We start from the raw sequence: 461,373 nt of genomic DNA, 5'->3' as shown, positions 1-461,373 counted from the left end.
CACACCAGCCTGTGCATTCGTTGCTCCTTGGGCTGCAGTGGTGATCGGTTTCATCGCCGGAATCCTCTGCTCACTTGCAGTGAGCCTGAAGTACAAGTTCGGCTTCGATGATTCACTCGATGTCGTAGGCGTACACCTTGTTGGTGGCATCTGGGGTTCACTAGCAATCGGTCTATTCGGAGCTAGCGCTGTCAATAGTATCGGACTAGATGGAATCTTCTATGGTGGTGGAACTGCGCTGCTAAGCAAGCAAGCACTAGGTGTTGGTCTAGTACTTGCGTACTCATTCATTGCAACTCTGATTATCGGATATGCAATCGAAAAAACTATCGGCTTCCGTGTCACACGTGAAGTTGAAATCGAAGGCATCGACCTCAAGGAACATGCTGAATCTGCTTATGAACTAGCTAGCTCATCACGTGGAGGTGCATCACTATGAAGTTGATTACCGCAATTCTCAAACCGTTCAAGTTAGATGAAGTAAAAGATGCTCTGCAAGCAGCAGGCATTAACGGCATGACTGTCTCTGAAGCCAGTGGCTTCGGACGCCAGCGTGGTCATACCGAGGTCTATCGTGGTGCTGAATACACCGTTGACCTCGTTCCAAAAGTCCGTCTCGAAGTTCTTGTAGATGACAAGGATGCGGCATCAACCGTGGATGTCATCGTCAAAGCTGCATCAACAGGATCTATCGGTGATGGAAAGGTTTGGACAACTCCAGTAGAACAGGTCGTGCGCGTTCGAACAGGAGAGCGTGGACCTGAGGCTATCTAGGGAGGTCCAAACCAAGTAACTGGAAACTAAGATTGGACCATGGGAACACGAGAACGAAGAAATAGATCTAACGAGGGAGATCTTCTTCTCTCATCGCTGTTCCAAGAAAGTGGCGCCAATGTTGAAGAGGTAGCTATCGCCGCGGTCGGAGGTTTCGGCCGCGGCGAACTATCTCCAGGTTCGGATTTAGATATTGTCATTCTTCATAACGGATCCCTACCTGAAGTTCAGTTGGGAGAGTTAGTAAATAAGATTCTGTATCCAATTTGGGATAAAAAGATAAAGGTTGACTACTCCGTCCGCACCCGCGCGGAGGTTCGAGCTGCGGCCAGTGATGATCTCAAGGTAATTCTTGGTCTATTAGATATCAGGCTTGTCTGTGGAAGTGCTGATCTAGTTGCCAGCGTACAAATTGATGCGTTAGATGAATGGCGTAAGAATTCAAAGGGCAGACTCGTTGAACTAGAGCGTTCTCTGACCGAACGTCATCAACGTTTTGGTGAATTGGCATATCTACTAGAGCCTGACCTTAAAGAGGCTCGCGGTGGATTACGTGATATCACTGCGCTGCGCGCAATCCATAAAAGTGGAACGATTTTAATTCCGATAGAGAAGATAAGTGTTGCTGAATCAATTCTCGCAAACGTGAGAGAGGCCCTTCATACCGTCAGTGGGCGCGATAAGGACAAGTTGTTTTTTCAAGAGCAAGATAAAGTGGCAGCGCTATTGGGATATGCAGATGCTGATGCTCTCATGAGTGAAGTTGCCCAGGCTGCTCGTTCCGTTGACTACCTTCTAGATTCAACCTGGTATCGATATGCACATAAAGGCAAAGATGGTGCTGGACGATTCCTACGTCGCGTTCGCACCACAACCATTTCCCGTGATATCAGCGTTTCAAATAAAGAAGTAGTTATTGATCCCAGCGCAGATTTTGCAGGTGATCCAGTGATTGGATTACGTGCTGCAGCATCGGCTGCTCAATTAGGACTTCCATTGTCAATGGATTCACTTGAGCGTTTATCAGAATCACTTGGAAATGGTCTGGGTCACCTTCCCAACCCTTGGCCACGCGATGCTCGTGAGAACCTGATTTCACTTATCGGTGCAGGTGCTGCCATGGTGCAAGTCTTTGAAGCCCTTGATCAGGAAGAAGTTCTCTTTGCTTGGATTCCAGAGTGGAAAGCTGTTCGTTCACTACCGCAGCGAAATGTATTGCACCGCCATACCGTTGATAGACATATGGTTGAGACAGCTGTTCATGCGGCAACTCTGACTCGAAAAGTTCACAGACCAGACCTGCTTCTCTTTAGCGCGCTCTTTCACGACATTGGAAAGGGAACGGAAGAAGACCATTCCGAAAGAGGGGAAAGACTCATTGAGCCACTTGCCCTGCGCATTGGTTTTTCCATCGATGACATTGCAACGATAAAGCTATTGGTCAAGCATCACCTACTGCTTTCAGCAACAGCTACGCGTCGAGATTTAGATGACCCTGCAACTATCACCTCAGTTGCAGAAGTAATTCCAGATTTACAATCCCTAGAACTCTTACATGCTCTCAGCATTGCCGATGGTGAGGCAACCGGGCGGGCTGCGTGGAGTGATTGGAAAGCATCTCTTGTCGCAGAGCTCGTAAATCGGGTTGAGAAAGCAATTACGGATAACACAGTGGCTCAACAGCCCGAACTCACAGTTGCTCAGCGAGAGCGCGCCGAATCGGGTGTCCTCTCTGTCAGCATCGAAGATCGCGGTGATGTCTATGCCATCGAGATAGTTGTGCCAGATAGCACAGGGCTGCTCTCCGTTGTTGCCGGCGTTCTCAACGTCATGCGCCTTGATGTCAGATCCGCTCGAACTAAATCTGTTGCACAAGCAGCCGTTATGGAATGGATTGTTATCCCGGACCCTCATGCGCCTGCATTAACGCAAGAGAAGTTGCATCAAGAGCTAGCCAGGGCTCTGGAGAATAAGAGTTCGCTTGCATCACGAATCCAAGAACGTATCGACACATATGCCCAGCTGCCTACTATTCCCGTTCCCGCACCTGTTGTTGAGACCTTTATGGATGCGGCAACTGATGCAACCATTATTGAGGTAAGAAGCCACGACCAACCAGCGCTGCTATTTCGTATCGGTGATGCAATTACCCGAAGCAATATTGATATTCGCTCTGCCATTGTCACAACACTGGGTGCCGAAGCCATTGACACCCTTTATGTGAGTGAAATTGGGGGAGGCCCACTGAGCGCCGAACGTGCCAACGATGTGGCGATTCGAATTCGAGCAGCCCTGAAGTAGAGTTCCCCCCACTATGTTTGATTCGCTCTCATCGAAATTTGCCGGTGCATTTGGTGCACTTCGTGCAAGAGGCAAAATATCTGAAAAAGATATCGAACTCACCACCCTAGAGATTCGCCAGGCTCTTCTTGAAGCTGATGTGGCACTAGAAGTTGTGGAGAGTTTCACAGCACAGGTACAGAGCAAATCACTGGAGTTACTATCGACTCTGCAGGCGGGAACAAATCAAGCACAGGCAATCTTTGATGTCGTAAACCAAGAACTCACGCAAATTCTTGGTGGGGGAGCACGTCGGATCCGCTTTGCCAAGAAACCTCCGACAGTCATCATGTTGGCTGGTTTACAAGGTGCCGGTAAAACGACTCTGGCTGCAAAGCTAGCAAAGTTTTATAAGGATCAAGGTGAGACCCCAATTCTAGTGGCATCAGATTTACAACGCCCGAATGCGGTAAATCAATTGCAGGTAGTTGGTCAATCTGTTGGAGTTCCAGTATTTGCACCTGAACCTGGAAATGGTGTGGGCAATCCGGTAATCGTTGCACGAGATGCCATTGCATTTGCCACATCAAAACTTCACAGCATGGTCATTGTTGATACCGCTGGACGTCTAGGTGTGGATCAAGAGCTAATGAATGAAGCAATCGCGATTCGTGATGCGGTCACACCGGATGAAATTCTCTTTGTTGTCGATGCCATGATTGGCCAAGATGCCGTGCGCACAGCACAAGCTTTTCAAGATGGCGTTGGCTTTGATGGAGTTGTGCTCACCAAGCTCGATGGTGATGCACGTGGTGGAGCAGCACTGTCCATCGCCGCACTTACTGGTCGTCCGATTATGTTTGCATCCACCGGTGAAAAGATCAGTGATTTCGATATCTTCTATCCAGAACGTATGGCTTCTCGCATCCTGGGTATGGGAGATGTTGCCACGCTGGCAGAACAAGCGAAGAAAGCTTTCGATGGTGACTCTGCCAAGAAGTTGGAGGATAAATTCTTATCGGGAGAAGATTTCACCCTCGATGATTTCCTAGAACAACTAGAGGCAATGTCGAAGATGGGCTCGATGGGCAAGCTACTTGGAATGCTCCCAGGTTCAGGAGCTATGAAGAAACAGATTGAGAATTTCGATGAATCTGAGATCACGCGCACAAAATCAATAGTGCAATCGATGACTCCCAAGGAACGTCGAGATTTGAAAGTTCTTAATGGTTCTCGTCGCGCGCGAATTGCGTTAGGTGCTGGACGAAAAGTCTCTGATGTCAATGCATTGGTAGATAAGTTCACGGCTGCGCAGAAGATGATGAAGCAGATGAGAAACGGTGGATCAATGCCTGGGATGCCTGCTGGAATGCCAGGTCTTCCTCCAGCGCCGTCTAAGACTGTGCCACCGGCTAAGAAGAAGTCGAAATCCGGAAATCCCGCTAAGCGTGCGCTGGAAAATGGGACGATTTCTTAATTTTGAGCGTACCTGGCAAGATTAGCCACCTGTTACAGGGCCCTCTACCCCGGTAACAATCCAATCCACAGTTGGACCACTTAGTTACGCACCCCGCTGTAGCAATTTGGTTCGGCACACTTTTTAGGAGCACAAGTTCTTTGTCTACAAAAATTCGCTTAATGCGCATGGGAAAAATTCGCACACCTTATTTCCGCATCGTAGTTACAGATTCACGTAAGGCACGTAACGGTCTTTCAATTGAAGAAATTGGTCGCTACGTTCCAGGTCAAGAGCCATCACTGATCGAAGTTAATTCAGAGCGTGCTCTGTATTGGCTTGGTGTTGGCGCACAACCATCAGAGGCAGTAGAGGCGCTTCTGAAGGTGACCGGAGATTGGCAGAAGCACAAGGGTCTTCCAGGAACAGAAGGAACGCTTCGTGTTGCAGCTCCAAAGCCACACAAGAGCGTTGCCTATGAAGCAGCTGTGAAGGCTGCCGCTGCAGAACCTGCAGAAGGTGCAACAACTTTGAAGAAGAAGGCACAGGACAAGTTAGCTGCAAAGGCAAACCCTGTTGTGGCCGAGCCAGTGGTAGAAGTTGTTGCAGAAGCTCCAGCTGAAGCTGTAGTGGAAACTCCGGTTGAAGTTGTAGCCGAAGAGACTCCTGCGCCAGAAGCGGTTGTAGAAGATGCGGCTGTAGCAGAAACTCCTGCTGAATAAATATGATTGACGAAGCACTCGAACATCTCGTAAAGGGAATCGTTGATAACCCTGACGATGTCAATGTGAAGGAAAAGACTCATCGTCGAGGAACAACTCTCGAAGTACGTGTTAATCCTGAAGATATCGGCAAGGTGATTGGCCGTAATGGTCGTACAGCTAAGGCGCTACGCACAGTCGTAAGCGCGCTAGCAGGACGCACTGTTCGTGTTGATCTCATCGATACCGACGAGGTTCGCTAACTTTTACACCCATGAAATTAAACGTGGGCCGCATTGGTAAAGCTCACGGGATTTTAGGTGAAGCGACAATCGAAGTTCGCACTGACGAAGCTGAAGATCGCTTTGCTATTGGTGCAGTCTTAGAGACAGATAGCCATGGTGAATTAACTGTGGTTTCTGCCCGCGTTCACAATGGAATTCTTCTCCTTGGCTTCCAAGGAATTGAGGACCGCAATTCGATTGAAGCGCTGCGCAATGAACTTCTCTATGCCGAAGTTGATATCGCAGCGCCAGGAATTGATGAAGATGACTATCACGTCTTACAACTTGTTGGCTGCACCGCCTATCTCGTTGACGGAGATGAATTCGGAGTTGTCACCGATGTTTTGAACTTGCCGGGTCAAGATGTCTTAGCAATAAAGAGCGCTGACGGCGAAGTACTGATTCCATTTGTCCGTCAATTGGTTCCGGTTGTCGATATTAATGCTAAGCGAATGACGGTAATCCCACCTGATATCGATGGAAGTATGCAATGAAAATAGATGTCATTTCCATATTTCCTGAGTATCTATCACCGCTGAAACTATCCCTACTCGGCAAAGCTCAAAGCTCAGGTCTACTTGAGATTGAAGTTCATGATCTGCGCGCTCTGAGTACCGATAATCACAACACTGTTGATGACACCCCCTACGGTGGAGGCGCCGGCATGGTGATGTTGCCGGAAGTGTGGGGAAAGACCCTTGATCCATTGATGAGTGAGAATACAGATCTCATCATCCTCACTCCAGCAGGTCGTCGCTTTACTCAAAAAATAGCTCAGGAATTCTCAACTGCAGCGCACTTAGTCTTCGCATGTGGCCGCTATGAAGGAATAGATGATCGGGTTCGTCAGTATTATTCAACGCAAGAATTTAAGAATCGCAATATTCGCGTTCATGAAATCTCCATTGGTGACTATGTTCTAGGTGGTGGAGAAGTTGCGTCGATGGTCATGATTGAGGCCGTTACACGACTCATACCAGGAGTGCTCGGTAACCCAGAGTCTTTGTCGGAAGAATCACATAAATTTGAGGGCTACCTCGAATATCCAAACTTTACCAAGCCACAAGAATGGCGAGGTATCTCGGTACCAGAGATATTACTCAGCGGAAATCACGCAGAAATTGCAAAGTGGCGAAGCCAACAGGCAGAAAAACGTGCAAAAGATAATCTTTAACTCGAAAGTAATGGCACTTCTGCCTTACTCTTAGCCCATGAGTGAAGAGTCAGCAAAGATCCAGTCTCGCTTAATTCGCGACCTAGAGCCTATTGTTGCAGTTGAACTCGAGCGACATATTTCAGTTCAGAAGAATTGGTACCCACATGAGTATGTCCCATGGTCTGAAGGACGCGATTATGCGGGTCCACTTAATGGAGATGCCTGGGAAGCGAAAGATTCTCGCTTGACTCCTGTCGCGCAAGATTCACTCGTACTCAATTTACTGACAGAAGATAATTTGCCGAGTTATCACACCGAGATATCAATCTCGATGGGCCGTGATGGCGCATGGGGTAATTGGATCGAACGTTGGACGGCAGAAGAAGCACGCCATGCGATTGTTATTCGTGACTACCTGATGGCTACTCGTGGCGTTGACCCTTATGAACTCGAAGATCTTCGGATGGCTCATATGTCACTCGGATATCAGACTCCATATGAGAACGATATGTTGCACACGATTGCCTACGTCTCCTTCCAAGAGTTAGCAACACGTATTTCACACCGCAATACTGGAAAAATTTCAGAGGATTCGATTGCCGAAGGAATGATGCAGCGAATAGCGCTGGATGAGAATCTTCATATGCTTTTCTATCGCAATACTCTTTCTGCAGCACTTGATATGGAACCTAACGCTGCAATGCGCGCCATTACAGATGTAGTAACAAACTTTGATATGCCAGGGGCAAACATGCCGGGCTTTGGACGAAAAGCTGTGCAGATTGCGCTGGCTGGAATCTATGATCTGCAGCAACACCTCGATGATGTGATTGCTCCCGTTCTGCGGGCTTGGAATGTATTTGAAAGAACCGATCTTTCCGGTGATGGAATTAAGGCTCGTGATGAACTTCAGGCCTTCATGGATGAGACATATAAAGCGGCTTCCGTATTTAACGATAAGCGCGAAGTTCACTTCGAGCGTCAAATCGCGCGCGGTATTGCACCGATTCGCATCACTAACTGACTCTGAAATAAGATAGGCGCCATGTCGCGCACATATTTGGTTGAGACCTACGGGTGTCAGATGAATGTGCACGACTCAGAACGCATCGCTGGTCTGCTAGATGAAGCAGGACATATTCCTGTTATTCCCGGTGAACAAGCTGACATTGTGGTCTTTAATACCTGTGCGGTTCGCGAGAATGCTGATAATAAGCTCTATGGAAATCTAAGCTTCCTAGCGCCGATTAAGAAGAAGAATCCTGCGATGCAGATTGCCGTTGGCGGATGTTTGGCGCAGAAGGATCAATCGATTATCCTTAAAAAAGCGCCATATGTGGATGTAGTTTTTGGGACACACAATGTGGGCTCCTTGCCGCTTCTACTTGAGCGTGCTCGTATCGAAGAAGAGTCTCAGATTGAAATATTGGAATCACTTGAGCATTTTCCTTCTACGCTACCTGCTCGCAGATTCTCGGCCTTCACTTCGTGGGTCTCAATCTCCGTTGGATGCAATAACACCTGCACCTTCTGTATCGTTCCGGCGCTTCGCGGAATAGAGAAAGATCGTGCAGCGGCAGATGTGCTCAAAGAGATGCAGATGCTGGTGGACCAAGGTGTTATCGAAATTACTCTGCTCGGACAGAATGTGAACGCCTATGGTGTTGAATTTGGTGATCGCGGCGCCTTTGCCAAACTCTTACGTGATGCTGGCAAGATCCAGGGGCTAGAACGAGTTCGTTTTATGTCCCCTCATCCTCGTGATTTCACCGATGATGTCATTGAGGCGATGGCCCAGACTAAGAATGTTATGCCGCACCTACATATGCCGTTGCAATCAGGCTCAGATTCCATTTTGCAATCTATGCGCCGGTCATATCGCACCGATAAGTATCTCGGAATTCTTGAACGGGTACGAGCATCTATTCCACAAGCGATGATTACAACTGACATCATTGTTGGCTTTCCAGGTGAAAGTGAAACAGATTTTCAGGGGACCTTGGACATCACAACACAGGCGCGATTTGCCGCGGCCTATACATATAAGTATTCAATTCGTCCTGGTACACCTGCAGGAGTTATGCCAAACCAAGTGCCGCAGGAGATTGTGGGAGAGAGATATACCCGCTTGCATGAGCACCAACAGAAAATCTCGCTCTCAGTCAATGAAGAATCTATTGGCTCAACGCATCGTGTGATGGTCTCTGAAGTTGAGGGTCGACGAGATGAGTCTCGCTCTCGCATGACCGGAAAATCGGAAGATTTCAGGCTTGTGCACTTCGATGCCGATACTGATGCCCGCCCCGGTGATTTTGTTGATGTTCACATTACCGAAGCATCGGCGCACTATCTGATCGGAAGCGCAGTGTCAGTAATGCGCACACGTGGGGGAGATGCCCATGCGGCAAAGTCCGCGCCAGCTTCAACATCGCTAGGAATTCCAAAGGTTCGTACTTCGTGAAAGTAATTGTCATTTGTGGTGCCACTGCAACGGGTAAGAGTGAAATGGCGCTAGATGTTGCAGAGCAGATAGGCGCCGAAATTATCAATGCCGACTCGATGCAGCTATATACGGGTATGGATATTGGTACGGCAAAGCTAAGTGTTGCGCAGCGCCGTGGTATTCCTCATCATCTACTCGATGTTCTGAGCGTGAAGCAGGATTCCACTGTTGCTTGGTATCAACAGTTGGCGCGCGAACAAATAAGTGAGATTCATTCACGCAATCAACATGTGGTGATAGTTGGAGGGACCGGGCTCTATATCAAGGCCGTTCTAGATGACCTCAACTTTCCAGATACCAGCCCGGAAGTGCGAGCACGACTGGAGTCTGAGGCAGAAGAGTTTGGATCAGATTCACTTTTCACGCGTTTGCAAGAGTTAGATCCGGCAGCAGCGTTGGCTATTGATCGAGCAAATACTCGTCGGATTATTCGTGCCCTTGAAGTGATTGAAATTACTGGAAAGCCATTTACCGCAAATCTTCCAAGAGAAGATAGCTCGAGATTTCCAGATGCGCTGCAATTTGGCCTAGTCATGGAGCGCGAGCATCTTGGAGAGCGGATTGATCTTCGGGTTGAGAAAATGTGGGAGCAAGGTTTCCTTGTAGAAGTTGATGCACTCATTGCAGAAGGAATTCTTCAAGGGTCAACTGCTCAACGAGCCTTGGGATATTCAGCCCTGATTGCAATGCGCGCCGGACAGATGACGGAAGCGGAAGCTAAGGAAGAGACAAAGCGCTCCACTCGCCAATATGCACGCCGGCAAGAGACCTGGTTCTCACGCGATACCCGGATTCAGTGGATAGCACCTCATCAACCTCGCCTGGAAACCATAATGCAGAAGATAAACTCATAGCGTCATGTCGAATTCAATGATTGCCACATATGGACACGGAACTGAGAATGATTTTGTCATTCTCTTTGACCCAGATAATCAACGCGAGATCTCATCTCACCAAATAGCTGCAATCTGCAATCGTAAGACTGGCATCGGTGCCGATGGATTTATTCGCATTCTAAAAAATGGCAAGCAGTGGTTTATGGATTACCACAACGCCGATGGCTCACTTGCGGAGATGTGCGGTAATGGAATTCGGGTGATGGCCAAGTACCTAGTCACACATGAGCATCAGCCTGAAGGAATCTTTGCCATTGATACCCGGGCTGGAATCAAGCACCTTCGCGTTCCACGTGATGGCGATATCTCGGTCAATATGGGTCATGTGACAGATGAGATGGAAGAAATCTCGGTCACACACAATGGGCATACCTGGAGTGGCTACAACATCAATGTAGGAAATCCACATGCAGTGGTCTTCGTCGATGATCTCGAGCAAGTGGGCTCACTAGAAGTAGCACCGCTGGTTGCACCGGCATCGTCTTATCCTGAAGGCGTCAATGTTGAATTTGTTCAGTTACTTCCAGATAAAGAAGCACGTATGCGCGTGCATGAACGCGGTAGCGGTGAGACACGATCTTGTGGAACTGGTACCTGCGCAGTCGCGTTAGCAGCATCCATGAAGACGGGCGTCTCGCTGCCATCGCGATGGACAATTTTCCCACCAGGAGGTCGCCTCATTGTCGATATTGATAACCATTCAAATGCGACCTTGATTGGACCGGCAGAGCTCATCAGCGAACATGACATCTCTTCCTACCTCAATTCATGACTACCTCCGAGGACGGCTACGACAAACTTTTCGAAGATCTACTGCGAGAGAGCGCACGAGCCGCCGCCGACTTTGATTCTGATGAGACCGAGTATGAAGAAAATGAACAGCAGGAACTTTCCGATCGAAATGCACTTCGACGGGTCAAAAGCTTCTCCACAGAACTCCAAGATATTTCTGATGCCGAATACCGTCAATTACAACTTGAACGGGTAGTACTCGTTGGTGTGTGGACCGAAGGCACTGCTGAGATGGCAGATAATTCCTTAGCTGAGTTGAAGGCACTTGCAGAGACTGCTGGTTCGGAAGTGATGGAAGGACTCATTCAACGCCGAGATAAACCTGATCCATCTACCTATATCGGTTCCGGAAAGTTAATTGAGCTACGACAAATTGTTATCGCAACAGGGGCCGATACCGTTGTATGCGACGGCGAACTTTCACCTTCGCAGCTTCGCACCTTAGAAGAGAAACTTAAGGTGAAGGTTGTTGATCGGGTTGCGCTAATCCTTGATATTTTTGCCCAACATGCAAAGAGTAAAGAAGGCAAGGCGCAAGTTGAGTTAGCCCAGATTGCCTATCTTCTTCCGCGACTTCGTGGATGGGGAGATTCCCTCTCTCGTCAGGTCGGCGGACGCGCAGCAGGTGGCGCCGGTATTGGCGGTAGAGGTCCCGGTGAAACCAAGATTGAGACCGATCGCAGACGTATCCGCGACAAGATGGCCAAGCTTCGACGTGAAATCGCTGAGATGAAAACTTCTCGCGACACAAAGCGACAAGAGCGCAAGCGAAATAACATCCCATCGGTTGCTATCGCTGGTTATACAAATGCTGGAAAATCTTCACTTCTTAATGCGCTCACCGGTGCGGGAGTGTTGGTAGAAAACGCGCTCTTTGCAACCCTTGATCCCACGGTTCGTAAGTGCGAAACAGCCGAAGGGCGCATCTACACACTCTCAGACACCGTCGGTTTTGTTCGCCATTTGCCGCATCAGCTCATCGATGCCTTTAAATCAACTCTGGAAGAGGTGTCAGGCTCAGATCTGATTGTGCATGTAGTAGATGGATCTCACACAGACCCCTTTGAACAGATTCGCGCGGTACGCGAAGTCATTACTGAAATTGGTGGGGCACACATCCCAGAAATTATCGCTATTAACAAGGTCGATATTGCAGATCCTGCTGTTGTCCTTGAAATATTGCGAAAAGAACCCAATAGCTATGCCTTCTCCGTCCGTTCCGGATTTGGAATGGAGGGACTTATTCGTGCAATCGAAAAATCTCTTCCTCATCCAAGTGTCGAGATAACAGCGGTAATTCCATATAGCCGAGGCGATCTAGTTTCTGCCGTCCATGAACAGGGCGAAATTCTGAGTGAAGAACATCTACCTGAGGGAACTTCGATTCATGCCTACGTTGATGCCGGGCTAGCGATGGCCATTGCCAAAGCGGAAGAAATCGCCGCCTCTACCCAGGAATAAAACCGACACGCCGGGGGTTGTATCGGCTAGATAGCGGGTAATGCGCGACTATTCGCGCAGGTAGCGGACCAATCGTTCGCACAAAGATGATGGAAGCGAGGTGAGATCAGTGGCAACAGATTACGACACACCCAGAAAAACCGACGAGGAGCTTCACGAGGAATCGTTAGAAGAACTCAAAGCAAAGCGAGTAGATGCACAATCCGGACAGATTGATGTTGATGAAGCAGAAGCTGCAGAGACTCTTGAACTTCCTGGAGCAGACCTCTCAGGTGAAAAACTTGCCGTGCGAGTGGTGCCAGTACAGACAGATGAATTCACATGCTCTAAATGTTTCCTCATTCACCACATCACTCAATTAGCAAAGGGTGAAGGCGCGAAAGCTATTTGTAAAGAGTGCTCTTAAGCTCTTTCCCTTTTTTGCAACTAACAAGCCAATAAGGTGTGGGATCACGCGGATCGTTGAGCGTAATCTTCACACCTGTTGACATCCAAAACTTAATTGCCAAGAAGGCGGCAGGATCAGCATCGCGTGTGCGCAGCAGTCTCATAGCGTTCTTATCTAGAATTTCAACGCCTGCTAGATATTTGACTCCTATATGAGCTTTCCCGATTACCAACTCATCCTGGGTAACTCTGACTTCACTCTTTGCCGTCACGGCAATGGCAAGAAGTGCAATGGTCAGAGCGATGAAGGTGACCAGCGCGCTTAAATTGCCCAGCGCGGCCCAGACTGCGATGACTAAAGATAGAAACATGAAGTAGATGAAGGCTAAGAGCCAAAGTGGGGGACGTATCACTTCTTTAAAGAGCATGAGCCCTAGGCTATCTCTTACTTAATCAAGTAACCTTGCGCCATGAGTCGCGTTGCATCCACTACGCCGCCTGAGGGCTCGGTGATTCCAGAGCGTCATCCGCTCTCACCTTCAACAGGTGCCCAGATACCTTCACACTTTGCACATTGCTTCGGCTGCGGTGAACTTCACCCCACCGGACTACATCTTGTTGCTCATGTCGGTAAAGGTGCAGATATCACTGCCGAATTCACTGTCTCGGAAAATCATCAAGGGGCTCCTGGTCTGGCACATGGTGGACTCTTATCACTTGCCTTCGATGAAGCTCTAGGAAAATTGATGTGGCTTCTTCGCGCCCCGGCCGTTACTGCTCGCCTGGAAACAGATTTTCTAAAGCCTGTGCCGATTGGAACCGTTCTGCATATTTCTGCTCGGATCACGGGCCAAGTAAATAGAAAAGTGTATTCAGAGGCGGTTGGGCGACTAGGGGGAATTGATGGCGAAATTGCAGTGCGTGCAGCCGCACTCTTTGTCATCGTGCCGATGAAGCATTTCTTAGAGAGTGCTCCGGCAGAATATTTGGCAGCACTTCGCAAAAACCCACAACTTTTCGCCTTTGTAGATCCTGAGTTTGATATCAATCCATGAGTAATTTTCAGGTCTTAATTAAGAGACTAGATCCTGATCTGCCTCTTCCAAATTACTCTAAAGGTGGAGATGCGGGTGCCGATATCGTCTCCCGGATTGACATCACCTTGCAGCCGGGGGAGCGAGCATTGGTGCCTACTGGAATTTCCATCGCACTTCCTGATGGTTATGTTGCACTGGTCCACCCACGCTCTGGCTTAGCAATTAAACATGGAGTCACGATGGTCAATGCCCCAGGCACCGTCGATGCTGGATTTCGCGGAGAACTGCAATGCATCTTGATTAATCATGATCCTCAAGAAAGTGTTAGTTTTAAACGAGGCGATCGCATTGCGCAATTGGTCTTTCAAAAAGTAGAACGTGCTGAATTCATTGAAGTTGATGTGTTGCCAGGCTCAGGTCGCGGCGAAGGTGGATTTGGATCAACTGGATCATGATGAGTAGCGATAATCAAATGAACTCGGCTGAAGATAGAGATAAGGTCATTTCCGCCTTTGGTGGCAAGAAGGGGCTGATTGATTCAGGTATTCCGGCAGTAATATTCTTGGTTATTTTCAATGTCACCAAAGATTTGCAGAGCGCACTCATAGCTTCAATTTCCATCTCGGCGCTTCTGACGGTTATTCGTTTAGCCAGGCGAGATACTCTTCAGCACGCTTTGAGTGGATTTATTGGCGTTCTTATCTGTGCCTGGTTTGCAAATAGAACTGGCAATGCAAGTGATCTCTATGTTCCTAAGTTGTTGACCAATCTTGGATATGGAAGCGTGTATCTGATTGCAAACCTCGTTGGTTGGCCAGTTCTTGGCCTGATGCTCGGGCCAATTTTGGGCGAAAACCTCTCATGGCGTAATCATCCAGAACGTAAGCGGGCTTATGTGCAGGCAAGCTGGCTCTGGGTAGCGATGTTCTTCACGCGAATTGCAGTGCAGTATCCAATTTATAGAAGCGGTAATGTCAATTTGCTAGGAACTGTCAATCTAGCGATGGGATATCCGTTCTTTTTCGCTACCGCATATGGTTCTTGGCTCATTATTCGCCGCGTTCCCACAGTTAAGCCTTAAGAACGAGCGATAAAACAATCTCTGATTTTATCTTCAGCTTGGGCTGAAGCAACAAAGAGCAATTCATCGCCAGCGATAAAGAGATCACTTGGCGTAGGCGAGATTACTCGTCCATCTCGCACGATGGCAGCGAGTGATGCATCTTCCGGAAGCTCTACTTCTTCAATTGTTTTTCCAATACAGATAGAAGAATCTGGCAGCGTGATTTCAACTAGGTTTGCCTGACCCTTTCTAAATGAGAACAGACGAACAACATCGCCAACGCTCACGGCCTCTTCAACAAGTGCGGAAATGATTCGCGGGGTAGATACCGCAACATCAACGCCCCAAGATTGATCAAAGAGCCATTCATTCTTTGGGTGATTGATTCGAGCGACAACTCGGGGAACTCCGTATTCAGTCTTGCCAAGAAGTGATGCGACAAGATTGACCTTGTCATCGCCGGTAGCGGCAACTAGTACCTGACAGTTATTTAATTGAGCATTATCAAGTGATGCAATCTCACAAGCATCTGCCATCAGCCACTCAGCATCAGGCACGGAATCAATCTTTAACGCTTTCGGATCGCGGTCTATCAGAAGAACCTGGTGGCCATTATCGAGAAGTTCGCGAGCAATTGCTCGTCCCACATTTCCGGCACCTGCAATAGCAATTCTCATTTCTTAGGCACCTGGGCCTTTCGATAACACTGCTTCAGCAATTGCCAATTGTGCATCGAGAATAGTCATGTGGACTAAGTCTCCATCTTGTAAAACGGTGTGCTCATCGGGGATGAGTGCTTCACCTAAACGGGTCAGGAAAGCCACGCGTGACTCTGTTGCTGTTTCAAGTTCAGAGATCGGACGACCGTACCAATTTAGATGTGGGTGCACCTCGAGTAATTGAACGGTGCCTGTGGCATCGCGCCATTCTGAACGAGCACCACCTGGCAAAATTCGACGAAGGATTTGATCACTTGCCCAAATAACTGTGGCAACTGTTGGAATACCTAAGCGCTGATAAATTTCAGCACGCCCTGGGTCATAAATACGAGCAACAACATTAGTGACGCCATAATTCTCGCGAGCAACGCGCGCAGCCAAAATATTTGAATTATCACCATTACTGACTGCAGCGAATGCATCAGCGCCATCAATTCCCGCTTCCAGCAAAGTGTCGCGATCAAAGCCAACGCCAACAACTGTGCGCCCCTTGAAATCTGCACCGAGACGACGGAAGGCGTCTTTTGATTGATCAATGATGGCTACTGAGTGTCCAGCTGCTTCCAGAGCGGTCGCCAAAGATGAACCGACTCGTCCGCAACCCATGATGACTACGTGCACAGGACTAACTTACTACTCTTGCGCATATTTATCTCGACTACGCTGAGCCCCATGTCATCACCCAAGAAAGCGTCCATCGAGGTCGGGGCACGATTAAGGGTCGAGATTGAAAAAGTCGCCCATGGCGGCCACTTCATTGCACGCCATGAGGGCGCCGTGATCTTTGTTCGACATGCAATTCCGGGTGAATCCGTTGAGATTGAAGTAACGAGCGTGGGTGCAAGCTTTAACCGAGCAGACGTAGTTGAAGTAATTACACCTTCGGCTGACCGCGTAACAGCACCGTGTAGATATGCACACAGGCTTGGCTGCGGTGGCTGCGATTTCCAACATATAACACCAGCACGCCAGCGAGATCTCAAGAGTGAAGTAATCTCAGAACAGTTTTCTAGAATTGCAAAGATGGAAATTGACGTTGAGGTAGAAGAGGTAAGTGCACCCCTGGGATGGCGAACTCGATGTTCGGCGCACTCAACCAAGAGCGGCGCCCTAGGTTTCTTTCAAGCACGTAGCCATAAAGTAACCCCAGTCGATGACTGCCGGATTCTCGTTCCGGAGATGAAATTTGCAGAGCTTGCCCAACGTGGAGTCAAAGGTGATCAACGGCTAGAGATCTCCATTTCCAACACTGGCGAACGCACAATCGCCACCGCAAACTCTCGGGATGAGTCACCGATGCGACTCTCTGATGGACCCGAGATTGCCCACTATCAGGTGGGAGATAAAGTCTTTAATGTAAGTCAGAAATCTTTTTGGCAAAGTCATAAAGATGCCCCCCGTGTACTCAGTGATGTGGTTGTCGAACTAGGTCAATTCCAAACCGGCGATCACGTGCTAGATCTCTATGGAGGAGTCGGTTTATTTGCAGCAGCCATTTTGCCAATCATTGGAGAAGCAGGCGCTGTTGATATCGTCGAGGGAAGTAAAGCTGCCACTGCCGATGCCAGTAGTAATTTCGCAGACAACAGCAATGTCACCGTGATTACCGCCGATGTAGCAAAAGCCATCACTCGATTTACGCAAGCTAATGTCATTGTTCTAGATCCACCGCGGGAGGGTGCTGGAAAAGAAGTACTGCAGAATTGTGCGCGGATTGCACCGCGTGTGATCATCTATGTGGCGTGCGACCCAGCGGCGCTGGCCCGGGACACCGGATATCTGCGTGAATTCGGATACACGCTAGAAAAAATACGCGCCTTCGACCTATTTCCCATGACACATCACATCGAATGTGTTGCCAGATTTGTTGCCGATAAGGTATCTTGATATCAAGATAAATTCACTGAAGGAAGTTGCGTGATGAGTAAGAATTCATTGGGAACCAAGAAAAATCTCACTGTCGGCGGTAAAGATTTTGAAATCTTTGATATCTCAGCGGTTGAAGGCGCCGCGAGTTTACCTTTCTCGCTCAAGATACTTTTAGAAAATTTACTACGCACTGAAGATGGTGCAAATATCACCATTGATCACATCAAGGCGCTGGCACAGTGGGACCCATCAGTCGAGCCAGATACTGAAATTCAATTCACCCCAGCACGCGTTGTGATGCAGGACTTCACAGGCGTTCCTTGTGTAGTCGACCTGGCCACTATGCGCGAGGCGATTGTCGATCTTGGGGGAGACCCAAGCAAGGTAAACCCATTAGCTCCAGCTGAATTGGTAATCGATCACTCTGTAATTGCAGATGTCTTCGGAACAAAAGATTCTTTTGAGAAGAACACAGATATTGAATATGAACGCAATCGTGAGCGCTACCGATTCTTGCGTTGGGGCCAGGGCGCCTTTGATGAATTTAAGGTAGTTCCGCCAGGAACGGGCATCGTTCACCAAGTAAATATTGAGTACCTAGCTCGCGTTGTCATGACCCGGACTATCAATGGCGTGCTCCGTGCATATCCAGACACCGTTGTAGGTACCGATTCACACACCACGATGGTCAATGGGCTTGGAGTTCTCGGTTGGGGCGTTGGCGGCATCGAAGCAGAAGCAGCGCTACTTGGTCAGCCAGTTTCAATGTTGATTCCACGCGTTGTCGGTTTCAAACTCTCTGGCCAGCTTCCTGTGGGCACAACTGCTACAGATATGGCGTTAACCATTACTGAGATGCTTCGCAAGCATGGAGTAGTTGGAAAATTTGTTGAGTTCTACGGTCCTGGCGTGGTCTCTGTCCCAATGGCCAACCGCACCACAATTGGAAATATGTCGCCCGAGTACGGATCAACGTGTGCGATTTTCCCTATCGATGAAGAGACCCTTCGCTACTTGCGACTTACTGGACGAAGTGATGAGCAAGTAGCTCTCGTGGAACAGTATGCAAAAGCACAGGGCATGTGGCATGACCCATCTATTTCACCGCGCTTTTCGGAAAATATTGAACTCGATCTTTCAAGTGTTGTTTCATCAATTGCTGGGCCAAAGCGCCCGCAAGATCGCATCTCACTTACCGACTCAAAGAGTGCATTTTCTAAGATTCTTCCAACCTATTTCACTGACAAGACTGGAAAAGAAGCGTATCCAGTGCATGTGGGTGCTAACGACACAACAATCAAAAATGGAGATGTGGTTATTGCATCGATTACATCGTGCACAAATACATCTAATCCTTCGGTCATGATTGGCGCGGCTCTTCTTGCCAAGAAAGCGGTAGAGAAGGGGCTGACATCTAAGCCATGGGTGAAAACCACTTTGGCTCCTGGTTCAAAGGTCGTTACTGATTACTACGATCGCTCTGGACTTACCAAATACATGGAAGCACTTGGATTCAACCTTGTTGGCTACGGATGCGTGACCTGTATTGGAAACTCCGGACCGCTGCCTATTGAAATAAGCAAGGCGGTCAATGAGAACGATCTTGCAGTCTCTGCGGTGCTTTCCGGAAATAGAAACTTTGAAGGGCGCATTAGCCCAGATGTGAAGATGAATTACCTAGCTTCACCACCACTGGTAGTTGCCTACGCACTAGCTGGAACCATGAACCATGATTTTGAGAAAGATTCCTTGGGTATGGATAAAGAGGGGAAGCCAGTTCTTCTTAAAGACATCTGGCCAACTGAAGCAGAGATTCAATCAGTCATTGACTCTTCAATTTCCTCTGAGATGTTTACCAAGGATTATGCATCTGTCTTTGAAGGCGATCATCGTTGGAAGTCACTTGATACTCCAACTGGAAAGACATTTGATTGGGATCCGAAATCAACTTACGTCCGCAAGCCGCCATATTTCGATGGCATGCCAGCGCAGCCAAAACCGGTAACAGATATAGCAGGAGCACGAGTCCTAGCAATTCTGGGCGACTCTGTGACAACTGATCACATTTCACCTGCTGGAAATATCAAGGCTGATTCACCTGCCGGTAAATATCTGGAAGAGAACGGCGTGGAGCGTAAAGATTTCAACTCTTACGGCTCCAGACGTGGAAATCACGAAGTAATGATTCGTGGAACCTTTGCCAATATCCGTCTAAAGAACACACTTCTAGATGGAGTCGAAGGTGGATTTACTCGCAACTTCTTAGCAGATGGCGCGCAATCAACTATTTATGATGCATCTGTTGCCTATCAAGCAGCTGGAGTTCCACTCGTAATTCTTGCTGGCAAAGAGTATGGATCAGGTTCTTCTCGTGACTGGGCGGCAAAGGGAACAGCGCTACTTGGTGTACGAGCAGTGATTGCGGAAAGCTTCGAAAGAATTCACCGCTCTAACTTAATTGGCATGGGAGTTCTTCCGCTTCAATTTATTGATGGACAGAGCGCGCTATCACTTGGTATCAAAGGCGATGAAGTCTTTGCCATCACAGGAGTGGTAGCACTTAACAACGGCCAGGTTCCAAAGGAAGTCACCGTCACAGCGGGGGATATCACCTTCACAACAAAGGTGAGAATCGATACACCGGGCGAGGCAGATTATTATCGCCACGGCGGCATCATGCAGTATGTGCTGCGCCAACTGCGTGGCTAATCTAGACTGGGCCGATGCTTGAAACGATAAAGAGCCCAGCCGATCTTCAAGGGCTCTCCTATGAGCAGCTGACTGAACTCAGCGCTGAGATTCGTCAATTTCTTATTACCAAAGTTTCAAAGACTGGTGGCCACCTTGGACCCAATCTTGGCGTTGTGGAACTCACGATTGCAATCCACCGGATATTTGATTCTCCAAAAGATGTAGTTCTCTTTGATACCGGTCATCAATCATACGTTCACAAAATTCTTACCGGGCGCGCTGATCGATTCGATGGCCTGCGCCAACGTGGCGGAATAGCCGGTTATCCCAACCGCGCTGAGAGTGAACACGATGTGATTGAAAATTCACATGCCTCTACCGCACTCTCGTGGGGCGATGGAATTTCTCGTGGATTTGCCATCACCAATCAAATCGATCGCAGCGTGGTAGTAGTTGTAGGTGACGGTGCACTTACTGGCGGAATGTCATGGGAAGCCCTTAATAACATTGCAGCGTCAAATGATCGAAATCTTGTCGTTATTGTCAATGACAATGAGCGTTCTTACTCACCAACTATCGGCGGACTAGCCACATATCTGGCAACTCTTCGGGTGACTCGTGGCTATGAGAAGTTCCTCGATTGGGGCAAAGAGGTACTAACAAAGACCCCGGTTGTTGGAAATCCAATTTATGAAACTCTTCACGGAATGAAGAAGGGGATCAAAGACATCATTGCGCCACAAGGAATGTTTGAAGATCTTGGTCTTAAATATGTTGGCCCTATTGATGGACATGATTTAGTTGCGATGGAGCGGGCGCTGACCCAGGCAAAAGAGTTTGGTCAACCAGTATTAGTTCATGTGATTACTGAAAAAGGTAAGGGTCATCAACCTGCCATTGAAGATCAGGCTGAGAAGTTCCACGCCGTGGGCGTTGTTGATCCCGAGACCGGAACTCCTTTGGGCAAGTCAACAACCAGCTGGACCAATATTTTTTCTGAGGAGATGCTCGCAGTCGGTGACGAGCGCGAGGATATTGTTGCCCTCACAGCGGCAATGCTCGGGCCTACTGGCCTAGATAAGTTCCAAGAGAAGTTTCCGATGCGCACTATCGATGTGGGAATAGCTGAACAACATGCTGTCACCAGCGCAGCCGGACTGGCATTTACCGGTCTTCACCCTGTCATTGCTGTGTATTCAACATTTCTCAATCGCGCCTTTGATCAACTCTTACTCGATGTTGCACTCCACAAGGCCGGTGTCACTTTTGTACTCGATCGTTCTGGAGTTACCGGCGATGATGGACCTTCTCATCACGGAATCTGGGATCTAGCACTCACCGGAATCATTCCAACAATGCGGGTAGCCGCACCGCGCGATGCCTCACGACTACGTGAAACTTTGCGCGAAGCACTCGAAGTCAGTGATGCACCTACTGCAATTCGTTTTCCCAAAGGTGCAGTCACCAAAGACATTCCGGCCTTTGAGCGACGCGATGGTGTGGATGTGCTCTACCGAGGAGAAAGCGCCGACGTACTTCTTGTCAGTATCGGTGCCATGGCCGCAATTGCGGTGGAAGCCGCCTCACAGGCATACCGTGAAGGTGTGGGTGTGACAGTTATTGATCCGCGCTGGGTGAAACCAATTCCAGAGTCACTTATTACTATGGCACGTCGCTATAAGAGCGTTGTTGTTCTAGAAGATGGCATCAAGCGCGCCGGAATCGCAAGTTCAATCTCGGAAGCATTTCGTGAGGCGGGCCTGAACGTTGCAATTCATAGCATTGGCATTCCGCTTGAGTTTATTGAGCACTCAAAGCGATCAGAGATACTTGATGACCTTGGAATTAACGCCCAGAAGATTTCACGCGACATCGTCGCATGGAACTCTACTGTGGAAGAGATGCAATTCCCGGAGCATGAAAACGTTGACCGCACACAGAATCGCTAATTCCTTCGCGATCTAAGTACGGCAAAATTCCACCTAAGTGCATCGGCCAACCGGCTCCCATCAACATGCAGAGATCAATCTCTGCCGGGCTTGAAACCACACCTTCATCAAGCATCATCCGCGCTTCTTCCGCTAACGCTTTGAGTGCACGCAGTCGAACTTGTTCAGCTGTTGATGGCGCATCACCTTTGTGAACCAGGGCAAGAGCTGCCGGGTTGGCGCTAAATGTGCCATCGTCGTTTTTGAGATAGAAAGTCTTTACGCCTTCTTTGACCATTGCCTGCATTGTGGGGGAGATGCGATATCGCGGTCCTAGATTTGCATGCAGTGTTTCGGCAACGTGTACAGCAACTCCCGGACCAACAAGACCTAACAATTCAAAGGGCGACATAGGAAAGCCGATGCTGCGCATCGCATTATCAGCTACCTGTGGATCAGTTCCCTCATCAACTGCGTCGGTGATTTCTCCCATGAAGCGTGTGAGTAGACGGTTAACGACAAAGCCCGGAGCATCTTTGCAAATAATCATCGTCTTTTTCAATTCTTTGCCAATACTGACGGCAGTTGCAGTAGTTGCATCATCAGTATGGGTTGTGCGAGCGATTTCAAGAAGAGGCATTACCGCAACTGGATTAAAGAAGTGGAAACCAACTACTCGTTCTGGATGTTCTAACCCTTCGCTCATGGCTTGAACTGATAGAGATGAGGTATTTGTGGCCAGCACGCATTCTGGTCCAACAATCTTCTCCAATTTTTTGAAGAGCTCTTGCTTCAGTGTTAGCTCTTCAAAAATTGCTTCGATGACAAAGTCACAACCAGCAAAGACGTTTTGATCTGCAGAACCGCTAATCAGCAAGGCAAGACGCGCGACAGATTCTGCGCTCATGCGCTTCTTCTCGACCAACTTAGTTAATTCAGCCTTTACCCACGCCACACCTTTATCAGCGCGCGCTTGGTCAATATCGGTCATGACAACGGGACATTTAAGGTTACGAAGAAGCAGCAACGCTAGTTGGGAGGCCATCAGACCAGCACCGACAACTCCTACTCGAGCAACCTTTCGTGCTAGCGCTGGTTTTGGTGCTCCTTCCACCTTCTTGCGCTTCTTTTGAATGACATTAAAGGCATAGAGAGAGGCACGTAATGGATCTGACATCGTCAGATCTGCCAGCGCTTGATCTTCGGCATCAAAACCAGCACCACGGGAATTGGTTTTGGCAGCTTTGATGAGCTCTAGCGCCTTTGTAGGAGATGCCATTTCTGCGCCACCATATTTCTTCAACGCAGTTGCGCGACCAGCAGAAAGTGCAGCATCCCAAGCCGGGTCTGCTGAATAATCTTTTCGCTCAATTTTTTGCGCTCCATTTAATATGCGAGCTGCAAAGGAGACTGATTTTTCTAAGAAATCTGCCGGTTCATAGACGGCATCAACAACACCGAGTGCCAGTGCATCCTTTGCTTTCATCATGGTGTTGTTATTAAGTGAATTACCAATAATCACCTGCACCGCACGCTCTGGACCAATGAGCTTAGGAAGAATGGTGGCACCGCCCCAACCTGGAACGAGTCCGAGGAATACTTCTGGTAACGCGGTGAAAGCGGTGCTGGCAAGTGTGCGGTAATTACAGTGCAGTGCTATCTCGAGCCCGCCACCAAGGGCTAGTCCATTAACGAATGCGAATGTTGGAATTCCAATCTCATCTAAACGCCGAAAAACATCATGGCCCAGCTTGCCAATGGCCACTGCTTGCTCGCGGGTATTAAGAAATGCCAGGCCTGAAAGGTCAGCGCCAGCAGCGAAGATAAATGGCTTTCCAATAATTGCAATCGCAGCAGGTGTACGAGCGGCGGCATCAGCGATCGCAGCATCTAAGGCCATCAGTGATTGTGGTCCGAGGGTGTTGGGGCGAGTGTGATCGAGTCCGTTATCAAGTGTGATTAAGGCAAGTGAACCCTTAAAGCCAAATGGTGTGAGATCCACATCGCGCACTAGCGATTGGGTAATGACTTCTTCCGGTGCACCTTCCGGAAGGGTAATTGCGGTAGCCATTACTTAGTCCCTCCTGTGTAATGTGGATTTTCCCAAATAACAGTTCCACCCATTCCTAAACCAATACACATCGTAGTAATTCCATAACGAACATCTGTTTTCTCTTCAAATGTGCGAGCTAAATTAAGCATCAGGCGCACACCTGATGAGGCAAGTGGATGGCCAACAGCGATGGCGCCCCCGTAAGGATTCACACGCGGATCATCATCTGCAATTCCAAAGTGATCTAGAAATGCCAGTACTTGCACGGCAAATGCTTCATTGACTTCAAAGGCTCCAATATCTTCAATCTTAAGTCCAGCTTTATTAAGTGCTTTGATCGTTGCTGGAACCGGTCCATATCCCATTACTTCTGGCTCAACGCCGGCAAAGGCGAAAGTGACAAGCCGGGCCTTAATGGAAAGTCCAAGTTCTTTTGCTTTAGCTTCACTTGCGAGCAACGCAGCAGTAGCACCATCGTTGAGACCAGATGAGTTTCCGGCAGTGACGCGACCTGCTGGGCGGAACGGAGTTTTCAGTCCAGCTAGACCTTCAATAGTTGTTGTGGGGCGAGGTGATTCATCAACAGTTGCAATACCCCAACCTGTCTCAGGATGACGGGCCGCCGTTGGTATGAGATCCCGCTGAATCTTTCCATCTGCATATGCCTTGGCAGTTTTCATCTGAGAATTAAAGGCATAGGTATCTGCCCGCTCTTTTGTTAAATGTGGGAAGCGATCATGCAAGCGTTCTGCCGTTGCTCCCATGGCAAGTGCATCTTGTTCCACCAGCTTCTCAGCTAGGTAACGCGGATTAGGATCCATGAGTTCACCCATTGGATGATTTCCCATATGTTCAACACCGCCAGCGATTGCAATATCTATTGCGCCCATCGCAATAGCGCCGGCAACTGTTGTGGTTGCAGTCAGTGCACCGGCGCACCAGCGGTCGATGGAGTAGCCAGGAACAGTTTTCGGAAGGCCAGCAAGGAGGGAGGCGCTGCGACCAATATTCATTCCTTGATCACCAGTCTGGGTTGCCGCCGCGATGGCAACATCGTCAATGAGTTCGGGGGAGAGTTGGGGATTGCGCTCGAGTAGCCCGCGCATCGCTCGCACCATTAAGTCATCTGCGCGAGTTCCTGAATACATGCTGCCCGCTTTTCCAAATGGAGTGCGCACTGCATCAACGAGGACAACGCTATGGAGCTGGGATGTCATAGAACTTCCTTTATCTGGTGAGTATGAAGCTAGGTTACTCGCCAGTAGAAAAAAGCGCTACGCGTTGGCGGGAGTATTTACCTTCTTGGCAGGGGCGAGGTAGAACCTCAGCGTCAAGCCAATGTAGGTGAGCCATCCGGCTAGTTGTAGCCATGATGTTGTGGTGTCAAAGCCGATAGTTCCGGCCAAGAGCCCGGCAACGAGTGACTCCTTTGGCATCCATGAAGTGACATCCCAGACGAATGCATCGGGGGCCGGCAGAATTCCAAACTCTTGGAACTCATGAATTCCGTAGGAAAGAACTCCAGCTGCAACAACTACGAGAGCCACACCAGAGTAAGTGAAGAACTTTCCGAGATTGAGTTTGATAGAACTCTTATAGATCCCTATTCCAAGTCCTACAGCGAGCGCCAGCCCGAGCACTAAGCCAAGAGTTGCAGTCGATACTGCTCCTGCGGTTTTAAAGTTAGTGTATAAAAACAGTGATGTTTCCAGACCTTCTCTAGCAACAGCGAAGAACGCTGCAAGTGCGAGTGCGAGAGAACCCGCACCAATCGCTGATTCCGCCTTGTTCTGCAGTTCATTACGAAGTCCACGAGCAGCACGCTTCATCCAGAAGATCATCCAGGTTACAAAACCAACAGCTATGAAAGAGGTTGTTCCCGCAAAAAGCTCTTCCCCGCGTGATGAAAGTTCAGTTGAGGTATAGGACAGGAACGCGCCAAAGGCGAGACTGGCCACGATCGCAACTGCCACACCACTCCAGAGTGCGCGCAGATGGCGCTGGCGCCCAGTCTTGACTAGGTAGGCAACCAAAATACCGACGATGAGTGAAGCTTCTAGCCCTTCGCGAAGGGCGATGATGAATGTACTGAGCATGGAATGAGAATAATTGACTCCCCATATTTACGCAACTCTTATGTTGCGTAATTCATCACTCTTCAGCCGACTCCGAAGTGGCTTCAGCCTCGGGCAGCTCCAGGGCGACGGTCTCCAAAAGGGCTGCCTCAAGGACGGGAGCAGCTATCTCGGCCTGCCAGCGACGGGCACCGAGCGCTTGCAAGGCCTCCAGCACAGAGCTGTCTAGGGGAGGCGACCAACAGATGCGGCGCACGAGTTCCGGGCTAATCAGATTCTCAAGCGGGATCGAAAGCTCCTCGGCCTTAGCAGCAAGGTTAAAGCGAGCATGTGAAAGCGGGATGAATTTTTCAGGAAAACGTTCGCGCCAGAGTTTAATCGGCGGCAAGGTATCGCTTTTAGAACGTGCTTCTGGCCACTGATCTTCTGGCAACTCCATTGCTGTGGTGATTGAGGTAATCCATATGGCTGCATTCTCTAACCAGCGCGCTCGCAATCCGAGCGGGCGCAAGATCTTCTCCAGATGTTTGCGATTAGTAATAGGTGACTTCTCGGCATTCTGCGCCAATTCAGTAATCGCGGCATCTGATAACAATCGACTTGGTGAGACATCTGCGCCCCGCGCAATCTCATCCCGCGCCTGCCATAACTCACGCACTATCGCCATCTGCAGTCGCTTCTTAATTTTGTGCATTCCAGAAGTGCGACGCCATGGATCGATACGAGGGGCCGGCGCAGGAGCAGAAATGATTGCAGCAAAATCTTCCTCGGCCCATTCCCATTTCTTTGCATCAACTAAGAGTGCATGGACTTTATCCCTCAGCTCTATCAGAAGTTCCACATCAAGTGCTGCGTAGTTAAGCCATTCTTCCGGCAATGGGCGCTTAGACCAATCAGCTGCCGAATGTTCTTTGGCTAGTGATACTCCCATCAGTGATTCTAAAAGTGGCCCTAGACCAACGCGAGCAAGGCCAGCAATACGTCCGCCAAGTTCGGTATCAAAGAGAATTTGTGGATTTATGCCTAATTCACGCAGGCAAGGTAGATCTTGCGTGCTTGCATGCAAAATAACTTCTTCATCTGCAATCAAATTATTGAGTTCGGCAAAACAACGATGATCAGGACCAAATGGAATAGGGTCGATCAGATGTAATCCGCCCCCTGTGCGTTTTATCTGAATCAAATATGCGCGCGCACTGTATTTAAAACCAGAGGCACGTTCGGCATCAAATGCATATGGTCCGACCCCTTGCGCAAGTGCGGCTAGCGCCGCATCAAAGGCTTGCTCGGTTTCGATGATTGCTGGAACTCCTTCTGCGGGATGCAGTAAGGCGATAGCGGCCGGCGTCTGTTCTTCTTCAGGCACGACGTCTTGCGGAACCAATTGTGGCAACACCTTCTGGAAGCGGTGGCAATCCGGCGACTTCCGTCATGAGATTGCACCAGGCCTGCACGTGGGGAAAGATTTCTTCAATCTGAGAAAGAAGTGGAGTCCACGAAGCTCTGATCTCAATTTCGGAATCGCTATTGCGAGGAGATAACTTTCCAAAGGAGGCGCTGGAAACTCGAGTGACGGTTCCACTCGGTGCGTTGAATTGCGCGCCCGTTGCACCTAAGCAATCAAGTAACCAGTTCCAGCCAACTTCAGGAAGTAGTGGGTCTTCTTGCATTTCGCTATCAACGTCGGCTCGCATAAAAGTAACGCAGCGAAAGTCACCTTCCCAGGTTTCTTGTCCACCTGGTTCGTGTAAGACCACAAAGCGGCCTGATGCAATTTCATTCTCGGCATCACCTGTAAGGCCATTTGAAATATCTGCTGTGAATGCAAATGAGTATGTGGCCAATTTCTGTGGCGCCGGAACTTCCTCCAGAATAATCTCTGCTCGAGGAGTGAAGGTACGAAGAAGTTCAATCATTTCATTAAAGGCAATTGGCGACTTCACTGCTCAATTCTAAAGTTTGTCCTGCGGTTTACCGGGGAGGCTAAGCCGATAGCCCGGTAGAGTCTGCCCTCATGGCCAGCATCCTCGCTCTCTTCTCGAGCGTTTTATGGGGAAGTGCCGATTATCACGCTGGCAGATTAAGTAAGAAATTTCCAACGATCGCAGTTCTAGCCGTTACTCAGGCAATTGGCTTTATTACTGGTGTCGTACTCGTTCTTGTCAGTCGCAGTTGGGATGCAGAGCCATTCGGAAGCGGGGGATATTTACTACCTGGAATGTGTGCCGGCATTTTTGGTTATCTCGGACTCATTTGTTTGTATGCCGGACTTTCAACTGGCCGCATGGGAGTTGTTTCACCCATTAGCTCCCTGAGCGCACTGATTCCTCTTGGCTACGCGCTCTTCGTTAAAGGTGATCAGCTATCTACGATTGTCAGTATTGGAGTATTCATTGCCATGCTCGGTGGATTCCTGGCAAGTGGTCCGGAAGTTTCGCAAGGTCTTCCTTTAAAGCCAGTCCTCTTAGCCTTAAGCGCAGCGGTCTTCTTCGGTAGCGCACTGGTCTGTATGGCAATTGGTTCCGAGAGCAGTGCGCTGATGACCATGACAACGATGCGCACTACGACCCTGCTTGTTGGGATCACACTCTTTCTTCGTTATCGCCACGTTGGTGGATTAGGTAAGCCTGAACTACCAGTGCTCATCTTTATTGGAGTTGCAGACTTTGCGGCGAATTTGCTGTTGGGGGTTGCGACAACCAAGGGGTTAGTCTCTATTGCAATGGTGCTTGGTGCGCTCTATCCGATAGCGACCTCGTTACTGGCCTTCTTATTTCTTCATGAGAGATTACACAAGGTTCAGTATTTCGGAATAATCTTTGCAGTCCTAGGAGTTTGTATTATCTCCGTCTTTTAATTACCTCGATGCTGAGATGAATCTCGTCCCATCGATTACTTTCTCTTTCCGTGTTGTGAAGACTTCCAATAGCGCATCAATATCGACTCTCATTTCTCCACCGGTGACGCTGGTAATACTCAGTTCTAGTTGGTCAATTTGACCGGCGGCAATGAGTTCACTGATCATTGTTGCCCCGGCTTCAACATGAATACGAGGCCCAAAAGTCTCTATTGCTTTCACTAGCCCGGCTACCGGTGAAAGGTTCCATAGGTGGGCCAGTGGATTACTCGCTAATGGATTATCTAGTTGATGTGAAATCACCACTACCGGAACTGGTGTGCGAAGGTATGGCTCAGTACGCGCAGTGTTGCCACCGATGAAGATGCAATCAGCTAATCTGCGATGTTCAAGAAATTGCGCGCGATCGGCGCCACTGGTGACCCCCTGCGAAGTGCCGCCTTTTGTGGTCGAGCCATCTGCGCCTACTACCAGCGTTGCGATCACAGCCATGAGCGGAGAATATTCTTTTTCTCACACGATTATCATGGATATTCCACGCTTAAAATTGAAAATCAGCGATGAGGGGCATTAGCCTTTGAAACATGAAGAAACCGATGAGCGCTGCCACATGGGGCACCTCGTTAGCCATTCTTCTCTCCATAATTCAAGCCCCCACATCGCAGGCGGCCCCAACTCTGGCGCAAGTGCAGGCACAGGTCATTCGTTATGAAGAGGAAGCAACCTCTGCGGCAGAAGGTGCGCAAGAAGCGAAGGTGAAATTGAATTCACTCACTCGAAGCCTTGCCGGCATTCAGGCGCAAGCCGAGATTCAGGCAAAGACAGTGGATGCAATTTCAAAGACGTTAGGTGCGATTGCTATCGATCAGTACAAATCTGGAACGATCAGTCAGAGCCTTGAACTGCTCTTCTCATCTGATCCTTCGCTCTATCTCTCATCTGCAGGCTCGCTAGAAGCAATCACGCGACAAAAGGGAATTCAGCTTCGCAAGTTTCAATCAGCAGAACAGAAACTCAATGCCACCTCGCTCACAGTCAGTGATCGGCTGGCCCAGGTAAAGGCGTTGCAGAAAAAGTTGGCCGAGAAGAGCGCGCTAGCAACAGCCAAATTAGCTCAGGCAGAATCAATATTGGCAAAACTAAAGAAGGAAGATCGCGAGCGACTAGCGAGGTTAGCGCAAGAGCGTGAAGATGCCGATCAGGCCTCATCCCTGCAAGCGGCAAGGAGTGCGGCCGGGGTATCAGGCCGTGCTGGGCTTGCAATTAAATTCGCTTTTAAACAAATTGGCGACAAGTACGTATTCGGTGCCGACGGGATGATCTACTGGGATTGCTCAGGTTTAACGATGCGCGCATACCAAACGGCCGGAGTCTCACTTCCACATTCTTCAGCGGCGCAATCTCGTATGGGTAAATCAATTCCTTTTAGTCAGAAGAAGCCTGGAGATTTAATGTTCTTCGGCAGGCCAGTCTCACACGTTGGAATTTATCTTGGCGGTGGCAAGATGGTGCATGCTCCTCGTTCTGGGTCACGTGTGAAAGTTGCAACGACCGATATGGGACGTAAGCGGCTGGTCGCAATACGCCGGTTCTAATGCTTGAAAATAGATTAGAACATCCACAAATACTCTGTATCACAAATGACTTTGGACCTCGCGCTGGAGGAATTGAAACTTTTATTATTGGATTGATTCAGCGCTTGCCCAAGAATTCCGTCATCCTCTACACCGCTTCCCAAGCGGGTTATGCCCCCTTTGATGCGATGTTGCTACGTGATTATGGCGTTGAGGTAATTCGAGATCCTTCTAAGGTATTACTTCCATCGTTTCGGGTGGGAAGGAAGGTAAGAAAGTTAGTTCGTGAGCGCGATATCAAAACTGTTTTCTTTGGTGCAGCTGCTCCCTTGGCACTACTTGCCCCGGGACTTCGTAGCGTTGGAGTGAAGAAAATTGTTGCACTCACCCACGGACATGAAGTTTGGTGGTCCAGACTCTGGCCATTTTCCTGGGCGATTGCCCGCATTGGGCGCGCAGTGGATTCACTAACTTATCTAGGAGATTTCACGCGGGGAGAAATCGCCGAGGCGTTAGCTCCTGGCGATGTTGCAAAGCTAGTTCGTATTGCACCGGGAATCGACACGGATCATTTCACACCGCGCAGTGATGTGCGAGAACTTCGGGAAAGTTTAGGGCTTGGTAATAAGAGGGTAATTGTCAGCGTGGGGCGCCTGGTGCACCGAAAGGGACAAGATGTCTTGATTGCGGCGATGCCAGAGATCATCACAGCTATTCCTGATTCCCATCTGCTCTTGATTGGCGAGGGTCCATATAAGAGCGAACTTGAGAAACGGATTAAAAAACTAGGTTTAGAAAACCGAGTCACTTTTGTCGGTCGAGTTCAGTACTCGGAGCTACCGCGATATATCTGTGTTGGAGATGTCTTTGCCATGCCATCTCGTTCCCGCCTTGCTGGACTTGAAGTTGAAGGACTAGGAATTGTTTACCTTGAAGCGAGTGCTTGTGGTTTGCCGGTCATTGGTGGAATTTCCGGGGGAGCACCAGATGCAATTTTGCAAGGTGAGACGGGCTTTGCTGTCGATGGAACATCAGCGCATGAGGTTGCTCTGGCTGTTGTGAAAGTACTTGCAGATAGAGAGTTAGCGCAGAGATTAGGAATGCGCGGACGGCAATGGATTATTGAAAAGTGGCAATGGCAGATCTGGTCAGAGCGCTTTAATCAGCTACTTAAGTAAGTCCGCTGACACGTGCTTTTTCAATGGCCTGCAGCCGACTGTGCACATTCAATTTGCGATAGATATTAGAAAGATGGGTCTTGAGGGTCGCCTCTGTAATGAAGAGCGAAGAGGCTAGCTCTGCAACAGGGGCGGCCTTGTGAAGTTGTGTGAGAATTTGTAGTTCTCGTTGCGATAAATCGAATCTATCTCGCTTTCGCTCCACAGTTTTTACGGTCTCACGAGAGGAAAAGGTAAGCGGTGCAACTAGTGAGTGATCTATTGCGGCCAGGATTTCAAGAAGCGGCGCAGATTTATTCAGATATGACGAGGCACCCGCCTTCATGGCAGCGATAAGAAAGTCATCGTGTTCATTGAGGGTCAGAACAATGATGGCAATCGTCTGTGAGATCGAACGGGCCCAAGAAACTATCTCTAAACCACTTCCATCGGGAAGATTGATATCAACAACGATGACATCGGGATTAACTTTCGCCATCTGGGCAAATGCCTCTGACTTTGATGCCGCTTGAAATATGGTGAAATCTTCTCGTCTTTCTAACGCCGCACAGATTCCGGCTCGAACGATGCCGTGGTCATCAATGACTAGAACCCGGATTGAGGTGCTCATACTGAGATTGAGATATGAGTGCCGTCTCTATCTTCAATGATGCAACTTCCGTTAAGAGCCTGAATTCGTTCTGTGATTCCTTGCAGCCCCCAACGGTTCTCTTTCATCACTGCGCCACCATTTCCGTTGTCACTTATCTCTAGATAGGTGTGATTGTTGACCCAGTAGAGCTTGATGAGAATGAGGGTAGCCCCAGAGTGGGCAACGATGTTTCGAAGGATCTCTGCTGCCACTGCCAATAGTTCACTTTGCGCAGTGGCATCTACCGCTACCTCCTCAATCTCAAATGAGATTTCCATCCCAGCGCAAGTTTCTTTGGCACACCTCTGCAGAAGCAGGTGAAATGGATCTTCGGAGTCTTTTCGCAGTGCAAGAATTTCATTGCGAACTTTAATGATCAGAGAATCGATATGTAACCGTGAGGCTCGAACCTGATTTCGTGAGAGTTCACTCAACTTCGAATCAGCCATGATGAGATCGAGTTGATAACCAAGGCCAACTAAATCTTGCGCAATACCATCGTGTAACTCCCGAGCAATACGTAGTCGCTCGGGAGTATTGGTAGCCACAAATTACTTTGTAAAGAGCGCTGAAATTTCCGCAGCAAATTGCTGCGCAATGATGTGACGCTTAAGCGAGAGCTTTGCGGTGAGCTGTCCACCTGCGATTGTGAAATCAACGGGCAGAATTGTAAACTTACGAATTGATTCCGCCTTCGAAACTGCCTTGTTAGCTTCATCTACTGCTGTTTGAATGACCGCAATTAAATCGGGGTCATTTCGCAGCGACTCGATTGTTGCGCCAGTCTTTGCATTCGTTGCAATCCAGCCTTTGAGCATATCTTGGTCGATAGTTATCAGAGATGCGATAAATGGTTGGTTATCACCAACGACCATGCATTGACTGATAAGAGGATGAGCACGAAGACGATCTTCTAGAACAGCCGGTGCCACATTCTTTCCACCTGCGGTAACGATGATTTCTTTCTTGCGACCGGTGATATAGAGATAGCCATCTTCATCGAGGCGACCAAGGTCGCCAGATCTAAACCAGGCACCGTCGAAGACTTCTTCATTTGCCGCATCGTTCTGCCAGTATCCGCGCATCACGATTGGTCCGCTGATGAGAACTTCGCCATCATCTGCAATCTTGATGGAAGTTCCAGGAATTGGTTTACCTACTGAGCCAACGCGAAGAGAATTGGTGAGATTTAAGGTAGCTCCGGCGGTAGTTTCGGTGAGTCCATAGCCCTCGAGAACTGTGACGCCTGCCCCACGATAGAAGTGTCCGAGTCGTTCACCAAGGGGTGCGCCACCAGAGATAGCTGCTTCAACTGCGCCACCCATACCGGCGCGAATCTTTGAATACACAAGCTTGTCAAAGAGAGCGTGCTTGAGAGTCAGAAGTGGATTAAACCCACCTTTATCTTTGCTCTCGCTATATGCGATAGCTACATGAGCAGCTGCTCTAAATATCTTTCCCTTACCGGCAGCCTCTGCGCGCGCCTCGGCGCCGTTGTAAATCTTTTCAAAGATACGTGGCACAGCAAGTACGAAGGTTGGCTTAAAGGATGCTAAATCTTGCGGTAGTCGACCTACTGGATCACTGCAATGCGCTAGGTGAAGTCCGGCATGGATCGAGCCAATTTGAACCATTCGACCAAAGACGTGTGCGACCGGTAAGAAGAGCAGGGTAGAGCCACCTGGTTTCTTAAAGAGATCACTTGCCGCCTCAACAACATTTCCACACTCTGCCAGAAAGTTTGAGTGAGTAATTTGCACACCTTTTGGACGTCCGGTTGTTCCGGATGTGTAGATCAAAGTCGCAAGTGTGGTTGGCGCCAAAGAACTGCGACGACGTTGGATTTCTTCATCGGTGATCTGCGCCCCTGAATTACGGAGCCCTGGAAGAACATCATCTGTCATGACCCAGACGTGTTTTGTGTTAGAAGGGAGAACTGGCGTGACAAATTCTTTTAACAATGGAGTTTCAACAATGATTCCAACTGCCCCGGAATCTTCTAGAATCCATTGCACTTGTTCGGCAGAGGATGTTTCATAAATAGGAACTACCGAGCCACCGGCATACCAAATTGCGAAATCTAGGACGGTCCACTCATAACGCGTGCGCGCCATGATTGCTACCCGATCACCAACGGCGATTCCGGCAGCGACCAAACCTTTTGCAGTGGCGCGGATTTCTACTTCCAATTCCTTCGCAGTCATTGGTTGCCATCCATCGCCAAGCGGACGCGAGATCGTGATTCGCTCCGGTTCGGTTCTGGCGCGGTCGGCGATGAGATCGGTGAGATTTCCGGTGGTTGCAGCGGGAATAATGGCGGGTGTGGAGACTAGATTCATGGCTCTAACGCTATATGGGCAAGGCTGGAAATGGGAAGATGCTTTTCAAATAATTGATAGCCTTCGACCATGTCTGAGAAAAGTTCTTCCACGATAGTCATCGATGCCCCACTCACCGACGTACAGGCAGCCCTCTTTGATATCGCCACCTATCCCGAATGGCTCACCTCCATTAAGAAGGCCGATGTCTTAGAAAGTGATGACCAGGGACGGGCGCTCAAAGCCAAGCTCTCCATCGATGCGGGCATGATGAAAGATCGTGTCACTCTGGATTATGACTGGAGTGCGGCGCCTGCCAGTCTCTCGTTCACCATGGATGAAGCCGATCTACTCACGCAAATGGATGGTACTTATTTCATTAAAGCGTTAGATGAAGATTCAACGCAGGTAACGTATGAACTCACTGTTGCGGTCTCGCTTCCTGTGCCAGCAATGATGATTACCAAAGCACAGCAGCAGACAATTGACGCAGCACTGAAAGAGTTAGCCGCGCGAGTTTCCTAGATGGGCTACACGGTAGGAATCGACATCGGCGGAACGAAAGTTCTTGGTGGAGTTGTCGATGAGACTGGTGCAATCATTAGTCGAGCACGTAGAGATACACCTGCCCAAGGTGGAGTAGCACTCACGCAGGCGATTGCAGATGTTGCGCTAGAACTCATGAAAGATTCCGAGATTGAATCTGTTGGAGTCTCTGTTGCCGCCTTTATCTCCGCAGATCGCAAGACAATTCTGGCCACGCCAAACATTAAAGATTGGAATGGCGTCAATCTTGATTACGAACTCACCTCGCGTATTGGGCTACCAGTGGTCATTGAAAACGATGCCAACTCTGCCGCTTGGGGAGAATTTAAATTTGGTGCGGGTCGAGGTAAAGAAAATATCTTGATGCTCACCGTTGGTACAGGAATCGGTGGTGGAATCGTAGTAAATAGCAATCTCCTTCGGGGATCATTTGGAATTGCGGCAGAGATTGGTCATTTGCGGATTGTGCCAAACGGCCTGCTCTGTGGCTGCGGCGCTTATGGATGCTTTGAGCAATATGGTTCAGGAACCGCACTGCTTCGACATGCACGCGAGGCGATACAGGCACACCCTGATCGGGCCAACAATATTCTTAATCGTGGCGATGGTTCGATTGCAGGAGTCAAAGGCAGTGCAATTACCGAAGCTGCGCGCGAGGGCGATGAACTCGCGCTCTCAATTTTTGAAACAACTGGAGATTACTTAGGAGCAGGGATCGCATCCCTTGCTGTCATTCTTGATCCAGAAGCAGTAGTTATTGGCGGGGGAGTAATTGATGCAGGAGGTATCCTGCTCAATCCGATTCGCACCGGGATGGAGAAGTACATGCCTTTTGCAGGTAAACATCCGCATCCGCAAATAGTTGCTGCACAGTTGGGTAATGAGGCTGGATTAGTCGGAGTTGCCGACCTTGCGCGCATCTAGAGCGCCCGGCTGGACGTTTTACACAATAGAAGAGATTCGCGGTAAATTACTTCGGTGAACAACCTTCCTTACGGAACGCTCCGTGCGTTCCTGACTCCCTTCTTGATGTTGTTGTTCAGACCAAAGGTAAAGGGTCTACGTAACGTTCCAGTTTCCGGACCCCTCATTCTTGCCTCCAACCATCTCTCCTTTAGCGATTCCATCTTCATGCCCTTAGTCGTTCCACGTAAAGTAACTTTCCTTGCTAAGAGTGAATACTTCACTTCCCCTGGACCTAAGGGATTCATTAAGAAGCTGACCTTTATCGCACTTGGACAAGTACCAGTAGATCGCTCGGGTGGACGGCGCAGTGAGGCTGCCCTGATTACTGGACTGCAAGTTCTTTCGGCCGGCAACTCACTGGGAATTTATCCAGAAGGAACTAGGTCTCCTGATGGTCGCTTGTATAAGGGCCGCACCGGAATTGCCCGCTTGGCAATTGAATCTGGCGCACCAGTGATTCCAATCGCAATGTTTAATACCGACAAGATCCAACCGACGGGAAAAGTTGTTCCCAAGGTGATGCGGGTAGGAATTACATTTGGCGAGCCGATGTATTTTGAAGGTGATTCAACTGACCTTCAATATTTACGCGAAGTCACAGATCAAATCATGAAGCGAATTCAACAGCTCTCTGGGCAAGAATATGCTGACACCTATGCAGTGAAAGTGAAGAAGTCTAAAATCAAGGACGAAAATAGCGAAGAGAGCGATTAATCGATCTGCAGCTCTGAACGCTTAAGTAAGTAGTTACAAACATTGCACTCCGCACCGGAATCGGGCATCCCACCTTCGATTGTTGAAATGAGCTCTTCTAGAAGTGCGGTAAATGTTGCGGTGTCACGTTCGACCGGAACATAGTGTTGGTTAACTCCAAAGCCGTGAGAATTCGAGGCAAGTTCACTTGCAGATGTCTCTGTTACTCCAGCTAGCTTCCAAATCAGCAGCCCCATGGAGGTGACTGGAAATGGCTTTCCCTTATCTGGGTTCTCTAGCGCATGTGCATATGCTTCAAGTTGCGGGGCATAAAACGGCCCATTATCGCGATCTGAATCAGAGACCTTGCAATCAATAATTCCAACAGTGCCATCTTCGTAATGACCCAAGAGGTCATAAATTCCCAATATCTTCCAACGTGTTTCAAAGCCATTGATTTTTATGGGAGCACTCTTTACCCACTGGCCCCATTGCTTTACTACACCAGGCTTTAACGTGGGAGAAATATCTGGCATGGATGCACGCCGGAAATGCTCTTCTTGCGAATCTGCCAAAGGCTTTACAAGTGGAAATTCTTTCTTCAAATCGAATTTAAACCAGTACTTAAGCCAGAGACATCGTTTGCACGTTGATAATCCGAAGGTGAGATCAGATGGAGCAATCGTGTCGCGGGCAGGAACCTCTGGTTTATTCATAGCGACATTCTCTCGCTAGGAACTGACAACTGCGCTGATCAGCACGAGTATTCCAAGCACAATCATGACGAGCCCACCGGTTGCACGTAAACCCTCAAGGCGCCGGGCATCAGTTGCCAACCACTGCCTGGCAGTTCCGGCAAGTAATCCCCAAGTGCTATCAGAGATAAATGCCAGAACACAGAAGACCAAGCCCATAAAGAGAAGTTGCGCGGTGACATTGCCGCCGTCGATATCAACAAATTGGGGAAGGACAGCGGCGAAGAAGACGATTGCCTTTGGATTGAGAACACCGACCCAGAATCCATCACGAATCGATTGCCCCACACTTGGCACACGCGGTCCTTGGTTGGTCATATCAGCTGCATGCTCAGAACGTTTTCTAATGGCATCGATGCCCAGATAGATTAGATAAAGCCCGCCTCCCCATTGCACCGCCAGATAGGCAAGATCGGAGCGAGCAAGGATGGGACCTAGTCCCAAGGCAACCAGGGTCGATAAGACAAATGAGCCCGAGACATTTCCGGCCACAGTTAAGACAGCCACCTTGCGCCCCCAGGAGATGGCGCGGGCTATGACAAATAGGACGCTGGGCCCTGGAGCCAGGATGATGATGATGGCGGCCACGATGTATTCAGGCAGGCGCGTTGGAATCACCGGCCCAGGGTAGCGCCAGGGGCGGTGTGTCGATTTGCGATTGGCGCCTGACTCCAGTTAAATACCGTCTAGATATATCGTTACGATATATACATCGGTTATAACCATTCGGAGGCAGGAAATGCGATCACGCGCAGATTCACTGGAGTTTGCCCTGCTTGGGCTGCTCTCAGATTCTGCCCTCCATGGCTATGAGCTGCGTAAGCGCCTGATGACGATCTTTGGCCCCTTTCGGGCGCTCTCGTTCTCAGTTCTCTACCCGCAACTTAAGCGGATGGTGATTGCCCAAAGCATTGAAGCGAAAGAGGTAGGTGTGACATCACGTCGCACCCGCATCGTCTACACAATTACTGAAAAAGGTCTTAAGCGTTTTGCTGAACTCAATGGTTCTGTGACTGCAGAAGCTTGGGAAGATGAAGGCTTTGGAGTGCGCTTTGCATTCTTTAGCCCGACCACAATGAATAACCGGGTAAGAATTTTGGAGGGGCGCCTTCGTCGCCTTCAAGATAAGGCAGAGGCGCTGCGTACTGATCTTCAGGCGCAACCTCTGGGGATAGATAAGTATCTCGAAGAGTGGCGACGCTTTTCACTCGAGTCACTCGAGCGCGAGATTTCATGGTTAGAAACAATGATTAAGAGTGAAGGGAAAGTAAAGTGAATATAAAGACTGGAACTGGAGACATTCGCGTTGCGATTGTTGGAGTTGGAAACTGTGCCAACTCGCTCGTGCAAGGTGTTACCTATTACAAGGATGCAGCGATAGATCAGGAAATTCCTGGCCTTATGCATGCAGTAATCGGCAACTACCACATCAACAATGTTAAATTTGTCGCAGCCTTCGACGTTGATGCCAAAAAAGTAGGTCTTGATCTCGCTGACGCTATCTGGGCAAGTGAAAACAACACCATTAAATTCTCTGACGTCGCCAAGACTGGTGTCCCTGTACAACGTGGAGTCACCCTCGATGGACTCGGAAAGTATTACAAAGAGACTATCGCCGAATCCACTGCAGCTGCAGTTGATGTCGTGGCTACTCTTAAAGAGGAAGCTGTCGATGTTCTAATTTGTTACCTTCCTGTGGGCTCCGAAGAGGCTGCAAAGTTCTATGCTCAATGTGCCATCGATGCGGGTTGTGCATTTGTTAATGCGCTTCCGGTCTTTATTGCATCCGATCCGGTATGGGCGAAGAAGTTTGAAGACGCCGGCATTCCTATCGTGGGCGATGACATCAAGAGCCAGGTCGGTGCCACAATTACCCACCGAATTATGGCCAAGCTATTTCAAGATCGTGGAGTTCACCTTGATCGCACCTACCAGCTTAACGTGGGTGGAAATATGGACTTTAAAAATATGCTGGAACGCGATCGTCTTGAATCAAAGAAGATCTCAAAGACCAACTCAGTTACTTCTCAGCTAGATCACGACATGGGTGCAAAGAATGTACACATTGGACCTTCTGATTACATTCCATGGCTTGATGACCGCAAGTGGGCCTATGTCCGCCTTGAAGGTCGTGCCTTTGGCGATGTTCCTTTGAACCTGGAATACAAGCTTGAAGTATGGGATTCTCCCAACTCAGCAGGCGTGATTATCGATGCGCTGCGCTGCGCAAAGCTAGGTCTTGATCGCAAGATCGGGGGAGCACTCCTTGCTCCATCTTCATACTTCATGAAGACTCCACCAATTCAATACACAGATGAACAAGCTCACACAGCGGTCGAAGAATTCATTTCGGCGGTACTTGTTAAAAAATAAATCTACATAAAAAACCCCGGGTTCTGAGTAATCAGAGCCTGGGGTTTTCTTTCTTGCCCTTCTCGCTTTAAGATGCCTCAATGAGTGAAATCACCAGCACCCGCATAGGCCAGACCCAGGTAATTCGCTTCAATCGCCCCGAGAAGATGAATGCAATCACTCGCGATATGTATGCCGGGTTAACATCTGCACTCAATGCCGCTGCCGGAGATTTTGGCGTGCGCGCGGTCGTAATCACCAGCGAAGGTGATCATTTCACCGCGGGAAATGACATTAAAGACTTCATGGCCAATCCTCCAACGGAGGAATCATCGGATGTCGCACGATTCTTAGCATCTCTCCTTGAATTCCCAAAGCCACTTATCGCTGCGGTGAAAGGTAATGCCGTTGGAGTGGGAACGACAATGCTCTTACATTGCGACATCGTCATTGCGTCACCAAATACTAACTTTTCCATGCCATTTACCTCACTTGGTTTAGTCCCGGAAGCAGGCTCCACAAAGTTATTTCCTGAACTCGTGGGATATCAACGAGCTGCTCGAATCTTTATGACAGGTGATCCATTTACTGCAGATGAAGCTAAAGAGATGGGACTTGTTGAAACCATTACTGCAGATCCAGAGAAAGTGGCGATGGAGATTGCCGAGCGTATAGGGCACCAACCACCGCAAGCAATCATTAACACCAAAGCCCTCATGAAGGCCGGTAAGCATGATGCCGTGGCCGCGGTAATGAAGGCAGAGTTTCAGATCTTCGCACTTGCGTTGCAATCTGAAGAAGCTGCAGAAGCATTTATGAAATTCATGTCTAAGAAGAGTAAATAGGGGAGTCTGTAATGTCACTTCAGGGAAAACGTATATTTGTTACTGGCGGCTCGCGCGGTATTGGTTTAGCTATCGCGCTGCGAGCTGCGGCAGATGGTGCTCTTGTAGCAATTGCAGCAAAGACATCTGATCCAAATCCAAAGTTACCTGGAACGATTCATTCTGCAGCCGAGGAGATCCGCGCCGCTGGCGGCACAGCCCTACCGATCCAGTGCGACCTACGTGATGAGAATCAGATTGCAGATGCAGTTGGCCAAGCTGCCAAGGAATTTGGTGGCATAGATATTCTGATCAACAATGCCAGTGCGATTAATCTGACTCGCACCGAAGATACTCCAGCGAAGCGATTTGACCTTATGTTTGATGTCAACGTGCGTGGAACATTCTTGACTTCACAGGCCGCGTTACCGCACCTTCGTGAATCAGCCGAAGCTGGGCGTAATCCACACATTCTTACCTTGTCGCCCCCACTTTCCATGAAAGCTAAGTGGTTTAAGAATCACGTTGCATACACGATGGCTAAATATGGAATGAGTATGTGTGTCCTTGGTATGGCTGAAGAGTTTAAGCGAGATGGAATTGCCGTTAATGCGCTCTGGCCGCGCACCGCAATCGATACCGCCGCCCTGCAAATGATTCCAGGAGTAGATACCGCTGCCTGTCGCACACCTGAAATACTTTCAGATACCGCTTACATCATTCTGAATCGCAATTCAAAGGAATGCACTGGGAACTTCTTCGTCGATGATGAAGTACTGGCATCTGAAGGAATCACAGATCTTGAGAAGTATTCAGTCGTTCCTGGAACGAAAGACTTCTTACTCGATTTCTTCTTAGACTGAGCAAATATTGGTGAGGTAATCTAAACTCACGTACATGAACCTGGAACTCAACGGCACTAACGTTATCGATGAGAGCGAGCGTGGTGGTAAAGCGTCCTCACTCTTCTGGCCTTGGTGCGGGGCTAACGTTTCCTTACTAGCACTCTCTTATGGTTCCTTCTTCTTAGGCTTTGGTATCTCTTTCTGGCAGGCAACAATTGCAGCGATTCTAGGAACAGTTCTCTCATTCCTGCTCGTAGGAGTGAGTTCACTTGCTGGCAAGAAATCAAATGCGCCAACGATGGTGCTTTCTAGAGCTGCCTTTGGAGTGAAGGGCAACCTGCTACCGGGACTGCTTTCCTACCTAATCTTTGTTGGCTGGGAGACAGTTCTTGTCTCTCTTGCAACGTTAGCTACCGGCACAGTGTTCGTGCGAGTTGGTCATCTTGACCGCGATACTGCGATGATTCTTGGTTTTGCAATAGCAGTCGCACTTACTGTCTCAGCCGGGGTGCTGGGCTTTGGTGTGATCATGAAACTTCAGCGCTATCTAACGATTATCACGATCGCCATGACCTGCGTATACATCGCGCTGACATTCAACAAAGTTGATTGGAGTCTTGTGACATCTATGAAAGCTGGAAGCGTGCAGGGCTTTATTGGAGCACTGATTTTCGGTGCCACCGGAATAGGTTTGGGTTGGGTGAACTCTGCCGCTGACTATTCACGCTACCTGCCCAGGACCGTCTCCAGCAGAAGCGTTATCGGCTGGACCGTCTTTGGAGCATCAGTGGTCCCAATTATCCTGGTTATTTTTGGTGCCGCCCTCTCTGCTAGTAGTGAAGATCTGGCGGGTGCGATTGCCAGTGATCCCATCGGCGCACTTACAACTATTTTGCCAACCTGGTATTTGATTATCTTTGCGCTGGTAGCAATCCTTGGCTTGGTTGGGGGAGCGATTCTTAATCTCTACTCATCTGGATTAACTCTTATTTCACTTGGTCTACCTGTGAAACGACATGTTGCGGCTTCACTTGATGCCATCATCATGCTTGCTGGGGCTATCTACTTCGTCTGGGTTGCAGATGACTTCTTCTATCCATTCCAGGGATTTCTCATCACACTGGGCGTTCCTATTGCCGCCTGGTCTGCGATATTTGTGACCGATGTATTGCTGCGAAAGCGTTATGACCAGAATGATCTCTATCGCATAGAAGGTCGATATGGTGCCTGGAATTTTACATCAATTGGCATATTGGTTATTGCGACCATCGTTGGCTGGGGATTTGTCACAAATGGTTTCGCTAGTTGGCTGACCTGGCAGGGCTATTTCCTAGGAATTCTTGGAGGTAAAGAGGGACAGTGGGCATATGCAAATCTGGGAGTCTTCTTTGCCCTCGTTATTGGTTGTCTTGGATATGCATTAATCGCACGAAAAACTATCGTGCGACAGGAGAACGTCTAAGCCAGAGGAGTCCGAGAAGGCCAGAGATAAGAGCTGCGATAAAGAGCCCCATTCGAACCTGGCTAAGTTCCACATCAGATTTCACTGTAATTTCGGCGATCACCATAGACACGGTGAGGCCCATGCCAGACAGGAAGCCGATTCCCACTATGTCAGTAGGAAGGACATTTCTCGGATACTGAAGAGAGGTGATCTTCACAAATAGCCAGGCGGTCAAAGATATGCCGAGAACTTTTCCAAGGACTCTAGCGGCAATAATTGAAAGTGAAATCGCAGATGTTGCTTGTGAGAAATCCAATTGAGACAGCAGATTAATAGCAATGTAAAGCGGAATAATCAAGAAAGTTACGACGGGGGAGAGAACTCTGATGAGTTGGGCGCGAAAGGGGAGCAGGCTTCCAATAGCTGCGGCTCCTAGGGTGTAGATAAAACTATCAAGGTGCAGTTCGGATCTAAAGAATATGCCGATTACTACTAGCGAGAAGAAATCATCAGCAATCGCAAGTGTGAGAAGAAAAAATCTCACTTGAGGTTTAATCCGTTTTCCAAGGAGTGAAAGTGCACCCACGGCGAGTGCCACGTCGGTGGGCATGGAAACTGCCCAAGCGGGTGAGTTTGGATTCAGGGCGATAAAGATAATCGCTGGCAGAAGCATCCCGCCCAGCGCACAAATTCCCGGCAAAATTGCATCCTTAGGTTTTTCCAGTCCATGTCGGATTTCAAGCCCGATAAGGAGGAAGAAAATAAAAGTCAGGATGTGCGAGAGCATGAGCAAACTCTAATGGTTAGGTCAGGCTGTTAGAGAGTAATGCTCGCCCCGGAAAGGGCTCGAAGCCCCGCTATCGCATAAATCTGTGCGCTTTGAATCTCTATCTCTGCATCACTCCCAGATTCAATTCTGACGGAGGCTGCTTCGATAGTGTTTTGGAGATAGCTCATGGCACCGCGGATATCGGTAAGGCCAATTTCTTGTAGTGGCGCAGAAATTGTTGTCATCAGATTTCTATGGCCTTGAGAGATTTCATCTCTTCGAAACTCAGGAATTGTTGCTGCGTTAAGGCTTTTAATCAGCATGTGACGACCATCGACTACATACTGCAGAGCCTCTGCTATCCAAAGCTCTATATATTCATATGGATCCTCCGTCTCTCTCACCGCATGAGCAAGACGCTTTTGGTAGAGGGCAAGTTCCTCAATAACTAAATCGGCGATGAGATCGGCAGAGGATGAGAAGTACTCATAGATTGAAGAACGAGCAAGTCCCGCTCTCTGCGCAACTGCTGCAACCGTGATACTTGCGGCCCCAGATTCCAGTGCGATAGTAAGTGCGGCATCAATGAGTTGGCGCTGGCGCATGGCGCGCTGCTCGACAATTGTTGCTGCCTGAATCTTGGGGGACATGTCCTAATTATTGTATGTAGGCCTGGGTGCTGCCACCGGAGATGATGTGATGTTGGAAATAGAAAACCCCGCCATCTCTGACGGGGTTTTCCTATGACAATCTCTTAGATGTCGTAGTAGAGCTCGAACTCAGCTGGGTGTGGACGAAGGCGCACGTAATCAACTTCATTCTTACGCTTCCACTCAATCCAGGTTGAGATGAGGTCTTCGGTGAAGACGCCACCCTTGGTGAGGAACTCGTGATCCTTTTCCAGGCTGTTAAGAACAGCATCGAGTGAACCTGGAACTTGAGGAATAGAGGCAGCCTCTTCGCCTTCTAGTTCATAGAGATCTTTATCAACTGGAGCAGGTGGTTCAATTTTGTTCACGATTCCATCGATACCGGCCATGAGCATCGCAGCAAAAGCGAGATATGGATTAGATGATGGATCTGGGCAACGGAACTCAACGCGCTTAGCCTTTGGTGATGACCCGGTAATTGGAATACGGATACAGGCAGAGCGGTTACGAGCTGAGTAAACAAGGTTTACTGGCGCTTCATAACCTGGAACCAGGCGACGATATGAGTTCACAGTTGGGTTGGTGAAAGCAAGTAGTGATGGGGCGTGCTTGAGAAGTCCGCCGATGTACCAGCGCGCCATATCTGAAAGATCGCCATATGTGCCAGCTTCGAAGAAGAGTGGCTTGCCATTCTTCCAGAGTGATTGATGAACGTGCATACCAGAACCGTTATCTCCAAAGAGTGGTTTTGGCATGAAAGTGGCGGTCTTGCCACCTTCCCATGCAACGTTACGAATAATGTACTTGAACTTCATGAGCTCATCGCCAGCAGAGAGAATGTCGGTGAAGCGATAGTTAATTTCCATCTGTCCGGCAGTTCCCACTTCGTGGTGTGAACGCTCGACCAGAAGACCTGCGCGACCAAGTTCCATCACCATTTCATCTCGAAGGTCTGCAAACTGATCTGTTGGTGAGACTGGGAAGTAACCACCCTTAACGCGTGTGCGATAGCCACGGTTAGGTGTTCCATCTGGATCGGCAACGATGCCGGTATTCCAAGAACCTTCATATGAATCGATGTGGTGGTATGCCTCATTAATGCCAGTCTTAAAACGCACTGCATCAAAGACGTAGAACTCAGCCTCTGGTGCAAAGAATGCCTGATCTGCAATGCCAGTTGACTTCAAATAATCAACAGCCTTCTTCACTACACCACGTGGGTCGCGTGAGTATGGAGTGTCATCAGAAGGATTGTGAACAGAGAAGATAATGACAAGAGTTTTTTCAAGACGGAATGGATCAATGAATGCTGATTCTGGAACTGGGAGCAACTTCATATCTGACTCATGGATTGATTGGAATCCGCGAATCGATGAACCATCGAACATCAGGCCATCGGTAAAGACAGCTTCATCAAATGATTCAACTGGAACGTTGAAGTGATGCTGGATACCTGGAAGATCGGTGAAGCGAACATCGACAAGCTTCACATCTTCCTTCTTGATGTATGCAAAAATTTCGGTTGAATTCTTAAACATAGTTACTCCCATTTAAGGCTAGTGATTGCCCAGCGAAATCGTCTTTGCGAGCTCAACTCTGAGTGCGCCTGATGGAGTGAAGGTTAGTTCCGTTGCGTAAAAATGTCATATTCTCTGTGTTACAGCCGTGTTACATCACACTAGGCTTGCGCCCATGACTCAGAAGGATTATCCGCGTGTGAGCCAAGGCCGTCGCCTTGTGGGCATCACTCTCGACTGGTTGGCCTGCTATGCCATAGCCCTTGGCTTCTTTGCCGGGTCAGGCACTCTGGCCGATCGAGTACCTAATGCTCGAATCCCGCTCCTGATTCTGCTCTTCGCCGAGTACTCACTCTTGATCGCACTCACCGGAGCATCCTTTGGCCATCGTCTTGTGGGGCTTAAGGTCGTTCGCTTTTCAGATGCTGGACCAGTAACGCCCATACAAGCTCTCATTAGGACAGCTCTTCTTATGCCACTGGTTACCGCGATCACCTTCGATGAAAACGGTCGAGGGATTAATGAGAGATTTTCTAATACCGTTTTGGTGCGTAGTAGATAGCTGATTGTAATGTCGAAAATAGCCGCGCTTCTGAAAGCATCACACTTTGGTCCCACCGTACTTGTCACAACGATTGCCTTCTTCTTCGCCCAGTATTACTGGTGGGAGGGTCCGGCTTATCTCATAGCTTTCGGAGTTTTCTTAGGTCAACTCATTGTTGGCTGGAGCAATGACCTATATGACTATCAGGATGATCTTTCACACCAGCGAATAAAGAAGCCGCTCGTTGCCCAGGCTATTTCTTATAACGCACTTCGCAAGTGGACCTTCTGGATGATTCCATCTGCTTTCTTTGCAAATCTTTTTGGCCCACTGGGTATAAAAGGCGGCCTGGTGTATATGTTGGGAATCGCATGCGGAGTTGGTTACAACTTCTACTTTAAATTCACAGCCCTTTCTCCGTTTCCTTACGCAGTTGCATTTGCGGCGCTTCCTTCATGCATTGCGATATCGAAGGAGATTACGCCGCCACTGTGGATGTGGCTTGGGGGAGCGATTTTTGGCGTGGCAGCACATTTCATCAATGTGTTAAAGGATATGAAAAAGGATCAGCAAAGCGGAATTCGTGGACTGCCACAAAGATTAGGTAGCGTTGGCTCAGTTATTGCAGCTGCAGTTCTGATTATTGCTGGAGTTCTTCTACTTCTTTACTCCCGCTAGGGCTTAACGAATCTTTATACCTTTTGGCATTGGACCCTTTGGAATCGGCATAGACAGACCACCAACTGCTTTCAGACGCGCACGAACTTCACGCATTTGATGAGCAGATAGCTTCTTAGGAAGTTTGGTGACGTGCTTTTGTAACTTGCGAATTGAAATCTGGCCATCGCCATCGCCGACGATAATCTCAGTAATGGGCACACCTGGAGCAAAGCGTTCAGCCTTCTTCTTTTCGTCTTGAATCATCTGACGCACTGCAAAGCCACCTTCGCCGGTAAGAACAATTCCGGCACGACCAACGCTGCGATGGACCATATCTTGTTGGCGATTGACTGCAACAGCGGGAGTTGTTGTCCATCCTTTACGAATTGCCATGAGAACACTGGCGCCTGCGCCCATTTGGCCTTCAATATTTGCATAGGCAGCAGAGCCCGCAACGCGAGTAAAGAGAAACATTGCAGCGAGCACAGCCACAGGAATTGTGACAAAGCCGCCATAGACAGGGTGATCAAAGATAAAGCCAAGTGTGATTCCAATTGCTAGAACAACGAGGAATGTAACAATGAGGACAACACCAATCCACGGCTTTACTGATTTGGTGACGGCATATGCATCACGAATCGTTTTAAAACGAGGAGTCTTGATCTTGGGTTCTTTACTCTTTTTTCGCTTAAACATGGGCGTTAGTTTAGGGGAGCCGGGGCGCTACCACCAAGGCGGAGCGGGGCCCAGCGTTGACCCTGGTGTGAATCGGGATACTTCTGCTGCACCTGATGAAGCATCGTAATCATAGTTTCGCGTAGCAAACTCTCACTGGCTTCAACATCGCTCTGTTTATCAAAGTAGAGCGGTTCACCGAATTCCACGATGATGGGTATCTTCTCGCGACGCAGATTGCGCTTCACCTTTTTTGTCCAGATTCGCTGCGAACCCCAGACGATGGTGGGAATAACGGGAACACCGGCTGCCATGGCAAGGCGCACGGCGCCAGATTTTAATTCCTTTATTTCAAAGCTGACCGAGATGGTTCCTTCCGGAAAGATGCCGACTATTTCACTTGCGCGAAGGGCGCGTAGTGCTGCTACGAATGATGCCGAGCCACTATTTCTATCGACGCAGATATGGTGCATTCCACGCATAAGCGGGCCAGCTAATTTATTGTCGAAAACTTCTTTCTTAGCCATAAAGCGTACGTAGCGCCCAGTGGGAAGAGCGGCAGTTCCGGTGAGTGCGAAGTCTAAATAGCCCACGTGATTGATGGAGAGAATTGCTCCACCTTTTCGTGGGATGTGGTCAACGCCCTGAAAATCAAATCGAAGACCTAAGTATTTCCAAAAAAGCTTAATAGCTACGACAACTGGTGGATAGACAAGATCAGCCACGTAGTGAGCGCTTTTCTTGTGCTTGCTTATATAAGCGACCGGCGCGATAGGAGCTTCGCACGAGTGGGCCACTCATTACGCCACTGAAGCCAATGTCTTCGGCCTCTTGTGCCAACTCAACGAATTCATGAGGCTTAACCCATCGCTCAACTGGGTGGTGCTTACTTGTGGGACGCAAATATTGAGTGATGGTGATGAGGTCGCATCCGGCTGCATGGAGATCTATGAGTGCCTGTGAAATCTCTTCCCGAGTTTCACCAAGGCCAAGGATGAGGTTTGATTTAGTGATTAGACCAAATTCTCGCGCTTGGGTAATGACATTGAGCGAGCGTTCATAGGTAAATGCCGGACGAATCCTTTTGAAGATACGCGGAACTGTTTCAAGATTGTGGGCGAAAACTTCAGGACGTGTCTCAAATACTTCGTTGAGAAGGATGGGGTTTCCGCTGAAATCTGGGGCAAGCATTTCAACACCAGTGCCAGGGTTGAGTTCGTGCACCTTGCGAATTGTCTCGGCATAGAGCCAGGCACCTTCATCCTCTAAATCATCACGAGTAACTCCTGTGATGGTGGCGTATTTAAGACCCATTGATTGCACAGACTCTGCAACTCGTCGTGGTTCATCTCGGTCTAGTGGGTCAGGTTTACCAGTATCGATATTACAAAAATCGCAACGACGAGTGCATTTTTCGCCACCGATAAGAAATGTTGCCTCTTTATCTTCCCAACATTCAAAGATATTCGGACATGCCGCTTCTTGGCAGACGGTATGAAGGCCTTCGGATTGAACAAGGGAGCGAAGTCTGGTGTATTCCGGGCCCATATTCGCCCGAGTTTTAATCCACTCCGGCTTGCGTTCAATAGGGGTCTCAGTATTTCGAGCTTCAATACGCAGAAGTTTGCGGCCTTCGGGTGCGATTGTCATGCGCTCACCTTCGCTAAGTGTTGGCAGAGAATCTCTTCGACAACAGGTTGCACTTCATTAATAGTAATCGCTCTACCTAGTTCCTTTGCCATTGATGTCACGTCGGCATCGTTAATCCCACAGGGAACAATCTTGGTAAAGGCCGCTAGATCAGGATTTACATTGATGGCAAAGCCGTGCATGCTCACACCCGATGCCACGCGGATTCCAATGGCTGCAATCTTGCGAGCACCGCGTGAATCTTGCACCCAGACCCCAGATCTTCCGACGATGCGTTTACTTTCAATACCGAAGTGATTGCAGACTTCAATCAGCGCTGCTTCAATTTCGCGCACGAAACCAACTAATTCGCGGGGGTTTGCGAGTTTAACAATGGGATATCCAACTAGCTGTCCAATTCCGTGCCAAGTGATTTTTCCACCACGATCAACATCAATTACTGGTGTTCCATCTGTTGGCTTCTCTGAATCGAGAGTCCTTCTGCCAGCGGTGTAGACCGATGGATGTTCAACAATGAGTAGCGTGTTTCTAGCGAGCTCTTTGGTTACATCCAGATGAATTTTGCGTTGGATCGCCAGCGCCTGGTCATAATCCTGGGTACCGAGTCGCTGGGTCGCGATGGCTTCTGCGGATATTTGCGACTCGAGGTCGGGGCTAACAACTGGCACGGGTACAGCCTAAAGGTAGGCTAGGGCTCTAGCGAATCTCACATCCGCGCAAGCCCGAAAGGTCCACCCATCTCCATGTCTATTAACACTGCCCAAAAATCTCGTAAGCCTTTTGCCCTTGCAATGCTCGTGGTAATCATCTGGTTCCTGATCGTGGGCATCTTCGGACCGCTCTTCGGCAAGCTCACCTCGGTTCAAGAGAACAACAACTCTTCATTCCTGCCAAAGGGTGCGGAAGCCACCCAGGCATCTGAAGTTATTCAAACTTTTTCAGGGGAAGACTCTTTCAATTTGCCAGCTCTGGTTCTCTTTGAGGGTAAGACAACTCCCGAAACTATCGCAAAGATTAATGATCACATGCTTGGTGTTGGTGAACTGACTTTAGGTGGAACTGAGAAGAAGATCTCTGATTACCTAGCTCCAGATCAGGTGATTACTGTTTTCCCAGCGGCAGATGGTGAAGCCATTTTGGCAAATGTTCCACTTGATGGAAGCGCCATTGGCGAGCTATTGCCTAATGACGAGCCAGTTCTACCAGCAGTGGTTGAAGCTCTGCGCGAAGATGTCAAGGAATTTGCCCAAGGTGCTGGCGTCACTCAATATGTGACAGGACCTGCTGGATTACTCGGTGATCTCTTTAAAGCATTTGGTGCAATAGATTCGGTTTTACTCTTGGCAACACTCGGCGTGGTGGCAGTGATCCTTATCTTTGTTTATCGTTCTCCGATTCTTTGGATTATTCCCTTACTTTCATCGCTATTTGCTCTGGCAACTGCCGGTGGAATTATCTATCTCTTGGCAAAAAATGACATTCTTGATGTGGATGGACAGTCGCAGGGAATTCTTTCAGTTCTAGTCATTGGTGCGGCCACCGATTATGCACTGCTTTTGATTGCTCGCTATCGAGAAGAGTTGCACCATCATGAAAATAGATTCGATGCCATGCGCGCTGCCTATAAAGGCGTGTGGGAACCAATCTTGGCTTCTGGTTCCACCGTTGCAATCTCGCTTATGGTTCTTCTCTTTAGCCAGTTAACCAATACAGCAAGCCTTGGTCCTATCGGAGCTATCGGAATTGTTGTCTCAATGATCACCATTCTGACTTTACTGCCAGCCCTGATGTTGATTTTTGGTCGCTGGTTATTCTGGCCCCGCGTGCCACATAATGATGGCGATGATCATGTGCTGGAAGGCATGTGGTCAAAGGTAGGAAATTCTATTGGTCGCAATCCACGTAAGTCTTGGATAGTAACTGGAGCCATTCTTCTACTCTTTGCATTTGCATCAACTACTTTGAAAACTGATGGATTAGGAACGGTAGATTCTTTTACCGGAAATCCAGAATCAGTAGTTGGCCAAAAACTACTAGAAAAGCACTTTCCGGGCGGTCAAGGTGACCCCACACAGGTTGTCGTCAGTGCCGATAAAATTCAAGCGGTAACAGATGCGGTCAGGAACGCCCCTGGCGTAACAGATGTTTCTCCACAATTAGATGGTTTCCCGGTTCCGGGTCAACCACTGCCGGCGGTTAAGACTGTGAACAATAGGGCGATATTAAATCTGACCCTGAATAAGGCACCGGATAGCGTTGAAGCGGGTAATGATGTTCCTGAGATTCGCCGACTTGCTAAGGCGGCAGATCCCACCGCTTTAGTGGGCGGAACCAGTGCGGTGTATTACGACGTACGTCAGGCAAATGATCGTGATAACAAAACAATTATTCCAATCATCTTGATTGTCATCACCATCATCTTGGGACTTCTACTGCGAAGTATCCTTAGTGCAATAGTTCTTCTAGGAACTGTAGTTCTCTCATACTTTGCAACCTTGGGGGTATGCGCACTTGTCTTTAACCATGTATTTGGTTTCGCCGGCGGAGATAATTCATTCCCACTCTTCGCCTTCATCTTCCTGGTAGCTCTTGGCATTGACTACAACATCTTCCTTATGACGCGTGTGCGGGAAGAGTCGACCAAGATTGGAACTCGTGCCGGAGTTATTAAAGGCGTGACCGTCACAGGTGCCGTGATTACATCTGCTGGAATTGTGCTCGCTGCTACCTTTGCCGTCCTTGGCTTGCTCCCACTGGTTCCACTTGCGCAACTCGGCTTTGCCGTCGCATTTGGAGTACTGCTTGACACCATTATCGTTCGATCAATATTGGTGCCGGCACTTGTTCACGAAATTGGACCAAAAATCTGGTGGCCTTCAAAACTGCAAAATAAGTAAGCCATAATCACTTCGTGTCCGATAAACCTGTTGCCGTAATCGGGGCTGGCCTTGCCGGGCTCAGCGCTGCACTTACCTTGCAAGAGGCTGGACGTGAGGTTGTTATCTACGACGGTAGTGATCGCGTGGGGGGCCGGGTAGCGACAGATTACATCGACGGGTTCACACTCGATCGCGGCTTTCAGCTCATCAATGCCAAATACCCAGAGCTCCTTCGACTCGGAGTAGTTGATGAATTGGATTTCATCTTCGCACCACGCACTATTGATGTGTGCGTGGGAGAGAAAAGGATCGCGCTCGGAGACCCGCGTAGTAATCCGTTCACTAGCCTGAATCCAGCAACTGGAAGCTTGCTTCAGAAGCTCGGGCTGATTGCCTATCTCTTGCGCACAGCTGATGCAGCGAAATCTGTCGAAGAAGAACTAAGCCATCTAGGAAATCTTTATTCACGAGTACTCAAACCATTTCTCTCCGGCGTCTTTTTGACATCACCGGCATCGGTAAATGCAGTAATCGGAAAAGGATTGATTACATCGTTCATTTCCGGAAAGCCTGGGCTACCGCGTAAGGGGGTGGGGGCACTCCCGGCCGCACTTGCCGCTCGTATTCAGAAGATTGAGCTGAACCACCGAATCGACTCGTTATCGCAGTTTGAGAATCAAGAAGTAATCGTTGCCACAGATCTCACGACGGCTGCGCAATTACTTGATATTGCAAATGTGCCCAAATTGGCCGGTAGTACGACTTGGTACTACGAAGTACCCCAAGAACTCACCGGATCTGCGCGCCTGCTTATTGATGGTGAGCACCGGGGCCCGGTAGTGAACTCCATTGTTCTATCCAACTTGATTTCTACATATGCACCAGATGGAAAATCTCTGCTGGCTAGTACGACGCTAGATTTCGCTTCAGAGTCCGAGGTGCGAAGACATCTGGCTCTGATGTGGGGAGCACACACAGGCGGATGGTCCCTTATCGCTAAATATGACATTCCAAAGTCGCTACCAATTTTTGCGATTGGCAATCAAAGCGCAGCATCATCACAATTTTCTAATAACATCTATGTGGCGGGGGATTACAGAACTGCACCTTCACAAAATGGTGCGCTTTTGTCAGGTCGCCTTGCGGCGCAGGAGTTACTCCTCGATTAGGGCCGTTAGTGCAGTTGTGATGTGTGGGTAATCCCAGGTAAAGCCAGCTTCGGAAAGAGCCTGCGGAGTTACCTTCTTGCTTCCGAGGACTTCACTTGAGAAACCACCGAGTGCGATCTTTAGCGCAAAGGCTGGTGCTGGAAAAAGGGCTGGGCGGTGCATTGCGCGAGCTAGTGCTGATGTGAACTCTTGATTGGTCACAGGATTCGGAGAGGTGAGGTTAACCGGGCCAGATATTGGTTTTTCTAAAATAAAAGTGATTGCGTTGATGAGATCGTGCAAGGTAATCCAAGACCACCATTGTTTACCTGAACCAAGTTTTCCACCCAGACCTAAACGAAACAGTGGCAACATCTTTCCTAGTGCGCCGCCAGTTGGATCAAGAACCAGACCGGTGCGAATCTTTACGGTGCGCACACCCGTTGCAAGATCTGCAGCACCTTCCCACTCGCGGCAGACGGCAGCTAGGAAATCATCGCCGACGCGATCACTTTCAACAACCGCGCGGTTTCCGGATTCGCCATACCAACCAATAGCACTGGCTGATATGAAGACTTGTGGTTTAACTTCGCTCACAGCGTTTGCAATCGCAGTCGTTCCAAGCAGACGTGAGTTAAGGATTTCCGACTTATATTTCTTGCTCCAACGCTTATCGCCAACGCCAACTCCGGCCAAGTGAATCACCGCATCGACGCCACGTAGGGCTTCGATATCTACATATCCAGTCTTTGGATCCCACTGAATTTCATCAGGTGCAACAACGGCCCGGCGCACAAGGCGCTGCACAGTGTGGCCTTCACTCTTAAGATGACCAACCAGTGCGGTTCCGATAAGACCGGAAGCACCAGTGATTGCAATGCGTTGCGGAACTGACATCTATTAGAGACCTAGGTCTGCTTCGAAGGAACCACCTTCTAGCCGCTCTTTGAGTGTTACCAAGAAGCGAGCTGCATCTGCGCCGTCAACAACTCGGTGATCATAGGAAAGTCCAAGATAGACCATGGAGCGAATCGCAATAGTTTCTCCACCATCTTCACCCTTAACGACCATCGGACGTTTCACAACTGCCCCTAGTCCAAGGATCGCGACCTGTGGTTGGTTAATGATTGGGGTATCAAAGAGCGCGCCACGTGAACCGGTGTTAGTGATTGTAAATGTTCCGCCACCTAGTTCATTTGGAGTGACCTTGTTATCGCGAGTACGCGCAGCAAGATCTGCAATCTTTCGGGCAACGCCACCCATATTGAGATCACCCGCATTATGAATAACAGGAACCAAGAGACCGCGATCGGTATCAACGGCAATAGCTAGATGCTCTGCGCCGTGGTAAATAATCTGGTCACCTTCGACAGATGAGTTCAATACCGGATGTTGCTTCAAGGCTTCACATACTGCCACCGCAAAGAAAGGAAGGAATGAGAGCTTGACGCCTTCACGTGCTTCAAATGTTGCCTTTGATTTATCACGCAAGCGTGCAATCTTGGTGACATCCACTTCAACCACAGTGGTCAATTGTGCTGATACTTGTAGTGATTCAACCATGCGAGCTGCAATAACTTTACGCAGGCGAGACATAGTCACGGTTGTTCCGCGAAGAGGCGATGCGGCAACTGGCGCTGCTGCTTTCACTGGCGCCGAAGCAGCAGGTGCTACTGAAGCTGGCGCAGCAGGAGCGTTCCTCGGAGCAAGGGCTTCAATATCTTCCTTACGAATTCTTCCGCCGATACCGGTTCCCTTAACTGATGCCAGATTTACCCCGAGATCGTTAGCGAGTTTGCGAACGATCGGAGTGACATAGGCATCTGTTGGTTGTGAGACAGGAGCAGGTGCAACAGGTGTTGGCGCTGCAGGAGGCGCAACTGATGCTGCAACTGGTGCAGCAACTGGTGCCGGGGCCGCAGCAACTGGGGCAGGTGCAACAGGTGCTGGAGTTGCAACTGGCGCTGGTGCTCCACCTTGAACTCCAATAAGTCCTAGACGTGCACCGACTGCAACAGTTGTATCCACCGCTACATCGATTGCTAACAAAACTCCTGCGACAGGAGATGGAATCTCGGTATCGACTTTATCTGTAGAAACTTCAAGAAGTGCTTCATCAACTGCAACCGCATCACCAATGTTCTTAAGCCAACGTGTGACAGTTCCTTCACTCACCGATTCACCGAGTGCTGGCATGGAAATCACTGTTCCGCTACCACTGGCAGCAACAGGTGCTGCAACAGGAGGGGGAGTTGGTGCTGCAACAGGTGCTGCGGCAACAGGTGCTGCGGCAACAGGTGCTGCGGCAACAGGTGCCGGTGTGCTTGCGCCAGCTTGTGCAATTACGGCTAACTCTGCTCCAACTGCAACGGTCTGATCTACGCCGACAACAATCTTTGAAAGAACGCCCGCTGCTGGCGATGGAATCTCGGTATCAACCTTGTCTGTCGAAACTTCAAGGAGTGGCTCATCAACTGCAACGACGTCGCCTTCATTCTTAAGCCAACGAGTGACGGTGCCTTCAGTGACGCTCTCTCCGAGAGCTGGCATTGTGACTGAGAATGACATAGTTATTTTCTCCTCTTACTTAACCGTGCGAGTGAAGTGGTTTGCCTGCCAGAGCCATATGAGCTTCGCCCATCGCCTCTGACATTGTTGGATGTGCATGTAGAAGAGGAGCAACATCATCTGCAGTTGCTTCCCAGTTAAAGATTAATTGTGCTTCAGCAAGAAGTTCACCGACGCGAGCTCCCACCATGTGAATTCCCAAAATAGGCCCGTTCTTTTGCGCCACAAGTTTGATGGATCCGGCAGTCTTAAGAATCTGTGCCTTGCCATTACCGGCCAAGTTGTAGTCGAGTTCCACCACATCGTGTCCGCGTTCTTTGGCAACCTTTGTGGAGAGACCAACGGAGGCTACTTCTGGCTCGGAATAAGTAACTCGTGGAACACCATCGTAATTAATTGGTCGAGGATTCAGACCAGCAATTGTTTCGGCAACAAGAATCCCTTCTTGGAATCCAACATGTGCTAACTGCAAAGTAGGAATGATGTCTCCTACTGCGAAGATGCCAGGAATATTTGTGCGGCAATGGTCATCAACTGTGATGTATCCGCGATCCATTGCGATACCGACTTCTTGGTAGCCAATCCCATCGGTGACAGGCCCACGGCCAACTGAGACGAGAAGAACATCAGCAGTGAATTCACGACCATCTTCTAAAGTGACCGTTACTCCCTTGGAATCAACGCGATGGGATTTAAATCGCGTTCCAAGTTCAAAGTTGATGCCACGCTTGCGAAAAGCTCGCTCAAGTAACTTGCTTGAAGATTCATCTTCTAGCGCTACTAAATGCGGCAGACCTTCAATGATTGTGACCTCTGCACCAAATGATTTCCAGACAGATGCAAACTCACAACCGATAACGCCACCACCAAGAACGATGACGCTCTTAGGGACATAATCCATTGCGGTGCCATGATCGGATGTGATGACCTGCTTGCCATCGATATCTAAGCCAGGCAGCGTGCGCGCATAGGATCCGGTAGCAAGAACAATATTTTTTCCGACGTACTGGGTTCCGTTTACATCTACTGTGTTATTTGAAACTAGACGTCCAGTTCCTTCAACGTAGGTGATTCCGCGAGATTTAACGAGACCTTGTAGCCCTTTATAGAGACCGGCAATGACGCCATCCTTATAGGAGTTCACTCCGCCCATATCGATGGAGTTAAATGTTGCATTGACTCCAAATTGGGATGACTCACGAGCGCTATCTGCAACTTCACCTGCGTGAAGTAGCGCCTTGGTTGGAATACATCCGCGGTGTAAACAAGTACCACCTACCTTGTCCTTCTCGATCAGTGCTACGGATAAACCGAGTTGTGCACCTCGAAGGGCTGCTGCGTAACCGCCGCTTCCTCCACCAAGAACTACAAGATCAAAATTCGACACAGATTGACTCCTCTAAGCCTGCTCAACTCTAGCTTCCAACAGGGGTTATCTTGCCAGCCTTAGCCGCCTAAGGCTAAATCGCGAAAAAGTGACTACTGGCCGCGCGCTAATTCGACCAAAGAGCGCAGGGCTATACCTGTGCCTCCCACGGGGGTGTAGCCATGGGGCGCACCTTCATTAAATGCCGGACCTGCAATATCCAGATGTAGCCATGGAAGATCTTCGCTGACAAACTCCTTAAGAAATAGACCGGCGACAAGCATGCCGCCCATGCGATCTCCGATATTGGCCATATCGGCAACAGGGGAGTCAAGTGATGAACGCAACTCAACCGGAAGTGGCATGGGCCAGAAAGATTCACCGGCAATCTCTGTCGCTCTCAAAAAAGTAGCTGAGAAATCTTCGTTGTTGGTCATTACCGCACTTGTGCGAGTACCGAGTGCGACAACTTGGGCGCCAGTAAGAGTTGCAACATCGATGATTCCATCTAGGTCACTTGTTTCCTGTGCTTTCACAAGTGCATCCGCCAGCACTAGGCGACCCTCTGCATCAGGGTTGAGAACTTCCACAGTCTTTCCGCCATAGATGGTGATGACATCACTGGGTCTGGTCGCATTCTCACTGACCATATTTTCAGCAAGGGGCGCCCAGGTTTCGATAGCTACCGGTAACTTAAGTAAAGCGATGGCAATTGTTGCTGCGCACACCGCCGCAGCTCCACTCATATCTGACTTCATCGCCTCCATACCGAGGGCGGGCTTGAGCGCGAGTCCACCGGTGTCGAAGGTAATTCCTTTTCCGACGAAGGCATATTTCTTCTGCGGTGTTGCACCCTTTGGGGTATAGGTGATGTTCAGTAACCTCGGAGGGTTAATCGAGCCTTGACCGACAGCGGTAATTCCACCGAAGCCTTTAGATTTCAATTGCGATTCGTTCATCACCGAAACCTTTAGCCCCACAGATGCGCCACCAGCAACCTTGACAGCGTCGCTGATTGCGGCGCAGAAACTTTCGGGAGTGAGGTGACTTGGAGGAGTATTAATTAAATCGCGCACCAGATGGGTATAAGTAGCAATCACTTCGGCCGAGTGAGCAGCATCCTTTGCTGCAGGTGTTGGGGCCAGAAGTGAGAAGAGGGTGATGTTTTTTAGGGGAGACTTTTGAGCATCCTTCGTAGAACCTCTAAATGAATCAAAGAGGTAGCTTCCAAGTCCAGCACCTTCTGCAATAGCACTCAGGCTGCGAAGATCTTTGGCGGGCAGAGCGAAAGTGGCACTGGCATGTCCAGCTAGCGAGCGAGCGGCGGCGCCAGCTGCGCGACGTAGTACTTCAGAGTCATAAGATGATGAAACTTTTCCGAGTCCGGTAAAGATAATCAAGCGAGTTGTGATGCCGGCAACTTTAATTACTTCATCGGCCTTTCCGGTCGCACCTAAATCACTGAGGGCTTGTAGCAGAGGTTTGGTGTCAAAGGGAAGGTCACCAGATTCAATCTGAAATGAAGCCTTGGCACTCTTTCCAACTTTTGACGCGAGACCAACAACCAGCACATCGTCTTTCACGATTCCGTCGGTGAGGCGGATGGTTGTCATTAACTGCTCCTTCGATTCTCTCGCCCAGTTTTCGTGATGGCGATACAGAGTTCAGATGTCGGGTAAGTGTAAGTTGTCATCGTGAAAAACTCACCTTTGCATCAGAAACATATCCAGCGCCAAGCCAAGATGGCCGACTTTGGTGGTTGGTTGATGCCGATTGAATACCCCGGAGCTGGAGTTCTTGCTGAGCACAAGGCGGTGCGCGAGCGGGTTGGGTTATTTGACGTTTCCCATCTTGGCAAAGCCAGTGTGAGCGGACCAGGGTCGCTGGAATTTCTTAATCTGATGTTTACCAATGATCTGAGCCGGATCACTGATGGCAAGGCCCAATACACCCTGCTTTGCAACGATGATGGTGGTGTCGTTGATGACCTGATTGCTTATAAGAATAGCGATGAGGATTTCTTCTTAATCCCAAATGCATCAAATACTGCTGATGTAGTTCGCGTTCTGCAATCCCAAGCCCCGCAGGGAATTTCGGTCACCAATCTTCATGAAGAATTTGGGGTGTTAGCGCTGCAAGGTCCTGATGCACAGGCAGTGATTAAAAGCTTGGGAGTTAATCCGACGATGGATTACATGGCTTTTGCTCATGTCATGATTGGTGGTTGCGATGTAATTCTCTGCCGAACTGGTTACACCGGTGAACATGGATATGAAATCGTCCCACGTTGGGATGATGCCGAAGTTGTTTGGGATGTCCTGGTGCAAGCGATGAAAGCATTCGATGGCGAGGTATGCGGACTCGGTTCCCGAGATACCTTGCGCACTGAGATGGGTTATCCATTACACGGTCATGAACTTACGCTAGAGATCACACCAGTTCAGGCCAGTGCGGGATGGGCAATTGGATGGAAGAAAGTGAATTTTCGCGGCGCCACAGCGCTACGTGCCGAGCGCGAAGAGGGCACTGTTCGCACACTGCGCGCCCTGAAATCAAATGATCGCGGTATTCCGCGCGCGGGAATGGTTGTGAAGGATATGCAAGGTGCGGAAGTAGGAGTCGTCACAAGCGGAACCTTCTCCCCGTCACTAAAAGCTGGAATTGCACTGGCACTGATTAATCCAGGGTTGAGCGAAGGTGATGAAGTAGTGATAGATGTGCGAGGGCGCACATCTTCGGCAACTATAGCTTCGTTGCCATTTTCCCCATCGCACGTTCGCTAGTCGTAAAATTTCTAAATTCAATTGGTGAGAGAAATGCAGCGCGCGTATGAGCCCGTCGCAGCGCCCCAAGTACGGGTACCCCCGTCAGAATAATCAGAACGGACGTGAATATCGCACGGGGAATATCCCAGGCCATGGCAGATAAGAAGTGGTAACTCAGAAAGTTGCTCAGGTTGGCAGATATCGGTGCACCGGCAGTAAATGAAAGCTGGGAGTCGACTCCCAGATACCACGGCCAAAATTGCAGATCCATGGCAATCCCGAAGAATTCGGCGGCAAGAATTCCATAGAGCACAAGAAGTGCAATCTCTTTTTTTCCGCGCACCTTGCGAGGGAGTAACCCGACACCAAGTCCAATCCAGGCAGCGGCAAAACATTGATATGCCAGCCACGGTCCGGTGCCGCCAGTGATGAGCGCTGATAGCAACATGGAAAGTGCGCCTAGAAGAAAGCCAAATGACGGACCAAAAACTCGCGCACTCAAAATCAAGAGAAACCACATTGGTTCAAGGCCCACCGCACCTGTTCCAAGAGGACGCAGGGCAGCAACTAACGCGGAAAGCAGAGCAAGGAGGGCGACTGATTTTGCATCGAGTGAACCGTTACTGACACTGATCAGAAAGAGCGCGAGTGCAAGTGGAGTAGCACAGAGAAATATCCATTGCGGATGCGAAACTTGCGTAGAGATTAGAAATGGCCAGCAGAATCCAAGTAGTCCCACCGTACTCGTTGCAGCTAGCACCAAGAACTGTAACTTCGAGAAGATAAGAATGTTCTTGGTTTTCATGAGTTTGCTGCTAACGCTGCAACAACATGATCGACTGTGAGCCATGGTTGTGGAGACATGATCTTGGCAACTTGCGGGGCAAAGGCGGGCGAACTCAGTAAAACATCGAGGGTGGAACCGTCGGCAACTATTTCACCTTCTGCTAAGAAAATAACTCGGTCAGCTAACTCGGCAACAAGTTCAACATCGTGTGTGGCAAGTAGAACGGGGTTATTAAGTGTTTTGGCATACTCTTTGAGTGCAAGCGTGAAGAGTGCTTTGGCTTGATAATCCAAACCTCTAGTGGGTTCATCAAGAATGAGAAGTTTCGGATTTCCAGAGAGCACAATGCTCAGAACAAGTGCTAGTCGTTGTCCTTCGGAAAGATCGTGCGGATGTGCATTTTCAGAGATTGCTGGAACAAGCCTGTTTAAGAATGCGAGTGTGGTGCCTGGGGTAAGGCCAGCTTGGATATCGGCTTGTGCGCACTCACCTTGCACGCTTTGGCCATAGAGTAAATCGGCCGGCTCTTGTGGAACATAACCAATCGTTTCTCGTCGTTTACTTCCTGCCAGCTCAGCCGGATCGCCACCGTAAACCCGCACCGAACCAGCATTGGGTTTTAGTACTCCCACAATGGCTTCAAGAAGTGAACTCTTACCAGCCCCGTTGCGTCCCATCAGAGCGACAATTTCTCCTTGGCCGATTACGGTCGAAATCTTATGCAGTGCAATATCGGTGCCATATTGAATCTGAAGTGAGTCCACTTCGATTACTGGTGAAGTTGACGGTCGTGGCTTTGCTTCCACCTGGGTATCAATATTTCTAACTTCAGTTGTAAGCCGGCGCACTTCTCGCACACTCGTTCCAAATTCACTTAAGTTCAGCGCGCGGGCAAGTCGGATAATTGGTGGAACGAGTGTCGATTTTTCAAGAATCTCTTCAGCGCTACCAATAGAGGTCTCGCCATCACTTTCGATATAGATGATGCGATCAACGAATTGAATCACTCGTTCCAAACGATGCTCGGCAATAATGACAGTGACGCTGAGATCGTGCACCAGGCGATGCAGGACTGAGAGCACTTCCTCAGCCGCTATCGGATCTAGGGCACTCGTCGGTTCATCAAGAACCAATACTTTGGGGTGCATCACCAGCGCTGAGGCGATGGCAACGCGCTGTTGCTCACCACCGCTGAGCGAACTGATTGCTCGATTACGAACCGAATTCAGACTGAGTAAATCAAGGACTTCCTCGACTCGCTTTCGCATCACATCAGGTGCGAAATTAAGAGCTTCCATGCCAAAGGCAATCTCTTCTTCGACGATATCTGTTACAAATCCATTGATGGGGTTCTGTCCAACAATTCCTACTAAGTGAGCGAGGGAGCCGGGCTTTACCTCGCGCGTAGAAATTCCATCGACTGTAATGTCACCAGCCAGGATTCCACCCGTGTGATGGGGAACAAGGCCATTGATAAGACGCAAGAGTGAAGATTTTCCAGATCCGGTCTGGCCCATGACTAAGACCATTTCACCTTCAGCGATCTGGCAAGTGAGGTCTTCCAAGATTGTCTTGGTCGTGTGCGGATAGATCAGTGAAACATTGGAAAAGGTGATCATGATGCGACCATCACAGTTGCCGCGGCCACAGCCGTTATCACAAAGTAAAAATCACGAGCAAGCCACGGTGCGGGGCGATAACGAGACCTCTTTCTACTCACACCATAACCACGAGAATCCATCGATTGCGCCAGCTGCAAAGAGCGAGTGAGAGTCTCCTCCAGTAGCGGCAAGGCGATAGAGCGCAGAGAAACTTTATCGATGCCTCTCATCTGTTGCGCTCTTCTTATTCGCTTCACACTTTGCGCAAGTTGTGGAAAGACGGAGGTTGCAATTACAAGGGTGATGCCGATTTCATAAATGAATACGGGCAAGACTCGGAGCAATTTGTGTGGACTAGTCAGAGCAGATGCTGCTCCGAAGAGAGCGATCATGGTGGCGATGATGACACCTTCGTGAAGTGAAGATGAGAGTCGTTCCAGTGTTACTGCGCCGCCGATACGGATTCCGGGCATCCAGGAGGGTAGCTCGAGGATTGGAATCCGAAAGAGTTCGGTTCCTGGAATCGGAACACCGATGAGTACTCCCATGAGTGCGCGGATTGCGATGATGAAAACTCCGACTCGAAGAGACCACCAGAAAGTCGCATTCCACGGTGACCCATCTTTGCGCAGGTAGACAACTAAAGCCGCTACACCCACTGTGGCAAGTGCCACCCAGGTGTTATCTAAAGCCACGATTCCAATTGCGAGAATCAGCGACCAGACCCACATAGTCAGTGGGTGTAGCGGTTTAGTCATAAGTGTTGCTAACTACTTCTTGAGAAGTGCGGCCGGAGTTTTGATCTCCACGCCACATTCCTTCTTTGGATATCCATTAAAGCCGCAGATGAGCCCTGATTTAGCTGCGCGAACTTTGACTACTTGACCCAGGACATCGATACCTTGTGAGCTCATCGCGGTGGTAACGCAGCGAGTGATTGTCTTTTGCACCATTTCACCTGCAGGTGCGTATGCCTTGTTTCCAAAATCAACAACGAGTGCGATGCGTTTCTTGCCAGGAACCGCCTTTGTATTTCCACAGATAGCTGTGAAATTAGCCTTCACTGAAGGTGCTACCGATGGAATGTCATCGCTGCTAAATACGAAAGACCATCCTTCAACTGCGCCATCTTTGATATCAACGGTTGGGCCTGTCATTGCCGCAGTCCACGTGGTGGCACCTGGTGCTGCTTGGAAGTAACCCCAATAGCGGTATCCCTTTGTTGCTGCTGCTTGAGATGGTGCCATTGAAATGGCTTGGGAAGCGATCAAGATGATCGCGATGAGTGATGCTGTTTTACTGTGCTTCATGTACTGGAGTCTCCTGTGTTAGAGAGTCTCACAGGGGTAGCTCGCAAGCGCTAAGCACGGAAGGCCTAGTAACTCTTGGACTACACCCCGCAAACCTCGGCGGGTGTTGGTCTAATGCAAATATCTAGGTGGGTAATCCGACTTGATTAGAAGTCAAAACTTCTGCTCTTACGGTTGCGGGTCAGCGTCGGATTTGCACCGAACTTCCCCCACGGAGATATCTATTTAGTTGTGGTCGAAGAAAACCACATGAGGTGACCCTTGGCAACTAGCCACGCAAGGACATAAGGTGGGCGATATGGAATATAGACGCCTCGGAAGTTCAGGAATGTATGTCTCAGAGATTTCTTATGGAAACTGGGTTACCCATGGATCCCAAGTTGAATCTGAAGCAGCTGCAAAATGTGTGAAGGCTGCCCTCGATTGCGGCATCACAACATTTGATACAGCCGATGTCTACGCTGGAACAAAGGCAGAAGTTATTTTAGGTAGAGCGCTCAAAGGCGTGCGCCGTGAATCATACGAATTACTTACCAAGGTCTACTGGCCAACTGGACCTGGAAAAAATGATCGTGGACTCTCTCGTAAACACATTATGGAATCTTGCAACGCTTCACTCAAGCGTCTAAAAACTGATTACATCGATCTTTATCAGGCACATCGATTTGATGTGGAAACACCGCTAGAAGAAACCTTAAGCGCCTTCGATGATCTGATTCGCCAGGGGAAAGTTCACTACATCGGTTTCTCGGAATGGACCGCCCCACAGATAGCCCAGGCACTTGCGATTCAAGATGCACGTGGATACAACCGATTTGTCTCCAGCCAGCCGCAATATTCTGCGCTCTGGCGAGTGATTGAAGCCGAAGTTGTTCCGCTTTCAAAGAAAGAGGGGATTGGTCAGATTGTTTGGTCACCGATGGCGCAAGGAGTTCTCACTGGCAAGTATCTGCCGGGTGTGAAACCTCCGGCTGGCTCCAGGGCAACAGATAAGAAGAGCGGAGCAGGTTTTATCTCAGCCTTTATGAAAGATGAAATTCTGGTTGCTGTGCAAAATCTGAAACCGATAGCGGCAGATCATGACTTAACTACTTCTCAGCTTGCTCTGGCCTGGGTATTGCAGAACGAGAATGTCTCTTCGGCAATCATGGGTGCTACAAAACCGGCTCAGGTGAAAGAAAATGTTAAAGCAGCTGGAGTAAAGCTCTCACTCGATGTCATGGCAACTATCGATAAAATCCTGGGGGATTTACCCGAACGCAGAGCCGATCAAGATAAAACTCCTAGACCACGCGCTTAAGTAAAGAAGTTTAGAAAGAATCTCCGCGTTTGATTGCTGGCTTTGGCGTGCGCATTCTGCGCATCTGGGTGGATCGAAGCCAGCCATACATTCCAATTCCTTTGATTTCAGCGCCGGGGAATTTTTCGGTCACTACTGTCTTGAGTTTTCGACTGAGGAAGAATCCATCAACTACTGAGGTGAGAAGTACCGCGTACATAATGAAGATACTTCCGAGCTGAAAGATTCTAGATGGAATCAGGGTCAGAACTAGAACGACGAAGATGATCGGCAAGAAATATTCACCCACTGAGCGACGGGCATCAACATAGTTACGAACAAATTTCTTGACCGGTCCTTTATCGCGCGCAGGAAGTGCGCTCTCATCTCCGCGAAGATAAGCAGCGCGCTGTGCAACACGTGCGGCGCGTGATGCTTCTTTAGCTCGAGCCTTCTCTGCCTTAGTAGATGCGGGGGCGAGTGAAGAAACTTTGCGTGCAGCTTCGGCCTCTTTGCGCTTAGGAGTAGGGCGACCTTTTTTATCGTCAGTTGATTCAGTCATGGGCGCAACTATAGAGCGAGCATCTGTTCTAGAGCCAACTTTGCATACTTTGCTACGCGTGGATCGACCTTAATCTCATTAACGATGTGGCCGGCAATGATGGACTCCATCGACCAGACCAGGTGCGGCAGGTCGATTCGATTCATTGTTGAGCAGTAGCAGACCGTCTTATCCAGAAAGACAACTTCCTTATCTGGATTATTGGCAGCCAGCCTAGAGACTAAGTTCAACTCGGTACCGACCGCCCATTTACTGCCCGGAGCTGATTGCGAAACAATCTGAATAATTCTTTCAGTACTTCCCACAACATCCGCCGCCGAGACAACCTCATATTGGCACTCTGGATGGACAATCACTTGCACGCCGGGAATTCGGGTTCGCACCTCATGAATTGAATCGAGTGAAAAGCGGCCATGAACAGAACAATGCCCACGCCAAAGAATCATCTTCGCTCCACGAATTTCATCTTCTGTAAGGCCGCCCATGGGTTTCCATGGATTCCAGAGCACGCAATCTTCCAGTGATAAGCCAAGTGATAACACAGCGGTATTTCGCCCTAGGTGTTGATCGGGCATAAACAAGACTTTCTCGGATTTAGCAAAAGCCCACTCAAGTGATTTCTGCGCATTTGATGAGGTGCAAATAGTTCCACCATGTTCGCCGGTGAAACTCTTGATGGCTGCAGATGAATTCATATATGTCACTGGCGTCGTGCGGGAGGCAACACCTAACTTCTCAAGATCTTTCCAACATTGATCCACTTGATTGGCCGTGGCCATATCTGCCATAGAACAACCAGCAGCTAGATCTGGAAGTATGACTTTCTGTGTTGCGCTAGTCAGAATGTCGGCACTTTCGGCCATGAAATGCACTCCGCAGAAAAATATGAACTCTGCCGAACTTTGATCGGCCGCGGCTTGTGCGAGCTTAAATGAATCACCAGTGATATCGGCAAAGCGGATAACTTCATCGCGTTGGTAATGATGACCAAGGATCAGGGCTCGATCACCTAATGTGGCTCGGGCAGCTATCGCTCGCTCAACTAAGGTGGGGTCACTTGCAGCCGGTAACTCACCCGAGCAGGAGACTCCCCGTTCAGAGGCTAGGTCTTTGCCTTGGCCTAAGACGAGCAGATCTGAGAGTGAGATAGACACGGGAGCATTGTCATCTCTTTCGGTTCGCCACGGCAACCCGGCGCGAGTATTCTTAGCCACATGACTACTGAAATGACTTCAACTCCTGTCGAGCTTACAACTGGCATCACACTTACTGATGTCGCGGCCGCAAAGGTTTCAGCCCTTTTAGCTCAAGAAGGTCGCGATGACCTCTATCTTCGTGTGGCAGTGCAACCAGGTGGCTGCTCTGGTCTTAAGTACCAGCTCTACTTCGATGACCGCGCACAAGATGGCGATATCGCACGTGAATTCGGTAGCGTCAAAGTTGTCGTAGACAAGATGAGTGATCCATATTTGATGGGCGCCTCAATTGATTTTGTAGACACCATCGAAAAGCAGGGCTTCACCATTGATAATCCAAATGCGCAAGGTTCATGCGCATGCGGCGATTCATTTAACTAACCCCACCTTTTACTGAGAATCTCTCGATAGATTGCGCCCATGAAAATTGGCGTTGCAGGTTCTGTTGGGCTAGATCACCTGATGACCTTTCCGGGCAAGTTCACAGATTCACTGGTCGCCGGTTCTCTTGAAAAAGTCTCGCTCTCATTCCTTGTCGATGGTCTAGATGTCCGTCGCGGGGGATGCGCCGCCAATATCGCTTTCGGCCTTGGAGTTCTGGGACTTAACCCAATCTTGATTGCTGCGGTAGGTAAAGATTTCGCTGATTACGATGCCTGGCTCACACGCCATGGCGTGGACACATCACACGCCCTCGTCTCCACCGAGCAACACACCGCCCACTTCACAGTCACAACTGATACCGAGTTAAACCAGATTGCATCATTTTTCCCGGGTGCCATGTCAGAGGCTCGCAACATTGAGCTAAAGCCAATCATCGACAAGGTAGGAAAGCTCGACATCCTGGTTGTTTCCCCAGATGATCCGGAGGCGATGCTGCGCCATACCGAGGTGGCAATTGCGATGGGAATCGCGGTGGCAGCTGATCCTTCTCAGCAGATGGCGCGCATGAACGGCGAAGAAATCAAGAAACTTATCGATGGCGCTACCTACCTATTTATGAATGAATATGAGTTGGCACTTGCTATTCAAAAGACTGGGTGGAGTGATCACGAAATTCTGCAGCGAGTGAAATATCGGATTGTCACATTGGGCTCAGATGGTGCACGGGTTGAAAGTATCGATGGAACATTCATTAAAGTTGGATGCGCCAAAGAGAAGGCAAAAGTGGATCCAACAGGTGTCGGTGATTCCTTTAGATCTGGCTTCGTTGCCGGGCTTGCGTGGGGACTATCGCATGAGCGGTGCGCCCAACTTGGTTCAATGATTGCTACCTATGTGATTGAAACTACTGGTACTCAGGAATATCGATTTACGAGCGCTGAATTTCTCACTCGCTTTACCGAGGCCTACGGTGATCAGGCAGCGAGTGAAATTGCCAGCCACCTTCCCGCTTAAGAAGTAATCTCAGAAATCGCGCTTACTAAAGCTTGAACATCAGCGCGAGTCATCCCATTTTTTAGAGTGATGAGCAGATGTCCATCGGTCGGATAACCCATTGCTGCCAATACGTGGCTCGGCTGTAGATCTGCGGGGGAGCAGGCAGAACCTGAATCCACATCAAGTGAGCGCGCAGCTAGCTCGCGCACCAAATGCTCTCCATTAAAGCCAGCGACGATGATGGAGAAAACGTTAGTAGTAGCAGGTGCTTGTGGGGCGACCACGCGCACACCAGGAATTGTAGCTAATTCAGAAATTGCGAACTCACGAAGTGTGGCCTCTTCGGGAGTGAAGTTTGTCAGTGCAACTGATGCGGCTATCAGCAAGGGCAGCGAAAATGTTCCGGGTGATTTGATTGGAGCAATATGAGGCAGCGGATATGCGAATTGGGTTTTGTTCTTGATCGCAAGAATTGCTAACCCGCCAGGGCCATACCAAGAACGGGCATCAAAGAGTGCGGTATCCCAATGATCAGGTAGGGCAATTCTGGGGCCAGAAGATGTTGCATCGACGGCTACGAAATTCGATAGCCCTGCAAGTCTCTGTGAGTCCTGCACAATGCCAGTTTCACCATTAGCTAATTGCAATGAGAGCACTGAATTCTGTGGAATTTGAGCAGAGTTAATCGCTCCCTGATCATCGACCTGTAATTCCGTAATGGCTCCACGATGAGATCGTGCTATCGCTCTGATTTTTCCTTTGTCGGTAGCCGAGTATGCAAAGGTGAGGTCATCTCGAAGCAGGCCTGCGATAGCCAAGTAATGGCCCAGAGCAGGCTCCCCAAGGACTTCCAAGGAATCTGCCGGCACCTTCAATTTCGCAGCGATATTTTCCAGCGCTTGATTTCCCAGAATTGCCGCTCGGGCCGATGACTGCGAAAGTTTCTTCGGATCAGCCCATCCTTGGTCAAAGGCGGCCAGCAGGGCGCTACGAACTACCTCGGCTAGAGGTGACTCTGATGTGAAGTTTCCTGTGACACGTACCACCGGATGAACGCTACTGCCTCGAATGGGCGCATGCACTTCTCGCCACTATCCTTAACCCATGTCTTTAGACGCACCACGCAACTGGCGCCCACTCCGAGTAGCGGCAGCAATTCTCCCGGCGCTATTTCTCCTCAGCGGTTGCTCATTTGATCTCAACAATGTTTCTGGAATGGGCTTTCCTAAGGGAGTCTCTAGCGTCAATGACATTTCACTCTCGCTCTGGCAGGGCTCATGGATTGCCGCCGGAGTTGTAGGAGTCTTCACTTTGATTTTGATTCTTTGGCCAGCTGTTTTTCATAGAGCTAACGCCAGTAAAGGTGAATTTCCGAAGCAGACCCAATACAACGTTCCAGTTGAAATTCTTTACACCGTTATTCCCTTCATTATCGTGGCAGTGCTCTTCTACTTCACCGTCATAAAAGAAAATAAGATCGTTGATAAGACAACGCCGGTCAAGCATGAGATTTCAGTTGATGGCTTCCAATGGTCTTGGCAGTTCTCATACCCAGAAGCAGGCGAGGACGCAGTTGTTACCGGCACACCGGCACAACCACCGACTCTCTATCTTCCAAAGGGTGAGAGCGTGCGCTTTACTTTAAATGCCAACGATGTAGTGCATGGTTTCTGGATTCCAGCATTCATGATCCAGATGCAGAACTTGCCGGGAGAGACGAACCACTTGCAATTTACTGCCAACAAGATTGGTGAATTCCCAGGTCGATGCAACATCTTGTGCGGGCGAAACCATTCACAAATGCTCTTTAAGGTGAAGGTAGTTTCACCAGAGAATTATCAGAAGTATCTTGACTCACTGAAGGCGAGCGCAGCATGACCACGTATGCAGAACGTCCAACGATTGCAGCTCCGCGCCAGGGAGTCCAAAAGACATCTTTAGGCTCTCAGTTCGTAAAGACAATCACCTCAACGGATCACAAGCGCATTGGTTATCTCTACCTAGCAACATCATTCTTCTGGTTCCTCTTTGCCGGAGTTCTAGCACTTCTCATCCGCATCGAGCTTGCTCGCCCAGGAATGCAGTTCATTAGCGTTGAGCAGTACAACCAGATCTTCACCATGCACGGAACGATCATGTTGCTGATGTTTGCCACACCGCTCTTTGTTGGTTTTGCAAACGTCATCATGCCGCTACAAATCGGAGCGGCAGATGTTGCCTTCCCTCGTCTTAATATGCTCTCTTATTGGCTCTTTCTCTTTGGTTCAATTCAAGCCGTTGCCGGTTTCTTAACTCCCGGGGGAGCGGCATCATTTGGTTGGACTGCCTACGCACCTCTTGCTAACTCAACATACTCTCCTGGAATTGGTGGCGACCTCTGGGTAATGGGTCTTGCTATCTCCGGCCTTGGCACAATCCTGGGCGGCGTTAACTTCATTACAACAATCTTTACGATGCGCGCACCTGGAATGACGATGTTCCGCATGTCCATCTTCTCTTGGAACGTCCTCTTAACTTCAATTCTCGTTCTGCTGGCCTTCCCACCATTGGCCGCAGCGCTCTTTGGACTTGAATCAGATCGACTCTATGGAACACATATCTTTGATCCGGCAAACGGTGGAGCCATGTTATGGCAGCACTTGTTCTGGTTCTTTGGTCATCCTGAGGTCTATATCTTGGCGCTGCCATTCTTTGGAATCGCAACTGAAATCTTGCCGGTCTTTAGTCGTAAGCCAATCTTTGGTTACAAAGGTTTGATTGCCGCAACCATCGCTATTTCAGCGCTCTCGGTTGCAGTGTGGGCGCACCACATGTTTGCTAGTGGAAAAGTGCTCTTGCCCTTCTTCTCCTTTATGACATTTCTTATCGGTGTTCCCACCGGTGTGAAGTTCTTTAACTGGATCGGAACCATGTGGCGCGGCCATGTCACCTTTGAAACACCGATGCTCTGGGTCATGGGATTCCTCGTCACATTCCTCTTCGGCGGAATCACCGGAATTATCTTGGCCTCACCACCACTTGATTTCGCTGTCTCTGCTTCTTACTTCGTGGTTGCGCACTTCCACTATGTCTTATTTGGAACTGTGGTCTTTGCCATGTTCGCTGGCTTCTACTTCTGGTGGCCAAAGATGACCGGACGCATGCTCAATGAACGACTAGGCAAGATTCACTTCTGGACTCTCTTCTTTGGCTTTCACCTCACCTTCCTGATTCAGCACTGGTTAGGTATTAAGGGCTTCCCTCGTCGCTATGCCGACTACTTAGCAACCGATGGCTTTACCGAGATGAATATGATTTCAACGGTTGGTTCATTCTTGCTGGCTCTTTCCATGATTCCGTTCTTCGTCAATGTTTGGATTACTCGCATTTCACCAAAGGTTGAAGTCGATGATCCTTGGGGCTATGGCTCCTCCCTTGAGTGGGCAACATCGTGTCCACCACCACGCCATAACTTCACCTCGATGCCACGCATTCGCTCTGAGCGACCAGCATTTGATTTACACCACCCTCACATTAAGACAGAAGGTCACTAAGCATGAAGGCTAATTGGCAGCTCTTTACCGGACTCTCTATTTTCTATGTGATCATGTCGGTGGTTTATTACTACGTCGGTGGTGAAGCCGTTGGTATTACCGGCATGATCCTGGCAGCATGTTTAGCGGGCATGGTCGGCTTCTATATCTGGTTCACGCAGAAGCGAATTGGCTTTGATATTCCTTCAGATAATGTCGATGCTGAAATTGCAGATGATGCCGGTGAACTTGGTTTCTATAGCCCGCACTCATGGTGGCCACTTCCGGTTGCGCTAAGTGCAACTGCCATGGGTCTTGGTCTGATTATCGGCTGGTGGCTCACCCTGATTGCGCTAGGTGCGCTCATTATCAGCATCATCGGCATGGTCACTGAGTACGAAAAGCCACTGACCAGTAGCAGCCACTAAGAATCACTAGCGAAGCTGCCGCAAGGATATTGTGCGAAAGCTGGTAGCACTCGCGCCCTGGATCTTCGTCCTGATCTGGAGCTCAGGCTTTCCAGTTTCAAAGTATGCATTTTCATCAGGGGATCCGCTCTATTTTCTCGCAATCAGATTACTTCTAGCCGCACTCATTCTGCTGCTGCTGGCGTTTATTTTTCGAGCCCCGTTAAAGCTCTCCCGGAGTGATGTTCTCGCCTCACTAGCAATTGGCATCACTCTTCACGGTATGTATTTAGCGGGAGTTTGGTATGCAATCAGCTTGGGAGCACCAGCAGGCCTATCTTCAGTGATTACAAGTATGCAGCCGGTGCTGGTCTCCCTGATCGCCATTCGATTATTGAGTGAACCCTTAACTAGAAAGCAGGTAGTCGGTTTAGTACTGGGATTCATCGGAGTCTTTCTTGTCGTCTTACCAAAGCTCTCTGGCACATCGCACTTTACGACAACATCACTCGGGCTACTGGTCCTAGCACTCTTGGGAAGCACGGTTGCGACCTTGATGCAGAAGAAAATTGGTCACGCAATTCCGCTTTTAATTGGTACCACCTATCAGTTCGCAATCTCTGGCGTAGTTCTGCTGATTCTCTCTGTTGCGCTAGGTAAGACTGAATTCCACCTCACGCAGACCGGCTTATTTGCAATGCTCTGGGCGGTGCTTGTCACATCAATTGCGGCAGTGCTCTTGCTCTTCTGGCTTCTCAATCGCGGTTCGGCTGCGAAGGTCTCATCCTTGTTCTATCTCGTGCCACCGATTGCAGTGCTAGAGACATATATTCTCTTTGGGGAAAAGATCAACGCCCTGGGGTTCATCGGAATCGCCATGACCACACTGGGCGTTGCCTTAGTTCTACAGAACTAGTTCTTACTCACTAGTGATGACCTTCGAGTTCTTTGCGCTCTGACTCAGTTGCCTTAGGAACTGCAGTAGCCATCGAGCGTGAGATTCGATTACGAATCTTGTTCTTGATTGCCCCTGGTCTGCGAACTCCACCGCCATCTAGCTCCGGAAGTTCAAGTGGTGCTAGTTGTTCATGAGAGGTAAGCAGCCAAGCCTTTTCAGGTGAGATTGGCTCATGAATTTCAGTGAATTCACCATTTGGCATGCGAACCAGGCGTCCGGTCTCGCGCCCGTGCAGAACGAGATCGCGATCAGCGCGCTGTAGTGAAAGACATAGGCGCTTGGTAATTACATATGCAAGAGGCGGCAAGACAATGACACCAATGCGAGAGAACCACATCATCTGATTAATGGTGAGATCAAATGTTGTGGCAATAATGTCGTTACCGCCATTGAGAAGTGTGACAAGTGTGAATGTCAGCGCCATCGCACCGATTGCGGTGCGAGTAGGTGCATTACGCGGGCGATCAAGCAGATGATGCTCGCGCTTATCTCCAGTTGCCCAGCTCTCAATAAATGGATAGAGCGCTAGGGCGGTGAACATGATGCCGGGCAAGATAAGTCCAGGAATCAAAATGTTCCAAGAGGTGGTGTATCCGAAGGTGACTGTTTCAAGTGGGGGAGCCATACGAACCAAACCATCTAGCCAACCCATATACCAATCAGGTTGGGAGCCGGCCGAGACTTGTCCTGGCGTGTATGGACCGTATAACCAGATGGGGTTAATCGATGCGACCGCGCCAAGAAAAGCGGTAACGCCAAAGACAATGAAGAAGAATCCGCCAGCTTTAGCCATATAGACCGGCATCAGTGGATAACCAACAACGTTCTTCTCGGTGCGACCTGGGCCTGGGAACTGGGTGTGCTTCTGGTACCAAACAAGCATTAAGTGAACAGTGATGAGTGCCAGGAAGATTCCTGGAAGCAAGAGCACGTGCACGGTATAGATACGTGGGATGAAAGCGACACCCGGAAATTCGCCGCCGAAGGCGAAGAAGGCAAGGTAGGAACCAACTACAGGAAGAGCTTGAATAATTGCTTCCGCGATGCGGATACCAGTTCCGGAGAGAAGATCATCGGGAAGTGAGTATCCCAAGAAGCCTTCCACGATTCCAAGAGTGAGAAGTCCAACTCCGATAATCCAGTTAAATTCACGAGGCTTACGGAATGCGCCGGTGAAGTAGACGCGCATCAAGTGCACGACTATTCCCACCATAAATATGAGTGCGGCCCAGTGGTGAATCTGGCGCATGAGTAATCCGCCACGAACTTCAAATGAAATATCAAGAGTAGATGCGTAGGCGGCTGACATCTCTAAGCCTTGCAACGGTTCGTAGGAACCCTCATAGACGACTTCGCGCATTGATGGATCAAACCAAAATGTAAGGAAAGTTCCGGAGAGAAGCAGAATGACGAAAGAGTAGAGACAGATTTCACCGAGCAAGAATGACCAGTGGTCGGGGAAGACTTTGGTGAGATTCTTCTTCATCCACTTGGCCGCACCTGTGCGATCATCTACATATCCTGCGACGTTACCGGCGATTCTTTCGCGTGCTGTCATCTTGAGCGCTCCCAGAAACTAGGTCCGACGGGTTCATTAAATGGTGCTTGTGCCACGAGGTAACCCTCAGCATCAATTGTAATTGGCAACTGTGGAAGAGGGCGAGCTGAAGGTCCGAAGATGACCTTGGCTGCGCGAGTCACATCGAATGTTGATTGGTGACATGGACAGAGCAGATGCTTTGTCTGCTGCTCATAGAGGGCAACCGCGCATCCCATATGAGAACAGATCTTTGAGAAGGCAATAATTCCCTCATAGGTCCAGGAAAGTCGTTCGGCATCGAGATTGAATTCTTCCGGGCGAAGACGGATAAGTAGCACCGCATCTTTTCCAATGTCATTTAAAGATCGGTGCTCGCCAGGTGCTATCTCAGGGAGTGTTTGAGCTACTGCGCCTACTTCCAAATCTTCCGGACGTAGCGGGCGATCACCTGGATCAGTAACCAGGCGAGTGCCCTTCTTCCATGATGTTGTCTTAAGTTTGTTTCCAGGTAGTGGACCGAGGTCACCTAGTAGTAGCACCGGTGAGATAGCAGAGAGACCAAGGGCTGCGCCTAGTGTGCGTTTAATCAGTGGTCTGCGACCAAGACCGGCGGCGGCGGCGCCAGCTTTAACGGTCTTAACAAAATCTTCCCGGTCTTCATCTTCAGATTTAAATTCATGACGCTGGGCAATGACTTCTTCATCAGGCATCAGTGTCTTGGCCCAGTGAATCAAACCTGCACCAATACAGAAGAGCGCGATAGCCATTCCCATTCCCAGACCAAGCTGGTGAGCATTGGTATTTCCTAGAACTGGAATGAAGAAGAAAATGTCTTCATCGACGAAGAGATATGAGTAAACAAGGAGGACAGTTCCGAGGGCGGAGAGAATAAAGAGCGTTGCTACCTGACGCTCGGCACGAACAGCAGCCTTTGGGTCAGTATCTGCGCGGCGATGAACATGTGCTGGCAGACCTGGATCTTTGATGAGTTCTATCTCGTTAGACATCTATCTATCTCGCCTTCGCTGCTAACCAGACTGCAACACCAATAAGCAGTCCGATTCCAAGTGTCCACACAAGTAGTCCTTCAGTAACTGGACCAACACGACCGAGTGCGGCTCCGCCCAACTGAGGTTCTGCTTCGGCGGCCTTGATCCACTTAATCATGGAGAGTTTTTCTTCAGGGGTAATCGTCTTATCGCTAAATACTGGCATTGATTGCGGACCGGTAATCATTGCCTCATAAATATGTCGAGGTGTAACACCCATGACAGTGGGTGCATATTTACCTTGGGTAAGTGCGCCACCTTGCCCGGCGAAGTTGTGACACATTGCGCAGTTAGTTCTAAATAGTTCGCCACCTTCAGCAGTAGAACCATCGCGTTCGTAGTTCAACATTTCCTCGGTTGGAATTTCTGGTCCGGGGGCGAGGGATGCGACATACATGGCAAGTGCATAGACCTCTTCGGCGTTATACACCGGAGTCTTTCGCATCGCTTGGACGCTCATATCTCCCATCGGCATGCGCCCTGTTGCTACCTGGAAATCTACCGATGCTGCGCCAACTCCAATCAGAGAAGGAGCGATCTCGCCGCCTTCTGCGTTAAGTCCGTGGCAAGAAGAACAGCCCTTAAGGAAAATCTCACGACCTTCATCGATAGCAGCAGAGCGGGCTGCGATTGTTGTCGTTTGTTCGGCATCGACGGCGCTGGCAACTTGGAAGGTTGTGCCAATGGTGAAGAGCGCAAAGATCAGCAGGATTGGACCTGTCGCTCGATGTCTACGTAGCCGAGAAAGACGCTTCACAGTGTTCCTTTCAATTCGTACTTAATCATTTGATGAGGTAGATAGCAGAGAAGAGAGCAATCCAAACAACGTCTACGAAGTGCCAGTAGTAGGAAACCACAATCGCAGTTGTTGCTTGACCTTGGGTAAATCGTCGAGCTTTAGCAACGCGAACCATGACGATCAGGAATGCGATGAGACCACCTGTTACGTGCAGACCGTGGAACCCAGTTGCGAGGTAGAAAACCGAACCGTAGGCATTGGATGAAAGAGTGAGTCCTTCGAGAACAAGGTGTGCGTACTCATAAATCTGCCCAGCGACGAAGAAGCCACCCATAAGAAATGTGAGTGAGAACCATTCGCGCATTCCCCATTCGGTGAATTTGAAAAGTGATCCGGTGCGTCTTGCTTGGTAGCGCTCTGCAGCGAAGACACCGAACTGACAGGTGACAGAAGAGAGAACTAGTACCGTGGTGTTAAAGGCTGCAAATGGAATATTGAGAACTTCAGTAGATTCAAGCCAGATAGTTGGGCCTTGCACAGCGCGCGTTGTGAAATACATTGCAAAGAGTGCGGCAAAAAACATCAGCTCACTGGACAGCCACACAATCGTTCCGACCGCCACCAAGTTAGGGCGGGTTATCTTGTGGTGCGAGCTCACGCTAGTGCTAGTCATGGGCGCCATTATTCCCGAAAAGGTGCGAACTGACCTATTTAAGCCCCCGCCCGGAGGCCCGATTTGCCCTTGGAAATAGGTGAAAAGGGTCACCAAAAAATGAGAGTCGACATCCGGATTATCCAGAATAGACTTCGCTCATGTCCGAGTCCCACGGTAGTAAAGAGCGTAAATACTCCATTGTTTTGTATTCGGATGATTCATCTGTGAGGCAAGCGATAATTGGCGCCCTGGGAAACCGAGTAGCGCCAGAGATGGCCGAGCACGTGATTCACGAATTCGCCACTGGGGCAGCACTTCGACTCTTTGTCGATGGCAAGAAGCCAGGATCCGATAAGCCAATTGATTTATTCATTCTCGACGCAGAATCTGTTCCGGAAGGCGGCCTTGGAATAGCGCGCCAACTTAAAGATGAGGTTTTCAATTGCCCACCAGTATTGGTTATCACTGGCCGCAAAGCTGATGCCTGGCTGGCAGCGTGGTCTCGGGCAGAGGCAAATGTGCTGCACCCGATTGATCCATTCACACTTTCGGCCACGGTCGCAGATCTACTTCGTACTCGCACAACTGCACTTTCCACGCTTTAGACAAGACGGGGAACGAATTCGCCATGAGCTCATCACTTGCTGATGGAAGTTTTTCTGCGAATATAGAAATCCTCAACGCGGGAAGAGATTTAGAACCGGAGCAAATTCGGTTTGTGATGCGTGAAATATTGAGTGGAAGCGCTGATGTGGAATCTATTAAGAGCTTTCTGCTCGCGCTTAAAGCCAAGGGTGAAACCGCTGATGAAGTAGGAGCACTCGTTGCCGAGATGTATGCACACGCAGCGCCCATCAATATCACAGAACGCGCAGTCGACACCGTGGGAACTGGCGGAGATGGCGCACACACGATCAACATTTCAACAACCGCGGCAATCATCGCCGCCGCAGCTGGTGCTCGAGTAGTTAAACATGGCAATCGCGCTGTCTCATCCAAATCTGGTGCCTCTGATTTCCTGGAAGCCTTAGGTGTAGTACCGGGCCTTGATGGCAAAGGTGTGGAGCGCACAGTGCGGGAGCTAGGCATTGGTTTCTGCTTCGCTCCGATTTTTCATGCCGCTATGCGATTTGCTGCACCAGCTCGAAAAGAACTTGGCGTTTCAACAGTCTTTAATATTTTGGGACCACTGGCTAACCCGGCCAAGCCAAAGGCAGCAGCTGTGGGTGTTGCCAATGAACGGATGCATTTAGTGATGGCGCAAGTATTGGCTGCCAAAGGCTGCGATGGTTTTGTCTTTCGCGGCGATGATGGGCTTGATGAAATTACGTTAGCGACAACAACGACCATTCTCTCTATTGGGAAAGATGTCGTCACAAGTGATCGAATTGATGCAAAAGATTTTGGTCTCTCCAATGCACCGCTATCAGCCATTGTTGGGGGAGATCCAGCCGAGAATGCACGCATCAGCCTTGCCATTCTTGCAGGTGAACGGGGCGCACCCCGTGATGCGGTTCTACTTAATGCCGCCGCAGCCATTGCCGCTTTCGAAGGCGACTTAAATTCGGATGTTAAGCAGCGACTCACCGCTGGGCTTTCGCGTGCTACTGAAGCTGTCGATTCTGGAGCAGCTAGTGCGTTACTCAAGAAATGGGCGACGCTTACTTCCCAGATTTCAGCTTCTTAACTTTCTTACCAAAGTTGTGAAGTTCTTCCAAAGTGTAGATATCGAAGGAGCCAAGGCGCTCAATTAATCCGTGTAATACATCAACTGTTGCCCGGGCATCATCAAGTGCGCGATGGTTAGGAGTGGTCTGGGTTCCAAAGAAGGTAGCAAGAGTTCCCAACTTACAGTTCGGCACTTCATCCCGAGTAAGAACTTTACGAGCGATGATCGCAGTATCAAGGACAGTAAATGCCGGCCATGGGAAATCGTGCACTCGCGCGTAGTGCTTAAGAAAGGCGAGATCAAAGGGGGCATTCTGCGCAACGAGTACCGTCTCTTGATGCGAACCGAGAAATTCAAAGAGTGAGGGCAGAACAGTAGATATTGAGGGAGCCTGATGAACCATGGAGTCGTTGATGCCGGTGAGCTCTTGGATGTAGTCAGGGATGGGATGACCAGGATTGATGAAGGTTTCAAATTCACCAAGAGTTTTACCTGCCTTAACTTTGACCGCGCCAATTTCGGTAATAGCAGCGCCGATATGCGGGCCAGCACCAGTGGTCTCTAAATCAATGACAGCAAATGTTGTTTCCAGCAGGGGACGACCAAGATCTTGCAACGTTGATTGCCAGGAATTGTCGCTCACGCAACGAACTGTATGTGATTGCCCTGACATTGCTTACGCCATACCATTTTCGATATGAGCATCCACGGCGTTCCGATTGAGTTATTGCGTGATTGGCAGGCGGTAGGACACGGGGCCAATGCAAAGATCGGCGTTCTTCTGGTTCATGGTTTTACTGGCTCTCCGGCCTCGATGCGTCCATGGGCTGAATATCTCAACTCCCACGGATACACCGTCAACGTTCCGTTACTTCCGGGCCATGGCACAAAAGTCGAAGATCTGAACCAAGTGAAGTGGCAAGAATGGCCAGCGAAGGCGGAGAGTGAATTACAGTCATTGCTGGGCAGTTGTGAGAAAGTTTTTCTTGTTGGGTTTTCGATGGGGGGAACCACTTCTTTAAATATTGCAGCGCGCTACTCACAGGAACTTGCGGGTTTGATTTTGGTTAATCCCATGATCCACATCAGGTTTGTGCCCGCACAATTGGCTTGGCTGCTGAGTCGTTTTCAAAAGTTTCGCTCGGCTATCGGTGATGACCTCAAGCGCCCAGGAGTGACCGAAGCCGGCTATGACGCCAATGCCATTGTGGGCGTCTATGAACTACTGAAGATGTGCAGCGTCACTCGCAAGCAATTACCCAATGTCACCTTGCCAGTTCAGCTCTTTCACAGCACCGAAGACCACACCCTTCCAGTCTCTAACACCGAGATTATTCTTAAAGGTATAGCCTCACGTGAGAAGAGCAGAATTGAGTTGGTTAATAGCTATCACGTTGCCCCGCTTGATTATGATGCCGAAATCATCTTTGAAAACTCTCGGATATTTATCGAATCGCATTAATTCTCATCTTTGTTAAACTTTCATCGTGCATAAAATTGTCGCCCTCCTCGGTGGAAAGCGCGCGGCAGACTCCTTTAGAAAGACAGTCTCCGGGGATGCCAGCGGTGCACCTGCGTGGTCTGCGCAGATGGCAATCGGTGATGACATCGGCTACTTCGGACCGAACAGTGCGGTGTGGCAAGTACACGGTTGTATTTCAACAATCGTAGGTGGCATCAGAGCGTTACTGATGCAGGCAGCTCATCCAGCTGCACTCACAGGTGTGGCAGAACATTCACAGTATGACTCTGATCCATTAGGACGCCTTGAGCGCACTACTCGTTGGCTCACTATTACGTCCTTTGGCTCGACCGAAGCTATAGAACGCGAAGCCGGGAGAGTGAATGAAATTCATAAGCGGGTTGTAGGCAATTACCCGGATGGCAAGAACGAAGTCCGACCTTATGCGGCAAGTGACCCTAGATATTTACTGTGGGTGCACTGCGCCTTTACTGATTCCTTCTTGCGCACGTACCAAGAACTCGGCTACGACACAGATGGCATAGGTGATCAATACATCCGCGAGTGGTCACAGAGTGCCAAACCGTTAGGGCTTAACTCTGCCCCACAGTCCATGTACGAATTAGATGCTGAGATTGCAAGGTTTGTTAAGGATGAAGTTGCAGCTATCGCGATGACGCCACCAATCGTGCGATTTATTCTCGCGCCTCCATTTAGCAAGGGAGGACTCTTCTTCTATGCGATCTTGCGCAATGCAGCCATTGCCACAATCGATGAACCATTTCTCACCGTCTTGGGGCTGAAGCTAAAATCCAAGAGCTGGCTGAAGGTAAGCCGGGTTTTACTTGATTTTCTCTCCTACATGCTTGGCCATGAATCTCCTTCACAAAGGATTGCTCGTGAGCGAATCAAAAGAATAGAGTTAGCCGCATGAGCGATTGTCTCTTCTGCAAGATTGTTGAAGGTGTAGTGCCATCGCGAAAAGTCTTTGAAAACGATAATTGCTATGCCTTCCTCGATATCTTCCCTGCTGCTAAGGGGCACACGTTGGTGATTCCTAAGCAGCATTTCACAGATATTCACGAGATTGACGCGCAGAGCTATGGCGCAGTAGCTGCTGCCACTAAAGAGGTAGCTGATTTACTCCAGAGGAAGTTGGGTTCAGAAGGAATGACCATCTTTCAGATGAATCGGGAAGCCGGCTGGCAAACTGTCTTTCATCTACACATGCACGTCATTCCGCGTTGGGATAACGACGGACTACATAAGCCGTGGGATATCACAGCGGCCACAGATGGCGATCTTGCTGCTGTGCATAGAGAAATCTTGGGTTGAGTAGATGAAGAACCCAGATGCAATTGTTATCGGTGCTGGAATCGTTGGTGCGTGCGCTGCGCTATCGCTCACTAATGCTGGTTTCAAAGTATTGATCATCGACCGGGGCACGGTAGCTAGTGGAACAACTGGAGCAGGTGAAGGAAACATTCTTGTTTCAGATAAAGATCCTGGTCCTGAGCTCACTCTTGCGCTGAGATCTCGTGATCTTTGGTTTGAGATGCAAGAAGATGTCGGAGATTCCTTTGAGTTAGAAGCCAAGGGCGGTGTGGTGGTAGCACGATCAGATGATTCACAGCTGATGGCGCTGGCGCGATCTCAGTCAGAGCATGGCGTTGTCACTGAAAAGCTTGATTCCAAGCGGCTTCATGAACTGGAACCGTATCTGCATCCAGAACTCTCATCAGGAGTTTTCTATCCGCAGGACGCTCAGTGCCAACCAATGCTTGCTGCGGCTCGCATTATTCAGAGCGTGATTGCCCGAGGTGGAGAGCTCGTGATGCGTTCCAAAGTTCTTGGTTTCACTATCGCTGATGACTCGATAAAGAGTGTGAAGACGAGCACTGGAGAGTATTCGGCGCCGATTGTTATCAATGCAGCTGGCACATGGGCGGGAGAAATAGCATCTCTTGCGGGATCACATTTACCTGTTGCACCCAGACGTGGATTTATCTTGGTAACCGAACCCGCCCCGCAATATATATTCCATAAGGTCTATGACTCAGACTATGTAGTCAATGTGGCCAGCAGTGATGCCGATTTACAGACCAGTACGGTGGTAGAGGGAACTCGCAGCGGAACCATTCTTATTGGAGCAAGTCGTGAGCGAGTTGGCTTTGATTCCACCATGAATTACGAGATCGTGCGCAAGCTAGCTTCCCAGGCAACATCGCTCTTTCCTATCTTGCGCGATGTCCAACTCCTGCGCGTCTATCGCGGCTTTAGACCTTATGCACCAGATCATCTTCCTTTGATCGGTGAAGATTACAAAGTAAAAGGATTGTGGCATTCCGCCGGACATGAAGGAGCCGGAATCGGACTTGCACCGGGATCGGCTGCCCTAATCACCGACACCATCCTTGGTCGCCCATCATTTATGGACCCAGCTGCTTTCTCACCGAAGAGATTTGCTGAGGTCTTGTTGTGAGCAACAATTTCAGTGGCGAGATTTCCTTTACCTTCAACGGAGATAGTTATGAAGGTGCGCAGGGTCAGTCGATTGCGGCAGCGCTGATGGCATCTGGCGTGCGAGAGCTGCGAACAACTCGCTTTCATAACGAACCGAGGCTGATTTTCTGTGGCATTGGCGTTTGTTTTGATTGCGTAGTTGTAGTTAACGGTGTTGCAAATCAAAGAGCATGTCTGGTCGAAATCCAACAGGATGATCAGATTGTGAGCAGCAAATGATTGCGATTATTGGTGCTGGCCCGGCAGGTCTGGCAGCTGCCATGACAGTGGCTGAGAACAATGAGCAGGTAGTGGTCATTGATTCGGCCCCACGTCCTGGTGGGCAGTACTGGAGACATTTGTCGCAGGTGGAGGGATATAAATCTGGGCGATCAGCCAAATACTTTAGAGCTCTTCATGAAAATGAGAAGATCACTTACATCAGTGGTGCCCAGATCTGGAGCGCAGTTCACAATGAAAATGGAATTACTCTCAACTATCTTGCCGCTGGGATTGAATCATCAATAACAGTTGAAAAAGTCATTCTTGCAACCGGCGCCCACGATCGCGCCATTCCTTTCACTGGGTGGGAGCGGCCAGGAGTCATGACACCTGGTGCAGCGCAAGCACTTCTCAAAGGTCACAACGTGATTGCCGGGCAGAGGATTCTGATTACAGGAACAGGTCCTTTTCTCTTGCCGGTTGCAGTCGGACTCGCCGCTGCGGGAGCAGATGTTGCCGGAATTATTGAGGCCCATTCACCGTTTCGCTGGCTTAAATCGCCACTGGCGCTGCTACTTAATCCACAGAAATCAATTGAGCTGATTTATTACGCTAGAAAAATAGCTCAGTACAAGTTAAAGGTGAGCTTTGGTCGCGCAGTAGTTGCCTTTGATGGAAAAAGTGCAACTATTGCAAAGATAGATTCAGAGTTGCGAATCAAGCAAAAGGAATCAGAGATTGCCTGTGATGTCATTGCCGCGGGATGGGGATTTACTCCCGATGTCACATTAGGTGGAATCCTCGGGTGCAAGCAGGTGGTAGACCGTGACGGGACAGTTATCTTTGCCGTCGACGGTGAACAGCGAAGTTCGGCAAAAAATATTTGGATTGCTGGAGAAGCCACCGGAATTGGCGGGGCTGACTTAGCGCTGATCGAAGGTCGCATCGCAGCGCTGTCAGCTCTCAGTCTTTCCATCCCGCTGCGCTTGCACTTTGCTCGATATCGATCGCAGAAATTTGCGACAGCTCTACAAGTGAGTTATCCCGTGGGTAATGGCTGGCAGGGTTGGATAGCGCCGGAAAGTAACATCTGTCGTTGCGAAGAGGTCTCACTCGGTGAAATCTGTGCCTCGGTTACAGAGCTATCAGCCAATGACGCAAGAACTTCTAAGTTATTTACTCGGGCCGGCATGGGGATGTGTCAGGGTCGAATCTGTTCTCGCAATGTGAGTGAAATTATCGCAAGTCAGACCCACTGCGAAGTCACAGATCTTGAACGAATTGGCTATAGCAATAGACCGATTGCCACTCCTATCTCACTCGGGGCGCTAGCCGATGGTATTAAATGAGGTTAGGAGATAACTTTCTCCCATGACGAAACCATGGAACGGCGTTCTCACAGCCACAGCAACACCTTTTAAATCCGATCTCTCTGTTGACTATGACAAATATGCAGAGCACGTTGCTTGGCTTGCCGAAAATGGAACTCATGGTGTTATTCCTAACGGGTCTCTAGGTGAATACCAAGTGCTCACCCCAGAAGAGCGAGCAAAGATGTTGGAAGTTGCTATCGCGGCTGCGCCTAAAGGGTTCAACGTGGTTCCAGGTGTTGCTGCATACGGTGCGAGTGAGTCCCGAAAGTGGGCAGAGCACGCGCAGAAGGCAGGAGCCGGTGCGGTCATGCTGCTTCCACCCAATGCCTATCGGGCATCTGATGATGAAGTCATCGCTCATTACAAAGCTGTCGCCGTGGTTGGCATGCCGATCATTGCCTATAACAATCCGTTCGACACAAAAGTTGATCTCACACCAAAGCTGGTCGCCAGAATTGCCGATGAAGTTCCCGAGGTTGTTGCGATCAAGGAGTTTTCCGGAGATGTGCGAAGAATCTGGCAGATAAAGCGACTTGCGCCAAGAATTGAAGTCATTGTTGGAGCCGATGATGTGCTCCTAGAGCTTGCCACAGCTGGCATCGCTGGCTGGATCGCTGGTTTTCCTAATGCGTTGCCGAAAGAATCTATGGAGTTATACAACTTGGCGATAGCGGGCAAGTTCACCGAAGCAGCGCCGATGTATGCAGCTCTGCACGATGTCTTCCACTGGGATTCAAAGAAGGAATTTATCCAGGCGATTAAGTTGGGAATGGATCATGTCGGTCGATATGGCGGGCCAACACGACTTCCTCGATTGCCACTACCGAAGCATGAGCAAGAGCAGATTCGTCGCGAGATGGATGTAGCACTCGCATACTTTAAGAGTCGCTGAGTTTTTTAAATGAAGAGCCTTCGTACGGTCACCACAGTGGAGACACATACCGAAGGCATGCCAACTCGTGTTGTTACCTCCGGAATAGGTGAAATTCCGGGGGCGACTATGTTTGAAAAGCGTCTTCACTTTATGGAGCATATGGATTACTGGCGACAATGGCTGATGTTTGAACCTCGTGGCCATAGCGCTATGAGCGGTGCGATATTACAAAAACCAACCCGACCTGATGCAGATTGGGGCGTTATTTATATTGAGGTATCCGGCTGTCTTCCGATGTGCGGCCACGGAACAATTGGTGTGGCAACGGCGTTGGTGGAAAAAAAACTGGTAAAGATTGTGGAACCGGTAACAACTATTCGACTTGATACCCCGGCTGGCTTAGTCGTCGTTGATGTCGCCATCGAAGATGGCAGAGCTAAAAATGTCACGATGACAAATGTTCCCTCTTTTTCCTACGCACTTGATCAAGAGGTAGATGTTCCAGGGCTGGGTAAGCTCAAATATGACATGGCCTATGGTGGAAACTTCTATGCCATAGTTCCGATTGAGCGGGTCAATATTGAATTCACACGCGAAAATGGCCAGAAGTTCTTAGATTTGGGCTTGCAAATCTCTGATGCAATCAACGAACAAAATAGACCGGTCCATCCGGAAAACCCTGATATTGCAATCTGTCATCACATCGATTTCATAACTCCTGGTGGCCAAGGCCCGCTGCATTGGCGCAATGCGATGGCAATTCATCCTGGTTGGTTTGATCGCTCACCCTGTGGCACTGGAACTTCTGCCCGGCTCGCGCAAATGGTGGCTCGTGGTGAATTTAGCGATGGCGATGTACTAATCAATGAATCATGGATTGGTTCCCACTTTGAAGGACGGGTAAAAGAGCACACGAAGGTCGGTAACTTCGATGCCATCGTGCCGATGATTACAGGCCGTGCTTGGGTTATGGGCGAATCAACCTGGATGTTAGATGAGAATGATCCATTTCCTAACGGATTTATTGTTTAGTTAATTCGCTGTTCAACCTTCCAAGGATTTGCATCCTGGAGCGCTGGCGGCAGCACCTCTTGCGCAAATGATTGATATGAGACCGGGCGCATAAATCTATAGATGGCATCGATACCAACCGACGTTGTGTGAGTTGATGATGCTGGCCATTGCCCGCCGTGTTGCATCGCCTCAGTGACGGCAACGCCTGTGGGAAATGCATTCCAGATAACCCTGCCGGCTTTTTGAGCCAAGATTGAAAGTAACTCAGTGAATGAATCAGAGGAACTGCCATGAATGGTGGCTGTTAGCTGTCCTTGCAGTTCGCCAGCAATCTTCACGAACTCCTTTTCAGCAGCTGTGATAACCACGGTGGTAGGACCGAAGTGCTCTTCTAGTAACCCCTGAGTTGATTGCGCAGTTGCCCAGTCGGTAACGAAGATGGTGGGTGTAACGCCAAAACCATTGTCAGTTGCTTTTGCAGAAAAGACTTGCACATTGGGTGCTTGTGCAAGTGATGCGATAGCAGCGCCATAGCGGCTGGCGATTGAGGATGAGAGAAGTGGTCCGACTTGCAGCGTTGCTAGGTGGGCACTTATTTGTGAAAGGAATTCCTTCTGGTTATCAGGGATGAAGATGAGTCCAGGCTTGGTGCAAAACTGGCCAGAGCCAAGGAGGGCAGAATCAACTAAGCCTTTAGCTAACTCTTCCGAGCGTTCGCCGATTGCAGCAGATGTGACAAAGACAGGATTAAGACTTCCCATCTCGGCATAGACAGGAATCGGCACTTCCCGTTTTGCTGAAATATCGAGCAGGATTCTTCCCACTGCTTCCGAGCCGGTAAATCCAACAGCCTTGATGCGGGGATCTCCAGCAAGCCAGTGGGTTATTTGAGGATTTGTGCCCTGCACGATTGCAAAGAGATCGGAAGATAAACCAGATTTAGTCAGAGCGCTTTTCACAGCACCTTCAATAATCGCGCAGGTATTTGGATGTGAAGGATGGGCTTTTGCAACCACAGCGCTACCGGAAGCGATGGCAGAGGCGGAATCTCCACCAGCAACAGAGAATGCGAGTGGGAAGTTACTCGCTGCAAAGATGGCAACGACTCCGAGTGGTTGGTTCTGTCGGCGAAGATCTGGGCGCGGAGCAGGGGAGTAGTTGGCATCGGCCTTATCGATCACAACTCTTAAGTGCCGTCCAGTTTCAACAAAATCTGCAAAGAGTTTGAATTGCACTGTGGTGCGAGTTATCTCGCCGCCGATGCGACCTTCAGGTAGGGCTGTCTCAGCACATGCACTTTCAATGAGCGCAGCTCGCTGAGATTCAATCGCATCTGCTATTTCCCGAAGTAAGGCAGCTGACTTGGCCGGTGAAAGATTAGCCAGAGTGTGAGCCTGTTCTTGTGCTTTAGAAATCAAGGCACGGACTTCTGCTTCTGAATTCTCATGGATAGGACTTCCGAATGGGGATGCATCACTTGGCTTAACGGCGGTAAATGTCATGGCCGAATCTTACGAGTATTCTTTCTAGGTGAACACCTCAACAAGGCGGATGGGAATTCTTGCAGTCCTAGGATCCGCACTCTGTTTTGGAACCACAGGTACTACTCAGCAGCTAGGCGTTCCAGATATTTCACCCCTGGCTGTGGGCGCCGCCAGACTTCTCTGCGGCTCACTCTTTCTCTTTGCCTTTGCTTACATCCAGCGCTCACAGCGCGGAAGTATTCGTATGTCTAGGCGAGACTTATTGATCTGCGGCTTTGGCGTGGCGGGCTATCAACTCACTTTTTTTAGCGCAGTTCACATCACCGGCATTGCGATCTCCACCGTTACCGCACTCGGAAGCGTTCCCACATTCTCTGCCATCGTCGCCTATTTAGTGATGGGAGAAAAACCTTCTAAGAGTTGGTATCTGGGCACATCGGTGACAATCCTTGGAATCATTTTAGTTGGCACAGCAAACGGTATTGCCGAATTTAAGCCACTCGGGATTCTTTTGGCAGCAATCGCTGGGTTTGGCTTTGCCGTCTTTAATGTTGTTAGCCGAAAATCTCTAGCGGCAGGGGCGCAAGATATTTGGTTGACCGCGACTTCATTTGGTGTGGCAGCGCTCATTACCGTGCCATTTCTTTTTGCCCAAAATCCAGAGTGGATTCTCACAACTAAGGGTGGTCTATCAGTTCTATGGCTCGGACTCGTTCCCACAGCTATTGGGTATTTTCTCTTCACATCAGGGCTCAAGAAAATTGATTCAAGTACGGCCGCAACCGTGGTCTTAGCAGAGCCTGCAACTGCCACCATCTTGGCCGCAGTAGTTATTGGCGAAAGTCTTGTTCTCCAGAGCTATCTTGGCATTGCAATTGTTGCTGCGGGAATTCTCTATATCTCGCGGGCTAAGCCTTAAAGTCGTAGAAGATCAGGAAGATTGCCACCGCAAACATCACATTGGCAATGATGTAATCAAGCACTTTCCAAAAGATTGGCTTTGTCATAAACCGCGAAGCAGCGCGGGCTCCAAAACCGAGTGCTGAGAACCAGAGGATGCTGCCGATAGCGGCGCCGAGTGCGAAATACCAGCGATCGCTATGGAATTGGTTTGAAATACTTCCAAGCAAGATAACGGTATCGAGATACACATGAGGATTAAGAAAAGTAAATCCGAGCACAGATGCGATCGCAGCTTTGCGCGAAATTGAAGTCTCGCCTTCAATACTTAAAGCACCGGGGCGGAAAACCTTGCGCAGAGTGTTGAGTCCAAAGAAGGTGAGGTAGGCAACGCCGAACCAACGAATGATTTCAAGTGCGCGCGGTTGCGATTGAATAACAGCTCCAAGTCCTCCCGTGCCAAGGAAGATAAGCAGTGCATCGGATGCTGCGCAAATAACCACCACGAGTAGGACATGGGATTTAGCTAAGCCCTGCCGGATGACGAAAGCATTCTGGGCGCCGATGGCGATGATGAGAGAGAGGCCAGTCAGTAAGCCTGGGAGAAATGCAATCACCATCAGATGCTACTTTGCGTTCTGGCATCTGGGAACAATGAAAAGGGCATCAAAAATCCTTAGGCGAGTCCTCATCAGTTCCAACACCATTAGTTTTAGGATTGAACATGCGCTTTAAGAATATCTTCGTCTTAAGTCCGGGAAGATCGGGCTCGAAGACTTTTATTGAGGCCTCATCGCATCTGACTAACTACTCCGCAGCCCATGAATCTTTGAGTGCTCATCTAGGTGATAAACGATTCGACTATCCAGCACACCATATTGAAGCTGATAATCGACTGATTTGGTTTACAGGAGAGCTTGCTAAGCGATTTCCTGACGATGTTCTCTATGTCAATCTCATTCGAGATTTCGATGCAACAGTAGATAGCTTTCATCATCGCCTGCAGAACAGCTCTTATCGCGCTTCGATTATGAACGCCTTTGCGCATGGAATTTTGATGAAGCCAGGGGATTGGAGAGCCGATCAGGAGCGAGATCTTGCGGCTTTCTATGTAGAAACTGTGCAATCAAATATCGAGTTTTTTCTTAAATATCGAACCCACCTCACCGTGCACTTAGAAGACGGCGGTAAAAGCTTCAATGAATTCCTGCAGCTGATTAAGGGCGAAGGAGATATGGACAAGGTTCGTTCGACCTGGCTGGAAGTTCACAACGCGCGATAGGAAGACGAGACTGGAATCAAACCAGTGAGCCCCGTAACGTAAACCTTCGCTTACGCGTGTGAATAGTGCAGACCAAGAAAGCCGTTTTTAACGGGAGTTAACAACCTTTTCCTTTACCGGGCTCACTACCGCACAAACTGGGCAGAGCGCTGTCTTACCAATCCAATTTTCATTTGGCTTAGTTAAATCCGCGTTCCATGCATGTCCACATTCAAGCCAATAGGCTGGTCTAATTGTCTTGTCATGAGATTAGCAAAAAGTAAGCAAAAATGGAAAAACCAAGAACAGAAAATTTCTCTCTTGGAATTTCACGCTCAAAACAGTGGACGATACTGGGATCGAACCAGTGACCCCCACAATGTCAATGTGGTGCTCTACCGCTGAGCCAATCGTCCGGGTCTTACATCTTCGGTATGTATTTAGTTGTTTGCGAAAGTATAGCCGAGTGATTTATCGGGCGTAATCATCCTGAATACGCTCAATATCATCTTCACCGAAGTAGGTGCCGGTCTGCACTTCAATGAAGATCATTACTTCCGTGCCTGAGTTACCAATGCGGTGGAGCTGGCCAACCTGCACATCTACAGTCTCACCTGGGTATTTCTTAAAGCTTTCTTCACCCAGAACCACATCTGCAACACCAGAGACGATGAACCAATGCTCCTGCCGCTTTTGATGGCGTTGTAATGAGAGGCGATGGCCTGGTTCTACCCAGATTGATTTCACCTTATAGGTGGGAGTGTCCTGCAAGATCTCATAGCGACCCCAAGGTCGCCTTGAATCGTAATCTGACATATCTACTCCGTTGTAGTGCTGTTTCTATTCTTACTTGAGGTCGGAACGGGATTTGAACCCGTGTAGAGGGATTTGCAGTCCCTTGCCTCGCCTCTCGGCCATCCGACCAAACTGTTCACGCTATAGAGAAACCGCCACCTGAAAATTAATTCTAAGCGGCGGTTAATCCGAGCGGACGACGGGGTTCGAACCCGCGACCTGAACCTTGGCAAGGTTCCGCGCTACCAGCTGCGCTACGTCCGCATTTTGTGCAGGGGCAAATCTAGCGCAGAGCAGGGGTAAGTGCCAAAGCGTCAATTATTTCGCACTGTTTATACGCGCTAAGTGCGTAGCCTTAGCCAGGTGTATGGCCTTGAAAATCAATTCTGGATGGGTGGACGACTTGCGACCCAATTAGAAGAAATCAGCAACGATCCATCAGTGCTCAATGATGGAAACTTCTGGGCCGTTCTTGTTACATTCGAGGGAGAAATGACCTTTGCGCGCTTTGGGCACGTGCAAGACTCCAACTTCCCAGAGTCAGAATGGAGCCAATTACCAACCCCGTGGCGCTCATCTGTTGACCGTAATCAATACATCACTTATGTCAATCAGATTAGAGAAGAGATCGCCGCCGGCGGTGTCTATCAGGTCAACGCCTGTTATGAATTTACCAATCAGTTAGCGGAGCCGATTGAATATTTAGCAGGACTTTTCTCGGAATTAATCGCCAAGAACCCAGCGCCCTATGCACAATACCTGCGCCTACCTGATGTCGAGATCGCTTCCGCATCTCCGGAAAGACTCATCTCTCGCATAGGAGCGCAGATCACAACCTCACCCATTAAAGGAACAATCCGGATGGAGCAAGAGTCCTTCGGGGATAAAGATAAAGCTGAGAATTTGATGATTGTGGATTTAATGCGCAATGACTTTGGCAAGATTTGTGAATCAGGAAGTGTGACTGTCAGTGAACTCTTTCGCATTGAAAAGCATCCAGGGCTCAGTCATTTGGTTTCAGATGTGACAGGAAGTGTGAATGCGAAGAACACATGGGCTGAGATCTTTGCGGCGCTAGCTCCCGCTGGGTCAATTAGTGGTGCTCCAAAGAGTTCAGCGCTACGGATTATTGCCACGCATGAGAAGGTATTGCGTGGCCCGTATTGCGGGGCCATCGGATGGGTGCAGGGGGATAAGGCTGAGATTGCAGTCGGAATCAGAACTTTCTGGAGAACGAATAAGGATGTGCTGCATTTTGGAACTGGTGCCGGAATTACATGGTCAAGTGACGCAAGTGCCGAATGGGATGAGACTCGGTTGAAAGCAGATCGATTATTGAGTATTGCAGGGGGAGGCTTCAATGACAATTGAACTTGACTCCTATGGCTTCCCGCGCACACCTGGCATCTTTGAAACAATCAAAACAATTGATGGTAAACCTATTGCACTGGCACGACATATGAGGCGTGCCATTAATTCGGCTCTCGAGCTTGGGATCACACTTCCCGATGAAGAGAGCATTAGGGTGAAACTCTCTGAGGTGTTAAGTGCAAAGAAGTTTGAAACAGGCCGCTTGCGGTTGTGCTTTGCAGATAATCTCTTTCACCTAAGCCATGATGAATATGAAGAACTGCAATCACCGAGTAATCTCAATTTCTATAGCGAAACAGTTCTTGGCTTCATCCACAAGAAGTTTCCATACGATCACCGCTTTGCCATTCTTAAATCAGCACGGGACGAAGGATTCGATGACTCCATCCTTTTTAACGCTAAGAATGAGATTACTGAGACAGCGGTTTCTAACCTGGTGTTTCGCATCGAAGGAGCGTGGGTTACACCGCCCATTACATCGGGGGTATTGCCGGGCATTGTGCGAGCAGTGGCTATTGAAGAGTGTGGGGTGAGTGTGCGCCCGATTCATATCTCGGAAGTGCCCGAGATTCAATCAGGATTCCTGGTGTCGAGTCTGCGTATCGCTCAACCCATCGCCTTTATTGGTGATATGAAATTGGAGATAGGTCAATCATCGCGTGAACTCGAGGCCCTCATTCGCGCTCACTTGCAACCAGTTTCGGTAGGCTAACGCCCATGTCACTGATCAACGTCACCGTCGATGGCCAATCGCGGTCGATTGAAAGTGACCAGCGCCCCACTCAAATATTTGCTGAGAACAAGGAAATTGTTGTCTGCACCATTAATGGCGCCCTCAAAGATCTCTGGACAGATTTAAGCGATGGCGATGTAGTCACATCGGTCTCAATTTCTTCACCAGAGGGTCTTGCAGTACTCCGACACTCGACCGCGCATGTGATGGCGCAAGCCGTGCAGCAAGTCTTTGCAGATACCAAGCTGGGAATTGGTCCACCGATTACTGATGGTTTCTATTACGACTTTGATCCGCAGAACCCATTTAATCCAGATGACCTGGAAAAGATTGAAACGGCTATGCGCAAAATTGTTAAAGAAGGTCAAAGATTTAAGCGCAGAGTGACTACTGAATCAGATGCCCTGAAAGAACTCGCACATGAGCCATATAAGTGTGAACTTATTGGCATCAAAGGTGGCGGCACTGATGAGACAAGTGTGGAAGTAGGCGGAACGCAGTTAACGATTTATGACAACTTAGGACGCGATGGCCAGCCAGTTTGGTCTGATCTCTGCCGCGGCCCGCACCTGCCATCGACTAAACATATTCCGGCCTTTAAATTAATGCGCAGCGCAGCTGCCTACTGGCGAGGTTCGGAGAAGAACCCAATGCTGCAACGCATTTATGGAACTGCTTGGCCTTCGCAAGATGAACTCAACGCCTATCTTGAGTTACTTGCAGAGGCAGAAAAACGCGATCATCGCCGTCTTGGCCAAGAGTTGGATCTCTTCTCATTTCCAGAAGAGATTGGCTCTGGTTTGGCAGTCTTTCACCCTAAGGGCGGAATCATTCGCCGGGCGATGGAGGATTACTCTCGTAAGCGCCATGAAGAAGAAGAGTATGAGTTTGTTTACTCACCGCACTTAACTAAGGCAGCGCTCTTTGAAAAATCTGGCCACCTCGATTGGTATTCCGAAGGCATGTATCCACCGATGATCATGGATGAAGAACTCCATGCCGATGGAACTATCAAGCGTGCTGGTCAGCAGTACTACATGAAGCCGATGAACTGCCCCTTCCACAATTTGATCTTTCAATCTCGTCAGCGCTCTTATCGCGAACTACCGCTTCGACTCTTTGAGTTCGGAACTGTCTATCGTTATGAAAAATCTGGTGTATTACACGGCATCACTCGCGCCCGCGGCTTTACCCAAGATGATGCACATATCTACTGCACTAAAGAGCAGATGGCTGGTGAGCTTGATTCACTTCTGACCTTCGTCCTCAACCTGCTGCGCGATTACGGTCTCGCAGATTTCTATCTCGAACTCTCAACTCGTAATCCTGAAAAATCAGTGGGAGAAGATGTCGATTGGAAAGAGGCAACCGAGGCGTTGCGGGAAGCTGCGATGAAGCAGGGACTTGAGCTAGTTCTTGATGAGGGCGGAGCAGCTTTTTATGGTCCAAAGATTTCGGTTCAAGCAAAGGATGCGATAGGTCGCACCTGGCAGATGTCCACTATTCAAGTTGATTTCCAATTGCCACAGCGATTCGATCTTGAATTTGCCGCAGCCGATGGCAGCAAGCAACGCCCGGTGATGATTCACCGCGCCCTCTTTGGCTCCATTGAACGATTCTTCGGAGTTCTCACCGAACATTATTCCGGTGCTTTCCCACCATGGTTGGCACCGGTGCAAGTGATGGGTATTCCAGTTGCGGATGCGTTTAATGATCACTTGGTGAAAGTTGTGAAAGATATGAAGGCTGCCGGAATTCGCGCAGATATTGATCTCTCGGATGATCGCATGCAAAAGAAGGTTCGTAATGCCCAAATGCAGAAGATTCCTTACATGCTTATCGCTGGCGAAGAAGATGTGAATTCAAATGCAGTCTCATTTAGATATCGCAATGGCGATCAGAAAAATGGCGTTCCGATTGCCGATGCAATCGCCGAGATTCTGGCCACGATTGCCGAACGTCGTCAGGTATAGCAGTGAGTCATATTGATGGCGCTGGCATGCCTGATGGCTGGCAACGCTTATGGGCCCCACATCGTCTGGAATACCTGCGTGGTGAAAACCGCCCGCTGGATGGAAATGATGTGCAGTGCCCGTTCTGCAGAATCCCTACGTTAAGTGATGAAGAGGGTCTGATTGTTCATCGCGGTGTGAGTGCATACGTTGTGATGAACCTTTATCCATATAACCCAGGACACCTCTTGGTCTGTGCCAATCGCCACGTCGCAGATCTCACTGAACTCACCATCGCAGAGCGCCATGAGATTACAGATATTAGTGCGCACGCCATGAATACCTTGCGCAAGGTCTCAAAAGCTGATGGATTTAACTTAGGAATGAATCAGGGTGCGATTTCAGGAGCTGGTGTGGCGGCGCATATCCATCAACATATAGTTCCTCGCTGGTCAGGGGATGCTAACTTCATGCCAATTATTGGAAAGACGAAAGTAATGCCGCAACTACTTACTATTACGCGAGATGAGCTAGCTGCTGCTTGGTAATGACTTAATGTAGTCGTGCACAATATCAAGGCCGATTCCGTTGGTGAGATTGATTGGAATGGCCGGAAATAAGATGCCAGCAGCGAATGCGCCATCATCCATCTCTTGCATCTGTTCTAAGAACTCTTCTCTAAATTCTTTGACCAACTCCTCATGTTCGGGATCACAAGCGCGCACTGATGCTGGTGTAGTTGAGTAATCGATGATGCTTAAATCATGCAGGCGAATGAGTGCCGCCGGTGATCCATCATCGTGGTGAAGAACTAGGTAAGGAGTAACCAGTTGATCAAAGACACGGTTAGCTACCATGACGGCATCTTCAAAATCTAACTCCTGCCCATCTAGCCCGTTGACGAGAACAAGTCGTGGAATCTGTATCTCATCTAGGGCTGCCCACAGTGCAATAGTTGGGGCGTCGATACCGGCTGCTGGGTTAATAACGAATATGGCAAGGTCAGATTCGTGCTCTGCCGCCGAAGAAACGGTGCCGCCAAATTCGGAGGCGATTGCCTGCGGTGCCCCCGACACGTGGCCGTATACGTGGATTCGTCGGGCCGCTTGGGAACTAGGTGAAGGCATGAGGGAAAGCCTACGATGGTCCTGATGATAAGTAGTGCACTGAAACCTGCGGTCACCAGATTAATCAATCCGTTGGCCAGAGCCGTCCTGCGTGTTGGCCTAACACCGAATTCAGTAACAATTTTAGGTGCGCTAGGTCTCATCATTTCGGCTGCATATTTCTACAGCAAAGAAGAATATTTTGTTGGAACGCTCGTGATTACAGTCTTCGCCTTAAGTGATCTCTTTGATGGCGCGATGGCTCGAATTTCAGATGAAGGTGCAACATCTTGGGGTGGGTTCCTAGATTCAACAATTGATCGTGTGACCGATAGCGCAATAGTGATCAGTCTTGCACTGCCACTGATTCGTGAAGAAGATTTGCTGGCGTATCCGGCAGTTGTTGCCTTGGTAACTGGAGTTCTCATCCCTTACATTCGCGCGAAAGCAGAGAGTTTCAATATTGCCTGCAGCGTTGGAATCACAGAGCGCACCGAACGACTCGTCATTATTCTGGTCGCTGCTGGTTTTCATGGGTTAGGTGTTCCATACATTCTGGCAATCGGAATCTGGACCTTGGCGGTATTGGGATTGGTAACGGTATTTCAACGCCTACAGGTGGTCCGTAAAGGTCTTGCAGATTCGTGATAGATAAGTTGGCAGCGCTGGCATATTTTGCTGGATGGAGAATCGTTCGAGTTCTTCCTCATAAGTGGGCTTACGGCTTATTTGAAAAACTCGCGAACTATCTTGTGAAAAGGGATGGAAAAGGTGTGGCGCGACTTCGCAGTAATTTAAGTCGCATCAAACCAGGCTTGAGTGAAGCAGATATGGATGCGCTGCTACGGCAAGCGATGAGTTCCTACCTTCGCTATTGGTGTGACACATTCCGAATTCAAGATTGGTCAGCGTCCCAAATACAAGAGTCGGTCACACTCACACGAGGTGAGTTACTCCTTGATCCCATGCGCGAGGGCCGAGGAGTGGTCATCGTGCTTCCTCATTCGGGTAATTGGGATCATGCTGGTGCTTATTTCTGCTCTCTTGGAATTCCGCTCGTCACTGTTGCCGAAAGACTAAAACCAGAGGCGCTCTTTCAAAGGTTCCTGCGCTATCGCCAAGCTATGGGTTTTGAAGTGCTCGCCATCGATTCGCGTTCTTTTGCAACCCTAATCAAACGCGCCCTTGAGAAACGCTTGATCGCACTTGTGGCAGATCGAGATCTCTCGGCTTCAGGTATCGACGTGAACTTCTTTGGCTTTCCGGCACGGATGCCGGCAGGTCCGGCGCTACTTGCGATCAAGACGGGAATACCGCTTGTGGTTGCGCACGTTTCATATATGCAAAACGGAATCCATATTGAATTTACATCGGTAGATGTGTCCGAAGATGGAAGTGAGTCTGAACGTGTGGCGCAGATGACCCAACGGATGGCGAGCCTCTTTGAAAAAGGAATTGCTGCGCACCCGCAAGATTGGCATATGCTGCAACGGATCTGGACTGATGGAGATTTTAAGGAGAACAGCTAATGCCCTTGAGTAAGAAGCGCATTGGCATTGTCTGTCCCTATGGGTGGGATACACCCGGGGGAGTCAAGAGTCATATCGGTGACCTAGCCGAATATCTCATCGCACAAGGCCACACTGTTTCAGTATTAGCACCATCATCAAGTGATGAGAATCTGCCTAGCTATGTCACAAGTGCCGGGCGCCCCATTTCGATTGCCTATAACGGAGCAGTGGCACGTCTGCTCTTTGGTCCCGTTGCATTTGGTCGAGTCAAGAGCTGGATTGCAGATGGAAACTTCGATGTCTTACACCTTCATGAGCCTGCGATTCCATCGATTTCACTTCTTGCTTGTTGGGCGGCAGAAGGACCGATGGTGGGAACATTTCATGCCGCTTCTGCTCGAAAGAAGATTGCCTTTGCAATTACGCCTTTTGTGGAGCCGGTAATTGAAAAACTCAATGCACGTATTGCGGTGAGTGAGGCTGCGCGTGAAACGTTACGGATACATCTTGATACCGATGCCATGGTTGTTCCCAATGGCATCTATGCCGCTCGGTTTGCAGATGCAACAGTGGATCCGCGTTGGTCGGGAGATACCATCGGATTTATTGGACGCTTTGAAGAGTATCGAAAGGGCCTCTCGGTTCTGATTGAGGCGTTGCCACAGATTTTGACTCAAATTCCAGATATTCGAATTCTGATTGCAGGACCAGGAGATCCAGAGAGTTTCCTGGAAAAACTGGAACCTCATCTGCGAAATAGATTCACCTTCCTTGGAACTATTACCGAATCGGATAAAGCGAACTTCATGGCATCTGTTGGAATCTACGTTGCACCCAATACTGGGGGAGAATCCTTTGGAATCATCTTGGCCGAAGCACTTGCTGCTGGAGCCGCTGTTCTAGCAAGTGATATCCCGGCATTTGATTCCCTGCTGGGCGGCGGAGAATATGGAACTCTCTTTGAATCCGAAAATGCACACGACTTGGCCGATAAGGCGATTGCTTTACTGCAAGATCCGGCGCATCGAAGTGCGATAGCAAAGAGAGGGCATGACTACGCCCAGTGTTTTGACTGGGACGTTGTTGCTGAGAGAATTTACGATGTGTATGAAATGGCGATGGTGGGTGGAAGGGGAGTAACGCTTGCTTCCGATAATCGTGCCTGGAATAGATTGCTAGGTCGCAGCAATGAATAACTTTCTCCTGGCCTTCTTCTTTCTCTCTATTTTCGCTTGGTACTTATCATTTCTGGCAACAAGACTTAATCGCTTACATCACCGGGTTGAGACCAGTTGGGCCAACCTTGATGGACTGCTGCAACGCCGAGCTGCGGTTGCCATTGAAATTGCTCGCTCTGAAATCTCTGATCCAGCAGCATCGCTTCTTCTGACATTTGCCGCACACCAAGCACGCGAGGCAACGGTCCGAGATCGCTCTCAGGCAGAGACTGGCCTGACTGGCGCACTAGGAATTCTGATTGAGAATTCTGCCGATACTCAAAATCCTTTGGAACAAGAGCTCTTACTTGAACTAAAAGACCTGACAGCGAAAATCAAAGTTGCTATCGCCATGCACGTTGAATCTGTGACGAGAACACAGATGGTGCGAAAGAAGCTCTTTATCCGACTCTTTCGTTTAGCAGGTTCGGCGCCAGAGCCGGTTACTTATGAATTTGAAGGCGATGTTTTTTAAGCGTTTAGTTGCGGTTGTTTTTGTCATCGCATCGTGCGCGGTTGTGCTCACCTCCGTCATTTCACCTGACTCACTCTTTAAGGTAAAAAGCCCTTTTTCCGAAGCTCCGGCCGAGAATTCAATTAGTGGACGTGTGGGTGCTGATGGTCCGATACTTGTTGTGAAGATTGATGACACATCGATGGCTCATCCACAGATTGGGTTAGAGGATGCGGACTTGGTTTACATCGAACAAGTTGAAGGTGGCTCTACCCGCCTTGCCGCGGTCTTCTCTTCAAAGATTCCCACACGGATTGGACCAGTTCGCTCGGCGCGCATTTCAGATGTTGAACTGCTTGCTCAGTTTGGTCGGGTGGGATTTGCTTATAGTGGAGCGCAAAGCAAAATGCTTCCGATTATCGCGGCGGCAAATCTTCATGACCTAGGGGCACAACGAAACTCGCCGACAATTTTCACAACAGATCCGAATCGCACCCAGCCATATGCGATGGTGCTACGAGCAGACCTATTGCTGGAACTGGCAAAGAGCATAGGCTTGGATTTTGCGCAATCAAAGAACATGGGCTGGAATTTTGGAAAAGTATCAGATGAAGGAGTAGCAATTACAACTGCACAGATTTCTTGGCCAGCTAGTTCCTATGATGTGCAATGGTCTAAGAAAGAGAATCGTTGGCTTTTAGATTTTCGAAAGGAGCCGAACATCACAGAATCGGGGACTCGGCTTGGTGCTTCTACATTTGTCATTCAACTAGTTTCAATTACGGATTCAATCTATAAGGACAAAAATGGTGAAGTGACTCCACTTTCAACGACTGTCGGGAGTGGCAGCGGTTACATCCTGCGAAACGGTAAATCCATTAAAGCCACCTGGAGCAGACCCACTGCCGAAGAGGGAACTCGCTGGCTCAGCATGAGTGGGGAAGAGATCACCTTTGAAAAGGGGCAGATATGGGTGGCCCTGACAGATAGGGAACCTGTTTTCACTCTCACAAACGCGGATGCAGCATCGGTAACTCCAAAGTAGACTCTTCTCCTGCACATACTGCACTGAACTAGGAGCTTTGATAAATGTCTGAAACAACTGGCACAGCACGCGTCAAGCGCGGAATGGCTGAAATGCTTAAGGGTGGCGTCATCATGGATGTCGTCAATGTTGAGCAAGCCAGAATTGCCGAAGATGCTGGTGCATGTGCAGTGATGGCGTTAGAACGCGTACCAGCAGATATTCGCGCCCAAGGTGGCGTAGCTCGCATGTCAGATCCAGACATGATTGAAGCGATTCAGGCAGCGGTCTCGATTCCAGTCATGGCGAAGGTTCGCATCGGACATTTCGTGGAAGCTCAAATTATTGAAAGTCTCGGTGTTGATTACATCGATGAATCTGAAGTTCTCACCCCGGCTGACTACACCAACCATATTGATAAGTGGAATTTCAAAATTCCTTTTGTGTGTGGAGCAACGAATTTAGGAGAAGCCCTCCGTCGTATCAACGAAGGTGCCGCCATGATCCGTTCCAAGGGTGAAGCTGGAACCGGCGATGTCTCTAATGCCATGATGCATATGCGCACAATTGGTGCAGAGATTAGACGCCTCTCTTCGCTGCGCGAAGATGAACTCTATGTTGCAGCTAAAGAGTTGCAAGCACCATATGCGTTAGTCAAGGAAGTTGCTGAGACTGGAAAACTGCCGGTTGTGCTCTTTACTGCTGGTGGAATTGCAACACCGGCAGATGCTGCGCTCATGATGCAGATGGGTGCCGATGGAGTCTTCGTAGGATCTGGAATTTTCAAATCAGGAAATCCGGCACAACGCGCAGCAGCCTGCGTGAAGGCAACGACGTTCTATCAGGATGCAAAGGTTTTGGCCGAAGTTTCCCGCGGTCTGGGCGAGGCAATGGTTGGAATCAATGTTGCAGATATTCCGGTGCCACATCGTTTAGCAGATCGTGGTTGGTAGTTAACGCAAGTTTATGAAAGTTGGCGTGCTAGCTCTACAAGGAGATTTCCGCGAGCACATTCTTGCCACAACCCAATGTGGTCATGAAGCTATAGAAGTAAGGCGTTTAGCTGAATTAGAAAGCGTTGACGCGCTGATTTTGCCCGGGGGAGAATCCACCACCATTGTTCATCTGGCTAAGACATTCGAGCTATTTAATCCCATCCGAAAGCACATTGGTGATGGACTTCCAGTGTATGGATCATGTGCTGGAATGATTCTCTTAGCCGAGCGCATCCTGGATGGCGCTAAAGGTCAAGAGACATTTGGCGGTCTAGATATTACGGTGCGCCGAAATGCTTTTGGCAGGCAGGTTGATTCCTTTGAATCAGAGCTCACATTTAATGGCAAGGCGATGAATGCAGTCTTTATTAGAGCTCCGTGGGTTGAGCAGTCTGGTCCTGGGGTTCAGGTTCTAGCGGAAGCTGCTGGGCACGCGGTTGCGGTGCGCGAAGGCAAAGTTCTTGCGACAAGTTTCCACCCAGAATTAACGAGTAACCTGGAAATACATCGTTACTTCTTTGATGAGATGTGTAAAGCGCGATAAAGTTGAGCTCTTAGAGGCGTAGGTAATCGCCTCTTGATAAACGATTGAGGTGTTGACAATGTCAGGCCATTCCAAATGGGCGACGACCAAGCATAAGAAGGCGATCATTGATAGCCGTCGGGCGAAGAATTTTGCCAAGTTAATTAAGGCTATTGAAGTCGCATCTCGCAATGGTGGTCCGGAAGTTGAAGGCAACCCAACCCTGTTTGATGCCATTGCTAAGGCGAAGAAGAACTCAATGCCGGCAGATAATATTGAAAGAGCGGTCAAGCGCGGAGCCGGCCTTGAATCTGGTGGCGCTGATTGGCAAACAATTATGTATGAGGGCTATGGGCCTAATGGTGTTGCGCTCATGATCGAGTGTCTATCTGATAACCGTAATCGAGCAGCGTCTGAGGTACGTGTTGCGGTCACACGAAATGGTGGCAGCATGGCAGATCCGGGATCTGTGGCATATCTTTTTAATCGCAAAGGCGTCATTATCGTGAATAAGGCTGGTGGGGTCACCGAGGATTCAATTCTGGAAGCAGCACTTGAGGCTGGGGTTGAAGATGTGAATGATTTAGGTGAATCATTTGAAGTTGTCTGTGAAGCCAGTGATCTCGTTGCAGCTAGAACTGCGCTGCAAAGTGCCGGAATTGATTATGAATCAGCAGATTCTTCCTTCCTGCCATCGATGCAGATTCCACTCGATGCCGAAGGAGCTACCAAGGTCTTTGAACTTATTGATGCGATTGAGGAGTTAGATGATGTGCAGAATGTCTACTCCAATTTCGATGTCTCAGATGAAGTCCTGGCGAGCCTTTCTTAAGTCGTCGTAGGGCTGACCTAGGCTTAGAAGTTATGAGCCAGATATATAAACGAGTACTTGGGGTGGACCCTGGGCTGACTCGTTGTGGCGTGGGCGTTGTCGAAGGCGCAATTGGTTCACCACTTACATTAATTGGTGTCGGCGTGATTCTTACACCTCCAGATGCCGCCCTCGAGCTGCGCTTACTTCAGTTAGAAAGTGAATTGGAGGAGTGGATAGCTCTTCATAAACCCACCGTGATTGCTGTGGAGCGAGTCTTTTCGCAACACAATGTTCGTACCGTGATGGGAACCGCGCAAGCTGCCGGAATCGCGCTCTTAGTTGCAGCGCGCAGAAACATCCCAGTGATGATGCATACACCCTCTGAAGTAAAAGCTGCCGTTACCGGATCTGGGCGAGCAAATAAAGCGCAGGTCGCCGAGATGGTTAAGCGCTTACTTAATTTAGAGTCAATCCCGAAGCCGGTCGATAGCACCGACGCCTTAGCCCTCGCGATCTGTCATATTTGGCGAGGTGGGGCAAATACCAAAATTGCAGAAGCGGTAGCGATTGAGAAATCCCGGCTCGCTAAGTTGGTGAAGAAATGATTTCACTAGTAAACGGAATCGTTCGGTCAATTAATTCAGATCGGGCTGTGATTGAAGTTGGAGGTGTTGGGCTAGCTGTCTCCATCACTGGGCCGACTAGCGCCCAGCTTCATCTTGGTGCGGCAACTCAATTATTTACTTCACTAGTTGTTCGGGAAGATTCACTTACTCTCTTTGGTTTTCTAGATGAGGAAAGCAGAAATACCTTTGAACTCGTGCAGACAGTCTCTGGAATCGGACCGAAGGTTGCGTTAGCAATCATGGGATCCCATAGCCCTGATTCTCTGTCTCGAGCCATTGCGCAGGAAGATATCAAGGCGATAGAGAAGGTTCCGGGAATCGGGCGCAAAGGCGCACAAAGACTTATTCTGGAACTCAAAGGAAAGATTTCTGATTTGGGCGGAGCCGAGCGCGTGCAGAGCCATCAACCTATTTGGCGCGAGCAACTGACCTCAGCTCTGGTCTCACTTGGATTTAGTGCCAAAGATTCGGACTCGGCAATTAATGAAGTCTTAGCAACATATGCCGAATCCGGTGTCGATGCTTCTTCCCTTGATTTATCTGAGTTGCTCAAAGCTACTTTGGCACAAGGGCGACGGTCCTAAGTGACTATCGAACCAGGTAATAGCGGTGAGCGGATTGTGAACCCAGATCTCACAAATGATGACTCGGGAATCGAACACGCACTACGTCCGAAGACGCTCAAGGATTTTATTGGGCAACATCGAGTGCGCGAACAAATCGATGTATTGCTCAGTGCTGCTCGCAAGCGAGGATCGGCGGCAGACCACATTCTTCTTTCGGGTCCGCCCGGACTTGGTAAGACAACGCTGGCGATGATTCTGGCGAGTGAGATGCAGACCCCGATTCGAATAACCTCTGGTCCAGCAATTACCCATGCGGGGGATTTAGCGGCAATTCTTTCCTCTTTGGTTGAAGGAGAAATTCTTTTCCTTGATGAGATTCATCGTCTTCCGCGTCCGGCTGAAGAGTTGCTCTATCTTGCGATGGAAGATTTCCGAGTTGATATCGTTGTTGGTAAAGGACCAGGGGCCACCGCTATTCCGTTGCAGCTTCCTCACTTCACACTCGTAGGTGCTACTACTCGAGCAGGCTTGTTGACATCTCCATTGCGCGATCGTTTCGGCTTTACGGCGCACCTAGATTTCTATGAAGAATCTGAGTTGGCCCAAGTTATTTCGCGAAGTGCATCGCTGCTCGGCCTTGAAATAGATGTAAAGGCAGTTTCAGAGATTGCAGGAAGATCCAGAGGCACGCCGAGAATCGCAAATAGATTGCTGCGAAGAGTGCGTGATTATGCCCAGGTGCGTGGTTCTGAAAGAATCATTCACTCAGATGCAACTGCCGCGCTGCAAATGTATGAAGTTGATGAGAAGGGGCTCGATCGATTAGATCGATCTGTTCTCCTTGCACTCATTGAAAGATTTGCTGGTGGCCCGGTTGGACTTTCCACACTTGCGATTGCTGTGGGGGAAGAGACTGAGACAGTGGAATCTGTTGCTGAACCATTCTTAGTCAGAAATGGCTTTATGGCGCGGACCCCACGAGGTCGCATAGCTACCGCCCTTGGTTGGGAGCATGTGGGGCGAACACCTCCGGCTGGGACGATTTCTCTTTTCGACACACCAGCGCCTGACGCCTAGACTCTCCTCTTATGTCCACACCTACTAAAACTGTGAAGACCTCAGGTCGGCCCGCTCGAGCTTTAGCGCTGCTGGCAGTCATTCTGCTCGGACTCGTAGGAACGGCCCTGCTTCAGGGTGCATCCTCGGTCAAGCTTGGCCTTGATCTGCGCGGTGGCACTAGTGTCACGCTGCAACCTCGCGCTTCGAATGATTCAAATAAAATTACATCGGCGGCAATTGATCAGGCAGTCACGATTATCCGCCAACGTGTGAACTCACTTGGTGTCGCAGAGTCTGAAGTAACAGCACAGGGAAGCGGAACTAACCGCCAGATCGTTATCTCCGTTCCTGGAGATTCTGGTCGTCGTGTTGTTGATTTGGTTGGACAAACTGCAGAACTTCGTTTTAGGCAAGTTCTTGCAGAATCATCCGGCTTAGCGGGAAGTGGATTGGACACTGCCACTCCCACAGCAGGAGTCACACCGGAACTAAATGCAAAGTTTGCCGCACTTGATTGTTCCAAGTTAGAGAATCAACAGGGAACTGGTGCAGATTCCCCTGCGGAAACAATTGTTGCGTGTTCACGAACTGGGACAAGTAAATACATTCTTGCTCCGGCTGAAGTGCTAGGACAGCAGGTTTCTAAGGCATCAGCAGGCATCGATCAGCAAGGCTCAGCTGGTTGGTTTGTAGCACTTTCCTTTAATGGCGAAGGAACTTCAGCATTTGGTGCTCTCACAGGTCGTGTTACATCACTTGCCTCACCTTTAAATCAGGTGGCAATCGTTCTAGATGGTTTGGTTGTTTCAGCGCCATCGATCAATGAAGCGATTCCTTCAGGTAACGCGCAGATCACCGGATCATTTACGCAAACAGAGGCAGAAGATCTCGCCAACGTCCTTAAGTATGGTGCGCTACCGCTGGCATTCGATCGTGGTGAAGTTCAGCAAGTTTCTCCAACGCTCGGCTCTGATCAGTTAGATGCTGGTCTGTTAGCTGGAGCACTGGGTTTGATTCTTGTGGTCATATTCTCAGTTCTGTATTACCGGGCACTTGGGTTAGTAACTGTTGGCTCACTCGCTGTTGCATCAGCGCTTGTCTATTTACTCTTCTTGGTTCTGGGTGAGGCAATCGGATTCACATTAACTCTGGCAGGTATCGCTGGCGCCATTGTTGCAATCGGAATTACTGCTGACTCATTTATTGTCTTCTTCGAACGTGTTCGAGATGAAGCGAGAGAAGGAAGATCTCTGAGATCTGCAGTCGATATGGGTTGGCTGCGAGCACGTCACACAATCATCGTGGCTGACATGGTTTCGATTCTCGCTGCAGTACTGCTCTATTTCTTTGCTGTCGGTGGTGTGCGTGGTTTCGCATTTACATTGGGGCTCACCACACTCGTTGACTTGATAGTGGTCTTCATCTTCACCAAGCCGCTGGTCACACTCATTGCGCGTATCAATTTCTTTGCCTCCGGTCATCCACTCTCGGGATTCTCGCCTAAGAGCGTCGGGCTAAAGGGTGCGAGAGCAAATACTTCAACTACTACTGTGGAGGCATAAGACAATGGCTAAAATTTCAGGTCTTGGTGGGCGTCTCTACTCTGGTGAGACTTCATTTAACATCGTTGGAAATCGCAAGCGTTGGTACTCGATTTCAGCGCTCTTCTTACTTGCTTCGATAGCTGCGCTTACGATTCAAGGTTTGCATTTGGGTCTTGAGTTCAAAGGTGGAGCTTCCTACACAGTGACGAAGCCTGGAATCACACTTGAACAAGGTCGAGAAGCGGCTTCAAAATTTGATATTCCGGGCGAGGCGATCGTTCAAAAGATCGGTGATGACAAGATTCGTATTCAAACCGGTGCGCTCACTCCGGCACAGGCAACAGCTGCCGAGAATGTTCTGACCTTCACCTTTGATGTTCCAGCTGAGTCAATCGACACTCAAATTGTTGGACCGTCGTGGGGTAAGGAAATTACCAAGAAGGCTATCTACGGATTGATCGCATTCTTATTGGCGGTCATGCTCTTTCTTGCAATGGCATTTGAACCCAAGATGGCACTTGCAGCCATTGTCGCAGTGGTGCACGACGTGCTTATCACTGTCGGTATTTATGCAGTCGTAGGTTTCGATGTCACTCCGGCAACGGTGATCGGATTCCTGACAATTCTTGGCTATTCGCTCTATGACACTGTCGTGGTCTTCGATAAAGTAAGAGAGAATACAAAATCTGTCACAGCCAATAGCAAGCAGACATATTCACAGGCTGCAAACTTAGCTGTCAATCAGACTCTGGTGCGCTCTGCGAACACATCGATCATCGCACTCCTACCTGTTGGTTCAATTCTTTTCGTAGGCGCAGGATTACTGGGCGCTGGCACATTGAAAGATCTTTCACTCGCGCTCTTTATCGGGCTCGCAGTAGGAACCTATTCATCTGTATTTATTGCACCCCCATTCCTAGCTTCCCTTCGTGAGAAGGAGCCTGCGATGCAGGCTCTCGCAAAGAGAGTTGCAGCGCGAGGCGGAGCACCGGTGCCCACAGAAAGTAAGCCAACAGATTCAACAGCTGCGCGCGGTCCACGTAATCAACCTAAGCGCAAAGGTCGCAAATAACCTTTTTGCATATGGATACAGAAACCTTAATCGCACCTCTTATAGGTGCGCTTAAGGAGCATCACCCTCAAAGTAATGGCGCAGAGATTGAACGTGCTTTTAAGATTGCTCGTACAGCTCATGAGGGACAGCTGAGAAAATCTGGCGAGGATTACATCACTCATCCAGTTGCAGTCTCACTTATTTTGGCCGAATTAGGTTTAAACGAAATAACCATTGTCGCTTCCTTATTGCACGATACTGTCGAAGATACTCCTTATTCGCTCCAACAACTTCGTACTGACTTTGGGGATGAAATCGCTAACTTGGTCGATGGCGTTACCAAGCTCGATAAATTGACCTACGGTCCAACTGCCGAGGCTGAGACGGTTCGTAAGATGGTCATTGCGATGTCTCGCGACATTCGCGTATTGGTGATCAAATTAGCTGATCGCCTTCATAACGCTCGCACCTGGGGTTTTGTCTCAGCCGAATCGGCACAACGCAAGGCGCAAGAGACCCTGGACATTTATGCTCCACTAGCCCACAGACTCGGAATGAATGCCATCAAGTGGGAGCTAGAGGATCTTTCGTTCGCCGTGTTAGAGCCGAAGAAATTTGAAGAGATTTCAAGGCTGGTGGCAGAGAGATCGCCATCACGTGATGCACTTACATCTGAAGTTGTTGACGCTGTTGAGAAGGACTTGCAGCGAGATTTGATCACAGCAACGGTTACCGGACGTAATAAGCATTTCTTCAGTGTTTATCAGAAGATGGTTGTCAGAGGCCGTGAGTTTAATGAAATCTATGATTTAGTGGGAATTAGAGTTCTTGTAAATGATGTGAAGGATTGTTATGCGGTATTGGGTTCGATTCACGCTCGCTGGAGTCCGGTTCCGGGTCGGTTTAAAGATTACATAGCGATGCCTAAATTTAATCTCTATCAATCACTTCACACCACTGTTATTGGGCCAAACGGTAAAGCGATCGAAATTCAGATTCGCACCTATGAGATGCACTCTCGAGCTGAGTTTGGTATCGCAGCGCACTGGAAATACAAGCAAAGCGGTGAGCCAGAGACTAATACCCCAGAGATGATGTGGCTGCGACAACTACATGAATGGCAGAAGGAGACTGAGGATCCATCTGAATTTCTGGAAGCGCTACGTTTTGATTTGGGAAGTCCAGAAGTATTTGTCTTCACGCCCAAGGGTTCAGTTGTTGCACTTCCGGGTGGTTCAACACCAGTTGACTTCGCCTTTTCAGTTCACACTGATGTGGGTTTGCGCTGTGCGGGAGCCAAAGTTAATGGCCGTCTGGTTCCGCTTGAATCAGAGTTGGTCAATGGTGATGTGATTGAGATTGTTACCAATAAGGGTGAACATGCGGGGCCAAGTCGCGATTGGCTCAATTTTGTAAAGAGTCCGCGTGCTCGTTCAAAGATCAAAGCTTGGTTTAGTAAGGAGCGTAGGGAAGAAGCTATCGATGCCGGGCGTGAATCTATTGCTCGCCAAATGCGTAAAGCAGGACTTCCACTACAGAAGATTTTTGCTGGTCACGCGTTGTTGGAGCTAGCCCACGATATGCATTATGCCGATATTGATGCGCTCTATAACGCAGTCGGTGATGGACATGTTTCGGCTGCTTCAATCGTTGAAAAGCTCACTGCATCGATGTCAGGTGAAGATTCTCATCCAGAAGTAACTATTGAAAATATTCCGACTGGTATGCAAGTTACCAAGCGGACATCGAGTGCCGTGGAGGTTGAAGGCGTTGATGACGTATTGGTAAAGCTCGCTCGTTGCTGCACGCCAGTTCCAGGGGATGCAATTATGGGCTTTATTACCAAGGGCTCTGGCATCTCTGTGCACCGGGAGGATTGCATCAACGCTACTGATCTTCGTGAGAATCAAGGTGAGCGAGTAGTGGGAGTTAAGTGGTTATTGGGTGCGGCAAGCCTATTCCTGGTAAATATTCAGGTTGAAGCTTTAGATCGTGCGCGCCTGTTAGCTGATGTCACCAGAACTCTTTCGGAGCAACACGTCAATATTCTAAGCGCAGCGGTGAGTACATCTAAGGATCGCGTTGCCATCTCTCGCTTTACCTTTGAAATGGCTGATGCCAAGCATCTTGATTCCGTGTTGGCTGCAGTGCGAAATATTGAAGGCGTCTATGACGTCTATCGAACTTAACTAGTCTTAATTAGTTAAATTCAGCGAGATGCTTTTCAGCCTCTGCTAGCCACACCGTACGAGCTTCGGCCGATTCGAGTGCTTCTTTCGCCTTCTTCTCATTACCGGCAGCCTGTGATTTCGCGGCAACTTTTCGATAATTTTCAATAGATTCACTGAGTTGCTTTACAACCTCAGCAGCGCGAGCTTTTGCCGCAGGATCTGTCTTACGCCAAATCTCAGCCTCAGCCTCTTTAATCACTTCTTCGACCTTGGCTACCCGGGCATCGAAAGCGGCTCGCTTATCGCGATGGGTAATGCCGAACTTCTCCCAGGAGCGCATCAAGTCGCGGAAGGAGTTCTTTGCTGCCTTGGCATCTGTAAATGGCACCAGGGCTTCGATTTGAACAATGAGTTCTTCGCGCTTAGCAAGATTTGCCGTCATCGAAACTTCGCGCTTTTCCAGGTCTGCATTCTTGGCAGTGAAGAATTGATCCTGAGCCGCTTTAAATCGCGCCCATAACTTAGCTTCATCGCTCGGCTTTCCGCGACCAGCTGTTTTCCATGAATCCATCAGTGTCTTAAATCGACGAGCAGTTGCAACCCAATCGGTGGAGGTTGCAAGCTTTTCAGCCTCTGTGATGATCTCCATCTTTGCTGCGGAAACTATAGATGAGGTCGCCTCAAGCTGAGCAAAGTGAGTACGACGACGCTTATCAAACTTATTACGGGATGCTGAGAAGCGCTTCCAGAAATCTCCATCAGCCTTCTTATCCAGACGAGGAGCCGCTTTCCACTCATCGAGCAGAGTCTTCAGTCGATCTCCAGTAACTTTCCAGTTCTCTGACAGAGCAAGTGATTCCGCCTCAGCCACTATCTTCTCTTTCTCAACCAAAATCTGTTCCCGGCGAGCAGCCTTGACCGCACTCTCTGCCGCTTTCTTTGCTTCATATGCCTCGCGGTTTCCTTCAATGAGCGGTTCAATTTGTTCCACCGATAGGGCAAGGGAATCCAGATCTCCGACGCCATTGAGTTCGCGAACTTGCTGACGCAGCTTCTTCACAGATTCGTGTGCATCCTGCGGAACCATCGCGCCACTTGTGATGCGGGCCGCAGTGAGTGCAACTTCGGATGCGAGGGCTTCAAATTTTCTTACAAAGTAGGCAAGTGCTTCTTCGGCGCTCTTGCCTGGATATGAACCAACTGGCTTTTCGCCTTCAGAGGTGCGAACGAATACCGTTCCATCTTCTCCGACGCGACCGAATTGAGAAGGATCTCCAATGAGTGCAGATGCTGCACTAGGTGCTACTTGTGTGTGAGCTAGCGTTCCTGGATTGATATCGGTCATGATTTCCCCCTCAGCGCGTCGGCGGTTGCCTTCGTTGTTTAGTGCGATTGTGTAAGAGGAGAAGGCTACCCTGACCCCCGTACAACAGTAAATCCATGCGAGATTTCGGGGTCCACCATGCTTGTTCTGTCATATCCAGCGCCCATGTTTGCCACCAATTGCTGGGTGATTTCTGCGGGTGTGGGCCAAGAGTGCATCATCATCGATCCGGGGATGCCTGATATTTCATCTGAAGTAACCATGCTGGTTGAAGAGTACAAATTGAAACCAGTGGCAGCGCTGCTTACCCATGGACACCTAGACCATACATTTTCCATTGTTCCGCTTGCCGATGGATATGCGATTCCAACATATATACATAGCGAAGATCGTCGCTTCGTTTCTAATCCATCTGGGATACACGGGCCCGATCTGATGGCGCAACTAGGAGAGATGACATTTACGGAACCGAAAGATCTTCGAGAATTGAAGAACGGTGAAGTGATAAATCTTTTGGATCTCAAGCTCACCGCAATCCACGCTCCGGGTCATACTCGTGGTTCAACCATGTTCACTCTCAATGAGGAGATACTCATTAGTGGAGATGTTCTCTTTGCTGGCTCCATTGGGCGAACAGATTTACCGACTGGCAGTGCAGCGCAGATGAGAGAGACGCTCATCAAGAAGGTTTTACCGCTAAGCGATGATTTGCGCGTGCTCCCAGGACATGGCCCTCAGACCACAATCAAATTCGAGAGAAAAAGTAACCCTTATCTGAAAGAATTGACCTCATGAAATACGAGAAGATTCAAGGACCTAAAGGTGTTCGTGAATACTTGCCACCCGAATCTGCCGCCTTCGAATGGGTACGTGAGCAGTTAATCGCACCTGCCAAGGCAGCCGGTTATCAGTTAATGGAACTTCCGGTATTTGAAGATACAAATCTTTTTACTCGCGGCGTTGGTGAATCAACCGATGTGGTTTCGAAGGAGATGTATACCTTTGAAGATCGTGGTGGACGATCAATTACGTTGCGTCCGGAAGGCACAGCTGGTGTGATGCGTGCTGTGATTGAACAGAACTTAGATCGTGGTCAACTTCCCGTGAAGGTCTGGTACTCCGGCCAATTCTTTAGAGCAGAGCGGCCACAAGCAGGACGCTATCGTCAGTTCTATCAAGTAGGAATCGAAGCGATAGGCCTTGATGATCCAGCAATAGATGCTGAAGTCATTGCAATTGCAGATCGGGGTTTTAAGAACTTAGGGCTTCGAAACTATCGTTTGGAAATTACCTCGTTAGGAGATGCGCAATCACGCGCGGCTCATCGCATAGATTTCATGGCCTTTATCAAGAAACTTGATCTGGATGAGGCAACAGCTAAGCGCGCTGAGATCAACCCGCTCCGGCTCTTTGATGATAAGCGGCCAGAGATGCAAGCGACGATGGTGAAGGCGCCGCTATTACTTGACTATCTCTCTGATTCTTCCCGCAAGAGCTTTGAATTAGTGCAAGGTTATCTGCGTGCGATGAAGATCGACTTTGTCATCAACCCGCGTATGGTTCGCGGATTGGATTACTACACGGGAACTACCTTTGAATTTGTTCATTCCGACCTAGGTGCGCAATCGGGCATCGGTGGTGGCGGTCGCTATGACGGCTTAATGGAGATTTTGGGTGGACAATCATTATCAGGAATTGGATTTGGACTTGGTGTGGATCGGGCACTGCTTGCAGCGATTGCTGAGAAATCACTACCAGCTGAAGATTTCACCTCGGATTTGTTCCTTATTCCCTTAGGTGAGAGCGCGATGGAGATCGCCCTCACAACAGCACAAGAATTACGTGCGGCTGGAATTCGAACTGAAATTGCCTTCGGAGATCGTGCGCTCAAAGGTGCTATGAAAGCTGCTGATAAATCTGGAGCCCGATATGTAGTGGTGCTGGGGGATTCCGAGATTTCAAGCGGGAACGTTGACCTTAAGCGCATGAGTGATGGAGTTCTAACTTCGGTTAAGATTACGCAATTGCGGGATCAGTTACGTCAGGCACTTTCGCTCTAACGCACTCATTTCTTAAAGGTGGCTTTCTAATGTTGAGAAATCATGATGCTGGCGCTCTACGGGCTACGCACGTCGGCCAGGTCGTGACTTTGGCTGGTTGGGTTGCTCGTCGGCGTGATCATGGCGGTGTTGCTTTTATTGATTTGCGTGATGGCACGGGTTCAGTGCAGGTAGTTATTAGGGATGAAAAACTTGCAGGTCAACTACGTGCTGAGTGGTGTCTGCAAATTACCGGTGAAGTTGCCTTGCGTCCTTCCGGAAATGAAAATACAAATATTCCAACAGGTGCAATCGAAGTAATGGGCGATGACATCTTGGTTCTGAGCGAATCGGCCCCGCTTCCTTTCCCAGTTGATTCAGGTAGTGAAGTAGATATTTCTGAGGAAGTCAGGCTTCGTTATAGGTACCTAGATCTACGTCGTGAAGGACCGGCGGCGAATCTACGACTACGTTCCCGGGTCACCACAGCAATTCGCGGTGTGATGGAAGATTTAGATTTTTATGAGATTGAAACTCCCTATCTCACCCGATCAACTCCGGAAGGAGCTCGTGACTTTCTAGTTCCGGTTCGCCTGCAGCCAGGCAGTTGGTATGCCTTGCCACAATCACCGCAGTTATTTAAGCAATTGCTGATGGTCGCAGGCATGGAGCGTTACTACCAAATAGCCCGTTGTTTCCGTGATGAAGATTTCCGTGCAGATCGTCAACCTGAATTTACCCAGCTGGATATTGAGATGTCATTTATTGATCAAGCAGATATTTTGGCTATTGCGGAAAAGATCCTGGTGAAGGTGTGGAAGCAGGCCGTTAATTACGATATTCCTACCCCCATCCCGCACATGACTTATGCCGATGCCATGGACAAGTATGGTTCTGATAAACCAGATCTTCGTTTCGGACAGCAATTAGTTGAAGTCACTGAGTTCTTTAGTCAGACACCTTTTAGAGTATTTCAAGCTCCTTATGTTGGAGCGGTCATCATGCCAGGCGGCGCTGATTCACCTCGTCGTGAATTAGATGCGTGGCAAGACTGGGCAAAGGCACGTGGCGCAAAGGGCATTGCATACATTTTGGTGAATGCCGATGGCACCCTTGGCGGTCCCGTTTCAAAGAATATTTCTGAGTCAGAACAAGCGGGCATTGTTGCAGCTGTAGGAGCTAAGGCCGGAGATGCGATTTTCTTCGCAGCCGGAGATAAGTCATCCTCTCAACAACTATTGGGTGCAGCACGACTCGAAATTGGTAAACGCTGTGATCTAATTAAGCAAGGTTCATGGGAGTTTGTCTGGGTAGTTGATGCTCCAATGTTTGAACCAACCGATGGTGGAGGCTGGACTGCAGTTCACCACCCGTTTACCGGACCTAAGCCAGAGTTTGCTAAGAGTTTCAAAAGCGATCCGGCGTCAGCTTTGGCATATGCCTATGACATTGTGCTTAATGGAACTGAGCTAGGTGGTGGTTCGATTCGTATTCATGATCGAGAGATGCAAAAGGATGTGTTCTCAGTTATTGGACTCAGTGATGAGGAAGCGCAGAGCAAGTTTGGCTTTCTGTTAGAAGCTTTTAATTATGGACCACCTCCACATGGTGGAATTGCACTTGGTTTGGACCGAGTATGTGCATTGCTAACAAACTCAGATTCAATTCGTGAGGTCATCGCCTTTCCAAAGACAGCCAGCGGGGGAGACCCACTTACTGGTGCGCCGACTCCCATTACTGCTGCGCAACGGAAAGAGGCAGCAATCGATTGGACACCTCCGAAGGAGTAATTCCGGTAGGCTAGAGATATGGGTCCTGGTGGAATCGCAACAATAATTGCGGCCGCATCACTTTTCGTGATTGCCGTGGCAGTCGCCTATGCCGTTATCCGCGTGGGTAGATTCATTGACGAGGCCAAAGTCTCGCTCAAGGCTTTTACTGATGACACAACACCGCTTTTAACTGAGTCGACTCGCACATTGGAGCTCATCAATAGTCCGCTGGCAAGCTTTGCCAAGATCACCAAGAATGTTGAAGAAGTTACTACCAAGGTAACTGATGCAACAACGGGCTTCATGGATAAGAACGGCCCGGCTGTCAAAGTTGCGGGCGCTCTTATTAGCGCTGCGCAGATGAGTAAGGGTCGTAAATCGAAGAAGAAATCTGACTAGTCAGAAATCTCAATAGTCAGAGTGGGTGAATGTAACTAGTGGAGTCCTCCGAGATACGTTCGCGTTGGCTACGATTCTTTGAGTCAGAAAATCGTCAAGGCCTCACCCACACAGTTGTCCCTTCAGCATCTCTCATTGCGGATGATCCCAACCTGCTTTTGGTTAACGCGGGTATGGTGCCCTTTAAGCCCTTCTTCCTTGGCGAGGTAACACCTCCTTATAAGCGCGCTACTTCAGTCCAGAAATGTGTTCGTACGCTAGATATTGATGAAGTAGGAAAGACCACTCGTCACGCTTCCTTCTTTCAGATGTGCGGTAACTTCTCATTCGGTGATTACTTCAAAGAAGGTGCCATTGCTCTCGCTTGGGAACTTCTCACACGACCAATCAACAATGGCGGTTATGGTTTTCCGGAAGATAAGTTGTGGGTAACTGTTTATTTAGATGATGACGAAGCTGCAGATATTTGGCACAAGAAGATTGGCGTTCCGCGTGAACGCATTCAACGTAGGGATATGGCAGATAATTTCTGGTCGATGGGTGTTCCAGGTCCATGTGGTCCATGTTCTGAAATTTATTACGATCGCGGACCCGCCTACGGTGTTGACGGTGGTCCTATCGCTGATGAAAATCGTTACCTTGAAATTTGGAATCTTGTCTTCATGCAAAATGAACGAGGTGCTGGCGGCGGTAAGGAAGGATATCCAATCCTTGGCGAACTACCAGCGAAAAGTATTGATACTGGTTTAGGTTTAGAGCGAACAGCTGCACTTTTGCAAGGTGTGGAAAATATCTATGAGATTGATACCACGATGAAGATTCTTACCCGCGCATCTGAGTTATCGGGAGTTAAATACGGTTCATCTCAAAAATCAGATGTGGCGCTACGCGTTGTGGCAGACCATGCTCGCACATCTGCAATGCTTATTGGCGATGGGGTTACACCAGGGAATGAAGGACGCGGCTATGTTCTGCGCCGGATGATGCGCCGAACAATTCGTAATATGCGCTTACTTGGTGTTAACGATCCCATCATGTCTGACCTCACCGTAGCGGCAATTGGAGCAATGGGTGCGCAGTATCCAGAACTGATTTCAGATCAAAAGCGAATTCTTTCGGTTTCAGAATCTGAAGAAGAGTCATTCCTGCAAACGCTCAAAAGTGGCACACAGATCTTTGATTTAGCATCAACGCAGCTCAAGGCGAGCAAGAGGAAGGTTCTCCCTGGAGATGAAGTTTTCAAACTCCACGATACCTATGGATTTCCATTTGATCTCACCTTAGAAATGGCCCGCGAAGAAGGCCTTGAAGTTGATGAAGATGGCTTCCGCAGACTGATGAATGAGCAGCGCGATCGAGCAAAAGCTGATGCGAAGGCGAAGAAGAGCGGGCACACAGATGTCTCTGAGTATAAAAAGATTGCAGATGCATCAGGTGCGACAAATTTTATTGGCTACACCCACACCAGCACTGAATCGAAGATTACTGGCCTGCTGGTAGATGGCGTAAGTGTCGCATCAGCTCATGCAGGCCAGGAGATAGAAGTAATTCTGGATCGCACACCATTTTATGCAGAAGGTGGAGGCCAGTTAGCTGACGGTGGAGTCATTACTCTTTCAACGGGTGCAATTATTGAAATTGACGATGTGCAAACTCCGGTCAATGGGCTTTCAGTACATAGAGGCCGAATTCTCTCGGGGGAGGCGAACGTTAATTCCGCCGCTCAGGCTGTGATTGATGTTGAACGCCGTAATGCGATCTCGCGTGCTCACACAGCAACTCACATGGTTCATAAGGCTTTCCGTGAATTACTAGGTGAAACTGCAACGCAAGCTGGTTCTGAAAATTCACCGGGTCGATTCCGCTTTGATTTTCCCTCAACTGGGGCTGTTCCAACATCTGTCTTAAACGATGTTGAGTCTCGAGTTAACACCCTGTTATTGGATAACTTGGCTGTCACTGCAGAAGTGATGTCGCAGGAAGCTGCGAAGAAGAGTGGTGCGATGGCCCTCTTTGGTGAGAAGTATGGTGATGAAGTTCGCGTTGTCAGCATCGGTGACTGGGCGCGAGAGCTCTGCGGTGGAACACATGTGGAGCGTTCTGGCCAATTAGGTGTGGTTAAACTCTTAAGTGAATCTTCCGTTGGCGCAGGTGTGCGCCGAGTTGAAGCTCTGGTTGGCATCGATGCTTATAAGTTCCTGGCTCGTGAACATGTTTTGTTGAACTCTTTGACTGAGCTCATGAAGGGCTCGCGAGCTGAGGAGTTACCTGAACGAATCTCTGAGCTACTCGGGAAGATGAAAGAGATTGAGAAAGAATTGGCAGTCGTCCGATCTGCGCAAGCTCTGGGCCAGGTTGATTCATTGCTCAAGGGGGCAAAGGTAATTGGTGGAACAACTGTTATCACCGCTCTTTTGCCTGACTCCATCGTGGCAGATGATTTAAGAAAGATGGCCCTTGATTTACGTAATCGCACTGCGCAGTCGGCAGTTGCACTAATCAGCTCTGTGGATTCAAAACCAGTGTTAATTGTTGCGGTAAGTGAGAAGGCGCGCGAGCAGGGTCTAAAAGCCGGCGCTCTGGTAAAGATTGGCTCCACTATTTTGGGTGGTGGGGGCGGCGGCAAAGACGACGTTGCCCAAGGTGGCGGAGTTGACGCATCAAAATCAGCAATGGCCCTTGCTGCAATCGAAGAATCAATCGCTGGAAATTAACCGATGAGAGGTCGAAGAGTTGCCTTCGATTACGGTGATGTGCGTATTGGTGTTGCAATCAGTGATCCAGATAGCATTCTTGCTACACCACTGACTGTGCTGCAGACTCAGAGTCCGAACCTGTTATCCGAACTCACTGCGATCTTTACAGAATATGAACCAGTTTCTGTCTTCATTGGGGAGCCAAAACATATGTCTGGCGCGAGCGGAGATAGTGTTGCTAAAGCTAAATCTTTTGGGGACTTGATTACAGAGACCTTCGCGATAAACGTGACATATATTGACGAGAGACTTTCATCAGTGTCGGCTCAGAAGAAGCTTAAAGACGCGGGAGTAAATACTCGCGATTCGAAAAAGGTAATCGATGCAATGGCTGCCGTAGCCATCCTAGAACAAGGGTTGGCGATTGAAAAACTTACTTAGAATTCCGATCGTTCGAGTGGGACTTGCAGGTGTGGCTGTATTCGTTGTCACCTTCGGCCTGGATTCGCTGCGAAACCTAGATTCATCTGCACCTGATTTCAGTTGCGGCGCTGCGTCAGCTGAGGAAGTTCTCATAAGAATTGAATCTGGAGAAGCTGGCTCTTCTATCGGTGCATCCTTGGCAAGTGCTGGGGTAATCAAATCTTCAGAGGCCTACTTTCGTTTAGCGGTAGCCGATGCAAGAGCTGCAAAAGTGGCACCAGGAACTCATAGAGTGCAGAAGAACTTATGTGCAGCGGATTCACTTGAACAGTTGCTTGACTCAAAGAGAATCGTGGGACTGATCAACATCTCCGAAGGGATGTGGGTCAATGAGGTTTTGCCTCAGCTGTATCGCTCGGGCTTTAAGGTCCAAGAAGTTAAGTCAGCCTTAACAGCTCTTACTAAACCAAAGGGCTTTGATCAGTTAGAAGGTTTGCTTTTTCCGGCGCAATACAGTTTTGCATCAACTACGTCAGCAGATGTTGCTCTAGCTTCAATGGTTTCTCGTGCTGAGAAAGAAATGCGTAACGCTGGTTTTTATAGTTCTGAAACTGGATATACCCCAGCGCAGTTACTCGTCATTGCCTCTTTGATTCAGGCAGAGGGCGGGGAGAAGGACTTCACGAAGGTTTCGCAAGTCGTGCGCAACAGATTGAAGAAAGGGATGCCACTTCAGTTTGATTCGACGGTGCATTATGTGATGCAGTCTCGAGGCAATATCTTCTTGAGTACTAAGTCGACCATGTTGTCATCGAGCTATAACACCTATAGAAAATATGGACTCCCACCAGGGCCTATTAATAATCCCGGGGCATCAGCGATGCGCGCGGCGGTCACTCCACAAGAGGGTGACTGGCTATATTTCATCACAGTGGCGCCAGGTGATACCCGATTCACCGCTGATATCGCCCAGTTCAATGCATTGAAGTATGAGTATAAAAAGAATTTACGGGCTGGAAAGTTTAGGAGTCAAAAGTGATTAGAGGAGCTGTGTTGGGTTCCCCAATTACTCATTCACTTTCACCGCGCTTGCACCGCGCTGCCTTCTCCTATTTAGGAATAGAGGGAAGCTATGAGCCGATCGAAGTCCCGTCGGGTTCGCTGGCATCATTTATTGAAGGGCGCGGTGCAGAGTTCGATTACTTCTCTCTCACAATGCCTTTGAAGGAAGAAGTACTGCTACTCCCCATTGAATGCGACCCATTAACAACCAAGATTCAATCTGCAAATACTTTATGGAAAAAGAAGGACGGATGGTCACTGACTTCTACTGATGGCTCTGGATTTATTGCAGCGCTATCCCATGCAGGCCTACAAACTTTCAATCGAGTACTGATTCTAGGAGCGGGTGGAACAGCTCGTGCGGTAGCTGGTGCGATGGATGGCTTCTCGAAAGAGATTCACGTTCTAGGTCGTAGTTCAGTGCGAGCTCCGGCACTGAGGTCATCGGTGACTACATCTAATTTTGAATACATCTCTTGGAATTCAGGTGCTGAATTAAGTTCTTATAACCTCGTTGTAAATACAACTCCAGCCGGAGCGGCCGACCTCTTGGCTGATTCTGTTCGCGGCGGTGTGAATGGTGTCCTATTTGATGTGATCTATAAACCTTGGCCGACAGTACTTGCTGCGGCGTGGAGAGACTCTGGTGGCAAAGTTATTGGTGGTCTTGAACTCTTGCTCTACCAAGGCATCGATCAATTGGAATTGGTGCTGGGTGAAAGCCTAGACCGAGAGAAGTTAGCGACACATTTGCGCACAGCGTTACGCGCGTAGTTCATCCACAGGTAGTTAATGTGATGAGAGTGTTCTACCTAGGCTCGTTCCATGACGCTGATTCTTCTCCTCTCGATATATATCAGCCTCTTTGATCTGCGTCATCACAGAATTACAAACCTCTCAGTTGTTCTTATCTCGGTCTTACTCTTTATTGAGAGCGACTTTCACATCTACTTTCTCACAGGGATTCTTTTCATAGTGCCGCTGTTACTACTCGGCATCTTCGGGGGATTAGGTGGAGGGGATGTGAAACTTCTTATGGCGGTAGCTCTTCTGGCCATACCTGGTGGTTCAATCACCACCTATTTAACTATTCTCGTAGTGGCAATTTCAATCCTAACGGCACTCACTGTTGTGGCCCGAATGCGTTTACGGGGCAATATTGCGCTAGGTCCTGCGATATGTGCGTCTTATCTCGCCTTTTTGTTTACGCGGTGAGTAAATAATGAGCGAGTTTGCAATACTTTCTGCAAGAATAGGCACATGCGTTGGATCACAGCAGGCGAATCTCATGGTCAAGCCCTTTCAGCAATTGTTGAAGGCGTCCCAGCTCATGTTCAGGTGACCACTTCTGATATCGATTTTCATTTAGCCCGTCGCAGACTTGGTGTGGGTCGTGGAGCTCGACAGAATTTTGAGGCCGATAAGGTAACTATTCTTGGTGGAATCCGATTGGGTTTAACTCAAGGTGGTCCGATTGCAATACAGGTGGGAAACAGTGAGTGGCCTAAGTGGGAAAAAGTTATGTCAGCAGATCCCGTTCCACTGGAAGAAATTGAGAACCTAGCTCGTAATGCGCCGTTGACCCGACCTCGACCAGGTCACGCAGATATGGTAGGAATGCAAAAATACGACTTCGATGACGCAAGACCTATCTTGGAGCGAGCTAGCGCGCGTGAAACAGCTTCGCGTGTGGCACTTGGTGCTATTGCTAGGAAATTCTTAGAACAGTCAGTCGGGATAACGATTCTTAGCCACGTAGTTTCTATCGGTAGTGTTCGTATTCCTGACGGTTATGAACTGCCAGGTGAGAACGATATGGCTCGAATCGATGAAGATCCCGTGCGCTGTGCCGACCCGGCAACAAGTGCCAAGATGATTACTGAGATTGAAGCGGCACATGCTGATGGAGATACCTTAGGTGGCGTTTGTGAAGTACTTGCTTACAATCTACCTCCAGGTTTAGGTTCACATGTTCATTGGGATCGTAGGTTAGATGCCCGCCTTGCCGCTGCGATGATGGGAATTCAAGCGATTAAAGGTGTTGAGATTGGTGATGGATTTAGAACCGCTACCCGTCGAGGATCAGTTGCGCACGATGAAATTGAACGCGCGAAAGATGGCCACATCGCAAGACGTACTGATCGTGCGGGTGGCACGGAAGGCGGAATGTCTAATGGTGAGATATTACGAGTCTCTATCGCAATGAAACCGATTTCAACGGTTCCTAAAGCGCTAGACACTATTGATGTCAAGACTGGTGAGGCTGCTAAGGCTATTAATCAGCGATCTGATGTCTGCGCTGTTCCTGCGTCAGGAGTTGTAGCAGAAGCGATGGCAGCACTCGTTCTTGCCGAAGCTGTTCTTGAAAAGTTTGGTGGTGACTCAGTTCAGGAAGTGCGTCGAAATTTCGAGTCCTATATGAAGAATCTGCGTTTCAAGTAGGCCAAGCCATGGCCCCGCGAATAATTCTCATTGGCCCTATGGGCTCGGGAAAGTCCACAATTGGAAAATCACTTGCGAATAAACTCTCGTTGGAATTTCGAGATACAGATTCCGTCATTGAACAACGAGAGAATAAGTCAGTCTCACAAATCTTCATCGAGGATGGAGAAGATGCCTTTCGTGCCATAGAAAGAGAGATTTTGCAGCAAGAACTTCAGGCGAGCGACACGGTGTTAGCACTTGGTGGTGGGGCTCCGATTTCTACTGAGGCACAATCTGCACTAGCAGCGACTTCATCTCACGTTGTATATCTTGATATCTCTTTAGCCAATGTTGCGCCTCGTATCGGTTTCAATCGTGACCGTCCTTTGCTTCTCAATAATCCTCGCGGACAGTGGCAGACGCTGATGGAAGCGCGCCGGCCTATTTACGAGGCAATAGCAGATACAGTCGTTGACGTGAATAGACGCTCTCAGAGTGAAATCGTGGCGCAGATACTTGAGGTTCTTGGATGAAAAGCATTGATGTTCGCGCAGAACGTAACTACTCGGTATTAGTCGACACGCCTTATTTGCAGGCACTGGCACCCCATTTCAAAGAGCGCGAACGAATAGCTGTTATTTTCTCAGAATCGATGAAAGCTTCAATCCCTCAGATTGATGCGCAAGATTCGGAAGTTTTTTATTTTGGGATTCCTGATTCGGAGAAAGGTAAGAGCTCAGAGACACTCCTGAAGGTTTGGGATTGGTTGGGATCAGCCGGATTCACACGCTCTGATTTGATTGTTGCAATCGGTGGGGGAGCAGTGACGGATTTCGCCGGTTTTGCTGCCGCTTCGTGGTTACGCGGATTAGATTGGATAGCAGTTCCCACCACTGTGGCAGGAATGGTTGATGCAGCAGTTGGTGGTAAGACCGGCATAAATAGCGATTTTGGAAAGAACCTGATTGGGGCTTTTCATTCTCCGATAGAAGTGATTATCGACCCACAATGGTTGTCGACGCTCAGTGATCGTGATTTTGCAGCAGGTCTGGCAGAGGTTGTTAAGTGCGGATTTATTCGTGACCCACAGATTCTTGCTTTGATTGCGGATAAGAGCATCGCAAATATTCGTGAATCGCGTGAACTTACAGTGGATCTGATCCATAGAGCAATCAGCGTCAAGGCGGCAGTAGTCTCTGCTGACTTCAAGGAGAGTTTCGAGCGCGAGATTCTCAATTACGGACACACTTTTGGTCATGCAGTGGAATTAGAGAGCAAGTACTCACTTCGTCATGGAGAGTGCGTGGCTATTGGAATGGTCTATGTGGCCCACCTAGCTCAGTCATTGGGTTTGATGAACGAAGAGCTAGTCGATCAACACGTCAAGGTACTCAGTCAGTTGGGCCTACCGGTTCGCTACTTGGAAGGGGATTGGCTAAATCTTCTGGCTACCATGAGAGTAGATAAGAAATCACGCGGAAAGCAGATTCGTTTTGTAGTGATTTCCGAGATTGGCAAAACCGAGAGAGTCGAATCGGTAACTGACGACCAACTTCTAGCCGCATATGAGAAGGTTAGCCAATGAAGGTATTAGTTCTTAATGGTCCAAATCTTGGACGACTCGATATTCGAGATTCTTCCATCTACGGGGATATGACATATCCAGCATTGGTGAGTCATATTGAAAACGCTGCAAAGACTCATGGCTTTGAGGCCGATGTGCGGCAGAGCAATGATGAGTCCGAGATAATTGGGTGGTTACATGAAGCCGCCGATACCAACACCCCGGTGATTATTAATCCAGCCGCCTTTACTCATTACTCATATGCAATTCGCGATGCAGCAGACCTGGTTAAGGCTCCCTTAATTGAAGTGCATCTATCGAACCCGCTTGCTCGTGAAGAATTCCGTCATACCTCGGTTATTTCCGGTGTGGCAAATGGAACTATTGGTGGATTTGGGCCTAATTCATATGTACTAGCGCTCATCGCCTTGAAGGCACTTCTTACATAATTTGATGAGGTAAAGTTCGCTCTCTATTGCACTTCGATGGGCGAAGGCATGAACTGGGGTTATCGTGGCAACTACAAATGATCTAAAAAATGGCATGACACTTGATATCGATGGTCAGCTATGGACTGTGGTTGAATTTCAGCACGTTAAGCCTGGCAAAGGCCCAGCATTCGTTCGCACAAAGCTTAAGCAAGTAATGACAGGCAAAGTTGTGGATAAGACATTTAACGCAGGTGTCAAGATTGAGATTGCGATCCTCGAGAAGCGTGAGATGAACTTCCTATACAAGGAAGGTGATGATTTCGTATTTATGGATAACGTAAATTTTGATCAGATGACTATCTCGGCAGCTACCGTTGGTGAGGCTTCGAATTACATGCTAGAAAACACCGAAGCGATAGTGGCGATTCACGAAGGAAACCCGCTCTACCTGGAATTGGCCGCATCCGTCCCACTTAAAATTACTTACACTGAACCAGGACTCCAGGGCGATCGCTCTTCCGGTGGAACAAAGCCAGCAACAGTTGAGACTGGAATCCAGATTCAGGTTCCATTGTTTATTAAGCAGGATGAGATTGTTCTTGTTGACACACGCGATGGTTCTTATCTGGGTCGCGCCAACTAGTGTCGGCTCGCAGTAAAGCTCGTAAACAGACGTTAGATCTGCTTTACGAGTCAGATATCCGTGGTTCATCGGCAGCTGATTTATTGGTTCTTCGCGATGTTCCAGATGAGGGGCCAGATGCAAGGCCGATAAGAGATTTCACAAAAGCGCTCATTGGCGGCATTACCGAAAACCGACGAAAGATCGATGAACTGATTGCAACCTATGCCCAAGGCTGGGATATGGATCGTCTTCCAGCTGTCGATCGCAATATTCTTCGTCTTGCTATCTACGAGATTATCTGGTCAGATGATGTGGAAGATGCGGTCGCTATCGATGAAGCACTAAATCTGGCCAGGGATCTTTCTACCGATGAATCAGCGGGATATATTCATGGTGTTTTGGGAAGAATTTCCACAATCAAAGCGAGCATCGCCCGTTAATTAGCGAATTCTCAGTAGGAGCGTTTCCCGCTCAAGCCATTTCGTCACATCGTCTTCGCTCTCGTCGAAGAGTATGGCCAGCGTTGCAATATCAGTTATGCGCAAGGAAATAACTTCACCATTCCAATCTTGTCTCGTACGCACTATTTTCTGCAGCAGCCTAGAGAGATTGGTGTATTTCGCCATCTCGTTTCGCCCTTCTTGTTGTACTCGGTGATTGATAAGGCGTAAATCGAGAATGATTTTCGACCCGTAACTTCGCTCTCTATTTTCAGAGTTGCCGAATATCTCCGAAATCGGCACCTGGTAGAGCGCGGCTATCTGCAGTGCGCGCTTGACACTCAAAGAGCGTGCTCCTCGTTCGTATGAACCTAGAACAACAGCCTTGATTCGCCCCTGACTAAGGGCTTCCACATCGGAAAGGGAGAGTGACTTGGAGTGTCTGATTGCGCGAAGGGTGGAGTTAATCTCGTTCACTGTGGGTTGTTGATACATCCAGCGAGGGTATGGGTTGGGCGGACACGGCAGCGCCGGCTATCCACAGAGCTCTGCTGGTGCTGGTATCATTGCGCCGCATCCTTTAACGACCCGTCCTGCGAGGCGGGGAAGGAGATTTAGATGAGTGTTGCCCTGCCTGCGCCAGATATAACGCGCGCTATTACCCGCATTGCCCATGAAATTCTCGAACGAAATTTAGGTTCTGAGACAGTAACTCTCTTAGGAATTCCAACTCGCGGCGCCCACTTGGCACTTCGGATCGCTGCCGCGATTGAATCAATCGCAGGAGCCCCGGTTGAGTGCGGAACTCTTGATATCACCATGCATCGCGATGACCTGCGACTGCGTGCTCCGCGAGCTCTGGCTCCCACGCGGATTCCACCATCGGGGATTGAAAACCGAAACGTAGTTCTTATTGATGATGTTCTCTTCTCAGGACGTACTATCCGCGCCGCCCTAGATGCCCTGGGCGAAGTAGGGCGACCAAAGACGGTGCAACTTGCGGTCTTAGTTGATCGGGGCCACCGTCAACTGCCAATAAAGGCCGATTATGTGGGAAAGAATCTACCGACATCACCGCAACAGATAATTAAAGTGCATCTGGTTGAAACTGATGGCGCAGATGAAGTACTACTGGAAGAGGTGGCCGGATGATGCGCCACTTACTATCAATTAACGATCTGACAAAAACCGATGCCCTCTCAATCTTAAATACAGCCGAGACCCTGGCTCGAGCATCTGATGGTCCGATGAAGAAGTTGCCGACCTTGCGCGGGAGAACGATTGTCAATCTCTTCGCTGAGGATTCCACCAGAACTCGCATCTCCTTTGAAGCAGCGGCAAAACGATTATCGGCAGACGTCATCAACTTCTCTGCCAAGGGTTCGAGTTTGAGTAAAGGGGAGTCCTTGAAAGATACCGCTCAAACTTTGCAAGCGATGGGAGCGGATGCGGTCATTATCAGACACAACGCCTCCGGTGCTGCCCACACTTTAGCCAAGGGTGAGTGGATGTCTGGTTCTGTGATTAACGCCGGAGATGGAACACACGAGCACCCAAGTCAGGCGCTGCTGGATGCCTTTACTATTCGTAAACATTGCGCACGGGGAAATGAGGATTTAACTGGACTTCGGATCGCAATCGTGGGGGATATCTTGCACTCACGTGTTGCTCGTTCCAATGTCGTGCTGCTTACGATGTTGGGAGCGAAAGTAGTTCTAGTGGCGCCCCCAACGCTGCTTCCTATTGGCGTTTCGTCGTGGCCGGCAGAAGTTTCTTACGACTTTGACTCTGTCATCGGTGAGGTTGATGCGGTAATCATGCTACGCATCCAGATCGAGCGAATGACGGAGATGTATCTGCCCAACGCACGTGAGTACTCGCGCTTCTTCGGACTTGATAAAGATCGACTCTCGAAGATGAAAACAAACGCTATCGTCATGCATCCAGGTCCAATGAATCGCGGCGTGGAGATTTCAGCTGAGAGCGCCGATAGCGCCCGATCAGTGATTGTGGAGCAGGTTAAAAATGGTGTCAGTGTCAGAATGGCAATCTTGTACTTGTTACTTGCTGGAACTCAAGAATTGGAGATCTGACTATGAGCCAGAAACTATTCATTAAAGGTGGAACCCTCGCTAACGGAACTAAGGCTGATATCAGCATCGCAGATGGCGTTATTGCCTCAATAGCCACTTTGCCGAGCACGCCAGATGGCGCACAAGTAATCGATGCTAAAGATTGCATCATTCTTCCCGGTTTGGTTGATTTACACACTCACCTACGTGAACCTGGTAAAGAGAGTGCGGAAACAGTTCTCTCTGGCTCGGCCGCTGCTGCTAAAGGGGGTTATGTTGCGGTAAGTGCGATGGCCAACACAACACCGGTTGCAGATAACGCTAGCGTTGTTGAACATGTCTTTCGCTTAGGACAAAAAGCGGGACTAGTTGATGTGTTTCCGGTTGGCGCTGTGACGCAAGGTCTCGCTGGTGAAAATCTGGCAGATATTGGTGCGATGGCTAACTCAGAGGCGCGAGTTCGAGTCTTTAGTGATGATGGGAACTGCGTCTCAGATGCACTTGTGATGCGACATGCACTTGAATATGTCAAAGGCTTTGACGGTGTCATCGCCCAGCATGCGCAAGAACCGCGTTTGACCCAAGGCGCGCAGATGAATGAAGGAATAGTTTCATCGCAACTTGGCTTAAAAGGTTGGCCAGCTATTGCAGAAGAAGCGATTATTGCGCGCGACATTCTGTTGGCTGATTTCCTGCAGGCACGCTTACATATCTGCCACGTAACAACGGCAGGGGGAGTTGAGATAATTCGTTGGGCGAAAGCGCGCGGTATAGCAGTGACTGCGGAAGTGACTCCTCATCACCTACTACTCACCGATGAGTTAGCTAGAAGTTATGACGCGGTATATAAAGTGAACCCACCGCTAAGAACTGAGAAAGACGTGATGGCACTGCGTGAGGGATTGGCGCAAGGCATCATCGATATTGTGGCAACCGATCATGCACCGCACGCGACCGAGAGCAAGGAATGCGAGTGGCAGGAAGCAGCATTTGGAATGCTCGGTCTTGAGACCGCTCTCCCGATAGTCAATCAGACAATGGTGCAGACGGGTCTGATGAGTTGGGAACAGGTTGCTGCGCGCATGAGTTCTGCCCCGGCCCAGATTGGTCGCTATGAAAATCATGGTCAGGAGATTGCCGTTGGAGCTAGGGCACACATCACTGTGATTAATCCGACGGCAACTCACCGGGTGGATCGAGATCTGGTTTTATCGAGAAGTCGCAATACTCCCTTCCATGGCTTAGAGCTGCCGGGCGTAATCATGGCTACAGTCTTTGGTGGAAAATTGACATACGAAGGGGATAAATAGTGTCGCAAGCATTCTTCGTTCTCGATGATGGCCGAATCTTTCAGGGTCAGTCGTGGGCTGCCACCGGTCAGACATTTGGAGAGGCAGTTTTTCAAACCGGTATGACTGGCTATCAAGAAACCTTGACAGATCCGTCGTATCACAAGCAGGTTGTCGTGATGACAACGCCTCATATTGGTAATACTGGTGTGAATACCTTTGATAACGAGTCAAGCAAATACTGGGTGGCAGGTTTTGTTGTTCGAAATCCATCTACTGTTACCAGTAATTGGCGCAGTGAGAAAGATCTTGAATCTGAATTGATCAGCCAAGGAATTGTGGGCATTCAAGGGGTGGATACGCGCGCAATCACTCGTCACCTACGTGATCGAGGAGCAATGAAGGTCGGCATATTCTCTGGTCTTGACCTCACTCGAGAAGAGATGGTTGTGGAAGTTCGCAAACAAGCCGATATGGCTGGTTCCTTTCTGTGCGCCGATGTCTCAACGCCAAAGACCTACGTTGTCCCAGCGCAGGGTGGGAAGAAGTTCACCGTTGCTGCAATTGATCTGGGGATAAAGGGGGCAACGCCACGAGCTATGGCGCAGCGTGGAATTGACGTACATGTCATGCCTTATAACGTCACCCTCGATGACATCTTGGCCATCAATCCTGACGGAGTATTTCTCTCCAACGGTCCTGGGGATCCAGCGACAATGACGCAAACTATTGAGTTGGTACGAAGTCTTCTGCTTGAGGAGATTCCTATCTTCGGAATTTGTTTCGGACACCAAATTCTTGGCCGCGCGCTCGGCTTTGAAACCTACAAATTACAGTTCGGCCATCGAGGAATTAACCAGCCTGTACTTGATAAGCGAAGCGGTAAGGTTGAAATCACAGCACACAACCATGGCTTTGCACTAAAAGCTCCTACTGATTCAGGTTTCTCCACTGTATACGGCCTCGGTCAAGTGACCCACATCTGTTTGAACGACGGTGTAGTGGAAGGTATCGAACTGCTTGATCGTGGAGCCTTTAGCGTTCAGTACCATCCGGAAGCAGCGGCAGGACCACACGATGCGGCTTACCTCTTTGATCAGTTTGTAGACATGATGGTTAAATATCCAAGATTGGCGGCTTCCAAGTAATGGCACGCGATGAGTCAATCAAAAGTGTTTTAGTAATTGGTTCCGGCCCGATTGTTATCGGTCAGGCATGTGAATTTGATTATTCCGGAACGCAAGCTTGCCGAGTCCTGCGGGCTGAGGGTATTCGAGTCATCTTAGTGAACTCGAATCCCGCAACAATTATGACGGACCCTGAATTTGCGGATGCAACTTATATAGAGCCCATTACGCCGGAGTTTATTGAGCGGATCATTGCAAAAGAGCGACCAGATGCTGTCCTTGCGACCCTTGGAGGACAGACTGCGCTCAATGCAGCAATTGGATTATTCCAGGCAGGAACACTTGCTAAATACAATGTCAAACTCATAGGTGCAGATGTCGCGGCGATTGAACGAGGTGAGAACCGCGAAATCTTTAGAACTATTGTTGAAAAGATTGGTGGCGAGTCAGCCAAGTCAATTATCTGTCACACCATTGAAGATGTCATGGGCGCCGTGGCCGTACTAAATTACCCAGTAGTGATTCGACCATCTTTTACTATGGGTGGGCTAGGTTCAGGAATCGCCTTTGATGAGACAACACTTCGACAGATTGCAGGGGCTGGATTAAGACATAGCCCAACGTCAGAGGTTCTGATTGAAGAGTCGATTATTGGTTGGAAAGAGTATGAATTAGAGGTTATGCGCGATAGAGCAGATAACGTGGTAATTGTCTGCAGCATTGAAAATATTGACCCAATGGGTGTTCATACGGGTGACTCTATTACCGTGGCACCAGCGCTTACTTTGACTGATGTTGAATTCCAAAAACTTCGCAATCTCTCAATCGATATTATTCGTGAGGTCGGTGTTGACACTGGCGGTTGTAATATCCAATTTGCGGTAAATCCTGATACCGGTCGCATCATTGTGATTGAGATGAATCCACGCGTGTCACGCTCTAGCGCCCTGGCCTCCAAAGCAACTGGTTTCCCGATTGCAAAGATTGCAACAAAACTAGCTATTGGCTACACCCTGGATGAGATAAAGAATGACATCACACAGGTCACTCCAGCTTCCTTTGAACCAACCCTGGATTACATTGTTGTGAAAGCTCCTAGATTTGCTTTTGAAAAGTTCCAAGATGCGGATCCTCGTTTGACCACGACGATGAAGAGCGTGGGAGAAGCAATGGCCATTGGACGTTCTTTCCCAGAAGCGTTGATGAAAGCGCTTCGCTCATTAGAGCGTAAAGAGGCGACCTTCACATTCCCAAAGAGCTTCCCGGACTCCCAAAAAGGTTCACTTCTTGAATCTATGAAGATTCCCACCGAGTATCGAATTCAACAGGTTCAGCTCGCCATGTGGTGCGGGGCATCAATCGAAGAGATTTACGCATCGACCAAGATTGATCGTTGGTTCTTGCGCCAGATTGAATTGATTAATCAAGAAGCTCTCCGAATTGCCGAGCCAGGCGGATTAACTGCTGATTCCATGCGTTGTGCAAAGTCAATGGGGTTTTCAGACCTTCAGATAGCTCGCTTGCGGGGAGTGTCGGAGGAAGATATTCGCAAGGCCCGTCATCATGAAAATATTCGCCCTGTATATAAGACGGTAGACACATGCGCAGCAGAGTTTGAAGCGTTCACTCCATATCATTATTCAAGTTACGAAGAAGAGACTGAGGTGCGCCCGCGCACAAGGCCGGCTGTGATTATTTTAGGCAGCGGACCGAACCGAATCGGTCAAGGCATTGAATTTGATTACTCGTGCGTCCATGCCTCGTTCACTTTGAGGGAAGCCGATTTTGAAACGATTATGATCAACTGTAATCCGGAGACTGTTTCTACCGACTACGACACCAGTGATCGTCTTTATTTTGAACCATTGACCTTAGAAGATGTACTTGAAGTTGTGCATGCGGAGTCTCTTGCCGGTCCCGTGTTGGGAGTCATCACCCAGTTAGGCGGACAAACCCCGCTTGGACTTGCAGCAGGTTTGAAAGCAGCCGGAGTTACGATTCTCGGAACTAGTCCGGAAGCAATTAATTTGGCGGAAGAACGTGGTGCATTTGGCCAAGTCTTGGCAGATCAGGGACTTACTGCGCCAGAGTTTGGAATGGCAGCAACACAATTAGAAGCACTCTCGATTGCCCAACGTATTGGTTACCCAGTTCTCGTTCGCCCGAGCTTTGTTCTTGGCGGACGAGGTATGGAGATTGTCTATGATGATGAGTCTCTTTCATCCTTTATCGCCCGGGCTACCGATATCACTCCGGATCATCCGGTTCTCGTTGATAGATTCTTGGATTCTGCCATCGAATTAGATGTTGATGCACTCTACGATGGTCAGGAACTCTTCTTGGGTGGAATCATGGAACACATCGAAGAGGCCGGAATTCACTCAGGAGATAGCGCGTGTGTTCTTCCGGCGATGACTATCAGTGAAGATCAGCGCAAAGCTATTCGGGAGGCGACTCTTAAGATTGCCCAGGGTGTTGGCGTTCGAGGGTTAATTAATATTCAATTCGCTATGGCCGAAAAGGTTTTATATGTTCTTGAGGCGAATCCACGCGCTTCACGCACGGTTCCTTTTGTGAGCAAAGCAACGGGTGTGCCGCTAGCAAAGGCTGCAGCGCGGATTTCACTTGGATCAACAATCGCGCAATTGCGTCTTGAATCCATGTTGCCAGCCGAGGGTGATGCGATCGCAAAGGGCATTAGCGTGAAAGAAGCGGTCTTGCCGTGGAATCGATTTAGACGAGTCGATGGACGAGGAGTGGACGCAGTTCTTGGACCAGAGATGCGCTCTACTGGTGAAGTGATGGGTATTGCAGATAACTTTGGTGAAGCCTATGCAAAGTCGCAGATAAGTTCATTTGGTCCACTTCCTAAATCTGGAACTGTCTTCATCTCATTGGCCGATAAGGATAAGAATTCGGGAATCGAACCAGCACGTAAACTCTCCGGACTAGGCTTTAAATTGCTGGCAACAGATGGAACTGCGAAGTTATTGGAACAATCAGGAGTGAGTGTGGTGCGTGTGCGCAAGAACTCTGAGGGAACTGGACCGATGGGTGAGAAGACAATCGTTGAGATGCTCAACGCTGGTGATATCGATTTGGTAATCAATACTCCAGTGGGCCGAGGAACGCGTGCAGATGGATGGGCCATTAGAACCGCATCAGTGCAACGATCGATTCCCATTATCACCACAACAGCTGGCTTTAGCGCCGCAGTAGAAGGCATCAAAGCGATTCAAGCTGGGGCTATGCCGGTGAAGCCTATTCAAGAGTGGCTGGGCAAGTAGTGAACACGATCAATAAGAGCGCGGTTCAACAAATTGCGACTATTCACTCCAATAAACGAGTCGGTGCCTATCACCAGATTCTGATCAACGTGGGAGAGATGGTTAAGAGTTGTCGCCCGGGAAACTTCGTTGCTATCAGCGTTGGTGGCGATAGCTCACGCATGATTTTGCGTCGTGCTTTTGCAATCTCTCGAGTATCCGATAGCAGTCAGTACGGCGGAACGATGGAACTGATCGTTGCCCCTCATGGCTCAGGCTCAAAGTGGTTATGTGTGCAACCTGAGGGTTCAGAGCTCGACATCGTTGCCCCGCTGGGAACATCATTTGGAATACCAACAGAGCCAATCAATGCGCTACTTGTTGGTGGTGGCTATGGTTCGGCGCCGCTATTTGGACTCGCAGATGTTCTGAAGAACCGCGGATGCAAGGTTGATATGTTGCTAGGTGCCAGTATCGGTACCAAGATTTATGCACCTATGGAGGGTAAGCGTTCTGTTAATTCGCTCAAGATTTACACCGAAGATGGTTCAATGGGAGAGAAAGGGCGAGTGACAGAATCACTCCTGGAGATCATCTCCAATCGAAGTATTGATGTGATTTATTCATGTGGTCCGATGGGAATGCTTCGAGCAATAACTGAATTGGTTGCAAATACTGAAGTGATTCATCAATGTGCAGTTGAGGAATCGATGGCGTGTGGTATTGGAATTTGCATGACCTGTGTCCTACCGGTTCGAAATGAAGACGGTTCAACTTCGATGCTGCGCTCTTGTATTGATGGTCCGGTAATGGATGGCTCTCACGTTCAATGGGATCTTGTAGGCCGTATTCCGGAGGCGCACCAATGACCCTTCCGGTAGATATGTCCACAACGCTGGCGAATGCTTGGTTTCCCACCCCAATTTTTACCGCAAGTGGTTGTGCCAGCAGTGGCAAGGAGTTATCACAGTTCTTTGCACTTAAAGATGTGGGAGCAATCGTTACTAAATCAGTGATGACAAAGCCGCGTCATGGTCGCCCGACTCCTCGTATGGCTGAAACACCATCGGGAATGCTTAACTCCATCGGGCTCCAAGGTCCAGGCATAGATGCCTTCCTTGCAAATGATCTTCCGTGGTTGCTTGAACAAAAAGCGCGAGTGGTAGTTTCGATTGCAGGGGAAACGATCGAAGAGTATTCAACACTAGCTCGTAAAATTAGATCGGCCTCTGGGATCAGTGCTTTAGAAGTGAACATTTCCTGTCCAAACGTGGAAAACCGAGGTTTGGTCTTTGCCTGCGATCCCGATGCTTCCAGGCGCGTGATTGATGGAGTGCGAAAGACTATTGGTGGGGAACTTCCCATCATTGCAAAGCTATCGCCTGATGTAACTAATCTGCCAGAGATTGCCAAAGGTGTAGTTGATGCTGGCGCTGATGCACTGGCGCTGATAAACACCGTTCTTGGCATGGTGATAAATCTGGAGACGATGAAACCGCATTTAGGTGGCAAAACTGGCGGATTATCTGGACCTGCGATTAAGCCGATTGCAGTACGAGCGATCTATCAGGTACATGCTGCGCTCCCTCACGTTCCAATATTAGGAATGGGTGGTGTTTCCTCCGGTCGCGATGCACTCGAACTTATTCTGGCCGGAGCATCAGCGATTTCGGTAGGAACTGCCAGTTTCGGTAACCCGACTGCGCTAATAACTATTCAGAACGAGCTGCGCGAACTGTTGGCAGCACGAGGTTTTGCTACCATGCAACAAGCCGTTGGATATGCACATAGAGACGAGACGCAATGAAAGCGCCGATAGTTCTTGCGGTTGATACGCAGGATTTAGATACAGCGCAACGTTGGATAGAGGCAACCCAGGATCATGTCAGTGTCTATAAGTTGGGTCTTGAATTCTTCCTCACCTTCGGCCATGAAGGAGTGAGGCGTATTAAAGGTGTGACCGATTCTGATATTTTCCTAGATTTGAAGCTGCATGACATTCCACACACAGTGGGAGCTGCTGCGACCGCGGTTCAATCATTGAAGCCAAGATTCCTCACCGTTCATGCATCTGGTGGACGCGCGGTGATTTCGGCGGCAGTACAAGCGCTTCCGACTACCGATGTCACGGCAGTGACGATTCTTACTTCGCTTTCGGAGGAGGATCTCTTTGAAATTGGGTTCGCAAATAACGCACTTGAGAGCGCGGTTGCACTTGCCAAGATGTCTACCGAAGCTGGTGCTCGCGCCATCGTCTGTTCACCGCTTGAGATTGCAGCAATCCGATCTGCCGTTGGAGATGAACCCCAGATCATCACACCTGGAGTTCGCCCCGAAGGTAGTTCTAGAGGTGATGATCAGAAGCGAACAATGACTCCTCGAGCAGCGATTGCTGCTGGCGCAAGCTACGTTGTTATCGGACGTCCAATCACACAGGCGTGGGCGCAAGGCGCGCAAGCTATGACTACCGCTGCGCGCACAATCGCTGAAGATATTCTGCAGTAAGTTTAAAACATGGGTACCCCGCCGCAACTGACTCCCGCCGAGCGTGCTAGCGCCCTGGCGAAAGCGAAGGCTTCTAGACAAGAGCGCTCTGAAGTGAAATCTCGAATCAAAAGTGGTGAATTGAGTATTTCTGAGGTTATCGCTTTAGCTCAGAGCAATGAAGTCATTGCCAAGATGCGAGTACTTGAGATGGTGGAATCAAAGAGTGGTGTGGGTAAAATTCGTGGTAAAGCGTTACTTGAAAAACTTGAGATCTCCAGCACGAGACGGATTCAAGGGCTAGGACGCTACCAACGAGCAGCGCTACTAAAGGAATTTGAATTGCCGACATCACTGCGCAGAGGAAAGCTGATTGTTCTCTCTGGTCCTGGGGGAGTAGGCAAGAGCACAGTCGCCAAGAAGTTACGGGAAGCCTCTGATTTCGTAGTAATTGTTTCTGCGACAACTCGTCCGGCAAGATTTAATGAAGTTGCGGGTGTTGACTACCACTACTTAACTGCAACGCAATTTGATGCAGCAGTTAAGAACAATGAGTTTCTAGAATGGGCCGAATTTGCTGGAGCTCGTTATGGAACACCACGATTACCAGTGGAAGCCGCACTGAGTGCTGGACAAAGTGTTCTTCTGGAGATCGAGATCGAGGGAGCCAAACAGGTAAAGGAAAAGATTCCGGAGTCAGTACTCGTCTTTCTGGAACCACCTAGTTGGGAGGAGTTGGTCTCGCGCTTAGAAGGCCGCGGCACAGATAGCGCAGAACGCAGGGCCTCACGTCTAGCCTTGGCGCAGGAAGAGCTCGCTGCAGCCTCTTTCTTCGATAAAGTCCTGGTAAATGACGAGGTCGAGAAGGTGGTTGCCAGCCTGATAGAATTGGCATCTGCCTAGTTCGGCGAATACTACTTTTTAGGAGTACATGCATGAGTGCACACATGGACGGAATCACTAACCCACCTATCGATGAGCTTCTCGATAAGGCTGGATCAAAGTATTCACTGGTTCTCTATGCTGCAAAACGTGCACGTCAGATTAATGCTTACTATTCACAATTAGGTGAAGGCCTTCTTGAGTACGTGGGACCACTTGTGGACACACACGTTCACGAGAAGCCACTATCGATTGCACTTCGTGAGATTAACGAAGGTTTGCTGACAATCGAAAATCTTGAGCCAACTGCTTAATTAGCTCCACAATAGTTATGCAAGGACATGGCCGCGAAGTAATTCTCGGTGTTGGCGGCGGTATAGCCGCCTATAAATCTTGCGATTTACTGCGTCGCCTGCAAGATATTGGTTTCCTCGTAACAGTCGTTCCCACTCCTTCGAGTTTGAATTTCGTGGGCGCGGCAACATGGGAAGCTCTTTCTGGGCGTGCAGTCACTACCGAAGTTTTTGAGAGTGTAGAAGAAGTTCGCCATGTCTCGTTAGCAAAAAAGGCTGATTTCATCATCATCGCCCCGGCGACTGCCGACTTGATAGCAAGAATTGCGGCAGGTCGAGCCGATGATCTTCTGACTAATGTCATCCTGGCAGCTAACGTTCCAGTTTTGATAGTTCCCGCAATGCATCCAAATATGTGGAGTGATCAAGCGACGACTGCAAATGTGCGAGTATTACGAGAGCGTGGGTATCACGTCCTAGATCCCGACGTCGGAGCACTCACTAGCGGAGATGTGGGCCAAGGAAGATTTCCAGAGACAGCCAAAATGTTGCAAGCTTTCTCGGATTTAGCTCAAGTGAAATCTGATTACTTAGGCAGGAGAGTCCTGGTGAGCGCAGGCGGTACTCGGGAACCAATAGATCCCGTCCGTTTTATCGGAAACCAATCTTCTGGGAAACAAGGTTACGCCGTTGCCTTGCAGGCACTTCGACGAGGGGCAGATGTTGTACTCGTATCGGCAAATGCGTCACTGCCAGATATTGAAGGTGTTCAAACTATTCATGTGAAAACGGCATCTGAGATGCACGAGGTTTTGCATCGAGAATTTTCGCAGTGTGATGTTCTGGTGATGGCGGCAGCAGTTGCGGATGCGCGTCCTGAACAGATGCAGGATTCGAAAATTAAGAAGGCTTCACTCGCTACGATCAATCTCACGGAAAATGTGGATATTCTCAAGAGTCTTCATGACGTTAAGGTCAAGCAAGTCGTCGTGGCTTTTGCGGCAGAGACTTCCCATGACGCAAATGCAGCCCAAAGCAAGATGTTGGCTAAGGGTGCGGATATCCTCTATCTCAATGATGTTTCTGGGGGAGATATCTTCAATAGCGAGACAACTTTTGGAGAGATTTTCACCAGCACTGGTGCCAGTTATAAAGTGGCCAAGACCACCAAAGACACGCTTGCCCAGGAACTACTCGACCATGCCCTCCATCAGTTAGGTTAATCCAATGTCTAAACGCCTATTTACCTCAGAATCAGTAACCGAAGGCCATCCAGATAAGATTGCAGATCAGATCTCTGATGCCATTCTTGATTCACTCATAGCGCAAGATCCATCAAGCCGAGTAGCTGTTGAAACGTTAATCACAACTGGCCAAGTTCATGTTGCTGGTGAAGTAACAACTAATGGCTATGCCGATGTCATGGGAATTGTTCGCGATACTGTGATCGGTATTGGTTATGACTCTTCCGTGAAAGGTTTTGACGGAAATAGTTGTGGTGTTTCGATCTCCATTGGTCAGCAATCACCAGATATTGCACAAGGTGTGGACGACGCATTTGAACATCGCGTTGCATCTGCGGTCGACCCACTTGACCTTCAAGGTGCCGGTGATCAGGGCCTGATGTTTGGTTATGCCTGCGATGACACCAAAGAACTCATGCCGCTGCCAATCTGGCTAGCTCATGAATTAGCACAGCAGCTTTCAAAGGTGAGAAAATCCGGAGCGCTTCCATACTTGCGCCCTGACGGAAAAACACAGGTCACCATTGAATATGATGGAGATAAGGCTCTGGCACTCGATACCGTTGTTATCTCAAGCCAGCACGCAGAAGAAGTTGATGTTGCCGGCCAACTCACATCCGAGGTAATAGCCCAAGTAATTGATCCAGTTTTAGCAAAGATTGATCTTCCTCGTAAAGATATGAGAATTCTGATCAACCCAACGGGTCGCTTCGTTATTGGTGGACCGATGGGCGATGCTGGTCTTACAGGTCGCAAAATCATTGTCGATACTTATGGCGGAATGGCTCGCCATGGTGGTGGCGCTTTCTCAGGAAAAGATCCGTCAAAGGTGGATCGGTCCGCCGCCTATGCGATGCGCTGGGTTGCTAAGAACGTCGTTGCAGCAGGTTTAGCTCGCCGTTGTGAAGTTCAGGTTGCTTATGCAATCGGAAAAGCTCAGCCGGTTGGAGTTTTTGTAGAGACCTTTGGAACTGAAACGGTTCCGGTTCAGAAGATTCAAGCTGCTGTGACAACTGTTTTTGATTTGCGTCCCGCTGCAATCATTCGCGATTTAAATCTCAAGCGTCCAATCTATTCTCAGACTGCTGCATACGGTCACTTCGGTCGCGAGCTTCCTAATTTCACATGGGAAGTAACTAATCGTGTATCCGAACTGCAGGCAGCTGTTAAATAGGTTACCTGCACACCGTGGCACTTACGAGGCCACTACGTCTTAAGCGCGAAGTAATTCGCCTTGCGCCAGAGATCAGTACAACTGGTAATCCTGTGGCGCGTTTATGGGTAGACAGCGGAGTTTTTCATCTAGATCAAAGCTATGACTATCTAGTTCCCGATAATCTTTCCGAGCAGGTTGCTGTGGGTGTTCGGGTTCAGGTTCCATTCAATGGCAGAGAGTGTGAAGCACTTGTTCTAGAACGCATAGCCATATCTTCGGGTCGAAGGCTTAAGAGCATTACTAAGGTGGTTTCCCGCGTTCCGGTTGCTTCAAAACGCTCCTTAGATTTGATTGCACTCGTCTCGCACAGATGGGCATGTCACCCTTATGACGTAATTCGTTCTGCAATCCCTCCTCGTGTCGCAAGTGTCGAGAAGATGCACTGGATTGATAAGAATACTGATAGACCGGGTCAATCATCGGTACGTCAGTACCTTCAACTACCCGCATACCAGGATCCTTTTCAGACCCTAGCCAGGCACGTCAAAAGCGTCCGGAGCAGAGGTTCAATCCTGGTAATAGTTCCAGATAATAGATCAGTGCTTCGTTTAAGCAAGCATTTTCCAGAGGCGCTGATTCTGGATTCAGATCTACCGCGAAGTGAGAGATATGAGAATTTTCTTCGTGCCAGAACAACATCGGCTCAGATCATTATCGGAACCAGAAGCGCCATTTTTGCCGATAGTCCAGATTTAGCGTCAATCGTCATCTTTAATGAATCATCGGAGCAATTCTTCGAAGTTCGATCTCCGGGGTGGAACGCACGTGACATCGCAATTCTTCGCGCACGAAATGAGAATGTTGCCATCTACTGTGTGGGTTATAGCCCCAGTGCCGAAGTCGCTCGACTTATCGATATCGGCTGGTTTGAATTCAAAGGCGCTAAACAAAAGATTCGAGCTGATACTTTTCAACAGGAATTTTCTGAGTTGCTCCCGGGCAAAATCATTGGCGAGCTCCGCCGCTTGGTCAAACAGGGACCGATTCTCTTTATCGCACCCAGAAAGGGATATTCGCAATCAATTAGTTGTAGTAGTTGTCGAAATATCTCTACGTGTTCATGTGGTGGTCGGCTAGAGAAGAAGAGTGCCACGACGGCTATCTCTTGTTCCTTGTGTGCAAATGTCTATTCCGAGTGGGTCTGTCAGTATTGTGCCGGGCTTAAGCCGTTTCTTCTCAATCGTGGGAGTGAGCGATTTGCACAAGAAATCGGAGTAGCCCTACCAGGTATTCCAATCACACTGTGTGAGGCCGAGAAGATGGTCGATGATTTTCAACTGAATTTTGGAATTGTCATTGCCACTCCGGGATCAGCTCCCATGTCGGCCGATGGGTATGCCGCTGTTGTAATTCTCGACGGTGAAAAATTGCTTAATCAATCAGATCTCAGAGCGCAGGAGCGAGCTCGAGAAATATTCTTTACCCACGCTGCGCTATTGAACTCTTCGGGATCTGCATTGCTAGTTATCAATCACTCAAATCCCATAGTGGGCGCCCTTGCTTCCTGGAAACCATCTCTAATTTCCCGGCGAGAGTTGCAAGAGCGCATCGAAGCCTCATTGCCTCCGTTCGTCAGGTCTATCTCACTTGATATTGATAGTACTGAGTCGGCAACCTTGGTCAGAGCCTTAAATAAGTCGCGCGATGAAGGTCGCCTTCCAGCGTCGACGAGAATTCTTGGACCATCAACTCTGAACACCTCTACACATCGGATTCTCTTACTTGCTCCACTTGAGGACGGTGAGGCGCTAGTTCTACTGATGCATGAGTTCCAACGAAGACGAAGTGCAACAAGGAAGAAGTTGGCAACGCTGCGGATTGATCCATATTCGCTCTCGCGATAGGTAAGATTGAGCCATGTCTATCAAGCAAATTCGTCACTTCGGAGATCCGGTTCTTGTCACACCGGCTTCGGAAGTTATCGACTTTGATAAAGAGCTGCGAACGCTTGTGAAGGACCTCACCGAAACAATGCTCGATGCACCTGGTGCAGGGCTAGCCGCGCCACAGATTGGTGTGCCACTGCGAGTCTTTGTCTGGGATGTCGATGAAGCTATTGGGCATCTCATCAATCCAACTCTTGATTTGAGTGAGGAGATACAGGAGGGTGATGAGGGATGCTTGAGTTTCCCGGAACTTATCTTTCCAACCCCTCGTGCATTTAGAGCGGTTGCAAGAGGATTTACGATGCATGGCGATCCTGTCACTATCGAAGGCACAGAACTTCTAGCTCGAGCACTCCAGCATGAAACAGATCATTTAAATGGAATTCTCTTCATTGACAGACTCTCAGATGAAGATCGCAAGATAGCGATGAAGGAGATTAGAGAATCCGATTGGTTTGGACTTGCTGGGCAATCTGGAGCATCGCCGACAATCAAGATATCTCCGCATAGTCTCTTCGGGTCAGATAACCGTGGACTGGGTCTTTAGTTGCGGATCGCGGTAGCAGCAACGCCTGAAGTAGCGATTCCGTCTCTGGATGCACTTCTTGCCTCTGATCATGAATTGCTCTGTGTCATCACGCCACCAGATCGACCATCCGGTCGAGGTCAAAGCCTCAGCGAATCAGCTGTCTCAGGATGGGGAACTGAGAATGGGATTGAAGTTTACAAACCAGAGCGAGATGCCAGCTTTGATTCCTATTTAGCGAATACCGATGTCCTGATCACAATTGGATACGGTGTCATATTGCCACAACGAGTATTCGAGCTACCTCGTTACGGTTCGCTCAATCTGCATTTCTCACTATTACCAAGATGGCGTGGGGCAGCACCTGTGCAACGAGCGATTGAAGCCGGAGATAAAGTCTCGGGGGTCACTGTCTTTAAATTAGATGATGGCATGGATACCGGACCGATCTATACCCAGAATCGATTCGCACTAGATGCCGATATCACCAGTGATGAACTCTTCGTTGAATTGGCAGAGTTAGGAGCGGAGGCACTTCTTCACGCGCTAGAACTCATGAAGTCTGGAGTGAAGCCCACGCCACAAGAGAATCACAGCGCTACCAGAGCTCTTAAATTGAGCAAGGAAGAAGGACGCATAGATTGGACTCAACCGGCAACTACCATAGCCAATAAAATCCGTGCCTTTACTTCCCAACCTGGCGCTTGGACTAATTTCCGAGATACGACCTTGAAAATCGATACTCCCATTGCGAGTGAGATTACATTGGAACCCGGTGTTCTCCTTCTTGAAAACAAGAAGTTATATGTGGGAACAGCGTCATCTGCTTTAGAAATTGGTCACATCACACCGTCTGGTAAATCCAGAATGCCTTCCTCGCAATGGGCAAATGGGGCACGTTTAATCCCCGGTGATCTCTTTGGTTAAGCCACGCAGAGATACCTTTAAATCACCTAAACCCGATGCTCCCAGAGTTTTGGTCTTTGATTTACTAACAGAAGTTAATCGCAATGGGGGATACTCGAATCTGCTCTTGCCACAAGCCCTGTCGGCCTCGAATTTCGAGATGCGAGACAAGGGTTTCGTCACCGAACTTCTCTACGGGACTCTGCGAATTCAAGGACGACATGACTACATCTTGCAGCAGGTATCGGATCGTCCATTATCAGAGGTGGACACTGGCATCGTAGATATCTGCCGGATGGGAGTTCATCAGTTATTTGAGATGCGCGTAGCAACCCATGCCGCCGTATCGGCAACTGTTGAACTCGCCCGAAAAGTTATTGGTGAATCGAAGGCTTCCTTTGTCAATGCAATACTGCGCAAGGTCAGCTCACAAACCTTGGAACAATGGCTTGAACCCACTTCATTTATCACGGACCCGATTGCGCATCTTGCTATCCGGTATTCGCATCCGGAATGGATTGTTTCGGCCTACTTCGATCTACTCAAAGATTTAGATCGGGTGGAAGAAGAACTTGCAGTAAATAATGTTCCAGCGATGCCAACACTGGTCGCCTGGCCGGGGGATTCGACTCAATCAGAGCTAGTTGATTTAGGCGGGGTTGCAACAGAGTATTCACCTTACGGTGCCCGATTCGATGGCGCCCCTGGGACGCTAGAGGTTATTAGACATCGCAAGGCAGGAGTGCAAGATGAAGGATCGCAGTTAGTCGCACACATCTTCTCACTTGCAACTAAGGATTCTTCCTCGCTCCTAGATCTATGTGCCGGCCCAGGTGGAAAGGCGGCCCTACTTGCTCATCTAGCAAATGTGAATGGCCAGGAATTTACCGCCAACGAAATTTCTGAGGCGCGTGCCAAGTTGGTTAAAAACGTGATTGGCAAGTTTCCAGTTCAGGTTGGCGATGGTAGAGAGATTGCATCACACGGATATACATACGATGCGATTCTGGCGGATGTTCCTTGCACGGGCCTTGGCGCCCTACGACGCAGACCAGAGGTTCGTTGGCGAAGAACTGCGCAAGACCTGCGAGGTTTGCTCGTCCTACAAAGAGAGTTGTCTGATGCGGCAATCTCAGTTCTTAACCCTGGGGGAGTATTTGGATATGCAACATGTAGTCCACATTTTTCCGAGACCTCAGGTGAGGTCCTTCGGATACTTAAAGATCATCCGGAGTTAGAGCAAATGGATATCGCGCCTTTTATTCCTTCTAACCTTGAGGGTGCAACGCGCGATAAGTCACTTTCGCTGTGGACTAGCAAGCACGGCACGGATGCGATGTTCTTAGCGCTCTTTCGCAAGAGGAGATAAACTTCTTCCATGTCGAATGAAGTTCGAATCACCCCAAGTATTCTCAATGCTGATTTTGCACATCTTGACTCAGAGATTGCCAAGATTGCGCAGGCAAGTGATTTGATTCACCTGGATATCATGGACAACGTTTTTGTTCCCAATTTGACCTTTGATTTTCAGGCCGCAACAGAGATCATTAAGAACTGCCCAATTCCAGTTGATTCGCATTTAATGGTTGCAGATGTGGATTCGATAGCAATTCAGTATGCCGAAGCTGGTTCTGCCAGCGTTACTATTCATGTCGAGGCCACTTCTGACATTCGCAGTACTTTGAAGGAGATTAAGAGCCACGGTGCTCGGGCTTCGATCGCTCTGAAACCAAATACCGCTATCAACGATTATTCAGAGTACTTCGATCTGATCGATATGGTTCTTATCATGACTGTCGAACCTGGCTTCGGTGGACAGAAGTTCATGGAAAATATGATGAGTAAGGTCAAAGAAGCGAGAAAATTGATAGGCAGCAGACCTATCTGGCTGCAAGTTGATGGCGGAATTTCACTTGCCACCATCGAGATTGCTCGAGAAGCGGGAGCTGACACATTTGTAGCCGGCAGCGCAGTCTTTAGCGCGCAAGATCCGGCGATGATGGTTGAGCAATTGCGCACACAAGCCGCACTTCACTAATACGGCCTCTTGTGCGTAATCTCTCTAGTAAACTAGCGCTATGAAATCATTTGACTCACTCTGGCTTGAGTTAGCGCAAAAGCTGGCTGAACGCGCCGAGGGTTCGGCGACTGTCGCTGCCGTAGATGCCGGAGTTCACACGATCGGAAAAAAGATCCTGGAAGAGGCTGGTGAAGTCTGGTTAGCAGCTGAACATGAGTCAGATGAGGCTCTAGCCGAGGAAATTAGCCAATTGATTTACCATCTACAAACAATGATGCTCGCCCGGGGTCTCACACCTACTGATATTTATAAGTACCTCTAAGGGAAAACAAGGAGTCTCATGTTACGAATAGCTGTCCCAAACAAGGGTTCACTTGCTGATGCCTCGATTGAGATCCTAAAAGAGGCTGGATATCGCCAACGTACCGACTCTCGCGATCTGGTTCTGATAGACCCTGCTAACGGCGTTGAGTTCTATTATCTTCGCCCACGCGATATTGCGATCTATGTTGGCTCTGGTGAGTTAGAAGCAGGAATCACGGGGCGAGATCTGCTTATTGACTCTGGTGCAGATGCGCAAGAAATTCTCCCCCTTGATTTTGGGGGATCAACATTTAGATTCGCCGGACCTGCACAGGAGAAGCTATCTCTTTCATCTATCAGCGGTAAGCGCGTAGCAACGGCCTATCCAGGATTGGTGCAGAAACATCTTTCAGATTTGAAGATTAAGGCAGATGTCGTTCGCCTGGATGGTGCGGTAGAAAGCAGCATCAGATTAGGAGTTGCCGATCTGATAGCCGATGTTGTCAGTACTGGAAATACTCTTCGCCAGGCTGGGTTAGCTATCTTCGGTGATCCAATCTTGGTTTCCGAAGCCATCTTGATTAAAGGCAAAGCGCCAGCCGCCGCTGCCGAATTAGAGATTCTTATTCGTCGTTTGCAAGGCGTTGTGACCGCAAGACAATACGTGCTTCTTGATTATGACATCCCTAAGAAGAGCGTGGATCAGGCTTGTGCCATCACTCCTGGTCTGGAGTCACCAACGATTTCTCCTCTTCAAAAGCCAGATTGGGTTGCGGTGCGCGCCATGGTGCTACGTAAAGATACCAATCGCTTAATGGATGAACTTTGGGCACTGGGTGCACGCGGAATTCTGGTTACTGATATTCATGCCTGCAGACTGTAATTACTTCCGGCTCGCGCCCGCCTCTTCGATATCTTCCCGCGAGATTCCTAGAAGATAGAGAACAGAATCTAGGTATGGTGCGCTGACAGAGCTATCTGCAGCCGCTTTGACCGCTGGCTTTGCATTAAATGCTATTCCCATTCCTGCGATTGCAATCATATCCAGATCATTGGCGCCATCACCGATTGCAATCGTCTGCTCTAGTTCAACCCCAACAATCTTGGCAAAATCACGAAGGGCAACGGCTTTTGCGGCGCGATCGATGACATCTCCGATGACTTTACCTGTGAGCTTTCCATCGATGACTTCTAGCGTATTGGCTCGGTAATGGGCGATACCCAAATCTTTAAGTATTGGTTCAATGACCGCAGTAAAGCCACCTGAGACAACAGCTACGTTATGTCCAAGCTTATGTAAGGTTTCAATCAGAGTGCGCGCCCCAGGAGTAAGAACTATCTGCTCGCGCACATCAGAAATTACCTTCTCCGGAAGTCCTGCAAGTAGCGCAACTCTTGCTTCCAGGCTCTGCTTGAAATCTAGTTCTCCGCGCATGGCGCGTTCGGTTATCTCTCGCACTTGTGGCTCGACGCCAGCATGGGCTGCGAGTAGTTCAATCACTTCCTGCTGAATAAGAGTTGAGTCCACATCTAAAACAACCAATTTCTTAGCCCAGCGCATCAGGCCACCGGGAGAGACGGCTATATCAATTGAAAATTCATTCGATACCGCAGCTAGTGATTGCCGAAGTTTGGCTGTGTTGGCACCGGATACCGTTAATTCGATTGCAGTGATCGGATAACTAGCGGTGCGATGAATACGCTCGATATTCCCACTTTGTGCAGTTATTGCTTCGGCTACCGCGGCAATAGAACGAGGATGTAGTTCAGTTGTGAGAAGCACAACGTGAACGAGCCCTGTCTTAGCAGCAATTGTCGCGCCCTCTTGGGCGCCGAAAGAGGTTGCTATGTCAACGGATAACACTTGCGCACATTCACTGAGGTCTGCCTCAATCACTTGCGCATGATCGGGATTAAGTGAGATCAGAGCGGTGAGAATAAGTCGCTCACGGATTACTACCTGTTCGATATCTAAAATGGTGACGGCAAAGGGCGCCAGGGTCTCAAAAAGAGCTCGAGTGATTCCGGGGGAGTCGACGCCGGATACGAGAATAAGACCTGTGTAGTGACTCTTCTCGGCGCTCATATGGGTGAGGTTATCGCGAATCACGTTCACTTCGTTCGCAATTTGCGAGTGATTCATTGATTGACGATATATCTTTTGTCACCTATGAGTAATAATCGCGTTCTAGAGCTACGTGATGTCTCTGTCCGAAGAGGCCAGAAGAACATTCTGGGCCCGCTGAATTTTGCGATAGCCCCGGGCGAGCGATGGGTGGTCCTTGGACCAAACGGCGCCGGAAAATCCACGCTCCTGCAAATATTGGCAACAAGGATGTTTCCTACATCAGGAACTGTCTTCTTACTTGATAAGCAGCTCGGCAAGGTCGATGTCTGGGAACTTCGTACCCGAATCGGCATATGTGGAGCACTTATCTCAGAAGATATTCCGCCCGATGAGAAAGTACGCGATGTAGTACTCACTGCAGCGTACGCAATTCTTGGTCGTTGGAATGAGGCCTATGACCTATGGGATGAATCCAGAGCCGTAGCTCTTCTCACAACATTTGGGGTGCGGGAATTAGCAGATAGAGAATATGGAACTTTGAGTGAGGGTGAACGCAAGCGCGTTCAAATCTCCCGAGCACTCATGGCTGACCCAGAGTTACTTCTTCTAGATGAGCCAGCCTCTGGATTAGATCTAGGTGGGCGCGAGGATCTCTTAAAGAGATTCACTGTCTTCGCATCCGATCCATTAGCTCCAGCTTCGATTCTTGTCACTCATCACATAGAAGAGATTCCAGCCGGCACCACACATGCTCTCATTCTCAAAGATGGATTAGCGGCCGTCTCAGGTCCAATTCACGAAGTGATTACATCTGAACATATGTCTCATGTCTTTGATTTGCCGATGGAAGTAAGTCACGATGGGTCGCGTTTTTTTGCCCGTGCACTCTAGTTGGAATGGCCTTCTCGACCCATTAGCTCCTCAGATTGAGAAGATTCTTCAGACAATCTCCAGCGATGACATCGCACCACGAAACGATCGAATATTTGCTGCTTTAGAAATGGATTTGAGTTCGGTCAAATGCGTGATTGTCGGACAAGACCCTTATCCCACCAGGGGTAATGCCCATGGGTTGGCTTTCTCGGTAAACCCTGATGTGCAGCCGCTGCCAGCATCGCTCAGAAACATCTTCACCGAATTAGTCAGCGATCTGGGGATCGAGCGTCCGAAAAATGGAGATCTCACTCCATGGCGTGACCAAGGTGTTCTACTTCTTAATCGGGTTCTCACAACGAAGGTAGGCGAAAGTAATGCACACGCGGATATTGGTTGGCAGCAAATAACAGGTGCGATTGCTCAAGCTGCAGCGGTACAAGGTGCCTTTGGAGTTCTCTGGGGAAAGAGCGCACAGGAGCTTTCACATCTTTTCACTCACAGCATCAAAAGTGTCCATCCAAGTCCGCTTAGTGCATATCGCGGGTTCTTTGGTACCAAGCCTTTTTCACAAGTCAATCAAGAACTACAACACCGGGGAGTTTCTCCCATCAATTGGTCCCTGTAAAGAAATAGGGCCCGCATCCTTAGATGCGAGCCCTATTAAGGAAATCTACTTATTAAATCCAGGCATTAATTGGAGATGATAAGAAGTAGATCATGAAGAGACCAGAGACAAGAAGTAGCAAAGGATGAACTTCCTTACGACGTCCCTGAACTATGCGAATAACAACGTGGGTAACGAAACCAGCTCCGATACCGACCGAGATGTTATAGCTAAATGGCATCAAGATGATGGTCAGGAAGGCTGGAATGCCAATTCCCAAGTCATCCCACTCGATGTTCTTTACTTGTCCCATCATGAGGAATCCAACAATGATTAGCGCAGGTGTTGCAGCCTCGTAAGGAATAATTGCCACGAGCGGCGCTAGGAATGTTGTCAACAAGAACGCAATTCCAGTCACGATTGAGGAAAGGCCAGTTCTAGCACCTTCACCCACACCAGATGCAGATTCAATGTAACTGGTGTTCGATGAAATACCAGCAGCTCCACCAGCGGCGGCAGCTATTGAGTCAACAACGAGGATGCGATTAGCACCTTGAACATTGCCGCTCTTATCAACCAATCCTGCTTGGTTTCCAATCGCAGTCATAGTTCCCATTGTGTCGAAGAAGTCTGCCAGCAATAGCGTGAAGACAAGAAGGCATGCTGCCAAAGCACCAGTCTTTGGATTGGTGAACGCTCCAAAGATGTCATCGAATCCCAAACCTAGTGAATCAAAACGTGGAGCATCTGTCAGATTAAGAGAGCCGGATGCGTCCTTCGGTAGCGTAGGAGTATTTAAACCCCATCCTCGTGAGTTTGACTCAGTAGGACTGACGAAGCTATTTCCAACTTTAAATTGGGATTCTACGATGATTGCTAGGACCGTTGAAGAGATGATTCCAATGAGAATGGAACCCTTGATCTTTTTGATCATCAAGATGATGGTCAGGAAGAGACCAAAAGCGAAGACGACAATCGGCCAACCCACAAGTGTTCCGCCATCACCAAGTTCTAGTGGAACTGCAGAAGGCTTGGAATTCGTGCTTCCCCACACCACATTTGGAGTACGTCGCACGAATCCGGCATCGACTAGGCCAATGAGGGCGATAAACAATCCGATACCCACCGAGATAGCAACCTTAAGTGCCGTTGGAATCGCCTTGAAGACCGCAATTCTAAATCCGGTCAGAACCAGAATGAGAATGAGAATACCTTCAATGAGAACTAAGCCCATGGCCTGCGCCCAGGTAGCGTTCTTGGCGATTGAAACAGCGACAAAGGTGTTTAAGCCTAGGCCGGTAGCAAGTGCCAATGGAAAATTCGCGACAGCTCCCATGAGGATGGTCAAAATTCCGGCGATAAGTGCAGTTCCAGCGGCAACGATAATGATTGCGTTGGTTCGATCTCCGCCACCGATGAATTCTCCAGCGCCATCAGTTGTGGCAAGGATCAGCGGGTTGAGCGCAACGATATATGCCATTGTAAAGAAGGTAACTAGCCCACCTCTAACCTCTTGGGCTATCGATGACCCTCGCTCTTTAATCTTGAAATAGGAATCCAACATAAATGGACCTTTCTAATTTTTTTATCGAGGGTGTTTGCGACCTCGTGTGAAATGACGGCTCACAGACCGAGGGGGATGCCTAAACGCTAGTAGGTACTTAGACGTACTTGTGGGTTAAACGCGCAACAAGACCAAGAAAAATGGCGACAGATTGCCCAATAAAGAGGGCAAATAGGGCGGTTCCGAGCCCAACAGTGCCTCCGAGGAACCAGCCGATAATCAAGACTGTGACCTCAATGCCCATTCGTACGCGTCCCACACGAACCCCTGTTTTGTAGTGGATCCCGGTCATGGCGCCATCTCGAGGACCACGTCCTAGGCCACAGGTGATGTAGAGGGCAGAGCCTAATCCGACCAGTGCGATTCCAATGAGATCAAAGATAACTCCGATGGCGAAATTGTCTTGCTTCGGGAAGATGATTGTTCCGATTTGAATAAACGCTGCAATGATGACGATATTCGAGATTGTTCCAAAACCAACTCGTTCATTAAGTGGAATCCAGAGCAGCATCACGGACACGCTAATAATGAAAGTTGCCCATCCGATACTCAACCCAGTTTTTAGCGTCAGACCTTCGGCAAATACAGTCCACGGAGCATTTCCAATTCCAGCCTGGATAAGTAATGAATCACCGAGACCGAAAATAGCTAAACCAAAGAAAAGAATCGCAGTTCGCAGGGGAGTGAGGTCCCAAAGTCCTTGCGCGGTCCATGGCGTTATGGGGACAGTTTTATGGGGGCGCAGACTTTTGATGATGGATGCGAGATTCACTTGCGCAGTCTATAGTGGATGAATGTTTGTAGGCCTCGGAACAGTAATCAATTTACTCACCATCATCGTAGGTGCGGCTATCGGAATCGCCTTAGGTGGTCGACTGCCTAAGAAATCGCAAAAGATGATTACTGATGTTCTGGGGCTCATCACCCTATTGGGTGCGACTTCGGCACTTTTGCCGCTATGGTCAAATGAATTCAAGGATTCACTTCCGGATGGATCACCGCTTCTCTTGGTTTTGGCATCCATGCTCATCGGAGGTCTACTCGGAACCGCTCTCAAGATTGAGAAACGAGTTGAGAACTTTGGCGAGAATCTAAGAAAGAACTTTAAGGCATCTAGTGATAGTCCTTTTGTCGAAGGCTTCGTCAGTGCCTCACTGTTATTTGTGATCGGCCCACTTGCAATCCTTGGCAGCGTCAGCGATGGCATGTCTCAAGGTTTAGATCAACTCATTCTCAAATCTTCACTCGACTTCTTTGCCGCAATGGCATTCGCATCCACCCTGGGAATCGGCGTGATGGCATCGATTATTCCAGTTGGTATCTACCAGGGCTTCTGGACGATTATCGGTTTCTTTGCCGGGTCTGTTCTCGAGCAGTATCAAATTGATGCGATGACTATCTGCGGAGGGCTGATGCTGGTTGGCATCGGATTACGTCTGCTCAATATCAAGAAGATATCAGTTGCAAATCTGTTGCCAGCTCTGGTTATTGCGCCAGTACTGGCAACAGTCCTACATTCGATCTAAAGCGCGGATGTTGCAATCACATATGTAGTCATCTTGTCTCTATTTTCTCCGATTTAGATTTCAGTAAATGGCAATGGGTCAGAACTTATATGACCGGCTCGTGATGCGCGAGCTGTGACTTGGCGCATGTGGTGTCTACGGCATAGGACTTCATAGGCAATCTCATCACTTTTACCAACATCTCCGACCACCACTTGTTCACCTTCGGTAACCATGACGCCATTTATCGTTCGAGCGTTATGTGTAGCACGTGATCCGCACCAGCAAAGCGCCTCCACTTGCAGCGTGTTTACACGATCGGCTAGTTCAACGAGACGGGCAGATCCTGGGAAGAGCTTGGTTCTAAAATCAGCAAGAATTCCAAATGCATAGACATCAATACCTAGCCCATCGACAATCTTTGCCAAACCATCTATCTGATCGGGCTGATAGAACTGAGCTTCGTCACAGATGATGTAATCGATGCGGTCACCAGCAGATAAATGATCAACCACAAATTTATGAATATCCAGTGAGGTTTCAACTTCAATTGCTTCAGATTGCAACCCTAAACGAGAACTAATAAGACCTGCCCCAGCACGATCTTTACTCGTAAAGATGAGTCCGGTGCGTCCACGTGACTTATGGTTATGCGCGGTTTGCAGCGCAAGGGTTGACTTACCCGAATCCATAGTTCCGCAGTAGTAAATCAGTTCAGCCACGTGGGAATCCTGCCATGAATCGCCTCAATATTCTCTATCCCAAATCCAGACCAAGTGCGCGTAGCGCTCTCGCCATCTGTGCCGATAGCGCGGTGCTCATTTCCACACTGATATGAGATGCGTCTCGGTAGGTGACGATTCCATCCAGAACTGCGGGACAAGTTCTTGCACATAACCACGGCGTTGGATCTACAAGTAGGTATCCATCAACTGTTATTAAGGGTGTCTTTTCCGTGTTGTCGCAATCCCTGGCCTTCTTGGAAGAGAGACAACTCGGAATGTCTTGCTTCGGGTGTGGAGTATCCGCGATATAGATAACTTTCGGCGTTAATCCCCGAAGTGCCAGAAGAGTCTTTCGCTGTCCCTCTTGCCACCACTGGGCGCGAGATTGATAACCCTCAGGTCTTTGAAAGTACTGCATTCCTGATACCAGTACTGCTTCTGGTTTCAACTCTGCGATTCTCTTGTATACGTTATCTCTCCATTTAGAACAATCAGAGTTCTTGTAGCCACCTTTGTTGACCTTACGTATTGCAGGTCCTGGACACGCGGATTTAGTAAATGAAGTAAGGGCAAAACCATTTTCTTTCGCCATTTTCTCCAGCGCGGGAAACCATTGTGCCGCATGAGAATCTCCAAATAGGACAATCTTCCGCTCTGCATTCCTTTTTCCATATGTGCATTCCGGTGGAATGATTTGGCCGTTTTCAAGATGACATCCATCCTGATAGATCTTCGGCAGGGCAAGTACTGATTCGAGTGAAAATTGCTCTCCAGATTTAAGGGTGACCTGATTATTATGTGAATTGATGATAATTATGGAGAGTATTAGAGTGAGAATTGTTATCAGTGTGGCGCCGGCCAAGATTCTTGTTTGAGAAAACTCCCGCACACGAAGTGGCTGCTCCACGAAGCGATGAGTAAGGTCAGCAAGAATCAGAGTCAGAACTATCGCTATCAGGCGCTCGATGATGGAAAGCTCACGCCCGAGGTAGAGGTTAGGAATTACCAATACTGGCCAGTGCCACAAATAGAGGGGATAGGAGATATTTCCTAGCCATTGGATGACAGGTAACCGTGAAGAAGTATCGATTACTTTTGGCCAGTTTTTCACTGAAGCAAGTGTGAATGCAGTTGCTAGTACGGGAAAAAGCGCTGCAGTTCCAGGAAATGCCGATGCATCGGTAAAGCGAGCGGCGGAATAACCGATGGCAATGACTGCAAGCCACGCATAACCTTGGAAATCTCCCCACTTTGCCGGAAAGAAAAGGACGAGCGCTCCAATACCTAACTCCCAAGCTCTCGTGGGTAAGGAATAGAAAGCCCACAAGGGAGATGCAGATGTCAGAAACAGACTTAACAGAAATGAGATCAGGGTGATTACTGCGATACCAATTCCTACAGTTCGCCGCTTACCGAACTTATAGAGCAAGTAGATAATCAGTGGCCACAGAAGATAGAACTGCTCTTCCACGGCTAATGACCAATAATGAATTACTACTGGGGGAATAGCGTCTAAATTCTGATAATCCATTTGCCAGAGGGCAAAGAAATAGTTAGAGATATAGAGCGAAGCCGCTGCAATATCTCGGCCTAAGTCAGCTCGCAGTATTGATGGATATACCCACCATGAAACTAGCGCTGTGATAATCAGAACTAGAGAGCTGGCCGGCAGTAATCGCTTTATTCGGCGGAGATAGAACCTAGCAAAGGAAATACCATCGGTTTTCTCACATTCCCGAAGAAGAAGAGATGTGATGAGATAACCAGAGATGACGTAGAAGATATCGACGCCGATATATCCACCTGGTAAAAACTTGGCGTGATAAAGCAGAACCAGGACTACCGCAAGCGCCCTGAGTCCTTGAATCTGAGGTAGACGCATTTATGCCTGTGCTAGTGAGAACACGGGGGGAGCAGAATCTAAGCTCGCGATCTTGGTGCGTCCTGCCAATTCTTGAATCTCCAAAAGAACTGCAGCGCTCACAACAACAGCCCCCAGATCTTGAATGAGCAAGATTGCTGCCTTAAGAGTTCCACCAGTTGCTAGAACATCATCAATCAGGAGTACTCGCGAACCAGGCTCCATCGCATCAGTATGAATCTCTAATTCGTCCTGGCCATACTCCAAGCTGTAACTGCGCGAGAAAGTTGTGTAGGGCAATTTTCCAGATTTGCGTATTGGGATGAATCCGACTTTCTTTTCCAGGGCGATCGCGCTACCCAAGATGAACCCACGCGCATCCAGTGCGGCCACATAGTCAATTTCATCTGCAACAGCGGCGAGGGCCGATATGATGGTGGAAAATGCTTCCGGATTGGCCAATAAGGGGGAGATATCCTGAAAGAGAATCCCCGGCTTAGGAAAATCCGGGATAGGTCTAATCAATGCAAGTGCTTGACTGATATCCATAGCTGCACCACCGTAACTGTGTCCGAACGGGGACTTGAACCCCGAATCCCTTGCGAGAACTAGCACCTCAAGCTAGCGCGTCTGCCAATTCCGCCACCCGGACGAGTACCCGCTCGCTAGAAGATAAATCTTATGCGCTCGAGTCGAAATAACTGGGTAACGATATCAACCTGGCGCCATGGGCGCAAAAGAGAGCTATGAAAGGGCAGAATACGACCATGAGTAGCGCAGAGAAGTCGAACACCATTGAGAATGAAGTTGTCTCTATCTGCCAAGATCTTATTCGAATCCCGTCAGTAAATTATGGAGAAGGCAAGGGAGATGAAAAGGCATGTGCAGAGTATGTCGTTGCCTCACTCGCTGAAGTTGGAATCAAAGCAGATATATACGAGTCTGCTCCCAATCGCTGCAATGTGATTGCGCGTATACCTGGAAAAGATAGTTCACTGGGTGGCTTAGTTGTCCACGGTCATCTCGATGTTGTTCCAGCCAACGCAAATGAATGGTCGGTAGATCCCTTCGCTGCCGAAATTCGCGACGGCATGATCTGGGGTCGCGGGGCAGTGGATATGAAGAATATGGACGCGATGATTTTGACAGTCGTTCGCGAATGGTCGCGGACCGGATTTCAACCACAACGAGATATTGTCTTAGCTTTTTTTGCCGACGAAGAGGCGGGGAGTTCTTACGGTTCCAGGTTTATGACTTCGAAGCACCCGGAAGTTTTTGCTGGGTGCACCGAGGCCATTTCTGAGGTGGGCGGTTTCTCAGTCACCGTTACTGGCGGAAAACGTTTGTACTTTATCGAGGCTGCGCAAAAGGGCATTCACTGGATGAAGCTCACCGCACATGGTCGCGCTGGTCACGGTTCAATGTTAAATGATGAGAATGCAATCACTTTGATTACCGAAGCGGTAGCCAAGATTGGTCGGTATCAATGGCCCCAGAGATATACGAAGACAGTCAAGATTCTCTTTGAAAAAATTGCGCAAGCAACGGGCAAGCCTTTCGATCCCGCAGATCTCACGCCTTTATTGGAAGAGATTGGTCCGACGGCTCGAATGGTGGGAGCAACGTTGCAGAACACAGCTAACCCAACGATGTTGGAAGCTGGATATAAGGAGAACGTAATTCCGGCATCTGCTTCGGCTGTCATTGACGGAAGATTCTTACCTGGATACGAAGATGAACTTAATTCAACAATTAAATCAATCATTGGTCCAGATATTGAATTAGGAACCATTACTCGCGATATTGCACTCGAGGTTGATTTTGAAGGAGACCTGGTGGAGGCGATGTGTGCTGCAATCTTGGTCCATGATCCTGAAGGTATTCCCGTTCCATATGTCATGAGCGGTGGAACTGATAACAAAGCGCTATCAGAACTTGGGATCATCGGTTATGGATTTAGCCCACTGCGCCTTCCGCAAGATTTGGATTTCATGTCTTTATTCCACGGGGTAGATGAGCGCGTGCCAATCTCTGGCCTTCACTTTGGGGTTCAGGTACTGAAGGAATTTCTAGAGCAGGCTTAAGCAGAGATTTCATCGAGCACGCTGCGAACGATATCTGGCAAAGATATTTCTTCGGATTTCAAAATTCCACGAAGTTGGCCACCAGTTCTAGCTCCCACTATCGCACTTGTTATTCCAGGGGTGTCTCGCACCCATGCGAGAGCAACTTCCAACGGGGAGTAGCCAAGACCGCTAGCTGCTACAGATACTGCTTCAACTATTCGGGTCGACTTCTCATTCAAATAAGGCTCAACATGTTTCACAAAGTGCGGGGCTGCAGCGCGCGAATCACTGGGAATCCCAGTTCGATACTTTCCTGTTAAGACTCCACGACCCAAGGGCGCCCAGGCTAAAGCCCCAATCCCAGTTGCTCGAGCACAGGGAAGTATTTCCTCTTCCGCGCTTCGATTGAGCAGCGAGTATTCAATTTGATTCGAGACTATCGGTGCTTTTGCGGAATTACTCTCTTGAATGGTTATTGCTCGCGCACTTTGCCAGCCAGAGAAATTAGAAACTCCAACATGGCGAGCTTTCCCCGATGTGTATGCGTAATCGAGAGCCGAGAGAGTGTCTTCTAGCGGGGTATGTTCATCCCACATCTGAATCTGCCAGATATCTACATAATCGGTTTCTAGTCGCGATAGTGATTTATCTAATTCTGCAATGAGTGTGGTGCGAGAGTTATTTACGGTGCGAACACCGCCTGGATGTGAAACACCCGCCTTCGTAGCAATCACTACATCGGCGCGATCAAAGAGCGTTCCAATCAGTCCACCAATAACTCGCTCGCTATCTCCGTCGCCAAAGGTAGGAGAGGTATCAAGGAAGTTGCCACCAGCTTCGATATAGGCACGGCATTGATCTGCCGCCTCGTGCGTATCGGTATCTCGACCCCATGTCATGGTGCCCAGACCCAGCCGAGAGAGTGTGAGGCCACTATTTCCAGCCCGTCTCATCTCCATGACGCAGACCTTAGCAAGGGGATAGCGGAAAAGTGGTGATTAGAAATTTAGCGATAACCTTCGTGTTGTGGCGCGAATAATCCTTCTAAGACATGCACATTCAATCGCCAATGAATCTGGAATTTTGGCTGGGCAATTGCCTGGTATCTCTCTGAGTAAAAAGGGGAGCCAACAGGCGATTGACTTGGTAGATCGCATTGGAAAAGTCTCATTTGATTCGATCCGCATGAGTCCGATGCAACGTTGTCAGGAGACGCTGGCACCTTGGCTGGAATCTGCACACTCCAATGGACTTAAGAGATTCATTCTCGATGAGAAGCTGATTGAAATGAATTATGGCAGTTGGAGTGGCAAGAAACTCAACTCACTAGCTAAGCAACCCCTCTGGAAGATTATTCAGAAAACTCCGAGCAAGGTTGAATTTCCGCAAGGTGAACGGATGACTGCCATGCAAAAGCGCGCTGTGGCCTCAGTTGAAGAGGCAGTGCTAGAAAAATCTAAAGGGACTCACTTGTTTGTGAGTCACGGTGATGTCATCAAGGCAATGGTTGCGAGTCTATTGAAGATGAAACTTGATAATTTCCAGTCTTTAGTAATCGATCCCGCCTCGATTACCATGCTTGAATATGATGGTGACAGTGCACGATTAATACTTTTCAATGACAATATCACACACCTAGAAGGCTCGCTCTCGGGTGCGCGTCCCAAGAAAATGCTCTTGGGTGGTGGAGCCGGAGCTGTCAGGCGAAAGAAGAAATGAGTTCGCAAGTAATTCTCTTTGAACAACCGGAGAGATTTACAGTTGGCACGGTAGGTCAACCAGGGGAACGAACTTTCTTTATTCAAGCTCAAAGTGGTTCACGTTTAATCTCAGTTTCGCTCGAAAAGACGCAGGTTCAAGCTCTGGCAGATCGCTTGCTCTACACAATCCGAGATATCAAGCAGAACAACCCGAGCCTTAGCTTTTCTCGTCTTGTGAAAGATGATGCACCGCTGAGTACTCCCATTGAAGAAGAGTTTCGCGTCGGCGTTATCGGCTTAGCTTTCGATGCAGAGCAAGGTTTGATTCAAGTTGATTTCCAGGCTATTAATGAAGGGAGCGATCAGGATCCAGAGTTCATAGATGTCGATGATCTAACAGGTGACCAGGATATTTTGCGGGTTCTCATTACTCCGAGTGAAGCTGATCGATTCTCCAAGCGAGCCTTCATCGTGGTGGGCGCAGGACGCCAGCCGTGTCCATTTTGTGGTGGACCGATAGATCTCAAAGGTCATCTATGTCCGCGATCGAATGGCTATCGCAGATGAGTAAGGTCATTGAACATCTGCTTGCCGGAACTCTTGAGGTAACCGGTCGATTAGTTGATGCATCTAATGCCACTCTCTATGGCGAATGCACATTTAACGATGAGAAGATGGCTGTCATATATAAACCCATCGCAGGAGAGCGACCGCTCTGGGATTTTCCGGACGGAAATCTAGCTCACCGCGAATATGCCTCCTACTTAATTAGTGAATATTCCGGTTGGAAAGTTGTTCCACCAACCGTATTACGAGAGGGACCATTCGGTTTAGGAATGGTGCAGCAGTGGATTGATATCGATGAGTCAATTGATTTGGCCTTGTACTACCGGGAGGATAACGAGAACCTTCGTCGGATGGCTCTATTTGATGCCGTCATTAACAACACCGATCGAAAAATAGGTCACTTGTTGCCTGTCGTTGATGGCAGTCTTCTTGGTTGTGATCATGGCGTCACATTTCACGAAGAGAACAAACTGCGAACCGTTATTTGGCAGTTTGCTGAGCGCGAACTCACTCCCGACGAGAAACACACCCTCGGTGAGTTAGTCACTCGGTTGCACATTGAGTCCGAGGTTTTACACGGATTAATCACTGAGATTGAATTTAGCGCCCTGATTTCAAGAATCGAAGGCCTGATGGAGTCTGGGAAATTTCCATCTCCAAGTGAAGATTGGCCTGCTGTGCCATGGCCCCCTTTTTAAAGTAAAGTTGCGATATGCGTGCCTGGCCAGAGATTTACATTCCCAAGCTCTCCAGTAGATTTTCGCTCCAGCCACTTTCACTACTGAACACCGCTACTCAACAGGTTGAAACTATTCCGCAGAAGCCTGTCTACCGGATGTATGTATGCGGCATTACTCCATACGATGCAACGCATCTAGGACACGCAGCCACCTATCTCACTTTCGATTTGATTCATCGCTATCTCAAAGCAACCGGTGCTGAGGTTCGTTTTGTTCAGAACATTACTGATATCGATGATCCGCTGTTAGAGCGTGCCGCGCGCGACGGTATCGATTGGCAGGATCTGGCTAACTCTCAAATAGATCTCTTTCGTGGTGATATGGCCGACCTTCACGTTCTGCCTCCACAACACTATGTCGGAGTTGTCGAGGCAATGCCATTGGTAGTGGACTCAATAATGAAATTGCAGGAGTCAGGGACGACCTATAGCGTCGAAAATGACCTCTACTTTAGAATTCATTCAGATGAGGAATTCGGCACCCGTTCTCATTACACAGATGAGCAAATGCTCTCCATCTTCGCCGAACGCGGGGGAGACCCACAACGTGCTGGCAAAGAGAATCCTTTTGATGCACTTCTCTGGTTAGCCCAACGTGAAGGTGAACCTGGTTGGCAAAGTCCGTTTGGTATGGGTCGACCTGGCTGGCATATCGAATGTTGTGCCATCGCACTTCATTATCTGCAGCCTGATACGCATGATGACTTTGCAATGGATATTCAAGGTGGGGGAAGTGATCTAATTTTTCCGCATCATGAGATGTCCGCGGCTCAAAGTCGAATCATTGGGCGCCAACGATTTGCTCGCACTTATGTACATGCAGGAATGATTGGTCTTGATGGCGAGAAGATGAGTAAGTCAAAGGGAAATTTGCTCTTTGTCTCGCAACTTATTGCAGAAGGTGTCGAACCGATGGCGATTAGATGGGCGCTGATGGGTCATCAATTCTCACAGGACCTGATGTGGAATAAGGAGATTTTGGTTAAAGCTTCGACTGAAATTGATGAACTTCGACTGCAATTGAGTCGAGTAGATGTTGCGCTAACGGATGAGGTTATTGCAGCGGTAATTTCAGCGTTGGGCGATAATCTCGATACCGTGAAAGTTCAAACGATTATTCGCAGTTGGATGAGAGAAACAAATGATGGAAAGAGCGGCGGGCATGCAGGGGAACTTTCGCGTGCACTAGATACCTTGCTTGGACTAGCGCTCTAATTTCCGCTTTGCCGACGTAGAAATCTTTCTAATTCGCGCGCAATTGATTCACCGGTGACATCAGGGAGTTCCGAGGCATCCTTGCTCTCTTCCAAAGCTTTCACATACTCAGCAACATCGGAGTCCTCTTTCGCCATCTCTGTTACCTCAACCTCCCAGGCAGTTGATTCTTCGGGAAGTGCGCCTTGCGGAATTGAGATTCGCAGGAAATCTTCAAGTGCATTCACAAGTGCCAATGATGCTTTTGGCGATGGCGAATTTGAGGCGTAATGAGGAACGGCAGCCCATAAGGAGACTGCGTCAATGTCGCGTTGTACACACGCGACCTGAATGACACCTAGGATTCCAGTTGGGCCTTCATATTTACTTATCTCAACACCTAGACGCTGTGCGATATCTGGATGTGCGCCACTTCCACTGACAGTAATTGGACGTGTGTGAGGAGTATCAGCCAGCATCGAACCAAGAGTGATGACTAAATCAATCTCAAGATCTTCTGCCAGATCTAGCAGATCAGAGGTAAAGGTCTTCCATTTCATAGATGGTTCCACGCCGCGCACGACGATAAAATCATGATCAAGTGTGGGAGTGCGAAGTGCATAGATCTGCGTGCCTGGCCAGGTCAGATTACGAACACTTGATTCATCAACGTAAATCATCGGTCTATTTACTTGAAAGTCATAGAACTCTTCTGGGTCAACATCTGCGATTAACTCAGGAACCACATCAAATGATGGATCAGTCCATGAACCCAATAGGTGAGATAGAGCGCCGGTTGCAGCTTCGGCAGCATCATTCCAACCAGAAAAGGCGATAACCATCACTGGTGAACGCAAAGAAGGAATTTGATGAATCTCCACAGCGACACCTTAAGGTAATCTCTGCCATGTGACGAGCGAGAAAAGCCCTCAAAAACTGATGGATGGCCTCATGCGGCGCGCCCTCGCTCACGGCACCGTCATCGCCGACGGCGCGATGGGAACAATGCTCCAAGCTGCAGATCCCTCAATAGAAGATTTCCAGGGCCATGAAGGTTGCAATGAAATTCTGAACGTGACGCGCGCAGATCTCGTGCGCTCTGTGCACGATGCCTATCTAGAGGTCGGCGTTGATGCCATTGAGACCAATACCTTTGGCGCAAACTGGGCGAACTTGGCCGAGTATGGAATTGAAGACCGGATCTATGAACTGGCCTACGCCGGCGGTGTCATTGCTCGACAAGCCGCTGATGCTTACTCAACTTCTGATAAACCTCGCTTTGTTCTTGGTTCACTCGGTCCTGGTACCAAACTACCTAGCCTCGGTCATACAACATATGAAAAATTGAAAGAGGCTTATTACACCGCCTCTAAAGGTTTAGTTGATTCCGGTTCTGATGCGTTGCTGATTGAAACCACACAGGATTTATTGCAGGCCAAAGCAGCGGTCAATGGCGCCAGACAAGCGATCACAGAAGCTAAGCGTGATGTCATTCTCATCGCGCAGGTCACGGTTGAGACAACAGGGACGATGCTCTTGGGTTCTGAAATCGGAGCAGCGTTAAACGCACTTGAGCCACTCGATATTGATCTCATCGGATTAAATTGTGCAACCGGACCAACCGAGATGTCAGAGCACTTGCGGTATCTCTCGAAGAATTCGCAGGTGGCAATCTCAGTGATGCCAAATGCCGGTCTTCCGATTCTGGGCAAGAAAGGTGCTGAGTATCCGCTAGGGCCAGAAGAGCTAGCAGTTGCGCTTGAAACCTTCGTCAATGACTATGGAATCACCTTGATTGGTGGTTGCTGTGGCACAACTCCGACCCACATGCAGGCCGTTGTGAAGAAATTGGCTGCCAAGAAAGTTGATGCCCGAAAAATCACTATTGAACCAGGTGCTTCTTCTATCTATCAGTACGTTCCTTTTAGACAAGAGAAAACATATCTAGCGATCGGCGAGCGTACCAACGCCAACGGTTCACGAGCTTTCAGAGATGCGTTGGTTACTGAAGATTGGGCAACCTGTGTTGAGATAGCACGAGATCAGATTCGAGATGGCGCCCATATGCTTGATCTCTCCGTTGATTATGTTGGTCGCGATGGCGCTAGAGATATGAAAGAGATTGCTTCTCGATTTGCAACATCTTCCACTCTTCCGATTGTTCTTGATTCAACAGAGCCGGCAGTACTCAAAGCTGGTCTGGAATCACTCGGCGGACGTAGCGTCATTAACTCGGTTAACTATGAAGATGGCGATGGTCCCACTTCACGCTTTGCAAGAATTATGCCACTTGTCAAAGAACATGGTGCATCGGTAGTAGCACTTACTATTGATGAGGAAGGCCAGGCGCGTACAGCTGAGTGGAAGATGCGTGTTTCACGTCGCTTGATAGCTGACTTAACCGAAAACTGGTCGATGAATGTCGGCGATATTTTGATTGACACACTCACCTTTCCTATCGCCACAGGTCAAGAAGAGACCAGACGTGATGGACTTGAAACAATTAGCGCGATTCGCACCTTAAAGAGTGAATATCCCGATGTGCAAACAACTTTAGGTGTGAGCAATGTTTCCTTCGGCCTTAATCCCGCCGCTCGAGTTGTACTCAACTCCGTCTTTCTCTCTGAGTGCGTGGAAGCGGGCCTTGATTCGGCCATTGTCCACCCTTCCAAGATCATGCCGATGGCCAGAATCGAACCGCGCCAGAAGGAAGTGGCACTCGATCTGATTTATGACCGGAGAGTATTTGATGGCGAGAATTGCACCTATGACCCACTACAAGAGTTCCTCCAACTCTTTGAAGGCGTGGAGTTAGCTGCCTCTCGTAACATCAGAGCTTCAGAATTAGCCGCACTTCCACTTCGCCAACGTTTAGAGCGTCGCATTATTGATGGTGAAAAAGTTGGGCTCACTGACGATCTAGATGCCGCGATGAGTGAGGGGGTTGCCCCGCTTGCGATCATTAATGATCATCTTCTAGAAGGCATGAAGGTAGTTGGGGAGCTCTTTGGTAAGGGTGAGATGCAGCTTCCATTCGTACTGCAAAGTGCGGAAGTGATGAAGTCTGCCGTGGCATACCTAGAACCTCATATGGAGAAGACCAGTGACGGTGGGCGTGGGCGGATGTTGCTGGCAACCGTTAAGGGTGATGTGCACGATATTGGAAAGAACCTGGTAGATATCATTCTTTCGAATAACGGATATCAAGTTGTCAACATTGGAATTAAGCAGACTGCCAATCAGATCATTGACGCGGCTATTGAACATGATGTCGACGCTGTAGGTATGTCTGGTCTCTTGGTGAAATCCACTGTCATCATGCGTGAGAATCTGGAAGAGATTACTAGTCGCGGACTCGATCAGAAATGGCCGATTGTTCTTGGGGGTGCTGCTCTCACGCGCGCCTATGTCGAACAAGACCTGGCGGCAATTTTCCCAGGAGAGGTCAGATATGCACGAGATGCTTTCGAAGGTTTGCGCCTGATGGATGCAATCATGGCTGTTAAGCGCGGCGATGAAGGAGCGGCGCTGCCGGCACTTCGCGAGCGAAAAGTTAAGGCCGTAGCTAAGTCGAGTGAACCGAAAGTTATTGACACGCAACGAAGTGATGTTGCGATAGATATTGATATACCAAAGGCGCCATTCTTCGGTTCACGTATCGTTAAAGGTATTGCACTCGCTGACTATTTTGGCATGCTCGATGAACGTGCACTCTTCGTTGGTCAATGGGGTCTTAAGGGCGCGCGCGGAGAATTCGATGTAATGGCTGAATCTGAAGGTCGGCCGCGTCTTCGTCAATTACTGAACGAAGTCCAGTCAAATGGTTGGCTAGAAGCTGCAGTTGTATACGGATATTTCCCATGCGTCTCTGAAGGTAATGACCTGATTATTTTGCATCATGAAGGTCCTCTGGCCGGTCAGGAGAGAACGAGATTCTCATTCCCGCGTCAATCACGTGATCGCAGACTTTGTTTAGCGGACTTCTTTGCAAGTAAAGACTCAGGAAAAACCGATGTTGTTGCCTTCCACGTTGTTACCATGGGAAACACAGTGAGTAAGGCCGCAAATGAGTTATTTGCAGCCGATAAGTATCGTGAATACCTTGAGTTACACGGTCTCTCGGTCCAACTCACTGAAGCACTTGCCGAACATTGGCACGCTCGTATTCGAGAAGAGATGTCCGTGCGAAATCTTGATTCACCAGATCTACAGGGCATTTTGGATCAAGGTTATCGAGGATCGCGATACTCATTTGGTTATCCAGCTTGCCCTGATATTGAACAGCAGACTCAACTTTGTGAATTACTTGAACCGGGTCGCATTGGAGTTGAACTCTCGGAGGAATTCCAGCTCCATCCCGAACAGAGCACTTCGGCAATTATTGTTCATCACCCAGAAGCGAAGTACTTCAACGCCAACTAATTCTTGACTACTTTACGTGTGCTGGGCAGATTGCTTTAAAGAAACACCAGTCACATAATCTAGACTTCCGTGTGGGAAAGTGCCCAGTTTCAATAGCGGTGAGAATCTCAGAGCCGATATTGTTCAATTTCTTTTCAGTAGAAGTCAGCTGTGCTTCGGTCGGCTGACTTTCAATAGTTTTCACATCACCTAAGTAAATCAATTTAAGCATGCGGGGGAGAACTCCGTGGTTCTGCCAGTAGAGAAGAGCGTATACACGTAACTGAAACAGCGCTTTCTCCTCCCATCCCGGCTTGGGAGATTTGCCTGTTTTGTAATCAACAATCCGCACCTCACCAGTGGGTGCGATATCAAGTCGATCAACATAACCGTGGAGGTAAACCTCATCCGAAATGTTTCGCTCTAAATGCAGTTCCCGATAGGTTGATTCAAATGTTGTTGGGTTTTCGAGGGAGAAGTAGTTAGTCAATAGCGCCTGCGCACGGTCCATCCACTCTTTCTCATCAAGAACTAGCGCACCAAGTTCGGGGGTTTTCTCCAATTGCGCACTCCACGATGCGGGCAGTAAATCAACCGCGCTCTCAAAAGTTCGATCCGAAGCAGGAAGTTCAAAGATGTCTTCTAACACTGAGTGAATTAACTTCCCGCGTTCTGCATCAATACTGGGCGGTTCAGGCAAGAGGTCTATCGCTCGGTATTTATAGAGTTGTGGGCAGTTGGTGAAATCATTCATTCTGCTGGGGGAAAGACGTAACTGCTCCATGGGCGCCGACGATACCGCCCGCGCCAGCGCGGGGAGTCATTCCTCGCCTAAGATGCCTCTGTGTCTGAACATGGGTTCTTTAAAGCCGGCGATCGTATTCAACTTACCGATCCCAAGGGAAAGCTATATACCTTCACGATAACCCCTGGTAAAGAGTGGCACACCCATAAGGGCTGGATTACTCACGATGATCTCATCGGATTACCCGAAGGCTCAGTTGTCAGCACTACCGCTGGACTTAAATTCACAGCATTCATTCCATTGCTGGCCGATTATGTTTTATCTATGCCGCGCGGGGCCACAATTGTGTATCCAAAAGATGCAGCAATGATTGTCGGAGTTGCAGATATCTACCCTGGAGCGCGAGTTCTTGAGGCAGGTGTGGGTAGCGGGGCGCTTACGCTCTCACTTCTACGCGCCGTAGGTGAGAATGGTTCTGTTCATTCAGTTGAGCGCCGTCAAGATTTTGCCGATAACGCGCAAGCAAATATTGAAAATTACTTTGGGGCACCACCTAAAAATTGGAAGTTAGATGTGGGTTCGGTCCAGGAGCAAATCTTTACCGAGAAATATGATCGCGTGATCCTTGACATGCTTGCTCCTTGGGAATGCGTTTCGATGGCTGCCGAGGTATTACGTCCAGGGGGAGTATTTCTAGCCTACGTGGCAACTACCACCCAGCTTTCGGCAACAGCGGAAGCACTCAAAGCAGACGGACACTTCACTGAACCAGAGAGTTCAGAAACAATTGTTCGAGGTTGGCATCATGAAGGCCTTGCCGTTCGCCCGCAACAAAGAATGATCGGTCACACCGGTTTCCTTATCCAAAGCAGGCGAATGGCACCAGGTGTTGAAGTGTTGGCTCGCCGCAGACGTCCGGCAAAAGGTGCTTACGGTGTCACGGAAGAGTGAACGACTCATTAATCTCACGATTGCGCTCTTAGCAACGAAGAGATTCATTACTAAATCTGAAATCTTTAGGACTATTGAGGGCTATGAAGGAAGTCTTGAGTCTAAAGAGAGAATGTTCGAGCGAGATAAAGATGATCTACGCTCTCTTGGCATAGAGATAGAAGTTGGTTCCTTCGACCCACTCTTTAATGATGAGGCCGGTTATCGCATCAAGCAGGAGAGATACCAACTAGATCTTGGTGATATTACTGCCCTTGAAATTTCTCTTTTGTCCTTAGCCGCTCAGGCATGGCAAGGAGCTTCACTAGATGATGCTGCGCAGCGCGCACTGGTTAAGTTGAATTCACTTGGAATACCAGTTGATGAAGCAAATTTGCCGGACTCTATACCCTTCTTCTCTGATGATGGATTAGATCTTCCGAAGATCACGCGCGCTATTGCAGAGCACCAGATTCTTGAATTTACTTACCAAAACTATGACTTGACGGTGGAAAATAGACGTATTGTTCCGATAGCTCTATCAACCCGCTCAGGCCACTGGTATTTAGCTGGAGTAGATCAGAGTATCGAGGAGGTTCGGACCTTCCGTTTTGATCGAGTAATCGGAACTTTTACCGTGAAGAAAGGACCTAAGAAGTTCGAAACTCCCGAAAACTTTGATTCTCAGAGTCTATTCGAAACAGTGAAGAACATCGACGCAGTAATTGATGTCCGTCGCGGCAAAGGCACCTCACTGCGCGCTCTCGCATCATCGACGAAGTCGAAAGGTGAGTGGGATCAGATTCAGATTCCGATCCTAGATATGAAAACTCTGGCTGCCTTGATCCTCTGGCACGGAGATGATGTCTATGTTCATTCGCCAGTGGAGCTGCGCGAGATCATCATTTCAAGTCTCAAAGATATATTGGAGACACATGGCTAAGAACGCGCCAAAGAATGCTGTGAGCCCATTAGAGCGCACTTCTCGATTGCTAGATCTCGTTCCGTATATCAATACACATCAGGGTATTTCTCTTGTTGATTTGGCCGAAGTGTTCGAGGTCTCCACTAACCAAATGATCAGCGATTTGACGACACTTTGGATGTGCGGCCTTCCCGGCTACACGCCGCTAGAACTAATGGATTTAGATTTTGAATCTGGTTACGTGACGATTAGAAATGCACCAACCCTTGCAAAGCCTCGATCCATCACACACGAAGAGGGTGTAGCGCTCGTTCTTGGTTTAGATGTCCTGCGATCTGCAATTTCGACCAAAAGAACAGATCTTATAGAAGCAATTAGTTCACTTTCACAACGTATCGCCCGCCTTGTTAATCTTCCATTAGCGCTCTCCGCATCAAGTGATATCAGCCATGAAGTAACAACTTCAGTAAAGGAAGCGATAGCTCATCGCAGTGGACTGCAGATCTCATATCACTCGCTCTATAAGGATGAAGTCTCCTCGAGGGTCGTACTTCCGCTAGAGATACTTGAGAGTCAGGGGTATTTGTACCTGCACGCGTACTGCTTCACAGCCCTTGATTTCAGACATTTCCGGATAGATAGAATTCAAGCAGCAATTTCAGCGCAGGTGAAAAAGCCTTCGACAGCGCCACCTGTTAATCCCGAGAAAATTGATTTTTCGGTAAAGGTGCTGAGGCCAACTAGAGATGTTGCCGAACGCTTTCAAGAATCTAACCTGGAAGCTGGAACCGTCTTCGAAAGTTCGTCGTTTTCACAACATTGGATTGCAAGGTCTGTGTTGGCATCTGGCGGCGCTATCGAACTTCTCGCCCCAGCAGAGATCCGGAGTGAACTCGCCAAAAGAGCCAAAGTGATACTCAACCGTTATGAGGGGTGATTTCCTCGCCTACCCATTCAAAGATACCTGGTGTAATCTATGTTCAAATCTCACGCTAAGGAGTTCACAATATGAATCTAGGTCCAAAAGAAATCATCATCCTGCTTATTGTTGTTCTGGTCCTCTTCGGTGCAAAGCGTCTTCCTGATTCTGCTCGTTCTCTCGGCCGTTCGATGCGAATCTTCAAGAGTGAGATGAAAGAGATGAAGGCTGACGATTCTGTTATTGAAGAAGACGGCAAAAAAGAGAAGTAATCTGATGGCATCTAAACGACAAGGGCAGATGCCGCTCATCGATCACCTACGAGAACTCAGGAAACGAGTTCTGAGTTCAGCAATCGCAATTGTCGTGGCATTTGGTGGGGGATGGTATTTTTACAATTCAATTCTCGTTGCCCTAGCTAAACCTGTATGCGATTTGCGAACAGCCCAAGCTTCAGGAGCTGCAAGTTGTGGGCCTTTATATATCAGTGGTGTCTTGGGTCCGCTAGATTTGCAGATCAAGGTGGCTCTCATGACTGCAGTTATAGTCTCCGCTCCATTCTGGCTTTACCAACTTTGGGCGTTCATTGCCCCTGCACTTCATAGAAAAGAGAAGCGCAATAGTTTTCTTTTTATCACAGCCGCCACCCCTTTCTTCATTATGGGAGCAACTCTTGGTTACTTGATTCTACCCATAGCTATACAAGCGCTTTTTGGCTTCACTCCGGATGCGGTGAGCAACTTGGTGCGCTTTGATGATTACTTAGATTTCGTTCTCCGAATAATTCTGTTCGTAGGTCTCGCCTTTGAGCTACCAGTATTCTTACTCACCTTTAACCTGATTGGATTCTTAAGAGGACGCACCATCCTCAAACCCTGGCGCGCATGGATATTTTCTATCTGTCTTGCGGTTGCAGCCCTATCACCAACAGGGGACCCATTGAGTATGGCTCTACTGTCTGCTCCTTTAATTCTCTTCTACTTTATGGCAGCTGGGATTGCTCTGCTTGTAGATAAGAAGCGAGATAGTAAAGTTCAAGATGTAGAAACTGGCAGTACCAAGATCGCTGCACCAACCCCAATTACAGAATAGCCGATAGGCTCGTCCTATGTGGGCGTTAGCCATCAATCCAACATCTGGACATGGCAAGGGCGCGCTGGCTGGTGAGAAAGTTACGGCTTACTTCGCCCAGCGGAAGTTGAAGTATCAAGTCTTCTCATCGCGCTCAGCAAAGGGGCTCAAGGCAGAGCTCGAGCACTTTTTAGATACCCACCCATGCGATGGTGTCATCTCTATCGGCGGTGATGGACTTGCGCATCTTGTTTTGCAGTTAGTAGTTCCTCGATCTATTGCCTTTGCAGTGATTCCTGCCGGCACTGGCAATGACATCGTTCGTTCTTTGGGTTGGTCACTAGAAGATTCCACAAATTACCTTGATCATGTCATCAGTAGTCCGGCAACGCCGATTGACTTAGGTAATGTTGATTCTGAATGGTTTGCTGCAATTCTTTCGACTGGTTTTGATTCTGTAGTTAATGAGAAAGCAAATTCAATGGCCTGGCCTCGTGGACCGCAGCGATATAACGTTGCGATAGCCCTTGAACTCCCAAGATTTGCGCCGATCGAATATGAGATTACTACCGACAATCGCACCTTCACTACCAAAGCGATGTTGATTGCGATTGGCAATGGGAGATCCTATGGGGGAGGGATGCTTGTCTGCCCGCATGCAAAACTCGATGATGGCCTCTTTGATGTGATGATTCTGAAACCTGTGAGTAAGTTGGAGTTCATAAAGGTATTCCCGAAAGTGTTTTCCGGCTCTCACATCACACATCCAGCCGTTGAGATATTTCGCACCAAGAAGATCGAACTCAACGCTGATGCAATTGCATACGCCGACGGCGAGCGAATAGGTCCAGTTCCAGTTTCGGCGCAATGTATCGCAGGTGCTGGACTAACATGGCCCCTATGACCACGCCGGCGGAGCAATACGCAGCCGCCAAGAAGCGAGGGACTCACCCCCTCACAACCCAATTCATTGAGCAGTTTGATTTCGGTTTTGATGAATTTCAGATTACCGCTTGTCAAGCCGTTGAAGATGGCAAGGGTGTACTCGTGGCAGCGCCAACCGGAGCCGGCAAGACGGTAGTAGGAGAGTTTGCAGCTTTTAGTTCACTGGCTCGCGGAAGGAAATGTTTTTATACAACACCCATAAAAGCTCTTTCAAACCAGAAGTTTGCTGAGTTTCAAGAACGTTTTGGTGAACACCGTGTGGGTCTTCTGACCGGTGATACAAACATCAACTCGGAAGCTGACATCTTGGTGATGACCACTGAAGTCCTTCGAAACATGCTTTATGCGAACTCATCTACGCTCACCAATCTTGGATCAGTAGTGATGGATGAGGTGCATTATTTAGCCGATAAGTTTCGCGGAGCGGTGTGGGAAGAAGTTCTTATTCACCTCATGGAGAGCGTGCAGGTGGTCTCACTTTCTGCGACTGTCTCCAATGCTGAAGAATTTGGCGAATGGCTCGGTGAGATACGTGGCGCCACCGAGGTGATAGTCAGTGAAATCAGACCCATCCCGCTCTATCAACATGTACTTATTGGCGATCGGATGATTGATCTCTTTAACGAACCAGGAAGAATCAATCCTGAGATTTTAGGTCTTGAGCGAGAAGCGCTACGACGGACCAAAGCACCCAGAGGACGGCGCGATAGATTTAACGATAGTGAAAGTCGATTATCACGTGCTGAAATTATCGAGAAGCTTCAGCGAGAGAACTTATTGCCTGCAATTACCTTCATCTTCTCCCGTGTCGGCTGTGATGCTGCGGTTAAGCAGTGCCTGAATGAGGGAGTGAAGTTAACAACTACTGAAGAGCGGATAGAAATTGTTGCAACCGCCCAGCGTTACACGCAGAACCTAGCCGAAGAGGATTTAGAAGTTTTAGGTTATCGCGATTGGCTCACCGCACTCGAACGTGGAATCGCTGCCCACCATGCAGGTATGTTGCCTAGCTTTAAGGGCGCGGTAGAAGATCTTTTTAAGCGTGGTCTGGTCAAGGCGGTCTTTGCTACTGAAACCTTGGCACTTGGAATTAATATGCCAGCGCGCACCGTTGTCTTAGAAAAGCTCACGAAGTGGAATGGTGAGGCACACGTTTCGATTACACCCGGGGAGTACACCCAGCTCACTGGTCGAGCAGGTCGTCGCGGAATTGATATTGAAGGTAACGCCGTTGTGCAGTGGTCTCCAACTGTAGATTCTGCTACCGCAGCGGGGCTAGCTTCAACTCGAACATATCCACTTCGTTCTTCCTTTACTCCCACCTACAACATGTCGATTAATCTCATCGCCCGTTTTGGAAGAGAACGTGCGCGAGGAAGTCTGGAGTCATCCTTTGCCCAGTTCCAAGCAGACCGAGCAGTTATTGGATTAGTCAGACAGATACGAAAGAATGATTCTGCTGCAGCAGAGCAAGATGAGTCTGCACAATGCCATCTCGGGAACTTTTCAGAGTATGCCCGCACTCGAATCGATATTAAGGAACTAGAGCGATTGCTGAGCAAACGAGATGGTCGGCGCACCTTTGATCAACGTCAGAGAGTAAAGATGGAGAACGAACTTGATTCCATGCGGCGTGCACTTCGTGCCCATCCCTGCCACTCCTGTAACGATCGCGAAACACACGCCCGATTTGCCGAACGCGCCGATAGATTGAACAGGGAATCTGAAGGTTTACGTTCTCGTGTGGAAAATCGCACTCACGTGATTGCAAAGACATTCGACCGAATCTGTAATGTGCTGACCCATCTTGGCTATATCGAGGGTGAAAAGCCACTAGCGCAAGGCAAGATTCTGGCAAAGATTTATGCTGAATCAGATTTGCTTCTCACCGAATCAATTCGTAGGGGAGTCTTTGAAAATCTAACTCCGGTCGAACTCTTATCGGTTGCCTCCGCGATGATCTATGAGAGTCGAAGTGTTGAAAACTATGCCCCCAAGATGCCACACCAAAATGTCGCCAACGCCCTTGCCGTTGTTGCCAAGATTTGGGTGGAACTTGAGGATATTGAAAATGAGTTTGATGTGAAGACCCAACGTGAGCCCGATTTTGGTTTCTGTTATGCCGCATATCGCTGGGCCAATGGCCACTCACTGAGCAGTGTTATCAAAGGCACCGATATGACGGTTGGTGATTTCGTCCGATGCATCAAGCAATTGATTGATTTACTTACTCAGATTGGTGGCGCCGCAGAGAATCTTCGTCCGATATGTAAAGAGGGTGTCAAACGTTTAGATCGCGGTGTTGTTTCCTATATGTTGGGTGAGCTATGACGCTCATGCTTCTAGATAGCGCCTCACTTTGGTATCGCGCCTACTATGGAATGCCGGACACGCTTTTGTCTCCGAGCGGAATGCCGGTCAACGCCATTCGCGGATATCTTGATATGACCGCCCGCTTAATTGGTATGTATTCACCCAACCGAATAGTTGCTTGCATAGAGGGAGACTGGCGCCCATCCTGGAGAGTCGATTTATTTCCTGCATATAAAGCTAATCGACTTGAGGATGATAGTGAAGTGGAAGAAGAGCCAGAGACTCTCACTCCGCAGATTCCAGTATTACTGGACCTACTAGATGCGTTTGGCATTCCGATGGTCGGCGTTGATGACTATGAGGCCGATGATGTTATGGCCACCTTTGCCGTGAGAGAAAAGGGCCCTATTCGTATTGTGACGGGAGATAGGGATCTCTTTCAGCTGGTTGATGACAAACGAGATGTAAAAGTTGTTTACCTGGCAAAAGGAATCTCGCAACATGACTTAGTTGATAGCTCTTGGGTTGCCAACAAGTATGGAATACCAGGGGATAGGTATGCCCTCTTTGCCATGTTTAGAGGAGATCCTTCCGATGGCTTGCCTGGAGTAAAGGGGATAGGTGAGAAAGGTGCAGCCCTGATTGCCAACAATTTCGCTTCGGTAGAAGATGCACTGGCTGGTGCTAAGGCTGGACATGAAGTACTGAGTGCGTCACTTGCCAAGAAAATTATTGAAGGAGCGGACTATTTGAAGATTGTACCGACACTGGTCAACTGCGCGCGCGATGTGGCCATTCCTTCCATGAAAATAGATACTCCCGCTAAGCCAGATGACTTATCTGCAATCTATGCCATCAAAGAGGAGTACGGGTTAGGGGCTAGCGTCGATAGATTGATATCGGCTCTGCGATGGTAAAGATAGCCTTCGCCGCATTTCTTGTTAGTGCCGCTTTCGAGCCAATCGGGATCTGGTATCTAGCAGTTATTGGCCTAACGCTATATCTACAAAAGTTGCGAAGTAGTTCCAGACCAATGCTTCATAGTCTTGCTTTCGGTTTCATTCTCAATGCAATAGTTCTTTACTGGAGTGGAAAGTACGTGGGTCCAATCCCATGGTTACTGCTCTCAGCTTTGCAGGCGCTTTTTTATCTCCCTGTTGGTTGGGTCTATCGGCGCACTCATCGCCTGCTGTGGAGCGCCCTTGCCTTACTCGCAATGGAAGAGATTCGTTCCCGCTTTCCCTTCGGTGGCTTTGGTTGGACTCGGATCGCATTTAGTCAGGTTGAGTCACCGGCGCTACCCATAGTCGCCATCGGGGGAGTCATTGCTCTTTCCGCATTCACACTTGCAATAGCTCTTCTTCTGGTGCGCATACGCGGTAAAAATCTCGCGGCAATTCTCGCCTTATTCATCATTGCGTTCTTGCTTCCTGCAAATCCACAGGGGAGTGGTGAAGTAAACCTCATCGCTATCCAAGGAAACACACCTGAAGTAGGCCTTGGATTTAACTCCAGAGCAAAGGCGGTCTTTGATCTACATCGAGATGTAACAAGACGAGTAACTGCAGACCAATATGATGCAATCATTTGGCCAGAAAATGCTATTGACATAGATCCGCGGCTATTTCCGGAAGTTCAAGCTGATATAGCTGCCCTCACGGGTGATTTAAGTACGCCCATTATTGCTGGAGTTGTTCAACAATCTACTAATGGACCGCAGAACGCCTCAATTCTCTTCGGCGAGGATGGAATGAGAGAAAGTGTTTATATCAAGCGAGGACTGACGCCTTTTGGAGAATATATACCGCTGCGAGGATTAGCTGAACTAGTCAGTCCGCTGGCCAAAAAAGTCAATGACTTTATACCGGGAAGTAAGCGAGTAATTCATACGGTAGCGGGCGTTGAACTTGGTCCAATCATTTGTTATGAAATCATCCTCGATGATCTGGTACGGGATATGGCTAAAAATTCCAAGGCGTTGATTGTGCAGACTAATAGCGCCACCTTTGCTGGTACTGCAGAAAGTGCGCAACAATTAGCCATCACTCGCATACGAGCAGTTGAACATTCCAGAGCTATTTTAAGTGTTTCCACGGTCGGAATGTCCGCCTTTATAGATAATAATGGGCGAGTGTTAAGCCAAACAGGAGAGAATACGCAGGAGTCTTTGGTAGGTTCTTTGGTGCTCAATAATTCTCGAACTCTGATTAATCGGATTCTTTCATGAGTCGTTTCGTAATCTTGATTCCCACCTACAATGAATCCATTTCAATAGTCGAATTACTCAATTCTCTTGCCACTATTCAAAATCGTTATCAATTTGACGTGGTTGTCTTAGATGATAATTCCCCGGATAGAACTGCAGATATTGCCCAGAATCTTGGATATTCATGGGTGAGTGTTATCCGAAGGCCCGGCAAAGCCGGTCTTGGGGCTGCTTATCATGCGGGATTTCAGGCGGTACTAAAGGACGAGAAATACACCCATGTAGTTACTATGGATGCAGATGGTTCACATCGAGTTCAAGATCTAGCTCCAATGTTTACGGCTGCAGAATCAGTTGCAAATGGGATTAAATCTATTGTCCTTGGAACGCGTTGGATGCCCGGCGGTTCGGTTGTGAACTGGCCTCGGAGTCGACAATTACTCTCTCGCGCAGGTACTGCCTACGCCCAGGCAATACTTCGTATCCCGCTGCGCGATCTCACCGGCGGTTTCCGTATTTACAGTACTTCGCTACTTCGTTCATTAAATCTCACCGATATGACAGCAACTGGATATTGTTTTCAGATCGAGATGGCGATGGCCAGTGATTTAGCTGGAGCAATCAAGATTGAAGTTCCGATCACCTTCGTGGAGCGAATTAACGGGGTTTCTAAGATGAGTAAGGCGATTGTTGTGGAAGCACTCTGGCAGACCACGCTCTGGGGTCTATCTCGCAGGCTGAGACCTAACGCCGATAAGTTACATTATGTAAAGTAAGGAAGATTCAACTACGCGAAGGACTCAATCGGTGGGCAGGAACAGACCAGGTTCCTATCCCCGTATGCCCCATCTATGCGCCCTGTGGTGGGCCAGTACTTGCCCTTCATGCCGATAAGTTCACCAGGAATAAGTCCGGTAAATGTTGCTGGAAAAGCTCCGCGTTCGCGGCTATAACTGCGATCCCACTCATTTGATGCCACTGCCCCCACTGTGTGAGGTGCATGGCGCAGAGCAGAATCTTCTACCGCAACTTTACCTTCAATAATCTCATCAATTTCATACTTAATTGCAATCATCGCATCAATGAAGCGATTCATCTCAAGAATATCTTCTGATTCCGTTGGTTCAATCATCAGTGTTCCTGGAACCGGAAATGACATTGTCGGTGCGTGGAAACCAAAGTCCATCAGGCGCTTTGCGATGTCATCGACGGTGACGCCACTTATCTTGGTTATCTCCCTTACATCGAGAATACATTCATGGGCGATCAAACCTTTATCACCGGTATACAAAATCGGATAGGAGCCCTTTAAACGCGCTGCCATGTAGTTAGCGCTAAGAATTGCTACCTCTGTTGCATGAGTAAGTCCTGCTCCCCCCATAAGGCGGATATAGGCCCATGAAATCGGCAAGATGCTGGCCGAACCAAAGGGTGCACCAGAGATAGGCCCTGGACCTGTTGTAGGGCCCGCAGTTGCATCAAGTGGATGGTTAGGCAGAAACGGTGCTAAATGTGCACGAGCAATTACTGGACCAACTCCCGGTCCCCCACCACCATGTGGAATACAGAAGGTCTTATGTAAATTTAAATGCGAAACGTCAGCACCAAATTTTCCCGGCTGAGCTAGACCAACAAGTGCATTGAGATTTGCGCCGTCGACGTATACCTGTCCGCCTGCCTCGTGAACTAATGCGCAGATTTCAGAGATGGCAGATTCGAAAACTCCATGAGTTGATGGATAGGTGACCATGAGCGCCGCCAACTTTCCTGCATGTTCGGCTATCTTCAACTTCAGATCATCAAGGCTCACATTGCCCGCTTCATCACAGGTGATGACTACGACCTTCATTCCAGCCATCACCGCACTGGCTGCATTCGTGCCATGAGCACTGGAAGGAATTAGACAGATATCGCGCTCTTGTTCAGAGCGAGAATCGTGATAATTACGAATGGCGAGCAGGCCAGCGAACTCCCCTTGGCTACCAGCATTAGGCTGCAGCGACACTGCGTCGTAACCAGTGATTTCAACCAGCCATCTCGAAAGTTGAGCAATCAGTTTGCGCGATCCCTTGCTCTGATCTGCTGGTGCGAAAGGATGCAGCGATGCGAACTCCGGCCAGGTGACGGCTTCCATCTCAGTGACGGAATTGAGCTTCATAGTGCAAGAACCCAACGGAATCATCGTTCTATCAAGTGCTAGATCGCGATCTGCAAGTGTGCGCAAGTAACGCATCATCGAAGTTTCTGAATGGTAGGTATTAAAAACTGGGTGTTGCAAGAAGGTGGAGGTTCTCTTAACGGCCGGTGAAATACCACTCCCCTGGGCTGAGACGACCTTTGCGCCAAAGATACTTACAATCTCGGCAAACTTACTTGAAGTGATAGTTTCATCTAGAGAAATACGAACATGCTTTGCATCAACTACTCCAAGATTGATTCGCAAGGAAGCTGCCATTTTATGAACCGCTGCTGCATCAGCCACCTTGATAGTTAAAGTGTCAAAGTAACTTTTGTTAACACTCTCCACGACGGTTGCCAGAGCTGCGGTGAATCCATGAACACGCTCGGCAATTTCAATCAAACCTTTTGGTCCGTGCCACATTGAATAGAACGCACTCATATTGGCAAGTAATACCTGAGCAGTGCAGATATTACTTGTCGCCTTATCTCGTCTGATGTGTTGCTCACGCGTTTGTAGCGCTAAACGAAATGCTGGATTGCCGTGCGCATCAACACTTTGACCAATCAGTCGACCAGGTAGAGCTCGCTCTAGTCCAGCACGCACCGCCATAAATCCTGCGTGTGGTCCGCCGAATCCCATCGGAACACCGAAACGCTGGGCTGAACCCACTGCGATATCTGCGCCCCACTCCCCTGGCGCTGTGATCAAGGTGAGTGCAAGCAGATCTGTAGCTGCGATTACTAGCGCATCTTTGGAATGTGCCTGCGTTGCCAATTCACTGAAATCATTGATCGCACCAGTTGTATCCGGGTACTGAACCAAAACTCCAAAGAAATTCAGAAAAGGATCTACAGCGAGAACATCCACCTCAAGCACCTTGATTCCAAGTGGCTTCGCTCGAGTAATTACTACCGCTTTGGTTTGAGGATGCACATTGTGATCAATCAGAAATACCGCGTCATCACTGGCTTTAGAGGTGCGTCTAGCCAAGGTCATTGCTTCAGCTGCCGCGGTTGATTCATCGAGCATAGAAGCGTTAGAGATCGCAAGACCAGTCATATCGGTAATCACGGTTTGAAATGCGAAGAGTGCCTCCAGGCGACCCTGCGAAATCTCTGGTTGATAAGGAGTGTAGGCGGTATACCAAGCCGGATTTTCTAAAACATTTCGTTTGATAACCGGTGGTGTGATGGTGCCGTAATAACCAGTGCCAATAAGTGAGGTAAAGATTTCGTTCTCTGAAGCTAGAGCGCGAAGTTCATCAATGACTTCAACTTCACTCTTCGCGCTATCCAGGACTTGCGCGAGTTTCTTTTCTATGACGATATTTTCTGGAACTACATCGACGATAAAATCTTTGAGATTTGAGTATCCAAGGACAGAGAGCATCTCCTCTTCTTGTGCACCAGAGGGGCCGATATGTCGATCTTGAAAACCTTTACTACCGCCCACGTGACCACCCATTCAACTCATCTATGGCCCTATCGCCTTAAATTAGATGAGCGAAATATATGAGTATTAGGCGCCTTTCGCCTTTCGACGCAGTGAGAGTTCATCACTATTTTGAGAAACGACAGTCTCACCGTTTACTTCACCCGCAAGGGTGGCAAGAGAACCCTCAACCTCAGACCAAACCTTGCCCACAGCGATTCCAAAAACTCCTTGACCGCCAGCTAGTAGATCGATAATTTCATCAGGGCTTGCACACTCATAAATAGATGCCCCATCACTCATCAGAGTGATTCGCTCTAAATCTGTCACACCGCGTTCGCGCAAGTGAGTTACTGCGGTGCGAATATTCTGTAGTGAAACACCAGCATCAAGTAAACGCTTAACAATTTTCAGTACCAAGATGTCGCGGAAACCATAGAGACGTGCACTACCTGAACCCGTAGCTGTGCGAATTGAAGGCTCAACAAGACCGGTGCGCGCCCAATAATCTAATTGGCGATATGAAATTCCAGCAGCAGAACACGCTGTCGCACCGCGATAACCAATTTCAAATTCTTGCTCAGTCACGAGAGGGGGCTCGCTTTCGTCTAGGGGGTTGCCTCAAGGGTACGCTTGAGAATCCTAGAAAGTCAGTACCGACACGAAACAAACCTCTACTTGAGGTTGAGACTTCTGATCTAGCCGGCGAAGTCTTCCGGATTGATCTGATCTAGGAATTCCCGGAATGCTTCAAGCTCCTGGTCCCCCGCTGCCGAAACCTCTGATGCCACCTGCTCTGGGATATCGATTCCCACCTGATCGAGCAAATCGTTATCAACCAAAATGTTTGACTTGGTACGTAGCGCAATTGCGATGGCATCAGATGGACGAGCAGAGAGCGCCGGCAGCGCGCCTTTGTCATTTCTTAGGTTTAACTCCGCGTAGAAGACCCCATCGACTATCGCCGTAATATGGACAGATGCCAGCGTGATGTCTACTCGCTCTAATACATCTCGAATCAAATCATGTGTCAGCGGACGAGGCGCTGCCAACCCTTGCTGGGCAAAGGCTATAGAAGTTGCTTCCACCGCCCCCACCCAGATGGGAAGAAATCTTGAGCCTTCAATCTCTTTAAGCAAAACGATGGGTTGATTCGAGGGCATCTCAATTCGCACTCCCACGACTTCAACCGGAATAAACATCAAAGAAAATTCTTATGCGATTAACGAGGACGATTTAAGCCGCCACGTACCAAGGCAGCATGGAGTCGAACAGATAGGGATGCAATCTCTTTCTGAACTTCCTCGGCGCGAGCTTTTGCCTCCGTGCTCTTTTGCCTAGTAAAGGGAGTGATCACTTGTTCAATCAATCCAATCTCGCGATCAGCTGCTGATTTAAAGGAGCGAAGGTGGCGCGGTTCAATTCCAAATCCAGCCATCTCAGCAACAGCGCGGGCAACAGAGAGGGCATCTCCGTCATAGTGACGACCGCGAATTTGAATAAGTCCATATGACTCGAGTTCGACCAACTGGGCATCATCTAACGCCGATGCCGCAAGCAGCTCCTCGCGAGATAAACGCATCTCGGATTGTTCGCCAAATGCTGCCGGTGCGAATTCACCATCGACTGTGGCAAGGCCAAGTGTTGGACGCGGAGCAGGGATTCCTCCGGCAGGTGCTGGCTGCAGACCACGATCTAGCGCGTCTAGATTTTCCTTAATAACTTTAAGTGGCAGGTACTGATCTCGTTGGGCTAGCAGGACGTAACGAAGTCGCTCTAGGTCAGTTGTCGTGAATTTACGGTATCCAGAGGGTGTTCGCTGGGGCTCAATCAGACCTTCCGACTCTAAAAAACGAATCTTTGAGATCGTGATGTCGGCGAAATCGCCGCGCAACTTAGTGAGTACTTCACCGATACTTAAGTAGGCCCGTGCTGGAACGCTCAACTGACTTCTCCCCTAGTAGATCTTGAATTGTCTTGTAAAACTCTTTACTTTGGAGCTGTGATAAATAAAAGATGGAACTTGCCGACCTGAATCTCATCCCCCACAGATAATTGCTTCTCGGTGGTTGGCTCATTATTGATATATGAGCCATTGAGACTTCCAGTATCTTTAAAGATGAACCCTGAATCTGATTTTTCAATTGCTGCGTGCTTTCTAGAGACTGTCACATCATCAAGAAATATTGCACTTTCCGCTGATCGACCAATAGTTGCTCCCTGGTCTGTCACCAGAAATCTGGCACCTCGTCCGGGACCGCGATGAATGAGAACCATTGCAGATTTACCATCGCCAGCCAAGGTGGATTCCAGAACAGCACGCTCTTCCGCAGACGATGTTGCTAGATAATCCTTTATGAGCTCTGACGAAGAGTCACCAACCACGGGACGAAGTCCCAGGTGGAGAGTGCTGGTTAGCTCAGGCTTTGAATCTGCCTCTGCCATGAACTCACCCCCTTCGATGTCAACTTAAGGGTGACACTAGAGAGTTGCGGCAGAGAAATCAAGCGGAGATTTATGCGGTAATTGCACCATATTGCGCCGCCGAAAGCAGTCCTGCTGGCTCTGCTCCTACTTCAATTTCAACCAACCATCCCAATCCGTAGGGATCGGAGTTGATCAGCTCTGGTGTGGCGCTAAGGGTTTCATTAATTGCAACAACGGTTCCAGTAAGGGGTGCGAAGATTTCGGAAACGCTCTTTGTTGATTCAACTTCGCCACACACCGCATCAGCGATGACCTTTTCACCAATTTTCGGCATTTGCACGTAGACAATGTCACCGAGGGCGCCCTGGGCGAAGTCAGTAATGCCCATTCGATAGCGAAGTGCAGTTTCGGTAGGTGCTACCCACTCATGTTCTTTTGTGTACTGCAATTCTGCTGGAATTACCGACATCGTGCGCCTCTACTATCCGCTAGATAACTTCTGGGCGCACTCTAATGCTATTTATCCCGGTCCGGAAATACCCGATGGCCGTGGCTACATAGAGAGCCACTCCCCAGCCGGTAAAGGCCCAGCCGAAAATGAAGGCAACGGTGCCATACCAATTCGGGTTAAGCGCTAGAAGTAGAAATGGGAAGGCATAGAGCAGATTAAATGTCGCTGCCTTACCCAGATATGTCACTTGCAACGTAGGAAGCCCTCGCATCTGAATCACCAGGGCCAGTATCGCCATCGCAACATCGCGGGCTACCAAGACAAGTATGACCCAGAGTGGAATCGCATCTCTGATGTATAAGACGATGATGGTGGCTGCAATATAGAGACGATCAATCGTGGGATCAGCGATCTCGCCAAAGCGCGATTCTTGATTAAGTGCGCGAGCTAATTTGCCATCAAAGTAATCAGTAGCGCCGCCAATCATCAGGACCAGGATGGCCCAACCATCTGCACGTTGATCTAAGGCGAGCCAGATGAAGAGCGGAATCCCTAGGAATCGCAGGAATGTGAGCGCGTTAGGAATCGTCAACATTGCTACGCCTCCTTATCTCGTTCCTTCACGCGGATAGCCACCTGAACCGGCGTTCCAGGGAATTTGAACTCTTCGCGTAAGCGGCGTTCGATAAATCTACGATAAGAAGCCTCGATCCAGCCAGATGAGAAGACCACGAACTTAGGTGGTGCAATGCCGGCCTGTGTTGCGTAGTACACCTTTGGCTGCTTACCACCGCGAACAGGTGGCGGCGTCGCACCAATGAGGGCGCCCAAGAAAGAGTTGAGTTTGGAAGTTGGAACGCGACGTTCCCAAGAATCAATTGCTGTGCGAAGTGCCGGCGCTAGTCGATCACGGTGCCATCCGGTCTTGGCTGCAACGTTCACAATCTGCGCCCATTCAACCTGGTCTAGATGTCGTTCAATTTCTTTATCAAGCTGAGTGCGTCGGTCATCATCTACCAAATCCCATTTATTCATGACGATTACCATCGCCTTGCCCGCCTCTTCGACCATCGTGATAACTCTCAGGTCCTGCTCGGAGATAGGAACTGATGCATCGAGGATGACTACTGCACATTCACAACGTTCCAAGGCAGTTTGTGTTCGCAAGGTCGCGTAATAATCTGTTCCGCTAGCTTGGTTGGCCCGCTTTTTAAGCCCAGCGGTATCTACAAATCTCCAGATACTTCCGCCGAATTCAATGAGCTCATCCACTGGATCGCGAGTTGTTCCCGCAACATCATCAACGATAGAACGATTCTCGCCAGCCAGAGCGTTAAGCAAACTGGATTTACCCACATTTGGACGACCAATGAGGGCTATCCGGCGATAGCCATCTTGTACTTGTGCCGCACCTACTTCAGGCAGGAGCTTGGTAATTGAATCCAGCAAATCTCCGCTACCGCGACCATGCAAGGCCGATACAAAGTGCGGTTCACCTAAACCAATATTCCACAGCGCATGCGCATCAGATTCATCGTTATCACCATCGACTTTGTTAGCAACCAGAATTGTTGGCTTCTTCGCTTTACGTAACTCTTGAACCAATACATCATCTTCATCGAGTGCGCCCACTTGGGCATCGACGACAAAACAGAGAACATCTGCCTCGCCCATTGCCAGTTCAGCACTTGCACTCACCTGAACTGAAATTCCATCTGGTTTAGACTCCCAGCCACCAGTATCCATAATGATGAAGCGACGACCGCCCCATTCGCATTCGTATTGCACGCGATCACGCGTGACACCCGGAGTGTCCTCAACGATTGCTTCCCGACGACCAATAAATCGATTGATCAAAGTTGATTTACCAACGTTCGGACGTCCAAGAATGGCAACAATCGGAAGTCCCAAGAGCGAACGTTGCGATAATAGTTCCCAAATTCGTTCCACAGTTTCATCGAGCGTAAGTTCAGTTGAATCTATATGCACCGCATCCGTTGCCATTGATAACGGTGAAATCGTGCGATTTGTATCAATCTCATCGCGGGTTGAGAGTGATTGCGCAACAGCGTCAACACCCCCTGCCGCACCGTCTTGTTCAGCATCTCGTCTTGCTGCTCGAGCTGAAATCTCGGCGGTGAGATAAATCTTCAGCGCCGCATCAGGACAGACAACTGTGCCGATGTCGCGACCTTCAACAACAATCCCACGGTCTGCTTTAGCAATGATGGATCTCTGCAAAGTGAGTAGCTCTGCGCGAACCTGTGGCAGAGCACTAATAATTGAAACTTTCTCTGTTACTTCTTGACTGCGAATCTCTTCACTGACATTCGTTGATCCAACAAAGACTTGTGGATCTCTGGGATTTGAATTGAAAGTGATAGGTGTATCAATGACGGCAGCGATAATGTCATTTGCGTTATCACTCTTTATCGATAAAGCAATGAATGTGATTGCGCGGTATAAAGCACCGGTATCTAAGTAACTCCATCCGGCTCGAATGGCAATGTTCTTCGATGTGCTGGATTTACCAGAGCCGCTAGGGCCATCTAGTGCAACAACAATCATCTTCACAGCCCATCTATAAGTGATTACATTCTAAGGCGCAGGTGCCCAATACAGTGAATTACGAACGTGGAGCGTGAACGTCCCAGCCTTCACTCTCTAAATGCGCTTTCAAAGTGAGAGCATCTGAATGCGAAACGGCCAAAGTAATCAAACCTGTCTCTTGACCTGGAGAGTGTTCGATGGAGAGATCTTCGATATTCACCGAAACCTTTGCGCACTCATCAAATATCGCAGCCAACTGACCTGGTTTATCTTCAATGACTATCGGCAGATGGGTGTATTCACGCGCTTTCCCACCATGTTTGCCAGGAATGAGCGCTCTACCCGCTTGCCCATCTTTGATCACACCTGCAATGAAGTTTTCACTTTCAATATTAGAGATCAGAGTGTTGAGATCTGAGGCCAAGGATTTAAGAAGAGGCGCGATAGCCGAACTATTGGCGGCGATAATCTCCTTCCACAAAGACGGATCAGAGGCCGCTATGCGGGTGGTATCGCGCAACCCTCCCCCAGATAGCTCTAGCCAGCTGACTGGTTTTTCAGCCAACTGCTTGGCCAGCAGTGAAGAGATGAGTTGCGGAAGATGCGAGACCAGCGCTACCGCTTGATCGTGATCGGCCGCCGGCATATCAATAACCTGAGCACCTAGTGACTCAATAAGAGCCTTACCCCAGGCAAGTGCCTGCTGCTCAACGCCTGTGGAATCAATCATCCAAGGTCGACCTTCGAAGAGATCTGCTCGAGCTGACTCAACTCCTGAGAACTCACGCCCTGCCATGGGATGTGTCGGCAGGAATTGCGAGCTACTTAAAGAAGATTTTGATACCTCAAGTAAAGGCTTAATCTTGATAGACGTAACGTCTATCAATACACCCTTGAAGGTTGCTCTTTCTAGAGTAGTAATGACCATAGGGAAAGCTGAAACAGGAACGGCCGCGATAACGAGTTCGGCGCCGGAGATCTCCTCGCCCTGATTTCCCATAAGTGCCTGGGCTATGCCCTGGGTGCGCGAATCTTGATCGAGCATGGTCACCGAGACGCCCTTTTTGGAGAGGGCTAGCCCAATAGAGGTGCCGATCAGGCCAGAGCCGATAATGCCCACGCTCGAAAAGGGAAGTTTCGCGCTCATGAGCTACTGGGCAATGTCTCGGCGCAGGGATTTAGCCCCATGCAGATAGATATGTGAGATTGAGTCAGCGCTCGCAGCGGTTTCTACGTGCGCCATCACGCGAATCGTGCGCTCAAGGGCCCCTGGAACGTCGATCTCTACGGCGCAGATCAACGGAACTGATGCAAAACCGACCTCCCGCGCACCAGCAGCCGGGAAAGCGGCATTGAGATCAGGGCTCGAGGTGAAGAGTACAGAAATCACATCTTGAGGAGAGAGCCCGTTGGCGCTGAGAATTTCAGAGAGCAGCTCAACCACGCCCGAGTAGATACTCTCAGCCGTATTGGCCTCTACTTGGGTTGCTCCCCTGATTGCACGCACTGACATTAGGCAAGTGTAGCCGTAACTCATTTTCTAAGAGATTGATTGCAAATGGTTTTGCACTTTAAACGTTTTATCGACTAAACGCTAACAAGTGGAGAGAAAATCAAGGTCAACACAAGCGAGCCGATCCATCGAATTACAAACTATCAATTTATCGATATTTTGTGGTCATGATTAAGCGTATTATTATCGATATATCTATACTTGAAAGTCTGAGGCCAAGAGTATCTATTTATCTACTTACCTATTAAACGATTCTATATAGACTTAAGGTTTTATATCTAAAGCTGTTTGTAGGCTTACCAATTCACCGCTATTGAGATCTCGCCATCGTCCCTCGAGGGTCTCCCCCAAAGAAATAGGCCCAAACTTGGTTCTAATCAATCGAAGGACCTCCACCCCTACTGCCTCCATCAGACGACGGATGATGTGGTATCGACCTTCGTGAATGACGACTTCGATCCATTGTGGCGATAGGTGGTTAAAACTCAGAACTCGGCCCATTCCATCTTCGAGCTCGACCCCCTTCAAAAGGGTCTTTTCGACTCCCACGGGAAGTTTTCCATCGAATTCAATGATGTAGGTCTTCTCAAGGCCAAAGGAGGGATGGGTCGCTCTAAAGGTCAAATCTCCATCGTTTGTGAGCAGAATTAGCCCTTCAGAGTCCTTGTCCAGGCGTCCCACGTGAAAAAGGCGCTCGGTTCGAAGGTTGATAAAGTCAGATAGTGAAGGGCGACCTTCCGGGTCAAACATGGTAGACAAAACACCTCTAGGCTTATGAAGTGCTAAATAAGTCTTAGACAAAGAACGGGTAATTGTCTCACCATCGACTGTTACTTTGACCTTTTCAGGGTCAAATTTAGCTCCGAGCTCTCTAATTTGGTGACCATCAACGGTGACTCGACCATCCATGATGAGTTCATCGGCACCGCGGCGGCTAGTAATTCCCGCATCGGCAATAATCTTATTAAGGCGCATTTCGGCCATGTGGCTATCCATTCTCGACAGTCAACTCCCCGCACAATCCTCGATCATCGAGGCCTTGGCTAAGGGGTGGGAGTCGGAAGTGTAGAGCGTTAGCTAGTCAGTAAGCGAATCGAGGATCTCATCCAGGCTATCGATATCTGGCAGATGAGGGGCAAGCGGCGGCAGGTCAGTTAGGGCATTTAGGCCTAGCCGCTCCAAGAAGTAGCTTGTGGTCTTATAGAGAATGGCTCCAGTTTCGTTCTCGACCCCGTACTCCTCCACCAGGCCACGAGTGATCAGGGTCTTCATCACCGCTTCGACGTTTACTCCCCGGATAGCAGAGACTCGAGCCCGTGAAACTGGTTGGCGGTAGGCAATAACGGCCAGGGTTTCTAGGGCGGCTTGGGTAAGGCGGTTCTGCTGGCCATCTAGAACGAATTTTTCGACCGCTGGACTAAAGTCTGGATGGCTATAGAAGCGCCACCCACCATTGATGGCCTTCAGGGCAAACCCGCGATCGGAGTAGCTCGGCACAAGGGCCTCTAACGCCGAGACGATCTGCTCGACCGGCACCTCAAGGACTGTGGCAAGGGTCAATTCAGTAACCGGCTGATCTACGACCATGAGAATCGCTTCGATGGAACGGGCAAGCTCAGGACTGTGAAGCTCGGGATTAGACATTTTCGCCCTCTTCTGTCTCGTTTTCAATCTCTGGCTGGATATCAAACTCATTAGTCGCTAGAACTTCTCCCTCATCGGAGCCAACCCAGGTGACCTGGAGTTCGCCCAGCGCCATTACCTGCTCGAATCGCAAGGCGCCCTGTCGGTAGAGGTCTAGCAGGGCAAGGAATCTGGCCACGACAACGAGGGTGGAGTCCGCGCCTTGAATGAGATTTCTAAAGGATAGCGTTCGTGACTTTCGAAGCGCCTCGACAACTGAGCGAGACTCCTCCGCCACGCTCACGAGGGCGCTGTGAAGGTGCTCCACAGCCACAACTGGTGGTGCCTTAGGCGTGAGCACACGCTCAGCTATCGCGGCAAAGCGTTGGGCTCCCACCCCGATCAGGACTTCAGGAAGTAGTGATGCTAGAGCGGGATCGAGGGCTACCACACGTGGGAAGGACTTGTCAGCGGCCAAAATCGCTTCCTGGAAGGAGGCGGCAATCTCTTTAAAGGCGCGGTATTGCAGCAATCGGGCGAAGAGAATGTCTCTGGCCTCAAGGATGGCAAGGTCTTCCTCATCCTCAATCTCACCGCTAGGCAGCAGACGAGCTGCTTTGAGATCTAGAAGGGTTGCGGCGATAACTAGAAATTCGGTCGCCTGGTCAAGGCGCCAGCCCTCGCCCGATTCCTCCAATTTGCGAATAAATGAGATGAATTCATCGGTGACAAGGCTTAAGGAGACCTCGGTGATATCTAGTTTGTGGCGAGAAATCAGTTGGAGCAGGAGATCAAAGGGGCCATCGAAGTTGGACAGGTGGACGTTAAAACCCGTTTCTGCCGGGATAGCCTCCGGTGTTGGGACCGGAATCAGGGTATTTTCCACGTGCGAACAGTACTTCGTTACTTGCATATCGCAGCGCATTACGCGTAGAGTCGTGACAAATGAAAAGAGGTTTCTCGCTTGAACGCTAAATCGACATTTGACGATGATGTGGCAACTACAGCCAGCCTACTTGGACGCGAACCGAAGAATTTTAAGATCCCCGCACCCTTAACAGAGCACGGGCATGCAAAAATCATTTCAATCTTCAATCAAAAAGGCGGTGTGGGTAAAACTACCTCCACAATCAACCTAGGTGCTGCTCTCGCAGAACTAGGTCGTCGAGTTCTGCTGGTCGACTTCGACCCACAAGGTGGTCTCTCCCTTGGTCTAGGTGTCAACGCTCATAGCCTCCCACTTGAAAACACTGTTTATTACGCGCTGATGACACCTGATGCCAATATCGATGAGATCGTACTTAAGTCATCAGTTGCAAATTTGGATTTCCTGCCTGCAAACCGTGATCTCGGTACTGCGGAAACAACACTTGGCGCTGAAATCGGTGGCCAGCAATATCTCAAGCGCGCGCTAGCACGTCTGAGTTCTGAATACGATGTCATTCTCATTGATTGCCAACCAACGATGGGTCAACTCACTATTAATGCACTGGTTGCTTCAGATGAAGTAATTGTTCCATTGCAATGTGAGTATTTCGCACTCCACGGATTCATCGAGCTTAAGGGCAATATCGATAAGGTGAGAAGTTTTCTTAATCCTGATCTCAGACTTATTGGAATTTTGGCAACAATGTATGACCGCAAGACCCTTCATAATCGCGAGGTTCTCACTGCAATCCTTGAGAAATATCCAGAGGATGTCTTTGAAACAATCATCGCAAAAACTATTCGATTCTCAGAGACAACCGTTGCGGGTGAACCCATCACCGCCTACGCATCATCTTCAGGTGGCGCACAGTCTTATCGCCGCCTAGCCCGAGAACTAATCGCCAGAGGAGGCGCCCGATGACACGCAGAGCAAGCTTGCCCGGAGCAGATGAATTATTCCGCGCTAATACCCCAGCACTGAGCGCCGTTCGACAAGTAGTTGAAGCCGCACCTGCTGCACCCACTTCCCCACAACCGGTTGGCACGTCACAAACAAAGACCAAGAAGGGTGTTCGCACAATTTCTCGCAGACGAGTTACCGCGGCCGAGAAATCTCCATCAGGTCGCGAACTTCATGAAGAGAAGATCACTGTGTACTTATCAACTGATGAGCTCTTTGATCTAGATCAAGCGCGTTTGATGTTACGCGGTGACTTAGGTTTAGCTGTTGATCGTGGTCGCATTGTCCGCGAATCAATCGCTGTCATCATTGCTGATTTAGAAGCTAAGGGTGATCAGAGCATCCTTGCTCGACGTCTTCGCGGGCTGTAATCACTTCGCTCTCGGGTGAGCTGAACTGTAGCTCTCACGCACTTTATCGATAGTAATCAGGGTGTAAATCTGGGTTGTAGTCACCGATGAATGCCCTAGTAGTTCTTGAACGACTCGAATATCTGCCCCACCATCGAGTAAATGCGTTGCATATGAGTGCCTAAATACGTGCGGTGACACCTTGCCCTCAAGGCCGGTCGCAACAGCGGAATCTAGAACTATCTGCCAAGCACTCTGACGCGAGAGTCGCTTCCCGCGAGAGTTAAGAAAGAGTGCACTCTCACTCTTTGCATTCTTAGCCGCAAGAAGTGGTCTGGTGCGAACCAAATAGTCATCGAGTGCGGTGAAGGCGAATTTACCCAGTGGGACTATTCGCTCCTTGGAGCCTTTGCCTCGCAATTTCACCACTGAAATTCGTTCGCCTTCTAAATCTTGTGTTGCCACGTCCGCAAAGTTAATGCCGATGACTTCACTTACCCGGGCGCCGGTGGAGTATAAAATTTCCAAGATTGCAATATCTCGGAGCGAGATTGGATCTCCCTCTCGCTTAGCTGATTCAATCAGCGAGGTGATTTCGCTGATTGATAATGCCTTAGGCAGACGTCGTGGGGTCTTGAGCGTCGTTGATTCAGTCATGGGATTTGAAATCTCATATTCAAGAGCACAGTATCGATAGAAACCTTTGAGTGCGGAAATACACCTGTTGATGCTCGATCCACTCATTTTGGTATCTTTCAGGAAAACTTCAAAAGCTTCAATGTGTGTTGGTGATAGATGTGAAAAATCCTCGTTGCCAGAGTTAAGAAAAAGTGCAAACTTACCTAAGTCTCGTTGATAAGACTCAATGGTGTTTGTGGCTAATGCTCGCTCGATACGTAAATGATTGAGGTAGTTGGTACTGGCGGTGTGAAAGTTCATCAATCCCCCGCGCTATACCTACTTCTTCTGCGCAAGTGCTGCAGCAATGAGACCGACAAATAATGGATGCGGTCTTGTTGGTCGTGATCGAAGCTCGGGATGAGCTTGCGTTCCAACATAGTATGGATGAACTTCGCGAGGTAGCTCAACAAACTCCACTAAATCACGCTCTTTAAACATCCCGGAGAAAACCAAGCCAGCGGCTGCAATTTGATCGCGATACTTATTATTGACTTCATATCTGTGGCGATGACGTTCAGAAATCTCAGTACTTCCATAAACCCCAGCAACGATGGAACCTGGTACTAGCGCTGCCTGATAGAGACCTAGTCTCATGGAGCCGCCCATATCGGCCTGGCCCGCAACAATATTCTTTTGGTCATCCATCGTTGCAATCACATGTGTGCCACTCTCTGGCGTGAACTCTGCTGAATTGGCATCTGCTATTCCAGCTAAGTTTCTAGCCGCCTCAATGACCATGCACTGCAGACCTAAACAAAGACCCAGTGTTGGAATCTTGTTTTCACGAGCAAATTTGAGTGCACCAAGCTTTCCTTCGATTCCACGGATACCGAAGCCACCGGGAACACAGATTGCATCCACTCCACCAAGTGCCTTCTTTGCACCCGCTTCGCTCTCGCAATCATCACTAGGAATCCAGACAAGTTCAACTTTTGCGCTATTTGCAAATCCACCGGCACGAAGTGCTTCCGAAACCGATAAATACGCATCTGGTAAATCAATATATTTTCCAACGAGGGCCACCTTTACGGTGTGCAAAGGATGATGAACTTTCTGTAAGAGCGCATCCCACTCTCCCCATTGAACTTCATGACCACCTAAAGAGAGTCTGCGGACGATGTAGGAATCAAGACCTTCACTGTTGAGAACCTTTGGGATGTCATAAATTGAGGGAGCATCTACGGCGGCAACAACGGCCTCAACATCAACGTCACACATTAGAGAAATCTTCTTCTTTATCCCAGCCGGTATCGGACGATCACAACGCAGGACCACGGCATCAGGTGCAATTCCGATACTACGAAGGGCCGCGATACTGTGCTGTGTTGGTTTGGTCTTGAGTTCACCTGCAGGCCCAATATATGGAACCAGTGAAATGTGAAGGTAAAAGACATTGTCGCGACCCACATCTTGGCGAAGCTGACGCGCAGCTTCGAGAAATGGCTGAGACTCAATATCTCCGACAGTTCCACCGATTTCAGTGATGACAACATCTACTTCATCTGAATCATTAGCCAACATACGTTCTTTAATCTCGTTGGTGATATGCGGAATCACTTGTACGGTCTCACCTAGATACTCACCACGTCGCTCGCGCGCAATTACTCGCGAATAAATCTGACCTGTGGTGACATTTGCCGAACCTTCGAGGTTGCGATCAAGGAAGCGCTCATAATGACCAATATCTAAATCTGTCTCAGCACCATCATCGGTGACAAATACCTCTCCGTGTTGGAAAGGGTTCATGGTGCCTGGATCAACGTTCAGGTATGGATCGAGCTTTTGCATTGTTACGCGGATGCCGCGGGCTACTAGCAGGCGACCTAAAGATGAAGCTGTGAGGCCTTTACCAAGACTTGAGACGACTCCGCCAGTTACGAAAATATGTTTAGTCACATGCGGCTGGCTCATGGAAGACCAACCTATCATCAAATTGCGCTCTACCCGCGCAGCGCCAAAAGTTCGCTCGCGTGTTCGCGCGCACTAGTCGATTCTTCAAGCCCAGCAAGCATTCTGGCTATCTCTTCCACGCGATCAGCATCCTGAACCTTGGCCACACCTGATGCGACTACAGAACCATCGCTGCTCTTCTTCACCACAAAATGGGTGTCTGCCCACGCAGCCACCTGCGGCAAATGTGTAACCACAATAACTTGGGCTTGCTTCGAAAGTTGATGCAGACGTTTTCCCACTTCAATAGCGGCTTTGCCGCCAACGCCGGCATCTACCTCATCAAAAATATATGTCCCCACCGGGTGCGTTTGGGCGATGACCACTTCCAGACCCAACATGATGCGAGACATTTCACCACCGCTTGCACCTTTACCCAGAGCTACCTTCGGACCATCGGTGTGAGCACGAATTAGCATTGAAATTTCATCACAACCAAGCTGAGTGAAATCAGACTCTTTCAAGTTCGCCGAATAATCAGGAGATGAAACCTCAACAAAGAACTGGGTGTGCGGCATGGCAAGTGCGTGTATTTCAGTCGTCACTAAATCAGAGAGCTTCTCCGCTTGCTTGCCTCGGGCTTCTGTCAACGACTTCGCATTCTTCAGCAGATCTTTCTTTGCCACTGTTAGTGAGCCTTCAAGCTCGGCGATTCGATCATCTCCGCCTTCTAAGTCGGCTATGACTTCCTTGCCGCTCTTAACTTTCGAAGCCAGTAATACGAGTTCTTCATCACCACTGCCGCTCGCACCCCACTTCTTAATGAATGCACTTAATTGCGATTTGCGTTCATTGAGAGCGTCGAGTCGACTTGGATCTGCCTCAAGTCCGGTGGCATAGGAAGCAAGATCAGTTGCAGCATCATCTAGAATAAAAACTGCTTCACTCACCCGCTCGGCGATAGATTCAAGCCGGGAATCCTTTGCTTTAACTGAATCGAGTGCTCGTCTTGCTGAATGCAAAAGTGTGAGAGCACCCGATTCTTCTGTCTCCAAAGCCTCTTTGGCACTTTGACTTGCTATCCGAAGGTCTTCCACACTGGATAATCGATTAATCTCATCCTCAGTTGCACTGCACTCATTACGAACAGCCTTCAGAGTTGCCCAGGCGGTGATGAACTCTCGAAGCTGTGCGATGTCAGAATCTCGCTTGCTGGAAGAACTTTTCAAATCTGCTAAGCGGGCCTTTATCTCTAAATAGTTCGCGTAACTGAGTTGGTAGGCACTTAGAACGGATGCAATTGCTGCGCCCCCAAAGCGATCTAGCAACTCTCGCTGGGTTGAAGTTTTAGTGATTTGGGCATTAGCTGACTGGCCATGAATCTCAATGAGGTTCTGGGAGATAGTGGCCAACGTTCCAGCCGGAACTGTGACTCCCCCACAGACTGCTTTGCTTTTCCCATCCGCATTTACAGTGCGCGAGATGATCAGTGAGTTGGCATCAAGCTGGGCGCCTAACTCCTCTAACCCTTGAACCTGCGATGAAGCAATGGAGAAAGTTGCTGAGGCACTGAGTCGATCCGCACCGTGTCTAACTAGTGCGCTGTCACTCTTTCCACCAAGAACTAAAGAGAGCGCTGTGAGAATCATTGTCTTGCCGGCGCCAGTTTCACCGGTGAGGACATTCAGCCCTGGACCTAACTCGAGTTCTGATTGTTCGATAACTCCGAGATTTCGAATAGATATCTCTTCTAGGAAGGAGCGTTCACTCACCGCGCCAACCTTCAACGGGAAGCTTGAACTTTGCAACCAGGCGGTCGGTGAAGAGCGTTGATGAGACGTGCGATAACTTAATGGTGCGTTCATCACGAGTGATGATCACTCGATCACCTAACTGCAATGGTGTCTTACGAAGAGCATCTGCCGATAACAAGGCAGCGGAAGATTCCACGGTGATGATGATCTCTGACTTCGGAGAAACCACCATTGGTCTAGAAAAGAGTGCGTGAGCAGAGATTGGTAGTAAGACCAAAGCTTCAATTTCAGGCCATAAAACTGGACCACCAGCACTAAATGCGTAGGCAGTTGAACCAGTTGGGGTTGAGCAAATGACTCCATCGCAGCCCCAGTGCGATAAGGGGCGCCGATCAATTTCAACGAAGAGTTCAACCATCGTGGTCGCATCACGTTCAACAGTTACTTCATTGAGCGCCCAACCAGTTGAGACAACTTTTCCGCCACGTTCAATCTCGAATTGCAGAACCATCCGGTTTTCACTCACGTAACTCTTATCAATAATGCTCTGTGCTATCGCTTTAATTGTTGGCCGATCTACTTCAGCCAGGAATCCAACATTTCCCAAGTTAATACCAAGCAGCGGAATCTTGCGGGTAAGGGTTACCTCAGCGGCTCGAAGAATTGTTCCATCGCCACCCAGTACTACTGCTAATTCAATCTCTGGTAGATCTGCCGCGGCTACCTTCTTGATTCCTTCGATTTCAATATCGGAAATTGTGTAGAGTGAAAATCCAGCTGAGAAAAGAAGCGGTGCTAACTCACCGGCCGCGCTAATCGCTTCTGGGCGAGATGGATTAACAAGAAATGCGACGCTACGAATACTCATTATTCCGGACCTGCCGCAATCGCTTCATCAAGTGCTGTTTCATTAATTTCAGGTGCACCACGTCGTAACCATAGGAAATATTCAACATTGCCAGCAGGTCCTGGAAGTGGACTTGCAGCGATTCCAAGTGTGCCGAGTCCAACATCGTAGGCAGACTCTGCAACATCTAGAACTGCAGCCCTGCGCAAAGCAGGATCTCGTACAACACCACCAGCACCCAACTTTTCACGACCCACCTCAAACTGAGGTTTCACCATTAATACAAAATCGGCATCGGGCTTTGAGACTGCAGCCAGCGCTGGCAAGACCAAAGAAAGTGAAATGAAGGAAAGGTCTGCAACCACGAGATCGATATCTTCAGCGATTTGATCACCAGTAAGGTGGCGAATATTTGTGCGATCAAGGATTTTCACTCGCGGATCTTGTCGTAGCCCCCATGCCAGCTGGCCATATCCCACATCAACGGCAACAACGAGTTTTGCCCCGCGTCGCAATAAGACATCTGTGAATCCACCAGTTGAAGCCCCCGCATCAAGACATGTGCGCCCATCGATCTCTACCCCGGTAAAGAAATCCAAGGCGCCGGCTAACTTGTGGCCACCGCGCGAGACAAAATCATCTCGATCACCTTGTAGAACTATGGAGGTCTCGGCATCAACTTGCGAAGCTGGTTTTGTTGCTGGAATTCCACCGACTAGAACAGAACGAGACTCAATCAGATCTGCCGCATGCTCACGCGAGCGTGCTAGTTCGCGTCGAACGAGTTCGGCATCTAAACGAGTTTTCATGGCAATTAGCTAGAGATTATCGATTGACTTAAGTGACTCTTGCAATTTTTCATGGAGTGCTTCAAAACGAGCAGAGTGCTCTGAGATATCACTGACTTCAATCTCTTCAAGTTCTTCCCGAACCTTTTGCACTAAATCTAACTCTTCTTCGCTCATTTTCTACTTTCCTTCTTCTTCGTCGCCGATTTCTTGCCATCAGATTTCTTTGATTGCGCCTTCTTCAAACGTTTTACCTCTTTAGCAAGTTCATCGAACTCTTCGCGCTTAACAAAGCCCATCTTCAAAACCGCGGCCTCAACCTCATCATGGATTCGCCCTTTGACTGAATCGGCGCTCTCCTTGGCCCAGTCATTGAGCGCTGCGGCGACTTCGGCGGGCGTGCGTTCTCCATCGGAAAGCTTCTGGGCGTAACTCTTTAAGGTGGAAAAGAATTCCGACGGTTGGGTCTTAGCCATAGCCTTAGCGTAGCGATTTTACCTGTCCAGCGCGCTTAAGCTAAAGGCGCAGGATTTCATCGGCCTCAATCTGCCAACGGCTAGCAACGCCGGTAGGGCTCTGCCAAAACCGTCTGTGAATCGAACCTGAGACTTCAATCCACTCATCGCCTTGCAGTGTCAGGGCAATCTTGCGACTCTTGGCACTCCATGCGGCAATATCAAGAGTGTCGACACCCTCTCGTTCGGATCGAGTAATGATGAGCCTAAATTCAACGACTTTATCGCCACTGGGCAATTCTTTACTTGTGGCTTGCGCCGATACGCGACCTCGAAGCAAGAGATCGTTGAGCGAGTAATCAATCTCAACATCATCTGAGACTACTTGTTTAACTGACTTCTTTTTGGTGGCAGCTTTAGCAACTGGTGACATCGTGAGCCCTTCATGCGAATTGTTAAGACGCGATGATGATTGATGGCTATGACACTTTCTTGCCGATTATTTGCTGATGTGGATAATTATTTCGCTGCCCGCTCTTGTGCATCAGTAGATTCCTCATGATCGATAGCTGCACACTTGCTAAACCACTCGGAAGCTTCCGCTAACCTTCCGGCAGCCTCCAGCGCATCGGCATAGGCATAACGCAAGCGCACCGCCCACTCATCACTTTCATTCTTCAATTCCTTACATTGCAAAGTGACAACCGCGGCATCTACTTCACCCAGATCACGACGAGCACCGGATGCCACAATGCGCATCTCAATCTCTTCCGACTTATCAAGTCGCTTCACCTCTGGTGAACCAGCCAAACTCAACGCTTTCAGTGGTTTACCAAGACCTCGTTCGCAATCGGCCATGACCGGCCACATCGAGACATCACCAGAAATTCGGTTGGCAGCGCGTAATTCTTTTAGCGCAATTTCATAATGCCCGGCGCGATAGGCGGCATAACCGGCTGTCTCGCGGACAACAGCTAAACGCCCAGCGTGATGGGCCGCGGCAACAGCGTGCTTATGTGCCAATTCCGGATCAACATCCATATAAAGATTGACACAGACCATATGGCGCGCAACAACCTTGGCATTTTCTGCCGACAAACTTAATAACTCGGCGCGAACACTTTTTTCTAACTCTTCACCGGTGACATCTTCTGGAATATCTGGTTCAAAAATTCTTGGACGAATACGAGATTGGTCTCGTTCTTGTGGAGGGGCTTGAAACCCGCGTGGATCGCTGACTTCACGACCCTCAGATACCTTGCGGGGAGCCCCTGGACGCTCTGTGCGACCACCACGAGCTGGGCGATCTGATGAAGGACGACCGGAAGATGGACGACCGCTGTTATTGCGTGGACGCTCTTCCATAGGTTAATCTCCTTAATTATCTGAATCATTCTAACTTCTTGAGAAATAAAAAAGGGGCGCTTACGAATAAGCGCCCCTTTTTATAAAAGAAGTCCGGCAACGTTCTACTCTCCCACAAGGTCACCCGTGCAGTACCATCGACGCTGTAAGGCTTAACTTCCGGGTTCGGAATGGGACCGGGTGTTTCCCTCACGCTATGGTTGCCGAAACGCTATTGAGTTTTGGACATGAACTCACAACTAAGAAGTCTGATCTTCATTGAAGAAGATCTCCTTATTTGTGGTTCTCGACCGTATCTCGAGAACCACACAGTGGACGCGTAGCAACTTTGTAGTTAAATCCTCGGCCTATTAGTAGTGGTCAGCTCCAAGTCTTACGACTCTTCCACTTCCACCCTATCAACCCAGTAGTCTCCTGGGGGCCTTACTTGGTAAACCAATGAGAAACCTAATCTTGAAGCGAGCTTCCCGCTTAGATGCTTTCAGCGGTTATCCCTTCCGAACGTAGCTAATCGGCGGTGCTCCTGGCGGAACAACCGACACACCAGAGGTTCGTCCGACCCGGTCCTCTCGTACTAGGGTCAGCCCTTCTCAAGTTTCTTACGCGCACAGAAGATAGGGACCGAACTGTCTCACGACGTTCTGAACCCAGCTCGCGTGCCTCTTTAATGGGCGAACAGCCCAACCCTTGGGACCTACTCCAGCCCCAGGATGAGACGAGCCGACATCGAGGTGCCAAACCTTGCCGTCGATATGGACTCTTGGGCAAGATCAGCCTGTTATCCCCGGGGTACCTTTTATCCGTTGAGCGACGGCGCTTCCACAAGCCACCGCCGGATCACTAGTTCCTGCTTTCGCACCTGCTCGACATGTCTGTCTCACAGTTAAGCTCCCTTGTGCACTTACACTCGACACCTGATTACCAACCAGGTTGAGGGAACCTTTGAGCGCCTCCGTTACTTTTTAGGAGGCGACCGCCCCAGTCAAACTACCCACCAGACACTGTCCCTGATCCGGATTACGGACCGAGGTTAGAAGTTCAAAACGATCAGAGTGGTATTTCAACGATGACTCCACAAACACTGGCGTGCCCGCTTCAAAGTCTCCCACCTATGCTACACAAACCGTTCCGGACACCAATATCAAGATATAGTAAAGGTCCCGGGGTCTTTCCGTCTTTCTGCGCGTAACGAGCATCTTTACTCGTAATGCAATTTCGCCGAGTTTACGGATGAGACAGCGCTCAAGTCGTTACGCCATTCGTGCAGGTCGGAACTTACCCGACAAGGAATTTCGCTACCTTAGGATGGTTATAGTTACCACCGCCGTTTACTGGGGCTTAAGTTCTCAGCTTCGCCTTGCGGCTAACCAGTCCCCTTAACCTTCCAGCACCGGGCAGGCGTCAGTCCGTATACATCGTATTGCTACTTCGCACGGACCTGTGTTTTTGGTAAACAGTCGCTTGAGCCTGGTCTCTGCGGCCTTCCAACGCTTCGGAGGAAAACTCCTACACGTCAAAGGGCCCCCCTTCTCCCGAAGTTACGGGGGCATTTTGCCGAGTTCCTTATCCATAATTATCTCGATCGCCTTGGTATTCTCTACCTGACCACCTGTGTCGGTTTCGGGTACGGGTCACTTATTTTCTCGCTAGATGCTTTTCTTGACAGCATAGGATCATCCACTTCACCTTACGGCTCGGCATCAGCTCTCAGGCATGTGTTACGCGGATTTGCCTACGTAACGCCCTACGACCTTACCCCGGGACAACCATCGCCCGGGCTGGACTACCTTCCTGTGTCACACCATTGCTGAACTACTACAACACCGGGTCAGCGGTTCCATCAATCTGACAAAAGCCAGATCAACTTCACGGCCTTAGCATTAGTTGATTCGTCCTGGGCGAAAATAAGCGAGTACTGGAATATCAACCAGTTGTCCATCGACTACGCCTGACGGCCTCGCCTTAGGTCCCGACTTACCCTGGGCGGATTAGCCTGGCCCAGGAACCCTTGGTCTTTCGGCGGACTGGTTTCTCACCCCTCTCTCGCTACTCATGTCTACATTCTCACTTGTGTGACTTCCACGGCTAGATTCCTCTGCCGCTTCACCAGTCACACAACGCTCTCCTACCCATCCAAGCTCCTGGATCTTGCGACCGGGATAGTGCTTGAATGATAGAACTTCGGTGCTGTGCTTGAGCCCCGTTACATTGTCGGCGCGAAATCACTTGACCAGTGAGCTATTACGCACTCTTTTAAGGGTGGCTGCTTCTAAGCCAACCTCCTGGTTGTCTATGCGACTTCACATCCTTTTCCACTTAGCACAGGCTTTGGGACCTTAGTTGCTATTCTGGGTTGTTTCCCTCTCGACCATGAAGCTTATCCCCCACAGTCTCACTGCTGCGCTCTCACTTACCGGCATTCGGAGTTTGGCTGATGTTGGTAATCTTGTAGGACCCCTCGACCATCCAGTAGCTCTACCTCCGGTAAGAAACACGCAACGCTGCACCTAAATGCATTTCGGAGAGAACCAGCTATCACGAAGTTTGATTGGCCTTTCACCCCTACACACAGCTCATCCCCTAATTTTTCAACATTAGTGGGTTCGGTCCTCCACGCGGTCTTACCCGCGCTTCAACCTGGCCATGCGTAGATCACCTCGCTTCGGGTCTAGATCGTGCTACTCAAACGCCCTATTCAGACTCGCTTTCGCTACGGCTTCCCCTCGACGGGTTAACCTTGCAACACGACACTAACTCGTAGACTCATTCTTCAAAAGGCACGCTGTCACAACTTACGTCGCTCCAACGGCTTGTACGCACACGGTTTCAGATTCTATTTCACTCCCCTTACGGGGTTCTTTTCACCTTTCCCTCACGGTACTAGTCCGCTATCGGTCATCAGAGAGTATTTAGGCTTAGCGGGTGGTCCCGCCAGATTCATACCGAATTCCTCGAGTTCGGTATTACTTGGGATACCAATAAAGAGTTAACTAAGTTTCGACTACGGGGTTCTCACCCTCTATGACTGGCTTTCCCACGCCATTCATCTACTTAATTAATTTCTGACTCTTTGATTGAACGGCAGTCCAATCTAACTGGTCCCACAACACCGATACTGCAACGCCTGCCGGCTTGGCACAGTATTGGTTTGGCCTCTTCCGTTTTCGCTCGCCACTACTAACGGAATCACGGTTGTTTTCTCTTCCTGTGGGTACTGAGATGTTTCACTTCCCCACGTTCCCTTTATCTACCCTATATATTCAGATAGAAATAACTGGACATTACTCCAGCTGGGTTTCCCCATTCGGAAATCCTCGGATCAAAGTTCGTTTGACAACTCCCCGAGGCTTATCGCAGCCTACTACGTCCTTCATCGGCTTCTGATGCCAAGGCATCCGCCATGTGCGCTTAATAATTTTTCCACAAAGATGCTCGCGTCCACTGTGTAGTTCTCAAAATACGGGCGGTACTCAATAAGAGTTGAGACTTCCTTAACATCTGTAATTAAACAGAAGTGTTAAGCAGTATCTCTTCTTATTAAGTCCAGAGGTTTGGCGCTAGCCGTCCCCTCAGGACCCAACAACGTGCCTAGTTGAAATTTGATAAACGCTAATTTTCCACTCCCCAAAGGGCTGTACTAATTGCGAAATCTTAAATAAACCTAAGTCAATGCTCCACAATGAGCCGAGTAGTTGAATGAAGTTAACTATTAACTTCGCTACTCGATGCTCCTTAGAAAGGAGGTGATCCAGCCGCACCTTCCGGTACGGCTACCTTGTTACGACTTCATCCCAATCACCGATCCCACCTTTGGCAGCTCCCTCCTTACGGTTGGGCCACTGACTTTGGGTGTTACCGACTTTCGTGATGTGACGGGCGGTGTGTACAAGCCCCGGGAACGTATTCACCGTAGCGTTGCTGATCTACGATTACTAGCAACTCCGACTTCATGGGGTCGAGTTGCAGACCCCAATCCGAACTGAGACTGGCTTTATCGGATTCGCTCCACCTTGCGGTATCGCAGCCGTTTGTACCAGCCATTGTAGCATGCGTGCAGCCCAAGACATAAGGGGCATGATGATTTGACGTCATCCCCACCTTCCTCCGAGTTAACCCCGGCAGTCTCCTGTGAGTCCCCAACTAAATGCTGGCAACACAGAACGAGGGTTGCGCTCGTTGCGGGACTTAACCCAACATCTCACGACACGAGCTGACGACAACCATGCACCACCTGTATACAGACCTTGCGGCTACGACATCTCTGCCGTATTCCTGTATATGTCAAGCCTTGGTAAGGTTCTTCGCGTTGCGTCGAATTAAGCCGCATGCTCCGCTGCTTGTGCGGGGCCCCGTCAATTCCTTTGAGTTTTAATCTTGCGATCGTACTCCCCAGGCGGGGCGCTTAATGCGTTAGCTGCGTCGCACAAACCGTGGAAGGTTCGCACAACTAGCGCCCACCGTTTACGGCGTGGACTACCAGGGTATCTAATCCTGTTCGCTCCCCACGCTTTCGCTCCTCAGTGTCAGTATTGGCCCAGAGACCTGCCTTCGCCATCGGTGTTCCTCCTGATATCTGCGCATTCCACCGCTACACCAGGAATTCCAGTCTCCCCTACCAAACTCCAGCTCGACCGTATCGGATGCAGGTCAGGGGTTGAGCCCCTGATTTTCACATCCGACGTATCGAACCACCTACGAGCTCTTTACGCCCAATAATTCCGGACAACGCTTGCACCCTATGTATTACCGCGGCTGCTGGCACATAGTTAGCCGGTGCTTCTTCTGTAGGTACCGTCACTTTCGCTTCTTCCCTACTGAAAGAGGTTTACAACCCGAAGGCCTTCATCCCTCACGCGGCGTCGCTGGGTCAGAGTTTCCTCCATTGCCCAATATTCCCCACTGCTGCCTCCCGTAGGAGTCTGGGCCGTGTCTCAGTCCCAGTGTGGCCGGTCGCCCTCTCAGGCCGGCTACCCGTCGTCGCCTTGGTGAGCCATTACCTCACCAACAAGCTGATAGGCCGCGAAGTCATCTTCAACCGAAAAACTTTCCAGCCCCGATCATGCGATCAAGGCTCATATCCGGTATTAGCCCCGGTTTCCCGGAGTTATCCCAGAGTTGAAGGCAGATTCTTCACGTGTTCCTCACCCGTTCGCCGCTAATTCACACCCGAAGGTGTTTCATCGCTCGACTTGCATGTGTTAAGCACGCCGCCAGCGTTCGTCCTGAGCCAGGATCAAACTCTCCATAGAAAGTTTTTTTCATGGCTTACGAGACAAACAAACTGTCGTTTATTTTGTCTTTACCAAAGGAATTCAACGAGTATTCCAGAAGCTATAAATAGCATCTGGTACATACTTCATTGAAGTATTTATTTAGAGAATGGCGAATTAACACCATTCTCCGGCATTGACTTATGGCACGCTGTTGAGTTCTCAAGGTACGGATGCGCACTGCATCGCTGGATTTCTCCGGCTTTTCAGGGCAGACCGCCAAATCTAGTCCATAGCTTCGCACGCGTCAAAACGGGCAAAATGGCCTAGATTTGGGGAAATGCTGTACGACCTCGTTTGAGTCCGTTCCACAGCAAGGAGCGTAACTATAGGGCGCGCTCCCCCAGGGGTCAAATCCGTCTAATTGGCCGAAAATACACATAATCGCTAAGTTAAAAATAGTAAAAAATTACAGTATTTATGCGTAAAAAGTGGCATTTTTGAGATTTCGCCCAAACGGCTATCCGAGCTCTACCGCCGCCAGGTCTCGCTTGCCTTTACGCAAAACTGCATATTTTCCGCATAAAAAGTCAGTTTTTTGAAGACGGAAATCTTCGCCAACCACCTTCTCATTATTGAGATATGCGCCACCTTCTTTAACGATCCGACGAGCAGCAGATTTTGAATCAACCACACCGGTGGCAACCAACAAATCCACCCAAGTGGGTATCTCAGCTCCCTTTTCAATTCGCGTATGTGGAAGTTCAGCCAAAGCTGATGCCAAAGTTGATTCATCCAGTGATGCAAGATCACCTTGGCCGAAGAGTGCGCGCGCAGCTTCTTCAACACGTTCTGCAATCTCTGGGCTATGTACAAGTGAGGTGAGTTCTCTAGCAAGTACTCGATGAGCTTCGCGTGCACCAGGGTTGGCGGTATGTGCTGATTCGAGTGCTTCTATCTCGGTGCGTGATTTAAATGAAAATACCTTAAGGAAGTTGATGACATCTTTATCATCTGAATTCAACCAGTACTGGAAGAAGGAATATGGCGAGGTCATCTCTGGATCGAGCCACACACTTCCGCCGGCTGTCTTGCCAAATTTAGTTCCATCAGCTTTTGTCAGTAGTGGCACGGTCAGTGCATGGGCACTTGCACTTTCAACACGTCGAATGAGATCTAGACCAGCGGTGATATTTCCCCATTGATCAGAGCCACCTATTTGCAGTGTGCAGTTATAGCGCTTGTAAAGTTCTAAGTAATCCATCGACTGGAGAACTTGATATGAAAACTCAGTGTAAGAAATGCCATCTTTTTCAAGTCGAGATGAAACCGCGTCCTTATTCAACATTTGATTAACGCTAAAGTGCTTCCCAATGTCGCGTAAGAACTCAATGGCCGACATGGGCGCAGTCCAGTCCAGGTTATTGACCATCACCGCCGGATTCTTACTGGACTCAAAGTCCATGAACTTTGAAAGCTGCCCCTTTATACGATCGACCCACTGCCCTACAACTTCAGTTGTATTCAGCGTGCGTTCTTCATTTTTACCGCTGGGATCACCCACCAAGCCAGTGGCTCCCCCAACCAGCGGAAGCGGGTTGTGGCCAGCTAGTTGAAAGCGGCGTAGAACAAAGAGAACAACTAGGTTTCCCACATGGATGCTCGGCGCCGTCGGATCAAAGCCCACATAGAGCGTGATTGGCTTGGCTAGCGCCTTACGCAGCTCGACCTCATCTGTTGTCTGCGCAATGAGACCACGCCACTTAAGGTCATCTAGCAAATCGTAGGTCACGGTTCTCACGCACCCATCATGGTCGAAAATGCTTTGGCTGCGGCAGTGAATTCGCTGCGAGTCTTTTCCAGAGAACTTTTTGCCTCACTCAATTGTTGCGCTAGCGCAGAGGGTGCGGTGCCACCACGTGTCGTACGAGATGCAAGCGCGCCCTGCACAGTGAGCACATCTCGAACATCGCCTTTGAGTGCTGGATGAATCTTTGCAAACTCATCATCGGTGAGCTGATGAAGTTGGCGACCAGATGCTTCGCAGAGCGCAACACATTTGCCAGCAGCTTCATGTGCTTGCGCGAATGGAATGTGTGCCCTGACCAAGTAATCAGCAATTTCAGTTGCAAGTGAAAAACCAAGAGGTGCGGCAAGTGCCATCTTCTCGCGATCGAATTCAGTAGTTGCCACCATTCCGGTCACTGCTGGAAGAACGAGCAAGACGGTATCAATGGAATCAAAGAGTGGCTCTTTATCTTCTTGCAGATCGCGGTTATATGCAAAGGGCAGACCTTTGAGCATGGCAAGAACGCCAGTGAGATTTCCAATCAGACGACCTGACTTGCCACGTGCAAGCTCTGCCATATCCGGGTTTTTCTTCTGCGGCATGATGGAGGAACCAGTGGAGTAAGCATCTGATACTCGTGCCCAACCAAATTCAGTGGTCGACCAGATGCACCATTCTTCACCGATTCGTGAGAGATGAACTCCCACCATGGAGAGAATGAATAGCGCTTCGGCAACAAAATCACGATCAGATACGGCATCAATTGAATTAGCGGCACTGGATGTAAAACCAAGTGCTTTCGCAGTGACCTCCGGTGCTAACGGCAAGGATGATCCAGCTAGTGCACCTGAGCCAAGTGGGCTGACAGATGTGCGAGTAAGCCAATCCTGAATACGATCTGCATCTCGCGCAAATGCATGCACGTGCTTTGCAATCTCATGCCCAAAAAGCACGGGCTGTGCATGTTGTAGGTGCGTAAATCCGGGAGCCGGAGCATCCGAGTATTCGGTTGCTTTTGCTATCAGCGCTTCTTGCAGTTCGGCTATTGATAAAGCAATCGAAATCATCGCATCCATGGCATAAAGTCGCAGATCTGTTGCCACCTGATCATTACGTGATCTACCGGCGCGAAGTGCGCCTCCGATTTCACCGAGTTTTTCAGTAAGACCGCGTTCTAAGGCGCTATGAACATCTTCATCAGTTGCAAGATAGGTGAATTTTCCGGAAGCCACTTCCGCAACCAGCTCTTCTAAAGCCTTTCGAATTGCTGCAGCCACCTTCTTATCAAGAAGCCCACTGCTTTCTAGTACCGCAAGATGGGCAAGTGATGAACGAAGATCATAAGGAGCCAAACGCCAATCAAATTGCACACTTTGTGAGAGCGCAAATACAGCCTCCGCCGGAGACTGCGAAAACCTTCCGCCCCAGAGCGCCATTATTTTCTCCCTCTAACCTTCTTGACTTGCCCGTATGAGAGTAATTCTTTCGCTAGTTGCGCCCCACCGCTTGCTTTTCTAGCGACAACTAAGACCGTGTCGTCACCTGCGATAGTTCCGATAATTGAAGAAATTCCAGAGTGATCGAGTGAACTTGCAAGCAATTGTGCTCCCCCGGGTGGCGTGTGAATGACAGCCAAATTTCCACTGGATTCAACAGAGAGAATTAATTCAGAAGGCAGCGGCATAGAACGCGAAAGTGAAGCCTCACCTGAAGCCGAGATCGTGTAGACCGAATCGCCCGTGGCCGATCTGCCCCGCACAGCGCCAATCTCTTCCAGGTCACGGCTCGCGGTGGCTTGGGTAACTGCAAAGCCAGCCTTCTTAAGCTCTTTCACCAGATCAGATTGGGAATGAATGAGCCCGCCCTTAATCAGCGAAATCGCCTTTGCTCTCCGTGCGCTCACACTAGCCATGACGCACCTGCGCTAGGGCTGCAGTGAATATCGTTACAAACTTCTTTGCATCACGTAATGAAATATTCAGAGCTGGCGCAATACGAATAATTGATTCACTCGGTGCATTAATCAGTAGCCCCAGCTCTTGGCTCTTCTTCACAAGCTCCTTCGCACATCCTTGATCCAGGGTAAGTCCAATCAGTAGCCCTGCTCCTCGGACTTCAGTAACTCCAGGAACAAGAGCGAGTTCGGCAAAAAGATAGGAACTCACTTCATTAACATGGATGAGAATCTTCTCTTTCTCAATTGCGCCAATTACGGCAAGGGCTGCCGCCGTTGCAATCGGATTTCCCCCAAAAGTTGAACCGTGATCGCCGGCTTTAAAAAGATGAGAGGCGGGGCCAAGTGCGATCATCGCTCCAAGTGGGAGTCCTCCTCCTAAGCCTTTAGCCAAGGTAATCACATCGGGCTTAACACCTGAATACTCATAGCCAAACCAGTCACCGGTGCGACCCATCCCTGTCTGCACGCAGTCGAAGACGAGGAGAGCACCGTTCTCATCGCAATATCTACGAACATCTTGTAAGTAATTAGCAGGCGGGACAATGACCCCGGCTTCGCCCATGATGGGTTCGATAATTACCATGGCAGTTCTCTTATTGATCTTTCGCTTCATCGCACGTGAATCACCGAAGGTGACGTGGGAGATCCCGCGAAGTAACGGCTTAAATGGATTTCGTTTTGATGGCTGACCGGTGAGTGATAACGCACCCATCGTTCTACCGTGGAAAGATTCCTTCGTTGCAACAATGCCGGTTCTGCCCGTGCGACGACTTAACTTCAGGGCCGCCTCATTTGCTTCCGCACCAGAATTGCAGAAGAAGACTCGTGCTGACTTATCACCGGTGAGCTTCTGTAGTTTCTCAGCCAATTGCAACACATTTGGGTGGGCGTAGAAGTTACTCACATGACCCAATGTAGAAACCTGTTTTGTCACAGCTTTCACAATTGCAGGATGGCCATGACCCAAAACATTAGTGGCGATGCCAGCCAAGAAATCTAGGTACAGCTTGCCTTGGGCATCTTTGACATATGAACCTTTTCCAGAGACTAACTCGATGGAAGGAGTTCCGTAATTATCTTGAAGTGAATTTATCCAACGCTTCATGCGAAGACCAACGTTCCGCCAACGCCCAGGAGGGCGCTCTTCAGGGCCTGGGGGTTTCTGCCATCAATAATCCGCACCGCATGTGCACCTGCGCCAATGGCATCTAAGCAAGATTGCACCTTGGGGGCCATCCCATCTGCAAATGTAGATTTAATCCCTTGCAGCTCTTCCACAGAAATCTCTGAGATTAATGAATCCTTATCCGGCCAATTCCGATAGATTCCCTCGACATCAGTCATGATGATCAGCCATTGGGCTTCTAACGCACCTGCGATTGCCGCCGCTGCGATATCAGCATTGACGTTAAATCCATGTGTGCCAAGTGCATCCGTTGCTACCGGTGAAATTATTGGCACGCTTCCTTGTGTCACTAGCCTTTGAATCTCTTGCGGGTTCACTTCAATAACATTTCCGACAAGACCTAGATCAGCTCTTGTTCCATCTACTAAAGTGGTCAACTTCTCTGCAATCAGCGTTTTAGAATCCCGACCAGAGATAGCAACCGCTTTGATTCCGTGGTTGCATAGGGACTGTGCAACGGCAGGACCAATCTCTTTTGCTAACACTCTCTCAACGATCTGGAAAACCTCAGGGGTGGTGACGCGAAATCCGCCGATAAATTCCGTTGTAATCCCAGCTGATTCAAGTGCCGAACCAATTTGTGGCCCACCACCATGAACAATCACGATCTCGACCCCCTGAGAGATGGCATCTGCAATAGCTTGCGCAAATTCACCATGTGAATCCGACATCGCATGGCCACCGAACTTCACGATAATCACGCGCCAATCCCATCGAAATCGAGTCCGGCAGTCTCAGCAAAACCACACATGATGTTGGCGTTTTGAATAGCTTGCCCCGCGGCGCCCTTGCCTAGATTATCTATCGCTACTGAAACAACAAGTCTTGAGGTGTGAGCGTCAACTGCAACCTGCATCTGCACATTATTAGATCCCAAAACAGCTGATGTCTTTGGCATGACTCCAAATTCAAGTACCGAAACAAATGCTGAATCTGCAAAATAATCGCTATAAAGCTGATGTGCCTCTTCAGAGGTAATCTTCTTGGTCAGCTTGGCGGTAACCGTAGCCAGGATTCCTCTCGGCATCGGAGCCAAGACTGGAGTGAAAGAAATCTTCACATCTTGCCCACTAATCTTGCTCAATGTCTCTTCGATTTCAGGGGTGTGTTGATGTGTTCCACCGAATTTATAGGAACTCAGAGATCCTGAAACCTCACTGGCGAGTAGGTTTACTTTTGCATTTCTGCCCGCGCCAGTTGTTCCTGATGCTGCCACGACCACGCAATCAGAGAGATCAGCGATACTAGAAGCCGGTGCAGCTCCCAGTGCGATAGCTGTCGCATAACATCCCGGGTTTGCAACATATTGCGCCTGTGCAATTGCGCTCTTGTACTGCGCGATATCAGCTAGCCCATAGCTCCACGTCCCGGCGTGTGTGCCACCGTAATACTTCTCCCACTGCTGGGCATCGCTTAATCTGTAATCCGCACCTAAATCAACAATCTTTGCTCCCTTAGGAAGTTGCGAAATTATCTTGGAAGATTCTCCATGTGGCAGTGCAAGAAAGAGCAGCTGGCAATCGGTAAATGCTTCGGCTGAGAAGGCGATGAACTTCTGATTGTCATAACTTCTTAGTTGTGGATGAATCGAAGTAATCGACTCCCCCGCATTGGAATGAGCCGCAACAGCGGCTACCTGAAAATGTGGGTGCCCAGCTAGCAGCCGCAGGAGTTCTCCTCCCGCATATCCACTGCCGCCGATAATCCCAGTTTTCATAATCTCACTATAGCATATTTATGCACGGATATGCATATTTATGCAGTGCGCAGAACTGCGCCAGTAGCTTTCTCCGCTGATTTCACCGCTGAATCTCGCAGCGCGCTGACTTCTGCCCCCGTGAGGGTGCGGTCCGAAGCTCGGAAAACTAAGGAGAAGGCCAAGGAAATTTTGCCGTCACCTATTTTGTCGTAGCGGTCAAAGAGGGAGATTGATTCTAGGAGCTCGCCCGCACCTGCCCGCAGCGCCTGCTCGACCTCTAGCGCTGAGACCGATGCATCGATAATCAGCGCCACATCTTGGAGCGCCGCCGGCATAGTGCCCACGGTAGAGGGACGGACCAAAGGTGAATCTGGCAACGCATTGAGTGCAACTGCAAAAGCTGAGGAACGTTCCGGAAGACCATACATCTCTACGATCCTTGGATGAAGTTCGCCCGCATGGGCAACAGGTTTGCCGTCAATGAGTAATTCAGCGCAACGGCCAGGATGCCATGGCGCGATATCTGAACGCTTTATTGTCCAAGAATGATTGCACAGCTGCAGGACTTCCTGCGCAAATGCGATTGCATCCTGCCAGGTGTAAGAACGCGGCTTACCCTGCCAGTCCTCGTTCTCCACTTTTCCAACCAGTAGCCCCGCAACGTGGAAAGCCTGTGGTGGCAAACTGGCGTAAATAGATGCAATCTCTTCAGAACTCGGTTTTTGACCTAGCACTGGTGAAATCATCGGAACAAGTTTTTGGACCCCTCGGAAAATAGATCCCATCTCAAAGATTGCAAAGTCTTTTGCACCTCTGCTGATATTGCGCTGCGCTACTTCCAACAATCCTGGGACCATGTGTACTCGCAGTAACGGGAACTCTTCCGACATCGGGTTTGCAATGCGATATGTGGATGCGCGCTCACCCAGGAAGCCCAACGCCTCAATTGTTTCTTGGTTGGTGAAGGGAAAAGTTTGAACTTCAGCCAAGCCCCGACTAGCTAGCATCATCGAAACTGCGCGACGACGCTTCTGGGAATGAGTGAGTGATGCGTGCTTTGGTCGTGGCGGAAGAATCGACGGAATCTTGTCAAAGCCAACCATGCGAGCAACTTCTTCCGTGAAATCTGCTTGGCCGAGTAAATCTGCACGCCAAGATGGAGGATTTACTTCGAAAGTCTTTTCGTTGACTTCACATCCAATGGTGCGCAAAATCTTTACTATTTCAGAAGGGGCCACATCCACACCCATAATGCGTGAGATATATGCCGGATCCACTTTGACCATGGGGCTAAATCGAGGTTCACCAGCAATCACAGTTGCTACATGTTGAGCTGGACTATTTTCAGTCAATAACTGAACAAATCGAGCTGATGCATATTGAGCAAGGGAGGGATCCACACTTCGTTCTAAACGACGTGATGCTTCCGAAGAAAGCTTGTGGCGCCGTGAATTCTTAGCAACGCAGGTTGGATCAAATCGAACCGCTTCTAGTGCTATCTCGGTCGTTGTCTCTGAAATTTCTGAGAACGCTCCACCCATTGTTCCAGCTAGTGCAAGTGGTTGCTCGTCATCGCAGACCATCAGGTCATCAGGATCTAACTGGCGCACCTGACCATCGAGAGTGGTAAATGGTTGCGCCTTGCCCGCCCGCTTAATGGTGAGGCCACCCTTTATCTTTGATTTATCGAAGGCGTGAAGTGGCTGACCCAATTCAAGCATCACATAGTTAGTGACATCTACAACCAAGGAGATAGAGCGCATGCCCATCTTTTCAATCCTTCTGCGCATCCAGATTGGAGTTGTGGCCTTGGCATCAAAGTGTGAAAGGGTTCGTAAGTAAAACACGGAAGCAGTTGCTGGGTCGGCAATCTTTGCACTCACACCCTTGCCTGTGTCAGTAAATTTAAGTGTGCGAAGTGCATCAACTGGGTCGGTATATGAAAGACCTAGCGCGCCCGCAACCTCACGTGCAATGCCGCGAATACTCAAGGCGTAGCCACGATCCGGATTGACGGCAACATCGAATATGACATCATTGATTAATAGTGCTTCAATTGCATCGGCTCCGATCGCAACTGATCCCTCTGTAAATGTCATGATTCCGGAGTGGTCATCTCCAATCCCAAGTTCGCGGGCCGAACAGATCATTCCGTTGGACACTTTGCCGTATGTCTCACGGGCACCGATTTTGAAGTCGCCTGGCAGTACTGCACCCGGCAGAGCTGCGACTACCAAATCTCCAACCGCAAAATTTGTTGCCCCACAAATGACATAACGGGTCTGCTTCTCGCCACAATCAAGACCCACATATCGAATGGCTTTCTTAAACTCGGTAATCTCTTCAATGCTTAGTACCTTGGCAAATACCAAGGGGCCTGTCAGGTCTGCGCCCTGATGAATAATCTCTTCTACTTCAAAACCAACGCGGATCAGGGCATCAGAGATTTGTTCTGCGGTAATGGAGGCAGGCATCTCAACAAATTCCTTGATCCACGATAAAGGTGCGCGCATTTAGAGTCCGACTCCAAACTGGCGAGTGAATCTCAAGTCGCCTTCCACAATGTCGTGCATGTCGGTAATTCCATGGCGAACCATCAGCGTGCGCTCTAGACCCATTCCAAATGCGAATCCAGTGTAGACATCTGTATCAATGCCACACGTTGCCAGAACTTTAGGGTTGACCATTCCGCATCCGCCCCATTCGATCCATCGATTGTTAAAGTAGATATCTACTTCCGCACTTGGCTCGGTGAATGGAAAGAATGACGGTCGCAAACGTGTCGTGACATCGGGACCAAACATGTGTCGCGCGAAGTTATCAAGGGTTCCTTTCAGGTGGGCCATCGTGATTCCCTTATCAACTACGAGGCCTTCAACCTGGTGGAAAACTGGGCTGTGAGTAGCATCTAGTTCATCAGCACGAAATGTGCGACCAGGACAAATGACATAGATAGGCGGTTCTTGAGCCAACATCGTACGAATCTGCACTGGTGATGTGTGCGTGCGAAGAACTAGCCCTGACTCGATTGGCTCAATAAAGAAAGTGTCTTGCATTGTGCGCGCAGGATGATCAGCCGGAATATTCAGGGCATCAAAGTTAAGCCAACCCGATTCAAGTTCTGGCCCTTCTTCAACTGAGAAACCTTGCTCGATAAAGAAATCTGAAATCTCATTCTTAATGATTGAGATGGGATGTAGCCCCCCGCGGTGCGCACGACGAACTGGCAAGGTGATATCGACGACCTCTTCAAGTAAAACTTTGGAGTCGCGCTCTTGCTCAAGTTTTGCCGTCTGCTGCGCTAGAGCTTTTGCTATCTCTGCCTTTGCTTCCCCAATAATTTTTCCAACGGAAGCTTTCTGATCGGCTGAGAGCGTGCCGAGCGCTCTGCTAGCAAGTGCTATCGGTGACTTATCACCAGCGTGTGCCAGGCGAGCTGATTTAAGTTGTTCTAAATCCGTGGCGGCGGTAAAGGCGCTCTGCGCATCGCTTATCCACGATGCTACATCTGCCGGATTCATGGGCGTGATTCTATCCTGCGACCTTTGCTGAAAGGGTGAACATAACGATTGATGCCGCTGCCGATAAATTAAGGCTTTCGGCATTGCCAGCCATTGGAATAGTCACTTCCGTCACAGCCGCGCCAAGGGCTGCTGCATCTACTCCCCTTGCTTCGTTGCCAAAGACTGCAATGCAATCCCCCGCAATCTTCAGATCGAGAATTGATGTCGATGCATGAGATGAAAGGAGAATCTTCTGGGTGTCAGGGAAGATGGATGCTAGCGCTTGAAAAGTCACGCCCTCATAGACCGGGATATTCCACAGTGAACCTGCGGTTGAACGAACCACCTTTGGCGAATACATATCGACAGAATCAGGAGAGGTAACTACAGCAGTGATTCCCATTGCATCTGCGGTGCGAAGAATCGTTCCCGCATTTCCAGGATCTTGGATCTCATGGAGGTAGATAACAGTAGAGCTACCTGTAAGTGCGAGTTCGGAAATACTGTTCTCAGGGGTATAACAAAGTGAGATGAGTCCTTGTGGTGAGACGGTATCTGACATCGCCTTAAGAACAGGCTCGGAAACTTCGACTATATCTACAGCACCTAGGTCAAGTTCTGCAATCTTTGAGAGTCCTTGCTCTGTTGCGTAAATAATTTTTATTTCTGGACCCCCAGCAGAAGTAAGTGCCTCGCGTGTGCATTGCACGCCCTCTGCCACAAAGAGTCCTTGTTCGCGGCGTTCTTTCGCCCCTTTAGAACCAATAAGAGCCTTCACTCGCGCGATATGCGGCGAGTGAAGGCTCTCAATCATTGGCTCTACAACCTAGTTTCTAGATAACTTAGGCTGCTGGAAGGTTCTTGCGAGCAACGTCGACAAGAACCTTAAATGCTGCTGGATCATTCGTTGCGATATCTGATAGAACGCGACGATCTACTTCAAGTCCGGAAGCCTTAAGACCCTGGATAAAGCGGTTGTATGTCATTCCATTTTCGCGAGATGCAGCATTGATGCGCTGAATCCAGAGCTGACGGAAATCACCCTTCTTATCTTTACGATCGTTGAAGGCATAAACCATTGAGTGCGTAACTTGCTCCTTCGCCTTTGTGAAAAGACGTGAACGTTGTCCGCGATATCCGCTGGCACGCTCAAGGGTTGTGCGACGCTTCTTTGCTGCGTGTACTCCGCGCTTGACTCTCATTTAGTGGCGCTCCCTTACTTCAAACCAAGCATGCGCTTGGCTGTCATTGTGACGGTTGACTTAGCTGATGACTCTTGGCTCAAACGACGAGTAACGCGTGATGACTTGTGCTCCAAAAGGTGGCGCTTGCCTGCACGCTCGTGCATGATCTTTCCGGTACCTGTGACGCGGAAGGTCTTCTTCGCACCACTATGGGTTTTCATCTTTGGCATTTCTTATCTCCTGTTACGTCGTCGTGAGTAAAACTATTTAGCAGCTTCTTCGGCTGCTTTTTCCTTCGCAGCTTTCGCTGCCTTCTGCTCTGCTACTACTTCTGTCTTCTTCTTCGTCGGACCCAACACCATCGTCATCTGTCGACCCTCTTGCTTAGGGGCGAATTCAACGAAAGCAATATCTTTCACATCTTCTGCAAGACGTTGCAAGAGTTTGAATCCGAGCTCTGGACGTGTTTGTTCACGGCCACGAAACTTCATCGTTATCTTCACCTTGTCGCCACCTTTGAGAAACTTTTCAACTGACGAGCGTTTAGTCTCGTAGTCGTGATTCTCAATCTTTGGCGTCAATCGCACTTCCTTCACCACAATGTGGGTCTGGTTCTGACGTGCTTCGCGAGCTTTTTGTGCGATCTCGTACTTGTACTTTCCAAAGTCCATGATCTTACAAACTGGCGGATTAGCTTCCGGTGCAATCTCTACGAGATCGAGTCCGATTTCATCTGCCATAGCTAGCGCTGCTTCGATATCTACAACTCCAACTTGCTCACCTGTGTAATTGATGAGGCGAATTTGGGGTGTGCGGATACGGTCATTAATGCGGGGCTCTGTTGTGATTTCTGCTCCTATGTTCGGTTCACTTGTGTATCCAAGTTGCCGCAAAATTCGCGCACCGCATAGGCAGATAAATCTAGAATCCTAGATTTAAACCCGACAAACCAATCCGCCGAAGCAGTAGAGGTGGGAGCGGTGAGCTCCTCTTGCAGCAGCCGTGGGCTACTGGTCTGAGGCAAAGGCTACCCGAGTGCGGGCAAATAGAAAAATCCTCGCTTGAAAAGGGCTTTAGCCCATCGCGTGCAGGCCACCATCGACGTGAATAATCTCGCCCGTCGTTTTTGGAAACCAATCACTGAGTAGCGCAACTGCGCCTTGCGCTGCCGGCACTGGATCTGCAACATCCCACTTCAATGGACTGCGCTCATTCCAGACATTTTCAAATTCATTAAATCCGGGAATCGACTTTGCGGCGATGGTTCTAATCGGACCCGCTGCAATGAGGTTGATGCGGACATTATCTTTTCCAAGATCGCGAGCGAGATAGCGAGATGTGGATTCAAGGGCAGCCTTTGCAACTCCCATCCAGTCATACTTTGGCCAGGCAACTTGGGCATCAAAATCAAGTCCGACAACAGATGCCCCATCTTTAAATAGCGGATGGCATGCCATTGTCAGTGATTTTAAAGAGTAGGCAGAGACCTGCACCGCCGTTGCCACATCTTCCCAAGCAGTATTGAGAAAGTTGCCACCCAGTGCTGCTTCAGGTGCAAAGCCAATCGAATGCACAACTCCATCAAGGTGTGGAAGGTGCTTCTTTACCTCTGTTGCTAAACCATCAAGATGTTCCTGATTGGTAACGTCTAGTTCAATAATCGGAGCCGGCTTTGGTAGGCGTCCTGCGATACGAGTTGTCAGACTAAGGCCGCGACCAAAGCCTGTAAGAACAACTTGCGCACCTTCTTCTTGTGCCAGGCGTGCGATATGAAAAGCGATAGAGCCATCAGTGAGAACACCGGTTACCAAAATATTCTTGCCCTCTAAAATTCCCACTTCAGTGCCCCATTCCAAGTCCGCCATCTACCGGAATGATGGCACCAGTAATATAGCTAGCTTTCGCAGATGCAATAAATGTCACCACGTCGGCAATCTCTTGTGCTGAACAGAATCGACCCAGCGGAACCTGTGCCGCAATTTCACTCCGGCGCTTCTCATCGAGTTCTGCCGTCATATCTGTCTCTACAAATCCCGGGGCAACAACGTTGGCAGTGATGCCGCGCGAACCAAGTTCTCGTGAAAATGATCTAGCCATTCCAACTAGCCCAGACTTAGAAGCGGAATAGTTCACTTGTCCGGCAGCTCCAACCCCACCCACAACTGAACCGATAAAAATCAGGCGACCACGCTTTAATTTCAGGAGACCTTTGGTAGCGCGCTTTGCAACGCGAAAAGCGCCGGTGAGGTTAGCGTCAATAACACTTTCGAAATCTTCGTCAGTCATACGCAAGACCAGAGTGTCTTTAGTAATTCCAGCATTCGCTACAATAATCTCTGGCTGTCCTATCTCACTTTCAATCTTTGTGAAAGCTAAATCAACACTTTCTGAGTTAGTGACATCCATCTGGACTGCATCAAAGCCTGTAGGTGGGGTGCCGCTGCGGTAAGTGATGACAACGCGATGACCCGCTTCTTGCAGCGCTGTTGCGATAGCTAAGCCAATTCCGCGATTGCCACCGGTAACTAATGCGATGGAAGTCGGCTCGCTCATGAGAGAAAACTACCCTACTGTTGGGCTATGGCTAAAGAAGATGCTGCTTTTGATATTACTAGCGCGTCAACTGGCCTTTCCAAAGACCAGAGTGCGCGGCAACGTCGATATTTTCTATCCATGATGGTGCGAACAGCCTGCTTTATTTTGACTGTCCTACTACCAAGTCCGTATCGATGGTTCGCTCTCGTTGGCGCTGTCATCCTGCCCTATATTGCAGTAGTTGTTGCAAATGCTGGTCGTGAGACAGTAATTCCTGGATCAGCGATACTCAAGAAGAGGCCGCGAGGAATTGAGTAGTACAAAAAAGCGTGAGCAATTTTCGTTTTTTAAGTCAGTCATTGCGCTCGTTCTCATTGCAGGTTGTCTCTGGGCGGCGCAATGGCAATACCATCGCGGTGTTGCCCGGCACGAGAGCAATTTCATTATCGAAAAACATTCAACAATGACCCCGGTCTCACTAGCCTCAGTACAAGATCAACCAGCGAACCACGAATGGCAGCCTGTAACAACGCGCGGGCGCTTTGATCCTGACACCCAAATACTTCTCAGAAATAGATACTTCGAGGGCAAATATGGTTTTGAACTTCTCACTAAATTTAATGACACGGGTGGAAGAAGTTACTGGGTTGATTGTGGATGGGTTCAGGCAGGAAAGAACGCACAAACCAGACCTACATTGCCGAAACTTCCATCAGGTGATGTCGAAATAGTTGGACGCCTGCGATTAGATAGTTCGTTACCTCGGGGATCATTTTTTGCAATACCGACTAATTCAGATACTGGATTGGTTTCGAAGGCAAATGCTCAAGGTGGAGCTACAAGTGAAGATTTCTATCTTGACTTAGTATCTGGCTCAGATCCGGCCTTGTCACCGGCTGCACCTGCAGAACTTCCTGAACTCTCCGATGGACCCCATATGGCTTATGCGTTGCAATGGGTCTTCTTTGGTGGATTAATCGGTTACGGAAGGTTTCTCATTCGTCGTGAGGTCTTGACGCGCAAATAGTTCGGAGTAGAGACCCGCTCCTTGAATTAACTCCTCGTGCGTTCCGCGCTCAACAATCTGACCCTTTTCCAGAACCAGAATCTGATCTGCCTGCATCACTGTGCTTAATCTGTGTGCGATGACGATCGAAGTTCTACCTTTCAACGCATGACGTAGTGCTTCTTGCACAAGATCCTCGTTTTCAGAGTCCAAGTGCGCCGTTGCTTCATCAAGAATGACGATTGATGGCGCTTTAAGTAATAGCCGCGCAATAGCTAAACGCTGCTTCTCGCCACCGGAAAGTCGATGACCGCGCTCTCCCACCATGGTCTCAAAGCCATTGGGAAGTGTAGATATTAGATTCCATATTTGGGCCGACTTACACGCCTGAATCATCTCTTCCTCGGTAGCGTCTTCCTTGGCATACCGTAAATTCTCAGCGATTGTTTCGTGAAAGAGATGTGCATCCTGCATGACAACACCGATGCTATCTCTGAGTGATTGCACTGTGTAGTCGCGGATATCGCTGCCACCGATAAGAATTGCACCCTCTGTCACATCATAAAGTCTGGGCAAGAGCGCACTCATCGTGGTTTTTCCAGCACCTGATGGTCCCACGATCGCCGTCAGTGTTCCCTTTGGCGCAGTAAATGAAATTGAATTCAATATCTGTCCACTATCAACCGTCTCCGGTTTAGAGACGGATTCAAGTGAAGCCAGAGAGACTTCTTCTGCTTTTGGATAGGAAAATGAAACGTTTCTAAATTCAATGCTCAGTTCCTGTTGCTTCAGTTGCTGAGCTCCGGGGCGATCAACAATCATCGGATGAAGATCTAGCACCTCAAAAACACGTTCAAAGGAGACAAGCGCGGTCATGACATCGATGCGCACATTAGAGAGTGCAGTCAGTGGACCATAGAGCCGCGCTAATAAAGCGGTGATAGCTAGAAGTGTTCCCACCGTAATTGAGCCATCAATAGCTAGATGGCCACCAATTCCATATGCGAAGGCGGTAGCAACAGCTGCAACGCTGGTGATGCCGACAAAGAAGATGCGATTGAGCATTGCTGTTTGAATTCCAATATCGGCCACTTTACGTGCACGAGCCCGGAAGAAACCTTCTTCCTTCGCCGGCTTTCCATAAAGGGAGACCAAGAGCGCACCGGAAACATTGAATCGTTCAGTCATGGTGCTCGACATCGTTGCATTGAGATTAAAGGCATCGCGAGTGAGCGCCTGAATGCGCTTACCAACCCACTTAGTGGGAAGAAGAAAGACTGGCAGAAGTAGCAATGAGACAACTGTGATCTGCCAGGAAAGAATGAGCATCGCCGTAACAACAAGTACCAGTGAAACGACGTTGCTTACAACGCCTGAAAGGGTGCCCGTGAATGCCTGCTGGGCCCCCATGACATCTGAGTTAATTCGCGAGATGAGCGCGCCGGTCTGTGTTCGAGTAAAGAACGCAATCGACTGTCTTTGAACGTGAGCAAAAACTTGCGAACGTAAGTCATATATCAAACCTTCACCGATACGAGCAGAAAACCAACGGCCAAAGATATTAAATAGCGCATCCACAACTGCTAGTAGTCCCACCAGAAGAGCGAGCTTGGTCACCAAGGCGGGATCTTTCGGAATCACTCCTTTATCAATCAATTCGCGCAGTAAGAGTGGCGTGCTAATTATTAGGAGCGCTTCAATCACAACGGTTGCAAGAAAGATAAGAATCTGTGATTTATAGGGAGCTCCATAGGTGAAGATCCGCTTAACCGTTCCAGGCTTTAACTTCTGAGATTTCACCGATGGATCAGCGGTCATGGACCGGAAGGTCATCCAGACTGCGTGTTGAGACATAAAAAACTAAACAGTAAAGCCGAGTGCGCGCAGCTGTTCTCTGCCATCATCGGTGATTTTATCTGGGCCCCATGGCGGCATCCACACCCAGTTGATTTTCACATCATCGGTAAAAGGCTTAAGCGCCTCGCGGGTTTGATCTTCAATGACATCTTGCAGCGGGCAAGCAGCCGATGTGAGTGTCATGTTGAGTACGGCGATGTTGTTCTCATCCACCATGATGTCGTAAATCAGTCCAAGATCAACAACGTTGATTCCTAGTTCTGGGTCGACAACATCTTTCATCGCCTCGTTTACGTCTTCAATCTTTGCAACCATATCCGTATCCTACTTTCTTTTTATGAATTCTTTGCTATTGCTTGCACGGAAGCGTCTTTAAATGCCATCCAGCCTAAGAGCGCACATTTAATGCGAGCTGGGTATTGCGAAACTCCAGCCAGAGCTACCGCATCCTCCAGGAGTTCGGCATCGCCGGTTTCAGTCCCTTTGCTCTGCATCAGGTGCATAAATGCATCAGAGATTTCTTGCGCCCGATCAAGGCTCTTGCCAATGAGTAAATCGGTGAGAATCGATGTGCTTGCTTGTGAAATAGAACAGCCAACTCCATCCCAGGAAACTTCTTTCACCAGGCCCGCATCGAGAGTGACATTGAGCGTGATTTCATCGCCACAACTCGGATTAATGTGGTGAACTTGAGCATCAAAGGTTGGATTTAACTTCTTATGCTGTGGATTCTTATAGTGATCAAGGATCACTTCCTGGTAGAGATTATCTAATTGCATGGTTATCCGAAGTATTTCTGTGCGCCGCGAATGCCTGCGACTAAGGCGTCGAGATCATCTTTGGTGTTATATAGATAGAACGAAGCTCGAGTAGTAGCTGGAACACCCAATTTACGAGTGAGTGGCCATGCGCAATGATGACCAGTTCGTACTGCTATCCCCTGGCTATCAAGATATTGTCCTAAATCATGCGGGTGAATCTCCCCCACTGAGAACGAGACAATTCCGCCGCGCATATGTAGATCTTGTGGACCAATTACCTTTAAATCATCGATCGTTGAAAACTCATTAAGAAGATATTCAGTCAGAGCACGTTCGTGTTCGTGAACTTGATTCATGCCAATCTTTGTCAGATAGGTAAGCGCTGCTCCTAGTCCAACAGCTTGCGCCATATTGGGAACGCCCGCCTCAAATTTACGTGGCGCCGGTGCCCAGGTTGCAGAGGTCATCGTGACGTTTTCAATCATGGAGCCACCGGTCAGAAACGGTGGTAGTTCTGCAAGCAGCTCACTTCGTCCCCAGAAGATTCCAATGCCGGTAGGGCCGACCGTTTTATGTCCAGAAAAAGCTAGAAAATCGATACCGAGTGCTTTCACATCCACGGCCATATGCGGAACAGATTGGCAAGCATCGATCACAACAACTGCACCAACTTCATGTGCTCGCTTAACAATCTCTTCCAGCGGAATGATTGTGCCTAAAACATTTGATTGCTGAGTCAGTGCAACGACTTTCGTCTTTTCCGTAATGACCGATGCAAGATTGGAGAGATCAAGGCGTCCATCAGGGGTTACTTCAAACCACGACAGTGAGGCGCCAGTACGCGCAGCTAATTGTTGCCATGGGATGAGGTTGGCGTGGTGCTCCATCTCAGTGACGACAATTCCATCGCCGGATGAGAGGTGAAATCTATTGCCCTTTTGCGCGTTACCCATCGCATAAGAAACTAGGTTCAGCGCTTCTGTAGCACTCTTTGTGAAAACTACCTCATCAACATCAGCGTTGATAAAGCTAGCCACGATCTGACGCGCACCTTCAAGCGCGTCCGTTGCTTCTTCGGCGAGCTGATGCGCACCCCGATGAGCCGCTGCATTATGAAGTCGATAGAAATCACTTTGAGCTTCAATAACCACATTTGGTTTCTGACTAGTCGCACCTGAATCGAGGTAGACAAGGCGTTTGCCATCGCGAATCTTCCGAGAAAGAATTGGAAAATCCTGTGCGATGACAGATGCATTGAAGGACATATTAAGCGCTTACGTACTCGGCATATCCATTCGCTTCGAGTTTATCTGCTAGCTCTGGGCCACCTTCTTCAACGATGCGACCATTTGCAAACACATGTACGAAATCTGGCTTGATGTACTTCAAAATGCGTGTGTAGTGCGTAATGAGCAAGATGCCGTGGTTGTTGGCTTCTTTGGCACGAACAACACCCTCTGAAACGATACGAAGCGCATCAACATCGAGCCCAGAATCTGTCTCATCAAGAATTGCGAACTTTGGCTTGAGTAGCTCAAGCTGCATGATTTCATGGCGCTTCTTCTCGCCACCTGAGAAACCTTCGTTAACGTTGCGTTGTGCAAATGAAGAATCCATCTTTAGGCTCTCCATCGCCGCTTTAACTTCTCCGACCCATTCACGAAGCTTTGGTGCTTCACCACGTAGAGCAGTTGCTGCAGTACGTAGGAAGTTGGAGACTGAAACTCCAGGAACCTCTACCGGATATTGCATCGCTAAGAAGAGTCCAGCTTTCGCACGCTCATCAACAGTCATCTCGAGCACATCTGCGCCATCGAGTGTCACAGTTCCGCCAGTGATCGTGTATTTAGGGTGTCCGGCAATGGAGTAAGCAAGTGTTGACTTACCTGAACCGTTAGGGCCCATGATTGCGTGAGTTTCACCTGACTTAATTGTTAGGTCCACACCTTTAAGAATTTCAATTGCGCCTTGTTCGGTCTCAACAGATACTTTCAGTCCGCGAATTTCTAGAGTACTCATATCTATCTCCGTTACATCTCTACCGTGACGGAGTCTCCGTCGATGGTTACTGGGTATGACTTCACTGGTGCCACAGCTGGTGGCGTAAGGGCTTCACCCGTACGAACATCAAACTCTGCGCCATGGAGCCAGCATTCAATTTTGAATCCTTCAATATCGCCTTCAGAAAGCGAGGCTTCTGAATGGCTGCAAGTATCAGATATCGCAAAAACTTCAGAGCCCACTCGCGTAACGCAAATCGACTCGCCATTTTTTTCAATACGTAGCGGTTTTCCCTCTGTCAGAGAGGCTAGTGAGAGATCAGACATTTCACTTGCCTGCCTTTGCTAATTCGTTATCGATGCGAGTCATGATGCGATCTTGAATCTCATCGATTCCGATCTCCGAAACGATTTCATTGAAAAATCCACGAACAACAAGGCGACGAGCATCCTCCATATTGATTCCGCGAGACATGAGATAAAAGAGCTGCTCATCATCAAAACGTCCAGTTGTAGATGCGTGTCCGGCGCCAACAATTTCTCCGGTTTCAATTTCAAGATTAGGAACAGAGTCAGCGCGTGCTCCATCTGATAACAAGAGATTGCGATTAAGTTCGTAGGTATCTGTACCTTCAGCTGCGGCGCGGATAAAGACATCCCCGATCCACACAGTATGTGCCTTATCGCCTGCGAGTGCTCCCTTGTAATTAACGCGAGATTTCGCGTTCGGTACCTTGTGATCTACAAACATGCGATGCTCAAAGAATTGACCTGCAGTTGCAAAATACACTCCTGAGAGATCACATGATGCACCTGGTGCGATGAAATCAACGGTAGGAAGCAGACGAACAAGGTTGCCACCAACGGTGACAACGATTGATTTAAATGTTGCATCGCGATCCACGATTGCGTGATGTCGACCCGCATGAATTGTCTGTGCGCCCCACTCTTGCAAGCTGATCAAAGTCAGATGGGCCCCTGGGCCTACCTGGATCTCTAAGTCTTCTGCCAGATGAGTATCGCCGGTATTTTCAATGATGACGGTAGCTTTGGCGTGGGTACCAACTTTGATCAGTACTCGAGCAAACTCTGCGGTATCTAGAGCACCTGCTGTGCGGCCTAGAAAGATTGGGCTCGCAACTTCAGCGTTGGATGAAATCTCAAGAATCGTTCCCTGATCTGTGAATTCACGAATTCGATTAACAATCGCATCATCAGTCTCGGTCACTGCCGTGATTGTTGTGCGGGTTAAAGAGACTCCTGAAGGTAGGTCGCCTTTTGCGATGAGTGAATTACGCAGAACAGGTGTAGCTGTTCCATCGTGCATTCCACCTAATCGTTTCAGGGGGGTAAAGCGCCACGCTTCTTCCCGACCGGAAGGGGTGTGCTTTTCCAGAATATTTGATTGCAGTGTTGTCATTATCCGACAGCACCTTCCATCTGCAATTCGATCAGGCGGTTAAGTTCAAGTGCGTACTCCATTGGAAGTTCGCGGGCGATTGGTTCGATAAATCCACGAACAATCATTGCCATCGCTTCATCCTCATTAAGTCCACGTGACATGAGATAGAACAGCTGATCATCTGAAATCTTTGAGACAGTTGCTTCGTGACCCATTGAGACATCATCTTCGCGAATATCTACATACGGGTATGTGTCAGAACGCGAAATGGTATCTACCAGCAGCGCATCACATTTAACTGTGCTTGCTGAGTGATGAGCGCCTTCTTGAACCTGAACGAGTCCGCGATAAGAGGTACGACCTCCCCCGCGGGCAACTGATTTAGAGATTACCGAAGAAGATGTATATGGCGCAGCATGAACCATCTTTGCACCCGAATCTTGGTGTTGACCAGGACCGGCAAATGCAAGTGAGAGAGTCTCACCCTTTGCGTGAGGACCCATCAACATTACAGCTGGATACTTCATGGTGACCTTTGAGCCAATATTTCCATCAACCCATTCCATCGTTGCACCTTCGGCACATGTGGCGCGCTTTGTTACCAAGTTATAAACGTTATTCGACCAGTTCTGAATCGTTGTGTAACGAACGCGGGCACCCTTCTTAACGATGATTTCAACTACTGCTGAGTGAAGTGAATCTGACTTATAGATGGGAGCGGTGCAACCTTCAACATAGTGAATGTATGAATCTTCATCAGCGATAATAAGAGTGCGCTCGAATTGACCCATGTTCTCAGTGTTGATGCGGAAATATGCCTGCAATGGAATATCCACATGGACACCCTTAGGAACATAAATAAATGAACCACCAGACCAGACAGAGGTGTTGAGAGCTGCGAACTTATTATCCCCAACCGGAATAACGGTTCCGAAATACTCTTTGAAGAGTTCTGGGTGCTGCTTTAGGCCGCTATCGGTATCAAGGAAGATCACGCCTTGCTTCTCAAGGTCTTCCCGGATTGAGTGATAGACAACTTCAGATTCATACTGGGCTGCAACACCAGAAACTAGGCGTTGCTTTTCTGCCTCTGGGATACCAAGGCGATCGTATGTGTTCTTAATGTCATCTGGAAGGTCATCCCAGGTAGCTGCCTGCTTCTCAGTAGAGCGCACGAAGTACTTAATGGTGTCAAAGAAAATACCTGAGAGATCTGAACCCCATGATGGCATTGGCTTCTTATAGAAGAGATCCAGGCCTTTCAGGCGCAGGTCAAGCATCCACTGTGGCTCTGATTTCTTAGAGCTAATATCGCGAACTACCTCTTCACTCAGACCACGCTTTGCATTAGATCCGGCATCGTTGCTATCTGACCAGCCGTACTCGTAATTTCCGAGGCCTTCGAGTTCTGGATGTGCTGTTGTCATTTGTGTGCCTTTCCAGCGGTAGTTGTAACTTTCTTATTACTGACAGTCTTTGGAATATAAGTAGTACACACGCCATCGCCATGGGCAATCGTTGCCAGTCGTTGCACGTGTGTTCCTAGAATCTTGGAGAAGATTTCGGTCTCGGTCTCGCATAGTTGGGGGAATTCAGCGGCCACGTGTGCGATTGGGCAGTGGTGCTGACAGAGTTGTTCACCATTGGCATGGGTTTCAATGCTTGCCGCATAACCTTGCTCGGTTAAGAAAGTTGCCAGCGCTTCTGTTTTATTCGGCGACTTAGCCAGGGCCACAGTTGCTTTGCGTTCAATGTCATCTGCGCGAGATTGGGCAAAGGCATAGACCTGATGTTCTCCGGATTGCGATGACATGAATTTCAACGCGGCAACAGCTAAGTCATCGTAGGAATGCTCAAACTGTTCCCGACCAGCATCGGTCATCACGAAAACTTTTGAAGGCCGACCGCGTCCTCGCGTAAGAGCCACATGCGGATCGCGCGCTTCCAGAATTCCATCGGCTACGAGAATTTCAAGATGGCGGCGAATGCCTGGAGGCGTAAGTCTGAGTCTGGCGCCAAGAATTACCGCAGTGGAGGGACCATTTTCTAGAACCGAGCGCGCTACAGCATCACGTGTACTGAGGTCATCGATTTTCACAACACTATTGTGTCGTAATTCCCTCGCCCTTGCCACTCGAGCCGGCGCGTCCTACTGATGTGTAGGTCATAGGCTACGCAGCGTGAGTAAATCCGGGACGATTGCAAATCGCCTACTGCCAACCCTCACCGGCCTCCTGCTCTTTCTTCAATCAGCCTTAGTCGTGACCGGAGGAGCGGTGCGCGTGACCGGCTCGGGTTTGGGATGTCCCACCTGGCCAGAGTGCGTGCCCGGCTCTTATCTACCAGTTGAAGGACAAGCTGAAGGCGCCTTTCATGCATGGATTGAATTCGGAAATCGCTTACTCACATTCGCACTGCTCTTTGCTGCTCTTGCAACCTTTATTGCCGTGTTTCGCAGCAGACGTCGCGACCTAAGATTTTTGGCTGCCACTCAAATTTTGGGAATTTTAGGCCAAGGAGTCCTGGGTGGAATTACAGTACTAACTGATCTGAACCCACTAGCTGTGGCATCGCACTTTATTCTTTCAATAGCACTGATTGCCGCAGCTACATCACTGCATTCGCGGAGACATCATCCGCAAGTGCGAACATCTGCATCTCAGGTGAGAATTTCACGCTTTTCTTTACTGCACCTAACTCTGGCATTTGTCGCAATTGCTATTGGCACACTAGTCACGGGATCTGGACCGCATGCCGGTGATGTCGATGCCCCTCGTCTAGATTTCGGTATCACTACCATCACTCGTTTTCATAGTGCCGCGGTCTGGCTCTTAATTGTTGTTACCGTTCTCTTCTTCCTCTCACCTAATCTACGTTTTGAGACCAAACGTTGGATTAAGATATTTTTTATTCTGACACTTCTTCAAGGCCTCCTTGGGTATATTCAATACTTTCTAGGAGTGCCAGAAGGCTTAGTGATGCTGCACTTACTTGGTTCCGTTCTCGTCTGGATTACGGCATGGCGAATCCGGCTTTCAGTTGTACGTAAACACGCATAAGGAGAAGAGAGATGACACAGATAGCTGGTTGGACCGAACTCGATGATCGCGCGGTTGCATATGCTCGCGCCCTCGCGATGGATGCGGTACAAAAAGTCGGAAATGGCCATCCCGGAACCGCGATGGCACTCGCGCCAGTGGCATATAACTTATTTCAACGACATCTCGTGCATGATCCGGCCAACCCGCATTGGTTAGGCCGCGATCGCTTCATTCTCTCTTGCGGTCATTCATCACTAACGCTTTACACCCAACTCTTCTTCAGCGGCTACGGGCTTGAGATGCAAGATATGCAGTCATTTAGAACTTTTGATTCATTGACACCAGGACATCCGGAATACGGCCACACGGTGGGAGTTGAAATGACAACCGGTCCACTCGGCGCTGGAGTTGCAACCGCTGTCGGCTTTGCCATGGCTGCGCGCTATGAACGTGGACTTCTGGACCCTGAAGCACCTGCTGGCCAATCTCTCTTTGATCACTCCATCTGGGTTATCTGTTCTGATGGTGATCTACAAGAAGGTGTATCAGGTGAAGCATCCTCACTTGCCGGAACGCAAGCACTCGGTAATCTCAATATTATTTATGATGATAATCGCATCTCAATTGAAGGCGATACCCACGTTGCCTTTACCGAAGATGTTGCTGCGCGCTATCGCGCATATGGCTGGGACGTGCACGAAGTCTCTGCACTACCTGATGGCAACATTAATCTCGGTGCACTAGATAAGGCGATGATTGCTGCGAAGAGCAACACTGCCAAGCCATCTCTGATTCGCATGCACTCTGTTATCGCCTGGCCTGCCCCTAAGTTGCGTGGCACTGCCAAGTCTCACGGTTCAGCTCTTGGAGATGAAGAGATTGCCGCAACTAAGGTTGAGTTGGGGCTTAATCCAGAAGAAAGGTTTGCAATGCCGGCAGAAGTTTTTGCCCATGTTCGCGCTGTGAAAGATCGCGGCGCAGCAGCGCATGCCATGTGGAGTAAGAAATTCACTGAGTGGAAGTCAGCCCATCCAGCACGCGCAGAACTGCTTGCCCGCCTTGTCACAAAAGAACTGCCGAAAGGCTGGGATAAGGATCTTCCTGTCTTTGAAAGTGGAAAAGAAGTTGCCACTCGCGCCGCTTCCGGACAAGTCATCAACGCCATTGCAAAGGTGCTTCCTGAATTCTGGGGCGGATCTGCAGACTTAGCAGATAGTAATAACACCACTATTGAAGGTGGAAATTCATTCTTGCCAGCAACAAGTGCGATGAAGAACGCCGACCCTTATGGTCGCATTATTCACTTCGGTATTCGCGAGCATGCGATGGGCTCCATCCTTAACGGAATAACTCTGCATGGTCTTACTCGTTCCTTCGGTGGAACATTTGCAGTCTTTAGCGACTATATGAGACCTGCTGTGCGCCTGGCAGCTCTCATGGATATTCCCAGCACATTTATCTGGACACATGATTCGATTGGCTTAGGCGAAGATGGCCCTACACATCAACCGATAGAACATTTTGCAGCGCTGCGCGCTATTCCAAACTTTGCCGTCATTCGTCCGGCAGATGCTAATGAAGTTACCCAAGCGTGGCGCTCAATCCTCACACGACAAGAGCCCGCCGGCATCCTCCTGTCTCGTCAAAATTTACGTACAGTTGATCGCACGACCCATGGCGCCGCAACCGGGGTCGATCTGGGCGCCTATATTTTGAAGGAAGCCTCTTCTGCACCAAAGATTGTCATCATCGCAACCGGCTCAGAGGTCGGCATCGCACTCGATGTTCAGCTCGCTTTGGAAAAGGATGGGCACTCCACTCGCGTTGTGAGTGCGCCCTGCCTGGAATGGTTTAACGAGCAGACCCCTGCATATCGAGAATCTGTACTGCCAATGAAATCATTGCGCGTGAGTATTGAGGCAGGAATAGCTCAAGGTTGGCGTGAATACGTTGGTGATAGCGGTGTGATTATCTCGCTCGACCACTTCGGTGCATCAGCTTCGGGCAATAAGCTCTTTACCGAATTTGGTTTTACACCCGATGCAATTGTCAGTACGGTCAAGAAGGCACTGGGCTAGATGAAGTTATCTGGGCGCGCACTTTCCAAGGTCGATCGCCAATCTGAACTCTATAAATCTTTAGCGAAAGCGCATGTAAAGATTGCGGCGAAGGATGCAAACACATGGGGCGCAGCTGCCGCCGCAGAAGCTGCCATTCGTTTGAACTGGGTTGATTTACCAACAACTTCCGCCGCCTTACTCCCCCAGCTAGATGCTCTAGCTCAGAAATTCTCCTCACTCTCCCGCATCATTCTCTGCGGAATGGGAGGCTCTTCACTTGGCCCTGAGGTCATCGCTCAGACTTACAAAAATGATGTTTTTATCTTCGACTCAACTGATCCGAACTATGCCGTGCACGCACTCAACGGTGATTTGAGTAAGACACTGGTGATTGTGAGTTCTAAATCTGGTTCCACAATTGAAACAGCTTCACAACGCGCTCTCTTAGCGCAGAAGTTTGAAGACGCTGGACTAAAGCCCGTCGACCATTTCCTTTTTGTGACTGACCCTGGCTCTCCCCTAGATGTTGATGCGCGCGCGCAAGGCTTCACAGTTCTCAATGCCGACCCTCAGGTCGGTGGAAGATTTAGTGTGCTTGGCGCCTTCGGACTGGCACCTTCTGCGCTATCTGGTTCACCCGTGAAATCACTCCTTGAAGAATCTCGTATTGAAAAGGAGTCTTTCCTCGCGGAAGCCCAACCAGTACTCGATACCGCTTATCTCTTGGCGACTCAAAGTGAGCAATACATCGGCTTCACTGATGCGCAATCAGATATGCCTGGCTTATCAGATTGGATTGAGCAACTGATTGCAGAATCAACTGGGAAGAACTCAGTCGGGCGCCTGCCGATAGTCACAGAAAACACTACTAACGCTGCAATCGGCGGTGCTTTCACAGTGAGCTATTGCGGCAACGAAACTGATTTAGTTGTCGAAGGCGCACTCGGTGCTCACTTTATTTTCTGGGAATGGGTCACAGCACTCCTCGGCCTCGCTCTTAAAATTGATCCCTTCAACCAACCCAATGTCACCGAAGCTAAAGAACAGACATCTGCCTGTTTAGCAGAATGGAAGAACGAACTTCCAGAGCTAAAGCCTCGGCAAGTAGATGCCGGTGTTGAAATCTTTGGGGAAGGCCAATCACTCACAGATGCGCTGGCAACTTTTATCGAAGATGTAAAAGAAGGTGGCTACATCGCGATCATGGCCTACCTAGATCGCCGAGATGATAAGAAGATTGCAGAGCTGCGATCAATTCTGGCATCCAAATCAGGACGACCAACATCTTTTGGCTGGGGTCCACGATTCCTGCACTCCACGGGACAGTTTCATAAAGGTGGACAGCAAAATGGTTCCTTCTTACAGATTACCGGTGAGACACATACTGACTACCAAATTCCAGGTAAAGAGTTTTCGCTGCGCACGCTATTGATGGCGCAAGCGATAGGTGATAACCGCGCACTTGCGGCAAGAAAATACCCACTCTTACGTCTGCATCTGCAGAACCGCAAAGTGGGTATTGATCAGATTCTCGCAGCTGCGAAAAATCTTTAATCTAAATCTTTATTCGATATCGTCGCCGCGAAGTTTGCGCAAGGCATCTTCAAGAATCTTTTCGCCTTCTTTATCTGTGCGTCTTTCCTTCACATAAGCAAGGTGAGTCTTATAAGGAACATTGACAACCGCTGATGGTGGATTCGCTTTATCGCGACCTGCCGGAAGGCCGCACTTAGGGCAATCCCATTGGTCCGGAATGACGACCGTCTCTTCAACTGCAAAAGAAGGTCTTACCTCATGGGCATTTGCACACCAATACGAAACGGTGGCGCGTTCAATCTGATCTCCGCGCTCGGCCTCGCCCATTGGGCCAGCACCGACACGACTGCCGCGAATTGCACTTGCCATGAATTAACCTTTCAAAACAAGAGAGAGAGCTACGACACCGGCGAACCAGAGGCCACCAACGACAATGGTGATGCGATCAAGATTTTTTTCAACTACAGAAGATCCTCCGTAGTTAGAAGAGATTCCGCCGCCGAAGAGATCAGAGAGTCCTGATCCTTTGCCCTTATGGAGTAAAACCAAGAGAATCATCAAGAAACTGGTGATGACGAGAAAGATTGAAAGCGCTAAAGCCACGGTGAAACTCCTCTAGAGGTAGGGGAACAGGATACCCGAATGAATGGGAAACTCTTGAATCACGCCTGGGCGTGGAACTTGGCAATCTTTGCCAGCTCTTCTGGGTCAAGGCTTGCTCCCCCAATGAGGGCGCCATCGACATCGGCCTGCTTCATGATCTCTGCAATGTTGGAAGATTTCACTGAACCGCCGTAGAGGATTCTCATATTTGCAGCAATCTCTGACGAACCTATCTGCTCAATCTCTTCCCGGATAGCCGCACATACTTCTTGTGCATCTTCTGGTGTGGCACTCTTGCCAGTTCCAATTGCCCATACTGGTTCATAGGCAATCACAATTTTCTTTAGCTCTGGTTTATGAAATCCCTCTAGACCTGCCCGCACTTGGCGGATGACATGTGAAACGTGAGCACCTGATTCGCGCACTGGTAGATCTTCGCCGACACAGAAGATTGGCGTGAGCTCATGGGTAAGTGCCGCCCTGATTTTACGATTAATAAGTGCATCATCTTCATGATGGATGGCGCGTCGTTCGGAGTGACCAATCACAACAAAGGTGCAGCCTAATTTTGCGAGCATCGAGCCAGAGATATCACCGGTGAAAGCACCAGATGCTTCCGGCGAGAGATCTTGCGCGCCATATTGCAGACGAAGACGATCACCATCGACCATGGTCTGAATGGACCGGATATCGGTAAAGGGAGGAATAATTGCAACATCGACTTCGTCGTAATCTTTATCGGCAAGTGAGTAGACGAGTTTTTGAGCAACTGCAATCGCCTCAAGGTGATTGAGGTTCATCTTCCAGTTGCCCGCCATTAACGGTTTACGCATTTGGTTCTCCTTTGGTGTCGAATGCTACAGATCAAGTGCGGTCAGACCAGGGAGCTCTTTACCTTCAAGGTATTCAAGTGATGCTCCGCCGCCTGTTGAGATATAGCCAAATTGGGAATCTTCGAATCCAAGTGCTCGAACTGCCGCCGCGGAATCGCCACCACCAACTACTGAAATTCCAGAGACTTCAGTCAGCGCTTGTGCGATGACTTTGGTTCCGGCTGCAAATTTAGGAAATTCAAAGACGCCCATCGGACCATTCCAAAAAACTGTTTTGCAATTCTTAATCGCCGCTGCGAATGCAGCAGCTGACTCCGGACCGATATCAAGTCCCATCTGATTATTCGGAATCGCATCCGAGCTGACTAACGTCGGTGTTGCATCGGCTGAAAATGTGGGAGCGATAACGATATCTGTGGGGATTAATAACTTAACTCCAGAGTCTTCGGCCTGCTTAATCAACCCTTTGACGGTATCAATCAGATCTACTTCAACGAGTGAAGTTCCAATTTCCTTGCCTTGCGCAGCTAAGAAGGTAAAGAGCATTCCTCCGCCAATGGCCATTACGTCTACCTTTCCAAGTAGGTTAGCAATCACACCTATCTTGTCGGAAACCTTCGACCCACCAAGGACAACTCCATAAGGACGCACCGGATCAACGGTGAGTTTTTTCAACACTTCAACTTCGGCAGATACCAAGGTTCCTGCTGCATGAGGCATCAACTTAGGAAGATCAAATACCGAAGCATGTTTACGGTGCACAGCGCCAAAGCCATCGCCCACATAGATATCAGCTAACTTCGCTAGCTCTGTGGCCAAAGCTAAACGTTCGCTCTCATCTTTAGATGTCTCAGCTGATGCGAAGCGAATGTTTTCCAGAAGCAAAATCTCTCCGGGTGCAAGGGATTGCGCCTTTGCTGTGACATCGGCTCCCGTAATTGCCGGGATAAATTGCACCGGTTTTCCAAGCAATTCAGCTAAACGCACCGCTACTGGAGCTAGTGAAAGTTCTGGTTTTACTTCACCCTTGGGGCGACCTAGATGTGCTGCGATAACAATGCTCGCGCCTTTTGCAAGGAGTGCGTTAATTGTTGGTAGCGATGCGCGGATACGACCGTCATCTGTGATCTTTGATTCCTTTAAAGGAACGTTGAGATCACACCGGAGAAATACCCGCTTACCTGCCACATCTAGATCGACCAATGAAGTCATTAGAGAGATTTACCAACATATCCCACTAGGTCAACTAGTCGGTTTGAGTAACCCCATTCGTTGTCATACCAACCAACAACTTTGACTTGATTTCCGATTACCTTAGTCAGGCCGGAATCGAAGATACAAGAAGATGGATCGGTGACGATATCTGAAGAGACGATTGGATCTTCAGTGTATGAAAGAAATCCCTTGAGTGCTCCATTAGAAGCTGCCTTCATCGCAGCATTAATCTCGGCAACGCTCGCCTCTTTTGCGAGTTCAACTGTGAGGTCGGTAGCTGACCCTGTTGGAACTGGAACGCGCATCGCATATCCATCGAGCTTGCCCTTGAGCTCTGGCAGAACGAGCGAGATCGCTTTTGCTGCGCCAGTAGATGTAGGAATCATATTTGTGGCAGCTGCGCGGGAACGACGGAGATCCTTATGAGGGAAATCAAGGATTACCTGGTCATTGGTATAGGCGTGAATAGTGGTCATCAAACCCTTAACAATTCCCCAGTTATCGTGAAGAACTTTAGCCATCGGAGCTAGGCAGTTTGTTGTGCAGGATGCATTTGAAATCACATGATGGCTAGCTGGGTCATACTTATCATGGTTCACACCCATCACGATGGTGATGTCTTCATCTGAAGCTGGCGCTGAGATAATTACCTTCTTAGCACCGGCTGTGATGTGCTTCTTGGCATCTGCTGCCTTGGTGAAGTGGCCGGTTGATTCAATAACGATATCTGCCTTAACCGAAGCCCATGGAAGATTTGCTGGGTCACGATCTGCAAATACGGCGAATGTTTTTCCGCCCACGGTCATGCTGTCATCGGTATATGTGACATCAAGACCAAGGCGTCCCAAGATTGAGTCATATTTGAGTAGATGTGCCAGTGTTGCATTATCAGTCAGGTCATTAATACCTACGATATTGATATTTGGGTTGGTGAGTGCGGCACGGAAAAAGTTACGTCCAATGCGTCCAAAACCATTAATTCCGACATTAATCATGTGAAACCTCTTTTACATTGTTTATTGCCCCAGATAAAGGTGGCTGTTTTTAACGCCACAACGCTGGGGGCTTAGTGCGCACTCTACCAGTGCTCTAGCTGCTACTCCCCGGTTGCGTGCACGCAACCGCGCATCTTTAACCTGTTATTCACCCAATAAGTCAGGTGATAATCCAGCCTCGGTGTCCGGGATACCTAATTCACCGGCACGTTTATCGGCCATGGCCAGCAACCGACGAATACGCCCAGCAATTGCATCCTTGGTCATAGGTGGTGTTGCAAGTGATCCAAGTTCTTCCAAGCTTGCCTGTCCATGTGAAATGCGTAGTTCACCAGCTTCTTTAAGGTGATCTGGTATTTCACTTCCAAGTATCTCCATCGCGCGTTGCACACGAGCTGCTGCCGCAACGGCCGCGCGCGCAGAGCGCCGCAGATTGGCATCATCAAAGTTTGCAAGTCTGTTTGCGGTAGCGCGAACTTCCCGGCGCATACGCCTTTCTTCCCAAGCGAGCACACTTTCATGCGCACCTAAGCGAGTAAGTAAAACGCCGATGGCATCGCCATCTCGAATAACAACACGATCGACTCCGCGCACTTCTCGAGCTTTGGCCACGATATTCAGGCGGCGAGCTGCGCCAACAAGGGCAAGTGCTGCCTCTGGTCCGGGACAGGTAATTTCAAGTGATGAGGAGCGACCAGGTTCGGTGAGCGAACCATGAGCGATAAAGGCACCACGCCATGCTGCTTCGGCATCACAGACATTTGCGGCAACCACTTGTGGTGGAAGTCCGCGCACCGGGCGACCGTTGGCATCAATCAAACCTGTTTGGCGAGCAAGAGCATCACCTGATTCAATAACACGAACTACGTAACGTGAACCTTTACGTAGGCCACTGGACGAAAGAACTGCCAAATCACTATCGTGACCGTAGATGTCGGCGATATCTTTCTTCAGCCGTCTAGCACTCTGGGATGTGTCGAGCTCGACTTCAATAACTACCTTGCCAGCGGCGATATGAAGCCCACCTGCAAAACGAAGTAGCGATGAGACTTCGGCCTTTCGGCAACAAGGCTTGGTTACCGAAAGACGACTGAGCTCGTCTTTGACTGCAGCGGTCATTGCCATGGGGTTATCCAACCAGTATTTCTGCATCTATGTGTGCGAAAAGCTGACCCAATTTATTGACATCATGATGCAAAGGCGAGCTTTTGCTGCGCAAATCGGCCGCAATAAACTCTGAACCTGTAGTTGAAAGATGGCGCTGTAATTCTTCGGCCCCCGAAGATGAGGCATCTACTACAACGACATCAAATACTAAATCCGGTGCATATTCATTGAGAATCATCAAATGATCTAGTGGTGAATACCCGGCGTACTCCCCCGCAGATTTGTCGGTGGAATCCAGATTGAGTAAGAGAATCTTCTTGGCAGGTGAAGCCACCAGCGCTGCTCGCTGCGCGGGCACAAGTAAATGCGGAATAACGCTTGAAAACCAGGAGCCTGGGCCCATCGTGATCCACTGCGCATCGGCAATTGCTGTAATTGATTCTGCGCGCGCATCTGGATTTTCCGGAATGATGCGAAGTGATTTCAATCGTCCGTTAGTTGTTGCGACCTCTGCCTGTCCGCGGACAATATGTGTGCCGCTAGCGTCTTCAAAGGTTGCTTCAATATCTAGTGCTTGCGCCGCCATCGGTAGCACGCGACCAATAACTTTCAATAGTGCGCCCACCCGATCAAGACCAGCAACGGTATCTTCATCGCGATCCCAGAGCGCTGCCAGGAGAAGATTTCCCACAGCATGGCCGTTAAGTTCACCCGTGCTGGTGAAGCGATATTGCATGATTTGCGCCCAACTACGACCCCACTCATCATCACTACATAGCGCAGCCAGAGCCATTCTCAGATCTCCAGGTGGCATGATGGAAAATTCTTCCCGCAACCTTCCACTGGATCCACCGTTATCGGCAACGGTAACTATCGCAGTGATCTCAGTTGTGAATTGTCGTAGCGCTGTCAGGGTTGCAGCTAATCCATGACCACCACCGAGTGCGACAACTTTTTTCTGTGAAATCATTCCCGCCCTACATCGCGATGTGTTGCGTGCGCTGATATCTCAAGATCAGAGGAGACGGTAATCAACTGCTTGGCAATTTCTTCTGCAATGGCAACCGAGCGATGTTTACCTCCGGTGCAACCAATTGCAATCGTCACATACTTCTTTCCTTCTCGAAAATATCCCGGAATCATCTGTCGCACGACCGAAACATAACTCGACACAAATTCTGCAACGCCCTCACTCGAAAGAACCTTTTCTGAGACCGGTGCATCTAGGCCATTCATTGGTCTGAGTTCTGGAATCCAATGCGGGTTGGGAATGAATCTGCAATCCAATACCAAATCGGCATCTACCGGTATTCCATACTTATATCCAAAAGAGAGCACGTTGATGCGAATACTGGGAAGCATTCCGGCAGCAAATATCTCACTCGTACGCTTTTCTAATTGGTGCACGTTCAGGTTAGATGTATCAATAACAACATCTGCGCCAGCTCGTATCTCTTCCAGTTTTGCTCGCTCACGCGCAATTCCGTCAACGATGCGATCTTTCCCTTGTAGCGGGTGTGGTCTGCGCGTTGATTCAAATCTCTGCACAAGTGCTTGGTCTGTGGCATCTAGAAAGAGCAATCGATAAGGAACGCTCGACTTTTTTAAGGTATCAAGTGCGCTACTGAGTTCATCGAAGAACTTTCCGCCGCGAACATCGACGACAACGGCTAACGATGCGTGTGTGTCGTGGGCTTGCTCTGCCAACTGAGGAACGAGTGCTGGCGGTAAATTATCAACGACATACCAGCCGAGATCTTCTAGCGCGTGGGCAACTGTGGATCGCCCGGCGCCAGACATTCCGGTGAGAACTAGAAGCTCTTTTGTGCTCATGCTTCGTATTCTCCCCTAGCTGTCAAGTATCTCGCCAGTATTCATATCCACCGCTGGAATTGATAGCGATTGCAGATGGCTATAGATAATTGCGGCAATGGTGGCTCCAATTCCGGGTGTTGCAGCTAAATCATTGGCACTGGCTTTGCGCATCGCAGTAACTGAACCAAAACGGTCAAGGAGCGCGGCTCTTCGTGTTTCTCCCAGTTGTGGAATCTCATCGAGGAGAGATTCCAGCATTACCTTCGAACGACGACTGCGATGGAATGTGATTGCGAATCGATGAGCTTCATCTCGAATGCGCTGTAGTAAATACATGCCTTCACTTGTTCGCGGCAGAATCAAAGGATCTTTATCCCCTGGCATCCAGACTTCTTCCAGTCTCTTTGCTAACCCACATAAGGCAACATCTGTCATTCCTATTTCATCAAGTGCGCGCGCAGCTGCAGCAACTTGCGGGGCGCCGCCATCAACAACGATTAGCTGTGGTGGATAGGCAAACTTGCTCAGCTTGCCACCAGTTTCAGCAACCTCGCTCTTATTGACATCTCTATCTGCCAATAACCTCTTCATTCGACGGGTAATCACTTGGTGCATGGCTCGAGTGTCATCCTGTGCCGTATCGGTATCAATAATGAAGCGGCGATATTCGCTCTTCTTTGCTAGGCCATCTTCAAAGACGACCATAGATGCAACAACTGTAGTTCCTGAAATATTGGAGATGTCATAGCACTCAATACGTAGCGGGGTGCGCGAAAGCTGTAGCTCTTCCTCAAGTTCAAGCAGCGCCTTACCAGATACTGCAGCATCTGTTGCGCGCTTACTTAAATACTGAACAAGTGCGTAATGAGCATTGCGCTCTACCGTTTGCAGTAGCTCCACCTTCTCACCACGCTGTGGAACTTTAATTGCAACCCGGGCACCTCGGATGGAAGAGAGCCAGTCTTCTAGTGCAGTGCGATCTACCGGCTCTTGGTTAAGAAAAATCTCATGTGGAATATCCGTTGGTGCGCTCTGGCTATAGATTGAGAAGAACAGGGAGGCAATCTGATCATCTCCTTCGAGTGCTTTCTCCTGATCCACTATCCAGGAACGCGAACCTTTAATAGAACCGCGCCTAACCATGAAGATTGAACCAGCAGCATGAAGTCCTTCTTCATGGATTGAGATGAAATCACCATCGAGGTCATCAGAGAGATTGCCTTGTGTTGAGCGCTGCGCTTTCTCAAAAGATTCAATCTGGTCTCGCAGACGTGCAGCTCGTTCAAACTCTTCTGACACAGACGCCGATTCCATCTCCGTACGTAAGGTTGGCAGCAAGTTCTCCATCCCTTTTTCCATAAATGAATCGAGCTTCTCCGCAATCTCTCTATGTTCCTGCGGTGTTACCCAGCCAACGCAAGGGGCGGCACATTTACCAATATCTCCAAGCAAACATTGCCGCTTTGTTCGCTGTGCACGCTGGAAGTTTCCAGCACTGCAGGAGCGAACCGGAAAGACTTTAAGGAGCACTTCATAGGTATTACGCAGCGCCCAGGCATTTGTATAAGGACCAAAGTATTTAAGTCCAGGTCGCTTTTCTTTGCGGGTAATGAAAATCCGTGGAAATTCATCAGCCATTGAAATAGCCAGATATGGATAAGACTTATCGTCTTTAAATTGCACGTTATACGTCGGGTGATACTGCTTGATCCAGGAAAACTCCAGCGCCAACGCTTCTAGCTCGGTTGCAACAATGGTCCAGTCCACACGCACCGCTTCATGCACCATGCGATAGGTCTTCTGCGCAAGATTGGAACCGAAATAGGTTGTCAATCGATTCTTTAGATTTTTCGCCTTACCCACATAAATGACTTTGCCATCAGCGTTATAGAAGCGATATACCCCTGGCTCTTCAGGAATCTCGCGTGGGCGATAACTGGAAGGTTCCGCCATTATTTCTTCTTCGCTGGGCTTTTCTTAACGATCGCGCGATTAGTTGCCAGAACTTCAGCGAGGTATTGCCCGGTGTAACTAGCTTTCACCTTCGCCACATCTTCTGGAGCACCTTCGGCAACGACGGTTCCGCCGCGGAAGCCACCTTCTGGGCCCATATCAATGACCCAATCTGAAGACTTGATAACATCGAGATTGTGCTCGATCACAATTACAGTGTTTCCACTTTCCACCAGGCGCTTAAGAACACCGAGCAGTTTATTGACATCCTCAAAGTGCAGTCCTGTCGTTGGTTCATCTAAGACATAGATGGTGCGTCCTGTTGATCTGCGTTGTAGCTCGGTCGCAAGCTTCACACGCTGGGCTTCACCACCTGAAAGAGTGGGAGCTGATTGACCTAGACGCACATAGCCAAGGCCCACATCACATAAGGTCTTGAGGTAGCGCGCGATGGTAGGAACGGATTCAAAGAAAGCGTGCGCAATCTCAATCGGCATATCTAAAACTTCGGCAATAGTCTTGCCCTTGTAGTGAACCTCAAGAGTTTCCCGGTTATATCGAGCTCCATGACAGACCTCGCACGGAACATAAACATCAGGTAAGAAATTCATCTCAATAGTGATGGTGCCATCTCCAGAACAATTCTCACACCGTCCACCCTTGACGTTAAAGGAGAAGCGACCCTGCTGGTATCCGCGCACCTTAGCTTCAGTAGTTTCGGCAAAGAGGGCGCGAACTTTATCGAAGACGCCCGTATATGTCGCTGGGTTAGAACGCGGGGTACGCCCAATAGGTGATTGATCAACATGCACAACTTTATCTAGTTGATCGATGCCGGTAATTGTGCGGTGACGACCTGGAACTAGACGTGCACCATTGAGTTTATTTGCCAGGGTTGTGTAGAGAATGTCGTTAACCAGCGTTGATTTACCAGAACCTGATACTCCGGTCACTGAGACGAAGAGTCCCAACGGAATACTAACCTCGACATCTTTGAGGTTATTCTCCTTCGCGCCCTTAATCACCAATTGACGTTTTGGATCGACTGCGCGACGCGTCTTTGGAATCTCAATTGATTTGCGCCCCGATAGATAAGCACCGGTGATTGATTCCTTCGATGCAATCAGTTCTTCGTAGGAACCAGAAACAACAACTCGCCCACCATGTTCACCAGCACCAGGTCCAATATCAACGACCCAATCTGCAGTACGGATGGTCTCTTCATCATGCTCAACGACGATCAGAGTATTTCCAAGGTCGCGTAGTCGAGTTAGGGTCTCAATTAGTCTGCGGTTATCACGTTGATGAAGTCCGATGGATGGCTCATCTAAGACATAGAGAACTCCGACAAGTCCGGAACCAATCTGGGTTGCAAGACGAATACGTTGGGCTTCACCGCCAGAAAGCGTTGCTGCCGGGCGATCCAGTGACAAGTAATCAAGGCCCACATCAAGTAAGAAACCTAGCCGGGCATGAACTTCCTTCATAACGCGCTCAGCAATTTGTGCTTCTCGCTTATTGAGGGTCACTTGCTTGAGAAAGGTTGCGCAATCATCGATAGAAAGTGCGCATACTTCGGCAATTGATTTTCCACCCAGTGTGACCGCAAGTACCTCTGGCTTCAAGCGCGCACCCTTACAAGCAGGACATGGCGTCTCGCGCATATATGCCTCGTATTTATCGCGGCTGTAATCACTATCGGTCTCACCATGACGACGATGAATGAATGGAATGACACCCTCAAAGCCAGTTGAATAATTACGAACGCGGCCATAACGATTCTTATACTTCACATGAACTTCGTAATCAAAGCCATTCATAATCGCTTCTTTGACTTTCACTGAAAGCTTTTTCCAGGGATTATCGAGTGAGAATTTCAGTTCCAGAGCTAGCGCTTCCAGCAAACGCAGGAAGTACTCCGCCCCAGCCCAGGGTGCAATAGCACCTTCATTTATGGAGATTGAGTCATCAGGGATGATGAGCTCTTCATCCACCTCTAACTTAGTTCCGATTCCCGAACATTCTTCACACGCTCCGAATGGGGAGTTAAATGAGAAAGAGCGCGGTTCAAGCTCTTCAAAAGAGAGATTGCAATTATGGCAAGCTAAGTGCTCGCTATAGGTATGTTCCTTCTCGCCACTCTTGGCATCAACAAAATCAAGAAGTACTAAGCCATTGCCGAGTTTGAGGGCAGTCTCAATCGAATCAGTCAGGCGAGATTTACTCTCAGCTTTAGCTGTCAGGCGGTCGATAACAACTTCAATGGTGTGCTTCTCCTGCTTTTTAAGCTTTGGCACTTCGGTGAGTTGGATGATTTCTCCATCAACTCGAGCACGGGAGTAGCCCTGCGTAACTAACTCTGCAAAGAGATCGACAAACTCACCTTTACGTTCGCGGATGACTGGTGCCAATACTTGGAACTTAGTTGTTGGCGGCATGATGAGGATTTGATCCACGATTTGTTGCGGGCTCTGTCGGGAAACTGCCTTGCCACACTCTGGGCAGTGCGGGCGACCAGCACGTGCAAAGAGCAGTCGGAAGTAGTCATAGACCTCGGTAATTGTTCCCACCGTTGAGCGTGGATTTCGATTCGTTGATTTCTGATCGATAGAAACTGCCGGAGATAAGCCTTCAATGAAATCGACATCAGGCTTATCCATCTGACCTAAGAATTGTCTGGCATAGGCGGAAAGAGATTCGACATAACGACGCTGACCTTCAGCAAAGATAGTGTCGAAGGCAAGGCTTGATTTACCCGAGCCTGAAAGGCCGGTAAAGACAATGAGTGCATCGCGTGGAAGTTCAATGGAAACATCCTTGAGGTTATGCTCGCGCGCACCACGTACGACTAACTTATCGATGCTCACGTACCAGCCTCATCCATTCCACGAAGTTCACGCTTCAGTTCTTTTAACTCATCACGCAGGCGAGCAGCAAGTTCGAATTGAAGTTGATCGGCTGCGCCACGCATCTGCTCGGTGAGGGAGCCTATCAATGCAATGAGTTCTTGGCGCGGCATGGAATCCGTTGATTTCGATAAGAATGGCAGGGCCGCTGAAGATTTCTTACCCTTGATTCCAGCCATGATGTCATCTGTGTCATCACTTTCTTGGGCGATGAGGTCAGTGATATCGCTAATCTTCTTACGTAGCGGCTGCGGATCAACCCCACGCTCGAGGTTATAGGCAACCTGCTTCGCTCTTCGTCTATTAGTCTCATCAATAGCTTTGGTCATGGCCGCGGTCATATTGTCGGCATACATATGAACTTCACCCGAAACATTTCGAGCGGCGCGCCCAATTGTTTGAATCAGTGAAGTTGCAGAACGCAAGAAACCTTCTTTGTCAGCATCAAGAATTGCGACAAGTGAAACTTCCGGTAAATCGAGTCCTTCGCGCAAGAGGTTGATTCCGATAAGTACGTCGTATTCACCCATGCGAAGCTCACGTAGTAATTCAACACGGCGCAAGGTATCCACCTCAGAGTGAAGATAACGAACTCGCACTCCGCGCTCTTGCAAATAATCTGTGAGGTCTTCTGACATCTTCTTAGTCAGAGTAGTAACTAATACGCGCTCATTCTTCTCTGCCCGAATATTGATTTCGTGTAGCAAGTCATCAATCTGCCCCTTAATGGGCTTGATAATGATTTGTGGATCAACCAACCCGGTCGGTCTAATCACCTGTTCAACGACATCTCCTCCGACCTTCTCCATCTCATACTTTCCGGGAGTCGCAGAGAGATAAACCTTCTGCCCTGTGCGTTCCAGAAACTCCGGCCACTTAAGTGGTCGGTTATCAAGGGCACTGGGCAATCTAAATCCGTGTTCCACCAAGGTTCGTTTACGTGATGCATCGCCTTCAAACATCGCACCAATTTGTGGAACGGTCACGTGACTTTCATCAATAACAACGAGGAAATCTTCTGGGAAGTAATCAAGGAGACAGTTGGGCGCAGATCCAGCTTCGCGACCATCTAGATGACGTGAGTAATTTTCAATGCCAGAACAGAAACCCAGTTGCTCCATCATCTCTAGATCAAAAGTAGTACGCATGCGAAGGCGCTGTTCTTCAAGTAACTTACCTTGCTTGGTAAAGAGATTGAGCTGCACCTGAAGTTCATCTTGAATCTCGCCCATAGCGCGTTTCATCGTCTCCGGACCGGCGGCATAGTGGGTTGCTGGGAAGATATAGATTTCAGTTTCATCATGGACAATCTCACCGGTGAGTGGATTGAGCGTCATAATCTTCTCAATCTCATCCCCGAACATTTCAATACGCACAGCCAACTCTTCATACATCGGAATTATCTCTACGGTGTCACCTCGAACCCGGAAGGTGCCTCGCTCAAAGGCCATATCGTTTCGCTTATATTGAACATCGACAAACTTACGTAGTAGCGCATTACGTTCGATTTCATCGCCCACCTTCAGGCGAATCATCCGGTCGATGTATTCCTGCGGCGTTCCAAGCCCATAGATACATGAAACTGTTGCAACCACAATGACATCGCGGCGGGTAAGAAGTGAGTTTGTAGCTGAGTGACGAAGTCGCTCCACCTCATCATTAACACTTGAATCCTTCTCAATAAAGGTGTCAGTCTGTGGAACATAGGCTTCAGGTTGGTAGTAGTCATAGTATGAAACGAAGTACTCAACCGCATTATTAGGCAGAAGTTCTCTAAATTCATTGGCCAACTGGGCTGCCAAAGTTTTATTGGGCGCAAGAACAAGCGTGGGACGTTGTAAACGTTCAATCAACCAAGCCGTGGTCGCCGACTTTCCAGTTCCGGTAGCACCCAAGAGAACAACATCCTGAGCGCCATTATTAATCCGCTTTGCGATCTCCTCGATTGCTGCTGGTTGATCCCCTGCTGGAATGTAATCACTGATGACCTGAAAGGGCGCGACTTTCCGCTGGAGATCAGTTACTGGGCGCACACTCTTAGCCTAGCGACTGCGGCAGAAGAACGCTCTCCCAGAGATTTTCAACCTGGCGCAGGAGCGAATCTTCATCAGAGTTGTTGTAAAAAACAGTATCAGCGAGAGCTTCTCGAGATTCAGGTGATGCCTGGGCTGCAATCCGCTTCTCGATCTGTGAAATATAGAGTCCTCGTTTAAGCAAGCGTTCCTTGCGTAGCTCTAAATCTGATTCAACGGTAATGACATAGTCAAACTTCTCAGCCGCATTTGTTTCTGCCAATAATGGAATTTCATAAATCAGGATGTCATCGTGATCTAGGTCTGCCACCGCTTCGGCAAAGATCGCCTGAACCCGCGGATGAATAATTGCCTCTAGATCTGCTCGTGCTGACGGATCGCTGAAAACAATCTCGGCAAGTTTTTTGCGGTCAATATCACCATTAAGGATTACCTCATCTCCGAAACGAAGTAAGACTTCGGCAAAACCATCGGTTCCTCTTTCAATGACCATACGAGCGAGTTGATCCGCGTCGATTACTAGCGCCCCAAGTTCGGCAAAGCATTGCGCCACAGTGGACTTTCCTGCACCAATGCCACCAGTGAGTGCAACAACTAACATGGAGCTAGCCTATCTCTGAGGATGAAAAAAGAGACCCATGCGGGGTGTGCGAGGTTAAGTAACACCCCGCGACCCGTATGAGTCTTTCTTTCTTTAAGACTTATTCGGCGGCGACTACAGCTGCTTCTTCAGCAACCTTTGCTTCTGCCTTCTGCTTCTTGTGTGCAAGGAAGCGCTCTTGAGCAACAGCGTATTGACGCTCCCACTCCTCGCGCTGTGAGTCAAAGCCTGGCTTCCACTCTTGGGTATCAGCATCGAATCCTTCTGGGTAGATGAAGTTACCTTCTGCGTCATAACGAGCAGACATTCCGTATTGAGTTGGATCAAATGCTTCGATCTCTACTTCTTGGCCTTCATTTGCTTGCTTAAGTGAGAGTGAGATGCGACGACGCTCAAGATCGATATCGATGATCTTCACGAATAGTTCGTCATCTACGGCAACAACCTGCTCTGGAATCTCAACGTGGCGTTCTGCCAACTCTGAGATGTGAACGAGGCCTTCAATGCCTTCGTGGACACGAATGAATGCACCGAATGGAACAAGCTTTGTTACGACGCCCGGCACAACAGTGTTGATTGTGTGGGTGCGAGCAAATGCCTGCCACGGATCTTCTTGTGTCGCCTTAAGTGAGAGTGAGACACGCTCACGCTCGAAATCAACTTCGAGAACTTCAACAGTTACCTCGTCGCCAACTTCAACAACTTCACCTGGGTGATCAATGTGCTTCCATGAGAGCTCAGAGACGTGAACAAGACCATCAACGCCACCAAGGTCAACGAATGCACCGAAGTTAACGATTGATGAGACAACACCTGTGCGAACCTGGCCCTTTTGGAGCTGGTTCAGGAATTCAGTACGTGATTGTGACTGTGTCTGCTCAAGGAATGCGCGACGTGAAAGAACTACGTTGTTGCGATTCTTATCGAGTTCGATGATGCGACACTCAACTTGCTTACCGATGTAAGGAGTGAGGTCACGAACGCGACGCATTTCAACAAGTGATGCTGGCAAGAAGCCACGCAATCCGATGTCGACGATGAGTCCACCCTTAACAACTTCAATAACAGTTCCCACGACAACTTCGTCGCGCTCTTTCTTGCCTTCGATATCTCCCCAAGCACGCTCGTACTGAGCACGCTTCTTGGAAAGGATCAGGCGGCCTTCTTTATCTTCCTTCTGCAATACAAGAGCTTCTACTCGATCTCCGACCTTAACGATGTCATTTGGATCTGCATCGTGGCGGATTGAAAGTTCGCGTGCTGGAATTACGCCTTCTGTCTTGTAGCCGACATCAAGGAGTACTTCTTCGCGATCAATTTGTACAACTGTACCTTCGACGAGATCTCCGTCGCTGAAATTTCTGATTGTTCCTTCAATTGCGGCTAAGAAATCTTCCGCTGAACCAATGTCATTTATTGCAATTTGAGTAGTCAAGGTGCTCCGTAGGGATAGAAAGTAGTAGGGATAGGACTGCGCAAGAATACGTGCGAAGGTGATTGAGTAGCAAATCCCAGCCTCAAAATATGGGCAACCAGGGCCTGTTATTCAGATAAATCGCTAATGAGCCGCTTCATTCCAACTAGCACCGATTCCCACTGAGACATCTAGTGGCGCCTTTAGTGGAAAGGCGCTTCCCATCTGCGTGCGGACAAGTTCAGAGACTTTATCAACTTCACTCTTTACTACTTCCAGGATCAATTCATCGTGAACCTGCAACAAGAGCCGAGATTTGTAATCACCGGCGACTAACGCCTGCTGCACATTAAGCATTGCCTGCTTAATGATGTCAGCTGCTGATCCTTGAATCGGGGCATTGAGAGCCATGCGCTCTGCTACCTCTCGACGTTGACGATTATCGTGAAGCAAATCGGGCAAGTATCTGCGCCGCCCCATGACTGTCTCGGTGTAACCCACCTTGCGTGCATCATCGACAACAGTCTTTAAGTAATCGCGAATTCCACCAAAACGTTCGAAGTATCGATCCATCAAATCTTGGGCGGCAGGTGGAGTGAGATCTAATTGAACAGCTAACCCATAAGAACTCAATCCGTAGGCAAGCCCATATGACATCGCCTTGATTTGCCGGCGCATTTCAGGATCGACATCACTTGCCTTTACGCCAAATACTTCAGCGGCAACAGTTGCATGTAGATCTTCACCGGATTCAAAGGCTGCAAGTAAGTGCTCATCATTTGATAAGTGAGCCATAATTCGCATTTCAATCTGACTGTAGTCAGCTGTCAGAAGTGCGTCATAACCACTGCCTGCAATAAAGCAGTTTCTAATCTTGCGACCTTCTTCGGTGCGCACCGGAATATTTTGCAGATTTGGAGCTACTGAAGATAAGCGCCCAGTTGCCGCTACAGTCTGCGCAAAGTGAGTGTGAATTCTCTTATCCTTCTTTATTTCAACAACAAGTCCTTCAATTGTGGTTGCCAACTTCTTCGTCTCGCGAATGCGCAAGAGGGCCGCCAAGACAGGATGTGATGTCTTTTCAAATAACCATGAGAGCGCATCAGCATCGGTAGTAAATCCGGTCTTTATCTTCTTAGTCTTAGGCAAACCAAGCTCATCGAAGAGAACAACCTGTAATTGCTTAGGGGAAGCAACATTAAATTCATGCCCCGCAGCCTCATGAGCATTCTTGGTCTCGCGCGCGACCTCGGCATCAAAGAAGGCCGCCAGAGTTTGAAGCTCCTTCTTATCTACTGCTATCCCCCGGTTCTCCATAATTGCCAGTAAATCCGCAATCGGGAGTTCGAGTTCGTTATATAACTTAGTTAAACCACGGTTTTCTAGCTCTGCGGTCAGTGAATCACGAAGGCCAAAGAGTGCACATGCCGTAGTCAATAAGAGTTGTTCTGCCGAAGACTCATCAAGTTGGCTCCCATCTCCCCAACGTTCAAGTAGATCTGAAACTTCTTGTGCGCGCACGCCAGGGTTAACCAGATATGCAGCCAGTGAGGTGTCAAAAACAACGCCAGTGAGAACTCCTTGGCGCGCAACGGCTTTGCCATCATGGGCAATTTTTTCTACCTTCGCATCACTTGCCCATGAACCCATCTCAAGTGAATCAACAAGAAAAGCTGAACTTTTAGAAAGAGCTACGGCATATCTTTGAAGTTGGTCATCTACTAACTCGCACGCAATCGCAATTGGACCTGTATGTGAGGCAATCTTTGCATCGGCCTCTTTGGCCGAAAGAATCTCGGAAGTAACTTCAGCCCCAAAGAGTGAGGGCGCCGAATCAGCACTCTTGCTCTTCTGCGTATCTTTCACAGTTGATGGCGTCGTTGAGATTGCTTTTAAGCGATCTTTGAGCGTACGAAACTCCAGCTGCTCAAAAAGAGCAGTGAGATTTGAGTCATCGACGCCTTTCCACGCCAAAGCATCAATTTCAAAGGTGATGGGTGCATCGTGAATAAGTTGTGTGAGTTCACGGTTGCGCACCACGTTATCGAGATTTGCTCGCAGTGATTCACCCACCTTGCCACCCACTGTTGCGGCCTTTGAAAGTAATTCGGTAAGAGAGCCATATTCCACAACCCACTTTGCGGCAGTCTTTTCACCGACACCAGGAATTGATGGCAGGTTATCGCTGGGATCCCCACGAAGTGCAGCGAAATCCGGATACTGATCCGGCGTCATTCCATACTTCTCTTGCACCGATTTGGGTGTCATGCGCGCCATCTCACTCACACCACGCTTGGGATAGAGAACAGTTGTTTGAGCTGTGACCAACTGGAAACTGTCACGGTCTCCGGTACAAATCAAAACCTCCGCGCCCTCTTTCTCAGCACGTTTGGTAATTGTGGCAATCAGGTCATCTGCCTCAAATCCCTCAAGTGAGAATTGCGAGATTCCAAAACCCTTTACTAATTCATTGAGATATGACATCTGAGATCTAAATTCATCAGGTGTCTTTGCTCGATTTGCCTTGTACTCAGGAAATATTTCAGTGCGGAAAGTCTTGCGAGAGACATCAAAGGCCACCGCCACGTGGGTGGGCTTCTCATCTTTCAAAAGGGAGATGAGCATCGTTGCAAAACCATAGATCGCATTGGTGTGCTGGCCCTGGGCAGTGGTGAAATTCTCGGCTGGGAGAGCAAAAAAAGCGCGGTATGCCATGGAATGACCATCGATAAGAAGTAATCTCTTCGTGGTCATAGGCTCATCTTAGATATAAACTCATCAACTATGACGCAACCAGATTACCTAGCAATCATCAAAGAACGCGGACAAGGCGCCCTCGATATCAAGATGGGCATCGAGATGCTTGAAGTCTCCCCCGAAAGACTTGTTGCTCGGATGCCAGTTGAGGGAAACACGCAACCAATCGGATTGCTCCATGGCGGGGCCAATGTTGTGCTCGCTGAATCACTTGGCTCTATTGGAACGCAATTACATGCTGGTCCTGATCGCAAAATTGTTGGCGTTGATATCAATGCCACTCACCACAAATCTGCAACAAGTGGTTGGGTCACAGCAGTTGCTACCCCTATTTCATTGGGCCGCACGTTATGTGTCTATGAGATCGTGATAACAAACGAGGCAGGTCAGCGAACCTGTACAGCTCGCATCACCTGCCTCATTTTAGATAAATAGCTCAGAGCTAGTGCGCACCTGTTCCTAGGTATGCCTCGCGCACAGCTGGATCATTTAATAGATCTGCAGCTTTTGCTTCCTTAGTGACATTTCCAGTTTCCAGGATGTATGCACGGTGTGCGCGCTGGAGAGCCTGCTGGGCATTTTGCTCAACCAGGAGAATTGTTACGCCCTGCTTATTGATCTCTGTGATGATGCGGAAGATATTTGCAATCATCTGTGGTGCTAGCCCCATAGATGGCTCATCAAGGAGTAATACCTTCGGACGAGCCATGAGAGCACGACCCATTGCAAGCATCTGCTGTTCGCCACCTGAAAGAGTTCCGCCTGCTTGTGATACACGCTCTTTTAAACGTGGGAATAAGGTGTAAACACGGTCAAGGTCTTCATCCATTTCGGCCTTACGATTCTTGCGGTTGAACTTTCCCATCTCAAGATTTTCAAGAACTGTCATACCGGGAAAAATTCCGCGACCTTCAGGAACTTGCGAGATACCGAGATCAACCCGCTTATGTGCAGGAATCTTGTTGATATCTTCACCGTCAAATGTGATGCTTCCGCTGGAAACTGGACGAAGACCAGAGATGGTCTTAAGAATTGTTGTCTTACCTGCGCCGTTAGCGCCGATGAGAGTGACAATCTCACCTTGATTGACAACAACTGATACACCTTTGATCGCCTCAATCTTGCCGTAGTGAACTCGAAGGTCCTTAATTTCAAGATTCATCTGCAGGCACTCCCAGGTAAGCCTCAATTACTCGAGGGTCATTTTGCACAACCGATGGAAGATCATCTGCAATCTTCTGACCAAAATCCAGCACTGCAACACGATCAGAGATTCCCATGATAAGCGACATATCGTGTTCAATCAAAAGCACGGTATATCCCTTATCACGAATCTTCTTAATCAACTCAGCAAGTGCTACTTTTTCAGCTGGATTAAATCCCGCAGCTGGTTCATCAAGAAGTAACAATTGTGGCTCCGTGCCGAGTGCTCGAGCAATTTCAAGACGACGCTGATCTCCGTATGGAAGATTCTTGGCTAATTGATCTGCGCGGTGATCGATTCCCATGAATTTTAAGAGCTCATGTGCACGCGCCTTGCTCTCTTTTTCCTCACGTCGATTAAGAGGTGTACCGAAGAGGGCACGAACGAGGCCCGTCTTCTTATGAACGTCGGTCGCAGTAATGACATTTTCAAGGGCCGTCATATCCCCAAAGAGGCGAACATTTTGGAATGTACGTGCCAAGCCTGACTTTGTTACTTGGTGGCGCTTCAAACCTTTGAGGTTCTTGCCGCCGAAGATAATGTCTCCAGATGTAATCGGATAAACACCGGTCACGACGTTAAAAACTGTTGTCTTGCCGGCACCATTTGGTCCGATGAGCGCACAGATTTCACCTTCGTTGACATGGAAGTTGACCTCATTGAGAGCGGTCACGCCACCAAACTTAATGGTGACATTTTTGAGTTCAAGGAGTTTCTTTGACATTTACTTTGAGCTCTTCTCTGAAATTTTTTCTCGCTTCTTGCGAGGCAAGAGTCCGTCGGGACGCAAATTCATCATTAAGACAAGCACGATACCAAAGACAAGCTGTCGGGAGTCAGCCAAGAATCGAATACGTTCTGGCAAGAAGGCCAGAACGGAAGCACCAAGAACTACACCCCAGATATTTCCAATTCCACCAAATACGACACAAGCAAGAATGAAAATAGATATGTCAAACTTAAACATATCTGGTGAGATCACCATGACCTTCGATGCAAAGATTACGCCTGCCGCTCCACCGACTGCTGCACCAATCACAAATGACCAGAGCTTATAAACAAGGGTATTCACGCCCATCAACTCTGCAACATCTTCATCTTGACGAATCGCTTCCCAGGCACGCCCTGGACGACGCACCGTAAAGCGACGAATCATCCAGATTGTTAAGAGGATAAGCGCAAAAACGACCCAGAAAAAATTCTGAGGATGCATGATGTCAAACTTGAGCCCAAAGAAACCTGGAGGATTAGGAATACCTGCAATTCCGCTAGGTCCGCCAGTTACTTCGAGATTCAGCGCAACGATTCGGACAATCTCTCCGAATCCAAGAGTGATGATAGCTAAATAATCTCCGCGAAGGCGAAGGGCTGGCAACCCAAGAAGGACTCCCGAGATCATGGCGAAGCCGATACCGAATGGAAGGATTACCCACGTGCTCCAACCGAAGAAGGTCGAGAGTATTGCCTGGCTATAGGCACCGATTGCAAAGAATGCGATATACCCAAGATCCAGGAGACCAGACTTGCCGACCACAATATTGAGACCAAGGGCCATCAGAACAAACATGCCGACTGGATAAACCAATACGTTCTGGAAAGAGGTAATTGGGGTATTCATAAAGCTTGTTGGTCCCCAAGATGCGGCGAATGGGAGAAGCGAGACGAGTGAAATCACCGCAAGGACGAAGAGAGTTCGGGTCGGACGGTTCCATCCGTCCCAGATAGAGGCACCTAAATCGCGAAGATTGAAACTCTTTAATCGGCTCATGATCATGTCCTCGTCTGCTGAACGGCTTCACCAAAGAGGCCGTTTGGCTTAAATAGTAGAACTACTACGAGCACCACGAAAACAGTGATTGCCTTCCACTGCGAACCAAGAATTGCTGAAGCAAATTGTTCGAGCATGCCCAGGGCGAGGCCGCCATAAAAGGCACCACGAAGGTTTCCAATTCCACCTAGAACTGCTGCAGTAAATGCAGCTATGCCCATGTTAAATCCAACGTTAAAGACTGTGTTTTCATAGACTGTCGTGTAAAGAAATGCTGCGGCACCAGTAGTGAGACCACCAATACAGAAAGTCAATGTAATCACCTGGTTGATATTGATTCCCATCAACTTCGAATTCTCTTCTGACATGGACACGGCACGGATAGATTTTCCAAGTCGAGACTTCGTGACAAATCGATCAAGAATGAGGAATATCAAGATTGGCATCACAATCGCCATAACTTGATCAATTCTAAAATTGGCGCCCGCAACTTCACCGAAGCTCCACTTATCAAGTAAACGAGGTGCAATTTGACCCCTTGCACCGGTAAGCATGCTAAATCCTTCAAGTAATGCAATTGAAACACCGATTGCAGAAATCAGAGAAGCAAGTCTATTTGCTCCTCGAGCGCGAAGGCGACGATAAGCCACGAGCTCGACCAGAATTGCAAGCAAGGCGCACACAATCATTGATCCAATAAGCGAAATCGCAAGATACGCAATCAATTTGACGCCATGAAGGGCTGGCTGGCCTATTGGAACCCCAAGGATATTTATCTGTAAATAGAGAACTGAAAATGTTCCGACCATGAATACTTCAGAGTTTGCAAAATTAATAAGTCTCAAAACTCCGTACACCATCGTGTATCCGAGTGAGACAAGGGAATAAATGAGCCCCAGTGCTAGTCCTTGAAAAGCGAGTGACCAGAACTGGCTACCGATAACTGAAAAATTCATGTGAGCCCATCTGATAAGTGTTGAAATTTGAGAAGCGTGGCCACCGCTAGATATTCCTAGCGGAGGCCACGCCTACTACACAGTTTTAAGAAATTCCAGCGAAATTAGAAATCGACTGTGTCGAAGACAATTGCGCCATTCTTAACGTACCAACCAGCAACTGCTGCTGCAACTGTTGGGTCGCCGTAACGGTCAAACCGGAACTTTGTCTTGTCAGCAGCTGTGAATGTACCTGAGTTCACGCACACCTGAATAGCTGGACGAGTCAATTTTCCTTCCTTGATGCACTGAATGAATACGTTTGTAGCTGTCCATGCTGTTTCAGCATAAAGTCCTGGAACCTTGACCCCAGTTACCTTTGTGAAGTCAGCAAGTTCTGCAGCTGTCAACAATGTATCGAAAGGAACTGAAGCGGCAGACATACGAACGCCTTCAGCAATTGTCGCTCCACCAGCAAGCTTAATGAAATCAGATGTGTTGATTCCGTCGCCACCAGCGAAGATACCTGTATATCCGCCAGCTCTAAGAGCCTTAACGAATGGGCCTGCGTCATAGTCATAACCACCGAATACAACGACGTTTGCATCAGATGCCTTAATCTTTGCAACAACTGATGACCAGTCTGCAGTCTTTTGAGCAACTGAATCTGTTCCAACGATCGTGCCAAGCTTCTTGGCAATTGGTGTTACGTCTTTCTTGATAAGCGGAGAACCGTATGGTGACTGATCGTCAACCAAGAAGTACTTAGGTGCCTTGACGCCACGTGCTGCGTACTTAGCAAGTGCTGGACCCTGGAATCCGTCGTTAGCAACAACGCGGTGGAAAATTGGGAAGCCGTTTGACTTTGACTTACGGTCTGTAAGGTCAACAGCTGAAGCTGATGGAGCAACCATTGTTAGGCCAGCAGCCTTGTATGCAGGAAATGAGTTACGAGCTTCACCAGAACATGCTGTTCCGATAACGCCGATAATTCCCTTATCTGCAGCAACTCCAGGAGCAACGTTCGCTGCGACTGTTCCGTCACACTGAGCATCTGCCTTTACGAGTTCAATCTTTACCTTTGGGTTTGTACGGTTGTACTGATCAATAGCCCAGATAGCACCTGGAATCTGATCCAAACCTAGTGCTGCAGCGCCACCTGTAAGTGGGCCCATATATGCAAGCTTTACTGACTTCTTTGGTGCTGCGTTCGCTGGAGCTGTTGCAACTGCACCGAATGCAAGTGTTGCAGCAGCAGCTATTGCGAAGCCGCTTACGATCTTCTTATTCATGTATTGCCTTCCTGTTTCGTATTTCATGTGTCCCGGGACAGGGAAGTGCTAAGAGTAATGCTCAACCCGCACTTGAGACAAGGCGGAATTCCGGCCTTTCCCGCATGAGTTATTACTTTTGGATTACAAAAAGGCTGGAAATCGGCCTATTTATCCAGGGCGGCTTCAGGTGAAATCACGGCCTGGGCGACCTCTTTCATACTGAGGCGCCGGTCCATCGCCGCCCGCTGAATCCAGGAAAATGCCTCTGGCTCTGAAAGGTTTAGCGCCTTCATCAAGATTCCTTTAGCACGATCGATTATTTTGCGAGTCTCTAGTCGCTCGTGTAGGTCAGCAACTTCAACTGCCAGTGATTGCATCTGTGTGTGGCGACTGATGGCAATTTCGATAGCGGGAACAAGATCACCGATAGTAAATGGTTTAACCACATATGCCATTACTCCAGCATCTCGCGCGCGGTCAATGAGCTCACGTTGGCTAAATGCTGTGAGCATTAATACTGGAGCAGTTGCAATGATCTTTTCGGCCGCAGAAATGCCATCAAGCACCGGCATCTTCACATCAAGGATTGCCAGATCTGGTTGGTGTTCTAGCGCTAACGCAATTGCTTCTTCGCCGTTAGTTGCTTGGGCAATTACTTCATAACCCGCCTCTTGCAACATTTCCACGAGGTCCATGCGAATCAGAGCTTCATCTTCGGCGACCAGAATTCTGACAGCCTTCTTGGCACTCGTTTCATTGCTCATGTGCCTCGAGTCGGATTCGAACCGACACTATGCAGTGTTTGAGACTGCCCTCTCTACCGTTGGAGTACCGAGGCGTGAGCCCATATCGTATTAGAAGTCGGCAGATAGGTGAAACGGTGAGCGTTGTGGATTAACGATAAGCAGGAACAACGCCGTTCACGGCATCACCCACAATGTGTACTCGCATCGCATTCGTTGAACCAGGTATTCCTGGTGGAGATCCAGCGACAATCACGACAGGCTCGCCTATTTCAGCACGCTTTCCATCGATAAGGATTTTATCTGCTTGTAGAACCATCTCATCAGTGTGCTTGACCATCGAAATTATCAATGACTCAACGCCCCACGTCAATGCCAGCCGGTTATAGGTACCGACATCAGGAGTGATTGCAATGATAGGAATCGGTGAACGAAGTCGTGAAATACGACGCGCAGAGTCACCAGATTGAGTAAATGTCACCAGGAACTTGGCACCCAGAATTTCCCCTACTTCTGCTGCCGCCTTTGTGATTGCGCCACCTTTAGTACGTGGGTTATTGGTAAGTGGGCGAATTCGAGCTAGGCCTAGCTCTTCAGTGCGCTCGATAATGCGTGCCATAGTTTCAACCGCCTGGATCGCAAATTCACCAATAGAAGTTTCACCGGAGAGCATGAGCGCATCTGCGCCATCGAGTACCGCATTTGCACAGTCAGTTGCTTCAGCGCGCGTAGGAGAAGAGTTGGAAATCATGGAATCCAGCATCTGTGTTGCAACTATGACTGGTTTTGCCGCATCACGAGAGAGTTCGACGCAGCGCTTTTGCACCATCGGAACATCTTCAATCGGCAGCTCAACACCGAGGTCGCCACGAGCAACCATAATTCCATCGAAGGCGGCGATAATTTCTTCCAGATTTGCTACTGCTTGAGGTTTTTCAATCTTGGCAATAACAGGTACGCGGATTCCCACCTCGTCCATGATTGCGTGCACATCTTTCACATCTGCGGCATTACGAACAAATGAAAGTGCGATGAAATCAGCGCCAGCACGGAGTCCCCAGCGCAAGTCATTCTCATCTTTTTCCGACATCGCTGGCACCGAGACGGCAACACCCGGCAAGTTAATTCCCTTGTTATTGCTCACTGAGCCAGGCTGAATACATTTGGTGATGACATCGTTACCTTTTACTTCGATGACTTCAACTGTCACTTTTCCATCATCAATAAGAATACGATCGCCAGCTTTGCAATCTCCAGGCAGACCTTTATAGGTAGTACCAACGCGCTCTTTTGTTCCAGCAACTTCATCGGTAGTAATGGTGAAGATATCCCCACGTGATAGCTCGTGTGGTCCGTTTTCAAATCGAGCTAAACGAATCTTTGGTCCTTGCAAATCAACCAGAACTGCAACAGCTTTTCCCGCCTCTTTCGCAGCTGCACGCACTCGGTCTAGGCGCCCTTGGTGTTCTTCATAGGAACCATGGGAGAGATTTAAGCGAGCCATATTCATTCCGGCTTCGATGAGCTCCTTTACTTTCTCTGGAGACTCAACTGCTGGACCTAAGGTGCAAACTATTTTTGCGCGACGCATGTGATTACCCTATCTAGGCTTGTGGTGAAGTTACGGCGTCGCTGACGTGAACTTCGGGTGTAATGGCGATTAAGCCACTGGGTTAAACCTGATTTAAACCATTAGCGAGCGAGTAGTGGGCTCAATCGGTGAAGGTAACTGCGTCTCCCCCACGAGGTAGCGATCTACAGCTGCAGCAGCTGCGCGACCTTCGGCTATCGCCCAGACAATCAGTGATTGCCCGCGCCCAGCATCTCCTGCCACGAAGATTCCTTCTTCAGTTGATTGGAAATTCTCATCGCGGGAAATATTGCCACGATCATCATGACCAACTTCAAGTTGTTCGATGATGGCAGACTTTTCTGGTCCAGTGAATCCCATAGCTAGGAAGACAAAGTCCGCCGGAATCTCGCGCTCAGTGCCTGGAACAGGTTCGAACTTTCCATTTTCAAACTTAGTTTCCACAATCTTAAGAGCTTTAAGGTTCCCGTTTCCATCGCCAATAAATTCTTGTGTGCTCACTGAGAAGACTCGGTTGTCGAGTTCTTCGTGTGCACTAGATACGCGATAGATCATTGGGTAGGTCGGCCAAGGTTGTGATGAAGGACGTTCATCTGTTGGACGCGGCATAATTTCAATTTGCGTGATGCTGGCCGCACCTTGTCGAATCGAAGTGCCTAAGCAATCCGCGCCGGTATCTCCGCCACCAAGAATGACTACATGTTTTCCAGCAACATTGATAGGTGACTCTTCGATTTCTCCCAAAGCTTGCTTATTTCCCCAAGGAAGAAATTCCATCGCTTGGTAGATGCCCTTATTTTCTCGTCCTGGAATTGGAAGATCACGCCACTGCGTTGCACCAATGGCAAGGACGATTGCATCGTAGGTGCTGCGAAGTTGGGCACCAGTGAGATCCACACCGATATCAACACCTGGGCGGAATCGAGTTCCCTCTTGCTCCATCTGTGCAAGGCGGCGATCAACGATGTGCTTCTCCATCTTAAATTCTGGTATTCCGTAACGAAGGAGTCCACCAATTTTATCTGCTCGCTCATAGACAGCAACTGTGTGTCCAGCGCGAGTAAGTTGTTGCGCCGCAGCTAACCCGGCAGGGCCAGAGCCAATGACAGCCACAGTCTTTCCAGTAAGACGCTCAGGGGCTAAGGGCTTTACGTTGTTATCATCAAATGCTTCTTCAATGGTGCGAAGTTCAATCTGCTTAATGGTGACTGCATCACGGTTAATTCCGACAACACACGCTGTTTCACATGGCGCAGGACATAGTCGACCCGTGAACTCAGGGAAATTATTAGTAACGTGCAGACGATCAATAGCTTCGACTTTATCGCCACGAAAAATCAGGTCATTCCACTCTGGAATCAGGTTTCCTAGCGGGCAGCCAGAGTGGCAGAACGGAATTCCACAATCCATACAGCGACCTGCCTGCTTTTGCAGATGCTCCATCGACTGTGGTTCATAGACCTCACGCCAATCTTGAATACGAACATCGACCGGACGTCGCTTTGGCGTCTCGCGCGGAGTCGTCATAAATCCTTTTGGATCAGCCATTTGCTGCAACCTCCATTACATACTCGTCAACTGGTAAACCTTCTCGGTTAGCCTTCTCAATCGCTGCTAGCACGCGAGCATAATCACGAGGCATAATCAGTGAGAAGCGCGCAAGCTCTGTCTCCCAATTCTTAAGGATTGATTCCGCAATCTCAGAACCTGTTTCAACGTGGAAAGAAGATAGCAAGGCGCGCAGGTTTTCACGCTGATCTGCCGGCACTGCCAAGACATCAACCATCTCGGTATTAACGATTGCGGTATCAAGGTCTAATACGAAAGCACGTCCACCAGACATACCTGCTGCAATATTTCGGCCAGTTTTGCCGAGAATGACCACTGTGCCACCAGTCATGTATTCAAGTGCGTGATCGCCCACGCCTTCAACAATTGCAGTAGCGCCAGAGTTGCGCACACAGAATCTTTCACCAGCAAGGCCGCGGATGTAGATATCTCCTGATGTTGCTCCGTAGCCGATGACGTTTCCGGAAATTACATTTGATTCAGATTTAAATGTGGCCTTCTCATCTGGGCGCACGATTACTCGGCCCCCTGAAATTCCCTTGCCCACATAATCATTGGCATCTCCATACATACGAATGGTTAGCCCCTGTGGAATAAATGCACCCAGTGATTGGCCCGCAGATCCATGCAGCGTCACATCAATAGTTCCGGCAGGAAGTCCTTCGGACCCATAACGACGTGTGATCTCTGCACCCAACATTGTTCCCACGGTACGGTTCACATTTCGCACCGGCACATCGATGCGCACAGATTCTTTGGACTCAAGTGCTGCCTTTGATAGCTCGATGAGCTTGTTATCAAGTGCTGCTGCTAATCCGTGATCTTGCTTAGTGGTGTTATGCAATGGTGAATCTACATCAGGACGCATTAGAAGTGGAGAAAGATCTAAACCGCTCGCCTTCCAGTGATCAATAGCGGCGCGGGTATCAAGGTTTTCCACGTGGCCAATTGCCTCAAGTAATGTCTTGTAACCAAGGGATGCCAAAATTTCACGAACTTCTTCGGCAATGTATTCAAAGAATGTCTCAACAAATTCAGGCTTTCCAGAGAACTTCTTACGTAGTTCTGGGTTCTGGGTAGCGATACCGACCGGACATGTATCTAGGTGGCATACGCGCATCATGATGCAACCAGAGACAACCAATGGCGCAGTTGCAAAACCGAATTCTTCTGCACCCAATAGTGCTGCAATTACTACATCGCGACCTGTCTTCATCTGGCCATCTGCCTGCACAACGATGCGATCACGCAAGTTGTTAAGCAGCAGCGTCTGTTGGGTTTCGGCAAGCCCTAGCTCCCATGGAGCGCCCGCATGCTTAAGTGAAGTCAGTGGAGATGCACCTGTTCCACCATCATGGCCAGAGATCAGAACAACATCTGCGTGTGCTTTAGAGACACCAGCTGCAACGGTTCCCACGCCCACTTCAGCAACAAGCTTGACGTGAACACGTGCATCCTTGTTAGCATTCTTTAAATCGTGAATCAATTGCGCTAAATCTTCAATCGAATAAATATCGTGATGAGGCGGTGGGGAAATGAGTCCCACACCGGGAGTTGAAAGACGTGCTTGTGCAATCCATGGATAGACCTTGAATCCAGGAAGTTGCCCACCTTCGCCAGGCTTAGCACCCTGTGCCACTTTGATCTGAATATCTGTGGCGTTCATGAGGTAATTACTTGTCACACCAAAACGACCGGAAGCAACTTGCTTGATGGCACTGTTCTTGGAATCACCGTTAGCCATCGGAAGGAAGCGCGAAGCATCTTCTCCGCCTTCACCTGTATTTGATTTACCACCGATGCGGTTCATGGCAATAGCCAGCGTCTCATGGACTTCTTGTGAAACCGAGCCATAAGACATCGCGCCAGTTGAGAATCGCTTCACAATTTCAGAAATTGGCTCAACTTCATCAATAGAGATTGGCGCGCGCTGTGAGGTGTTAAATGCAAAGAGCCCACGCAGAGTCATCAGAGTTTTACTCTGATCATTAACCTGATTGGTATAGCGCTTGAAGATGTCATAGCGTTTATTGCGAGTTGCATGCTGAAGTGCGAAAACAGTCTCTGGATTAAATAAATGTGGCTCACCATCGCGGCGCCACTGATATTCCCCGCCAACGGCCAAGCGCTTGGCGCCAGGAATCTCTCCACCTACCGGGTATGCCAGGTGATGACGTCTGATTGTCTCTTGCGCGATGACATCCAAACTCACTCCACCTAAGCGAGAAGTGGTTCCGACGAAGTATTCGTCAACGAGATCTTGACCCAAACCAATAGCTTCAAAGACCTGCGCTCCGGTATAGGAGGCGATAGTTGAAATACCCATCTTGGACATTACTTTAAGAACGCCTTTGCCCAGCGCCTTAATAACGTTGGCAACCGCCTTTTCCGGGGTAATGCCGGTAATAACTCCTTGCGTTACTAAATCTTCGGCAGTTTCCATTACTAGGTATGGATTTACTGCAGCTGCGCCATAACCAATCAGAAGTGCAACGTGGTGAACTTCTCGAACATCGCCCGCTTCAACAACGAGGCCAACTTTGGTACGAGTCTTCTCGCGAATGAGGTGGTGGTGAACAGCGGCGGTAAGTAGCAGTGACGGAATTGGGCAATCCTCGGCATCGCCATCGCGATCTGAGAGCACGATAATATGTGCGCCATTAGCAATCGCTTGGGAAACTTCCTTCTTAATCTCTTCCAAACGAGTCTGCAGGGTGTTGCCATCACCTGTGACCGGGAAGAGTCCCCGAACGACGTAGGACTCAAGTTCAGGATAATTATCATCGGCATTAACGTGAATAATCTTTGCTAGCTCATCGTTGTTAATTACCGGAAAGGCAATGGAAATCTGGCGGCATGACTCAGGACCAGGATCAAGCAGATTGTGTTCTGGACCGATAGCTCCACCCAAGCTTGTTACTAACTCTTCGCGAATAGCATCCAGTGGCGGATTAGTTACTTGCGCAAAGAGCTGAGTGAAGTAATCAAAGAGCAGGCGTGGCTTTGCCGATAGGGCAGCGATAGGCGTATCAGTTCCCATGGAACCAAGTGCTTCTCCCCCGCCTTTAGCCATCGGAGTGACGATAATTTTAATTTCTTCCTCTGTATATCCAAATGCCTTTTGACGGCGCAGCACTGACTTATGCGGATAGACAATATGTTCGCGCGCCGGAAGATCAGAAAGTCTGATCATTCCATCGGCTAACCAGCTGCCATATGGGGCTGCATCAGCTAGTGAATCTTTAATCTCATCATCTTCAATAATGCGGCCAGCTTCGATATCAACAAGGAACATTTTTCCTGGTTGCAAACGACCCTTACGGACAATCTTCTCCGCTGGAATATCAAGAACGCCTACTTCAGATGCCAGAACAACGAGACCGTCAGCTGTTACCCAGTATCGAGATGGGCGAAGTCCATTGCGATCCAGCACAGCGCCCACTTGGTGGCCATCTGTGAAAGTAACGCAGGCTGGTCCATCCCATGGCTCCATCAATGATGAATGAAATGCATAGAAGTCGCGACGCTTCTGGGACATGGTCGCGTGGTTCTCCCAGGCTTCTGGAATCATCATCAAAACTGCGTGTGGGAGTGAGCGACCACCGAGATAGAGAAGTTCTAGTACTTCATCAAATGAAGCTGAGTCAGAACCTGACATTTCAACGATAGGAAATAGTCGGGTTAGATCTTTGCCTAAGACATCACTTTCAAGAAGTGATTCGCGAGCTCGCATCCAATTTCTATTTCCCTTTACTGTGTTGATTTCGCCGTTGTGGGCGATGAATCGATATGGGTGGGCAAGTGGCCATGATGGGAAGGTATTGGTAGAAAAACGTGAGTGCACCAGAGCCAGTGGTGAAACAACTCGAGTATCACTGAGATCTGGGAAGAATTCTTCTAATTGTCCGGTTGTCAGCATGCCCTTGTAAACAATTGTCTGTGATGACAATGAAGGGAAATAGAGATCAAGTGCGTGCTCAGCACGCTTGCGAAGTGCGAATGCCAAACGGTCAAGAATGATTCCTGCTTCATTTTTCTTTCCAGCAACGAAGAGTTGCTCAAAGCGCGGCATGACAGAGAGGGCGGTCTTTCCTAGAGCAGAAGAATTAATTGGTAGCTCGCGCCAACCAAGGACGGTGAGACCTTCTTCATCTGCAAGTTTGGTAATTTGCGTGCGAACCTCGGCGCCTTGTGCGATAAATGCAATTCCAGTTGCGTAGGATCCTTCGACAGGTAGCGTAAATGAAACTTCGGCGCGATAAAAAGCATCAGGGACTCGAATCAGAATTCCAGCACCATCACCACTATCTGGTTCCGCACCAGATGCGCCACGGTGTTCTAGATTGCGAAGTGCAGTAAGTGCTTTGGCAACAATGTCATGTGTAGCAATTTTATTTAAGGTGGCAACCATCGCAACGCCGCATGCATCGTGTTCTTGTGCGGGATCGTAAAGACCCTGTGCGACAGGATAATTCGATGAAAGTGCCATTCGCTGATGCCCCTCTATTTCTAGCTAACTCAGGGACATCATTGGCCCGACTATCTTAAAAACTATTGGTCAAAAGGGTAGCAAGGGGGTGCTTTAGATGCCACTCAAATGTAAGAGGTGACCAATCCCGGCGGTGATAGCCATACCCAACACGCCACCCGCAATAACTCGCAGTGTCGGGGTCAGTATCTTTGCCCCAGCTGTGCGCGCGCTCACAACTCCGGTAATTACCAGACCTACGATGGTGAATCCAACGATGCTCGATGCGGCTGCTCCGGAGGTCGGTGCGAATGCGCCCACAAATGGAATTAACCCTCCGAACGTAAATGCGATTGCCGACGCCACCGCTGCTTGCACTGGACGTGCCTTTGTATGCGGATGCTGACCTAGCTCATCGCGTAGATGCGCTTCCAATGGATTGCGCTCATGCATGGCATGAACAACCTGCACCGCAAGTTCACGAGATAGCCCGCGCTCCATATAGATATGTACAAGTTCTTCAAACTCGCCTTCCGGATCAATTGCTAGGTGCTCAATCTCCAGGAGCCTGTCTGATTCTTCAATATCATTTTGTGATCTAACCGAGACATATTCACCAACAGCCATCGACATCGCACCAGCGGCAATTCCGGCAGCACCTGCCGTGATAAGAAAACTCTGCTCACCAGCGCGCGCAGCTGCAACACCAATCATGAGCGAGGCAGTTGAAACTAAACCATCGTTTGCACCAAGAACGGCAGCCCGCAACCAACCGGCACGGTGGGTGCGGTGATGCAGATTGCGCTGGAATACATCCTCTAAAGCCATATGCGAATCCTACCTTGTCCGTCTATAAAACTTCAGAAATGCTGCACCTGCCCCAAGAAACAACAACCCGGCAACATATTGATTCAGGCGAAGGCCGGCAAAGGACTGTGCCGAATCAATACGTAGAGCTTCAAAGAAGAATCGCCCGAAGCAGTAAAGCGTGATGTAAAGCAGAAAGATTGATCCTGGGACTAGTCGCTTTCGCGCGGCGAGTAACACTGCGGCAATAAGAAAGCACCAAAGTGATTCATAGAGAAATGCGGGGTGAAAGGTTTCGAAGTTTTCATATCCAGCCGGGCGAGATTGCAGTGGAATTGAAAGTGCCCACGGTGCATCAAGTGGGCGACCAAAGAGCTCAGCATTAAACCAATTTCCCCAGCGCCCTATCGCCTGGGCAATTGCAATACCCGGTGCAAGTGCATCTGCAAAATAGGCAAAAGATGGCAAATCTTTCGCCGATGCAATTCTCTTATAGTAAAAAAAGGCAATCACACTACCGAGTGCAATCGCGCCCCAAATTCCAAGGCCACCATTCCAGATTTTGAAGATATCTAGAGTCCGAGAATTTGCACCAAAGTAATTATCAGGTGATGTCACTACGTGATAGAGACGGCCACCGATTACACCAGCAGGGATCGCAAAAACGGCAACATCTGCAACGACACCCACTCCTTGCGGGAAGGAGTTGAGAAATCTGCGATTGCCTAACCAGATTGCGAGTGCAACCCCGGCAATGATGCAGAGAGCATAGAAGTGGATAGTGAGCGGACCAATTTCAAACGCCGAAATAGTTGGCGTTGGAATTGCACTGCGCAAAAATTATCCGCGCTCTACAGCGGCGATAAAGAGAGCCGGATCGTAATAGGCATTGCGATCTAGTTCCTTACCGTTGATGAAGACCGTTGGAGTTGAATTCACATCACTCTGTGCAGCGGAGGCTTGCACATTACCCACCCAATCGGCATAGGTGCCATTGTTGACACACTTTTCATATTCTTTTGACTTAATGCCCACTGATTCACCGGCTGCAACAAGTGCTTCATTAGTCCAGGCTCCAGAATTTTCTCGAGGCTGAGTCTGATAGAGCATCTTGTGGAGAGCTAAGAATTTACCTTCGTCGGCCGAGCATGCTGCTGCATTGGCGGCGATAACGGATTCGGGGCCGAGAAATGAGAGAGTGTGAAAGACAACAGTTGCCTTCTTATCTTCAATTATTGAGCCAAGGTATTGACCTTGGGTTCCTTCAAAACGTGCGCAGCTAGGGCATTGGAAATCTTCATAAATATCAAGGACGGGAACGCCGGTGAGTTCACCATTAAAGACAATTCCATATCCTCGCTCTGCGGAAACACTCGCTGGAATCTTTGCAGCTAACTTGGTCTGCTTAGAGATAATCGTTGGTACGAGCATGATTAGGACTACACCGAGTACAACACCAATAACAAGGTTGCGAGTGAAGTTATCTTTTCCAGGTTGTGGCTTCGCGCTCATTTCATATCCCTTTTTCTAGAATCAGTTTCTGCGACGATTTATCAAGGCTAAATTTACTTTGTGGATAGCGAAAAAGATAAATCCCAAGGGCCAATAGGCCGGTGTCTCGTAGCAGTGGAGTGATGTAATTCGCAGTTCCAGGCTCAACCTGGCCTCCCCCTCCAAAGCAGCCACAGTCGATAGAAAGGCCTCGCGCCCACGCCTGTGAGATGCCAATAACAAAGACCACCATGAGCAAGGCGCTGAGCGCTGCTGTGATTCGAGTAGCTGCGCCGAGGATCAGAAGCAAACCCATCCCGATTTCAGCGAATGGCAGAACTATGCCGATGAAATTAGCTAGAGCGACAGGAAGCATCTCGTAGGCTCGCACAGCCATCTGCGATTTATCTACCTCATCGTATTTTAGGAATCCGGCAACAAGTAGAACTCCACCTAGAGTCAATCGTGCAGCGAGACCTAACCACGGCATAAATGCTTTCATCGTCCCTCACGTACTCCTTGTGCTAGTTGTTCCGCTAGTTCACGCACAGCAATTAAACCACTTGCTTCATCTTCTGACTCCAAAAGTTTATTGATAAATGCTGAGCCGACAATTACGCCGTCGGCATACCCTGCCACGCCCTTGGCTTGCTCTCTCGTGGAAACACCGAGTCCCACCGCCACCGCCGTATCCGTACTCTTTCGAATCCGAGCAACGAGATCTGGCGCACCGGATGAAACACTTGTGCGTGTTCCAGTCACACCCATCAGTGAAGCCGCATAGACAAAACCACTGCAATGATCAGTCACACTGGCAAGCCGTGCATCTTTCGTGCTTGGTGCAACAACGTAGATTGAGTTAATTTCACTTTGAGCAACGGCGGCCGTCCAGGCTGCTGATTCTTCTATAGTTAAATCGGGAGTAATAACACCAGAGCCACCGTTGTCTGAAATCGCTTGGGCAAACTTTTCTACTCCGTATTTTTCGATCGGGTTCCAATATGTCATCACAACTGCTGGCACACCTAAATCTGTGGCGTGCTTGAGTGCTTCGAAAACTTCCTTCGCCCCAGTGCCCTGCGATAACGCCCTATCGGCTGCAGCTTGGATCGTTGGGCCATCCATCACTGGATCGCTATAGGGAAAACCGATTTCGATTGCATCAACGCCACCATCGACAAATGCTTGAATTACCTTTTTGCATCCCTCTTGAGTGGGAAAACCTGCCGGGATGTAAGCAATAAGCGCTGCGCGATTTTCGCTGCGAACAGTGGTGAAAAGGGTTTCAAGCGGTGTGCTCATTTAGAGTGGAATTCCAAAATACTGCGCCGCAGTTTGCACATCTTTATCTCCGCGGCCAGAGAGATTAATCAGAATAATTGCATCAGGACCAAGTTCTTTACCCACCTGCATTGCACCAGCCAGAGCATGTGCTGTTTCAATCGCAGGAATGATTCCCTCAGTCTTTGAAAGAAGTGAGAAAGCTTCCATCGCCTGCGCGTCAGTGATAGCTCGGTATTCCGCTCTACCTAAGTCATGAAGGTAGGCATGTTCTGGGCCCACACCCGGATAATCAAGACCCGCCGAAATCGAATGAGATTCAATTGTCTGTCCATTGGCATCTTGTAATACATAAGTTCGATTTCCGTGGAGCACGCCAGGTGATCCACCAGTGATGGTCGCTGCATGTCGACCAGTTTCAACACCATCTCCTGCTGCTTCTAAACCAATCAGTCGTACAGATTCATCTGAAATAAAGCGATGGAAAATTCCAATTGCATTAGATCCACCACCCACGCATGCCATGACAGCATCTGGCAATCTCCCAGTCAACGCTAGTACTTGTTCGCGAGATTCTTCGCCGATAATTTTATGAAAATCACGGACCATAGATGGGAATGGATGCGGTCCGGCTACTGTGCCCAGCATGTAATGCGTTGTCTCAACATTGGTTACCCAATCGCGCATTGCTTCGTTAATTGCATCTTTGAGTGTGCGAGAACCAGACGTCACTGGAATAACTTCGGCGCCAAGTAACTTCATGCGCGCAACATTCAGTGATTGACGTCTTGTATCTTCTTCGCCCATGTAGACAACACATTCAAGACCCATCAATGCAGCAGCAGTTGCTGAAGCAACACCATGTTGACCGGCACCGGTCTCAGCAATAATGCGTTTCTTGCCCATTCGCTTTGTCAGAAGTGCTTGACCTAAAACGTTATTTATTTTATGACTTCCAGTGTGATTGAGATCTTCTCGCTTGAGCAGAATTCGCGCTCCACCTGCATGCTCAGCGAATCTTTTTGCCTCTGTAATGATGCTGGGACGACCGGTGTAAGTGCGATGTAGCTCTGCTAATTCGGCGATAAAAGTTGGATCGGTTTGGGCAAAAATTCTCGCCGCATCTAACTCTTCCAGTGCACCGATCAGTGCTTCGGGAACGAAACGACCGCCATAGGGACCAAAATGTCCGGCTATCTCGGCTAGCGCGTTCTCGGCAGTCGTAGTCATAAGCCCAAGACTACCGGCGACCCAGCAACTCCTGCATCGCAGAAATCGGATCCCCAGACTTAACCAGCGCTTCACCGACCAATATCACAGAAGCTCCACAGTTTTGCGCACCCTGAACATCACTTCGGCTCGAGATTCCAGACTCGGCCACTCGGATAATCTCATCGGGAATCTGCGGGATGAGATCAGCGAAGGCCCGGGTATCGACATCGAGAGTCTTAAGGTTGCGAGAATTGATGCCAATCATGCGCGGTGAAATCTCCATCGCACTTTCTAGCTCTTGCGCAGTGTGAACTTCAATCAGTGAGGCCATCCCAAGTTCGCAGGAGAGGTCATAGAAATCTTTGAGTTGAGAACGAGAAAGAGCAGCAACAATAAGAAGCACAATATCGGCGGCATGTGCCCGTGCTTCTAGGAATTGATACTCATCAACCATAAAGTCTTTGCGAAGCACTGGAATAGTCACGCGCGCCCGCACCGCATCGAGATCTTCAAGTGAGCCGGCAAAGCGACGACGCTCTGTAAGAACGCTGACAGCAGATGCACCCGCTTCTTGATATTGCTCTGCTAGTGCAGCTGGATCTGTAATGGGTGCAAGTGCACCCTTACTAGGAGAAGATCGCTTTACTTCAGCAATCACATTCATCTCAGATTGTGAAAGGAATGCGTAAGCATCTAATGGTTTCGCTGCATTCTCCATCGCTTCATGAATCTGCGATAGCGGCAGTCGACGCATGGCAAGATCTTCACGGACGCCCTCAATAATTGAATCAAGAACGCTCATTGCTTTTCCTCTGTGGGATCGATGCCTTTATCCAGTGCGTTCCACTGGGTGAGAGTTCGCGGAGCTCGCTCATACCGAGTTGAGAGTCGAAGTCTGCGACTGAGAATAATGGCAATCGTTGCCACGCAGATTAGTGAGATAAGAATTTTCACCGTTTCTATCGCTTCATCTCATTGGCAGCTGCGATAGCGCCCAAAACAGCCGCTGCCTTATTAAGGGTCTCATCATTTTCGGCAGTGGGATCAGAGTCCGCAACAATTCCGGCGCCAGCTTGCACATATGCGATCCCGTTATGCACCAGCGCTGTTCGAATGGCGATACAGGTATCAATATTGCCGGTGAAATCAAAGTATCCGATTGCTCCACCATAGAGCGCGCGACGTGTGGGCTCAAGGGATTCAATAATCTCCATCGCACGTGGCTTCGGGGCTCCGGAAAGTGTTCCAGCAGGAAAGACTGAAAAGAGTGCGTCAATCGGTGACTTATCACTTGCAAGTTCGCCCACGACGGTAGAAACAATGTGCATCACATGGGAATACCGCTCGATATGCATGAAGTCAATGACTTCAACTGAACCAGGTGCACAGATGCGGCCTAAATCATTACGTCCCAGATCTACCAACATCAAATGTTCTGCCCGCTCCTTGGGGTCTGCCAGTAACTCTTCACCTAATCGCACATCTTCTTCAATAGAGTCAGAGCGTTTGCGAGTTCCCGCAATGGGGTGCACCATCACTTGCTTACCGGTCACTTTCACAAGTGCTTCCGGACTTGAACCAACAACGTCATATCCATCTTCAAATCTAAAGAGATACATATATGGGCTGGGGTTATTAAGGCGCAACATGCGATAGATATCTAGCGCATCAGCTGAGGTTGGCATAGCAAATCTCTGCGAGAGAACTATTTGGAATGCCTCACCAGCTCGAATCTCTTCCTTTGCGATTTCCACCTTGCTTTTGAAATCCTGCTCGCTCATATTGCGATCAAAGATAGGTTTATCAAACGAAGGAAGGGCCGACACGTCCCCAGCGATAGGACCGAGTAGCTCCTTTTGCATCCGGTCTAAGCGAGAGACTGCATCAAGATATGAATCATCGACTCGCTCACTTGATCCATCCCAGTTGATTGCATTGGCAATCAAGATGATGGTGCCATCTGAGTGATCCATGACAACTAGATCACTGGTGAGCATGAAGGCGATTTCAGGTAGTTCAATATCGCGCGCAGAACTTGTCGGCAACTTCTCTAGTCTTCGCACTGCGTCATAGCCCATATAACCAACGAGTCCACCGGTAAGTGTTGGTAGGCCTTCAATTTTTGGTGACTTTAAATGGGCAACACTTTGACGTAGCGCTGTCAGTGGATCAACTCCAGTCGGGACTCCCACTGGAGGTTTTCCAATCCAGAGCGCTTGTCCATCTTTTTCGGTCAGCGTGGTCTGACTTTTCACACCGATAAATGAATATCGGGACCATACTCCCCCGTGCTCTGCCGACTCCAGCAGAAAGGTCCCGGGCTTATTTTGAGCTAACTTCTTATAAATATTAAGTGGCGTTTCGCCATCAGCAAGAAGTTTTCGATAAACCGGAATGACATTGTGAGATTGTGCGTGCTTGCGAAATTCTTCAATTTTCATGAGAAATCACCAAGGCTTTGGTGAAAGCAAGTCTGGTCACCGGTGTGACAGGCGGCCCCCACTTGGTCGACGGTAATCAGAAGTGCATCGCCATCACAATCAAGTGCCACCGCATGCACCATCTGGGTATGACCCGATGTCTCCCCTTTAACCCAAATCTCATTGCGACTTCGGGAAAAGTAAGTTGCCTTGCCGGTTGCAAGAGTCAACGCGAGTGCTTCGGTATTCATATAGGCAAGCATGAGTACTTCTCGGGTATTAACATCTTGGGCAATCGCAGGAATCAGTGTTGTCGGGTCTTTTAAGAGCGCGAGTATTTCTGGGGAAAGTTCAGCTCTCATGTGCTCATTCTGCCTTACGCGCTCTGGGTATTGCGCACCGAATAATTATGAGCAGTCAGATATTTCTTCACATCCCCGATGCGATGCACCCCAAAGTGAAAGACGCTTGCTGCAAGAAGGGCATCGGCCCCAGCATCCAGCGCGGCGCTGAAGTCTTCCAGGGTTCCCGCCCCTCCACTTGCAATCAGAGGAACCTTTGACACGGCTCGCACTGCCTTGATCATTCCGATGTCATACCCGGCGCGAGTTCCATCGGCATCCATTGAGTTGAGCAATATTTCACCGACTCCTAGTGCGCACGCTTTTTCAACCCAGGTAAGTGCATCAATACCAGCACTCTGGCGACCGCCATGAGTTGTTACTTCAAAACCGGATTCAGTTCGTGCCCGGCGGGCATCGATAGAGATCACAAGAACTTGCGAACCAAAACGATCTGCAATTTCAGAGATGAGTTCTGGTCTAGCAATCGCGGCAGTATTGATACTGATTTTATCCGCACCGGCACGTAGTAAGCGGTCCACATCTTCCACCGTGCGAATACCGCCGCCTACCGTCAGTGGAATAAAAACTTGTTCGGCAGTTCGGCGCACCACATCAAGAGTTGTTTCGCGCCCGGCAACACTTGCAGAAATATCTAAGAAGGTGAGTTCATCAGCGCCCTCTTTGTTATAGAGCGCAGCCATTTCTACCGGATCACCCGCATCTACAAGATCTGTGAAGTTAACTCCCTTCACCACTCGTCCATCAGTGACATCAAGGCACGGAATGATTCGTACGGAAAGACTCATGATCGTGTCTGCTCGAGTGCTTGGGCAAGAGTGAAGGCACCGGCGTAGAGCGCCTTACCAACAATCGCACCTTCTAGGCCAAGTGAGTTCAGCGCCGAAAGTGCGGCGATATCTGCCAAAGATGAAATTCCACCCGATGCAACTACTGGCTTTGAAGTAACAGCACACACCTCTTTAAGTAACCCAATATTTGGTCCTTGCAGAGTTCCATCTTTAGTTACATCAGTAACCACATAGCGCGCACATCCATCACGCTCTAAGCGCTCAATAGTTTCAAAGAGATCTCCACCTTCTTTGGTCCATCCACGTGCAGCAAGCACATGTCCGCGCACATCAAGGCCCACCGCAATCCGATCACCATGTTCGGCAATCACGCGAGCAGTCCACTCTGGATTTTCTAACGCTGCAGTTCCAAGATTGACGCGAGTACATCCAGTTGCAAGTGCTCGCGCAAGTGATTCATCATCACGAATTCCACCGGAAAGTTCTACCTTGATATCGAGTCGGCCAACAACTTCGGCTAACTGCGCACTGTTCTCACCGATTCCGAAGGCGGCATCGAGATCTACCAGGTGCAACCATTCGGCCCCTGCTGCTTGAAATTCCAGAGCAACTTCCAATGGATTTCCGTAAGCAGTCTCGGCGCTGAGTTCGCCTTGGACAAGCCTGACGGCGCGACCATCTTTGACATCCACTGCTGGAAGTAGCTCTAAATAACTCATAACGTCTGCGTCCAATTCTTAATTACATGTAATCCGGCATCGGATGACTTTTCTGGGTGAAATTGGGTAGCGCTCAGCGCACCATCTTCTATGGCGGCAATGAAATCTTCACCATGATGGGCAAGGGTGGACATCACTCCCGCCGATTCTTTTGCTGCATATGAGTGCACGAAATAAAATGATTGATCTTCAACTCCTGCAAAGAGCGTGCTACCTGCAGCAGGACGGACGGTATTCCATCCCATATGCGGCAATATCGGTGCGTTGAGTTTTTCAACAGTGGCACCCCACATTCCAACTCCCGCATGCTCGCCATGTTCAATGCCGCGTGCAAAAAGGATCTGCATACCGACACATATTCCTAGTGTTGGACGCTTTGCTGCATAACGCTCACGCACAATCTGATCTCCGCGGACATTGAGAAGTCCTTGCATGCAGGCAGCAAATGCACCCACACCCGGAACGACTAAGCCTTCAGCATTCAGCGCAGTTTCATAGTCAGAAGTAATAAGAACTTCTTTACCGGATGTTTCAAAGGCGCGTTGCGCCGAGCGAAGGTTTCCAGAGCCGTAATCGAGAATTGCAATCACGAAGTTAGAGAGATCCCTTTGTTGAAGGAATCCCTGCAACTCGTGGATCAATTGCAACGGCATCGCGCAGCGCACGTGCCACCGCTTTAAATTGCGCTTCGAAAACGTGGTGGGCGTTGCGCCCTTCAAGAACTCGCACATGCAGTGCAATTCGAGCCTCTGCAACGATGGATTCCCAAATGTGCTTACCCAGTGTGGTATCAAATGTTCCAATCAATTCCACAATTTCTGGTTGACGGTGCACTAAATATGGACGACCCGAAAGATCCACAGCTGCCTGAACTAGAACCTCATCGAGTGGAACCATCGCATCACCAAAACGTCGGATGCCAGCTTTATCACCTAGCGCCTCGCGAAGAGCCTGACCAAAAGCAAGAGAGGTATCTTCCACAGTGTGGTGTGAATCAACATCGACATCACCTGATGTCTTCACGGTGAGATTAAATCCAGAGTGTTTTCCGAGCTGTGAAAGCATGTGATCAAAGAAGGGAACGCCGGTATCTACTGAGATCTCACCAGAGCCATCGAGGTTAAGTTCAACTAGAACACTCGACTCTTTCGTAGTGCGTTCAACGCGTGCTGTTCTCATATTTCTACTCCTAGACATGCCGATAGTGAATCTATAAATTTCTTATTCTCGGCCACATTGCCAATGGTGACTCTTAGGTAGCCCAATAATCCCACATCTCTAATGAGAACTCCTCTATCAAGCAGTGCCTGCCAGAGTTCAGGCGATGACTGCTCAAAACCGGTGAAGAGCAGGAAGTTGGCGCTGCTTGGAAGAACGGTGAGTCCCAATTCCTCTAACTCCTGCGCCATCTGATTTCGAGCGCTGCGAAGTTGATCCACTGTCGCCAATAGTTCGGTGCTGAAATCGAGGGCCACCTCGGCGGCAGCTTGAGTCAGAGCGCTCAGGTGATACGGCAAGCGAACTAAAAACATGGCATCGATTACCGATGGGTGGGCAACGAGATATCCCACTCGCGCACCGGCGAATGAGAAAGCCTTGCTCATGGTGCGAATGACGACCACGTGTGGATATTTCTCAATCAGAGTTATGGCAGATGCTTCATCAGAGAACTCTGCATAGGCCTCATCAACGACAAGCAATCCAGGTGAGTTGATAGCTAACTTCTCGATTTCATCGAAGGTGACTGCAGATCCCGTTGGATTATTCGGAGTTGTAATAAAAGTTAAGGAAGGCTTTGAGCTTTGAATCTGAGCAACTGCGCTATCGATATCAAGTGAGTAATCAGCTCTGCGAGAACCATTGGTCCACGCAACCTGACACACGCGCGCAATGAGGGGGTGCATCGAATAGGAGGGAGTAAAGCCGATAGCTGATCCCCCACCGAAGGCTAGAAAGAGTGATTGAATAATTTCATTGCTGCCGTTAGCAGCCCAAATATTTCTAGATGTGAAAGAGGTCGCAGATAGATTGTTCACAAACTCTGCCAACTTGGTGCGCAGTGCTAGCGCATCGCGATCTGGATAGCGATTTAAGGTACTAGCAACAGTTAATACCCGCGCGGCAATTGCCTGCGCCAGTTCAGGTGATGGCGCGTATGGATTTTCATTGGTATTTAAGACTGCATCGGCGGGTAACTGTGGAGCGCCATAGGCTGAGAGCTCGCGTAAATTACCGCGCAAGGGCAACCACGACGGCCAATCCTGACTCATCATAAATTTTCCAATCGAGCAGTCATCGCTTCACCGTGAGCCGGAAGATCTTCAGCTTCGGCAAGAGTAATGACAGTACTTGCAATATCTGTAAATGCCTTCTGGTCATACTCGATGAAATGTAGCCCTCGTAAGAAAGTTTGCACTGAAAGTCCACTGCTGTGACAGGCGCATCCCCCGGTGGGCAATACATGGTTAGAGCCTGCCGAGTAATCACCGAGTGATACTGGTGAGAAGCGACCGATAAATACTGCGCCAGCATTGCGAATCTGCAACGCATCGACACTCGCATTTTTTGTCTGAATCTCTAAATGCTCGGCTGCATAGGCGTTGACAACATCCAGACCCTGTTCGATTGAATCAACAAGTGCTATCGCCGACTGAATTCCTGATAACGCAGTTCTTATGCGCTCTGCGTGTTTCGTCTTTGCCACTCGCACCTTTAGCTCGGCAATCACAACTGCCGCAAGTGATTCTGATGTGGTTACTAATACCGCGGCGGCAATCACATCGTGTTCAGCTTGGCTAATTAGATCTGCCGCAACTTCTGCTGCGATTGCACTTTCATCAGCCAAGATAGCAATCTCAGTAGGACCAGCCTCTGAATCAATTCCGATGATTCCACGAAGTGCACGCTTGGCAGCGGCGACATAGATGTTTCCAGGTCCAGTGACCAAATCGCACTTGGCGCAGAGATCTTTCATGCCATAGCCAAAGAGTGCTATCGCTTGCGCTCCCCCGACTGCATAAACTTCTGTGATTCCAAGGAGCGCACACGTTGCAAGAATTGTTGGGTGTGGCAGGCCGCCAAACTCCTTCTGTGGCGGTGAAGCAACAGCGATACTAGATACTTTTGCTATCTGGGCCGGAATGACATTCATCATCACGCTACTTGGATAGACCGCGCGCCCACCTGGAACATAAAGTCCCACGCGATCAACCGGTATCCATTTTTCAGTGACGATGCCGCCATCGACAACGGTGGTCTTGGAATCTGTGCGAATCTGATCGTTGTGCACTATGCGAATGCGCGCGGCAGAAACTTCTAGCGCGGTACGAATTGCCGGATCTAATTGGGCAAGTGCGTCATCTAGTGCTGATTGTGGAACTCTGATTGATGCTGGTGTAACGCCATCGAATTCTTGAGCGAGTGCAATCAGGTCTGCTTCACTACCCTCGCGAACGCGCTTTAAAATAGGTTCGATTGCAACCATTGCTTGTGCCACATCTAGCGTGGCCCGTGGAAGCAGGCTTTGATAGCCAGCCTTATCAAGGCTCTTTCCACGCAAATCAAGGGTGCGAATCACGCCCTCATTCTACTTTGTTAGCGCTGCATCACGTGACGTGATTACCGATGCCTTAAATCCGGACCAGGCACTCCGGCCCCAATATTGCTTTGAGGTCGGCGCTCAAACTTGGCGATGATGTTACTAGCGCGTCAATTTTAAGAGTGGTGGTCTTCTGCTGATCTACGACGTGCAGATGGACTTCACGCTTTCCAGGATGAGAACGCAGGATCTCTTTAATTCGCTCAACAATCGGAGGTGTGACTTGCGTTGCTGGCAAGGTGATAAGTAATGGCCCTGTTGGTGCTCCGGAAATATCTGGCATCTTCATTTCCAGGGCGGTAAATCTGACTTGCTCATCAGTGCGCGAGAAGCGCCCCTTAACAACTACCACTCGATCCTCGGTGAGTGAGAGTGCATATTGGTTATATGTATTTGAGAAGAAGAGAACTTCAATCGCTCCTTCTAAATCCTCAACGTTTACAACTGCCCATGATGCGCCCTGGCGAGAAACTTTTCGCTGGATGCCGGTGATTAATCCACCAATGGTCACAACGCCATCGGCCGGACTTTCATCGAGTAGTTCGCTAATGGTCATATCTGTGTGTGAACGAAGCACATGCTCTACCCCGAGCAGAGGATGATCAGATACATAGAGACCGAGCATCTCTCGTTCAAAGGTGAGTAGCGTGGACTTATCCCATTCCGTCGATGGAATCTCGATATCCATACTTGCTACTTGTGAAATTGAATCACCGCCGAATAAATCGAATTGACCAATTGCCTCCGCGCGCTTTGTTTCAATGACAGAGTCGATAGCTTCAAGGTGAATAGCCATCAACCCCTTACGCGGATGACCTAAAGAATCAAATGCACCGGCTTTAACCAAAGATTCAATGGTCTTTTTATTACACACATTGGCATCAACTTTTGCCAAGAAGTCCCCGAAGGAAGTAAATGCCCCCTTTGTTGCGCGGGCAGTTTTAATCGAGGCAACAACGCCTTCGCCAACGTTGCGGATCGCAGCTAAGCCAAAGCGAATGTCCACACCACGTGGTGTGTACTCAGCATCCGATTCATTGACATCTGGCGGCAATACCTTAATACCCATGCGCCGGCATTCCGAGAGATAGAGCGCTGACTTATCTTTATCATCGCGCACACTAGTGAGAAGCGCCGCCATATACTCAGTCGGGTAATTCGCCTTTAAGTAGGCCGTCCAGAAAGAGACCACACCATAGCCGGCGCTATGCGCCCGGTTAAATGCGTAGTCAGAGAAGGGAATCAAAACTTCCCATAGCCGTTGAATCGCAGCTTCGGAAAATCCGTTGGATTTCATTCCTGCTTCAAATGGAATGTATTCCTTATCTAGAATCTCTTTATTCTTCTTACCCATCGCCTTACGCAATAGATCTGCGCGACCTAAGGTAAAGCCCGCCACCTTTTGTGCAATTGCCATTACCTGCTCTTGATAGACAATCAGACCATAGGTATCACCAAGAATCTCCTGCAGCGGAAGATTTAACTCAGGATGAATTGGCTCAACAGGTTTCCGTGAGTTCTTTCGATCGGCATAATTATTATGCGCATTCTCACCCATTGGTCCCGGGCGATAAAGTGCGATAACAGCTGAGATGTCAGCAAAGGAATCAGGGGCCATGCTGCGAAGAAGTGCTCGCATCGGGCCACCATCGAGTTGGAATACACCTAATGTGTCACCACGTGAGAGAAGTTCGAAGGTCTTCTTATCGTGCAGCGGTAAATCTTCAAGAACTACATCAATATTTTGATTTGCTTTAATGTTAAGTAGGGCGTCATCTAATACCGAAAGGTTGCGAAGTCCCAAGAAATCCATTTTGAGCAGCCCAGTAGATTCACAAGCTCCCATATCGAATTGAGTAATGATGGCACCGTCTGCTTCGCGGCGATGAATTGGAATCACATCTAATAAAGGCTCGCGCGAGAGAATAACGCCAGCTGCGTGCACACCCCATTGTCGTTTCAGGCCTTCTAGGCCTTTAGCAAGATCTACCACTCGCTTGGAGTCAGGATCTGTTTCATAGAGTTGTCTAAACTCCCCCGCTTCTCCGTATCTAGCATCTTTACTATCGAATACTCCAGAGAGAGTGATGTCTTTCCCCATCACCGATGGTGGAAGTGCCTTGGTGAGTTTTTCACCGATGGCATATGGGTATCCAAGAACGCGCGTTGAATCTTTAAGTGATTGCTTTGATTTGATAGTTCCATACGTAATGATCTGAGCAACACGGTCTTCGCCATATTTTTCAGTTGCATAACGAATCATTTCTGAGCGACGACGTTCATCGAAGTCGAGATCGATATCGGGCATGGAGATTCGCTCTGGATTCAGAAAGCGCTCGAATAAAAGTCCGTGCTCAATCGGATCAAGACCAGTGATGCCTAGTGCATAAGCCACAAGTGAACCTGCGGCCGAACCGCGTCCTGGACCAACTCTAATTCCGACATTCTTTGCATGTGCCACAAGATCTGCAACGACGAGGAAGTATCCAGGAAAACCCATCTTGATCATGACATCGAGTTCGTAATGTAAACGTGTGATGTGTTCGGGCGTTGCCTTATCTTTCATACGTTCATGCAATCCGCGTTCTGCTTCTTTGCGCAGCCAAGAATCTTCCGTCTCTGCTTGCGGCACAGTAAAGGCAGGCAGGAGGTTCTCATCTTCGCGTAGTTTCACATTACAACGCTCAGCGATGAGCAAGGTGTTATCGCATGACTCTGGAATCTCTTTAAAGAGTTCGCGCATCTGGGCCGGAGTCTTGAGATAGAACTCATCATTTTCAAATTTGAATCTCTTGGGATCAGCCAGCGTAGAACCAGATTGCACGCAGAGCAGAGCTTCATGGGCTGCGGCATCTTCATGGAATGTGTAATGAAGATCATTCGTTGCAAGTAATGGCAATTTAAGTTCTTTGCCCAGTTTAAGTAGATCGGCTTTGACGCGAGTTTCAACATCAATGTGGTGGTCCATTATTTCTAGAAAGAAATTATTGGCACCGAAAATATCTCGATAATCACTGGCAGCACGTAGCGCCTCTTTGTAATTTCCCATACGCAGACGCGTTTGGATTTCTCCACCCGGGCAGCCCGTTGTTGCTATCAGTCCATCGGCATATCTGGAGATCAGCTCGCGATCCATCCGGGGCTTGTAGTAATAACCTTCTAGTGAGGCAAGAGAAGAGAGCTTAAAAAGATTGGCTAGCCCCTGATTGTTCTCAGCCAAAATCGTCATATGCGTATATGCCCCGCCGCCAGAGACATCATCTTCGCCGCCATCGGCCCACTGAACGCGCTTCTTATCAAATCGTGATTCAGGTGCAACGTAGGCTTCAATTCCAATAATCGGTTTGACGCCTGCTTTAGTTGCTTGCTTATAGAAATCAAAGGCACCAAATACATTGCCATGATCTGTCATTGCAATTGCCGGCATTTCTTGGCGAGCTACCTCATTAACGAGATCACCGACGCGCGCGGCACCATCGAGCATCGAGTACTCGGTATGTACATGTAGATGTACAAACGAGTCTTTCGTCGATGCCCGTGAAGCTGAAAAATCTTCAGATGGCATGGTGGCGCAACATTAGCGCCTAAGGCAGAACTGCCTCGGATAGCAACGCCAAAGAAGCCTGTAGGTCGGGTGGGTATGGCGCAACTAACTCAAGTGCCACACCTGTAATCGGGTGGTTAAAGCGAAGCTCTAAAGCGTGAAGCCAAGGTCGAGACATCTTCATTTTTTTACCCAACACTGGATCTGCGCCATAAGTAGTGTCACCGACAAGTGGATGGTTTAGTGCCGAGAAGTGAACTCGAATTTGATGTGTGCGCCCAGTCTCTAACTCCACCTTCACTAGCGAAACAGAGCGGTAATACTCAATAACTTCATAGTGCGTGATGCTCTCTTTACCGGTTGCAACAACGGCAAAGCGATGATCTTCCTTTGGATGTCTATCAATCGGGGCATCGATAGTTCCAGATGAGGGATCCATATGTCCTTGCACAAGTGCGTGATAAGTCTTTTCAACATCATGATCGCGAAACATCTCTTTTAACTTTAAATAAGCTGCATCTGTCTTGGCAATAATCATGAGTCCAGAGGTGCCAGCATCGAGACGGTGAACTACTCCTGCGCGCTCTGCGGGGCCCGATGTCGAAATTGTGTAACCGGCAGCCATCAGTGCACCAACAACTGTGGGACCCATCCAACCTGGGCTGGGGTGGGCTGCGCAGCCAACCGGCTTATCTATGACAACGATGTCATCATCGTTATACACAACGGTAAGACCCTCAAGTGGAGTCAGTGGAATGGGATCTTGATTAAGCGGTGCCGGCAGAAGAACTTCAATGACTTGTCCAGCGGTGACTCGATCAGATTTTTGCATAGCTCGTCCATCTGATTTGATATCACCATCTTCGAGTAACTTCACTACTGATGTGCGCGAAAGACCAAGAACTCGCGTCAGGGCGCTATCAATTCGCTCGCCCGCTACGCCTTCAGGCACACTCAGCGTTCTTAACTCTCTACTCATATGTGACTACCTTACTGGTGTAATCGGTGGAACATTTCTGACGCTTAAAACGAATGCAATAGCTGCCGCAATCACGATTGCGCAGTCGGCAATGTTAAAGACCGGCCAATTCGGTAGTTCGATCCAATCAATGACATGTCCACGAAAGAAGGCTGGTTCACGAAAGGCGCGATCTGCGAGATTTCCCATGACTCCCCCCAGTAGCAGTCCTGCTGTGAGCTGCCACCCTCGAGATGAAATCGCGCGAGCGAAGTAGACAATTGTTGCAACTACAACAACTGCCAAGATTGAGTACAGGAGTGTCAGGCTAGTAGCAAAGCCAAATGCTGCGCCCGGATTTTTCACCAGTGAAAGTTGTAGAAATGAACCTAGAATCTTCTTGGGTTCAACTTCTAGCGCAGAAATTGCCCATTGCTTTGTGGCAAAGTCAAAGAGCCAAATAGTCCACGCTGTGAGAAATATCCGGCGCACCTTAGCGCCGCTCTTCCTTCTGCTTGCAGATCATGCACAAAGTTGCGCGGGGGAAAACTTGTAGGCGAGGTTTACCAATAGCGGCGCCACAATCTTCACAGAGTCCATAAGTCTTATTTTCAATTCGCTCTAGTGCACGTTCGGTCTGTAAGACCATGTCACGCGCATTGCTAACTAGCGACATCTCGTGTTCGCGCTCGAAAGTCTTTGTTCCTGAATCAGCTTGATCATCTCCAGCGCCTTCTCCAGAATCTGAAATCAGCTCATTCATCTCTTCTTCAACTCTTGCAAGTTCTATCCGCAAACGCTCTAGATCTTTTGAAATCTCGGCCTTCACGATCTTAAGTTCGGCTGCGCTCCATGGCGCTTCACCTGCAGCTGCAAGTACTGGCGTAGGTGCGGCCTTGATTGGCTTAAGTGGTGCAACCTTCTTTCCACTTTTTTCTGGGCGTGGTGGTGGTGGCATCACTAAGCGACGTTCTTCAACAACCGGTGCGGTTGTTGGTGCCATCACTGTTGCAACTGAAACAGTCTGTGATTTCTCATCTACCGTCAGGGTCGTCTTACCAATTTTCGATGGGAATGGGCGACCAGGTGCCTTATGTGCAGCGGCCTTCTTTGCCGCTACTTTCTTTGCCGGCGCCTTCTTCGCTACAACTTTCTTGGCAGGTGATTTCTTCGCAGCAGACTTCTTGGCCGGTGCTTTCTTCGCAGCAGACTTCTTGGCAGGTGCTTTCTTGCTTGCTTTTTTCGCAGGAGCCTTCTTGGCGACAGCCTTCTTGGTCGCCTTCTTTGCTATTTTTTTACCTGGCACGCCGCGCACCCTATGCTTTTTTCTCTTCGTAACCAACTTTGCCACGCATGGTTTAGACTTACAGTCGTAATACCTTGCAGGAAAAGTGCGTTGAAGAGGCGATCACCTCGGGAGCACGCTGGAAGATTCGCCCCAAAAAGGGTGAGGTAGAACCAGCCGATGTGAGCTAATAAAGAGGTATTGCCCGCATCATGGCGGTCAGTACAAGGCGGGTGGTACCGCGAACTGTGCGCAGTTCGTCCCTCCAAGAGTTCTTTACTTCTTGGGGGATTTTTTATGTCATCACCATTTCGCGCTATCGGCGCCCAGATTGATCTGCCCGCAATGGAGCACTCAATCCTGAAATTCTGGCGTGATAACGAAATCTTTGAAAAGAGCACCGCATCTCGCGCAGGTGAAGAACCATGGACGTTTTATGAAGGTCCACCGACAGCCAATGGAATGCCCGGAACTCACCACATTGAAGCTCGAGTATTTAAAGATGTATTTCCTCGTTATCAAACCATGAAAGGTAGATACGTCACCCGTAAAGCAGGCTGGGATTGTCATGGTCTGCCGGTAGAAATTGCAGTGGAGAAAGAACTTGGCTTTGCAGGAAAAGGCGATATTGAAAAGTACGGGATTGCACCGTTTAACGATAAGTGTCGTGAATCAGTAACCCGACATGTGGATGCATTTACGCAGATGACCGAGCGAATGGGTTTCTGGGTTGATTTCGATGAAGCATATTGGACGATGGCACCTGAATATGTTGAATCTGTCTGGTGGAGCCTGAAAGAAATTTGGAAGAAGGGGCTGCTGGTTCAAGACCATCGAGTCGCACCTTACTGCCCACGTTGTGGAACCGGGCTCTCTGATCATGAACTCTCGCAAGGATACGAGACTGTGGTTGATCCATCTGTTTATGTTCGCTTTCCCATCACATCGGGTGAACTTGCTGAGCTAAAAGCATCGCTACTTGTCTGGACAACTACGCCCTGGACGTTGGTATCAAATACCGCAATTGCCGTGCACCCAGATGTTGATTACGTTGTAGTCAAAGCAACTGTTGATGATGTCAGTGAAGTATTGGTAGTTGCCGAGCCATTGCTCTCGGTCGTTGCAGGTGAACACGAGATTCTCAAGACAATCAAGGGCGCCCAGCTTGAGCGCACCACATATACCCGTCCATTTACCTACGTTGATATTCCAGATTCTCACTTTGTTGTTCTAGCTACCTATGTCACAACCCAAGATGGCACAGGTCTGGTGCATCAATCCCCCGCATTTGGCGCCGATGACTTATTGGTCTGTCGTTCCTACGGATTGCCAGTAGTAAATCCGATTGCACCAGATGGAACTTTCTTACCTGAGGTTGCAGTAGTCGGTGGCATGTTCTTTAAAGATGCCGATAAACCACTGGTAAAAGAACTCAAAGCAAGTGGGGCGCTCTATAAGCACCAACCATATGAACATGAGTACCCACATTGCTGGCGCTGTCACACAGCGTTGATTTATTACGCACAACCTTCTTGGTATATCCGCACGACTTCCATTAAAGATGAATTGACTCGTGAAAATGCCAAGACAGATTGGCATCCAGAGACCATTAAAACTGGTCGCTATGGTGATTGGCTTAATAACAATATCGACTGGGCCCTTTCACGCAATCGCTATTGGGGAACTCCACTGCCCATTTGGCGTTGTGAAAATAAGCATGAAGTCTGCGTTGATTCCTTAAAAGAGTTAGGCGAGCTTGCCGGCCAAGAGTTGAGCAACTTAGATCCACACCGCCCCTTTGTAGATGACATTTCATTTGCCTGCAGTGAGTGCGCATCGGTCATGAACCGCGTTCCCGAGGTCATCGATTGTTGGTATGACTCAGGTGCGATGCCCTTTGCGCAGTGGGGGTATCCACATAAGCCCGGCTCGGTCGAGAAGTTCAAAGCTGCCTACCCAGCAGATTTTATCTGCGAGGCTATTGATCAAACTCGTGGCTGGTTCTACACCCTGATGACAATTGGAACGCTGGTCTTTGATCAAAGTTCATATAAGAGCGTTCTCTGTCTTGGCCATATTCTTGATAAAGATGGTCGCAAGATGAGTAAGCATGTTGGCAATGTGCTGGAGCCAATGTCACTAATGGATCAACATGGCGCAGATGCGGTGCGTTGGTACATGTTGGCAGCCGGTTCACCATGGTCTGCTCGTCGCGTGGGACACGATGCAATATCTGATGTTGTCAGAAAAACTCTGCTCACCTACTGGAACACAATCTCATTCCACGCCCTCTATGCCCAAGCATCTAATTTCGAACTGTCCCAGAGCCCGGCCCTAAAGGATCGTTCACTGATGGATCGTTGGATTATCAGTGAACTTAATGCTCTGATTACTGAGGTTGACTCTGCGTATAACGATTTTGATTCACAGGCCGCCGGTAAAGTGCTAGCGCGCTTTATCGATGATCTCTCTAACTGGTATGTGCGCAGATCTCGTCGACGTTTCTGGGATGGCGATGTGGCAGCACTTGCCACTCTGCATGAATGCTTGGTGACCTTAACGCAACTCTTGGCGCCGATGGTTCCCTTCATTACTGAACATGCCTGGCAGGAGCTAGTGCGCGTTGCCGATACCAATGTTTCAGATTCTGTCCACCTAACAGATTTCCCTATCTCTAATCCAAAACTTATCGACCGCGAACTCAACGCTCATGTGGCAATGACTCGTCGCGTTGTTGAACTAGGCCGCTCAGCGCGCGCTGAATCTGGAATCAAAATTCGTCAACCACTACAGCGCGCTTTGATCTCAGCTCAAGGCTGGGCCCAGTTGCCTGCCGATATGAAAGAGCAAATCTCTGATGAGCTCAATGTGATTGACCTGGAAGATATCGCCGATGCTGATGGGGATCTGGTGGATATCTCTGTGAAGGCGAACTTCAAATCATTGGGTGCTAAATATGGAAAGGCAGTTCAGGATGTCGCCAAACTTATTGGCGCAACCGATGCCACCGCACTTGTAAAGCAGTTGCGGAGTTCTGGATCTGCAGAAGTTGGTCAGTTCGCACTCGATCTAGATGACCTAGTCATTACTGAAGTACCAAAGAGCGGATGGATGGTTGCTAGCCATGATGGTGAAAGCGTTGCCCTCGACCTTGCACTGAGCCCCGAGCTGATTGCCGCCGGTCATGTGCGCGAAGTAATTCGACTCATTCAAGAGCGCAGAAAGAGTGATGGATTTGATATCTCTGACCGGATTCACGTTAAGTGGAGCGCACCTGCCGAAATGGTTGCAACAATTAATTCCAATATCGCACATATCTCAGATGAGGTTCTCGCACTGTCCATGACGGAGGATTCCACTATTGCAACTATTGAGAGTGAACTCGGTGTCAATGTCGAGCTGAGTAAAGCTTGATAGTTGTAAAGGGAATTACAGAACTATAAGAATTACTCGCTGAAGCAAGCTGAGCGCAATCAAGATCACGATAAAGGAAAGGTCTAGTGCTATTCCGCCCACGCGCAGTGGCGGTACGAAGCGTTGGACAAACTTCATCGGTGGATCGGTAACCGAATAAATCACTTCAAATATTGATGAGAGAAATGGTGATGGGCGCCAGTCGCGCTTAAACATTCTGACGTAATCGATGATGATTCGGGCAAAGAGGGCAAACTTAAATAGACCGATTACTTGCAGCAGTAATGAGGTAATCATAGAAAATAACCTCAGCTCTGGTTGAAGAAGCTTGCTTGCGCAGCGGTTTTATCGTCGTTGCTAACATTTACATTTGCAGGTGAGAGCAAGAAAACTTTGAGGCTAATTCGCTCAATGCGGCCATGAAGTCCAAAGACCAGTCCACTTGAGAAATCTACAAGGCGCTTGCGTTCACTCTCTTCCATGTCATCTAAATTGATGATGACCGGATTACCTTCACGGTAGTACTCGCCCACTTTGCGAGCCTCTGAATATGAACGTGGCTGCAAAGTGACAATGTTGTAATGAGCAGCTTGCTCTTCCATCATTGCCGGCTGACTTGCTGAATTGGAAACGCTATGTGAACCAAGAACTGTGACGCCTGTGCGTTCGCGTTGCGCACGTGGGGCAGCAGGACGTGATGGAACTTCTGCGATTGCGCCCTCTTGCTCGGTATCGACCAGGCCAAGGAAGCCCATCATTTTATTGAGTGCTGACATGTGAATAGGTTACCCGTGGGGCGGGCGCATCCCGAGGATTTGGCTACCCACGCGTATATGTGTCGCACCGCAATCAATGGCAATTTCAAAGTCGCCCGACATTCCAGCCGATAGCGATTGTGCGCCAGGAAATTCACCTTGAAAATCACGATGGATTTTTGCAACTTCAGTGAAGCCAATCCGCGCTTCGACGCCAAGTGGCAGCACACACATCAATCCGACCAAATTCACATTCGGCAAAGTGTGTAGGTGCGCGCCGAGGGCAGCAAGCTCTGAAGCCCTTACTCCCCCTCGTGCCGGGTCGCCATCGAGTGAAAGCTGCAGAAAAACATCGATCTCTTTTTCAGTCACCGAATTTAGCTTCGTGGCGTGAGATGCATCATCGAGTGAATGAATGACATCTGCCCACCGTGCTATATCGCGTAGCTTGCGGCTTTGAATCTCTCCCTGAAAATGCCATCGCCCCTCTACTTGAGCAGCTTTTTCCAACCCTTCTTCGTTCCGATTCTCGCCAAAATTTCTCACACCTAACTCATGCAAAATCTGCACATCACTTACCGGATAAGTCTTTGTCACAGCGATCAGCGTGATATCAGGACGGGTAATTTTCCCCTGAAGCTCCGCCAAATTCGCAGCTATCTCATCGCGACGGTTCATAGCCAGACCAACCCAGCCTGTCGTCCCGTCACTCCATCTCGACGGTATGAAAAAAGTTCACTACTTTCTACGGTGCACCCACCCGCAATTTCAACTGCGATCTTCTGGCCCTGAAGTACTTTGACAAGGGCAGCCGGTAAATCAAGAGCGTGGTTGCCGCGTGCACTTCTTGATGCAGCAGCAGGGTGCTGTGCCGTAACTTCGGTGAAGATTTCTTCTGAGACTTCATAACACACACCACAGATTGCAGGTCCTATTACTGCTCGGATATCACGCGCTCCCATGTCTCGCATCACTTCTAGTGCGCGCAGTGTTACTCCATTCACGAGTCCCTTTCTTCCAACATGAACTGCAGCAACTGATTGCGAAGAGATGAGCAAGAGTGGAATGCAATCTGCTACTTGCACTGCCAGCGTTATGCCCGGGATTCCAGTTACCAAGGCATCGGCTGTGGGATCCACATCGCTGACATCTTCCACAACTGCTACTCGATCACCGTGGACTTGTGTCATGAACGCTACTGGGCCAAACTCTTTAGAAAACCGCGCGCGATTGGCAGCGACATGATCAGGGTCATCTCCCACATGGAAACCAAGATTTGCAGATGCAAAAGCACCGGTGCTTGCGCCTCCGGTGCGATTGGTAAAGCGGTAATTCATAGAGCCGATTCCATGGCGATGAGCCTCTGGCCTACTTCATAAAATCTGGTACATCTATCTCATCTTCAGCAATCAGTTCTTCAAAGGTCACGCGCTTGCGTGAACTAGATGAGTCGAGATCAAGTGCGACAGAGAGCGGATCATTAGAAGGAATGGGATCAGCTACTCCGCCTAAAGTCGATGCGTTAATAACCGGCATCTGAACCTTTGTTGGTTCCCCGCCTGCAAAACCAGCTGCAATAACAGTAATGCGAACTTCATCACCAAGTGCGTCATCAATTGTGGTTCCGAAGATAATGCGTGCCTCTGGATGTGCCGCGTTTTGAACCAATTCACACGCTTCATTAATTTCAAAGAGACCGAGATCAGAGCCGCCTGCAACAGAGAGGAGAACTCCCATCGCTCCATCAATTGAAGCTTCAAGAAGTGGACTTGAGATTGCTAACTCAGCAGCTCTGGTTGCTCGGTTTTCACCGCGGGCAGAACCAATTCCCATTAATGCAGATCCAGCATCAGTCATCACTGTCTTCACATCTGCAAAGTCGAGGTTAATCAGACCTGGCTGTGTGATGATTTCTGTAATTCCTTGAACGCCAGAGAGCAGAACTTGATCAGCACTCTTAAATGCATCCACTGCTGTAATGGAACGATCAGAGATGGCAAGGAGTCGATCATTTGGAATAACAATAAGAGTATCTACTTGTTCACGGAGTAGTTCGATTCCTTCATCTGCTTGACGGGAACGAATCTTTCCTTCGAATGAAAACGGTTTTGTGACAACACCAATGGTGAGTGCTCCGAGATCGCGCGCAATCTTTGCAACGATGGGTGCGCCACCAGTTCCGGTGCCACCACCTTCACCGGCCGTAACAAAAACCATATCGGCGCCGCGAAGAATTTCTTCAATCTCTTCAGTGTGATCGATTGCTGCTTGACGACCTTTTTCTGGAGCAGCTCCTGCTCCCAAACCTTTTGTTGATGTGCGACCGATATCTAATTTCACATCGGCATCACTCATTAATAAATGTTGTGCATCTGTATTAATTGCAATGAACTCAACGCCTTTTAAACCGACATCAATCATTCGGTTAATTGCATTTACTCCACCGCCACCGATACCGACAACTTTGATGACAGCTAAGTAATTCTGTGGTGCAGCCACGTGAGTCCCCCTTGCGAACTGTAAACCTCGACTTGAGACTTACATTTCTTCTCTTTATCTTTGCGCTGAAGGTATGGCGTTAGGTAGTAGTAATCAAAGACCGCCACGAACTATTTTCTCAACTACACATTGATACATTTTTAGCAGAAATCAATGTAAAAAAGATTGATCACTCATCGCTATTTAACAATAGGTGCATGTGCAGCCGAAAGATCTACCCTGCGAAGATTCTTATTCTCAGGCAGTTTTACCAAGGCGTTAAATACTTGAACTTTCAAGGCGTTTTTCTCGTTAGCGCCCCACTTCACCGCCAGCTCTCTGCCCTGATAAGCAAGGCGCATGGAGAAGTTGGATTCATTACGTGCCGACAGAGAAATTATCCTGCTTCGAAATGTTTGTGGAAGAGAGCGAAAGAGGGCGATGGCATCGACTCCTAGGGCTTGCGTAGAGGCAGAGACATAGGGCAGATCTGCTCCCTTAAATCCGGGGAGCAGAAATATCGTCCCAGTGGAGTCGATGGTTTTTCCAGCAAAATATGCACTGGGTTTTCGAGGCTCAATTGCAATTCCCACATCGCCACTGATCCAATTACGTGAGACTTGCACATCACGAATCCAAGTCAGCGCACTCAAGCGTTGGGCAACCGAACGAGGTTCGATGCGTGCGATTTTTTGCCCAACTAGAACACCGGATGTCATAAGAACTAATTTCTTTGATTCAACTGTTGGCGCCCCAGATATGACAATGCTCTTGGCGGTAAATACCGAAGACCATGCAAAGAGATAGATCAGACCAACAAAAATTAGCAGCAGCATCGCTGCGATAAGTGAGAATCGATTAACTCTAGGCAAAGCGCTTGTTCAGCCCTTCGGCAATGATGGGGGCGAGCGAGTTAACATCTCCAGCACCCAGTGTGATGATCACATCTCCAGGTTTGGCTAACTCAATCATGCGCTCTGCAGCGAGTGCAAAATTTGGGATGAAGTGTCCATGTTGCATCTTCTCGGCAATCAGCTCTGCCGAAATTCCAGGGATTGGTTTCTCACTTGCGGCGTAGATTTCTAGCAACGTGACATCATCGGCCTTATCTAGTGAGGTTGCGAATTCATTCAAGAAAGCCTGGGTGCGTGAATAGCGATGTGGTTGAAAGATAACTAAGACACGTCCATCACCTGCATATCTGCGCGCCGCATCTAGGGTCACAGATATTTCAGTCGGATGGTGGCCGTAATCATCAATGATTCGAATTCCATGTTCGGTGGCTTTGAGTTCAAAGCGGCGCCCAGCGCCACGGAAACTATGAAGGCCAGCTAGCAGTTGGTGGATGGGCTCGCCCAGACTGAGCCCCATTGCAATACATGCGGCTGCGTTGAGCACATTGTGATGGCCCGGAACCTGCAACTCCAGTGTTCCCACCGTGCGACCATGCCAAATAACTCGAGCGCTGGATCCCATCGGCAGAAGTGAAATCTGATCAAGGCGAAGGTCAGCACCTTCAGCTTCGCCGTAAGAGACGGTAGTGAATGGGTGTGATTGCCCACCTAGCTCGCGAGCACCTTCATCATCGGCGCAGTAAACAAGAAATCCGCCAGGTGAAATGGTGGCAGCAAAGTTGGCGAAGGCAGTTGTTACCTCTTGCGGGGTGTGAAAGAAGTCAACGTGATCGTGTTCAATATTAGTAACAATTGCTGACAGTGGTTTGTATTCGATAAACGACCCATCAGATTCATCTGCTTCAGCAACAAAATATTGTCCTGTTCCTCTATGTGCATTGGCACCGGACGCCATCAGGGTGCCACCAATGGCAAATGATGGATCACTTCCGCATGCCTGCAAGGCAACGGTCAACATCGATGAGGTCGTGGTTTTCCCGTGCGTGCCAGCAACTGCAATGCTCTTTGTGCCCACCATGAGTTGAGCCAGTGCTTGCGCTCGGGTAAGGATTGGGATGGATCGCTCCACTGCATATGACATCTCAGGATTAGTAGATGAGATAGCCGTTGAATAGATCACCACATCAGCTCCCACAACGTTTTCGGCTGCATGCTGTGAATACACAGTGGCTCCCAAAGCAACCAGGGCGCTGAGCACAGTGGAATCTTTGGAATCTGAGCCACTGACGGCAATTCCATCAGAGAGGGCGATGCGTGCCAGCCCACTCATTCCAGAACCACCAATTCCAATGAAGTGAATCTTTTTACCGTGTAGGGAGTGCACTTATTTTCCTCCCGCCAGCACAAATTCCATCAGTGATGCAATCTTTGCAGCTGCCTGTATATCTTTAGCGGAGCCACTTGCTTGGCACTGGGCGCTCTTGGCCAGAAGTCGCTCGATATTTCCGATGAGCCAACTAGACGTGAACTCTCTTTGATCACAAATTTCTGCTCGAGCGCTACTGACTAACTCTGCGGCATTCAGTCGCTGTTCACCATTACCTACTGGCAGCGGAATAAAGAGTGCAAACTTTCCCAAGGTACCCACCTCAGCACATGTCACAGCGCCGCTTCGAGAAATAATGAGATCCGCTGCTAAATACGCTGTTGCCATATCGGAAATGTAGGGGTGAACTTGGTAGTTCTCATCCGATGACATGATTTCGGCTGAGCCACCAGCGCCATGCAAAATTTGAATTCCTCGCACTGCCAGCTCACCCTTAGATTCAGTGATCACGCTATTGATAGCAGTCGATCCTTGAGAGCCGCCAAAGACAAATATCAGCGGCTTCTGCCCATCAAAGCCGAGGGCGGATTTAGCTGCCACTCGCGCTCCACTCCAATTTTGCTCGGCGCGCGAAAATGCCAGCGCAATATTTTCTTTTAGCGGCAGGCCCACGATAAGTGAATGCGCAAGAGAACCAGTAGTGACAGGGTAAGCAACAGCAGTGTGCTTTGTAAAAAGTGCACCCAAGCGATTAGCCATACCGGGCTTGGCATTTGCTTCATGAATAACGATGGGAACGCGCCTGAGCGCTGCCGCAATATATGCGGGCCCCGAAACATATCCACCAAATCCAACAAGGAGGTCAACACCGCGCAGATGTGTCAGGCACTGCGCAATAGATTTGATCAGCGTCAGCGGTGCCAGAATTAATGAAGGCGCGAGTGAACGAGCAATGCGCACTTTGGTGATGAGTAGCAGGTTAAATCCTGCCTCTGGAATAAGTCTTGTCTCTAGCCCAGTAGAAGTGCCCAGGAAATCGATGCGGTCTTGGGGATGTGCCGATTTCCATTGACGAGCAACGGCGAGAGCAGGTTCGATATGTCCTGCGGTGCCACCACCGGCAAAGAGAATGTGAGTCACTTCTGGCGCTTCTTTACAATTTCTCTTCGCACTTCAGGATCGCGCAGAGCCGCACCAGCAACAAAGCCCAGAGCGCAAATTGTTGCAACGAGTGCCGAACCACCGTAGGAAACTAGCGGCAGTGTGACTCCTACGACCGGAAGAAGGCTCGTTGCCGAACCAAGATTCAAAAATGATTGCACTGCAATCCACACACCGATTCCAGCACATGCATATCGAGTCATCGGATCTTGTGCACGTAATCCAATTCTAAAGATGCTGTAAATCAAGGTAGCAATCAGTACGAGAACTCCCAGTGTCCCAACAAGTCCTAACTCTTCACCGATGACCGAGAAGATGAAATCTGTATGTGCCTCGGGAAGGTTTCCCCATTTCTGACGACTGCCACCGAGGCCGACACCGAAGAGTCCACCACTGGCAAGTCCGAGCAAACTGTGGGCTGGCTGCCATCCGAGATCTTTGTAATCTTCTGGTGCAAATGGATCGAGAAAGACTAAGAATCTCTGCATGCGATAGCTCGATGTCACGACAAGTGCTGCAAATATCATGGCACCTATTACGCAGATAGTGCCGAAAACTCGCAATCTGATTCCTGAGACGAAGAGTAATCCAGCCAAAATCACGGCAATGACCGAGGCAGTTCCCAAGTCCCTGCCTAGCATCACTAAGAAGAGAATGAAACAGAAGGCGGGGGCAATCAACTTCAGAACATGAGTATCAAACTTGCCACTTTGCTCTCGCCGAGCCAGTTGATGGCTCGCCCATAGGATCATAAAGAATTTCGCAATTTCACTTGGCTGCACATCAAAGTATTTGAAATCAATCCAGTTCGTATTTCCATTGACTGTCCTACCAACACCAGGAATCAAGAGAATCATGAGAATTGCAATGGAGAGGATAAATCCAAGTTTGCCGAATGCATTCCATTGCTGAGCGCTTAACTTTGCAAGATAGGCTGCTAGCGGAAGTGCCAAGAGCAAGAATAGGAATTGCCGTATAACTATAGCTAGCGCAGTTCCACGCGTATCAAGTGCATGGATTGATGAGGCAGAAAAAACCATCACTAGCCCTAAGAAACTAAGTGCGCCGGCGCTCACCAATAGCATGTATAAATGATTGACGGGTTTGGCTAAGAAAGTTTCACGTGTCTTAGTTGCCATTTTCAACTACCTTCTTAACTGCTTGGGTAAATCTATCTCCACGATCGGCGTAGGAGAGAAATTGATCCATAGACGCGCACGCAGGTGCAAGGAGAACCGTGTCCCCTGGCAACGCCTTCTCGCGCGCGCCTCTGACTACCGACTCCATTAGAGCGTTATCAGTTGCACCAATCTGATAGTTGGCAGGTGCATCAATCATGATGATTTCAATCTGTGGGGCGTGTGAACGCAACTCTGCTGCAATTAATTCACGGTCGGCGCCAATAAGAATGGCAATGCGAACCCGACTCTTGACTCGCTCGATGAGATCTCCCATTGCAGCACCCTTAGCTAGCCCACCAGCAACCCAGATCACCGAAAGTGCGGACATGATTGAGGCAGCTGCTGCGTGTGGGTTTGTAGCCTTGGAATCATTAATCCAGGTAATGCGATCTTTCTCTAAAACAGTTTCAATGCGATGTCGTCCAGGTCTAAATGTCGTAATCGCTGCCCGGATCTTCTCGTGATCGATACCAGCAGTTCTGGCTAGCCCTGCAGCCGCAAGAGCATTGGAAACATTGTGCGGAACGGTAGGCAATACTTCAGCGAGTTCGCAGAACATGGCAGCTTCTTGGGCATCTGCCACAAAGGCGCGATCAACAAGGAGTTCTTCCACGATTCCAATTTCACCTGGCGCCGGAGTATCCAGTGAGAAAAACACCTTTCGCCCCTGCCAGTGCGCACTATGGGTAACTACCCGCCCATCTTCTGCGTTAAGAATTGCAGTATTGCTCTTTTCTAGAAGAGAGAATTTATCTGCAGCATAGGCATCAAGGCTTCCATGCCAATCAACGTGATCTTCGGCAATATTAAGAATTGCTACCGAGACGAAATGCGCATCTTCTAACCAATGCAGCTGGAAAGATGAAAGTTCGAGAACCAGGAACTCATACTTTTCTGGGGATTCAACAGCTTCAATCACGGTTGTTCCTACATTTCCGCAGGCAAGAGCAGAAACTCCGCCAGTACGAATCATGTGTGCGGTGAGTTCTACCGTTGATGTCTTGCCATTTGTTCCGGTCAGGCCAATCCATTTTTGAGTAGGGCTTTTAAGGCTCCAGGCGAGGTCGATCTCATTAATGATGGGAACTTCTATTTTTCGGGCAGAGCTCACCAGCGGATGATCTTCGCGCCAGCCTGGAGATAAAAGTAGTAAATCAAACTCTGAAATTTCTACATCAGCTAGTGCAAGCAGATCAAAACCTTCCAACTCTCGAACCTTTTCATCCGTGACTTTTACCTGCGCGCCACGCTTGATCAGTGCACGCGCTGCAGCAACTCCTGTGACACCTGCCCCTGCTACCAGGATGCGTTTGTCAGATAATTCGACATATAAATTCTGTGGCATAGCTACCTGGTATTTATCCAGCAACCCACTGGGTATAAAAGAGTCCAAGTCCGAGCGCCACACTCAGGCCAGCAATAATCCAGAATCGCAGCACGATCGTGACTTCTCCCCAACCCAGCAATTCGAAATGGTGTTGCAACGGAGCCATCTTAAATAAGCGCTTTCCACCAGTTGCTTTGAAGTAGATAACTTGAAGTGCAACTGAGAGCGTGATGATGACAAAGATTCCACCAAGTGGAATTAAGAGAAGCTCTACCCGAAGTGAAGCAGCCATCCCGGCTAGCGCTCCACCGAGTGCAAGTGAGCCGGTGTCACCCATAAAGATCTTGGCCGGTGATGCATTCCACCACAGGAATCCGGTACAGGCACCTGCAAATGCAGCAGCAAGAACTGCGAGGTCAAGTGGATCTCGAACGTTATAACAATTAGCTGTCACTGCTACCGCACAACTTTGCCCGAACTCCCACACTCCAATAAGTATGAAAGCAAGGAAGGTCATCACAGATGCACCGCTAGCAAGACCGTCAAGGCCATCGGTGAGATTGACTCCGTTACTTGTAGCGGTCACCATAAATGCAATCCACACAACAACCAGAATTGGGCCGAGTGAAATGCTGGTATCGCGCAGGGTCGAGAGATTAAGTGAGATAGGAGTCAGGCCATCTTTATCAGGGAAATGAGTTCCGAGATATCCAAAAATGGAAGCAAAAAATACTTGGCCAAAAATCTTTGCCTTGCCTGATATTCCAGCTGAATTCTGTCTCGCGACTTTCATGTAGTCATCGAGAAAACCAACGAGCCCAAGTGCTACAACCAGGCCGAGGATAAGAACTGCTGAAACTGAGATAGTGCTTCCCAGTACTAAGTGGGCAAGTAAGTATGAAATAAGTGCGGAAAAAATAATGATGATGCCACCCATAGTGGGGGTGCCACGTTTAGTGTGGTGGGTAGTTGGACCGTCATCTCTGATGATTTGCCCATAGCCGCGCCGGGCAAGTGCTTTGATCAAAACGGGAGTTCCGAAGAGAGAGAAGAAGAGTGCGAGGGCGCCAGCGACCAAAATAAGTTTCACTCTGCAACCATCCCTTCACTCCATTGCACCGAAATCATTTGCGCTAACTCTTCAAGTTTCTCGGAACGAGACGCCTTGACTAAGACCACATCACCTTGGTTGAGGTTGCGCGCAATAGCACTCGCCTCATCTTTGCTCGCACATAAATGGATTGTGGTGTGAGATCCATTTTCTGCTGAGCTTGCATACTCCGGTGCATTGACACAGACCAGATGGTCAATTCCAAGCTCAGAGGCAAGGGTGCCAATATCGGCATGGTCAGATTGGGATGACTCGCCGAGCTCCTGCATCTTTCCCAAGAATGCCCATGACTCTCCCCCGCGTTCTTGGGCAAAGAGAGCTAACGTGCCAAGGGCTGCAACCATGGACTCTGGACTGGCGTTATAGGCATCGTTAATCAAAAGCAATTGCGGAAGTTCAATAATCTCCATCCGCCATTTAGCACCAGATTCTGCCGTTGATAACCCACCAGCAATCTGATCAAGTGAGAGTCCGAGTTCGGTGGCAACAGCTGCAACGGCAAGCGCGTTGGCAACTTGGTGCAAGCCAACGATACGTAGTCCTACCGCGGTTCTGCCCTCCGGTGTCACTAAATCAAAATGAGCTCTGCCTTCGCGGAATTCAATATCTGTGGCACGAATATCACAGCTACTTTTTTCGCCAAAGTAAGAGGTCTTTCCGCTATGAAGCGCCGCCATCTTTGGCGTGAACTCATCATAGGTTCCTAAAATTGCAACGGCGCTCGGTGCCAAAGCCGAAATTAATTCGGACTTGGTTCGCGCAATCATTTCAACTGAACCAAATTCACCTTTATGGGCAGAGCCAACTTTTAAGACAACGCCAATATTGGGCGCAGCAATAGCAGCCAACCTAGCAATATCACCTGCGTGGCGCGCACCCATCTCCACAACGCAATATCGAGTCTCTTCCATGCACTCTAATAATGAAATTGGCATTCCCAAGTCATTGTTGAAATTTCCAGATGGGGCAACTGTCTTGGCAACATTGGAAAGTACTGAGGCCAGTAACTCCTTCGTCGTTGTTTTTCCTTGCGATCCAGTAATTCCAATAACTGTGAGGTTTGGCAGTTGCATGCGAACATGGTGCGCCAATTTTCCTATTGCGAGAACGACATCATCGACAATAATGTGAGGACCAGGTACTGCCTTGCTTCCTAGCGTGAGCACTGCACCGTGTGCACGTGCATCTTCCACAAAATCATGACCGTCCGCATTCTCACCCTTAATTGCAAGAAAGATGGAACCCGTAATCGCTTTCCCAGAATTAATGACAGGTGCCTGTGTGACCGTGACATCATCACCATGGAATGTGCCACCGACAATTTCTGCGATTTTCAACCCCTGCATAGGAATCATTTTTTTGCCTCAATCGCTTGCGCCAGCGTGAGTCGATCATCAAATGGAGTAATAACGCCAGCGACTTCCTGGCCCACTTCGTGACCTTTACCCAGAATCAAGACGGTATCCCCAACAGAGGCCAGGTTCACCGCATAGGTAATCGCAGCTAAACGATCTTCAATAATCTTTGATGGTTCATTGATATCCACCTTCGATGTCATCTGGCGCAAGATCTCCGCCGGGCTCTCGCTACGTGGATTATCGCTAGTAAAGATTGCCACATCACTACCGCTGGCAAGTGCCTGTCCCATCAGAGGGCGCTTGGTGGCATCTCGATCTCCACCACAACCTAATACTGCAATCACTTTCCCAGTTGTGAATTCGCGCGCTGCTGCAAGTACTTTCTCAACGGCATCAGGTGAATGCGCATAATCCACCAGTGCGGTGAAATTCTGTCCTAGTGAAATAGGTTCCACTCTGCCGGGGGCTCCGGTAAGAGCAGGAATCAGTGCAGCGATTTCAACAGGATCAATTCCAGATTCGTGTGCGATGGCAACTGCCATCAGCAGATTATCTAAGTTATATCCACCGAGTAAGGAAGTTTTACTCTCAATCAGAATTCCACCGTTACCTCTGATACTGATCTCAGCCCCTGATGCAATGGTGTGAATCGCAGTGAAGTGCCATTGGGCAGCGCTATTGGTTCGCGAAAGTGTGACAACTGGGATTTCGCACTGCGCCGCCAGTCTTGCACCATACTCATTATCAATATTGATAAAACCAAGATCGGCATACTCGTATGTAAATAGCTTTGCCTTAGCTGCGAAATAGGATTCCAGATCCTTATGAAAATCAAGATGATCTTGCGAGAGATTAGTAAAACCAACGATTGCAAAGTGAGAAGCTTTCACGCGATTCATGGATAGCGCGTGACTAGAAACCTCCATCACAATCGATCGCATATGTCGCTCCCGCATCACCGCAGATAGAGCCTGTAATTCAGGTGCCTCCGGCGTAGTTCTCACACTTTTGAGAACTTCAGATCCAATCCTGGTTTCGATGGTGCCGATAAGTCCGCTCTCGCGCCCGGCACCTGCAAAGAGTTGATAGAGCAAGGTAGATACCGTGGTCTTGCCGTTGGTGCCGGTGATGCCGATAGTGGCTAAGTCCCGAGTGGGATCTTTATATAAAGATGAGGCAATCATGGCGCCAGCGCTGCGAACATCTTTTACTACCAAGGTAGGTAGGGCGCTTGTGAGGGCTGCGCCAGCTACATCAGTAACAACTGCAACTGCTCCCCGAGCAACGGCTGCTGCGATGAAGTTTGCCCCATGCACCTTTGTTCCTGGAATTGCTAAGAAGATATCTCCAGCTTCAACTTCGGAATCAGAGTGCACTACTCCTGTGATTTCAATACCTGCAGCTAATTTCTTGATTGCCTCAGTATTTTCAGCGCTTACAAGTTGCGCCACCTCAGATAGGTTGAGGGAGAAATTTGTAAGCGGGCGAATCATTGGGTTTTCGTCGCAATCTGTGTCACGCGAGCTCGTGCCAGCTCTGATTTAGTCAGCGCCACCGGCAGGACCTTGGTTCCAGTGGGTGCAACATTTTCTGATTGCAATGCGAAAGTCATTACCTTCTTAAATACTGGTCCACCAAGTGATCCGCCCCAGTGGCCATTCTTGGGATCTTGCAAAGTAACACTGATGACATAACGAGGAGCATCTGCTGGTGCGAATCCAATAAAGGATGCGGTGTAACCGCTGTAGCGACCAGTGTTTTGGTCATATCGGTTAGCTGTTCCTGTCTTTCCAGCCACTCGATAACCAGGAATTGCCGCACTCGGCGCGGTTCCATGGGCTGAGACAACGCTCTCCATCATGATTCGTAGCTTTACCGCTGTGTCCTCACTGATCACTCGCGTGGAACTTCTATTGGCAGCTGGCGTGAAGTGTCCTGATGCATCACTTGTTCCAGCAATCACTGTGGGAGAAACGCGAACTCCATTATTTGCAATGGTGGCAAAGACACTCGTCGCTTGCATTGCTGTCAGTGAATACCCTTGACCGAAAGCAACTGTGGGAGCTGTTGTTCTAGACCAATCCGAGACGGGACGTAAGAGGCCAGCTGATTCACCCGGAAGTCCAGAACCAGTCTTTGATCCAATTCCAAACTTTCGCAAGTAGTTATACAAAGTATCGTGGCTGAGAGTTTCACCCACCTGAATAGTTCCAGTATTGCTCGAGACGGCAAGAATTCCGGAAGTAGTCAGATGCTGAATGGGATGTTTTTCATGGTCATGAAATGCCTCACCACCACGTCTAAGCATGTAAGGCACAGTAAAGACTGTTGTGGGCGAAACTGTTTTCTCTTCAAGTGCTGCTGCCATCGTCATTACTTTGCCAGTCGAGCCCGGCTCATACACATCTTGCACTGATGGATTTCGCATCAGTGAGAGTTCAACGCTTTTTGTATTATTTGGATTAAAAGTAGGTGCAGTTGCATGGGCAATAATTTCACCCGTTTTTGGATCCATCACGATGACCGTTCCATTCGATGCCGCTGAATCCTTTACCGCTGTCGCAATAGCTTCGGCTGCTACCCACTGAACATCACGATCAATTGTGAGACGAATGTTGGTTCCTGATTTGGCCGCGACTAGTTCGCGCTGCGAACCTGGTATTTCAGCACCGTATCCACGGGCATAGGAGTAACGACCATCGGTGCCGGTAATCAATGAGTTCTGCCCTGATTCCAGACCTGATGCGCCAATGCCATCGGCGCGCACAAAACCGATCAGTGATGAGACCAGGGAACCGGATGGATATTCGCGAATGAATACACGTTCTGGAAAGAAACCAATGATTCGATTCTCAAGTTCCTTGCCTGCGAGTGTTTTGTTGTAGTTATAGAGCTCTTCTGTGAGTCGATCCCAGAGCGCTGGACGCGCATTCTTAAGCACAATTGAATACTTTCGAGTACCCGTAATGCTGCTTTGAATATCTTCTGCCGGTAGATTTAAAATCGGAGCGACAAATGCTGCAACCCGAACTGGGTCGGTAATCTGAGTTTGGTCAACCACAATATTGATAGCAGAGACGCTACGAGCAAAGCCAATTCCGTTAACATCGGTGATTTCACCACGGGGGGCAGGTATGACTCTCGTGGATTGCATCTCATTCGCTGCTTTAGCCTGATATGCATTGGCTTGAATTACTTGCACACGAACAAGCTGACAGGCAAAGAGGATAAGCACGCCAAAGATGACAGTAACCAGGATGGCAATCCTTGAATGAGCCAGGCGCAAATTACCCATTGGTTGCTCCCACCGTAGGAGTGAGATCTAGGAATACCGGTGTCTCAGATGGGCGCATCCCAAGCAGAGTGGCAGCGGCAGCAAGATTTTCTGGCGCCGCATGTGAATCGATGGCGCGATTAATCGCATCTCGTTGATCTGCCAACTGCTTAGCTTCATATTTAAGATTCGAGAGCGTAAAGGCATCTTGCGCGAGCAAGGTATTGATTCCAAGAAGTGTAAGAAATCCAACTAAGCTGACAATTGTCAGGAACTTGGCAAAGTATTTCTGAGTAGCTCGTGCTCCGCTATTCACATCAGGAAATAGCCCAAGAATGACATCGGCAGTTCGCTCCCCCACCGGTTTGCGATTCTTCGCTGGTGTGCGCGAAGGCAATAGCGCGCGGGCAGTTGCTAATGACATTAGGCAGCCACCCGCTCAATTGCGCGAAGGCGAACTGAAGCAGAGCGTGGATTGCTTGCTAGCTCTTCCTCCGACGGAGTCTGACTTGAACGAAAGACGAGTGAGAATTTGGCCGCGTATTCCGGAAGTTCGATTGGAAGATTACGCGGGCTCTTAGATGTTGATGCTTCGGCAAAAATCTCTTTAACGATGCGATCTTCCAGCGATTGGAACGACATCACAACTAAGCGTCCGCCGACCATTAATAAATCAAGGGCATCGGGAAGAGCGCGCGAAATTGCTCCAAGTTCATCATTTGCTTCAATACGTAGGGCCTGAAAGGTGCGCTTTGCTGGATTTCCTCCTGTGCGCCTAGTGGCGGCCGGAATGCTCTCTTTTACTAGCGTGGCAAGTTCAGTCGTTGAATTTAGGGGCGCTTTGGCGCGGGCTTTGACAATGTTTTCAACGATGCGGGTTGCAAACTTCTCTTCCCCGTAGGTGCGAAGAATGTGAACTAATTTGCCTGGCTCGTAGGTATTAACGATTTCAGATGCGGTGATTCCTTGGCTGCGATCCATGCGCATATCAAGAGGGGCATCTTGGGAGTAGGAAAAGCCGCGTTCTGATTCATCAAGTTGAATGGAGGAAACCCCTAAATCAAAGAGGGCGCCATTGATATGGCTAAAGCCAAAGCTTTTTGCTACTGCAGAAATTTCATCAAAGACGCAATGGGCAGTCTTTAATCGATCTGAATATGGGGTAAGTCTTTCTGTCGCTCGACCCAGCGCGATTTCATCTCGGTCAATGCCGATAACTGTGAGGTTTTCAAATCTCGCTAAAAGAGCTTCGGTGTGTCCACCTAAACCAAGAGTTGCATCGATAACAACTGGGTTCTCTGATTTTTCAATTGCAGGGGCAAGGAGTTCTACGCAACGATCGCGCATCACAGATATATGTTGCATCTTCTCCCCCATTCCCATTTTCTGTCTTACTTACTAAGCGCTCAGCTCTGGTCACCGCCGGCCGACGGATCTATTGCGATAGCGACGCCGGGGAAGGGACGTCGCTGCCGGCCCAACTGGTAAGGAGAGGTCGGCGGTGGCCACAAATGAGCGCTCTATTTAGTTGTGAACTTTTTATTCAGTTATAAATATTTTTTGCTGATGTTTTAAAAAAGTCCCGGAAAAACTTCTTCAGAAACATCAGCAAAACTCTTTTCGCGATCAGCGAGGTATTCACTCCAGGCAGCGCTATCCCAAATTTCAACGCGGGTATTGGCACCAATTACTACGCACTCTTTTTCAAGACCGGCATAGGTGCGAAGTCCTTGTGGAATCGTCACGCGACCTTGGCGATCAGGAATTTCATCGTGGGCACCGGCAAACATCACGCGCTGGTAATCGCGAGCGCTCTTTGCAGTCACAGGTGCTTGACGCAAGGTCTCGGTAATCGTTGCGAATTCAGTTGCGGGAAATACATAGAGGCATCGCTCTTGACCCTTAGTAATGACTAGACCTGGTGAGAGCTCTTCCCGGAATTTGGCGGGAAGGATCAGGCGTCCTTTTTCATCAAGGCGTGGTTCGTGAGTACCGAGAAACATCGCTATCGAACCCCTTCCCCAAGTGGCGTAAGCGTGAATTTCCCGCTTAATTCCCCACTTTACACCACTTTCCCCCTTTTATCACCACTTTCTGCCATTATTTTCCCTCCCTCTCCCCTTTCAAGGCGAGCTGAAAACGGGCGTAAAAAAGCCCCGACCGTAGGGTCAGGGCTGGTGAGGTATGGCGCTTACTTAGAGATCTCGTTGTTCCCAACGCTCATCAAGACGCTTGGAGAGTGATTTACGCGAGGATTTAGTACGTGGGGCGCCCTTTGTCACAGCGCCAAGGGAGCGAACCAGGGTAAGGACTCCGGTGAGGGAGATCAGAAAGCCCACTACTCCCACTGGGGTGGTCTTTGAGATCAGGCCGGCAAATATGACGCCAATGCCTAGAACTACCAGGGCGAGTGCGAGTAGAAGGCGAGGCTTGGTTGCTGTCATTGTTGAGCCAGCCAACTTTGACTCTAGCCCTGGATCATCGGTAGCCAGGGCAGCTTCCATCTCGGCCAATAAGCGGCGCTCACGATCAGATAAAGACATATACACACTGTAGAACACTTCTTTTTCTTGCGCTACTTACGCCTCACTATCGCCAGAATCCCCCGTAATCAGCCGTCCTGGGCGCACGCTGCCCCCGCCAAAACGGGCTTTCGCCTTATCGATAGCGGTATCGGCATCGCGCCACCCGCGCTCGCGCGCTCCAAGTTCTAGCTGCACCGGCGCCTCATCAAGCAAATTACTCAGTGAGACCCCAACCAGGCGAATCCGTGCACCTTCATTGTTAAGGGCTAGATATAACTTCTTCACAATTTCATAGGTCTCATGTGTGCCATCGATTCCGATAGGTAAAGTCTTGGCCCGGCTAAGTGTTGTGAAATCTGCAAACTTAATCTTCATCGTCACTGTCTTGGCAAATAAGCCGCGTTCTCGCAAGCGCGCTGTTGCCTTCTCTGCCATGCGCAAGAACTCCGCCAATATCTCTTCCGGGCTATCGATATCGCGAGCAAAAGTTTCTTCATTGCCAATACTTTTCTCTGGCTCATCTGGAATCACATTTCGATAATCACGACCCCAGGCAAGTTCATAGAGTGATTCACCGGTGGCATCTCCGAGTGCGCGCACGAGAGTTGACCGCGGAGTATTGGCGATATCGGCAACAGTATGTAGCCCAAGTCGATCCAGTGATTCAGCTGTCTTAGGGCCCACTCCCCATAGTGCGCGCACGGGAAGTGGATGTAAGAACTCCAAGATTCGATCTGATTTGATTTCCAGCATGCCATTAGGTTTGCAGTGTTGCGATGCTAGCTTTGCAATAAATTTAGATTGTGCAATTCCCACCGAACAGGTAATTCCCTCTTCCTGCTCTACCTGCGCCCGAATCTTGGCAGCAATCTCGCGTCCATCACCAAATAGTTTCTGGGACCCTGTCACATCAAGAAATGCTTCATCAAGTGAGATGGGTTCAACAAGGGGTGTGAAGGAGTTAAATATCGTCATCACTCGCTCTGAAATTTCGGCATAGCGATGATGCTCTGGTGCGATAAAGATGGCATGAGGCGCCATTCGCTTTGCTCGTCCCACCGGCATAGCAGCGCGAATACCGAATTTACGCGCTTCATAGTTTGCCGAAAGAACTACGCCGCGCACACCAGCACCAACAACCAGGGCCTTACCTTTATATTGCGGGTTATCGAGCTCGGCCACAGATGCATAGAACGCATCCATATCTACATGCAAGATTGTTGCTTGCACTAGCTCTTCACTCATATCGCCACACTATCTCTATGCACGCGCCATTTTTCGTAGGCCAGGCTTAAGTCCCACACCGCTGTTGCCCGTATTGATATGCCACGTGCACCTGTGCGCCGAGTTTGCCCACGCACCAAAAGCAGCGATGTCGAATACAAGGTAGATGCATGATCGACTTGGGCATCAGGAAAGAAGGTGGAATCACTGCAGCCATAGCCATCATCTAAGGTAAGAAAGATAACGCGGCGACCAGAGCGCACCGGCGGAGTTTGTAAAGCAACTTTTACACCAGCCACAAGTACCGAAGACTTCGAACGTAGTGAAAGTAGATCTGATGATTTCACCGCCCCAATTGCGTTAAGAAATGGCGCATAGAAGCTGAGCATGTGTTCGGTGACATCCATTCCCAGATGCTTGATCTCACTACGAACTTTCTCGGCCGAGTTCATAGGTGCCAGACCGCTACTTTCTAGTGCGGGTGGTGCGAAACCAAAGGTGAGTTGGGAACCAGGAAGGTGGGCCACAGGTGATTTCTGGAGATCGCTAAAGTGCAGCAGCAGATCGCGTTGATTGCTGTGCACCGAATCAAAAGCGCCAGTGAGAATAAGGTTTTCAATCACTGGAGTTGAAGCGCCAGATCTGCGGTAGAAATCGGCGAGATCGATATAGGGCTGCCCGCTAATAATGGATGCAATCTCTTTCGCAGAAATTCCAGCAACGGTAGCGAAAGCGATTCGGATTGCATCACCATCGAGGGTGCGCTCCACGTGATAATCAGTAGCTGATTTATTGATATCAAGGGGTGCAATACCCACACCCAGTTGTCGCACTTCATCGAGCATGAGTCGCTTGGGATACATACCGGGGTCGTGCGTTAAGACCCCAGCCATAAATGCAGCTGGGTGATGGGTCTTAAGCCAGGCTGATTGATATGTGGGCAGAGCAAAGGCAGCCGCATGTGCTTTACAGAAACCAAAGGATGCAAAGGCGCGCAATACTTCCCAGATTTCAGTGATGACCTGTAACTCATATCCGCGCTGGGTTGCAGCAGGAAAGAACCAGTCGCAGACTTCTTGTTGGCCGCCCCTATCCCCCAGCGCCCTACGTTTCTCATCAGCGGCGGCAAGTGAGATACCTGTCATGACCGAGATGATTGAAATTACCTGTTCGTGAAAGACCACAACACCTTCAGTTTCCGACAAGATGGGAAGCAAGTCGGGATGGATGATGCGTGCCGGAGTAAAGCCATGTCTGGCCTCAAGAAATGGGCGGATCATGTCACTTTTGACCGGCCCTGGCCGAAAGAGTGAGATATCGATAACCAGATCGCTAAATGTGCGCGGCTCTAACTTGCCCACAAGTTCGCGTTGGCCAGGACTCTCTACTTGAAAGATACCGAGTGTGCGCGTTGATTGAATCAGGTTATAGGTATCAGCATCATCGAGTGCCACGGCATCAATATCAATTTCAGTATCTTCAATTCGTTTAATTTCATGCACGGCGTGTGCGATAGCCGATTGCATCCGCACGCCCAAGATATCGAGCTTGAGTAAACCAATATCTTCCACATCATCTTTATCAAATTCCACCATCGGAAAGCCACCAGCGTTGAGTTGTATCGGTGCCCGGTCAAGAAAAGCTGCATCAGATAAGACCATCGCACATGGATGCATGGCAAGGTGGCGCGGCAGACCATCAAGGCGGGCAGCGAGAGCAATCGTTGCCCGAGTTAAAGGCGCCGATGTATTCATATTCTTTAACTCAGGTAACGAGTTCAGCGCGGCATCAATATTGCCGGCTCGAATATGCGGCATCGACTTTGCCAATAAATCAATCTCCATCGCTGGCATGCCCAGCGCCGCTCCGGCATCGCGAATTGCATGGCGGGCGCGGTAGGTATCAACCATGGCAACTGTGGCACACCGCGAAAGAGCACCTGGCTTACTCCAATCTTGTGCTCCATAACGCTTAAAGACCATCTCATAAATTTCAAGACGTCTTGCAGATTCAACATCGATATCAATATCAGGTAGCGCCCGGCGCAGCGGTGAACAAAAGCGCTCCATGAGTAGCCCATGTTGCATCGGATCAACGCCAGAGATTCCAAGTAGGTGACAGATCAATGAACCGGCGCCGCTACCACGTGCTGCAACACGAATATCGGCAGCGCGCGCCATATCGGTGATATCGGCAACGCTAAGAAAGTAAGACTCATATCCCAGTGTTGCAACTGTTGCCAGTTCATCATCAAGGCGAGCACGTGCTTTGGCAATCGTTGCGCCGTCGTTATAACGCCAATTAATTCCAGCTTCAGCACGAGTACGCAAAAGTGTGCGCATCGCAGCAGGTGAATCAGCGCCCACAACATGGGCTTCCGGTAGATGAATGGCACCTAACCCAATATCGCGATGTGGTGATAAGACTGCACGCTCGGCCCACTGACGCGTTGTTTTAAGTAGTAAACGCGGTGTGCGCTCACCTGCTGCGCGTGCGATTTCAGCAGCGAGTGCAATCATTTCATCGCTGCTCTTTAAATACGCTTCCGCATTTCGACGTTCAACATTGCGTGGATGCAGCGGCACTAATTGGCGAGCGCAATCTAAGACATCAGCAACCGGACCATCAGCGCGATCACGCATCCGCACAGCGTTGGTAATCACCGCATCAATATCGTTATCGCGGGCAAAGATAAGACTGCGTGCTGCGTGCACGGTAGAGCGCGGTCCATTACCGGCCACCAAGTGCGAGACACATTCGATGGCATGGTCGGCAAAGAGATCGCGGGTCTGATTAAAGATATCAAGGGCGCTATCAAAGCGATGGGTGGCAATTGCCTGCGATACCGGTGATTCCGGGCCATGAAGCAGATGCAGCTGAGATGTGTACTGGCTAAATTTTTCCAGGAGCTCGGGTGTGAGTACCGGCTTTCGGCTATCGGTATTCATATGTATGCCGGTCATCAAGCGCACCAAGCTGCGCCATCCCCCATCGCCATGCGCCAAGATTGTGATGCGCGGCAAGACACCCGATGTATCGCCAATTGCAATCGGCAGATTGATTCCAATAATCGGTGCGATGCCATGAGCTACACAGGCCTTAGTAAAACGAATTGCGCCAGCTAGGCCATCGCGATCTGTTAGTGCCAAAGCGGGCATCTCGAATTCAGATGCGCGAGCAACAAGATCGCGTGGTTGAGTAGTGCCATATTTAAATGAATAGGCACTTGCTGTGCGTAAGTGAATAAAGCTCATGGTTAGATAGCTCTAATAATCCATTGACCCGTTGTCTCATCACGTTCGAGTTGGAAGGTTGTCAGTGCGCCAATGGGCGCCGCCTCTACCGTCCAGAGCGCACGCGCTTGATCATCGGGGCGAAACTTTCCATCGCTAATGCGATTCCACCATCCGCCTGCTTCACACCATCTAGATAAAACTGCATGGATACGAAAACGCTTACCTTTAAAGGTGAATTCAATGGGTGTGAGCCCACCATCGGATAGGACCTCGTGCGGCCTTACTACTTCTGCTGCCATCTTTTACTACTTCCCCTGGTGCCTGTGGATATTCGAACAGATGTTCGAAAAGTAGTCCAGAGCTCTGACAAGGGCAACTCCCCCTCGATTCACGCTCAACTAGGCAGCCCGATCATGCGTGGCGTGGCGAAATATAGTTGAAATTTCAACTACTCTTAGAAGTAAGACCCACCCCAACCTTTAGGAGAATCAATTGGACGCAGTTCTAGTAATCGGGCGAATCCTCTTCGCACTTATTTTTGTGACATCAGGTATCGCTCACTTTGCAAAGCTTGAAGCAATGACAGGTTATGCCCAGTACAAGAAGCTACCGGCTGCAAAGCTCGGAGTCCTTATCTCAGGTCTCTTCTTCCTGCTTGGCGGCATCTACATTGCAGCCGGATTCTGGGTAGACCTTGGCGCGCTCTTGCTCGCAATTACGCTCATCCTGGCCGCAGTGATCTTCCACAACTTCTGGAAAGAGACTGACCCAACAACTAAGCAGAACGAAATGATCGCCTTTAACAAGGACATCGCACTTGCCGGAGCTTCACTTATCCTCTTCGCTCTCATCGCATGGGGAACACTGACAGAATTCGGACCAAGCATCGGAAATCTTGCATTCTTCAACTTCTAATTAGCCAGTAATTCACGAAAGCCCCTACGAGAAATCGTGGGGGCTTTCGCATTCTCATGGAAAGATGCGGCTATGGAAATCCTCGGAGCCCTGATTGCCGGATCATTTATTGGCGCAGTTCTTGGCTTTGTTGGCGCAGGTGGAGCGATGCTCTCTGTGCCGATTCTCATCTATGGTTTTGGCTTTGACCCGAACGAGGCAACCACGGCTGCTATCGCAGTGGTTTTTCTGGCAGCAGCCTCCGGTGTCATTCCGAAAGCACGAAAGAAGCAGGTGCTCTACCGCGATGCCTTAGTAATCTGGGCATTCGGGCTCATTACCAACCTTGGCTTCTCATCGATTGCAGATAAATTACCTGATGCATTTATTACTTCTGGATTAGCTGTCGTGCTGGTAGTTGCCGGTGCTTCTATGTTGCGCCCACCAAAACTTGAAGAACAAAAGCGCATGCCCATACCTGTGCTTATAGTGATGTCGCTGGTTATTGGCTCCATTACCGGTCTCTTCGGAATTGGTGGCGGATTCATAGCGCTACCAGTGCTGGTGCTCTTCTTTGGAACACCGCAAGTAGTCGCAGCCGGAACCGCACTTTTTATCATCTGCATCAACTCACTCACTGCCTTCTTGGGCCGCCCAGATCAGTGGGGGGATGTGCAGTGGCATATCCCCATCTTTATTGGAGCTGCCGCAATTGTTGTTGCCCAAATTGCATCATCGCAGGCCCATCGCACCAACCCTAAAGTCTTGCGCGCATCCTTTGCCTACCTGCTCTTTGCCCTGGCAACCTTTACCGTGATTCAAACTTGGATTTAATTAAGTTCGCGCACCTTGATGTACTTCGATTGATACCCTGCCACGAAGAAGAGCAGGACCGGAAATGCAAATGCGACAGGAAGTGAAGTTGCTTCTGCAATTCCACCCATCAAGGTAGGGCCGGCAAAGTATGCAGCGATAGCAATCAATCCAATTCTTGCTAGACCCACAGAAGGTGCAACTCCAGGTATAGATGCAGCTGCCAAGTTAAATGCTGGAAAGAATGGCCCGATACCGATTCCTGCCGCTGCAAAACCGATGCAGACAATGACCAAGCCCCAAGTTTGATGCGACGCCGAAAGTGGAATACCCACAGCAAGACATGTGCCCCACACCGTGCCACCGATATATCCGCCGTACTTCACTGTATTGACATAGCCCCATCGTTCAAATGATTTATCTCCCAGCAAGCGACTTGCGATCATCGCAAGTGAGAAAGTTGTTGCCGCTGCCGCATTAAGCCCTTTGCCGATTCCCATATGGTCTTGCAGAAGGATTCCGCTCCACTCATAAGATCCACCTTCAGGGATAAGTGCGGACATCAAACCAATTCCTAGCGCCCATAAGACAAGTGACCCTTTACCAAAGAGTGGAATCTTCGATTCAGTTACTTCATCAGGCTCACCAAGATGCCCATCGATATCTGCTGACAATAAGAATGTATTGGAAACGAGAAAGGCGAAGAAGGTTAATCCGGCAAAGAGCCATAAGTTTGTTTGAGGAGAGACAAGGTTTGCAATCAAGCCACCAATTAACGTTGCAGCAAATGCTCCTACCGACCAGAGACCATGAAAGGTAGACATCCAGCGTCCATTAGTATGTTTTTCAACTGCAACAGCTTGCGCATTAATTGCGATATCCATAAAGGCCACGCTAAAGCCAGTAATGAACATTCCGACCAAAAGCACTGCCACGCTATCTGCAGCGCCCATGATGGCAACACCAATAGGAAGTAAGACACCGGAAATTTGAATGACTAACTTCGATGAGTGCATATGAACTAATCGCCCAGAAATTTGCGCACCTGGAATTGCCCCTAAGGTGCTTCCAAGAAGAACTAATCCAAATTGACCATCACTTAAACCCAAAGAATCTTTGATCTCGGGAATACGCGGAACCCATGCAATACCGGCAAAGCCAAGGAGGAAAAATGATGCCCAGAGCGCATTACGAGCCCGAATTCCCCGCTGATAAATAGTCAGAGCACCCGAAGACATATGGCGACGCTATCTCATAAAGTTCACCTATGGATGGAATTCTGGAGAAGGCTGCAGTTAAAAGGTTTCAGGAAGCAGCCACAAAGCTCGGTGTTAAAGGTGAGGTAAATATCCTTGCTGAAACTGCGCGCACCGCTATCGATGCTGCCAATGGTCTTGGCATAGAAGTTGGCCAAATTGCATCATCGCTAATCTTCAAACTTCCATCCGGCAATCCACTTCTAATCATCACAAGCGGCCGTCATCGCGTTGATACCGAGTTAGTTGCAAAGAATTTAGGTATCCCAGAACTTGGCCGTGCAGATGCTAATTATGTAAAAGAAGTCTCTGGTTATTCCGTTGGTGGCGTGAGCCCACTGGGGTGGATTTCTAAGCCAGAGGTAATCCTGATTGATGAAGCGTTAAACGATTACGACATAGTCTGGGCTGCATCAGGACATCCGCATGCGGTGTATCCAACAACATATGCCGAACTCATTACTTGTACGGGCGCACAGCCAATGGTTGTTGGGGATTAAGCGAGTAACTCCGCGAGCAACTTCTCTACTCTGCCCTTAATGTCATCACGAATTACTCGCACAGATTCAATTCCTTGTCCGGCTGGGTCATCAAGTACCCAATCTTCATAACGCTTACCTGGGTAGTAAGGGCAGGCATCACCGCAGCCCATAGTGATCACGGCATCTGATGCCTGTACTGCTTCTGGTGTAAGAATCTTGGGAGTGTTATTTGCTATATCAATTCCGACTTCAGCCATCGCTGCAACTGCAACTGGGTTGATGGAATCTTTTGGCGCAGAGCCGGCAGAAAGTACTTCCACGCGACCTTGGCCAAGCTCGCGCATAAAACCCGCTGCCATCTGGGAACGACCTGCATTGTGAACGCAGACAAAAAGAACGCTTGGCTTACTCATTTATTTTCCTGACTTTGTTTTAGAGGTAAGTGCTTTAAATCCTAGAAATCCAAGTAGGCCGCCAATAATTTCGGCCAGTACAAATAGCGGCGCTGACTTAGGTGCTATTCCAGAGAAGGTATCTGAGAACATGCGGCCAAAGACTGCTGCTGGATTGGCAAAGGAGGTTGAGGAGGTGAAGAAGTAGGCAGCTCCGATCCAGGCGGCCACCAGGCGAGCAATTTTCTTATCTTCCTTCTGCTTGAGCGCTAAGTGAATAATTAAAATCAGACCCGCTGTGGCAATGACTTCACCGAGCAGCAGATGGGCACCGGTGCGCTCTTTTTCTGAAATATAGATTGCAGAATACTCAAACATCAGATTGGCAACTATTGCTCCAACGGCAGCACCTGCCAGTTGCGCAATGATGAATAGCGAAAACTCTTTGCCCTTGATTTTCTTGGTGAAAAAATCAACTCCAGTAACAACAGGATTGAAGTGGGCGCCACTGATGGGGCCAAGTAAGGTGATCAGGATGTAGAGGACAAATACGGTTGCAATGGTGTTAATCAGCAACTGGATTCCAACATCGTTACTGAGCGCTGTAGCCATTGCTCCAGAACCCACAACTGTGGCAATCAGGGTGGCCGTGCCTAGAAATTCACTGGTTAACTTTCTGCTCAACATGGATGCTGGGTATCCTTTGCCTATGAGTAGCGATGAGAGAGTCACGGTCGCTTACTTCTTTACCGTCAAAAGTAAGAGTATCCCTTTCGCCTTTATGAGCATGGCAACCCACGCTCTGCGCACGCGATTGTTCACCGGAATTTCATTTGCCAAGATGCTGGGCACCGGCAGCGGTGAGACATTTACACCCAATGATGCAAATCTCTATCGCTGGGGCATGGTGGTCGTAATTAAAAAAGACCAGCTCGCCACCTTTAATCAATCTTCGATAATTAATGCCTGGCGCAGCCGTTCGACTTCTGAATTTCGCGCAGTGCTCACTCCTCTGTCATCACACGGGCTGTGGGCGAAGCAGAACCCATTTGATTTCACAGCGCCACAACTAAACGCTGATGCTCGAATCGCTGCGATTACACGTGCGCGCATTAAGTGGAGTAAGAACTTCATCTTTTGGAAATCAGTACCTCCTGTTGTCACTGATTTGCATCAATCCCCAGGCTTTATTGCTGCCATAGGAATTGGTGAAGCACCTATCGGATTACAAGGGACTTTCTCACTATGGGAATCCGCATCTGCCCTGCGAGATTTTGCATATAAGGGCGCCGCACATCAAAAGGCGATAGCGCAGACTAAAGATATTGATTGGTATAGCGAAGAACTCTTCGCCCGCTTTGAAGTCCTAGAACTTCGAGGTGAGATTTCTTCGATTACCCATAAGTAAGGCAGACTTAACCTATGTCGATCCGCCATTACAACCCACGTCGCAGACGCCGTGGCGGAGTCTCCCCGAAAACACGCAACTTCCTTTACGCACTCGTTGCACTCACTATTGCTCTGCAGATTTCCTATCCGCTCATCGGCGGTGAAGCACTTCGTATTGTCACAATCGCAACCGTCTATGCCGGGGCCCTGGCCATGATTTTGCATGGTCATCTCTCTTATGGATTCAAATACTCCTCACGATATGTGCCAGCGGTATTTCTCTTCGGCCTAGGAATCGAATCTCTTGGCTTACATACTGGATGGCCCTTTGGTACTTACGAATATGACTCATCGCTAGGTGTTGCACTCTTCGGTGTTCCACTCGTTGTTCCCTTTGCCTGGTTGATGATGGTGCATCCAGCGCTCATAGCAGCGCGTCGAGTCACAACCAACTGGGTATTTATCTACGGCGGAGCACTTCTGATGGCCTGGGATTTATTTCTTGATCCACAGATGGTTGCCGCCGGTCGTTGGACGTGGGAAGTACCTGGTGCACACGTGCCCTTCACACCCGATGTTCCACTTTCCAATGCATTCGGTTGGTTACTTTCAGGGTTAGTCATAACCGGAATTTTGCATCTGATTCTGCCGCGCGAGCGACGCAAAGAGAGCGCTTCACTTGTTGCTGTCGATGCGTTATTAATTTGGACTTGGTTCTCAGGTTTCATCGGCAATCTCATCTTCTTTGATCGCCCAGGCTTGGCCGTCTTCGCTGGATTTGTGATGGGAGTGATTCTTACGCCGTACTTCTTCTCCAGCTGGCTCGGTAATAAAGATTAGCCTCTGATGCGCTTTGCACTCTTTGTCCTGTGTTATCTAATCTTGCTCATCGCACTCTTTAACTTCTTTACCATTCGAATTCCTCGCAATAAGGCGGCGGTTTCCACGCCAGTAACCGTGCTGCTGCCTGTACGCAATGAGCAGGCCAATGTCGGCCCGTGTGTTGCAGCGCTAGTGGCACAAAAAGGTGTTGCCCAGCTTGAAGTAATCATCATTAATGATCAATCAACTGATAACACAGCTGATGTTCTCACAGACGCAATCGGTGCAGATTCCAGGTTTTCTGTGATCGAAGCCGATGGTCCGCGCGATGGATGGCTCGGTAAAGTCTCCGCTCTCCACACGGGCTTTGCAAGAAGCACAGGTGAAATCATTATCTGCCTCGATGCCGATGTGCGATTAGAACCCGATGCCATTGCGCGTGCGGTCAATCAACTCCAAGATCTATCACTGGATTTTGTTTCACCATACCCGCACCAAATCGCAGGCACTTTCAGTGAAAAATTAATTCAGCCTCTATTGCACTGGTCTTGGATGAGCACTGTCATTCTGCGCCTGGCCGAGAAAGTTCCATATCGAAGTACCGCCGTGGCTAATGGTCAATTTTTTCTTATCCGTGCCAAAGCTTTGACTGCAATCGATGGTTTCACATCTGTCTCAACCAAGATTCTTGATGATGTAGAACTAGCTAGATCACTGATTACCGCCGGGTTTTCAGGCGTTGTGACTGAAGGTTCTGGGATTTCACATACGCGCATGTATACAAATTTTGATGAGATTCGCCAGGGCTACGGCAAATCTCTTCACAAAGCATTCGGTGGCGCACTCGGCGCCATTGTTGCTTCACTATTTATTGCAGCGACCGGTCTGGCACCACTGCTTCTCATACTCGATGGCTACTTCATTGGCTGGATCGCCTACCTCTGCATTGCATTTACTCGAGTGCTCAGCGCCATTCGCTCTCGTTCTAATCCGCTCTACGCGCTCTTGCATCCACTATCTGCAGCTCTTCTTCTCTATCTCATCGCTTACTCTTGGGCCAAGCGCGGAAGTATTCAGTGGAAAGGTCGCACCGTATGACCGGACACGTAGGAAAGGTAAAGCAGCCTGAACGCATTGCAGTTGTGGGCGCAGGTATCGGTGGACTCTGCACCGCAGCTCGCTTAGCAAAAGCAGGTCATCTCGTCACAATCTTTGAAAGCTCCAATCGCACCGGCGGAAAGTGCCGAACTGAATGGATTGGCCGTTATGCATTTGATACCGGGCCTTCACTTCTCACACTGCCAGCTGTCTATCGTGATTTCTTTCAGCGCACCGGAGATGTCATGGGGCGCGTCATGGAGATTGAAGAAGTAAATCCTTCTTTTGATTACCGCTTCCATGATGGCAAGAGTGTGAAATTTTCTAATCTTTCTCGCAAGAAAACTTTGGCCGCAATTTCTGAATCACTTGGAGAAGAAGCCGCACTCGAATGGGATGCGCTCATGCGCCAAGCAGAGGCGATGTGGGATGTCTCGCGCGGACCATTTGTGGAATCAGAGTTGAAATCTCCGCTCTCATTACTTAAACGACCACGACTGATGCGCGACCTCAAGACAATTGCTCCCTGGAAATCACTGCGTGGAATCGGAATTCGCAATCCTTACTTGGCCAAGATTATGGATCGCTATGCAACATATAGCGGCTCAGATCCACGAGTAGCACCGGCCGTGCTTTCCACTATCGCCTTCGTGGAAGAGGCATTTGGTGCTTGGCATGTAAAAGGTGGCGTTGGCACGCTCTCTGAAAAGATTACAGAACGCTGTGAAAAACTTGGAGTCACTATTCGCCTAAATACCTACGTTGATGAAATCACAACTAAGTCGGGTACTGTCACAGGCGTTGTGGTCCAGGGCCATCATGAAGAATTTGATCGCGTTGTGGCAAATGCTGATGCCCAATTTGTCTATAACAACCTGATGGCACCGACAAATAAAGTGGTAAAGATTCGTAAGCAGCTCGCAAAATCAGAGCCGTCCCTTGCTGGATTCTCACTGCTCTTGGGGCTCAAACCGAGTACAGCTGAACCACTTGCTCACCACACAATTCTCTTTCCCGAAAATTACGATTTTGAATTTGAATCAATCTTTACCAGTAAGACTCCCGTTGAAAAACCAACTATCTATATCTGCGCCCCACGAGATCCGTTGATGGTTAAGGATGCTGGACATGAGGCCTGGTTTGTCTTGGTTAATGCACCACGACATGACCCCTACGAAGGTGGTTTCGATTGGAGTGATGCTGAATTTAACCAACGCTATGCCCACTCAATCATCAATCAGATAGAGGCTGCTGGAATTGCGGTGCGTGAGCGTTTAGAAGTTCTTGAGATTCGCACCCCACTTGATTTACAAGAGAGCGTGCATGCACCAGGTGGTTCTATCTATGGAAGTTCAAGTAATGGAGCGCGCTCGGCATTCTCGCGTGCGAAAAATCGTTCTCCTATTAATGGGCTCTATCTGGTTGGCGGCTCTGCCCACCCCGGTGGCGGCTTGCCACTTGTGGGGTTAAGTGCCGAAATAGTTGCTAACGCAATTCTCGATTAAGACAAGGTCTTCTTGGCAACTCTCATTACTTGCACGAAGCTGACCAGAAGAAGAAGTATGAAGGCGTAGGAAATGTAAGTAACTCCTGGAATATCTAGAATGAAAATAATTAGAACCAGTGCCAGGAAAATTGCTCGCACCGGTCGCTCTGTTGCTGTCACAACTCCAACTTCAGAGTGACCAAGGGAGGCAAGTCGTGCCCGGGCATATTCCTGGGTAGCTGCAATCGTCCACATCAGAATTGCTGCCCAGGCCGGAATTCCCACAGTCCAACCAAAGTAGAGCCAGCACGCTTCCGAGATGCGATCAGCAATGGAATCAAGAACTGCGCCCCACTTACTTTCACGCCCCTGCACAATGGCAACACTTCCATCGATGCCATCGAAGAAGAGCGAAACTATAAGAAGAACCAGTGCGATGCCAGCACTTGTTGAAAATGCCATCGCCACTGCAGTTGCGAGTCCAAGGAGAGTTAAAAAATTTGGGGTGAACTTCAGCGCTGTGCAGACGCGTGCAACTTGATAGGAAAAACTCAGCCAGCCAGCAACTGCCCCTTTAATCGCAGCTCCCCCGTGAAGTGCGCTCCAGCGCTCTTTGAATTCTTGCTCAGTCAGTGCACTCATCGTTCATCTTTAATCTGTGCATAAATCTCACGGGTGGCAGTTGATGAATTCATTGTGTAGAAGTGAAGTCCGGGAGCTCCACTTTCTAGTAATTGATGGCAGAGATTTGTGGCTATCTCCACACCTAACTTACTGACATCTTCTGGGCTATTTTCTACCGCTGCAAAGCGCTCTGCAATAGATGCTGGAATCGGTGTTCCACCCAACTCTGCCATCCGGTTAAGTTGTTTCACATTTGTCACCGGCAAGATGCCAGCGATGATGGGAAGGCTGGAACCCTTGGCCGCTAACTTATCAACCAGCGCTTTCCATTTATCTACTTCAAAGAAGAATTGCGTGGTTGCAAACGTTGCACCGCGTCGCTGCTTTTCAAGTAAGACTTCAATATCTTTATCAATATCTCCAAGAGAACTTGGATGACCATCAGGAAATGCTGCAACACCGATTGTGAATCCACCGAACTCAGCTGCCATGGTGACTAATTCATCCGCGTGATTGAGTCCGCCTTGCGTGGGAACCCATGGTGCTCGCGGTCCACCGGTGGGATCTCCACGCAGCGCCAAAATGCTTGTAATTCCGGCATCGCGATATTTTCCGAGAATCTCAATTAGCTCGTCGCGCGTTGAACCCACACAGGTTAAGTGTGCAACGGTGGGAATATGTGTTCGCGCAGTGATTTCAGAAGTGATGCGAATGGTGCGATCTCGCGTACTTCCACCTGCGCCATAGGTCACAGAGATAAAGTCTGGGGAAATTGATTCCAGTTGTGACATCGCCGACCAGAGGCGCGCTTCACCTTCGACATCCTTAGGCGGGAAGAATTCAAAGGAGTACGTAACTCCACTTCTCACGCTGCTTTTCTCCACTGCCTCAGAGTATCGTTGCGCCGTGGATAAAGAGCTCACTTCAAGTATCGATAGCGTGCGCAGCGCCGTCAAGGAAGAGCTCACCCACTATCTGGCAGAACAGCGCGACTACCTGACCAGCATCGCATCTGAGTTAGTTCCGGTCTGCGATGCACTCGAAGATTATCTGCTCGAAGGTGGCAAGCGACTTCGTCCGCTCTTTGCTTACGCCGGCTTTATGGCCGCCGGCGCTACGCCCACTCGCACAGATATTCGTGCGATGGCCAGCCTAGAACTCTTGCAAGCATGCGCACTTATTCATGATGATCTCATGGACGGATCAGATACGCGGCGCGGAAAACCTGCCATCCATCGCCACTTTGAATCATTACACAGACAAGGATCCATGGCGGGTGTTCCAGAACAATTTGGCGCAGCAGCTGCGGTGTTACTCGGTGACCTAGCTTTGGTCTGGTCTGATCACATGTTGCATAACTCAGGTTTATCGCATGAGAGCTTGCTGGCAGCGCTGCTGATTCATGATGAGATGCGCATTGAGTTAATGGCTGGTCAATATCTCGATGTGCGAGAAGCCGGTGAGAAAGAATTTAGCGTGGAACGCTCCTTGCGTATTGCTCGTTATAAATCTGGCAAATACACCATCGAGCGTCCACTTCACCTGGGCGCAGTGATTGCAAGCCCGGCGCAGAGTGAGCATGGCCAACTGCTCAATGTTCTTTCGGCATACGGGCTGCCACTCGGTGAGGCCTTCCAATTACGTGATGATCTACTTGGAATCTTTGGAAATCCTGATGTGACCGGAAAGCCAGCCGGTGATGATTTACGCGAAGGAAAGCGCACGGTATTGATGGCGATGACGCTAGAAAAAGCCAGTGCACCAGCTCGGCGAGAATTGCAACGTGACCTGGGCAACCCAACTCTCACCGTGCAGCGAATCGAGGAGTTGCGTACCATCATCACTGAAACTGGCGCCGTGGCTGATGTAGAAAAGCTCATCGACGGCTTGGCGACAGAATCAAAGATTGCAGCTCAATCATCTGCTATTGCCGCAGATGCCCAACCTTTTCTATTGGCACTTGCCGATAGCGCTATCCGCAGGAGTCACTAATGGTTGCACGTGTAAAAGGTCCGACTGATCATGTTGTTGTTGTCGGAGCTGGTTTAGCTGGGCTCAGCGCAGCGATGCGGTTAGCTGGCGCCGGGCGAAAAGTCACCGTCGTTGAACGTGAATCTGTGCCTGGTGGACGAAATGGTCTCCTTAAAAAAGACGGATACTCATTTGATACCGGACCATCCGTCTTAACAATGCCATCCCTGATTCAAGATGCATTCTCATGTGTCGGTGAAGATATGAAGGATTGGCTTGAATTAATGCCACTTTCTCCTTTATACCGCGCCTTCTACGCCGATGGTTCACAAATTGATGTCCATGCCAACACTGCGCAGATGGAAGAAGAGATTCGCACCAAGGTCTCTGCCGAAGAAGCACTCGGCTATCGTCGTTACGTTGATTTTGTCACCAAGTTATATAAGTATGAAATGAATGACTTTATTGATAGAAATATCGATTCACCACTTAACTTACTGACACCTAACCTGGCGCGACTCATCGCACTGGGTGGCTTCAAACGGCTACAGCCAAAGGTAAATCAATTTCTGAAAGATCCTCGCCTGCAAAAGGTCTACTCATTCCAGGCGATGTATGCCGGCGTAAGTCCGCAGCAGGCCTTAGCAATTTATGCCGTCATTGCCTATATGGACTCAGTCAACGGGGTCTTCTTTCCTAAGGGTGGAATGCACGCTGTTCCTCGAGCCTTGGCAGCTGCGGCAACTAAGCATGGCGTTGAATTTAAATACAACACCACAGTGACCTCACTTGATAAGCAAAACGGTCGCGTGAAGGCGGTACTGACCAATACAGGTGAGCGCATTGAGTGCGATGTAGTGGTGATGAATCCAGATCTGCCGGTTGTGTGGCGGGATTTACTTGGCAAGACACCGCTAAATATCAAGCGCCTTAAGTACTCACCATCATGTACCACACTCCTTGTGGGCTCTTCCAAGAAATATGACCATATTGCCCACCACAATATTCACTTCGGTAAATCTTGGGATGGCGTCTTTGATGAGTTAATTGAGAAGAAGCAGTTGATGTCTGATCCTTCCGTACTTGTCACAGTACCTACCCACGATGACCCAACGCTGGCACCTGTAGGTAAGCAGTCGTATTACGTACTCTTTCCAACTCCTAACTTGACTGCAGATATCGATTGGACCAAGCAGGCCGGGCCATATCGCGATTCCATGATTAAGACTTTAGAGGAGCGTGGATACACAGGTTTTGGTGATGCCATTGAAACTGAAGTGATGACAACCCCACTTGATTGGCAGAGACAAGGTATGGAGCAGGGTGCACCATTTGCTAGCGCGCATACCTTCTTCCAAACAGGTCCATTTAGACCTCGAAATATTGCTGCCGGTTTTGAAAACGTAGTCTTTGCCGGCAGTGGAACCCAACCAGGTGTGGGAGTTCCGATGGTTCTCATCTCAGGTCGTCTTGCCGCCGAACGCATTGTGGGTCCGGTTAAGTAAATGGATGCGTTGCTACAAGCGTCTTACCTTGAATGCAAGCGCCTGAACTCGCTGCATGGCAAGACGTATTACTTAGCAACGTTATTACTTCCAAAGAATAAGCGCCCATACGTGCACGCCCTCTATGGCTTTGCCCGTTACGCCGATGAAATCGTCGATGATCTAGCATCTACGCTCACACCACAAGAGAAGGCTGATGCACTTCGCAGTTGGAGTACCGGTGTATTAAATGATTTAGCGGCAGGACGCTCAACCGATCACATTGGTAGAGCCTTGGTCGATACGGCTAAGAAGTTTGCTATCCCCCACCAGCACTTCGTAGATTTCTTACACTCGATGGAGATGGACTTAACCGTCACGCACTACCAAACATACGAAGACTTACTTGAATATGTCTATGGCTCTGCCGCCGTCATCGGCCTTGAGATGGTTCCCATCCTTGGCTATTCCGATGAGCGAGCATTCGAAGCGGCCAAGAAGTTAGGGATTGCATTCCAGCTTGCTAACTTCATCCGTGATGTGGGTGAAGATCTTGATCGAGGCCGGGTATATCTACCATTGCAAGAACTTGCTCAATTCGGTGTTGACAGGGCGATGTTAGAACGCAGAAAGTTAACGCCCGAGATTGTTGCAGCTCTTAAGTTTCAAATTGCGCGCGTGCGCCAATTGCAAGCGGAATCACAGGCGGGAATCTCATACTTGGATAAGGAGTCGCGCCCATGTATTCGCGCCGCCAGTGAGCTCTATTGCGGCATCGTCGATGAAGTCGAAGCCATTGGCTATGACATATTTAATAAGCGGGCCAAGACATCAACTGCTCGACGCGCCAAAGTAGCTGGCCTTGCTTATTTACAAGCAATCACAGCTCGTATTCGCTAGTATTTTCACGCACGGGAGCCAAAGTGGCTGAGAGGACTTCATTGAAGTCGACCGTCTGACTGGTCCGGTAATGCGGATCTAGAAATGGCAGGTGTATCTTGTTTTCAACTCTATTTACCGCATGGGGATATGAAGTCTCTTATCTCGAATTCATCGCTTCACTAGTCTCAGTTATCGGAGTCGCACTAGGTATTACTCGAAAGCGAATTACCTGGCCATGGTGGGCGGCAAGCAGTGTTTTATATGGCATCTTCTTTTTGCAGTATGAACTCTATGCAAGTGCTGCCCTACAACTGATCTTTATTGCAGCAGCCATCATTGGTTGGTTTGGCTGGGAACCAACCGGTGCTAAACCAGGGCCAGTAAAGAACTCTTATCGCATCTATATCCTGGCTGCGATTTTGATTTCCACTCTGGCACTTGGGCCAGTACTTAAATCTTTGGGAGCGGCCTCTACTTACGTTGATGCCATTCTCTTCTTTGGAAGTTTTGCCGCACAAATGCTGATGGTCTATCAAAAGTATGAGACCTGGCCGCTCTGGCTGGTAGTCGATGCTGGATACGTCGCCCTCTATGCCTCACAAGGGTTACTCTTTACAACGTTGCTCTACGTACTCTTTACAATCATGGCAGCACTGGGATGGAGCAGTTGGTATGGAGCTCACCGCCGCGCTACTAGATCTCTGTAAAGGTGTAACACAACCCGTCATTGCAATCGATGGACCGGCAGGTGGTGGCAAAACCACCCTTGCACAAAACCTAGCACTCGCATTTGCCACATCACTTTCCACCACCGTGATTCATATGGATGATCTCTACGATGGCTGGGATGGCGCACTCGATGAAGATTTCTCATCAGTCCTATCGCAAATCGTCGGATTACATAAGAAATCAGAGAATATTTTATATTCTTCCTACAACTGGAGTGAGGCAAAATTCGATGAAGCAAAAGAAGTGCCGCGCACGCAATTATTGATTCTAGAAGGCGTAGGAAGCGGTCAGAGTTCTATCCGCTCTTCACTCACTGCCTTAATCTGGATAGATATCAACGATAAGCAAGGTTTGGCGCGGGTTATCGCGCGCGATGGTGAATCAATAAGAGTTCCGATGGAGAAGTGGCTCACACTTCAGGAGCAACACTTTCACCTCGAAGGTACGCAGAACGCCGCGGATTTCATACTCACTACCTAGAATTTGCCATATGTCTGACCTCACCGGCGAGCTAATCGATGGGCGTTACCAACTCATCCGCCAGATGGCCAGCGGTGGAATGGCAAGCATCTATGAGGCGGTAGATACCAGACTTGATCGCAAGGTAGCAGTCAAGATCATGCATCCACACCTTGCCCAAGATGAGCAGTTTGTGGAACGTTTTATTCGCGAAGCAAAAGCTGCCGCATCATTAACACATCCCAATATCGTTGCCGTCCAGGACCAGGGCTGGAACCAAAATGGAACGCCAGCAGTATTTCTTGTCATGGAGCTCATCGAAGGTCACACCCTTCGGGAATACCTCAATGAACGTGGCAAGTTATCGATAGATGATGGCATTAAATTTCTATCACCCGTTCTAAGCGCTCTTGCTGCTGCCCATAAAATTGGGATTGTTCACCGTGATATCAAGCCTGAAAATATCTTGATCTCCAAAGAAGGTCGCATCAAGATTGCAGATTTTGGTCTGGCCAAAGGGCCACTTCTGGGCGGAACGATGACGGCTGAATCAAGTGTCATTCTCGGCAGCGTTTCCTATTTATCGCCAGAGCAAGTGCAACGTGGCATTGCAGATGCCCGAAGTGATGTGTATTCCATTGGCATCACAGCATTTGAAATGTTTACCGGCAACAAGCCATTTGAAGGTGATGCTCCTATTCAAGTGGCATATATGCATGTCAATAACCGAGTTCCGAAAATAAGTTCAGTCTTGGATAACGTTCCCAAGGCACTCGATGAGCTGATCTACCGGGCAACCAGTGCTAACCCGGATGAGCGTCCGCGCGATGCTGGAGCATTCTTTGAAGAGCTCAGCGCACTGAATCCCAAGAAGAATCAGCTGAGTCTTGAATTAGATATTCCCATTGCACCGATGCGCCCGAAGAAGGAACCTAAATCACTGCGCAAGCGAGTGCGTGAAATTACCGCTGCGATTCCAGTTCCAAAAGCCCAGGAGACAACGGCCCAAGTGGAAAAGCGGAAAAAGATAAGTAAGCGAGTAAAGCGAAATAGATTTGTCGCACTCGGGTTGGCAGTCGCACTTGGAATATTCGGTTGGTATGCCCTGATTGGGCCAGGTTCTCGCGTTGTTGTTCCCTCCACCGTGGGTGCGACCCAAGATGAAGTACGCGCCGCACTTGACCCACTCGGGCTCACCTTTGTCGTTACCGAAAAACGATTTAGCGAAGAGATTGGCGCAGAGCGAGTTATTGAATCTTCTCCCGAAGGCGGCGGGCGCATTGATCAAGGCGGAATCGTTGACCTCGTTATCTCTAAAGGACCAGAGCGTTATGCGATTCCACAACTAGCTGGTCTGACTCCAAAAGCCGCTACGAATTTAGTGAAAAAACTACCACTGTCGCTACAACCAAATATTGAAGAATTTAACCTCACTGTTCCCAAGGGTTATGTCATTGGCTCGGTGCCAAATTCTGGCGAGAAGGTAAAGCGTGGCACCGCAATTACGATTCGCATCTCTAAAGGAATTGAACAAATTGCAATTGGATCATATGTGGGTAAGAGTGCAGATCAAGCGCTCAATGAACTTACCGAAGCTGGTTTCATGGTGAGTTCGATCTACGGCTTTAGTGAGTTGCGACTTGCCGGTGAAGTTATCTCGCAAAAGCCCGAAGGTGGGAAGAGCGTTAACAAAGGTGCAGAGATTGAGCTCGTCGTATCTAAAGGTTCACAATTTGCATATATTCCTAATGTCTTCTCCATTGAGGAATCGCTAGCGATTCAAAGCCTGAAAGATCTTGAACTCAAAGTTGTCGTGAAGAAGATTGGCAAAAAAGCGATAAAGAAAGTCACTTCTGTTTCACCGAAGGTAGGCACGAAGGTTAAACGTGGCAGTACTGTAACCATCACAGTAGGGTGAGCCGGTGAAGAAACCTCGTATCGGCGCCCACACCCCCACATCTGGCGGAATGGCTAAGCGATCTATCGCCTATGCCGAACTCACCGGTGCTGAAGCTATTCAAGTCTTCACATCTAATCCTCGTGGTTGGGCGATGCCGGAAACAAACCATGAAGCAGATGCCATCTTCCGAGAAAAAGCTGCGGCACTTGATCTAGAAACGTATGTGCATGCACCATTTCTGATCAATCTAGGTTCGCCTACCGAGGCCACCTATAAGAATTCATTGGCATCAACTGCGTATTCCCTCAAGCGCGGCCAGGAAATTGGCGCTCTGGGTGTGGTCGTTCATACCGGCTCTGCCGTCAATGAAGACTTTATTGATAAAGCGTGGAAGCAGATCAATAAAGGCATGATGCCAATTCTTGAGGCACTCTCCGATGATGCGCCATACCTGCTGCTAGAACCCACCGCCGGACAGGGGCAATCGCTTGTAAAGCGCCTTGAAGATCTTGAATACTATTTAAAGGCCCTTGAATATCATCCAAAGGTCGGCGTTTGTCTTGACACCTGCCACGTCTTTGCTGCAGGCCATGACATTGCAAAAAAGGGTGGCATGAAAGAAACGCTGGATCTCTTAGTTGAAGTTGCTGGCATTGAACGTATTCAACTGATTCACGCCAATGACTCAATGGATGTGTGTGGCGCACTTAAAGATCGCCATCAAAATATTGGTGAAGGATTTATCGGCGTTGACCCATTTAAGGAACTCTTACATCACCCAGCTGTTGCCAACGCTCCCCTGATTCTTGAAACTCCAGGAATGGAGCCCGAGCACGGTGCTGAAATTGCATTGCTAAAGAAGTTGCGGGGATGAGTTCTTCGCATGCGCTAAAGATGCGCCTTGCGCCTTGGGCGCTGCTCCTAGTTTCTGCATCATGGGGACTTGCCTTTGTGGTCATGAAAGATGCGATCGAGCGACAGAGTGTGAACAGCTTTCTCTTCACCCGTTTTCTGGTCGCTGTGATTGCAATGTTCTTACTCAAACCAACCGTGATTCAATCCATTAACCGGGAAGTACTGCGGAAAGGATTTATCGCAGGTCTTTGTCTAGCAGCCGGATATATTTTGCAGACACTCGGTCTGGCACTTACCGGCGCCGCCGTTACTGGATTTATTACCGGGCTCTATGTTGTTGCCACACCAGTGATTGCAGCTCTCGTTCTACGCGTGCGAATCACTGCCTTCACCTGGGGATGCGTTCTCTTAGCCACCGTGGGTCTGGCTCTACTCTCACTTAAAGGGTGGAACCTGGGCTATGGCGAGTTCTTAGTCTTCTTATGCGCCATTGCCTTTGCCGCTCACATCATCGCCTTAAGTAAATGGAGCAATGGACTCGATGTCTATGCCATGACAATTGTGCAACTTGCAACGTGTGCACTGGCAACAGGTGTCATCTCACTCATTCAAGGCTATGAAGCACCTCCAGATAGCAACGGTTGGTATGTCGTTCTCTTCACCGCCATCATTTGCACAGCCGTCGCCTTTGTTGTGCAGACTTGGTCGCAGGCACATATGTCAGCGACAAAAGTCGCCGTCATCCTGACGATGGAAGTTGTCTTTGCCGCCCTTTTTGCCGTGGTTTTCGGCGGTGAATCCCTCTCACTACGCACATTATTTGGTGGTGTTCTAGTCTTCGCCGCCATGTTTATGATTGTGCTTAAGGAGGCCTAAAGATGGCAATTGATCTACGTTCAGATACCGTAACGGCGCCCAGTACTGGGATGCGAGCTGCAATGGCTGGCGCTGCTGTCGGTGATGATGTGTACGGCGATGATCCCACCGTTAATTCTCTAGAAGAGCGCGTTGCCGCACTCTTTGGCCACGAGGCCGGTCTATTTAGCCCCACTGGTTCACTTGCAAATCAATTAGCAATTCGCACCTTAGTTAAACCTGGCGAAGAGTTGCTGACTGAAACTAGTTCTCACATCGTGCGCGCCGAGCTTGGAGCCGCGGCAACATTTAGCGGAATCACTACTCGCACCTGGCAGTCCGCCCATGGTGTGTTGCGCGCCGAGGATCCACTTGCAATCACCCATGAAAATGCCGGGCCATATTTAGTATCAACAACTGCAATAGCTATTGAGAACACCCACAACTTCGGTGGCGGAACGATTCAACCGATTGATGAGATTGCAGTTCTGGCTCGAGCCGCACGAGCTCGTGGAATTGCGATGCACTTAGATGGTGCCCGCATCTGGAATGCCCATGTCGCATCTGGCGTTTCACTGATCGAATACGGAAAGCACTTTGACACTATTAGCGTCTGTCTCTCCAAGGGGCTGGGTGCACCTATTGGTTCACTTATGCTTTCGACTAAAGCACGCGTGGCAGAGGCGCGCATCTGGCGCAAGCGCTATGGCGCTGGAATGCGACAAGTAGGAATCATTGCAGCTGCCGGACATTACGCACTAGATCAGAACATCACCCGGCTTGGCGAAGATCACACCAAGGCGAAGAAGATTGCCCGCGCGATGCATGCAATTAATCCATCGCTGGTGCATCCAGATAATGTGCACACAAACATTGTGGGCCTAGATCTTGTTGGTATGGGCATGACAGCGGCCGAATTAAATACCCGCTGCCGCGAAGCTGGGTTATGGATTAGCGCACTTGGTAAACATTACGCACGTCTAGTAACTCACATGGATGTCAATGATGGGCAATGCGATGAAGCAATTGCAATATTACAGCGCGCCCTCGTGGCGAAGTAACCACTCTTTCTTCTCTAACCCATACGCGTAATCACCGAGTGCTCCCCCGGTCTTTACTATTCGGTGACACGGCACCACCAGCACAATTGCATTCTTGGCACACGCACTTCCCGCTGCCCGAATCGCAGCCGAACTTCCGGCCCGAACCGCAAGCTCGGCATAGGAAATGACTTTGCCAGGGCGAATCTTCTTCATCGCCTTCCATGCCTCTTGTGAAAAATGACCACCCGTTTGGCGCACATGTATTGCACTTAAGGCAGCGATATCGCCATCAAAGTAATCGGTGAGCAAATCAGTGATGACTGGAATCTTCTTCACGCTAGTGATTTCTCGCAATGAATCTTCTTGACTCAAACTTTCCTTGAGCGCCTTCACGCTAGATAAATTAGCGGCCAGCACCACATGCTCATCGGCGATGAGATTGAGAGTTCCGATCGGGGTGTGGAAGGTGGAGAGAAGCAACGTCACGCTGGCAAAGTTAGCGGTCGCGCAACATTTCGGCAACCAAAAATGAGAGTTCAAGTGACTGCGAATGATTCAGGCGTGGGTCACACGCTGTCTCATATCGGGACTCGAGATCCTTTTCCGAGACCTCATTGCCCCCACCAAGACACTCGGTGACATCATCACCGGTCAGTTCGATATGGATTCCACCTGGGTGGGTGCCAAGCTTCTTGTGCACCTCAAAGAAGCCACGCACTTCATCGAGTACATCTTCAAAGTTACGGGTCTTATAGCCATTCTTTGATTCAAAGGTATTGCCATGCATGGGATCACAGACCCAGAGCACCTGTGCTCCGCTTTTAGTAACGCCCTCAACAAGTTTAGGAAGTACTTCGCGGATGGTCTTTGCGCCCATACGCGTAATAAAGGTAATGCGCCCTGGTTCATTATCTGGGTTGAGTTTGGCAATCAGCGCTAGCGCATCTTCCACAGTTGATTTCGGCCCCAACTTCACTCCGATTGGATTGCGCACCTTGGATGCGAAATCAACATGTGCACCATCTAGTTGTCTTGTGCGCTCACCGATCCAGATGAAGTGCCCAGAAACGTCATACGGTAGCTCGGTTCGTGAATCAATACGAGTCAGCGCCTTCTCGTATTCGATGATGAGGGCTTCATGGCTGGCATAGAAATCAACGGCCTTAAATTGCTCCGGATCAACACCGGCAGATGCCATGAAGGCAAGTGCTCGGCCAATTTCGGTTGCCATCTGTTCGTACTTCTCACCGAACTTTGAATCGCGGATAAATCCCTTATTCCATTCGTGCACCTGACGAAGATCTGCAAATCCACCACGCGTAAATGCTCGAACCAGGTTTAGCGTTGCAGCAGAGGTGTTATAGACGCGCACCAAACGTTGTGGATCTGGTGTGCGAGAACTTTCGGTGAATTCAATATCGTTGACCGCATCGCCGCGGTAGGCAGGAAGTGTGACATCACCGCGAGTTTCAAGATCATTAGAACGTGGCTTAGCAAACTGCCCCGCCATCCGACCTACTTTGATGACCGGCAAACTTGAGTGATATTGCAATACTGCCGCCATCTGCAAGATTGTCTTAATTCGATTACGAATGGAATCTGCCGTGGCTGAGGCAAATGTCTCTGCGCAATCTCCGCCTTGCAACCAAAATGCTCGACCTGCGGCAGCTTCGGCAATCTTTGCTTTGAGATCATCGCACTCACCAGCAAAGACAAGTGGCGGTAACGCTTTGAGATCAGCAACAGCCTTAGCAAGTGGCGCGCCATCTTTGCCACCAGGCCAATTAGGTTGCTGCGCAGCAACTAGCGTGGGGTCAAAGAGGTTATCCAACTTCGAGGAAGAGTTCATAGGCATAATCGTAGAGCGTTCAGTTGCAATCTCGGAGCGAGTTTAGCCAAAGAACGAAGTGATCTCCTCATAGCGCTCGAAGGGAACGGTCTTAAGGACATCAGTTGCCGATGCCAATGGCACGCGTGCAATCTTTGTGCCGTGAAGAGCCATCATCTTTCCGAAATCTCCGTCATGGACTGCCGTAATTGCTTCCAGTCCAAATCGTGAGCTAAGAACTCGGTCAAATGCCGAAGGAGTTCCACCGCGCTGGATATGGCCCAGAACTGTGCAACGAGTTTGGTAACCAGTCTTTTTCTCAATCTCTTTGGCAAGCCAATCACCGATACCTGAGAGTTGAACATGGCCAAATGCATCAAGTGGCTGGTCTTTGGTAATCATGTCCCCGTCTTGCGGGATAGCACCTTCTGCAATAACAATGATGGGCGCTGTGCCAGTTGCAAAACGTGACTTCACATATTCACAGACCTTATCGACTGAGAACTTAACTTCTGGAATCAAGATACAGGCAGCATCGCCAGCGATTCCGGAATGCAGTGCAATCCAGCCTGCGTGACGGCCCATGACCTCAACGATGAGTGGGCGGTGATGTGATTCAGCCGTTGTGTGCAGGCGATCAATTGCCTCCATGGCGATATTTACTGATGTATCAAATCCAAATGTGAAATCTGTATTGTTCAGGTCGTTATCAATAGTCTTTGGGACTCCGATTACCTTCACACCCAAAGCATCGAGCTTTGTTGCCACACCGAGAGTATCTTCGCCGCCAATTGCAATCAGAACATCAATTCCTTGGTCTGCAAGATTTTGCTTAATGCGTTCAACGCCATTTTCAATCTTAAAAGGATTGGTACGTGATGACCCAAGAATGGTTCCACCCTTGGTAAGAATTGGTTTCACTATTGCTAGATCTAGCGGCATAGTCAGCGCCTCAAGCGGGCCTTTCCAACCATCACGGAAACCTACGAATTCATATCCGTACTCTTTGATTCCCTTTGTGACGACTCCACGAATAACCCCGTTGAGTCCTGGGCAGTCGCCCCCACCAGTAAGAATTCCAATGCGCATTACATACTCCAAAATTGGCTGATTGGTAGTCAACATTGACTGGCACAGTCTAGCCTTTCCACTATGACACTAGCGCCAGAAATTCGTGCTTTCCTAGAAGCCGGTGCCGCCGCCGGATTACCACAAGTGTGGGAAGCCCCCATCGAAGTCATCCGCGGAAATAGGCAATCTCAGACCGCATTTACCGGCCCAGTAGAAAAAGTAGCGGAAGTAGTTAACACATTTATCCCGGGCCCAACAGCTGATCTTCCGATTCGCATCTACCGACCAACAACAGCTACCAACGCCCCAGCGATTATCTATCTGCATGGCGGCGGTTGGGTACTGAACTTCCTCGATATTTATGATGCATCCCTATCTCGTCTGGCAAATCAAACTGGGGCAACAATTATTAGCGTGCACTACCAAAAGGCTCCGGAGCATCCATTTCCGATTCCATTTGATGATTGCTATGCCACCCTGCTCTGGGCGATTAAGAACGCCGAAGCGCTACAGATTGATAAAAACAGAATTGGAGTTGCAGGCGATAGCGCCGGTGGAAATCTGGCATCGGCAGTTGCACTCAAAGCGCGCGATAATGGAATTAACCTGGCATTCCAGCTCCTTGTCTATCCCTGCAATGATCGCAAATTTGACACTGCTTCTTATAAAGAACATGCAACTGGGTATGGGCTGACAACCCAGGCGATGGAATGGTTCTGGGATCAATATTTACAAGGTGATGCACATGATCAAAATCCTTATGCAATTCCGCAAAGAGCGAAAGATTTTTCCGCATTGGCTCCTGCCATCATCATCACGGCCCAATATGATCCGCTGCTCTCTGATAGCGAGAAATATGCTGAGGCGCTAAGAAATGCTGGCGTCACAGTGCAATACCGCGAGTATGAAGGAATGATTCATGGTTTTTACTCAAATATGGGCATCACACCAACATCGGCCACAGCAGTTGATTTCGCTGCTGCTGAAATTAGAAAGCTCATCTAAGGAGTGTCAAGACGCGGTTGGTTCCTTTTCATCTTAGTTGGCTTCCTTTGGGGTATTCCGTACCTATTTATTAAGGTTGCCGTAGATCCCGACAATGGGTTTACGCCAGCAATCGTCGTCTGTCTTCGCACCGCAATTGGCGCAGCCATCTTGATTCCGATTGCAATCAAGCAGAAGCAGCTCATGCCAGCACTTCGTGGAATCAAATATGTTGCGCCATATGCACTCTTAGAGATGATCGGACCCTGGATTCTGATCGGCACCGCCGAACAGAAGATTTCATCAGGGCTTGCCGGACTACTCATTGCCTCTGTTCCGATCTGGGCGACAATCTTTGCATCTATGCAAGGTGATAAAACAGTCTGGCATCGCACCCGATTAGCGGGGTTGGTACTCGGTTTCATCGGACTTGTTGCAGTTGTTGGTATTGAAAGCATTAAGGGAAGCGCTGATGCCCTCTCCATCTTTATGGTGCTAGTAGCTGCAGTGGGTTACTCATATGCGGTGATGATGGTGCAACGGGCGCTGCCTGGAGTTTCCGGAATTGCAATCAATGGTGTGGCGATGGCGATTTCGGCGCTCTTCTATCTTCCCTTCACCATTGTTCAGTGGCCAACGCATGAGATTTCAACTGCCGCAATTAACTCAATTATCGGTCTTGGAGTTCTTTCGACCGGGGCGGCATTCGCTGCTTTCTTCACACTTGTATCGATTATTGGCGTTGCCCGCGGATCACTGGTGACCTATCTCAATACCGCTTTCGCAGTAGTTCTGGGTGTGCTTATTCTCGGTGAACCACTGACAATCGGAATGGCGCTAGGTCTGCCGTTGGTATTGATTGGTTCTTACTTCGCGAGCCGAAAGCCGGTAACTAAGTAATTCGCGCCATAATGTGACAATGCTTGAAGCGCTCTTCCTTGGATTAATACAAGGTCTCACCGAATTCATTCCAGTTTCCTCCAGTGCTCACATCCGAATCGTTGGTGAGCTCTTGCCGAATGCAAGTGATCCAGGGGCTGCCTTTACCGCAATCACTCAGATTGGCACAGAACTGGCGGTATTGCTCTACTTTAGAAAAGATATTTTAAGAATAATCCGAGCTTGGATTACCCGCGATGGTTCTCCGGAAGCGCGCCTTGGAACGCTCATTATTATTGGCTCTCTGCCCATTGTCGTTCTTGGTTATCTCGGTCAGGATTACATCACCAATCACTTCAGATCACTCTGGATTGTTGCCACAACCTTGATTCTCTTTGGTCTGATCCTTGGCTTTGCAGATCGCATTGGAAAACGAGAAAAAACACTAGATGTTTTAAATTCCAAAGATGGCATCGCCTACGGCCTGGCCCAATCTCTTGCACTGATTCCAGGTGTTTCAAGGTCCGGTGCAACGATTGCCCTCGGTAGATTTCTTGGATACAAACGCGAAGCTGCTTTGCGTTACTCATTCTTGCTCGCAATTCCGGCGGTATTCGGAAGTGGGCTCTATGAATTAAATGCTGCCATGGAAGATTCAACAGTCTCGGCCTATTCCATGCCAGAGATCTTGGCCGCCACAGTTGTGGCATTTGTTGTCGGCTATAGCGTTATTGCGTGGCTGATGAAATTTATTGCGACTAAGACCTTCACACCATTTGTTATCTATCGCGTGGTGCTAGGTACCGCACTCCTGATTGCACTTGCCACCGGCGCACTTAGCGCTCAATAAAACCAAGTCTTTCCAGTAATTTCGGATCGCGCTGCCACTCCTTGGAAACTTTCACGTGAAGACCGAGGAATATTCTTGCCCCAAGTTCACGCTCAATATCTTTTCGTGCCCGCATTCCAATATCTTTAAGGCGCTCACCTTGATGGCCCAAGATGATTCCGGTCTGTGAATCGCGCTCAACGTGAATCGTTGCGTGAATATCAAAAAATGGTCGACTTCCCTTTTCTTCCCGCTCTGACATTTCATCAATAGTGACCATAATCGAATGTGGCAGCTCTTCCCGAGCATCGCGCATGGCTGCTTCACGGATGAGTTCGCAGATAAGTTGTTGAATTCCTTGATCACTCTTCACATCTTCCGGATAGAAGGCAGGTCCAGCAGGAAGGTTCTTGCCAATCAGCTCTTCCAGCAAATCTATCTGCTCGTGAATGGCAGCCGAGATGGGAACAATTTCATCCCAGGTGAAACCTTTGGCAAGTTCTGAGATGCCAAGTAAGCGGGTGGCAATGTTCTTCTTTGAAACTAAATCAGTTTTCGTCACAAGTGCAAATTTCTTTGCCCGTGGATGCTTGGCAATTTCAGCAGCGATAAATTCATCACCAGCACCTGATGTCTCATCAGCTGGCAGACACATCATCACAATGTCGACGGAATCCATACTTTCATTGACTACCGCATTAAGGCGATGGCCGAGCAAAGTCTTTGGTTTATGCACTCCCGGAGTATCTACAAGCACTGCTTGAAATTCTGGGTTGTTCACAATTCCGCGAATCGCATGACGGGTGGTATTTGGATGTGGAGAAGTGATAGCAATCTTGCTACCAACTAGGGCGTTAATGAGAGTTGATTTTCCAGTGTTAGGGCGCCCGACAATTGCGACAAAGCCGGAACGGAATTCACTCATGCGCATATTCTCTCACTTCACACGAGCATTACCTAAAGGGCGGAAATCAACTCCATCGCATCAGCAACTGATGTCACCAATTCAGCGGCACGTTCGCCAATAAGTCGATGACACCCTTCCGATGATGGCGAACTAATTGGTCCCGGAATTGCCATCACCGGACGCAATAGCTCTGCGGCATCACGGGCGGTGCGCAGAGATCCGCTTCTAAATGCAGCTTCAACAACGAGTGTGCTCAAGGACAACGCCGCAATCAGGCGATTGCGGATTAGAAATCTATGGGGCATCGCAGTGACGCCCGGCATTACTTCACTGATGATCGCACCGTTCTCACAGATCTCATCAAAGAGTCGTGCGTTGCCGGCCGGGTACTGCACATCAATGCCGGAAGCAATCACGGCAATCGTGCGCCCTTCTGCCACCAACGCCCCACGATGGGCAGCGGTATCTATTCCATATGCTCCCCCACTGATGATGTCCCACTCTCGATCGACAAAACCTGCTGCAAAATCACCAGCTAAGCGCACGCCATACGGTGTTGGATTTCTCGTTCCCACAATGGCAAGGGAAGGATTGTTCAGAATTGAAAGATCGCCTTTCACAATCAGACCCAGCGGCGGGATTGCTAATTGATTGACGCGCGTGGGCCAGCTGAGATCTTCGGGAGTAATAAAGACGCCTCCGGATTGCGCAATTGCAGCAAGTGATTCATCGGCGTTAAAGGCGCTGATGCTCTGAGTAATTGCGCCATATTTTGTGGCGTCATAGACACCCAGTGCCAAATGCTCATAGACCATTGCGATGCCAAATTCATTGACCTGGCGCGCCCAATAAGTATTTCCAGCTTCGATGGCGCTAAAAAGTGCCAGTCTCTGTATCTTCACATCATCGGTAAGTAGGCGCATGTGGGCACCGTAGTTGCACCCGCTGCTCAAAAACCAAAACAAATGAAGTGCTGTGTAAAACTATTCCAGCAGGGCTGCAATATTTGAAAATGACCGGCGATGTTCTACACATGGTCCATGTTTCACCAGGGCTGCCGTATGTGCTGCCGTGATATAGCCCTTATGCCCAGCAAAACCGTATTGCGGATATTTCTTATCGAGTTCAATCATCTCGCGATCACGCGTTACCTTGGCGATAATGGAGGCAGCGCTAATTGCCGTTACTACCTGATCACCTTTCCAGACCGCCACATTAGGAATAGCTAGCCCTTGGATTGGATAACCATCGGTGAGAACATAGGCCGGTTCAATAGTCAGGCCCTTCACCGCCCGGCGCATGCCATCGAGATTGGCTGCGTGCACACCGCGCTCATCAATTTCTTGCACCGAGACCCGAATGACACACACACTTGCAGCCAATTCCATGATGACATCAAATAACTCTTCCCGCTTCTTCTCTGAAATCTCTTTTGAATCTCGCACCGCAGCCAGCTCTGGTGCCGATGGATCATGAAGAATCACTGCTGCAATCACAAGTGGTCCAGCACATGGGCCACGTCCAGCTTCATCAACACCGGCAATGGGAGAAATACCTGCGGCCTGAAGTAACTCCTCAATAGCTTTCATCGAGATGCCTTCATCAAGATGCGCTACTTAATTGGGTTTTGAGATGAAATGATGCCAATATTTTTAATCGGCCAGATAATGGCATAGGCGCGACCAGTAATTCTTGATACCGGAACAAATCCATTATTGACATCATCTTGGTGATAACGAGAATCAGCAGATGCCGAGCGATGATCACCCATTACCCAGATCTTGCCTGCTGGAACTTTGATATTAAAATCCATCTCACTCACTTTATTTCCAGCAAAGATATAAGGCTCTATTGCCTCTTTGCCATTAATGGTTAACTTGCCACTCTTGGAGCAGCAGATGACGTTGTCTCCAGCTACGCCAATCACACGCTTCACCAGGTATTGCTTTGCTGGATTAGGAAGCACGCCTACTAAGACGAGCCCCTCTTTAATCTTGGCGATAATTCTATTTTCATCAGCAGAAAATGGCTCTGGCAACCAATTATCCGGATCTCTAAAGACGACAACATCGCCACGATTTATATCTTTGGAGAAAAAGGGAAGCTTATTTACCGCCACCCGATCTTGGATCTGGAGTGTGTTCTCCATGGAGCCGGAGGGAATGAAGAAGAATTGAACAAGGAGTGTCTTAATCAGAAGTGAAACAGCGAGCGCAACGATTACAAGAATCGGGAACTCACGAAGGACTGAGCCCTTGCGTGACATATGAGTGAAGTTACTCGGCAGGCTTTTCTTCAGTAGCTGGTTCTTCAGCAACTGCTTCTGCTACAACTTCTTCAACCACTGCTTCTGCAACTGGCTCGGCCACTACGACCTCTTCCACCACTGGGGCTTCAACCACTGCTTCTACAACTACTGGAACCTCAGCAACTGGAGTTGAAAGAATTCCATCGCCGTAGCCTTCAATGCCATCGCGCTTTTCGCGGATCTTGGCAGCCTTACCGCGTAGATCGCGGAGGTAGTAAAGCTTGGCGCGACGTACATCGCCCTTCTTTACTAGTTCAATCTTTTCAATAACTGGTGTGTGAACTGGGAAGGTGCGCTCTACGCCAACGCCGTATGAAACTTTACGGATTGTAAATGTCTCGCGGACTCCTTCACCTTGGCGACCAATAACAATTCCCTGGAAGACCTGAAGGCGTGACTTGCTACCTTCAATAACGCGGACGTGGATTTTAAGCTCATCGCCAGCACGGAACTGTGGAATGTCCTTGCGGAGTGAGGCAGCATCTACTACGTCGAGAATGTTCATCTTTATGGTCCTGTTCATTACCTAATCAATTAAGCACGGGTATCGCCGTGCAGATGGGCTATCTTGCCATAGAAGGGGCCTTGAGCGTAAATCGGCTATCTACCCCAGCAAATTACGCGGAGAAACCGAGAGTTGCCACCAGCTGCTGGTGCAGATGCGGGCCAGCGGCCACCGTGATTTGTTGGGGCACCGCTCCATATTGGGCAAATGTTGCGCCAGCCTCACGGGCAATTAATCCACCGGCAGACCAATCCCATTCTTTAAGCCCGGCCTCGTAATAGCCATCGATCGCGCCCATTGCCACATGACAGAGATCAACTGCAGCAGCGCCATTGCGACGGATATCGCGCACAACAGGCACTAGCTTTGCAAAATCTGCTAACTGAGTCACGCGATGTGCCACATCGTATTGAAATCCGGTTGCAATCAGTGCGCGATCTAATTCAATCGGCTCATTACAGCGAATTGGATGCGAGTTATAAAAAGCACCACCGCCCCGGGTTGCCCACCAAGTTGAGTTAATGGTTGGCGCAGTGACAACACCCACAATGACGCCATTCTCATCTTTGGCTGCGATTGAAACATTCCACCCAGGAAGGCCATAGAAATAGTTGACGGTGCCATCGAGTGGATCAATCAGCCAGGTGATGCCTGAACTTCCCTCGACACTCGCTCCTTCTTCCCCGATAATTCCATCATCAGGGCGGGCGGCAAGTAGTGATTGCACAATAAATTTCTCAGCCTTGATATCCATCTGGGTGGCGATATCGATTGCCGTTGACTTGGATTCAACTTCAAATGCCAATGGTCGATCCAGCAAAAGCGCCCCGGCTTCGGCGCCGACTTTCTGGGCCAAGGACAACAATTGTGCATACATACTCGCATCTTAGAGGGTCTAGCTATCTAGAAAATGCTCCCCTATCGGATATTCTCACCTCATGACCGAGCTTCGCCTTACCGGCAAATCTGACGATGGTAGCCATCTATCACTCGTTGATAACCAAGGAGGCGAGTTCTCACTTCGTATTAGCGACACACTTCGTGCAACGGTTAATCAACAACGGCTGACCTCAGTTCCGAGTGTCGATGCCACCGAAACGATGTCGGTAAAAGAGATTCAGCGCCGACTACGTGCCGGTGAGAGCATGGAACAAGTTGCTCGCGAAGGCCACCTCACTCTTGAAAAAGTAGAACGATTTTCTGGTCCCATCATGCAAGAGCGCGAATACATCCTTGATCGCGCACGTGAACTAGTGATGCGCAAAGATGTTCACCGCATCGAAATGACATTTGCCGATGTTGCAATCGCCAAACTTGCTCCACGTGGTGTTGATATTGATCAGATTTCCTGGAACACCTGGCGTCTGCCTGATAGCACCTGGCATATCGAACTCTCATACCCAAATCGCGATGGCAATGGTGTTGCCACCTGGAACTTTGATTTAGCTCGCCGCGCACTAGATGCCAGCGATGCTAATGGTGCTTGGCTCATTGATGAAGATGCGCCAGCGCAACCAGTCTCATCTGGAATCATCCACTCTGAACCAACACATCCCTCACGCATTGCCGAGATTCTTGAAACACTTCCGGTGGAGGCTCCAGTAGAGAAGATTGAAACTCCTCGTCTTGCCGTCATTCGTGAGACTCCCACACCAGCGGACTCCCAAGATGGAATTACCGCTCGAGCAAAAGTTCCTTCATGGGATGAAATTATGTTTGGTCACAAAACACAAGATGAACCAGAAGAGAACTAGTCCGCATCTCTTACTAAAAGCGGCACCGAACTCTCAACAACGGAATCTCCACCGTGATGACCCACCATCTCACCCTCTTTATCTGCCCGCTCCGGATCAAGTAAGACCAGGCCATCTTGAGCAATAGCAATCACATCACCTGCGCGCTCTGCCGCAGCTTGCGAAACTTCTGCCCCAAAGAGTCCTGATGCGATTGCGGTTGCGCGAGAGTGCAGCGTTACTTTTTCGCCAAAGAACTCACTCCATCTATTAATTACTTCAGACAAAGCCTGCGGTGAATCAGCCTTCTGCCCCAAATATAAATGGCGAGCTCGAGGCTCGCCAGCAATGACGGCAATATCAGTCAGTAACTCATTGTCTTGTCCCAGCACAACTTTCTCACCCACGTTAATCATTCCGTGATCTGCAGTGACCCAAATTCTGGTTCCGCGCGGTACTTGCTCAATGAGCAGCGCCACTAGTTGATCAATACTTGTGAGCGCAGCCAGCCATTTATCCGAGCCCACGCCATCTGAGTGTCCGGCTGAGTCAAGATCATTGACATAGAGATAGACAAATGATGGGCTCACTTTCAGCGCATCATTTGTCTCTTTTAATAAATCACTGGTGATATTGGCACCTTTGTAATGCGCCCCGCGAAAAACAGCGCGGGTAAAACCAGAATTTTCATATCGCTTAGCTGCCACGTGTGTAGTTCTAATTCCAGCTGCCATCCCTCGTTCAAAGAGAGTGGGAACTGGCTGCCAAATAACTGGGTCAACTCGTTCATCCCATTTAAGAGTGTTCAGTATTCGTCCCCCACTGCGCGGAACTTGCACGGTGTAGCCGAGCATTCCGTGGGTGCCAGGCATTTCACCTGTAGTCAGCGTTGCCAGACTCGTTGCTGTTGTTGAGGGAAATGATGTCTGCACGGTGGCATGGGCCAGAAGTGAAGCAAGAGTCGGTGCCACAGTTGCATACCTTGCTAATACATCTGCGCCAAAGCCATCGATGAGAAAGAGGAGTTCACGACCTGACGGAGATTGCCCGGCGCTGATTGAATCTGCTGCACTTGCTAGCCCCAATGAAGAAAAGATTGATGGCATGATTTGCGACAAGTGCACCGAGGTATCTTCTCATGAGTGCTAACTCATGGCCTCCGAAGGCGTGTAGGTACCAAGATTTAGCACAATGCCTTGGCAGAATACGCGCCATGGCAACGAAGAAGGAAGCAGCTCCCAAAAAGACGGCAAAGCTAGCCGGACCAAAGCCGGGCGAATTTCCAGGCAAGATCGTTGATATTGATGTCTCATCCGAAATGTCAGAATCATTTCTTGAATATGCCTATTCCGTTATTTACTCACGTGCACTTCCTGATGCACGTGATGGTTTAAAGCCAGTACATCGCCGCATCCTGCATCAGATGGCAGATATGGGTCTTCGCCCTGAGCGCGGACATGTAAAGAGCGCGCGTGTTGTCGGTGAAGTAATGGGTAAGTTGCACCCACACGGTGACTCAGCAATCTATGACGCACTTGTTCGTATGGCGCAATCTTTTTCTATGCAGTTGCCACTGATTGACGGCCACGGAAACTTTGGCTCACTCGATGCTGGCCCAGCTGCCATGCGTTATACCGAAGCACGCCTTGCCCCCACTGCGATGGCGATGGTTGCCGAAGCAGATGAGAACACCGTTGATTTCGGTCCAAACTATGACGGTCAATTAGCAGAACCACTTGTGCTGCCGGCCGCATTTCCTAACCTGCTTGTGAACGGTGGTTCTGGAATTGCCGTAGGTATGGCCACAAATATGGCCCCCCACAACCTGGGTGAAGTAATCGCTGCTACCAAGTTCTTAATTGATAATCCCAAGGCAACGCTGAATCAATTGATGAAGCATGTGCCGGCACCTGATTTTCCTACCGGTGGTGAAATTGTTGACCTGGAAGGTGTTCGCGAAGCCTATGCCACCGGCAAAGGTTCCTTTAAAGTGCGCGCAACCACCGAGATTTCTAAAGTCACTTCTCGCAAAATGGGAATTGTTATCAAGGAGTTGCCATTTAACATCGGCCCTGAAAAAGTTGTGGAACGTATCGCAGACCTTGCTAAAGCGAAGAAGATTCAGGGAATTTCAGACATCATCGACCTTACTGATGGTCAGACTGGCACCAATGTTGTCATTGAACTCAAGAATGGTTTTGAGCCAGAAGATGTTCTAGAAAAGCTCTTCAAGCTCACTCCGATGGAAGATGCTTTTGCGATCAACGCGGTAGCGCTGGTCAAGGGCAAGCCACAAACACTTGGCCTAAAGGAACTGCTGCAGGTCTTTATCGATCACCGCATCGAAGTTGTGCGCCGCCGCTCCGAATTTCGTAAAGCAAAGGCAGAAGACCGACTCTCACTCGTTGATGGACTTCTCAAAGCAATTATCGATATCGATAAGGTCATCAAGATTATCCGCGGCAGCGATGATGCCCCGGCTGCTAAAGAAGCGTTAATCAAAGGTTTCAAACTCAACGACGAACAAGCCACTTATATTCTAGATATGCCGCTTCGCCGGCTGACCAAGATGAGCAAGCTCGAACTTGAGACTGAATCAAAAGAGCTCAAAGGGATCATTGCCGCCCTTGCTACCTTACTGAAGAGCGAAGAAGCAATCCGCAAGCAGGTTTCGGATGAGCTCACCGCGGTAAGTAAGGCATTTGCCACACCACGGCGTACCCGAATCGGCAAAGAGTAAATTACTTAGGTCGGATTACTGCTGTACCTTTTTCGTGATCAAGAAATTCCACCATATGTGTCGAAATTCCAGCAGCAAACTTATTCGCTAACTCCTTCTCGCCATCGCGCCCAGCATCATCAAGAACAACTATCGCCTTAGCGCTGAGTTTCTTGAGTAGCTCGGTAAAGGCTGGGTGACGTGCTTGGCCATCAGCCGTTGCTGGTGGCCCATCGATAAAGAGCAGATCAATCTCGGTGATGTCAGTAAATACCGAAGTCTCATACCAACTATTACCTGATGCATGTGGGGCAAGTGGTGCCACACGTATTTCTACATTGGTAATTCCATGGCTATCAAGTAATAGCTGCGTCTTGGCTGCATACTCTGGTGAGTTATCAATACTAATTACTCGGGCTTTCGGAGCCGCTTTTGCCAACACCAGCGTTGAAACGCCAGATCCTAAATCAACAATGGTGCGAACATCAGAACTACGCGCGCTGTGCACCAAGGTAAGAAGCACATCAGGAGAAGCTGCCCAGCCACGTGTTGGCGGAATAGGTGCATCGAGTGCAAGCAAGTTCAGTAACTGCGCATAGGACTCACTCTGTCGATAATCGGCGCGGGCTGTGATATTTACTTCGCGCACACTCTTTCGCAGCTCTTTCTCACTTTTAATGAGTTGGTTGAGTTTGGCACCCAGTTTCCTGCTCAATCGAATCTGATATCCAAGAAATACGAGGGCTATCAATAGGAGTGCAAGGAGCGTGAGGTTAAACATGGTTCTGAGTGTACGGGGCGCGAAATGCCAAGGTAAATACTGTGGGAAGATACGCCCAAATGATTGCAACAACCGCTCTTGAACTCCGTGCTGGTGCACGCCTTTTGGTCTCAGGAGTCACAGTACGTATCAACAATGGGGATCGAATCGGATTCGTTGGGCGTAATGGCGCTGGTAAATCCACTCTCGCAAAAGTCCTCGCAGGTGAAACCCTTCCTGCAGGTGGCGGAGTTCAGCGCACCGGAAAAATTGGCTATCTGCCGCAAGATCCACGCACGGGTGAAGATCAAGGAACCGCGCTAGACAGAATTTTATCTGCGCGCGATCTAGACCAAATTGCTGTACGTATGGCGCAAGTAGAGCACGAGATGTCTACTACTGAAGGCGCAGAGCTAGAAAAGGCGCTAGAGCGTTACACCCGAGTAGATGCTGAATTCAGCGCAGCTGGCGGTTATGCCGCAACTGCTGAAGCCGAAGCAATTGCCCACTCTCTTGGCGTTTCCGAGGCAGTCTTTAACAATCAACTCGACACTCTTTCCGGTGGTCAACGCCGGCGTATTGAACTTGCTCGCATCCTCTTCTCGGGCGCTGAAACACTGCTCCTAGATGAGCCCACTAACCACTTAGATGCTGATTCGATCATCTGGCTTCGAAACTACCTCGTTAATTACTCAGGTGGCCTCGTCATCATCTCCCACGATGTGAACCTGATTGAAACAGTAGTCAATAAAGTCTTCTACATCGATGGCAATAGAAATGTCATCGATGTCTATAACTTAGGTTGGAAGCAATACCTTTTACAGCGCGAACAAGATGAACATCGCCGCAAGAAAGAGCGCGCCAACGCTGAAAAGAAAGCAGAAATCTTGCAAAAGCAAGGCGAGCGAATGCGCGCCAAAGCATCGAAGGCAACTGCTGCTCAAGGCATGTTACGTCGCGCTGAAAAACTACGATCATCTCTGGATGATGTGCGGGTCAAAGATAAGGTGGCAAAACTTCGCTTTCCAACTCCTGCCCCATGTGGCAAGACTCCCCTGTCAGGTGAAGAGTTATCAAAGAACTATGGCTCACTTGAAATCTTCACCGATGTATCTTGTGTTATTGATAAGGGCTCCCGCGTTGTGATCCTTGGTCTCAACGGCGCTGGCAAAACCACACTACTTAAAATCCTGGCCAACCAACTTGAATCTGATACCGGCAAAGTCGAACATGGCCACGGGCTCAAACTCGGCTACTACGCCCAGGAACATGAAATGCTCGACTTCGAGCGAACCATTCTGGAAAACATGATGTCCTCAAAAGATGACTTACGTGAACCAGAAGCTCGTAACGTGCTTGGTTCATTCCTCTTCGTTGGCGATGATGTTCATAAGCCAGTCAATGTACTTTCTGGTGGTGAGCGAACTCGTTTAGCCCTGGCCACTCTGGTCGTCTCTGCCGCAAATGTGCTTTTACTTGATGAACCAACAAATAACTTAGATCCAGCTTCCCGCGAAGAAATCTTGGGGGCTTTAGGTGAATATCAAGGCGCAGTCATCATGGTTTCTCACGATGAAGGCGCCGTCCAGGCACTCAAGCCGGAAAGAGTGATTTTGTTACCTGATGGCGATGAAGATATTTGGAAAGAGGAGTACTTCGACTTAGTCAGTATTGATTAAATACCACCATTTACAGCCGATTGTGGGTTGTGCGGGACTCTCGAGAGTTTGGGCACTTCAATACTCTTGACTGCGAAAAACTTGCTGGTACTTTGAGTTATGCGCAAAGTTGCTCTCGCCCTTGTGGCTATAAGTGCGTTGATTTTCTCTTCGACGCCAGTCTCTCAAGCCGGATTAAATGCGCCAGTTAATCTCGATAATCCAAGAGTGGTACCAATCTTTGGGCAGGATGGGGCCTCAGAAGTTAGGTTGATGGCTGGTTGGAGTGGATTCTTGTATTCACCACGTATTGTCTTTAGCGCTGCACATTCCCATTACCGTTTTGATAACAACGGTAATCGCATTTTGCAAGAACCCCCGTTTATCACAGTAGGTGGACCGAACTCTTCAGCCAAAAATGCTGAAGGTAGAGCAAAAGTAATTAAAACATTTGTTGCAGAATTCACGCAATCTGAGAACGATTTCATTGTTCTTGTATTGGATAGAGATTTAGTTACCGTTCCTCCAGCAAATCTGCTGACTTCAGAAATTGAGGCTGAATTAGTCAACGCTCGAGCAGAGGTAGATTTCCATGGATACGGTGAGTATCGAGACCGTTGCGCTCCAGGTGAGAAAAATCCTTGCAAGAAAGATTGGAATAATCCGAACCAAAGGACTAGCGAGCTTCCAAGAATCACAAAAATGAATCTCGCCCCTCTCTCTGATTCATATTTTTCATGGATCACAGGAAACCAACGAACCGAAATACGTGAGACGATTATTTCAAATCCTCAAGGTTGCCCTGGTGATTCAGGTGGACCAATAACAACCGTATACAAAGGCGAATTACTTTATCTAGGTCAGGGCCTGGCCGGCGCGAATGTTTATGCCTGTGGTGCTGGCGACTCAAAATCAAAGGAGAATACTCCGGATTCCTTTGGCTGGTTCTCACCAGTGTTTAAGCATCTTGATTTGTTAAAAGAGGCAGAGGCATTTGTGGCCCAGCAAGTTGCAGTTAACAAGAGTTCGACCAGTAAGCCAACTACTTCAATAAACTGCGTAAAAGGCAAACTGACCAAAAAAGTTACTGGACCCAATACGAAGTGTCCAAAGGGATTTAAGAAGAAGTAGTACCGATTTTTTGAGGAATTACTTAAACTCGAAGTGAGTAGCGAGGGGATCGAACCCCAGGCCCGGTGTTAAGAACTAAGCGTCAATCTGCTCGCGATCAATCTCAGCTGTTGCAATAAATTCTTTCCGGGGTGCCACATCCGATCCCATCAAAAGCTCAAACATCTTCTCTGCGGCCTCCGCATCCGGCACAGTAATTCTGCGCAGCGTGCGGGCATCGGGATCCATGGTGGTCTCACGCAGCTGATCTGCATCCATCTCACCCAGACCTTTATAGCGCTGAATCGGCTCTTTCCAACGCTTGCCAGTCTTCTTTAAGTCCGCCGTAATTCGCTTCATCTCATCATCTGAGTAGGTGTAGATGTATTCACCCTTCTTGCCGCCAACACCCATTGTTTCAATGCGGTGTAGTGGCGGAATTGCGGCAAAGACGCGTCCAGCATCGAGCATCGGGCGCATGTAGCGATACATCAAAGTCAGCAGTAGGCAACGAATATGTGCACCATCAACGTCAGCATCTGACATCAAGATAATGCGGCCATAGCGGGCATCATCTAGCTCAAATGATTTGCCAGAGCCAGCACCGATGACCTGAATGATGGAGCCACACTCTTTATCATCGAGCATCTGGGAAAGCGATGCTTTTTGCACATTGAGAATCTTGCCGCGAATAGGCAAGATGGCTTGGAATTCAGAGTTACGGGCTGCTTTGGTTGTGCCCAACGCGGAATCGCCCTCAACGATAAAGAGCTCAGTGCGTGTGACATCTTCGGAGCGACAATCAGAGAGTTTTGTTGGAAGAGATGATGATTCCAGTGCGTTCTTGCGGCGCTGCAGATCCTTATGGGCACGAGCACTAATACGGGTGCGAGAAGCACCGGCAATCTTTTCCATGATCAACTTGCCATTTGCCTTATCAATACGACGAGTCGTTGCGAAGAATTCCTTTAACTTATCGGCCACCACGGTGGAGACAATCTTTGTCGCAGCTGCGGTTCCAAGAACTTCCTTGGTCTGACCTTCAAACTGTGGCTCTGACATACGAACTGTGACTACTGCGGTCAGACCTTCCATGACATCGTCTTTAATGACATCGGCCTCGTTCTTCTTCAGAATGCCAGCGCTGCGCATCGCTTCATTAAAGGCCTTAGTGATGGCGCGCTCAAAGCCAAGCACGTGTGAGCCGCCCTTGGGGGTGGCAATGATGTTTACAAAAGAGCGAAGTGTTGTGTCAAAGCCCTCGCCCCACTTCATTGCAATATCTACTTCCATATCGCGCTCAACATCGGTTGAGACCATATGGCCCTTGTCATCTAGTACCGGCACAGTCTCTTGATAATGGCCGCTGCCGTAAATACGAATTACTTCACCAACAGCCTTATCTGGTTGTAAGAAATCGCAGTACTCAGAGATGCCACCCTTATGGAAGAAGGTCTGGGTGGTCTTCTCTTTCTTACGGTTATCGTTAACAGTAATAGAAAGCCCTGGCACAAGAAAAGATGTTTGACGAGCTCTGGCATAGACATCATCGAGGTCAAGCTCGGCATCCTTTAAAAAGATTTGGCGATCTGACCACCACTTAATACGGGTGCCAGTTACCTTGGCCGAAACTTTTCCAATGGTGCGCAAACCTGATTGCGGCGTGAACTCTGCTTTCGGTCCATCACCATCGAATATTCCAGCAACACCGCGCTTAAATGACATCCAGTAAATCTTGCCGTTGCGATCTACTTCAGCATCAAGGCGCTCGGCCAAAGCGTTGACAACAGATGCGCCCACACCGTGGAGACCACCGGATGCGGCATAGGAGCCACCACCGAATTTTCCACCAGCATGGAGCTTGGTTAAGACAACTTCAACACCGGTAAGACCTGTCTTGGGTTCTTTATCAACCGGAATTCCGCGGCCATCATCGTGTACTTCAACTGAACCATCTGATTCAAGATTAATCTCAATTTTCTTACAGTGCCCCGCCAGTGATTCATCAACTGAGTTATCAATAATTTCCCAGAGGCAATGTTGTAATCCACGTGAATCGGTTGAACCGATATACATACCCGGGCGCTTGCGAACTGCGTCTAGTCCTTCTAGGACTGCGAGGTCTTTAGCGGTATAGCTATCCTTAGAATCCACCTCAGGGGTAAAGTTCAATTCGTCAGCCACGGTGGCAAAGGTTAGCCAGCGAATGCTTCGCATCTGCGTAAGCGCGCCGGGACATCTCAAATATTGGTAATTGAGGTGAGATATCCCCTAATAATCGGTGAATATGCGCTCAGATTGCTAAAAATTTACATAATTGGAATCAATTTACCGTGCGGGGAATAAAGAGAACTGGCATGATGTTCCATAGAAGTACAAAACTTCCCACTAAGCGAAATGGAGAGCGCGATGACCGAGCAAGTAATCCTCGAATCCACACCTCTGAATGCCCTCGATCGATGCGATCGTTGTGGTGCACAAGCTTATGTGCGTGCAACTCTGCTCAATGGTGGCGAACTCATGTTCTGTGCCCATCACGGCAAGGAATATGCTGAAAAGCTGAAGGCAGTAGCTGCAGCGATTCAGGATGAGTCAGAGAAGTTGGTTGAAGTTAAGTAATTACTCTTTAAGAATGCCCTTATGCGAACCATCGCATAAGGGTTTTTCTTTTGATTGACCACAACCGCAGAACTTTGGATTCTCGATAGTTTCAAGCACCTTGCCTTCAGCATCGACTAGCTCTACTACCCCAGTGATGCGAATAGATCCGCTCTTGGGATTGATAAAGGCTTGGGCATCGGCCATCTGGTGTTAATCCAGATAATCGCGCAGTGATTGCGAACGAGATGGGTGGCGCAGCTTTGACATCGTCTTAGATTCAATCTGGCGAATACGCTCACGAGTAACACCGTGAACCTTGCCGATTTCATCAAGAGTTTTAGGCTGTCCATCGGTAAGTCCATAGCGAGCCTTAATAACATCGGCTTCGCGGTTGGTAAGCCCACCCAGCACCTGCATCAACTGCTCCTGCAAGATAGTAAAGGTCACTGACTCTTCTGGCTTAACCGCCTCTGAATCTTCAATGAGGTCTCCGAATTCAGAGTCTCCTTCTTCACCTAGTGGGGTGTGAAGTGAAATTGGCTCACGGCCATACTTCTGAACTTCGACCACCTTCTCCGGTGTCATATCAAGTTCTTTTGCAAGCTCTTCCGGTGTCGGTTCGCGCCCAAGATCTTGCAGCATCTGGCGCTGCACGCGAGCTAACTTATTAATTACTTCAACCATGTGTACTGGAATACGAATGGTGCGAGCCTGATCTGCCATGGCACGGGTAATTGCCTGACGGATCCACCAGGTGGCATAGGTGGAGAACTTGTAGCCCTTGGTGTAGTCAAACTTCTCTACTGCGCGGATAAGACCGAGGTTTCCTTCTTGAATCAGATCAAGGAAGAGCATTCCGCGACCGGTATAACGCTTAGCAAGTGAGACCACCAAACGAAGGTTTGCTTCCAACAAGTGATTCTTGGCGCGCTTTCCATCTTCGACAATCCACTCCAGCTCGCGCTTCATCTTCTTCTCTAGCTTCTTAGTGTGCTTTAAAGCTTCTTCCGCAAATAGCCCAGCTTCAACGCGAGTAGCAAGTTCAACTTCAAGTTCGGCATTAAGTAATGCCACGCGACCAATCTGCTTCAGGTAATCCTTTACTGGGTCTGCGGTAGCACCAGCTGTGAGAACTGTCTGTTCTGGTGGAAGGCGCTTAATTTCAATCTGAATAAATCGAGCTTGCTCATTAAAGAAGTACTGCAAATCTTCTAAGTTCTTGAGGTGGCCCTGATTGACCGCTTCCGCGATGAGTTTTGCGGACTTCTCATTAAAGGTGCTCATCGCAAATTGCTGTTGAATCTGCTTGAAGGTAAGTGCCTTTGCTTCCACCTGATCGATATTGCTCTTCGGTGGAAGCTCTACTCCCTGAATCTTGCCGTTAATGGCTTCCAGGACGAGATTTACATTCTTCAAATCCTTCTTATGCTTCTCACGCTCGTTCTTATCTTCTTCTTCATCATCGGCATCAGAGTCAAGGAGGGTAAATGAGCCCGCTTCATTCTTAGTCTCATCCGATAGGGTGACAACGCGCGGCTGATCTTTACCATCTGATTCAGCATCAACAATTTCTGAAGCTTCTGCAATCAGGGTCTCAACATCTTCTAATTCAACTTCTTCGACAACAATTTCATTGCCATCTTCATCGAGCACAATGGCGACTTTCTCACTCTTGTGCGCTTCTGCCTTCGCCTCCACCTTTGGGGCAATCAGGGCTAGCTGCGCCTTTGAAAGAATTCGACTTGGAGCGCCCAGGCCAGCTTTGCGAGCCTTCTCTGTTGCCTCTGGAATCTCAACGTCTAATGCGCGAGCTTCCAGTGCCAACGGCATAAATTCTTTCTTGACCGCTTTGCGATAGTTATCAATGCCACTTGCGGCGAGAGAATCAATGATCTCTTTCTGGCGCGCAATAGCGTTCTTTAAATCAACGAGCTGCTGGATCTCTTTTACGGTGAGTTCTTTCTTAATTTCAATCTTCGCTGGCTTTACCGGCTTAGCAGCAACCTTCTTTGCAGGTGCTTTCTTGGCTACGCCCTTTTTAGCAACGGCCTTTTTCGCAGGAGCCTTCTTGGCAACAGCTTTTTTTGCAGCAGTCTTCTTTGCTGGAGCAGCTTTCTTGCTCTTTGACTTGTTTTTGAGCGCACTAAATACAGCCACAATTGTCCTTTTGGTTTTTCTTCGAACTGCTCGAAGTAATACCTATATTGTACCCGCAACATGCAAGGCGTGGCGAATAGCAGCGCCCATGGCTTCACTCTCCACCAAAAATCCGTCATGGCCGAACTCGGAACTGATGACAATCGGTGGCTCGGCGGTCGGAACCAGCTCTGAAATCTCAACCTGAAGTCGAGGGACGAAGAGGCGATCGGTATCGATGGAGACAACCACCACTGGAACTTTCACGCTGGCCAGGGCCTTGACCACGCCACCGCGCTCCCGGCCGATATCGTGAGAATTCATCGCATCAGTGAGAGCAATATAGGTATTGGCATCAAAGCGTTTTGCCAGCTTATTGGCCTGATGGTCTAGATATGACTGCACGGCATAACGCCCAGTCTCATCTCCTTGTAGTTGGCGACCAAAGCGCACGTCCATCTCAGATTCGGTGCGATATGTCAGATGGGCAATCCGGCGCGCAATTCCCATGCCATCGACCGGGCCTCGCTCTTGTTCGTAGTAATCGCCGCCGTTGAAGTGCGGATCAGATTTAATCGCCTGAATCTGCACTGAAAACGTTCCGATTTGATCCCCGGTAGCAACGGCTGAAGATCCGATGGTGCAGATGGCACTGACTCGCTCCGGTAACTGCACCGCCCATTCCAGGGAACGCATGCCACCGAGTGAAGGACCCACTGCAAGTAAATACTTATCGATTCCGAGCGCATCACTAAAAGCAATCTCGGCGCTGACCATGTCACGAATAGTCACGATGGGAAAGCGAGAACCATAACGTTTTCCATCAGGGGCAATACTTGCTGGGCCAGTTGAACCTTGACAACCACCAATGACATTGGGACAGAGCACAAAGTATTTATCGGTATCAAATGGCAGCCCCGGGCCCACCATTTGCGGCCACCATCCGGGAACATCAGACCAACCAGTCATGGCATGGTTAACTAAAATTGCATTCGACTTATCAGCGTTTAACGTGCCCCAGCTTTGATAGGCAATGGTGATATCAGGCAGAGTTTCGCCATTTTCAAGAAGTAAATCACCAATCTTGATAAATTTACGATCACCTGGATCATCACCTTCAAGCCACGCACCGGTGACATCGAAGTTAGCTTTTCTGCTCATTGGTAAATCCTTCACGCACTTGCAGCTAAGAGCTCTGCCTGGTCGTCACCCGGAGCACCCCGCCGCGGTGGAGGGTTGCCGTCTAGTCAGCCGGGGCTTTCAACTAGAACTCGTGACCAGTGCAAATATTACCCGAAAATTGTGGCAACTACTTTGGGGTGTAGCTCTGCCCGCATCTTGGTAAAGGATTTCGCCGGCCAGCCCACAGTAAATACTCGCCGCAGTAGCACCGCTAGTGAGTAGCTCGGGTTATCTGCCAACGCACGATCGAGGGCCTTCTGGGCCAGAGCGCCCTCACCCCGTTCATAGGCAAGGGCGGCAAAGACCGATGCAATGGGGGCGACAAAACCATTGGGTGCAATGACTAACAAATCGCGCCACATCCGCCAATAAGAATCTGCGCTCTCAAGGCTGTGACTACCCAGTGCGAAATCACGCACTTGAATATCACTCATGCGGCCAATAACCCTGGCAGCCAATTCGCGATCTTCTGCTCCCCTGCCCACGTGATATTCACCGGCTAAATCAATGACAGCCGTTGCACCATCTCGTTGCAGGTGATTTAACTCTTTCGCATCGCTAGCAATGATGAATTGGTTGACCTCACTCAACCAGGACTCATGGGCGGCAGAAGGCAGCGCAGAAATTGAGTGAATCAGCTCAGCAACGGTGGCAAAGGGCATGGGATGTCCGGCAATAACGTGCTCGGCGGCGATGCGCGATGAATCAATTTCTGGAACTGGGCTGCCTTCTGGTGGACAACAATCTGAATCAATACAGAGAAGTGAACGAAAGCGATCACTTTGCACAAGCAGTGACTCTCTAATCTCAATGCCGGCTCGCATCAGTGCAGCACTGGCATTTATCAGCACTGACTCACCGGCTGCCGATTCGGCGGGTGTGTAGGCGACAAGCAGTGCGCCATCAGCTTTTTCGCGGGTGAAGTGTGAGGCAAGTAGGTCATAGCTTTCACACGATAGGTCAACGGGCAAGTCCACCCGCATCGCCATGCCAACGGCATCTTTATCAACTGAGTCAGTATTCAGTGCAACTAGAACAAGTGAATTACTTGGGTGGTAGCCAATCAGAAATGGAATAGCAGCGAGCAGATCATGCGGTGAAGTCAGGGTGGTCATGGGAAGCCTTTCTTATCGATGAAGTGAAGTAGCAGGAATGAAACGAGTAGGTGCAGCAACAACTGTGATCGGCAGAATTGAGACTGATTCAATCTTTCCGGGAATCCGATTTTTCACACCTTGCACCGTGAATTCACCATCCCAACTTGTAACGAGTTGGATGAGGTAGTGCCCCGGATTGGAATATGCATGTTGGATCTGCCCATCTGGAAAAGGTGCACCAGCATCGCGAGTGATAAAGAAGATGCCATCGCCGTAATGCCAGATGAAGGTGGGCTTAAGTGATACCTCAACAACTTCGCCCACGATTTCAATCTTTTTGGTAACAATAGTTGGAATATCGGACCAGAAGAAGACCGGCACTTTAATGAGCGGCTGAAATGAAGGGGAATAAGCGATACCAGCAGTGGGCAGAATTTCAATCAACTTATCGCTCAGCGATGTGGCCGTGGGGGCTACTTCGGGCTTTACCCGTTTTTTCACTATTGGTTTTTTAGTAGCGGTAATAATCTTTGGTTTTGCACTCCCGGTTGGTTTCGGCGGTGGGGTAAATGTTCTCTTGATGATTGGCTTTCTGGTCTTACTCGGAGCCGGTGCTACCTCTTTCTTTTGCACTGCACCCGTTCCTTTACGCCCTTCAATGACAATCTTGCCGTCCTGGGTATAGACATCAATACATGCTCGCTCGATGCAATCTTGGGCATGCGCTGAAGGTGAAATAGTCGTCAGTAGTAATGCGATTACTAGGAATCTCTTCATGCGCGGGAGGTTAATTCCCTTGAGCGCGCAGAAACGATTCAATCGTGCTGGTTGTGGATAGATATGAGAAAGTAGGACCATGGCGGCCCGCGATGGAGATGGATGGATCCAATGCGTATGTGGCTCCAAACATTGGGGCGTTCACGGCGCAGCAGGGCTACTCATTATTCGTGACGGCGCTATCTTCTTGCAGCATCGCGCACCATGGGTGCATAACGGAGACACTTGGGGAATTCCAGGTGGCGCGCGAGATTCGCATGAAAGTGTCATGGAAGGTGCGATTCGGGAAGCGGTAGAAGAAACTGGCATCAACCCAGGTGATCTAGAGCCGCTTCATACCTTTACCGATGATCACCAGGGCTGGAGTTACTCAACAGTGATTGCCCGCGCAAATCAATCACTTGAGGGCCATGAACTCAACGATGAATCATTTGAAGTGCGCTGGGTGAAATTCGATGACGTTACGCGCCTGCCCTTGCACCCTAGCTTTGCTAAGAGTTGGCCGTTATTGCGCCAATGTATCGATGATCTGATCACACCAGGATAAAGAGCTCTTATCAATATGGGCAATCACCAAAACTGTTCGCCCTTGATCACGCAACTCTTGTAAGAGCGCAATAATCCGCGCTTTACTCTGCACATCCTGTGCCGATAACGGTTCATCTAATAAATAGATGGGCGTATCTCGTATCAACGCCCGCGCAATCTCAACTCGCTGCGTTTCTCCCCCAGATAAAGTAGTAACACTCTGGTTTTCATATCTGGTCATATCAAGGCGCTGCATCACAGCGTCCACGCGCGCAAGTTCGGCTGGTCCTTGGCCCATTTCGATCAGTTCCCGGGCGGTGTAGGAAAGCCAGTAATTTCTATTTTGTAAGACAACACTGCGTAGCTGTGCTTGTTCGGCTACCGATATTTCTTTTAGATCGCGACCAGCAATAGTGATCATTCCAGAAGCAATAGGTAGGTCACCGGCCAAAGCGCCGAGCAATGTGCTCTTACCGCTGCCATTGGGCCCGATGATTGCCGTGATCTTTCCCGGTTCAATACTGGCGCTGAAATCGGTAAGGACGTTCTTGCCACCGCGAATAATGGAGACTTTCTCGATCGTAATTAGCGCCATATGTCACCACTTTTTTTAAGAGTGAGTATCAAAATTGGCGCACCAATCAGTGAAGTTAAAAGGCCGATCGGAAGTTCAAAGGGTGGAATTGCAGAACGTGCTGCAGTATCGGCAATGAGGAGAATAAGTGCGCCAATGAGTCCTGAGTAAATAACCAGTACCCGATTGCGTGGGCCACATAAGTAGCGCGCTATGTGTGGCGCAGCCAGCGCTAGAAATGCAATGGAGCCGACGCTGGAGACAGTCACTGCAACAAGAACTGCCAAGATGGCAAATGCGGATAAGCGAATGCGCTGTGCGTTATGTCCGATGTGTCTGACCGATGCATCACCTAACGAAAGTAGATCAAGGGTTGGCGCGATCTTCCAGGCAATCACAGCAGCGATGACGAGCACTGGGGCCACAACATAAAGCGTCTTGCTACTCACCAGTGAGAGTGAACCAAATGACCAGAAAGAGATAGAACGCGCATCTGGTCTGCTCACCGCTGAAAGTGTGAGCCCCACAATTGCACTCAGAATTGCCGAGACGCCAATGCCGATAGTAATCAACTGCAGGGCAGAGCGAGCGAGTGAAAATGTCAGCAAGGTTGCCGCCATCGCACCAATTGCTGCGCAGACAACGGCGCCGGCTGAGCCAATGCTGACTAAGTTGGTCAGTACCCCAAGTAGAACTCCGAGAGATGCACCGGCTGAGGTTCCAAGAATTGCTGGATCTGCCAAGGGGTTATTGGTAGAACTCTGAGCAAGGCAGCCAGCCACACCCAGTGCTGCGCCGATCAGAATCGCTGCTCCCACACGCGGTGCGCGAATCTGCCAAATAATTTGGTGTGATGCGCTCTCCGGATTAAGAAATGGATTAAAGATATATCGAAAAAGTTCACTGACCTCGGTCGCACCGAGTGATAGCGCAACGATAGAGATGATGGGAAGTAAAAGAATCAGTGGCGCAATCTTTTTCATCACTTCATCGCCTTTGCCATTGCCGCACTTAACTTACTTAATAAATCAGGGGTGCGCGGACCAAAAGAGAGCAGCAGTGAATCATCGACGGCAATCACTCGCTTATTCTTGCCGGCATCAGTCTGTGCGATTCCGGGAAGTTCTACCAATCCCTTGAGGCCACCGACTGATTGCAGCCCCTTGCTCATCACCAGAATGACATCAGGATTCAGTGAAGCAATGAGCTCACTTGTCATAGCGTTAAATGGATTAGCAAGCGTTGCCGCCCCAACATCTTGCGCCCCGATTGCTGTGATTAACGAATCAGCACCTGATCCTTTTCCACCAATTAAATAGATGGAGCTGCCACCGCGAAGATAGAGAAAGACAACTCGACTCTTTCGCTCTGCAGTACCGAGTGTGCTCAAGGAAGAATTCATTGCCGCGCTCAAGGCACTCCCACTTGCCGGCGCCCCGATGGCATCGGCTATGGCGCCAACCTTCGCCGGCAGATCACTTAGCGTCCATGCCTCTGGCGTTTTCACTACCCGAATTCCGGCCACTGCTAAGGCATCGAGCGCGCTTTGCGGGCCGGTGGATTTATCAATAATGACCAGATCTGGTGTGAGGGCGATTATCTTCTCCGCAATCACTTGGTGTCCGGATGTCACTACCGGCACCTTTCTCAGGTCTGCATCAGTACTAGCAATATCGCGGCCAATCAGTATTGATTTAAATCCCATGGCAGAGATTATTTCTCCGGCGCCATTGGCAAGTGCCACAACTTTCTGCGCTAGCGGACTTTCACTACTTTCAATGGTGGTCACTTGCGCCGATGAAATCTCAATTGCCGTTGATTGCACCTTGCTGCAACCGGTAAGTAAGAGCGCAGCAGATGTGATTGTGAGAACACCTAAGGTGATCACACTTCGCTCTTTACGCATGAATGAATCCTCTCAAATTTTTTGCCGACAAGTTCCGGCATAGTTGTCGGATAAAGCTAGGCACCACCTTCTCTATTCTTGCCAGCATGCGTAGGAAGTGGGTAGTTATGACGGTAGTCGTCATTGCTGCTGCGCTACCGGCACCTGCTATAGCTGCCACCACTGTCGTTGGCGCAGATGGTCAAAAATTTAGCGCATCTGCTACGAAGGTGAAGAGTGGACAAGAGATAGCAGTATCAGGACAAGGATTTGATGAAACTGTAGGAATTTATCTCGCTTATTGCCTGCTGCCTAAGAAAGGTCAGCCTCCCACACCATGTGGTGGAGGAGTCAATAAAGAGGGTATTGGCGATGCTTCTTATTGGATCTCATCTAACGCACCTTCCTATGCCACTGGGTTAGCAATCGCATTCGCACCTGGTGGACGTTTTGTTGAGAAAGTTCGAGTAACAAAGAAAATTGGTAAGCACGACTGCACCCAAGTTAAATGCGCCATCACAGTCAGATCAGATCACCTGCATGAAGGCGATCGCACCCACGATCTATTCATTCCCGTCACCTTTAAGAAGTAAATCAGCTACGAAACTAGGAGAAACATGTTTACCGCACATAAGAAGGCTTTCATCGCACTTACCGTCATCGCTTTAGTTGCCCCCATCGGCATATCAACACCAGCCCAGGCAGAGACCTTTGCCTTCGCAAGTGCGCCCCTGACAAATCTCAATCCAGCCGGAGACACAATCAATGGCGGTTTCACTAAGTTTCCAACAAAAGCTGGAATGTATATTCAACAATGCATCGCACCAGTAGGTGCTGCTCGCCCGGTAACGTGTGATGACGTAAATCAACTATGGGTAACCGGAACCGGAGAGCCAGGCTCAAGCATTTCAACGGGTGCGATTAAGGTCAAAATTTCTGGATCCATTACCGGTAAGGGCGTCACAGTCGATTGCACAACTACCCAATGTGGACTCTTCTTCCGTTTAGATCGAACAGCTGGTACTGATACTTCAGAAGATAAGTTCTTGCCCATTACTTTTAGAGCCGGTGCCCCAGCGCCGACACTTCCCGCTGATGAAATCACTGTCACCCTGAATGGAACAGCCCTAGTTCGCAATATGCCAAGTAACTTGGCTTACCGCGCAGTTGCCAAGATTGTGGCAACTGCTAAATCAGGGCTTCCAATTACCTTCACATCTCTCACACCTGAATGCTCCTATGCCGATGGAACATTGACCGCCCTCAAAGGCGCTGGGCAATGCGCACTTGGCTATGCAACAGCCGGGAATGCAACCACAGCGGCGGCAACAGGTAACTTCCCATTCATCCTGACACCGGGAGCCCAGAAGATTGGCACACTGCCAAAATCACTGAAAGTCGGTTCGAGTAAATCACTTCCGAAGTTATCGAACTTTGGTGAAGTAGTTATGTATATGACCTCCTCTAAATCTTGCTCAATCAAGGCCAACGTTCTTAAGGCAAGTAAGCCAGGAACATGTGTTCTCGATTATCACGCAGAAGCCAAAGCTGGAATGTGGCAGATGAGCAATGGCTCAGTAAAGATTGCGATTAAGTAACTTACTCATCCACACTTGAGGCAAGTCTGCGAAGTGATTCGCGCACCACTGCCCCATCACTTGTTCGCCACAGCGGTGGCATCGAGTTAAGCAGCACGCTGCCATAGCGCTTTGTGACAATTCTTGAATCAAGGATTGCCACAACGCCTCGGTCTTCAATGCTGCGAATCAAACGACCTGTTCCTTGCGCCAATAACAGCGCGGCGCGCGGTACTGATACCTGCATAAATCCACTGCCACCTGATGCATCAGCTAGCGATGATCGGGCAGACATGACCGGTTCATCGGGACGCGGAAATGGAATGCGATCGATGGCAACTAAAATGCAGGAATTTCCTGGCACATCCACGCCCTGCCATAGCGACATCGTGCCGAGCAAGATAGAAGTTTCATCTTTTGCAAAACGCTCTACCAGAGGCCCCACCGCATCACCACGTTTTTGCGTGATAATCGAAATCGGTAAATCAACTAATACTTCACGCAGGTGGGCATCTGCTGCCTCCACCCCGCGCCAGGAACTAAAGAGAGCAAGGGTGCGACCGCCTGCAGCGTCAATCAGTTCCCCGAGTTCATCCAGTACCTCTTTGCTCGGACCATCGCGACCTGGCTCTGGTAAATGTTTTGGCAGATAGAGAACTCCCTGATTAGCAAAATCAAAGGGAGATCCGACATCGAGCATCTGCACATTTGCTGGGTCGATATCTTCACTATCACTTTCAGCATCAGCATCTGTTCCCACAACGAAACCAATACTGCGCGCCATCGCATCAAAGTTATTGCCCACAGTTAACGTGGCAGAGGTGGCAATCACTGGCGTCTTAGTGAGCAAATTGCTGCGCAAGACGTGTGAGACCGAAAGTGGTGCCAAATGCAAGGTGGAAAATGTTGGCTCATACCAGAGCACATGCTCATCGCCCATTTTAAGTAACTTGCCGGCAGTCGTTGCAATCTCTTGCACCGCACCCTTTACTCGAGCGCGCTCGGCATTGCTATCAGGATCGATGATTTCATCATCGGCGCTCAGTATCTGCACAAATGCCGTTGAACTCTCTTTTAACTTTCGAATCGGTGCTTCTAACATACTTGGAATATCTTCCAGGCGACCTTGCGCTGCAAAATCACTCTTCACGCTTTCACCGTAATCAGCCATCGCATCATGAAAACTATCGGCTGCCTTCGTCAGCGCCTCACTTGGCTTGCCAGGTGAGTATTTGCGAGCCATGGCAGCAGCTCTCTGCACCCGCCCTGATGTGAGCTCTTCGGTTACCGCTTGTGTGGTGCGATCCATAAACTCGTGAGCTTCATCCAAAATCACGGCATCGCGCTCCGGCAAAATCGGATGCGAATCAACTATTTCGATGGCCAGCAAGGTGTGGTTGGTGACAACAACATCAGCCTCTTGCGCTTTCGCTTTTGCCTTCGCGGCAAAACATTGCGCGCCCCAGGCACAGACATCAGCGCCCACGCATTCACGCCCTGATAAAGAGTTAGCCGCCCATACTCTGCGATCTACATCCGGTGCATCATCTCGGTCTCCCGAAACTCCCGGCGTCTTAGCCCAAGCAATCAAGCGCTTGGCATCTTTTTCTAGATAAGAAGATTCCAGAACTAACTCACCATCTGGATCGGTGTCATCGGCGTTCATCTTCTGCAGACAGACATAGTTGCCTACACCTTTATAAATTCCATAAGTAATCTCGCGCCCCAGCACTTTTTCCAGCGCTGGCACAACTGCTGGTAAATCACGTTCTACCAACTGTCTCTGCAAAGCAAGAGTTGCTGTCGCTACCAACACTTTTCGACCATGAACCAGTGCGGGAACAATGTAGGCAAGAGATTTGCCTGTGCCAGTACCCGCCTGGACCATGAGGTGGTGTCTATCAGTGAGCGCGTTCGCAACTGCTTCGGCCATCTCAATCTGGCCTTCGCGCGTTGATCCGCCAATAGCTGCTACTGCCGCATCGAGTGCTTTTCGCACCTGCGCAGATAAATCGCTCATGGTCGCACTCTATCTGCCCGTGGATTTGTCATCATGCTCATAGTCATAAATGGTTATAATTCGGCGCAATGAGAAGATGGGATCAATAAAGTAATGAAGATCTGGACTCAATGGAGTGATCTCACTCTTCCCGCCGGCATGACACACCTAGAAACTGATGGATTTGTTCCGTCTGCATCGCAATTTGATGAGATTGAATTCTACGTTCCCAGCTATATGGGCGGTCTTAAGACCATTGAAATTATTCCGAAGATGAAAAACCTTAAGGTTGTGCACTACAACCAAGCGGGATATGAAGATATTTTGCCCCATATTCCGCAAGGAGTAAGCCTGAGTAATGGAACCGGAATCCACGATGTCTCCACCTCAGAACTGGCAATTGGTCTAGCGATTGCTTGCCGCCGCGGATTTGCCGAGTTTATGGATAACCAGAAGCAGGGCATCTGGAAGCGCACAACAAAGCCAGCACTTGCTGACTCACACGTTGGAATCATTGGCTATGGCCATATCGGCAAGCGAATCGGATCCCTGTTAGAGATGTTTGAAACTAAAGTCACCGCCTTCACGCGAAGTGGTAGCGATGGCTCAATAAAAATTGCAGAATTTGATGCCTATCTTCCAAAGCTCGATGTCATTATTTTAATTCTGCCACTCACTCCTGAATCAAAGAACTTTATGAACGCAGAACGTATAAAGAAGATGAAAGATGGCGCCACCTTGGTTAACGTCGCTCGTGGTGCCATCGTCGACACCGACGCTCTCGTTGCCGAACTTCACACCGGGCGCATTACCGCTGGTTTAGATGTGACCGATCCAGAACCACTACCGGCCGGTCATCCGCTCTGGTCGGCACCAAACGTCATCATCTCCCCCCATGTGGGCGGAGATAGTGGAGCCTTCCAACCGCGAGCACGCACAATGGTGTCGCAGCAGCTACAGCTGCTATCTGAAAATAAACCCTTGCTTAATCAGATTATCGCTGCGAGTTAAACCTTCTCGTTAGATCCGGCCTTAATGGCAACAAATACCTGTAGCGCTGCAAGTCCGATGATGAAGTAGAGCGCGCGATCCCAATTGCCGGTGATGTCAAAGAGTCTGCCCAGAATGATTGGCGAAACGGTCGCCATCACATATCCAACTGATTGCATCATGATGGAAAGTGACTTGGTCTTTGCCGCATCTGCTGCGCGGAAGACAACTAAGAACAATGCGATGGAGAAGGTCACATATACCCCAATGTTTCCCAGGATTACCCATACCCACAGGCTCATGCCGGTATCAACTGAGATAGCAAAGTAGGAAATCGCCAGGAAGATTGAGAAGACAATTAACACCATGCGGAAATCTTTCCGCTTTGCCGCAAAGTGCGGAACGGCCAAGCTAAGCAGAGATCCCACCAACGTTGCTACCGCAACCAGAATTCCCGCGTTGACCAAGGTGAAGCCTTTAGTTATCAAGATAGTTGGCAACCAGGTCGCTGATGCGTAATGAATCATGTTCAGCAGACCGAACAAGATGGTGATTGACCAAGCAGAGCTGCTCTTAAATAGTGGATTTGCCCAGAAACTTTCCTTGCTCTCCACGACATCAGATACTGAAGAGCTAGGAATCTTGATCCACCACCACAGCGCGGTGAGGGCGCCGATGATGAACCAAGGAAGCATGGCCAGGCGCCAGGTGTAGGAAGATGCTTCGGCAAGTGGAGCGGTGATGGCAAGTGAAATGGCCGCGCACGATCCCATGACAGAGGCATAGATTCCGGTCAGTAGCCCCGCATTTGAGGTGCCATTCTCCTTTACCCAGACCGGCAACATGTAGTTAAGCACAGCCACTGAGATACCGAGTGTGATGGAGAAAATTAAGATGGATGCAATATCAAAGGTAGTACGTAAGAAGAGTGAGAGTGTAAGAAGTGTGATGGCGTAAGAAATAACGCGATTGGTATTTCCTAGACGGCTAATACTGCGCATTAAAATTGCGGAAAGTGAGAAGCAGAGAAGCGGTGTTGCAGCCAGAATTGATTCAGTAAAGACGCTGATTCCGTATTCTTCTTTAAGAATTGGAAGTAGTGGGCCAATGAGAATGAGGCCGGCTCTCATATTCGATGAGATTGCAAATATCGGCAGGCCCTGCTTCAAGGTATTTTTCATGGCGCCAAAGTAGCAGGGCGCACCACTAATAAGAAGAAATTAGGAGAGTTTTATTTGCCTTTTGCCATGCGAAAGAAGTAGTTAATGATGAAGGCAATTACATATCCAAGGGCACTGTTTACAATGATTGTCGTTGGATAGATGCTGGGCCAGAAGAGAGTGAAACCAAGAGCAATCAGGGCTCCCAGCCAACCGAATTTAGCTGCCGCACGATGTCTAGAGATAACTTTTTTCGCCATGGCAAAATGATAATCGAAAATCGAAGGTAAAGGTAGGTGACTTATCCCTAATCCAGTGCCGAAATCCGAAGGGAAAAGGAACCGCTCTTAGAAAATATATTGATCGACGCTTCTGAATCCAGGATGCGCACCAGAGTTTCTGAGTGGGCATTAACCCAAGGCCCCGGGTAATCCCAACTCGTGATTCCCGGCCACGGATCAGGGGCCACTCTGGAACGAAAGAGCTCTACGACATCGTCTTCAAACTCTTCGGCAAGAAACTCGGCAATGACTCTCACATCGTGAGAAATTATCTCGGCCGTGACTACCTCACTTGTGGGTAGCGAGGCAGTTTTACGGGTGTGATGAACCTTCCGTCGCATTTCACTCAAGGCATCGGCGCTCAAGAGACAGCTGACCAACCCCTCCATCGCATTCTCCCCTGCTAGCAAATTCTGCTCCGACTCTACAACAGCAGGCTGCTTCTGGCATGTCAGGGCGTTGGGTCCCCCGTTTTGAAAAGCATGTATCATCCCTCCATGCCTGCAACGCCGCTGGTTTATCCGTTCACCTTCGGAGATCGCTCTATGGCCGATCTCCTCGGTGGCAAAGGTGCCAATTTATCCGAGATGACCCGGATGGGTCTTCCGGTACCACCGGGATTTACCATCACCACCCAAGCGTGTCGAGAATTTCTGGCATCAGGTGTCATTCCATCTTCCCTCACTGGTGAAATCGAAAGCGCACTGCGCGAACTCGAGAAGATGCTTGATAAGAAATTTGGCGATCCGAAGAATCCACTCTTAGTTTCAGTCCGTTCCGGTGCAAAGTTTTCTATGCCAGGCATGATGGAGACTGTTCTCAATGTTGGCATGACTCCAGAAGTTGCCGAATCACTTGCAAAGCAAACTGGTGATGCCAAATTTGCCTGGGATTCCTACCGCCGCTTCATCGATATGTTCGGCCGCATCGTCTGCGACATTCCGCCGGCTGATTTCAAGAAAATTGAAGCTCGAATTCTTGAAGCAAATTCCGTAAATAGTATTCAAGAGTTAACTGTAGATGGCCTAAAAGCCCTATCACAGGCTCTCATTAGAGAGATTGAAGCCCAGACCGGTAAGGATTTTCCAACAGATCCACGCCAGCATCTGATTAGCTCTGTGGAAGCAGTTTTCCACTCTTGGAATTCAGAGCGCGCCCAGATTTATCGCCAACGTGAACGCATTCCATCTGATCTAGGAACTGCGGTAAATATCCAGTCCATGGTCTTTGGAAATCTCAGTGATGATTCTGGAACTGGCGTTGCCTTCACCAGAAACCCAGCCACTGGTGAAAACGGTAGTTATGGCGATTATCTAGATCGCGCCCAAGGTGAAGATGTTGTTGCCGGTATCCGTAACACTATGACTTTAGTTGAGATGAATGAGCGCGAGCCAAAGGCTTTCCAAGAGCTAGAGCGAGTGATGTCACTTCTAGAAAATCACTATCGCGATCTATGCGATATCGAATTCACGGTAGAACGCGGAAAACTCTGGATCTTGCAGACTCGCGTAGGAAAGCGCACCGCCGAAGCAGCATTTCGCGTTGCCCTACAACTTGTCGATGAAGGCAAGATTTCTATGGATGAAGCCCTCTCTAGAATCTCTGGTGAGCAGCTAGGTCACCTCATGTTCCCGCAATTCGATTTGGCCGGACAGGTAACTGAAATTGCCCGCGGTATCCCAGCTTCAGCAGGCGCCGCCGTCGGTGAAGTTGTCTTTGACTCAAGACGAGCATTTGATTTAGCACGCGCCGGACATAAGGTAATTTTGGTAAGACGTGAAACCAGCCCTGATGATCTAGTGGGAATGGTTGCCTCTGAAGGAATTCTCACCAGTCGCGGTGGCAAGACTTCTCACGCAGCTGTAGTGGCTCGTGGAATGGGTAAGACAGCTATTTGTGGAACAGAGAGCATCTCAGTTGATGAGCGCGCTAACTTATTTACCGTCGGTGCGCTCACCGTCTATGAAGGTGAAGTGATCTCTATCGATGGCACAAGTGGCATCGTCTACTTAGGTGCACTTCCTACTATTGCCTCCCCCGTTACCGCCTACCTAGAAGGCAAGCTTGATGCTAATTCGCCACAGGCAACACCCGTTGTAAAGGCGGTAGACCGCATTTTGCAGCATGCAGATGCCTCACGTGTGCTGCGGGTTCGAACTAATGCTGATACCCCAGAAGATGCCGTGCGCGCCCGCATTCTCGGCGCCGAAGGTGTGGGGCTCTGTCGCACAGAACATATGTTCTTAGGACCACGCCGTGCCTATGTTGAGAGCCTGATTTTGGCTGAAAATGAAGAAGCGCAACGTGGAATCATCGCCGAAATGGAACCACTACAACGCGGCGATTTCGTCGGCATCATGATGGCGATGTCTGGACTTCCAGTGACAATCCGACTGCTTGATCCACCACTGCATGAGTTCTTGCCTAATATTGCAGAGCTCAGCGCCGAGATGGCGCGCGCAGAAGCACTCGGAGAAGAAATTTCTCCGCGCCAACAAGCAGTCTTTGCCGCCGTGAAACGCCTGCATGAATCTAATCCAATGCTGGGTCTTCGTGGAGTTCGCCTTGGAATTTTGATTCCCGAACTATTTAAGATGCAGGTTCGCGCCCTTGTGCATGCCTGTCTTGAAGTTCGAAAGCTTGGCCATAACCCAATGCCAGAGATCATGGTTCCACTTGTTGCCACCCAGCGAGAGCTGCTATACTTGCGCAAGACCCTGGAAGAAGAAATTGCCAATACTCTTACCGGCACCGGACAACACTTCGATATTCCAATCGGTAGCATGATTGAGACTCCTCGCGCTGCTATGACTGCCGGCAAGATTGCAGACCATGCCGACTTCTTCTCATTTGGAACAAATGATCTAACCCAAATGACCTGGGCCTTTAGCCGCGATGATGTGGAATCAAGCTTCTTGCCGCGCTATCTAGATTTAGAGCTCGTGCCCTTTAATCCATTTGAATCACTGGATCAAGATGGTGTGGGGCTGCTGGTGCGCATCGCAACCGAGCAAGCACGTGCTCACACCTCAGATTTTAAAATTGGTGTCTGCGGTGAACACGGTGGAGATCCACGCAGTATTCACTTCTTCCACTCACTGCACCTTGATTACGTCTCCTGCTCCCCATTTAGAGTGCCAATTGCTCGCTTAGAGTCAGGGCGAGCAGTGGTACTGGCTAATATGGCAGGCCCAGCAAGTTCTAGTACTTAGTCGCTCACCTGGCTTTATGACGGCGCATTTAACTGGAATTTCAAGCAGGTCCATTAAAGACTGAATCCCAGATTGTGAAGAGAATTAATCCGAAGAGGACTATCGATGCAGCACGATAAAGAATTCTTCCCAAGCTAGTTTTGTAGAAATACGCCGGTGCCTTAAAGCTAGATTCAGCCAGCGCTTCCATGATGCTGAAATAGAGCACCGGGATAAGTGCAACTGCGAGGACTTTCACATTCACCATATCAGCTTCATCATCGCCAATAACCCCTGTAAGAATTAAGCCGATAGCAACCATCAGTCCTAGCCTTGGCGTTCCAGAGATATTAAACTTCTCAAATCTTGCACTCGGATTAATTCTAAGGATAAGTGCAAGACCAGGTAGCACCACCAGGCCAACGAGCAATCGAGTTTCCAGGCTCATGGCCCCAAGGAAGACACCAGCAAGTAGCCAAGTCCAAGCTCCTTTGCGTAGGTATTGAAAAACTCTTGACCATCTTGGCACTGGCACAGCTTCTGTAACAATCTCATTGATTCGAAGTGCGAAGTGCTTGGCAGTAACTCCTTCTGCGAAATACCTAAGCACAATTAAAGCCCATGAAATGGCAGCTATTAATTTGCAGGTACCGGCAGAGATTTCGGCACCGTTCCCAGCAATCTCCGGAAGCGCTTCAAGCACCTTCCAGATAATCCAAGCTGTAACGATGGGACTAAGCGCATAATCAACAAGTCGCTCCCATCTACCCTTCCGATTAGTATGAACTCCATCAAAACGACGCATGGCACCAGCAAAAAGAGCAGGGCCAGTTGTAAGAATGAAGATACTTATCAAAGTTGCATAAAATCGGTTCCAAGACATTGCCGTTGAATTGCCCAGATGATCACTCAAAAGAATCAAGAAAGCAAAAGTAATGGCTGAAATAGCACCCGCTAGCGCATCAAAGCAACCAAGAATTAAGCCCAAAATCAGGAACTCTTTTGAAGGAATTGGATAAGTTTTATCAGCGCTATCTGTACCCAGGTATTCGACAATCCCTAGGCATAGCGCAACCGGATACAAAATAAGTGAAAATGCACCAGTGGATGCACGTAAATAATCAGCATCACCGAAAATTGTCGCTGCGGGTGGTGAGATTTTTCCAATTTTGCGGATGAATGCGGGAACTTTGACAGTGAAGAATGACCATTTATCCAGTGAAATTACTGGGCCGCTAAAAAACCCCCGCATCCCTTTACCGGAACCAAATTTGCGTTCACGGCGACTGCGCAACTCCATGACTTCAGGAACATTCGATGAATTTGAATTGTTTGGGCCTGGTGAATTAGCCGGATTTTGAGAAGGTACTGGAATTGATGCTTTCAAAACAGCGGACGTCGTAATTGCCAAATAGGTTGCGGCAGCCAAGATGGAAGATTTAACAAACTCTTTTGAAGTACTTGGCAATATTCCATCCTTGGAAGGCTCCGGACTTGAAGTTGGTTCTGGACTAGAAGTTGGTTCTAGACTTGGACTCGGTTCTGGACTTGGAGTTGGACTCGGTGAAAAATCTGCGACAATAATTTTTTTGAGATACGTTTTACTCCACCAGATTTTCTTTTCCAAATCACATTCCGTGTCCGCAAACACCTTCACGAAATCTTCCTGCTCTGGGTCCGGTTTTCCGGGACATTTTGTACCGTAAGGACGCCCAAAAGCTACCTTATCCTTAAGGTATTCATAGGCTGCTGGCGAATTCTGATCCTTAGTCCAAATAAAAGTTGTAGGAATGTTTTGTGACGGATAGCAAATACCAGCGATTTTTTCTTCGGTTGTCGTGTCAATAGCTATGGATCTTGAAGTATAAGTTTCGTTGCTGCCAAGGCAAGGATTGCCCAGCAAAAAACCTCCATCCGACAGCTCCGAGCCGTTAGCAAAAGAATTAAATGCTCCCAGACTCGCAAAAGCCAAGATGGCCGCAGTAATAACTCTGTACTTTTTGCTAACCATGATAGGAACCTAAACCAGGAACTCCCATTTAGATAGGAGTTTTGAGAAATAATCCCTAATAGTTGATATTTAAAGCCAGTTAGCCTGGCCCTTTACCACTGCGTTAACAATTGCGCTTTACTCTTAATCCTCGGGACGAGTAAGACCGTTCTCTTTCCAGAAATTACGTCCTGGAATTCCCCACTCAAGGAAGAAATCTCCGACAGTTTTGCATAGCTCGCTATTCACACCGTTCACGGTCTCAATAATGGACTCCGAACGAGTGGCAGCATGTTCCATAAATCGCTTGAAATCTGCCGCATCTGCAAAGAGTGGATCTTCAGACTTTGGATTACGGATAGCTAATTGTTGATGGAGCGCTTCCCGAGCCTCTTCGCCTAAGAAGGTGATACGAGGTCCCTCGCTTGTCTCAAACTGGAGAACAAGTGGATCGCTATATGGATTTTCCACGATATTTCCATCGATATCTAATGAACCAGAATCCTTGACCTTAATCTTTTCCAGCTCTTCAAAATCAAGTCCGGTGCCAACAAGGCTGAGCATTAACAAACGCACAACCGGGTCAAAGTCACCCTTTTTGCTATTTGCAATATGTGGACGTGGCACGGTGGTGAACTGCTTTACCCAAGGAACATCTACTCCGTGAAATGCCCACCACAGCTTTGGTCCCAAGATTAGGGCCGCAAGTTGGACCGAAGTAAGGTCCTGGTGCAGCTGTAGATACTTCTGGTTCAGCAGCTCTGCTGTGAGTGGATCAGCTTGGCCAGCCTTGAGCGCTGCCTCTAAATCTCCATCGCAGACTTCGCGCGCGAATCGATCAAGAGTTGTCACTGCGCTGCGGATCCAAATATCTGGTTTTCTAGTGCGCTCAGCCAAAATACAGGCAACGCGCATAACAGATGGAATTTCTAACAGTGAGAGTTCGCGTCGATTCTTAAGGCTTCTGCGCGCTACTTCATCTGCTGATAAATACTCAATAACTGATTCGGCTGTTTCATAGCCAGGAAAATAAGTACTGCCGGTTTCATACCTTATAGCCATGGTGGTGCATCCTTTGCAATCTCAACCTCATTGACCTTGGCAGCAATATCTTTTGCAATAAAGTGATCGCGAATTTCAACTGTGGCGCGTGTGACGCCTTCAACTAGTTCTACGCGACGACGTATCTCTTTGCCGATTGAGATGGCGAAAGGGGAAGGGCAGAGAGGCGAGGTCAGGTGGTAACGGATAATCGCGTTACCACCCTCCCTCAGCTCTACTTCATCGATCATGCCTAGCTGAGCCATGGTCTTGCGGATTTCAGGATCGGGAACACTACCTGCCGCAGTACGAATTTCTTCTTCGATACTCATGGATGTTGTAGACATGACTTCTTTCTTTTCTTAGTAACTAACTTGGTCGCTTAAGAATTAAGCACCGACGTAGGAAGCCTTGTTCGCAAGGAATTCCTTACGACGTTGGCTAAATTCATCGTTCTCAATCTTCTTGAGCTTTGCATCGGTGTCAATGCCGTATAGACGTGCGACGTTTCCACCGATGATCTTTGCCTTGATTTCAGGAGTTAGCTGAACGCCAAACTCTTCAGCGATATCGTCTGGGATCTGGTATTCCATGAATTCATCAAGAATCCAGTGTGGGTACCAAATTGGGAAGTCTGTTCCCCAGATGATGCGGTCTTCGCCGAGCCAGAAGAGCAGGTTCGCCATCATTTCACCAAAGTAGCGTGGACGCTTGTGAATAAATGCGTTTGCTACTGCAAGTGATGCATACACGTTTGTTGAACGTGCAGCAATCCAGCAGAACTCATCCAAACGTGGAAGACCAATGTGATCCACAATGAAGTTAAGTTCTGGATAGAGTGATGATGGTTCGTCAATGTCATAGACGTCGAACTTCTCCATTGAAAGAGGCTCTACAGCAGGGCCCTTATGGAAGTGCATGTTCTTAACGCCCATTGCAATTGCTTCTTCGTAGCAAGGGAATACAGCTGGATCATTTGCTTTCCAACCGCGTGATTCTCCGCGCCATTCAGCGGTGTACCACTTGAAGCCCTTCATACCATCGCCTTCAACCTGCTCACGCATGTGACGAGTTGCGTTCTTATCGCGTGGATCTACTCCACCAAGACCGATAAGACGCTCTGGTGCGCGAGCAACCATCTCAGCATTGCGCTTTGAGTTTGTAAATCCTGTGTGATAGAAATCCATCAACACCTGTGTAGAAAGAATAGCCATATCCATTTCACCACGTACGAACATGTGGTGGAGATACCAATCTGGATCTACCTTACGGAACTCTTTATCAAAGTCCATTGTCCATTTTGGATCTGGTGGATTAAAACCAGTCTGAAATGCATAAAATGTTTCAGCGAAAGCTAAACCATATTCATTTTTAATGTTCTCTTTGCTGGCATCCCAGAAACCGGTATGCGCATCAAGAACGAATTTTCCATCCTTCATGTGTTCCCTTTCTTCTTGCACACGAAATGTGTTTGGGAAAATGTAAGTGATAGCGATGCTCTCCGCAAGGCGAAAATTAGGTGATTTGCAGCGCTCTATGGTATGGAATGTAACAATCTGGTAACGAAGAGTTAGGCTAAATGCCCATCTTGGTAGAGCCAGGATTTCTCGGAAGGAAGTTTCAAAAACAGGTTCTTGCCAGCAGGCAACCCTTCGCTGCGCGGGATCTTTACCGAGATTGGTGAGCCCCCAGAGACACATTTAAGGACTCGGACGCTGCCTAGGTCATCATGGCCTAGTAGCTCTGCCTCAATTACATTCTCGCCCGCACTCGTTACAAGTGAAACGTACTCAGGGCGAATTCCCACTTCAATGGCCTTGCCTGTGAACGCCGTGTGGGCAGAGCTGGTCTTTAACTTTGTCGAACCAAAGTAAATCTCACTTGATTTAGCTTCCACCGGCAAGAAATTCATGGCTGGTGAGCCGATGAAGTTACCGACATACTTTGAATTAGGCTTTTCAAATAGCTGCTCTGGGGTTCCACGCTGGATTACTTCACCAAAGCTCATGACCAGCAACTCATCAGCAAAGGTCATCGCCTCATACTGATCGTGGGTCACATAGATAACGGTCAAGTTATTGATCTTATTAATAGCCTTGATCTTCTTACGTAGCTCAAACTTAGATTGTGGGTCAATCACTGTGAGCGGTTCATCCATTAGTAGCGCACTCACGTCATCGCGGACCAAACCGCGACCCAGTGAGATCAACTGCTTCTCATCGGCGCCGAGCTTGACCGCTGAGCGTCCCAACTTATCTGTGATCTCTAGGATCTCAGCAATCTCATGCACTCGCGCCTTAATCTTCTCGGGCTTCCAGCCGCGGCAGACCAATGGGAATGAGAGATTTTCAAATACCGACATAGATCTGTAAATGGTTGGGAATTGAAAGACTTGCGCAATATTTCGTTGCGCCGTAGGAATATCAGTAACATCTTGATCATCGAAAAGTAAACGGCCCTGGTGCGGGGTTACCAGACCTGAGATGGTGTTAAGAATGGTGGTCTTGCCGCAGCCAGAAGGACCGAGGAGGGCATAGGTCTTACCGGACTCCCAGACCATATCAAGTGGCTTAAGTGCCCAGGTTGATTGATCCTTATCCTTATTATATGAATGCCCAATATTTGAGAGCGTAATTTTAGCCATCGTTACTCCCCTGCGCTATCTGGTGAGACACAGAGCGCCCCATTAGTTTCGAATAGGAATAAGCGGTTGCCCGGGAGTTCAATCGAGATTGATTCACCGACTTTTACGTCGTGGATACCTTCCATTTGAAGAACTACTTCACCGGCTGGCGTATCAACATAGACCAGGGTCTCAGAACCAGAGACTTCTACCAAGGAGATGGTTCCCTTTTCGCCACCCGATTTTGCACTGACAATGTCATTTGCCCGGATACCAACTTGATAATGACCTTCTTTAAAGTTCTTCATCTTCGCCGGAATTGGTTGCGAATAACCATCACCAAAACGAATTTCTCCGGCAGAGAGTGAGACTGGCAAGATGCTCATCGGAGGATCGCTGATTACACGCGCCACTGTGGTCGACTGTGGCTGCTCATAGACCTCTGTTGGGCTGCCGTATTGAATGATTCGACCCTCGTGCATCACCAAGATCTCAGCGCCGAGAATGAGCGCCTCCGGAGGTTCGGTCGTGGCATAGATTGTTACGGCATCTTTTTGAGAATTAAATATTTCCTTAAATTCAACTCGAAGTTGTTCGCGTAGCTTGTAGTCGAGGTTCATCAGTGGCTCATCAAGTAACATGATGTGAGATTGACGAGAAAGGGAACGAGCTAGCGCCACCCGCTGCTGCTGACCACCTGATAGTTGTGCTGGTTTGCGATCAAGGTAGTCACTGAGCCCAACTTTATTGATCGAAGCAAGTGCGACTTCGCGCGCCTCTGACTTCTTAAGCCCTTTACGAAGTAACGGGAACTCAACATTTTGCAGAACTGACTTGTTGGGATAGTTAATAAACTGCTGATAGACCACGGCAACATCGCGTTCCCAGATTGGCTTATCCTCAAAATCTTCACCATTCATGGTGATTTGACCGCTATCGATAGGCAAAAGCCCAGCGATGGCGCGCATTAGCGAGGTCTTGCCCGATGTAGTACGTCCAATCAGGATATAGATACGGCCAGGCTTAAATTCAAAGGAGATATCGTCCAGGATCACGCCTTCTTTTTCGGTAGTTACCGAGACGTTTTTAAGTATTAAAGACACTTGATACCTTTCATCGAACAGCTCCGCCAAGGTTTCCACGAGATAAGAATCGTTCAATCACAAAGGCTAACCCGACCAACGGAATAATTGAGAAGACAGTAGAGGCGGCCAGGATCCAATAAGGCGTCACAGTGCCGTTCAGGGCGATGACAGCAACTGGCAAGGTAAGCACCTTTGTTGCGGTCAGTGTGAGTGCGAAGAAGATATCGTTCCAGCCAAAGATGACGCAGAACATGCCAGCGACAGTCAGACCTGGCTTTGATAGCGGCAGGATGGTTCTAAAGAAAGCTTGGATTGGATTACATCCTTCTAACATCGCCATCTCATCGATTTCGCGTGGAAGTGCGTTAAAGAAATCAACCATCAACCAGACCACAATCGGCATCAAGCCAGAAGTAAGAACCAGGATTAATCCGAGGTGGGTATCAAGTAGCTTAAGCTCTTTGAGCAAGAGGAAGAATGGAATAGCGAGAACTACCGGCGGCATGATGCGCTGGGAGACGAAGAAGAAGATGATGTCAGCGTTGCTGTAGTTCTTCCAGCCGTAGGTGAAGCGAGAGAGTCCGTAGGCGGCCAATGATCCGAAGATCAGTGAGATTGCAGTAGCACCTGCGGTGACGATAAAGCTGTTTAACGTTGGTGTCAGCAGATTTGTCAGTGAATCTGGACCAGGAAGGATTGCTTTCCAACCAATCAGACTTGGTTGAAACTCCAAGAATGGAATAAAGGTTGCGCCATTTACTACGGCAGACTCTGGCTTAAAGCTAGTCGTAATCGCCCACATGATTGGGAAGAGAACGAAGAGGCTCCAGATAGTGATGAAGGTTGCCTTTAAGACTTTATACATCAGTTAGATCCCCCGAGGCTTCGATAGACGGGCAAAGACTTTTCCGATAATAGTCAGCGTCAAGATTGCGAGAATCAAATACATCAGTGCCAGGGTGGAACCGTAGGCAATCTGGAAATCCTGCAAGCTGCGCTGGAAGATATAGGCCGCTGGTGTTTCAGTTGCATTTCCAGGACCACCTCGCGTCATAGTAAAGACGGAGTCGAAGATCTTTGAGGCATCAATTAAACGAATCATGATTGCACCAATACTGATTGGCGCCATCATTGGGAAAGTTACCCGCGCAAATGTCTTCCACGCACTAGCGCCATCAATCGCCGCTGCCATAAATGGTTCTTTCGGCAAGCTAAGAAGTCCGGCCAAAAGAATCAAGAACATAAATGGAGTCCACTGCCAGACTTCGACGATAGTGATTGCAATGTTCGCGGGTCCACTTTCGGTGAGCCAGTTAACTGGACTGAGGCCAACACGGGTGAGAAGTCCATTGAGTGCACCAATATCTTCGGTGAAGATCGAACGCCAGATGATTGCCATAAGTGATGGTGTTGTCATCATTGGAACCAACCAGAGAACTCGGTAGAAGCGGCGCGCTGCTATTCCTTTCCAAGCGAAGAGCGCGATGGCAAAGCCGAGGACATACTGAATTGCTACCGTTAAAAATGAGAGATAGAAAAGTCTAAGTAGTGAGCCCCAATAACGGGTGTCACGGACCATCTCGCCCCAGTTTTCCCCGCCAATAAAATTAAGTCCAGATTGGGAAACGTTCCAGCTTGAAAAAGTCACACGAATCGTGAAGAGAAGCGGGAAGATAATAATTGCGATAAGCAAGAGCAAGCCTGGAAGAAGAAAGAACCGTGGGTAACCTTTTTTCACTGAGATCCTGCTCCACTTCTGCCCGCTAATTAAGGGGCAATAAAACCATTACCCGGGTCATTATGCAAAACTCATGGGTGTCGCGCGGCCAAAAAATCTGACCGCGCGACACCTTCGAACGAGTTACTTACTTGATGTTATCTTCAAGCGCAATTACGTTCTGGTATGCAGACTTCACCTTAGTGATACCTACACGCTTTGTAATTGCATTCCACTCTTTAGCAGCCTCATCGAGTGCCTTTTGTGGTGTTGCTTGACCTGCAAGGGCCTTTGCAACTGCATTTTCCATAGCTGTCATGTAGTCAGAAACGCCAGGAACGCGGAGGTCGAACACACGGTTGGTGTTCTTCTCGTAGTTCTGCATTGTTCCGAGCCATGAATCTACTGCTGGCTTGCCCCAGTTCATTTCCTTTACCCAGAAGTCAGATGTGAAGTCTTCTGTACGTGAAGGGTTTACGCCCATGTCACCGATGGTGAGATCGAGCTTGTGGTTCGCCTTATTTGCCCAGAAGCAGAGGTAATCAAATGCCATCGCCTTTGAAGGTGATGCAGCTGTTACTGCTGATGACCAACCCCATGCGATGTATGGCGCGTAGTTGACTCCACCCTTAGGTGTATCCCACTTCTTTGTCACACGGTTCCAGACTTTTTCAGCTCCTGGAAGAGGTGCAGCCTTTACCTTGTTCTTGATTGGGCTTGTTGGCTCATTTGACTTTGACCATGCATCATCCCATGTGTAAGAAAGAAGTGAATCTCCACGTCCAAAGGATTCAATTTCCTTTGAAAGGTCGAAGTTCTTTCCACCGACTGGCATGAACTTGGTTGCTTCAACGAAGTCAGTTAGACCAGCAACGAAGCCTGGGTTGTTGACCTGTGGAACCATGTTTTCATCGAACCAGAATCCACCCTTAACGTTTGGATTCTTTGCATATGGTGCAACGCGGTCGATAAATGCACCGAACATGAGGCCACCCTTTTGAGTGATTTCTGTTGTTCCAGTGAACTTAACTCCTGCTGGCTGACCTGCTGCCTTGTAGCCATTGAATGTCTTTGCGTGAAGGTTGTATTCCTTCCATGTCTTTGGAACTGCAAGCTCTTTGCCAGTCTTTGACTTGTAGAAAGCCTTGGCTGCTGCATTCTCGTAGACATCTGTACGGTACTTGAGGAAGTGACGATCAGCGTCGATACCGAAGAGCTTGGTCTCGCCATCCCACTTGTAAAGTTCCTTGTAAAGAGGTGTAAGGGTTGCAAGTGAACCTTTGCCCTTGGTTACTGAATCTGGAACCTTTGCGTAGTAAGAGTGGAAATCACCAATCTGGTATGAACCATTGAATACAACGTCGTACTGGTTTGTATCTGTCTGGTATGAACGAAGCTGCTTAGCGTAGAGGTCACCGAATGAGACGTGCTCAACTTCAACTTTTCCACCTGTTAGCTCTTCGAACTGCTTAGCGTGAAGCGCTGTTGGCTTACCCATGTTAGGGATCGCGTGAGTGAGGACACGAAGAGTCTTACCTGAGTAATCCTTCTTTGATGTCTCATACCAAGAGCAAGCGTCATCTCCATCAGCTGTGGTTGCAACATTTGCGTACTCAGCACCGTATGCCTTGTATGAAACTTCTTGGCCTGGTGTACGAGTAAGAGTGCCACCTGCTGATGCAGGTGCAATTACTACTACTGATGCAGCAAGCGCAATTGGAAGCGCTACGGCAAGTAGAGTCTTTACTTTCTTTGTGAACATAAAATTCCTTTCAGGAATATTTCTTGAGAGTGTTGTTTAAAACTCATCTGAAGATAATCAGATGAAATTTCGCTTCCAAGTTTCACAAGCTTCTCCCCGAGATTTCCCCCGAAGTTCCCTCGCAACTTTTGCAGCATCCGAATATTACGCAGAATTCATATTTTGGGTAGTTTGAAATCGTGAGGAATGATCATCGGCTATCACCCTGTAACGCTTGTGCAGTGGCCTTTATAACGGTTTGGTAACACGATTTCTATAACAATTTGATAACACGGCAGCTTGCGCTAGGGAACGAGGATGAGCTTGCCGCTGGTCTTGCCGCTAGCTAAATCATCATGCGCCTTATGCGCATCGCCCAGGGCGTAGCGCTTATCGATGCGCACCGTTAACTTGCCTTTGAGTAATAAATCAAAGATCGCATCGCAGCGCCCCTTAAATTCGGCGGCATCTGCCACGTAATGGGCAAGTGTTGGCCTGGTAAGAAAGAGAGAGCCAGAAGAATTCAATCGCATAATTTCAAATGGTGGAACCGCGCCACTTGCTGCGCCAAAGAGCACCATCATGCCCCGAGGCTTGAGACAGAGAAGTGATTGATCAAAAGTTTTCGCACCCACTCCGTCATAGACAACATCTACTCCGCGGCCACCGGTAATTTTCTTTACTTCTTCCACGAAATCTTCTTTGTCATAGCGAATCACATGTTGCACACCTAGTGCTCGAACAGTTGCTTCCTTAGCTTCGGTGGATGTCGTACCAATGACGGTTCCACCTTTAAGAAGAATTAGTTGTGCAATCAAACTTCCGGTGCCGCCTGCGGCAGCATGCACAAGTGCGATATCCCCTGCCTTAATTTCATAAGTGGAGTTGGTGAGGTAATGGCCAGTAATTCCCTGCAACATAAATGCTGCAACCTCTTCTAACTCAAGGCCCTGCGGAACGATTGCCGCTTTTGCCTCTTCCACAATTGCAAATTCGGCGTAACTTCCCAGCGCCCAGGTCCAGGCCACGCGATCGCCAACTTTGATTGTCTTAACATCGCTACCCACCGCTTCGACAACTCCAGCGCCTTCCATGCCTGGGGTATATGGCGTAGTCATGCCATAAACGGGATTTCCATTGCGTTGATAGATATCTACGAAATTAACACCAGCGGCTGCCACCTTCACCAATAGCTGGGTCCCTGCAGGGGTAGCGATAGGTGCATCTACCAATTGCAAAGTCTCGGAGCCACCGAACTGCGCGATTTCAATCTTTTTCACTGGCAGTTCATCTCCTTCGATGAGGTGGTCTTCCGAGACTTTACAAGGTATTACTTAGAACTTCTTTAGGGTTTCTTAACTTTGATATTAAGGAACCAGAATTGCGCGACCCTTAACCTTGCCAGCGTTGAGATCATGTAGCGCCTGATCGGCATCCTTTAGCGCATACTCCACGGTGGAGAGGTGAACTAATCCACGCTCAGCCAAGGACATGAGCTCGTTGAGATCTGCCCATGTTCCCACCAAGTTACCGACGATATTGCGCTCAGTTGTAATGAGATCGAGCGCTGAAATCTGGATATCTTCACCGTAACCAACGATGTAGTAGTTACCAAGTGCGCGAGTCATTGCTAGACCCTTCTTGATTGAACCCTTCTCACCCACGAAGTCGATTACCGCTTCCGCGCCGAAGCCCTTTGTCAGCTGCAGAACAGCTTCCACTTCATTGCCATCAGCCTTAATGACGTGATCGGCCCCGCTCTCTTTCGCCAACTTAAGCGCCATATCTGACATGTCGACCACAATAATTTCAGCTGCGCACATTGCCTTCAGGCATTGAATTCCAATGTGGCCAAGTCCACCTGCACCAATTGCAACCACAAACTGACCTGGTAACAGGGTGCGAGATGCTTTCTTAGCAACGTGATAAGCGGTAAGTCCAGCATCGGCATAGGCAGCAACTGCCTTAGGGGCGAGTGATTTAGGGAGTGCAACAATGTTACGAACGCTGGTGACTAGTGCTTCGGCGTAGCCACCGTTCTCACTTACTCCCGGAAAAGTTCCAGTGCCGTGCATATCTTCACCGCGGCGGTGCTCAATTTCAAAACCAGAAGATAGACGTGGGTGCAAAATTACTGGATCACCTTTTTTAAGGCCAACAACTTCGGAACCAACTTCTTCCACCCAGCCAGCGTTCTCATGGCCCATGATGTATGGAAGTAGGGTCTTGCCATCTGGATCCATACGTGAACGCCATTGACCTTCAATCACGTGCAAGTCGGTGCGGCAAACGCCGGCGCCACCAATCTTTACCAGCACATCTGTTGGCTTAGTAATCTTTGGATCTGGAACATCCTCATATGTGACCCAGTTACTTGCAGTAAGAGACTCGTCGTATTTATGAAGTACTGATGCTTTCATTGTTCCTTTTCCTTTTCCTAAAAGTTTTCCCGCCGTGGGGACGCAAATGTAGGCTCCGCGCGAAGAAATTTCAAGCGGTGACGCCTTTTGCGCTAGAGCGTAAGCAGTGTCAGCGCTGCAATAGCGCTGTCGTATCCCTTATCTTCTTTGCTGCCTGGGCGCCCCGAGCGCGCAATAGCTTGCTCGAGGTTTTCACACATGAGCACACCGTAACCAATCGGCTTTGACCATTTTAATTGCACATCAATCACACCTTGGGTGACACCTTGGCAGACATAATCAAAGTGTGGGGTTTCACCTTTGAGTACTAGCCCCACCGCAACCACTGCGTCATAACCTTTTTCAAACATCTTCTGGGCGGCCAACGGAATCTCAAAAGAACCTGGGACATAGATGGTCTTAATCTTCTTCACCTGGGCCGCTTCCAGCGCACGTGTGGCACCGGCGACTAGATCACTACAAATATCTAGATGCCAGGAGGAAGAGATGATTGCCACCTTTGCCTTGGGTAGTTGCGGAACTGTGATTGCAGGTGCGTTACCGGCCATTTATTTACTCCCTTGGGTGCGCCTATGTCCAAGGCGATCACGCTTAGTAGATAGGTACTTCTCGTTGTATTCATTACTTTCAATGGCAAGGGAGACCTGCTCGCAGGTGATTCCACATTCTGTGACCGCAGCTATCTTCTCTGGGTTATTAGTCAGTAACTTCACTGAGTTCACCTTGAGGTTTTTTAAGATGGCTATTGCCTCAGACCAATCACGAGAATCGATGACATGGCCCAGCTCCAAATTGGCATCGACTGTGTCCAGCCCCTGATCTTGCAAGGTATAGGACTTAAGTTTTTCAGTCAGCCCAATGCCGCGACCTTCGTGATCGCGCATATAGATAATGTATCCGCAGCCATAGGCTTCAATGGCAGCAATTGCAGCATCAAGCTGTTGTCCACAATCACAGCGCTGTGAGTGCACCACATCGCCGGTGAAGCATTCCGAGTGAATGCGCACCATCGGCACTTTATCTTCTCGGCCATAGCGCATCACTACTTGTTCGCGGTGCTTCAGTGATGGATAAGTTGCAATATCCCACTCAGCGTTTCGCAACTGAACCTTGACCCACTCAAAATCATAAGCCGGATAGTTCACCAGCGTTGGAACATGTTCTAACTTGATCTGATATTCATAGATATCGGCAATTGAAACGATTGGAATTTGGTGCTCGTGTGCAAAATCAAGTAGCTCTTGGCCGCGCGCCATCGAACCATCTGCTGCCACAATCTCTGAGAGCAGCGCCGCCGGATAAGAACCGGTGAGTTCGGCAAGTGCCACACCGGCTTCAGTATGTCCCTTGCGTGCAGCTAGCCCTTGACCGTTAGCAATCAGTGGAAAAATATGTCCGGGGCGAATGAAATCTGTTGGTAGTGATCTGGCGCTACCCAGTGCGCGAATTGTTGCGGTGCGCTCTTGTGCGCTGACTCCAGTAGTGATTCCTTGGGCCAGATCAACTGAGACGGTAAAGGCGGTCTTTCGCACATCTTGGTTCTGTTCGACCATATAAGGAAGGTGCAAACGACGTGCTTGCTCGCTCGTAATTGCAACACAGAGAATGCCGGTTGTATGGCGCACCATGAAGGCAGTTTTCTCAGCCGTTGCATACTCGGCCAACATAATGAGGTCGCCCTCATTTTCGCGCTCGTGATCATCTACAACAATGATCATCTCACCACGTCTAAATCGATCTAGGCTATCGGCAAAGTTAATTTCCACCGGCAACACCTTTCTTCAGTAGTCGCTCGACATACTTGGCCAGAACATCTACCTCCACGTTCACAAGTCCGCCAGCTTTCTTTGCGGACAAGTTTGTCTTGGCTAGCGTCTCTGGAATCAGCCAGACGCTCACACTATTAGTGGCATCATCAAGTGCGCCCACCGTCAGTGACACACCATCGAGTGTGATCGAGCCTTGGGCAACTACATACTTCATTAATGCTGCTGGCACCGTGAGATCTAACTGCGCCCATTTTTCACCGGGAGTCAGCGCAACAACTGTGGCCACACCATCGACATGCCCCTGCACAATATGTCCACCCATGCGCATATCAAGCTTTGCCGCCAGCTCTAGGTTCACAGGTGAACCCACTTCTAATTCAGACAGTGATGTCAGCTTAAGCGTCTGCACCATGACATCTGCGGTGAAGCTATCACCGGTAATTGAAGAAGCGGTCAGACACACACCATTTACGGCAATTGAGTCGCCAAGGCCAAGGCCGGCTACCGACTGTGGTGCGGTGATAGTAAAGACGGCTGAGCTTTCACCGCGAGTAATGCCTTGCACGGTGCCAAGTTCTGTAATAAGACCAGTAAACATTTAGCGCCCCTTCACAATTCGGTAATGGGATTTGGTATCGCTACCAAATTGCGCAGCTGAGATCAGCTCCAAGCCAATGTGATCTGCCAGCGTGGAAATACCGAGATGGCTGACAAATTCTTTACCCGCGCCAAGTAGCTTTGGTGCCTGATAGATAATGAGTTCATCGATATTTCCAGTTGCCATCAGGGCAGAGCCCAGTGTGGGACCTGCTTCAACTAATACTTGGTTAAATCCTTCATCGCTTAACACCTTCATCAGCTCTGGAATCGACTTTGATTTCACAGTAATGGTGCGAGCTTGATCATCAAAAACATTGTGGGTAGGTGGCACCACTTGTTCTCCGCACACAATGCGAACTGGACGAGCAGCATGGCCGCGAGGTACTAAATGAGGGTTATCAATGATTGCGGTATTTGTTCCAATCACAATGGCATCAGATTGCGCGCGTAGCACCTGCACGTCATCCCTAGATTCGGACCCACTAATCCATTGCGAAGTTCCATCACTTGCCGCTACTTTGCTATCAAGTGTCATAGCAACTTTCCAGATCATCAGCGGGCGACCTAGTAGCTGCTTAGTCAGCCATGCTCGTTGGATGAATTCCAGTTCGGCACTCTTCTGATGTTCCACCGTGATGCCGGCAGCGGTGAGAAGTTGCGCTCCCCCAGCGGCAATCGGGTTGGGATCAGTAATGGCATAAGTAACTTGTGAGATTCCGGCATCAATAATTGCTTGCGCACAGGGCGGAGTTGTTCCGGTATGAGCACATGGTTCAAGTGAGATAACCATCGTGGCACCGCGCGCTGCAGCCCCTGCTTTTTTGAGTGCAACAACTTCGGCGTGATCGGCAGATTGCGCGCGGTTATGAAAACCATCGGCGATAAGTTTTCCGCCGGCGCTATAGATAGCAGCTGCAACATTTGGGTTGGGGTATGTGCCACCCAAGCCGGCACGGCTGAGCGAGCATAGATGCGCGTAGGCGTCATCGATAAACATGGTGCACCGATTCCGCTGTTATCTCTCATCCGGACTTTAACCGTCGGTCTCAGAGTTTCACTGAGTCAACCGCCCACTGGATGTGTGCGGGTCGCGGACTATAACCGCCGGTTCGAAATTACATCGACCCCGATAACAACACCGTAATTCTAGCGCCTTTCGACTTTTACACAGAACCCCAGGAATCCACAGACCCCTGGGGAACCGCGTTTGCTCGAGCCACAAATCACTACCTTGCGCACGCTTCAACTTCTTTCGCTCTGTTCGGATCCGTCATTTATGACTTCCCCAACAGAGTTTCCCGCGATGAGCGGGTGAGAAAGGAGGTTCTATGAAAGTAATTGAACTGCTCTCGGTGCTGATTGCGGCTTGCGATCTGATGCTCCAATTATTGGAATATCAGAGGGCTCGACGTGACGGCGACGAGCTCTTCGATACTTCGTAGTCCGAAGCCGAAGAGCCGCTTTGGATATTTTCCTTAGCGGTTTCTTCGTTTCTCATAGTAAGACTGTAAGAGAGATTGATGAATTATCTGGTGAAGAAGAATTGGGTTTTCAAAGAGAAATCCCCCAACTTGTAATCAAGTCGAGGGATTTTCTTACTCTGCGTAATGCAAAAGCCCCGCTGATTTCTCAACGGGGCCTTTGAACGGGGTTGGACAAGAATTAACTGCAACCAGATGTGTTTCCGCATCCTTCGCATACAAAGCAAGCACCTGACATACGCATCTTGACACCACATGTCATACATAGCGGTGCATCAGATTTGATTCCCATTGACTCTAGGAGATCAGATGATGAACCGATAGTTGATGCAAGTGGTTGTGCTGGTGCTGCTTCAATCTTTACCGCTACCGGCTTTGGCGCTTCAGCTTTTACAGCCGCAGGAGCCGCCACAGCCGCAGGTGCTTTTGGGGTATCAGCACTCGCAATTGGTGCGTATTCGCCACCGTTATCAAGGGCTGCTGCCCGCTCTGATGCGGTGTAGAGACCCATTGCTGAACGTTGTTCAAATGGCAGGTAATCAAGTGCCAAGCGACGGAAGATGTAATCCATCATGGATTGCGCCATGCGAATATCTGCATCATCTGTCATGCCTGCTGGCTCGAAGCGAAGGTTGGTGAACTTCTCAACGAATGTCTCTAATGGAACTCCGTATTGAAGTCCGATAGATACTGCGATTGAGAAAGCATCCATGACGCCGGCAAGAGTTGATCCTTGCTTGCCAAGCTTTAAGAAGACTTCACCAAGTGCGCCATCAGCGTATGCACCAGCGGTCATGTAACCCTCGGCGCCTCCGACTGAGAACGATGTTGTTGTAGATGGACGTGACTTAGGAAGACGCTTACGAACTGGTTCAGCAATTGCTTCTATCGGTGCATCCTTCTTCTTCGCCTTGCCATCAGAAAGTGGCTGACCGACTTTGCAGTTATCGCGATAGACCGCGAGTGCTTTAATGCCCATCTTCCATGCTTGGAAGTGAACTTCTTCCACTTCTTCCACAGTTGCTTCCTCTGGCAGGTTCACTGTCTTTGAGATAGCACCTGATAGGAATGGCTGGCAGGCAGCCATCATGCGCACGTGGCCCATTGGCGCAATTGAGCGCGCACCAAGTGCGCAGTCAAATACTTCATAGTGCTCCGGCTTAAGTCCTGGTGCATCAATGACGTGACCATTTGCAGCAATGAATTCAACGATCGCTTCGCTGGTCTCATCTGTGTAGCCAAGCTTGCGAAGTGCTGCTGGAACGGTCTGGTTCACAATCTGCATGGAACCGCCGCCAACTAGCTTCTTAAACTTCACTAGTGAGAAGTCAGGTTCGATACCTGTTGTATCGCAATCCATCATCAGACCAATTGTTCCAGTTGGTGCTAGAACTGAGATCTGCGCATTGCGCCATCCGTTCTTATCACCGGTTGCAAGACATGCATCCCATGCTTTGTTCGCTTCGGTCCAGACATCGATATCAAGAGTTGTCTCTTGCTTAGCTGCAGATGATGCTGCAGCATGCTTGCGCATGACGCGAGTGTGGGCAGATGCATTACGGGCAAAGCCATCGTATGGCCCAACAATGCCAGCAAGTTCTGCTGAGCGCTTGTATGTGATGCCAGTTAGAAGTGAAGTGATGGAACCAGCAAGTGCGCGGCCACCTTCTGAGTCATAGGCAAGACCTGATGCCATAAGGAGTGCACCAAGGTTTGCATAACCGATTCCGAGCTGGCGATATGCGCGAGTGGTCTCACCAATTGGCGCTGTTGGGAAATCTGCGAAACAAATTGAGATATCCATCGCAGTGATGATCATCTCGGAAGCTTTTCCAAATGTCTTGGCATCAAATGAACCATCTGATTTCAGGAACTTCATCAAGTTAAGTGAAGCCAAGTTACATGATGAGTTATCTAGTGACATGTACTCAGAGCAAGGGTTTGACGCGTTAATGCGCCCTGTCTCTGGGTTGGTATGCCAATCATTGATGGTGTCATCAAATTGAATTCCCGGATCAGCACATGCCCATGCTGCTTCGGCAATCTTGGTAAAGAGTGCGCGCGCATCTACGGTTTCAATGACTTCACCAGTTGAGCGGCCAACTAAACCAAACTGCTCGCCCTTTTCTACTGCGCTCATGAATTTATCGGAAAGGCGCACTGAGTTATTTGCATTCTGATATTGAACAGAGATGATGTCTTTTCCACCCAAGTCCATATCAAAGCCAGCATCGCGCAGGGCGCGAATCTTCTGCTCCTCTGAAACCTTGGTCTCGATAAATTCTTCGATATCTGGGTGATCCACATCTAGGACAACCATCTTGGCCGCGCGACGGGTGGCGCCACCAGACTTGATTGTTCCAGCTGAGGCATCAGCACCGCGCATAAATGAGACGGGACCAGATGCGGTTCCACCTGACTTAAGTAATTCCTTTGATGAACGAATACGGGAAAGGTTAAGACCAGCACCAGAGCCACCCTTAAAGATCATTCCTTCTTCGCGATACCAGTTAAGAATTGATTCCATCGTGTCATCAACAGACAAGATAAAGCAGGCAGAAACTTGCTGCGGGGAGGCAGTTCCTACGTTAAACCAGACTGGGGAGTTAAATGAGAAGATCTGATGCAAGAGCATGTAGGTAAGTTCGTGCTCGAAAATTGTTGCATCTTTCTCAGTTGCAAAGTATCCATACTCTTTTCCAGCTTTTGTATATGTTAAAACTACGCGATCAATAACTTGCTTAAGAGACCATTCACGATTCTCAGCACCGACTGCTCCGCGGAAGTACTTGGTCGTTACGATAGTTGAAGCATTTACTGACCAAAAGTCTGCAAACTCAACACCGCGTTGTTCGAAAACAACTTCGCCTGTCTTCCAATTCTGTTGCACAACATCGCGGCGATCCCATGTGACCTGGTCATATGGGTGAAGGCCTTCTGTTGTGTAAATACGATCGATAGTAAGACCTTTGCCTGTCTTAAACTTCGATGCTGGTCGGTTGATGACCGTCTCTGACATGTGTTATTTCCCCGTCTTCTGATTAAGTGATGATGTTTTTTCTGGTGTTCTTACTTGTGATGCTTGTGATGCTGGTGTTGCCTGTCGTGCATTTGAAGGTAGTGCGCGGAGAAGTGCTATCTCACCTTCAAAATCTTCAAGGGAGGCAAAGTTACGGTACACGGATGCGTATCGGAGGTAGGCCACCTCATCGAGTTCGCGTAGTGGCGCAAGAATTGCCATTCCTACCTCTTGAGCTTCAATTTCTGCTTGCCCGGTTCCGCGAAGGGTCTCTTCAACTCGCTGGGCAAGTAAAACCAAATCATCTTCATCTACTGGGCGACCTTGGCATGCCTTGCGCACGCCGACAAGAACCTTCTCGCGGCTAAATGGCTCAGTGGCCCCTGATCGCTTAATGATGTTAAGCAGTGCCACCTCTTGGGTGGAAAAGCGCTGACCACACTTAGGGCATTCCCGGCGGCGGCGGATTTCTGTGCCATCAACGACCGGACGAGAGTCAACGACTCTGGAATCATCGTGTCTGCAGAACGGGCAAATCATCTCGGCGTGTCTCCCTTCGAAATACCTAGAATTTCCAATAAATGCATGTATTAGCGAATTGGTAAAACTACCGTAAAAACACTACTTATGGAAGTTTTATTGCTTTCGACCCCTACATCTAGTGGGAACTATAAAGTATTTCTTGAGACTCTGCAGGATGAAGCGCTGATCTCTTTCGCGTGTCGCACCTGGATGAGCCTTATGCCAGCAGGCGAGCGCCTTTGTGAGCCTTGGCGAGCTTGGCATCTAGGGTCCAGAGCTGGGCCTGATGGGCGCCAGCCGTTGCCGAGATCATGGCATCGGCCATGGTCAGCTTGCCCTGGGATCGAATCTCGGCTGCCTCGATCGCCATAGCGGCGGTGAAGTCATAGATGTGGTCGAGTGAATTAGTAATCGCTAAGGCCAATTCACGGCCGATCGCCCCTGACTGCTGCATCGGTTGAATCAAGCTTTCAGTTAGCGTGATTGTAGAAATCGCAACTTTGCCTCGGTAGCGCTCAAGTGATTCAACGGCAACCTGATGATGAACGTCGTTCTTTTTTCGAAGTGCAATGACGACAGATGTATCAAGAAGAATTACTTCCACTGCGGATCCCATGACCCACGCTCTGCTGCAAGATCAAATCCATCGTAATACTCAGTCATATCCCCCACTAAAGCCATTATTTTATGCTGCTTTCCGACGCCCTGCTCTTTCGGAGTAATCGCAATGACACCTGCGTTATTGATTGCAAATTCCACATCATCTCCTGCCTGTAATCCAATAGCTCGCAGGATATCTACGGGTATGGTCACTTGGTTCTTAGAACTAATACGACTTGTGGATGTACGACCGGCTCGAGTTTTCGGTGCAGAAACTTTCTTCTTACTCTTTACCTTAGAAACCATAGGTAAAGGTTAGCACCTACTTCAGCGGGATGCGGATCTTCTGGCCAGCTGTGAGATCAACTGATGCAAGTGAGTTGACTGAAACAATCTCTGAGACCAGCGAGCGCAGATCCCCATCATGCTCAACGCGGGCGGCTAGTGACCACAAGGTCTCACCGGGAGCCACAGTGATGGTGATAAATGAGCCGGCAGCGGCCGGAACTACCTCGGTGCCAGCCCCAGCTTTGGCGCTGACAAGGGATGCTAAAACGATGGCAAGAGAGAGCACCACGAGTGTGCGAGCTAGGCGACCACGGCGATTTAACTGGGTGCCGGACGGAGGGAAGTTAGCGTTACTTGCGTAAAAGCCTTGCCTATCAATGACTTTAGAGTGGGTAAGGGTTATAGCGCTCATGGTTCTCAGCTCCTGCTACTGCTTAAACCTTGGGGAAGGTTTTCGAACACTTGTTCGATGGGTAAACCATACCTGCCCCCACCGACACCTGCAAGTTATTTTCGAACATTTGTTTGAATTTATCCCCAACCTGTGGAAGAATATGTGTATGACCACAAAGCCCGAGCTCTCAGCTCGCCAGATCACCATCCTTGAATTCATCAAGACCTCATCCGAATCCCAGGGATATGCCCCCTCCATGCGAGAAATTGGCGATGCCGCCGGCCTTAACTCCCCCGCATCGGTCAAATACCAACTCGATATCTTGGAAGAGAAGGGCTTCATCCGCCGCGATGAGAACCGCGGGCGGGCCATGGAAGTAGTCCTACCTGAGCACCTCACCGGCGCCGGCGCCCACACAGATAAGACCCGCTTTATTCCACTGGTTGGCGCAATCGCTGCCGGTATTCCCATTACGGCAGATCAACAAGTAGAGGCCACCATGCCACTACCGGAATCACTTGTCGGCAAAGGTGATCTCTTCATGTTGCAAGTCAAAGGTGAATCAATGATTGATGCCGCCATCTGCGATGGTGACTATGTTGTTATTCGCCAACAAAAAGATGCCAACAATGGCGAGATCGTGGCGGCGATGATTGATGGCGAAGCCACCGTCAAGACCTTCTCGCGCAAGGGTGGCCACATCTGGTTACTTCCTGCCAATAGCGACTTTGCTCCCATCGATGGTGACGCGTGTGAAGTATTAGGAAAAGTCACCGCAGTACTGCGCTCTATCTGACTCTTAACTAGACCTCATCTTGAGGTCTAGTGACGGGGTTAAGTTTTTACCTTTGGTTCACGCGTTCCGCTCGCGCAGGCCATGCCACTGCCCTATTCTGGGCGCCGCTACAGTAAGTTCTGTAGTTTTCTCAACAAGGGGGAGTTACCTATGAAGGCTCAAGACTTAATTGGATTATGGAATCAAAAGCGCGCACAGATCATTCAGGCACAGGTAGCACCAGCACTAGTTCTGATCGGCATCTTTGTCTTAGCTGCAATCGGCGCCTTTGAAAACGCCTCAGATGGCGCTAAATACCTCACTATCGGTGTAGCTGCCGCAACTGGAATCCTGGCCATCATTTCGCAATACGCCGCTGTGCGTGAGGCTGAAGCACTTCTGACTGATCTCAAGTCAGCATCTGAACAGAGCGCGCTCTCAAAGAAGATTGCTGACTCACGTGGTCTGCTCTCACTTTCAGCTATCGCCATCGTTGGACTTGGGCTAGGAATCTTCGCACTCGTTGTCTGGGCAGTTCTAGGCTAAATAATGCGTATTGGTCTAGCGCTCATTGCTATCTACTCCGTGGCAGTTCTCTTTCTTGTCACGCGAGCAGATAGACCTTCCAAAAAGCGAGAGCGCTTGACCGGTCGTGGTGGAGATTTCGAATAAGGGCTTCATAGAAAAACCCGCAGAGTGATCTGCGGGTTTTTTACTGCAACAAAAAAGGCTCCGCGACGTAAGCGGAGCCTTTCTTTATATTCATGACCCTGACAGGATTCGAACCTGCAACCTCCGTCTACGCCAGAGCGGTGCTCCATCCGTTGAGCTACAGGGCCACCTGCGGATAATAAGTTTGATCTTGCCCGCAGATTTTTTTATCAAAGCCAATCTGTTGATAACTCAGGTGCTATATTGACTGCAACGTCAGAGCGGTGCTCTCTAGCGCGAGCTACAGAGAAAAACCCGCAGAGTAATCTGCGGGTTTTTTACTCCTCACCTCCAATGTCAATTCGCCTTGCAATTCAGGTTACCAACCTAGCGAATTAGCATGTCATTAAGGTAGCACAGGCTAAATAGCGCTAATTTACAGACCGTAATATCTGTATGCAAACTAATTACTCTAAGTATTTGTAAGAAATATATTTAGTAAAATAGTGCTCTATTAATTGTCATTACATCTCTGACTTCATAGAGTTCAGATAGTTCCGAAATTCATCGCACGGAATTGGCTCTTTAAACCACACTGCTGGCCTGGTCAATCAGCCCTGGAGTTGAGGCAGCGTTACTCAACTAGTTGCGGTTATGAAAATAGATAGCCTGAAGCGGATAAGAGAGTTTCACTCTGATCTGCCAGATGTGGAGTTGGAACCAACGGCCAAGGCCTAGCGATTAAGCCTCGGAGTAATCCGAGGAATCCGCTAGGCCTTGTTAGTTCCCTAAATGTCACTGCCAGTCACTACCCTTACCCCATGGGCTTCTTCGCAGATTTCAAAGCAAAGCGGGCAGCAACAGCTGCCGCTAAAGCACACAGCGCAGCACTTGCCGACTGGGAAGATGATCGCGCAATCCTTACCAAACTCATCACCGTCTTTACTGCAGCATCCAAAGGTGAAGACTCAGTGCCTAACTCACTGATGCAAAAACCTGGTGAACACACACTCTGGTCTGCAACAGGCATCTTTCATGAAACAGGTCGCACACCATCTCAATACGTTGGTGGCTCCTCCGGGGTCAGCATCCCGGTAGGTGCTGGCATTCGCTTTCGCGTGGGTGCGATGCGCGGACAAGTAGTACCTGGTGAAGAGCAACAGATGGATAAGGATCAAGGCGTTGTCATGCTCACCACCGAGCGGCTCATCTTCACTGGCCCCAACCACACTCGGGAATGGGACTTCGACAAACTCCTAATGGCCTCCACCACAGATGATGAATCTGATTACTTCCTAAGCGTCTCAAACCGACAAAAGACATCAGGAGTGCGCTTTAGTGTGAGAACAGGGCGAGAATTCAATAGATTCCTAGGCGCTGCAACGGTCGTCAATGAGAAAGGCTATGGACCGCTATTAGATGAGTTGCATAAGCTGGAGAAAGAGGCGGATGCGGTGAAGCCGGTGTTGGGTGGGGTTGTTTCAATAACCGAATAGTTGAACCGTATGCGCGTCGATCCCACACCATGTCAGTGCTTCTTCCTATGCTTCAGCCCGGAGGCAATACGTGGCATATAAATCTAAAGGTTATAAAGAACCCACCAACCCTGTTGGCAATGTAGCTGAACTCTTTGCAGGCGTGGGTGGCTTTCGTATTGGCCTAGCGCGAGCAGGTTGGAAAACAACTTTCTCAAATCAATGGGAACCTGCAACAAAAGTACAGCACGCTTCCGATGTTTATGTTGCACAATTTGGCGAAGATGGCCATGCGAATACTGACATTGCAAAAGTAAAGTCTTTGCCAAAAAACATAGATCTCCTAGTTGGTGGTTTTCCCTGCCAAGACTATTCAGTAGCGAAAACTTTGAACTCTTCTAAGGGCCTGAAAGGTAAGAAGGGTGTTCTTTGGTGGGAAATTCTTCGGTTAGTCAATGGTCAAAAACCAAAATTCATTTTCTTAGAAAATGTTGATCGGCTATTGAAATCTCCATCAAATCAACGTGGTCGAGATTTTGCTGTGATGCTCAAAACCCTCGGGGATGAGGGTTACACAATTGAATGGCGGGTAGTAAATGCAGCTGAGTATGGATTTCCGCAACGCCGTATCCGAGTCTTCATTGTTGCAACCAGGAATAAATCGACCAAGAATTTGAACCCCCATGATCTGATTGCGAAAAAAGGCATCCTGGCTCGCGCACTCCCGATTGAGAAATTCATGGAAGATTTAGTTGAGATTGACCTTGTGCAGGATGCAGACGAAATTAGCTCACGTTTCAACAAGGGCAAGGAAAAGAGTCCATTCCTCAATGCAGGAGTCTTGATTGATGGAATTGCATACACTGTAAAAACCCAGGCAAAATTGTCCGGCAGCGTTGAGGTTCTAGGCGATGTATTGCAATCTGACTCCGAAGTCCCAGGTGAATATTGGGTTGAGGAAAAGAGGCTGAAAGAATGGAAATACTTAAAGGGCGCAAAAAGCATTGAGCGCACTCATAAAGCTAGTGGGGTGACATACAACTACGCCGAGGGGAAGATGGCTTTCCCGGACCTATTAACAAACCCCAGTCGAACTATTCTTACTGGTGAAGGTGGTACCACTCCTTCACGGTTCAAGCACATAATCAAAACAAAGAATGGTTATCGAAGACTCACACCGATTGAGCTTGAGAGATTAAATGGATTTCCTGACAACTGGAGCCTCAAAGCCTCTGACGGGAAAACGGTCTCGGATGCGAAGAGAGCCTTCTTTATGGGCAACGCACTAGTTATTGGCTTAATTGAAAAAGTCGGGAAAGTCATCGCGGCGGACATCAGCACTAAATAGTAGAAACCACATTCGCGATATATGACGCGTTTAACCAAAAACACTGTTTGGTCCGATAATCCCCTTGAGGAGTCAAGCCTTTATCACTCCCATCTTTTGCCTTCGGACGGACATGCGCGACGTGGCTTTCCTTCAGGCTCGGTAAGTCATGAGCGTTAATTGAAACCCTTCTTTGAGTATCCTTCCAAACTCGCTCGGCTTCTAACCTGTCTTCATAGGGCATATTCCAGTAGCCAACCTTTTCCAATTTTTCTACGCCATTAATGTCAATCTTGAATACGACAAAGAGGAATTTGCGTTCAACTTTTTCAAAGAATGAGGATTCCTCCCAGATTTCAGTTCCTATTTTAAGAAAGTCAAAGGCGGGGAATGACATCGACTCTTTGGGCTTGCCATTTACTTGTAGTCGAACTGTCTTCATTTCGATTCCAGCCTTTACCAATTCACTAACTGAAGTTCCATCATTTGCGAGAATTTTAGTTGCGATTTCCCTATGAAAGTTCTTATGATTCTTACTTCGCTTGTGGTGATTAAGTCTTAGCGACAAATCAGCAATGCTCATTCCCATATATGGCGCAAACTTCAAACTCGTAGCTTCTTCTATGGAAAGTTGAGCTGTGACACCCAAGTAAACATCTTGTTGTGAATCTGATATCAGTCTAGTTAAGTAGCCTTGCTTAAAGGAGAATGCCCTACCTGGAGCTCCTGTTGCCGAATATGGCTGAGACTTGAGCTTTTCTTTGGCACCTCCAGAACCTTTTCGACAGGCCCCTAGATAAAAAGTGTCTCCTTCAGATAATTCATGAGCTTTTCCTGCAAGAACTTTCATTTGGATTTTTTCCCAATCGGATTTAATCACTGGCAAATCAGCCTCGGGAATCTCATACATAAGAGGTTTCAACACAAATTTTCTATCAACTACCGGAATTTCACGACCGTAAAGATAAAATAGGATTAACATTCTCTTGCATTTGTTGTAAAGTGAATTAGACTCCCAAGATTCTTTTACTATGTGATTGTAATTAATCATGGTTAACACGAGTCGCTCTTTAGCAACATATTTTCCAGACTTGTGCTTTACGACGCCAGTTACTTTGAGCTCTACTCCCGCATCTGGGAAATCCGGACTATGGTCATTTGGAGGGTTATTTCGAAAGTAGTATTTTTCAATCAGAGTTCCAAGTTGTCCTCTGTCTTTTAAGTTTTCCAAGTCACGAGGTAAATCGACCAAATCAGACAGGGAGTTATCAGTTAATTTCAGAGCATGACTATAGATTGATTCTGCCGAGTCCTTTGAATAATCCATTTCCCGGCTCTTCATGACTCTAATCCTAATAACTCTTTACTACCGCCCGCTAAACGCCGCCAGGATATGAGGCGCTGCCTTCTTATATAACTCAGCAACTGACATGCCTAAGGATGCCTGGATGTTGTCTTCAAAGGTTTCACCAGTCATCTGGTTTTCCAGAATCTTCTTATAGGCAGCAAATCCATACTCGGCGATTACCCATTCATAGAGCAGTGAACCAAGTGGATATGAAGCCTCATGGGCTTCTGAAAATGTGCGCCTATCTTCAATCTTCTTCAAGGCTTTTTCAACGCTCTGCGTTGAAGTTAGCGTTGGGATGAGCTTTAGATGGCTGTAACTCTTTAACTCAGTGATGAAATAGCGGTATAGCTCTAGATACTCTTTCTTGGTATTAGCAGCCATAGCAAAGGAGATGGTGTTTGCCGAGCCTTCTCGGAAGGTGGTTGGGAAGTGCAGGGTGTAGAAATCTAGGCCATCTAAACTCTTATCGGCTCTTGCTTGGAATTTATCTTCAAATGTAGGTTTGAAGAAGTAATCCTGAACTACATGCCAATACTCATGCGGCATCACTTGAATTGCATACTTACGCATCGTTTTGGCAGATGCCTTGCTTGAGGCTAGAACACCGGCGTGACCTGCTAGGACTCCAGGAGGGCCCTCCTTAAACCACGCTGCCAGTCCGAGGTTATGTTCTTGATCCTTGCCTTGGCGCCAAGCTTGAAACCAAGGAAGATGCTCATCTAGAAATTCAGCCAAGATCGGTTGGGTGCGTAAGTATTTTTCATCTTTCTCGGTATACATGTAGATATTAACTACCTCTTTTTTAGCAAAGAGTGAGCCATAGAGTTTGGAGGCATACTCCACTTGGGCGGTGTAGAGCTGCTTAAGATCCTTTGGAAAGCTACTGCTGATGTGATAAACCAGCTCGACGTTATCGAGGTTTCCAGAATCTGCCCCTGCGCGGATTTGCGCATACGCCTTTAACTTAGTCTTCTCATAATTAGCTGCTTGTGAGCTCCAGCTGAGCTTCTTACCGCTTTGTAGGCAGATGTATTTCACGACAGAAGAGGTTGCTACTTGATTCAGTTTCTTGCATTCAGCACCTGGCTTAATCGAAGCAGCAGCTGAGGCGGAGGTGGGTGGAATGGCAATGCTAAGAACTAAAGCGATTACAAGCACTGGCTTCATGGGCAAAATGGTAGCAATGCGAACTTATCTTGCGTAGCTTCTTAATGACTGGTCGGCGAAATCTTATGCATGAACTCTAAACGTATGCCATCGACTGTTAATCCAGGTGCGTCAGCAACTAGGGCCTGCACATGAGCGGTTTGCCCATGGATATCGTGTGCACCTTGGCTCGCCCAGCCTTCAAAGAAATAGAAAATGCTCTCATCGTCTCGATCGACGTGAAGATCATAGAAAAGACAACCTTCTTCTTTGACTGTAATCTCCACCATTTCCAGCAAACGGGCCTGAAGTTCATCTCTTCGCTCTGGTTTGGCTTTAAACCGTACACACATAAATAGATTTTGACTCATTCTTCTCCCTTATCCCCTTCGATGTTACTGCAATGGGTGCCAGATGGCAGTCCACGCCTGCCTATTGTTTATCAGCAGGATGTACTCGCCTAGTTCTTGCCTACGTTTTACCCTTCATTGTCAGTCCCCACACCTAGGCTGAGGCTATGACTGAATCACCTGCCACCAAGTTCATTGCCGCAATTCTGATTGTTGTTGCTCCCTTTGCGATGGGCGCCTTCTTCTTAGCCTGGGGACCCTCTGGTCAGTATCAAGTGACTAATCCACAGGATGATGGATATGTGCAGCCGCGAGATGTGGGAGGAGTTGTAGCCGATACACGTAGATCCACTGTTTCAGTCTTCTGCGACCTACCGGGTGAGGAAGGCATTGGTTCGGCGTGGGCGGTTACTTTGAAAGAGGCTGCCTATAAAGATTACAAGCAGGTATACATCACCAATCATCATGTGGTGGCGGACTGTATTGGTAAAGAGAAGTACTTAAGTGTTGCCCGGGCATATAAGAAGCCGGTTGCTGCGCGCATTGTGACTTTAGATAAAGAAAATGATTTAGCAGTGATTGTCTCTGATTTGAAGGTGCCATCACTGAAGATTTCAGAGAACCCGCCATATCCAGGCTATTGGGTAATGACTTCCGGAAGTGCTGATGCCTATGAAGGTTCAGTTACTTTCGGTGCTGTCCTGAATACAAATGAGAGTGAGATTCTCTTTACCGCCAACGTTTCACAGGGCAATAGCGGAGGACCACTTGTTGATAACGAGGGCTTTGTGATTGGTACAGTCAGCTGGATTTCAAAAGTAGAGCAGTACAACGGGGCGAAGATGATTGATGCCATGTGCTCAAAGATTCTTAAATGTGATGGTGTGTATTACTGGGAGTGGTGAGTGGGCTGATTTGAGGTGAGTTTTCGAGCTTTACCTTGCAGTTTACTTCCCTTTTAAGTCAGCGTTGGACTCGCGCGCTTCCACCACCAGCAAGCTTTTCAACTTCGGAGCGACTAGCCATTGACGTATCACCCGGAGTTGTCATAGCTATTGCTCCATGTGCCGCCCCAAGATTCACCGACTCTTGCAAGGTTTGCTCGGATATCAATCCAAAAACCAAACCGGACGCGAAGCTATCGCCGCCGCCAACGCGATCCCAGATTTCTAGACTCTTCCATTTTCTCGACTGAACCAAGCCTGTTTCTCGCGACCACGCAATTGCTGACCAATCATTATCGCTGGCTGAATTCACAGAACGTAAGGTGGTTGCAATCACCTTAAAATTTGGAAAGTCATTTACTGCATCAAGAATCATTGTTTGAAATCCATCAATTTCTAGATTGGTAAAATTGGCGTCCATACCCTTTACCGAAAAACCAAGTGCCTCAATAAAGTCTTCCTCATTACCAATCATGACATCTACATACTTAGCGAGCCTTCGGTTTACTTCCTGGGCCTTAGCTTTTCCACCTATATCCTGCCAAAGGCTTGGCCGAAAATTCAGGTCGTAAGAAATAATCGTGCCATGCTTCCGAGCCGAAATCATCGCTTCTTCTACTACATCTGGCGTTGAATCCGAAAGAGCGGCAAAGATTCCACCCGTGTGAAACCAGCGAACACCTAATTCACCAAAAATATGTTCCCAGTCAACATCACCTTTTTTCAGCTGTGAGACCGCAGTGTGACCGCGATCTGAAACGCCGAGAGCTCCTCTGACACCAAAACCACGCTCGGTGAAATTCAAGCCATTTCTCACTTTACGGCCTACTCCGTCATATTTTTCCCACTTAACAAAGCGGGAGTCAACTCCGCCTTGAAGAATCAAATCCTCAATCAGAAGCCCAACGTCGTTCTGTGCCAGAGATGTAACTATTGCAGTTTTATACCCAAAAACTTTTCGGAGTCCGCGAATAACGTTGTATTCTCCCCCGCCTTCCCATGCGTCAAATCGTCTAGCAGTGCGAATGCGAGTGTTTCCAGGGTCGAGGCGGAGCATGACCTCACCCAGGGCGAGAGCAGCAAATTCACATTCCTCAGCAGATTTGATATCCAAGATGTTCTTCAAGTGTGGCCCCAAACTTAACTAGAGTGCGAATTCATCTGAGCAACTGCTTCACGAGTTAAAGAAGTAATTGCTGAAAAATCTCCAGCTACCAAGAGTTTTTCACTGACAATCCACGATCCACCTACAGCTAGAACTTGAGGTACCGCAAGATATGAATCGACATTTGTAAGATTAATTCCACCTGTCGGAATGAACTTCATATCATGGAAAGGAGCCACTACTGCCTTCAAATATTGCGCACCCCCCAGTGCCTCGGCAGGAAAGAATTTCAGCTCATTAAATCCTAAGTCGCGTGCTCTCTGAATTTCAGTGGGGGTGGAGACTCCAGGGAAATATGGCATAGCGGCTCGATCACATTCATCGACAACTGCAATACTCAGGCCCGGAGAAACCACAAATTGAGCTCCTGCAGATTGAGCCTTATCGGCATCTCCTGGAGATAACACTGTCCCTGCACCAACACAAAAATCTGGATCTTCTGACATTATCTGAATAATTCTGAGCGCATTAGGTGTCCGCAGAGTTACTTCTGCCGTGAAAATGCCACCTTGCTTTAGCGCCTCCCGAAGCGGCTCAGCTTGGCTGACATCATTGATAATGACGACCGGCATTAGCTTTTGTTTTGCAATAGCGAACATTGATCTACCAGGCTTATTCATGCTCAGATTAGCCATATTTAGACTCGAGGCAGCAAACTGAACTGTTCGCGCCCACTAGGTGCCAGAGTTACGCCAATTCCTGGTTGATTGTTAGAGATTAATTGTCCATCCTTAACATTTAGCGGATTGGTAAGGAATCCTTCCCAACCTAATCCCCCGTAAGCATCAACTTCGATGAGTGGCGCATTATCACAACTCAAAATTACGTTAAGCGCTGCAGCTAATCCAATGCCAGTTCCTGAAGAACAACCGATATGTGGAACCAACTTGAGATTCCAAGAACTAGACATGTCACCAATTCGCTTAAGCTCTGAAATGCCACCAACGCTTGCCGCATCTGGTTGGATGTAATCAAATGGAAGCTTGGCCATAAGGTCGATGTACTCGTAGCGAGTGAGCAAGCTTTCACCGCCAGCTAACGGTAAATCCACTCGATCGGCTAGCCATGAATGATCATTGATGTATTGTGAAAGACTGCGCGACATAATCGGCTCCTCCAGCCAAAAAACGTCAAGGTCTTGAAATTCCTTTGCAAGCGCTAGCGCACCTCTGCGGTCATAACACATATTCGCATCAACCATAAGATCAATTGAATTACCAACAGCTGTTCTCACTTGCGAGACTAAGCTGACGGCGCTCTTCAAATTCCCATCAATGCGCAATTTAATTGCTGTATATCCCAGTTCAGTCGCCTGAATTGCTTCTTTAATCGCCATATCAGGGTGCTTAAATGATGGCGCATAATACGCACGCACCGAATTTTGTGCTGTTCCAAGAAGGCGATGGACAGGCTGTGAAGTAATCTTGCCGAACAAATCCCATAATGCAATATCTATTCCACTGAGGGCGTAGGTTTCAATACCCCTTCTACCCCACATATGTGTTGATCGCATCATGTCATGCCAAAGTGCAGATATATCTTGCGGGTCACGGCCGATAATGAGTGGTCCTAATTGATCATTAATAAGCGGTCCAACTGTCGAGAAGTATTCAGATGAAAATCCAGCCTCACCTACTCCAATTAATCCTTCGTCGGTCTTCACCTCAACGACTATGCCACCTTTTGTGCTTACCGACATGGCGCCCCATTGAAGATTTTCCTCCAGTGGGAGGCCAACTGGGTAAGCTACAACGCTTTCGATCTTCATTCTCTACTTCTCCAATTCATCATTGATAATTCCTCAAGGCCTAGCGTGCTCTACAGATTCAATTCCGTAATCGAATGTAAAGGTTCGTAAAAATTACTCATTAGTTGTACATGCCTTCAGACTTCACTGGTACCGGAAAATCACTTTGGTTAGCTAGTACTGGAATCAATTCTCCCCAGTTGTAATCACCTGTGAATTTATCTGCGGTTGTGTAAGTACCATCCATGGTGTCCTTTAGGCTCTCTGGCCCATCGAAGCCAATGACTTTCCACCCCATATGATTCTTATTTCCCCCGTAGACAGGATCTGCATAAAAACCTTGCTTAACATGGAGGCAGATTGCCGGCCAGAAAGGAAGACCATCATCTGATACAAACTGAAAGAATGTTGTTGCAGGTTCTGTAGTTCCAAGATTTACAGCTCCAGGTTTTGGCTGACCAGATACCTTCACAAGAACTGCGTCTTGAGACTCGTTATCGAGAGCAACAAACTTCTTTGAATAAGTGCTCATGCTGACTTCGTCAACTACAAGCAACCCCTCTCGGTAAACTTTCTGCAAGTCACTGATACGAGCGCGCCATGAATGTGCGTGCTTGCCATCAATTTCCAAGAATCCACTGCCATCTGCCGATGCAAAAATATAACTAATGCCCGATAGGTAGCGATCGATAAAGACAACAGCTCTTGCTTCTTTGGCACCCGGGTCATGATCGGTAGGGATAATTCGCGCAGCAATAGCTTCGACTGTATCCCACTCGTGCGTTGTAAAAAAGAGCGGCTCATTTGAATCTGGATTGACAGGTTCGAGAATCGTCTTCCAGTCTGCTTTTGAACTCATTATTTTTCCTTTCTTTGGATTCTTACTTCGGTTGCTCTAGACGCATTTCGCGTCCCTTGAGGTAATAGTCAGCAATGTAATCTGAGCATCTCCAAGCATTAGCCATCATTGTTAGAGTTGGATTCACGCCTGTTGCAGTTGGGAATCCTGATCCGTCTAGAACAAAGAGATTCTCGACATCATGGGACTGGCACCATTCATTAAGTACTGACTTCGCAGGATCAAATCCCATGCGCGCAGTACCGTGTTGGTGACAAGTATTTCCCGTCATTTGATCAAGATAAACAGGGATTGTCTTTCGAGCTCCTGCCATCTCAAGAATTTCAACGTTTTTATCAACTTGCCACTTACCCATTGCGACGTCATTTGCATGCGCCTTGTGAGTAATGCGAGCTACTGGAAGACCCATGTAATCCTTAACGTTAGGATCGAGGTCAACACGATTAGACTCTTGTGGTAAGTCGTGCAGAATGAGACCAATCTTCATCGCATGGCTAAAGAAGGTTCTGTCAGAATCCTTGAGAGCTTGACCCCAAAGCGGACGACCAGGGAAGACCATGTTAATTGGGTGACATGTCTGCGAAGCTGCAGTGATGCTTCCACCAATATATCCACGGCTCTCGTCGGTCTCGTAGAAGTCCATTGTTCCGCCACTAATATAATTTCCGGCCCATCCATATACAGGATCATCGATATCTTTATCGAAAAATCCGATTGCGAACAGGTACTCGTGGAATGTTGCATTCTTTCCAACGAGACCGGATGAGTTGGCAATTCCTTCTGGGAATTTTGAAGACTTTGACATCAACATAAGGCGCGCAGATTCAATAGCTCCCAAAGTGAGAATTACAACCTTTGCATCTTGCTGAATCTCAGCACCATCTTCATCAACGTAGATAACGCCAGTAGCCTTACCATCTTTGCCAACTACGACTTCGCGGACGAAAGCTTCTGATCTAAGTTCGAAATTACCTGTCGCAATTGCCTCTGGAATAAAGGTCGTTGCAGTGTTTGAACGAGCACCACTTGGATCTCCATATTGATTCCAAAAACTAGTGCGGTTAAACGGATTGCGACCCTTGTGGCCATTAGTCACGCTTGCATGTGGGATTGGGAAAGCATTAATTCCCATCTTGTTACATGCATCGTAGAACTTCCTCCCCCATCGAGTTGGAGGCAAAGGCATGCTTGGATAAGGCTTGCTTCTGAAAGGTTCGGTCTTATCTGCACCAGCAATACCTGATACACCAAACTCCCATTCAACCTTTGTTAAATAGGGCTCTAGGTGATCGTAGCGAAATGGCCAATCCACCAAACTCGCTCCATCAACATCGCCATGTAAAGACCGGAGCATGAAGTCAGATTCACGCGGCCGCGGTACCCATCCTGCCCAGTGATTTGTTCCGCCACCGACGAGCTGAGGGGTCATTGAAAATGGATAAGGCTCTGCAACTTCAGTCTCGCTACGACGCACGGTACGAGGAGTTAGCTTTGAATCAGGCCACATGTAGTTTCTGTTAACAAACTTCAACTCATCGCCTGAATAGTGCTTATCGTTCTTGAGCCATGGACCGCGCTCAAGACCGACAACCTTCAAACCTGCTTCACTCAATACTTTTGCAGCTGTTCCACCATTTGCACCTAAGCCGACGATTACGACGTCTACTGGTGCTGGCTTGATTTTCGGTGTCATTCTGAAATCCTTTCTGACTTACTTCTCGAAGTACCCGATGATTGCTTTTGTGAAAGCTGGCAGATCTGGTGGTGTTCTAGATGTGATTACATTTCCATCTACAACAGCCGCTTGATCAGATACCCAAATTCCACCTGCATTAACAACGTCGTCTTCAATCGGCGCATAACCAGTTACTCGTCGACCTTTCACCGCGCCGGCAGAAGCCAAAATCCATCCACCATGGCAGATGGCGGCAGTCATCTTGCCTTGATCATAAATTCCCTTGACCAAATTGATCATGGGCTTGTGAAGGCGCATGTTGTCTGGTGCAAATCCACCAGGAACAATTACCCCATCAAAGTCGTTAGGTGAAACATCCGAAGCAGAAGCATCTGCATCCATTGGATATTCCTCTTTGCTCAGGTATGACGTCTTGGTACCGCTACCAATGACAGTCACCTTTGCTCCTGCTTCGGTCAACCGAAGATACGGGTACCAACCTTCTAGGATTTGGTACTCGTCTTCAATCATCAATGCAATTCTTTTGCCTTGAATGCTCATGTTTTGTTCCTTTCAACTGTTTTTGAGTGAGTTGTGAATTGGCTACTTATTAAACGAGCTGTGGAAGAATCTCGGTACTTAGGCGAACATCACCGTGATTTGCCTGAATGTTTCGAAGTGCTTCCCAATGCTGTCCATAACCATCAGGTTGGTTCTCAAGTGATGCCGGGATTGCACTTGTGGTATCTGCCAAGCAAATTACCTTGATATCTTGGTTAGCTCCATCAATTGCAGTTGTGAGCATACAATTTGCGGTAGATACACCTGCGATGATCAATGTGTCAGCGCCTGCACGCTTCATGTATTCGTTGAGTGCCGTTCCGTAGAATGATGAGAAACGGTGCTTCTTCATGATTGGCTCACCTGGAAGCGGAACGAGGTTTGAATCTAATTCATCTCCACCGTGACCCCAAGAACCTGGGAAGTTCATCAAATCAACGCCCCACTTCTTATCTGCATAGCCGGCATCTTTGCCATCTTCACGCAAGCCCCACATTGACCAGACCACTGGAATGCCAACTTTGCGGCAAGCATTTAAGACATTAAGTACTGGCTGAACAACATCTGCACCCTCTGGAGCGCCGCCAATGCTTGGGATGTACATAGCTCCACCTCTTGTTACGCACGCGTGCTGCATATCAAGAACGAGTAGAAGAGACTTTTTGGGATTGATTTTGTCAACGATCATGTTGGAACGGTTGATGTACTTGTCGATGTTCTTATATGTGAAATCTAGTGATGACATTTTTTCTCCTTATTGAGTAATTGATGATTAATTGCTTTTTTTAGTTTTTGACTTCTTTGCTTCTAACCTATTGATTTCTTTCACTAGGTCTTTTTCAGCCCATTTCAAGTGGGCATAGGCTTCCTTCTTGGCAAGTTTGTCATCTTGAGCGATGATGGCTTCCAGGATTCGAAGGTGACCTTGGTGAGCGAGAGTCTTGCGGTTTTCAAATGAAATTACTTTTTCGGAGTAAATCACGTGATGAGGGGCAATCTGCTTATAAATCTGAATAAATAGACGATTCCTTGTTGCTTCGGCAATCAAACTATGGAATTCAGAGTCGAGTTTCACAAATTCCTTCCCCGAGATTCCAGGAACTTCCGCTTGCTTCAAGATTGCTTTCAGCTCCTGGATATCCTTTGCTGTGCGACGATTTGCTGCCATAGCGGCACCATCGGGTTCAACTGCGTAACGAACATTGAATAGTTCAAGAGCTGTGACTTCTCCTGCAGAAAGCAATGACATGCTTTTCTGAGATTGCTCACTCACATCTAGAACAAAAGTTCCAACACCTTGTGTGCGCACAATGATGCCGAGGGTTTCCAATTTGCTGATCGCTTCTCGCATACTGCTGCGACCGACACCGAACTGTTCTGCTAAATCGCGTTCGGAAGGAAATTTACCCTCGGCACCAAAGTGGCCAGATCGAACCAAGCTTTCAAGTTGGACAGCGACAGCATCAGAGAGCTTCAATTGCTTGACGGGTATAACCCCTTTTTTCTCTGTTGTCATTTTTTCCTCCTTGAATTCGATTTTCTAGGTTAAGTTGTCTTACTTGCCATACTTACGTGGTGTGTCAAGTGCCCACTGCGCATAAGCCTGGTGCCATTTGTAGTTTGTCTTATCCACAACCTGTGTTGGGTTGTTAATAATTTGAGTAACTGACTGACCGAGTGCAACAGTTGAAAAAATAGTTTCAATCAGGTTTTGTCCCTGGTCGATTCCACCAATATCAACTGTGGCAGTTAGCTTTCCTTCAGCGATTGCTTTGAATCCAGAAATGAGACCGTCAGCGCCAATAGTCAAAATACCGGTCTTTCCATTCCAGTGCTTGAGGCCAGCTGCATCGATTGCTTGAGAAGCACCGAGTGCCATTTCCTCATTTTCGCCGTAGATGGCGTTCACATCAGGATACTTAGTCAAAAGGTCCTGTGCTGCAGTGAATCCCTTGTCGCGGACGTATCCGCCATCGGCTTCTCCGACAACTTTAATTCCAGGATTTTCTTTAAGGGCTTTGTCGAAACCAATTCTACGGCCGCGAGTCCAATCTGAGCCGGAAGGTCCCCATATTTGAAGGATCTTTCCTTTTCCACCCAAGGCATTTGCCAAGTATGTTCCTGCTAGGTAACCGGACTGCCAACGATTGTCGTAGCCGATATTTGCAACTGTCTCAAGCTCAGCTTCTGGGTACAGCTCTGCAGGCTGGTTGAATTGGAAAACCTGAAGTCCCTTTGAGTTTGCGGTTTTGTAGAGATCTTGTACGGTCGCGAAGTTGGCACCAGTACATACTGCAATGGCGTCAAATCGACGGCTGATCCAGGACTGAACGATTCCTAGAGTTCCCTGAACTGCATTGAAGTCACCAACTGGTGCTTGGCGTTCCCAAACCCACTTGACTCCAAAGCGCTTTTCAAACTCAGCCATCTTGCGCCAAGCAGCACTTTCAATCTGTGTAAAGTTTTCAGACAATACAGGCGGTGTAAAACCTACCTTTATTGTGCGTCCCTTAACCATAGCTTTGATTGCCTTATCTAGCGAAGCATTAGTAGTCCCACCTAATGCTACGGCAGGAGAAGCACCCAGTAGTTGTGCTGCTCCAATTCCGGCACCGACTAGTGCCGAGGTACGTAGTATCGAGCGACGAGAAAAATCTGTATCTCTCCCCATTCCAACGTTTTCATCCATTCCATACTCCCCAACTACTTAATCTCTCAGATTAATCCCAGTTGATTAATCTGATTTTTGTTTGGTAAAAAACCAAACAAAACCTATTTTCTGTTTTTTCAGGTCTTCTCTCGCCTGAGTCTTTTGCGGCTGAATTCACTTGATGCTCGATTAGCCAGTACGGCTCCAATAAGAACCGAACCAGTAACAATGGATTGCCAACTCGATTCAATTCCAATCAAATTGATAACATTTCGAGTTAAAGTCAGAGTTAGCGCACCAATTAGCGCACCAATCACCCTTCCTTTGCCACCTAGGAGTGAAGCTCCGCCAATAACAGCAGCTGCAATCGCACTTATCTCATAACCTTTGCCAATCAGCGGCGGGATCGTTGTCGTGCGACCAGCAATGTGTATTCCTGCAATCGCGGCGAGTAATCCGCTGATGGCATAGGCAGAAATCTTGATTGCATCGACATTGACTCCAGCATTTCGAGCCGAGATTGGTGAGCTCCCGACTGCGTATAATTTGAGCCCAAACTTAGTGCGCTTCAAAATAATTGCCATCACTATCGAAATCACAACAACAACAATCATCGGAATTGATATCGGACCAGCTATCTTCTTAAGTCCTCCGATGTAGTAATAGGCATCATTCATATAACCTAGAATTGGAACACCCTGGGTCCAAAGCAAAATAACCCCTTGTCCAATTCCTAGCGTGGCCAAAGTTGCAATGAAATCAGGTATCCCTAGCTTTGTGATTAGCAACCCATTGATTAACCCAATTCCCACACCAATGGCTAGCGACCACATAAAGGCGACACCCATAGGCATTCCATAAGATATGAACTTTCCGGCAACGCCTGCGGTTACTGCCATTGTCGAACCTACAGAAAGATCAAGTCCGCCTGCAATTAGTACGACTGTCATTCCAATAGCTAAAAAGCTTACGGTCATCATTGCGTTGATGATGTTTGTGACGTTCCCGCCTGTCGCAAAGCTTGGTTCTAGAACTGTCATTGCAATTATTGCCACGACAAGGAGTGCAACAATTCCAAATGAAGGATCTTGCAAAATACGATTCTGTATGGACTTTGATGAATTACTTGCTGCAATATTGAGTGTCATGATGAAACCTTCTTGCCATCAAGGGGTTGAGCATTCACTTCTCGTGTTTGCGTCGAGAAAGTAAGCGCAAATTTGAAAACTCCTCGATCTATGACAACTCCAACCAGGATGCAAAGGCCTGTAACAATTTGGAATATCAGTGGATTTATTCCCATGAGCAGCAAACCTTGATTCAGTGTTGTTAGGAATAGAGCTCCTACGATTGCTCGCCATACACTGCCGCGTCCGCCAGCGAGTGAAATGCCACCAAGTACCGCACCTGCTATCGCTGTGAGTTCATAACCTCCGGCTAAGCCTGATTGCACTGAATTTAAGTGGGATGCTAAAAGGACGCCTCCAAAACCAGCCAAACCACCAGATATCAAGTAGGCACCAAATTTGGTCCGTTGGGTGTTGATTCCAGAAATCAGCGCCGGGACCTCTCCAATACCTGTAGCAAAAATTCGGCGTCCAAAAGGTGACTTGAGCAGAACCAACTCGGCCACCACAATAATTACCAGTGCAATCCAAATGGAACTAGTGAGACCCAAGAAACTCATATCAGAAATACGTTGAAAGTTAGTGTCTTCGGTTCCAATCAGTTGAATGTTATCTGTGAGAACAGTGAGCGCCCCTGCTGCTATATAGAGAGTTCCCAAAGTAACTATGAAGTCATTGACCCTAAAAATTGTGATGATTACGGCGTTGAGAAGGCCGAAAGCCAGGCCGGTCAAGACACCAACAATTACAGCCATCCAAAATGGCCATCCCCACATAGAAACCATCAATGATGTACCAGCACTTAATCCGAGTACAGATCCAATTGATAAATCAATCCCGCCAGCAATAATTACAAATGTTAATCCGACAATAATGATGAAAATTGGCACCGCTTCATTGATGTAGTATCTAATCGAATCAGGAATTAGGAATGACTCAGCTTTCAAAGAGAAGAAGATGACCATCAAAACAAATGCAGCGAGAATAACGACGCCTTCTATTGCAATAATCTTGGAGAACTTTGATTGACTTCTCATACTTTGACTCTTGAACTCTGATGCAGGATGTCCTGCTCGACTAATTCGTATCCACTGATTTGAATTTTTTCAGGTACAGATTCTATTTCGCCAACAATTGACCCTTCGCGGAGAATAATGATGCGATCGCTCAGTCGAATCAACTCATTTAACTCAGAGGCAATAACGATAACTGATTTTCCTCCAGCTGCTAATTCACGAATGAGCTTGTGGACTTCAACTTTTGAGGCGATATCGATTCCCTGTGTTGGTTCATCAAAGATCAAAATTCTTGGATTTGTATTCAAGCATCGAGATATAATTACTTTCTGCTGGTTTCCACCACTGAGATTACGAATCTTCTCGCGAGAGTTAGGTGTCTTAATTGAAAACTTAGAAATAAACTCTGACGCCAAATCCTTCTCTTTCTTTGCACTCAACCAGCCGCTCTTCAATACATTCACTAACTTAGAAATTGAAATACTCTTCTCGATGGAGAATTCAGAGAGGATGCCAAGAACCTTTCGATCTTCTGGAACCATGGCAATTCCAAGTTCGTAGGCTTTCTCTGGGTGCCCAATTTTTTCAATTTTCCCAAAAATGTTTATAGACCCACTATCGAGCTTGTCTATTCCCATAAGTGCTCTCATCAGCTCTGTGCGCCCAGCGCCTGCTAATCCAGCAATGCCCAGAATTTCACCATCCCAGAGGTCGAATGAAATATTTTTCAGAACTCCCTCTCGCTTGAAACCCTCTACTTCTAGAGTCTTAAAGCGATTCTCGCTGCCAGTCTTTCCTGCAGCTCTCCCAACTTTTGGTTGCTCTATGAGAGCAGCCGCTTGTGATCCAAACATGAGCGAAATCAAGTCGTTAAGATTTAGGCCTTCAATCGATGTTTGGGCAATGCTTTTACCATCACGCATAATTGTTGCGGTATCAGCAAGACCAAATACTTCATCTAAATGATGCGTAACCCAAATGAGTGCCACACCAAGACGCTGAAGGCTTCGCATGTGCCCAAAAAGCAATTCTTTTTCATGCCCTTCTAGACCGGATGTGGGCTCGTCAAGAATAAGAATTTTTGGTTGGACTACGAGAGCTTTTACAATTTCGATAGATCTCTTTTTCAACGCACCGAACTCACCCGCAGGGCGCCAAAGCTCGTCTTCGGTAATTCCAAACTCGGTGGCAACCCTGCGGACCTTTTTGGCCATTTCGCGGCGGTTCACCCACGGAGTCCAGCTTTTACGTTGTGTTATCAGGCTCTCTTGACCGAGGAAAATATTCTCAAGAACGCTCAAGTCAGGGATGATCGAGAGCTCCTGATGAATCATGGAAATACCCAGTTCTTGGGCGCTTCGTGGTGATTCAATTTCGACGCGCTGACCTTGAAAATAGATGATTCCCTCATCCGGGGCAGTTAGCCCAGAAAGAATCTTGAGCAGGGTCGACTTTCCGGCGCCGTTACCCCCCAGGAGCGCATGAATTTCGCCGCTTCGCACATCCAAGTCGACGTTATCCAAAGCTTGAACACCCTGATATCGCTTTGAAATCGAGGACATTTTTAGTATCGGAGAGCCCGCTTTTGAGGAGGAAACATCGGCAAAAGCACTTTCGCGCATCGTTTCTCCCCCAGTCCAAATAGTTCAGAAGTTCTTGTCATCAGGTCTTCAGACCACTAACCTAGGCGAAAATCCCTCTTTGTCAAGGGGGCTTGCCCGAGGCATAATGGAGGAAATCCGATCAAGAAAATAATGAATGCACCTGAATCCGTGGTGAATGAGTATCTGCGTGGCCTCGCGGCCTCCCACCCCGAGGTAATTGAGTTCAATTCCGAGGCGCGCATTGTCCAGAGAAAATTGCTCCCGACTCAACCGAAAGTTGGACTCATATCCGGTGGGGGTTCAGGCTGCGAGCCGATGCATAGTGGCTATGTAGGGTTCGGCGGTCTCGATGCAGCTTGCCCAGGAGAAATTTTCACATCCCCTGTGCCAGCACAAATCATGGCTGCCACCGAGAGGGCAGATAGTGGAAAGGGCGTCCTCTACATAATCAAGAACTTTGGTGGCGAGGTGATGAATTTCGGGCTCTCTGCCGAAATCATGAAGCGAAAAGGTATTGAAATATCCAAGGTCCTTGTAAATGATGATTGTTCATTTCCTATTTCGCAGTTTGATCGGCGTCGTGGGCTCGGTGCGACAATTCTTGTTGAAAAAATAGCCGGAGCCGCAGCGCAACGCGGATACAATTTAGCCCAAGTAACCTCAATAGCTAAAAAAGTAGTTGCAAACTCACGTTCTTTTGGAGTTGCCTTCAACTCATGCACGACCCCTAAAGTTGGTCATCCAAATTTTGAGATGCCAGAAGATGAATTTGATATCGGGGTTGGTATTGGAGGAGATCGCGGACACTCAAGGTCAAAAATGGTTTCTGCTAACAAGATTGCCGAGATTTTAATTGAGCAACCGGCGTTAGAGCTGGAACTAGCTTTTGGCAAGAAGATTATTCTTCTACTTAGTGGCTTAGGTTCAACACCATCTATTGAACTTTATACCTTGTCGGGAATTATCCAAGAGAAGCTTGAAAGCGTTGGAACGAAGGCAGTTCGCTCACTTGTTGGTAATTTTATCACTTCCTTAGATTCCTTTGGAGTCATTGCGACGTTCTTAGTTGCAGATGAAGAATTGCTTGAACTTTATGATTCACCGATAGACACGCCAGCGTTGAGATGGGGTAAATGACTATGGTTACAGAGGTATCGATACCAATTGCACAAAATTGGTTAAATGATTTCTGCGAAGCTGTAATTGAGCTAGAGGACTACCTTAACGAGTTAGATGCTGCAGTTGGTGATGGCGAACATGGTTCAAATATCTCCAACGGGGCCAGGGCGCTCCTAGAAGCTTTCAAAGGACCTCAATCTAAATCATTGGGTGAGTTTTTTGAATTCGCAGGGATGACGATTATAAATTCAGTCGGTGGTGCAAGTGGAGCACTCTACGGAACTCTGTTTCTTCGGCTCAGTGATGTTACGGCAAATAGAGCTACTGCAAATTTGAACACCATGTCGCAGGCATTTGAATCTGCACTCGAGGGGATTATGGAACTGGGTCGAGCGAAACCAGGTGATAAAACATTAGTAGACGCGCTAAATCCAGCGGTAAGTTCTCTCATTACTAGTGTTAAAAACTCAGAAGATCTATTAGGGGCATTTACTAAAGCACACCAAGCCGCTGAACTTGGATGCGCAAAGACGGCACAAATGGAAGCTAGAAAAGGTCGAGGAAGTTATCAAGGCGAAAGAAGTATCGGTCATATAGACCCAGGAGCAACGTCTATGACTGCTCTTTTTGAAACTCTCGCTAACTCAATAGATTTTTTTAGCAAGAATGGGGATTAGCTCGTCACCTGACACTTCGGACAAAAATGTGATGACCTATTACCAAAGGCAATTCTTCTAATCCCCCGACCACACCGTGGACATGGCTCACCTTCTTGGCCATAGGCAGCTAGGGATGTTTCAAAGAATCCACTCTCGCCATTGACGTTGATATAGAGCGCATCAAATGAGGTGAACCCAGTTCCTTACTTTCTACTTGAAATCTTTCTTCAAAGGATCAGAGACAGCTCCTATACAGTGCCACTCAATTTCTTTATATAGTTGCTTCACATCACCGTTAAGTATCGCCGCCAATAACTGGGTGTGATTAGGAGCTTGTTCGGTAAGGATTGGGTGTGGGCCGACTCGATAAAGCTCTAAACGAATCCGTGACATGACACTTTTCCATAAATGGAAAGTCTGCTGCGTCGCTGCAGTTTGCATCACTATCATGTGAAATTTCATATCAGCCTCATTTACTGAGTCAATATCTTTCTTTTTAGCACCTTTACGCATAATCTCAATTTGCTCATTGAGTGTCTCAATGACTTCTGGGGTGAATTTCTTCGCCGCGTGTTTCAAAGCAAATTTTTCCAAAACTACACGGGCTGGCAGTAACATCTCAAGATATTCTTCTTTGGTAATTTGAGTGACAAAGACTCCACGATTCGGAAAATGCTCAATTAGCCCTTCGCTCTCAAGATCGCGCATCGCCTCACGAACTGGGCCTGGGCTACATTCAAACTTCTTACCTACTTCATTCTGCTTTAGTTGCGTGCCAGGCTTTAACTTTCCTGAAACAATTGCCTCACGCAACATGTGCGCGACATGGGTGCGCTGGGATAGGTTGTTACCACTAGATAATTTGAAGAAATCGGTAGACACCTTTTTACTCTACCAGGTTGACTAAAGAAACGACTTATCGCCAATTTTTTCTGACCACCCTCCATCTAATTCAAGCCTGCTATCGGCACAGGGTTGGAATCTGACGACGCTCGGGATGCATTAATTGCCCAGCGCAAGTTGCCTAGCCAATACGCATCGCTAGCAACGTGTGTGATATCTATTCCGCTAATTGCCTGAGTGGCAGATCCCCCGCAACTGAATAAATAGCCCATGAAAATAACTCCTACTACGCCGGTATCTGTTGTGACTGCTACCAAAGTATGGACAGCGCTTACAGGTTCAAGTTCTGCCCTCCAGCCCCCTTTGTGCCTGGCTCCATGCGTAGCCGCGAGCCTGGCCTCGGGTATTTGGGCAGTTTTTCGTCAGAATTATGTAGGGCAAATCCAGCTAAATCTTATTGACAGATTATAGATAATCTGCGAATCTCCTTCCACCTATCGATCTGAGTCCCCTCTTGGATAGAAGAGGTGACACCGGTCTTGGTTTGGCTCGATGTCACATGTGTTGCTCTCGGGAATCTACTAACTTCAAAGTAAGGAAAGGGTAAAAATGAAAATGAAATTTCTTGCTCAAAATAAATTCGCTAAAACGGCAATCATCGGATTTGCAACTATAGGTTTGGTAGTAGGGCTCTCCCCTACGATCGCCCAAGCTGCTACCGATGCTCCAGCCGCAGTACAGCCAGATAAAGAGTATTTTAAAAAGCTTGGATGGGATATTGAAGCCAATTCAAGCCCAGATATGGCCTGTTCCGATACCTCCTTAAAAAGAGTGATGAGCCGTGGATTAAAACTTGGAATTTACCAAGACATTCCATTCTTTAATATCCAATCAGGCAAAGAGACTACTGGTGTCGATTGGGACATAAACATGGCAGTTGCGAAATACCTCGGTATTAAAAATGTTAAGTCCGTGGTACTCCAGTGGCCAGAAATGGTTCCAAGTCTTCTTTCAAAGAAGATTGACATTATTGGTGGAAATATCCACGGTAACCCAGATCGATACAAGAACTTTGCATTTACCGCTCCAGCATGGTGGTATGCAACTGTTGTTGTTGCACAAAAGGGAAATCCAAAGGGTATTAAAGCTTGGGCAGATCTGACCAAGCCTGGTATCAAATTGGGCGTTGTCGCTGGAACACAAGCCTCAGCATGGGCAAAGGATGCCAAGATTGCTGATGTGAGTCAGTTTACAACCGGAGCATTGCAATTTGCCGCACTTGCAGCTGGTCGCATTGACGCAGTAGTTGAGGCCGAACCACCAAGCGTCGTCTTCATCACTGAAAACCCTAAAGCGGAAGTACAAATACTTAAGGGAATGAAAGATGTTCCGTCCGCAGTGTGGGCAAACTACGCTCGTTACGGTACCCGTTTCCAAGACTGCACGCTCAATATGGCATATTCAAGAGCACTTGGTGAACTGATTATGCACGGTGTGATTGGTCGAATTCTCGAAAAGCATGGCTTCGCAGCATCTGAGAATATCTTCGAACCAGAGCACAATCCGTCGTTCTAAAGATAGTAACCAGCCACAGGCGCAAGCCTGTGGCTGGTTCTTTCAATCTCACGCATTCTGACGATATCTAGAGATGGGGAAATCTTGGAATTTTTTGATTTAATAAAACCTGAAATAGCTTTAGATGCGCTACCGACCATCCTGACAGGTTTGCTTATTACTCTCTTAGTGACATTACTTTGTGGAATTTTTAGTTTAACTCTTGGGGTACTAGTGGCATTTGGCCGGAAATCAAAGAGTAGAGCTCTTCGGCTCTCGCTCGGAGCCTATGTTCAGGTTTTTAGATCAACGCCTTTTCTGCTTCAGCTAGTTTATATCTACTTTGTTTTGCCTTTTTTCGGAATGGAGATTCCGCCTCTACCTGCTGGTATCCTCGCTTTAACCCTGCATTACACCGCTTACTTATGTGAAGTGTATAGAGGAGCTATCGAAGCTGTCCCCAAGGGGCAGACTGATGCTGCAAAGGCCTTAGGTATGCGCAATAGAGTAATTATGGTGCGTGTCATCATGCCGCAAGCAATTAGAACAATCATCCCCGCGCTTTGTAATTATATGGTCTCCTTAATGAAAGATACTTCTCTGCTTTCTGTCGTCACAGTTCAGGAGATGATGTTCAGAGGTCAGATTTACGCGGCTGAGACTTATGATTATTTCACCATTTATACAATGGTTTTTCTGCTTTATTTTGCCGTAGGTTTTCCTGGAGTCAAATTAGTTGACTACTTAGAGAAGAGAATGAAAAAGGGTTACGCCTCTAGAGGCGTTGTGACATCTTCTGAAGAAACTCTGATTGCCGGAGGAGAAAAGCGATGATCAAAATAGATAACCTCTGCAAAAGTTTCGGAAAAGATGAGGTCTTAAAGGATATTTGCTTGACAATTGATAAAGGTCAAGTTTTAGGCATTATCGGCCCATCTGGTAGTGGTAAATCAACCTTACTTCGCTGCATCAATAACTTGGAATTCCCCACCAGCGGCACGATTCGTATCAATGCAAAGTTAGCTTACCGAGATGAGTCTGGAAAGGGTTTCTCAGAGACCGAGATATCTGCTACTCGCAGCAAGGTCGGGATGGTCTTTCAACATTTCAACCTTTTTCCACATATGTCCGTTTTACAAAATGTTGTTGCAGGTCCAAAACATGTGCTGGGTCTGAATGAAAAAGAGTTCCGTGAGGAAGCTATAGCACTTCTAGAATCTGTTGGATTAGCAGAAAAGCGGGATCAATTTCCTGAACAGTTATCCGGTGGCCAACAGCAAAGGGTGGCGATTGCTCGTGCTCTTGCCATGAAACCTGATGTCATGTTATTTGACGAAGTGACAAGCGCGCTTGACCCTGAATTAGTGGGAGAAGTTTTAGGCGTACTTCGAAAGCTATCTGAAGCAGGAATGACGATGCTAATCGTTACCCACGAGATGGGCTTCGTTCGCCAAGTTGCAGATCGTGTGATTTTTATGGACGCAGGTAGGATTGTGGAAGAGAATAATCCAGCGGAATTCTTTGACAATCCTCAAAACGAGCGGACGAAGTCATTCTTGGCTTCAGTACTATCGCACACTGATTAAGGCATGTGGATCTAGGTAGACGTTAAATAAGTTTGTAAAGCACTTAAGGGCTCAGAATGGAGGTTGGTAAATGAATAAGATAGTTCGAGTTGAGGCATTTCCGATGCAATACCCGGAGCCAAACAATGACAACAAGATCAGATATGTAACGCTGACTCGCATTGAAACCTCTGACGGAATCGTCGGATGGGGAGAATGTATTTCGCAGTGGCCTGAAGCCGCACTGGCCGTAAAAACAATTATTGATGCAGGATTTGCCAAACTCTTAATGGGAGAAGATGGAACTCAAGTAGGTCGTCTCTGGCAAAAAATGCGAAATCATGCTTACTGGCATGGGCATGGAGGCATTGTCTCTTTTGCAATCTCAGCCCTAGATATAGCTCTCTGGGATATTGCGGGCAAAGCTGCCGGACTTCCGGTTTCAGCAATGCTTGGTGGAACGTTAATGGAGAGAGTTCCATCTTGTGCTTCAGTGATTCTGAATACTCTGGATTTAGGAGCCTTGCAAGAGGAGTTCACTAGCTATCGCGAACGTGGGTTCTCCGCCGTTAAGGGTGGTTGGGGGCAAGTTCCGGAAGCGGGATTTGGAACAAACCGAGTTCGAGATATGAAAGTTGCGCGTACTGTCCGCGAGGCAATTGGCCCAGATATGGGAATGGCGATAGATGTCTCTGCTCTTGCAAAATGGAGTGCAAGTCACGCTGCCACAATGGCGGAAGATTTACTAGAAGTAAATCTGACCTGGTTTGAAGATGCGCTACATCACGACGATCATGACGGCTATCGACAAATGAAGTCAAGAGTTCCCACTGCCCTTGCCACTGGAGAACGCTGCTGGACTTTGCATGACTATCAACGCTTAGTGCGTAGTAAGGCCATTGATATTATCTTGGTAGATCCAGGACGGGTTGAAGGAATTAGCGGAATGAAAGCTATCGTTGATGATGCCCTCACCCAAAGAGTGCGTTTTGTCCCTCATTCTTGGTCCAGTGCAATCAATACTGCCGCCTCACTTCACGTCTATGCGGCCTCCACAAATGGAGAGGTCTTTGAGCTAAAGCCAGCACCATCTCCTATGCAACATGAATTAGTTGAGAACCCCATTGAACAAAAAGATGGCTGGATTGCTGTACCCAACACTCCTGGTTTGGGTATAACCATCGATGAAAAAGCAGTAAAGAAGTATCTCTACCAAGGCTAACTCCACAAAGGGGATCAAAACATGACCATCGCAACAAACCGAAAGGTTCTCATCACTGGGGGCGCTTCCGGCTTCGGGCTTGATATCGCTCGGGAAATGATCTCTGCGGGTGCCAAAGTTGCCCTGGTTGATAACTCGGCTCCGAATCTAGCCTTAGCGGTAAAGGAGTTAGGCTCGAATGCAATCTCTATTGAAGCTGATGTCAGGAATCAGGCAGAGCTCATAGCTGCAGTCGAGCGTGCAAATAAGGAGTTCAAGGGATTGGACACCTTGGTGATTTCCGCTGGCGTTATACATATCAAGCCAATGAATGAAGTCAGTGAAGCAGATTGGGATCTCACCCTTGATGTAAACCTAAAGGGTGCATTCTTTGCCATTCAAGCCGCGTCTAAATACCTCATTGATAGCGGTCGAGGACGAATAGTTGCAATTTCTTCAGATGCTGGCAAACGAGGCTATGCTCAAGTTCAAGCCTACTGCGCCTCAAAATTTGGTCTTATTGGTTTGATTGAATCATCTGCAATCGAATTGGCGCCTTCTCAAGTCACGGTCAATTGCGTCTGTCCCGTGGGAGTTCCAACCACAGGAATGGGCCAACAAGTAGCAAATTGGAAATCTCAAGCTGGGAATTTAACTGTAGAGCAAGTTAAATCTGCGGCAGCTGCTGCCTTTCCATTGGGGCGCAATCCCACTGAAGCTGATGTCACAAAGACTATTACTTTCTTTATTTCAGATGAAGCAGCATTTCTTACCGGCTGCGCGCTAGATGTAGATGGTGGAGCTCATTTAGGTTATATGCCGGCAGTCGCTAAGAATTAGCACAAACTGGGGCTAAGACTCGCGACATTACTAAATAGCCTACTGATCTAACCAACAATTTTGCATTTTGCGAGTGCATCCTCGTTAATCTCAACTCCAAGACCAGGCGCTGTTGGCAAGATAATTTTGCCTTTTTCAAACTTAAATAAATAATCGCTATTTAGAATCCGTTTCAGGGGTGAGTACATCTCTTCTGGCGTGAGAGGAGGGAAAACAAGTGCAACTTCCATCATCCGACAACTTGGAATAGTTGCTGCAACTTGTAAAGATGCCGCTAAATCTGGGCCGTTGGTGCCATGCAGAATACATTCAGTACCGTGAGCCTGGGCCAGCGCTCCCACCAACCGTGTTGGCCAGATGCCACCAGCAATACAAACATCAGGCTGAATGATGTCCACTGCTCTAGTGGAGATGTATTCGAGAAAAATTGATAAATCAGATGTCCACTCACCACCGGTAATAGATATATCGACCTCCTCGGCCAAGCGCCGATAGGAATCTAGATCATCTTGAGCAAATGGCTCCTCCAGCCAAGTTACATCTAATTCTTGGAATCTCATTGCAGCATCAAGTGCCTCTTTATAACTCCAAACCCATCCGGGGTAATGAGCAGTGCGGTCAATCATCAATTCTATTTTGTCTCGGCCGCCCACCAATTCGCGAATTTTTCTGACTACTTCGACATCATCTAATGCATTTTCTCGCCAGCTGCGAAACTTAAACTTTTTATGGCCCATTCCGTAATACAGGGCAATTTGCTCTGCCTGTTGATCAGGTGAAAGGTGTGACTGATCATCTTTACCCGGCCACACACAGGTAAGGTAATAATCCATTGATTCTTTTGTCGAACCTAAAAGATTGCGCACGGGAACTCCCGCGACTTTGCCAGATATATCCCACAAGGCATTTTCCAAGCTAGCAGATCCTTTGAGCAGGCCGGCGCCAAGAATTTCAATGATATCTCGGGGATCTTTACCAATTAAAGCTGGTTTGATTTCTTTGATGAGCGATTGATTGTCAACATCACAAAATCCATACCCAGTAACTCCTTCGTCAGTAAAGACTTGGGTGATGCGAATGCGGGTGTAACGAAAATCATCTGAGTTAGATGGCTCCATCTCATAGATGGCACTTTTTATCTCAGTAATTTTCATCAGTGCTTTTCTTGCGCGATGGCAATTTTGCCAAGTGATGCACTTTGGTAGGCAAGCTCTAAGGCCTCCACTGTCAGTGCACCCAGCTCGCCCGGCGCGCGATTTGCCTCTAAGTTTCCTAGCGCGACATCAACTAGCGCATTTGCGGCGGCAAAGTTATCTACTGCTCCGGCATTTGGCGGTAGTTTCATATTTATCTCTGTTCCATCGACATACCAAAAATAAGCACATTCGCGATGGAGATCTATTAAGAATTGTCCTTGATCGCCAATGGCTCGTACCTGTAATTCGTCCTTGTTCTGCCATGCACCCATATGGCTAGATCCACCCGAGAGTGTGCCGATGGCGCCATTAGAGAACTTGTAGGAAATTGCATCATGGAGTTCAACGGGTGCATTCCGTGGCGAACTCATAAAGGCAAAGGCTTCAGAGACTCGTTGTGGTTGCAGGCGAAAAGCTAAGCCGAGGGCATGAGATAACTGTGCCTGACCATAACCGCCGCCGGAGTTCTTTGGATTGGTCCAGGTTTCTTGCTCAGGAACTTGTTCAGTAGAAGCTCCCGGATATGGTCCGAGGTTGGCCAACAACTCGCGAGTTTGGGTAGCCATTTGCATACTCATTTGTTCTAGTTCGCCGATGTTCTTACGTTGGAGCTGTTCATAGGCTTGCTGAACCATTGGCATGTAGTTCCAACTAAATCCAACGAGAAGTTCTCGCTTCACTTCCTTCGCAATTTTCACTAGATCCCAGCTCTGTGCTGCAGAAATTGTCATTGGTTTTTCGCATAGTACGTGGGCCCCAGAACGAAGGGCGGCCGCTGCATGCTCATGATGAAGGTTGGGCGGGGAAGCGACGATGATTACATCCAGCTCTTGATTTACTACATCCATGTAATCCTCGGAGGCGATGCCTACTGAAAATTCCTGCTTTAGGCTGGCGAGCAATTGGTCACCTTTTCGACACACTGCAACTATCTCAACATCATCTCGATCCCGCAAAGCGGGCAAATGAGCGACTGCTGCCCAGGAGCCAGCACCGATGACACCTGCGCGAATCTTGCTCATTATTTTGAATTCTTCACTTTAAGGTGCCACACCTCAGGCACATTGATCAAGCCGCCATTTTCACCAGCGGCATTTTTAATAACATGTACTAGTGAAGCATTCCACTTATGCTCAACATCGAAAGTAGCCATTTTAATTAAAACCGTCTCGATATCTGGCTCGCATTCGGCATAGCCCACAGCAAGGTTTCCCAATCTAAATAGTGAGTAATTTCTAAAGCCAGCGGCGGCAACAGCTTCCTCCATTTCTGGCCAAATATCATCGTGTCTTTGGTCGTATTCTGCTCCAGCATCGTCAAACAAATGAATAAGAAAACATAATCTTTCCATCATTTATGACTTATCACGGGAGGCATTATGCAGTTCTCCCCAGATGATTGCACCCATTAGGACACAACCTTTCACTGGGAGTTGCCAATAAGAAGGTACACCGATCAGAATAAGTCCATTAGTTAAAATTGCTAGAACGACTATCGCTAAAAAGGTTCCAAAGAGCCTTCCTTTGCCACCACTCAGACTTGTTCCTCCAAGAATTACAGCCGTGATCATGTCTAGTTCTGCTCCGATATTTGCACTTGGCTCAGCCTGACCTGTACGAGCTACCGTGACGTATCCGGCCAATGCGGCAGTGGTGCCAGAGAATGCATAAAAAACCAGAGTCCATCGATTAACAAAAATACCTGCTAGTCGAGCCGCTCTAGAGTTAGATCCGATGGCGTACACATACCTGCCAAAGTGTGTTCGTGGCATGAGGAATCCGACACTTAAAAAGAGAGTGATAAAGATCCAGACCGTTAAGGGAATGCCAAAAAGAGAATCTGTGCCAATTGCTAGGAAGGAAGAGTTAGAAACAACCACAGCATCTCCACCACTGATGATGTATGCCAAGCCCCTTACGATAGAGAGCATCGCTAGCGTTGCGATTAAGGGATTGATTCGGAGGTAGCCGATGACAAAACCATTGAGTAATCCAATGACGCAGCCAAGCATTAGGGCCAGTACTACACCAACTAGGTTGGATTGACCTTGATTAATCACAAAGGCAGCAAGCATTCCAGAAGCTGCCATCACTGATCCAACGGAAAGGTCAAAGCCACCAGAGATAATTACAATTGTTGCTCCAATAGAGCCGATGCCAATAATGACCATTGCTCGGCCGATATTGGAAAAATTGGTCGAATTTAAGAAATACGGAGATAGGCTTGCAAAAATAATCAGTTCTAGGATTAAGGCAACGAGGAGACCAAAGCCTGTTGGGCCCAAGAACTTCTTAATTGACCGAAAGATTTTTGCTGACTTCTCAAATTTATTGAGCGCTGCAGTGTTCATCCTCACAAGATCTCCTCGCCACTCAAAGCCGTTTGCATAATTGACATCAAATCAGAGGGTTTAGTATCGGCAGGTTTAATCTCGGCACTAATTTTGCCTTCCCTCATTGCCACAATGCGGTCACAAACAGATATGAGATCTGTAAATCGGTGACTAATAAAGACGACCGAAATTCCCTTTTTCTTGAGATTCTTCACTAGATCCAATAAAAGATGAATCTTTGTATTTGATAGCGCTGCTGTCGGTTCATCCATAAGTAGAAGCTTGGGAGCGAACTGGAGCGCCCTGGCCACCGACACAAGTTGCCGCTGTCCACCGGACATCGAACCCACTAGCTGATCTGGAGCGATATCAGCCCCTAGTTCTGCCAGAGCCGCTCTCGCTTCTTGCATCATGCCGTGACGATCTAGCAATCGAGCAATGCCTATGTTTTTCGTAGATTCTCTGCCAAGGAAAATGTTTGAAGCAACATCAAGATCATTACATAGGGCCAAATCTTGGTAGATAATTTCTATTCCTGCAGCTCGGGCATCTTGTGGATTTTTAAATGTCACCGGCTTGCCATTCAAGAAGATTTCTCCACCAGAAGGTGCATAAACACCGGCAATAATTTTCACAAGGGTAGATTTGCCCGCCCCGTTGTCCCCAATCAATCCTAAAGATTCATTGGGGTCAACGTGGAAGTCGATTGAACTTAGGACGCTAACACTCCCAAAACTTTTTGAGAGGTTAGCAGTCCTAAGTATCGGGTGTTCTGTCACTTGTATACGGTGCCAATCGTGTCATGGTCTAGGAATGAGTGTTCCATATGTATTTCCTGTGGAACAGCTTTTCCAGCCATAACATCTAGTGCAATGCTGACTAGGTAGTCACCATATTTTTCAGGGTAATAGGCCGCGCATCCTAAGAATCTATTCTCTGATGCAGGAGCCATTTTTACGACTGCAATGCCGACAGAGTCGCAACCTTGACCGACGACCATTCCATCTCTCTTGGTAGCAGCAAACGCTTTAGCCATACCATTTGCTCGCTCATCATCGATTGTCCCTGAGAGAATATGTTTAGCTTCTGGGTGTGCAGTTAACCAGTCTGTCGTCACTGTAATTGCTTGATCTGCTGTTCCAGCAGATAGTCGCATACGTTGTATCCGATCAGCAGGCAATGCACCGCAAACTTCTTGTACTCCATCAGCGAATCCGACGAGCCGCAAATCTGCTGCTTCACCCTCTTCTAGGTTCTCTCCCATGAAGACCCAAACATCCTTACAGTCCCAGGTTGCTTTTGCATACTCTCCGGCTGCTTTTCCTCCAACAACTCCAGAGGCATAGTTACTAGCACCGAAGAAAATTGCATTTGGATGCGAAACATCAATTGAGGCTGCTGGAATCTTGGCCTTGTCAAAAATAGCCATGATTGCTGCAGCCGCGCCGCCTTGCCAGTTTCCGGCAATGACAAAATCAGGCTTCTGACTTGCAAGAATCTCAGCACATGAAATTGCTTTCTCGGGCTTGAACTCTGCATCGCAGTAAATAAGTTTCAAACCAAGATCTTTAGCGAGCTTGGCAATACCCTTCGCGATCGGGATAGCAAATGGATTTGTTGCCCAACCATCCATGTGTGCAAGGGTAAAAGTCTTATCTGGCTTAACTAGGTTAACTACATAAGACTTAGCATCGCCTTCTGTAGGTGTGTACTTAGCTGTTGCAAAATCATATTTCCAGAGCTTAAGTTCCTCAGGTAGGAGCGCTCCTGGAATTCCACTTTTAAGAACCGGGGTATACGCTCCAGCCTCTTCTGTAGAACCTGCATTTTCATCTGACGAACCTGAACTGCAACCGGTTAGCGCTAATAGTGTTAGCACAACCCCGATGCCAATAATTGATCTATATTTTTTCACAGAGACGACCTTTCCCTTAGTGTGGAATCGTTACTCTAACCCTCAGCCCCGCGTATGAGTCAAGAGGTTTCCAACTTTTTTATCAACTATCTACTATTTTCAAAAGACTACGGGTATTTGGTCAGGATAGATGCAGGTTCGGATTGGGCATGTAGGGCAGCCACCGTAGCGCTACTCATGGCGCCTGGGCGCTTTAAAACGAAGGGGTGCGCTCTAAGGCTAGGTCCGCACCTGACACTTCGGACAAAAATGTGATGACCTATTACCAAAAGCAATCCTTCTAATCCCCCGACCACAGCGCGGACACGGCTCACCTTCTTGGCCGTAAGCAGCTAAGGATGTTTCAAAGAATCCGCTCTCACCATTGACGTTGATATACATGGCATCAAAAGAGGTGCCGCCTACTTCTACCGCCTCTGCCATCACTTGCACGGCCGCATCTACTAGTGAGCCAATCTTCTTCACACTTAAATCACATGCGGGGATCTCTGGGTGAATCTTTGCTCGCCATAAGGATTCATCGGCATAGATATTGCCGACCCCGCTCATAATCTCTTGGTTCAGGATCACACTCTTAATGGCTGCTTTGCGAGCTTTCATTCTGGCTATGACCGCGCTGCGATCAAAGGCGGCAGCAAAGGGATCTAGTGCGATGTGGCGGGCAGATTGTGGAATGCCATCGGTTAACTGCTCTACCGATAGCCAACCAAAGGTGCGCTGATCACTAAAGAGCAGCTCCTGCTTTTTGAAACCTTTACTTAACTCAAAGTGCGCCCGCACATGACCTGGCGCTGGGCGATCTTTACGTGCCACAAGAAACTGACCCGACATTCCTAAGTGGGCAACCAGTGCGAGCTCGCGATCGAGTTCAAACCATAAGAACTTTCCGCGGCGATTAATGCTCTTAATCTGTGCGCCAACAACAGCAGTAAGTGGTTGCAGCGATGCTGGCTTTAGTACTCGGGGATGTAGACCGGCAGCGCTTTTGAATCGGTAGCCAATCAGAAAATGAGCCAATCCCCTGCGTACTGTTTCAACCTCGGGTAGCTCTGGCATGTGGGCAATCCAATTACAGATTGGAGCGGGGTGCAATTTCTGGAGGGCTATTCGTCAGGTAAGCCTGATAGCCTTCAATTGCGTTAAGGGAGTTGTTTCAAACACTGAGCTACAAGATAAAGACCTCATCAGAAATGGTGGGGTCTTTTTCCGTTCTTTGCTTGGAGTCTTGGTGAGAAGGGATAAAAGAAAGATTACTTCTCTAGTGGTCCCAAACGATAGGAACTGAGCTGGGCCGCAGGACGTGACTGATTGCCATGCTTTGATGAAAATGCGCCACTTCCATCAGTGCCACAAAGACCAACGATTGCACCAGATCCACCTGGGTGGGATTTAATCCAATTAGTTAAGTCATAGACAGAATCATCGATAACAGACCAGCAGTTGCTGGCAGAGTTATTGGCACGCACTTGTGCCATGGTGTAGCCGGTCTTTGTTGGTGCTGGTGCTGGAGTTGATGTTGCAGCTGCACTTGGTGTCGGTGTTGGTGTTGTAGCAGGAGCCGGAGTTACGGAAGGTGTTGGTTTTGGGCCACGCAATACTTCACCAGGTATCTCTTTTACTCCCACAGATAGAATGATGGAAGCTTTTCTTTTGGCGCTCACTAGAAAGCTATATTCACCGGCTTCTGCTACCGCCTGATATCTGGCAAGGTAGAGGTAATTAACTCCACTGTAGGGGAACTTTGTCCGCTCGGTGAACTTGAGCGTAAGCGATGTTCCTTTGGGACTAGTCATCACAAGAGTAGGTAGTTGAGTTGGGCGAAGAGTGTTCTCTGGTTTCTTATCAACAATGAGATATTCAACGCTTAGGCCATCTCCTTGGGCAAAAGCTGCCCGAAAGCCTTTCTTCTCTCCTGCCTTGCTAAAGGCTGCGCGAACTGCATATGAAATAGTTCCATCAACTAGGAGTGGGCCTTTTGCAGCAGTGGTATCTGTTTTAAGTAAATCAACTGGTTGATGCGCATAGGCGGGTGCACTTGCCATGAAGGCTAATACCAGCACTGTGATGAGCAGTTTGCGCATGGGAAAACGCTACCTGAAGATTCTTGGTTTTGCTCGTTCGAAGAGTGGGCCTTGAGTGAGTTAGAGGCCCAACTCCTTATTGATCAGAGTCGTGCCCGCTGCTAACGCTTGTAATTTGCCATTGGCCACATCTCTTGTAAGTGGGACCATTCCGCAATTTGTACACGCTAACAAATTCTCAGCATCCACATATTTAAGTGCCTCACGCAAGACCTTTGCCACATCTTCGGCACTTTCTACCGTGTTGCTGGCAACATCGATGGCACCGACCATAATCTCCTTGCCTCGCAATATCTCTATTAACTCCATCGGCACTTTCGAGTTTTGGCACTCCAGGCTCACTTGGTCAATTGAGCTCTGGGCCAACATGGGAAAGATCTTCTCGTATTGGCGCCACTCATCACCGAGGGTGTTCTTCCACTTGATATTGGCCTCTATGCCATAGCCATAACAAATATGCACTGCTGTTTTACTGCTCAGTCCAGCTGCTGCCCGCTCAAGTGCTGCCACACCCCAATTGTGAACATCGTCAAAGAAGACGTTGAAAGCTGGTTCATCAAATTGAATAATGTCGATTCCAGCGGCAACTAACTCCTTTGCCTCAGCATTTAGAATCTCAGCGAAGGCGAATGCCAACTTCTCCCGGCTTCCATAGTGTTGATCAAAGAGGGTGTCGATAATCGTCATCGGCCCAGGCAGGGTGAACTTCAGGGTCTTTTCGGTCAGCGTGCGCAGGAATTTTGCATCTTCAACAAAGACTGAGCGCTCCCGATGAATTTGATCTACTACGACGGGCACAAGTGCGTCATAGCGATCTCTAATACGCATAGTCTTCTTATTCTTAAAATCAATACCACTTTGATTTTCCACAAATGTAGTCACAAAGTGTTGGCGGCTCTGTTCGCCATCGCCAATGACATCGATGCCTGCGCGTAATTGGTTTGCCACAGCGATAGTCATCGCATCATTTTTAGCTTCCCGGAGCTCTTCACCCTCTAATCTCCAGGGCGCCCACAATTGCTCAGATTCAGCTAGCCAATGAGGCTTGGGTAAACTTCCAGCAATCGCGCTCTTGATTTTCATTGCGCGAGTATATGTTCAGCAGTGAATCTATGTTGATTCTGGCAGGACAACCCACTGGAGTGTAATTAAACTCCTGAAGCGCACTGACCTACCATTGCCCTCATGTCGAGAGCTGATGCATATAAGCGGATTATCTATATCCCTTTCGACCATCTGCACCGCAACTTTGGCGCCTTAAAAGAGGCCGACCCAGCCACTGATCTGATTGTCATGGTCGAAAGTGCCCGCATGACAACTGGGCGCAACTGGCATCAAGAGCGGCTCTTCTTTCTTATCTCTAGCGCTCGCCACTTTGCACAATCATTAGAGACCGAAGGTTTCACCGTCAAATACATCAAAGCGCCGACCACGATCGATGGCTTGAAAGAGATTGCAGAGAAATATGCAGCACTTGCCGTCATCTGCGCCGAGCCCAGCTCCTTTAGGCAGTATGAAGCGCTTCAAGGCTATGGCGCGGAATTTATTGACAATGATTTCTTCTTAACTCCTCGCCCGCTCTTTGCACAATGGGCTGATGAGCAAAAGTCATATTTGATGGAGAACTTCTATCGCAAGCAGCGCACCCGGCTAAATGTTCTGATGGATGGCAAAGAGCCTGAAGGTGGCGCCTGGAATTTTGATAAAGAGAATCGGCTGCCGCCACCTAAGAAATATGAGGGGCCGGATTATCTAGAACATAAGCGAGATGAGATTGATTTAGAAGTGGCTGCCGAGCTTTCTCACACGCCAACAACAACCTGGGCCACGACTCGCACAGGCGCCCTCAAAGTGCTCAAGAACTTTATTGACAATCACTTCGCCGAATTTGGCCCGCTAGAAGATGCCATGACTACTGATAACTGGGCGCTGCATCATTCACTTCTCTCTCCTTATCTCAACAATGGCCTCTTGCATCCAAGTGAAGTCATTCACGCTGCGATGAAGGCATTTAAGACAGGTTCCATTCCGATTGCATCAGCTGAAGGTTTCATCCGCCAACTCATTGGCTGGCGTGAGTATGTCAATGGCATGTATTGGTTTCTAGGCCCTGATTACCGCAACAACAATCAGTTAGCTGCCACCAGAAAGCTACTGCCACTCTTTTCTGACCCGTCTGCCACGCAGATGAATTGCATGAAAGAGATAGTGGGCGATATCCAAGATCGCGCCTGGGTGCATCACATTCCACGGCTGATGGTGCTCTCCAACTTAGCGCTAGTCACCGGCACAAACCCGCAGGAATTCCTTGATTGGATGCGCGAAGTATTTATCGATGCCACCGAATGGGTGATGGTGCCCAATGTGATTGGTATGGGAGTTCATGCAGATGGCGGAAAGATGATGACTAAGCCTTATGCCGCAGGCGGTGCTTATATCTCTCGTATGTCTAACTACTGCAAACCATGCGTCTATGACCCAAAGTTACGAGTCGGCGCTAAGGCATGTCCCTTTACGACTTTGTATTGGGATTTTCTCGACCGTCATAAAGAAACTTTTGCTAAAAACCATCGCATGAGCCAACAGGTGTATGGACTCAATCGCTTAAGTGATCTGCCAGAACTTAAGCTGCGCGCACAAGAAGTACTCAAAGGCTTAGAGCAAGGGACGATTTAGTTTTCTAAAATCCTGGAAAGAGCCTTGACCGGCCATGAGTTTCTGTTGCCGGCAACCCAGCGATAGCCAGTGCGACCAACGGGGCCAGAAATAGTAAGCAGTGTTGCGAGAACCGTGTTTCCTCGCACTTTAAGCAAGAAGGCAACTGCTTGCGCACCGCTATAACGCTTGCCTTCGGTGATCACAAAGACCTCACGCGAACATTGCTCTGTGCTCAATTGGAATTGAGCGAGGTCTGTACTGTGAAAATCTAGAGCGGTAATTACTAATTTCTTACCTACCCAAGAAATAGAGTTCTGGCATAACTGACACTGGCCATCATAGATAACTGTTATTTCATGAGCTCCCATGATGGCCCAGCGAAAAGGGCTTTAGTTATTCTTCACAAATTCAGAGGCGTGTGGAAAGCCAGCAGCCTCTAACTTCACAGCTAAATCTTCTTTGACGGCCTTTACGACCTTATGTGTTCCATCGCAATTCTTCTCTTCATCTCTGGTGTGACCGCACTGACAAGCTCCCATGATTTCCTTCTTCCCTAATTAGTCTTTCCTGATTCACTACTGGCCGATACTACAGCTACTTACCTGCTTTACATTTCTCGGAACAATACTTCACATTCTCCCAATCGCGAGCCCACTTCTTTCGCCATTCAAATTCCAGATTGCAACGAAGGCAGACTTTGGGGGCAAATCCGTTCTTGGTCTTTGCTTTCATATCTATAGCTACCGCTTTAACGCTTTAATTATTGACCACGCCCAATAGAACAATCCAAATTGCAGAGGTAGCCGTGCGAAAGCGATGAGTGGATAAGGCATCGGGCGATCACGCCAATCGATAGCCATCTTGATATTGGCAGGATAGACGGCGATAAAGAGAAAGAGTGCGGCATAGGCAGCAAGTAATCGAATAGATATTGTGCCGATTTTCATTGAGAGTGGCGCTAGGAGCGCCAGCCCGATTGCAATCTCGGCCGCGCCACTTAAGTATGTCCAGAGGCGTGGGCCACCAGGTAGGAATGCCGGAACGATGGCATCAAGTGATTTAGGAGCGATGAAGTGGGCAATACCAGCGATGAGCAGCATCGCTGCCAGGGCGCGGGTTGCCAGTGTCATGGGCAGAGCATAGTTCTGACCTGATGTCAGTGCCCAGATTTAGAGTCAGCTCATGTTCAACTGGTTTCGACATAAGGCGATGGATCGTGAGTTAACTGAAATCCTCGATCGACATCAACAGGTGCGCCGTGATGCCACCGATATTCGTGCATATCTCTTACGAGTTCTAGCTGATAATCGCAATGATTCTGAAAAATTCAGTGATGAAGCACTTGAGAAAGCAGCTGAGCTGATTGAACAAGTGGGTCCGGGCGCTTTTTATTGGATGACAGATATTGCAGCGCAGATGGTCTTGTTGTCAGAGGCCACACTGCGCGGCTTTGCTACCAACGTCAGCGTTGAGTTAGGTGCTACGGCAACTGCCGAAGAGATAGTGCAGAAGGTGGTGCGGCTGCCGTAGTTCACTTTCGACGGCAGAGTGAGCATGGTTTCTCGTGGAAAAGGGATTCTCAGGAAATATTAGTAAGCCATGTTGCCCTTTTTCCCAAGAAGTCGGGTAGGTGGCTGTAATAATTTCGGCATGCCTTCACTCGAGGGCGAGCCAACTCGGAGGTCATGTGAAGATGTTAGAAAGATTGATTGAAAAGATTATCTTTGCCAGTCGCTGGATGCTTGCTCCCCTGTATTTAGGACTCGCACTTGCCCTAGTACCAATCTTGTTCCGCTTCTTTGACGCCTTCTGGCACATGATGACTCACCTGACAGATCTCACAACCGGAGAAGTAACTCTTGAAGTACTTGAACTTCTCGACACAGTGCTACTGGCCAACTTGATCATCATCGTGCTCTTTGCTGGGTATGAAAACTTTGTTTCGAAGATGGCAATTGCGGAAGGCTCTGAAGATCGTCCACACTGGATGGGTCACGTTGATTTCAGCGGCCTCAAGATCAAGCTCATTGGTTCATTGGTTGCAATCTCAGTCATTGAACTTCTCAAAGACTTTATGCAAGAAGGTACTTTTGATGCCAAGCGTGAAGGATGGCGCATTGGTATTCATATGACATTCGTTGTCTCCGGAGTGCTCTTTGCGCTGATGGATATGATGGCTGATCGGCATAAGTCTCAGCGCTAGAGTTCACTTATGGCAACACAGTCCGGAGATCGCTCCGCTTTCTTTCCTGCAATAGAGAAGAAGTATGGACAGCCGATGTCTTATTGGTTTGCGCGCCTTAAAGATCTGGACGCTTATAAATATCCAGCCCAGATTGCCTACTTGCGGCAAGAGCATGGCTTTAGTCAGGCACACGCTAATGCAGTGGTCATGTCCCACCGCGGTTCGAGTACTTCAAAGCGGTTTACGACTCTGACAAGTTATCTTGAGCCGCACGATGCGGTGAAGAAGAAGACGGTGAAGGCAATCTTTAAAGCAATACAGAACCACTACCCCGAAATGAAAGTCGTCATTGCCTGGAATCACCCAATGCTGAAGTTGGGCGAAGATTACATTCTGGGTGTTTCAGTATTGAAAAACCATCTTTTAATTGGTCCGTGGGGTGATGGAATCATCGCTAAGTTCGCACCTAAGCTCACAGAATACAAAGTAAATAAGAAGACGATTCAGGTTCCCGTTGATTGGGATGTCGATGCCAAGTTATTGGTAGCTATTGCAAAGACTCGTGTTGCCCAGCTGTAAATGAGTTAGCTGTGCGCCACAGTCTTTGAGCGAATTTCACCAATGCCCTCAATACCAGTAATCACTTCTTGGCCTGCACGTAGGTACTTAGGTGGCTTAAAGCCAAATCCCACACCTTCTGGAGTTCCAGTGTTGATGATATCTCCTGGATGTAGCTCCATAAATTGGCTGACATACCAAACAATGTGGCTGATTCCGAAAATTAGATCGCTAGTGCGTGAATCTTGGCGCTTCTCGCCATCGATTGTGCAATACACGCGCACATCATCGGGTTCGAACTCATCGCCGGTAACAATGAAAGGACCCATCGGGTTATAGGTTGGAAAAGATTTACCCTTAACCCATTGTCCGGCCCGCTCAATTTGCCAGTGGCGTTCGCTGACATCTTGACCTATGGAGTATCCAAGAATGTAGTCGCGAGCTTCGCTTTCACTCTTTAAATACAGTGCGCGCTTTCCAATCACAATTGCAAGTTCTACTTCGTAATCAGTAGCTGTTGAATTCGGTGGAATAACGATGTCGTCATTGGGTCCTACTAAACAATCGGGTGCCTTCATGAATACAACCGGCTCTGGTGGTGGAGTCATTCCTGATTCAGCGGCATGGCGCGCATAGTTAAGTCCAATGCAAATGAGCTTGGTGGGGCGTGCTACGGGGCTGCCAATACGCAGGCCTGCAATATCAAATGGTTCAAGGAGGGAGAGATCTGCAGCGCGCACTTTTTTAAGCGCCCCGGCTTCAAGCTCATCTCGATTCCAATCTTTAATCAGAGAATCGACATAGACAGCCCTGTTATCGCTGATCATTACCGCTGGGCGCTCTGAACCAATTTTACCAAATCTTGCTATCTTCATACTTTTACTCTACATCAACACTTTCAAAAAACCTAGAAAATAAAATTAGCTAAATATCTTTCCAGGATTCAAAATGCCGTTGGGGTCAAGGGTGGCCTTAATCGCGCGCATCACCGCAACCGAAGCCGCACCCGCTTCTTCTACCAATGAATCAATCTTGCCGGCACCGATTCCATGTTCGCCCGTACACGTGCCCCCCATTGCAATAATCTGAGAAGTCATCTCGTGGGTGAGTTCACGTATCTGTTCTAACTCTTCTGGCTTTGTGGGATCGGTAATGATAAACGAGTGGAAATTACCATCTGCCACATGTCCCAGAATTGAGAAGGGGAAACCAGATTCCTTGAGTAACTTCTCTGATACCGCAACAGCTTGTGCCAGTTTTGACAGTGGAACAGCGGCGTCAGTACTGATGCCACGCTTTCCTGGGTGTGCTGCAATTCCTGCCCAATAGGCATTATGACGCGCTTGCCATAATTTTCTTCGTTCGCCCTCTTCGGTCGTCCACTTAAAGTCAGTTCCACCAAATTCACTGGTGATTTCTTGCACCAATTGTGCATCTTCTTCCACACCACGCGGAGAACCATGAAATTCAAAGAGCAATGTGGGCGCTTCCTGAAGAGATATTCCGTCGTGGTGATTTACATTCCTAATCGACTGCGCATCAAGAAATTCACAGCGCGCGATGGCAACACCTGATCGCACAATCGCAATCGCTGCTTGCACGCCATCTTCCAGGGAGGCAAAGCAAGAAACGGCAGAAGCCATCTTCTCTGGAATTCCAAAGAGACGTAAGGTAATTTCGGTAATGACCGCTAACGTTCCTTCGGAGCCAACAATCAGACGAGTAAGGTCATAGCCAGCGGAGAGCTTTCGGGTCTCGCGCCCCACTTCTAAAATCGTTCCATCTGCAAGTACTGCAGTGAGCTTTAAGACGTTTTCTCGCATGGAGCCATAACGCACTGTCGTTGTTCCAGCTGCTCCAGTTGATGCCATTCCACCGATAGTGGCATCGGCGCCAGGATCTACCGAGAAGAACAAGCCTTCGGAAGATAACTTCTTATTAAGCGCCATACGCTTGACGCCCGCTTGTACTTTGACGGTCAAGTCATCCGGAGAAATGGCAAGAATCTGATCCATCTCACTTAGATCCAGTGAAATTCCGCCAAAGAGTGGCAGGACGTGTCCCTCTAAGGAAGAGCCAACACCGAATGCGACAACCGGAATTTTCTCTTGATTGCAATAAGCAAGGACCTTTGAAACTTCTTCAGTGGATTTAACGGTGACGACCGCCGATGGTTGCACTGGCGGGAATGCTGATTCATCGCGCCCATGTGCATCAAGCACAGATTGATTTTGTGAGATTCGCCCACTCACCAGCAATGAGAGAGCAGCAACTTGTTCGGCGTTAAGGTCAACGCGCGCTGTTATCGCCAATGCCATCTCATCTCCGTAGATGTTAGTGCCTTACTGTAGCCCCGAAGGGATTCGAACCCTCGTAGCTGACTTGAGAAGCCAGAGTCCTAGGCCGCTAGACGACGGGGCCGTGCCAAAAAATAACTAGGACAAACATATTTAGTTGTATTAGCTGGGGTACCAGGACTCGAACCTAGACTTACTGAACCAGAATCAGCAGGGCTGCCAATTACCCCATACCCCAATATTGATTTTTCTCCTTGTGGCAAGGTGAGAAGTTTACCCCACCATCACGGCAGAAATTACAGAGCCAGAGCTGCAGAAATACGAGTCAGGCAGGCCTCTTTACCAAGTAACTCCATCGATTCAAATAAAGGTGGGGAGATGGTGCTACCTGTTGTTGCAATACGAAGTGCGGTAAATGCAATACGTGGCTTGAGTCCCAACTCCTCGATCAGCGAGGTGCGCAGAGCACCTTCAATCGATTCGTGGTTCCAATCAGCCAAGGCTTCTAGCTCTTTCTTTGAGCGCTTAAGAATATCTTTGGCTGCATCATCGCTAATCTTTGCCACCGCATCTGGGTCGACTGCAAACTCTTTCACAAAAAGAAAACGTAGCAGCGCTGGCGCCTCATCAAGCTTAACGATGCGCTCTTGAATTAGAGGTAGCGCCTGCTTTACTAGCTCGATTTCTTCAGCACTTCCGGCAATCACGTTGGCTTTTATCAAGAAGGGCAGGGTCCAGGTGGTGAACTCTTCGAGTGAGAGCGCTCGGATTTTATCGCCGTTAATCGCCTCCAGCTTTTTCATATCAAAGCGAGCAGGTGATGAATGCACCTTTTCCACAGTAAAAAGCTCGGTGAGTTCTTTCATAGTGATATTTTCGCGATCATCGCCAGGTGACCAACCAAGCAGTGCTAGGTAATTACAGATTGCTTCTGGCAAATAACCTTGTTCGCGATACCAGGCGATAGATACTTCACCATTTCGCTTAGAGAGCTTGGCGTTATCTTGGCCCATCACAAAGGGAAGGTGGGCAAAGACTGGGTAATCTTCTAACTTAACGCCCATCGCTTGATAGACGCGAATCTGGCGCGGGGTTGATGAAAGTAAATCTTCTCCGCGCAGTACATGTGTAACACCCATGAGGATGTCATCGATAGCAACGGCGAGTGTATAAAGAGGTGAACCATCTGCGCGCACCAAGACAAAGTCCGGCACAAACTTATGATCGAAGGTGACATCTCCGCGAATCTCATCAGTAAAGGTGGTGCTGCCATCAGGCATCCGCATACGCACTACCGCTTCTCGGCCCTGCGCCTTAAAGGCGGCAATCTGCTCGGCAGTTAAGTCGCGGCAGTGTCCGTTATAGCCCGGTGCCACATTTGCTTTGCGCTGTCCTTCACGCACCGCTTCTAATTCATCTGGTGAGCAGTAGCAGTGATAGGCATCGCCTTGGGTAAGAAACTTCTGCGCCCACTCGGCATAGATATCAAGTCGCTGTGATTGCAGGTAAGGGCCATTAACTCCACCTACTTCTGGACCTTCATCCCATTGCAAGCCAAGCCATTTAAGTGTGTCGATGGCTGCCTGAATATATTCATCGGTAACGCGAGTGGTGTCGGTATCTTCAATTCGGAATAAGAATGTGCCGCCGGTGTGACGGGCATATGCCCAATCAAAGAGTGCGGTGCGAATATTTCCAACGTGCAAATCACCCGTTGGCGATGGCGCAAAGCGAACTTTGACTGCTCTCTTTGTACTCATGGGCGCGCACTCACTTTATTTGTTAACTCGCCCAGGCCTTCAATAGAAACTGTGACGGTAGATTTCTCAGGTAGCGGACCAATTCCAGCAGGTGTTCCAGTAATGATCACATCTCCAGGTAGCAAGGTCATCACTTGGGTAACAAAGTGGACGATATCTTCAATACCGAACATCATCTGTGAAATTGATGCATCTTGCTTGATTTCACCATTAACAGTCAGTGAGATGCGCTGGGTACCAGGCACAAACTCAGTTTCAATCCATGGACCTAAAGGACAGAATGTGTCGAATGATTTAGCACGAGTCCATTGGCCATCGCGCTTTTGTAGCTCACGCGTAGTTACATCATTTGCCAAGGTGTAGCCAAAGATCACATCTTTCACGCGCTCCTTCGGAACCTCTTTACACACTCGACCAATAACAATTGCCAGCTCTGCTTCGTAATCAATCGTTGGCGCCATCGCCGGCCAGACGATGGTGTCGCCGGGGCCAATGACTGATGTATTTGGTTTTAAGAAGATGATGGGTTCTGTCGGAACTTCACTGCCCATTTCAGCGGCGTGGTCGGCATAGTTCTTTCCCACGCAGACAATCTTTGAGCGCGGGATGACCGGGGCCAACAGTCGCACCTTTGCCAGCTCCACTCTTGCTGCCGTTTTTTGAATACCGTGATAAATCGGATCTCCGGAAATGATTGTTATCTGATCATCATCTTCCAGGATTCCAAAGAGTGGGTCGTTTCCTAGTCCAGCATCAGGTTGAGGAGTAAATCGAACGACGCGCATTGGACAATCTTATCTTTTCCTAGCGCCAGATGCCTAAAGCGAGATAACTTCTCCGCTCACTGCAACGAAAAATACGGTCGCACTTGGTGTGAAGTCTTTAATTGCCTTCACATTTTCAGGCCTTGATCCAGTTGCCACCACGCTTTCAATTCCAGAAATTCCAGATGCGAGGGCAACTGTGAGCACAGCTTCAAAGGCATCGAGGTTCAGTGATGGTGATGTGACATTGACTGCCACATAGGTGCGCCCGGTTGAATCACGCAGCGCTGCCGCTTGTTCTGCTCCACTGCGAGCAAGAGTTGATGTGGCAAGGGTGACCAGCTTTGCATCTTCTGGATTATTCATGCTCATCAACCTCCTTATCCAGCCGCTCAATAATAACTGAGCTAATTCGGCGACGGCGACCTAAGGGGCGCTCAGAGGTAATGGAGTAACCATGTAAGTTGATGGTCGAACCAGCGATCGGAACGCGGCCAAGTTTTTCAGCCATATATCCACCCACCGTATCTACATCTTCAAACTCGTCGCGGTCCATCTCAATTTTAAGTTCATCGGCTAAATCTTCAATATGCATCGAAGCCTTGGCGCGCGCTTTTGTCTCTGATATCCAATTAAACTCTTCAATGCCATCGTCATATTCATCGGCAATCTCGCCCACGATTTCCTCAATAATATCTTCAATCGTAATAATGCCTGCGGTGCCACCGTATTCATCGACCACGATTGCTAAGTGAATCTGATCGCGCTGCATCTCTTTTAAGAGCTCTGCCGCCTCTTTATTTTCTGGAACAAAGACAGCAGGGCGCATATGCTGCTCTACTTTTTCGGTGGTCTCTGCCTCATGGTGATCTAAGGCGCGCTTAGCTAAATCTTTCACATAGGCAATACCAATCACGTTATCGATGTTTTCACCGGTGACTGGAATACGTGAATACCCAGAGCGCAGCGCCAATGAAAGTGCTTGCCGCAGTGATTTATCTCGTTCTATCCAGACCATATCTGTGCGGTGGACCATCAGTTCGCGCACCAAGGTGTCACCTAGTTCAAATACATTTTGTAGCATCTCGTGTTCATCAGATTCCACCAGGCCTTGAACGTGGGCGTGATCCATCAGTTCTCGGAACTCGTTCTCGTTGGTAAATAGGCCCCACTTAAATCCTTTATCGGGAGTAATGAGATTACCGAGTGCAATCACACTCTTAGCAATCGGGGTGTAGATAAATGCCAGGGCAAGGCTGATGCTCTTTCGAACTTGGTTCACTTCTGTGACCACTCCTTCACAATCTTCTCTTGCAGGGCAAACATTACTTTCTCTTCATCAGGATCTGCGTGGTCATAACCAAGGATATGAAGCAGGCCATGGGTAGCAAGGATATAGATTTCTGCTTCAGTGCTGTGACCGGCATCTTTTGCTTGCTTAGCTGCAACAGCTGGTGCAATAACAATGTCACCAAGAGTCACAATCTCACCATCATGTTCTGGAAGATCCATGGGAAAAGAGAGCACATCGGTCGGTCCAGATTCATCCATCCATTTGATGTTGAGCTCTTCCATCTCGGTGACATCAACGAAGGTGAGAGAGATGGCGCAATCCGGATGAAGTTCCATATAGGTGATACCAAAATCAAGCAGTGAATGCATCTGCTTTTCTGGCACCAAAGCCCCAGAACGATTTGTTAACTCAACGCTCATGACAGGACTTAGTTGCTACGAAGTGAACGAGGAGCCGATTTGGTTGCATCGTAAGCATCATATGCCTTCACAATGTCACCAATAAGTCGGTGTCGAACTACGTCATCTGCGGTGAGCTCCATAAAGGAGATGTCATCAACGCCATTTAAGATGTCGCGAATAATGGCAAGACCGGAACGCTGACCGTTGGGAAGATCGGTCTGAGTGACATCGCCGGTAATAACCATCTTTGAGCCAAAGCCAAGGCGAGTTAAGAACATCTTCATCTGTTCTGGCGTTGTGTTCTGTGCTTCATCAAGAATAATAAATGAGTCATTTAACGTGCGACCACGCATAAAGGCAAGCGGTGCTACCTCAATCACGCCTGATTGCATCAGGCGCGGAATTGAATCAATATCAATCATGTCGTGCAGCGCATCAAAGAGAGGCCGCAGGTATGGATCAATTTTTTCATTGAGCGTTCCAGGCAAGAAGCCGAGCTTCTCTCCCGCCTCAACAGCCGGACGTGACAAAATGATGCGGTTAACCTTCTTCGCTTGCAGCGCAGCAACAGCCTTTGCCATTGCAAGGTATGTCTTTCCGGTTCCAGCTGGGCCAATTCCAAAGGTGATGGTGTTCTCTTCAATCGCATCGACATAGAGCTTTTGATTGGCAGTCTTAGGTCTAATGGTGCGACCGCGATTAGAGACAATATTTAGTGAAAGTACTTCGCCCGGACTCTGCTCTGGGATCGCTTCTAACATGGCAATGCTGCGCGAGACCGCATCCACATTTAACGTTTGACCAGAGCGAATAACGACCATCATCTCGGTAATGAGCTTTTCCATCGCAATGCAATCAATATGAGGACCACGCAAGGTAATTTCATTGCCGCGCACGGTGACATTGACTGAAGGAAATGCGGCTTCGATTGCCAACATATTTGCATCGCTTATTCCGAGCAGTGAAACCATCGAGATGGCGGGAGGTACCGTGATCAACAGGCGTTCCATATAACTGAAAATCTATCGTTAATAGGGTGAATTCACCACACGGAAAGCGATGTGTTGATGGCAGAAAGTGCGGCTAACCCGGCATGGGCCGAGCGCAGAATTGGGCGCCCCATGAGCGCAACCTTTGCACCAGCTGCTGCAAAAGCATCGATTTCATCATCTGTTAACCCACCTTCGGGTCCAATAATGATGGCAATCTTCTTCGCCCCTGGAACTATCACTTGGGAAAGTTTCATCGTGGCGCTTTCATGAAAAACAACTGCCAGATCAACCTTGGCAATCTCATCGATGATGTTGGCAGTCGTTGCCACCCCAACAACAGCAGGAATCCTAAATCGACGCGATTGTTTACTTGCCTCCCTGGCAGTGTTCTGTAACTTCTCAATTTTGTCTTCAGATTTTCCGATACTTCGCGCTGCTTTCCACATCACAATGCGATCGGCGCCCCCTTCGGTGCAGAGTTCAATTGCTTCCTTTATGCGATCACCCTTAGGGATCGCTTGAATGATGGTGAAGGTAGATTCAAGTGGCTCCTGGAATCCGGATTCAAGGACAGTAACTGTCAGATGTTTCTTATGTACTTCCAGAATCTCAACGTGGGACCATCTGCCTTTGCCATCACTTAAGTTGAAGTAACCACCGCTTTGCATACGCAGCACGCGAATAGCGTGGTTGGCATCCTCATTCGCAAATTCATACTTGGTGCCCACTGTGGTGGGCAGATCATCAACAAAGAAAAGAGTGAGCACTTAGCGACCGAATGAATCTCTAAATTTAGTAAAGAGACCCTCTTTATGTCCCTTAATCTTCACATCGCCCGCTTTTTCACCACGTGATTGCGCAAATTCCTTGAGTAACTTCTCTTGTTCTCTAGATAACTTATGCGGGGTTGCGATATCAACATGGACAATCAAGTCCCCACGTGTGGTGGTGCGAAGGCGAGTCATACCCTTGCCTTTGATTGGAAGTGTGGCCCCGCTCTGCGTGCCGCCCTTAATCTGTAGGTCGACCGGACCTTCTAGAGTTTCAACTTTCACGGTGGTGCCAATGGCAGCTGCGGTAAAGGAAACTTCAATCGCGATATGTAAGTTATCGCCATCACGAAGTAAGAAGTCGTGGTCAGTCTCCACAATTTCGACATAGAGATCACCTGCTGGTCCCCCGCCGGCGCCTACTTCTCCGCGTCCTGCCATTTGAATTCTATTTCCGGTCTCAACACCAGCCGGAATCTTCACATTAATTGTCTGGCGAGCACGTACTCGACCATCGCCGGCACATTCTCGACAAGGATCGGTAATCACCGAACCGTAGGCAGAACAGTTATTGCATGGACGAGATGTCATCACTTGACCAAGGAATGACTTCTGCACAAACTGTGTTTCACCGCGACCTTTACAGACCGGACACATTGATGGCGCGCTGTTATTAGCTGTTCCCTGCCCGGTGCACTTTTGACATACAACTGCTGACTCCAAGGTAATTTCACGCTCCACCCCAAAGCACGCTTCAAAGAGATCTACTTCAATGCGAATTAAGGCATCTTGTCCTTGGCGCATACGTGGACGTGGTCCGCGATTTCCACCGCCACCAAAGAAGGCATCCATGATGTCGCTAAATCCACCACCACCAAATCCGCCACCAAAACCACCTTGTGCGCCCATGTCATATTGCTGACGCTTTTGTGGATCACTTAAGGTGTCATAGGCAGCAGTCACTTCTTTAAATTTATTCTGAACTTCTGGATCAGGATTAACATCCGGGTGTAGTTCGCGGGCAATTTTTCGATAGGCCTTCTTAATATCATCTTGTGATGCACCGTGATCAAGACCAAGCAAGCCGTAGTAATCAGCCATTACCTTGAACCCTCAGTGATATATCGACCGATATAGCGAGCAACAGCTGAGACTGCCGAAATTGATCCTGCATAATCCATACGAGTGGGGCCAATGATTCCTAGCGCCCCCATTGGTGATTCGCCTTGGCCATAGCCCACGGTGACAAGCGAAGTTGTCTGCAAGTTTGCTTCGTGCTGTTCACTTCCAATAGTTACGTGCACGGTGGGATGAGCATCACTAAGCAGGCGCAGCAAAACTACCTGCTCTTCTAGCGCTTCTAGAATAGGAGAAAGGGTGGAACCTAAATCATCACCCGAACGGGCAAGGTTAGCCGTTCCTGAGATAGCCATCATGTCGCGGCCGTGAGAATCACCAAGAATTGGGTATTGCACAACTGCTACCTGCTTGGTGATATCTGCAAGTAACTTCGCACTGCGCTTTACAACGTCATCTAGATCGTGTGCACCACCAAGAAATGTTTCAATGGCGCGACGTTCGGCGGTGGATAGTGGCTTAATCGTTGATAACTTATCGACGAAGAGTCGGTATCCAAGATCTGTTGGTATGCGCCCGGCACTGGTGTGAGGCTGGGTTATAAAGCCTTCTTCTTCCAGTACTGCCATCTCATTACGAATAGTTGCCGGGCTAATACCAAGAGCGCGTTTATCAGCAATCGCCTTTGAGCCCACCGGTTCTTGGGTCTCTACATATTCATCAACGATTGCTCGAAGAATCTCTAGGCGTCTATCGGTAGTCATGAGGTCTTAATCTTAACCGGTGCGCCTTAGCGGAGCATTTCATGTGTCAGGCGGTCGGCAATCAAGCGACCCGTCGGGGTCAGCGCCAGCGCATCGTGCTTTTCAATCACATGCCCACTCTTGATGTACTCCATCGTGCGCTCGTATTGCGCCACAGTCAGTGCCGCCTTCTTCACACCTTCTGGCATGCGAAGTGCGAGCATGATGTATTCAGATTTCCTCTGATCATCAGTTAACAGTTCAGAATCTTTAATCGGTGAATCACCGGCAAAGACCTTCTCTTTATAGGCATTGGGGTGCTTCACATTCCAGAATCGTTTACTGTCAATATGAGAATGTGCACCTGGGCCAAGTCCCCACCAGTTACTTGATTTCCAGTACGCAATATTGTGTCGACATTGATGGCCAGGCTTTGACCAATTTGAAAGTTCATACCACTTCAAACCTTTTTGTAAGCACTGTTGATCAATGAGTAAATACATATCAGCCATCAAATCATCATCGGGCATGGTGTATTCACCGCGTTTAATCTGGGCAGCTAACTTTGTGCCTTCTTCCACAATGAGTGCGTAAGCACTGATGTGGTCGATATCAAGTGAGAGCGCTTCTTTGATAGTTGCCGCCCAATCAGCCAATGACTCTCCGGGGCTGCCATAAATCAGATCGACTGAAACGGAAGAAAATCCTGCTACGCGCGCCATATCAACAGCCTTGCGAACATTCTCCGGATTGTGGGTGCGATCTAGAACTTTTAACACTTCTGGATTAGATGATTGCATACCGAAGGAGATGCGATTAAAACCCGCTGCAATCAGCTGATCCAACTTTTCTTGCGTCACCGAATCTGGATTTGCCTCAAGGGTAATCTCACAATCTTCGGTGAGGCCATTACGCTCTTTAATTGCGGTAATAACCCGGCCCAAATCTTTTGGCGGTAGTAGCGATGGTGTTCCGCCACCAAAGAAGATTGTCGGCACTTCATCTAGTGGGGCTGCTGCCAATTCTTTGAGCACGGCATCGATGTAATCACCGGAGACTATTTCTAGCGTTGCCCCATCTTGGAGCTCTGATGGCGTGTAGGTATTGAAGTCGCAATACCCGCAGCGTCTAACGCAGTAGGGAATATGAACGTAGAACGAGAGCATCACTTTAGGATTCGAGCTTGCGCGCTGCTTTAATCTTGGCGATATCAGCATCGGTGGCAAGGGCTGCAACGAAGGCTTCTTGTGGAACTTCAACGCGTCCCACCATCTTCATCCGCTTCTTACCTTCCTTCTGCTTCTCCAGAAGTTTGCGCTTACGTGAAATATCTCCACCATAACACTTTGCCAGAACATCTTTACGGATTGCACGAATAGATTCACGGGCAATAATGCGAGAGCCAATCGCTGCCTGAATAGGAACTTCAAATTGTTGACGTGGGATAAGTTCACGTAATTTGCCGGTCATCATCACGCCATAGGAGTAGGCCTTATCGCGGTGAACAATGGCGCTAAAGGCATCAACTGCTTCACCTTGCAGCAAGATATCGACTTTGACCAAATTACCTTCTTCATCACCGAGCTCTTCATAATCAAGGGAGGCATAGCCGCGGGTGCGACTCTTTAGTTGATCAAAGAAGTCAAAGACAATTTCAGCAAGCGGCAAGGTGTAACGGATTTCCACGCGATCTTCGGAGATGTAATCCATCCCAAGCAAGACGCCACGGCGCTCTTGGCAGAGCTCCATGATGGCGCCAATAAATTCGGCCGGTGCCAGAATCGTTGACTTCACAATTGGCTCTTTCACGCTATTGATCTTGCCATCAGGAAATTCAGAAGGATTGGTCACAACAAACTCTTTGCCATCTTCCATCGTCACGCGATAGACCACGTTTGGCGCCGTTGAAATAAGATTCAGTTTTGCTTCACGCTCTAAACGTTCGCGCACGATTTCCATATGTAATAGGCCAAGGAAGCCGCAACGAAAACCAAAGCCGAGCGCGGCTGAGCTCTCTGGTTCATAGACCAGGGCAGCATCGTTGAGCTGTAATTTCTCTAACGCATCTCGCAGCACTGGAAAATCTGCGCCATCAAGTGGGAAGAGACCAGAGAAGACCATTGGTTTCGGATCTTTATAGCCACCGAGTGGATCTTTCGTTGGCCGCACAAAATTAGTAATGGTGTCACCCACACGTGATTGGCGCACATCTTTTACGCCAGTAATTAAATATCCCACCTCGCCCACACCCAGACCCTTAGATGGCAACGGTTCTGGTGAAATCACGCCTACCTCAAGTGCCTCATGTTTAACACCGGTAGAAAACATTTGAATCTGCTCGCGCGGCTTAATGTGTCCATCGACAACGCGAACATAGGTAACAACACCGCGATATGAGTCATAGACAGAATCAAAGATCAGTGCGCGCGCAGGTGCATCAGGATCTCCCACAGGTGCTGGAATTTGAGCGATGATTTGATCAAGAAGATCGGCAACGCCATCGCCCGTCTTTCCGGAAACACGCAATACATCTTCTACTTTGCAGCCAATCAGGCCAGCAAGTTCTGCCGCAAACTTCTCTGGTTGGGCGTTCGGTAGATCAATTTTGTTGAGCACCGGAATAATGGTGAGGTTGTTCTCCATCGCCAAATACAGATTTGCCAGCGTTTGCGCTTCGATGCCTTGGGCGCAATCAACGAGCAGCACCGCACCTTCACAGGCAGCAAGAGAACGAGAAACTTCATAGGTGAAGTCCACGTGACCTGGGGTGTCGATCATGTTCAGGATGTATTCCTGGCCATCAAGTGCGCTGCGCCAGGGCAAGCGAACTGCTTGAGATTTAATGGTGATGCCGCGTTCGCGTTCGATATCCATGCGGTCTAGATACTGGGCGCGCATATTGCGTGCTTCCACTACCTCAGTAATTTGGAGCATGCGATCGGCCAACGTTGATTTACCGTGATCGATATGGGCAATGATGCAGAAATTTCGAATCTGCGCTGGATTAGTTGCTGCTGGTTGCGGCGCCTTCGCAATGGATATTGCAGGCACTTATGCGACCTTTATCTTTCTATCGTGAATTGATAGATATGAATTAACGTGCGCCGGCTTTAGCAGCAGCCTTAGCCATTGAAGACTTCTTATTTGCAGCAGCGTTCTTATGAAGAACACCCTTTGCAACTGCAATATCAAGAGCCTTTGAAGCTGCGCGTAGTTCAGCAGTTGTTGTTGCGGCATCACCCTTGGCAACTGCGTCGCGGAACTTGCGAACAGCAGTCTTGATAGATGATGAGACAGACTTGTTGCGAAGGTATGCCTTCTCGTTTGTTTTAATACGCTTGATCTGCGACTTGATATTTGCCACGTTGATAGCTCCGTCTGTGTGTTTTTAGCCAAACCTTGTGATTTGTGCAGAGGGGTAGGTTATCAGCGCAGGGGTATCAGCCCAAAATCGAGAAAATGGCCCTCAAATTAGCGCGCTGCGCGAGCGGCGGCGATGGTCGCCAGCGCTTTTTCTAGGGCAAATATCGGATCCGATGCTGCCCCCTTCACATCGGCATCTGCCTTAGCAATTGCTTCAACGGCTGTTGCTATTCCACGAGGTGTCCAGGATTGCAACTGACGACGGGCTTTATCAATCTGCCAGGGCGCCATTCCTAGTTGACCAGCTAATTCAAATGATTTGCTTCCTTTATTTGTTCCAGAAACTTTAGCCAAACTACGCAGCGATGATGCGATGGCGGATGTGACCATCACTGGATCTGTTCCGGTTTCAAGTGCACTACGCAGAGTGACAAGTGCCACCGGCAGATTGCCATCAATAGTGGCATCGGCAACATCAAATCCCGTTGTTTCAATTCTGCCCTGATGAAATTTATCAACGATTGCCTCATCGATAGCACCTGCTGGTGCATCAAGTGAGATTTGCGAAACGGCTGATTGCAACTCGCGCAGTTCATTACCCAGTGCGCCCACTAAAGCTTTGATGGCACCTGGTGTTGCCTTGCGCCCAGCATCAAGAAAAAGATCTTTCACAAAGCTCTCTTTATCAGCCTCTTTCTTCATCGCCTCACACGCAATGAGTTCTGGCTTCACTTTTTTGATTGCATCCAGCAGCGCCTTGCCTTTGACGCCACCTTTATGCACAAAGACCACCGTCATAGTGGGATCGGGAGAATCTAGATAGCGACTGACTTCATCTTTTGATTCATCGGGCAAATCTTGCAAATCTTTAATAATCAGCGCGCGGCGTTCGGAAAATAGCGATGGCGCAAGACCATCTGCAATATCGCCCACAATGGCATCGGCGGCACTCACTGTTGTGATTTCGGCGTTCTCATCTTTAAGTTGGGCTAGAAGTTTGGCCAGTGCGCGATCAGCGAGAGCTCCTTCCGGACCGAGCAGGAGATAGAAAGCGTTCATCATCTGCCTCCTAGCTCCATGAGAAGAATCTAAACCAGCGCTTGCTGCGTTGTAGTGAAAATTGATGGTTCGTTGCTTTGATTGCCACTGCCCCATCAATATCCGTACGCAATACCTTAGCGCCTAACTGCGTCAAGGCCGAGATGGTGGCAGGTGCCGGATGTCCATAGGTATTAGTTGCGCCCACGCTGATGACTGCAACCTGTGGTGAGAGTTCTCGCATTAAATCTAAATCCTGGAATCTAGAGCCATGATGGGCCACTTTATAGATATCTACTTCCCCAATCCGTGAAACCAATTGGCTCTGCACCGGCGGTTCGATATCACCGGCGGCGAAGAGTGTGAAATTTGGTGAAGTAAAGAGCACTGCAATACTGGAGTTATTTGGCGTGTATTCACCCGCGCGATCAGGCCACTTCACCTCTATCTTCACATCTTCAATTGTGGCTCGGGTGCCAGCAAATACATCCCCATACCAAGTTGTTCCAATCTTTCTATTCTTTCCCGCACCCGCTAATCCCCCCACATGATCCGCGTGGATATGCGTCAATATCAAGAGTGGAATTTCCCTAACTCCCAGCTGGCGAAGGCACCTATCTATTAACTGCGGATCAGGGCCCACATCAATGACAATCGCACGGTGGTGCTTCAAATTAATCACCATCGCATCACCCTGGCCAATATCGCAGTTGGCAATCTGCCAATCCCCTGCTGGAAATCGCTGCGCCCAGGAAAAGGTAATAACAACAATCAGTAGCGCGATTGCGACCTTCGCTCGACCGAGATAGATAGCAAGAATGAGAACGGCCACAATGAGGAATCCATAAAGTCCGGTCTTTAAGGTAAAGACTGGAAAAGCAGCGCTCCACTGTGCAACCCAGACAATCCAGATCGCAAGTGGCTTCACGCACAAAATAAGAAGATGCGAAAGCCACGGCGCAAAAGGTGAAACAAGTGCTGCAATAAAACCAACAATGGTGATGGGAGCAACGGCGGGTGCAGCGAAGACATTAGCAATGATGCTCATGGGGCCGATGTATCCAGATAAAGCCACAATGACTGGAGCACAAAAAGCCATCGCTGCAATGGGGGGTGCTAAGAACTTCGGTTTTATCTTTGGTGCAAGAAGTAATAACCCAGCAGTTGCTAAAACAGAGAGAGCAAAACCCGCATCGCGTGCCTGAAAGGGATCTAAAATCACTACAGCTGCGATCGCAAAGCCCAACGCCGGTAGCGGATCTCGCCCTTGTCTGGTGCCAAAGGCAACAAGTAAGACCGCCGCCATGGCAGCGGCGCGCAGAACAGAAGGTGATGGGCGCACCAGTGCGATAAATGCAGCCAGCGCTATCGCCGTTGCAATCAGGCGATAATTAACTTTGCGGAAAACAAATTGCATTCCCCACAAGACGAAGGCTGAAACGATAGCGAAGTTGGCGCCACTGACAGCCACCAGATGGGTGAGTCCAGATCTGCGCATCTGGTTCTTAAACTCAACGCTCTGCTTACTGGTATCGCCAATGACCATCCCGGGAATGAGCGCGCCGGCATCTTGGCCGCCAGTTGCACTACGCAGACCCAAACGAATATGTGCCAGACCCCTCGCCCAGCGCGAGGGTTGAGTGAGTACTTCAACGCGTTGCTTAACAATCAGTAGAGCTGCAACTCGTCCCTCTTTACTCTCCAACACTTTAGCCTGCACCCGAATCTTCTGACCCGGCAACAAAGTTTCCGCGCTTTTATTGGAAACAATCACGCGAACCGGGATGCGCATTGAATATCTGTCATCAACTCGAAGCGCTTGGCCCATAAATGAATAAGTGATAGGTGCAAAGGAGCTACCAAATACTTTTGGGACCACTCGATTAGGGTCTGTCGTTACCTGTAGTTCAACAGATGTAATCGCGCCCCGAAATTGGTTAATCGCACTGGAATCAAGGGCGGCAATTCTTATCGACATAATCGTTGCGCCAAGCACAATGGCAATCAGCAGAACTGCCAAACGCCGCTTGTTGAATAAAACAACTGCGGCAATGACAGCAATAGCTGCCACTACCCAGGTTGGACTCCAACTCTGCGCCAGCGCCCCCACCCACACCGCGCCCCCTAGTGCAAGGGCGCGGCTATCAATTAGACGCGCAGCTTCTCTTTGAACTTTGCGAATGTTCCCGCTCCAATTCCGGAAACCTTCATCACATCTTCAATTGCTGTAAATGGACCATTGATCTTTCGATAGGCCACGATGCGATTTGCAAGCACTGGCCCTATTCCATCGAGTGCTTCAAACTCTTTCACCGTCGCCCGATTAATCATCACCGGTCCGTTCTTGCGCACTACTCGCTTTGCCACACCACCTGAAGATGTTGTTGCGGCAAATACATAAATCTGCTCACCATCTTTAAGGATGCGAGCTTGATTGATATCTGAAGTGTCAGCGCCCTTCTTCAGCCCTCCAGCAGCCTTGATTGCCTCCACAACGCGTGAGTTAATCGGCAGTGAATACACACCGGGAGTTATCACCGCCCCGGCAACATCGACGATGATTTCCTGAGTAATTTCTTGCACTTCAAGTGCAACAGGTGCGGCAACTACTTCTTGCGAAGCTCCGCGGGCAACAAAGAGGCCAGAGATAAGTAGAACCAGCAGTGCAACGACTGCTAGCGCTCTTTTTTGTGTTGATGAATAGTGGAGATCACTCCACCAGTTATGTGCCTTCTCAAGATATTGATTTTCCATCCGCAAATGGTGGTCTAGTTCCAAGTAGGAAAATGGTGAATCGGGTGTAGCTGTTGATTACAGAACGATGTTGACCAATTTCGGTGCGCGAGCAATCACTTTCTTAGGCGTGGCACCCGCTAGCGCCGCCACAACTGAAGGCAAGGCAAGCGCGGCAGCCTCAAAATCAGCATCAGCAATTGTTGGTGAAACCTTCATCCGATCAACAATCTTGCCGTTGATTTGAATAACTGCCTCTACTTCATCATCGACCAATAGCGCTGGGTCAACTACTGGCCATCCGGCAGTTGCTATTGCTGGCTTATGGCCTAGTCGCTCCCACATTTCCTCTGCCGTAAAGGGAGCCACGAGTGAGAGCATGATGGCAATTGCCTCTGTTGCCTCGCGCACCGCAGGATCTGCCGGTCCACATCCGGAATCAATTGCCTTACGCGTTGCATTCACTAGCTCCATCACACGAGCAACAGCTACGTTAAATCTAAATGATTCAACTGCAAAGGCCGCATCGTTGAGCGCTTTATGTGTTGCTTTACGAAGACTAATTTCACCGGTTGTGAAATCAACTCCGGGAGCTGAGGTGACATCTCCTGATAAACGCCAGGCACGGCTTAAGAACTTAACCGAGCCTGATGGTGAGACATCAGACCAATCAACATCATCTTCTGGTGGACCAGAAAAGACCATTGATAAGCGGATGGCATCGACGCCATGGTTTTCTAGTTCATCAGATAAGCGCACGAGGTTGCCGCGCGATTTCGACATCGCAGAGCCATCCATGACCACCATTCCTTGGTTCAGTAGGCGTGTGAAGGGCTCAGTAAAAGAGAGCATCTTCATATCAAAAAGTACTTTGGTGAAAAAGCGGGAGTAGAGCAGGTGCAAGATGGCGTGGGTGACACCGCCGACATATTGATCCACCGGTAGCCAGGTTTCGATATCTGCGCGGTTAAATGGTTCAGTTGCATTAGTAGATGATGGATAACGCAGGTAATACCAAGAGGAATCCACGAAAGTATCCATGGTGTCGGTGTCGCGCATGGCAGGACCCGCACACTTAGGACACTTGGTATTGACCCACTCAGTTGCCGCAGCAAGTGGTGATTGACCCTTTGGCTTTAAATCTAACCCTTTTGCATCAGGCAAGAGCAATGGAAGCTCTGAATCTGGCACAGCTACTTCGCCACACTTTTCGCAGTGCACGATCGGAATAGGTGTGCCCCAATAGCGCTGGCGCGAAACAAGCCAATCGCGCAAGCGATAATTACGCGCACTCTTACCAAGACCATCAGCTTCTAACTGCTTATTAATTGCGGCAATTGCATCTGTCTTGGAAAGACCATTAAGTGCGCCTGAGTTAACAATTTTTCCATCACCAGTTGTGGCAATTCCGGTCTCACTTGGATCTTCTTCACCAGTATCAACGACAACCCGCACGGGTAACTTCATTGCTTTTGCAAAATCAAGGTCACGCTGATCGTGAGCCGGAACCGCCATGATGGCGCCGGTGCCGTAATCAGCTAAAACATAATCTGATGCCCAGATTGGCAGTTTTTCTCCATTTACTGGGTTGATTGCAAAGCGCTTGAGATCAACACCAGATTTAGGTCTGTCGGTGGCTAGGCGATCAATGTCGGATGCGGCCTTGATCTTCTCTAAGTAAGAGGTGAACTCTTTTTCTACCGGTGTGCCACTAGCAAGTTCGGCGGCTAACGCTGAATCTGCAGCAACGACCATAAAGGTTGCGCCATATAACGTATCGGGGCGGGTGGTGTAGATAGTTACTGGTTCGGTGCGGCCTTCAATAACGAATTGCACATTGGCACCCTGTGAGCGGCCAATCCAATTGCGCTGCATCATCAGAACTTTCTCAGGCCATTTGCCTTCTAACTCAGACATGTCATCGAGTAAGCGATCGGCATAGTCAGTAATCTTGAAATACCACTGATTCAATTTCTTCTTGGTTACTGCGGTATCACAACGCTCGCAGAGCCCTGCTACTACCTGCTCATTGGCAAGAACCGTCTGACATCCAGGACACCAGTTAACGGCAGAGTCTTTGCGATAGGCCAAGCCACGTTCATGTAATTTGGTAAAGAGCCATTGGTTCCACTTGTAGTACTCAGGGTCACAGGTATTAAAGACGCGATCCCAATCAAAAGAACAGGCATAGCGACGCATAGAGGCTTTCTGCGTTGCGATGTTTTCATAAGTCCAAATACGTGGATCTTCATTACGTTTGATTGCCGCATTTTCTGCCGGAAGTCCAAATGCATCCCAACCAATCGGGTGCATGACGTTAAATCCTTTTTGAATCCAGTAACGAGCAATTACATCGCCAAGTGCGTATGCCTCGGCATGGCCCATATGGAGATCACCTGATGGATAAGGAAACATATCCAAGACATATTTCTTAGGACGCGTATCTTCTTTTCGACCAGATTTAAATGATTGGAGTGTGTCCCAGATGGGAAGCCACTTCTCTTGCACGTATGCAAAATCGTAGGCCGCGTGTTCGCGTTCAGTACTCACGTGGAGATAAGGGGAATCGAACCCCTAACCTCTTCCATGCCATGGAAGCGCGCTACCAATTGCGCCATATCCCCGTTGTCGTTCAGGAGTGCGAACTTTACCGCACTGAATCCGGGATAACTCCGCCGGATTCTTCACCCATAACAGGCTCTGGAATAGATCCAGCGTTATGTTCAACCAAAAGCCAACCTTTTGGTGATTCTTCCAGAATCGACCATTGCGCATTGGAGAGTCCGCCGATGCGTGACCAGAATGGAATGGGAAGGTCAAGATAGGTGCCAATGATTGTGCGCGCTGTTCCACCATGTGTTGCAACAACAAGTCTTTGATTATCTTTGCCAGCGAGTGCTGCGTTAATCGCTGCCACACCACGTGCTCCTACTTCACTGCGACGTTCGCCAATTCCACCGGCTGGGTTATCTCCGCCCATCGACCATTGCCGTAAATTATCAAGATCTACCTTGCGTATTTCATCACCGGTCAGTCCTTCCCAATTTCCGCAATTGGTTTCGCGCAAACGTGCATCAGTTAATACTTCAAGTCCGGTGAGTTTTACTAGTTCGTGCGCGGTGCTCTGTGCTCGCACTAAATCACTGGCGATAATCATGGTCGGGGCAATAGCTGCCAACATCGGCGCTGCATGCTGTGCTTGAAACTGACCCACTGCATTTAAGGCAATATCAGTATGTCCCTGAAACTTATTTGCAACGTTCCAATCGGTTTGGCCATGACGCCAGAGAATTATCTGGTTACCCACGTGCAACCTCTTCTTTGACCACTTCTAACTCAATCTTGGGGCAGTCATTCCACAACCGATCGAGCATGTAGTAGCGACGAAGCTCACTGGACTGAATGTGCACAACGAGATCTGAGTAATCAAGCAAAATCCATTCCGCGGTGCCCTCACGCCGTAGTGGCTTATCACCAGCAAGACGTAACTTCTCTTCCACCTCATCGGCGATCGAATCAACCATCTTGGTATTGGTGGCAGTGACAATCAGAAAGACTTCACTTAATACTGATTGCTCCGAAAGATCGAGGGCGACAAGTTCGGTTCCGAATTTATCGGCAGCAGCGCGAGCGGCAATTTGGGTGCGTTCAACGCAGGCTTTACTTGCTGGCATAGAGATTGTGCTCCTTTATATATGCAGCAACTGCTGCGGGTACTTCATCAGAATGGTGTTCGCGGATCTGGGTTGCCGACACGGCAATGGCATCGACATCAAGGTTAGGCGTGCCAGGAAAATTTGGGCGATCAATCACAACGAACTCAACCATTTTTTTGAGCTCAGTAGCGCGATGCCAGTGATCGATATTGGTATAGGCATCGGTGCCCACGACGACAAAGATGGAATCTGTTGGGTAGGTCTGGGCAACTGCTTCCACGGTATCAATGGTGTAGCTCGGGCCCTCGCGCAATACTTCAATCGGATTAACTTCCACCTTGCTTTTAATTTCTGGTGCTAAAGAATTAACTGCTAACTGACACATCTGCCGGCGCTCAGCCCCGGTTGCCTTCGGTTCATGTTCGCGAAGTCGCGGTTGTCCGGCTGGCACAACGAGCAGGCGATCAACAATATTGCGCCCAATTAATTGTTCAATGACGTGAACGTGCCCGTTATGAATCGGGTCAAAGGTGCCGCCGTATAGCCCTACTCGCAAGGGCGTTACTTATCTAAGCGAAGAGTGATGTAGAGAAGGAAGCCGAAAATCCCAAATGCAACAAGTCCAAATGCGTAAGGAGGCATTGGAAGTACCCGGGTCGCTTCTTCACTAAGTCTTAACATGGGATGAAGATTACTACTTACCTGCAAGAAGTTCTAAAAAGCGCGCTTCATCGATGATCTTGACGCCTAACTCTTGCGCTTTTGCCAGCTTAGAACCTGGGTCGGCGCCGACTAATACATAGTCAGTCTTTGCAGATACTGACGACGATGGCTTTCCACCATGTGCGGTGATTGTCTCGGCAATGGAATCGCGCGTGAAATTCGCTAGCCCGCCGGTTACGACAATGGTGAGTCCGCCCAAGGTTTGCGGGCGATCCGCGCCCTTGGCGTTGACCATCGCCACCCCAGCCTTTGTCCATTGGGTAATGATGTTGCGATGCCAATCAATTTCAAACCACTCAATAACCGATTGCGCAATGACCTCACCCACGCCATCGATGTCGGCAAGTTCTGTCACCGAAGCCTTCGCAATGGCATCCATGCTTCCAAAATTCGTGGCTAAGGCTTGCGCCGCGGTGGGCCCAACATGGCGAATCGAAAGTGCCACAAGTGTGCGCCAGAGCGGTCTGCTCTTTGCTTCTTCTAACGCTGCCAATAGCTTTTCTAAATTCTTTCCGGCTGTGCCATCTTTTTTAAGAAAGAACTGAGATTTCATCAGCGACTTCTCACTCAAGTTAAAGATGTCGGCTTCATCAGTAATAATCGAATCAGTCAGCAGTGCAACAGCTGCTTCATAGCCCAGCACATCGATATCTAGTGCTGCGCGCGAGCCGATGTAGTAAATACGTTCGCGTAATTGCGCGGGGCAACTTCTAGTATTTGGGCATCTAATATCCACATCGCCTTCAGTAATCGCGCGCAGTTCAGAGGCGCACTCAGGACAGTGAGTCGGCATCACAAATGCTTTCTCACTCCCCGTGCGCTTATCTCGAACTGGACCCAAGACTTCTGGGATGACATCGCCCGCTTTGCGAATGATGACAACATCGCCAATTAAAACGCCCTTGCGTTCGATTTCTTCTTGATTGTGCAGAGTTGCATTAGTGACCGTAGATCCGGCGACTTTGACTGGCTCCATAAATGCGAATGGAGTTACGCGCCCAGTGCGACCCACACTGACTCTGATATCCAGTAACTTGGTAGTTACTTCTTCCGGTGGATATTTATAGGCAATCGCCCACTTTGGAGCGCGGGATGTGAAACCTAGTTTTTCTTGCTCTGCCAACGAATCTACTTTGATCACAACGCCATCAATCTCGTGCTCTACATCGTGGCGGTGCAGGTTGTAGTTTTCAATAAATGCCAGAACTTCTGCTCGACTCTTACACACCTTAAAGCGAGCAGATGTGGGAAGACCTAGGGCTTTGAGCTTTGCATAAGCATCAGATTGTGAATCAAATGAAATCCCTTCACGTGCACCAATACCGTGCACCACAACATCTAGCGCACGAGATGCTGTAATTCTTGGATCTTTCTGGCGCAGTGAACCGGCAGCGCAGTTACGAGGGTTAGCAAAGAGTGGCTTACCTGCTTCTTCTAGTTCTTCATTGAGTTGGTTAAAGGCGGCAACCGGTAAGAAAACTTCACCGCGCACCTCTATCAGTACTGGAATGTTGTTGCCGGACAAAGTATGTGGCAGGCCCTTAATCGTTTTCACATTCAAAGTGACATCTTCACCGGTAGTTCCGTTACCACGCGTAAGTGCGCGGGTGAGCTGTCCGTTTTCATAGAGCAAATTAATTGCCAGGCCATCTACTTTAAGTTCACATAAGAAAGCACCGACTGCAGATTCTTTTTCAACCCGTTCAAACCAGGTATCTAACTCAGCGTCATCAAAAACATTATCTAAACTCATCATCTTTTCGATGTGATCGTGTTGATCAAATGTGGTGGAAAATCCCCCGCCCACACCCAGCGATGGGGAATCTGGTTCAAGTAATTCTGGGTGCTTTGCTTCCAGTGCTGCTAGCTCTTTGAGCAGGGCATCGAATTGGGCATCGGTAATGGTGGGCGCATCTAGTACGTAATATTTAAATTGGTGATCACGGATCTCTTGCGTTAATTCAGTGATGCGATGTCGCGCCTGTGTGCTCATGCGGTCTCGCAGATTGTGGCCGACCCCACGACGCGATCGCCATCGTAGATAACCATTGCTTGCCCTGTAGCTAGTCCAAGAAGAGGTTCATCTAGTTCTGCAACCAGGTGCGCTCCATCTAAGTAATAGGTGCAATCAAGTGCTGCGCCATGTGCGCGCACCTGAACAAAGCCGCGTGTGGGCGCAGCTCCTACCGCTGGACCACAGAAGATAGGTCTCTCACCTCGCATTGAACTCACAGCCAAATCTTCGCGCGCACCGACGACAACCGTATTTGTCACAGGCTCAATCTTTAAGACAAAGCGTGGAGAACCATCAGGGGCGGCAACCGAGAGACCCAGACCTTTACGTTGTCCGATGGTGTAGGTGTAGGCACCGTTATGTTCACCGATTTTCATTCCATCTTGATCAACAATCGGCCCCACTTCACTACCGAGTCGATCACGTAACCAACCTGCGTTATCTCCCGATGGCACAAAGCAAATATCGTGGCTATCTGGTTTCTGCGCTACGGCTAACCCGCGCTTTTCGGCTTCAATCCGGATATCAACTTTTTCAGTATCACCCAATGGAAAAATAGCACCATCAATTTGTTCGCGATTAAGTACTGCCAGAACGTAGGACTGATCCTTCAAAGGATCTACGGCGCGATGTAGCGTGCGCCCAGCATCGCTCTCGCGCGTGCGCGCATAGTGGCCAGTAACAACACCATCAAAGCCCATCGCTTTTGCGCGATCTAGCACGGCGGCAAACTTAATCTTTTCATTACAGCGCAGACAAGGGTTAGGTGTGCGCCCTGCGGCATATTCACTCATGAAGTTTTCAACTACTTCATCATGGAATTCATCGGCCATATCCCAAATATAAAAAGGAATGCCGATGACATCGGCAGCCCTGCGCGCATCATGTGAATCTTCAATCGTGCAGCAACCGCGCGCACCGCTTCGATATTTCTGCGGGTTAGAAGAAAGAGCTAAGTGCACACCGATAACTTCATGTCCGGCCTCTACTGCGCGAGCTGCCGCAACTGCAGAATCAACGCCTCCGCTCATGGCGGCAATAATCTTCATTTCTTACCTACCGCGTTTGCCGCAAGTCCACGTTCAATGACAGTGGGCAAGACCGAGAGCGCATAATCAACATCTGCTTGGGTATTAGTGGCACCAAATGAGAAACGCAGCGAAGATTGCGAGAGGACATCGGTAAGGCCCATCGCCATTAATACATGGCTAGGTCTATGAACACCTGCGGTGCAGGCAGCGCCGGTGGAACAGGAGACTTTCTCTGAATCCATCAGCAACAACAGTGAATCACTCTGTGTTCCAGGAAAAGTAATATTTGAAATTCCAGGTAAGCGCGGTGCACCTTGGCCATTAATTACAGCATCAGGGCGAGCACGTAAGACACCTTCTTCAAAGTCAGTACGTAATTTTGCTACCGCCGATGCATCATAAACACCTGCCGCAATTGCGGCAGCAAGTGCCACAATCGATGGCGCATTTAGGGTTCCACTTCGAATATCGCGCTCTTGTCCCCCACCATGAAGAAGTGCTGGAATCTCAACTGCCCGGCGCAAGATCAGCGCACCAATTCCGAGTGGGCCACCAACTTTGTGGCCACTAATTGTCATGGCATAGAGGCCGAGTTCCTTATAAGAAAGAGGCACCTTAGAAAAACTCTGCACGGCATCGGTATGCACCGGAATACTTCCGGCCACATTTACTACTTCAGCTATCGGTTGCATAACCCCGGTCTCGTTATTGCTATGCATCACAGAGATCAGTGCAATCTCTAATCCGCGCGCGGCAACAAGTGCGCGCAAGAATTCAAGATCAATAATGCCATCGGTTGTCACTGGAATCTGAATCAGTTCGGCGCCTTCATGTTCAACGAGCCAGAGCGCCGGATCTAGAACGGCATGATGTTCGATGCTGGAGATAACAATGACTTTCTTCGGAGAATTCCAGAAGAGACCTTTAATTGCTGCGTTATTTGCCTCTGTGCCAGAACCGGTAAAGATCACTTCACTGGGTTGGCAGTGCACAGCACGTGCAATCTGCTCGCGCGCATCTTCCACATCTTTGCGAGTAGAACGACCTTGCGTATGAAGTGATGAAGGATTACCTAATTTGCGAAGCGCGGTATTCATGGCGCCAATTGCCGATTCACACATCGGCGTAGTGGCCGCGTGATCGAGATAGACGCTCATGGGAGCATTCTAGTTCGTCTGGCCTACTTATCCTTTTCGAGCAACCACGCCTTCGGTGGCCTTAGGTAGCACGTTAAACAAGTCTCCGACTACACCAAAATCTGCGATATCAAAGATGGGCGCTTCTGGATCTTTATTGACCACCACGATTGTCTTAGAAGTCTGCATTCCGGCGCGGTGTTGAATTGCGCCAGAAATTCCGCAGGCAACATAGAGCTGCGGGCTTACTGTCTTTCCGGTCTGTCCCACCTGATGTGAATGTGGATACCAACCAGCATCGGTTGCAGCGCGTGATGCACCTACTGCTGCGCCCAATGAATCTGCAAATGATTCAACGGCCGTGAAGTTGCCATCTGTTCCACGTCCACCTGAGACAACAATGTTGGCTTCGGTTAACTCTGGTCGACCACCCTTTACCGGAGGTTGAGTAGATGAAACCGTTGCTTTCTTTGCATCGGCGCTAATTGTGGCAGTTGCATTTGTAATAGCAGGTGCGCACGATGTGAAATCGGCATCGATGCTATTGGGGCGAACCGTAATAATTGGTGTGCCATGTGAAACTTGTGAATGCACCGTGGTTGATCCACCAAAGACTGATTGTGTGGCACTGCCATCACTTGCAATATCAATGGCATCGGTAATAATCCCAGAATCACAGAGCACTGCCACGCGCCCAGCCATCTCTTTACCGAATGCATGCGATGCAATGAGAACTGCAGCTGGAGACTTCTCTTTAATAAGATTTGCTAGTGCATCGGCAGATGCTGCAACACCATGGGATGTGAAATCATCAGATTCAATCACGATAATCTCACTAATCGGTCCTTGATTCACAGTTGCTGCAAGTGCCGCACCTTTCCCGGCGCCAGCTAGAACTATTGCTGTGACAGTGCCAATACGGGCCGCAGCTGTTGCAATCTCTGCTGTTGTCTTACTTGCTTTTTCACCTGAGAAATCAGCAAGAATAAATACTGTGCTCATATCAACTTCTTCTCTGCCAAGAAGCTAACCAGCGCATCACCGGCGCCACCTTCATCATTAACCTTCACACCCGCTGCGCGAGCCGGACGTGGTGTGGCATCTATAACTTGTGACCAACCACTTTGGGCGCTGACTCCCACTGCTGCTAAATCTTTATGTTCAATCGTCTTCTTCTTCGCCGCCATGATTCCTTTAAAGGATGGATAACGCGGTTCATTAATCTTCTCAACCACGCTAATTACTACTGGAAAAGCGGCACTGATTTCATCAACGCCAGCCTCTGTCACGCGCGTGATGGAAACTTTTCCGCCCGGATCAACAACTACCTTTGAGGCAAATGTCAGTTGCGCCCAACCAAGGCGAGCGCTGATCATCGCCGGCACCACGCTCATGCGAGCATCAGTTGATTCGGTGCCACAGATGACAATGTCATATCCGCCATCACCAATTACTTGAGCTAATACGCGCGAGGTTGAGAGCGCATCGGCTGCTGCCAACGCAGCATCTGTTACCAAGATTGCATCGTTTGCCCCCATGGAAAGGCCTTTGCGAAGTGCATCCGTTGCCCGCTCTGGTCCCATAGAAATCAAGGTCACGGTGTGCGCACCACCTTCTTCATTGCCACCATGTGCTTCAACAATACGAAGTGCTTCTTCCACTGCATACTCATCAAGGTCATTAAGGACTGCATCAACGCTCTCGCGGTCGAGTACGCCGTTGACCATCTTCTTCTCGGCCCAGGAATCAGGCACCTGTTTGATGCAGACGGCAATCTTCATGGGGCAGATGTTACCGGTCAGTAGTCGCTTTCGGAAGGGTGAATGAGCGCAAAACTCTCAACCAACGGTTCACCTTCTATTCAGAGACATGTAACCCGTAGGGGAAAATCTAGATGTGTGAGCCTCACATGATTCTTACATGATTGAGATCAATAGCACGCGCACACTGCGTATTGCAGTGGTGACTGAGGCATTTTTGCCACAGGTCAATGGCGTCACCAACTCAGTCCTGCGCTTACTCGAATATTGCAAAGTGCAAGGTCACGAAGTTCTGATCATCGCACCGGAGAGTGAAGGCGCACCTACTTCCTATCTAGATTACAAGATTAAACATGTGCCAAGCATTGCGATGAAAAAGCTTATTCCAATGGGCGTTCCACGCAAATATCTGGAGCCATACCTTGAAGGTTTCGCTCCCGATGTCATTCACCTGGCATCCCCTATCTTCTTAGGACATTACGTTGCCCGCTTTGCCAAGAAGAACGGAATTCCAACGGTCTCGGTCTATCAAACAGATATCGCGGGCTTTGCTCGTCACTACGGTTTAACAATCGCCCACAACACTTTGAAGAAGTGGGTAGCGCGTATTCATCAAACAACAGATCTCACCCTGGCACCATCAAAGTGGGCTCGGCGCGATCTTGAATCAACTGGCGTGAAGAACGTTGAGATTTGGAAGCGTGGTGTGGATCTAGTGAAATTTGATCCTACTCGCCGCGATGAATCTCTGCGCGAAAATATTCGCGGAAAAGATAGCGGCAAGTTAATTGTTGGCTACGTCGGCCGCCTTGCCAATGAAAAACGTATCGATGATCTTGCCATCCTTGATCGCCAACCTGATATTCAGCTTGTTATTGTTGGTGGCGGCCCAGCCGAAGCGAGGCTGAAGCGCGAGCTACCTAATGCACGTTTTGTTGGATATCAATCTGGTACTGAACTTGGTCGCTACGTTGCCTCATTTGATATTTTCGTTCACACCGGCAAGCATGAAACTTTCTGCCAAGCAATCCAAGAGGCACTTGCAGCAGGTGTTCCAGTGATTGGCCCTGATACTGGTGGTCCGGTTGACTTAATCGATCATGGCATTACTGGCCTGCTTATTGATACCGCTGATTCATACGCGCTACTAGAAGCGGTATCAACGCTTCGTAGTCACAGCGCTTTTGATCTGATGCAGGTAGCTGCCCGTCGTTCAGTGGAGCATCGCACCTGGGATTACATCAATGCCCAATTAATTGATTACTACCGCCAGACGATTGCCCAAGTTGCGAGAAAGGGTGAACTAGTCGCATGAGAATCATTCATATTGCTAACTTCTACGGACCTAAATCAGGTGGCATCAAGACCACACTGCATAACCTTGGTAGCGGCTACACAGCCGAAGGCCACGAATTTATCTATGTCGTTCCGGGAAAGAAGTTTGGACGTGAAGAAACAACTCACGGTGCCTGCATCTCACTTCCTTCATGGCAGATTCCCTTTAGCGGTGGCTATCGCGTTATTCGCTCCACCTATCGCGTCAAAACAATTCTTAACTCACTTAAGCCAGATCGCATTGAAGTCTCTGATCGCTTCACGCTCTCCTGCCTTGGTAAGTGGGCCGCTGATCGCAACATTCCGGCAATCGTATTTAGTCACGAAACTTTGCGTGGTCTGGTCAAGAATTACTTGGGCGTACCCATGAAGAGATTTGTCAGCTGGCATAACACTCGGCTGGCTTCACGTTTTGATTTTGTGGTTACCACTACAAACTTTGCGGCAGCTGAATTTGATGAGATTGGAACCACGAACGTCGTTCGGGTTCCACTCGGTGTGGATCTCCAGACTTTCTCGCCGTCACTACGCAATGAAGAACTTCGCACCAAGATGATTAAGGGTGGGGATGTTCTGCTAGTTCACTGTGGTCGTCTCTCCCCGGAGAAGAAACCAGAGCGTTCACTAGAAACCTTGCGCGAGCTCCTAGATCGTGGAATTAACGCCCGCCTTGTCTATATCGGTAGCGGTCCACTACATAAGAAGTTATATGACTCATCGCGCGATATCCCGGTGACCTTCTGGGGTTATGTGGCAAATAAGAACTTACTTGCCCAAATGATTGCATCCGCAGATATCTCACTTGCACCAGGTCCGATTGAAACCTTCTGCCTGGCAGCACTCGAATCACTGGCAAGTGGAACACCCGTAGTTGCATCAGAGACAAGTGCGGTCGGTGAATTTCTTGTAGATCACAATGGCGACTTTGTCGGACTGACCGCTGCAAATAACGGACGCGCATTTGCCGATGCTGTTCAAATCTTGCTCGATGAAATTACTGAAGATGCCACGCTCTCAGATCGCTGTCGCACCCAAGCTGAACAGTTCCCATGGTCAGAGACAATTATGCGTTTAGGTCGACTGGGTGACGCCCCGGCATTTACACCAGTTGCACATCGCCCAACAAATAAAAGTGCGGCCTAAGATGGAAAAGCCAATCACCTTCGCAATTGTGGGAGATAGCGCAGGATCGGGTGTGGGTGACTCTGATTCATTCGGTAATTACTACGGTTGGGGCTATCACCTAGTCAAAGCGTTTAACGAACCATTGGCATACCTCAATGTTTCTCGTCCCGGTGCGCGCTCGAAAGAAGTTCGCTTTGAGCAACTTCCAAAAGTTTTGATTCACGAGCCAGAACTTGTCGGCGTTATCGTCGGTGGCAATGACCTATTGCGCAATGGTTTCTCGCCTAAAGTATTTGAAGAAAACCTCACCGCTACCCTCAAAGACATTGTGGAAAGCGGAGCGCAGGTTATGCTCCTTGAACTCCATGATCCAACCGAGATTGTTCCGATGCCATACCTGGTTGCTCGTGTGTGTCGTCGTCGAGTATCTGCTGTCAATCATGTGACTCGTAAGTTAGCTCGCAAATACAGCGCCATCTTGCTCGAGACTCGCTCACTGAAAGGAATATACGAGCGCGATAAGTGGCATGTGGATCGGATGCACCCAAGTAAGCATGGGCATCAGTTCATCGCCCAAGAATTTGCACATCTACTTCGCCAACGTGGTTTTCATATTGACGAGATTGTTATTGATCCAATCAACAATCGAAATCGGAAAGATTCCATTAAATGGATGCTAAAAAATGGCACACCCTGGTTTCTTAAGCGCAGCGTAGATTTACTGCCAGCGCTATTGATTCTTTCAATTACAGAGCTCATTCATATGGTGCGAAACAAAAGTGCGGCAGAGCCAGCAGATGTGTACTTCCCAGACTTTAACAAGAAGCAAGATGTCGCAATACCTATGCTCGAAGATGAGCGAGTTTCCTAGAACTTCTCGCTACCGGCAGGTAAGCGCGGACTTCCGCCGCACTCTTCTACTATATTAAGTGTGTGCTCGCCATCATTGCTCCCGGTCAAGGTTCGCAAACTCCGGGAATGCTCACATCGTGGCTAGAAGATAAAGATGCGAAAGAGCTTTTACAGCAGTGGTCTGATGCCATTGATTTAGATCTGATTCACCTTGGTACAACAGCCGATGCCGAAGAAATCAAAGAAACTGCCAATGCACAACCACTAATTGTTGCTGCAGGCTTGCTTGCCGCTCGCGCACTTAGCGCAGATGGAAAATTCGCTTGCGTAGCAGGCCACTCTGTTGGCGAAATAACGGCCGCAGTTGTTGCGGGTGTGATTACTCCACTTGATGCAATGAAATTAGTACGCGCTCGTGGCATTGAAATGGCGAAGGCCGCCAGTGTCACTCCTGCCGGAATGGCTGCAGTACTCGGCGGAGAGCGCGAGGTTGTGCTGCGCGCAATCACGGATTTAGGACTAGTTGCGGCAAATGACAATGGCGGTGGACAAATAGTTGCAGCCGGTGATCTCGATGCTCTTGCGCAATTGGCACCTGATGGTGCTCGCGTTCGACCACTGGCAGTTGCTGGCGCATTTCACACCTCTTATATGCAGCCAGCGGTAGCACCAATGCGAGAACTTGCAGCAACGATGAAGGTCAGTGACCCGGCCGTTGCACTGCTTTCTAATAAAGATGGTGGCGTTGTGAGCAGCGGCCGCGAAACACTGGATCGCATCGTCAATCAGATTGCTAATCCGGTGCGCTGGGATTTGTGTATGCAATCACTCGTAGCCCAAGGTGTTACTGGCGTGATTGAGCTTGCTCCGGCCGGCACGCTGGTAGGCCTCATCAAGCGCGCAACTCCGAGTATTGCGCAGTTCGCTCTGAAATCTGCGGCAGACTTAGAATCAGCACATGAATTCATTGCTCAACACGGAGGCAAGTAATGTCTAAGGTGATTGCTTCAAAGTCAGGCAGTGAGAGCAGAATACTTTCCGTTGGCTCCTATCGACCAAAGCGGTTGGTGCCTAACTCTGAAATTGTTGACCGCATTGAATCAAGTGATGAATGGATTCAGCAGCGCACAGGTATTGAATCCCGCCGCTTTGCAGATGATTCAGAATCTGTGCTTGATATGGCAACATGGGCTGTGGAAGATGCACTGGCTAAAGCAAAATTAAGTATTAGCGATATTGATACTCTCATCGTTGCCACTGTCACTTTTCCTTTTCAAATGCCCTCTGCCGCAACAGCCATCTTGCAACGACTCGGCCATCCCACAGCAGCTGCCTTTGATATCAATGCCGCGTGTGCTGGCTTTTCCTACGGCATCTCCATGGCGCACGATTTTATCAAGGCCGGAACTTCCAAGACTGTGCTGGTAGTGGGCGCGGAGAAAATTTCAGATTTCACAGATCCTGATGATCGGGCAACGGCATTTATCTTTGCCGATGGTGCCGGCGCTGTTGTCATTGGTCAATCACGCGAAGCTGGCATTGGCCCAGTTGAGTGGGGTTCTGATGCTGATAACCGTGATGCAATCCAGATGAATCCTTCCTGGATTGATGTGCGCGATGTCGAAACACAATTAACAAAGGCTGGAAGTAAGTGGCCGAATATTTCCCAAGAAGGTCAGAAAGTTTATCGATGGGCAGTTTTTTCCATGAGCAAAGCGGCGGTGAAAGCTATGGAGGCGGCCGGACTTACCGTGAATGACATTGCTGCATTTATTCCGCATCAAGCAAATATGCGCATCATTGAAACGATGGCGAAAGAGATGGGCATGCCCGATTCAGTTGTCATTGCAGATGATGTTCGCGTCAATGGAAATACATCAGCGGCCTCTATTCCACTTGCGATGGACATTCTCCTTGATCAACACCCAGAGCTACATGGAAAACTGGCGTTGCTCATTGGCTATGGCGCAGGTCTCGTTTATGCGGGCCAAGTCGTTGAATTACCCCCAAAACCATAATTTTTTCCCAAATATTTACCGATTTACTGGGAAGTAGAGCCCTTTTTCATAGACAATTGCTCACCTGTCCCCGATACGTAGGTTCACTTAAGTAAAGGAAAAATAATGGCGCTTTCACCAGCAGATGTACTTGCAGGAATTAAAGAGATCGTTGAAGAAGTAGCGGGTATTCCAGCTGCATCAATCGAACTTAACAAGAGCTTCACAGATGACCTAGAAGTTGACTCACTGAGCATGGTTGAAGTTGTCGTTGCCTGCGAAGAGCGCTTCGGTGTGAAGATTCCTGATGAGAAGGTAACTGAGCTTGCAACAGTGGGCGACGCAGTTAACTTCATCGTTAACGCTGCAGCGTAAGTAGCTTAGGTAAAGAATTTATAGCTCTATGTCACAACGTCGCGTAGTCGTCACCGGCCTTGGAGTAACAACTCCAATCGGTGGCGATGTTGCCACAACCTGGAAGGCGCTTTTAGCCGGCCAGAGTGGTGTTCGACTTCTCACTGAAGATTGGCGAGAACTCCTACCTGTGCACTTTGCGGCGCGCGTTGTGACCGAACCGGCAGATCAGATGGAGCGCGTTGAAATGCGTCGCCTTGATCGATCCGAACAATTTGCTCTGATCGCATCCCGGGAAGCCTGGAAAGATGCTGGCTCACCGGATGACATCGATAAGGAACGTCTTGGTGTTGTGATTGCCTCAGGCATTGGTGGCGTCATCACCCTCCTTGATCAATTTGATATCTTCAAAGAAAAAGGTGCGCGCGCGGTGAGCCCACACACTGTTCCGATGTTGATGCCCAATGGGCCGGCGGCAAATGTTGGTCTTGAACTTCAAGCAAAGGCTGGCGTACACACTCCTGTGAGTGCGTGCGCATCAGGTGCCGAAGCAATTGGGTACGCCTTCGAAATGATTAAAAGTAATCGCGCCGACATTATTGTCGCTGGTGGCGTTGAAGCTGCTATTCATCAACTACCCATGGCTGCCTTTGGGCAGATGAAAGCGCTCTCCACACGTAATGACAATCCAGCTGCAGCATCTCGCCCCTATGACATTGATCGAGATGGCTTTGTACTCGGTGAAGGCGGCGGCGTACTTATTCTTGAGGAATACGAATGCGCTAAAGCACGCGGGGCAAAGATTTATTGCGAGATTGCCGGACAAGGGCTGACATCCGATGGTTATCACATTGCCGCACCTGATCCTGATGGTGGCGGAGTACAGCGCGCAATTAAATTTGCGCTAGCTAACTCTGGGCTTTCTACAAAAGATATTGTTCACTTAAACGCTCACGCAACATCTACTCCGGCAGGAGATGTGGCCGAAGCAAATGCTCTTCGCAAAGCGTTAGGTGCCGATGCTGACCACGTTGCAGTTTCTGCAACAAAATCAATGACTGGCCACTTACTGGGTGGCGCTGGCGCAATTGAATCTGTATTTATCGTCAAAGCACTGCAAGAACGCCTTGCTCCCCCAACAATTAATATCGAGAACTTAGATCCAGCTGTGACAGTCGATGTTGTGCGCGACACGCCTCGCGCCCTTCCGGCCGGAGATATCGCAGCGCTCAATGATTCTTTCGGTTTTGGCGGCCACAACGTGGTGCTTGCATTCAAATCGCTCTAATCTAGAACCATGACACCCCCAGTCACTTCGCTAGATCCTGAGGCTCGCATTGCCAGACTTACTGATGACGGCGCATTTGAATTTCTGCTACCGCGCACAGATTGCGGAATGGTTGCAGCGACCGGGTTAGTAAAAGGAAATAAAGTTGTTGTCTTTGCCTCCGATCCCACCATTAAAGGTGGCGCACTGGGCATTGAAGGTTCGCAAGTTATTGTGCAGGCATATCGCGCAGCGATGGGCGCCCAAGTTCCCGTTATCGGAATCTGGCATTCAGGTGGAGCCCGGCTTAGTGACGGCGTTGCATCCTTAAATGCATTCGGTGAAGTTTTTCAATCGATGGTCACAGCAAGTGGTCGCATCCCGCAGTTATCTCTAGTCGTTGGCCCCACAGCAGGTGGCGGTGCTTATGGTCCAGCGCTGACAGATGTTGTTGTCCTGGCGCCAGAAGGTCGCATCTTCGTTACCGGTCCCGATGTCGTTAAATCTGTTACCGGCGATGTTGTGGATATGGCGCTACTCGGTGGCCCGGAGGCACACAGCAAGAACTCTGGCGTTGCTCACGTTATTGCCCCTACAGAAGATATTGCCTTTAGTGAGATTCAAGATTTAGTCTCACTCTTTTCTAATCAAGGTCTGATGTCGCCAACTGTGGCAGATGTGCCACTTGCTCACTTAGTACCTGAATCAAAAAAGCGCGTCTATGAAGTTCATCCGCTGGTTGATGCGATTTTAGACACTGATGGCGAAAAGCTAGAGCTACTTGATATGTGGGCACAGAACATGACAACTGTTCTTGGCAGGCTAGGTGGACGCACAGTGGGTGTGATTGCAAATAACCCACAAGTAATTGGTGGCGTGCTTGATTCGGCAGCAGGAGAGAAAGCGGCCCGTTTTGTGCGCACCTGTGATGCCTTCGGTATTCCGCTGATTGTGATTGCAGATGTCACTGGCTTCTTGCCTGGTATCGGTCAAGAGTGGGAAGGTGCCGTACGACGTGGCGCCAAGTTGCTGCATGCATTTGCTGAATCAGTTGTTCCACGAGTCACTGTCATTACCCGCAAGGCCTATGGCGGAGCTTTCGTTGCCATGAATTCAAAGTCACTGGGTGCCACTCGAGTATTTGCTTGGCCGCAGGCTGAAGTTTCGGTGATGGGCGCAGTTGCTGCTGTGCGCGTGCTGCACCGCAGATTATTGGCAGATCTACCGGAAGCACAACGCGAAGGTATGGAACTTGAACTTGCCGCCGAACACGAGAAGGTATCTGGCGGTGTTGCCCGCGCCATTGAAATAGGGGCGGTCGATGAAATGATTGAGCCTGATAAGACACGCAGTGCGATTGCTAAAGTTTTAGGTGAAAGTGAATATCGCCGTGGATCTCACGGCAACATTCCGCTCTAAGGGCTACTTCTTAACGTCGAAGGTAACTGAGACGGTAGATGTCACAGTCTTTTCAATACTTGATGTGTCATATGCCCCAGTATCTTGGGTCATCGTTGAATCCGGCGTTGTCACCTGAAATACACCAGAGCGCACAGCTTGCACCGCACCAACTTTTCCACCAACCGCTTTGGTAATTGCTTGCGCGCGGATCTTGGCATCTTTCATCGCTTCTTCTAATAGCTGAGGGCGCAATGCCGGGAGAGTAGAGAGGTAGTACTGCGGTCCGTAATTATTGACCGCTACTCCGGCTTGCAGAATTGTGCCAATGCCTTGAGCTAACTTAGCGATGAGATCAACATCTTTCGAGCGAACAACAACATCACGGGAGGCGCGGTAGTTAAGAATCTTTCCGGTGTTATTTCCATTTGCATACTCTTCATTGGCATAGGTTGAGACTGAGCCAAGTGTGAGTGCGCTGGCCGGAACTCCACCATCTGTGAGGTATTTGCTGACCGCTGCGACATCATTACCCACCTTGGTCACTGCCTCAGAAACAGTTGGACGAGTAAGTGAAACATTGAGTGTCCAGACAGCATTATCGGCGGTAGCAGATGTCTTAGCAGAGCCAGTGACTGTGATGCCATTTGCACTGCGTGCTGCAAAACCGGCACCGACTTTAACAAGTCCCCCGCCGACGGCAATTGCAAGAATGAGCGCAATTGCAATATAGAGAATTGATCGGCGACGTTCGATGGAAGTCATGGGTGCTTGTGAAGTCATAAATTAATTATATAGCTCTGAGTCTGTGAACTTCCTGTAGATCTACCCCGCGCATTGGCTCGAGTGCTAAATCCCATGCACTTCCGAGTGCTGCCTCTAAATTCTCACGAATTTCTACATCATCAAAGCTGGCAAGAGACTTACGGATAACATTTTCACAAATAAGTATCGAACCAGTTCCATCGGTGAAGGCGCGATGAATACCTAGCTCTGGGGTGAAGCGAAAGAACTCAGCGCCTTGGCTACAAAATTCTTGCACTTCAAAACGCAGGTAATGCCAGTTCTTGAGCGCTGTTGCAATTTTTGCCGCAGTTCCAAGTGGAGCGCGATATTCAATGATGGTGCGCAAGGTGCCGGTTGCTAGTGGTTGATCACGCCATGAGTATTCGTGTGTGATGCCAAGAATTGCATTCAACCCCCACTCAATATGTTGGCGCAGGGGTGATGGCGCCGAGTGGATGGTAATCAATCCGGCATAGCGTTTGTCGTGCATATGAAAAACTCCTACCAAGGCTGCCTTGTGCGACCTTCCCCGATCCACAAACGCTTACTCTTTGGTAGTTGAGTACCTCATTTATACAACTTTTGACTGACTTTGTGAATCCCCAGCCATTTTTTGAGCGTGATCTGGGTTGGTATGAGCTGTTTACGGAATAGGAATACCCATGTATTGCCGGTACGCTTTTCCCTAGTCGGACGCTTTAATCAGTACCCGTTGTTAGATTTACTTCTTTACTCGGTATGGCTGAACGCAAGACGAAGACTGGTGGTCGAGGAATTCTCGAACACCTACACATATCGAAGGAATAGTAAAAAATATGGCAACAGGTACAGTTAAGTGGTTCAACTCTGAAAAGGGTTTCGGTTTCATTGCAGTTGATGGTGGCGGACAAGATGTTTTCGTTCACTACTCAGCAATCCAAGGAAACGGTTACAAGTCCCTTGAAGAGGGTCAGTCAGTGTCATTCGAGGTTGTCCAGGGTCCTAAGGGTCCTCAGGCAGA

454 protein-coding genes, 8 tRNA genes, 3 rRNA genes, 5 pseudogenes and 3 riboswitches (2 of these 473 only partly in view) are annotated in these 461,373 nt (G+C 48.9%); of the genes and pseudogenes, 190 read left to right on the top strand and 280 right to left on the bottom strand.

Annotation, left to right across the window (positions count from 1 at the left end):
- The 14 genes from A1sIIB76_RS04085 to A1sIIB76_RS04020 all read left to right on the top strand — a co-directional run.
- A protein-coding gene (locus A1sIIB76_RS04085; RefSeq protein ID WP_095697074.1) for an ammonium transporter crosses the window boundary here: on the top strand, positions 1-439 show its 3' portion. 866 nt of this gene lie to the left of the window's left edge; only the last 439 of its 1,305 coding nucleotides appear in the window; its start codon lies beyond the left edge, outside the window; it ends in the stop codon at positions 437-439.
- A complete protein-coding gene (locus A1sIIB76_RS04080) occupies positions 436-774 on the top strand; it encodes a P-II family nitrogen regulator (protein ID WP_095674952.1) in 339 nt (112 codons plus the stop codon). The genes A1sIIB76_RS04085 and A1sIIB76_RS04080 overlap by 4 nt, the downstream gene beginning before the upstream one ends.
- A 39-nt stretch (positions 775-813) precedes the next feature.
- Positions 814-3,075 carry a [protein-PII] uridylyltransferase gene (locus tag A1sIIB76_RS04075; protein WP_095697073.1) on the top strand — a complete coding sequence of 754 codons (2,262 nt, stop codon included), beginning with the start codon at positions 814-816 and terminating at the stop codon, positions 3,073-3,075.
- 13 nt (positions 3,076-3,088) lie between these two features.
- Positions 3,089-4,531 (top strand): signal recognition particle protein, encoded by a 1,443-nt coding sequence (ffh, locus tag A1sIIB76_RS04070; protein WP_095697072.1) that lies wholly within the window; start codon positions 3,089-3,091, stop codon positions 4,529-4,531.
- Positions 4,532-4,671: 140 nt separating this feature from the next.
- Positions 4,672-5,232 (top strand): 30S ribosomal protein S16, encoded by a 561-nt coding sequence (gene rpsP, locus A1sIIB76_RS04065; RefSeq protein WP_095697071.1) that lies wholly within the window; start codon positions 4,672-4,674, stop codon positions 5,230-5,232.
- Positions 5,233-5,234: 2 nt separating this feature from the next.
- Entirely contained in the window at positions 5,235-5,474 is a 240-nt protein-coding gene (locus A1sIIB76_RS04060; protein WP_095674948.1) for an RNA-binding protein, read from the top strand.
- Positions 5,475-5,485: 11 nt separating this feature from the next.
- Positions 5,486-5,989, top strand: coding sequence for a ribosome maturation factor RimM (rimM, locus tag A1sIIB76_RS04055; protein WP_095697070.1), 504 nt, complete (start codon positions 5,486-5,488; stop codon positions 5,987-5,989).
- Positions 5,986-6,669, top strand: a complete 684-nt coding sequence (trmD, locus tag A1sIIB76_RS04050) for a tRNA (guanosine(37)-N1)-methyltransferase TrmD (RefSeq protein WP_095697069.1) — start codon at positions 5,986-5,988, stop codon at positions 6,667-6,669. The genes rimM and trmD overlap by 4 nt, the downstream gene beginning before the upstream one ends.
- A gap of 37 nt (positions 6,670-6,706) precedes the next feature.
- Positions 6,707-7,675, top strand: coding sequence for an acyl-ACP desaturase (locus tag A1sIIB76_RS04045; protein ID WP_095674945.1), 969 nt, complete (start codon positions 6,707-6,709; stop codon positions 7,673-7,675).
- Between the two features lie 21 nt (positions 7,676-7,696).
- Positions 7,697-9,112 carry a tRNA (N6-isopentenyl adenosine(37)-C2)-methylthiotransferase MiaB gene (miaB, locus tag A1sIIB76_RS04040; RefSeq protein WP_095684814.1) on the top strand — a complete coding sequence of 472 codons (1,416 nt, stop codon included), beginning with the start codon at positions 7,697-7,699 and terminating at the stop codon, positions 9,110-9,112.
- Entirely contained in the window at positions 9,109-10,008 is a 900-nt protein-coding gene (miaA, locus tag A1sIIB76_RS04035; protein ID WP_095684813.1) for a tRNA (adenosine(37)-N6)-dimethylallyltransferase MiaA, read from the top strand. Before miaB ends, miaA begins: the two co-directional genes overlap by 4 nt.
- A 4-nt stretch (positions 10,009-10,012) precedes the next feature.
- On the top strand, positions 10,013-10,822 hold the full coding sequence (gene dapF, locus A1sIIB76_RS04030) for a diaminopimelate epimerase (protein ID WP_223298122.1): 810 nt from the start codon (positions 10,013-10,015) through the stop codon (positions 10,820-10,822).
- Entirely contained in the window at positions 10,819-12,303 is a 1,485-nt protein-coding gene (gene hflX, locus A1sIIB76_RS04025; protein WP_095674941.1) for a GTPase HflX, read from the top strand. The genes dapF and hflX overlap by 4 nt, the downstream gene beginning before the upstream one ends.
- Before the next feature lie 109 nt (positions 12,304-12,412).
- Positions 12,413-12,709 (top strand): DUF4193 domain-containing protein, encoded by a 297-nt coding sequence (locus A1sIIB76_RS04020; protein WP_095674940.1) that lies wholly within the window; start codon positions 12,413-12,415, stop codon positions 12,707-12,709.
- Here the strand turns inward: A1sIIB76_RS04020 and A1sIIB76_RS04015 are convergent.
- Complete coding sequence (locus A1sIIB76_RS04015) at positions 12,687-13,118, bottom strand: DUF3093 domain-containing protein (protein WP_095684812.1); 432 nt, start codon at positions 13,116-13,118, stop codon at positions 12,687-12,689. The genes A1sIIB76_RS04020 and A1sIIB76_RS04015 overlap by 23 nt on opposite strands.
- Before the next feature lie 42 nt (positions 13,119-13,160).
- On the opposite strand from A1sIIB76_RS04015, the gene A1sIIB76_RS04010 reads away from it, so the two are divergent.
- From A1sIIB76_RS04010 to A1sIIB76_RS04000, 3 genes are read left to right on the top strand one after another with little or no spacing between them, the layout of a single operon-like run.
- Positions 13,161-13,745, top strand: coding sequence for a PaaI family thioesterase (locus tag A1sIIB76_RS04010; protein WP_095684811.1), 585 nt, complete (start codon positions 13,161-13,163; stop codon positions 13,743-13,745).
- Complete coding sequence (dut, locus tag A1sIIB76_RS04005) at positions 13,742-14,182, top strand: dUTP diphosphatase (protein ID WP_095684810.1); 441 nt, start codon at positions 13,742-13,744, stop codon at positions 14,180-14,182. The genes A1sIIB76_RS04010 and dut overlap by 4 nt, the downstream gene beginning before the upstream one ends.
- A complete protein-coding gene (locus tag A1sIIB76_RS04000) occupies positions 14,179-14,808 on the top strand; it encodes a DUF3159 domain-containing protein (protein WP_223298121.1) in 630 nt (209 codons plus the stop codon). Before dut ends, A1sIIB76_RS04000 begins: the two co-directional genes overlap by 4 nt.
- Here A1sIIB76_RS04000 and A1sIIB76_RS03995 read toward each other — a convergent pair.
- Entirely contained in the window at positions 14,805-15,467 is a 663-nt protein-coding gene (locus A1sIIB76_RS03995) for a potassium channel family protein (RefSeq protein ID WP_095674936.1), read from the bottom strand. The genes A1sIIB76_RS04000 and A1sIIB76_RS03995 overlap by 4 nt on opposite strands.
- Positions 15,468-15,470: 3 nt before the next feature.
- Positions 15,471-16,130 carry a potassium channel family protein gene (locus A1sIIB76_RS03990; protein ID WP_095684809.1) on the bottom strand — a complete coding sequence of 220 codons (660 nt, stop codon included), beginning with the start codon at positions 16,128-16,130 and terminating at the stop codon, positions 15,471-15,473.
- A gap of 51 nt (positions 16,131-16,181) precedes the next feature.
- Between A1sIIB76_RS03990 and A1sIIB76_RS03985 the strand changes: the two genes are divergently transcribed.
- The 3 genes from A1sIIB76_RS03985 to dxs are packed head-to-tail and all read left to right on the top strand — an operon-like array spanning position 16,182 to position 22,018.
- A complete protein-coding gene (locus A1sIIB76_RS03985) occupies positions 16,182-17,396 on the top strand; it encodes a class I SAM-dependent RNA methyltransferase (RefSeq protein WP_095684808.1) in 1,215 nt (404 codons plus the stop codon).
- Between the two features lie 33 nt (positions 17,397-17,429).
- A complete protein-coding gene (acnA, locus tag A1sIIB76_RS03980; protein ID WP_095684807.1) occupies positions 17,430-20,087 on the top strand; it encodes an aconitate hydratase AcnA in 2,658 nt (885 codons plus the stop codon).
- A 14-nt stretch (positions 20,088-20,101) separates the two neighbouring features.
- The gene (dxs, locus tag A1sIIB76_RS03975; protein ID WP_095684806.1) at positions 20,102-22,018 is read left to right on the top strand and encodes a 1-deoxy-D-xylulose-5-phosphate synthase; all 1,917 of its coding nucleotides are present in this window, start codon (positions 20,102-20,104) and stop codon (positions 22,016-22,018) included.
- On the opposite strand, the gene A1sIIB76_RS03970 is transcribed toward dxs, so the two are convergent.
- Genes A1sIIB76_RS03970 through A1sIIB76_RS03950 form a run of 5 tightly spaced genes read right to left on the bottom strand, consistent with a single transcriptional unit; the run spans position 21,957 to position 28,068 of the window.
- Complete coding sequence (locus A1sIIB76_RS03970) at positions 21,957-24,068, bottom strand: 3-hydroxyacyl-CoA dehydrogenase NAD-binding domain-containing protein (RefSeq protein WP_095684805.1); 2,112 nt, start codon at positions 24,066-24,068, stop codon at positions 21,957-21,959. The genes dxs and A1sIIB76_RS03970 overlap by 62 nt on opposite strands.
- The gene (locus tag A1sIIB76_RS03965) at positions 24,068-25,267 is read right to left on the bottom strand and encodes a thiolase family protein (protein ID WP_095684804.1); all 1,200 of its coding nucleotides are present in this window, start codon (positions 25,265-25,267) and stop codon (positions 24,068-24,070) included. Before A1sIIB76_RS03965 ends, A1sIIB76_RS03970 begins: the two co-directional genes overlap by 1 nt.
- Before the next feature lie 57 nt (positions 25,268-25,324).
- A complete protein-coding gene (efeU, locus tag A1sIIB76_RS03960; RefSeq protein WP_095684803.1) occupies positions 25,325-26,146 on the bottom strand; it encodes an iron uptake transporter permease EfeU in 822 nt (273 codons plus the stop codon).
- Positions 26,147-26,201: 55 nt separating this feature from the next.
- The gene (locus A1sIIB76_RS03955; protein ID WP_223298120.1) at positions 26,202-27,491 is read right to left on the bottom strand and encodes an HRDC domain-containing protein; all 1,290 of its coding nucleotides are present in this window, start codon (positions 27,489-27,491) and stop codon (positions 26,202-26,204) included.
- Positions 27,484-28,068, bottom strand: a complete 585-nt coding sequence (locus tag A1sIIB76_RS03950; RefSeq protein WP_223298119.1) for a DUF3000 domain-containing protein — start codon at positions 28,066-28,068, stop codon at positions 27,484-27,486. The genes A1sIIB76_RS03955 and A1sIIB76_RS03950 overlap by 8 nt, the downstream gene beginning before the upstream one ends.
- 71 nt (positions 28,069-28,139) lie before the next feature.
- Between A1sIIB76_RS03950 and A1sIIB76_RS03945 the strand changes: the two genes are divergently transcribed.
- Positions 28,140-28,982: a DMT family transporter gene (locus A1sIIB76_RS03945; protein ID WP_095684802.1), complete on the top strand. Its 843-nt coding sequence runs from the start codon at positions 28,140-28,142 to the stop codon at positions 28,980-28,982.
- Here the strand turns inward: A1sIIB76_RS03945 and A1sIIB76_RS03940 are convergent, their stop codons facing one another.
- Positions 28,983-29,474: a dihydrofolate reductase family protein gene (locus tag A1sIIB76_RS03940; protein ID WP_095684801.1), complete on the bottom strand. Its 492-nt coding sequence runs from the start codon at positions 29,472-29,474 to the stop codon at positions 28,983-28,985.
- A 92-nt stretch (positions 29,475-29,566) separates the two neighbouring features.
- On the opposite strand from A1sIIB76_RS03940, the gene A1sIIB76_RS03935 reads away from it, so the two are divergent.
- Entirely contained in the window at positions 29,567-30,577 is a 1,011-nt protein-coding gene (locus A1sIIB76_RS03935) for a C40 family peptidase (protein WP_223298749.1), read from the top strand.
- On the top strand, positions 30,577-31,734 hold the full coding sequence (locus A1sIIB76_RS03930; protein ID WP_095697068.1) for a glycosyltransferase family 4 protein: 1,158 nt from the start codon (positions 30,577-30,579) through the stop codon (positions 31,732-31,734). Before A1sIIB76_RS03935 ends, A1sIIB76_RS03930 begins: the two co-directional genes overlap by 1 nt.
- Here the strand turns inward: A1sIIB76_RS03930 and A1sIIB76_RS03925 are convergent.
- From A1sIIB76_RS03925 to A1sIIB76_RS03915, 3 genes are read right to left on the bottom strand one after another with little or no spacing between them, the layout of a single operon-like run.
- The gene (locus A1sIIB76_RS03925; protein WP_095697067.1) at positions 31,727-32,344 is read right to left on the bottom strand and encodes a response regulator; all 618 of its coding nucleotides are present in this window, start codon (positions 32,342-32,344) and stop codon (positions 31,727-31,729) included. The two genes, A1sIIB76_RS03930 and A1sIIB76_RS03925, sit on opposite strands and share 8 nt — an antisense overlap.
- Entirely contained in the window at positions 32,341-32,913 is a 573-nt protein-coding gene (locus A1sIIB76_RS03920; protein WP_095684798.1) for a sensor histidine kinase, read from the bottom strand. The genes A1sIIB76_RS03925 and A1sIIB76_RS03920 overlap by 4 nt, the downstream gene beginning before the upstream one ends.
- Positions 32,914-32,916: 3 nt before the next feature.
- Positions 32,917-34,704: an AMP-dependent synthetase/ligase gene (locus A1sIIB76_RS03915; RefSeq protein WP_095684797.1), complete on the bottom strand. Its 1,788-nt coding sequence runs from the start codon at positions 34,702-34,704 to the stop codon at positions 32,917-32,919.
- 69 nt (positions 34,705-34,773) lie between these two features.
- Between A1sIIB76_RS03915 and A1sIIB76_RS03910 the strand changes: the two genes are divergently transcribed.
- From A1sIIB76_RS03910 to A1sIIB76_RS03900, 3 genes are read left to right on the top strand one after another with little or no spacing between them, the layout of a single operon-like run.
- Entirely contained in the window at positions 34,774-35,208 is a 435-nt protein-coding gene (locus A1sIIB76_RS03910; protein WP_095697066.1) for an SRPBCC family protein, read from the top strand.
- Positions 35,209-36,153, top strand: a complete 945-nt coding sequence (locus A1sIIB76_RS03905; RefSeq protein WP_095697065.1) for an ROK family glucokinase — start codon at positions 35,209-35,211, stop codon at positions 36,151-36,153.
- A 54-nt stretch (positions 36,154-36,207) separates the two neighbouring features.
- Complete coding sequence (locus tag A1sIIB76_RS03900; RefSeq protein WP_223298117.1) at positions 36,208-36,909, top strand: lysophospholipid acyltransferase family protein; 702 nt, start codon at positions 36,208-36,210, stop codon at positions 36,907-36,909.
- On the opposite strand, the gene A1sIIB76_RS03895 is transcribed toward A1sIIB76_RS03900, so the two are convergent.
- Positions 36,906-37,604: a PD-(D/E)XK nuclease family protein gene (locus tag A1sIIB76_RS03895; protein WP_095674919.1), complete on the bottom strand. Its 699-nt coding sequence runs from the start codon at positions 37,602-37,604 to the stop codon at positions 36,906-36,908. The two genes, A1sIIB76_RS03900 and A1sIIB76_RS03895, sit on opposite strands and share 4 nt — an antisense overlap.
- A 15-nt stretch (positions 37,605-37,619) precedes the next feature.
- A complete protein-coding gene (locus tag A1sIIB76_RS03890; protein ID WP_095684793.1) occupies positions 37,620-38,261 on the bottom strand; it encodes a LysE family translocator in 642 nt (213 codons plus the stop codon).
- 121 nt (positions 38,262-38,382) lie between these two features.
- Here A1sIIB76_RS03890 and A1sIIB76_RS03885 point away from each other — a divergent pair, with 121 nt between their 5' ends.
- The 5 genes from A1sIIB76_RS03885 (at position 38,383) to A1sIIB76_RS03865 (ending at position 43,126) form a co-directional block, all read left to right on the top strand.
- Entirely contained in the window at positions 38,383-38,919 is a 537-nt protein-coding gene (locus A1sIIB76_RS03885) for a PadR family transcriptional regulator (protein ID WP_095674917.1), read from the top strand.
- Positions 38,916-40,016: an inositol-3-phosphate synthase gene (locus A1sIIB76_RS03880; protein WP_095697064.1), complete on the top strand. Its 1,101-nt coding sequence runs from the start codon at positions 38,916-38,918 to the stop codon at positions 40,014-40,016. Before A1sIIB76_RS03885 ends, A1sIIB76_RS03880 begins: the two co-directional genes overlap by 4 nt.
- Positions 40,017-40,096: 80 nt before the next feature.
- Positions 40,097-40,840 carry an enoyl-CoA hydratase gene (locus tag A1sIIB76_RS03875; protein ID WP_095697063.1) on the top strand — a complete coding sequence of 248 codons (744 nt, stop codon included), beginning with the start codon at positions 40,097-40,099 and terminating at the stop codon, positions 40,838-40,840.
- Between the two features lie 11 nt (positions 40,841-40,851).
- Entirely contained in the window at positions 40,852-41,682 is an 831-nt protein-coding gene (locus A1sIIB76_RS03870) for an SDR family oxidoreductase (RefSeq protein WP_095697062.1), read from the top strand.
- 34 nt (positions 41,683-41,716) lie between these two features.
- A complete protein-coding gene (locus A1sIIB76_RS03865; RefSeq protein ID WP_095697061.1) occupies positions 41,717-43,126 on the top strand; it encodes a purine-cytosine permease family protein in 1,410 nt (469 codons plus the stop codon).
- Here A1sIIB76_RS03865 and A1sIIB76_RS03860 read toward each other — a convergent pair.
- The 3 genes from A1sIIB76_RS03860 to glnA form a co-directional block, all read right to left on the bottom strand.
- Entirely contained in the window at positions 43,101-43,895 is a 795-nt protein-coding gene (locus tag A1sIIB76_RS03860) for a Na+/H+ antiporter NhaA (RefSeq protein WP_095697060.1), read from the bottom strand. The genes A1sIIB76_RS03865 and A1sIIB76_RS03860 overlap by 26 nt on opposite strands.
- Positions 43,896-43,924: 29 nt before the next feature.
- Complete coding sequence (locus A1sIIB76_RS03855) at positions 43,925-44,527, bottom strand: TetR/AcrR family transcriptional regulator (RefSeq protein ID WP_095697059.1); 603 nt, start codon at positions 44,525-44,527, stop codon at positions 43,925-43,927.
- Between the two features lie 104 nt (positions 44,528-44,631).
- Complete coding sequence (gene glnA, locus A1sIIB76_RS03850) at positions 44,632-46,065, bottom strand: type I glutamate--ammonia ligase (protein ID WP_095697058.1); 1,434 nt, start codon at positions 46,063-46,065, stop codon at positions 44,632-44,634.
- A gap of 154 nt (positions 46,066-46,219) precedes the next feature.
- Here glnA and A1sIIB76_RS03845 point away from each other — a divergent pair, with 154 nt between their 5' ends.
- Both A1sIIB76_RS03845 and A1sIIB76_RS03840 read left to right on the top strand, forming a co-directional pair.
- Positions 46,220-46,606 (top strand): RDD family protein, encoded by a 387-nt coding sequence (locus A1sIIB76_RS03845; protein ID WP_095697057.1) that lies wholly within the window; start codon positions 46,220-46,222, stop codon positions 46,604-46,606.
- Between the two features lie 9 nt (positions 46,607-46,615).
- Entirely contained in the window at positions 46,616-47,266 is a 651-nt protein-coding gene (locus A1sIIB76_RS03840; protein WP_095697056.1) for a UbiA family prenyltransferase, read from the top strand.
- Positions 47,267-47,269: 3 nt separating this feature from the next.
- On the opposite strand, the gene A1sIIB76_RS03835 is transcribed toward A1sIIB76_RS03840, so the two are convergent.
- The 4 genes from A1sIIB76_RS03835 to lipB are packed head-to-tail and all read right to left on the bottom strand — an operon-like array spanning position 47,270 to position 50,241.
- A complete protein-coding gene (locus A1sIIB76_RS03835) occupies positions 47,270-47,944 on the bottom strand; it encodes a DUF4191 domain-containing protein (RefSeq protein ID WP_095697055.1) in 675 nt (224 codons plus the stop codon).
- 5 nt (positions 47,945-47,949) lie between these two features.
- Positions 47,950-48,648 carry a lysophospholipid acyltransferase family protein gene (locus A1sIIB76_RS03830; protein ID WP_095697054.1) on the bottom strand — a complete coding sequence of 233 codons (699 nt, stop codon included), beginning with the start codon at positions 48,646-48,648 and terminating at the stop codon, positions 47,950-47,952.
- Positions 48,641-49,573 (bottom strand): lipoyl synthase, encoded by a 933-nt coding sequence (lipA, locus tag A1sIIB76_RS03825; protein ID WP_095693722.1) that lies wholly within the window; start codon positions 49,571-49,573, stop codon positions 48,641-48,643. The genes A1sIIB76_RS03830 and lipA overlap by 8 nt, the downstream gene beginning before the upstream one ends.
- Positions 49,570-50,241: a lipoyl(octanoyl) transferase LipB gene (gene lipB, locus A1sIIB76_RS03820; protein ID WP_223298748.1), complete on the bottom strand. Its 672-nt coding sequence runs from the start codon at positions 50,239-50,241 to the stop codon at positions 49,570-49,572. The genes lipA and lipB overlap by 4 nt, the downstream gene beginning before the upstream one ends.
- A gap of 75 nt (positions 50,242-50,316) precedes the next feature.
- Here lipB and A1sIIB76_RS03815 point away from each other — a divergent pair, with 75 nt between their 5' ends.
- Together A1sIIB76_RS03815 and A1sIIB76_RS03810 are read left to right on the top strand one after the other, a co-directional pair.
- Positions 50,317-52,470, top strand: a complete 2,154-nt coding sequence (locus tag A1sIIB76_RS03815) for an MMPL family transporter (protein ID WP_095697053.1) — start codon at positions 50,317-50,319, stop codon at positions 52,468-52,470.
- 14 nt (positions 52,471-52,484) lie between these two features.
- Positions 52,485-53,621, top strand: coding sequence for a protoporphyrinogen/coproporphyrinogen oxidase (locus tag A1sIIB76_RS03810; protein ID WP_095697052.1), 1,137 nt, complete (start codon positions 52,485-52,487; stop codon positions 53,619-53,621).
- Here the strand turns inward: A1sIIB76_RS03810 and A1sIIB76_RS03805 are convergent.
- The 4 genes from A1sIIB76_RS03805 to A1sIIB76_RS03790 all read right to left on the bottom strand — a co-directional run bounded on the left by A1sIIB76_RS03805 (position 53,607) and on the right by A1sIIB76_RS03790 (position 59,147).
- Positions 53,607-54,497 (bottom strand): TIGR01777 family oxidoreductase, encoded by an 891-nt coding sequence (locus A1sIIB76_RS03805; RefSeq protein WP_095697051.1) that lies wholly within the window; start codon positions 54,495-54,497, stop codon positions 53,607-53,609. The genes A1sIIB76_RS03810 and A1sIIB76_RS03805 overlap by 15 nt on opposite strands.
- A gap of 3 nt (positions 54,498-54,500) precedes the next feature.
- On the bottom strand, positions 54,501-56,168 hold the full coding sequence (sucB, locus tag A1sIIB76_RS03800) for a 2-oxoglutarate dehydrogenase, E2 component, dihydrolipoamide succinyltransferase (RefSeq protein WP_095684782.1): 1,668 nt from the start codon (positions 56,166-56,168) through the stop codon (positions 54,501-54,503).
- A gap of 19 nt (positions 56,169-56,187) precedes the next feature.
- Positions 56,188-57,555, bottom strand: a complete 1,368-nt coding sequence (lpdA, locus tag A1sIIB76_RS03795; RefSeq protein WP_095684781.1) for a dihydrolipoyl dehydrogenase — start codon at positions 57,553-57,555, stop codon at positions 56,188-56,190.
- 92 nt (positions 57,556-57,647) lie between these two features.
- Complete coding sequence (locus A1sIIB76_RS03790) at positions 57,648-59,147, bottom strand: leucyl aminopeptidase (RefSeq protein WP_095697050.1); 1,500 nt, start codon at positions 59,145-59,147, stop codon at positions 57,648-57,650.
- 81 nt (positions 59,148-59,228) lie between these two features.
- On the opposite strand from A1sIIB76_RS03790, the gene gcvT reads away from it, so the two are divergent.
- Positions 59,229-60,317: a glycine cleavage system aminomethyltransferase GcvT gene (gene gcvT / locus A1sIIB76_RS03785; protein WP_095684779.1), complete on the top strand. Its 1,089-nt coding sequence runs from the start codon at positions 59,229-59,231 to the stop codon at positions 60,315-60,317.
- On the opposite strand, the gene A1sIIB76_RS03780 is transcribed toward gcvT, so the two are convergent.
- Genes A1sIIB76_RS03780 through A1sIIB76_RS03765 form a run of 4 tightly spaced genes read right to left on the bottom strand, consistent with a single transcriptional unit; the run spans position 60,277 to position 63,997 of the window.
- The gene (locus A1sIIB76_RS03780; protein WP_095684778.1) at positions 60,277-61,104 is read right to left on the bottom strand and encodes an ECF transporter S component; all 828 of its coding nucleotides are present in this window, start codon (positions 61,102-61,104) and stop codon (positions 60,277-60,279) included. The genes gcvT and A1sIIB76_RS03780 overlap by 41 nt on opposite strands.
- Positions 61,101-62,705 carry an ABC transporter ATP-binding protein gene (locus A1sIIB76_RS03775; protein ID WP_095684777.1) on the bottom strand — a complete coding sequence of 535 codons (1,605 nt, stop codon included), beginning with the start codon at positions 62,703-62,705 and terminating at the stop codon, positions 61,101-61,103. Before A1sIIB76_RS03775 ends, A1sIIB76_RS03780 begins: the two co-directional genes overlap by 4 nt.
- The gene (locus A1sIIB76_RS03770; RefSeq protein ID WP_095684776.1) at positions 62,702-63,445 is read right to left on the bottom strand and encodes an energy-coupling factor transporter transmembrane component T family protein; all 744 of its coding nucleotides are present in this window, start codon (positions 63,443-63,445) and stop codon (positions 62,702-62,704) included. The genes A1sIIB76_RS03775 and A1sIIB76_RS03770 overlap by 4 nt, the downstream gene beginning before the upstream one ends.
- Positions 63,446-63,457: 12 nt before the next feature.
- Positions 63,458-63,997: an SCO2322 family protein gene (locus A1sIIB76_RS03765; RefSeq protein ID WP_095674893.1), complete on the bottom strand. Its 540-nt coding sequence runs from the start codon at positions 63,995-63,997 to the stop codon at positions 63,458-63,460.
- A 74-nt stretch (positions 63,998-64,071) separates the two neighbouring features.
- A riboswitch (adenosylcobalamin (AdoCbl) riboswitch) is annotated at positions 64,072-64,232 on the bottom strand.
- Positions 64,233-64,295: 63 nt separating this feature from the next.
- Here A1sIIB76_RS03765 and A1sIIB76_RS03760 point away from each other — a divergent pair.
- Positions 64,296-65,297, top strand: coding sequence for an aldo/keto reductase family protein (locus tag A1sIIB76_RS03760; protein WP_095674892.1), 1,002 nt, complete (start codon positions 64,296-64,298; stop codon positions 65,295-65,297).
- Positions 65,298-65,307: 10 nt separating this feature from the next.
- On the opposite strand, the gene A1sIIB76_RS03755 is transcribed toward A1sIIB76_RS03760, so the two are convergent.
- Both A1sIIB76_RS03755 and nadA read right to left on the bottom strand, forming a co-directional pair.
- Positions 65,308-65,838, bottom strand: coding sequence for a DUF3043 domain-containing protein (locus A1sIIB76_RS03755; protein WP_095684775.1), 531 nt, complete (start codon positions 65,836-65,838; stop codon positions 65,308-65,310).
- A gap of 8 nt (positions 65,839-65,846) precedes the next feature.
- Entirely contained in the window at positions 65,847-66,986 is a 1,140-nt protein-coding gene (nadA, locus tag A1sIIB76_RS03750; RefSeq protein WP_095685210.1) for a quinolinate synthase NadA, read from the bottom strand.
- Between the two features lie 66 nt (positions 66,987-67,052).
- On the opposite strand from nadA, the gene erpA reads away from it, so the two are divergent.
- Complete coding sequence (gene erpA / locus A1sIIB76_RS03745) at positions 67,053-67,415, top strand: iron-sulfur cluster insertion protein ErpA (protein WP_095674890.1); 363 nt, start codon at positions 67,053-67,055, stop codon at positions 67,413-67,415.
- 39 nt (positions 67,416-67,454) lie between these two features.
- Complete coding sequence (locus tag A1sIIB76_RS03740; RefSeq protein WP_095684774.1) at positions 67,455-68,432, top strand: carbohydrate kinase family protein; 978 nt, start codon at positions 67,455-67,457, stop codon at positions 68,430-68,432.
- On the opposite strand, the gene A1sIIB76_RS03735 is transcribed toward A1sIIB76_RS03740, so the two are convergent.
- Positions 68,429-69,496 (bottom strand): aminotransferase class V-fold PLP-dependent enzyme, encoded by a 1,068-nt coding sequence (locus A1sIIB76_RS03735; protein ID WP_095697049.1) that lies wholly within the window; start codon positions 69,494-69,496, stop codon positions 68,429-68,431. The two genes, A1sIIB76_RS03740 and A1sIIB76_RS03735, sit on opposite strands and share 4 nt — an antisense overlap.
- Before the next feature lie 22 nt (positions 69,497-69,518).
- On the opposite strand from A1sIIB76_RS03735, the gene ctaC reads away from it, so the two are divergent.
- Genes ctaC through A1sIIB76_RS03715 form a run of 4 tightly spaced genes read left to right on the top strand, consistent with a single transcriptional unit; the run spans position 69,519 to position 73,249 of the window.
- Positions 69,519-70,292 (top strand): aa3-type cytochrome oxidase subunit II, encoded by a 774-nt coding sequence (gene ctaC / locus A1sIIB76_RS03730; RefSeq protein WP_095697048.1) that lies wholly within the window; start codon positions 69,519-69,521, stop codon positions 70,290-70,292.
- On the top strand, positions 70,289-71,947 hold the full coding sequence (gene ctaD, locus A1sIIB76_RS03725) for an aa3-type cytochrome oxidase subunit I (RefSeq protein ID WP_095697047.1): 1,659 nt from the start codon (positions 70,289-70,291) through the stop codon (positions 71,945-71,947). The genes ctaC and ctaD overlap by 4 nt, the downstream gene beginning before the upstream one ends.
- Positions 71,948-71,949: 2 nt before the next feature.
- Positions 71,950-72,354, top strand: a complete 405-nt coding sequence (locus A1sIIB76_RS03720) for a cytochrome c oxidase subunit 4 (protein ID WP_095684771.1) — start codon at positions 71,950-71,952, stop codon at positions 72,352-72,354.
- 31 nt (positions 72,355-72,385) lie between these two features.
- Positions 72,386-73,249, top strand: coding sequence for a DMT family transporter (locus A1sIIB76_RS03715; RefSeq protein ID WP_095684770.1), 864 nt, complete (start codon positions 72,386-72,388; stop codon positions 73,247-73,249).
- Between the two features lie 10 nt (positions 73,250-73,259).
- Here A1sIIB76_RS03715 and qcrB read toward each other — a convergent pair whose 3' ends face one another.
- Genes qcrB through ctaE form a run of 4 tightly spaced genes read right to left on the bottom strand, consistent with a single transcriptional unit; the run spans position 73,260 to position 77,292 of the window.
- On the bottom strand, positions 73,260-74,849 hold the full coding sequence (gene qcrB / locus A1sIIB76_RS03710) for a cytochrome bc1 complex cytochrome b subunit (protein ID WP_095697046.1): 1,590 nt from the start codon (positions 74,847-74,849) through the stop codon (positions 73,260-73,262).
- Positions 74,846-75,838, bottom strand: coding sequence for a cytochrome bc1 complex Rieske iron-sulfur subunit (qcrA, locus tag A1sIIB76_RS03705; RefSeq protein WP_095697045.1), 993 nt, complete (start codon positions 75,836-75,838; stop codon positions 74,846-74,848). The genes qcrB and qcrA overlap by 4 nt, the downstream gene beginning before the upstream one ends.
- A gap of 4 nt (positions 75,839-75,842) precedes the next feature.
- The gene (gene qcrC / locus A1sIIB76_RS03700) at positions 75,843-76,637 is read right to left on the bottom strand and encodes a cytochrome bc1 complex diheme cytochrome c subunit (RefSeq protein WP_095684767.1); all 795 of its coding nucleotides are present in this window, start codon (positions 76,635-76,637) and stop codon (positions 75,843-75,845) included.
- A gap of 25 nt (positions 76,638-76,662) precedes the next feature.
- On the bottom strand, positions 76,663-77,292 hold the full coding sequence (gene ctaE, locus A1sIIB76_RS03695; protein ID WP_095674880.1) for an aa3-type cytochrome oxidase subunit III: 630 nt from the start codon (positions 77,290-77,292) through the stop codon (positions 76,663-76,665).
- Positions 77,293-77,432: 140 nt separating this feature from the next.
- Here ctaE and A1sIIB76_RS03690 point away from each other — a divergent pair, with 140 nt between their 5' ends.
- Both A1sIIB76_RS03690 and trpD read left to right on the top strand, forming a co-directional pair.
- Positions 77,433-77,879 carry a response regulator transcription factor gene (locus tag A1sIIB76_RS03690; RefSeq protein WP_095684766.1) on the top strand — a complete coding sequence of 149 codons (447 nt, stop codon included), beginning with the start codon at positions 77,433-77,435 and terminating at the stop codon, positions 77,877-77,879.
- A 23-nt stretch (positions 77,880-77,902) separates the two neighbouring features.
- Entirely contained in the window at positions 77,903-78,961 is a 1,059-nt protein-coding gene (gene trpD / locus A1sIIB76_RS03685; RefSeq protein WP_095684765.1) for an anthranilate phosphoribosyltransferase, read from the top strand.
- Here trpD and A1sIIB76_RS03680 read toward each other — a convergent pair.
- Positions 78,936-79,586, bottom strand: a complete 651-nt coding sequence (locus tag A1sIIB76_RS03680; protein ID WP_223298113.1) for an exonuclease domain-containing protein — start codon at positions 79,584-79,586, stop codon at positions 78,936-78,938. The genes trpD and A1sIIB76_RS03680 overlap by 26 nt on opposite strands.
- A gap of 54 nt (positions 79,587-79,640) precedes the next feature.
- Here A1sIIB76_RS03680 and A1sIIB76_RS03675 point away from each other — a divergent pair, with 54 nt between their 5' ends.
- Genes A1sIIB76_RS03675 through A1sIIB76_RS03640 form a run of 8 tightly spaced genes read left to right on the top strand, consistent with a single transcriptional unit; the run spans position 79,641 to position 86,408 of the window.
- Positions 79,641-80,405 carry an alpha/beta hydrolase gene (locus tag A1sIIB76_RS03675; protein ID WP_095684763.1) on the top strand — a complete coding sequence of 255 codons (765 nt, stop codon included), beginning with the start codon at positions 79,641-79,643 and terminating at the stop codon, positions 80,403-80,405.
- Between the two features lie 25 nt (positions 80,406-80,430).
- Entirely contained in the window at positions 80,431-81,339 is a 909-nt protein-coding gene (locus tag A1sIIB76_RS03670; protein WP_095684762.1) for an oxygenase MpaB family protein, read from the top strand.
- On the top strand, positions 81,336-81,740 hold the full coding sequence (locus tag A1sIIB76_RS03665; protein WP_095684761.1) for an HIT family protein: 405 nt from the start codon (positions 81,336-81,338) through the stop codon (positions 81,738-81,740). The genes A1sIIB76_RS03670 and A1sIIB76_RS03665 overlap by 4 nt, the downstream gene beginning before the upstream one ends.
- Before the next feature lie 4 nt (positions 81,741-81,744).
- Entirely contained in the window at positions 81,745-82,887 is a 1,143-nt protein-coding gene (locus A1sIIB76_RS03660; protein ID WP_095684760.1) for an NAD(P)/FAD-dependent oxidoreductase, read from the top strand.
- Entirely contained in the window at positions 82,884-83,147 is a 264-nt protein-coding gene (locus A1sIIB76_RS03655) for a (2Fe-2S)-binding protein (RefSeq protein WP_223298112.1), read from the top strand. The genes A1sIIB76_RS03660 and A1sIIB76_RS03655 overlap by 4 nt, the downstream gene beginning before the upstream one ends.
- Complete coding sequence (locus A1sIIB76_RS03650) at positions 83,144-84,478, top strand: FAD/NAD(P)-dependent oxidoreductase (protein ID WP_095684759.1); 1,335 nt, start codon at positions 83,144-83,146, stop codon at positions 84,476-84,478. Before A1sIIB76_RS03655 ends, A1sIIB76_RS03650 begins: the two co-directional genes overlap by 4 nt.
- A 22-nt stretch (positions 84,479-84,500) precedes the next feature.
- Entirely contained in the window at positions 84,501-85,394 is an 894-nt protein-coding gene (locus A1sIIB76_RS03645) for a dihydrodipicolinate synthase family protein (protein ID WP_095674871.1), read from the top strand.
- 9 nt (positions 85,395-85,403) lie between these two features.
- On the top strand, positions 85,404-86,408 hold the full coding sequence (locus A1sIIB76_RS03640; RefSeq protein ID WP_095684758.1) for a proline racemase family protein: 1,005 nt from the start codon (positions 85,404-85,406) through the stop codon (positions 86,406-86,408).
- Here A1sIIB76_RS03640 and A1sIIB76_RS03635 read toward each other — a convergent pair.
- Positions 86,405-87,892: an aldehyde dehydrogenase (NADP(+)) gene (locus tag A1sIIB76_RS03635; RefSeq protein ID WP_095684757.1), complete on the bottom strand. Its 1,488-nt coding sequence runs from the start codon at positions 87,890-87,892 to the stop codon at positions 86,405-86,407. The two genes, A1sIIB76_RS03640 and A1sIIB76_RS03635, sit on opposite strands and share 4 nt — an antisense overlap.
- Positions 87,893-87,920: 28 nt before the next feature.
- Between A1sIIB76_RS03635 and A1sIIB76_RS03630 the strand changes: the two genes are divergently transcribed.
- Entirely contained in the window at positions 87,921-88,793 is an 873-nt protein-coding gene (locus tag A1sIIB76_RS03630; RefSeq protein ID WP_125918787.1) for a DMT family transporter, read from the top strand.
- Here A1sIIB76_RS03630 and A1sIIB76_RS03625 read toward each other — a convergent pair.
- A complete protein-coding gene (locus A1sIIB76_RS03625; protein ID WP_095684756.1) occupies positions 88,783-89,394 on the bottom strand; it encodes a LysE/ArgO family amino acid transporter in 612 nt (203 codons plus the stop codon). The two genes, A1sIIB76_RS03630 and A1sIIB76_RS03625, sit on opposite strands and share 11 nt — an antisense overlap.
- 104 nt (positions 89,395-89,498) lie before the next feature.
- Here A1sIIB76_RS03625 and A1sIIB76_RS03620 point away from each other — a divergent pair, with 104 nt between their 5' ends.
- Positions 89,499-90,056 (top strand): hypothetical protein, encoded by a 558-nt coding sequence (locus tag A1sIIB76_RS03620; protein WP_095684755.1) that lies wholly within the window; start codon positions 89,499-89,501, stop codon positions 90,054-90,056.
- A 323-nt stretch (positions 90,057-90,379) separates the two neighbouring features.
- Here the strand turns inward: A1sIIB76_RS03620 and A1sIIB76_RS03615 are convergent.
- From A1sIIB76_RS03615 to A1sIIB76_RS03600, 4 genes are all read right to left on the bottom strand, one after another.
- Positions 90,380-90,451, bottom strand: a tRNA-Val gene (locus tag A1sIIB76_RS03615).
- Between the two features lie 55 nt (positions 90,452-90,506).
- A complete protein-coding gene (locus A1sIIB76_RS03610) occupies positions 90,507-90,851 on the bottom strand; it encodes a phosphomannose isomerase type II C-terminal cupin domain (RefSeq protein WP_095674865.1) in 345 nt (114 codons plus the stop codon).
- A gap of 37 nt (positions 90,852-90,888) precedes the next feature.
- Positions 90,889-90,959 (bottom strand) — tRNA-Cys (locus tag A1sIIB76_RS03605).
- 62 nt (positions 90,960-91,021) lie between these two features.
- A tRNA-Gly gene (locus A1sIIB76_RS03600) sits at positions 91,022-91,094 on the bottom strand.
- An 81-nt stretch (positions 91,095-91,175) separates the two neighbouring features.
- Between A1sIIB76_RS03600 and A1sIIB76_RS03595 the strand changes: the two genes are divergently transcribed.
- Genes A1sIIB76_RS03595 through A1sIIB76_RS03580 form a run of 4 tightly spaced genes read left to right on the top strand, consistent with a single transcriptional unit; the run spans position 91,176 to position 95,434 of the window.
- Entirely contained in the window at positions 91,176-92,201 is a 1,026-nt protein-coding gene (locus A1sIIB76_RS03595; protein WP_223298110.1) for a chorismate-binding protein, read from the top strand.
- The gene (locus A1sIIB76_RS03590) at positions 92,191-92,913 is read left to right on the top strand and encodes an aminotransferase class IV (protein WP_095684754.1); all 723 of its coding nucleotides are present in this window, start codon (positions 92,191-92,193) and stop codon (positions 92,911-92,913) included. The genes A1sIIB76_RS03595 and A1sIIB76_RS03590 overlap by 11 nt, the downstream gene beginning before the upstream one ends.
- Positions 92,914-92,918: 5 nt before the next feature.
- Entirely contained in the window at positions 92,919-94,907 is a 1,989-nt protein-coding gene (gene thrS / locus A1sIIB76_RS03585) for a threonine--tRNA ligase (protein WP_095684753.1), read from the top strand.
- A 26-nt stretch (positions 94,908-94,933) separates the two neighbouring features.
- Positions 94,934-95,434 carry an HIT family protein gene (locus tag A1sIIB76_RS03580; protein ID WP_095685208.1) on the top strand — a complete coding sequence of 167 codons (501 nt, stop codon included), beginning with the start codon at positions 94,934-94,936 and terminating at the stop codon, positions 95,432-95,434.
- On the opposite strand, the gene A1sIIB76_RS03575 is transcribed toward A1sIIB76_RS03580, so the two are convergent.
- Positions 95,417-96,013 (bottom strand): P-loop NTPase family protein, encoded by a 597-nt coding sequence (locus tag A1sIIB76_RS03575; RefSeq protein ID WP_095684752.1) that lies wholly within the window; start codon positions 96,011-96,013, stop codon positions 95,417-95,419. The two genes, A1sIIB76_RS03580 and A1sIIB76_RS03575, sit on opposite strands and share 18 nt — an antisense overlap.
- A gap of 24 nt (positions 96,014-96,037) precedes the next feature.
- On the opposite strand from A1sIIB76_RS03575, the gene pgsA reads away from it, so the two are divergent.
- Genes pgsA through A1sIIB76_RS03505 form a run of 14 tightly spaced genes read left to right on the top strand, consistent with a single transcriptional unit; the run spans position 96,038 to position 109,568 of the window.
- Positions 96,038-96,640 (top strand): phosphatidylinositol phosphate synthase, encoded by a 603-nt coding sequence (pgsA, locus tag A1sIIB76_RS03570; protein WP_095685207.1) that lies wholly within the window; start codon positions 96,038-96,040, stop codon positions 96,638-96,640.
- A complete protein-coding gene (locus A1sIIB76_RS03565; RefSeq protein WP_095684751.1) occupies positions 96,637-97,521 on the top strand; it encodes a phosphatidylinositol mannoside acyltransferase in 885 nt (294 codons plus the stop codon). The genes pgsA and A1sIIB76_RS03565 overlap by 4 nt, the downstream gene beginning before the upstream one ends.
- Positions 97,521-98,699, top strand: coding sequence for a glycosyltransferase family 4 protein (locus A1sIIB76_RS03560; protein ID WP_190279053.1), 1,179 nt, complete (start codon positions 97,521-97,523; stop codon positions 98,697-98,699). Before A1sIIB76_RS03565 ends, A1sIIB76_RS03560 begins: the two co-directional genes overlap by 1 nt.
- Positions 98,692-99,195 carry a LemA family protein gene (locus A1sIIB76_RS03555; protein ID WP_095684750.1) on the top strand — a complete coding sequence of 168 codons (504 nt, stop codon included), beginning with the start codon at positions 98,692-98,694 and terminating at the stop codon, positions 99,193-99,195. The genes A1sIIB76_RS03560 and A1sIIB76_RS03555 overlap by 8 nt, the downstream gene beginning before the upstream one ends.
- Positions 99,185-100,219, top strand: coding sequence for a DUF3048 domain-containing protein (locus A1sIIB76_RS03550; protein ID WP_095684749.1), 1,035 nt, complete (start codon positions 99,185-99,187; stop codon positions 100,217-100,219). The genes A1sIIB76_RS03555 and A1sIIB76_RS03550 overlap by 11 nt, the downstream gene beginning before the upstream one ends.
- A 44-nt stretch (positions 100,220-100,263) precedes the next feature.
- Positions 100,264-101,151 carry a pyridoxal 5'-phosphate synthase lyase subunit PdxS gene (gene pdxS / locus A1sIIB76_RS03545; RefSeq protein ID WP_095684748.1) on the top strand — a complete coding sequence of 296 codons (888 nt, stop codon included), beginning with the start codon at positions 100,264-100,266 and terminating at the stop codon, positions 101,149-101,151.
- 13 nt (positions 101,152-101,164) lie between these two features.
- Positions 101,165-101,737, top strand: a complete 573-nt coding sequence (gene pdxT, locus A1sIIB76_RS03540) for a pyridoxal 5'-phosphate synthase glutaminase subunit PdxT (RefSeq protein WP_095684747.1) — start codon at positions 101,165-101,167, stop codon at positions 101,735-101,737.
- A 58-nt stretch (positions 101,738-101,795) separates the two neighbouring features.
- A complete protein-coding gene (locus A1sIIB76_RS03535) occupies positions 101,796-102,548 on the top strand; it encodes a YebC/PmpR family DNA-binding transcriptional regulator (RefSeq protein WP_095684746.1) in 753 nt (250 codons plus the stop codon).
- A 32-nt stretch (positions 102,549-102,580) separates the two neighbouring features.
- Entirely contained in the window at positions 102,581-103,135 is a 555-nt protein-coding gene (gene ruvC, locus A1sIIB76_RS03530) for a crossover junction endodeoxyribonuclease RuvC (RefSeq protein WP_095684745.1), read from the top strand.
- A complete protein-coding gene (ruvA, locus tag A1sIIB76_RS03525) occupies positions 103,132-103,740 on the top strand; it encodes a Holliday junction branch migration protein RuvA (RefSeq protein WP_095674852.1) in 609 nt (202 codons plus the stop codon). The genes ruvC and ruvA overlap by 4 nt, the downstream gene beginning before the upstream one ends.
- Positions 103,741-104,799 carry a Holliday junction branch migration DNA helicase RuvB gene (ruvB, locus tag A1sIIB76_RS03520; RefSeq protein WP_095684744.1) on the top strand — a complete coding sequence of 353 codons (1,059 nt, stop codon included), beginning with the start codon at positions 103,741-103,743 and terminating at the stop codon, positions 104,797-104,799.
- A gap of 11 nt (positions 104,800-104,810) precedes the next feature.
- Positions 104,811-106,343, top strand: a complete 1,533-nt coding sequence (secD, locus tag A1sIIB76_RS03515) for a protein translocase subunit SecD (protein ID WP_095684743.1) — start codon at positions 104,811-104,813, stop codon at positions 106,341-106,343.
- A gap of 4 nt (positions 106,344-106,347) precedes the next feature.
- Positions 106,348-107,397 carry a protein translocase subunit SecF gene (gene secF, locus A1sIIB76_RS03510; protein ID WP_095684742.1) on the top strand — a complete coding sequence of 350 codons (1,050 nt, stop codon included), beginning with the start codon at positions 106,348-106,350 and terminating at the stop codon, positions 107,395-107,397.
- Positions 107,398-107,408: 11 nt separating this feature from the next.
- The gene (locus A1sIIB76_RS03505) at positions 107,409-109,568 is read left to right on the top strand and encodes a RelA/SpoT family protein (RefSeq protein ID WP_095684741.1); all 2,160 of its coding nucleotides are present in this window, start codon (positions 107,409-107,411) and stop codon (positions 109,566-109,568) included.
- A 10-nt stretch (positions 109,569-109,578) separates the two neighbouring features.
- Here the strand turns inward: A1sIIB76_RS03505 and A1sIIB76_RS03500 are convergent, their stop codons facing one another.
- On the bottom strand, positions 109,579-110,895 hold the full coding sequence (locus tag A1sIIB76_RS03500; RefSeq protein WP_095697044.1) for a DUF349 domain-containing protein: 1,317 nt from the start codon (positions 110,893-110,895) through the stop codon (positions 109,579-109,581).
- 117 nt (positions 110,896-111,012) lie between these two features.
- On the opposite strand from A1sIIB76_RS03500, the gene A1sIIB76_RS03495 reads away from it, so the two are divergent.
- The 15 genes from A1sIIB76_RS03495 to nusB all read left to right on the top strand — a co-directional run bounded on the left by A1sIIB76_RS03495 (position 111,013) and on the right by nusB (position 124,749).
- The gene (locus tag A1sIIB76_RS03495; RefSeq protein ID WP_095684739.1) at positions 111,013-111,669 is read left to right on the top strand and encodes an MBL fold metallo-hydrolase; all 657 of its coding nucleotides are present in this window, start codon (positions 111,013-111,015) and stop codon (positions 111,667-111,669) included.
- On the top strand, positions 111,666-112,934 hold the full coding sequence (gene hisS, locus A1sIIB76_RS03490; RefSeq protein WP_095684738.1) for a histidine--tRNA ligase: 1,269 nt from the start codon (positions 111,666-111,668) through the stop codon (positions 112,932-112,934). Before A1sIIB76_RS03495 ends, hisS begins: the two co-directional genes overlap by 4 nt.
- 29 nt (positions 112,935-112,963) lie before the next feature.
- Positions 112,964-114,703, top strand: coding sequence for an aspartate--tRNA ligase (gene aspS / locus A1sIIB76_RS03485; RefSeq protein ID WP_095684737.1), 1,740 nt, complete (start codon positions 112,964-112,966; stop codon positions 114,701-114,703).
- A gap of 18 nt (positions 114,704-114,721) precedes the next feature.
- Positions 114,722-115,084, top strand: coding sequence for a DUF948 domain-containing protein (locus A1sIIB76_RS03480; protein ID WP_095684736.1), 363 nt, complete (start codon positions 114,722-114,724; stop codon positions 115,082-115,084).
- A 38-nt stretch (positions 115,085-115,122) separates the two neighbouring features.
- A complete protein-coding gene (gene alaS / locus A1sIIB76_RS03475) occupies positions 115,123-117,798 on the top strand; it encodes an alanine--tRNA ligase (protein WP_095684735.1) in 2,676 nt (891 codons plus the stop codon).
- A 3-nt stretch (positions 117,799-117,801) separates the two neighbouring features.
- Complete coding sequence (ruvX, locus tag A1sIIB76_RS03470; protein ID WP_095684734.1) at positions 117,802-118,221, top strand: Holliday junction resolvase RuvX; 420 nt, start codon at positions 117,802-117,804, stop codon at positions 118,219-118,221.
- Positions 118,205-119,242, top strand: coding sequence for an endolytic transglycosylase MltG (gene mltG / locus A1sIIB76_RS03465; protein ID WP_095684733.1), 1,038 nt, complete (start codon positions 118,205-118,207; stop codon positions 119,240-119,242). The genes ruvX and mltG overlap by 17 nt, the downstream gene beginning before the upstream one ends.
- Complete coding sequence (locus A1sIIB76_RS03460; protein ID WP_095684732.1) at positions 119,239-120,039, top strand: shikimate dehydrogenase; 801 nt, start codon at positions 119,239-119,241, stop codon at positions 120,037-120,039. Before mltG ends, A1sIIB76_RS03460 begins: the two co-directional genes overlap by 4 nt.
- A gap of 51 nt (positions 120,040-120,090) precedes the next feature.
- Complete coding sequence (locus A1sIIB76_RS03455; protein ID WP_095684731.1) at positions 120,091-120,480, top strand: prepilin peptidase; 390 nt, start codon at positions 120,091-120,093, stop codon at positions 120,478-120,480.
- Between the two features lie 45 nt (positions 120,481-120,525).
- Positions 120,526-121,707 (top strand): chorismate synthase, encoded by a 1,182-nt coding sequence (aroC, locus tag A1sIIB76_RS03450; RefSeq protein WP_095684730.1) that lies wholly within the window; start codon positions 120,526-120,528, stop codon positions 121,705-121,707.
- Positions 121,708-121,715: 8 nt separating this feature from the next.
- Positions 121,716-122,222 carry a shikimate kinase gene (locus A1sIIB76_RS03445; RefSeq protein WP_095684729.1) on the top strand — a complete coding sequence of 169 codons (507 nt, stop codon included), beginning with the start codon at positions 121,716-121,718 and terminating at the stop codon, positions 122,220-122,222.
- Positions 122,219-123,274, top strand: coding sequence for a 3-dehydroquinate synthase (gene aroB, locus A1sIIB76_RS03440; RefSeq protein WP_095684728.1), 1,056 nt, complete (start codon positions 122,219-122,221; stop codon positions 123,272-123,274). The genes A1sIIB76_RS03445 and aroB overlap by 4 nt, the downstream gene beginning before the upstream one ends.
- Positions 123,271-123,702 carry a type II 3-dehydroquinate dehydratase gene (aroQ, locus tag A1sIIB76_RS03435; RefSeq protein ID WP_095684727.1) on the top strand — a complete coding sequence of 144 codons (432 nt, stop codon included), beginning with the start codon at positions 123,271-123,273 and terminating at the stop codon, positions 123,700-123,702. Before aroB ends, aroQ begins: the two co-directional genes overlap by 4 nt.
- Before the next feature lie 64 nt (positions 123,703-123,766).
- On the top strand, positions 123,767-124,327 hold the full coding sequence (gene efp / locus A1sIIB76_RS03430; RefSeq protein WP_095674833.1) for an elongation factor P: 561 nt from the start codon (positions 123,767-123,769) through the stop codon (positions 124,325-124,327).
- Positions 124,327-124,749 (top strand): transcription antitermination factor NusB, encoded by a 423-nt coding sequence (gene nusB / locus A1sIIB76_RS03425; RefSeq protein WP_095684726.1) that lies wholly within the window; start codon positions 124,327-124,329, stop codon positions 124,747-124,749. Before efp ends, nusB begins: the two co-directional genes overlap by 1 nt.
- Here the strand turns inward: nusB and A1sIIB76_RS03420 are convergent, their stop codons facing one another.
- Complete coding sequence (locus A1sIIB76_RS03420) at positions 124,750-125,244, bottom strand: helix-turn-helix domain-containing protein (RefSeq protein ID WP_095697043.1); 495 nt, start codon at positions 125,242-125,244, stop codon at positions 124,750-124,752.
- A gap of 123 nt (positions 125,245-125,367) precedes the next feature.
- Here A1sIIB76_RS03420 and pyrR point away from each other — a divergent pair, with 123 nt between their 5' ends.
- Genes pyrR through hisG form a run of 19 tightly spaced genes read left to right on the top strand, consistent with a single transcriptional unit; the run spans position 125,368 to position 145,146 of the window.
- A complete protein-coding gene (gene pyrR / locus A1sIIB76_RS03415) occupies positions 125,368-125,901 on the top strand; it encodes a bifunctional pyr operon transcriptional regulator/uracil phosphoribosyltransferase PyrR (protein ID WP_095697042.1) in 534 nt (177 codons plus the stop codon).
- Positions 125,901-126,842, top strand: coding sequence for an aspartate carbamoyltransferase catalytic subunit (locus tag A1sIIB76_RS03410; RefSeq protein WP_095697363.1), 942 nt, complete (start codon positions 125,901-125,903; stop codon positions 126,840-126,842). The genes pyrR and A1sIIB76_RS03410 overlap by 1 nt, the downstream gene beginning before the upstream one ends.
- Positions 126,843-126,844: 2 nt before the next feature.
- Positions 126,845-128,131: a dihydroorotase gene (locus A1sIIB76_RS03405; protein ID WP_095697041.1), complete on the top strand. Its 1,287-nt coding sequence runs from the start codon at positions 126,845-126,847 to the stop codon at positions 128,129-128,131.
- Positions 128,131-129,258: a glutamine-hydrolyzing carbamoyl-phosphate synthase small subunit gene (carA, locus tag A1sIIB76_RS03400; RefSeq protein WP_095697040.1), complete on the top strand. Its 1,128-nt coding sequence runs from the start codon at positions 128,131-128,133 to the stop codon at positions 129,256-129,258. The genes A1sIIB76_RS03405 and carA overlap by 1 nt, the downstream gene beginning before the upstream one ends.
- Positions 129,258-132,524 carry a carbamoyl-phosphate synthase large subunit gene (carB, locus tag A1sIIB76_RS03395; protein WP_095697039.1) on the top strand — a complete coding sequence of 1,089 codons (3,267 nt, stop codon included), beginning with the start codon at positions 129,258-129,260 and terminating at the stop codon, positions 132,522-132,524. The genes carA and carB overlap by 1 nt, the downstream gene beginning before the upstream one ends.
- Complete coding sequence (locus A1sIIB76_RS03390; RefSeq protein WP_095697038.1) at positions 132,524-133,372, top strand: dihydroorotate dehydrogenase electron transfer subunit; 849 nt, start codon at positions 132,524-132,526, stop codon at positions 133,370-133,372. The genes carB and A1sIIB76_RS03390 overlap by 1 nt, the downstream gene beginning before the upstream one ends.
- Entirely contained in the window at positions 133,369-134,310 is a 942-nt protein-coding gene (locus A1sIIB76_RS03385) for a dihydroorotate dehydrogenase (RefSeq protein ID WP_095697037.1), read from the top strand. The genes A1sIIB76_RS03390 and A1sIIB76_RS03385 overlap by 4 nt, the downstream gene beginning before the upstream one ends.
- Positions 134,307-135,008: an orotidine-5'-phosphate decarboxylase gene (pyrF, locus tag A1sIIB76_RS03380; RefSeq protein WP_095697036.1), complete on the top strand. Its 702-nt coding sequence runs from the start codon at positions 134,307-134,309 to the stop codon at positions 135,006-135,008. Before A1sIIB76_RS03385 ends, pyrF begins: the two co-directional genes overlap by 4 nt.
- A gap of 9 nt (positions 135,009-135,017) precedes the next feature.
- Complete coding sequence (gene gmk, locus A1sIIB76_RS03375) at positions 135,018-135,890, top strand: guanylate kinase (RefSeq protein ID WP_095697035.1); 873 nt, start codon at positions 135,018-135,020, stop codon at positions 135,888-135,890.
- Positions 135,891-135,922: 32 nt separating this feature from the next.
- Positions 135,923-136,183, top strand: coding sequence for a DNA-directed RNA polymerase subunit omega (rpoZ, locus tag A1sIIB76_RS03370; protein WP_017955438.1), 261 nt, complete (start codon positions 135,923-135,925; stop codon positions 136,181-136,183).
- Positions 136,184-136,200: 17 nt separating this feature from the next.
- The gene (gene coaBC / locus A1sIIB76_RS03365) at positions 136,201-137,385 is read left to right on the top strand and encodes a bifunctional phosphopantothenoylcysteine decarboxylase/phosphopantothenate--cysteine ligase CoaBC (protein WP_095697034.1); all 1,185 of its coding nucleotides are present in this window, start codon (positions 136,201-136,203) and stop codon (positions 137,383-137,385) included.
- 4 nt (positions 137,386-137,389) lie between these two features.
- On the top strand, positions 137,390-138,580 hold the full coding sequence (gene metK, locus A1sIIB76_RS03360) for a methionine adenosyltransferase (protein WP_095697033.1): 1,191 nt from the start codon (positions 137,390-137,392) through the stop codon (positions 138,578-138,580).
- Between the two features lie 14 nt (positions 138,581-138,594).
- Positions 138,595-140,466 (top strand): primosomal protein N' family DNA-binding protein, encoded by a 1,872-nt coding sequence (locus tag A1sIIB76_RS03355; RefSeq protein ID WP_095697032.1) that lies wholly within the window; start codon positions 138,595-138,597, stop codon positions 140,464-140,466.
- 13 nt (positions 140,467-140,479) lie between these two features.
- Positions 140,480-141,055, top strand: a complete 576-nt coding sequence (def, locus tag A1sIIB76_RS03350; protein WP_095697031.1) for a peptide deformylase — start codon at positions 140,480-140,482, stop codon at positions 141,053-141,055.
- The gene (gene fmt / locus A1sIIB76_RS03345) at positions 141,056-141,961 is read left to right on the top strand and encodes a methionyl-tRNA formyltransferase (RefSeq protein ID WP_095697030.1); all 906 of its coding nucleotides are present in this window, start codon (positions 141,056-141,058) and stop codon (positions 141,959-141,961) included.
- Positions 141,945-143,309, top strand: coding sequence for a transcription antitermination factor NusB (locus tag A1sIIB76_RS03340; protein WP_223298799.1), 1,365 nt, complete (start codon positions 141,945-141,947; stop codon positions 143,307-143,309). The genes fmt and A1sIIB76_RS03340 overlap by 17 nt, the downstream gene beginning before the upstream one ends.
- 9 nt (positions 143,310-143,318) lie before the next feature.
- Complete coding sequence (gene rpe / locus A1sIIB76_RS03335) at positions 143,319-143,978, top strand: ribulose-phosphate 3-epimerase (RefSeq protein ID WP_095697029.1); 660 nt, start codon at positions 143,319-143,321, stop codon at positions 143,976-143,978.
- Between the two features lie 40 nt (positions 143,979-144,018).
- Complete coding sequence (locus A1sIIB76_RS03330; protein WP_095674816.1) at positions 144,019-144,282, top strand: phosphoribosyl-ATP diphosphatase; 264 nt, start codon at positions 144,019-144,021, stop codon at positions 144,280-144,282.
- Between the two features lie 18 nt (positions 144,283-144,300).
- Complete coding sequence (gene hisG / locus A1sIIB76_RS03325; protein ID WP_095697028.1) at positions 144,301-145,146, top strand: ATP phosphoribosyltransferase; 846 nt, start codon at positions 144,301-144,303, stop codon at positions 145,144-145,146.
- On the opposite strand, the gene serB is transcribed toward hisG, so the two are convergent.
- Positions 145,147-146,349 (bottom strand): phosphoserine phosphatase SerB, encoded by a 1,203-nt coding sequence (gene serB / locus A1sIIB76_RS03320; RefSeq protein WP_095697361.1) that lies wholly within the window; start codon positions 146,347-146,349, stop codon positions 145,147-145,149.
- An 84-nt stretch (positions 146,350-146,433) separates the two neighbouring features.
- On the opposite strand from serB, the gene A1sIIB76_RS03315 reads away from it, so the two are divergent.
- Complete coding sequence (locus A1sIIB76_RS03315) at positions 146,434-147,222, top strand: ABC transporter ATP-binding protein (protein ID WP_095674814.1); 789 nt, start codon at positions 146,434-146,436, stop codon at positions 147,220-147,222.
- Complete coding sequence (locus A1sIIB76_RS03310) at positions 147,191-147,832, top strand: uracil-DNA glycosylase (RefSeq protein ID WP_095697027.1); 642 nt, start codon at positions 147,191-147,193, stop codon at positions 147,830-147,832. The genes A1sIIB76_RS03315 and A1sIIB76_RS03310 overlap by 32 nt, the downstream gene beginning before the upstream one ends.
- Before the next feature lie 52 nt (positions 147,833-147,884).
- Here the strand turns inward: A1sIIB76_RS03310 and A1sIIB76_RS03305 are convergent, their stop codons facing one another.
- Positions 147,885-149,375 carry an NCS2 family permease gene (locus tag A1sIIB76_RS03305; RefSeq protein WP_095684706.1) on the bottom strand — a complete coding sequence of 497 codons (1,491 nt, stop codon included), beginning with the start codon at positions 149,373-149,375 and terminating at the stop codon, positions 147,885-147,887.
- 97 nt (positions 149,376-149,472) lie between these two features.
- The gene (gene yczE, locus A1sIIB76_RS03300; protein WP_095674811.1) at positions 149,473-150,147 is read right to left on the bottom strand and encodes a membrane protein YczE; all 675 of its coding nucleotides are present in this window, start codon (positions 150,145-150,147) and stop codon (positions 149,473-149,475) included.
- Positions 150,148-150,169: 22 nt separating this feature from the next.
- On the opposite strand from yczE, the gene A1sIIB76_RS03295 reads away from it, so the two are divergent.
- Positions 150,170-150,901, top strand: coding sequence for a DUF554 domain-containing protein (locus A1sIIB76_RS03295; protein WP_095697026.1), 732 nt, complete (start codon positions 150,170-150,172; stop codon positions 150,899-150,901).
- Positions 150,902-150,954: 53 nt separating this feature from the next.
- Here the strand turns inward: A1sIIB76_RS03295 and A1sIIB76_RS03290 are convergent, their stop codons facing one another.
- From A1sIIB76_RS03290 to A1sIIB76_RS03275, 4 genes are all read right to left on the bottom strand, one after another.
- Positions 150,955-151,602: a thymidine kinase gene (locus tag A1sIIB76_RS03290; RefSeq protein WP_095697025.1), complete on the bottom strand. Its 648-nt coding sequence runs from the start codon at positions 151,600-151,602 to the stop codon at positions 150,955-150,957.
- 34 nt (positions 151,603-151,636) lie between these two features.
- Positions 151,637-153,487 carry an acyltransferase family protein gene (locus A1sIIB76_RS03285; protein WP_095697024.1) on the bottom strand — a complete coding sequence of 617 codons (1,851 nt, stop codon included), beginning with the start codon at positions 153,485-153,487 and terminating at the stop codon, positions 151,637-151,639.
- Positions 153,488-154,015 (bottom strand): adenine phosphoribosyltransferase, encoded by a 528-nt coding sequence (locus tag A1sIIB76_RS03280; RefSeq protein ID WP_095697023.1) that lies wholly within the window; start codon positions 154,013-154,015, stop codon positions 153,488-153,490. It lies immediately after the preceding gene.
- A gap of 19 nt (positions 154,016-154,034) precedes the next feature.
- Positions 154,035-154,118, bottom strand: a tRNA-Leu gene (locus A1sIIB76_RS03275).
- Positions 154,119-154,233: 115 nt separating this feature from the next.
- Here A1sIIB76_RS03275 and A1sIIB76_RS03270 point away from each other — a divergent pair.
- Positions 154,234-155,550 carry a M20/M25/M40 family metallo-hydrolase gene (locus A1sIIB76_RS03270; protein ID WP_095697022.1) on the top strand — a complete coding sequence of 439 codons (1,317 nt, stop codon included), beginning with the start codon at positions 154,234-154,236 and terminating at the stop codon, positions 155,548-155,550.
- On the opposite strand, the gene A1sIIB76_RS03265 is transcribed toward A1sIIB76_RS03270, so the two are convergent.
- Positions 155,547-156,491: an aldo/keto reductase gene (locus tag A1sIIB76_RS03265; RefSeq protein ID WP_095697021.1), complete on the bottom strand. Its 945-nt coding sequence runs from the start codon at positions 156,489-156,491 to the stop codon at positions 155,547-155,549. The two genes, A1sIIB76_RS03270 and A1sIIB76_RS03265, sit on opposite strands and share 4 nt — an antisense overlap.
- Positions 156,492-156,558: 67 nt before the next feature.
- Here A1sIIB76_RS03265 and A1sIIB76_RS03260 point away from each other — a divergent pair, with 67 nt between their 5' ends.
- From A1sIIB76_RS03260 to mshC, 4 genes are read left to right on the top strand one after another with little or no spacing between them, the layout of a single operon-like run.
- Positions 156,559-157,251, top strand: a complete 693-nt coding sequence (locus tag A1sIIB76_RS03260) for a histidine phosphatase family protein (RefSeq protein WP_095697020.1) — start codon at positions 156,559-156,561, stop codon at positions 157,249-157,251.
- Positions 157,248-157,799, top strand: a complete 552-nt coding sequence (locus A1sIIB76_RS03255) for a DUF3090 family protein (RefSeq protein WP_095697019.1) — start codon at positions 157,248-157,250, stop codon at positions 157,797-157,799. The genes A1sIIB76_RS03260 and A1sIIB76_RS03255 overlap by 4 nt, the downstream gene beginning before the upstream one ends.
- Positions 157,769-158,497, top strand: coding sequence for an SCO1664 family protein (locus tag A1sIIB76_RS03250; RefSeq protein WP_223298797.1), 729 nt, complete (start codon positions 157,769-157,771; stop codon positions 158,495-158,497). Before A1sIIB76_RS03255 ends, A1sIIB76_RS03250 begins: the two co-directional genes overlap by 31 nt.
- Before the next feature lie 14 nt (positions 158,498-158,511).
- On the top strand, positions 158,512-159,753 hold the full coding sequence (mshC, locus tag A1sIIB76_RS03245; RefSeq protein WP_095697017.1) for a cysteine--1-D-myo-inosityl 2-amino-2-deoxy-alpha-D-glucopyranoside ligase: 1,242 nt from the start codon (positions 158,512-158,514) through the stop codon (positions 159,751-159,753).
- On the opposite strand, the gene A1sIIB76_RS03240 is transcribed toward mshC, so the two are convergent.
- Entirely contained in the window at positions 159,750-160,613 is an 864-nt protein-coding gene (locus A1sIIB76_RS03240; RefSeq protein ID WP_095684699.1) for a PAC2 family protein, read from the bottom strand. The genes mshC and A1sIIB76_RS03240 overlap by 4 nt on opposite strands.
- Positions 160,614-160,683: 70 nt before the next feature.
- On the opposite strand from A1sIIB76_RS03240, the gene metH reads away from it, so the two are divergent.
- A complete protein-coding gene (gene metH / locus A1sIIB76_RS03235) occupies positions 160,684-164,154 on the top strand; it encodes a methionine synthase (RefSeq protein ID WP_223298796.1) in 3,471 nt (1,156 codons plus the stop codon).
- 7 nt (positions 164,155-164,161) lie between these two features.
- Here metH and A1sIIB76_RS03230 read toward each other — a convergent pair whose 3' ends face one another.
- A complete protein-coding gene (locus A1sIIB76_RS03230; RefSeq protein WP_095697015.1) occupies positions 164,162-164,917 on the bottom strand; it encodes a RecB family exonuclease in 756 nt (251 codons plus the stop codon).
- Between the two features lie 60 nt (positions 164,918-164,977).
- On the opposite strand from A1sIIB76_RS03230, the gene A1sIIB76_RS03225 reads away from it, so the two are divergent.
- The 10 genes and pseudogenes from A1sIIB76_RS03225 (at position 164,978) to A1sIIB76_RS03180 (ending at position 174,963) form a co-directional block, all read left to right on the top strand.
- A complete protein-coding gene (locus A1sIIB76_RS03225; protein ID WP_095697014.1) occupies positions 164,978-165,829 on the top strand; it encodes a tRNA (adenine-N1)-methyltransferase in 852 nt (283 codons plus the stop codon).
- Positions 165,813-166,751 (top strand): helix-turn-helix transcriptional regulator, encoded by a 939-nt coding sequence (locus A1sIIB76_RS03220; protein WP_095697013.1) that lies wholly within the window; start codon positions 165,813-165,815, stop codon positions 166,749-166,751. The genes A1sIIB76_RS03225 and A1sIIB76_RS03220 overlap by 17 nt, the downstream gene beginning before the upstream one ends.
- Positions 166,744-167,670 carry a helix-turn-helix transcriptional regulator gene (locus A1sIIB76_RS03215; protein ID WP_190286256.1) on the top strand — a complete coding sequence of 309 codons (927 nt, stop codon included), beginning with the start codon at positions 166,744-166,746 and terminating at the stop codon, positions 167,668-167,670. Before A1sIIB76_RS03220 ends, A1sIIB76_RS03215 begins: the two co-directional genes overlap by 8 nt.
- 71 nt (positions 167,671-167,741) lie before the next feature.
- A pseudogene (gene tatA / locus A1sIIB76_RS03210) lies at positions 167,742-167,894 on the top strand (Sec-independent protein translocase subunit TatA); the annotation flags it as partial.
- Positions 167,895-167,928: 34 nt separating this feature from the next.
- Complete coding sequence (tatC, locus tag A1sIIB76_RS03205; protein ID WP_095697011.1) at positions 167,929-168,744, top strand: twin-arginine translocase subunit TatC; 816 nt, start codon at positions 167,929-167,931, stop codon at positions 168,742-168,744.
- Between the two features lie 16 nt (positions 168,745-168,760).
- Positions 168,761-169,627: a diacylglycerol/lipid kinase family protein gene (locus tag A1sIIB76_RS03200; RefSeq protein WP_095697010.1), complete on the top strand. Its 867-nt coding sequence runs from the start codon at positions 168,761-168,763 to the stop codon at positions 169,625-169,627.
- Positions 169,624-171,999, top strand: coding sequence for a DEAD/DEAH box helicase (locus tag A1sIIB76_RS03195; RefSeq protein WP_095697009.1), 2,376 nt, complete (start codon positions 169,624-169,626; stop codon positions 171,997-171,999). Before A1sIIB76_RS03200 ends, A1sIIB76_RS03195 begins: the two co-directional genes overlap by 4 nt.
- On the top strand, positions 171,996-172,898 hold the full coding sequence (locus A1sIIB76_RS03190; protein ID WP_095697008.1) for a 5'-3' exonuclease: 903 nt from the start codon (positions 171,996-171,998) through the stop codon (positions 172,896-172,898). The genes A1sIIB76_RS03195 and A1sIIB76_RS03190 overlap by 4 nt, the downstream gene beginning before the upstream one ends.
- On the top strand, positions 172,892-174,208 hold the full coding sequence (gene lnt, locus A1sIIB76_RS03185; protein WP_095697007.1) for an apolipoprotein N-acyltransferase: 1,317 nt from the start codon (positions 172,892-172,894) through the stop codon (positions 174,206-174,208). Before A1sIIB76_RS03190 ends, lnt begins: the two co-directional genes overlap by 7 nt.
- Complete coding sequence (locus tag A1sIIB76_RS03180) at positions 174,205-174,963, top strand: polyprenol monophosphomannose synthase (protein ID WP_095697006.1); 759 nt, start codon at positions 174,205-174,207, stop codon at positions 174,961-174,963. Before lnt ends, A1sIIB76_RS03180 begins: the two co-directional genes overlap by 4 nt.
- An 11-nt stretch (positions 174,964-174,974) precedes the next feature.
- Here the strand turns inward: A1sIIB76_RS03180 and gcvP are convergent, their stop codons facing one another.
- From gcvP to A1sIIB76_RS03115, 13 genes are all read right to left on the bottom strand, one after another.
- Positions 174,975-177,833 carry an aminomethyl-transferring glycine dehydrogenase gene (gene gcvP, locus A1sIIB76_RS03175; RefSeq protein WP_095697005.1) on the bottom strand — a complete coding sequence of 953 codons (2,859 nt, stop codon included), beginning with the start codon at positions 177,831-177,833 and terminating at the stop codon, positions 174,975-174,977.
- Between the two features lie 54 nt (positions 177,834-177,887).
- Positions 177,888-178,388, bottom strand: coding sequence for a MerR family transcriptional regulator (locus tag A1sIIB76_RS03170; protein WP_095674788.1), 501 nt, complete (start codon positions 178,386-178,388; stop codon positions 177,888-177,890).
- 110 nt (positions 178,389-178,498) lie between these two features.
- The gene (locus tag A1sIIB76_RS03165; protein ID WP_095697004.1) at positions 178,499-179,002 is read right to left on the bottom strand and encodes a bifunctional nuclease family protein; all 504 of its coding nucleotides are present in this window, start codon (positions 179,000-179,002) and stop codon (positions 178,499-178,501) included.
- A 20-nt stretch (positions 179,003-179,022) separates the two neighbouring features.
- The gene (gene ftsR, locus A1sIIB76_RS03160; RefSeq protein ID WP_095674786.1) at positions 179,023-179,745 is read right to left on the bottom strand and encodes a transcriptional regulator FtsR; all 723 of its coding nucleotides are present in this window, start codon (positions 179,743-179,745) and stop codon (positions 179,023-179,025) included.
- Between the two features lie 44 nt (positions 179,746-179,789).
- Entirely contained in the window at positions 179,790-180,245 is a 456-nt protein-coding gene (locus A1sIIB76_RS03155) for an FHA domain-containing protein (protein ID WP_095684685.1), read from the bottom strand.
- Between the two features lie 70 nt (positions 180,246-180,315).
- Entirely contained in the window at positions 180,316-180,696 is a 381-nt protein-coding gene (gcvH, locus tag A1sIIB76_RS03150) for a glycine cleavage system protein GcvH (RefSeq protein ID WP_095674784.1), read from the bottom strand.
- A 19-nt stretch (positions 180,697-180,715) separates the two neighbouring features.
- On the bottom strand, positions 180,716-181,273 hold the full coding sequence (locus tag A1sIIB76_RS03145; RefSeq protein WP_095693614.1) for a CDP-alcohol phosphatidyltransferase family protein: 558 nt from the start codon (positions 181,271-181,273) through the stop codon (positions 180,716-180,718).
- 2 nt (positions 181,274-181,275) lie between these two features.
- Positions 181,276-183,246, bottom strand: coding sequence for a ribosome biogenesis GTPase Der (gene der, locus A1sIIB76_RS03140; protein ID WP_095685201.1), 1,971 nt, complete (start codon positions 183,244-183,246; stop codon positions 181,276-181,278).
- Positions 183,247-183,304: 58 nt separating this feature from the next.
- The gene (locus A1sIIB76_RS03135) at positions 183,305-184,375 is read right to left on the bottom strand and encodes a prephenate dehydrogenase (RefSeq protein WP_095697003.1); all 1,071 of its coding nucleotides are present in this window, start codon (positions 184,373-184,375) and stop codon (positions 183,305-183,307) included.
- 3 nt (positions 184,376-184,378) lie between these two features.
- Entirely contained in the window at positions 184,379-184,741 is a 363-nt protein-coding gene (aroH, locus tag A1sIIB76_RS03130; protein WP_095697002.1) for a chorismate mutase, read from the bottom strand.
- A gap of 264 nt (positions 184,742-185,005) precedes the next feature.
- Complete coding sequence (locus A1sIIB76_RS03125; protein ID WP_095697001.1) at positions 185,006-185,725, bottom strand: pseudouridine synthase; 720 nt, start codon at positions 185,723-185,725, stop codon at positions 185,006-185,008.
- 93 nt (positions 185,726-185,818) lie between these two features.
- On the bottom strand, positions 185,819-186,385 hold the full coding sequence (gene scpB, locus A1sIIB76_RS03120) for an SMC-Scp complex subunit ScpB (protein WP_095697000.1): 567 nt from the start codon (positions 186,383-186,385) through the stop codon (positions 185,819-185,821).
- Positions 186,378-187,289, bottom strand: a complete 912-nt coding sequence (locus tag A1sIIB76_RS03115; RefSeq protein ID WP_223298795.1) for a segregation and condensation protein A — start codon at positions 187,287-187,289, stop codon at positions 186,378-186,380. Before A1sIIB76_RS03115 ends, scpB begins: the two co-directional genes overlap by 8 nt.
- A gap of 39 nt (positions 187,290-187,328) precedes the next feature.
- On the opposite strand from A1sIIB76_RS03115, the gene A1sIIB76_RS03110 reads away from it, so the two are divergent.
- Positions 187,329-188,213 (top strand): ParA family protein, encoded by an 885-nt coding sequence (locus A1sIIB76_RS03110; protein ID WP_095684679.1) that lies wholly within the window; start codon positions 187,329-187,331, stop codon positions 188,211-188,213.
- On the top strand, positions 188,210-188,623 hold the full coding sequence (locus A1sIIB76_RS03105) for a hypothetical protein (RefSeq protein WP_095674776.1): 414 nt from the start codon (positions 188,210-188,212) through the stop codon (positions 188,621-188,623). Before A1sIIB76_RS03110 ends, A1sIIB76_RS03105 begins: the two co-directional genes overlap by 4 nt.
- Here the strand turns inward: A1sIIB76_RS03105 and A1sIIB76_RS03100 are convergent, their stop codons facing one another.
- The 26 genes from A1sIIB76_RS03100 to fabG all read right to left on the bottom strand — a co-directional run bounded on the left by A1sIIB76_RS03100 (position 188,624) and on the right by fabG (position 215,463).
- A complete protein-coding gene (locus A1sIIB76_RS03100) occupies positions 188,624-189,541 on the bottom strand; it encodes a site-specific tyrosine recombinase (protein WP_095696998.1) in 918 nt (305 codons plus the stop codon). It abuts the gene before it with no gap.
- Between the two features lie 18 nt (positions 189,542-189,559).
- Entirely contained in the window at positions 189,560-191,194 is a 1,635-nt protein-coding gene (locus A1sIIB76_RS03095; RefSeq protein ID WP_095696997.1) for a CTP synthase, read from the bottom strand.
- 29 nt (positions 191,195-191,223) lie between these two features.
- Complete coding sequence (gene recN, locus A1sIIB76_RS03090) at positions 191,224-192,945, bottom strand: DNA repair protein RecN (RefSeq protein WP_095684676.1); 1,722 nt, start codon at positions 192,943-192,945, stop codon at positions 191,224-191,226.
- Positions 192,938-193,795: an NAD kinase gene (locus A1sIIB76_RS03085; RefSeq protein ID WP_095684675.1), complete on the bottom strand. Its 858-nt coding sequence runs from the start codon at positions 193,793-193,795 to the stop codon at positions 192,938-192,940. Before A1sIIB76_RS03085 ends, recN begins: the two co-directional genes overlap by 8 nt.
- Positions 193,795-194,583 (bottom strand): TlyA family RNA methyltransferase, encoded by a 789-nt coding sequence (locus tag A1sIIB76_RS03080; protein WP_095684674.1) that lies wholly within the window; start codon positions 194,581-194,583, stop codon positions 193,795-193,797. Before A1sIIB76_RS03080 ends, A1sIIB76_RS03085 begins: the two co-directional genes overlap by 1 nt.
- Before the next feature lie 9 nt (positions 194,584-194,592).
- Complete coding sequence (locus A1sIIB76_RS06905) at positions 194,593-194,739, bottom strand: hypothetical protein (protein WP_190277083.1); 147 nt, start codon at positions 194,737-194,739, stop codon at positions 194,593-194,595.
- Positions 194,736-195,038: a hypothetical protein gene (locus A1sIIB76_RS03075; protein ID WP_095674770.1), complete on the bottom strand. Its 303-nt coding sequence runs from the start codon at positions 195,036-195,038 to the stop codon at positions 194,736-194,738. The genes A1sIIB76_RS06905 and A1sIIB76_RS03075 overlap by 4 nt, the downstream gene beginning before the upstream one ends.
- A 40-nt stretch (positions 195,039-195,078) precedes the next feature.
- On the bottom strand, positions 195,079-195,450 hold the full coding sequence (locus A1sIIB76_RS03070) for a single-stranded DNA-binding protein (protein ID WP_223298195.1): 372 nt from the start codon (positions 195,448-195,450) through the stop codon (positions 195,079-195,081).
- An 86-nt stretch (positions 195,451-195,536) separates the two neighbouring features.
- Positions 195,537-196,382, bottom strand: a complete 846-nt coding sequence (locus A1sIIB76_RS03065; RefSeq protein WP_095696996.1) for a tetratricopeptide repeat protein — start codon at positions 196,380-196,382, stop codon at positions 195,537-195,539.
- 91 nt (positions 196,383-196,473) lie between these two features.
- A 5S ribosomal RNA gene (rrf, locus tag A1sIIB76_RS03060) occupies positions 196,474-196,590 on the bottom strand.
- 122 nt (positions 196,591-196,712) lie between these two features.
- Positions 196,713-199,804: ribosomal RNA gene (locus A1sIIB76_RS03055) — 23S ribosomal RNA — on the bottom strand.
- 314 nt (positions 199,805-200,118) lie between these two features.
- A 16S ribosomal RNA gene (locus A1sIIB76_RS03050) occupies positions 200,119-201,631 on the bottom strand.
- The 16S, 23S and 5S rRNA genes sit together here, the layout of an rRNA operon.
- A 481-nt stretch (positions 201,632-202,112) precedes the next feature.
- A complete protein-coding gene (tyrS, locus tag A1sIIB76_RS03045; protein ID WP_095684672.1) occupies positions 202,113-203,384 on the bottom strand; it encodes a tyrosine--tRNA ligase in 1,272 nt (423 codons plus the stop codon).
- A gap of 5 nt (positions 203,385-203,389) precedes the next feature.
- Positions 203,390-204,817 carry an argininosuccinate lyase gene (gene argH / locus A1sIIB76_RS03040; RefSeq protein ID WP_095684671.1) on the bottom strand — a complete coding sequence of 476 codons (1,428 nt, stop codon included), beginning with the start codon at positions 204,815-204,817 and terminating at the stop codon, positions 203,390-203,392.
- On the bottom strand, positions 204,817-205,293 hold the full coding sequence (gene argR, locus A1sIIB76_RS03035; RefSeq protein WP_095684670.1) for an arginine repressor: 477 nt from the start codon (positions 205,291-205,293) through the stop codon (positions 204,817-204,819). Before argR ends, argH begins: the two co-directional genes overlap by 1 nt.
- Entirely contained in the window at positions 205,286-206,443 is a 1,158-nt protein-coding gene (locus A1sIIB76_RS03030; RefSeq protein ID WP_095684669.1) for an acetylornithine transaminase, read from the bottom strand. The genes argR and A1sIIB76_RS03030 overlap by 8 nt, the downstream gene beginning before the upstream one ends.
- The gene (gene argB / locus A1sIIB76_RS03025) at positions 206,440-207,225 is read right to left on the bottom strand and encodes an acetylglutamate kinase (protein ID WP_095684668.1); all 786 of its coding nucleotides are present in this window, start codon (positions 207,223-207,225) and stop codon (positions 206,440-206,442) included. The genes A1sIIB76_RS03030 and argB overlap by 4 nt, the downstream gene beginning before the upstream one ends.
- Positions 207,222-208,241, bottom strand: coding sequence for an N-acetyl-gamma-glutamyl-phosphate reductase (argC, locus tag A1sIIB76_RS03020; RefSeq protein WP_095684667.1), 1,020 nt, complete (start codon positions 208,239-208,241; stop codon positions 207,222-207,224). Before argC ends, argB begins: the two co-directional genes overlap by 4 nt.
- Before the next feature lie 38 nt (positions 208,242-208,279).
- Positions 208,280-210,736, bottom strand: coding sequence for a phenylalanine--tRNA ligase subunit beta (pheT, locus tag A1sIIB76_RS03015; protein ID WP_095684666.1), 2,457 nt, complete (start codon positions 210,734-210,736; stop codon positions 208,280-208,282).
- The gene (gene pheS / locus A1sIIB76_RS03010) at positions 210,737-211,744 is read right to left on the bottom strand and encodes a phenylalanine--tRNA ligase subunit alpha (RefSeq protein WP_095684665.1); all 1,008 of its coding nucleotides are present in this window, start codon (positions 211,742-211,744) and stop codon (positions 210,737-210,739) included.
- A 10-nt stretch (positions 211,745-211,754) separates the two neighbouring features.
- Positions 211,755-212,540 (bottom strand): TrmH family RNA methyltransferase, encoded by a 786-nt coding sequence (locus A1sIIB76_RS03005; RefSeq protein WP_095684664.1) that lies wholly within the window; start codon positions 212,538-212,540, stop codon positions 211,755-211,757.
- A gap of 28 nt (positions 212,541-212,568) precedes the next feature.
- On the bottom strand, positions 212,569-212,928 hold the full coding sequence (gene rplT / locus A1sIIB76_RS03000; protein WP_095674759.1) for a 50S ribosomal protein L20: 360 nt from the start codon (positions 212,926-212,928) through the stop codon (positions 212,569-212,571).
- A gap of 14 nt (positions 212,929-212,942) precedes the next feature.
- Entirely contained in the window at positions 212,943-213,140 is a 198-nt protein-coding gene (gene rpmI / locus A1sIIB76_RS02995; RefSeq protein ID WP_095674758.1) for a 50S ribosomal protein L35, read from the bottom strand.
- Positions 213,141-213,173: 33 nt separating this feature from the next.
- Positions 213,174-213,803: a translation initiation factor IF-3 gene (gene infC / locus A1sIIB76_RS02990; RefSeq protein WP_223298193.1), complete on the bottom strand. Its 630-nt coding sequence runs from the start codon at positions 213,801-213,803 to the stop codon at positions 213,174-213,176.
- Between the two features lie 180 nt (positions 213,804-213,983).
- Complete coding sequence (gene fabI / locus A1sIIB76_RS02985) at positions 213,984-214,775, bottom strand: enoyl-ACP reductase FabI (RefSeq protein ID WP_095696995.1); 792 nt, start codon at positions 214,773-214,775, stop codon at positions 213,984-213,986.
- Entirely contained in the window at positions 214,750-215,463 is a 714-nt protein-coding gene (fabG, locus tag A1sIIB76_RS02980) for a 3-oxoacyl-ACP reductase FabG (protein WP_095696994.1), read from the bottom strand. The genes fabI and fabG overlap by 26 nt, the downstream gene beginning before the upstream one ends.
- 27 nt (positions 215,464-215,490) lie before the next feature.
- Between fabG and A1sIIB76_RS02975 the strand changes: the two genes are divergently transcribed.
- Together A1sIIB76_RS02975 and A1sIIB76_RS02970 are read left to right on the top strand one after the other, a co-directional pair.
- Positions 215,491-215,763, top strand: a complete 273-nt coding sequence (locus A1sIIB76_RS02975; protein ID WP_095693593.1) for a DUF3099 domain-containing protein — start codon at positions 215,491-215,493, stop codon at positions 215,761-215,763.
- Positions 215,756-216,472 (top strand): SURF1 family protein, encoded by a 717-nt coding sequence (locus tag A1sIIB76_RS02970; protein WP_095696993.1) that lies wholly within the window; start codon positions 215,756-215,758, stop codon positions 216,470-216,472. The genes A1sIIB76_RS02975 and A1sIIB76_RS02970 overlap by 8 nt, the downstream gene beginning before the upstream one ends.
- Here the strand turns inward: A1sIIB76_RS02970 and A1sIIB76_RS02965 are convergent.
- Genes A1sIIB76_RS02965 through A1sIIB76_RS02925 form a run of 9 tightly spaced genes read right to left on the bottom strand, consistent with a single transcriptional unit; the run spans position 216,419 to position 224,605 of the window.
- The gene (locus A1sIIB76_RS02965) at positions 216,419-218,305 is read right to left on the bottom strand and encodes an ABC transporter ATP-binding protein (protein ID WP_095696992.1); all 1,887 of its coding nucleotides are present in this window, start codon (positions 218,303-218,305) and stop codon (positions 216,419-216,421) included. The two genes, A1sIIB76_RS02970 and A1sIIB76_RS02965, sit on opposite strands and share 54 nt — an antisense overlap.
- Positions 218,306-218,311: 6 nt before the next feature.
- Positions 218,312-218,623, bottom strand: a complete 312-nt coding sequence (locus A1sIIB76_RS02960) for a metal-sulfur cluster assembly factor (protein WP_095674752.1) — start codon at positions 218,621-218,623, stop codon at positions 218,312-218,314.
- 20 nt (positions 218,624-218,643) lie between these two features.
- Positions 218,644-219,087, bottom strand: a complete 444-nt coding sequence (gene sufU / locus A1sIIB76_RS02955) for a Fe-S cluster assembly sulfur transfer protein SufU (RefSeq protein ID WP_095684658.1) — start codon at positions 219,085-219,087, stop codon at positions 218,644-218,646.
- A gap of 2 nt (positions 219,088-219,089) precedes the next feature.
- Complete coding sequence (locus tag A1sIIB76_RS02950) at positions 219,090-220,334, bottom strand: cysteine desulfurase (RefSeq protein ID WP_095696991.1); 1,245 nt, start codon at positions 220,332-220,334, stop codon at positions 219,090-219,092.
- Between the two features lies 1 nt (position 220,335).
- Positions 220,336-221,088, bottom strand: coding sequence for a Fe-S cluster assembly ATPase SufC (gene sufC / locus A1sIIB76_RS02945; RefSeq protein WP_095696990.1), 753 nt, complete (start codon positions 221,086-221,088; stop codon positions 220,336-220,338).
- 11 nt (positions 221,089-221,099) lie between these two features.
- Positions 221,100-221,396, bottom strand: coding sequence for a non-heme iron oxygenase ferredoxin subunit (locus tag A1sIIB76_RS02940; RefSeq protein ID WP_095674748.1), 297 nt, complete (start codon positions 221,394-221,396; stop codon positions 221,100-221,102).
- 1 nt (position 221,397) lies between these two features.
- Complete coding sequence (sufD, locus tag A1sIIB76_RS02935) at positions 221,398-222,489, bottom strand: Fe-S cluster assembly protein SufD (RefSeq protein WP_095696989.1); 1,092 nt, start codon at positions 222,487-222,489, stop codon at positions 221,398-221,400.
- A complete protein-coding gene (sufB, locus tag A1sIIB76_RS02930) occupies positions 222,489-223,898 on the bottom strand; it encodes a Fe-S cluster assembly protein SufB (protein WP_095696988.1) in 1,410 nt (469 codons plus the stop codon). Before sufB ends, sufD begins: the two co-directional genes overlap by 1 nt.
- The gene (locus A1sIIB76_RS02925) at positions 223,895-224,605 is read right to left on the bottom strand and encodes a helix-turn-helix transcriptional regulator (RefSeq protein WP_095696987.1); all 711 of its coding nucleotides are present in this window, start codon (positions 224,603-224,605) and stop codon (positions 223,895-223,897) included. Before A1sIIB76_RS02925 ends, sufB begins: the two co-directional genes overlap by 4 nt.
- A 46-nt stretch (positions 224,606-224,651) precedes the next feature.
- Here A1sIIB76_RS02925 and A1sIIB76_RS02920 point away from each other — a divergent pair, with 46 nt between their 5' ends.
- Genes A1sIIB76_RS02920 through A1sIIB76_RS02910 form a run of 3 tightly spaced genes read left to right on the top strand, consistent with a single transcriptional unit; the run spans position 224,652 to position 229,126 of the window.
- Positions 224,652-225,530, top strand: coding sequence for a COX15/CtaA family protein (locus A1sIIB76_RS02920; protein WP_223298793.1), 879 nt, complete (start codon positions 224,652-224,654; stop codon positions 225,528-225,530).
- Between the two features lie 11 nt (positions 225,531-225,541).
- Positions 225,542-227,590: a transketolase gene (gene tkt, locus A1sIIB76_RS02915; RefSeq protein ID WP_095696986.1), complete on the top strand. Its 2,049-nt coding sequence runs from the start codon at positions 225,542-225,544 to the stop codon at positions 227,588-227,590.
- Complete coding sequence (locus A1sIIB76_RS02910) at positions 227,591-229,126, top strand: hypothetical protein (protein WP_095696985.1); 1,536 nt, start codon at positions 227,591-227,593, stop codon at positions 229,124-229,126.
- 9 nt (positions 229,127-229,135) lie between these two features.
- Here A1sIIB76_RS02910 and A1sIIB76_RS02905 read toward each other — a convergent pair whose 3' ends face one another.
- The 14 genes from A1sIIB76_RS02905 to polA form a co-directional block, all read right to left on the bottom strand.
- Positions 229,136-229,477, bottom strand: coding sequence for an RNA polymerase-binding protein RbpA (locus tag A1sIIB76_RS02905; protein WP_095674742.1), 342 nt, complete (start codon positions 229,475-229,477; stop codon positions 229,136-229,138).
- A 3-nt stretch (positions 229,478-229,480) separates the two neighbouring features.
- On the bottom strand, positions 229,481-229,711 hold the full coding sequence (gene secG, locus A1sIIB76_RS02900; RefSeq protein ID WP_095674741.1) for a preprotein translocase subunit SecG: 231 nt from the start codon (positions 229,709-229,711) through the stop codon (positions 229,481-229,483).
- 59 nt (positions 229,712-229,770) lie between these two features.
- Positions 229,771-230,544 (bottom strand): triose-phosphate isomerase, encoded by a 774-nt coding sequence (gene tpiA / locus A1sIIB76_RS02895; protein ID WP_095696984.1) that lies wholly within the window; start codon positions 230,542-230,544, stop codon positions 229,771-229,773.
- Between the two features lie 24 nt (positions 230,545-230,568).
- A complete protein-coding gene (locus A1sIIB76_RS02890; RefSeq protein WP_095696983.1) occupies positions 230,569-231,756 on the bottom strand; it encodes a phosphoglycerate kinase in 1,188 nt (395 codons plus the stop codon).
- The gene (gene gap / locus A1sIIB76_RS02885; RefSeq protein WP_095696982.1) at positions 231,756-232,754 is read right to left on the bottom strand and encodes a type I glyceraldehyde-3-phosphate dehydrogenase; all 999 of its coding nucleotides are present in this window, start codon (positions 232,752-232,754) and stop codon (positions 231,756-231,758) included. The genes A1sIIB76_RS02890 and gap overlap by 1 nt, the downstream gene beginning before the upstream one ends.
- Before the next feature lie 144 nt (positions 232,755-232,898).
- Positions 232,899-233,879: a DNA-binding protein WhiA gene (gene whiA / locus A1sIIB76_RS02880; protein WP_095674737.1), complete on the bottom strand. Its 981-nt coding sequence runs from the start codon at positions 233,877-233,879 to the stop codon at positions 232,899-232,901.
- Between the two features lie 4 nt (positions 233,880-233,883).
- Positions 233,884-234,831: a gluconeogenesis factor YvcK family protein gene (locus tag A1sIIB76_RS02875; RefSeq protein WP_095696981.1), complete on the bottom strand. Its 948-nt coding sequence runs from the start codon at positions 234,829-234,831 to the stop codon at positions 233,884-233,886.
- A complete protein-coding gene (gene rapZ / locus A1sIIB76_RS02870) occupies positions 234,828-235,694 on the bottom strand; it encodes an RNase adapter RapZ (RefSeq protein WP_095693580.1) in 867 nt (288 codons plus the stop codon). The genes A1sIIB76_RS02875 and rapZ overlap by 4 nt, the downstream gene beginning before the upstream one ends.
- Positions 235,695-235,709: 15 nt before the next feature.
- Positions 235,710-237,629 carry an excinuclease ABC subunit UvrC gene (uvrC, locus tag A1sIIB76_RS02865; RefSeq protein WP_095696980.1) on the bottom strand — a complete coding sequence of 640 codons (1,920 nt, stop codon included), beginning with the start codon at positions 237,627-237,629 and terminating at the stop codon, positions 235,710-235,712.
- Positions 237,629-240,490, bottom strand: coding sequence for an excinuclease ABC subunit UvrA (gene uvrA, locus A1sIIB76_RS02860; RefSeq protein WP_095697359.1), 2,862 nt, complete (start codon positions 240,488-240,490; stop codon positions 237,629-237,631). Before uvrA ends, uvrC begins: the two co-directional genes overlap by 1 nt.
- A 2-nt stretch (positions 240,491-240,492) precedes the next feature.
- The gene (uvrB, locus tag A1sIIB76_RS02855; RefSeq protein ID WP_095696979.1) at positions 240,493-242,568 is read right to left on the bottom strand and encodes an excinuclease ABC subunit UvrB; all 2,076 of its coding nucleotides are present in this window, start codon (positions 242,566-242,568) and stop codon (positions 240,493-240,495) included.
- Between the two features lie 4 nt (positions 242,569-242,572).
- The gene (coaE, locus tag A1sIIB76_RS02850; RefSeq protein ID WP_095684645.1) at positions 242,573-243,169 is read right to left on the bottom strand and encodes a dephospho-CoA kinase; all 597 of its coding nucleotides are present in this window, start codon (positions 243,167-243,169) and stop codon (positions 242,573-242,575) included.
- 100 nt (positions 243,170-243,269) lie between these two features.
- On the bottom strand, positions 243,270-244,604 hold the full coding sequence (gene rpsA, locus A1sIIB76_RS02845; protein WP_095674731.1) for a 30S ribosomal protein S1: 1,335 nt from the start codon (positions 244,602-244,604) through the stop codon (positions 243,270-243,272).
- A 123-nt stretch (positions 244,605-244,727) separates the two neighbouring features.
- Positions 244,728-247,337, bottom strand: a complete 2,610-nt coding sequence (gene polA / locus A1sIIB76_RS02840; protein WP_095696978.1) for a DNA polymerase I — start codon at positions 247,335-247,337, stop codon at positions 244,728-244,730.
- 30 nt (positions 247,338-247,367) lie between these two features.
- Between polA and A1sIIB76_RS02835 the strand changes: the two genes are divergently transcribed.
- On the top strand, positions 247,368-247,775 hold the full coding sequence (locus A1sIIB76_RS02835) for a PaaI family thioesterase (protein WP_095674729.1): 408 nt from the start codon (positions 247,368-247,370) through the stop codon (positions 247,773-247,775).
- Positions 247,776-247,782: 7 nt separating this feature from the next.
- Here the strand turns inward: A1sIIB76_RS02835 and A1sIIB76_RS02830 are convergent, their stop codons facing one another.
- The 29 genes from A1sIIB76_RS02830 to A1sIIB76_RS02690 form a co-directional block, all read right to left on the bottom strand.
- Positions 247,783-248,502: an ABC transporter ATP-binding protein gene (locus A1sIIB76_RS02830; protein ID WP_095696977.1), complete on the bottom strand. Its 720-nt coding sequence runs from the start codon at positions 248,500-248,502 to the stop codon at positions 247,783-247,785.
- Positions 248,492-249,268, bottom strand: a complete 777-nt coding sequence (locus A1sIIB76_RS02825) for an ABC transporter ATP-binding protein (RefSeq protein ID WP_095684641.1) — start codon at positions 249,266-249,268, stop codon at positions 248,492-248,494. Before A1sIIB76_RS02825 ends, A1sIIB76_RS02830 begins: the two co-directional genes overlap by 11 nt.
- A complete protein-coding gene (locus A1sIIB76_RS02820) occupies positions 249,269-250,312 on the bottom strand; it encodes a branched-chain amino acid ABC transporter permease (protein WP_095697358.1) in 1,044 nt (347 codons plus the stop codon).
- A gap of 2 nt (positions 250,313-250,314) precedes the next feature.
- Positions 250,315-251,268, bottom strand: coding sequence for a branched-chain amino acid ABC transporter permease (locus A1sIIB76_RS02815; protein ID WP_095684639.1), 954 nt, complete (start codon positions 251,266-251,268; stop codon positions 250,315-250,317).
- Positions 251,269-251,372: 104 nt separating this feature from the next.
- The gene (locus A1sIIB76_RS02810) at positions 251,373-252,539 is read right to left on the bottom strand and encodes a branched-chain amino acid ABC transporter substrate-binding protein (protein WP_190279098.1); all 1,167 of its coding nucleotides are present in this window, start codon (positions 252,537-252,539) and stop codon (positions 251,373-251,375) included.
- A 146-nt stretch (positions 252,540-252,685) separates the two neighbouring features.
- Complete coding sequence (locus tag A1sIIB76_RS02805; protein ID WP_095684637.1) at positions 252,686-253,285, bottom strand: ANTAR domain-containing response regulator; 600 nt, start codon at positions 253,283-253,285, stop codon at positions 252,686-252,688.
- A 1-nt stretch (position 253,286) separates the two neighbouring features.
- Positions 253,287-253,359: transfer RNA gene (locus A1sIIB76_RS02800), tRNA-Leu, on the bottom strand.
- A 56-nt stretch (positions 253,360-253,415) separates the two neighbouring features.
- On the bottom strand, positions 253,416-254,855 hold the full coding sequence (gene pyk, locus A1sIIB76_RS02795; protein WP_095696976.1) for a pyruvate kinase: 1,440 nt from the start codon (positions 254,853-254,855) through the stop codon (positions 253,416-253,418).
- 93 nt (positions 254,856-254,948) lie between these two features.
- Positions 254,949-256,403, bottom strand: a complete 1,455-nt coding sequence (locus A1sIIB76_RS02790; RefSeq protein WP_095693569.1) for a glutamate synthase subunit beta — start codon at positions 256,401-256,403, stop codon at positions 254,949-254,951.
- Positions 256,396-260,913 (bottom strand): glutamate synthase large subunit, encoded by a 4,518-nt coding sequence (gltB, locus tag A1sIIB76_RS02785; protein WP_095696975.1) that lies wholly within the window; start codon positions 260,911-260,913, stop codon positions 256,396-256,398. Before gltB ends, A1sIIB76_RS02790 begins: the two co-directional genes overlap by 8 nt.
- A gap of 93 nt (positions 260,914-261,006) precedes the next feature.
- On the bottom strand, positions 261,007-261,720 hold the full coding sequence (locus tag A1sIIB76_RS02780; RefSeq protein ID WP_095696974.1) for a VIT1/CCC1 transporter family protein: 714 nt from the start codon (positions 261,718-261,720) through the stop codon (positions 261,007-261,009).
- A 9-nt stretch (positions 261,721-261,729) separates the two neighbouring features.
- Entirely contained in the window at positions 261,730-262,536 is an 807-nt protein-coding gene (lgt, locus tag A1sIIB76_RS02775; RefSeq protein ID WP_095696973.1) for a prolipoprotein diacylglyceryl transferase, read from the bottom strand.
- A 3-nt stretch (positions 262,537-262,539) separates the two neighbouring features.
- On the bottom strand, positions 262,540-263,211 hold the full coding sequence (locus A1sIIB76_RS02770) for a DsbA family protein (protein ID WP_095696972.1): 672 nt from the start codon (positions 263,209-263,211) through the stop codon (positions 262,540-262,542).
- Between the two features lies 1 nt (position 263,212).
- Positions 263,213-263,692, bottom strand: a complete 480-nt coding sequence (locus A1sIIB76_RS02765; protein ID WP_095696971.1) for a MauE/DoxX family redox-associated membrane protein — start codon at positions 263,690-263,692, stop codon at positions 263,213-263,215.
- Positions 263,689-264,492 (bottom strand): tryptophan synthase subunit alpha, encoded by an 804-nt coding sequence (gene trpA, locus A1sIIB76_RS02760; protein ID WP_095696970.1) that lies wholly within the window; start codon positions 264,490-264,492, stop codon positions 263,689-263,691. Before trpA ends, A1sIIB76_RS02765 begins: the two co-directional genes overlap by 4 nt.
- A complete protein-coding gene (trpB, locus tag A1sIIB76_RS02755; protein ID WP_095696969.1) occupies positions 264,493-265,701 on the bottom strand; it encodes a tryptophan synthase subunit beta in 1,209 nt (402 codons plus the stop codon).
- Between the two features lie 10 nt (positions 265,702-265,711).
- Positions 265,712-266,485 (bottom strand): indole-3-glycerol phosphate synthase TrpC, encoded by a 774-nt coding sequence (trpC, locus tag A1sIIB76_RS02750; protein ID WP_095696968.1) that lies wholly within the window; start codon positions 266,483-266,485, stop codon positions 265,712-265,714.
- Between the two features lie 157 nt (positions 266,486-266,642).
- Positions 266,643-268,124: an anthranilate synthase component I gene (locus tag A1sIIB76_RS02745; RefSeq protein WP_095696967.1), complete on the bottom strand. Its 1,482-nt coding sequence runs from the start codon at positions 268,122-268,124 to the stop codon at positions 266,643-266,645.
- Positions 268,121-268,465: a phosphoribosyl-AMP cyclohydrolase gene (gene hisI / locus A1sIIB76_RS02740; RefSeq protein WP_095696966.1), complete on the bottom strand. Its 345-nt coding sequence runs from the start codon at positions 268,463-268,465 to the stop codon at positions 268,121-268,123. The genes A1sIIB76_RS02745 and hisI overlap by 4 nt, the downstream gene beginning before the upstream one ends.
- A 14-nt stretch (positions 268,466-268,479) precedes the next feature.
- Positions 268,480-269,253, bottom strand: a complete 774-nt coding sequence (hisF, locus tag A1sIIB76_RS02735; RefSeq protein ID WP_095696965.1) for an imidazole glycerol phosphate synthase subunit HisF — start codon at positions 269,251-269,253, stop codon at positions 268,480-268,482.
- Positions 269,250-269,975 carry a bifunctional 1-(5-phosphoribosyl)-5-((5-phosphoribosylamino)methylideneamino)imidazole-4-carboxamide isomerase/phosphoribosylanthranilate isomerase PriA gene (priA, locus tag A1sIIB76_RS02730; RefSeq protein ID WP_095696964.1) on the bottom strand — a complete coding sequence of 242 codons (726 nt, stop codon included), beginning with the start codon at positions 269,973-269,975 and terminating at the stop codon, positions 269,250-269,252. The genes hisF and priA overlap by 4 nt, the downstream gene beginning before the upstream one ends.
- Complete coding sequence (gene hisH, locus A1sIIB76_RS02725; protein ID WP_095696963.1) at positions 269,972-270,565, bottom strand: imidazole glycerol phosphate synthase subunit HisH; 594 nt, start codon at positions 270,563-270,565, stop codon at positions 269,972-269,974. The genes priA and hisH overlap by 4 nt, the downstream gene beginning before the upstream one ends.
- Before the next feature lie 4 nt (positions 270,566-270,569).
- Complete coding sequence (hisB, locus tag A1sIIB76_RS02720) at positions 270,570-271,154, bottom strand: imidazoleglycerol-phosphate dehydratase HisB (protein WP_095684621.1); 585 nt, start codon at positions 271,152-271,154, stop codon at positions 270,570-270,572.
- Positions 271,151-272,245, bottom strand: coding sequence for a histidinol-phosphate transaminase (locus tag A1sIIB76_RS02715; protein WP_190286257.1), 1,095 nt, complete (start codon positions 272,243-272,245; stop codon positions 271,151-271,153). The genes hisB and A1sIIB76_RS02715 overlap by 4 nt, the downstream gene beginning before the upstream one ends.
- Positions 272,245-273,552, bottom strand: coding sequence for a histidinol dehydrogenase (hisD, locus tag A1sIIB76_RS02710; protein ID WP_095684619.1), 1,308 nt, complete (start codon positions 273,550-273,552; stop codon positions 272,245-272,247). The genes A1sIIB76_RS02715 and hisD overlap by 1 nt, the downstream gene beginning before the upstream one ends.
- A 52-nt stretch (positions 273,553-273,604) precedes the next feature.
- Complete coding sequence (gene dnaE / locus A1sIIB76_RS02705; RefSeq protein WP_095696961.1) at positions 273,605-277,138, bottom strand: DNA polymerase III subunit alpha; 3,534 nt, start codon at positions 277,136-277,138, stop codon at positions 273,605-273,607.
- A 19-nt stretch (positions 277,139-277,157) separates the two neighbouring features.
- The gene (locus A1sIIB76_RS02700; protein ID WP_095674703.1) at positions 277,158-278,096 is read right to left on the bottom strand and encodes an RluA family pseudouridine synthase; all 939 of its coding nucleotides are present in this window, start codon (positions 278,094-278,096) and stop codon (positions 277,158-277,160) included.
- 6 nt (positions 278,097-278,102) lie between these two features.
- Positions 278,103-278,567, bottom strand: coding sequence for a signal peptidase II (locus tag A1sIIB76_RS02695; RefSeq protein ID WP_095696960.1), 465 nt, complete (start codon positions 278,565-278,567; stop codon positions 278,103-278,105).
- A 1-nt stretch (position 278,568) separates the two neighbouring features.
- On the bottom strand, positions 278,569-279,381 hold the full coding sequence (locus tag A1sIIB76_RS02690; RefSeq protein WP_095697357.1) for a TraR/DksA family transcriptional regulator: 813 nt from the start codon (positions 279,379-279,381) through the stop codon (positions 278,569-278,571).
- 276 nt (positions 279,382-279,657) lie between these two features.
- Here A1sIIB76_RS02690 and ileS point away from each other — a divergent pair, with 276 nt between their 5' ends.
- Positions 279,658-282,774, top strand: coding sequence for an isoleucine--tRNA ligase (ileS, locus tag A1sIIB76_RS02685; RefSeq protein ID WP_095696959.1), 3,117 nt, complete (start codon positions 279,658-279,660; stop codon positions 282,772-282,774).
- A 15-nt stretch (positions 282,775-282,789) separates the two neighbouring features.
- Here the strand turns inward: ileS and A1sIIB76_RS02680 are convergent, their stop codons facing one another.
- The 21 genes from A1sIIB76_RS02680 to A1sIIB76_RS02580 form a co-directional block, all read right to left on the bottom strand.
- Complete coding sequence (locus A1sIIB76_RS02680) at positions 282,790-283,071, bottom strand: YggT family protein (protein ID WP_095674700.1); 282 nt, start codon at positions 283,069-283,071, stop codon at positions 282,790-282,792.
- A gap of 11 nt (positions 283,072-283,082) precedes the next feature.
- Positions 283,083-283,550, bottom strand: coding sequence for a cell division protein SepF (locus tag A1sIIB76_RS02675; protein WP_095696958.1), 468 nt, complete (start codon positions 283,548-283,550; stop codon positions 283,083-283,085).
- Between the two features lie 9 nt (positions 283,551-283,559).
- Positions 283,560-284,207 (bottom strand): YggS family pyridoxal phosphate-dependent enzyme, encoded by a 648-nt coding sequence (locus A1sIIB76_RS02670; RefSeq protein WP_095684614.1) that lies wholly within the window; start codon positions 284,205-284,207, stop codon positions 283,560-283,562.
- Positions 284,204-284,866, bottom strand: coding sequence for a peptidoglycan editing factor PgeF (pgeF, locus tag A1sIIB76_RS02665; RefSeq protein WP_095684613.1), 663 nt, complete (start codon positions 284,864-284,866; stop codon positions 284,204-284,206). Before pgeF ends, A1sIIB76_RS02670 begins: the two co-directional genes overlap by 4 nt.
- A 31-nt stretch (positions 284,867-284,897) precedes the next feature.
- Positions 284,898-286,028, bottom strand: a complete 1,131-nt coding sequence (ftsZ, locus tag A1sIIB76_RS02660) for a cell division protein FtsZ (protein WP_095684612.1) — start codon at positions 286,026-286,028, stop codon at positions 284,898-284,900.
- Positions 286,029-286,207: 179 nt separating this feature from the next.
- On the bottom strand, positions 286,208-286,879 hold the full coding sequence (locus tag A1sIIB76_RS02655; RefSeq protein WP_223298189.1) for a cell division protein FtsQ/DivIB: 672 nt from the start codon (positions 286,877-286,879) through the stop codon (positions 286,208-286,210).
- Positions 286,872-288,245: a UDP-N-acetylmuramate--L-alanine ligase gene (gene murC / locus A1sIIB76_RS02650; RefSeq protein ID WP_095696957.1), complete on the bottom strand. Its 1,374-nt coding sequence runs from the start codon at positions 288,243-288,245 to the stop codon at positions 286,872-286,874. The genes A1sIIB76_RS02655 and murC overlap by 8 nt, the downstream gene beginning before the upstream one ends.
- Positions 288,246-289,328, bottom strand: a complete 1,083-nt coding sequence (locus A1sIIB76_RS02645) for a UDP-N-acetylglucosamine--N-acetylmuramyl-(pentapeptide) pyrophosphoryl-undecaprenol N-acetylglucosamine transferase (protein ID WP_095696956.1) — start codon at positions 289,326-289,328, stop codon at positions 288,246-288,248.
- On the bottom strand, positions 289,325-290,488 hold the full coding sequence (gene ftsW / locus A1sIIB76_RS02640; RefSeq protein WP_095696955.1) for a putative lipid II flippase FtsW: 1,164 nt from the start codon (positions 290,486-290,488) through the stop codon (positions 289,325-289,327). The genes A1sIIB76_RS02645 and ftsW overlap by 4 nt, the downstream gene beginning before the upstream one ends.
- Entirely contained in the window at positions 290,478-291,875 is a 1,398-nt protein-coding gene (gene murD, locus A1sIIB76_RS02635; RefSeq protein WP_095696954.1) for a UDP-N-acetylmuramoyl-L-alanine--D-glutamate ligase, read from the bottom strand. The genes ftsW and murD overlap by 11 nt, the downstream gene beginning before the upstream one ends.
- A gap of 13 nt (positions 291,876-291,888) precedes the next feature.
- Entirely contained in the window at positions 291,889-292,947 is a 1,059-nt protein-coding gene (gene mraY / locus A1sIIB76_RS02630) for a phospho-N-acetylmuramoyl-pentapeptide-transferase (protein WP_095696953.1), read from the bottom strand.
- On the bottom strand, positions 292,944-294,323 hold the full coding sequence (locus tag A1sIIB76_RS02625; RefSeq protein ID WP_095696952.1) for a UDP-N-acetylmuramoyl-tripeptide--D-alanyl-D-alanine ligase: 1,380 nt from the start codon (positions 294,321-294,323) through the stop codon (positions 292,944-292,946). The genes mraY and A1sIIB76_RS02625 overlap by 4 nt, the downstream gene beginning before the upstream one ends.
- Positions 294,320-295,777 carry a UDP-N-acetylmuramoyl-L-alanyl-D-glutamate--2,6-diaminopimelate ligase gene (locus tag A1sIIB76_RS02620; protein WP_236859435.1) on the bottom strand — a complete coding sequence of 486 codons (1,458 nt, stop codon included), beginning with the start codon at positions 295,775-295,777 and terminating at the stop codon, positions 294,320-294,322. The genes A1sIIB76_RS02625 and A1sIIB76_RS02620 overlap by 4 nt, the downstream gene beginning before the upstream one ends.
- Before the next feature lie 38 nt (positions 295,778-295,815).
- On the bottom strand, positions 295,816-297,621 hold the full coding sequence (locus A1sIIB76_RS02615) for a peptidoglycan D,D-transpeptidase FtsI family protein (RefSeq protein ID WP_095696950.1): 1,806 nt from the start codon (positions 297,619-297,621) through the stop codon (positions 295,816-295,818).
- The gene (gene ftsL / locus A1sIIB76_RS02610; RefSeq protein WP_095696949.1) at positions 297,614-298,024 is read right to left on the bottom strand and encodes a cell division protein FtsL; all 411 of its coding nucleotides are present in this window, start codon (positions 298,022-298,024) and stop codon (positions 297,614-297,616) included. The genes A1sIIB76_RS02615 and ftsL overlap by 8 nt, the downstream gene beginning before the upstream one ends.
- A complete protein-coding gene (rsmH, locus tag A1sIIB76_RS02605) occupies positions 298,024-298,977 on the bottom strand; it encodes a 16S rRNA (cytosine(1402)-N(4))-methyltransferase RsmH (RefSeq protein WP_095697356.1) in 954 nt (317 codons plus the stop codon). The genes ftsL and rsmH overlap by 1 nt, the downstream gene beginning before the upstream one ends.
- Positions 298,978-299,171: 194 nt before the next feature.
- Positions 299,172-299,603, bottom strand: a complete 432-nt coding sequence (gene mraZ, locus A1sIIB76_RS02600) for a division/cell wall cluster transcriptional repressor MraZ (protein WP_095696948.1) — start codon at positions 299,601-299,603, stop codon at positions 299,172-299,174.
- Positions 299,604-299,795: 192 nt separating this feature from the next.
- Positions 299,796-300,143, bottom strand: a complete 348-nt coding sequence (locus A1sIIB76_RS02595) for a DUF3040 domain-containing protein (protein WP_095674684.1) — start codon at positions 300,141-300,143, stop codon at positions 299,796-299,798.
- Between the two features lie 36 nt (positions 300,144-300,179).
- Positions 300,180-301,370, bottom strand: a complete 1,191-nt coding sequence (gene dinB, locus A1sIIB76_RS02590) for a DNA polymerase IV (RefSeq protein WP_095684603.1) — start codon at positions 301,368-301,370, stop codon at positions 300,180-300,182.
- Positions 301,367-304,603 carry a DNA polymerase III subunit alpha gene (locus A1sIIB76_RS02585; RefSeq protein ID WP_095696947.1) on the bottom strand — a complete coding sequence of 1,079 codons (3,237 nt, stop codon included), beginning with the start codon at positions 304,601-304,603 and terminating at the stop codon, positions 301,367-301,369. The genes dinB and A1sIIB76_RS02585 overlap by 4 nt, the downstream gene beginning before the upstream one ends.
- Positions 304,604-304,605: 2 nt before the next feature.
- Positions 304,606-304,884, bottom strand: a complete 279-nt coding sequence (locus A1sIIB76_RS02580; protein ID WP_095674681.1) for a DUF6504 family protein — start codon at positions 304,882-304,884, stop codon at positions 304,606-304,608.
- Positions 304,885-305,077: 193 nt separating this feature from the next.
- Between A1sIIB76_RS02580 and A1sIIB76_RS02575 the strand changes: the two genes are divergently transcribed.
- Entirely contained in the window at positions 305,078-305,500 is a 423-nt protein-coding gene (locus tag A1sIIB76_RS02575; protein WP_095674680.1) for a DoxX family protein, read from the top strand.
- A 72-nt stretch (positions 305,501-305,572) separates the two neighbouring features.
- Positions 305,573-306,313, top strand: a complete 741-nt coding sequence (locus A1sIIB76_RS02570; protein WP_095696946.1) for a sulfite exporter TauE/SafE family protein — start codon at positions 305,573-305,575, stop codon at positions 306,311-306,313.
- 200 nt (positions 306,314-306,513) lie between these two features.
- Here the strand turns inward: A1sIIB76_RS02570 and A1sIIB76_RS02565 are convergent.
- Positions 306,514-307,530, bottom strand: a pseudogene (locus A1sIIB76_RS02565) (MFS transporter); the annotation flags it as partial.
- Positions 307,531-307,559: 29 nt separating this feature from the next.
- Between A1sIIB76_RS02565 and A1sIIB76_RS02560 the strand changes: the two are divergent.
- On the top strand, positions 307,560-308,048 hold the full coding sequence (locus A1sIIB76_RS02560) for a YbaK/EbsC family protein (protein ID WP_095696944.1): 489 nt from the start codon (positions 307,560-307,562) through the stop codon (positions 308,046-308,048).
- On the opposite strand, the gene A1sIIB76_RS02555 is transcribed toward A1sIIB76_RS02560, so the two are convergent.
- Both A1sIIB76_RS02555 and A1sIIB76_RS02550 read right to left on the bottom strand, forming a co-directional pair.
- On the bottom strand, positions 308,045-308,443 hold the full coding sequence (locus A1sIIB76_RS02555) for an arsenate reductase ArsC (RefSeq protein ID WP_095696943.1): 399 nt from the start codon (positions 308,441-308,443) through the stop codon (positions 308,045-308,047). The two genes, A1sIIB76_RS02560 and A1sIIB76_RS02555, sit on opposite strands and share 4 nt — an antisense overlap.
- Entirely contained in the window at positions 308,444-309,109 is a 666-nt protein-coding gene (locus tag A1sIIB76_RS02550) for an aquaporin (protein WP_095696942.1), read from the bottom strand.
- Between the two features lie 22 nt (positions 309,110-309,131).
- Between A1sIIB76_RS02550 and A1sIIB76_RS02545 the strand changes: the two genes are divergently transcribed.
- The 4 genes from A1sIIB76_RS02545 to A1sIIB76_RS02530 are packed head-to-tail and all read left to right on the top strand — an operon-like array spanning position 309,132 to position 313,236.
- The gene (locus A1sIIB76_RS02545) at positions 309,132-309,830 is read left to right on the top strand and encodes a spheroidene monooxygenase (RefSeq protein WP_095697355.1); all 699 of its coding nucleotides are present in this window, start codon (positions 309,132-309,134) and stop codon (positions 309,828-309,830) included.
- A 14-nt stretch (positions 309,831-309,844) separates the two neighbouring features.
- Complete coding sequence (locus tag A1sIIB76_RS02540) at positions 309,845-310,651, top strand: carotenoid biosynthesis protein (RefSeq protein WP_095696941.1); 807 nt, start codon at positions 309,845-309,847, stop codon at positions 310,649-310,651.
- 6 nt (positions 310,652-310,657) lie between these two features.
- The gene (locus A1sIIB76_RS02535) at positions 310,658-311,731 is read left to right on the top strand and encodes a glycosyltransferase family 2 protein (protein WP_095696940.1); all 1,074 of its coding nucleotides are present in this window, start codon (positions 310,658-310,660) and stop codon (positions 311,729-311,731) included.
- Entirely contained in the window at positions 311,728-313,236 is a 1,509-nt protein-coding gene (locus A1sIIB76_RS02530) for a phytoene desaturase family protein (RefSeq protein ID WP_095696939.1), read from the top strand. Before A1sIIB76_RS02535 ends, A1sIIB76_RS02530 begins: the two co-directional genes overlap by 4 nt.
- Here A1sIIB76_RS02530 and A1sIIB76_RS02525 read toward each other — a convergent pair.
- Positions 313,233-313,859 (bottom strand): CDP-alcohol phosphatidyltransferase family protein, encoded by a 627-nt coding sequence (locus tag A1sIIB76_RS02525; RefSeq protein WP_095696938.1) that lies wholly within the window; start codon positions 313,857-313,859, stop codon positions 313,233-313,235. The genes A1sIIB76_RS02530 and A1sIIB76_RS02525 overlap by 4 nt on opposite strands.
- Entirely contained in the window at positions 313,856-314,725 is an 870-nt protein-coding gene (metF, locus tag A1sIIB76_RS02520; protein WP_095696937.1) for a methylenetetrahydrofolate reductase [NAD(P)H], read from the bottom strand. Before metF ends, A1sIIB76_RS02525 begins: the two co-directional genes overlap by 4 nt.
- A gap of 22 nt (positions 314,726-314,747) precedes the next feature.
- Between metF and A1sIIB76_RS02515 the strand changes: the two genes are divergently transcribed.
- From A1sIIB76_RS02515 to A1sIIB76_RS02475, 9 genes are all read left to right on the top strand, one after another.
- Positions 314,748-315,833 (top strand): polyprenyl synthetase family protein, encoded by a 1,086-nt coding sequence (locus A1sIIB76_RS02515; RefSeq protein ID WP_095696936.1) that lies wholly within the window; start codon positions 314,748-314,750, stop codon positions 315,831-315,833.
- On the top strand, positions 315,833-317,317 hold the full coding sequence (gene crtI, locus A1sIIB76_RS02510; protein WP_095696935.1) for a phytoene desaturase family protein: 1,485 nt from the start codon (positions 315,833-315,835) through the stop codon (positions 317,315-317,317). Before A1sIIB76_RS02515 ends, crtI begins: the two co-directional genes overlap by 1 nt.
- A complete protein-coding gene (locus A1sIIB76_RS02505; RefSeq protein ID WP_095696934.1) occupies positions 317,318-318,196 on the top strand; it encodes a phytoene/squalene synthase family protein in 879 nt (292 codons plus the stop codon). It begins immediately after the preceding gene.
- 98 nt (positions 318,197-318,294) lie between these two features.
- Positions 318,295-318,885, top strand: a complete 591-nt coding sequence (pnuC, locus tag A1sIIB76_RS02500) for a nicotinamide riboside transporter PnuC (protein ID WP_095696933.1) — start codon at positions 318,295-318,297, stop codon at positions 318,883-318,885.
- Positions 318,851-319,387, top strand: a complete 537-nt coding sequence (locus A1sIIB76_RS02495) for a uridine kinase family protein (RefSeq protein ID WP_095696932.1) — start codon at positions 318,851-318,853, stop codon at positions 319,385-319,387. Before pnuC ends, A1sIIB76_RS02495 begins: the two co-directional genes overlap by 35 nt.
- Positions 319,388-319,397: 10 nt before the next feature.
- Complete coding sequence (gene pknB / locus A1sIIB76_RS02490; RefSeq protein WP_095696931.1) at positions 319,398-321,284, top strand: Stk1 family PASTA domain-containing Ser/Thr kinase; 1,887 nt, start codon at positions 319,398-319,400, stop codon at positions 321,282-321,284.
- Positions 321,285-321,288: 4 nt separating this feature from the next.
- Positions 321,289-322,140 (top strand): deoxyribonuclease IV, encoded by an 852-nt coding sequence (locus A1sIIB76_RS02485; protein WP_095696930.1) that lies wholly within the window; start codon positions 321,289-321,291, stop codon positions 322,138-322,140.
- The gene (locus A1sIIB76_RS02480) at positions 322,137-322,997 is read left to right on the top strand and encodes a DMT family transporter (RefSeq protein WP_095696929.1); all 861 of its coding nucleotides are present in this window, start codon (positions 322,137-322,139) and stop codon (positions 322,995-322,997) included. The genes A1sIIB76_RS02485 and A1sIIB76_RS02480 overlap by 4 nt, the downstream gene beginning before the upstream one ends.
- Positions 322,998-322,999: 2 nt before the next feature.
- Entirely contained in the window at positions 323,000-324,037 is a 1,038-nt protein-coding gene (locus A1sIIB76_RS02475) for a threonine aldolase family protein (protein WP_095696928.1), read from the top strand.
- Here the strand turns inward: A1sIIB76_RS02475 and A1sIIB76_RS02470 are convergent.
- From A1sIIB76_RS02470 to A1sIIB76_RS02460, 3 genes are read right to left on the bottom strand one after another with little or no spacing between them, the layout of a single operon-like run.
- Entirely contained in the window at positions 324,011-324,505 is a 495-nt protein-coding gene (locus A1sIIB76_RS02470; protein WP_095696927.1) for a methylated-DNA--[protein]-cysteine S-methyltransferase, read from the bottom strand. The genes A1sIIB76_RS02475 and A1sIIB76_RS02470 overlap by 27 nt on opposite strands.
- A gap of 10 nt (positions 324,506-324,515) precedes the next feature.
- Positions 324,516-325,868: a class II 3-deoxy-7-phosphoheptulonate synthase gene (locus A1sIIB76_RS02465; protein ID WP_095697354.1), complete on the bottom strand. Its 1,353-nt coding sequence runs from the start codon at positions 325,866-325,868 to the stop codon at positions 324,516-324,518.
- A gap of 42 nt (positions 325,869-325,910) precedes the next feature.
- Entirely contained in the window at positions 325,911-326,936 is a 1,026-nt protein-coding gene (locus A1sIIB76_RS02460) for a 6-phosphofructokinase (protein ID WP_095674656.1), read from the bottom strand.
- A 63-nt stretch (positions 326,937-326,999) separates the two neighbouring features.
- Between A1sIIB76_RS02460 and A1sIIB76_RS02455 the strand changes: the two genes are divergently transcribed.
- The 3 genes from A1sIIB76_RS02455 to A1sIIB76_RS02445 are packed head-to-tail and all read left to right on the top strand — an operon-like array spanning position 327,000 to position 329,631.
- Positions 327,000-327,923, top strand: coding sequence for an alpha/beta hydrolase (locus A1sIIB76_RS02455; RefSeq protein WP_095696926.1), 924 nt, complete (start codon positions 327,000-327,002; stop codon positions 327,921-327,923).
- A gap of 3 nt (positions 327,924-327,926) precedes the next feature.
- Complete coding sequence (locus tag A1sIIB76_RS02450; RefSeq protein WP_095696925.1) at positions 327,927-328,802, top strand: DMT family transporter; 876 nt, start codon at positions 327,927-327,929, stop codon at positions 328,800-328,802.
- A gap of 13 nt (positions 328,803-328,815) precedes the next feature.
- Positions 328,816-329,631: an undecaprenyl-diphosphate phosphatase gene (locus A1sIIB76_RS02445; protein WP_420021858.1), complete on the top strand. Its 816-nt coding sequence runs from the start codon at positions 328,816-328,818 to the stop codon at positions 329,629-329,631.
- Here the strand turns inward: A1sIIB76_RS02445 and era are convergent.
- The 6 genes and pseudogenes from era to A1sIIB76_RS02415 form a co-directional block, all read right to left on the bottom strand.
- Positions 329,618-330,535: a GTPase Era gene (gene era, locus A1sIIB76_RS02440; protein ID WP_095697353.1), complete on the bottom strand. Its 918-nt coding sequence runs from the start codon at positions 330,533-330,535 to the stop codon at positions 329,618-329,620. The two genes, A1sIIB76_RS02445 and era, sit on opposite strands and share 14 nt — an antisense overlap.
- 32 nt (positions 330,536-330,567) lie before the next feature.
- A complete protein-coding gene (dprA, locus tag A1sIIB76_RS02435; RefSeq protein ID WP_095696923.1) occupies positions 330,568-331,440 on the bottom strand; it encodes a DNA-processing protein DprA in 873 nt (290 codons plus the stop codon).
- A gap of 60 nt (positions 331,441-331,500) precedes the next feature.
- A complete protein-coding gene (locus A1sIIB76_RS02430; RefSeq protein WP_095696922.1) occupies positions 331,501-332,106 on the bottom strand; it encodes a ribonuclease HII in 606 nt (201 codons plus the stop codon).
- Positions 332,107-332,129: 23 nt separating this feature from the next.
- Positions 332,130-332,783, bottom strand: coding sequence for a signal peptidase I (gene lepB / locus A1sIIB76_RS02425; protein ID WP_095696921.1), 654 nt, complete (start codon positions 332,781-332,783; stop codon positions 332,130-332,132).
- A gap of 205 nt (positions 332,784-332,988) precedes the next feature.
- A pseudogene (gene rplS, locus A1sIIB76_RS06940) lies at positions 332,989-333,330 on the bottom strand (50S ribosomal protein L19); the annotation flags it as partial.
- A 112-nt stretch (positions 333,331-333,442) separates the two neighbouring features.
- On the bottom strand, positions 333,443-334,207 hold the full coding sequence (locus A1sIIB76_RS02415) for an inositol monophosphatase family protein (protein ID WP_095696919.1): 765 nt from the start codon (positions 334,205-334,207) through the stop codon (positions 333,443-333,445).
- 61 nt (positions 334,208-334,268) lie between these two features.
- On the opposite strand from A1sIIB76_RS02415, the gene sepH reads away from it, so the two are divergent.
- Positions 334,269-335,084 (top strand): septation protein SepH, encoded by an 816-nt coding sequence (sepH, locus tag A1sIIB76_RS02410; RefSeq protein ID WP_095696918.1) that lies wholly within the window; start codon positions 334,269-334,271, stop codon positions 335,082-335,084.
- Here sepH and A1sIIB76_RS02405 read toward each other — a convergent pair.
- Positions 335,081-336,169 carry an alkaline phosphatase family protein gene (locus A1sIIB76_RS02405; protein ID WP_095696917.1) on the bottom strand — a complete coding sequence of 363 codons (1,089 nt, stop codon included), beginning with the start codon at positions 336,167-336,169 and terminating at the stop codon, positions 335,081-335,083. The genes sepH and A1sIIB76_RS02405 overlap by 4 nt on opposite strands.
- Positions 336,170-336,276: 107 nt before the next feature.
- Here A1sIIB76_RS02405 and A1sIIB76_RS02400 point away from each other — a divergent pair, with 107 nt between their 5' ends.
- On the top strand, positions 336,277-337,803 hold the full coding sequence (locus tag A1sIIB76_RS02400; protein ID WP_095696916.1) for a DNA gyrase/topoisomerase IV subunit A: 1,527 nt from the start codon (positions 336,277-336,279) through the stop codon (positions 337,801-337,803).
- A 1-nt stretch (position 337,804) separates the two neighbouring features.
- Here A1sIIB76_RS02400 and A1sIIB76_RS02395 read toward each other — a convergent pair whose 3' ends face one another.
- On the bottom strand, positions 337,805-338,563 hold the full coding sequence (locus tag A1sIIB76_RS02395) for a class I SAM-dependent methyltransferase (RefSeq protein WP_095684564.1): 759 nt from the start codon (positions 338,561-338,563) through the stop codon (positions 337,805-337,807).
- Positions 338,564-338,622: 59 nt separating this feature from the next.
- On the opposite strand from A1sIIB76_RS02395, the gene abc-f reads away from it, so the two are divergent.
- Positions 338,623-340,221, top strand: a complete 1,599-nt coding sequence (gene abc-f / locus A1sIIB76_RS02390) for a ribosomal protection-like ABC-F family protein (RefSeq protein WP_095697352.1) — start codon at positions 338,623-338,625, stop codon at positions 340,219-340,221.
- Positions 340,222-340,320: 99 nt separating this feature from the next.
- Positions 340,321-341,331 (top strand): hypothetical protein, encoded by a 1,011-nt coding sequence (locus A1sIIB76_RS02385; RefSeq protein WP_095696915.1) that lies wholly within the window; start codon positions 340,321-340,323, stop codon positions 341,329-341,331.
- A gap of 75 nt (positions 341,332-341,406) precedes the next feature.
- Here the strand turns inward: A1sIIB76_RS02385 and A1sIIB76_RS02380 are convergent, their stop codons facing one another.
- Positions 341,407-343,527, bottom strand: coding sequence for a DNA gyrase/topoisomerase IV subunit B (locus A1sIIB76_RS02380; protein ID WP_420021857.1), 2,121 nt, complete (start codon positions 343,525-343,527; stop codon positions 341,407-341,409).
- 192 nt (positions 343,528-343,719) lie between these two features.
- Between A1sIIB76_RS02380 and A1sIIB76_RS02375 the strand changes: the two genes are divergently transcribed.
- Positions 343,720-343,929, top strand: a complete 210-nt coding sequence (locus A1sIIB76_RS02375; protein ID WP_095674640.1) for a DUF7455 domain-containing protein — start codon at positions 343,720-343,722, stop codon at positions 343,927-343,929.
- Here the strand turns inward: A1sIIB76_RS02375 and A1sIIB76_RS02370 are convergent, their stop codons facing one another.
- From A1sIIB76_RS02370 to A1sIIB76_RS02350, 5 genes are all read right to left on the bottom strand, one after another.
- Positions 343,930-344,115, bottom strand: a complete 186-nt coding sequence (locus tag A1sIIB76_RS02370; RefSeq protein ID WP_095684561.1) for a CDGSH iron-sulfur domain-containing protein — start codon at positions 344,113-344,115, stop codon at positions 343,930-343,932.
- 6 nt (positions 344,116-344,121) lie between these two features.
- Positions 344,122-346,068 (bottom strand): RNA polymerase sigma factor, encoded by a 1,947-nt coding sequence (locus A1sIIB76_RS02365; protein ID WP_095696914.1) that lies wholly within the window; start codon positions 346,066-346,068, stop codon positions 344,122-344,124.
- A 42-nt stretch (positions 346,069-346,110) separates the two neighbouring features.
- Entirely contained in the window at positions 346,111-347,208 is a 1,098-nt protein-coding gene (gene metX / locus A1sIIB76_RS02360; protein WP_095696913.1) for a homoserine O-acetyltransferase MetX, read from the bottom strand.
- A gap of 10 nt (positions 347,209-347,218) precedes the next feature.
- A riboswitch (SAM riboswitch) is annotated at positions 347,219-347,326 on the bottom strand.
- A 10-nt stretch (positions 347,327-347,336) separates the two neighbouring features.
- Positions 347,337-348,344, bottom strand: a complete 1,008-nt coding sequence (locus tag A1sIIB76_RS02355; protein WP_095696912.1) for a DUF4192 domain-containing protein — start codon at positions 348,342-348,344, stop codon at positions 347,337-347,339.
- 12 nt (positions 348,345-348,356) lie between these two features.
- On the bottom strand, positions 348,357-349,103 hold the full coding sequence (locus A1sIIB76_RS02350; protein WP_125918786.1) for a hypothetical protein: 747 nt from the start codon (positions 349,101-349,103) through the stop codon (positions 348,357-348,359).
- Positions 349,104-349,182: 79 nt separating this feature from the next.
- Here A1sIIB76_RS02350 and A1sIIB76_RS02345 point away from each other — a divergent pair, with 79 nt between their 5' ends.
- Entirely contained in the window at positions 349,183-349,650 is a 468-nt protein-coding gene (locus A1sIIB76_RS02345; RefSeq protein ID WP_095674634.1) for an NUDIX hydrolase, read from the top strand.
- Here the strand turns inward: A1sIIB76_RS02345 and A1sIIB76_RS02340 are convergent.
- The 3 genes from A1sIIB76_RS02340 to A1sIIB76_RS02330 are packed head-to-tail and all read right to left on the bottom strand — an operon-like array spanning position 349,609 to position 352,111.
- Complete coding sequence (locus A1sIIB76_RS02340; RefSeq protein ID WP_095696911.1) at positions 349,609-350,226, bottom strand: ABC transporter ATP-binding protein; 618 nt, start codon at positions 350,224-350,226, stop codon at positions 349,609-349,611. The two genes, A1sIIB76_RS02345 and A1sIIB76_RS02340, sit on opposite strands and share 42 nt — an antisense overlap.
- Positions 350,217-351,188 (bottom strand): FecCD family ABC transporter permease, encoded by a 972-nt coding sequence (locus tag A1sIIB76_RS02335; RefSeq protein ID WP_095696910.1) that lies wholly within the window; start codon positions 351,186-351,188, stop codon positions 350,217-350,219. The genes A1sIIB76_RS02340 and A1sIIB76_RS02335 overlap by 10 nt, the downstream gene beginning before the upstream one ends.
- Positions 351,188-352,111 (bottom strand): heme/hemin ABC transporter substrate-binding protein, encoded by a 924-nt coding sequence (locus tag A1sIIB76_RS02330; RefSeq protein ID WP_095693491.1) that lies wholly within the window; start codon positions 352,109-352,111, stop codon positions 351,188-351,190. Before A1sIIB76_RS02330 ends, A1sIIB76_RS02335 begins: the two co-directional genes overlap by 1 nt.
- A gap of 107 nt (positions 352,112-352,218) precedes the next feature.
- Between A1sIIB76_RS02330 and A1sIIB76_RS02325 the strand changes: the two genes are divergently transcribed.
- On the top strand, positions 352,219-352,683 hold the full coding sequence (locus tag A1sIIB76_RS02325; protein ID WP_095693490.1) for a hypothetical protein: 465 nt from the start codon (positions 352,219-352,221) through the stop codon (positions 352,681-352,683).
- Between the two features lie 24 nt (positions 352,684-352,707).
- Positions 352,708-353,688, top strand: a complete 981-nt coding sequence (locus A1sIIB76_RS02320; protein ID WP_095693489.1) for a hypothetical protein — start codon at positions 352,708-352,710, stop codon at positions 353,686-353,688.
- A gap of 1 nt (position 353,689) precedes the next feature.
- Here A1sIIB76_RS02320 and A1sIIB76_RS02315 read toward each other — a convergent pair whose 3' ends face one another.
- On the bottom strand, positions 353,690-355,687 hold the full coding sequence (locus A1sIIB76_RS02315; RefSeq protein WP_095693488.1) for an ATP-dependent DNA helicase: 1,998 nt from the start codon (positions 355,685-355,687) through the stop codon (positions 353,690-353,692).
- A 93-nt stretch (positions 355,688-355,780) separates the two neighbouring features.
- Between A1sIIB76_RS02315 and A1sIIB76_RS02310 the strand changes: the two genes are divergently transcribed.
- Positions 355,781-356,677 (top strand): 2-hydroxyacid dehydrogenase, encoded by an 897-nt coding sequence (locus A1sIIB76_RS02310; protein WP_095693487.1) that lies wholly within the window; start codon positions 355,781-355,783, stop codon positions 356,675-356,677.
- Here the strand turns inward: A1sIIB76_RS02310 and A1sIIB76_RS02305 are convergent.
- Genes A1sIIB76_RS02305 through A1sIIB76_RS02295 form a run of 3 tightly spaced genes read right to left on the bottom strand, consistent with a single transcriptional unit; the run spans position 356,674 to position 358,486 of the window.
- Entirely contained in the window at positions 356,674-357,837 is a 1,164-nt protein-coding gene (locus A1sIIB76_RS02305; protein ID WP_095684550.1) for an MFS transporter, read from the bottom strand. The genes A1sIIB76_RS02310 and A1sIIB76_RS02305 overlap by 4 nt on opposite strands.
- Positions 357,838-357,887: 50 nt before the next feature.
- Positions 357,888-358,076 (bottom strand): hypothetical protein, encoded by a 189-nt coding sequence (locus A1sIIB76_RS02300; protein ID WP_095674625.1) that lies wholly within the window; start codon positions 358,074-358,076, stop codon positions 357,888-357,890.
- Positions 358,077-358,123: 47 nt separating this feature from the next.
- Positions 358,124-358,486, bottom strand: a complete 363-nt coding sequence (locus A1sIIB76_RS02295; RefSeq protein ID WP_125918784.1) for a hypothetical protein — start codon at positions 358,484-358,486, stop codon at positions 358,124-358,126.
- A gap of 108 nt (positions 358,487-358,594) precedes the next feature.
- Between A1sIIB76_RS02295 and ppdK the strand changes: the two genes are divergently transcribed.
- Positions 358,595-361,309: a pyruvate, phosphate dikinase gene (gene ppdK, locus A1sIIB76_RS02290; RefSeq protein ID WP_095693486.1), complete on the top strand. Its 2,715-nt coding sequence runs from the start codon at positions 358,595-358,597 to the stop codon at positions 361,307-361,309.
- 40 nt (positions 361,310-361,349) lie between these two features.
- Here the strand turns inward: ppdK and A1sIIB76_RS06900 are convergent, their stop codons facing one another.
- The 20 genes from A1sIIB76_RS06900 to A1sIIB76_RS02190 all read right to left on the bottom strand — a co-directional run bounded on the left by A1sIIB76_RS06900 (position 361,350) and on the right by A1sIIB76_RS02190 (position 382,596).
- Entirely contained in the window at positions 361,350-362,756 is a 1,407-nt protein-coding gene (locus A1sIIB76_RS06900; RefSeq protein ID WP_190286253.1) for a hypothetical protein, read from the bottom strand.
- A 666-nt stretch (positions 362,757-363,422) separates the two neighbouring features.
- Entirely contained in the window at positions 363,423-364,340 is a 918-nt protein-coding gene (locus tag A1sIIB76_RS02280; protein ID WP_095674622.1) for a hypothetical protein, read from the bottom strand.
- Positions 364,331-364,666, bottom strand: a complete 336-nt coding sequence (locus tag A1sIIB76_RS02275; RefSeq protein WP_095693484.1) for a metal-sulfur cluster assembly factor — start codon at positions 364,664-364,666, stop codon at positions 364,331-364,333. Before A1sIIB76_RS02275 ends, A1sIIB76_RS02280 begins: the two co-directional genes overlap by 10 nt.
- 42 nt (positions 364,667-364,708) lie before the next feature.
- Entirely contained in the window at positions 364,709-365,758 is a 1,050-nt protein-coding gene (locus tag A1sIIB76_RS02270) for an amidohydrolase family protein (RefSeq protein ID WP_095696907.1), read from the bottom strand.
- A 131-nt stretch (positions 365,759-365,889) separates the two neighbouring features.
- On the bottom strand, positions 365,890-366,963 hold the full coding sequence (locus tag A1sIIB76_RS02265) for an ABC transporter ATP-binding protein (protein WP_095696906.1): 1,074 nt from the start codon (positions 366,961-366,963) through the stop codon (positions 365,890-365,892).
- A 2-nt stretch (positions 366,964-366,965) separates the two neighbouring features.
- A complete protein-coding gene (locus tag A1sIIB76_RS02260; protein WP_223298183.1) occupies positions 366,966-368,045 on the bottom strand; it encodes an ABC transporter ATP-binding protein in 1,080 nt (359 codons plus the stop codon).
- 10 nt (positions 368,046-368,055) lie between these two features.
- The gene (locus A1sIIB76_RS02255) at positions 368,056-368,892 is read right to left on the bottom strand and encodes a carbohydrate ABC transporter permease (protein WP_095674618.1); all 837 of its coding nucleotides are present in this window, start codon (positions 368,890-368,892) and stop codon (positions 368,056-368,058) included.
- A gap of 3 nt (positions 368,893-368,895) precedes the next feature.
- Complete coding sequence (locus tag A1sIIB76_RS02250; protein WP_095674617.1) at positions 368,896-369,765, bottom strand: carbohydrate ABC transporter permease; 870 nt, start codon at positions 369,763-369,765, stop codon at positions 368,896-368,898.
- Between the two features lie 127 nt (positions 369,766-369,892).
- Complete coding sequence (locus A1sIIB76_RS02245; RefSeq protein ID WP_095674616.1) at positions 369,893-371,506, bottom strand: ABC transporter substrate-binding protein; 1,614 nt, start codon at positions 371,504-371,506, stop codon at positions 369,893-369,895.
- Positions 371,507-371,790: 284 nt separating this feature from the next.
- Positions 371,791-372,765: a quinone oxidoreductase family protein gene (locus tag A1sIIB76_RS02240; protein WP_095696905.1), complete on the bottom strand. Its 975-nt coding sequence runs from the start codon at positions 372,763-372,765 to the stop codon at positions 371,791-371,793.
- Between the two features lie 87 nt (positions 372,766-372,852).
- Positions 372,853-373,905, bottom strand: a complete 1,053-nt coding sequence (locus A1sIIB76_RS02235; protein WP_095674614.1) for an NAD(P)-dependent alcohol dehydrogenase — start codon at positions 373,903-373,905, stop codon at positions 372,853-372,855.
- 92 nt (positions 373,906-373,997) lie between these two features.
- Positions 373,998-374,453, bottom strand: coding sequence for a 6,7-dimethyl-8-ribityllumazine synthase (gene ribH, locus A1sIIB76_RS02230; protein WP_095696904.1), 456 nt, complete (start codon positions 374,451-374,453; stop codon positions 373,998-374,000).
- A complete protein-coding gene (gene ribB, locus A1sIIB76_RS02225; protein ID WP_223298790.1) occupies positions 374,454-375,671 on the bottom strand; it encodes a 3,4-dihydroxy-2-butanone-4-phosphate synthase in 1,218 nt (405 codons plus the stop codon).
- Entirely contained in the window at positions 375,661-376,272 is a 612-nt protein-coding gene (locus A1sIIB76_RS02220; protein WP_095696903.1) for a riboflavin synthase, read from the bottom strand. The genes ribB and A1sIIB76_RS02220 overlap by 11 nt, the downstream gene beginning before the upstream one ends.
- The gene (ribD, locus tag A1sIIB76_RS02215; RefSeq protein WP_095696902.1) at positions 376,273-377,271 is read right to left on the bottom strand and encodes a bifunctional diaminohydroxyphosphoribosylaminopyrimidine deaminase/5-amino-6-(5-phosphoribosylamino)uracil reductase RibD; all 999 of its coding nucleotides are present in this window, start codon (positions 377,269-377,271) and stop codon (positions 376,273-376,275) included.
- 13 nt (positions 377,272-377,284) lie between these two features.
- Positions 377,285-377,412, bottom strand: a riboswitch (FMN riboswitch).
- Between the two features lie 524 nt (positions 377,413-377,936).
- Positions 377,937-380,774 (bottom strand): vitamin B12-dependent ribonucleotide reductase, encoded by a 2,838-nt coding sequence (locus A1sIIB76_RS02210; RefSeq protein WP_095696901.1) that lies wholly within the window; start codon positions 380,772-380,774, stop codon positions 377,937-377,939.
- A 3-nt stretch (positions 380,775-380,777) separates the two neighbouring features.
- Positions 380,778-381,314, bottom strand: a complete 537-nt coding sequence (nrdR, locus tag A1sIIB76_RS02205) for a transcriptional regulator NrdR (RefSeq protein WP_095696900.1) — start codon at positions 381,312-381,314, stop codon at positions 380,778-380,780.
- 199 nt (positions 381,315-381,513) lie between these two features.
- Complete coding sequence (locus A1sIIB76_RS02200) at positions 381,514-381,912, bottom strand: type II toxin-antitoxin system VapC family toxin (protein ID WP_095696899.1); 399 nt, start codon at positions 381,910-381,912, stop codon at positions 381,514-381,516.
- The gene (locus A1sIIB76_RS02195; protein ID WP_095696898.1) at positions 381,891-382,202 is read right to left on the bottom strand and encodes an AbrB/MazE/SpoVT family DNA-binding domain-containing protein; all 312 of its coding nucleotides are present in this window, start codon (positions 382,200-382,202) and stop codon (positions 381,891-381,893) included. Before A1sIIB76_RS02195 ends, A1sIIB76_RS02200 begins: the two co-directional genes overlap by 22 nt.
- Positions 382,203-382,218: 16 nt before the next feature.
- Positions 382,219-382,596 (bottom strand): LysM peptidoglycan-binding domain-containing protein, encoded by a 378-nt coding sequence (locus A1sIIB76_RS02190; RefSeq protein ID WP_095696897.1) that lies wholly within the window; start codon positions 382,594-382,596, stop codon positions 382,219-382,221.
- 142 nt (positions 382,597-382,738) lie between these two features.
- Here A1sIIB76_RS02190 and lexA point away from each other — a divergent pair, with 142 nt between their 5' ends.
- The 3 genes from lexA to A1sIIB76_RS06970 all read left to right on the top strand — a co-directional run bounded on the left by lexA (position 382,739) and on the right by A1sIIB76_RS06970 (position 384,025).
- A complete protein-coding gene (lexA, locus tag A1sIIB76_RS02185; RefSeq protein ID WP_095684535.1) occupies positions 382,739-383,374 on the top strand; it encodes a transcriptional repressor LexA in 636 nt (211 codons plus the stop codon).
- Between the two features lie 150 nt (positions 383,375-383,524).
- A complete protein-coding gene (locus tag A1sIIB76_RS02180; protein ID WP_095696896.1) occupies positions 383,525-383,899 on the top strand; it encodes a hypothetical protein in 375 nt (124 codons plus the stop codon).
- A 3-nt stretch (positions 383,900-383,902) separates the two neighbouring features.
- A complete protein-coding gene (locus tag A1sIIB76_RS06970; RefSeq protein WP_257789624.1) occupies positions 383,903-384,025 on the top strand; it encodes a hypothetical protein in 123 nt (40 codons plus the stop codon).
- A gap of 93 nt (positions 384,026-384,118) precedes the next feature.
- Here the strand turns inward: A1sIIB76_RS06970 and A1sIIB76_RS02175 are convergent.
- Positions 384,119-384,192, bottom strand: a pseudogene (locus A1sIIB76_RS02175).
- Positions 384,193-384,825: 633 nt separating this feature from the next.
- On the opposite strand from A1sIIB76_RS02175, the gene A1sIIB76_RS02170 reads away from it, so the two are divergent.
- Positions 384,826-385,500, top strand: coding sequence for a hypothetical protein (locus tag A1sIIB76_RS02170; protein WP_095696895.1), 675 nt, complete (start codon positions 384,826-384,828; stop codon positions 385,498-385,500).
- A gap of 70 nt (positions 385,501-385,570) precedes the next feature.
- Positions 385,571-386,827, top strand: coding sequence for a DNA (cytosine-5-)-methyltransferase (gene dcm / locus A1sIIB76_RS02165; RefSeq protein ID WP_095696894.1), 1,257 nt, complete (start codon positions 385,571-385,573; stop codon positions 386,825-386,827).
- Here dcm and A1sIIB76_RS02160 read toward each other — a convergent pair.
- From A1sIIB76_RS02160 to A1sIIB76_RS02150, 3 genes are read right to left on the bottom strand one after another with little or no spacing between them, the layout of a single operon-like run.
- Positions 386,820-388,148 carry a Sau3AI family type II restriction endonuclease gene (locus A1sIIB76_RS02160; RefSeq protein WP_095696893.1) on the bottom strand — a complete coding sequence of 443 codons (1,329 nt, stop codon included), beginning with the start codon at positions 388,146-388,148 and terminating at the stop codon, positions 386,820-386,822. The genes dcm and A1sIIB76_RS02160 overlap by 8 nt on opposite strands.
- A 24-nt stretch (positions 388,149-388,172) precedes the next feature.
- Entirely contained in the window at positions 388,173-389,324 is a 1,152-nt protein-coding gene (locus tag A1sIIB76_RS02155; RefSeq protein WP_095696892.1) for a hypothetical protein, read from the bottom strand.
- Between the two features lie 41 nt (positions 389,325-389,365).
- The gene (locus A1sIIB76_RS02150) at positions 389,366-389,674 is read right to left on the bottom strand and encodes a putative quinol monooxygenase (protein ID WP_095696891.1); all 309 of its coding nucleotides are present in this window, start codon (positions 389,672-389,674) and stop codon (positions 389,366-389,368) included.
- A gap of 146 nt (positions 389,675-389,820) precedes the next feature.
- On the opposite strand from A1sIIB76_RS02150, the gene A1sIIB76_RS02145 reads away from it, so the two are divergent.
- Complete coding sequence (locus tag A1sIIB76_RS02145) at positions 389,821-390,558, top strand: S1 family peptidase (protein ID WP_095696890.1); 738 nt, start codon at positions 389,821-389,823, stop codon at positions 390,556-390,558.
- A gap of 58 nt (positions 390,559-390,616) precedes the next feature.
- Here A1sIIB76_RS02145 and A1sIIB76_RS02140 read toward each other — a convergent pair whose 3' ends face one another.
- The 12 genes from A1sIIB76_RS02140 to A1sIIB76_RS02085 form a co-directional block, all read right to left on the bottom strand.
- A complete protein-coding gene (locus A1sIIB76_RS02140; protein WP_095697350.1) occupies positions 390,617-391,654 on the bottom strand; it encodes a sugar kinase in 1,038 nt (345 codons plus the stop codon).
- Positions 391,655-391,737: 83 nt separating this feature from the next.
- A complete protein-coding gene (locus A1sIIB76_RS02135; RefSeq protein ID WP_095696889.1) occupies positions 391,738-392,397 on the bottom strand; it encodes a bifunctional 4-hydroxy-2-oxoglutarate aldolase/2-dehydro-3-deoxy-phosphogluconate aldolase in 660 nt (219 codons plus the stop codon).
- A gap of 2 nt (positions 392,398-392,399) precedes the next feature.
- Positions 392,400-393,530, bottom strand: coding sequence for a mandelate racemase/muconate lactonizing enzyme family protein (locus tag A1sIIB76_RS02130; protein WP_095696888.1), 1,131 nt, complete (start codon positions 393,528-393,530; stop codon positions 392,400-392,402).
- A 100-nt stretch (positions 393,531-393,630) separates the two neighbouring features.
- Complete coding sequence (locus A1sIIB76_RS02125; protein ID WP_095696887.1) at positions 393,631-394,368, bottom strand: gluconate 2-dehydrogenase subunit 3 family protein; 738 nt, start codon at positions 394,366-394,368, stop codon at positions 393,631-393,633.
- Positions 394,369-394,390: 22 nt separating this feature from the next.
- Positions 394,391-396,061: a GMC family oxidoreductase gene (locus A1sIIB76_RS02120; protein WP_095696886.1), complete on the bottom strand. Its 1,671-nt coding sequence runs from the start codon at positions 396,059-396,061 to the stop codon at positions 394,391-394,393.
- A gap of 18 nt (positions 396,062-396,079) precedes the next feature.
- Positions 396,080-396,604, bottom strand: a complete 525-nt coding sequence (locus A1sIIB76_RS02115) for a type 1 glutamine amidotransferase domain-containing protein (protein ID WP_095696885.1) — start codon at positions 396,602-396,604, stop codon at positions 396,080-396,082.
- A 49-nt stretch (positions 396,605-396,653) separates the two neighbouring features.
- Complete coding sequence (locus tag A1sIIB76_RS02110; RefSeq protein WP_095696884.1) at positions 396,654-397,349, bottom strand: cysteine hydrolase family protein; 696 nt, start codon at positions 397,347-397,349, stop codon at positions 396,654-396,656.
- A gap of 27 nt (positions 397,350-397,376) precedes the next feature.
- A complete protein-coding gene (locus tag A1sIIB76_RS02105; RefSeq protein ID WP_095696883.1) occupies positions 397,377-398,120 on the bottom strand; it encodes a FadR/GntR family transcriptional regulator in 744 nt (247 codons plus the stop codon).
- 39 nt (positions 398,121-398,159) lie between these two features.
- Positions 398,160-399,293 carry a sugar ABC transporter substrate-binding protein gene (locus tag A1sIIB76_RS02100; protein ID WP_095696882.1) on the bottom strand — a complete coding sequence of 378 codons (1,134 nt, stop codon included), beginning with the start codon at positions 399,291-399,293 and terminating at the stop codon, positions 398,160-398,162.
- A 98-nt stretch (positions 399,294-399,391) separates the two neighbouring features.
- Positions 399,392-400,402 carry an ABC transporter permease gene (locus A1sIIB76_RS02095; protein ID WP_095696881.1) on the bottom strand — a complete coding sequence of 337 codons (1,011 nt, stop codon included), beginning with the start codon at positions 400,400-400,402 and terminating at the stop codon, positions 399,392-399,394.
- Positions 400,399-401,418 (bottom strand): ABC transporter permease, encoded by a 1,020-nt coding sequence (locus A1sIIB76_RS02090; RefSeq protein WP_095696880.1) that lies wholly within the window; start codon positions 401,416-401,418, stop codon positions 400,399-400,401. Before A1sIIB76_RS02090 ends, A1sIIB76_RS02095 begins: the two co-directional genes overlap by 4 nt.
- Positions 401,415-402,959 (bottom strand): sugar ABC transporter ATP-binding protein, encoded by a 1,545-nt coding sequence (locus A1sIIB76_RS02085; RefSeq protein ID WP_223298788.1) that lies wholly within the window; start codon positions 402,957-402,959, stop codon positions 401,415-401,417. The genes A1sIIB76_RS02090 and A1sIIB76_RS02085 overlap by 4 nt, the downstream gene beginning before the upstream one ends.
- Positions 402,960-403,151: 192 nt before the next feature.
- Here A1sIIB76_RS02085 and A1sIIB76_RS02080 point away from each other — a divergent pair, with 192 nt between their 5' ends.
- Positions 403,152-404,138: a dihydroxyacetone kinase subunit DhaK gene (locus A1sIIB76_RS02080; protein WP_223298787.1), complete on the top strand. Its 987-nt coding sequence runs from the start codon at positions 403,152-403,154 to the stop codon at positions 404,136-404,138.
- Positions 404,135-404,797 carry a dihydroxyacetone kinase subunit DhaL gene (gene dhaL / locus A1sIIB76_RS02075; protein ID WP_095696877.1) on the top strand — a complete coding sequence of 221 codons (663 nt, stop codon included), beginning with the start codon at positions 404,135-404,137 and terminating at the stop codon, positions 404,795-404,797. The genes A1sIIB76_RS02080 and dhaL overlap by 4 nt, the downstream gene beginning before the upstream one ends.
- On the opposite strand, the pseudogene A1sIIB76_RS06975 reads toward dhaL, so the two are convergent.
- The 3 genes and pseudogenes from A1sIIB76_RS06975 to A1sIIB76_RS06895 form a co-directional block, all read right to left on the bottom strand.
- Positions 404,794-404,976, bottom strand: a pseudogene (locus A1sIIB76_RS06975) (zinc finger domain-containing protein); the annotation flags it as partial. The gene dhaL and the pseudogene A1sIIB76_RS06975 sit on opposite strands and share 4 nt — an antisense overlap.
- A 13-nt stretch (positions 404,977-404,989) precedes the next feature.
- Positions 404,990-405,661, bottom strand: a complete 672-nt coding sequence (locus A1sIIB76_RS02065) for a GntR family transcriptional regulator (RefSeq protein WP_125918783.1) — start codon at positions 405,659-405,661, stop codon at positions 404,990-404,992.
- A gap of 65 nt (positions 405,662-405,726) precedes the next feature.
- Positions 405,727-405,894, bottom strand: a complete 168-nt coding sequence (locus tag A1sIIB76_RS06895; protein ID WP_190286252.1) for a hypothetical protein — start codon at positions 405,892-405,894, stop codon at positions 405,727-405,729.
- A 337-nt stretch (positions 405,895-406,231) separates the two neighbouring features.
- On the opposite strand from A1sIIB76_RS06895, the gene A1sIIB76_RS02060 reads away from it, so the two are divergent.
- The 5 genes from A1sIIB76_RS02060 (at position 406,232) to A1sIIB76_RS02040 (ending at position 410,782) form a co-directional block, all read left to right on the top strand.
- Positions 406,232-407,197 (top strand): transporter substrate-binding domain-containing protein, encoded by a 966-nt coding sequence (locus tag A1sIIB76_RS02060; RefSeq protein ID WP_095696875.1) that lies wholly within the window; start codon positions 406,232-406,234, stop codon positions 407,195-407,197.
- Positions 407,198-407,281: 84 nt separating this feature from the next.
- Entirely contained in the window at positions 407,282-408,010 is a 729-nt protein-coding gene (locus A1sIIB76_RS02055) for an amino acid ABC transporter permease (RefSeq protein ID WP_190286251.1), read from the top strand.
- Complete coding sequence (locus tag A1sIIB76_RS02050) at positions 408,007-408,762, top strand: amino acid ABC transporter ATP-binding protein (RefSeq protein ID WP_095696873.1); 756 nt, start codon at positions 408,007-408,009, stop codon at positions 408,760-408,762. Before A1sIIB76_RS02055 ends, A1sIIB76_RS02050 begins: the two co-directional genes overlap by 4 nt.
- A 70-nt stretch (positions 408,763-408,832) precedes the next feature.
- Positions 408,833-409,963, top strand: a complete 1,131-nt coding sequence (locus tag A1sIIB76_RS02045; protein WP_095696872.1) for a mandelate racemase/muconate lactonizing enzyme family protein — start codon at positions 408,833-408,835, stop codon at positions 409,961-409,963.
- 21 nt (positions 409,964-409,984) lie between these two features.
- On the top strand, positions 409,985-410,782 hold the full coding sequence (locus tag A1sIIB76_RS02040) for an SDR family NAD(P)-dependent oxidoreductase (protein ID WP_095696871.1): 798 nt from the start codon (positions 409,985-409,987) through the stop codon (positions 410,780-410,782).
- Positions 410,783-410,829: 47 nt separating this feature from the next.
- Here A1sIIB76_RS02040 and A1sIIB76_RS02035 read toward each other — a convergent pair whose 3' ends face one another.
- The 9 genes from A1sIIB76_RS02035 to A1sIIB76_RS01995 form a co-directional block, all read right to left on the bottom strand.
- On the bottom strand, positions 410,830-411,936 hold the full coding sequence (locus A1sIIB76_RS02035) for a mandelate racemase/muconate lactonizing enzyme family protein (protein ID WP_095696870.1): 1,107 nt from the start codon (positions 411,934-411,936) through the stop codon (positions 410,830-410,832).
- On the bottom strand, positions 411,936-413,000 hold the full coding sequence (locus A1sIIB76_RS02030; RefSeq protein WP_095696869.1) for a Gfo/Idh/MocA family protein: 1,065 nt from the start codon (positions 412,998-413,000) through the stop codon (positions 411,936-411,938). Before A1sIIB76_RS02030 ends, A1sIIB76_RS02035 begins: the two co-directional genes overlap by 1 nt.
- Positions 413,000-413,332 (bottom strand): L-rhamnose mutarotase, encoded by a 333-nt coding sequence (locus A1sIIB76_RS02025; RefSeq protein ID WP_095696868.1) that lies wholly within the window; start codon positions 413,330-413,332, stop codon positions 413,000-413,002. Before A1sIIB76_RS02025 ends, A1sIIB76_RS02030 begins: the two co-directional genes overlap by 1 nt.
- Positions 413,333-414,328, bottom strand: a complete 996-nt coding sequence (locus A1sIIB76_RS02020; RefSeq protein ID WP_095696867.1) for an ABC transporter permease — start codon at positions 414,326-414,328, stop codon at positions 413,333-413,335.
- A 2-nt stretch (positions 414,329-414,330) separates the two neighbouring features.
- Positions 414,331-415,089 carry an ATP-binding cassette domain-containing protein gene (locus A1sIIB76_RS02015; protein ID WP_223298786.1) on the bottom strand — a complete coding sequence of 253 codons (759 nt, stop codon included), beginning with the start codon at positions 415,087-415,089 and terminating at the stop codon, positions 414,331-414,333.
- The gene (locus A1sIIB76_RS02010; protein ID WP_095696866.1) at positions 415,086-416,225 is read right to left on the bottom strand and encodes a sugar ABC transporter substrate-binding protein; all 1,140 of its coding nucleotides are present in this window, start codon (positions 416,223-416,225) and stop codon (positions 415,086-415,088) included. The genes A1sIIB76_RS02015 and A1sIIB76_RS02010 overlap by 4 nt, the downstream gene beginning before the upstream one ends.
- 219 nt (positions 416,226-416,444) lie before the next feature.
- A complete protein-coding gene (mutM, locus tag A1sIIB76_RS02005; protein ID WP_095696865.1) occupies positions 416,445-417,281 on the bottom strand; it encodes a bifunctional DNA-formamidopyrimidine glycosylase/DNA-(apurinic or apyrimidinic site) lyase in 837 nt (278 codons plus the stop codon).
- Between the two features lie 194 nt (positions 417,282-417,475).
- Positions 417,476-418,306, bottom strand: coding sequence for a cytochrome b5 domain-containing protein (locus A1sIIB76_RS02000; RefSeq protein WP_095696864.1), 831 nt, complete (start codon positions 418,304-418,306; stop codon positions 417,476-417,478).
- A 60-nt stretch (positions 418,307-418,366) separates the two neighbouring features.
- A complete protein-coding gene (locus tag A1sIIB76_RS01995) occupies positions 418,367-419,389 on the bottom strand; it encodes a methionine synthase (protein ID WP_095696863.1) in 1,023 nt (340 codons plus the stop codon).
- A 102-nt stretch (positions 419,390-419,491) separates the two neighbouring features.
- Between A1sIIB76_RS01995 and A1sIIB76_RS01990 the strand changes: the two genes are divergently transcribed.
- Positions 419,492-420,982 carry a cryptochrome/photolyase family protein gene (locus A1sIIB76_RS01990; protein ID WP_095696862.1) on the top strand — a complete coding sequence of 497 codons (1,491 nt, stop codon included), beginning with the start codon at positions 419,492-419,494 and terminating at the stop codon, positions 420,980-420,982.
- On the opposite strand, the gene A1sIIB76_RS01985 is transcribed toward A1sIIB76_RS01990, so the two are convergent.
- The 4 genes from A1sIIB76_RS01985 to A1sIIB76_RS01975 are packed head-to-tail and all read right to left on the bottom strand — an operon-like array spanning position 420,979 to position 422,094.
- Positions 420,979-421,332 (bottom strand): thiol-disulfide oxidoreductase DCC family protein, encoded by a 354-nt coding sequence (locus A1sIIB76_RS01985; protein WP_095696861.1) that lies wholly within the window; start codon positions 421,330-421,332, stop codon positions 420,979-420,981. The genes A1sIIB76_RS01990 and A1sIIB76_RS01985 overlap by 4 nt on opposite strands.
- Before the next feature lie 21 nt (positions 421,333-421,353).
- On the bottom strand, positions 421,354-421,503 hold the full coding sequence (locus A1sIIB76_RS06890; RefSeq protein ID WP_190277074.1) for a hypothetical protein: 150 nt from the start codon (positions 421,501-421,503) through the stop codon (positions 421,354-421,356).
- A 55-nt stretch (positions 421,504-421,558) separates the two neighbouring features.
- Positions 421,559-421,696: a DUF2256 domain-containing protein gene (locus A1sIIB76_RS06985; RefSeq protein ID WP_095674560.1), complete on the bottom strand. Its 138-nt coding sequence runs from the start codon at positions 421,694-421,696 to the stop codon at positions 421,559-421,561.
- A gap of 8 nt (positions 421,697-421,704) precedes the next feature.
- Positions 421,705-422,094: a DoxX family protein gene (locus A1sIIB76_RS01975; protein ID WP_095693442.1), complete on the bottom strand. Its 390-nt coding sequence runs from the start codon at positions 422,092-422,094 to the stop codon at positions 421,705-421,707.
- A gap of 52 nt (positions 422,095-422,146) precedes the next feature.
- On the opposite strand from A1sIIB76_RS01975, the gene A1sIIB76_RS01970 reads away from it, so the two are divergent.
- The 3 genes from A1sIIB76_RS01970 to A1sIIB76_RS01960 all read left to right on the top strand — a co-directional run bounded on the left by A1sIIB76_RS01970 (position 422,147) and on the right by A1sIIB76_RS01960 (position 423,728).
- Positions 422,147-422,494 carry a hypothetical protein gene (locus tag A1sIIB76_RS01970; RefSeq protein ID WP_095696860.1) on the top strand — a complete coding sequence of 116 codons (348 nt, stop codon included), beginning with the start codon at positions 422,147-422,149 and terminating at the stop codon, positions 422,492-422,494.
- Between the two features lie 157 nt (positions 422,495-422,651).
- Entirely contained in the window at positions 422,652-423,167 is a 516-nt protein-coding gene (locus tag A1sIIB76_RS01965) for a TIGR00645 family protein (RefSeq protein ID WP_420021856.1), read from the top strand.
- 9 nt (positions 423,168-423,176) lie between these two features.
- On the top strand, positions 423,177-423,728 hold the full coding sequence (locus A1sIIB76_RS01960) for a DUF4287 domain-containing protein (RefSeq protein ID WP_095696858.1): 552 nt from the start codon (positions 423,177-423,179) through the stop codon (positions 423,726-423,728).
- A gap of 5 nt (positions 423,729-423,733) precedes the next feature.
- Here A1sIIB76_RS01960 and A1sIIB76_RS01955 read toward each other — a convergent pair whose 3' ends face one another.
- The 29 genes from A1sIIB76_RS01955 to A1sIIB76_RS01815 all read right to left on the bottom strand — a co-directional run bounded on the left by A1sIIB76_RS01955 (position 423,734) and on the right by A1sIIB76_RS01815 (position 451,280).
- A complete protein-coding gene (locus tag A1sIIB76_RS01955; protein WP_095696857.1) occupies positions 423,734-424,582 on the bottom strand; it encodes a fumarylacetoacetate hydrolase family protein in 849 nt (282 codons plus the stop codon).
- A gap of 45 nt (positions 424,583-424,627) precedes the next feature.
- Positions 424,628-426,025 carry an FAD-binding oxidoreductase gene (locus A1sIIB76_RS01950; RefSeq protein ID WP_095696856.1) on the bottom strand — a complete coding sequence of 466 codons (1,398 nt, stop codon included), beginning with the start codon at positions 426,023-426,025 and terminating at the stop codon, positions 424,628-424,630.
- Between the two features lie 30 nt (positions 426,026-426,055).
- Positions 426,056-426,128 (bottom strand) — tRNA-Glu (locus A1sIIB76_RS01945).
- Positions 426,129-426,170: 42 nt separating this feature from the next.
- Positions 426,171-426,242 (bottom strand) — tRNA-Gln (locus A1sIIB76_RS01940).
- Between the two features lie 58 nt (positions 426,243-426,300).
- Positions 426,301-427,764 (bottom strand): glutamate--tRNA ligase, encoded by a 1,464-nt coding sequence (gene gltX / locus A1sIIB76_RS01935; RefSeq protein ID WP_095696855.1) that lies wholly within the window; start codon positions 427,762-427,764, stop codon positions 426,301-426,303.
- Positions 427,761-428,549: a fumarylacetoacetate hydrolase family protein gene (locus tag A1sIIB76_RS01930; RefSeq protein ID WP_095696854.1), complete on the bottom strand. Its 789-nt coding sequence runs from the start codon at positions 428,547-428,549 to the stop codon at positions 427,761-427,763. The genes gltX and A1sIIB76_RS01930 overlap by 4 nt, the downstream gene beginning before the upstream one ends.
- A 33-nt stretch (positions 428,550-428,582) precedes the next feature.
- Complete coding sequence (locus A1sIIB76_RS01925) at positions 428,583-428,894, bottom strand: cytidine/deoxycytidylate deaminase family protein (RefSeq protein ID WP_095674552.1); 312 nt, start codon at positions 428,892-428,894, stop codon at positions 428,583-428,585.
- Positions 428,887-429,810 (bottom strand): hemolysin family protein, encoded by a 924-nt coding sequence (locus A1sIIB76_RS01920; protein WP_223298785.1) that lies wholly within the window; start codon positions 429,808-429,810, stop codon positions 428,887-428,889. The genes A1sIIB76_RS01925 and A1sIIB76_RS01920 overlap by 8 nt, the downstream gene beginning before the upstream one ends.
- A complete protein-coding gene (ybeY, locus tag A1sIIB76_RS01915) occupies positions 429,807-430,241 on the bottom strand; it encodes an rRNA maturation RNase YbeY (protein WP_095696852.1) in 435 nt (144 codons plus the stop codon). Before ybeY ends, A1sIIB76_RS01920 begins: the two co-directional genes overlap by 4 nt.
- Positions 430,242-430,249: 8 nt before the next feature.
- A complete protein-coding gene (locus A1sIIB76_RS01910; protein WP_095674549.1) occupies positions 430,250-431,233 on the bottom strand; it encodes a PhoH family protein in 984 nt (327 codons plus the stop codon).
- A gap of 32 nt (positions 431,234-431,265) precedes the next feature.
- Positions 431,266-431,982, bottom strand: a complete 717-nt coding sequence (locus tag A1sIIB76_RS01905) for a 16S rRNA (uracil(1498)-N(3))-methyltransferase (RefSeq protein ID WP_095696851.1) — start codon at positions 431,980-431,982, stop codon at positions 431,266-431,268.
- Positions 431,983-433,086, bottom strand: a complete 1,104-nt coding sequence (dnaJ, locus tag A1sIIB76_RS01900) for a molecular chaperone DnaJ (protein WP_095696850.1) — start codon at positions 433,084-433,086, stop codon at positions 431,983-431,985.
- A complete protein-coding gene (locus tag A1sIIB76_RS01895; protein WP_095674546.1) occupies positions 433,086-433,826 on the bottom strand; it encodes an HrcA family transcriptional regulator in 741 nt (246 codons plus the stop codon). The genes dnaJ and A1sIIB76_RS01895 overlap by 1 nt, the downstream gene beginning before the upstream one ends.
- Before the next feature lie 26 nt (positions 433,827-433,852).
- Entirely contained in the window at positions 433,853-434,974 is a 1,122-nt protein-coding gene (gene hemW / locus A1sIIB76_RS01890) for a radical SAM family heme chaperone HemW (protein ID WP_095696849.1), read from the bottom strand.
- Between the two features lies 1 nt (position 434,975).
- The gene (gene lepA, locus A1sIIB76_RS01885) at positions 434,976-436,856 is read right to left on the bottom strand and encodes a translation elongation factor 4 (protein WP_095674544.1); all 1,881 of its coding nucleotides are present in this window, start codon (positions 436,854-436,856) and stop codon (positions 434,976-434,978) included.
- A 43-nt stretch (positions 436,857-436,899) separates the two neighbouring features.
- Positions 436,900-437,169, bottom strand: a complete 270-nt coding sequence (rpsT, locus tag A1sIIB76_RS01880) for a 30S ribosomal protein S20 (protein ID WP_095674543.1) — start codon at positions 437,167-437,169, stop codon at positions 436,900-436,902.
- Positions 437,170-437,276: 107 nt separating this feature from the next.
- Positions 437,277-438,227, bottom strand: a complete 951-nt coding sequence (gene holA / locus A1sIIB76_RS01875; RefSeq protein ID WP_095696848.1) for a DNA polymerase III subunit delta — start codon at positions 438,225-438,227, stop codon at positions 437,277-437,279.
- A 10-nt stretch (positions 438,228-438,237) separates the two neighbouring features.
- Positions 438,238-440,277 carry a ComEC/Rec2 family competence protein gene (locus A1sIIB76_RS01870; RefSeq protein ID WP_223298783.1) on the bottom strand — a complete coding sequence of 680 codons (2,040 nt, stop codon included), beginning with the start codon at positions 440,275-440,277 and terminating at the stop codon, positions 438,238-438,240.
- 77 nt (positions 440,278-440,354) lie between these two features.
- Positions 440,355-440,960, bottom strand: coding sequence for a ComEA family DNA-binding protein (locus A1sIIB76_RS01865; RefSeq protein ID WP_095696847.1), 606 nt, complete (start codon positions 440,958-440,960; stop codon positions 440,355-440,357).
- 57 nt (positions 440,961-441,017) lie between these two features.
- Positions 441,018-443,489 (bottom strand): leucine--tRNA ligase, encoded by a 2,472-nt coding sequence (gene leuS / locus A1sIIB76_RS01860; RefSeq protein ID WP_095696846.1) that lies wholly within the window; start codon positions 443,487-443,489, stop codon positions 441,018-441,020.
- A 1-nt stretch (position 443,490) separates the two neighbouring features.
- Positions 443,491-443,563: transfer RNA gene (locus tag A1sIIB76_RS01855), tRNA-Ala, on the bottom strand.
- A gap of 23 nt (positions 443,564-443,586) precedes the next feature.
- Positions 443,587-444,246 (bottom strand): histidine phosphatase family protein, encoded by a 660-nt coding sequence (locus tag A1sIIB76_RS01850; protein WP_095696845.1) that lies wholly within the window; start codon positions 444,244-444,246, stop codon positions 443,587-443,589.
- Positions 444,239-444,613, bottom strand: a complete 375-nt coding sequence (gene rsfS / locus A1sIIB76_RS01845; RefSeq protein WP_095684472.1) for a ribosome silencing factor — start codon at positions 444,611-444,613, stop codon at positions 444,239-444,241. The genes A1sIIB76_RS01850 and rsfS overlap by 8 nt, the downstream gene beginning before the upstream one ends.
- A complete protein-coding gene (gene nadD / locus A1sIIB76_RS01840) occupies positions 444,600-445,151 on the bottom strand; it encodes a nicotinate (nicotinamide) nucleotide adenylyltransferase (RefSeq protein WP_095696844.1) in 552 nt (183 codons plus the stop codon). The genes rsfS and nadD overlap by 14 nt, the downstream gene beginning before the upstream one ends.
- A gap of 138 nt (positions 445,152-445,289) precedes the next feature.
- On the bottom strand, positions 445,290-447,311 hold the full coding sequence (gene ligA, locus A1sIIB76_RS01835) for an NAD-dependent DNA ligase LigA (RefSeq protein ID WP_095696843.1): 2,022 nt from the start codon (positions 447,309-447,311) through the stop codon (positions 445,290-445,292).
- Positions 447,308-448,381, bottom strand: a complete 1,074-nt coding sequence (gene mnmA, locus A1sIIB76_RS01830; protein WP_095674535.1) for a tRNA 2-thiouridine(34) synthase MnmA — start codon at positions 448,379-448,381, stop codon at positions 447,308-447,310. Before mnmA ends, ligA begins: the two co-directional genes overlap by 4 nt.
- Positions 448,378-449,520 (bottom strand): cysteine desulfurase family protein, encoded by a 1,143-nt coding sequence (locus A1sIIB76_RS01825; protein WP_095696842.1) that lies wholly within the window; start codon positions 449,518-449,520, stop codon positions 448,378-448,380. The genes mnmA and A1sIIB76_RS01825 overlap by 4 nt, the downstream gene beginning before the upstream one ends.
- Positions 449,521-449,547: 27 nt before the next feature.
- A complete protein-coding gene (locus A1sIIB76_RS01820) occupies positions 449,548-450,501 on the bottom strand; it encodes an electron transfer flavoprotein subunit alpha/FixB family protein (RefSeq protein ID WP_095674533.1) in 954 nt (317 codons plus the stop codon).
- Positions 450,498-451,280, bottom strand: coding sequence for an electron transfer flavoprotein subunit beta/FixA family protein (locus tag A1sIIB76_RS01815; RefSeq protein WP_095696841.1), 783 nt, complete (start codon positions 451,278-451,280; stop codon positions 450,498-450,500). The genes A1sIIB76_RS01820 and A1sIIB76_RS01815 overlap by 4 nt, the downstream gene beginning before the upstream one ends.
- Positions 451,281-451,419: 139 nt before the next feature.
- On the opposite strand from A1sIIB76_RS01815, the gene A1sIIB76_RS01810 reads away from it, so the two are divergent.
- The 8 genes from A1sIIB76_RS01810 to A1sIIB76_RS01775 all read left to right on the top strand — a co-directional run bounded on the left by A1sIIB76_RS01810 (position 451,420) and on the right by A1sIIB76_RS01775 (position 459,608).
- On the top strand, positions 451,420-452,574 hold the full coding sequence (locus tag A1sIIB76_RS01810) for a glycosyltransferase family 4 protein (protein ID WP_095696840.1): 1,155 nt from the start codon (positions 451,420-451,422) through the stop codon (positions 452,572-452,574).
- Positions 452,571-453,737: a glycosyltransferase gene (locus A1sIIB76_RS01805; protein ID WP_095696839.1), complete on the top strand. Its 1,167-nt coding sequence runs from the start codon at positions 452,571-452,573 to the stop codon at positions 453,735-453,737. Before A1sIIB76_RS01810 ends, A1sIIB76_RS01805 begins: the two co-directional genes overlap by 4 nt.
- 1 nt (position 453,738) lies before the next feature.
- Positions 453,739-454,590, top strand: a complete 852-nt coding sequence (locus A1sIIB76_RS01800) for an SGNH/GDSL hydrolase family protein (RefSeq protein WP_095696838.1) — start codon at positions 453,739-453,741, stop codon at positions 454,588-454,590.
- 62 nt (positions 454,591-454,652) lie between these two features.
- On the top strand, positions 454,653-455,561 hold the full coding sequence (locus tag A1sIIB76_RS01795) for an ACP S-malonyltransferase (protein WP_095696837.1): 909 nt from the start codon (positions 454,653-454,655) through the stop codon (positions 455,559-455,561).
- Positions 455,561-456,589: a beta-ketoacyl-ACP synthase III gene (locus tag A1sIIB76_RS01790; RefSeq protein WP_095696836.1), complete on the top strand. Its 1,029-nt coding sequence runs from the start codon at positions 455,561-455,563 to the stop codon at positions 456,587-456,589. The genes A1sIIB76_RS01795 and A1sIIB76_RS01790 overlap by 1 nt, the downstream gene beginning before the upstream one ends.
- A gap of 105 nt (positions 456,590-456,694) precedes the next feature.
- On the top strand, positions 456,695-456,943 hold the full coding sequence (locus A1sIIB76_RS01785) for an acyl carrier protein (RefSeq protein ID WP_095674526.1): 249 nt from the start codon (positions 456,695-456,697) through the stop codon (positions 456,941-456,943).
- 28 nt (positions 456,944-456,971) lie between these two features.
- Positions 456,972-458,210 carry a beta-ketoacyl-ACP synthase II gene (fabF, locus tag A1sIIB76_RS01780; RefSeq protein WP_095696835.1) on the top strand — a complete coding sequence of 413 codons (1,239 nt, stop codon included), beginning with the start codon at positions 456,972-456,974 and terminating at the stop codon, positions 458,208-458,210.
- 9 nt (positions 458,211-458,219) lie between these two features.
- A complete protein-coding gene (locus A1sIIB76_RS01775) occupies positions 458,220-459,608 on the top strand; it encodes an acyl-CoA carboxylase subunit beta (protein ID WP_095696834.1) in 1,389 nt (462 codons plus the stop codon).
- Positions 459,609-459,611: 3 nt separating this feature from the next.
- Here the strand turns inward: A1sIIB76_RS01775 and A1sIIB76_RS01770 are convergent, their stop codons facing one another.
- Together A1sIIB76_RS01770 and A1sIIB76_RS01765 are read right to left on the bottom strand one after the other, a co-directional pair.
- Positions 459,612-460,370 carry an SIMPL domain-containing protein gene (locus A1sIIB76_RS01770; RefSeq protein WP_095696833.1) on the bottom strand — a complete coding sequence of 253 codons (759 nt, stop codon included), beginning with the start codon at positions 460,368-460,370 and terminating at the stop codon, positions 459,612-459,614.
- A 7-nt stretch (positions 460,371-460,377) separates the two neighbouring features.
- Positions 460,378-460,863 carry a DUF3145 family protein gene (locus A1sIIB76_RS01765; RefSeq protein ID WP_095674522.1) on the bottom strand — a complete coding sequence of 162 codons (486 nt, stop codon included), beginning with the start codon at positions 460,861-460,863 and terminating at the stop codon, positions 460,378-460,380.
- 325 nt (positions 460,864-461,188) lie between these two features.
- Here A1sIIB76_RS01765 and A1sIIB76_RS01760 point away from each other — a divergent pair, with 325 nt between their 5' ends.
- Positions 461,189-461,373, top strand: partial view of a cold-shock protein gene (locus A1sIIB76_RS01760; protein ID WP_017955223.1) — the 5' portion only. Its footprint extends 19 nt past the window's final position; 185 of the gene's 204 nt are visible here — the first part of the coding sequence; it begins with the start codon at positions 461,189-461,191; its stop codon lies off the right edge, out of view.

Origin of the sequence: Candidatus Planktophila versatilis (genome assembly GCF_002288265.1) — a bacterium.
In the GTDB taxonomy this organism is placed as follows: Bacteria; Actinomycetota; Actinomycetes; order Nanopelagicales; family Nanopelagicaceae; genus Planktophila; species Planktophila versatilis.
Note: the sequence above shows the minus strand (reverse complement) of the source record. Positions and strands in the feature narration are given on the sequence as shown.

Excerpts from the sequence above, each read along its gene's own strand:
- sufC (WP_095696990.1), bottom strand. The coding sequence starts at position 221,088 with ATGAGTACTCTAGAAATTCGCGGACTGAAAGTATCTGTTGAGACCGAA.
- A1sIIB76_RS03265 (WP_095697021.1), bottom strand. The coding sequence starts at position 156,491 with ATGGAGATGAGACGGGCTGGAAATAGTGGCCTCACACTCTCTCGGCTG.
- A1sIIB76_RS03330 (WP_095674816.1), top strand. The coding sequence starts at position 144,019 with ATGAAATCATTTGACTCACTCTGGCTTGAGTTAGCGCAAAAGCTGGCT.
- A1sIIB76_RS03105 (WP_095674776.1), top strand. The coding sequence starts at position 188,210 with ATGACACGCAGAGCAAGCTTGCCCGGAGCAGATGAATTATTCCGCGCT.
- A1sIIB76_RS02345 (WP_095674634.1), top strand. The coding sequence starts at position 349,183 with ATGGCGGCCCGCGATGGAGATGGATGGATCCAATGCGTATGTGGCTCC.
- A1sIIB76_RS01995 (WP_095696863.1), bottom strand. The coding sequence starts at position 419,389 with ATGAAAATCAAGAGCGCGATTGCTGGAAGTTTACCCAAGCCTCATTGG.
- A1sIIB76_RS03580 (WP_095685208.1), top strand. The coding sequence starts at position 94,934 with ATGCCTGATGGCTGGCAACGCTTATGGGCCCCACATCGTCTGGAATAC.
- A1sIIB76_RS02560 (WP_095696944.1), top strand. The coding sequence starts at position 307,560 with ATGGATGGAATTCTGGAGAAGGCTGCAGTTAAAAGGTTTCAGGAAGCA.
- A1sIIB76_RS03645 (WP_095674871.1), top strand. The coding sequence starts at position 84,501 with ATGACGAAACCATGGAACGGCGTTCTCACAGCCACAGCAACACCTTTT.
- serB (WP_095697361.1), bottom strand. The coding sequence starts at position 146,349 with ATGAGCGCCGAGAAGAGTCACTACACAGGTCTTATTCTCGTATCCGGC.
- A1sIIB76_RS02195 (WP_095696898.1), bottom strand. The coding sequence starts at position 382,202 with ATGGTTTCTAAGGTAAAGAGTAAGAAGAAAGTTTCTGCACCGAAAACT.
- A1sIIB76_RS03135 (WP_095697003.1), bottom strand. The coding sequence starts at position 184,375 with ATGAGCGCGAAACTTCCCTTTTCGAGCGTGGGCATTATCGGCTCTGGC.
- A1sIIB76_RS02675 (WP_095696958.1), bottom strand. The coding sequence starts at position 283,550 with ATGTCAGCACTCAATAAAATGATGGGCTTCCTTGGCCTGGTCGATACC.
- pheS (WP_095684665.1), bottom strand. The coding sequence starts at position 211,744 with ATGAATCCGGCAGATGTAGCATCGTGGATAAGCGATGCGCAGAGCGCC.
- hisI (WP_095696966.1), bottom strand. The coding sequence starts at position 268,465 with ATGAGAGCTGAACTTTCCCCAGAAATACTCGCGCTCTTAAAAGACCCG.
- metH (WP_223298796.1), top strand. The coding sequence starts at position 160,684 with ATGCGGCGCGCCCTCGCTCACGGCACCGTCATCGCCGACGGCGCGATG.
- A1sIIB76_RS02125 (WP_095696887.1), bottom strand. The coding sequence starts at position 394,368 with ATGAGTTCAAAAGCAGACTGGAAGACGATTCTCGAACCTGTCAATCCA.
- A1sIIB76_RS02950 (WP_095696991.1), bottom strand. The coding sequence starts at position 220,334 with ATGTCCTTCAATGCATCTGTCATCGCACAGGATTTTCCAATTCTTTCT.
- gap (WP_095696982.1), bottom strand. The coding sequence starts at position 232,754 with ATGATTAATGTCGGAATTAATGGTTTTGGACGCATTGGACGTAACTTT.
- A1sIIB76_RS03985 (WP_095684808.1), top strand. The coding sequence starts at position 16,182 with ATGTCATCACCCAAGAAAGCGTCCATCGAGGTCGGGGCACGATTAAGG.
- A1sIIB76_RS04060 (WP_095674948.1), top strand. The coding sequence starts at position 5,235 with ATGATTGACGAAGCACTCGAACATCTCGTAAAGGGAATCGTTGATAAC.
- A1sIIB76_RS03855 (WP_095697059.1), bottom strand. The coding sequence starts at position 44,527 with ATGTCCCCCAAGATTCAGGCAGCAACAATTGTCGAGCAGCGCGCCATG.
- A1sIIB76_RS02585 (WP_095696947.1), bottom strand. The coding sequence starts at position 304,603 with ATGAGCTTTATTCACTTACGCACAGCAAGTGCCTATTCATTTAAATAT.
- A1sIIB76_RS02085 (WP_223298788.1), bottom strand. The coding sequence starts at position 402,959 with ATGTCCTCGATTTCAAAGCGATATCAGGGTGTTCAAGCTTTGGATAAC.
- nrdR (WP_095696900.1), bottom strand. The coding sequence starts at position 381,314 with ATGATTTGCCCGTTCTGCAGACACGATGATTCCAGAGTCGTTGACTCT.
- A1sIIB76_RS02905 (WP_095674742.1), bottom strand. The coding sequence starts at position 229,477 with ATGGCAAGTGCAATTCGCGGCAGTCGTGTCGGTGCTGGCCCAATGGGC.
- A1sIIB76_RS03535 (WP_095684746.1), top strand. The coding sequence starts at position 101,796 with ATGTCAGGCCATTCCAAATGGGCGACGACCAAGCATAAGAAGGCGATC.
- A1sIIB76_RS02430 (WP_095696922.1), bottom strand. The coding sequence starts at position 332,106 with ATGAAAGCTATTGAGGAGTTACTTCAGGCCGCAGGTATTTCTCCCATT.
- A1sIIB76_RS02890 (WP_095696983.1), bottom strand. The coding sequence starts at position 231,756 with ATGACTTCATTGGTCGATCTAGATGTGGCAGGTAAGCGGGTATTTCTC.
- A1sIIB76_RS01985 (WP_095696861.1), bottom strand. The coding sequence starts at position 421,332 with ATGGGAGCTCATGAAATAACAGTTATCTATGATGGCCAGTGTCAGTTA.
- A1sIIB76_RS03100 (WP_095696998.1), bottom strand. The coding sequence starts at position 189,541 with ATGAACTTTCACACCGCCAGTACCAACTACCTCAATCATTTACGTATC.
- A1sIIB76_RS02570 (WP_095696946.1), top strand. The coding sequence starts at position 305,573 with ATGGAAATCCTCGGAGCCCTGATTGCCGGATCATTTATTGGCGCAGTT.
- ileS (WP_095696959.1), top strand. The coding sequence starts at position 279,658 with ATGTCATCACCATTTCGCGCTATCGGCGCCCAGATTGATCTGCCCGCA.
- A1sIIB76_RS02235 (WP_095674614.1), bottom strand. The coding sequence starts at position 373,905 with ATGAAAGCATCAGTACTTCATAAATACGACGAGTCTCTTACTGCAAGT.
- A1sIIB76_RS03550 (WP_095684749.1), top strand. The coding sequence starts at position 99,185 with ATGTTTTTTAAGCGTTTAGTTGCGGTTGTTTTTGTCATCGCATCGTGC.
- A1sIIB76_RS03635 (WP_095684757.1), bottom strand. The coding sequence starts at position 87,892 with ATGACATTTACCGCCGTTAAGCCAAGTGATGCATCCCCATTCGGAAGT.
- A1sIIB76_RS02105 (WP_095696883.1), bottom strand. The coding sequence starts at position 398,120 with ATGACAACAGAGAAAAAAGGGGTTATACCCGTCAAGCAATTGAAGCTC.
- ctaC (WP_095697048.1), top strand. The coding sequence starts at position 69,519 with ATGTCTTTAGACGCACCACGCAACTGGCGCCCACTCCGAGTAGCGGCA.
- A1sIIB76_RS02295 (WP_125918784.1), bottom strand. The coding sequence starts at position 358,486 with ATGGAGGGGTTGGTCAGCTGTCTCTTGAGCGCCGATGCCTTGAGTGAA.
- A1sIIB76_RS03385 (WP_095697037.1), top strand. The coding sequence starts at position 133,369 with ATGACCCTTCCGGTAGATATGTCCACAACGCTGGCGAATGCTTGGTTT.
- A1sIIB76_RS02145 (WP_095696890.1), top strand. The coding sequence starts at position 389,821 with ATGACTGAATCACCTGCCACCAAGTTCATTGCCGCAATTCTGATTGTT.
- A1sIIB76_RS06895 (WP_190286252.1), bottom strand. The coding sequence starts at position 405,894 with ATGGGCTATTTATTCAGTTGCGGGGGATCTGCCACTCAGGCAATTAGC.
- A1sIIB76_RS03560 (WP_190279053.1), top strand. The coding sequence starts at position 97,521 with ATGCCCTTGAGTAAGAAGCGCATTGGCATTGTCTGTCCCTATGGGTGG.
- lnt (WP_095697007.1), top strand. The coding sequence starts at position 172,892 with ATGGTAAAGATAGCCTTCGCCGCATTTCTTGTTAGTGCCGCTTTCGAG.
- A1sIIB76_RS02020 (WP_095696867.1), bottom strand. The coding sequence starts at position 414,328 with ATGAACACTGCAGCGCTCAATAAATTTGAGAAGTCAGCAAAAATCTTT.
- hisG (WP_095697028.1), top strand. The coding sequence starts at position 144,301 with ATGTTACGAATAGCTGTCCCAAACAAGGGTTCACTTGCTGATGCCTCG.
- A1sIIB76_RS03690 (WP_095684766.1), top strand. The coding sequence starts at position 77,433 with ATGTCCGAGTCCCACGGTAGTAAAGAGCGTAAATACTCCATTGTTTTG.
- A1sIIB76_RS02940 (WP_095674748.1), bottom strand. The coding sequence starts at position 221,396 with ATGTCTGATCTCTCACTAGCCTCTCTGACAGAGGGAAAACCGCTACGT.
- A1sIIB76_RS03930 (WP_095697068.1), top strand. The coding sequence starts at position 30,577 with ATGCTTGAAAATAGATTAGAACATCCACAAATACTCTGTATCACAAAT.
- A1sIIB76_RS02540 (WP_095696941.1), top strand. The coding sequence starts at position 309,845 with ATGTCGATCCGCCATTACAACCCACGTCGCAGACGCCGTGGCGGAGTC.
- A1sIIB76_RS04000 (WP_223298121.1), top strand. The coding sequence starts at position 14,179 with ATGATGAGTAGCGATAATCAAATGAACTCGGCTGAAGATAGAGATAAG.
- A1sIIB76_RS02780 (WP_095696974.1), bottom strand. The coding sequence starts at position 261,720 with ATGGCTTTAGAGGATGTATTCCAGCGCAATCTGCATCACCGCACCCAC.
- hisB (WP_095684621.1), bottom strand. The coding sequence starts at position 271,154 with ATGAGAACAGCACGCGTTGAACGCACTACGAAAGAGTCGAGTGTTCTA.
- A1sIIB76_RS01925 (WP_095674552.1), bottom strand. The coding sequence starts at position 428,894 with ATGAATAATCCAGAAGATGCAAAGCTGGTCACCCTTGCCACATCAACT.
- glnA (WP_095697058.1), bottom strand. The coding sequence starts at position 46,065 with ATGTTTAAGAATTCAACCGAAATTTTTGCATACATCAAGAAGGAAGAT.
- ribH (WP_095696904.1), bottom strand. The coding sequence starts at position 374,453 with ATGGCCGGTAACGCACCTGCAATCACAGTTCCGCAACTACCCAAGGCA.
- A1sIIB76_RS02835 (WP_095674729.1), top strand. The coding sequence starts at position 247,368 with ATGACGCAACCAGATTACCTAGCAATCATCAAAGAACGCGGACAAGGC.
- A1sIIB76_RS02670 (WP_095684614.1), bottom strand. The coding sequence starts at position 284,207 with ATGAACCGTCGCGATGAGATAGCTGCGAATTTGGCGGAGCTTCAGGGG.
- rplT (WP_095674759.1), bottom strand. The coding sequence starts at position 212,928 with ATGAGAGTCAAGCGCGGAGTACACGCAGCAAAGAAGCGTCGCACAACC.
- A1sIIB76_RS02680 (WP_095674700.1), bottom strand. The coding sequence starts at position 283,071 with ATGATTACCTCATTACTGCTGCAAGTAATCGGTCTATTTAAGTTTGCC.
- A1sIIB76_RS04075 (WP_095697073.1), top strand. The coding sequence starts at position 814 with ATGGGAACACGAGAACGAAGAAATAGATCTAACGAGGGAGATCTTCTT.
- A1sIIB76_RS02595 (WP_095674684.1), bottom strand. The coding sequence starts at position 300,143 with ATGTCTTTATCTGATCGTGAGCGCCGCTTATTGGCCGAGATGGAAGCT.
- fabI (WP_095696995.1), bottom strand. The coding sequence starts at position 214,775 with ATGGCGGACTTGGAATGGGGCACTGAAGTGGGAATTTTAGAGGGCAAG.
- A1sIIB76_RS03420 (WP_095697043.1), bottom strand. The coding sequence starts at position 125,244 with ATGTATCAACAACCCACAGTGAACGAGATTAACTCCACCCTTCGCGCA.
- aspS (WP_095684737.1), top strand. The coding sequence starts at position 112,964 with ATGTTGAGAAATCATGATGCTGGCGCTCTACGGGCTACGCACGTCGGC.
- A1sIIB76_RS03860 (WP_095697060.1), bottom strand. The coding sequence starts at position 43,895 with ATGCTCTCGCACATCCTGACTTTTATTTTCTTCCTCCTTATCGGGCTT.
- acnA (WP_095684807.1), top strand. The coding sequence starts at position 17,430 with ATGAGTAAGAATTCATTGGGAACCAAGAAAAATCTCACTGTCGGCGGT.
- A1sIIB76_RS01790 (WP_095696836.1), top strand. The coding sequence starts at position 455,561 with ATGTCTAAGGTGATTGCTTCAAAGTCAGGCAGTGAGAGCAGAATACTT.
- tkt (WP_095696986.1), top strand. The coding sequence starts at position 225,542 with ATGACACAGATAGCTGGTTGGACCGAACTCGATGATCGCGCGGTTGCA.
- A1sIIB76_RS03625 (WP_095684756.1), bottom strand. The coding sequence starts at position 89,394 with ATGGTGATTGCATTTCTCCCAGGCTTACTGACTGGCCTCTCTCTCATC.
- ctaE (WP_095674880.1), bottom strand. The coding sequence starts at position 77,292 with ATGACTAGCACTAGCGTGAGCTCGCACCACAAGATAACCCGCCCTAAC.
- aroH (WP_095697002.1), bottom strand. The coding sequence starts at position 184,741 with ATGTCAGTGCGTGCAATCAGGGGAGCAACCCAAGTAGAGGCCAATACG.
- mnmA (WP_095674535.1), bottom strand. The coding sequence starts at position 448,381 with ATGAAGATTATTGCCGCCATGAGCGGAGGCGTTGATTCTGCAGTTGCG.
- secF (WP_095684742.1), top strand. The coding sequence starts at position 106,348 with ATGGCTAAAATTTCAGGTCTTGGTGGGCGTCTCTACTCTGGTGAGACT.
- A1sIIB76_RS02045 (WP_095696872.1), top strand. The coding sequence starts at position 408,833 with ATGAATAAGATAGTTCGAGTTGAGGCATTTCCGATGCAATACCCGGAG.
- A1sIIB76_RS03125 (WP_095697001.1), bottom strand. The coding sequence starts at position 185,725 with ATGGCCGAAATGCGCCTTAATAAGATTATTGCCGATGCGGGAATTACT.
- A1sIIB76_RS02480 (WP_095696929.1), top strand. The coding sequence starts at position 322,137 with ATGAGTTCTTCGCATGCGCTAAAGATGCGCCTTGCGCCTTGGGCGCTG.
- A1sIIB76_RS03925 (WP_095697067.1), bottom strand. The coding sequence starts at position 32,344 with ATGAGCACCTCAATCCGGGTTCTAGTCATTGATGACCACGGCATCGTT.
- A1sIIB76_RS02300 (WP_095674625.1), bottom strand. The coding sequence starts at position 358,076 with ATGGCGAAAAAAGTTATCTCTAGACATCGTGCGGCAGCTAAATTCGGT.
- A1sIIB76_RS03915 (WP_095684797.1), bottom strand. The coding sequence starts at position 34,704 with ATGAATCTAGTCTCCACACCCGCCATTATTCCCGCTGCAACCACCGGA.
- A1sIIB76_RS02340 (WP_095696911.1), bottom strand. The coding sequence starts at position 350,226 with ATGGCGCTAATTACGATCGAGAAAGTCTCCATTATTCGCGGTGGCAAG.
- trpA (WP_095696970.1), bottom strand. The coding sequence starts at position 264,492 with ATGAGCACACCGCTTGAAACCCTTTTCACCACTGTTCGCAGCGAAAAT.
- uvrC (WP_095696980.1), bottom strand. The coding sequence starts at position 237,629 with ATGGCGGAACCTTCCAGTTATCGCCCACGCGAGATTCCTGAAGAGCCA.
- A1sIIB76_RS01970 (WP_095696860.1), top strand. The coding sequence starts at position 422,147 with ATGTTCAACTGGTTTCGACATAAGGCGATGGATCGTGAGTTAACTGAA.
- A1sIIB76_RS01815 (WP_095696841.1), bottom strand. The coding sequence starts at position 451,280 with ATGAAGATTGCCGTCTGCATCAAACAGGTGCCTGATTCCTGGGCCGAG.
- der (WP_095685201.1), bottom strand. The coding sequence starts at position 183,246 with ATGATTGTTGTTGCACTAGATGGCCCTAGCGGCTCTGGTAAATCCAGC.
- A1sIIB76_RS03895 (WP_095674919.1), bottom strand. The coding sequence starts at position 37,604 with ATGAATAAACCAGAGGTTCCTGCCCGCGACACGATTGCTCCATCTGAT.
- A1sIIB76_RS03755 (WP_095684775.1), bottom strand. The coding sequence starts at position 65,838 with ATGACTGAATCAACTGACGATAAAAAAGGTCGCCCTACTCCTAAGCGC.
- A1sIIB76_RS02280 (WP_095674622.1), bottom strand. The coding sequence starts at position 364,340 with ATGGCTATAAGGTATGAAACCGGCAGTACTTATTTTCCTGGCTATGAA.
- A1sIIB76_RS02150 (WP_095696891.1), bottom strand. The coding sequence starts at position 389,674 with ATGAGTCAAAATCTATTTATGTGTGTACGGTTTAAAGCCAAACCAGAG.
- dapF (WP_223298122.1), top strand. The coding sequence starts at position 10,013 with ATGTCGAATTCAATGATTGCCACATATGGACACGGAACTGAGAATGAT.
- A1sIIB76_RS06905 (WP_190277083.1), bottom strand. The coding sequence starts at position 194,739 with ATGAGCGAAGAAGAGTTAGATTTAGTGCAAAAGGTTCGGGAAGAACTT.
- rpe (WP_095697029.1), top strand. The coding sequence starts at position 143,319 with ATGTCGAATGAAGTTCGAATCACCCCAAGTATTCTCAATGCTGATTTT.
- pdxS (WP_095684748.1), top strand. The coding sequence starts at position 100,264 with ATGTCTGAAACAACTGGCACAGCACGCGTCAAGCGCGGAATGGCTGAA.
- A1sIIB76_RS01785 (WP_095674526.1), top strand. The coding sequence starts at position 456,695 with ATGGCGCTTTCACCAGCAGATGTACTTGCAGGAATTAAAGAGATCGTT.
- A1sIIB76_RS03885 (WP_095674917.1), top strand. The coding sequence starts at position 38,383 with ATGCGATCACGCGCAGATTCACTGGAGTTTGCCCTGCTTGGGCTGCTC.
- A1sIIB76_RS01950 (WP_095696856.1), bottom strand. The coding sequence starts at position 426,025 with ATGGCATTGGCGATAACAGCGCGCGTTGACCTTAACGCCGAACAAGTT.
- A1sIIB76_RS02320 (WP_095693489.1), top strand. The coding sequence starts at position 352,708 with ATGTTTACCGCACATAAGAAGGCTTTCATCGCACTTACCGTCATCGCT.
- A1sIIB76_RS02210 (WP_095696901.1), bottom strand. The coding sequence starts at position 380,774 with ATGTCAGAGACGGTCATCAACCGACCAGCATCGAAGTTTAAGACAGGC.
- A1sIIB76_RS03720 (WP_095684771.1), top strand. The coding sequence starts at position 71,950 with ATGAAGGCTAATTGGCAGCTCTTTACCGGACTCTCTATTTTCTATGTG.
- A1sIIB76_RS02975 (WP_095693593.1), top strand. The coding sequence starts at position 215,491 with ATGGCTAAAGAAGATGCTGCTTTTGATATTACTAGCGCGTCAACTGGC.
- whiA (WP_095674737.1), bottom strand. The coding sequence starts at position 233,879 with ATGGCAATGACCGCTGCAGTCAAAGACGAGCTCAGTCGTCTTTCGGTA.
- argH (WP_095684671.1), bottom strand. The coding sequence starts at position 204,817 with ATGGCGCTCTGGGGCGGAAGGTTTTCGCAGTCTCCGGCGGAGGCTGTA.
- A1sIIB76_RS04015 (WP_095684812.1), bottom strand. The coding sequence starts at position 13,118 with ATGCTCTTTAAAGAAGTGATACGTCCCCCACTTTGGCTCTTAGCCTTC.
- ftsL (WP_095696949.1), bottom strand. The coding sequence starts at position 298,024 with ATGTCATTAGCAACTGCCCGCGCGCTATTGCCTTCGCGCACACCAGCG.
- qcrA (WP_095697045.1), bottom strand. The coding sequence starts at position 75,838 with ATGTCTAACGAGATAGAACTCATCAAAGATCCAGGTCTGCCAGCACAT.
- fabG (WP_095696994.1), bottom strand. The coding sequence starts at position 215,463 with ATGAGCGAGCCGACTTCCATCGCATTAGTTACCGGTGGCAATCGCGGA.
- A1sIIB76_RS03270 (WP_095697022.1), top strand. The coding sequence starts at position 154,234 with ATGAGTAGCGCAGAGAAGTCGAACACCATTGAGAATGAAGTTGTCTCT.
- A1sIIB76_RS01895 (WP_095674546.1), bottom strand. The coding sequence starts at position 433,826 with ATGACTACCGATAGACGCCTAGAGATTCTTCGAGCAATCGTTGATGAA.
- A1sIIB76_RS02170 (WP_095696895.1), top strand. The coding sequence starts at position 384,826 with ATGGGCTTCTTCGCAGATTTCAAAGCAAAGCGGGCAGCAACAGCTGCC.
- A1sIIB76_RS02825 (WP_095684641.1), bottom strand. The coding sequence starts at position 249,268 with ATGTCAAAGAAACTCCTTGAACTCAAAAATGTCACCATTAAGTTTGGT.
- A1sIIB76_RS03910 (WP_095697066.1), top strand. The coding sequence starts at position 34,774 with ATGTCTGAGAAAAGTTCTTCCACGATAGTCATCGATGCCCCACTCACC.
- A1sIIB76_RS02790 (WP_095693569.1), bottom strand. The coding sequence starts at position 256,403 with ATGGCTGATCCAAAAGGATTTATGACGACTCCGCGCGAGACGCCAAAG.
- A1sIIB76_RS02315 (WP_095693488.1), bottom strand. The coding sequence starts at position 355,687 with ATGAGCGATTTATCTGCGCAGGTGCGAAAAGCACTCGATGCGGCAGTA.
- A1sIIB76_RS02580 (WP_095674681.1), bottom strand. The coding sequence starts at position 304,884 with ATGGCAGCAGAAGTAGTAAGGCCGCACGAGGTCCTATCCGATGGTGGG.
- rimM (WP_095697070.1), top strand. The coding sequence starts at position 5,486 with ATGAAATTAAACGTGGGCCGCATTGGTAAAGCTCACGGGATTTTAGGT.
- A1sIIB76_RS03845 (WP_095697057.1), top strand. The coding sequence starts at position 46,220 with ATGACTCAGAAGGATTATCCGCGTGTGAGCCAAGGCCGTCGCCTTGTG.
- A1sIIB76_RS03675 (WP_095684763.1), top strand. The coding sequence starts at position 79,641 with ATGAGCATCCACGGCGTTCCGATTGAGTTATTGCGTGATTGGCAGGCG.
- A1sIIB76_RS03835 (WP_095697055.1), bottom strand. The coding sequence starts at position 47,944 with ATGTTTAAGCGAAAAAAGAGTAAAGAACCCAAGATCAAGACTCCTCGT.
- A1sIIB76_RS02815 (WP_095684639.1), bottom strand. The coding sequence starts at position 251,268 with ATGAATTTTTCAGTTATCGGTAGCCAGTTCTGGTCACTCGCTTTTCAA.
- hisS (WP_095684738.1), top strand. The coding sequence starts at position 111,666 with ATGAAATACGAGAAGATTCAAGGACCTAAAGGTGTTCGTGAATACTTG.
- A1sIIB76_RS02000 (WP_095696864.1), bottom strand. The coding sequence starts at position 418,306 with ATGCGCAAACTGCTCATCACAGTGCTGGTATTAGCCTTCATGGCAAGT.
- dhaL (WP_095696877.1), top strand. The coding sequence starts at position 404,135 with ATGACTATGGTTACAGAGGTATCGATACCAATTGCACAAAATTGGTTA.
- priA (WP_095696964.1), bottom strand. The coding sequence starts at position 269,975 with ATGAGTTATTTAGAGCTACTTCCAGCAGTGGATGTCAAAGATGGTCGC.
- A1sIIB76_RS02385 (WP_095696915.1), top strand. The coding sequence starts at position 340,321 with ATGCGCAAAGTTGCTCTCGCCCTTGTGGCTATAAGTGCGTTGATTTTC.
- A1sIIB76_RS03305 (WP_095684706.1), bottom strand. The coding sequence starts at position 149,375 with ATGTTGGATTCCTATTTCAAGATTAAAGAGCGAGGGTCATCGATAGCC.
- A1sIIB76_RS02465 (WP_095697354.1), bottom strand. The coding sequence starts at position 325,868 with ATGAACTCTTCCTCGAAGTTGGATAACCTCTTTGACCCCACGCTAGTT.
- lipA (WP_095693722.1), bottom strand. The coding sequence starts at position 49,573 with ATGACAATCGCACCCGAAGGCCGCAAACTTCTGCGTATTGAAGCTCGA.
- A1sIIB76_RS01770 (WP_095696833.1), bottom strand. The coding sequence starts at position 460,370 with ATGACTTCACAAGCACCCATGACTTCCATCGAACGTCGCCGATCAATT.
- A1sIIB76_RS03285 (WP_095697024.1), bottom strand. The coding sequence starts at position 153,487 with ATGCGTCTACCTCAGATTCAAGGACTCAGGGCGCTTGCGGTAGTCCTG.
- dinB (WP_095684603.1), bottom strand. The coding sequence starts at position 301,370 with ATGAGTGAAGAGCTAGTGCAAGCAACAATCTTGCATGTAGATATGGAT.
- A1sIIB76_RS03230 (WP_095697015.1), bottom strand. The coding sequence starts at position 164,917 with ATGGAGCAGTTACGTCTTTCCCCCAGCAGAATGAATGATTTCACCAAC.
- sufB (WP_095696988.1), bottom strand. The coding sequence starts at position 223,898 with ATGACAACAGCACATCCAGAACTCGAAGGCCTCGGAAATTACGAGTAC.
- A1sIIB76_RS02545 (WP_095697355.1), top strand. The coding sequence starts at position 309,132 with ATGAGTAGCGATGAGAGAGTCACGGTCGCTTACTTCTTTACCGTCAAA.
- sufU (WP_095684658.1), bottom strand. The coding sequence starts at position 219,087 with ATGCAATTAGATAATCTCTACCAGGAAGTGATCCTTGATCACTATAAG.
- rpoZ (WP_017955438.1), top strand. The coding sequence starts at position 135,923 with ATGAGTGCACACATGGACGGAATCACTAACCCACCTATCGATGAGCTT.
- lexA (WP_095684535.1), top strand. The coding sequence starts at position 382,739 with ATGTGTATGACCACAAAGCCCGAGCTCTCAGCTCGCCAGATCACCATC.
- A1sIIB76_RS03310 (WP_095697027.1), top strand. The coding sequence starts at position 147,191 with ATGGGTCGCGTTTTTTTGCCCGTGCACTCTAGTTGGAATGGCCTTCTC.
- A1sIIB76_RS03640 (WP_095684758.1), top strand. The coding sequence starts at position 85,404 with ATGAAGAGCCTTCGTACGGTCACCACAGTGGAGACACATACCGAAGGC.
- A1sIIB76_RS03115 (WP_223298795.1), bottom strand. The coding sequence starts at position 187,289 with ATGCGCTGCGATATGCAAGTAACGAAGTACTGTTCGCACGTGGAAAAT.
- argC (WP_095684667.1), bottom strand. The coding sequence starts at position 208,241 with ATGAAAACTGGGATTATCGGCGGCAGTGGATATGCGGGAGGAGAACTC.
- dnaJ (WP_095696850.1), bottom strand. The coding sequence starts at position 433,086 with ATGGCTGATTACTACGGCTTGCTTGGTCTTGATCACGGTGCATCACAA.
- trmD (WP_095697069.1), top strand. The coding sequence starts at position 5,986 with ATGAAAATAGATGTCATTTCCATATTTCCTGAGTATCTATCACCGCTG.
- A1sIIB76_RS02355 (WP_095696912.1), bottom strand. The coding sequence starts at position 348,344 with ATGACCACCCTGACTTCACCGCATGATCTGCTCGCTGCTATTCCATTT.
- A1sIIB76_RS03445 (WP_095684729.1), top strand. The coding sequence starts at position 121,716 with ATGGCCCCGCGAATAATTCTCATTGGCCCTATGGGCTCGGGAAAGTCC.
- A1sIIB76_RS01800 (WP_095696838.1), top strand. The coding sequence starts at position 453,739 with ATGGAAAAGCCAATCACCTTCGCAATTGTGGGAGATAGCGCAGGATCG.
- trpC (WP_095696968.1), bottom strand. The coding sequence starts at position 266,485 with ATGAGCGTTCTTGATTCAATTATTGAGGGCGTCCGTGAAGATCTTGCC.
- A1sIIB76_RS03405 (WP_095697041.1), top strand. The coding sequence starts at position 126,845 with ATGAGCCAGAAACTATTCATTAAAGGTGGAACCCTCGCTAACGGAACT.
- hflX (WP_095674941.1), top strand. The coding sequence starts at position 10,819 with ATGACTACCTCCGAGGACGGCTACGACAAACTTTTCGAAGATCTACTG.
- A1sIIB76_RS02060 (WP_095696875.1), top strand. The coding sequence starts at position 406,232 with ATGAAAATGAAATTTCTTGCTCAAAATAAATTCGCTAAAACGGCAATC.
- A1sIIB76_RS02805 (WP_095684637.1), bottom strand. The coding sequence starts at position 253,285 with ATGAGCAATGAAACGAGTGCCAAGAAGGCTGTCAGAATTCTGGTCGCC.
- sepH (WP_095696918.1), top strand. The coding sequence starts at position 334,269 with ATGACCGAGCTTCGCCTTACCGGCAAATCTGACGATGGTAGCCATCTA.
- A1sIIB76_RS03215 (WP_190286256.1), top strand. The coding sequence starts at position 166,744 with ATGGCTAAGAACGCGCCAAAGAATGCTGTGAGCCCATTAGAGCGCACT.
- A1sIIB76_RS03620 (WP_095684755.1), top strand. The coding sequence starts at position 89,499 with ATGCGCTTTAAGAATATCTTCGTCTTAAGTCCGGGAAGATCGGGCTCG.
- miaB (WP_095684814.1), top strand. The coding sequence starts at position 7,697 with ATGTCGCGCACATATTTGGTTGAGACCTACGGGTGTCAGATGAATGTG.
- A1sIIB76_RS02190 (WP_095696897.1), bottom strand. The coding sequence starts at position 382,596 with ATGAGCGCTATAACCCTTACCCACTCTAAAGTCATTGATAGGCAAGGC.
- ffh (WP_095697072.1), top strand. The coding sequence starts at position 3,089 with ATGTTTGATTCGCTCTCATCGAAATTTGCCGGTGCATTTGGTGCACTT.
- A1sIIB76_RS02380 (WP_420021857.1), bottom strand. The coding sequence starts at position 343,527 with ATGCGAAGCATTCGCTGGCTAACCTTTGCCACCGTGGCTGACGAATTG.
- rapZ (WP_095693580.1), bottom strand. The coding sequence starts at position 235,694 with ATGAGCACAAAAGAGCTTCTAGTTCTCACCGGAATGTCTGGCGCCGGG.
- A1sIIB76_RS02965 (WP_095696992.1), bottom strand. The coding sequence starts at position 218,305 with ATGTCTCAACACGCAGTCTGGATGACCTTCCGGTCCATGACCGCTGAT.
- gcvP (WP_095697005.1), bottom strand. The coding sequence starts at position 177,833 with ATGGGTGGTCACGTGGGCGGTAGTAAAGGTTTTCAAGATCGACATATC.
- A1sIIB76_RS03065 (WP_095696996.1), bottom strand. The coding sequence starts at position 196,382 with ATGGAAGAGCGTCCACGCAATAACAGCGGTCGTCCATCTTCCGGTCGT.
- A1sIIB76_RS04080 (WP_095674952.1), top strand. The coding sequence starts at position 436 with ATGAAGTTGATTACCGCAATTCTCAAACCGTTCAAGTTAGATGAAGTA.
- A1sIIB76_RS03650 (WP_095684759.1), top strand. The coding sequence starts at position 83,144 with ATGATTGCGATTATTGGTGCTGGCCCGGCAGGTCTGGCAGCTGCCATG.
- A1sIIB76_RS02100 (WP_095696882.1), bottom strand. The coding sequence starts at position 399,293 with ATGGATGAAAACGTTGGAATGGGGAGAGATACAGATTTTTCTCGTCGC.
- A1sIIB76_RS02030 (WP_095696869.1), bottom strand. The coding sequence starts at position 413,000 with ATGAGCAAGATTCGCGCAGGTGTCATCGGTGCTGGCTCCTGGGCAGCA.
- A1sIIB76_RS01910 (WP_095674549.1), bottom strand. The coding sequence starts at position 431,233 with ATGGAACGCCTGTTGATCACGGTACCTCCCGCCATCTCGATGGTTTCA.
- A1sIIB76_RS02220 (WP_095696903.1), bottom strand. The coding sequence starts at position 376,272 with ATGTTTACTGGTCTTATTACAGAACTTGGCACCGTGCAAGGCATTACT.
- A1sIIB76_RS02395 (WP_095684564.1), bottom strand. The coding sequence starts at position 338,563 with ATGTTTAACCTCACGCTCCTTGCACTCCTATTGATAGCCCTCGTATTT.
- A1sIIB76_RS03775 (WP_095684777.1), bottom strand. The coding sequence starts at position 62,705 with ATGATCACCTTTTCCAATGTTTCACTGATCTATCCGCACACGACCAAG.
- A1sIIB76_RS02135 (WP_095696889.1), bottom strand. The coding sequence starts at position 392,397 with ATGGCTAATCTGAGCATGAATAAGCCTGGTAGATCAATGTTCGCTATT.
- lepB (WP_095696921.1), bottom strand. The coding sequence starts at position 332,783 with ATGTCACGCAAGGGCTCAGTCCTTCGTGAGTTCCCGATTCTTGTAATC.
- ruvX (WP_095684734.1), top strand. The coding sequence starts at position 117,802 with ATGAGAGGTCGAAGAGTTGCCTTCGATTACGGTGATGTGCGTATTGGT.
- A1sIIB76_RS02550 (WP_095696942.1), bottom strand. The coding sequence starts at position 309,109 with ATGTTGAGCAGAAAGTTAACCAGTGAATTTCTAGGCACGGCCACCCTG.
- mraZ (WP_095696948.1), bottom strand. The coding sequence starts at position 299,603 with ATGTTTCTCGGTACTCACGAACCACGCCTTGATGAAAAAGGACGCCTG.
- A1sIIB76_RS03080 (WP_095684674.1), bottom strand. The coding sequence starts at position 194,583 with ATGAAAACTCGTTTAGATGCCGAACTCGTTCGACGCGAACTAGCACGC.
- A1sIIB76_RS02830 (WP_095696977.1), bottom strand. The coding sequence starts at position 248,502 with ATGAATCTTGAAATTAAGGACCTTCGAGTTCACTACGGCAAGATTGAG.
- A1sIIB76_RS03200 (WP_095697010.1), top strand. The coding sequence starts at position 168,761 with ATGTGGGCGTTAGCCATCAATCCAACATCTGGACATGGCAAGGGCGCG.
- A1sIIB76_RS02625 (WP_095696952.1), bottom strand. The coding sequence starts at position 294,323 with ATGATTCCTATGCAGGGGTTGAAAATCGCAGAAATTGTCGGTGGCACA.
- A1sIIB76_RS01930 (WP_095696854.1), bottom strand. The coding sequence starts at position 428,549 with ATGCGCGTCGTTCGATTTACTCCTCAACCTGATGCTGGACTAGGAAAC.
- A1sIIB76_RS03940 (WP_095684801.1), bottom strand. The coding sequence starts at position 29,474 with ATGGCTGTGATCGCAACGCTGGTAGTAGGCGCAGATGGCTCGACCACA.
- A1sIIB76_RS02025 (WP_095696868.1), bottom strand. The coding sequence starts at position 413,332 with ATGATGGAAAGATTATGTTTTCTTATTCATTTGTTTGACGATGCTGGA.
- A1sIIB76_RS03905 (WP_095697065.1), top strand. The coding sequence starts at position 35,209 with ATGGGCTACACGGTAGGAATCGACATCGGCGGAACGAAAGTTCTTGGT.
- A1sIIB76_RS02375 (WP_095674640.1), top strand. The coding sequence starts at position 343,720 with ATGACCGAGCAAGTAATCCTCGAATCCACACCTCTGAATGCCCTCGAT.
- aroC (WP_095684730.1), top strand. The coding sequence starts at position 120,526 with ATGCGTTGGATCACAGCAGGCGAATCTCATGGTCAAGCCCTTTCAGCA.
- A1sIIB76_RS03280 (WP_095697023.1), bottom strand. The coding sequence starts at position 154,015 with ATGGATATCAGTCAAGCACTTGCATTGATTAGACCTATCCCGGATTTT.
- A1sIIB76_RS03555 (WP_095684750.1), top strand. The coding sequence starts at position 98,692 with ATGAATAACTTTCTCCTGGCCTTCTTCTTTCTCTCTATTTTCGCTTGG.
- A1sIIB76_RS01960 (WP_095696858.1), top strand. The coding sequence starts at position 423,177 with ATGGCAACACAGTCCGGAGATCGCTCCGCTTTCTTTCCTGCAATAGAG.
- A1sIIB76_RS03255 (WP_095697019.1), top strand. The coding sequence starts at position 157,248 with ATGAGTTCGCAAGTAATTCTCTTTGAACAACCGGAGAGATTTACAGTT.
- pyrR (WP_095697042.1), top strand. The coding sequence starts at position 125,368 with ATGAGTGTTGCCCTGCCTGCGCCAGATATAACGCGCGCTATTACCCGC.
- A1sIIB76_RS01955 (WP_095696857.1), bottom strand. The coding sequence starts at position 424,582 with ATGAAGATAGCAAGATTTGGTAAAATTGGTTCAGAGCGCCCAGCGGTA.
- pgsA (WP_095685207.1), top strand. The coding sequence starts at position 96,038 with ATGATAAGTAGTGCACTGAAACCTGCGGTCACCAGATTAATCAATCCG.
- A1sIIB76_RS02040 (WP_095696871.1), top strand. The coding sequence starts at position 409,985 with ATGACCATCGCAACAAACCGAAAGGTTCTCATCACTGGGGGCGCTTCC.
- A1sIIB76_RS03865 (WP_095697061.1), top strand. The coding sequence starts at position 41,717 with ATGAACCTGGAACTCAACGGCACTAACGTTATCGATGAGAGCGAGCGT.
- sufD (WP_095696989.1), bottom strand. The coding sequence starts at position 222,489 with ATGACAACACTGCAATCAAATATTCTGGAAAAGCACACCCCTTCCGGT.
- tpiA (WP_095696984.1), bottom strand. The coding sequence starts at position 230,544 with ATGCGTAAACCGTTAATGGCGGGCAACTGGAAGATGAACCTCAATCAC.
- A1sIIB76_RS03945 (WP_095684802.1), top strand. The coding sequence starts at position 28,140 with ATGGCCAGCATCCTCGCTCTCTTCTCGAGCGTTTTATGGGGAAGTGCC.
- A1sIIB76_RS02120 (WP_095696886.1), bottom strand. The coding sequence starts at position 396,061 with ATGACACCGAAAATCAAGCCAGCACCAGTAGACGTCGTAATCGTCGGC.
- A1sIIB76_RS03500 (WP_095697044.1), bottom strand. The coding sequence starts at position 110,895 with ATGACCGATATCAATCCAGGAACGCTAGCTCACACACAAGTAGCACCT.
- A1sIIB76_RS02770 (WP_095696972.1), bottom strand. The coding sequence starts at position 263,211 with ATGAGCGCGAAGCCACAACCTGGAAAAGATAACTTCACTCGCAACCTT.
- A1sIIB76_RS02700 (WP_095674703.1), bottom strand. The coding sequence starts at position 278,096 with ATGAGTAGAGAGTTAAGAACGCTGAGTGTGCCTGAAGGCGTAGCGGGC.
- gltX (WP_095696855.1), bottom strand. The coding sequence starts at position 427,764 with ATGAGTACAAAGAGAGCAGTCAAAGTTCGCTTTGCGCCATCGCCAACG.
- A1sIIB76_RS02035 (WP_095696870.1), bottom strand. The coding sequence starts at position 411,936 with ATGAAAATTACTGAGATAAAAAGTGCCATCTATGAGATGGAGCCATCT.
- A1sIIB76_RS03480 (WP_095684736.1), top strand. The coding sequence starts at position 114,722 with ATGGGTCCTGGTGGAATCGCAACAATAATTGCGGCCGCATCACTTTTC.
- era (WP_095697353.1), bottom strand. The coding sequence starts at position 330,535 with ATGAGTGAATTCCGTTCCGGCTTTGTCGCAATTGTCGGGCGCCCTAAC.
- A1sIIB76_RS02330 (WP_095693491.1), bottom strand. The coding sequence starts at position 352,111 with ATGCGTAAAGAGCGAAGTGTGATCACCTTAGGTGTTCTCACAATCACA.
- A1sIIB76_RS02455 (WP_095696926.1), top strand. The coding sequence starts at position 327,000 with ATGACACTAGCGCCAGAAATTCGTGCTTTCCTAGAAGCCGGTGCCGCC.
- ppdK (WP_095693486.1), top strand. The coding sequence starts at position 358,595 with ATGCCTGCAACGCCGCTGGTTTATCCGTTCACCTTCGGAGATCGCTCT.
- A1sIIB76_RS01825 (WP_095696842.1), bottom strand. The coding sequence starts at position 449,520 with ATGAGCGTCTATCTCGATCACGCGGCCACTACGCCGATGTGTGAATCG.
- ctaD (WP_095697047.1), top strand. The coding sequence starts at position 70,289 with ATGACCACGTATGCAGAACGTCCAACGATTGCAGCTCCGCGCCAGGGA.
- A1sIIB76_RS03770 (WP_095684776.1), bottom strand. The coding sequence starts at position 63,445 with ATGACTAAACCGCTACACCCACTGACTATGTGGGTCTGGTCGCTGATT.
- A1sIIB76_RS03455 (WP_095684731.1), top strand. The coding sequence starts at position 120,091 with ATGACGCTGATTCTTCTCCTCTCGATATATATCAGCCTCTTTGATCTG.
- A1sIIB76_RS02370 (WP_095684561.1), bottom strand. The coding sequence starts at position 344,115 with ATGGCCGATGCCCAAGCCTTTATCAATCCCAAGAGCGGATCTATTCGC.
- A1sIIB76_RS02095 (WP_095696881.1), bottom strand. The coding sequence starts at position 400,402 with ATGACACTCAATATTGCAGCAAGTAATTCATCAAAGTCCATACAGAAT.
- A1sIIB76_RS03660 (WP_095684760.1), top strand. The coding sequence starts at position 81,745 with ATGAAGAACCCAGATGCAATTGTTATCGGTGCTGGAATCGTTGGTGCG.
- A1sIIB76_RS06890 (WP_190277074.1), bottom strand. The coding sequence starts at position 421,503 with ATGGGAGCTTGTCAGTGCGGTCACACCAGAGATGAAGAGAAGAATTGC.
- A1sIIB76_RS02960 (WP_095674752.1), bottom strand. The coding sequence starts at position 218,623 with ATGGTTGCAAAGATTGAAGACGTAAACGAGGCGATGAAAGATGTTGTC.
- A1sIIB76_RS02530 (WP_095696939.1), top strand. The coding sequence starts at position 311,728 with ATGACCGGACACGTAGGAAAGGTAAAGCAGCCTGAACGCATTGCAGTT.
- A1sIIB76_RS03805 (WP_095697051.1), bottom strand. The coding sequence starts at position 54,497 with ATGTCAGTTCCGCAACGCATTGCAATCACTGGTGCTTCCGGTCTTATC.
- ybeY (WP_095696852.1), bottom strand. The coding sequence starts at position 430,241 with ATGAGCGTTGAGTTAACAAATCGTTCTGGGGCTTTGGTGCCAGAAAAG.
- A1sIIB76_RS03610 (WP_095674865.1), bottom strand. The coding sequence starts at position 90,851 with ATGTCAGATTACGATTCAAGGCGACCTTGGGGTCGCTATGAGATCTTG.
- ribD (WP_095696902.1), bottom strand. The coding sequence starts at position 377,271 with ATGTTTATCGATGACGCCTACGCGCATCTATGCTCGCTCAGCCGTGCC.
- mshC (WP_095697017.1), top strand. The coding sequence starts at position 158,512 with ATGCGTGCCTGGCCAGAGATTTACATTCCCAAGCTCTCCAGTAGATTT.
- erpA (WP_095674890.1), top strand. The coding sequence starts at position 67,053 with ATGACTACTGAAATGACTTCAACTCCTGTCGAGCTTACAACTGGCATC.
- qcrB (WP_095697046.1), bottom strand. The coding sequence starts at position 74,849 with ATGACAGCACGCGAAAGAATCGCCGGTAACGTCGCAGGATATGTAGAT.
- A1sIIB76_RS03075 (WP_095674770.1), bottom strand. The coding sequence starts at position 195,038 with ATGGCTAAGACCCAACCGTCGGAATTCTTTTCCACCTTAAAGAGTTAC.
- A1sIIB76_RS03155 (WP_095684685.1), bottom strand. The coding sequence starts at position 180,245 with ATGGCAGAGGCAGATTCAAAGCCTGAGCTAACCAGCACTCTCCACCTG.
- A1sIIB76_RS02110 (WP_095696884.1), bottom strand. The coding sequence starts at position 397,349 with ATGTCATCACTAGATTTCACATATAAGAACATCGACAAGTACATCAAC.
- A1sIIB76_RS03870 (WP_095697062.1), top strand. The coding sequence starts at position 40,852 with ATGTCACTTCAGGGAAAACGTATATTTGTTACTGGCGGCTCGCGCGGT.
- A1sIIB76_RS02335 (WP_095696910.1), bottom strand. The coding sequence starts at position 351,188 with ATGAAAAAGATTGCGCCACTGATTCTTTTACTTCCCATCATCTCTATC.
- A1sIIB76_RS02910 (WP_095696985.1), top strand. The coding sequence starts at position 227,591 with ATGAAGTTATCTGGGCGCGCACTTTCCAAGGTCGATCGCCAATCTGAA.
- A1sIIB76_RS02270 (WP_095696907.1), bottom strand. The coding sequence starts at position 365,758 with ATGAAGGATGGAAAATTCGTTCTTGATGCGCATACCGGTTTCTGGGAT.
- hisF (WP_095696965.1), bottom strand. The coding sequence starts at position 269,253 with ATGAGTCTTTCCGTACGAATCATTCCGTGCCTTGATGTCACTGATGGA.
- dxs (WP_095684806.1), top strand. The coding sequence starts at position 20,102 with ATGCTTGAAACGATAAAGAGCCCAGCCGATCTTCAAGGGCTCTCCTAT.
- def (WP_095697031.1), top strand. The coding sequence starts at position 140,480 with ATGTCTATCAAGCAAATTCGTCACTTCGGAGATCCGGTTCTTGTCACA.
- A1sIIB76_RS03780 (WP_095684778.1), bottom strand. The coding sequence starts at position 61,104 with ATGAAAACCAAGAACATTCTTATCTTCTCGAAGTTACAGTTCTTGGTG.
- fabF (WP_095696835.1), top strand. The coding sequence starts at position 456,972 with ATGTCACAACGTCGCGTAGTCGTCACCGGCCTTGGAGTAACAACTCCA.
- aroB (WP_095684728.1), top strand. The coding sequence starts at position 122,219 with ATGAAAAGCATTGATGTTCGCGCAGAACGTAACTACTCGGTATTAGTC.
- ftsW (WP_095696955.1), bottom strand. The coding sequence starts at position 290,488 with ATGGCAACTAAGACACGTGAAACTTTCTTAGCCAAACCCGTCAATCAT.
- A1sIIB76_RS02310 (WP_095693487.1), top strand. The coding sequence starts at position 355,781 with ATGAAGATCTGGACTCAATGGAGTGATCTCACTCTTCCCGCCGGCATG.
- A1sIIB76_RS02875 (WP_095696981.1), bottom strand. The coding sequence starts at position 234,831 with ATGATTTCACAGAAAAAAGTTGTCGCACTCGGTGGTGGTCATGGATTA.
- A1sIIB76_RS02265 (WP_095696906.1), bottom strand. The coding sequence starts at position 366,963 with ATGGCTAAAATTACGCTCTCAAATATTGGGCATTCATATAATAAGGAT.
- A1sIIB76_RS02305 (WP_095684550.1), bottom strand. The coding sequence starts at position 357,837 with ATGAAAAATACCTTGAAGCAGGGCCTGCCGATATTTGCAATCTCATCG.
- secD (WP_095684743.1), top strand. The coding sequence starts at position 104,811 with ATGTCCACACCTACTAAAACTGTGAAGACCTCAGGTCGGCCCGCTCGA.
- A1sIIB76_RS02400 (WP_095696916.1), top strand. The coding sequence starts at position 336,277 with ATGGCAACGAAGAAGGAAGCAGCTCCCAAAAAGACGGCAAAGCTAGCC.
- A1sIIB76_RS03970 (WP_095684805.1), bottom strand. The coding sequence starts at position 24,068 with ATGGCTACCGCAATTACCCTTCCGGAAGGTGCACCGGAAGAAGTCATT.
- A1sIIB76_RS02820 (WP_095697358.1), bottom strand. The coding sequence starts at position 250,312 with ATGAGCCGATTAAAGAGTTTCAATCTTCGCGATTTAGGTGCCTCTATC.
- A1sIIB76_RS01775 (WP_095696834.1), top strand. The coding sequence starts at position 458,220 with ATGACACCCCCAGTCACTTCGCTAGATCCTGAGGCTCGCATTGCCAGA.
- pyrF (WP_095697036.1), top strand. The coding sequence starts at position 134,307 with ATGAAAGCGCCGATAGTTCTTGCGGTTGATACGCAGGATTTAGATACA.
- gmk (WP_095697035.1), top strand. The coding sequence starts at position 135,018 with ATGGGTACCCCGCCGCAACTGACTCCCGCCGAGCGTGCTAGCGCCCTG.
- metX (WP_095696913.1), bottom strand. The coding sequence starts at position 347,208 with ATGAGCAGAAAAGCTAACTTCGATGTCACCGGTGCGTGGCTTGAAGGT.
- A1sIIB76_RS01990 (WP_095696862.1), top strand. The coding sequence starts at position 419,492 with ATGTCGAGAGCTGATGCATATAAGCGGATTATCTATATCCCTTTCGAC.
- A1sIIB76_RS03250 (WP_223298797.1), top strand. The coding sequence starts at position 157,769 with ATGTCCGCGATCGAATGGCTATCGCAGATGAGTAAGGTCATTGAACAT.
- A1sIIB76_RS02325 (WP_095693490.1), top strand. The coding sequence starts at position 352,219 with ATGACGGTAGTCGTCATTGCTGCTGCGCTACCGGCACCTGCTATAGCT.
- A1sIIB76_RS03935 (WP_223298749.1), top strand. The coding sequence starts at position 29,567 with ATGAAGAAACCGATGAGCGCTGCCACATGGGGCACCTCGTTAGCCATT.
- A1sIIB76_RS04045 (WP_095674945.1), top strand. The coding sequence starts at position 6,707 with ATGAGTGAAGAGTCAGCAAAGATCCAGTCTCGCTTAATTCGCGACCTA.
- A1sIIB76_RS02505 (WP_095696934.1), top strand. The coding sequence starts at position 317,318 with ATGGATGCGTTGCTACAAGCGTCTTACCTTGAATGCAAGCGCCTGAAC.
- A1sIIB76_RS02405 (WP_095696917.1), bottom strand. The coding sequence starts at position 336,169 with ATGCCATCAATCTTTTCTTCATTGGGGCTAGCAAGTGCAGCAGATTCA.
- A1sIIB76_RS02180 (WP_095696896.1), top strand. The coding sequence starts at position 383,525 with ATGAAGGCTCAAGACTTAATTGGATTATGGAATCAAAAGCGCGCACAG.
- A1sIIB76_RS02525 (WP_095696938.1), bottom strand. The coding sequence starts at position 313,859 with ATGAGTGCACTGACTGAGCAAGAATTCAAAGAGCGCTGGAGCGCACTT.
- ruvC (WP_095684745.1), top strand. The coding sequence starts at position 102,581 with ATGAGCCAGATATATAAACGAGTACTTGGGGTGGACCCTGGGCTGACT.
- A1sIIB76_RS02615 (WP_095696950.1), bottom strand. The coding sequence starts at position 297,621 with ATGGGTAATTTGCGCCTGGCTCATTCAAGGATTGCCATCCTGGTTACT.
- A1sIIB76_RS02475 (WP_095696928.1), top strand. The coding sequence starts at position 323,000 with ATGGCAATTGATCTACGTTCAGATACCGTAACGGCGCCCAGTACTGGG.
- coaBC (WP_095697034.1), top strand. The coding sequence starts at position 136,201 with ATGCAAGGACATGGCCGCGAAGTAATTCTCGGTGTTGGCGGCGGTATA.
- A1sIIB76_RS03195 (WP_095697009.1), top strand. The coding sequence starts at position 169,624 with ATGACCACGCCGGCGGAGCAATACGCAGCCGCCAAGAAGCGAGGGACT.
- A1sIIB76_RS03190 (WP_095697008.1), top strand. The coding sequence starts at position 171,996 with ATGACGCTCATGCTTCTAGATAGCGCCTCACTTTGGTATCGCGCCTAC.
- coaE (WP_095684645.1), bottom strand. The coding sequence starts at position 243,169 with ATGTTAGTTGTTGCACTCACTGGTGGCATTGGTGCAGGAAAGTCCACT.
- A1sIIB76_RS03665 (WP_095684761.1), top strand. The coding sequence starts at position 81,336 with ATGAGCGATTGTCTCTTCTGCAAGATTGTTGAAGGTGTAGTGCCATCG.
- rpmI (WP_095674758.1), bottom strand. The coding sequence starts at position 213,140 with ATGCCAAAGATGAAAACCCATAGTGGTGCGAAGAAGACCTTCCGCGTC.
- pdxT (WP_095684747.1), top strand. The coding sequence starts at position 101,165 with ATGAAAGTTGGCGTGCTAGCTCTACAAGGAGATTTCCGCGAGCACATT.
- rsmH (WP_095697356.1), bottom strand. The coding sequence starts at position 298,977 with ATGGGGGAGAAGATGCAACATATATCTGTGATGCGCGATCGTTGCGTA.
- A1sIIB76_RS01765 (WP_095674522.1), bottom strand. The coding sequence starts at position 460,863 with ATGCACGACAAACGCTATGCCGGATTGATTACCATCCACTCGGCGCCA.
- A1sIIB76_RS03815 (WP_095697053.1), top strand. The coding sequence starts at position 50,317 with ATGTCTATTAACACTGCCCAAAAATCTCGTAAGCCTTTTGCCCTTGCA.
- A1sIIB76_RS02275 (WP_095693484.1), bottom strand. The coding sequence starts at position 364,666 with ATGTCTACAACATCCATGAGTATCGAAGAAGAAATTCGTACTGCGGCA.
- A1sIIB76_RS02810 (WP_190279098.1), bottom strand. The coding sequence starts at position 252,539 with ATGAATAAGAAGATCGTAAGCGGCTTCGCAATAGCTGCTGCTGCAACA.
- argR (WP_095684670.1), bottom strand. The coding sequence starts at position 205,293 with ATGGCTAGTGTGAGCGCACGGAGAGCAAAGGCGATTTCGCTGATTAAG.
- A1sIIB76_RS02090 (WP_095696880.1), bottom strand. The coding sequence starts at position 401,418 with ATGAGAAGTCAATCAAAGTTCTCCAAGATTATTGCAATAGAAGGCGTC.
- A1sIIB76_RS03590 (WP_095684754.1), top strand. The coding sequence starts at position 92,191 with ATGACAATTGAACTTGACTCCTATGGCTTCCCGCGCACACCTGGCATC.
- trpD (WP_095684765.1), top strand. The coding sequence starts at position 77,903 with ATGAGCTCATCACTTGCTGATGGAAGTTTTTCTGCGAATATAGAAATC.
- ligA (WP_095696843.1), bottom strand. The coding sequence starts at position 447,311 with ATGAGCACACAGGCGCGACATCGCATCACTGAATTAACGCAAGAGATC.
- A1sIIB76_RS03295 (WP_095697026.1), top strand. The coding sequence starts at position 150,170 with ATGTTTGTAGGCCTCGGAACAGTAATCAATTTACTCACCATCATCGTA.
- A1sIIB76_RS02460 (WP_095674656.1), bottom strand. The coding sequence starts at position 326,936 with ATGCGCATTGGAATTCTTACTGGTGGGGGCGACTGCCCAGGACTCAAC.
- A1sIIB76_RS02350 (WP_125918786.1), bottom strand. The coding sequence starts at position 349,103 with ATGAAGAGATTCCTAGTAATCGCATTACTACTGACGACTATTTCACCT.
- A1sIIB76_RS03180 (WP_095697006.1), top strand. The coding sequence starts at position 174,205 with ATGAGTCGTTTCGTAATCTTGATTCCCACCTACAATGAATCCATTTCA.
- A1sIIB76_RS02115 (WP_095696885.1), bottom strand. The coding sequence starts at position 396,604 with ATGAGCATTCAAGGCAAAAGAATTGCATTGATGATTGAAGACGAGTAC.
- polA (WP_095696978.1), bottom strand. The coding sequence starts at position 247,337 with ATGACCACGAAGAGATTACTTCTTATCGATGGTCATTCCATGGCATAC.
- efeU (WP_095684803.1), bottom strand. The coding sequence starts at position 26,146 with ATGCTCAGTACATTCATCATCGCCCTTCGCGAAGGGCTAGAAGCTTCA.
- A1sIIB76_RS03030 (WP_095684669.1), bottom strand. The coding sequence starts at position 206,443 with ATGAAGCGTTGGATAAATTCACTTCAAGATAATTACGGAACTCCTTCC.
- crtI (WP_095696935.1), top strand. The coding sequence starts at position 315,833 with ATGGTTGCACGTGTAAAAGGTCCGACTGATCATGTTGTTGTTGTCGGA.
- pheT (WP_095684666.1), bottom strand. The coding sequence starts at position 210,736 with ATGCGCGCACCTTTATCGTGGATCAAGGAATTTGTTGAGATGCCTGCC.
- A1sIIB76_RS02715 (WP_190286257.1), bottom strand. The coding sequence starts at position 272,245 with ATGAGTCAGGATTGGCCGTCGTGGTTGCCCTTGCGCGGTAATTTACGC.
- scpB (WP_095697000.1), bottom strand. The coding sequence starts at position 186,385 with ATGTCTAATCCCGAGCTTCACAGTCCTGAGCTTGCCCGTTCCATCGAA.
- holA (WP_095696848.1), bottom strand. The coding sequence starts at position 438,227 with ATGAACGCTTTCTATCTCCTGCTCGGTCCGGAAGGAGCTCTCGCTGAT.
- A1sIIB76_RS03315 (WP_095674814.1), top strand. The coding sequence starts at position 146,434 with ATGAGTAATAATCGCGTTCTAGAGCTACGTGATGTCTCTGTCCGAAGA.
- mutM (WP_095696865.1), bottom strand. The coding sequence starts at position 417,281 with ATGCCAGAGCTACCCGAGGTTGAAACAGTACGCAGGGGATTGGCTCAT.
- A1sIIB76_RS01810 (WP_095696840.1), top strand. The coding sequence starts at position 451,420 with ATGATTGAGATCAATAGCACGCGCACACTGCGTATTGCAGTGGTGACT.
- A1sIIB76_RS02765 (WP_095696971.1), bottom strand. The coding sequence starts at position 263,692 with ATGAAAGCATTTATGCCGTGGTTAGGTCTCGCTGCACGATTGACTCTA.
- A1sIIB76_RS06985 (WP_095674560.1), bottom strand. The coding sequence starts at position 421,696 with ATGAAAGCAAAGACCAAGAACGGATTTGCCCCCAAAGTCTGCCTTCGT.
- A1sIIB76_RS06970 (WP_257789624.1), top strand. The coding sequence starts at position 383,903 with ATGCGTATTGGTCTAGCGCTCATTGCTATCTACTCCGTGGCAGTTCTC.
- A1sIIB76_RS02200 (WP_095696899.1), bottom strand. The coding sequence starts at position 381,912 with ATGGGATCCGCAGTGGAAGTAATTCTTCTTGATACATCTGTCGTCATT.
- sucB (WP_095684782.1), bottom strand. The coding sequence starts at position 56,168 with ATGTCATTCTCAGTCACAATGCCAGCTCTCGGAGAGAGCGTCACTGAA.
- A1sIIB76_RS03070 (WP_223298195.1), bottom strand. The coding sequence starts at position 195,450 with ATGTCACCAGTTGCTAAAGCTGCCACCAAAAAGAAGTCAGTTAAACAA.
- A1sIIB76_RS02140 (WP_095697350.1), bottom strand. The coding sequence starts at position 391,654 with ATGCTCCGCCTCGACCCTGGAAACACTCGCATTCGCACTGCTAGACGA.
- A1sIIB76_RS03790 (WP_095697050.1), bottom strand. The coding sequence starts at position 59,147 with ATGACAACCATCCGCCTCACCGACGGAATCGTGAAAGACGATGTGCTG.
- A1sIIB76_RS02415 (WP_095696919.1), bottom strand. The coding sequence starts at position 334,207 with ATGTATGCACAATTGTTGTCCTTGGCCCAGAAAGTCGGCGCCGAAGCC.
- carB (WP_095697039.1), top strand. The coding sequence starts at position 129,258 with ATGGCACGCGATGAGTCAATCAAAAGTGTTTTAGTAATTGGTTCCGGC.
- A1sIIB76_RS03095 (WP_095696997.1), bottom strand. The coding sequence starts at position 191,194 with ATGAGCCAGCCGCATGTGACTAAACATATTTTCGTAACTGGCGGAGTC.
- A1sIIB76_RS01865 (WP_095696847.1), bottom strand. The coding sequence starts at position 440,960 with ATGGAAAATCAATATCTTGAGAAGGCACATAACTGGTGGAGTGATCTC.
- A1sIIB76_RS02495 (WP_095696932.1), top strand. The coding sequence starts at position 318,851 with ATGGAGCTCACCGCCGCGCTACTAGATCTCTGTAAAGGTGTAACACAA.
- A1sIIB76_RS03085 (WP_095684675.1), bottom strand. The coding sequence starts at position 193,795 with ATGAGTATTCGTAGCGTCGCATTTCTTGTTAATCCATCTCGCCCAGAA.
- A1sIIB76_RS02245 (WP_095674616.1), bottom strand. The coding sequence starts at position 371,506 with ATGTTCACAAAGAAAGTAAAGACTCTACTTGCCGTAGCGCTTCCAATT.
- A1sIIB76_RS02155 (WP_095696892.1), bottom strand. The coding sequence starts at position 389,324 with ATGAAGCCAGTGCTTGTAATCGCTTTAGTTCTTAGCATTGCCATTCCA.
- thrS (WP_095684753.1), top strand. The coding sequence starts at position 92,919 with ATGTCACTGATCAACGTCACCGTCGATGGCCAATCGCGGTCGATTGAA.
- A1sIIB76_RS03165 (WP_095697004.1), bottom strand. The coding sequence starts at position 179,002 with ATGTTTATTCCGGTTGAAGTCGTGGGAGTGCGAATTGAGATGCCCTCG.
- A1sIIB76_RS01975 (WP_095693442.1), bottom strand. The coding sequence starts at position 422,094 with ATGACACTGGCAACCCGCGCCCTGGCAGCGATGCTGCTCATCGCTGGT.
- A1sIIB76_RS03965 (WP_095684804.1), bottom strand. The coding sequence starts at position 25,267 with ATGACATCCCAGCTCCATAGCGTTGTCCTCGTTGATGCAGTGCGCACT.
- A1sIIB76_RS03740 (WP_095684774.1), top strand. The coding sequence starts at position 67,455 with ATGAAAATTGGCGTTGCAGGTTCTGTTGGGCTAGATCACCTGATGACC.
- A1sIIB76_RS03505 (WP_095684741.1), top strand. The coding sequence starts at position 107,409 with ATGGATACAGAAACCTTAATCGCACCTCTTATAGGTGCGCTTAAGGAG.
- A1sIIB76_RS01820 (WP_095674533.1), bottom strand. The coding sequence starts at position 450,501 with ATGAGCACAGTATTTATTCTTGCTGATTTCTCAGGTGAAAAAGCAAGT.
- A1sIIB76_RS03765 (WP_095674893.1), bottom strand. The coding sequence starts at position 63,997 with ATGAAGCACAGTAAAACAGCATCACTCATCGCGATCATCTTGATCGCT.
- ruvA (WP_095674852.1), top strand. The coding sequence starts at position 103,132 with ATGATTTCACTAGTAAACGGAATCGTTCGGTCAATTAATTCAGATCGG.
- trpB (WP_095696969.1), bottom strand. The coding sequence starts at position 265,701 with ATGACTACGACTGCCGAGAACGCGCTAGCCGAGATAGCCGGACATTTT.
- metK (WP_095697033.1), top strand. The coding sequence starts at position 137,390 with ATGTCTAAACGCCTATTTACCTCAGAATCAGTAACCGAAGGCCATCCA.
- A1sIIB76_RS03005 (WP_095684664.1), bottom strand. The coding sequence starts at position 212,540 with ATGATTGAGAGCCTTCACTCGCCGCATATCGCGCGAGTGAAGGCTCTT.
- A1sIIB76_RS02535 (WP_095696940.1), top strand. The coding sequence starts at position 310,658 with ATGCGCTTTGCACTCTTTGTCCTGTGTTATCTAATCTTGCTCATCGCA.
- gcvH (WP_095674784.1), bottom strand. The coding sequence starts at position 180,696 with ATGTCGGTAATTCCAGCAGAATTGCAGTACACAAAAGAACATGAGTGG.
- dut (WP_095684810.1), top strand. The coding sequence starts at position 13,742 with ATGAGTAATTTTCAGGTCTTAATTAAGAGACTAGATCCTGATCTGCCT.
- A1sIIB76_RS03840 (WP_095697056.1), top strand. The coding sequence starts at position 46,616 with ATGTCGAAAATAGCCGCGCTTCTGAAAGCATCACACTTTGGTCCCACC.
- A1sIIB76_RS03145 (WP_095693614.1), bottom strand. The coding sequence starts at position 181,273 with ATGTTGACGATTCCTAACGCGCTCACATTCCTGCGATTCCTAGGGATT.
- rsfS (WP_095684472.1), bottom strand. The coding sequence starts at position 444,613 with ATGCCAGCAAGTAAAGCCTGCGTTGAACGCACCCAAATTGCCGCTCGC.
- A1sIIB76_RS04010 (WP_095684811.1), top strand. The coding sequence starts at position 13,161 with ATGAGTCGCGTTGCATCCACTACGCCGCCTGAGGGCTCGGTGATTCCA.
- A1sIIB76_RS02160 (WP_095696893.1), bottom strand. The coding sequence starts at position 388,148 with ATGAAGAGCCGGGAAATGGATTATTCAAAGGACTCGGCAGAATCAATC.
- A1sIIB76_RS03575 (WP_095684752.1), bottom strand. The coding sequence starts at position 96,013 with ATGCCTTCACCTAGTTCCCAAGCGGCCCGACGAATCCACGTATACGGC.
- A1sIIB76_RS02745 (WP_095696967.1), bottom strand. The coding sequence starts at position 268,124 with ATGAAAATTGAAGAATTTCGCAAGCACGCACAATCTCACAATGTCATT.
- A1sIIB76_RS01805 (WP_095696839.1), top strand. The coding sequence starts at position 452,571 with ATGAGAATCATTCATATTGCTAACTTCTACGGACCTAAATCAGGTGGC.
- murD (WP_095696954.1), bottom strand. The coding sequence starts at position 291,875 with ATGCCACAGAATTTATATGTCGAATTATCTGACAAACGCATCCTGGTA.
- A1sIIB76_RS02080 (WP_223298787.1), top strand. The coding sequence starts at position 403,152 with ATGAATGCACCTGAATCCGTGGTGAATGAGTATCTGCGTGGCCTCGCG.
- A1sIIB76_RS02555 (WP_095696943.1), bottom strand. The coding sequence starts at position 308,443 with ATGAGTAAGCCAAGCGTTCTTTTTGTCTGCGTTCACAATGCAGGTCGT.
- pgeF (WP_095684613.1), bottom strand. The coding sequence starts at position 284,866 with ATGAATTACCGCTTTACCAATCGCACCGGAGGCGCAAGCACCGGTGCT.
- aroQ (WP_095684727.1), top strand. The coding sequence starts at position 123,271 with ATGAAGGTATTAGTTCTTAATGGTCCAAATCTTGGACGACTCGATATT.
- dnaE (WP_095696961.1), bottom strand. The coding sequence starts at position 277,138 with ATGCCATCTGAAGATTTTTCAGCTTCACGGGCATCGACGAAAGACTCG.
- A1sIIB76_RS03760 (WP_095674892.1), top strand. The coding sequence starts at position 64,296 with ATGGAATATAGACGCCTCGGAAGTTCAGGAATGTATGTCTCAGAGATT.
- abc-f (WP_095697352.1), top strand. The coding sequence starts at position 338,623 with ATGATTGCAACAACCGCTCTTGAACTCCGTGCTGGTGCACGCCTTTTG.
- A1sIIB76_RS02050 (WP_095696873.1), top strand. The coding sequence starts at position 408,007 with ATGATCAAAATAGATAACCTCTGCAAAAGTTTCGGAAAAGATGAGGTC.
- A1sIIB76_RS03495 (WP_095684739.1), top strand. The coding sequence starts at position 111,013 with ATGCTTGTTCTGTCATATCCAGCGCCCATGTTTGCCACCAATTGCTGG.
- A1sIIB76_RS03410 (WP_095697363.1), top strand. The coding sequence starts at position 125,901 with ATGCGCCACTTACTATCAATTAACGATCTGACAAAAACCGATGCCCTC.
- A1sIIB76_RS02130 (WP_095696888.1), bottom strand. The coding sequence starts at position 393,530 with ATGAAGATCGAAAGCGTTGTAGCTTACCCAGTTGGCCTCCCACTGGAG.
- pyk (WP_095696976.1), bottom strand. The coding sequence starts at position 254,855 with ATGCGTCGCGCAAAAATAGTTTGCACCTTAGGTCCAGCAGTTGAGTCT.
- A1sIIB76_RS02255 (WP_095674618.1), bottom strand. The coding sequence starts at position 368,892 with ATGTATAAAGTCTTAAAGGCAACCTTCATCACTATCTGGAGCCTCTTC.
- gltB (WP_095696975.1), bottom strand. The coding sequence starts at position 260,913 with ATGGCACTTTCATCGAATTATCCTGTCGCACAGGGTCTTTACGATCCC.
- A1sIIB76_RS03995 (WP_095674936.1), bottom strand. The coding sequence starts at position 15,467 with ATGAGAATTGCTATTGCAGGTGCCGGAAATGTGGGACGAGCAATTGCT.
- pknB (WP_095696931.1), top strand. The coding sequence starts at position 319,398 with ATGTCTGACCTCACCGGCGAGCTAATCGATGGGCGTTACCAACTCATC.
- tatC (WP_095697011.1), top strand. The coding sequence starts at position 167,929 with ATGGCATCTAAACGACAAGGGCAGATGCCGCTCATCGATCACCTACGA.
- dprA (WP_095696923.1), bottom strand. The coding sequence starts at position 331,440 with ATGCGCCTACTTACCGATGATGTGAAGATACAGAGACTGGCACTTTTT.
- A1sIIB76_RS03875 (WP_095697063.1), top strand. The coding sequence starts at position 40,097 with ATGAGTGAAATCACCAGCACCCGCATAGGCCAGACCCAGGTAATTCGC.